We start from the raw sequence: 461,373 nt of genomic DNA on the forward strand, positions 1-461,373 counted from the left end.
GCCGCTCGCAACTTGCCATTCGTCAACGACTACGCCAGCACCGGCTGGATGATGCGGTCATTGATACAGCGCTGGATGTTGCCGATCAGGCGAGCGCAAATGGCGAGCTTTTGGCGGCCTGCCGATTTGCCCAGCGTCGACGTCTTGGCCCGTTTGATCGCCGGCGCCCTGACGAGGATGACCGCAACGCCATCATGCAGCGGCAACAGCGTCAGCTTGGCGCCATGGCACGTGCCGGATTTTCTATGGCAATCAGCCGCAAGGTAATTTTGCTGGCAGATCCAGACAGTGCCGAGGCCTTTATCGATCAATTGGAACATGGCGAAGACCCCACGCTTTAGGCGAAATGATCCCACGCTGTAGGCGAAATGATCATTGTCGTCAGACCGGATGAAACAGGCCAAGCCTTGCCGATTACCACAAGCTGCGATAATAATTTTGCAGGAGAGGGAATTAACTGACAGGCGAATTGCCGATGATTAACGCCAGCACATATGACCCGCAACCAAAAAAGGCCAGCAAAAGTGGCCGGCAGAAACCCGTTGAAGGAGTATCTTTTCATGGACCATGACACGATCTTTGAGCCAAGCGCAGATCTGGCTAAATCAGCTCATATAGATGCCAATGGCTATGCCGCCCTTTATGCAGAATCGATTGCCAACCCTGATAAGTTCTGGGCCAAACAGGGCAAACGTATCAACTGGATCAAGCCCTATAGTCAGATCAGCGACGTGTCCTATGACGCCAAAGATTTACACATCAAATGGTATGCAGATGGCACATTGAATGCTGCGGCCAACTGTCTTGACCGGCATCTTGCAACACGCGGTGAGCAAACCGCGATTATCTGGGAAGGTGATGAGCCTGACCAGCATCGCCATATCAGCTATCGTGAATTGCATGAAGACGTGTGCAAATTCGCCAATGTGCTAAAGGCGAATGGCGCCAAAAAAGGCGACCGGATTACCATCTATATGCCGATGATCCCCGAAGCCACAGTGGCGATGCTGGCATGTGTGCGAATAGGGGCGGTTCATTCGGTCGTGTTCGGCGGTTTTTCACCGGATGCGCTGGCCGGACGCATTCAAGATTGCGATTCGACCATGGTCATCACCGCCGATGAAGGCGTGCGAGGTGGCCGGCCAATTCCGCTAAAGGCGAATACCGATGCGGCGCTCGCCAACTGCCCCGATTGCACAACAACAATCGTGGTCAAACGCACGGGCGGCGCGATCGATTGGGTTGAGGGGCGCGATGTCTGGTATCACGAGGCCATGGAAACGGCCTCGGCCGACTGCCCGCCAACCGAAATGAACGCCGAAGATCCAATGTTCATTCTCTACACCTCGGGATCAACCGGCAAGCCGAAGGGGGTGCTTCATACAACTGGCGGCTATATGGTTTATGCGTCGATGACGCATCAATATGTATTTGATTACCATGATGGCGATATTTATTGGTGCACGGCCGATGTGGGCTGGGTCACCGGTCACAGCTATATCGTCTATGGGCCGCTGGCAAATGGTGCGATAACGCTGATGTTTGAGGGTGTACCAACCTATCCTGACAGTTCGCGTTTCTGGCGCGTTGTCGAAAAACATAAGGTGAATATTTTTTACACGGCACCTACCGCCATCCGTGCCTTGATGCGCGAGGGTAATGATCCTGTTACGGCCTGTGACCGCTCATCGCTGCGACTCCTTGGGTCAGTTGGCGAGCCGATCAATCCAGAAGCATGGATGTGGTATCATGATGTTGTTGGCGACAAGCGCTGCCCGATTGTTGATACATGGTGGCAAACCGAAACTGGCGGGATTCTGATTACCCCATTACCCGGCGCGACGGCCACGAAACCCGGATCGGCGACCAAGCCGTTTTTCGGCATTCAACCGGTGCTGGTTGATGGTGATAATAAAATTTTGGATGGCGCGAGTGACGGCAATTTATGCATTGCACATTCATGGCCTGGCCAGATGCGGACGGTTTATGGCGATCATCAACGTTTCATCGAAACCTATTTCACCACCTTTCCCGGTCGTTATTTCACCGGTGATGGGGCGCGCCGTGATGCGGATGGTTATTTCTGGATTACCGGCCGCGTTGATGATGTGTTGAATGTATCAGGACACCGGATGGGCACGGCCGAGGTTGAATCCGCATTAGTGGCTCATCCAAAAGTTGCCGAAGCCGCTGTTGTTGGCTATCCGCATGATATTAAAGGGCAGGGCATTTACGCCTATGTCACGCTTGTCGCAGGTGCAATTGCGGACGACGCGTTGGCGGCCGAACTGCGACAATGGACACGCAAAGAAATCGGCCCCATAGCGACACCTGATTTACTGCAATGGGCACCACAATTGCCAAAGACCAGATCAGGCAAAATCATGCGGCGGATTCTGCGCAAGATTGCCGCAAATGAATATGACCAGCTTGGCGACACATCTACCTTGACTGATCCGGCAGTGGTCGATGATCTTGTTGAAAACCGGCAGAATCGCGACAAGGGATAGCAAAACCACGGCGCCTCACAACGCCAATGAGATACTGCTAGACCCGTGAGATAATACTAGACCGGCGTCAGCATCGACCCGGCGACGCCAGCCATTTTACTGGTTTGCAATCATACAAGCTTTACTGAAAACTGACAGAATGCAGTTTTGCGTAACCTAGCCAGCACTAGCTAATGCCAAGCTCGATAGCGCGGCAAACCGCATGGGTGCGGTTCTTTGCGCCTAATTTTGACCGTAGACTTTTTAAGTGATGCTTAATCGTGACCTCACTTAAGTTGAGCGAGCGCGCGATTTCCTTATTCGAGCTTCTCGCGAGGAGCCCCGAGAGAACATCATGCTCACGGCCAGTCAGATAGCGTTTCCCGGCCAATACATCCTCATCCGCCAGAATATCAACTGGAACAAAAGTTTCACCATTCGCGATGAGTTTGATTGCGCTCAGGGTTGCTGCGGCACTCATCGAATAGGTTAGATATCCCGACGCCCCTGCCATAAGCAGATCACGGATCGATCGCCGATTTGCTGCTGGCCCGATCAGGGCAATCGGCATCGGATAGACAAGGCTTTGGCGAACCTCTTTTAAACTATTCACCCCATCCATATCTGGCATTTTCAAGTCAAGCCCGATCACATCAAGATGCATGTTATCTCTGGCAATCTCGAGACAATCCTTCACAGTGCTAACCGTGATTACCTACAAAAATTCCTGTCCAGACACCATGTGATTTTGCATAAAATCACGACAAAGACTGTTTCCATATCCAATTAATATATTCATGTAACACTCCATCATACGAAACAAAGAGCAAAGTAGGTCTTACTTTCTTGTGAGTGTATTGTTACTCAAACTAGTAATTGCAAAAAGCTGATGAACGGCTGTCACTTGTTTGGATTTTCAACCAAAAATTTAAATCTCTGGCCTCATTCGTCGTTTCATTCACCGTTTCAAGAGATGCGCCAGCATCGCGAACCTACGGCCTTCCAGCTTGTGGGACATAAGGTCTTTTGAATATGGTGCTAGAATTGATACCGAAGATAGACTGTGTAATTGGTCCTATGGCGACGGGCGAATTGATCTTGCGAGCGAATCCGAACAGGATCAAGTTCGATGCCGCCGGTCAAATTGCCAATCAGCCTTTCGACACGCATATTCATTCGGGTTGTTGCGGTTTCATGCGGCGCAGCAAGGTATAATTGTGCTGTTAAAAACTGTCGCTTCTCGTGCTGATACGATATAATTGTGTTCCACCGCGATAAGGGCGACCATTGCAATTCGACCTTGACCGCCCGGCCAACTGACGCCAATAACCGGCGCCGCGGAAACAAACGGCTGCGCTGCTCAAGATAGGTACCAATATGCCATTCAATGCTGTTTTCCGCACGGCCAGAGACACCACTAGTAATGATCAATAGCTGATTGTTTGCCTGACGCGACCAGTGCCGCTCAAGTGCTAGGCCATGCCGGTAGGAAATATTCCATTTACGCAATTGATAGAGCGTAATGACGTCAAAACCTGCCCACGATAAATCCAGATCCTCACCCTCCACACCGCGCAATTGCGATGATGAGCCAAGCCGCAATGATATGGCCTTTGATTGCAGTTCAGTCTGATGCCAGCCAAACAGATAGCGAAGCCCAAACCCATCGCTGCCAATTGTTGATTTACTGGTTACGGTTTTCGCGATCCGCAACGCAATATGGCAAAATTTTCGGTGATCATTTGGCAGGGTCAGGGAAAATGATGTGGTGAACTGGCCCTGATATCCAGATGATGTATCCACTTTATGATGTATCTGGCGAAGGCCATCACAGAGCTGGGAATAGCGCGCGCAAAACTGATCAATCTGCGAGCCTGATGCCGCCGCTACATAGATCTGTTGTGGTGCGTCGATCAGTGATTTCCGTCGACTGAGGCTGATGTCCGCCATCGCAGTTACCAGCCAGATATCACCACAAGCATTTTCAATATACCGCAATGCTGGCCAATGCCGGCTTGACCGATAGCGTTTGCGCATTTGCCGAAAGAACGGCTTGGCTAATACGCATTGCCGAAACCGTTGAAACAAACTGGCAATCTGGAAATGTAAACGGCGTGCTTTGGGGTAGCGTTGCAACGCCTCGTTGGCCAGTTTGACCGCATCGCCCGCACGCGCCAGACCAAGCAATAAGCCGATCGCATGCCGATAAGATTTCAATCTATGCCGAGACGCCGCTAATGCATGGCGGGGCGATGTCTGTTCCGGGCCATTCACCTTTGCCTGAGCTTTTGGCCGCGTTAAGCCTGTTGGTGGGTGCGGATCAATAACGCCTGCAGGACTCTGATCAAATATCTGGGTAATCGGGGATTGCTGGTCTGCCTCGGCCAGACTGTTTGAAAAGAGCAGCAACAGTGCAACCAGACCAATTATGAACAAAGAAGTTTCCAGCACCACCAATGCGATGATTTCACCAGATTAATTCTGTTGGCTTTGTCAGCCCAGTACCCCAAGACAATCTCCAAATGCAGGTTTCTGCGATAGATGCCAACAAAAGAGTTAAAGAGATGACTTCCGAACGGCATCAAATGCTATGTTCGGTTAATCCGAAAGATCAACTAACGGGGGCACCGCCAACAGACGTGCCAACCCGATTAGAAACATAACGTCCTATTGAAAACATCATTCGAGAATTGATTTCAGCTTTTCGGTGATAAACGCGATCGGCTCATTATGCACAATCGTGCCTTTGAAACTGCCATCATCGCGATATAGAAATACCGCAGCACTGTGATCATAGAGATAATCACCATCGCCCTGATCGGTTTTCTGCGCAAAGACGCCAAATTGTTTCAGCGCCGAGCGTACCTTTTCCGGTGATCCGGTCAGGCCGGTAACCTCTGCCTCGAATAGGCTAAGATATTGTTTCAACTGATCTGGCGTATCGCGTTCCGGGTCAACCGTGACAAACAGGATTTGCAACCGGCTGCTGTCGATACCAGCGGCGCCAAGGTTATCGCGCGCCGCCGCTAGAGTGGTTAAGGTGGTCGGGCAGACATCCGGGCAATAGGTAAAGCCGAAAAACAGCGCCACAGGCCGGCCGGCAAAATCACCAGCAGAGCGCGCCGCACCGTTTTGATCACGCAGTTCAAGCTGGTTATCCTGAAAATTCGGAATGCCCATTGTCGTCTTTTTGGCAAAATGATCGGATGTAAAAAAGACACCTGCCGCCACGCCAGCAAACAGCAGCACCGCGATGATTATTTGCCAGAATTTCCCAAATGACCGGCGCGCCTCATGGTCGGCGGCCGGCACCTGATTTGCGGGTTCCCGAACTTTGGGTGATTTTGAACGCGCCTGTTTCATGCCCCAGATGTAGGCCATTCAAACACAGCTTTCAAGGTCGCTTCTAGTGCCGTGTGATCACATTTCCGGCACGCAGTTAAATACGGGTAAATATTGGCGTTGGGGTAAATGCGGGCGTTGGGGCGCCTTTTTTTGCGCCCATTAAGTGAGCCATTTAGATGAGCCAATCAGTGAAGAACTCACTGAATGAAAGGCCCAATGAATGAATGATTGTCTTTGCCAATCGGTTTTGATTATAGTGCGGGGCCGGTGGACAGCCCGCTGTCCGAAACACCAAGAGAAACCCAAATGAGCCAATAGCCATGCACGCAGTCGCAATCCTGATAGATCAGATTATCAATCTCTATATTTGGACGTTGCTCGCCTATCTTGCAGCAGGCTGGTTGATCGCCTTCAAGATCATTAATCCATGGCAGCCGGCGGTGCGGATTATCATTGATATCCTGTCACGGATTCACGAACCACTATTGCGGCCAGTACGCCGGATTCTTCCTGATTTCGGGGCGCTTGATGTAAGCCCCATTGTGCTGTTCCTTCTGGCCCAGTTTCTGCGCAACCTTCTGCAAAGCAGCATTATGGGCTAGGCTTTGCCAACTGAGATGAATGACCCCTATCATCAGGGTCGGACTTAATAAAAGAGGGGCAAATGGCTATGACAGATGCAACAGTGATTGATGGCAGAGCATTTTCTGAAAAGCTGGTACAGCAGGTAGCTGACGAGGTTAAGCTGTTTGAAAAGGCCACCGGAACAGTGCCCGGGCTTGCCGTAGTGCTTGTTGGCGAAGATCCAGCCAGCAAGGTTTATGTTCGCAATAAAAGTGAGCGAACCGCCGCCGCTGGGATGCGCTCAATCGAGCACCGCCTAGACCGTGACACAGATCAAGCCAGCCTGCTGGCGCTGATTGATAGCCTGAATGAGGATGACACAGTTGATGGCATTCTGGTGCAATTGCCACTTCCCGATCAGATTGATGCTGATGCGGTGATTAATGCCATACGTCCAGATAAGGATGTTGACGGCTTTCATGTCGTCAATGCGGGATTGCTGGCAACCGGTCAGGACTCGCTGGTACCATGCACGCCCTATGGCTGTCTTTTATTGCTTCGGGATCATCTTGGCGATTTATCCGGACAGCATGCGGTTGTTGTGGGCCGCTCAAATATTGTTGGCAAGCCCATGGCGCAATTGCTGCTTGGCGAAAGCTGTACCGTCACCATCGCACATTCACGCACAAAGGACCTTGCCGCAATTTGCAAGCAGGCAGATATTCTAGTCGCTGCGGTTGGACGGCCTGAAATGATTACCGATGCGCATATCAAGCCCGGTGCAACAGTGATTGATGTTGGCATTAACCGGGTACCTGCTCCCGAACGTGGCGACGGAAAATTTCGTCTAACCGGTGATGTTGATTTTGACGCCGCTGCCAAACAGGCCGGCGCCATCACTCCTGTACCTGGCGGTGTTGGGCCAATGACGATTGCCAGCCTGTTAAGAAATACCCTTGTTGCTGCGGCACGGCGTCACGGCGTCACCATCGCAAAAATCTGATAATACTTCATCATCATCGGCAGCCAAGACGTCAGATTTTAACAGCTACCAAAACAACGCTTTTTTGAAAAGAGACGCACCATCATGCAGTTTGACCAAATTATTCTAGTCGTGGCGCTGTGCAGTGTTGCCGGCATTCTTTTCTGGGGCGTCATTACGATGGCACGCGGCGGCGCGTATAATGTCAAAAACTCAAACCGCATCATGCGATACCGGATTGTGTTTCAGGCAATCGCATTATTATTGATTCTTGGCCTGATGTGGTATCGACGCCAAGCCGGCTAGGCAGACGGAGGCTCTGGGGGACTATTGTGCGCGCAATGTATGCCCGCATTTTTTACACGAAACAGAACAGTTCAAAAAGCTAGGACAGGCAAGCGAACATGGTAAAGCTGAACAAGATTTATACACGGACTGGCGATGCTGGCGAAACCAGTTTGGTCAATGGGATGCGCGTATCAAAGCATGCGAGGCGTCCATCCGCATTTGGTGAGGTTGACGAGGCAAATTCGGTGATTGGTCTGGCGCGACTTCACACCGGCGATATCGCTGATGCTGATGCCATGCTGGCACGCATTCAAAATGATTTGTTTGACCTAGGTGCCGATATTGCGACACCGGAAACTGACAAGCCTGCCTTACGAATTACCGCCGCGCAGGTCGTCCGGCTGGAGAGTGAAATTGACTATATGAATGCCGAGCTTGATCCGCTTGGCTCATTTATTCTTCCCGGCGGTAGTCCGGCATCGGCATGGCTGCATCTGGCGCGAACCGTAACCCGCCGCGCCGAACGTCACATGACCGAGCTTGCCGCCGAAGAGGTGGTCAATGATGATGCGATGCGCTATGTAAACAGGCTATCAGATCATCTGTTTGTGCTGGCCCGCCGGTTGAATGAAAATGGCAAGACTGATGTATTATGGCGTCCCGGACAAAATTCAGGGCAGAAATAGACAGGTTTTTGATAATGGTCGCCCTTAGGGTGGCAGGGTATTGATGCGGAGGATATGAAAATGAAGGTTCTTGTTCCGGTAAAACGGGTCATTGACTATAACGTCAAGGTGCGCGTAAAGGCCGACCAAACAGGGGTTGAGCTTGCCAATGTGAAAATGGCGATGAACCCGTTTGATGAAATCGCTGTCGAGCAGGCATTGAGATTGCGCGAGGCTGGCACAGCTGAAGAAGTGGTTGCGGTGTCAATCGGCCCAGCGCAGAATCAGGAGACCATCCGCACAGCGTTGGCCATGGGCGCGGATCGCGGTATCCATATCGAAGCCCCGCATGACATCGAGCCACTGGCGGTTGCAAAATTGTTAAAAGCAGTTGTGGCAAATGAAAATCCGGGACTTGTTCTTCTCGGCAAGCAGGCAATTGACGATGATTGCAACCAAACCGGACAGATGCTTGCCGCCCTGCTTGGATGGGCGCAAGGCACGTTTGTTTCAGCGCTTGAAATTGCTGGTGACAAAGCCAAAGTCACCCGCGAAGTTGATGGCGGGCTGGAACATATCGAAATCAAAATGCCAGCCATTGTAACAGTTGATTTGCGGCTGAACGAGCCACGCTATGCGTCATTGCCAAACATCATGAAGGCCAAGAAAAAGCCGCTTGATAGCCTGAATGCAGCTGATCTTGGGGTTGATATTGCGCCGCGCCTGACCATCGTCAAGGTTGAAGAGCCAGCCGCCCGTGCCGCCGGTGTGAAGGTCGCCGATGTAAAGGAGCTGGTCAATAAATTGAAAAATGAAGCAAAGGTGATCTAAGCCATGAGCATTCTTATCCTATGTGACCATGAAAATGGACAGCTAAGCCCGGTTACCCTAAACGCGGTTAGCGCCGCGAGCCAGATCGGTGGGGACATGCATCTGCTTGTTGCCGGTGATGCCAGCGGCAATGTTGCCAAGGCAGCAGCGTCAATTGCTGGTGTTGCCAAGGTATTGGTGGCCGATGACAAGGCGTTCGAAAATGGCCTTGCCGAAAATCTGGCACCGTTGCTGCAAAGCCTATCAGCTGGGTATTCGCACATTATGGCAGCGGCAACAACGACCGGCAAAAATGTTATGCCGCGTCTGGCGGCCATGCTTGATGTAATGCAAATCTCTGACATCATCAAAGTTGTCGACGCCAATAGTTTCCAGCGTCCAATTTATGCTGGAAATGCGCTGTCAACCGTATCGTCTAACGAGGCAATCAAGGTCATTACCGTTCGTGGCACCGCCTTTGAGGCTGTTGCGAGCGAGGGTGGCAGCGCCGCAATCGAAGCCGTGACCGGCGGGGGTGAGGCTGGCCTTTCAGCCTATGTCAAATCTGAGCTTTCTAGCTCGGAGCGCCCTGAACTGACCTCGGCTCCCATTGTGGTATCGGGCGGCCGCGGTATGCAGGATGGGGCAAATTTTGCCATGCTGGAAAAGGTTGCTGACAAGCTTGGTGCCGCCGTTGGCGCGTCCCGTGCAGCGGTCGATGCCGGGTTTGTGCCAAATGATTATCAGGTCGGCCAGACCGGCAAGGTTGTTGCGCCTGATCTATATATTGCCGTCGGTATTTCGGGGGCCATTCAGCACCTAGCAGGCATGAAAGACAGCAAGGTGATTGTCGCCATCAATAAAGATGATGAAGCGCCAATTTTCCAAGTTGCCGATTATGGTCTGGTCGCCGATCTGTTTGATGCGGTGCCTGCGCTTGAGCAGGAACTAGGCTAAAGGTTTCTGATTTCTTAAGTCAGCCTGATCAGGCGGCACTCTCGCCAGTGCCGCCTTTTTTGTGCCAAACGTTTTGTGCCGCTCTTTTTTGTGCAAAGGGCGTATCGTTAGACTGATCCGTTTATGCGGCAGCGGGCTGGGTTTGCAATAGAGCGCGAATTTCCGCAATCATTGCCGCCGAATCCCATTCCCGCGGCCCCACATAGGCCCAGCTTTGTTGTTGATCCGCGCTAAGCAAGAACGTGGTTGGCAGCCCTCTTACGCCCATTTCACGCGACAATGCCGCCTTGGCATCAAAGGCCATTTCCGGACGGGAAATACCGCGATCTTGCAAGAACGGCAGTGCCTTTTTACTGCCGCCCCGATCAACCGAAATAAGCAGCACCGTCACATCATCACCCAGCTGTTTGGCGGCAGTGTCGAGTGCTGGTAATTCGGCAACGCAAGGAGGGCACCATGTTGCCCAGAAATTGATCAATAGCGGCGTGCCGCGAAACCTGTCGAGGCGGAGAGCCTCGCCGTCTTTATCCAGAATAGATGTTGATATTGGCGGCGTGGGCGCTGCCGTTGGCGGTGCACCAGCCACCGCCAAATCCGGCCACAGCATGAATGCCGACAGTCCGAGAAAACCAGAAAAAACCTGTCGCCGCGCAATCAATGCGGTTTTTGGCGCGGTTTTTGGCTGAAAATTTGACGAAAGCCGCGTATAAGACAATTGAGTTCCCACTTCACTGGTTTATTGACATGGCGAAGACCGATAAAACATCGAACAACGACGCAAAGTCTAGCATCTGGGGCGGGCGCTTCTCAAGTGGTCCGTCACAATTGATGCAAGATATCAATGCGTCAATTGCCTATGACCAGCGACTTTACCGACAGGATATTGCCGGATCAAAGGCGCATGCGACCATGCTTGCCTCCTGCAAGATTATTTCCGATGCTGATTGCCAAGCAATTCATGGCGGGCTTGATCAGATTGCCAGCGAAATCGAGGCTGGCAGATTTGCCTTTTCCGAAGCGCTTGAAGATATTCACATGAACATCGAGTCGCGGCTTGCCGAATTGATTGGCGAGCCAGCGCGCCGCCTTCATACGGCGCGGTCGCGTAATGATCAGGTCGCCACCGATTTTAAATTATGGGTTCGTGATCTGCTGGATTCGGTTGATCATGCGCTGGCCGATATGCAGGCCGCGCTATTGGATAAAGCCGAGGCGCATGCCGATGTTTTAATGCCCGGATTTACCCATCTTCAGACCGCCCAGCCGGTTACTTTTGGCTTTCATCTGATGGCCTATGTTGAAATGCTGGGACGTGATCGCGGGCGCTTTGCCGATGCCAGAAAGCGGTTGAATGAATCGCCGCTTGGCGCCGCCGCATTGGCCGGAACATCCTTTCCAACCGACCGGCATATGACGGCAAGCGCACTCGGCTTTGACCGGCCCGCAAGCAATGCAATGGACGCGGTTTCTGACCGCGATTTCGCGCTGGAATTCCTGGCGGCTGCGGCCATTTGTTCGGTTCATCTATCACGCTTTGCCGAAGAATTGGTGATCTGGTCATCTGACCGGTTTGGGTTTATCGCACTTTCAGATGCCTTTACCACCGGATCATCCATCATGCCGCAAAAGCGAAATCCGGACGCGGCCGAACTCGTGCGGGCAAAGCCGGGGCGAATCATTGGCGCGCTGACCGGATTGTTGATCGTGTTGAAAGGTCTGCCACTTGCCTATGGCAAGGATATGCAAGAAGACAAGGAAGGCGTGTTTGACGCTGCTGATGCGCTAGGCATCGCGGTGGCGGCAACAACCGGCATGATCCGCGATATGACACCAAAGCCGGACGCTATGCTGGCGGCATTGAAGACCGGTTTCCCGACAGCGACCGATCTGGCTGATTACATGGTTCGTGAATTGGGTATGCCGTTTCGCGAGGCGCATCATGCTAGCGGCGCGATTGTTGGCAAGGCTGCAGCAAAGGGGGTTGACCTCGAAGAGATGAGCCTTGCCGAGATGCAGGCCATTGAGCCGCGGATCAAGCCAGATATTATTGGGCTTTTATCGGTAGCAAGTGCCGCCGCGGCGCGAACCAGTTTTGGCGGCACTGCCCCTGATGAAGTGCGCGCACGCATCGCCGATGCACGCAAACGCTTTGCCATCACCTAACGATGAAGCACACCCGGTTAAAGGAGCCGCTATGCGACGCACATTTATTATTGGCAGTCTGATCGGCCTAGTCCTAACGCTTAGCCTTACCGCCTGTGGCAAACGCGGCGATCCTTATCGGCCATCCCAAATTCCTGCCGCAAGCCAGACCGAAACCCCCGCCAACTAGGCTTTGGCACAGCTTTAGGAGCCATCGTAATCATGTGCGCTTTTTACCGTGATGACAGCCAGCAACTATGCGTTGACGGGCTTGCCCTTACCGATATCGCCGCGACCTATGGCTCGCCGGTTTATGTCTATTCGGGGGCTGGCATAACCGAGGCATTTACCCAGTTTCAGGCGGCTGTCGCACCGGTAGCCGGCAAGGTGCATTTCGCGATGAAGGCCAATTCGGCGCTTGGTGTGCTGGCTTTGATCGGGCGGCTTGGCGGTGGTATGGATATCGTGTCTACTGGCGAGTTGGCGCGTGCCAAGGCAGCCGGTATCAATCCGGCTGATGTGGTGTTTTCCGGGGTTGGCAAAACCGCTGATGACATCCGGCAGGCGCTTGGCGATGGTATTGGCCAGATCAATGCCGAATCCGCCCCTGAAGTGGCCGCCATCAGCGCGATTGCCGCTGAAATGGGATTGGTTGCACCGGTCGCGTTACGGGTCAATGTTGATGTGAATCCGGGCACCCTTGCAAAAATTTCAACCGGTCAACGCGACACAAAATTCGGCATTTCAACCGACCAGTGCGAAGCCGCTGATCTATATCGCAAACTGACCGAAGATGCGCATATCCGGCCTTCTGGTCTGGCCGTTCATATCGGCTCGCAGATCCGTAATCTGGCACCGTTCGAGACTGCCTATTCGGCACTTCTGGCGCTTGCGATCGACCTTCGCGATGCGGGAATGCCCGTGCCCAATCTTGACCTTGGCGGCGGTGTCGGGGTTGATTATGACATGGCTGGCCCAACCGATTTCACCGCCTATGGGGCGATGGTCGAACGGCTGTTCAAGGATCAGGGCTTTACTCTTGGCTTTGAGCCGGGACGGTCGATCATTGCCAATAATGGTGCGCTGATCACCAAGGTTATCTATGCCAAAGAGGGCGATAATAAGCGCTTTGTCATTGTTGATGCAGCGATGAATGATCTATTGCGGCCAACGCTTTATGAGGCGCATCACCCAATCTGGACACTTGCCGCGCCAAAGCCTGTGACAGGCAAGGCCGATATTGTCGGGCCGGTTTGCGAAACTGGTGATTATCTGGGGCTAGACCGGGATATGCCCGATCTTTTTGCCGGTGACGGGCTTGCCATCATGTCAGCCGGTGCTTACGGCGCGGTGATGGCGTCTGGCTATAACAGCCGGTCACCTGCCGCAGAAATTTTGGTGCTGGATGGCACCGCGCATCTGCTACGCGGGGCCCGCCCCATTGCCGAGATAATCAATGATGAAACAATCCCCACCTTCGCCACTCTATAGGGCTAGATTTTCGCACTGGCAAAAGCACTAGAAAGCGCATTGGGATCATCACTCAAGCACGGGTTGCGATAGTGGCACAACGCTAACATCAGCCTTTAGGCCAACATCAATATCAAGCTGGACAAAAAACCGGCTTTGCTTTTTGGCACCAATAATCCGGTCATCGGGCCAGATCAGGGTTTCCTGCAAAATTGCGCCGGCCGGGCTAGTTACCTTTACCAGCAACGGTGCAGCATGACAGCGCCATAAACCATCATTACGAAGCGCACCCCGAAGCCGCAGCATATCACCGACATAAGACCCATCGAGATCAACCACAAGCAACTGATCCAGTGGCAGGCGAATCGCAAGGCCGGCCCATTGAAAAACGCCAATCAGGCTGGGCAGATAGCTGGTAATGATTGCGCGCGCTTGAATTATGCCCACCAATATGACAGCACCTGTTAAAAGCCCAATGACCGGCAAACGGGCTTTGTGCCAATAATCGTCCAAATCCAGAGTTTCATGCCGATCATCATTTGCCCCTAAGCGCACCGTCCAGATATGATCACAAATCCTGCAATGAACCGGTTGACCAGCGGGGTGTAACCGCAGCCGATCGACCCGGAAAATCGTCTCGCATTGCGGGCAGGTAAGCAGCATCAGCCTCTCTTGCTTTAGGTTTTCCTAATATGTTTCTACTGCAAGCAAGGTTTTGCACAAACACTGCATCCAGATCATTAGGGCTATCCACCAGCAGATCGGTCTTTACCACTGGTTTTGGTTGGCAATTCCGGCATAATTCCTATTATGAAAAGCGGTATGGCTAGGGTGAAAACAGTTTCTGCGGGGCGAACCGGAATGACAGCAAAATCAGTGCTGGTCATCCTGCTTCTTGGCTGCGCCTATTTTCTGGCCGGATTACAGCATTTTGTCCTAACCCTTCCCAAGGTTGATCAGGCGACCACCGTACCCACCGACGGCATTGTGGTGATTACTGGCGGGCAGCAACGCCTCGCCGAAGGGCTGGATCTTTTGCAGAATGGTGCTGGCAAGGCGCTTTTGGTGTCAGGCGTTGGGCGGGGTGTAAACAAGGCTATTCTTGCTGATAATCTGAACCTTGATGGGACCGCAGCGGCACTGTTTGATTGTTGCGTGACGCTGGAATTTGAGGCTGGCGACACCAGAGAAAATGCGGTCGCGGCGCGGCAATGGGCCACCGCCAATCAGTTCCAGTCGTTGCGGCTCGTCACGGCAAATTATCACATGCCCCGCGCCAAATCAGTTTTTGCCCAGAGATTGCCAGATTTTACACTTCATTATTCGGCAGTTAGCCCGACTGATCTCGACCTTGAAACATGGTGGAAAACCCCGCCGATTATCCGGCTTCTGGCACGCGAATATGCGAAATATCTGACCGAACCGCTGGCCGGTTTAATCCTGACCCGCGTCGATGATTGAGCGTCGGATCTCACGCGTACGGGTAAACAAGGCTTCCAGCTTGTCGCCCTCCTGCCACCGGATCGCCCGCTGCAAATAACTGAGATCTTCGGAAAAACGCTGCAACATTTCCAGCACCGCCGCATCATTATTCAAAAAGACATCGCGCCACATCACCGGATCAGAGGCGGCAATTCGGGTGAAATCACGAAATCCTGATGCCGAAAAACGGATCACATCATTTTTCAACTGGGTTTCCAGATCAACCGCCGTCCCCACGATCGTATAGGCGATCAGATGCGGCAAATGCGACGTTAACGCCAATACCTTATCATGATATTCGGGACTCATCCGCTCACACACCGACCCAAGACCAGTGATATAGGTCTCTAACCGCGTTACCACAGCCTCATCGCTCGCCAACGGCAAAATAATCCAATAGCGGCCGTCAAACAGCGCCTCGAAACCTGCCCCCGGACCCGAATGTTCGGTACCGGCAAGCGGATGCGATGGCACCCAGAAAACATCATCACGCAAATGCGGCGCAACATCGCGCACAACCGATGTTTTGGTTGATCCGGTATCGGTCAACACTGCACCCGGTTTCATATGTGGCAAAATCTGTTCGGCAAGCGCACCAACGGCACCAACCGGCACCGCCATGATCACAAGATCGGCATCCTGTACCGCCAAGGCTGCATCCGCTTCAAAATGATCAACAAGCTGGAGGCGCGCCACCGTCACCGCGACTTCGGGCGAACGGTCACTACCGATCACGCTACCAGCAAGCCCGCCGCGGCGCGTTGCAAGCGAAATTGAGGCCCCGATCAGCCCCATGCCAATCACCGCCACCTTGTCGTAAATTAGTGTCATTATTCTGCTTTCACTTTTTTGTCTTTGCTGTTCATCTATCCGGCAAATCTGATTATCCGGCACCGGATTAGCGCGCGTAAACCCCGACAAGCCGTGCCGCATCTGGCAATGCTGCACCAGCAGCGTCGTCACCGTGATGGCCGTCAAAACTGCCAAGGGTGAACCCACTTGCTGAGGCAACAGCATAAAGGCTTATGTCATCACCAGAAGGGTCTGGCAAGTAATCGGCGATGATAAAGGCCGGACGCACCGCTGGCATATCATATAGCGGGGTGCGCGCAATGATGAATAGCTGGCGATGTTTATCAAGGCTTTCCAGCAACGCTTGTTGGTCACCATCGGCAGGCACCAGCGCGTAACGGCATTGCCCAGATGCAGCCATGGCTAATAGCAGATCAAGCTGATCATGATTTGTTGCCACAAGCGCACTGCCCATATGCCATGCGGCCGCAGGCATCACCGACGGATGCACGGCAACGGCCAGATCGCCATTCTGCCGGCTAAGGCTGGCGGCCATAATCTGTCGCCAAACCCCCAAAATTACCGCAGGCGACAAATCTTGGCCGTTTGCTTTGCTGTTGGCGACAAGCTGGCGCACCAAGGCGGCCTCACGTCCCGGACGAAAGGCAAAAGCCCCCTTTTTCGCAGCAATTACCTGATCCGATAATTGCATACGTTTCGCCAGAGCTTGTAAAATCTCGCTATCCAGCCGGTCAATGGCGTCTCTTAATTGGTTCAGATCTTCACTCATGCCCAATGTTCCCAGCCTTCTAAACCAATCATCTTTGCCCAAGGCCATATTTTTGCGGTTACCAGCATTGAATTGCCAGTTCCACGATCAAATTTTTGGCGATAATGCCCCGCGCGATTGCCCCACCAATACAGGCGTACCAGCGGTTTCTCGGCTGTGAAGTTTACGTGCTTTTCCCGAAGGTGCATAGAGCATTTTATCAGCCTCGACAAGCAGAACGCCGCCCATAGCAGGCCACCATCTGGTACCGACACGCTCGATAGCTGGCGCAAAACGCTGGGCAAGCCCGCCGGCTAATGGTGGCATAAAGGCCACGCGGCGGGTTTGCCGCGGCGTAAAGCCATGCATTTCCATCAAACGGCGTAACTGGCGCCCAGAATAGGGGCGACCGTGACCGAATGGCGTCCGTTCCGCCTTTGCCCATAGGCCGCTGCGGTTGGGCACAATAACCAGCAATCGCCCCGCGCCATCCAGCACGCGCCAGCATTCGTCAAGAAGCTGACCCGGATCATGTTCAAATTCCAGCATATGTGCCATTAACAGCCGGTCAAGATGAACATCGGGAAGTGGCAGATTTGCAGGATTAACCAAACAATTTCGAACCGATGATGGTTTTGGCCATGCCGCGGCCCCGCGCCGCGCCGGCATCATCCCAAGCGCTGCCGAGCCTTTGTCGATAAACGGCTGAGCATACCCTAAAAAAGCCACTGACGAGGATGAACCGCTGGGCCAAAAAGACCCCAATTGCTGGCGGATCAACCCGGCGACACGCTGTCCGGTTCCAGTTTGATAAAACCGCGTGAATTCGGTGATATCATCAAACATTCACTCGAGATCCTCATTTGCTGCACTGCATTGTATGTGCCAATAATTCATATCTATATTGTAGAAATTTATTTTGCACTGCAACATTGCGTCTTGGGCCAACATTTGCTAGCTGTTGTTTCCCATTGTATTTCCCGAGATGTTTATGACGCCAAAGCAAGCCGCAAATCAAGTGGTCATCCGCAAATATGCGAATCGCCGCCTCTATGACACCAGCTCATCAAAATATGTCACGATTGATGATTTGAAACTGATGGTCAAAAACAATATTGATTTTCAGGTCATTGACGCGACCAACGGTCAGGATTTAACCCGCTTTACCCTTGTGCAGATCATTTTGGAAATTGAATCGGCGGGCCACCGGCTTTTGCCCATTGCTGTCCTGCAACAACTAATCCGCTTTTACGGCGACCGTATGGAACCGATTTTGTCGCGCTATCTCGAACGTTCAATGAATGCGTTTCTCGCGCATCAGGGTCATGCCGAAGATGCGCTTGGTGCCAGCCTCGACAATATTCGCAGCGGCGGCACAGCTAGCCCGGACAATGATCCCTTGCGCGTGATCCGTGATGAGTTTGATCAATTAAAGGCCAAGCTCGACCGGCTAGGCTAGCGCATCTAAAAATTATCCAGCTCATAGGCGATGGTTTCACAATCATCATAGGCATCCGGCTTGGCGGTGCGGACACAAAGCGACTGCACATCTTTGAGGCCGGATAGCGCGTCGAATAGCGCGCGCGCCAATGTTTCCTGCAAATCATAATGCCGCGCCGCGACAATTGTCAGGATTGTCTGCCGGATATTGTCATAATTCAGGGTGCTTTCAACCTGATCATCGAGGGGCTCGCTGGCCGCATTCAGCCGCAATTCAGCGTCAATCTTGATCCGTTGCGGGGCAGCACGCTCGGCGTCATAGATACCAATTGACGCTTGGCATTCCAGACCTTGTAAAATAAACCGTCGTTGCATAAGCCCTCCATGGTGCCTTCGCGCGCTATATGTTTGTAAGCTGTATGTTTGTGAGTATGTGTTTGTAAGTATGTGTTTCTATAGGCCTGCCTGCCGTTCACGCAAGTCATGTCTCAAAATCGGGCGTTCCCTGATCACCCCTTACAGCGTGTTCACCACCCAGTCAGGGCGAATGCCACAAGCATCACAATAGGCCAGTGCACGCGCGCTTCTGAACAGCCCATGATCGGTGACCAGAACGCTTGTCATGCCAGCGCTACCACCGCCAAGAATGTCAGTATGTAAACTATCGCCGACCATGGCAATGCGTTTGGGATCGAAATTACGGCCAAGCCGCAGTTTCATCCGCGCCAGCACCATATCAAAGGCCGGTAGATACGGCTTGCCGTACCAGTTGACCTCAACCTTTATGCCCTGTTTTGCCGCCTGCTGCATCATCCGCGCTGTCCAATAGCCGGGTTCGGCTGAAAACCGATCATTTGCCTGTGGTGCGGTCACATCGGGATTGGCCACATATAATGGCCGCGGATGGGTCAGTATGGCCATTTCAAATGCCGCCTGATCCGCCTCATCCCAATCAATTGCCCCCAAAAAGACAAAGGCTTCAGCCCGCTGCCAGAAATCATCATCGCGGCCATAGACAATCACCTGATCACCGATAAGCGGTTCAACATTGCGTCCAAAAACGCCAGTCACCCTTTGCCGCGGCAGTGACGTTTGAGACGGTATCGCAAGCGCGGCCATCAGCGCATCACGGCTGGATAAAACATCATCCCGTGCGATGGGAAGTTGCCATTGCTGATATTTGGTAAAAGCACGCGCCGATGAAAAACTGGCGCCATTGGTCAGAACCAGCACCGGCTTTGCCATGCTGGCCGCCGCATCGAGCAATTCAGCAATCCCCTCAATCGGGCCATCACCGATATTGATCACCCCATAGCCATCCAGAACCAGCCCATCAAATTCAGCTAAAATATCAAGCAGCCGTGGCGCTGGCTGGCAACCGCCGTTTTGCGGCGTTGGCATGAGCGGCTGCAACGCCTGATAAATTGCCATAACATCATCAAGACCAAGCGCATCTGCGGCTGGAATCTTTACCTGCTTCAACTGCGCCAGCACGAAATGATCCTCTGTACATTAAATCGTTGAGATGGGGATAAGGCTCCCTTACCGCCTAACATACTGTTACCCGATCTCATCACCACCCAAATTCATCCATGTGCGAGAATAACCGCGCCCACGATCCAAGCATAAAAGCAATCTGGCTAATTTTCCAGCTTTGCTGCGTTGATAAACTGCTGAAAGGCCTCGCACCAAATAATCACCGCCTGATAATCATCAAGATCAAGGCCCGGCGGCAAATCTAGCGCAAAATTTTCAAAAGTTTCTATTGGCCCTATCTGGCGTGCCGCCGACTTGATCGCCATGAATGCCGCGCCAGTGTCAACAAATTGCGACGTCAGATACAGCCGGTAATCAGGACCCGGCGAAATATGACCATCAAGCCAGATTTTATTGTCATTCAACATGATTGTGCCATCCCCCCAATGCAGCACATCCGAGCCAGGCAAATCACGCACAAATTTGCCCCGGCGCTCGGCGCTATCGGCAAGCGCACGCACCGTCGCCGCATCAAGACCCGGACCAGCCGTTAGAATCGGCAGAAAATAAACCCCAAGACCAAATCCGGCTACCCCGCCGATACCAAGCCCGACAACACCCCCGAAGATGATGCCGCGCCATGCCTTTTTGCCGAACCAGCTAGTCATAACAAGCCCTCCTCGGATCAGAATTTTTAGGCTGCATATTCGCCTCCTTTGTTAGATTTACGCGTCTATTAGAGTGGGCGTCCGTTAGAATGAAACGGTCTTTACCCGTCTGTCTGGGGGCAACCCTAGGAACTGGCAATAGCAAAAAGATTCTGGCGAACAAATGCTGGCAAAGGGGCGCCGGTCATTACCAAGCGAGCCATTGGTATTTTTTGTCAAGCTTTCCGGGAATCACTCAGTTGGAGGCGCGTTCAGTTGGAGGCGCGCTCAGATGAGGGAATCGCAAAAGGGGGGAGCAGGCTGAAGATGCCGGCAATCCGCACCGCAATGGCGGTTTTTTCTTGCCAGCACTTAATCGCCATATGATGCTTTCACCACGCCGGTTTTTTGCTGGCCTTACAAGCCGGATTGAATTTATGAAACTTCAAACAATCGAAACCCATATCGTCAAAACACCGCCACCCGGCTTTGGCGGCCGCTATTTTATTTTTGTGATTTTACACACCAGTTGCGGGATACGTGGATATGGCGAAATTTATGCCGCCAGCTTTGCGCCCGAAATCGTGGCAATCATGGCTGCCGATATGTTTGGCCGGTATCTTGAAGATCAAAACCCGTTCGAGATTGAGCGATTCTGGCGTCGCGCCCATGGTTCGGGATTTTCACATCGTCCCGACCCAACGGTTCAAGGTGTTGCCAGCGGGCTGGAAATGGCCTGCTGGGATATTATCGGCAAGGCGCTTGACCGGCCGGTTTATGACCTGCTTGGCGGCAAGGTAAATGACCGGCTGCGCAGCTATACTTATCTCTACCCCCGCGCCGATCAGGATGCAGCCAGTTTCTACAATGATGCCAGCGCCAGCGCCGAAGCCGCCGCCGCCTATGTAAAGGAGGGCTTTACCGCCGTAAAATTTGATCCGGCAGGTCCATATACGGTGTTTGACGGCCGCCAGCCTGATCTTGAAACACTTGGTCAATGCGAGGATTTCTGCCGCAACATTCGCGCCGCGGTTGGTGATCGTGCCGATCTGTTATTTGGCACGCATGGCCAATTCACCCCGGCAGGTGCGATCCGGCTAGCCAAGCGCCTTGAGAGCTTTGATCCGCTGTGGTTCGAAGAGCCAACCCCGCCAGATATGCCCGAAGCCATGGCAAAAGTGGCAAAGGCCACCCGAATTCCGGTCGCAACTGGCGAGAGGCTGTGCAGCAAGTATGAATTTTCGCGTGTTCTTGACTGCGGCGCAGCAGCGATTCTGCAACCCAATCTGGGGCGGGCTGGCGGCATTCTAGAAGGCAAAAAGATTGCCGCCATTGCCGAACCCTATTATGCGCAGATCGCCCCACATCTTTATTGCGGGCCAGTGGTGGCGGCGGCGAATATCCAGCTTGCCGCCTCGATCCCGAATTTCCTGATTCTCGAATCAATTCAAAAGATGGACGGATTTCATGCCGATTTGCTAAAAACCCCGCTTTGCTGGGAAGATGGTTATATAATTCCGCCAACCGCACCGGGGCTTGGCATCGAGCTGGATATGGATGTGGTGGCGCAAAACCCGTGGGATGGCAACAGGTTACACCTCGAAATGGGGCAGAATCCCTATGATCCGGTGCGCGATGGGCCGTTTGCAGGTGGCTGATGCCAACCGCCGCCAACAACAGCCCTAATCACCGGCCATTGATAGACCGCTGATGGCTGGCGAACAGCACCGGTTAAAACCCGTGGCTAAACTCACCGCAGGGACGCGGCGCAAGGCTATGCTGGAAAAGGGGAATAAAAGCATCTGAATACTTGACAGCGGGGCGGCAAAGCGTATATTCCAGCCCGCTGTCGCGCTTTGGCATGGGTGCCAAGGCGGCGCTGCCTCGTTATTGAGGGAAAAGCGACTGGCCGGAAACCCCGTCCACAGCTGATGAGATGATTATGATGACATGACGACGTTGCCAAAAATAACGGCACGCTTATGACATCAAACTGTTTAGGTAAGGAAGATCGCCATGTACGCTTTGGTGAAGACCGGTGGCAAACAATATCGCGTTTCAAAGGATGACACTATTCTAGTGGAACGTCTGGCCGCCGAAGAGGGCGAGCAGATCATTTTGAACGACATCGTCATGCTTGGCGATGGCGACAAGGTGACAATCGGCACACCGCTTGTTGATGGTGCGGGCGTTAGCGCCACCGTAATGCGCCAGACACGCGGCCCGAAAATCATCATCTTTCGCCGCAAGCGCCGGAAAAACCATCGCCGGACACAAGGCCATCGTCAAGATCTGACCCTTTTGAAGATCAACGATATCGCCGAAGACGCCAAAAGCCTTAAAACAGCAAAACCTGCTGCGAAAGCGGCGCCAAAGGCGGCTGAGTTTGGCGACGCGCCTGCGAAAAAGGCTGCACCGAAGAAAACTGCACCAAAAGCCGCTGCCGCGAAAAAGCCCGCAGCGAAAAAAGACTAATCAGAATAATGCCGCAATATTGGCTGTGAACAGATAGAAGGTTGGTAGAAAATGGCACATAAAAAAGCAGGCGGTAGTTCCAGAAACGGTCGTGATTCGGCTGGCCGCAGACTTGGTGTAAAGAAATTTGGCGGCGAAAGCGTTCTTGCCGGCAATATCATTGTTCGCCAGCGCGGAACGAAGGTTAACCCGGGCCAGAATGTCGGCATGGGCAAAGACCATACATTGTTTGCCCTGATCGAAGGCAAGGTTGCATTTCGGCAGAAATCAGGCGGCAAAATGTTTGTGGCTGTTGAACCGATGGCCGAGGCTGCTGAATAGCGCCTTTTGCATCACATAAATGACGCGCGGGGGGGGCAGGTTATGACCGGCAGCCGCGCAAAAGTTGAAGGGGGATAACAATTGTTGTTCCCCTTTTACTTATCTCGCGTGCGGGTACTTATCCAGCGTACGGGTGTCTTTCAGAGGGGTCGCCATCAGCAATCTGCGCCGCCAGATACAATAAAGCGCAAATTTGATAATTCGCGGATCACATAGCCAAGCTCAAGCTACAGTTTTGTCACCGCATCTGTTACCATCCGTCCAACCAAAGCAATAACCCCGTTTTTGAATACCGGAATCGTCATAATGAAATTTCTCGATCAGGCAAAAATCTACACCCGTTCAGGGCATGGCGGGCCGGGAGCAATCAGCTTTCGGCGTGAAGCGCATGTGCCATTGGGCGGGCCAGATGGCGGCGATGGCGGGCGCGGTGGTAATATTGTGGCGATAGCGGTCAATGGGTTGAACACACTTATTGATTATCGCTATCAACAGCATTTCAAAGCCGAATCAGGCCGCCCCGGGGCTGGCCGAGACCGAAGTGGGGCGTCAGGCAAGGATGTTGTCATGCGGCTGCCGATTGGCACACAGATCCTATCAGATGACCAGCAAACGATCCTTGCTGATCTAACTTATGAAGGCCAGACGATCATTCTTGCCAAAGGCGGGGCTGGCGGCAAGGGCAATGCCTTTTTCAAATCATCGACCAACCGCGCGCCGCGCAAATCACAGCCCGGCGAAGATGGTCAGGAAATGTGGGTCTGGCTGCGACTGAAATTGATTGCTGATGCAGGCCTTCTTGGTATGCCCAATGCTGGCAAATCGACGTTCCTTAGCGCCGTTTCGGCCGCCCGACCAAAAATCGCCGATTATCCCTTTACCACACTTCATCCCAATCTTGGGGTGGTCGGTATTGATGGCAAAGAATTTGTGATGGCCGATATTCCGGGGCTGATCGAAGGCGCGCATGAAGGCGCTGGCCTCGGTCACCGGTTTTTGGGCCATGTTGAACGGTGCCGGATTTTGCTGCATCTGATTGATGCCACAGGCGAAGATCCTGTTGCCGCATGGAAGATGTTGCGGCATGAACTAAAGGCCTATGGCGGCGATCTTTATGACAAGCCAGAGATTGTCGGGCTAACCAAATTAGATGCAACGCCCGAAGATTACGCAGCCGACCTTGCCAAAGCGCTAAAAGATGCTGGTGCAGGCCAGGTGCTAGCGCTGTCATCGGTAACAGGAAGCGGCGTGACGACAATGTTGCGCCAATTAATCAACGTGATTGAAACAAGCCGGGCAAAGGAAGCGGAGCCCGAAGAGGCTGTGCCATGGTCGCCGTAACACCACCTGCCACCAAAAAAGCCACCAAAACGGCCAGCAATAATGTGTTCGATGCGGCAAAAATCATCGTCATCAAGGTTGGGTCTTCCCTGCTTGTTGATGAAGACAAAAATGCCATCAACACGTCATGGCTTGCCGGTATTGCCAGCGATATTGCGCGGCTGAAGTCGGCTGGCAAGGACGTTGTGGTGGTCTCAAGTGGCGCGATCGCGCTTGGGCGCCGCCTCCTGAAAATTACCGATGGCAAGTTGAAATTACAAGAAAAGCAAGCCGCAGCGGCAACCGGTCAGGTGCTTTTGGCGCACGCATGGATGGACGCGCTTGGTGCGCATCAGATTCAGACAGCGCAGATTCTATTATCGCCCGATGATACCGAAACCCGGCGCAAACACCTGAATGCGCGCACAACGATGATGGCGTTGCTGGGGCTTAATGCGGTGCCGGTGGTGAATGAGAATGATACGGTAGCAACCGCCGAAATCCGCTTTGGTGACAATGATCGGCTGGCCGCCCGCGTTGCCGCGATGGTTGGCGCGGATTTGCTGGTGCTTTTATCCGATGTTGATGGGCTTTATACGGCCAACCCGAATGGCAGTGATACAGCCACCCACCTTGGCGAGATTGCTCAGATCACGCCTGAAATTATGGCAATGGCTGGGCCTGCCAACGCATCATACGCGTCTGGCGGCATGGTTACCAAGCTGGAGGCGGCGCGAATCGCCACCGCTGCTGGTTGTCAGATGATTATCTGTGATGGACAAAGCCCGGCACCGTTGTCACGCCTCGAAGCCGGCGCCAAATGCACAATTTTTGCCGCTGCGCTGACGCCGCATACCGCCCGAAAACAATGGATTGCTGGGGCACTGACACCAAAAGGAACGATCCGCATTGACGATGGTGCGGCCAAGGCTGTTCGCGCCGGCAGATCCCTTTTACCAGCCGGTGTCGTCGCGGTTCGGGGGCAGTTTGAACGCGGTGACCTGATCGAGATTGAAAATAACGCCGGAACGGTCATTGGACATGGGCTGTCCAGCTATGGCAGCGACGATGCCGCGGCGATCAGAGGTCACAAGAGCAATGCAATCGAAACCGTGCTAGGCTATCGCGGACGTGACGAGATGATTCATGCGGATAATCTTGTGATCAGTGATAGCTAGGCCTTAAATTCGCTAAGACGCTTTATCCGCGAAGATCCAAAGCCAGAAGACCTAAAACAGGAAGATAAATGGCACAGCAACTAGAAAAAACCAGCGACGCTACCGCCCTGATCGCCGCAATGGTCACCCGTGCGCGCGCCGCCCAATCGGTAATTGGCAAAAGTGATTTTACTACCAGATGCGCGGTATTGCAGGCCGCCGCCACGCTGATTCGCGCCCAAAAAACATCCATCCTTGAGGTTAATAAAAAAGATGTAGCGGCCGCCAAGGCCAGCGGCATCAGCGGTGCCTTTGTTGACCGTTTAACGCTTGATGATAGCGGTGTCGAGGCGATGGCAAACGGGCTTGAGGCAATGACGCGGCTGCATGATCCGATTGGCCATGAGCTGGCACGCTGGCAACAGCCAAGCGGGCTGGACATCACGCGCATATCAACACCGCTTGGGGTGATCGGTATCATTTACGAATCGCGGCCAAACGTTACGGTTGATGCCGCCGGATTATGCATTATTGCCGGCAATGCGGCGATTCTGCGCGGGGGCAGCGACAGCCAGCTGACCGCAAGCCTGCTTGCTAGCATCATGGCCGAGGGTCTGGACATGGTTGGCCTGCCGCGTGATGCCGTCCAGATGGTGCCAACGACCGACCGGCAGGCGGTTGGTGCTATGCTCGGTGCGGTTGGCGGCATTGATGTGGTGATCCCGCGTGGCGGACGCTCGCTTGTTGAGCGCGTTCAGACCGAGGCACGCGTGCCAGTATTTGCCCATTTGGAAGGCGTCTGCCATGTCTATGTCCATTGCGATGCCGATCCGGAAAAGGCGCGGCGCATCATGCTAAATGCAAAGATGCGGCGAACCGGTATTTGCGGGGCAGCCGAAACCCTGCTGATCGACAAGGCGGTTGCAGCCACGCTTTTGGCTGATATTACCGTCGATTTGTTGGCGGCTGGCTGCGCGCTTCGCGGCGATGCTGCGGCCTGTGCGCTGGTTCCAGCAATGACGCCAGCAACCGAAACCGATTTCTATACTGAATATCTGGATGCAATCCTGTCGGTTGCCGTGGTTGATGATATTGACGGGGCCATTGCCCATATCGGCAAATATGGATCGGCCCATACCGATGCGATTATTACCCAGTCAGCAGCAGCGGCAGAGCAATTCTTTGCCGAGGTCGACAGCGCCATTGTCATGCAGAACGCATCAACCCAATTTGCCGATGGCGGCGAATTTGGCATGGGGGCTGAAATCGGCATCGCCACGGGACGGCTGCACGCACGCGGACCCGTTGGGGCGGCGCAATTAACAAGTTTCAAATATGTTGTTCGCGGCGATGGCCAGACACGCAGCTAGTCATACCCACCAGATGCCGGCGCTGTTTCACAGCCGGTCACGCCTGAAAATTGGTCTTGTGGGCGGCTCGTTCAATCCGGCGCATGATGGTCATATCCATGTTGCGCTAGAGGCGCGGCGGGCCTTGAGGCTTGATCAGATATGGTGGCTGGTCAGCCCGCAGAATCCGCTGAAAAGTGCCGCCGGAATGGCATCACTTGCCACAAGATTGGCCTATGCCCGCGATATCGCTGGCGGCTATCCGTTTTTGCGCGTTCTTGCACCCGAGGCGGGCCTGCCTAAGAATTATACATATAATACGTTGATTTATTTGAAAAAAACCTTGCCACTTGCGCGTTTAGTCTGGATCATGGGCGCGGATAATCTGGATCAATTTTCGCGCTGGCACCGGCATCAGGATTTGATTCGCCTGCTACCCATTGCCGTAATCGACCGTCCAAGCTATTCTCTTAAGGCTATAGCGTCTGGTCGGTGGTTGCTAGGGCGGCGTTATCAGGTTGGGGAAATGCGCCGCGCGATTACGACAAGGTCACTAAAACTACCGGGCTGGTGTTTTATAGCTGGAAAACGTCATGCGGCTTCGGCCACGGAAATCCGGCAACAAGCGCAGCGCGCAACCGCCTAAATCCGCCCGAAGCCTGTAACAGAAGAGGCTTGAACATTTTGACAGGAGATACCCATTTCTAAAGCGCAAACTGCCTTAAATGCAGACCAAATCCTAAGCTTGATTACCAGCTCTCTTGACGACGACAAAGCCGAAAATATCCTGACAATCCCATTACAAGGTAAATCCGCAATGGCCGATTACATGGTCGTTGCGTCAGGGGCTTCATCCCGGCAAGTTGCCGCCATGGCAGAACATCTCGAATTTAAGCTAAAGCAACAGAAGGTCGATATCCTTGGCCTTGAAGGATTGCGGCAAGCCGATTGGGTGTTGCTGGATGCAAATGATGTGATTGTTCATATCTTCCGCCCGGAAGTGCGTGAGTTCTATGGGCTGGAGCGGATGTGGGTTGATGATACGCCAGCTGAAATTGTCAAAATTGGCAGCGACGCCTAGCGTAATTTTCGATCAGATCAATGGGTTCAGATCACTGGGTTCAGATTACGGGGCGGTCAGGGTCTAATTAATGCAATTACTAATCCTCGCCGTTGGCAAAGGCCGGGCATCGCCTGAAAACAGCCTGACACAAGGCTGGCTATCACGCTTGCCGCAGGGCGGCAGCCTGATCGAAGTTGAGTCAAAACTTCCGCCGGGGCAAAAACGTACCGATGACGAGGGCGACCGTCTTTTACGCGCAATGCCCGATGGCGCAGCCTTGGCCGTGCTTGATCCGCGCGGCAAGGATCTTTCATCTGAAGACCTTGCCGCATTGATTGATCGCTGGCGCAATGGCGGGTATGGCGCGGCCTGTTTTGCCATTGGCGGCGCCGATGGTCATGCAGATATATTGCGACAAAGAGCCGACCACACCATTGCCTTTGGCCGGGCTACATGGCCGCATATGCTGTTTCGTGCCATGCTTGCCGAACAGCTATATCGCGCCAGCTCGATTTTAGCGAACCACCCCTATCACCGTGCAGATTAACGGGGGGCACCTGACTGGTTACGATAATTTGGGGCCTGAAAAATTGGAGCCTGAAAAATTTGGGCGCAAAAATTTGGGGTGCCTCGATTGAAAGCATAGTTTATCTGTACATCAATCCATGCCCCGATTATAAGATCGTTATGGCTAATTATCACCCTTCAAACGGCCCGGTTGTCCTTTGTATTATGGATGGCTGGGGTCACCGTACCGCGGTTGAACATAATGCGGTCGCGCTTGCCAAGACGCCGGTTTTTGACGCGCTGTTTTCTGCTCAGCCGCATAGTCTGCTTGCGGCCTCGGGCGCCGATGTTGGGCTGCCGGATGGGCAGGTTGGCAATTCCGAGGTCGGTCATATGAATATTGGCGCCGGTCGGGTGGTCATGCAGGATTTGCCGCGCATCAATGCGGCGGTTAAAGATGGATCACTTGCCGGCCATCCCGAACTTGGCGCGCTGGCGGCACAGCTTCGGGCGTCCGGCGGCACTGCCCATGTAATGGGATTATTATCGCCCGGCGGCGTCCATGCGCATCAAGACCATTTTCTGGCGGTAATCAAGGGGCTGGTTGATGTCAGCGTTCCGGTTGCAGTGCATGGCTTTACCGATGGCCGCGATACATTGCCACAAGCCGCCAAGCAAGATTTACCGCGGTTTTTAGCCGATTTGCCGTCAGGCGCCACAATGGCAAGCATCATTGGCCGCTATTTCGCCATGGATCGCGATAACCGCTGGGAGCGCACACAAGCCGCCTATGACGCCATTGCAGGCGCCAGAGCCCCTGTCTATGCCATCGACGCCCTAGCGGCGCTAGAGGCGGCCTATGCGCGTGATGAGGGCGATGAATTCATCACGCCCACAATCATCGACAAATATCAGGGTATGCGGGATGGTGATGGCGTGGTGATGATGAATTTCCGCGCCGATCGTGCGCGTCAGATTCTAAATTGCTTTTGCCAACCTGATATTACCGGCTGTACCACCCAGCCGCTTCGGCTGGCCGCCATGGCTGGCATGACCAGCTATTCGAAATCACTTGATGCACATATGGTCACACTCTACCCGCCGTTGGATTTGCACGAGACGCTAGGCGAAGTTGTCGCGCGGGCTGGCAAGCGCCAATTACGGCTTGCCGAAACTGAGAAATACCCACATGTGACGTTTTTCTTTAATGGCGGCGAAGAGGCGCTACAGCCCGGTGAAGACAGGGAAATGATCGCGTCGCCAGCAGTTGCAACCTATGATTTACAGCCCGAAATGAGCGCGCATGACGTGCTGCAAACCGCACTGAACAGTCTTAAGACCAAGGCGCATGATCTGTTGATTATTAATTTTGCCAATCCTGACATGGTCGGTCATACCGGCGATCTAGCTGCCGCCATTCATGCGGTTGAAACGGTCGATCGCTGCGTTGGCAGGCTGGTTGAGGCGCTCGTCACTGCTGGTGGGCAGATGCTATTGACCGCAGATCATGGGAATTGTGAGGTGATGTGGGATGATGATGCCGCGTCGCCGCATACCGCGCATACCACCAATCTGGTGCCATTAATTCTGGTTAACGGTAATGCGAATACAAAACTTGCCAATGGGCGGCTGGCCGATCTTGCGCCCAGTTTGCTGGCGATGATGGGAATCGCCAAACCGGCGTCAATGACCGGTATCAGTTTGTTATTGCCAACCACCTAGCAAAATGAACAGGCCAAGGCTGATGGCCGCCCCAATAATGGCCATGATCTTGCCATTAGATGGTGCGATGATTTACCTTCCAAGATCGGGTTGGGGTTGTATGCAAGCGTATTGACTGGCACGATAAGCAACTAGTGATATAAGGGTGAGGTCACCATAGGCCGATCTGTTTTGGCTACTCTATTCGGCGGGATATTAGGAGCAATTGTAAATGCAAATTGTCAGCTTTCTCTCTTCGCAAGGGCGCCGGATACGTTATGCCGCCTTGCCGTTCATTGCTGGCGCGGTCATTGCCGGCTTGGCAATGCCGACGCTTACAACCGCGCAATCAGGCAAGAATGATGCTGTTTACCGGCAGCTTGGCCTGTTTGGTGATATTTTCCAGCGCGTTCGTGAAAGCTATGTTGATGAGGTCGACGAAAAAGACCTTATCGAAGCCGCCATTAACGGGATGCTGACCTCGCTTGACCCCCATTCTTCTTTCCTGAACAATGAAAATTTCAGCGATATGCAAGTTCAGACCAAAGGTAAGTTTGGCGGACTTGGTATCGAAATCACCATGGAAGACGGGGTGATCAAAATCGTCTCGCCGATTGATGACACGCCCGCCGCCAAAGCCGGATTACAACCCGAAGACCTAATCATCGCAGTCAATGATGAGGCGATTCGCGGTATGGGCCTTAGCGATGCAGTCGACCGGCTGCGCGGCGAGGTCGGGTCAAAGGTCACGATCACGGTAAAACGCGGAAGCAAGGACCCGTTCGAGGTTACCCTCAAGCGCGACACGATCAAAATTCGTTCGGTACGTGCCAAGATGTTTGACGGTATCGGCTATTTGCGAATCACCACTTTTTCCGAACAGACCACACCCGGGCTGACCAAGGAAATCGACAAAATGTTCCGTGATCACGGCGAAGACCTCAAAGGCTTTGTGCTTGATCTTCGCAACAATCCGGGCGGCTTGCTGAATGAGGCGATTTCAGTCAGTGATGCGTTTTTGGAGCAGGGTGAAATTGTTTCAACGCGCGGTCGGCGTGGTGAAAATGCCAGCCGTGCCTATGCCCGCCCCGGTGATATTGCCAAAGGTTTGCCGCTTGTCGTGCTCATCAATTCAGGATCAGCCTCAGCCTCGGAAATTGTTGCCGGCGCGCTAAAGGATCATCGCCGCGGGGTGCTTCTTGGGACGCGCTCTTTTGGCAAGGGATCGGTGCAATCGGTCATTCCTGTTTCCGGTAATAGCGCCATGCGGCTGACCACGGCGCGCTATTACACCCCATCAGGCATTTCAATTCAGGCCAAGGGTATTACCCCTGATATCGAGGTGGCACTCGCACGTATTGAAACTCTTGAAGGCGGCAATACACGCGAAGAAGATTTGCAAGGTGCGCTTGATAAAAGCAAAGCTGGGCAAGCTAGCAAGGACAGCGGCGCGTCCGGCGATAGCAAAGGCGATACCCCAGAGGCAGCCGCTGGTACAGCGCCGGAAGATCAGTCAAAAATTGATTATCAACTGGCCCGCGCACTGGATTTGATCCGCGGCGTTTCGATTTTTAATGTTACAAAGCCGGGGTCTTGATTATGCGGAATATCCCCTATGATGAACGGCCATACCGGCCTTGTGTCGGCATCTTTCTGATCAATGACAAAAAGCAGGTCTTTGGCGGTCGCCGTATCGACAGCCGCGCCGAGGCATGGCAAATGCCGCAAGGCGGGATCGACCCTGGCGAGACAGCGATTGATGCCTGTATGCGTGAAATGGGCGAGGAAATTGGCACATCATCGGCAGAGTTGCTGTGTGAGCATGATGATTGGCTCTATTATGATATTCCGCTGCCACTTGCTGACCGGCTGTGGCATGGACAATATAAAGGGCAAAAGCAGAAATGGATGGCGCTTCGTTTTACCGGTGACGACGCCGATATTAATATCAATACGGCTGAGCCAGAGTTTTGCGAATGGCGCTGGTTGGCACCGCGTGATCTGGTCGATATGGCGGTTCCGTTCAAACGAGACGTCTATGATGATGTGCTGGCAGCGTTTCGCGATTTTGTCTAGCAAGGCTGCTGGACGAAATCGCTTAAAGCAGGCCCGAACCCAAGCCCCGCATTCCAGCCCCGAACCCAAGCCCCGCATCCAGCCCCCATCCGAATGGGAAAAGAGTAAAAAAAAAGGGCCGCCAACTCAATTGGCAGCCCTTTTTGTCATTCTGATTTACGGTCTATAGCGCGTCGATAACCGCATTTAAAAACGCAGCCTCGGCTTCACCTGCCGTCGCTGCTTGTGCTTTCAAAGACGCCGCATCGGCGGTGCCGAGGTCAATCGCGCGTTCGGCCAGAATCGTAACGGATTCGCCAGAAACATCGGCAAGACCACCGTCAATCATGAACCGGTCAATGATTTTGCCATCTTCATGCACTTCGACGATACCGCGCGCCAGATCAGCCAGTAATGGCGCATGCCGTGGCAGCACGCCAAACAAGCCTTCAACCCCTGGTGCGACGACCATCTGCACAGATTTCTGTGCCATGACGCGGGCTGGTGTTACCAGTTCCAATTGTGTCGTTTCAGCCATGCTACCGCATCCTTATGCTGGATCGAACAGAGACGATGCGTTTACGCAGCGTCCTGAGTGAGTTTCTTCGCCTTTTCGATGGCCTCTTCGATGGTGCCAACAAGATAGAAGGCCGCCTCTGGAAGATGATCATAATCCCCCTTCAAGATACCCTCAAAGCCAGCGATTGTGTCTTCAAGGCCAACCAGCTTGCCCGGTGAACCGGTAAAGACTTCGGCAACGTGGAACGGCTGTGACAAGAAGCGCTGGATCTTACGGGCACGTGCCACGACCAGCTTATCTTCTTCAGACAATTCGTCCATACCGAGAATTGCAATAATGTCCTGAAGTGACTTGTACTGCTGCAACACTTCTTGAACTTGACGGGCGATATTGTAGTGATGCTCACCAACAATCCGCGGGTCAAGCATACGAGATGATGAATCAAGCGGGTCAACCGCAGGATAAATACCAAGCTCGGCAATCTGACGCGACAGAACTGTGGTCGCATCAAGGTGGGCAAATGATGCCGCTGGTGCCGGGTCAGTCAAGTCATCGGCAGGAACGTAAATCGCCTGCACTGACGTGATCGAGCCTTTGTTTGTTGTGGTAATCCGCTCTTGCAAGGCACCCATATCGGTTGCCAGAGTTGGCTGATACCCCACCGCCGATGGAATACGGCCGAGCAATGCCGACACTTCGGAGCCAGCTTGGGTAAAGCGGAAGATGTTATCGACGAAGAACAGCACGTCCTGGCCTTCTTCATCACGGAAATATTCAGCCAATGTCAGACCGGTCAAGGCAACACGTGAACGCGCACCTGGAGGCTCGTTCATCTGACCGTAAACAAGGGCTGCTTTTGAGCCTGGACCGTCAGTCTTGATAACGCCCGACTCGACCATTTCATGATAGAGATCGTTACCTTCACGGGTGCGCTCGCCGACACCGGCAAACACTGAATAACCACCATGCGCCTTGGCAACGTTGTTGATCAATTCCATGATCAAAACGGTTTTACCAACACCGGCGCCGCCGAACAGACCAATCTTACCGCCCTTGGCATATGGTGCCAAAAGGTCAACAACCTTGATGCCTGTTACCAGAATTTCAGCTTCGGTTGACTGATCAACATATTCAGGGGCTGAACGGTGGATTGGATAATGCTTCTTTGACTTGACTGGCTTGCCTTCATCAACTGGCTCACCAATGACGTTCAGGATACGGCCAAGCGTTTCAGGTCCGACAGGAACGGTGATTGGCGCGCCGGTATCAACCGCCTGGGCGCCGCGCACCAAACCTTCGGTTGAGTCCATCGCGATGGTACGAACAGCTGATTCGCCAAGATGCTGCGCAACCTCAAGCACAAGTCGCTGACCGTTGTTGTCGACCTCAAGGGCGTTTAGAATGGCAGGTAGTTCACCATCAAACTGAACATCAACAACCGCGCCAATAACCTGACTGATTTTACCAATTGCTTTATTTGCCATGGTCTTCTTACTCCGGGCTAGAACCGTTTTAATTGCGGGCATCATTGCCCTGATCATTTTGTTTTATTCAGCTGCTAAATCTATAGCGCTTCAGCACCTGAAATAATTTCGATAAGTTCGTTCGTAATTGCTGCCTGACGGGTTCGGTTATACACCAATGTCAGACCGTCAATCATTTCACCAGCATTTCTGGTGGCGTTATCCATTGCCGTCATCCTTGCGGCAAGCTCGGCCGCAGACGATTCCAGCAAGGCACTGTAAATCTGTGTTGAAATGATGCGTGGCAGCAGGCTTGCCAGCAATTCATCTTCTTCAGGCTCATAATCATAATTACCGACAGCATCCCCGTCGCCCGCCTCAGCAACCTCGGCTGGGATTAACTGGGTCAGCTTGACCTCTTGGGTGATCGCATTGACGAATTTATTATAAATCATGGTGCAAACGTCGAAATCACCATTTTCAAAACCGCTGCGGATTGTCTCGCCGAGGTCAGCTGCGTCAGAAAACGCAACTGAGGTGCCTTGGATACCTTCGAGGCTGGCAATGTATTTATCGCCGAATTCGCGCCGAAGCGAATCAGCCGACTTCCGACCAACCATCAACAGCTTTACAGTTTTGCCTTCGCTGGTCAGGCGCGCCACTTCGGTGCGTGTCTGACGCGTGATCGACCCGTTAAAACCGCCGCAAAGACCCCGATCGGCTGAAATGACGACCAGCAGATGTGATGCTGATTTTCCATTTCCGACGAGCAATGCAGGGGCAGAACTCGGGTCAGCATTGGCCGCAAGATTGGCAATAACACCACGCATCCGGTCGGCATATGGCCGGCCAGATTCCGCTGCCTCTTGCGCCCGACGCAATTTCGCCGCAGCCACCATTTTCATGGCAGCGGTGATTTTCTGCGTGGACTTGACGCTGTTAATGCGCGTCTTGAGATCCTTCAATGATGCCATTTACCAAACTCCATTTTGCGGCGTCAAAACCCCGCAAATGCCTTCACCATTTACGAAAAGCTTTTACCAAATGCCTCGATGGCCTTTGCTAATTTGTCAGATGTGGCATCCGACAATGCTTTCTCATCACGGATTGTATCGAGAACGTCCTGATTGTTGCTGCGAAGATGATCAAGCAGCCCTGCCTCAAAGCGGCCAATATCAGATACGGCGATCTTATCAAGATAGCCTTTCACACCAGCAAAAATAACCGAAACCTGCTCTTCAACGAGCATCGGGCTATATTGAGCCTGCTTCAGCAATTCGGTTAGACGCGCACCGCGCTCAAGCAACGCCCGGGTTGATGCGTCCATGTCTGATGCAAACTGGGCAAAGGCCGCCATCTCGCGATACTGCGCCAATTCCAGCTTGATCGTGCCGGCAACCTGCTTCATCGCCTTGATCTGGGCAGCTGACCCAACGCGGCTGACTGACAGGCCGACGTTAACCGCCGGACGAATACCTTTGTAGAACAGTTCAGTCTCAAGGAAGATCTGCCCGTCAGTAATCGAAATAACGTTTGTAGGAATAAACGCAGACACGTCACCGCCTTGTGTCTCGATCACTGGCAGCGCGGTCAATGAACCTGAACCATTTTCAGCATTCATCTTGGCTGCACGCTCAAGAAGCCGTGAGTGCAGATAGAAAACGTCACCCGGATATGCTTCACGTCCCGGTGGGCGGCGCAGCAACAGGCTCATCTGGCGGTAGGCAACTGCCTGCTTTGACAAATCGTCAAAGACAACAAGCGCATGCATGCCATTGTCGCGGAAATATTCGCCCATAGCCGCCGCTGTGTAAGGGGCAAGGAACTGCATTGGTGCCGGATCGGACGCGGTTGCGGCAACGACAATTGAATATTCCATCGCGCCTTGCTCTTCTAGTGAGCGAACGATCTGGGCCACTGTTGACCGCTTCTGACCAACCGCAACATAGATGCAGAAAAGCTTTTTGCTGTCATCTTTACCTGCTGCGTCATTCACCGCCTTCTGGTTGATGAAGGCGTCAATTGCAATCGCGGTTTTACCGGTTTGGCGGTCACCAATGATCAATTCGCGCTGACCACGGCCAATCGGGATCAGGCTGTCAATCGCCTTCAGGCCGGTCTGCATTGGCTCATGCACTGACTGACGCGGCATAATGCCCGGTGCTTTTACTTCAACGCGGCTACGCTTGGTGTCTTTTAGCGGGCCCTTGCCGTCGATTGGGTTGCCAAGCGCGTCAACAACGCGGCCAAGCAGGCCCATGCCGATCGGCGCATCAACGATTGATGACGTCCGGCGCACAACATCGCCTTCACGGATCGACCGGTCATCGCCAAAGATAACGATACCCACATTGTCCGATTCAAGGTTAAGCGCCATGCCTTTCACGCCGCTTTCAAATTCGACCATCTCACCGGCCTGAACTTCATCCAGACCGTGGGCACGGGCAATACCGTCACCGACTGAGAGCACGCGGCCCACCTCGGCAATTTCCGCCTCACTACCAAAATTGGCAATTTGTTCCTTGAGGATCGCTGAAATTTCAGCCGCACGAATATCCATCACGCAACACCCTTCATGGCTGATTCCAGCCGGCTAAGTTTGGTTTTGATTGACGTATCAATCATACGAGAGCCGATGCGCACCACAAGACCGCCGATCAGTGACGGGTCTACACGCATCGAAAGTGACAATTTGTCGCTGCCGGCAAGCCGGGCGACAGTTTTCTCTACAACCGCCTTGCGGCTGTCATCAAGTTCGACAGCTGAGATGACTTCGGCAGAGATTTGACCGCGACGGCTGGCATGTTCTTGCTGAAATGCCTGAATGACGCGGGGAAGCGCACTCAACCGGCCATTTGCCGCCAGAGTACCCAAGAATTTGATGGTCAGCGCATCGGCACCAGCTTTTTGCAGAATTGCGGTGATTGCTGCCTGCTGTTGTTCGCGCGACAGGATTGGCGATTCGACCAGCTTTCGAAGGTCTTGGCTTTCACCGAGCATAGCTGAAATGCTACCCAATTCGTCATGGATGGAATCAACTTTATTGCTGTCGACGGCCAGCGCATAAAGCGCGCCGGCATACCGCCCTGCAAGACCTGTAGCGCCTGAACTCACCGACTAAACCCTCATCCTAAAGAAATTCGATTTTTGGGTGCACCACCCGTCGCGCGCTGACGCGGCCCGACCAGTTGTGACGGGTGGTTGCTATCATAGCCATGCCCGAAAGGCAAGCAGTCACGCCATGAAAAATTGACGAATTTTCGATGCACCCCACCCGCAGGCGAGGTGCTAAACTCTAGAGGAAACTATAGGGGTCGATGTCAATCTGCATCCGCACCGATGACGGCAGCTTGATTGCCCCAAGCCATCCCTTCAAAATATGCTGAATATTCACACCCTTATCGGCCCTGATAAGCAATCTGGCGCGATGTTTTCCTTTCAAAAAGCCGATCGGGGCAATTGCCGGCCCGTAAATCTGCACCGCATGAAACTGGGGGCGGGTCGCGTCAATCTGGCGAAGCGCCTGATGCAGCCGGTCTTCATGGGGCGAGGCGATGATAACCGCCGCCAAGCGGCCAAAGGGCGGCATTCCGGCAGCATTTCGAGCCGCCGCCTCTTGTGCCAGAAAGGCGTCACGATCACCAGCAATCAGACTAACCAGAACCGGATTTTCCGGTTCCAATGTTTGCAGTAACGCGGCCCCCGGGCGCGATTCGCGTCCGGCACGTCCCGCCACCTGACTAAGCATCTGAAATGTGCGTTCAGCGGCGCGCAAATCACCACCAGCAAGCCCAAGATCAGCATCAACCACCCCAACCAGTGTCAAATGCGGAAAATGATGTCCCTTGGCGGCCATCTGCGTGCCTATGATGATATCAACCTCACCATCGCTGACCGATTGGATAAAGGCTTCGGCCGCTTTTGGTGTGCCAACGGTATCGCTGGACAGCAGGGCAAACCGCGCTTCGGGAAACCGGAAAAGCACCTCTTCGGCAAGCCGCTCTACCCCGGGACCACAAGCCTGCATCTGATCCTTTGCACCACAAGCCTGGCAATCATTGCTCGGGCGCGATTCATGGCCACAATGGTGACACCGCAGACGACCTGCCAAACGATGCGCCACCATCCATGAATCGCAATTCGGGCAGGTCACTTTGGTGCCGCAGGCCCCGCAAAGCGTCAATGGCGCATAGCCGCGCCGATTCAAGAATAACAGGCTTTGTTCACCGGCTTTAAGTCGCGCCTCAATGGCCTCGACAAGGGGCGGCGCCAGCCATCTGCCACGTTCGGGCGGCGTTTGGCGCAGGTCAATCGCGGTAATATCGGGAAGGCGGGCATCATGAACCCGCTTTGGTAACGTTAAGTAATCATACCGCGCCGAAAGCCCCGTTTTACCAGCATTGACCCAGCTTTCCAGTGACGGCGTCGCGCTTGCCAGAACCACCGGCACCTGATCAAGCTGCCCCCGCAATACCGCCATGTCGCGCGCCTGATAGATTGCCTGATCTTCCTGTTTAAAAGCATGCTCATGCTCTTCATCAACAATGATCAATCCAAGCCGCGAAAATGGCAAAAACAAAGCCGATCGTGCACCCACCACGACCTCGGCACGGCCTTGCAGCACAAATCGCCATGATTTGCGCTTTTGCGCAGGTGAGATATCGGAATGCCATTCAACCGGCGGCACGCCAAAGCGCGCGGTAAACCTTGCGCGCCACGCAGCAGACAGGGCAATTTCAGGCAACAGAATCAGCACCTGCTGTCCAGCCGCAACGGCCGCTTCAACGGCCTCGAAATAGACCTCGGTTTTGCCCGAACCAGTTACCCCGTCAAGCAGGCAAGCCCGAAACCCATTGCCAACCGCCCGCCGCAAATGAGATGCGGCCTTTTGCTGGTCGGCAGTTAAGGTGACACTGCGCGCCCCATGCCCTGAATTATGCCGCAACGCCGGTGGCGGCTGATCCGCCGAAACCAGCTCTACACGCACAAGCCCCGCGTCTTCCATGCCGTTTAAAACCGCCTGACTGACCCCACAAGCAGCGGTGATCGCAGCAGCGGTAGCGCCAATCTTCGATGGAATATTACCCTGATTATCCGGTGTTTGCGGCCTCGTTTGGGCGGCAAGGTAATCAATAATTTTCTGACGTGATACGGTCAGCCGCGCACCAGCCTCTGGCATTTTATGATAATAGCGTTTTTGCTGTGGCGGGCGCCCAAAGGCGGCGGGCTGGCTCAACACCATTTTCACCACCGCACCAAGCGGCGCCATCGTCCAGGCCGCAACCCGTTCGATAAACAGCACCAGCGCTTCAGGCAATGGCGGCAGTTTAACCAGCGTTTCAACCGCCCGCAGCTTGGCCATCGGCACATCACCAAGCGCTGGCCCCATGACAATACCGGGCAAATGCCGCCCGCCAAAAGGCACCATCACAAGGCTGCCTCTTGACGCACCAAGCGCTGGCCCTGCGAGATAATCATAGATCCCGCCAACCGGCGCAGCAACCGCAACCGCCAGTACAGCTGGTTGTGTCATGGCCTCAGGGTCATTCATGATAAATCTTTATACAGCATAGGATCCTATGGAATTTATTCGCCACCACAGCTAGGCTGATCACACATCATTTTTAAGATTGTGGATTTGCGAAGTTGCTTCAAGTAAACTTGCGTGGCGGGCTGAAAAAGCGCAAGCATCAATCCAGTTAAAACAGGATCAACACCATGAAAATTTTTCTTGATAGTGCCGACATTGGCGAGATCACCGCGCTTTGCGATACTGGATTTGTTGATGGCGTCACAACGAACCCGTCATTGATTGCCAAGTCTGGTCGCAACATCCTTGATACGATTGCCGAAATTTGCCGCCTTGTTGATGGGCCGGTTAGCGCCGAAGTGACCGCAACCGATTTTGAAACAATGCTTGCCGAAGGCCGCAAGCTAGCTGCAATCGCGCCAAATGTAACGGTCAAAGTGCCGCTTACCCGCGATGGGTTAATGACCTGCCGCGCGCTGAGTGATGCTGGCACTGATGTGAATGTCACCTTGTGCTTTACCGCAGGTCAGGCCTTGCTAGCGGCCAAGGCTGGGGCGAAATTCATTTCGCCTTTTGTCGGGCGGCTTGACGATATTGGCCGTGACGGTATGGGACTGATCGAAGAGATTTGCAGCATCTACGCAAATTATGACTATCAAACTGAAGTGCTGGTGGCCTCGGTGCGCAGTACCCAGCATGTTGTCGATGCCGCGCTGATGGGGGCTGACGTGGTGACCTTGCCACCAAAGATTTTAACGGCACTTTACAAACACCCGCTGACTGACAGCGGTTTGGATGCTTTTTTGCAAGACTGGAAAGATACCGGTCAGTCGATTCTCTAGGTTATTCTGACAGACAAAGGCAGCGTTATGGCAGCAGATAAACCGGATACATCCATCACCGCCAAAGATGTTGCCAATTTTCTGGCTGGCAACCCCGATGCCATGTCAGACTTGCTGGCAACCGAACCAGAGTTTCTGGCCACCTGCCTGACTGCGGCTGGCACCCATGCCGCTGCTCACATGGATAATAAAGTGGTTGACCTGATACCGGCGCTGGCCGCCAAAGCGCGCCAAGATGCCCGCAAAATTAGCCAGACACATCAGTCGCTATTGCATGTTGCGGCTGAAAATATGCTGAATTGGACGCGGTTGCATCATGCCACATTGGGGCTTCTGGCCAGTACCGATCTGGCCGGAATGTGTCAGGTGATATCAACCGAATTTCCGGTGATCTTTGATCTTAGCCAATGCCAGCTCATCACCGAGGCTGAAGCTGGCCTAAATTCTGGTCTACAGGTTGGGCTGGCGGTACATCCGGCCGACCAGATAAATGCCGCCACCCAAGGCCGCGGCCTGTTTTTGGGTCTACCAAACGATGCTGCGCAAGCCCTGTTGATAAAGCCGGCACAAAGCCTAGCAATCATTAGATTGCCCGACCGGTTGCTGGACCCTGTATCGCAGTGCCTGTTATTGCTTGGTGGCAAAACGGCTAATAGTTTTCACCCCGACCTTGGCAGTGACCTATTGGTGTTGCTGGCCGAAATGGTGGGCGTAACCTTGGCCGCGCGACTGGAATTGCAGGCAGAAATGACATGATCGCAGCGGCACATCGGGCAGCATGGTTGCGCTGGCTCGCCAGTGAAAAACGCTATGGCGCAAACACGCTTGATGCCTATGAACGCGATCTTGACGATTTTTCCAGCTATCTCTCAACAACGACGAATACGGCCGATGCACCGCTGTCACGTCAGCTATTTCGCGGCTGGCTTGCGGCAATGGCATCGCGTCAGCTGGCGCGCACCACGATCGCCAGACGTGTATCATCAATACGCAGTTTTTACCGGTTTTGCGGGCGTAACCGGTTGCTTGATGTTCCCGATCTTGGCTGGCTTCGTGCCCCGCAACCGCCGCGCGCCGTGCCAAAATCAATGTCACCGGATGATGCGCGCGCGTTGCTGAATGCAATTTTCGCGCGGCGTGGGGCTGACTGGATCAAAAAGCGCGACTTTGCCGTCCTCATGCTGCTTTATGGTGCTGGATTGCGAATTTCCGAGGCGCTTGGACTATGCCGCAAGGATGCCCCGCTTGGCGACTGGCTTCGCATTACCGGCAAGGGCGACAAGATACGCGATGTACCCGTCCTAAAGGCAGCAGCCGAGGCGGTTGATGACTATCTGGCATATTGCCCGTTTGATGGTGGGCCGAAAGCACCGCTGTTTATCAGCAGCCGCAACAAGCCGCTTGGCCCCCGTGCTGTGCAGCGTTTGCTTGAGGAGCTGCGTGTCGAGCTTGATCTTCCTGGTCACGTCACACCGCATAGTTTACGCCATGCCTTTGCCACGCATCTTCTTGGCAATGGTGGTGATCTAAGGGCAATTCAAGAATTGCTTGGCCATGCCAGCCTGTCGACAACTCAGCGCTATACTCATGTTGATGAGACGCACCTCATACAGATACACCGCGATACCCATCCGCGTGCACGCCGATAGCCAGTAACGCAAGTCACCACTTAATGCAATTTTGATTTTGCCGGATGGCTAGATATGGATAGCGCGCCCATCAACCGCCAGCGCGGCTTCTTTGACGGCCTCATTCAAGGTCGGATGGCCGTGACAGGTGCGGGCAATATCTTCAGATGACGCGCCAAAGGCCATTGCCGTGGCACATTCATGAATAAGGGTTCCCGCTTCATGGCCGATGATATGGACACCCAGAACCTTATCGGTTTTGGCGCAGGCAAGAATTTTGACAAAGCCGTCAGTATGACCTTGGGCGCGCGCCCGGCTATTTGCCGAAAACGGAAATACGCCCTTGGCATAGTCGATACCCGCGTCGTTTAACGCCTCTTCAGATTTGCCAAGCGTCGCAATTTCTGGCGCTGTATAGACAATCCCCGGTACCAGATCATAATCGACATGACCGGGCTTGCCGGCCATCATCTCAACCGCAGCAACCGCATCTTCCTCGGCCTTATGCGCCAGCATCGGCCCATCAATCACATCACCAATCGCATAGATATCCTCGATGCTGGTTTCAAAACGCGCATCAACCGCAATGCGGCCACGCGGCGTCATAGTGACCCCGATTTTTTCAAGCCCCAGCCCTTCAGTCGCTGGATGACGGCCAACCGAAACCAAGGCGATATCTGCGTCAATCGTCGCTTCATCGCCGCCATCAGCTGGCGTTACGGTCAGGCTAACGCCTTTTTTATCAGCCTTGGCCGACTTCACCGCTGTACTAAGGCGGAATTTCAACCCCTGCTTTTTCGCAATTGTCATAAATTTCTTGGCAATTTCACTATCCATGCCCGGCAGAATCCGCGGCAGATATTCGACCACCTCGACCTCGGCGCCCAATCGCGCCCAGACAGTGCCAAGCTCAAGCCCAATATAACCAGCACCAATTACCACTAGTTTTTTTGGCAGCGTTTCAAGACTAAGAGCGCCGGTTGAACTGACGATGCGTTTCTCGTCGATGGTAATACCCGGAAGACTGGACGGGTGACTGCCAGTGGCAATCATGATTTTTGCCGCCTTATATTCGCCCTTATCCTTGCCATCGCTGATGGTAACACTGCCCGCACCGGAAATGGTCGCACTGCCTTCAAGCCGGGTAATCTTGTTTTTCTTGAACAGAAAATCAATGCCACCAGTCAATGTATCAACAATGTCACTTTTCGATTTCATCATCTGCTGCAAATCAAGTGACACCGAGCCAAGCGTGACCCCCATATTGCCAAGCGCGCCAGAGGCCGCACTGGCAAAATGTTCGGACGCGTTCAACAACGCCTTTGACGGGATACAGCCAACATTAAGACAAGTGCCGCCAAGCGTTGGCCGCTTTTCAATACAAGCGACATTTATCCCAAGCTGTGCCGCACGAATCGCGCCAACATACCCGCCCGGGCCAGCACCAATGACGATAAGATCAAAGCTGTTATCCTGCATCTTGGGTTCCTTCTTGCTCGCGCCATTTACCCGGGATGGACTCTTTCGGCGGTTTGATGCCCCCTAATTTTACGGGCCTTAATCTTACCGGCCTTAATCTTGCGGGCCCAAATTAGATAGGCCCAAATTAGACACCAACCAACAAGCGGCGTGGATCTTCGACCATTTCCTTGACCCGTGCGAGGAATGATACCGCCTCACGGCCATCAATAATCCGGTGATCATATGATAACGCCAAATACATCATCGGACGAATTACAATCTGATCATCAATGACGACGGCGCGTTTTTCGATCTTATGCATACCTAGAATACCACTTTGTGGCGGGTTTAAAATTGGCGTCGACATCATCGAGCCATAAACCCCGCCATTCGAGATGGTAAAGGTACCACCAGCCATTTCATCAGGCGTAATCTTGCCATCACGGGCACGAAGGCCAAAATCTGAGATGGCGCGTTCGGTCTCGACCAAACTCATCTCGCCAGCATCCTTGATCACCGGCACAACAAGCCCTTGCGGCGTGCCAACCGCAACGCCGATATTATAATAGTTTTTATAGATAATATCAGTGCCGTCGATTTCGGCATTTACCGCCGGAAATTCACGAAGCGCCTGAATTACCGCCTGAACAAATACCCCCATGAAGCCAAGCCGGACTTCATGCATGGCTTCAAAAGCATCTTTATAATCAGCGCGCAACTTCATCAAGGCCGACATATCCACCTCGTTAAAGGTGGTCAGCATCGCCGCGGTATTTTGCGCCGACTTTAACCGTGACGCAATTACCTGACGCAATTTTGACATGCGCACACGTTCCTCGCGCGCGGCATCAACGGCACGCGGCGTAACGCGGGGTAGGGCTGGCGCAACGGCGGGTGCAGTTACCGCGGCGGCTGGTGCGGCTTGCGGTCGGCTAATTGCGGCCAGAATATCGGCCTTGGTTAACCGGCCCCCAACGCCAGTTGCCGGGATATTTGCCGGATTTAGATTATGTTCTTCTACCAGACGGCGAACCGCTGGTGACAGATCGGATGTGTCAATTGCCACTGCCGGCGCGGCAGATGCGGTAGGGGCTGAGGGTGCGGTAGGGGCAGCGGGCGCGGCAGATTCTTTTGCTGCTTTGGGCGCTTGTTTCGCGCCGACAGCACCTTCTTCAACCCGCCCCAATAGCGCGCCAACTTCAACCGTTTCGCCTTCCGGCGCGACAATCTCGGCAAGTTTACCGGCAACCGGTGATGGCACTTCCAACGTCACCTTGTCGGTTTCAAGCTCAACGATCGGTTCATCCGCTGCAACAGCATCGCCAGCCTTTTTAATCCAGCGCGCAACCGTTGCGTCGCTTACAGACTCGCCAAGTGTTGGAACATGAATATCAACTGACATTATAAGCACCCTCCTACGGTACCTTGTCTTAAATTGCGCCAGATTATCAGGCGTTATCTATTTCTTTGCCGAAGCTGTGTTTTTTGTTTTGCCTGCTGGTTTGCTTGGCGATAGGCCAAGCGCTTCATCTACCAATGCCTTTTGCTCACGGTTATGACGCGCCAGCGTCCCCGTCGCAGGCGATGCGGCCGCCGGACGACCCGTATATAAAAGCCGACTCTGAGCCATATTGATTTCGTCCATAACCTCTTCGATAAAGTCGCGGATAAATGTCCAGCTGCCCATATTTTTTGGCTCTTCCTGACACCAGACAAGTTCCGCATTCGGGGTCTTTGCCAGACGCTTCATCACTGATTTATGCGGGAAGGGATAGAGCTGTTCAAGACGCAGAATTTCAATATCCCACGCCTCCGCTTCGTCACGTGCGGCCGCCAGATCATAATAAACCTTGCCCGAACACATGACGATGCGCCGTGCCTTACCATGATTAACCTTGGTACCTTTTTCATCAAGCAGACGGTGAAAGCTTGTGCCAGGGCCCATTTCGGCAAGGTCGGAGACCGCTGCCTTGTGCCGCAACAGTGATTTTGGCGTCATCACAACAAGTGGCTTGCGGAAATTGCGGCGCACCTGACGACGCAGAACGTGGAAATAATTGGCCGGCGTGGTGCAGTTTACCACCTGCATATTATCCTCGGCACATAGCTGCAGATACCGCTCAAGGCGCGCTGATGAATGTTCTGGCCCCTGACCCTCATAGCCATGCGGCAGCAACAGAACCAGCCCGTTCATGCGTAGCCATTTTGCCTCACCAGACGAGATAAACTGGTCGACGACAACCTGCGCACCGTTGGCAAAATCACCAAACTGCGCTTCCCACATGACCAGCGCATTTGGCTCGGCCTGCGAGAACCCATATTCAAATCCCATGACCGATGCCTCGGAAAGCGGCGAGTCGATCACTTCAAAAATTGCCTGATTTTCATCAAGATTAGTCAGCGGTGTGTAGCGTTCTTCGGTTTTCTGGTCGATAAAAACAGAATGGCGTTGGCTAAATGTGCCGCGGCAAGAATCCTGCCCCGATAAACGCACCGGATTACCATCAAGCACGGTCGCTCCAAAGGCCAGATGCTCGGCCGTTGCCCAATCAATGCCTTTGCCCGATGCAATAGCATCAGCGCGCGCTTTCAAGATGCGCAATAGCTTTGGATTCAGCGTCATATGATCCGGTGCTGCGGTCATCACCGCACCAATTTTGCGCAACCGGTCAAGCTCCACAGCGGTATCCCCGCGCCGCTCATCACCATGTGCGGCAACCATGCCTGACCAACTACCTTCAAGCCAATCCGCCTTGTTCGGCAGATAGTTTGTTCCCGCCGCAAACTCATCATCAAGATGCGCAACCCGGTCTTCGATGACCTTATTTGCGCCGGCCTCGTCATAAACACCCTCGGCAATCAGGCGCGATGCATAGATTTGTCGAATCGACGGATGCTCGGCAATCGCCTTATACATCAGCGGCTGGGTAAAGGCTGGCTCATCACCTTCATTATGACCAAAGCGGCGATAGCAGAATATATCAATGACGACATCTGTGCCAAAGGCCTGACGGAATTCAGTGGCAATCCGCGCGACATGAACGACCGCTTCGGGATCATCGCCATTCACATGAAAAATCGGCGACATAACCATTTTGGCAACATCGGTTGGATAAGGCGATGACCGCGAATAATGCGGACTGGTGGTAAAGCCGATCTGGTTATTCACCACAATATGGATCGTACCACCAGTGCGATAACCACGAAGCGCCGAAAAGGCGAAGGTTTCACCAACAACACCCTGTCCGGCAAACGCCGCATCACCATGCAGCAAAATACCCATAACTGCGGTGCGGTCAGCATCACCGCGCTGCTGCTGTTTCGCGCGAACGCGTCCCACCACGACCGGATCAACAATTTCCAGATGCGACGGGTTTGGTGCCATCGACAGATGGACTTCAACGGCGTCAAATTCACGATCAGCCGATGCGCCCATATGATATTTCACATCACCTGATCCGCCCACATCTTCAGGATTGGCAGGGTTGCCAAGGAATTCGGAAACGATGGCGCGAAACGGCTTTTGCAGAACATTATGCAGCACATTCAAACGGCCACGATGGGCCATGCCGATCACGGCCTCGCGCAGGCCTAACTGGCTGCCACGTTTAAGGATCTGTTCCAATGCCGGTATAATCGACTCGCCACCATCCATACCAAACCGCTTGGTACCGGTGTATTTTTTATGGAGATAACGCTCAAACTCTTCGGCATCAACAAGGCGCTCATAGATCGCTTGCTTGCCCTTAACCGTAAAATCGGTCTGATTACCGATGGCCTCGATGCGCTCTTGTATCCACGCCTTTTGCGCCGGATCTTGAACATGCATAAATTCAACACCAATCGTGCCGCAATAGGTTTTGCGAAGTCGGCCAAGAATTTCCGTTAATGTTGCCGTTTCAAGCCCAAGAACATAATCAATAAAGATTGGTCGCTCCCAGTCATCGTCACCAAAGCCATAGCTTGCCGGATCAAGTTCGGGGTGAAGCGGCTTTTCCTCAAGCGCCAGTGGATCAAGATTTGCCAACAGATGGCCGCGAATACGGTAAGCACGGATTAGCATTACCGCACGAAGCGAGTCCAATGTAGCGGCGCGCATATCTACAGCATTGATTTTGCGCCCAGTACCATGCGCCTGTGCCACAGCCTTGATCGAGGCATCAGCATCAACCGCGCCGACAACGCGGCTTTGCGGCCGACCCCAGCTTGGCCCGGCCTCAACATCAGCACCAAAATCACCGGCTTTGCCCAATTGTTCGAAATAGGCCGCCCAATGCGGATCAACCGATAACGGGTTTTCACGCCACGCCTTGTTCATTTCGGCGATAAAGGTCGCATTTGCCCCAGATAGAAGACTAAAATCGATTGCAGCGCCCATGACTACATCACCAATGTTAGAAGCAGTATCATCCATGAAAAAATTCACATTCCCTAGCGTGTCGAGGCTCGAATAGTCTTTCAGTCTATTCGTTAATTTCGGTATTTCAAGTCGTATAGGTATTTCCTGCCAAATGACAATGAATCCGACATTGTTTTAGGCAAAAACTAGGGGCCGTCAACCGCCTAAAAAGATCAACCTCGACGAACAGAAGGCCGGCTTTAACCGGCCTTTTTTGATGATTTTAAATTGGCTGGCAAAAGCGCATTTATACCTAGAGTTTATCAACAACCTCATTCAAGGTTTTGACTGCCGCAACCGAATTGTCAAACATCGCTTGCTCATCAGCATTCAACTCAATTTCAACAATCCGCTCGACACCGTTGGCACCAAGAACAACCGGTACACCAACATAAAGCCCGTTCAGACCATAAGCCCCATTAACATAGGCCGCACATGGCAACAGCCGCTTTTTGTCTTTCAAATAAGCGTCGGCCATTTCAATAGCCGATGATGCCGGCGCGTAAAAGGCCGAACCGGTTTTCAACAAGCCAACAATTTCAGCGCCACCATCACGAGTACGCTGGACGATTTCGGCAATCTTTGCATCGCTTGACCAGCCCATCTTGACCAGATCAGGAACCGGAATGCCGGCAACCGCCGAATAGCGCACCAGTGGCACCATCGTATCGCCATGGCCGCCAAGAACAAATGCCGTCACATCTTCAACAGACACATTAAACTCTTCGGCAAGGAACAGACGGAACCGCGCAGAATCAAGCACACCCGCCATACCAACAACCTTATTGGTCGGCAGACCAGACGCTTTTTGCAGAACGCCAACCATGACATCAAGCGGGTTCGTAATGCAGATCACAAACGCATCGGGGCAATTGTCTTTGATGCCGGCGCCAACCTGCTGCATTACCTTGGTGTTAATCCCGATCAGATCGTCACGGCTCATGCCCGGCTTGCGCGCAACGCCAGCGGTAACAATAACAACGTCACTGCCCGCCAAGGCGGCATAATCATTCGCGCCTGAAACATTTGCGTTAAAGCCCTCAATCGGACTTGCCTGCGCAATGTCGAGCGCTTTGCCCTGAGGAACCCCCTCGGCAATATCAAACAGCACAACATCACCAAGCTCTTTCAGCCCAGCCAGAAGCGCCAACGTGCCGCCGATGTTACCAGCGCCAATAAGGGAGATTTTATTACGTGCCATATCAACAAATTCCATAAATTGCAGGGATCAAACCGTACCGCGCAATGTTACGAGCCTTTGCCCGTCGCGCCGAACACGTTTTTTGTGTACCTAACTATCAAATAACATACAAGCGCAAACCGGCAACAGCCAGTCTTCACGCACTGATTTTCCAATGCGTTTTACTGGTAAGTTTTGCCCATGAATTTACCGGTGAATTTACCGGCAATTATCACTGGTTTTGCGCCTTGCCACGCTGCGCCATTTCTCCTAGCCGCGATGCGGTGCGGGCAAATTCAAATTGCCACTGGTGACCCTGATAAAGTGTGGCAATATCCGTTTCAGCCGACGCAATCAAGAACCTGCCCCGATCATATAGCGCATCTATCAGCCACATAAAACGGCGTGCAACATGTTCGTTCGCATCATTAAATTGTGGTACGTCGCTTAGCACAAGCCCGGCGAACCGGCCTGCAACCGCCAGATAATCACGCGCACCAAGCGGCACATCACACAGGCTGGCAAAACTGGCAAAACCAACGTCGCCAGACACATTTTCGATCGTAATTTCACGTCCAGCCACGCGAATTATCTCGGCAGAAATTTTACCATCACCGGCAAGCTGGCGAAAGGCGGCGTCAAGCTGTGGCCCGGCGGCCTTGGCGGGAACGTGCCATGCTGGCAAATTGGCAAGAACGGTACCGCGCCAATCAGTGCCATCATCAAGTCGGCACATCTCGCAACGATCCTTCAAAAGCGCGATGAAGGGCAGGAACCGGTCACGATGCAGCCCGCCCTTATAAAGATCATCAGCATGGCGATTGGACGTTGCAACAACAACAATTCCGCGTTCCAGCATACCAGAAAAAAGCCGTGCTAAAATCATTGCATCGGCAATGTCGCGCACTTCCATTTCATCAAAACAGATCACCGCACCACGCCGCGCCAGTTCGCCCGCCGCCGCCTCAATCGGGTCATCCGCGCCGTTCGTTCGGGCTTCATGGATAACATCTTGCGCCAGCACCATAAAATCATGGAAATGTAGGCGCCAAATAGCGGGGCGATCCGGATCGTCAAGCCCTTGGGCAATCACCGCATCATGGAACATATCCATCAGCATGGTTTTGCCGCGACCAACCCCGCCATAGATATACAGCCCTTGAACTGGGTCTGATCGGCGCGGCATCAGGCGGCCAGTTATCCGGCGTAACAAAGCCGGCAAACGAGATTTTGATTGCGCCGCCACGTGCAGCTGGTCGATTAACTGATCAAGTCGCACCGCCATTGCCGCTTGAGCCGGATCATCATTTAGGGCTTTTCCAGCAACCAGCGCGGCCAATTGCTGGCTTGGATAGGCACTATAATCCCGCTGGCCGTTTGTCATAAGGATATACCGCCCCCGCGAATTATGCCCAACAGTGACCGCTGCCTTCAGGCAGGTTTAACGCTGGGCCATCTCGCTTTTAATACCGGCAATGGCCTTGCCCGGGTTCAACCCTTTCGGACAGGTTTTCGCGCAATTCATGATCGTATGACAACGATAAAGCGAGAAGCTGTCATCAAGCGCATCAAGCCGTTCACGCTTTTGCTCATCACGGCTGTCAGAAATCCAGCGATAGGCCTGCAGCAAAACCGCCGGGCCAAGATATTCGTCGCTGTTCCACCAATAGCTTGGGCAGGCCGTCGAACAGCTAAAGCACAAGACGCATTCCCATAATCCATCCAGCTGTTCGCGCTCGGCTGGTGACTGGCGGCGTTCCTCGCCCTCAGGGGCGGCAGTTTCTGCCTTCAGCCATGGCTCGATAGAGGTCAATTGCCGGTAAGCATTGCTGAGATCGGGCACCAGATCCTTTACCACCGGCATATGCGGCAGTGGATAAATCTTCACATCCCCCTTTACGTCGCTGATGCTTTTTAGACAGGCAAGGGTGTTGGTGCCGTCGATATTCATCGAGCATGATCCACAGATACCCTCGCGGCAAGACCGGCGAAAGGTCAGACTGCTATCGGTTTCATTTTTGATTTTGATCAGCGCGTCCAGTACCATTGGCCCGCAATCATCAAGATCAATTTCGAAACTATCAATGCGCGGCTGGGCATCATCATCTGGCGACCAGCGATAGATTTTAAAGGTTTTTACATCGCGCGCACCCGCTGCCGCCTTATGGGTTACCCCACCGGTAATCTGCGAATTTTTCGGCAATCGAAACTCGGCCATTTTTCTTTCCTCGTCCTTACCTAGTAAACGCGCGGCGCTGGCGGGATGGGAGCGATATCATTGCTCAACGTGTTCATCACAACATTGCGATAATCAAGCTTTGACTTATTGTGCTCATCAAGCCACATGACCGTATGTTTCATCCAGTTTTCATCGTCGCGCTCAGGCCAATCTTCATGTGCATGGGCACCGCGCGATTCCTGCCGCTGTTCGGCTGAACGGATGCTGACCAGAGCTTGGCTCATCAGATTTTCTAGCTCTAATGCCTCGATCAGGTCTGTATTCCAGATCAGCGATTTATCAACAACGCCAATCTGTCCCATTTTGCCAGCAATCTTATCCATCGTGGCAACACCATCAGCAAGCGATACACTTGACCGGAATACTGCCGCATGGCGCTGCATGGCGTGCTGCATTTCCAGCCGAATCGACGCTGCGCTCAAGGTGCCACTGGCATGACGCATCCGGTCAAATCTTGCTAGCGCCTTATCGGTGGCGGCTTGGGGGGCACGTTTTGAGGTTACGCCCGGCGTGATGGTTTCAGTGGCACGGTGCGCCGCGGCACGGCCAAAGACAACAATATCAAGCAATGAGTTTGTGCCAAGACGGTTCGCGCCATGAACTGACACGCACGCCGCCTCGCCAATCGCCATCAAACCCGGCACGACAGCGTTCTGGTCATCCTTAGTTGGGGCCAGCACTTCGCCATGATAATTGGTCGGAATACCGCCCATATTATAATGCACAGTTGGCAGAACCGGAATCGGCTCACGCGTTACATCAACACCGCAGAAAATTTTCGCCGTTTCGGTAATGCCGGGAAGGCGGGTATGCAATGTGTCAGGATCAATATGCTCAAGATGCAGCATGATATGATCCTTATTCGGGCCAACACCGCGACCTTCATTAATCTCAATCGTCATCGCGCGGCTTACCACATCGCGGCTTGCCAGATCTTTTGCAGTCGGGGCAAAACGCTCCATGAAACGTTCACCCTCAGAATTGGTCAAATAGCCGCCTTCACCGCGCGCACCTTCAGTGATCAGAACACCAGCGCCATAGACGCCGGTTGGGTGAAACTGCACAAATTCCATATCCTGCAGTGGTAATCCAGCACGAAGCGCCATCGCATTACCGTCGCCAGTACAGGTATGCGCCGAGGTACAGGAGAAATACACCCGCCCATAACCGCCAGTTGCCAGCACGGTCTGCTGTCCCCAGAAACGGTGCAGACTGCCATCTTCCATGCAAAGCGCAATGACCCCAGCACATTCGCCATCTTCGGTCATCAGCAGATCAAGCACAAAATATTCAATATGGAAATGCGCCTGATATTTCAGACATTGCTGGTACAAAGTATGCAGGATCGCATGACCGGTTCGGTCAGCCGCCGCACAGGCCCGGCGCGCCATTGATTTGCCATGGTCTAATGTATGACCACCAAACGGACGCTGATAGATTTTGCCTTCTTCAGTGCGGGAAAACGGCACGCCGTAATTTTCCAGTTCGATCACTGATGGGATAGCGTTTCGGCACATATATTCGATGGCATCCTGATCGCCTAGCCAGTCTGACCCCTTGACCGTGTCATACATATGAAAGCGCCAGTTATCGCCTTCGCCCATATTATTAAGCGCGGCGCCAATTCCGCCTTGTGCAGCAACGGTGTGCGAGCGTGTCGGGAAAACCTTTGTGATACAGGCGGTTTTCAACCCGCCAGCAGCCATGCCAAGCGTGGCACGCAAGCCGGCACCGCCCGCGCCGACAACGACAACGTCATATTGATGGTCAGTGATTTCATAAGCACTCATTACCTAAATCCTTTTCTATGCGACCATTTCGCAAGCCTGTTCGATGCCGAACCCTTCACTGCCCCCTATATCAGTCCCACAATCATACCAACCGATATAAGGCTGGCTGCTGCCGCAATGGCGAAAACGCCACGCGCAATTGTCACCAGCGCCAAACGGCCACTGGCAAGCGGAACATAATCCTCGATAATCATCTGCACCCCAAGCGCGGCATGAAACAAGCCAGCACCCACCAAAACCGCCAGCGCCAGCGCATGGTACGGCGTCGCGACAAAGCTTTTTGCCGCAGCATAATCAAGCGCGCCTATCATCGCGACGAGATAGGTAAAATACACCATCAATGCCAGCGTGATGACCGCGCTGATCCGCTGCCAGCGCCAATGTCCAAAGCCTGGGTCTCGTGGATTTTTTGCCGATGATTTTGCCATGCTAAAAATCCTTTTTTACAAAACCACCAGCCATAGGGCAGCAGTCACCAGAACGGTCAAAACAAGCACCAGATAGCCACTTTGATAAACCTGTTTGACCTCCAGCCCGAGGCGAAGATCCCATGACAAGTGCCGAATGCCGTTCAGGCCATGATAGACCAGCGCCAGCGAATAGCCAAACAGGACAAATTGCCCCAGCGGGTGCTGTAATGAGGCTGCAACGGATCCGAATATATCAGCGCCCGCCGCCAATGCCGCCAGCCAAATTGTCAGCAACAGGCTGCCCGTTGCCAAGACAGCACCACTGGCCCGATGCATGATTGACATTACCGAGGTCAGTTGCGGGCGATAGACCTGTAAATGCGGTGATAATGGGCGCGGCTTGGCCATTTGATCCTCACGTGGTCATCAAGAAGAAAGGCTGAGCGCAAAACACACCCAGACTGCGATTTAGACTATGATTTATATGTGGTATTGAATGCCAATAGTCAATGTGTAAGGGCGAAAACTCTGTCATCATATGCCGCGTTGGGGCGCATTGAAATGCCCGCCATAGTTTAGCATGACATCACGGCAGAAAGCGCCGCTTTAGGCTCAGCATCTGCGGCTAGGACTATCGCTGTCTGTCAACGATTCATGGCTTTGATTGCGTTTGCCTTTTCGCCAAAAGCACTGCAAATATGATTCCATGGAACAGATATTATCAATTCAATCAGCAGTGACGCTTGGCTTTGTCGGCAATAATGTTGCCGCGCCGGTGATAACGCATCTCGGGCATCAGCCATTATTGGTCAATAGTGTCACGCTTGCGGCGCATCCGGGCTATGGGCTGATCGCGGGTGGACCAACGCCTGATGCGACATTTACAGAAATTCTAGACGCCTTACCGGCCCTTAACGCGCTCGCCAATATCGGCGCCGTGATCACCGGCTATCTTGGGGCCCCGTCGCAAATTAACGCCATTACAAATTTGATCATACAATGGCAGGCAGCACAGCCAAACGGGCATTATGTGCTGGATCCGGTGCTTGGCGATAACGGCCGTATCTATGTTGACGATCAGCTTGTTAGCGAAATGCGCGATCAACTGTTACCGCTTGCCAGCTTTCTAACGCCCAATCAGTTTGAGCTGGAACTTCTGGCCAAGCAGCCCGTGACTGATGTCGCGAGTGCAACTGCGGCGGCGCGGCAATTACTGGCGCAAAATCCGCGCTTAAAAGGGGTTGTTGCAACCGGCATTAGCGGGCGTGATGGCCGCGTACATGATTGTTTTGTCACCTGCGAAGACGCGATTGATCTGGCCACAAATGATCTGGCTTATGAAAAACGCCCTACCGGCATTGCCGGTGGCGGTGATTTACTAACTGTCATTTTTACCAGCTGGCTTGCCGCTGGCCAGTCGTTTCATGCCAGCTTTACTGCCGCCAGCACCCAAGCGCATGCCATTATCGACAAAAGCGCGAACCATCTGGAAATCGCGCTTCTGGAAAATCTGTATCGACTCACAGCGATCGGCGCGGAACAGTAATCATAGGCCGACAGCGATTAAAGGGGGAAGCGATTAAAGGGCGACAGCGATCAAAAACGACCCTGTCACCCCGATGATATGCAGTAACTGCCTAGCGGCCGCTAAGATTACGTGCGGCAAATAATTCGGCGATCTGCACCGAATTAAGGGCGGCCCCTTTTCTTAGATTGTCTGACACGCACCAGAACACCATACCATTTGGCACGGTCGGGTCTTTGCGAATCCGGCTGATATAAACCGCATCTTCACCGGCCGCCTCATGTGGGGTGACATAGCCTTCATTCGCCCGATGGTCGACAACAATCACCCCTGGCGCATTTTCAAGTAATGAGCGCACGGCTTTTTCGGTCATTGGCTTTTCGGTTTCAATGAAAACCGCCTCGCTATGACCAACAAAAACTGGAATCCGGACGCAATGCGCAACAAGCTCGATTGCCGGATCAAGAATTTTCTTGGTCTCGGCGCTCATCTTCCATTCTTCCTTGGTAAAGCCATCATCAAGGAACACATCAATATGCGGGATCGCATTAAAGGCAATCTGTTTGGTAAAGATTTCCGGCTGAACCGCATCATTCACGAAAATGCCGCGCGTCTGGTTAAACAGCTCATCCATCGCTGGACGTCCGGCACCTGACACCGCCTGATAGGTTGATACGACAACACGTTTGACCGAGAATTCATCATGCAATGGCTTTAGCGCAACAACGAGCTGAGCTGTCGAGCAATTCGGATTAGCAATGATATTGCGGCCATTGTTCTTGATCAAACAGCCTTCGATTGTATCGGGATTGACCTCTGGAACGATCAGTGGCACGTCACTATCCATCCGGAAGGCCGATGAATTATCAATCACCACACATCCGGCCGCACCAGCCTTTGGCGCATAGGCCTTGGCAGTATCGCCGCCCGCCGAAAACAGTGCAATATCGGCAGTGGCAAAATCAAATTTATCAAGTGCCTGGATGGTGACGATCTGATCCTCGCCATATGACACTTCCTTGCCAACTGATTTTGACGAGGCAAGCGCATATATTTTGTCCGCCGGAAAATTCCGCTCGGCGAGGGTTTGCAGCATTTCACGGCCAACCGCACCGGTTGCGCCAACGACGGCAACTTTGTACCCCATTCTAAAATCCTCCAGTAAAGGCCCAATATCCATGTCCGTTTGGTTGGGCGGCTAAATTTCCACCAACAACGGATATGGTGGTTTGATTTAACGTGCCAGACGATCCATTGCGTCAAGCACGGCTTTGGTCATGCCTTCGGTACCGGTCTGCTCGCATCCCGGGGCCATAATGTCGCCGGTGCGTTTCGTTTCCAGCGCAATATTGACAGCCTTTTCGACCAGGTCAGCTTCTTCCGCCTGATCAAAACTATAGCGCAGCATCATCGCAAAGCTGAGGAACTGTGCCAAAGGATTGGCCAGACCCTTGCCCGCGATATCAGGGGCAGAACCATGCACTGGCTCATACATTGCCTTTGGCAGGCCAGTCTCAGGATCGGGCGTACCCAGCGATGCTGATGGCAACATCCCCAGCGAACCGGTCAACATTGCCGCACAATCTGACAAAAGATCACCAAACAGATTATCCGTAACGATCACGTCAAACTGTTTGGGGTTGCGAACCAGCTGCATGGCGCAGTTATCTGCATACATATGGCTAAGTTCAACACCATCGCCCTCTGCCGCATGAAGCGCGGTCATAACCTGCCGCCACAACACGCCGGAATGCATTACATTGGCCTTTTCAACCGAGGTAAGACGGCCGTCGCGTTTGCGTGCCAGATCCATACCAACGCGGCCAATCCGCTCAATTTCGGGGGTTGTGTAGGCGTTAGTGTCATAGCCTCTTTTAATACCGTCGCCCAGATCATCAATGCCCCGTGGTTCGGCAAAATACGACCCACCGCACAATTCGCGAAGAATCATGATATCAAGACCGGATACAACTTCAGGCTTTAACGTCGACGCATCAACCAATGTCGGAAACACCATTGCCGGACGCAAATTGGCGAAAAGATCCATTTCCTTACGCAAGCGCAACAGGCCTGCCTCGGGCCGCACATCAAACGGAACGCCATCATATTTCGGCGTGCCAACAGCGCCAAAAAGCACCGCATCACTGGCAATCGAATCGGCAAGGGTTTCATCGGTCAATGGCGTGCCATGCACATCATAAGCAGCGCCGCCAACAAGGCCTTCGGACAAATCAAAGCCGAGGCTGCGATGTTTTGCCAGCCAGTCAATGAGCTTCATATTGGCCTGCATGACCTCATTGCCAATGCCGTCACCGGGCAACACCATTACTTTGCGATTAGACGCCATCTTCTTTTCCTTCACTTCAGAGCTTTGAGCTAGGTCGCGTTTAAAGCCAGGGTTGATCCTTGTCACGCTGGGCTTCGAAACTGTCGATATTATCCGCTTTTTCAAGGGTAAGACCAATATCATCAAGCCCTTCGAGCAGACATTTCTTGCGGAACGGATCTATCTCGAATGATACCGTCGGACCATTTGGACGCCGGATTGTCTGAGTCACCAGATCAATTGATAATTCAGGGTTTTCCGTGTCAGACGCATCGGCCATCAGCGCATCACGATCATCCGCACTAACCACGATTGGCAAAATGCCATTCTTGAAGCAGTTATTATAGAAGATGTCAGCAAAGCTAGTTGAGATAACGCAGCGAACGCCAAAATCAAGCAACGCCCATGGCGCATGTTCACGGCTTGATCCACAGCCAAAATTATCACCAGCCACCAGAATTTTCGCATCGCGATAAGGCGCACAGTTCAACACGAAATCGTCGATCTCGGTGCCATCCTGACGATAGCGCATCTCATCAAACAAATTCTTGCCGAGGCCAGACCGTTTAATGGTTTTCAAAAACTGCTTCGGAATAATCATGTCCGTGTCGATGTTCAGAATATTCATCGGCGCGGCAACACCGGTCAGCTTGTCAAATTTCTGCATGGTATCGCTCCGTTTTCTTTGATGTTCCGCACATCGGCAAGATGGCCGGTCAACGCTGCTGCAACCGCCATTTGCGGGCTTACAAGATGCGTGCGACCGCCACGGCCCTGACGGCCCTCGAAATTCCGGTTTGATGTCGACGCACACCGCTCGCCCTCGGCAAGCTTGTCAGCATTCATCGCAAGACACATTGAACAGCCCGGCTCGCGCCATTCAAATCCGGCATCAATAAAGACCTTGTCCAGACCTTCAGCCTCGGCCTGTTCTTTGACAAGGCCTGAACCCGGCACCACCAGCGCGCGCATTCCATCGGCAACTTTACGGCCCTCAGCCAGTGCCGCCGCTGCCCGCAAATCCTCGATCCGGCTATTGGTGCATGAGCCGATAAAGACAGTATCAACCTTGATATCGGTCAGCTTTTGTCCGGGTGTCAGCCCCATATAGGCAATTGCCCGTTCCATTTTGGCGCGCTTGCTGGCATCTTTTTCCTGATCCGGCAACGGCACTGAACCGGTGATCGCCAGCGCATCTTCAGGGCTGGTACCCCATGTCACGGTTGGCGCAATATCTTCGGCTGCAAGCGTGATCTCGACATCGTAACGCGCATTCGCGTCTGACGGCAGCGTTTTCCAATAGGCAACGGCACGATCCCAGTTTTCACCCTTCGGTGTCATTGGGCGGTTCGCCAAGTAATCATAGGTTGTTTGGTCGGGCGCAATCATGCCGGCGCGCGCGCCAGCTTCGATGGCCATATTGCAGACCGTCATCCGGCCTTCCATACTGAATCCACGAATCACTGATCCGGCAAATTCAATCACATGACCCGTACCGCCAGCGGTACCGATCTTGCCAATGATTGCCAAAATCACGTCCTTGGCGGTGACCCCATCTGCAAGCGTGCCATCAACGGTGATGCGCATATTTTTTGCTGGCTTTTGGATTAATGTCTGGGTTGCCAGCACATGTTCGACTTCAGATGTACCAATGCCAAAGGCCAGCGCCCCAAATGCGCCATGGGTTGCGGTATGCGAATCACCGCAAACAATGGTCATGCCGGGAAGGGTAAATCCCTGTTCAGGGCCAATCACATGAACAATACCCTGACGGATATCATCCATCGCAAAATAAGGAACGCCGAAATCGGCCGCATTTTTTTCAAGGGCTTCAACCTGAATGCGGCTTTCTTCATCCTCGATACCGACCGAACGGTCAGTTGTTGGAATATTATGGTCGGCAACAGCAAGGGTGCGGTTCGGGGCCCGTACGGAACGGCCAGCATTACGCAGACCTTCAAAAGCCTGCGGACTGGTCACTTCGTGAACCAGATGCCGGTCAATATAAATCAGGCAAGTGCCATCTTTCTGTTGATGCACAACATGTGCATTCCAGATCTTATCAAACAGAGTTTTTGGAGCCGACATATCATTCTCCTGATTGCTGCCGGCGAGGAGGTCATCTCAAAGCCGGTCTGGCAATTTAAGAAGATGACGCCTCGCGATAGGTTGTTTTTTCAGCGATACGCGCTGCCTTACCGGTACGGCCACGCAAATAATACAGCTTTGCACGGCGGACACTACCACGACGCATTACCGTAACACCGGCAACTTGCGGGGCATGAGTTGGGAATACGCGCTCGACGCCTTCACCATAAGAAATTTTCCGGACGGTGAATGATGAATTAACACCATCGCTTTTGCGCGCAATACAGACCCCTTCAAAAGCCTGAATCCGCTCACGCGTTCCTTCGATCACCTTAACGTCAACACGCACGGTGTCACCTGGTGCAAATTCTGGCAACTGGCGTTGGCCAAGCACTTTCTCGATCTGTTTATTGCCTATGCGGTCAATGATGTTCATCGCCCGATTCCCTTCATAAATTCCGTGTCACCCGGATCGGTTTTCTACCGACCGCCAGCCCCGTGCTGGTGGGTCACTTATCTTTGCCTTTTTGCAGAGCCTGCCTGTCCAGATATTGTTGCCACAAATCCGGACGCCGACGCTGCGTCTCTTTTTCTGCCTCCGCCTGACGCCATTCAGCGATCTTGCGATGGTGGCCCGATGCCAGAATTTCCGGCGCTTCGATGCCATTCCAGACGCGGGGTTGGGTATAGTGCGAATGCTCCAACAATCCGGTCTCAAAACTTTCCTCGCGGTGGCTGGCTTCCTTACCCATTACCCCGGGCAGCAAGCGTATCACCGCATCCATCACTGTCAGCGCAGCGGTTTCACCACCTGACAAAATATAGTCGCCGATACTGACTTCCATCATACCAGCCTGATCGATCACCCGTTGATCGACCCCTTCATACCGCCCACACAAAAACACCGCCCCTTTGGCAGCGACCAGATCGCGCACTAGCGCCTGATCCAGCAACCTGCCACGCGGTGACAGGTAAAGTCGTGGGCCCGGGCAATCTGCCGCCGCAGCCAGTGTCGCCGCAACAACATCCGGTTTTAACACCATACCGACACCACCGCCTAGGGGGGTATCATCCACAGTCCGGTGCTTATCGCGCGCAAAGTCGCGAATGTCCAGCGTTTTCAGCGACCAAATGCCTTCATTTAGCGATTTTCCTGCCAATGAATGCGCCAAATGTCCCGGAAACATCTCTGGGAACAACGTTAGCACGGTTGCCTGCCAATGTGGGCGCGTCTTCTTTGCATCGGTTTGCTGGCGAATATGAGGTTCAGCTTTTGTCATCTCACCCCCCTTTTACCAACAAGACTGACCCGTTCTGGTCAGTGCACCCGATTATTCGTAAAACCACTTATTCCGGTTGGCCATCCAATAAGCCATCTGGTACCAAAAGACCAATTTTACCCGCTTTGATATCGACCGTAATTAGGTTTTCACCGCCAAATGGCACCATGATTGTTGGCCCTTTGTCCGGTGCCAGCTCGGCAATCTCGCCTGCGCCAAAATCATGGATTGCAACGATCTTGCCAAGCGGCTTGCCATCCTCGGCTGACACCATCATGCCCAACAGATCAGCATGATAAATCTCATCATCATCCAGATCCGGCAACTGCTCACGCGCCACATAAAGCGTTGTGCCGCGTAAAGCCTCGGCCGCATCGCGCGTATCAACGCCTTTGGCCCGCACAATCGCCAGACCTTTGGCGTTAACCGATGTTACCTGCAACTGCATTTGCCGGCCATCATCCAAGATAACCGGCCCATAGGCGGCAAGCGCGTCGGGGGTCGAGGTAAAAGGTTTTACCTTGAACTGCCCCTTGATACCTTGCGCACCAACAATCGCACCAACTGGTAAATGGCTGGTTAGGCTTTGTTTCGTCAAACCCAAGCCAGCCTCAGTATTGCCAGCCTTGGTATTGCCAACCAGCCGGTCGCCAGTCGCCACTAGCTGTCCGCCTTTTCCTCAGCAGCTTCTTCAGCAGGTGCTTCTTCAGCAGGAGCAGCAGCAGCAGGTGCTTCTTCAGCAGGTGCTTCTTCAGCAGGTGCAGCAGCTTCTTCGGCAGGTGCCTCTTCAGCAGGTGCTTCTTCAGCAGGAGCAGCAGCAGCAGCGGCTTTAGCTTCGGCAGCGGCAGCGGCTTCAGCGGCGGCGGCTTCGGCGGCGGTGGCGGCAGCTTCAGCCGCTTGTGCCTCGCGATCAGCACGCTTTTTACCCGGTGCCGATTTCTTTGGCTGGTCACGAATAACCGGTGCTTCGGTCAGGCCTGCAGCGGCCAGCATCTTGTGGACGCGGTCGGTTGGCTTGGCGCCTTGGCCGAGCCAGAATGTGATCCGCTCGCTGTTCAAGGTCATGCGCTGCTCATGCTCTTTTGGCACCATTGGATTATAAGTACCAACACGCTCAACGTACCGGCCATCGCGAGGCGATGATGCCTCGGCAACAACAATCCGGTAAAATGGGCGTTTTTTTGCACCGCCGCGTGCCAGTCTGATTTTCAAAGCCATGAATTTATCCCTTTCATTGGCGTTAGTCGTCGATAAGTCTATTTCTTCTTACCGGGGGGTTTGCTACCCAATCCCGGCAATCCATTGGCGAGGCTGTTTCCCAATCCTTTGGCAAGACCGCCGCCCAATCCCTTTGCCAGCCCACCAGAGCCAAGCCCACGCGATAGCGCGCCTAAATCCGGCATTCCGCCAGCGCCGCCGCCCAAACCGCCACCGCCAAGCATTGCCTTCATCGCTGCAGCGCCAGTTTTACCGCCGAGCTTTTTCATCATGCGGGCCATATCTTGATATTGTTTAACCAGCCGGTTTACATCTTGAACCGTGGTCCCTGATCCGGCAGCAATGCGTTTGCGACGTGATGCGTTCAACAAGCCAACCGAAACGCGCTCTTTCTTTGTCATCGACAAAATGATCGCTTCCTGACGTTTTATCATCCGGTCGTCAATACCGGCAGCCGCAATCTGTTTTTGCATTTTACCAATGCCGGGCAACATTCCCATCAGCCCGCCAAGTCCGCCCATTTTCTGCAATTGGCGAATCTGTGCCAGAAAGTCATTCATGTCGAACTGACCTTTGGCCATGCGTTTTGCCAGACGCTCAGCCTCTTCAAGTTCGATGCTCTCGGCCGCCTTTTCGACAAGCGCGACAACGTCACCCATATCCAGAATACGTCCAGCAAGCCGCGCCGGATCAAACTCTTCAAGCGCGTCCTGTTTTTCGCCAACACCGACAAGCTTGATCGGACAGCCGGTAACATGACGCATCGACAAGGCCGCACCGCCACGCGCATCACCATCAAGACGGGTCAGCGCAATGCCGGTTACCCCAACAGCCTTGTGGAATGCCTCGGCCGTATTTACCGCATCCTGACCGGTCATCGCATCGGCAACCAGCAGAATTTCATGCGGGTTGGTTACGTCTTTGATGGTGCGTAGTTCGGCCATCAGCGCTTCATCAATGCTAAGCCGGCCAGCTGTATCGAGGATCAGCACGTCATAGGCTTGCAGCTTTGCTGCCTGCAACGCGCGTTTGGCAATCTGTGCCGGGCTTTCGCCATCGACCTCGTTCAGCACCCCAACTTCAGCCTGATCACCAAGCATACGCAATTGTTCACGCGCGGCCGGACGCGTCACGTCAAGCGAAGCCAGCATAACCTTTTTGCGCTCACGGCTGCGCAATCGTAACGCCAATTTACCTGCCGTGGTGGTTTTGCCAGAACCTTGCAAACCGGCCATAAGGATAACCGAAGGCGGGTTAGTGGCGATATTCAAAGGCGCCGCATCACCGCCAAGCATTTCAATTAGAGCATCATTGACGATCTTGATCACTTGCTGGTCAGGACGCACCGCGCGCATGCTGGCGACACCCACAGCCTTTTCCCGCACTTTTTCGGTAAAGGCCTTGACCGCGGGCAAAGCAACATCAGCATCAAGCAACGCCAACCGCACTTCACGAAGCGCGGCATCAACATCCGATTCGCTAAGCGCACCACGGCGCGCCAGCCCGTCAAAGACATCAGCTAATTTACTTTTCAGCGTATCAAACATGGTATTTAACCCGTTTGCCCCTTTATGATCACAACTGCGTAACCGACCAGATCACCGTCTAAGTTCCCAAACTAAGTTCCCAAAAGCCCGAGGGCTACCAAAGGGCTTCCCGGGGCTAAATGACAAAAAGCCAGATGACACCCGTGCTCGAAAACTTCAAGGACGTGTGGAACCCGTTAAGGTCTTTTTAGTCGGCGATGGCCTGATTTGATCCAAGCTATTGCGCTTTTTGCCACGAATTGTCAAGAATAACTGATGTTCTTTATCTTGTCTAAAACGCTTGCTCTTCTGCTTGAACCGCTGTTGATCCCGTATCTGTTTCTTTTGCTGGCAGTTTTTGCCCGCTGGCGTCGCTGGCGTTGGATTATGCGCCTGTCATTTTTAACCGCGCTTTTATTGCCGCTTAGCTATGGGTTTTTGCCGGTTTCAAGCCTGCCATTACAATATCTTGAAAATCGCATCGCACGCGGTGATATCGGCCAGCGCCATATTGATGGGATCATTGTTCTTGGCGGGTTCACCGGCGATGGTATCACCGCCGAAAGCCGCAATCACTATACATTAGAAGGTGCTGCCGAACGGTTTACTGCGGCGATGACACTGGCGCGCAAACTGCCCAATACACCGATTCTCTTTAGTGGATTTTCTGGCGATTTGATGCCGAAAGGGTGGCGCGAAAGTGATAATATCCGCAACCTTATCGAACAGATAGGCGGCCTGAATACGGTGGTGCTTTATGAAGAGGCCAGCCGGAATACTTATGAAAATGCCACGAACAGCAAACAAGTTATGGCGGTTGAGCCCGGCACAAACTGGATTTTAGTGACCTCGGCAAATCATATGCCGCGCGCCATCGGCAGTTTTGCCGCCGCCGGATGGAGTGGCATTATTCCTTATCCGGTTGATTTCCAAACACCGAAAAGCGGCTATTACAAGATATGGGATATGAAGGCTGGTGTTTCGATGATGCGAAAGAGCCTTCATGAATATGCGGGTTTGTTGGTTTATTACCTATCCGGGCGCAGCACCGCACTGTTGCCCGATTAATGGCGGTTATTGGGCGGTCATGTACGATCAGCCAACGCGGGCTATTGGTTATCGGTGTCGACCCCGGCCAACGCCTTGGCGAATTCATCAGCGGCAAATGGCTGCAAATCATCTGCCCCTTCACCAACGCCAACCGCATGAACAGGTAGCCCGAATTCCTCGGCAAGCGCAACAACAACACCGCCCTTTGCCGACCCATCAAGTTTGGTAACAATCAGGCCAGACACATCAGCAACAGCGGAAAAGGCCTTTACCTGCGATAGGGCATTCTGGCCAACGGTTCCATCAAGAACAATGACCGAATCATGCGGCGCGGTGTCATCCAGCTTGCGGATCACCCGAACAATTTTAGCCAATTCTTCCATCAACTCACTGCGATTTTGTAACCGGCCGGCCGTATCAATAATGAGCACATCGGCCTGTTCTTCAATCGCCTGTGTCATCGCCCGATACGCCAGCGCTGCGGCATCCCCGCCGGTAGCATCCGCAATGACCTTTGTGCCAGTCCGTTCACCCCAGATTTGCAACTGCTCAACCGCGGCCGCCCGAAATGTATCACCAGCAGCCAGCAAAACTGTTTTGCCTGCCGCTGTCCAATTCTGCGCCAACTTGCCAGCCGTCGTGGTTTTTCCCGATCCATTCACCCCGACTAACAGAACAACATGCGGCCGTCGCGTTGGGTCAATTTCCAGCGGTTTAGCAACCGGTTTTAAGATATCCTCAAGTCCGGCTGCCAGTGCCAAAGCAATTGAGTCTGCATCAACCGGCCCGTCGAATTTATGTGACTTTAAGGCGGTTGCCAGCCGCGTTGCTGACGCCGTGCCAAGGTCGGCTGCAATCAACGCATCCTCGACCTCTTCCAACGATGCCGCATCTAATTTTGATTTGCCGATTAGCGCCGATAAAGACGGCAGGCTGGCAAGTGACTCGCTGACTTTCTTGCTCGATTTGCTCAGGCCATCTTTAAGCTTTTTAAACCAGTTCATGCGCTTTGCGCTCCCTTTGCAACGGCGCGGCCAATCAGGCTATCCCCGTCGCGGCCGGTCAGTTCAACATCAACAATCTGCCCGGATGGAACGAACCCGCCATCAAGCCGGATCTTGGCAAAATTGCGTCCATGCCCGCGGTTACCTGCCTCGACAAGCAGTTCGTCCTGCTGGCCAATTGCCGCATCAAGAAATGCGCCAAGACGCGCGGCACCTAACTGGCGTAATTCAAACGCACGCTCTTTGATCATCAATGGTGCCAGCTGCGGCATATCGGCGGCCGGTGTTCCGGGGCGCGGGGAATAGGGAAAAACATGAAGATGAGTAATGTCGGCGGCGGCGATCATCGCTAGGCTGGCGGCGTGCGCCTGATCGGTTTCGGTTGGAAATCCGGCAATCACATCAGCGCCAAAAACAACATTTGGCCGGCGTCGGCGCGCCTCATCACAGAACCGCAAAATATCGCGCCCAAGATGGCGGCGCTTCATCCGCTTTAAAATCAGATCATCCCCATGCTGCGCCGATAAATGCAAATGCGGTAAAAGCCGATGATCATCAGCCAGCACATCCATCAATTCCGCGTCAGGCTCGGCCGGATCAATCGACGATAGCCTCAATCTTGGCAGATCCTTGACCTCGGCCAGAAGACGCCGCACCAGATGGCCAAGCCGTGGCCGACCGATCAGATCACTGCCCCATGAGGTGATGTCAACGCCGGTTAAAACCAGTTCTTTGCAACCATTCGCCACCAGCCGGCGCGCCGCATCAATCAGATCATCCGCAGGTGCCGACCGGTTATTACCCCGACCATAAGGGATAATGCAAAAGGTACAGCGGTGATCACAGCCTTGCTGAACTTGCAAGAAAGCGCGGGTATGTTCATGAAAACTATCCACCATATGCGCGGCCGTTTCACGCACCTCCATCACATCACTAACCAACAGCGATGGCGCCTCATTGCTCGCCAACTTTGCCCAGCTTGCGGCCTGTAGCTTGTCATAATTGCCGACCACCTGCGTGACCTCGGGCATCGCCGCCCATGTTTCGGGGGCAATCTGCGCCGCACATCCTGTCACAATTATCTTGGCATCGGGGTGATCACGGCGGGCTTTTCGAATGGCTTGGCGCGCCTGTTTTTCGGCCTCGGCCGTTACCGCACAAGTATTGAAGATAATCGCATCAAAAAGGCCGGCCGCACCGGCCTGATCACGGATGACTTCCGATTCCCATATATTCAATCGGCATCCAAATGTCTGTACATTGGGCGTGTTACGTTTGGTCATGCGCCCACCCTCATCAGCGTGGCCAGTTCACCCTGAAACACCCCGTCAAAGGTATAGCTGACCGGCCCGCGCATGATCACCCGTCCGCCCGGCGTGCCATTATCCTGCCAATCAATAAAGACGCTGCCACCATCCATGATAATTTCGTTACGCCGAGACCCCCGTCCAGAACGATGCACCGCAACCCCAACCGCACAAGCACCGCTGCCACAAGCAAATGTGATGCCGCCGCCACGTTCCCACACCCGCATCCGGAACCTGTTTGGCCCGATCTGATGTACAAAGGAAATATTCGCCCGATCCGGAAATAGCGGATGATGTTCGAGCTGCGGCCCAATTGACCCAAGATCAACTGCCTCGGCATCATCAACAAACAATACCGCATGGGGATTGCCCATCGAATGGCAAACCGCCGGTACCATCGCGCCAAGATCAACGCAAAGCGTATCTTGATCACTATTATTACTATGGTGGGGATTGGTGTTTTTGGGGTTGGCATCATGTGCCAGCGGCACCTCATGCCACGCCAGCCGTGCAGGCCCCATATCAACCGAAATATGATCAGCATCTTCAGCTGCCCGCCAGCTTTGCAGAACACCCGAACGCGTTTCAATGGATAATTCTGTCAGTCCAAGATCGCGCATCACCAGATCGGCAACGCATCTCGTACCATTACCGCACGCGGCAGCATCGCTGCCGTCGCTATTGAGAATCTGCATGAAAATATCAGCTTTTGCCGATGGCCTGATCACCAGAATTTGGTCACACCCAATACCGAAATGACGGTCGGCGAGACGCGTTGCTGCACCGTGCCCGATTTTATCGGGAATGCCATTAGCCGGATCGCGCGCATCGAGGACAATGAAATCATTGCCAAGGCCGTGCATCTTTAAAAAAGCTGTCATAGCAAAGCATATAGCCGGTTTTTCCCCATCGCGAAAGGGGGTCACCATGGCGTTTTAAATGGCCTAAAGTGTCAGGCTGATCGGCACATGGTCGGATGGCTTGTCGGCGCTGCGCAAATCGCGATGGATTTCGGCATGAACAACCCGGTCGGCAAGATCATGGCTGACCCAGATATGATCCAGCCGGCGTCCCCGGTCACTTGCCGCCCAGTCACGCGCCCGATATGACCACCATGAATAGAGTTTCTGTTCGTCACCAAAATAGGCGCGCACCGCGTCATGCCAGCCACCCTCGGCAATCAGCCGCTTTAATCCATCGGTTTCCACCGGGGTATGGCTGATAATTTTCAGCAATTGTTTGCTTGACCAGACATCATTCGCCAATGGTGCAATATTGAGATCGCCAACCAGAATTTCGGCCTGTGGCTGATGCGTCTTAAAATGGCTGGTCATCTCGTCAATAAAGTGCAGCTTATGCGCAAATTTTGGATTTTCCAAGACATCAGGAATATCGCCGCCAGCCGGAACATAGAAATTATGGATACCAATTCCATCGTCGGTCATAGCCCAGATATGGCGGCAATCAGATTTACCTGTCCATTCCATGTGATCGGTTTTGACCAATGGCCGGCGCGCGATGATGGCAACCCCGTTATAGCTTTTCTCGCCGCGAATCACCTGATGCGGCCACCCTGCAGCGGCCAGCTCTTCCGCCGGAAAATACATATCCTGCGTTTTCGTTTCCTGCAGGCATAAGACATCAATATCCGCCTGTTTTAAGAACCCCAGCACAAGATCTAGACGTAAACGAACGCTATTGATATTCCAAGTTGCGATCTTCATGTCTTAATCACTCTCGAGGGGGGCTTTGGTTGCATCATTCAGCCATTTAATTGGCCAGCAATCTAGCGGCAAATTATTGGTCATTATATTGCGGTAGCCGGAAAACATCATTTGCGACAGGCTGATCAAAAACCATATTTTGTAATGTTACACTGGTTTCAATTCCCGCTGCATCAAGAATAATCCAGCGCCGGAACTGAAATGGCTTGTCAGAAAATTCCAGCGTCAAACGACCAGCCCCTTCACCATCATCCTTGGTAACCTCGATCCGGATAATGCCAGCAGATGATGGCAGGTTGCGGGTTTCATATCCATCCGGCCGAAGCGAAACTTTTTCGTCCAGAATCAGTGACAACGGTGTCTCAGAAACTGGATAGCTGGTCAATAATCGTTCATCCGGCCGATCGACATGCAGCCAGATACTGCTGGTGATCAGCTGTAGCGTGTCGCCCTTGCCATAGGTCAGTTTCATTTGTGATGGGCGGCGAAATATCAGCTTGCCCTCAGCCGCAGTGCCGTCCGATGCCACCTGCACGAAATCGGCCGAAAGGGTTTTGATCTTGTTAAACCACGCCTCGGCACGCGCAATGTCATCAGCAAAAGCGGGAACAGCGGGAAGCCAACAGAATAAAAGCAAACCCATCCCAGCAGATCGAAATAGGCACAGCCCGCAACGCACCGTCGCAGGCGCGCCTCTAAGCCTTGAAAGAGCGCCAGAAAACGCATCAGAAAACGCACCGGAGATCGCGCTAAAGAGCAGGGTCATTTGCTGGTTGACGATCTTCATCAAAAGCCACCATTTTCGTTGTCAGGCATCAGCACATCGCGTTTGCCAACATGATTTGCCGCCGAAATAATGCCGTTACTCTCCATTTCTTCAATGATCGTCGCTGCCCGATTATAACCGATTTTCAAATGCCGTTGTACAAAACTGGTTGAGGCTTTCTGTTCCCGCACCACCAGTGCAACCGCCTGTTCATAAAGGCTGCCGCCCGTACCTGCGATAGCGGCATCGCCAGCCGCATCAACGCCATTCTCGGCATCTTCGACCACGCGATCATCATATTCCGGCTCGCCCTGTTGACGCAGGAAATTGGCAACCGATTCAACCTCGCCATCCTCGACAAAGGGGCCATGCACACGCACAACGCGGCCGCCACCCTCCATAAACAGCATATCACCCCGACCCAGCAATTGTTCGGCGCCCTGTTCGCCAAGGATCGTCCGGCTGTCGATCCGTGATGTAACCTGAAAACTAATCCGTGTCGGAAAATTCGCCTTGATCGTGCCTGTGATGACATCAACAGAAGGGCGCTGTGTCGCCATGATAACATGGATACCCGCCGCCCGTGCCATTTGCGCAAGGCGCTGGACTGCACCTTCAATTTCCTTGCCGGCAACAAGCATCAGGTCGGCCACTTCGTCAATCAACACAACAATGAAAGGAAGAGGGGCAAGATCAAGAATTTCCTCTTCATGGATCGGTTTGCCGGTTTCAGGATCAAAGCCAGTTTGAACCCGCCTCGTTAGCACCTCACCCTTGGCTCTGGCCTCGGCCAGCCGGTCATTATAACCACCAATATTGCGCACACCCATTTTAGCCATATTGCGATAGCGGTTTTCCATTTCACGAACCGCCCATTTCAATGCCGTCACCGCCTTTGACGGGTCGGTCACAACCGGACTGAGCAGATGCGGAATACCGTCATAAACCGACAGTTCCAGCATTTTAGGATCAATCATAATCATGCGACAGGTTTCAGGCGTATGGCGATATAGCAATGACAGGATCATTGCATTAATGCCGACAGATTTTCCCGATCCGGTGGTTCCCGCAACAAGCAAATGCGGGAATTTTGCCAGATCGACCACCACCGGCGCACCGGCGATATCTTTGCCAAGCGCCATCGGCAGGCTTGATTGATCCTTGCCCCAGACATCATGGTCAAGGATATCGCGCAGCATCACCACTTGCCGATCCTCATTCGGCAATTCGATGCCGATCACATTTTGCCCGGGCACCACCGCCACACGGACTGAAATAGCGCTCATTGATCGCGCAATATCATCGGCAAGCGAGATCACTCGTTGTGATTTTGTGCCCGGCGCCGGATTCAGATCATAACGGGTTACAACTGGCCCATAACGCACATCGGCAATAGTGCCATTCACGCTAAAATCGGATAATACATTTTCCAGCTGGCTTGCATGTTCCTGCAACGCTGCCTTGGACGGGCCAGATTGCGCTTTGGCGGGCGGATTTAACAGGCGGGCAGGCGGCAATTGGAACCCAGAACCACTGCCAAAATCCAGCATTTCTTGTTTGCTGTTCTTTTTGGCCGCGCGCGATGAGCGCGGCTTTAGGCTGGCAGCCTGATTTGCATTTTCGCCAGCAACAAGATCGGCCGCCTCGGCTACAAGCACTGGTTCCTGACGCTGTTTCGCGGCCTTTGGCTTTCGCACCGGTTTTGCCGCAACATTTCTTTGCAAATTTGCTAGGGTGCCTGCCAGCCGCTGGCAAATCCCAATAACCCCCTCGAACACACGACCGATCCGGCTCGTCTGGCCGCCAAGCTGTAGCCATTGCTGGGGCGAAATTGCCGCCACCCATAACCATGCCAAGAAACCCAGAAACAGGGCAGCACCGCCAACATAATGGATTGTCTGAAGCCCCAGAACTGATGGCATTGGCTGCATAACCCGCATAATCAGGCCAATGATTACCGCACCGGCCGCACCGCCATTATCACTGACCCCGCCACCATCAAGGGCAAATATCCCGCCCGCAAGAAACACAAGGCTGATCGGCAATAGCGCGGTGCGAAACCGAAACAGCGGCACCGGCTGCTTGCGAAAATAAAACGAGCTCCAGCATAGGGGCACCAAAGCCAGAAAAAACGCCGCAAGTCCGATACCGGCATAAAGTCCCGCCGATACATTGGCACCAATCGGGCCAAGCCAGTTTTTTATTGGTGCGTTTGAAATTTGTGTAAATGATGGATCGTTCTTACCAGCAGTGACAAGCGCGATTAGCAGCAAGACGCCAATTAAAAACAAGACAAGACCAAAGATTTCCATCAACCGATTTTGCAGAAACTGCATCATCGCATTGGAGAAAATAGGTTTCTTGTCGTCGCTACTAGCCATTGTTTTCCTTTATAGGGTAAATCTGTGCGGCAATCTAGGCGTTGGCACACCGATGCTATGTCGTCAAGATGACGATTATGAGTGGCCTTTATAAATTTTTGCCACCCGTGCCAAGGCCTCGTCCGTGCTATGCGCATCATGCACCAGCGCCAGCCTGACATAACCCGCCCCCGGATTGCCATCATCTGATGCCAACCCCATGAATGACCCGGGCACCGCGCGCACTGCCTGTTCCCCCATCAACCTTTTGACAAATTCAATATCATCATCGACTTTTAGCCAAAGGAAAAAGCCGCCCGCTGGCGGGGTAATGCCAAGATGCTTTTCGACCAGCGCAAAGTTTTCATCATAATAAGCGCGAATTGCGGCGACGTGTGCCTCGTCATCATAAAGGTCCGCCGCCACCGCCAAAAGCGGCGATGGCACCAATGAGCCACCATTGCCAACAAGTTTCAGATATTGTGCCACCACCTGCCTGTCACCGACCATAAAGCCAGCCCGCAGACCAGCCGCACCAGAACGTTTCGAAAGTGAATTCAGCACCACCATGTTTGACAGCGGATCAGCGTCACCCGTGATTCCATCCGCCCTTGCCACAAATGCGGCAGCCTGCATCAGGCCACTAGGCGGATTGCCGCGCCAGATATCGGCATAACATTCATCCATCACCAGCAAAAAATCATGCTTGCGGGCAAGGCGCAACGCCGCGACAAGATAATCCATATCCATGACACTGCCTTGCGGATTTGTCGGGCTGCAAAGATATAGAATACTTGCCCGATCAAGGTCTGCAACGCTGATTGCGTCAAGATCGGGTAGAAAATTATGGTTCGCACCACTGTTCAACCAGATCGCCTCGCCGCCACTGGCCAACGCACCAGCACGCCACGCATGATAGAACGGATTGGTCACAAGCGCCGCTGCATTAGGTTTGCTGCCATGCACAAGATGACCAAGAAAATGCAAAGGTTCGCGCGTTCCTGGAACCGGAATAATCTGGCTGGCATCAGCAAGGCCGGCAGCCTCGGGCCAACGCCGCGCAATATAGCCCTCAACCGCAGCGGTAAAGCGCGGGCTGCCAGTTGCCTTTGGATAGAATTGCCATTCGTCATTATGCCGCGCGATGCTATCGATCAGCAATGCGGCAGGCGGCTGCTGTGGCTCACCAATTGACATATCCAAGATACGCAGACCAGCCGGCGGCGTTATCGGATCGAGCAACCCACGAAGCTGGACAAACATATTTCCATCAAAAATGGCGTGCGCTGGATTAAGTTTCATGGATTTTCTTCACCATAGTAACATTCGAGATTAATAGGCGGGATTAATAGTCGGTACATCAGAATTAGGACATTTCCGGCAGTTCAATTATGTCGCTGTTATTGGTAGCGCATGCTATGCATTGGGGCAATGGCTGCGATGATGTTACTCACTAGCAAAATAAGTCAATTTTAGTAAACTGACAAAGTGCTGATTGAGTGCCCAGATTGATACCGAAAGCTGGGCTTTGAATGCCGCGCCAAATCACCATAAAGGGGACCATCTTTTGATGTCGCTAAAGCCAGCTATTTTTCTTGATCGTGACGATACGCTTATCCGCGATGATGGCTATATTTACGAGATTGAAAAATTTGCCTGGATCAGTGGTGCAGCAGCAGCGCTAAAACGGTTTCATCAGGCCAGATTACCCGTGTTTATTGTAACAAATCAAGGCGGCATCGGCCGCGGTATTTTTACCGAGGCTGATATGCACGCATTCAATAATCACCTGATTGACGCTGCTAAAAAGGCGGGCGGTGCCATAACCGATATCGCCTTTTGCCCGCATCACCCGCTAGCCCCAGATCCGGCAATGGCGGCGCGGTGCCGCTGCCGCAAACCTGAACCGGGTCTCTTATTTGATCTTGCAGAAAAATGGGCGATTGATCTTGGTGCGTCGGTGATGATCGGTGATCGTGACAGTGATGTCGAAGCGGGAAAACGCGCCGGCGTGACTGCGTATCATTTTACTGGCGGCGATCTTGATCAGCTTGCGCGGCACGTGCTGTCAGACCATTTTTCCGCACCAGCTAGGAGCCAGCAATGACCACGCGGCAGCATTATGAGATCGCTGTTGTTGGCGGCGGGCTAACCGGCGTCATGATGGCGATTGCACTGTCTTATGGCGGCTATGGCACGGCGGATAAGCCAGCCATTGCGCTGATTGATCGCACCAAACAGGACAGTACCAAAACCGGCAATAGTGACCTTCGGACAACCACAATTCACGCGGCTGGCAAAGCAATGTTTGAGGTGCTGGGCATCTGGCAATATCTTGAAAAATGCGCAACGCCAATCACCCGTATTAAGATTGCCAATGGCCTGCCCACAAAGGGCGGACTAGCGCGTCGCCGTCGTACTGAATTCAGCCTTGATTGGCATGATGTAAACCAGCCAATGGCCTATGTTACGGGCAATGAACAGCTGCTTGAGGCGCTTTATCGGGTTATGAAAACACGCCCCATCACACCAATGTATGATGCCGAGGTTAGTCATTTTGATGGGGCAGGCGACCTTGCCAGACTACAGTTTGCCGATCGGCCGGATCTTACCGCGCAGTTGGTTGTTGCTTGTGATGGTGCCGCCAGTAAATTGCGCGATCACGCTGGTATCCGCACCCTAGCCGAGGCGCATCGCCAAAGCGCAATTGTCGCCAATGTAACGCTAGAAATTGATCATAATGATACTGCCTATCAGCGGTTTTTACCGTCAGGGCCATTGGCGTTGATGCCGCATGGCCCACATCGGGCGTCGCTGGTCTGGACCTTGCCAAAAGAAGAGGCTGACCGAATTTTGGCAATTGATGAAACCGAGTTTTCAAATCTTTTACTGGCGGCGTTTGGTGACACGCTTGGCGGATTAAAGCTTGATAGCCGCCGCCTGATCTGGCCCTTAAAGCCAACCATCACACGCCAGATGACCAGCAATCATCTAGTGCTGGCAGGTGATGCCAGCCACGCGATACACCCGCTTGCCGGTCAAGGATATAATCTGGCACTTGGTGATGCAGCGGTGCTTGCCGATTGTCTGGCACGGGCGCGTGCACGCGGCCTTAGTGCCGGTCACCGCTCGGTTGAAAGTGATTATCTTGCTGGGCGCAAACTCGAAGTTACGGCTATGACGGCGATGACCAGCGGGTTGAACCGCCTGATGTCGTTCCAGCCCGCAATTGCCAAAGCCGCCGGTGCTGGAATGGGTCTGGTAAATACCAGTCCGGTAAAAACATTATTTCAGAAAAGTGCGATGGGCGGTCATTTAGCGCGGGCAAACCTGCTTGCGGGGCGGTTGCCCTGATTGGCATCCCTGCCCGTCGCCCGAATTTAAGTCATCTGAATTTTAGGTCGCCCGAATTTTGCGCTGTCCTGAATTTTACGCTGTTTAGGGGCTCAGCGCTATTTGCGGCGCGCACCCGCCGCGTCGAGCCGCGCCAGATAATCACCCATTAACTGGTCTTGTCGAAGCGCATAATCATACAGCAGAGGCCAGCTGAACAGGCCAGTATTATGGCCATCACTAAAGCCGATCCGGATGGCGTAATTACCAACCGGTTCGATGCTGCTGATCAAAATATCCTGCTTGCCTACAGGTGTGGTTTTCTGACCGGCGCCATGTCCCTGCACCTCGGCCGAAGGCGATTCAACCCGCAATAATTCAGCAGATAGCGAAAATTTAGCGCCATCATCAAAACGGATTTCAAGACGATCCTTGGCTTTGGACAGGCGAATTTCTTCGGGCCAAACATCTTGAGGCTGTGCTGCCGGTGATTGGGTCGAATCATTCATAGCGATCAAAATCCTAGAGTTCGGTCACAATAACGCAGGAAAATAGTCTATCAATCACCAAGATCACGGGCCTCATCGCCAAGCATGATTGGCACACCGGCACGCACCGGATACGCCTTGCGCGCTTGATGGCTGATTAATTCGCTATTGGCACGATCATAAACCAGCGGGCCGCGCGTCAACGGACAAACCAACACTTCCAACAGGCGCGGATCAACCTCATGGCTAGCCACCCGATCAGTGTCTTGCATCATTTCCTCCAGTTTCATCATGGATTGCCATTTCCATCATGGCGATCAATAAATCGGCGCGAGATGCCATTGAATCTGCCTCTAAAAGTGCCTGTTTTTCGGCCACTTCAAACGGACAGACCATGGATAAGGTCGCCAATAGTTGATGGTTACCCGAGTTTTCAATCTGCGTCCAGTCTGTCTCAAACCCCTTCAGATCGAAATAGCGCCGTAGCACATCCATCAGCGGATCGCGATCAAGCGCACTTATATCTATCCGCAAATCATTGGCAAACGGCTGCCAATCAACATCGGCAACGAGAAACCCGTTTGGATCGAGTTGCTGATCAAGACGATGAAAGCGGCAAACACCATTTAGCGCAATGACGAAACGGCCATCATCACTTTCCTGAAAAAACGACACGCGTCCGGCACAGCCAGTCTCAAACAGCGGCGGTTCTTCGGCCGTTGCATCGCCCGCAAGGTCGCGCGGTTGCACCATGCCGATTAATCTGGTTGGGGTCGCCAATGCGTGTTTAACCATTGCCAGATAGCGCGGCTCGAAAACATTCAACGGCAATTGCCCCCCTGGAAGCAGCAACGCGCTTGGCAATGGAAAAATAGGAATGCGCATCGGAAGCTGATCAAATTCCGGATCAAAAATACCGCCTGCCATAATCACTCCTTACTACCGTCTAATAACTGCGTCTGTTTTTGGCGTTTGCCAGCCAGCTTTAAAAGCCTTTCTAGGCAAATAAGATCGTCGATAGCCGGCGCCGAGCCCTCATCACGTCAGGGTTAGCCGGACCAAGTGTTTTGAAAAACTCCAACAGCTGTGTCCGCGCCGCCTCTTCGTTCCAGCTTCGGTCAATACGAATAGACTCCAAAAGCTGATCCATTGATGCCACCTGCTCACCAACCGCAAAAAGCGCCATCGCCAGATCTTGCCGCGCAGCGAGATCATTTGGGTTGGCGTCAACTGCGGCCTGCGCTTCGGTCAGACCGCCAGCCGCGCCCGCGGCCTTTTCCGAAAGTTCCAGCGCCTCAATAGCAATCACCATCGACGGCTTGCTGCGGAACTCATCATCCAGCTGGTCGACAATTTCGCGCGCGCCATCAATATCCTTCATCCCGACCATACAGCGGATCATGCCGGCAAGCCCATCCGGTGACTCGGGGTCAGCCGCCATGATTTCGTGATATTGCGCCATCGCCGCATCATAATCTTGGGTTTCTAATAGCGTGTTTGCCGCCTCGATCATTGCGGCGATATCCGGCCCGCTGCCGCCTGTGACGGCCAGCTTGTCAATGAATTGCTTAACCGTTGATTCCGGCTGCGCACCGGCAAATCCGTCAACTGGCTGACCATTAAAAAACCCGTAAACCGTTGGCACTGATTGTACCCGCATCTGCTGGGCGATCTGCTGGTTTTCATCAATATTGATCCGCACCATCTTGACCTTGCCCCTGGCGGCGGCAACTGTTTTTTCCAATACTGGACCCAGCTGTTTGCACGGCCCGCACCACGGCGCCCAGAATTGCACAACGACCGGAACCGTTGCGGATCCGTCAATGACCTCGGCCATAAAGTTTTTCATATCAACATCGACTGGTGCGGTCTCGGCGCCCGACGCAATAAGCTGTTCCATCTTCGTTCTAAACCTTTTTTTTAAGTGCCAGTGTCTGGCGGTGACCGAATGACCGGCAATTGGCGGTCAATCACGCATTAGACCCGGCATATTATAGTAAATATGTAATCATCGATTATGCCGAAACAAGGGGCATTCCAGCCGTTGATAATTGATCATGATCAAAGATCAAGCCTGCCTAGAGGTCAAGCCAGTGCGGCTGATGACCCGTATGCGCAAAAAACGCTAAAAGTGCGGGCCCGGTGATCCCGAGCGTCATGTCATTGACCAGCGGATGCGCATAGATCGGCGCATCGGATCGAAGCGCCGTGTCAAGAATCAGCGCAACCTTGTGGTCAGGGTCATTGATCAATGTTAACGGGCTGACCGCGCCCGGGCGCACGCCCAGCATTTCAAACAGCCGATCAGCACTGCCAAATGACAGCCGGTCACAACCAATTTTCACCTCAAGACTTTTCAGATTAACCACGCGATCCTCTTGGGCAACAAGAAGAAAATTGCGCTTTTTGCGATCACGAAGATACAGATTCTTGATGTGGATGCCGGGCATATCACCGCGATGCGCCTTGGAATCTTCAACCGTCCGCAATGGCGGATGGTGATGCGTAACATAGGTAATCGCCAAACCGTCAAGAACCGCAAGAAGCGTCTCTGGTGGTGTTGGTAGGCTATCTTTGAATTGCGATGATGCGTCCATTTTTAAGGCCCTGATGAACTGGATGAAACCGGTTAAAATAACTGGATTTGGCCACTGGCTGGCCGTGCCTCTTTTTATCTGGATGACCGCGATACCGCAAGGCCATCACGTGACCACACCGATAGGGATTACAGATTAGCCCCCTAAAATCTGCACCCTTCTTGTGAAAAATGTAACGAAATGCAACGATTGACGCGAATCGTGGCTAATATTAAGACACAAGCTAACGCAATTAACGCGCATCACAGCAAATGAAAATCAGGCGATGACAAAAATAGGGCTAATCGGATGTGGAATGTGGGGCCGGAATTTAGCCCGCAACCTTGCCCAGCTAGAGGTTCTGGCAGCGGTCGCCGATCAGAACACCGCATCCGCCGAAGATTTTGCATCAACCTTTGCCACCAAGGCGCTGGCAGTTGACGCGCTGATCAATGACGAAACCATTGACGGGATTGTTATTGCCACCGCCGCGCCCAGCCATGATGCGTTAGCTATAGACGGCTTGGCAGCGGGAAAGCATATCTATGTTGAAAAGCCATTATCGCTGACTTTAGCCGGGGCAAAATCCATCCAAGATGCCGCCATCGCCGCCAAAAAACAGGTGATGGTCGGGCATTTAATCCGCTATCATGCGGCCTTTATCGAATTGCAGAAACAGGTCGCCGGCGGCGCGATTGGCAGCCTGCGTCATGTACAGGCAAATCGGCTGGCAATGGGGCGTATTCGGAACACCGAGTCAGTATTGTTTGACTTATGCCCACATGATTTATCATTGATTCTGGCGCTGGTCGGCAATGTTCCAACCAAAATTCACTGCGCCGGTGCAAGCCATATGACGGCTGGTGTAGTCGATTTTCTCAGCAGTTTTCTGGGGTTCGAAAATGGCGTCTCAGCTGGTATGCAGACAAGTTGGCTAAGCCCGTTCAAGGAACATCGCCTAACGGTGACCGGCAGCGCCGGATCACTGGTGTTTGACGATACCAAGCCATGGCCTGAAAAGCTGACGCTTTATCAAGATCAGATGCGTCTCAATGGCGAGCATTTCCTGATCGACCGTGCCAGCCCAATTGCCCTGCCGATTGCCGAAGCTGAACCGCTGAAAGATGAAATGCGCGCCTTTATCCGCTGTTGCGAAACCGGCGATAAAACGCCGACCGATATTGCCGAAGCGGTAATCGTTCAGCACGTTCTTGAAACCATGCAATCATCATTAATCGACATGAATGCGAACCCTTGACCCCATTTTTTAAGAGACATAATCGTGATGAGCCCAGAAATGAATATTGCCTTTATTGATCTTCAAGCCCAACAGACGCGTATTCGCGGCAAGATAGAGGCAGGACTTCAAAAACTGCTTGATCACGGCGCCTATATTATGGGGCCGGAAATCACGGCATTGGAAACGCGGCTTGGCGAATGGACAGGGGTTGAACATAATATTTCCTGCTCGTCGGGAACTGATGCGTTATTGCTAGCGCTGCTTGGATTGGAGTTGCGGCCGGGTCAGGGCGTAATTGTGCCGTCTTTCACCTTTGCCGCCAGCGCCGAAGTCATGCCAATGATGGGCGCCGTGCCGATTTTCGCCGAAATAGAAGCAAACAGCTTTAATCTTGATCCAGCGAAATTACCTGATGCGCTGGCCGCGGCCCGCAATAAAGGCATTGAGGTTGTTGGGATCATCGGCGTTGGATTATTTGGCCAGCCCGCCAATTATGACGCGATCGGGCGGTTTGCCCGGGCGGAAGGCCTGTGGCTGATTGACGATGCCGCACAAAGCTTTGGTGCCAGCTGGCAGGGCAAACGTGTCGGCCAGCTTGCTGATATTACATGTACTAGTTTTTTTCCTGCAAAACCTCTTGGCGCCTATGGCGATGGCGGCGCAATTTTTACCAATGATGCGCACAGTGCCGAGATCATTCGATCCTGCCGGGTTCATGGCATGGGACGTGATAAATATGAGAATATCCGCATTGGCATGACTGCACGGCTTGATAGTATGCAGGCCGTGGTTCTGGACGCAAAGCTGGATATTTTTGCAGATGAGCTGGTACATCGCCAAGCTGTTGCCGACCGCTATGCTGAATTACTAGACGGGGTGGTTACACCGCCTTCACTTGCAGCTGGCGCAACCTCTAGCTGGGCACAATATGTGATCAGACTTCCACGTGGCAGTGATCGGGCAGCGGTTGGCAAATCGCTTGGCGACGCCGGCGTGCCAACGGCAATTTATTACCCGATTCCAATGCATTGCCAGCCGCCCTATGCGCATTATCCGGTTAGCTCTTGTGCGCTGCCGATAACGCTAGATCTGTGTGATCATGTACTGGCATTGCCAATGCACCCATATCTTACCGAGGCCCAGCAAGTCCATATTGCCAACAGCTTGAAAGACGCGCTGGCAAAGGGTTAGCACCATTGATGCTGTGGGCGGGCTGGAAACTTTTTGCCATCGCCTGATGAATGACTAAAAACCAGGAATATCGCTGTCTAATCAGGTAATTTGCCTCTTGCGCGCGAACGACGCTTGGATTATACCACATGCCAGCGGTTCGCATTAACCGCATCCCACCTGATCTGGTGGATGCGACGCGGGTGTAGCTCAGTGGTAGAGCACAACCTTGCCAAGGTTGGGGTCGAGGGTTCGAATCCCTTCACCCGCTCCAATTTTCTTAACAGAAGACATGTATCTCATTGATTTGTAGACATATTAATTGTTTGCAGGTGGTGAGTAATGTCCAAGGTGATGTACAAATTTGGTGCCAGTTACGTGTCATGTCGTGCCGGTGAATAATCCTCATTTGGATATTGGGAAGACTCCTACGCCATGAAACGCACTTCAAATTGACAGGTTACGTAAAATATGATCAGAAGAATCATGAAAAACATCGTATTCCTTATCGCATGTTTGTTATTTGTTTTGCCAGTTAGCGCTCAGGCTGACTGGAAAACACGCTACCCTGATCTTCAGGAAGTTGGGACTGGTGTCTTAAAAGTTTTCTTTATGGATATCTACAGCCTAACCCTGCACTCTAAAGAGGGTGATTATCAAGTCAGTGACCATTTTGTGCTCGAATTTAACTACAAAAAATCGGTATCAAAAAAGACAATTATCGACGCATCAATAGACGAGCTTTCCAAAGTGCCAAATGTTGATTCAGTTGAATTAAAGGCTTGGAAACAAATTTTAGAAAAAGGCATCAGCGACATGCAAGCTGGAGAAAAAGCCTCTGTGGTCTTTTCAAAGTCTGGGAATATCGAATTTTGGTCAAAAAATCGTGAACCCATTTCATTCCAAGACCTAAAATTTGCCAAGAATTTTGCAGCAATATGGCTTGGACCAAAAACATCTCATCCAAAGCTAAGACTAGCACTCTTGGGTATAAATTTACAGGACAACCAGCAAAAGAACTGAGATCCAAGTAAACCGTCACTTGTATCTCGGTCCAAGGACCTTTGACGTTGAGAATTGGAGCGGGTGAAGGGTAGTTTGATGCCTATCCGATGCGCCAATCTGTGACTGAATCTATTAATATCAATAGCTTAACAGATCTTCACGTATGGTCGACTATCAAAATCCTACCTGCAACCTTGTCTGAACCTAAGTTCCCAGTTTCACGAGCCAACTCTCTCCAACAAAGCGACTGCAACCTCCGCCCTCGGTCCTTGAACGGGTGTTACTGAGGGCATTTCTGGATCAGGTTTGGATTTGATCATAGGGGTGGGGCCGCAGGAAGCAGGGGCTTGCGTCTCGGATCGACGGTTTACTTGATTGGTTGGCGGAGGCGTTGGAGGGTGGGTTTGTCAAGGTTTCCAGCTTTTGCCACATTTCCCACAAATTGAGAACAAATAGCATGCATATAAATCCCTCAGTCAATTAAGGGTTATCAAATGAAAAAGATATTTTTAGCAGCCACGCTCCTTTCTCTTGGAGGGTGTAATGCTGCTTACAATGAAGCGGTGAATCGGCAGTTGGCAGAAGGGTACAGGTGGGTTGAGATACCCTGTCGCCCTGCTAACCCTGATGTGCCAGCAATCACTATTGATGCCTCTAACGGACGTAAGTTAGTTTGCAACGTTCTGAGGAAGTAGGAGCCATGCTGTCATCTATTTTGTTCTGCGGTTGGGATAAAGGTGGGCCCATATCTGGGGGCTAGCGCAGCAGCGACCAGACCGACAGGATAACAACGGCAAGGAGACAAGCTGCCATTCCAAAATTTATTGCGCGCTGGGTGCGCGGCGCCAGTTCCAGGCGGTTAATTTTGACCCCTGCATAGAGCCACAGACAATGCAGCAGTAACCAGATTACATTGGCAATCAACAGCTTTAATCCAGTTTCAATAAAAAGGCTTTCCGGATAAAACGCAAAACCACTAAACAGCGTGGTGTTAACTGCATAGGCTTTTGGGTTGATAAACTGAAGTGTCAATCCCGCCATCAAACCGGGTGTCGACATTGAAATGAAGGCGATTTTGGCACCGGCAAAGGCAATTCTGAAAGCAAGATAAGCAAGATACGCCGCTGAGACAGCCAGCAGAATCGTTCGGACTATTGGATCTGCTAGCACAATTGCGGCAAGACCGGAAATAACCGCAAGGCAAACGATATTCGTGCCGATGAACAAACCGGCTAGATATTGTATGCCTTGGCGCCACCCAAACGCGGCACCAACACCAGCCAATGACAAGACGCCCGGCCCAGGTGTGATAATCAGCAGAAAAACAGCCAGCGCGAATGTGAGCATTAGAACAGCACCCTGAAAGCTTGATGGCCGATTTGGCCAAGGTTACGTTATTTTTTCATCCTGACGCCGGGTCAATGGCAATTTCACTAACGTAAATATTGCCAACATCCCGCCCGGGATCATCACCATGAAAATGGCGTCACCAATCGGCATGAAATCGCCAAAAAAGCCAATCAATATGCCGCCCAGCGTCAAGCTGCCAAATGAAACGCTAGACCACCATGTCATCACCCGCGCCCGGTATGATTCGTCAACCTCTAGCTGGATTAGCGTCTGCGCACCAATGCCGGTCACTGTTGCCGTAAAGCCTGTCAGAACGAAGACAAAACTCATTGCGGCAATACCGCTGGTAAAATTAAGACCTGCCGTACCGATCAGGCCAACAGCAAGCATCGGCCATAGACACCGCTGAATGAAATCTGGCGCCAGCTTACCAAGCCCAATCCACCCCGAAGCCAATAGCGAGCCAACACCGGCAGCTGCGGTTGCAATCGCCAATGCCTGACTATCCCCACCCAGAATCTGACCGATGATCGCGGGTTGGATTTCCAGCACACCCCTTACGAAAAAGCTGTTTAGCGCAACGATACATAATGCGGTAAAAATAAGTGGTGTTTGCAACGCTACCTTGCCACCATCGCGCATCTTTTGAAAAAACCGGTCAGCATTAGGCTTGGCTTTAACGCGCGGCTCCAGTGGCAATAACGCCAGCGCAATAATCAATGGCGCATAAAGGATCACCGCCAGACCAAATGTATTTGCAACCCCCAAGATCACAATCACAAAACCTGCCAAGCCCGGCCCCACAACGCGCGACATATTCCACGATACCGAATTCAGCCCAATGGCACTAGCCAGATATGGACGCGGCACCACGATCGAGATGAATACCAGCCGGATGGGGTGATGCACCGCGCTTAAAAGCCCAAGCGCTAGCGATGTTGCGATCAGCGTTTGAAGATTATGCATCTCAAAGAATTGCAAGCCAAAGATCAGAAAACTGACCATCATCATCAGGATTTTTGTAATCAAAAACGCGCGCCGCATATCCCAGCTTTCGGCATAAACAGCAATGAACGGCCCGATAATACCCACTGGTGCCATTAGTGCAATCGACACAAAGCTTGTCCAAAACGTGGATTCGGTAATTTGCCATGTCAACCAGCCAAGGCCTACTTTTTGAATCCATGTGCCAAGCAACGACAATGTATTCGTCAGAAAATAATAAAGAAAAGGCTTTACCGTTAACGCATTCATCTGCTTTTCCACACCGGTAAGGGCTATGTCCTCAAAACGTCGGCGAGAAATTGCGTAATTGCCGCATTGAAACTGGGTGCATCTTCACAATAGGGCGCATGACCAACACCGGATAAAGGGAAATGGCGGGCTTGGGGCAGGCCGGCCTTCAATGCCGCGATGGCGTGCGGCGTCACCACAATATCATCTGATCCGGTAAAAATCGCCACTGGTGCCGCAATCTTTGCCAGCAGGTCAGTGGTGTCCAGATGATGCATCGCCAATCCACCAGCGCGAATTCCCTCAACCCTAATCTCACCCGCAATCACCGTCAGAAACTGCGCAATCTCGGGATCAATCTGACCAGCGAGCATATTGCCAACCCGCAGCGCCCCATACGCCGCATCATCCATGATTTCGCGCTGCTCAATCCGTTCAATCACCGCCGCCCCAAGCGGCGTTCCTGCCGGTTGCGCCCGCCCTTTATGCGTGCATGACAGGATCAGTGCTGCACATAATTGCGGATGCAAGGCGCCCAGCATCTGCGCCAGCATACCGCCCATTGAATGCCCAATAATGACCACCTTGTCGGTGACAAGGCTGCTGATTAATGCCGCAACTTCAGCCGCAATCGTCGCCATATCACCTTCATAGGCGTGCGACTGGCCAAAACCGGGCGCATCTACAGCAATCACCTGATGGCCGGTAAAGTGGGCGAATTGACAGGCCCAGCTTTTACTACTGCCATTAAAGCCGTGCAGAAACACTAGCGTCGGACGCAAGCAATCCGAAAGTTCCGGCTGGTAACGGCGGTAAGAGGTTACGATGCCAGTTTTCTGATTGGAAAAAATTGAGATGGGCGGCAAAAAATCCATAAGCGTCTGATTTTGTTTAATAGACATTAAACCTACACCTAAATTTAGTATTACATTTCATATGTAGACAAATATTTATCCATGTAACAGAATAATTTTAATCAGTACGAGACGACGCTGAAAAATATCACCGAAAGGGAGGGGTGTATGAAACTTAGACATCTTGTGACAACTAGCATTGCAGCAATTGGTATATCCTTTGCGGCAAATGCCGCAGAATTACGTGTTGGCCTGCAATCAGAGCCAAGTTCAATCGATCCGCATTATCATAATCTTGGCCCAAATAATGCTTTTGGAACCCATATTTTCAGCCATCTGGTTGGAAGTGATGAGAATCAACAGCATTACCCAGACCTTGCCGAGTCATGGAAGCCGATTAACGACACAACGTGGGAGTTCAAACTCAGAAAAAATGTTAAATGGCACGATGGCAGTCCATTTACCGCGGATGACGTGATGTTCACAGTCGAGCGCGCACAAAATGTTCCAAACTCACCCTCAAGTTTTGTTACTTATTTAAAAGGCAAAACCTTTGAAAAGGTAGACAGTCATACAATTCACATCAAAACGGCAAAGCCATATCCGCTGATGCCAAATGATATGACAACAGTTAAGATAGTATCAGCTAAAGCCGCAAAAGGCGCATCCACCGAAGATTACAACAGTGGAAAAGCCGCCATTGGAACTGGCCCGTACAAATTTGTTGAGTGGGTGCCAGGCGATCGGATCGTATTAGAGAGGAATCCAGACTACTTTGGAACACAAGCAAAGTATGACAAGGTAACTTTTAAACCGATTAAGGCGGGCCCAGCTCGCATTTCAGCATTACTAGCCGGAGATGTTGATCTCATCGACAATGTGCCGCCACTTGATGTTGCTCGGCTGAAAAAAGAGGACAGTGTTAAACTTAGCAGTGGCCCCTCAAACCGAGTGATCTATCTTCATATGGATCAATTTCGCGAGAACTCACCTCATATCACTGCTAAGGATGGCAGTCCGATCAAGAACCCGTTGATGGATGTTCGTGTTCGGAAGGCAATTTCAATGGCAATCAACCGTGATGCTATTGTTGACCGCGTCATGGAAGGTGTTGCCGTTCCTGCTGGCCAGTTGTTGCCGGCTGGTTTCCACGGTGTTTCAAACAAGATGAAGCCCATGAAATACGATCCTGACGGTGCAAAGAAACTACTGGCCGATGCAGGTTATGGAGATGGTTTTAAAATGACAATCCATGGACCAAATGACCGGTATATCAATGATGCGAAGATCGCTGAAGCAATCGCACAGATGATGAACCGGATTGGCATTGACGCAAGCGTCGAAACAATGACTAAAGCTGTCTACTTTGGGCGTGCATCGAGGGGTGGCCCTGACAAATCACCAGAGTTTAGCTTTATGCTTCTTGGTTGGGGTGCTGGTTCTGGTGAGGCCTCATCGCCACTGAAAGCGCTATTACATACATATGATAAGTCAAAAGGTATGGGTGCTGCAAACCGCGGACGTCACTCAGACACGAGGGTAGACGCTCTGGTGCAAAAGGCGTTGGCAACGGTTGACTCGGACGCGAGAGGAAAGCTTCTTGCTGAGGCGACTGAAATCGCAGTTGGTGAAAACTTTGGGGTAATCCCACTTCATTATCAGGTGAATACTTGGGCTTCAAAAAAGGGCTCAAGTTACCAACCTCGGACCGATGAGCGGACAATCGTGATGGGCCTCAACTAGGACTTGCACAGAGACCTCTATAAATTGACCCATGCCGGTTTGATTGACCGGCATGGGTCAATTCCCCTACTCCGGAGAACTTAAATGACAGCGTTCATCCTAAGGCGTTCCCTGCAAAGTGTTTTTGTCCTCTTTGTAATGTCTTTACTTGTTTTCATTGGGGTAAATCTAGTCGGAAACCCAGTCGACATGCTCATCAATCCAGAAGCAGACCAGGCTGAGATTGAGAGAGTAATCCGAGATCTTGGGTTGGATCGACCTATTACAGAACAATACTGGTATTTTTTAGTTAACGCATTTCAGGGTGACCTCGGTAAATCTTTTGTTTTTGGTGAGCCTGCACTTAAGCTAATTATTCAGCGAATGCCTGCAACATTTGAGTTGGCTCTTTTTTCACTGTTGATCGCTATTGTTTTTGGAATTCCGCTTGGGGTCTATGCCGGCCTTAAGCCTAATAGCAAGATTAGCAAGACAATAATGGCAGGCTCTATTTTGGGCTTCTCAATGCCAACCTTTTGGGTTGGAATAATCTTAATTATGTTTTTTGCTGTTCATTTGGGCTGGCTTCCATCCACTGGGCGTGGAGAGCTAGGCACATTTCTGGGAGTTACGAGTTCAATCTTCACAATAGATGGTCTCTCGCATATATTTTTACCCGCTTTTAATTTAGCGCTCTTCAAACTTTCGTCCGTGATCAGGCTGGCGCGTGCCGGGACTCGAGAAATCATACTTCAGGACTATATTAAATTCGCCAGAGCAAAGGGCTTATCCGAAAGCCGGGTTATTAATGTTCACCTTTTAAAAAACATCTTGATACCAATTGTAACTGTCATAGGTCTTGAATTCGGTTCCCTGATTGCCTTTTCGACAGTCACTGAAACAGTGTTTGCCTGGCCTGGAATGGGCAAGTTGATTATCGAAGCAATCTATAATCTCGATCGGCCAATCGTTGTCGCATACTTGATGATAATAGTATTCATTTTTGTCACCCTAAACCTTGTCGTCGATATCACATACTCATTCTTGGACCCGCGCGTCCGTATTAAGGGAGAGGCCTAATGGCGACAACTAATTCCAGCAACCTGAGTGAGCAAATGCCTGCTTCTGGATTCAAGAAATTCTGGGCAGACTATTCAGAAAGCCCGCTTGCAGTTGCTGCATTGATTGTCTTTCTGACCATTCTATTCATTGCTATTTTTGCACCTTTCATCTCACCAACAAATCCATATGACCTCGCTACCGTTGATATCATGAACAGTCGTTTGCCGCCGGGGTCGGAGGACTTTTCTGGTAACTTATTTATCCTCGGCACTGACGGCGCTGGGAGAGATATGCTGTCATCTATATTTTATGGACTAAGGGTTAGCCTTGGCGTTGGCGCATTCTCTGGTGTAGTCGCGCTGGTTTTTGGTGCGATAATGGGCCTTTCAGCAGCCTATTTTGGAGGTCGATACGAAACACTGGTAATGCGAGTGGTTGACATTCAACTAAGCTTTCCATCGATCCTTATGGCGCTGGTAATCTTGGCAATTTTTGGTAAAGGCGTTGAGAAGACTATAATAGCTCTAATTCTGGTGCAGTGGGCATATTACGCAAGGGCAGCGAGAGCAAGTGCACTTGTTGAAAAGAACAAAGAATATGTGGAAGCTGCAAAATGTTTAGCCCTAAGTGACAGGCGCATCATTCTCAGTCATATAACACCTAACTGTATGGCGCCATTGATTGTCGTCGGTACTTTGCAAACCGCCCATGCAATTTCGCTCGAAGCCACCCTCAGTTTTCTGGGCCTTGGCCTACCAATTACTGAACCATCACTTGGGCTTTTGATTGGCAATGGCTTTGAATACATGTACTCCGGAGACTATTGGATCAGTATTTTCCCAGGCGTTGCATTGTTGATTACGATTGTGTCGATCAATCTTGTTGGCGACCAGTTACGAGATATTTTCAACCCTCGCCTTCAGAGATAAAGTTCGATGACACCAATCCTTCAAATCAACGATTTAAAAACGCATTTCTTCACCAAGGCAGGTGTTCTGAAAGCAGTTGATGGTGTTAGCCTTGAAATCGGCGCTGGTGAAATCGTTGGCCTTGTTGGTGAATCTGGTTCAGGTAAATCAATAACTGGCTTTTCTATAATTGGACTTGTCGATGCGCCTGGCCGTATTGTCGATGGGGAAATACTTTTTAAGGGTCAAAATCTGACTAATTTATCACCTCAAGAGATGCAGCAATTTCGTGGCAATCGTGTTGCGATGATTTTTCAAGACCCAATGATGACACTAAATCCAGTTCTGCGTATTGAAACCCAGATGATCGAGGCTATTCAGGCACATGACCCTTCGATTAGCCGGACCGATGCCCATGCGCGATCACGAGACGCACTTGGGCTTGTTGGGATTTCGTCACCTGAAGAGAGGATGCGTGCCTATCCACACCAGTTTTCTGGTGGTATGCGACAGCGAGTATCGATTGCCATTGCCATGCTAAATAAGCCTGACCTGATTATTGCCGACGAGCCAACTACTGCTCTTGATGTAACAATCCAAGGGCAGGTTATTCACGAAATGCAACGCCTTTGCCGTGAAACAAAGACGGCGCTGCTTTGGATTACTCATGACCTTGCTGTGGTCGCAGGTATTGCCGAGCGAATATGCGTAATGTACGCAGGACGTATCGTTGAACAGGGGTTAAATACCAAAGTAATTTCTAACCCAATACACCCGTATACGCGCGGCCTTCTTGGCAGTGTACCTGCACAAAATCGGCGCGGTGAACCGCTGCAGCAGATTGAAGGTATGGTTCCGTCCTTACTAAATCTCCCGGTAGGTTGTGCATTCCAAAATCGCTGTTCTTTATTGACTGAGCGCTGCAGCTTAACGCCGCCAGACGTCACCAAAACCGATGATGGGCGACTTGTACGTTGTTTTAACGTCACACAAGGAGATACCGCATGAAGCCGCTATTGACGGTATCGAACCTATCACGCGATTTTGTTAAATCACTCGATATGGTTGCAAAGATTTTGAACAAATTAGGGCAGAACTATCGGGAGGAAATTGTCCACGCAGTTGATGACGTGTCTTTTGAGGTGTTTAGGGGCGAAATTGTCGGTGTTGTTGGCGAGTCGGGCTGTGGTAAGTCAACCCTTGGCAGAATGGTCGCCGGCATCCTACCGCCAACGAAGGGTAACGTTCAATTTGATAGCAGCCAGTCGCAAAACCAGTCGATCCCTGATGCTTTGCGTACGCAGATGATTTTTCAAGATCCTTTTTCATCTTTGAATCCTCGCAAACGTGTGATTGATATTGTTACCGAAGCGCCACTATACCACCAATTGATTACCCCAGCGCAAAAGCATGAATTTGCCGCCGAAGTTATGCACCGAGTTGGTTTGGATACCGAGGCGATGCGGCGCTATCCTCATCAGTTTTCTGGTGGCCAGCGCCAGCGCATCGGCATTGCCAGAGCACTTGCTGTCTCACCTGAGTTTTTAGTTTGCGACGAATCCATCGCCGCGCTGGATGTCTCAATTCAAGCGCAAATCCTAAATCTATTTGTGGCGCTAAAAGACCAGTTGGATCTGACCTACCTATTTATTAGCCATGATATAAGCGTCATTGAACATATATCAGATCGAGTCATTGTGATGTATCTCGGGCGGATTGTCGAAACCGCGCCGATCCAGGCATTTGTCAAGAAACCAAACCATCCCTATACCCAAGCGCTGCTTGAGGGGGTGCCCCGCCTTGAAGTTGGTAAACGTCAGTATGAGCCGATTAGCGGCGAAATTCCGTCGCCCCTGTCACCACCAACGGGGTGTCATTTTCATCCAAGGTGCAAATTTGCAACGCCGCGTTGCAAGACAGAAAAACCGACCTTACGCGAGATTGCGCCACAGCATTTTTCTGCCTGTCATCTGAATGACGCGGGCTAATAAAAATCGCTTAGCCTTATGTTTAGATCAAGCCCTTCGGGACAGATTGTTCGGCCAGTGCCAAAACTGACCGTACCAAAACCGCCGCGCCTCGAGCGATTGAGTCTGCACTAGTAAATTCTTCCGGACAGTGGCTTAAACCGTCTTGGCAGGGGATAAAAATCATCGCTGCCGGCGCAAAGCGCGAGAGATGCGCCGTATCATGACCAGCACCGCTGGAGATCGGCATTGTGCCAAGGCCAAGCCGGGCTGATTGCTCCGCCAAGATCGAGATCAGTTTCCTATCCATTGGCGCGACCGCGGCACCAGCAAGTTTGTCACGGCTGATTTTGCAATTTCTTTTCATGCTTGTCTGTTTGATCAGCTTATCGAGAGCCGCTTCAAACCGTAGCCGTGAACGATCACTAGCAGAGCGCAAATCCAGCGTCATCTCGGCACGTCCAGGAACGATCGCCGCACCATTCGGAAAGATATCAATCTTACCAATGGTCGCGACAAAATGGTGATTATCCTCGGCTGCAATTCTACCAGCAAGGTCACTCACCGCCGTGATAATATCGGCAGCGGCAACAGCGGCATCGCGCCGCCCGTCCATTAACGTCGTGCCGCTATGGCCAGCCTGTCCGGTTACGTTAATACCATAACGGTAAATGCTGGGGATTTCGGTAACGAGACCAATATCGACAGACCGTTCTTGCAAGGTTTTTGCCTGCTCGATATGAAGTTCAAAACAACCTAATATCTGATCCGCATCACCGCGCACACCGTCACTAGGTTTGCCGCTGCCGCCAATGCGCGCAATTTCAACGCCCAAACAGCGGCCATCTTGATCCGTTCGCCCCAGCATTTCAGCCGTGACCAAACCGGCCATATGACGGCTACCGAGGCAAGACGTGCCCCAGACATTCAGCTCTTCACCAAGAAAATCGACTATTTCCAGATCAAACGGTAGTGTAATGTCATGCTCGTTCAGATAATACACGATTTCCAGCGCAGCCAAAACACCAGCAATACCGTCGAACCGGCCACCGGCTGGCACCGTATCAATATGCGAACCAATGATCAGCTTTCTCCGCGGTTCTGCCCCATTGCCAGCGCGTATACCGATCAAACTGCCGCCAGCATCAATGTTGCAGACCAGCCCAGCCGCCTTGAATTGACCCTCAAGCCAGCGCCGCCCAGCATCAAATTCCGGGCTGAACACCAGCCGTGTATAAGGCCGGTCAGGTTCAGTCATTGCCGCCAGTTGATCGACCCCCGCCGCAATACGATCAGGCTTTGCATAGGTTACATAATCATCCATCACGGCTCTATCCTGTTCATGCCTTGCCTAAATTGCGACAACCCCAATTGCAAATATCACGGCTAATCCAAAGACCGTTCATGCCCGCCTTTCAAATAGCTTGAAACCGGTGCTTGAGTTTGGCTTGCCTCGCCGTCTATAGTCGAACATGGCATAGGTTTTGGGTCATCAACAAGAGCTTTGGGAGATTGTTATGAAACTGATAAAGGAGCTGGGCGAAGCGCATGATGAGATGATTTCATGGCGGCGCCATTTGCATCAGAATCCCGAGATTGCCTATCAGGAAAAAGACACATCCGACTTTGTCGCGGCCAAGCTGGAAAGCTTTGGTGTCGACGTGCATCGCGGGTTTGGTGGCACTGGCCTTGTTGGCGTTATCAAGGGCAAGAATGATGGCAAATCAATCGGCCTTCGCGCTGATATGGATGCCTTGCCAATGTCTGAGGAAACCAATCTTGCCCATGCCTCACAGCGCCCGGGTGCGATGCACGCTTGTGGTCATGACGGCCATACAACCATGCTGTTGGGGGCGGCACAGCATCTTGCGAAAACACGCAATTTCAACGGCACGGTTCATTGTATTTTCCAACCCGCCGAAGAAGGCGGCAATGCTGGTGCCCGATCAATGATCAATGATGGTCTATTCGAGAAATTTGTAATGGATTCGGTCTGGGGGATGCATAACTGGCCGGGGCTGGAGGTTGGCCGCGCGGTTGCGCATTGCGGTCCGGCAATGGCTGGTGCCGACATTTTTGTGCTGACCATCACCGGCGATGGTGGCCATGCCGCGATGCCACATCTGACGCATGACCCGATTGTCGCCGCTGGTATCTGCATAACGGCATTACAAACTCTGATATCGCGCCGGCTCGACCCTTTTGATCAGGCAGTGATTTCACTGACCAGGCTGGATGCCGGAAGCGCCTATAATGTAATTCCCGGCAGCGCCAAAATTGGCGGCACCCTTCGGACGATGAACGCGGCAACCCGTGAGCGGATGATTGCCGATATTGAAAATGTTGCGCGTAATGCCGTGGCAACGCTTGGCTGTGACGTTTCGATGGAGTTAAGACCGGGCTATCCACCAACGGTGAATCATGAGGCTGATGCGCTTTATGTGCGTGATATTATCACCGATATGCTGGGCCCTGACGGTCTTGAAACCGGCATGACCCCGGTAATGGGCGCCGAGGATTTTTCATTTATGCTGGCACAAAAGCCCGGCGCCTACGTCTGGCTTGGCGCCGGTCTTGATAGTTTCAATCTGCATAGTCCGCATTTCGATTTTAACGATGATCTGCTGCCAATTGGTGCCAGTCTCTGGGTACATCTTGCCGAACAGAAGCTCGCCTAACAAAAATCAGCCACACAAATTCGCGATGCCTATTCAGGTCGCGGTAAAATCGGTGGTTTGACATCCTGCGGAATCGGGCATTGATACGGCGTTCTCGCCTGACGTTCATCATGCACAGTGCGGGCTGCGGCTAGAACATCGGGGGCTTGCATCAGGGCTGTTGCCGTTGACGCCATCACCTTTGCCGCATGAACCATGCCTTTATGCGCGGCTGGCATTTTTCCTTGGGCGACGGTTTGCCATGTATGGAACGGGGTTCCAACTGCACAGGTTGCCACCCGCGCCTGAACCGTTGGAACCACCCAGCTGACATCACCAACATCAGTTGATCCTTCACCGCCGCTGTTTGACCGATCAAGGGGTGCCACAAAATCGCACATCGCCAGATCGGGGGGCGTCTCGCGGCCGATGCGTTGAAAGCTGGCCGCAATATCGGCACTTGTTAGGCTTTTACGAATTTCATTGGCAAATTTATCATCTTCGCTATCAAATGGCACTGGCCCAAGCTTGTCAAATTCGCGCTGCATCATCTCTTCTAGCGGGCGATTGCCAACCAGATTAGACACCCCTGAATAGACCTTGGCCTCGACCGTTGTACCGGTCATCAGCGCCGCACCATCAGCAATTTTACGAACCCGCGCAACCAGATCACGCAATGTTTCAAGATCACCTGCGCGAACCAGCTGGCGAACCGTTGCCTTTGCCTGAACAACATTGGGCGCGGCGCCGCCAACATCAAGATAGGCGTAATGCACCCGGGCCGAATCCGGCATATGCTCACGCATATAATTAACCCCGATATTCATCAACTCGCAGGCATCAAGCGCACTGCGACCAAGATGCGGTGCCGCGGCGGCATGTGCCGCCTTGCCGTGGAAGGTGAAGTCTATCCGTGAATTTGCCAGCGAATGACCATGCTGTACCGCATTAAAGGTTGAGGGGTGCCAAGAAATCGCAGCCGCAACATCATCAAATAATCCATCACGCGCCATATAGGCTTTGGCCGCACCACCTTCTTCGGCAGGACAACCATAATAGCGAACCCGCGCTTTGATATTATTTTCGGCAAGCCAGTCCTTAACCGCGGTTGCCGCCAATAGAGCCGCTGCCCCCAAAAGATTGTGACCACAGCCATGACCATTGCCGCCAGTCTCTACTGGACTATGTTCGGCGACACCGGGCTGCTGACTTAATCCGGGCAATGCATCAAATTCACCAAGAATTGCAATGATGGGGCCTTCGGTTCCGGCCTCGCCCATCACCGCGGTTGGCATGCCGCAAATGCCCTCTGTAACAGTAAACCCCTCTGCCTGCAGCGCCGCCACATGTTCGGCCACTGATGCATATTCATTGTAAAGCGTTTCAGGTGTCTCAAAAACACGGTCAGAAAGAGCGATAAAATCTGCTTTCTTCGCATCGACAAAATTCCAAATTTGCTCTTCGTTTAGCATGATGAATTTCCCCTTATTTTGGCGTCATCCAGCCAATGTGGCATCGGCAGTCAACAGCATAAATTAAATGGTAAAATTATCCCGCTGACAAACCCTAAAACAACTGGGAGGTACGATTTTTTAGCAATAGATACGGTAATAAATGACCGCTCGTTTGACTGGCCATTTGACTGGCCATTTAACTGGCCGTTTGACTGGCCCTTTGATCGGCCATTTGACCGCAAAACCGCGGTCAGAGGTTGCATATTGCAGACACGCCAAACCGGTACCTGTTTGCAAGATAATCCAACAAGCCTTTCGGTGACGCAGATGAATGGGTTGTCACGCCGTGCCTAGGCGTGCCACCACCGCTGTTAATAGCCGATTGCACACCCATCTTTGCGCGGATCAGACCCGGCATGAAGCAGGTTGGTTTCCCAATCAATAAAGATCGCCTGTGATCCGCCAATCGGCTTTACCGCTGGCTGGATATTATGACCAAGCGCCCGTAAACCGTCACGCAACTCATCACTGATCGGCTCTTCAACTTCGACGACATCACTGAACGGGTCCGGCATAAAGCGCGGCATATCCTGCGCCTCTTGAATATCCATGCCATAATCAAACAGGCGGGTCAGAAACTGCATATGTCCAAAGGCCTGATATTCGCCGCCCATCACACCAAATGACATAACAGTCTTGCCATCTTTGGTCGCCATGCCCGGGATAATCGTATGAAGTGGCCGCTTGCCGGGCTCGATACAGTTCGGATGGCCAGGCTTTACAACAAATCCCTGACCGCGGTTTTGCAGAATAATGCCAGATTTTGGCGCAACATACCCAGCCCCGAAATTATGAAACACCGTGTTGATCAGGCTGCACGCGTTACGATCCTTATCAATGACCGAAATATAGACTGTGCTTTTGTGCCTCGGCAGCGTGGTTTCCGGCAAATCTTTAAGCGCCTTTTCCGGGTTAATCTGCGCCCGGATCGCCGCCGCATGTTCGGCGCTTAACAAATCATCAACTGGCACCTCGGCAAATGCGGGATCAGCCAGATAAAGCGAGCGATCGCGGTAAGCAAGACGCCCCGCTTCGATCTCATGGTGGATTCGCTCAAGCGAAATAGGATGATCACCAAACTTGTCAACTTCGGACATGATGTTCAGCAGCAATAGCGCAATGACCCCCTGACCATTTGGCGGACATTCCCAAATATCATAGCCTCTGAAATTGGTTTTGATCGGGGTCACATATTCAGCAATGGCCGCATCAAAATCAGCCGCGCAATGCACGCCGCCAAGAGATTGCAATTTGCCAAGAATATCCTCGGCAACCCAGCCCTTGTAAAATCCGTCACGTCCATTTTTGGCAATTTCTTCTAATGCCTTTGCCAGATTCGGATTTGCAAACCGGTCACCCATTTTATAATTTTCACCATCGCGAAGATAAAGCGCGCTGCAATCAGGATCTCCTTTGATCAGCTTAGCACTGGCCTTGAAATCAGCCGCAACGCGCGAACCAATGGCAAATCCATCGCGCGCATATTTAATCGCCGGCTGCAACAGATCGCCAAGCGGAGTTGACCCGTAATCACGATTTAGCTGAACCCAAGCATCGACCGCAGTTGGCACGGTAACCGCATGAGGTGATTGCTGTGGAATTTCATGGATGCCCTGACTGATCAGCCATTCGGCGCTTAGCCCTGATGGGGCACGGCCAGATCCGTTCATCGCAATTACCTTGTCACTACCACCTTGCGAATAAAGACAAAAGCAATCACCGCCAATGCCGGTTGACTCAGGCTCGACAACGGCCTGAACTGCGCAGGCAGCAAGCGCTGCATCCATTGCATTGCCGCCATTTTGCAAAACATTAACTGCGGCTTGTGTTGACAGCGGATGTGATGTGCTTGCCATACCTTCAGGGGCAAGAACCGGTGACCGGCCCGGACGTTGTAAGCTGCGCATAAGAGATCCCTCTGACTGGATTGAAGATAATGACGTGAGCGTAAAATTAGCTATGGGTTAAGACATAACGCAAGTTGGACAATCCTCGCAACCTAATCTTCTAGGCACATAGATACTGTCAACCGCTTATGTCAGATGCTGGCAAGCGGCGGTTTTCCAAGCACAAGGTCGGCGCCCTTTTCGGCAATCATCAAAACGCCTGCATTCAGATTTGCCGACAGCATTGTTGGCATGATCGAGGCATCAATAACGCGCAGGTTTTGTATCCCATGAACCCGTAATTGGTCATCAACAACAGCCGTTGGATCTGTTGCAGGTGCCATTCGGCAAGTGCCCATCAGATGATAAACCGTCGTGCTACGCTGGCGGGCAACATCCAGCAATTCATCGTCGCTTTGGACATGCGCGCCAGGATAACCCTCATAATCAAAATAAGGCGCAAGCGGTGTTGTGTTCATCAGCCGGCGGCTCAGCTTTATTCCGGCAAGAAGCACCCGCCGGTCTTCTTCATGCGCCAGATAATTCGGCTGAATTAGCGGCTTGTCGAACGGGTCACTGGTTTTTGCCCGCACATAACCGAGACTTTCGGGGCGTTGCTGCCAGGTTGCAAGGGTAAATCCAGGCTCATCTTCAAGCCATGCCTGCAACCCTTCTCTATAACTAGCAGGGGTAAAGCTAACCTGAAGATCGGCGTTGCGCACTGTCTCATCAGAGTGCCAGAAACAATATACAAGCGTTGGCCCCAGCTCGAGAATCGAGCGCCGCCCCAAGAAATATTTGGCAATTTCACCAACCAGTTTTGGCCCACGGGCAAGCTCGTTAATTGTCCTAACATTCTTTGCCCGTGCGGTCAGGCGTGTCCCGTAATGATCACGCAGATTTTCGCCAACACCGGGCAGATCATGCTTTACCTCAATACCAAGACCCTGCAGCAGCCCCGCCGGGCCAATTCCCGATAATTGCAGCAATTGAGGTGAATTGATGGTGCCGCCTGCGACAATAACTTCACGCGCCGCATACACGTCTTGCAGGTGGCCGTTCACACCGCCACGACGAAAGGAAACGCCGGTGGCGCGTTTGCCATCAAGGTGGATTCTCGTCGCATGGGCGTTGGTGATGATGCGAAGATTTGCGCGTTTGCGCGCCGGTTTCAGAAATGCGCGCGCGGCGCTCATCCTCAATTTACCCGTTGAGGTGCGCTGAACATAGGACGTGCCTTCTTGATAGGCACCATTATAATCGGGGTTGCGCGGAATGCCGATGCTTTCAGCACCCTCGATAAAGGCCTCACAAAGCGGATCACGCCACGCCAGATTGGTGATGGTCATTTCACCATTTTGGCCACGATAGCTGGCATCAACACTATCTTCATGCCGCTCATAACGACGAAAATAAGGAAGCACATCATCATATGACCAGCCGCGATTGCCCTTTTGCGCCCAGACGTCAAAATCCATTTTCTGACCACGATTAAAAATCAGCCCATTGATCGAGCTTGATCCACCAAGCACCTTGCCCCGTGGCATCGGAATGGTACGGCCATTTGTGCCGGCGCTCGCTTCGCTCTGATACATCCAATTAACCGAAGGATTGACCAGCGTTTTGATAAAGCCTGCTGGAATATGGATCATTGGATTCCAGTCCGGCGGGCCAGCCTCAAGCAGACAAACCGAATAGGTGCCACACGCAGTAAGTCGATTGGCCAGAACACATCCAGCGGTGCCCGCACCAACAATCACATAATCAAACTGGTCTGCCATCTTTTGTCTCTTAGCCTCTAAAATTCTTTAGCCATCGCCAACCATATTGGCCAATCTAGAGTGACTTGCCAAATAAATCCTTAGGCCAAATAAATCCTTAGGCCAAATAAATCCTTAGGCCAAGTAAATCTAAAGACCAAGCAAGTTTGAAAATCACCATAAGCACTTGTTGGATAGACGGGTCTGGCGCGATAACAAAAATCACGCTGTTACAAGAACATCTTTTTCCCGGCACAATTTCTGTGGTTAACTAAACCTGATAGATATATCGGTCGCCATGGTGGCCAAAGGGTGTTTTATGGACGAGATACAGCTGCGCGATTGCTATCAAAAGCGTCACGGCCCGGCCTATATGACCGGGACGCAGGCACTGGTTCGGCTGCTTCTCGAACAGGCGCGTCTTGACCGCGAACAGGGCATCAACAGCCGTGGTCTGGTTAGCGGTTATCCGGGATCACCCCTTGGCGGGCTTGATCTTGAATTAAACCGCAATCTTGATCTTCTCGCCGCTGAAGGAGTGGTTTTCCAACCTGCAATCAATGAAGAGCTGGCAGCAACTGCAATCTGGGGCGCACAGCATATTCATCTTTATGACCAGCCAGACATTGATGGCGTGTTTGGCCTTTGGTATGGCAAGGGCCCGGGGCTGGATCGTGCGCTAGACGCCATCCGCCATGCCAATATGGGAGGGGTTTCCAAATTTGGCGGAATGGTGCTGGCGGTTGGCGATGATGCCACCGGCAAATCATCGACACTTGCCTATCAGTCGGAACAGACCCTGATTGCCGCAGGTGTTCCCTTTTTCTATCCGCGCTCACTGCATGATATTATTCCAATGGGGCTTATGGCTTTTGCCTTATCACGGCAGGCGGGGTGTTGTGTTGGCATGAAGATCGTTGTCGATACCGCCGATACCAGCGGCATTGTTGACCTTGATAATATTCACCCCGACATCATCGCGGGCAATGAAAACGGCCCGGTTCATATCGGCCGGCATGACCCGGCATTATTGCGCGAAGACCGGCTGTTTAATTTGCGGCTTCCCGCAGTGCGCGCCTTTCAACATACCCAGCAGATTAACGCGCCAATCCTGCCACAACCGGCCAATGGCAAGCTTGGAATTATCGCTGTTGGCAAAGCCCTTTATGAAGTGAATGACGCGCTGATTAGTCTTGGTATCAAAGATCGGGTAGCGGCAGGCATTGGGCTTTTTTCTGTCGTGATGCCATGGCCGGTTAATGCCGATGGCCTTGCCGATTTTGCCAAGAATTTTGACGAAGTGATGGTGGTCGAAGAAAAGCGGCCAATCGTCGAAGAACAACTAGCCCGTGCCGTTGTCAATTTACCAGCGCGCGCTGTCATCACCGGTAAAATGGCGCCTGACGGATCGCCGCTTTTGCCAGAAACTGGCGAGATAACCCACGCGATTTTAATGACGGCAATAACCAAGCGTGCCAACGCACATGATATTGCGATACGCGCTGTTCCAGCCGTAATCACCGCACAGACGCTGCCGCATATTGCCAACCGCACCCCATGGTATTGCGCGGGGTGCCCGCATAATTCCAGCACAAAACTTCCCGATGGGGAAATTGTCGGGATGGGTATCGGCTGTCACTCGATCAGCGGGTTTCTGACGCCTGACGAGATTACTAATTTCACCCAGATGGGCGGTGAAGGTGCTTTCTGGATTGGCCGTGCGCCATTTTCCAGCCAAACACATAGTTTCCAGAATATTGGCGATGGTACCTATGCGCATTCGGGCTATCTTGGTATTCGCGCGGCGGTTGCTGCCGGGGTCAATATGACCTTCAAGATACTCTATAATGGTGCAGTTGCCATGACCGGCGGCCAGTCTATTGAGGGCGGCCAAACACCATGGGTTATGTCGCGCCAGCTCGCGGCTGAAGGCATCGTCAAGATTGCGATTGTCAGCGATGCACCAGAAACCCTGATGGCCGGAGCCAAATGGGCAAGCAATTGCCACTTTTATCACCGCGACGATATTGTCAAGCTGCAGCAGGAACTGAAATCTATCACCGGCGTCACGGCAATCATCTATGTGCAGGATTGCGCCACCGAATTACGCCGCAAACGAAAACGCGGGCTGATTGCCGATAAGCCTGAAACCATCGTGATTAATGAAGCGGTTTGCGAAGGGTGTGGCGATTGCGCCGTTAAATCAAATTGTGTAGCGGTCAAACCGGTTATGCGCCCCGAAGGCGAAAAACGCATGATTGATCAAAGCCTGTGCAATAAGGATATGTCCTGCCTCACCGGATTTTGCCCCAGCTTTGTGACGCTGAAAGGCGGAAACACGGCATCCAAAGCCCCGCCTGCCACACGGCCAGCATTTCCTGCTGACATTAAATTGCCAGCCCCGACACCGGTGCGCGATGGTATCTTTAATATTTTTGTTGCTGGTATTGGCGGTACCGGCGTTTCAACATTGGCGGGTATTCTGATTATGGCGGCGCGCGTCGACGGCATTGCCGGAACCGCAGTTAATCAAACTGGCCTATCGCAGAAAAATGGCGGCGTGACCAGCCAGATCAGGCTTGCCAAGGGCGCATCTCTTGCCGGACATATGGTGCGGCTACCAACGCATGAGGCCGATTTACTGATTGGCTGTGATGCGGTGGTAGCTGCAAATGATATGGTTCTTGGCCTGCTGAACAAAACCACAAGCAGCGCCATCATCAATGACAATATCGATCCGGTTGGCGTTGCCGGTGTCGGCATCGGCAGTGTCGTGGATATGCCGGTTGTTATGACCCGCCTTGGGGCGGCGATGGATAAGGCGCGTATCACAAGATTTGCCATTTCATCACTGGCTAACCAGATTTTAGGAAGCACCACTTCAAGCACCATCATCATGCTTGGCTGGGCAGTTCAAAAAGGTTTGATTCCCATTGGCGTTGAGGCAGTTGAGGCAGCATTACGGCTTAATGGCACATCAGTTGATGATAATCTTGCCGCTTTAAAATGGGGCCGATTACTGGCTCATGCACCCGATCAGCTATTGGCCTTGCTAGCTGCCAAGGCCGCGCCGAAAAATCAGGATCTATTGCACGACCCAGCCGCGGCGATTGCGTATTTTGCCGCGCAATTAACAGCCTATCAAAACACCGCCTATGCAGCCCGTTTCACAACTGAGATAAATCGCTTTATCGACCGGTTAACCGCCGCCAAGGTTCCAACAGATGCAATTGGCATCAGCGCCGCTAGGGTGCTATTCCGTGCCATGGCAATCAAGGATGAATACGAGGTTGCACGCCAATTAACCAATGCCGATTTCACCGCGAAGATAAACGCGATTGGCGGCAAAGATATAGCGGTTCATTACCATCTTGCCCCGCCTTTGCTTAGCTGGCGAAAAGGCCGCGATGGAACCCCCCGCAAAATTCGCTTTGGGCCTTGGCTGACGCCGGTTTTAACGATGATTGCGCGCCTGTCTTGGCTCCGTGATAGCTGGATTGATCCGTTCGGCTTCAGTGCTGAGCGACAAAGCGAGCGGGCCCACCGTGAAACGGTAATCAACTGGCTAGACCAGCTTGGCACCAATGCATCATCGCGCCAATATGAGCAGATTGAGACGGCGCTTGAGCTCATGCTGAAGATACGCGGCTATGGTCATGTAAAAGCCGCAAACATGACCCGGTACGAGCAAGAGATTAGCGCCATTATATCAGGGCTATCAACACAGCCACCCACATTGGATATGGCCGCAGAATAGACGGTTTTGGCCGTTAGATATAGTTTGAAATCTCGATGAGGTTATCGTCAGGATCGCGGATATAAACCGATAAAAGTGGCCCATTGGCGCCGGTTTTACGAACCGGACCATCCTCAATTTCGACGCCATGATTGGCAAGATGCTGCTGCCAGTCGCCAAGCGGCTGATCGGTGATGAAACAAAGATCGACACTGCCGGCGACCGGGTTTTTGGCATGAGGAATATAAGGGGATGATGCATTGTGAAGGTTTATTTTCTGGTTCCCAAAATGCAATGACTGGCGCACAGGCCCTCCAGTTGGTGGCTGAAATTCACTATGCTCCATACCCATGATTTCAGTATAGAATGCCACCGTCGCAGCAACATCGGCCGCCTGCATAACAATATGGTCAATCGACTGAATTTTCAGCGTTTCCATTTTATATTCCCTTAGATTTAAACAGTGGGAGACTCTGCCCTCACAGAACATTGAACAAGAGACATGAGTGATGCGTTAATGCCGGGCGTGATCACCTACCGACCAATCGACGAATATTTGAAGCCGGCGCGCTGCATTGCCTCTGGTTCGTATACATTACGTAAATCAACAATGACGCGCCCGATCATCGTCGCCGCAAAATGTGCCGCAGTAAGAGCACGAAATTCATTCCACTCGGTAACCAATACCGCACAGGCAGCACCGGTCAGACAATCAGTTGCGCTTTCGCAAAATGTGACGACAGGCGGCAAAAGTGGCCGCGCCTCATCCATCGCCTTTGGATCATAAAGGCGCAAATTTGCACCAGCTTTGACTAAGGCGTGGATGATGTCCAATGACGGACTGTCGCGCATATCATCGGTTTCCGGTTTGAAGGCAAGCCCCAGAATGGCGATTTGGGCACCAGCAACCGACCCGCCCATCGCGATAATCACACGCTCTGCCATCGCCATTTTGCGCGCCTGATTGAACGCGACAACCGCATCAACAATGCTGACGTCACTGCCATGTTTTTCAGCAGTTTTAACAAGCGCTATCGTATCTTTTGGAAAGCAGGATCCACCATAGCCAGGCCCCGGATGTAAAAATTTATTGCCAATCCGCTTATCAAGACCCATGCCTTTGGCGACATCATGCACATCAGCGCCAACCATTTCACAAAGATCAGCCATCTGGTTGATATAGGAAATCTTCACCGCCAAGAACGCGTTGCTGGCATATTTGATCAGCTCTGACGTTTCTAGGTTGGTGAAAAGAATTGGCGTTTCAATCAAAAATAATGGCCGATATAATGCCCGCATCACATCGCGCGCCGCGTCAGTTTCGGCGCCAACAACAACACGGTCAGGCCGCATAAAGTCGGAAATTGCCGCACCTTCGCGCAGAAACTCAGGGTTTGACACAACATCAAATTGTGCATCAGGGTTAACCCTAGCAACGATTGACTCGACTTCGCGGCCAGTGCCCACCGGAACGGTCGATTTCGTCACAACAACCGTATATCCAGATAGATGCGGGGCGATTTCTTCAGCAACAGCATAAACAAATGATAAATCAGCATGACCATCACCGCGCCGTGTTGGAGTGCCGACCGCGATAAAGACCGCGTCAGCTGCCGCCACCGCTGCCGCCAGATCTGGCGCAAAATGCAGCCTGCCCGCGGCGACGTTACGCGCCACCAAATCTGCCAGACCCGGCTCATAGATCGGCATTTCACCCTGATTGATTTTCTGGATTTTGGCCGCATCCTTGTCGATACAAGTTACGTCAAAACCGAATTCGGAGAAACACGCCCCCGAAACAAGCCCGACATATCCGGTGCCAATAACTGAAATTTTCACGGCGCTGTTTCCCTAACCATTCCAAGGTTTGATAACAGGCGGATAAAATTTGTTCAATGCCAGAGTGTAGTTACCAGAAAAAATTGATAACCGATTAGAGTTTTGGGCTGTTTTGTGGCAAATTTGTTAACCGAGCGACTTGACCTATTTCGCGACCAAAGAGTAAGCCTTTCAAAAATGGCGGCAACGCGGCTGCTAATGACGGCAATTTAAGGAATGTACCGCATGATCAAAAAAGCGATTTTTCCAGTTGGCGGGCTTGGTACAAGGTTTCTGCCAGCCACCAAAGCACTGCCAAAGGAAATGCTTCCTGTTGTTGATAAACCGCTGATACAATATGCGGTTGAAGAGGCGGCTGCCGCTGGTATCGAGGAATTTATCTTTGTGACCGGCCGAAACAAGACGGCGATCGAGGATCATTTTGATCACTCATTTGAGCTGGAGGAAACGCTTCTTGCCAAGGGCAAGGCGGCGGCGTTGGATACCGTACGCGGAATGATACACGCGCCGGGGTCAGTTGCTTATGTTCGCCAGCAAGAGCCGGCCGGCCTTGGCCATGCGGTATGGTGCGCCCGTAATCTGGTACATGATGAGCCAGTTGCCATTTTGCTGGCTGATGACCTTATTCTTGGCAAGAGCTGCATGGCCGAAATGGTTGCATCTTATCAGGGCGGCAACATGATTGCGGTGATGGATGTGCCAAAATCGGAAACAAGCTCTTATGGTATCATCACGCCGGGCAAAGATCACGGCCAGCTGATTGACGTTGCCGGTCTTGTTGAAAAGCCGGATCCAGAAGACGCGCCATCCACCTTGGCTGTCGTTGGTCGATACATAATCGAAGCTGGCGTTTTCTCGCAGCTTGATCGCCAAGAACGCGGCGCTGGTAACGAGGTGCAGCTGACCGACGCGCTTGCCCGTCAAATTGGCAAGGTACCTTTTCACGGCTTACGGTTTTCAGGTGAACGATTTGACTGCGGATCAAAAATCGGTTTCTTGCAAGCGAATATCGCATTTGCAATGTCACGCGATGATCTTGCAGCACCACTTGCGAAATGGCTAAAGGGCCGGATGCCGTCAGGCAAAGGTGAATAACCCGAAAAACGCGGACCATTCTCCCAATTTTTAATCCAGACGTTTTAATAGAGGCCAGTTCATGACTCAGCATGTTTTTCATCCATCTATTTTACGTGCCTATGACATTCGCGGGATTGTCGGGGAAACACTGACACTGGCTGACGCGCACGCCATCGGGCTTGGTTATGCCGCCTGTCTTCGCCATCGTGGCCATGGCAATCATGTTGCGGTCGGGCGCGATGGGCGTTTGTCATCACCGGCGCTGGCAGCCGCCCTTTGTGACGGGCTGGTGGCCGGCGGAGCGCAGGTCAGCGACATCGGCTGCGGCTCAACGCCAATGCTATATTATGCCGGTGTAACGCTAGACGCTGATGCCGCGATCCAAGTCACCGGATCACATAATCCGCCAAGCCATAATGGGTTTAAAATGGTTATGAACGGCGTCGTATTTTTTGGCGATGACATTCAACAACTTGGTGAGATTAGCGCTGCTGGGCCTGCCAAAATGGCTGGCGGCAGTTACGCCGAGGTTGCTGTTTTTGACGATTACATCGACCGGCTTACCGCCGATGCGAACACTGGTGATTTTACGGTTATCTGGGATTGCGGCAATGGCGCGGCCGGGCCATCAACGATCGCTGCTACAAAACGGCTAAACGGTCGTCATAAAGTGCTTTTTGGTGACATTGACGGAACCTTTCCAAACCATCACCCCAATCCTGTTGATCCGGAAACCCTTGCCATCCTCTGCGATGCTGTTGCCGGGGCAGGGGCTGATCTTGGGATCGGCTTTGATGGCGATGGTGACCGAATTGGAATTGTTGACGCAAAAGGCCGGCAAATGCCAGGCGATTTTCTGACGGCCTTTCTGGCACAGGACATTCTAGAACGCAGTCCAGGAGCGCCGGTTATCCTTGATGTGAAATCATCCGATATGGCGATGGATCTGATTACGCAGGCAGGCGGTGATGCGCAAATTTGGAAAACCGGCCACAGCCATATGAAAACCCGCATGGCGGCACTCACCGCGCCGTTGGCTGGCGAGATGTCGGGGCATATTTTCATCAAAGACGGTTTCTATGGATTTGATGATGCGCTTTATGTCGGGATCCGCGTTTTGTGCCAGATGGCCAAAACCGGACAGAGCATCACTGATTTTATTGATGGGCTGGCGCCCCAGCATGCAACACCTGAATTGCGGATTGACTGCCCGGATGACCAGAAATTTGGTGTTATTGACCGGCTTGCCGCACATATAAAGAGCCAGATTGATGCCAAGAACCTTAGTCTGATAGATGGGGTTAGGGTGCGAACTAATGACGGCTGGTGGCTTGTCCGCGCCTCTAATACCGAGGCCGCGCTGGTCGCGCGTGCCGAAGGAAAAACACCGGTGATTCTCGATAATCTTGTTGGTGATATCGAAGCTGCGTTGGCTGGTGCAGGTCTTCACTGGCGGCGTCCATAACCGCGCCCCGATAGCAGCTTTATTCTCAATAATTGAGTTTTTTGCGCTAGCGATGGCGTAAAAATGTGTGATTCGATGGAATCCCACCTGTTGCAACTTGAAAGACAATGCGAGTTCAGTTAGACAAAGAAAATTTTTTCAACCATTCCCCCCTGCCTGATTTACATCGGGTTGCCTGCTTAAGCGGAGCAAACAATGTCAGACGTTATTACCCATGGTGGTCTATCCATAGCCAAGGTTCTATATGATTTGGTGAATGATGAAATTCTAGCTGGCACCAAAATCGCCCCAGATGTTTTCTGGAACGGGTTTGACCAGGCGGCGCATCAGCTGGCACCAAAAAATCAGGCGCTTATCGAGACACGAGCGCGGCTACAACGCCAGATTGACGACTGGCTAAAAGCCAATAGCGATGGAGGCATTGACGCCGCTGCCTATGAGAAATTTCTCGCCGAAATTGGTTATCTTCATGATGATGCTGGTGATTTTGAGATTGAAACCAGCAATGTTGATCCGGAGATCGCAACCATCGCCGGCCCACAGCTGGTCGTGCCGATCACCAACGCGCGTTATGCCCTAAACGCCGCCAATGCCCGCTGGGGCAGCCTTTATGATGCGCTTTACGGCACTGATGCGATTGACGACGCAGACGGCGCCGGCCGCAATGATGGCTATAATCCGGTACGGGGTAAAAAAGTGATTTCATTTGCCCGTGATCTTCTTGACCAGTCCGCGCCATTGGCAAATGGCAGCTGGCACGATGTAACCGGCCTTAATATTGCCGGTGGGACGCTCACGATCAGCCAGTCTAGCGCCAGTACGTCGCTGTCAAATGCAGATCAGTTTGTCGGCTATACCGGTAACCCCGAAGCCCCGACAAGCGTCATTGTTGTCAAAAACGGCCTTCATCTTGAAATTATCATCAATGCCAACGGCAGAATTGGCGCTGATGACGCGGCGCATATTAATGATGTGATTGTCGAGGCAGCGCTGACAAGCATCATTGATCTTGAAGATTCAATTGCTGCGGTAGATGCCGAAGATAAGGTGCTGGCCTATCGCAACTGGAACCAGATCATGCGGGGTAGTTTAACCGCAGAATTTGCCAAGAATGGCAAAAGCATGACACGGTCGTTGAACCCCGACAAAAGCTACACCGCACCTGATGGCAGCACCAAAACATTGCGCGGCCGGGCATTAATGCTGGTTCGTAATGTTGGTCACCTGATGACCAATCCGGCGGTGCATCTATTCGGCGGTCAGGAGATTCCCGAAGGCATCCTTGATGCGTTTATTTCGGTTGCCGCCGCATTACCAGATTTTGCCAGCGGCCAGAATTCACCGGCCGGTTCAATCTATGTCGTCAAACCAAAAATGCATGGTCCGGATGAAGTCGCCTTTGCGGTTGAAACCTTTGAAATGGTTGAACAGCTTTTGCAGCTGCCAGCCAATAGCATCAAAATCGGTATCATGGACGAAGAACGCCGCACCACGGTAAACCTTAAAGAATGTATCCGTGCTGCAAAATCACGCGTTGCGTTCATTAATACCGGATTTCTTGACCGTACCGGCGATGAAATTCACACCTCAATGTATGCTGGTGCGATGATCCGCAAAGGCGATATGAAAGCCGCAACATGGATTTCAGCTTATGAAGATTGGAATGTTGATGTTGGGCTTGCTTGTGGGTTTTCAGGTAAGGCGCAAATCGGCAAGGGCATGTGGGCCATGCCGGACATGATGGCCGATATGATTGCGCAGAAGAGCGCTCATCCGAACGCTGGTGCAAATTGCGCGTGGGTACCATCGCCAACTGCGGCGACCCTGCACGCATTGCATTATCACGCGGTGGATGTGGCCAAGCGGCAGGCTGAACTGGCGGGTAAGTCACGCGCTAGCCGTTCGGATATTCTGTCCATTCCAGTGGCCAGCCGGCCGAATTGGTCAGCCGAGGATATCCGTGCGGAATTGCGCAATAACGCCCAAGGTATTCTAGGCTATGTTGTGCGCTGGATTGATCAGGGCGTTGGCTGCTCGAAGGTTCCCGACATTCATAATGTTGGCCTGATGGAAGACCGGGCAACCTTGCGGATTTCATCGCAGCATATTGCCAATTGGCTGCATCATGGGATCTGTGACGCCGATCTGGTCATGGATGTGATGAAGGAAATGGCCGCCGTTGTTGACAGCCAAAATGCAGATGATCCGGCTTATGAGCCTATGGATGGCCGATTTGATCAATCTATCGCCTTTCAGGCGGCGCTTGACCTTGTCTTTAAGGGTATCGAACAGCCATCAGGCTATACCGAGCCTGTTTTGCATGCGCGCCGACTGGAAAAAAAGGCCGCAGCGCACGCCGCATAAAACAGAGACACCAGAAGGAAACAGGGCTGTGATCTAAACCGGATCATGGCCCTGTTTATGCTGTAAAACCCGTTTTTATTATGGGTTAGACGGATATATGTCTTCGCGCAGTTTTTCCCGAAGCTTGTCGATAAGAACAGGTTTCCCGTCCCGTTCAACATGCCAGAAAATCCAGCCATTGCATGATGGTAATCCTTGAAGCTGGGCGCCGAGTGCATGAATTGACCCGCTTTGCTTTTGATCTGTAAACAGGGATCCGTCAGCGCGTACCTTTGCCTGAAACCGTTTTTTGGCGTCAAATAAGTGATCACCCGGTTGCAGCAATCCATGTTCAATCAAATTCCCAAACGGAACTTTGGGTAAAGCCCGGCGCGGCGTTGTTTCTAGTAAATCATCCGAGGCAATCGGCGTCACCGAAGCCAGCCGTGTTTTGGCAATTTTCACATAATTCGCATCTTGCTCGATACCAATAAAATTCCGGTTCAGCCGTTTTGCCACCGCACCGGTCGTTCCCGTGCCAAAAAATGGATCAAGAACCACATCACCGCGCCGGGTCGACGCCAAAATTACGCGCGCCAACAAACTTTCCGGCTTTTGCGTAGGATGCGCTTTTTTACCATCTTCCTTGATCCGCTCATTGCCGGTGCATAATGGCAGTTCCCAATCAGACCGCATCTGCACATCTTCATTCAGCGCCTTCATGGCTTCATAATTAAAGACGTGACGTGATTTTTGCGATTTCGCCGCCCAGATAAGCGTTTCATGTGCATTGGTAAAGCGACGACCACGGAAATTAGGCATCGGGTTTGTTTTGCGCCAGATCACATCATTTAAAACCCAGAAATCGAGATTCTGCAAAATCGTGCCAACACGAAAGATATTGTGATAGCTGCCAATGACCCATATCGCGCCATCCGGCTTTAGCACGCGGCGCGCCTCGGTTAGCCAAGCGGCAGTAAAGGCGTCATAGGCGGCAAAACTATCAAACTTATCCCACGCATCAGTAACCGCATCGACATGGGTCTGATCCGGGCGCGCCAAATCACCCGATAATTGCAAATTATACGGCGGATCAGCAAACACCAGATCAACCGATTGATCGGGAATTTTGCGTAATTTGGCGATACAATCGCCATGTAAAATTTGATTCGCTTTCACCAGACAACGCCCATTTCATTCATTCTATGCCAGCAATTTGCCAGCTCTATTCTTATAAAAGAATCATAGAATCAATATAAGTCAACAGCTTATAGGGCTTTCTTAAAGTCATATCAATATATTGTGTCAGCGATGATCACAACCAAGCCTATCTTGTGATGCCGCCGCGTGACACTCTGCAGGCAAAACCCGATTTTTTTGAAAAAACCAAAATTCTTGTGCCTGTGTCGCGGATAAATTGTCGCGGGTTAATCGTCGCCCGCATCGAGATAGCGCCGGATCGGCTTAAAACTGCGGCGGTGATACGGGGTAACACCAAATTGCCTAATTCCGGCCTGATGCGCCTTTGTGCCATAGCCCATATTGTTCGCCCAGCCGTAGCCCGGATGCAGCGCATCCAGTGTCTGCATAATCTCGTCGCGCGCTGTCTTGGCAATAATCGACGCGGCTGCAATCGACAGTGACCGGCTGTCACCTTTGATTAGCGCGGTTGCTGGCAGCGGCATATCAGGCGGCAACAGATTGCCATCAACCAGCGCATGAACCGGGGCAGATAGACCGGCCTTTACCAGCTTTTCCGTTAATCTTGATGCCGCTATCACCATGCCGGCAAAGGTCGCTTGCAAAATCCCGTTCTGGTCAATTTGCGCAACATCAATCGATATAGTGTGATGGAGATGTGGCGGCGCCATCATCACTGCCGCAAGGCTGGTTCGGCGCGGCGGCTTTATTTTTTTTGAATCATCAATATCAGCTGGTAACTCATCATATGCCGTTGGACAAAGCCAGATCGCCGTTACAGTAACTGGGCCCGCCCAAGGCCCCCGACCAGCCTCGTCAATGCCAATAACCGGCCCGTTAAATTGCTGCTCATGGTCAAGATCAGGCATTACCCACCACGGCGCTGGGTCGGCGATTCGGCAAGCCGCGGCATAATTTCAACAAAGTTGCATGGCCGATGACGAATATCGAGCTGATAGCGAAGGATTTCATCCCATCCATCGCGGCACGCCGATGGCGATCCGGGCAACGCGAACAAATACGTGCCGCCTGCAACGCCAGCCACCGCACGTGATTGCACCGTTGAGGTGCCAATTTTGGCGAAGGATATATAACGGAATAATTCGCCAAAACCCTCAATTTCCTTTTCGAAAATTGCCCGAAATGCCTCGGGCGTACCATCGCGGCCGGTAAGGCCGGTTCCGCCCGTCGACACAATCACATCAATCCCGTCATCATCAATCCATTTGCGGAGCTGATCGATAATCGCATCAAAATCATCAGTTACAATGGCGCGGGCAGCCAGATTATGCCCATCATCATTAACCCGCCCGGCCAATAGATCACCAGACCGGTCATCATCAGATTTGCGCGAGTCAGACACGGTTAAAATGGCGATATTTACCGGTACAAACGGGATGGTTTTATCAATCCGCTTATCATGATCCATTGCTCTTGCCTTTCTATCCTTGAAATTGCTCTATCAGAGCAATCCCAAGCGGGTTATTTTAAACGGTCATTTTGCCTTATCAACAGCTTGGCTTGGAACGAACCGGCCGCCATTGCCAGCGGCAAGCCCAGACAAGGCCGGCGAGGTTTCACCAAAAAGCTCACGGTAAATGCCAAGATTAGAAATGACATTTTTTACGTAATGGCGGGTTTCGCGCGCTGGCATCGATTCAACAAGCAAAAACGGGTCGTCCTGATGATCGACCTTGCGAAGCCATTTTCGCAAATTGCCCGGCCCGCCATTATACGCCGCAAGTAACCGGACCAATGAGCTTTCAACAAGCGGTTCATCAAGCAGATGCTGGATATAATCCTGCCCTAGTTCAAGATTTAATTTCGGCTCAAATAGCTGATGCTTTTTGCCGCCACGATAGCCACGGTCACGCGCAATAAAGGACGCAGTGGCGGGCATGAGCTGCATCAGACCTGCGGCTTTGGCACTGCTTTTAGCACGCGGATTAAAACCGGATTCCTGCCGTGAAATTGCCCAGACCAAGGCTTCGTCAATATCATAATCGGCGTTGAATTGCGGATGCGGATATAGCGCACCATACCAGCTGACACCGCTGTCCTTGCGGATGATTTCAGCAACCCGAAAGGCGAGACCAGCCATGCCCTGATCATTTGCAAACTGCATCACCCCAAGCCGGTATTGATCAGGCATTTCCATCCAAAGATAACGCAGTTCACGCTCGGCCGCATGAGTCTCGCCAATCTGTAATAAGGCGAATAAACGCTTGCCGCCCGGGCGGCTTGCCAGCCAGTCATAAAATCCGGGCTCGATTGCCGGAAGCTCAAACGAGATATTGATCTGCTGGCCTAATGCATGGCGCGCAACAACCCCATAAAAACTGTCGATTTCCCGCGCCGCTACTTCGAGATAGCGCACCGATTCTCTCGGCCGCCCCTGCCGCAACTCGATGCGGTGCGCCCAATAGGCGGCGGCACTACGCTGCCCCGGGTCCACTTCAGGCAGATTGGCAAGGGAGCGAAAAAACTGACCGGAAAGATCAATCTGACCGCTTCGCCATGCCGCCAAGCCACCGGCCCAATAGGCCAGCTGCGCATGTTCACGCCCGATGGCGATGGCATAGCGGGCTTGGCGAATGGCTTTTGAGTCAACCCCAAAGATAAAATAAGCATGGGCGATTTCACCACGAAGCTGGCCCTCTTCCGCCGCCGTCAGATACCGCTTGTTTCCAGCATCACTGACAATCTCTAATGCGCCTGACGGCCAGCCACGCCGGATCGCCCGACGGATCGACCGCGCAATCGAGGCTGTGCGGGTTGCTGAGGCACGGCCAGCCGTGCTTGCCGGAATACGTGGCCGGTATCCATGCGCACCTGCCTGACCATAGCCGTTCAGATAGCCCGGTTTTGGTGGTTTTGGACTACGCGCATCCTTTGGCTTGCGGCGCTTGGCAAGCCAATAGATACGGCTGGCATCGGGGTGGTCATTATAAGCTACAAGCCAACTGGATAATTCCTTATAGCTTGACCGCCATGCCGTTGGATGAAGATAGCGTTGTGCCAGCAAATGACCCGTTAGAATAGGGTCCTTGATCCGCCCCATTTCGCGGATAGCCTGCTTCATATTGCCAGCCTTCTGCAATTCGAAAAGGCGCTTATATTGTGCGGTATCAGACGCGCTTAATGGTTCGGGGAGCGGTGATGCCATCGCCGGTGAAACAGCAAGGCTAAACACTAAAAGCACAGCAAGACATGGCCCCAAAAAAGGCGACATCATCACCGTCTTAAAAAACCGTCGCAACAGCTGAACTTGATCGCAGTTCGCAACCCGAGTTTGGCTATTATTACGGCATTCAGGGAATAAATTGACATTCATCCTACGGCCTTTGCGTTTTGATGCGATTGCTGCTCGCCAAAATCAATTAAACCCTCGGGCTAATTGGTACCTTGTGGTCGCGGGCGGATCAACCTGTTTCGTTATCAGACTGCTCAGTCAGCACGCCCTTTCGTGTCGTTCGCACCAAGACGTTTGGCCAATAGCAGCAAATCTTCAAACGCCAGACGTTTTTGCGCTGGCGAGCGTAACAGATAGGCCGGATGCAAACTTGCCAAAGCGGGCCGCAATACGCCATCACCAAAATCAATTTCGTGCCAATGTCCACGCAGCTTCATAATGCCGTCATTACTGCCCAAAACCAGCTTGGCTGCGGCACCGCCAAGCAAAAGCACGATATCCGGCTTGGCAAGTTGAACATGACGAAACAGCCATGGCAACAACATCGCCGTTTCTTCTTCGGTGGGGCTACGATTGCCCGGTGGTCTCCACGGCAAAAGATTAGTGAGATAAGCCGATGCACGATCAAGCCCAATCGTCATTAGCATCTTGTCGAGAAGCTGACCATCAGCCCCAACAAAAGGCACACCCATGCGGTCTTCGTCACGGCCGGGGGCTTCGCCAATAATCATCAACCGCGCCCCCGGATTACCATCGGCAAAACATAGATTGCTGGCAGTGTGCTTTAGCGGACACGCATCAAGACCAGCAAGCCCAGCTTGCAAATCAGCCAAGCTGGTGATGCCGGAAAGTGTCGCCACTGCCGCACCCGCACTTGCCTCTAAACCCGCACTGGCCTTTAAAGGGTCGTCACCAGCAGATTTGTGCCCCGCAAGTTTATCCAAAAGATTATGAGTGTGCGATGTGGCATCGCGCATGGCCGATTTTACCGCCGTCGATGCGGGCAGGCTAACATTTGCTGCCAAAAGCTGGTCAAGGCGTAATGGCGGCGCATCGGGCACAGGATGATCCAACAAGGCTTCATCAACGCCCATATCCAGTTGCCATGCCAACATCGCAATCAGTTCATTTCGATCATGGATTTGTGCTGGCATATCAGAATCTGTCGAATTTTGGTTGTTTCACCGCGGCAAAAATGCGCAATATTAGTCTTGCATGGGCACTGAATTTTATCAATTGGCTTGAAGCTGAATTGAAGGCTTCTTATGGTAACAGCCGACAGGTAATATCATACTGGACGGTAACATATATCTCGCTGAATTTTGAAACTATGTCGACATAGATGGGAATAAAGATGGAACGCGAAGTGATGGAATTTGATGTTGTGATCGTCGGGGGCGGCCCATCTGGCCTGTCCGCAGCGATCCGACTGAAACAGCTGGCAAACGAGGCTGGCAAAAACATCGAGGTGTGCCTGATTGAAAAAGGCAGCGAGGTTGGCGCCCATATCCTGTCAGGCGCCGTTCTTGAACCGCGCAGCCTGAATGAGCTGATTCCCGATTGGCAACAACGCGGCGCCCCTCTCGACACACCGGTAACCGCAGATAAATTCATGTTTCTGACCGAGACCGGCAGCTTTCGGATGCCAACACCGCCAAGCATGAATAATCACGGCAATTATATCATCTCGCTTGGGAATTTTTGTCGCTGGCTAGGCGAGCAGGCCGAAGCCTTGGGCGTTGAGATTTATCCAGGCTTTCCGGCAGCCGAGGTTCTGTATGATGATCAGGGCTGGGTCAAAGGGGTTGCAACTGGCGATATGGGGATTGGCAAGGATGGGGTGCCAACCGATCACTATATGCGCGGCATGGAGTTGCACGCCAAACAGACAATTTTTGCTGAAGGCTGCCGTGGACATCTGACCAAAACTCTGTTTGAAAAATTTGATCTACGTGAGGGCAAAGATCCGCAAACCTTTGCGATTGGCATTAAGGAATTATGGGATATTGACCCTGAAAAGGCCAAGCCCGGTCTGGCCTGGCATTCGGTTGGCTGGCCGCTGGCCAGTGACACTTATGGTGGATCATTCCTTTATCATCTAAACGGTAATCAGGTTGCCGTTGGTTATGTTGTCGGGCTTGATTACAGCAACCCGCATCTATCCCCATTTGAGGAGTTTCAGCGATTTAAAAATCATCCAGCAGTGCGGGATACCTTTGTTGGCGGACGCCGCGTTTCCTATGGCGCGCGCGCATTGAATGAAGGTGGGTTCCAGTCAGTGCCAAAATTGACGTTCCCGGGCGGTTGCCTTGTTGGCTGTACCGCTGGGTTTTTGAATGTGCCAAAAATCAAAGGCACGCATACGGCAATGAAGTCGGGGATGTTGGCCGCAGAAGCCATTTTTGAGGCGCTGGACACCATGCAGGCCGGTGATGAGCCGACAAGCTATGCAAACCGGTTGCAAGATAGCTGGCTATGGGCCGAGCTTTACAAAGTCCGCAACATTCGGCCCGGTTTTGCCAAAGGCCTGTGGCTGGGCCTCGCATATGCTGCGATTGATACTTATCTATTTTTTGGCAGAGCCCCGTGGACATTGCGCCATCATGCTGACCATGAAGGTCTAAAGCTTGCCAGCGAAATGCCAAAGATCGACTACCCAAAACCTGATGGCATTGTCAGTTTTGACCGAAATTCATCGGTGTTTTTGTCCGGGACAAATCATGAGGAGAATCAGCCAGCGCATCTGACCTTAAAAGATGCCTCGATCCCGATCAGCCACAATCTTGCGCTTTATGATGCGCCCGAACAACGCTATTGCCCGGCTGGTGTTTACGAGATTGTTCACAATGACGATGGCCGGAACCCAAGGTTACAGATCAACGCACAGAATTGTGTGCATTGCAAAACTTGTGATATCAAAGACCCATCACAGAATATCGTGTGGGTCAGCCCCGAAGGTGGAGGCGGGCCTAATTACCCCAATATGTGAGGGTGGATTTGGGTAATCTAGACAAAATGACAGGCCAGAAAAGGCCGCGGCGATATACAGACCATAACCGGCCATGGCTAATGCTTGCCAGTGCCGTTCTGCTGGTCGCCTTTCTGTATACGCCAGCCCAAAAATCATTCGCATCGACAAATTTAAATCAGCGTTTGGAAACTACGGCGGCAAATTATCTTGCGGCACGCCAAGCGTTATATTTTCGTGATGTTAGTGCCTCGGCGGCGTTTTACCTCAAAGCCTTAAATTCTGATCGGGACAATCCCAACCTGTTGCAACAGGCTTTTTACACGCAGTTTCAGCTTGGGCATATTGATGCCGCCGCAACGCTTGCCAGCGAAATTGAGCTGCAGAATCTGACCACCAGTTTTTCCCGCGAACCGGCAACTGCGCAGGCGATCCTGCAAGAAGATTGGGACGCGGTTCTGGTGCTTGCCGACTCGATTGCGGAAAATCTTGATGCCCAGCCAGTGGCCGCCGTGATCAAAGCATGGGCGCTGACTGCCAAGGGGCAGGGCGCCGCCGGATTGTCACATTTGCTGAAAATCGGCAAGGCCGCGGCCGCATCTGGTCAGACCATGCCAGCGATGTACATCATTCAGGCTGCTCGTCTAGCCGAGCATCTTGGTGATAAGGCCGAGATGCAGTTTCATACCGAGACATTGTTTGCGCGGCGCGATCTATCATCACAAACCATGCTGCAGCTTGCCAGCCTTTACGCCCGCAACGCCGAATTTGGCAAAATGGATGAGGTGATTGACCGCCTGCCATTGGGCTTTAGCCATAAGCTTGTGCGCGCCCAGCTAATCAGCCAAAAGGAAGCGCCAAAAATAAGCAGCCATATTGCAGCTGGAATCATAGATGCCAGCTTAATTGACAGGCAATCGCAAGGTGGCAGCATGTTGAATGCACGCCTTGGGCTGGCATTATATCTTGATGATGCGAACGATAGTGCCCGTTTCCTGTTGGCCCAAGCCCTGCAAGAAATGGAACAGCCACAAGCCGCCATCGCCAAGCTTGATGCCATTGATGAGACCAGTATTTGGGGTCAGCCTAGGTTATTGCTTAGAAGTGATCTGGAACGGCGCAACGATATGTCAGGCGCAATCAGCCAAATGCAGGCAGCCGTTGATGGAGACCGGGTGAACGCGCTTTTGCATAAAGAGCTAGGCGACCTTTATCGAATGGCAAGCCAGTTTGATAAGGCACGTGATGCCTATCTTGTTGCAATTGATCTTGGCTTCGTGTCTGGCGATCTCTTTCGAAACCTTGCCATTTCCTATGAGCAGCTTGAACAGGATGAACTTGCCGAAGCTAGTTTCAAAGCAGCTTTAGAGGAAAATCCAAACGATCCCTTCACCCTAAATTATCTAGGTTATTGGTGGGCCGATGACGGGCGCAATCTTGATGAGGCGATCAAATTAATTGAAAAGGCGGTTCGATTGCGGCCGAGAAGCGGCTTTTTTGTGGATTCGCTGGGATGGGTACATTTCAAGCTTCGCAATTATGATCTGGCAGTTGCCTTTCTCGAGCAGGCAACCATTCTGGAACCAATGGATGCGGTCATTGCCGGCCATCTTGGCGACGCTTATTGGGAAGTCGGCCGCCATAGCGAAGCGCGTTTCAAATGGCAATATGCGCTGTCAATTGCCACCGAAGATGACCTAAAAGCCGAATTTACCGCCAAACTTAATCCATGATTTCCGTTCTTGCGCCGGCAAAAATTAACCTTTTCCTGCGCGTTTGTGGCAAGGATGATCGCGGCTATCATCATTTGGACTCGTTGATTGTCTTCACCGAATTTGGCGATCGACTAACATTTGAGCCGGCGGCGAATGATGCGCTGATCGTGACTGGCGAGTTCAGTACAGCCTTAGATAACGACGAAATTGCCACCCCTCGATTTAATTACCAAACACAGGATAATCGTGGCGCTAATAATCTGGTGATGCACGCCTTGGACGGGTACCGGCAAGCTGGCGGTGTCATTGACGGGCTTGCAATCACGCTGGAAAAAAACATTCCTGTTGGGGCGGGGCTTGGCGGCGGATCGGCCGATGCAGCGGCATTATTGCGGGCAGTAAACGCGCTGTCACGGACGCCGCTGGACAGTTCCGTCCTTTATGACCTTGCCGCCAGCCTTGGCGCTGATGTGCCAGTTTGTCTTGCTGGTGGGTGCCAACGCATTGCCGGAATTGGTGACAGCATGACGCCGTTTACCATGCCGCAAACCGGCGCAATATTGCTTGCAAATCCCCAGATCCCGCTATCAACCAAAGACGTCTTTACCCATTTTGGCGGTCATTACAGCGGTTTTGCCGGATCTCTTGATGGGCTTGATGCTGCCGGTCTTGTTGCGCTTGGTAATGATTTGACACCAGCGGCACTGGTGCTAGTGCCGCAGATTAGATCCTGCCTTGAAATAATGGAGGCCGCACCTGGCGTTAAATGCGCTGCGATGTCGGGAAGCGGAGCAAGCTGTTTTGCACTATTTGAACAAGCCAGCGATGCCAAAGCGGCAGCAGCCCAACTTGAAACCGCTGGATATTGGGCCATTGCAAGCCAGATTTACCAAGTCGATTAAATCATTTAATCAGACGGTTAGGGTACAACCACAAGGTTTGGGGGATTTTAAAGCATATTCGGCAAAGAACGGGCTTGATTGCTTGGAACTTGGTCGCTAAATTGCAGCGTCCAACGGATTGGGGCGTGGCCAAGTGGTAAGGCATCGGTTTTTGGTATCGTGTATCGTAGGTTCGAATCCTACCGCCCCAGCCATCCGTTTTTGCACATTTCTAGATTTACCCCACCATCGTTGAGATAAAGCCTGCGGCAATGATCCGCAGCTAGATGTTGCGCGGTAATATTGTTTGCAGAAATAATTGGGAGGCATGATATGCGCGCTAGGATCAGCTTGATTAAAGGTGATGGCATCGGCGTTGATGTCAGTGATGCCGCCATGTTCCTTGCCCAAAAAGCCATGAGCAAAGCAGGGCTACCAGCACCAGAAATTATTGAGATTGCCGCCGGTGCGAAATATTATGCCGAAACAGGTGTTGATATAGAGCCAGATGGCGAAAAGCGCGCCGGTGACGCCGATGCGATTTTCCTTGGAGCTATCGGGCTTCCTTCGATCCGGCACGCTGATGGCACTGAAATATCACCGCATCTTCGGCTTCGTGACCGGTACCAGCTTTATGCCGGTATCAGGCCAGTCAAAGCTTATCCAAATGCGCCAATGCCACTTGCCGACAAACGTGCTAGCAAGATTGATCTTGTCATTATTCGCGAATCTACCGAAGGTCTGTTTTATTCTGCTGCCGTTCATGGCCGGAGCAAAGTCATTGATAACGCGGTCTGTGACGAGACTTTGCGCATTACCCGTGCGACGACTGAAAAGCTGCATGATTTTGCCTTTCGCTTTGCCAGTAAGCGCAAAGAAAAAGGGCATAAGGGGCAGGTAACTTGTGTTGATAAGGCGAATGTCTTTACCTCGATGGCATTTTTCCGGCAGATTTTTGACGAAGTTAGCGCCCAGTATCCGGATATCAGCAAGGGTTATAATTATGTCGATGCGGCAGCGCTCGATCTTATTCGCCAGCCCTGGGCAGCCGATGTTTTGGTAATGGAAAATATGTTTGGCGATATTTTGTCAGATCTTGCCGGTGGCCTTGTTGGCGGGATGGGCATGGCGGCCTGCGGCGAAATTGGTGACGAGATCGGACTGTTTCAACCCGCACATGGCAGCGCCCCTGATATTATGGGTATGGATAAAGCCAACCCGCTAGCGGCAATTTTAAGCGCCGGATTAATGCTTGATTATCTTGCCGAAAAACTAGATCAACCGGCCTATGACGATGCCGCTATGATACTTGATGCGGCGATTGAAACCGGCTTTTCGCTAAACCGGTTGCGCCCGATGGAATTTGGCGGCGATATGGGCACCAAAGCGGTGACGTCAGCGATTTCATCACTGATGGATGGCAAGGCGAAATAGCCTCATTCAATCTGACAGCCGATAGCCTTTTTCCGTGGTAAGGACCAAGGGCTCTTTTGTTAGCCGACTGATTTTCTGGCGCAAACGGTAAATATGCGTTTCAAGCGTGTGCGTGCTGACACCATTTTGAAACCCCCAAACCTCGGCTAGAATTTCACTTTTCGTTACATCATTGGGAAATGCCCAATACAGAAATTTCAGGATCGTTGATTCTTTTTCGGTTAGGGCCTGCATCCGGTCAGTGCCAATTTCATGCAGCATTTTATTAGCCGGTACAAAGCTAAGATTGCCAATCTCAAAACGCGCATCGTCCAAGGCTTTGAACTGGCGCAATTGGGTTCGGATACGAGCAATCAACTCGCCAAGACGAAGCGGCTTGGTGATATAATCATTCGCACCAGCCTCTAGCCCGCGGACAATATCATCTTCTGCCCCCTTGGCCGTCAACATCACAATCGGCTTGGCAAACCCGTTCCGCCGCAAACGCTGACAGATATCAATTCCGTTTCCGTCAGGCATCTGAACATCGAGCAGAATTAAATCGGGGTTGGTGTTGGCAAGCACATTATCAAGGTCAGCAACAACCCCAACTTCGAATATTTCGCTAAACCCCTCGACGGCAAGTTGCTGGCGCAAGGTTGCACGCAAATAGGCATCATCATCAACGATTAATAAACGCGACGTAGAAGCGGCTTCTTTCCTGTCGCATGGGGACAACACTTGCATTTTTTATCACAACTCAATAAATCAATGGCTTAATTTACACACGTGCATTAACCAGTTACACCAAGTAATCGTAGCTTATTCTATTCTAGATTGTATATGCCTTAACGAACCGGAGCCGGGATGATGCACGATACCCGTGCAAAAAACGCCTATATGAAGGCCGAACGTGCGAGCGCAGAATTGCGCCGCGGCGGCCATGTGATGCTGCGACTCAATAATGGCGAGGCGGCACTTTTCCGCGGTGCAGAATTTGCCGATGACAGTGACATTACCGCGCTTAGCCGGCTTGCCGGATCCGGCGCCTTGCTCGTGTTGACAGCAAACCGGATACGAAGCCTTGGTAAAGCTCTTCGTCAGGGCTGGCCCGCGGCGACGATTGCGCTTGCGATGCGCGATTACGAACGCGTATTTGACCTTGCATTTGGCCAGACAAGCCTTGATGAGCATAATGGCCTTAGCCTTGTTGCCGAGCAGACAGGATCGCTCGCTGATCACGCCACCAGATTATTGCGCAATGCCAAATTGCTGCCTGCTGCGTTATTGGCGCGGCTGCCATTTCGCGATATCTCGGCGCAAGACCGGTTTGCCCAAGAACATAATCTGCTTGTTCTGGAAGCGCGCGATCTGGATGCCTATCATCATCAGGCCGGAGCCATGATGCGGATTGCGGCGCGTGCCAGGGTGCCGCTGGCGGTCGCTGAAAATGCCGAGGTTGTGATGTTTCGTGCCGAAATCGGCGGCGAGGATCATTTTGCCGTTTTGATCGGAAAAGGCGCTGATCTTGAGGCGCCATTGGTGCGCCTTCATTCGCAATGTATTACTGGTGATGTTCTGGGCAGCCTGAAATGTGATTGCGGCGATCAATTGCAGGCGGCGATGCGGCTGATGGCGGAAAATGGCGGCGGCGTGCTGGTTTATCTGGCACAAGAAGGGCGTGATATTGGCCTTTTAAACAAAATGCGCGCCTATGCATTACAGGATAATGGGCTGGATACGGTGGATGCTAATCATGCACTCGGGTTTGACACGGATGAACGGGTGTTTTTGCCTGCAGCGCGTATTCTTGATGCACTTGGCATTACACGTTTGCGGCTGATCACTAATAATCCTGACAAGATCAGCCAGCTTGAACAATGCGGAATCAAAGTTGAAGAACGCGTGCCGCTAGTGCTTGCCAGCAATCCGCATAATGAAGATTATCTTGCAACAAAGAAACATCGGACTGGCCATATGATTATGGATAAGGATAAAGGGTAAAAACACCCTAACTGTCACGCTCCCCAAAAATGGCTGATCCTATACGAACCACATTTGCCCCAAAGGCAATTGCCTCTTCGAAATCATCACTCATTCCCATTGATAAGATAGAAAGATGATTGCGTTTGGCAATGGTTTGCAACAGCGCAAAATGCATCGCCGCCTCTTCATAAATTGGCGGAATACACATCAGGCCAGTAATATTAAGCCCCGCCTCATCACGGCAAAAGGCAATGAAGTCATCCGCATCCTCAGGCGCAATGCCTGATTTTTGCGCTTCTTTACCACTATTAACCTGAATATAGCAATCAAGCAGGCGGTTTTGACGGATCATCTCATCGCCCAATGCCTTTGCCAGCTTGGGCCGATCAACCACCTCGATAACATCAAATAGCGCCACCGCATCCGCCGCCTTGTTGGTTTGCAGCGGGCCAATTAAATGCAATGTCAAATCGGCATGTCGATCGCGGCGTGGCACCCATCGGCCTTGGGCTTCTTGAACGCGGTTTTCGCCAAACACACGCTGGCCAGCCACAAGTGCTGCATCAATCCGGTTATCAGGCTGACGTTTGCTTACCGCCACCAAGGTAACTGGCCGATGAAGCCCCGTTTGCGTTTTATAGTTCCCCTCGGCGGAATTAATTTTTTTATGGATAGCAGAAAGATTATCGGCAATGATAGAATGCGTGTTTAAAATTTCGTCTGACATGATTTGTGCTGCCCCTAGCCAAGGCTGTCTGTTGCAATAGTTCCAACTTTTGTAACGCTTTAGCCCCTCATCAACAAGACTGTTGCAAAAATATCACACACATGAAAAAACTTATTCCATCGCATTCATCGGTTCTTGTTAATTTAGTGATAATCAATATGTTTTGTCCATTGCCAATGGTGGCAATGACTTCTCTAAGGGAGATTTAATGATGCGTAAGGTTCTTCTTACAACAACTGCGCTTATTGCTTTGGGCAGTGTTTCTGCGGTAGCTGCAGACATTTCAATTAGTGGTAATGCTCGTTTTCGTTACAACAGCTGGTCTGACGACGACGCAGCAGTTGCTGGTGCAAACAATAACTCAATGACAGATGTTTTACAGCTTTGGGTAAAATCATCCGCTACACTCGACAATGGCCTATCAATTGGTACAAATCATCGTATTTTGACCAGCGGTGCTGTCGATCGCAACTGGATCGATATCGATGGCGATTTCGGTAAAATTGACCTCGGCAAACAGTGGTCTGTAAACTACTCTTCGTCACTCGATGAGAACTGGGAGGCTACTATAGCCGGCGGCGCTTATATTGGCGGCTCAACCAATGCCGGCCTTGCCGCCATGGGTGATCAAACGACTGGCTTTCTTGGTGGCGGTAAAGGCAATAAGGTTGTCTATCACATGCCATCAATTGGTGGGCTAAGCGCAGCCATTTCTTACGGAGACGCTGGTGCCACTTCAGAAGCTGATGAGACAGCTACAGCTGTTGGCTACAAAATGGACATTCTGGGCGGTAGCCTTCGCCTTCAATATGCCAATATTGTAACAGACGGGGCGGACTCAACCGCTGATGAATCAGCAGGCACAGAGTATGGTGCTGAGTATTCATCTTCATTTGGCCGCGTATACGTGATTTCTCAAAACACAGAAACTACTACTTCAGCTGGTGCTAAGACATCTGATGTAGAAGGAACAACTTTCGGTGGTCAGTATAATTTGAACAGCGCTACCAAGTTAGTTTACTATCGCCGAGAAATGTCGCAAGACGGCACAACAAATCTCGGTGATGACTTTTCTTCTGACACAATTGGTGTTCGTTATGACATGACCGGTGGATTGCGCATTGGTCTTCTGCACACAAACTACGACTTCACAGATGCTTCAGCAGCTGCAACAAGTGATAACGGCTCAGCAACTCGTTTGCAAGTTCGTGTAAACTTCTAAAAAAACCAATCACGGAAAAGGGGGCTTTGGCCCCCTTTTTTATTGCTATAAATCAAACTTTATTGCACTACTAGGGCTCGGCATGGTTCGATTGGGAGATGAAATTGGCGATACGAATCAAATTCATAGGATTAATGATCCTCATCTGTTCACTATTGGTGGCATGTGGAAACGGTAAAAACATTATTCCTAATGACCCATCCAATGAAAAAGACGAAATTTCCATTTTAACCGGCAAGCCAGGTGGCATTAAATTATCAGATTTAGGCAAAAAAAACGATTCTGGCAACAGCTTGCCAGTGAACGCGCTGTTATGGCGGGCGGCACTTGATATCGCGTCATTTGTGCCATTGGATGATGTCGATACATTTGGTGGCAGCATTGTTACCGAATGGCACCAGTCTAAAGCCGCCCCTAATCAGCGTCTGAAATTAACCATGTTTGTGGTTGGCCGCGAGTTGCGTTCCGATGCAATCACCGTTCGCGCCTATATCCAAAACCGCCTTGGCACTGAGTGGATTGATGCTGGCCGTGATGAAGCACTTGGCCGCAAGCTAGAGGATCTGGTACTGACCCGCGCACGCGAATTACGCGCTGCCGCGATCACCGAAACGGTTGATTAATTTCTGGCCATGTATTGATTGCCCGCAAACCAACCTATTCACCGTTATATTGACAATCTGACATGGTAATATTGATCATAAATCCGGCATCCGATCTGGTTTGCATCATACGTGACGCAATGGCTGACGAGCCGGAAAATGATCGAAGGAAGATTTGAATGACCCAATATGATGCCCCCGCGATTGAACAGAAATGGCAAGATAAATGGGAGCAGGCTGATTGTTTTACCGCCAGCGTCGACCATGACAAACCAAAATATTATGTCCTTGAGATGTTTCCCTATCCTTCGGGGCGGATTCATATGGGGCATGTTCGCAATTACACGCTTGGTGATGTCGTGGCGCGTTACCAGCGCGCCAAGGGGTTTAATGTTTTACATCCGATGGGGTGGGATGCGTTTGGTCTGCCAGCCGAAAACGCGGCCATGGAGCGCGGTGTTCATCCAGGCAAATGGACGATTGAAAATATCGCCGCCATGCGTACCCAGCTGAAAAGCATGGGGCTGTCCTATGATTGGTCTCGGGAATTTGCCACCTGTTCACCTGATTATTACCAGCATGAACAAAAGATGTTTTTGAAATTTCTCGAAGCTGGCCTGGCCTATCGCAAGGAAAGCTGGGTCAATTGGGATCCGGTTGAAAACACCGTTCTGGCGAATGAACAGGTTGTCGATGGCTGTGGCTGGCGTTCAGGCGCGCCCGTTGAACGCCGCCTTTTGTCACAATGGTTTTTGAAAATCACTGATTTTGCCGATGAACTTTTGGCCGCGATTGGCGATCTTAACCGCTGGCCCGACCGCGTGAGGCTGATGCAGCAGAACTGGATTGGAAAGTCCGAAGGTGCGCGTATCCAGTTTTCAATTAACGGTAAGAGCCCGATTGACGCTGATCATATTGAGGTCTTTACCACGCGCCCTGACACATTATTTGGCGCGTCATTTCTGGCCATCGCCGCCAATCACCCATTGGCGCTGGCGATTGGCAAAAATATCCCCGCTGCGGCTGATTTCATCACTGAATGCGCCAAGCTTGGTACATCTGAAGCCGCTGTCGAAACAGCCGAGAAAAAAGGCTTTGATACTGGATTGCAGGTTAGCCATCCGCTTGATCCGGCCATTAAAATGCCGGTTTATATTGCTAATTTCGTGCTGATGGATTACGGCACTGGGGCGATTTTTGGCTGTCCTGCACATGACCAGCGTGATCTTGATTTTGCCAATGCTTATGGACTTCAAATTTTACCGGTGGTTCTGCCTGATGGCGAAGATGCGGCTAGCTTCACCGTAACCGACACGGCCTATACTGGCCCCGGAAAGCTTTTTAATTCGGGGGCTTGGGATGGGCTTGATATCGAGGCTGGCAAAGCCGCCGCGGTTGCCGCAATTACCGCCGCCAACGCTGGAACTGGCGAGACAACTTACCGGCTTCGTGACTGGGGCGTATCGCGCCAGCGCTATTGGGGCTGCCCGATCCCAATCATCCATTGCGATGATTGCGGTGCTGTTCCGGTGCCGGAAAAAGACCTGCCGGTTACCCTACCCGAGGATGTTGATTTTTCCGGAAGTGGCAACCCGCTAAGCCGTCACCCAAACTGGAAACATACCAGCTGTCCGAAATGCGGCAAGGCGGCCACGCGCGAACAGGATACTTTTGATACGTTTTTTGAGAGCTCATGGTATTTCTTGCGCTATGCAGATCCAGCATCAGATGACGGGATAAATGGCGAAGCGGCGGCATATTGGCTGCCGGTTGATCAATATATTGGTGGGGTTGAACACGCCGTTTTACATTTGCTTTATTCACGTTTTTTCACCCGGGCACTATCCAAGGTCGGTTATCTTGATCTTGGTGAACCGTTTGCCGGCCTGATGACGCAAGGCATGGTCTGCCACCAGACATTTCAGGACAAATCAGGTAAATGGCTGTTTCCGACAGATGTGGTCAAAAAGGGTGATGAGTGGGTGCAAATCGCGGATGATAGCGAAGTGACTGCTGGCCGCATTGAAAAGATGAGTAAATCAAAGCGCAATGTTGTTGACCCTGAGCTGATTATCCAGAATTACGGCGCTGATACGGCGCGGTTATTCATGCTTTCGGACTCGCCACCCGAGCGTGATATGGAATGGACTGAATCCGGCGTTGAAGGCGCGTCACGGTTTTTAAAGCGGGTCTGGCGTATGGCACAGGAGCCAGATCTTGCCCCCCGTGGCGCGGCGCCATTGCCCGATAGTGAGGGCAGCGCGCTCGCACTTATCCGTATAGCACATAAATCTATTATTGGCCTGTCTGCCGATATTGAAAATTTCCGCTTTAACCGAGCCGTTGCCCAGCTGCATATGCTTGCCAACGCAATCGCCGATTTAAAAGCCGGTGACAAGGGTGCCAACGAGGCAAAGCGGTTCGCAATTGAGACACTGACCCAACTATTGGCGCCGTTATCACCTCATATTGCCGAGGAGATATGGCAATGCCTCGGCCATGACGGTTTGCTTGCTAACGCCGCATGGCCACAAGCTGATGCCAGCCTTGCTGCCGATGATGAGATTGAAATTGGGATTCAGGTAAATGGTAAACTCCGTGATACCATTATGCTGCCACGCGATTGCGAAGCCAGTGATGCCGAAGCGCGCGCGCTGGCGTCACCGGCGATTATCCGCTATCTTGATGGAAAGCCTCCGAGGAAATTGATTGTTGTTAAAAACCGAATTATCAATGTGGTTATCTAACCGCACCGGCCATAAGGCCAATCTGCGGGCTTTTCAGCTTGTTTTTCGCGTGCTGTGCGGGTTGGTTCTTGCCGGGTGTAGCGATTTATCGGTGCGCCAGCTCGGCGACAATAATCAAGAAGTCCTGCGACAAATCGCGGTTACGCCAACAGCCGGGCGCGAGGGCCAGCTTTATCACCACGAATTGCAAAAATTACTGTATATTGGTGGACAACTGCCTGAAAACTATGAATTAACCTCGTCGATTTTGATTAGCGCTTCAAGCGCATTATCAGTTCAAGGCGTAAGCTCAACATTGAAAAAAATGAGCATGACAACGAGCTTTGCATTGCGCCGCTTAGCCGATGGTAAAACGCTCCTTGCTGATAGTGTTACCGCGGATGCGACGCTTGGCACGGTAACATCGCTTTATGGAAAGGATAAATCTGAAATTCATGCCCGGGAACGCCTCGCCATTCTATTGGCACAGCGTGTTGTTCGCCGGTTACAGCTTTATTTTCTAGAACAGAGCCGATAGCGGGCAACGTCTAAGAGATGAAAGTTGCGCCCCGCCAAATTTCCAGCTTTTTAACAAAACCACCTGCCGACATTAACGCCGTTCTGTTTCACGGTAATGATTTAGGCATGATTAGCGAACGCGCAAAGCAATTTGCCGCCTTATTTAGCGATAATTTGGACGATGTATTTTCGGTAACGCGGCTAAGCGGCGATATGTTATCTGGCGAGGTAGGCTTAATTGCTGATTCGGCCGCCGCCATTCCGGCCTTTGGTGATCGCCGGCTTGTTCTCGTTAAGGGTCGCGGTACCGAATTGCTAGAAGCCGCTAAACTGGCACTGGCAAAACCGTTACCCAATACCATGATCATAATCGAAGCAAGCGACACAACAACGAAACACGCGATTGTTAAATTATTCGAAACCAGCAAAACCGCTGCATCAATTGGCTGTTATGCTGATGGTGTCGGTGATATTTGTGAGTTAGCCAACAAAATTTTTGCCGCCGACAACGTCACTGCAAGCCGTGATGCGTTTGATATCATCGCCGGGCGGTTGGGCAGTGACCGGGCTTCATCACGCAGTGAAATTGAAAAACTGGCTTTAATGGCAGGGCCGGGCGGGCGGCTTGAGGCTGAGGATGTACAGATCGCGCTTGGCGATAGTGCGCTTCTTGCTATTGATGATATTGCCGATGCGCTGGCTAGTGGCGCCGTTGCCCGGCTGCAACAGGCGCTGCAAAAAGCCTGGTATGAAGATACCAATGCCGTGATGATCATTCGCGGTTGCCAAACCTATTTTCGGCAATTGGGTCTTGCCGGCTATGCGATGACAAATGGTCAATCAGCGCAAAATGCCTTGCGCAGTCTGCGCCCACCGCCGCATTTCAAATTACAGCACCGGTTACAGGCGCATCTTCGGCGCTGGCGACCGCATCTGGCAATGGAAATGGTCAACCGGTTACAAGATATTGAATTACAACTGAAATCTGGCAGAATTGACGATCAACTTTGCACCGCGCAAAGCCTTTTAGGGATTTGCCTTCGCGCGCCGCGCTAGCGTATACCCAACTTTGCCAGCAAATTGGTCATCTGCTCTAGTGACTGACAATCAATCACCAACTTGCCGCGCTCCTTGGCTTCATCCCAGTCAATCTGAAATGCCAGACCCAGCTTATCAGCTGCTTGGCGTTCCAGTGCTTTGATATCTGCCGATTTCTCTGGCTTAGCCGCTTTTTTGCCTGTCTTAACCCGATCTTGTTTGGCGAGCATTTCGGCCTGACGTGCCGACAGGCCTTTCGCAACAATCACCCTAGCAAGCGCGTCAGCATCGCCATGACCGATTAGCGGCCGCGCCTGTCCCATCGTGATTTTCCGGTCAAGAAGCAACGTCTGAACCGACGGCGGTAGTAATAAAAGCCGTAAGAGATTCGCAATGTGGCTTCTTGATTTACCAATAATTTCAGATACTTGTTCTTGTGTATAGCGGTTGGTTTCTAACAGTTTCTGATAGCCTTGCGCTTCTTCAATAACGCTAAGATCGCTTCGCTGAATATTTTCAATCAGCGCAATTTCATAACATTCAGCCTCGGTCAGGTCGCGAATAATCGCCGGAACCTGATGTATTTTCGCCAATTGCGCCGCACGCCAACGGCGTTCACCAGCAACAAGTTGATAGCGGCTTGGTTTTTCCGGGTTTGGGCGCAATAGAATTGGCTGAACAATACCTTTTTGCCGGATCGACGCCGCCAAATCATTCAGACCGTCCTTGTCAAACTGTCGACGCGGCTGCCAGGGGCCAACATTAATCCATTCGATCGGAATTTCCTGAAAGCCTGCTGATGGCGCGAGGGGCGCTGCAGCGGTTGATGCGTTACCATCACGTATAGCCGCCGCGCCTGTTGCCGCGGCAATGCCGCGATCACCTAACAGTGATGACAGCCCGCGCCCAAGCCCACGATTGGCGGTTTTCTTTGGCGATGCGGTGCCCGACGAGGTTTTTGGTGGCATTAGGCGACTTCCTTTTCCTGATTTAACAACTCGGCGGCAAGCGCGATATAGGCCTGTGAGCCAGTACAGTTTAGATCATACATCAATACAGGCTGGCCGAAAGACGGCGCCTCTGAAACACGAACATTTCTAGGAATTACAGTATTATAGACAAGATTTCCTAAATGCGTTCTAACATCATTTGCAACCTGTTCAGACAGTCGATTGCGCCCATCATACATCGTCAAAACAATACCCTGCATAGTAAGATTCTGGTTTAATTCAGCCTGTACCGACCCAATGGTTCGCATCAATTGTGACAGGCCTTCAAGGGCATAGAATTCACATTGAAGCGGTACCAGAACACGATCAGCTGCACATAACGCATTCACCGTCAGCAAACCCAACGATGGCGGACAGTCGATAATCACATATTCATATACCGATATGGCCGGCTTTAGAGCATCTGAAAGGCGGAATTCACGCCGCTCAATTTCAGCAAGCTCAATTTCAGCCGCTGAGAGATCTACAATGGCCGGAATTATATCCAAACCGGGAACATTGCTTGTCTTTACTGCCGCCTTAGCCTTTACTTCGCCAGTAATAAGCCGGTAGCTATTCACCGCGCGCTCTGGCTCATCAATGCCCAAGCCGGTACTAGCATTGCCCTGAGGGTCAAAATCGACCAATAGGACACGGCGCCCGCATGCCGCCAACGCCGTTGCCAAATTCACCGAAGTGGTGGTCTTTCCGACGCCACCCTTTTGGTTGGCAACCGCAATGATTCGGGTTTTTGAGGTCATATCAGCAAACCTTGTCCATTTGGGTCTAGTAACATAGCGACGATCACAAATCGTGATTTAGCGGCTATTTTTAAGTTCTAGAACAACACCAGTTGGGCCAGATAGGCTTGGGTGCGTTGTTGCGTCCATAGTGGAATAAGTTTGCAAATTGGTCAATTCATCTTGCACGGCAGCGCCTTTCAAAAACAGGCAGACACTTTTGGGACTAAGTTGATTTTCAATGAGTTTCAATAGTTTAGGGACAGGAGCTAAGGCTCGCGCTGTAATAACATCAGGGAAAAGCTGCGGCAGGGTTTCGATCCGCTGATTATGAACTTTGGCGGGCAAGTCCAATTCGCGGATCACCATCGACAAAAATACCGCCTTGCGCTGATCTGATTCGACAAGATCAACCGTAACGCCCCCCATAATCGCCAGAACGAGGCCGGGAAACCCAGCGCCACTGCCAACATCCATGATATTTTTGGTCTGTGGCGGGTAAAATGCCGCGAGCTGTCCAGAATCCAGAATATGACGCTGCCAAGCCTCGGCGAGGGTGCTGTTCGCGACAAGATTGATCCGCGCTTGCCATTTTTCCAATAATGTCAGATAGGCACGAAATTTATCAATTGTTTCACGTGAAACATTCAGCAATCGGGCAACATCATCCGGCGTCACGATACGGTCCTGCTGGCGGTGTGTTTCTGTTCACGTTTAATATGGCGCAAAACCGCCACAACCGCCGCCGGTGTCAGACCCGGAAGGCGGTTTGCATGGCCAATGGTTTCTGGCTGAAACCGCCGCAAGATATCTTTTGATTCTGCCGACAGCCCGCCCACCGCTGCGAAATCGGTCTCGGCCGGTATGCTTACCGCCTCATCACGGCGCAACGCATCAATATCTGCCTGCTGGCGTCCAACATAACCAGCGTAACGGTAATCTGCCTCCAGCTGACAATGCAATATAGGTGAAATATTCACCAGATCTGGCCAAACAGGCAAAAGATCGGCGATGGTGATTCCCTCTAACGTTAACAGATCAGCCGCACTACGAGCGGCCCCATCACGCGGCGCCGGCAATCCTGCCACTGCGACTATCTTTGCGGGCTGCGGATTGGTTTCAAGTGATTTACGCGCAAGCGCCAGTGACGCTGCTTTTTCATGCCATGCTTTTTGACGAACACTGCCAACACAGCCAATCGCAAGGCCGCGATCGGTTAAGCGCTGGTCAGCATTATCGGCGCGAAGTAACAGCCGATATTCCGCGCGCGAGGTAAACATTCGATAGGGTTCGGGCGCGCCTTTCGTGATAAGATCATCAACCATAACACCGATATACGCATCTGCACGATCCAGCACAAATGGCGCGTAATCTGGGCCATTTGCCGCCCGTAACGCGGCATTAATCCCGGCAATAAGACCCTGCGCCGCGGCCTCTTCATAACCGGTTGTGCCATTGATCTGGCCAGCCAGATAAAGCCCCGGCAGCGCTTTTAATGCCAATGACCGGCGTAATGCACGCGGATCAACAAAATCATATTCAATCGCATAACCAAATTGCAGGATTTTCGCCGATCCAAGCCCGGGAATTGTTGCAATCATCGCCTGCTGCACATCGCGCGGCAGGCTGGTCGAAATGCCATTTGGATAGACTGTCGGATCATCAAGCCCTTCTGGCTCTAGAAAGATCTGGTGAGAGCTTTTATCGGCAAAGCGGTTCACCTTATCCTCGATCGACGGGCAATAGCGGGGGCCAGTACCCGAAATCGCGCCGCTGTAAACCGCTGATAAATGCATCGATTCGGCAATAATCCGGTGTGTTTCGGCGGTCGTGCGGGTAATACCACAGCTGATTTGCGGCACGGTAATCTTGTCAGTCAGGGTGGAAAAGGGAATTGGCGGGTCATCAGCTGGCTGCATTTCAAGGCTGGCCCAGTCAATGCTGTTACCATCGAGACGCGCCGGCGTTCCTGTTTTTAGCCGGCCAAGCGGAAGTTCAAGTGCCGCAAGCCGCGCTGCAAGCTGATTTGACGGCGCTTCACCAACACGGCCAGCCGGCGTCCGCTCATCACCAAGATGGATTAAACCGCCTAAGAATGTGCCCGTTGTCAGCACCACAGCACCGCAATGAAAGGCGCGGCCATCCTCGGTTATAATGCCGGTTACATTACGGCCATCAGCGCCCGTTTCAACCGTCAGATCGCCAACAGCCGCTTCAATGATTTGAATATTCGGCATTTCGGCTAACAGCGCCTTGATCGCCATGCGGTAAAGCTTGCGGTCGGCCTGTGCCCTTGGACCATGCACTGCCGGACCGCGTGATCTATTCAACATCCGGAACTGGATGCCGGCACGGTCAATCGCGCGGCCCATAATCCCGTCCAGCGCATCAATTTCACGGACAAGATGGCCTTTACCAAGACCACCGATCGCCGGATTACATGACATCTCGCCAATACGGTCGGCGCGCATCGTCACCAGCGCAACATTTGCGCCCATGCGGGCTGCGGCTGCGGCTGCCTCACAGCCAGCATGACCGCCGCCAACGACAATGACATCAAATCTATTCGTCATGCTCTGCCTGTTTTTGCCAATAATCGGTTTAACGAGGGTGTTATGCCGTATTTTAGCCTATTTTCCAATACAAAAGGCGGAAAAGATGCTCCCCAGCAATTCTTCAACATCAATATCGCCAGTAATCCGGCCAAGCGCACTGGCGGCAAGGCGGACCTCTTCTGCCGCTAATTCCGGCGCGTTCTGGAAATCATGCCCCAATGCACGTTCCAGTGCATCATGCGCACCCTGCATGGCGATACGGTGCCGCTGGCGGGTAATGATAACACTGCCATCCGCGCGGTTTAGCGGGACCAGCCGATTGGCCAGTATTTCACTTAAACCCTCGATATCTGACGGGTTCTTTGCTGACATAATGATCATCTGATCATCAATTGCTGCCGGATCTCCCGCAACGCCGCAATCCGCCTTGTTAAGAATATATAATTTTGGCCGGTCGGTGAGGGCATCAATGTTCGCGCGCGTGGCTGGCCAGTCAGATTTACTGCCGTCCAGCACGATAATCACCAAATCAGCCACACCTGCCGCTTCTAGCGAGCGCCGAATCCCCTCGGCTTCAATCGTCCCGCTCGTCTCGCGCAATCCAGCCGTATCCATGATATTCGCCGGTACCCCGCCAAGATCAAGCCGTATCTGAATAATATCGCGTGTTGTGCCAGCCTCATCTGACACGATCGCCGCAGCGCGCCCAGCCAAGCAATTTAAAATTGTTGATTTGCCCGCATTTACCGGCCCAATTAACGCCGCAACCACGCCGTCCCGTACCAATTCACCAGCACCACCATCATTTAGATGACCAGCGAGTGCCGCCTGCAAATTTTCCGTGCTGGACCGCAAAGACCGTTCGACCGACGCTGGCAAATCTTCATCGGCAAAATCAATCAACGCCTCTAATTGTGCGGCAATCTGCACGAGTTCGCCGCGCCATTGCATTACCGGTCCACGCAAAGCGCCATCAATCTGTACCCATGCCTGATGCAGCTGTGCTGGCGTTTCGGCGTCAATTAAATCAGCCAAACCTTCAACGGCTGATAAATCCATTTTCCCATTCATAAAGCCACGGCGGGTAAATTCCCCCGGATAGGCCATGCGAAACCCTTCACCTGCCGCCAGCTGGGCCACTAGGGCATCAATGACCGCCCGGCTGCCATGACAATGGATCTCGCAAACATCCTCGCCCGTGCTAGATCGCGGCCCCTTCATAAATAGCAATAACGCCTGATCAATCACCTGCCCATCATGGTATAGCCGCGCCACCGAAAACTGCCCGGCAGGCGGACAGGCTGCGCGAAACAGCGCCGGTGCGCTTGCCGCGTTTGGCCCGCTAATCCGGATCACCGCAATTGCCGATCGTCCGGGTGGAGTCGCGATCGCAAAAATCGTGTCACTTGCAAGATTGCTCATAAACTTTTCAATTATTCCCGTCTCTGATAGGCTTTTCCTAGTGTGAAAGATGGCCAACAACAAGTCTTCTTTTTATGATCTCTTTCATTGGTTGGCCCGTATGACCATAAAAGGAGATATCATGCCCCAGATCAACGGCGCACTTGACCAGTTATTTTCGTCAAAAATCCAGACCGACTTTGGCTGGCTTCGACCCATTAGCAATGGCCATAGCCTCATCCGTCTCGATTGGAATCAAACTGGCTGGGACCAGCCTTGCCATGCTGACGATGTTTCACGTGAAACAATTGCCCAGCTTGCGGCCTTTTTCGCTGGACGCCTGCAGCAGTTCACCGTGCCCTTAGACCCCGTCGGAAAATCGAAAGCCGGACGTTATTGGCTCGATATTATGGCCAAAATCCCCTATGGGACGGTGATGAGTTATGGTGAATTTGCCAATTTTGCCGGCAAATCCGGTGCCGCCCGTGCCGCCGGGTCATCATGTGCGAGCAACCCAATACCAATTATCTATCCATGCCACCGTGTGGTGCGGGCAGATGGCTCATTGGGTAATTACGGCGGGGGTAGTGACAATCACCCGGCACATCAGGATAATCTAGCGCGCAAAGCCGCCTTATTGGCGCTCGAGACTGCCAGTAAATCGGCTGCTGCATAAATACCTATGTGACATATTGCCAACGCTTTGAGACATCATTTTAAGACATCATTAGGGGCAGGCGGTTTTTAACGCTGTTTTTCGACTGGTCACCAGTCACTGGTCACCAGTCACTGGCCGCTTGTCACTGGCCGCTTGTCACTGGCCGCTGGCCGCTGGCCGCTAGAATAATGCGCCACCCAAGCTATTCATATCGGTCTAGCTATTCATATGATCAAAGAATTCATTATTGCTCTTTGAATTCTTTAGCTTATCCACCAGGAATTCCATTGCATCAATTGGGCCCATCTGCATCAGAATCCGGCGCAGCACCCACATTTTCGCCAGCGTTCCCTTATCGACCAGCAATTCTTCCTTACGGGTGCCCGACTTGGTGATATCAATCGCTGGGAAGGTGCGTTTATCAGATAGTTTGCGATCGAGGATCACTTCGCTGTTACCGGTGCCCTTGAACTCTTCAAAGATCACTTCATCCATCCGCGAGCCCGTTTCAATCAACGCTGTCGCAATGATTGTCAAGGAACCGCCTTCTTCGATATTCCGCGCCGCGCCAAAGAACCGTTTTGGCCGCTGCAGCGCATTCGCATCAACACCGCCGGTAAGCACTTTTCCAGATGATGGTACAACCGTGTTATAAGCACGGGCAAGACGCGTGATCGAATCCAGCAAAATCACGACATCACGCTTATGCTCAACAAGGCGCTTGGCTTTTTCAATAACCATTTCAGTTACTTGAACGTGACGTGACGCTGGCTCATCAAAGGTTGATGAAATGACCTCGCCGCGGACTGACCGCTGCATATCGGTGACCTCTTCCGGCCGCTCATCAATCAATAGAACGATCAGATAAACCTCGGGGTGATTTTCTGAGATTGCATGGGCGATGCTTTGCAGCATCATTGTTTTACCGGTACGAGGCGGTGCGACGATAAGGCCCCGCTGGCCTTTCCCCATTGGGGAAATCAGGTCAATAACCCGCGGTGTATTATCTTTCTTATCCGGATTGAATGGCAATTCGAGGGTAAGTTTTTCTTCCGGATAAAGTGGTGTTAAATTATCGAAATTAATCCGGTGTCGAACCGCGTTTGGTTCTTCAAAATTGATTGTCTCGACTTTTAATAAGGCAAAATAGCGCTCGCCATCTTTTGGCGCTCTGATTTCACCCTCGACCGTATCACCGGTTCTAAGACTGAAACGGCGCACTTGGCTCGGGGAGACGTAGATATCATCAGGGCCGGGCAGATAATTCGATTCAGGCGCACGAAGAAAACCGAAACCATCAGATAAAACTTCAAGAACACCACTACCATAAATCGCCACTTCATTATCGGCGAGCTGCTTCAAGATCGCAAACATCATATCCTGTTTGCGTAATGTGCTGGCATTTTCGATCTCCAATTCCTCGGCATATGCCAAAAGATCGGCTGGAGACTTTGCTTTGAGTTCCTGAAGGTGCATAATTTTACTCTGGTGGGGAAAAAGCTAGCAGGGGATAGCCTCTGGCTGATAACCAGATCGTCTCATCCTGCTTGTGTTAACCAGAAAAGTCAATTGCTCTGAATTTCTGTAACTCTTACTGGTATTGAATTACCCGTCTTCTGTCACATTCAAAGCGGTTTGGCAACAGCCATAACAACAATGATAATCATCAATATTGTCGGTACTTCATTCCAAATGCGATAGGCCTTTGATGATAATGGTTTTTCATCATTTTCTAATAAACGCCGCATTTTCGAAAATTTACCATGAACCCCCGCCATTAATAGCACAGCCGCCAGTTTTACATGGAACCAAGGCTCACTAAAAAGACTTGGATACAGCGCGAGCATCCATAGGCCAAAAATAAAGCTAGCAATCATTGCCGGCGTCATGATCGCTTTTAACAGCCGCCGTTCCATCACCTTGAAGGTTTCCGCCTGCACAGATCCGGTTTGGGCATCAGCATGGTAAACAAACAGCCGCGGCAGATATAAAAGCCCAACCATCCATGAAATTACCGAGATAATATGGAGAGATTTGATAATTTCATAGCTCATTGCTCTGTCCTAACGATTCCGGATGTGATCAATCATTTTTTGCACATTTTCCACCGGTGTTGGTGGGGTAATTCCATGGCCGAGATTAAAGATATGTGGACGATCATGGAAAGCGTCAAGGATATGGTCAATATCGCGGAACATTTCCGGCCCTGCATTTAATAGGCTTAAGGGGTCAAGGTTGCCTTGTACTGGCATATTGGCTGGCAGATTTTTTGCCGCCCACAATGGATCAACCCCATGATCCAGCCCAACAGCATCAACCCCGCTTTCCGCCGCATACCGAAGTAACCCTTCACCAATGCCCTTTGGAAAGCCGATTATGGGCTGGTTATGACCATGTGCCCGCACGCCTTCGACAATTGCGCGCGCCGGTCTTATCACCAACCAGTCGCGTTGTGCAGCTGGTACCGCGCTTGCCCAGCTGTCAAACAGCATAAGAGCCTCAGCCCCGGCTTTTGCCTGTAATGACAGGAACGATATTGTGCCATCGACCAATATAGATATGAGGCCGTCTAATGATTTCGCCTCTTGCCATGCCCATTGCCGCGCCTTTGGGAAATCACGAGAACTAACCCCTTCGGCCATATAGGTGATTAATGTCCAAGGGGCGCCAGCAAACCCAATAAGCGCCGTCTCATCCGGCAGGGCCGCTTTAGTCAGATTAAGGGCTTTACCAACGGGCGCTAGCTTATCATCCAACCCCTCTAGACACGACGCATTGACATCATCAGGCTTATCCATTGCATCAAGCAAAGGTCCAACGCCGGTTTTAAACCTTACATTGCGCTGCATCGCCCACGGGATCATCAGAATATCTGAAAATATAATCGCCGCATCGAACCCATAACGAGCAATAGGCTGCAAGGTGACAGCTGATGCTTGTTCAGGATTTAAACAAAACGAAATAAAGTCCTTTTGGCTGGCACGGACATTCCGATATTCTTCAAGATAGCGTCCAGCTTGACGCATCATCCAGATCGGAGTCTTGGCTGATTTAGCGCCATGTAATGTGGAAAGGAATAGCTTATCGGTCATTCTGTTCTCTAACATTATATATATATTAAAAAAAGGTAGTTGTTTTCGTAGTGCCTGTGGATAACCACAAATATGATGTTATTCAAATATTATCCACAAATTTTTCCCGATATGTGGATAGATTTTTGGGTATCTTTTCAACAGCTTTCACTCTTATCCCAGAACATCCCACTTTGAGATGGATAAATAATCCACCTGTTGAAAAATACCGCGTGATTGTGCGTAACTAGCGTTCTTGCGCTGTCAGTTAAAAATAATCCCCAGTGACCGATATCTTGCGCACAGTCTTATCCATTATGATTAGCTGTGAAAATGGCCCCAATATCGTCGCCCCAATATCGTCAATAATCGACAAGCGCCAGCATTGATGAAACGAGATGACAAAACGGCGTTTTCTAGCTACATCTTGTCAGACGATGCCAAACCAAACGCTACATATCCACCTTGTCTCAGACTCGACCGGTGAAACCGTGCATCAGGTGGCGCGCGCGTGTCTTGCGCAGTTTGCCGGCGTTAAAACGGTTGAGCATGTCTGGACGCTGGTGCGGACAACGGCGCATCTTCAGGCGCTATTTGACGGGCTTGATCGTTACCCGGGCATTTTGCTGATGAGCATCATTGATCAGGAGCTGCGCGCCAAGATTGATAAAACTTGCCACGATAAAGGCGTTCCGGCCGTTTCAGTGCTTGATCCGGTGGTTAATCTTTTAACGACAGTGCTTGGTCAGTCCATGACAAATTTGCCCGGTGGACAGCGCCGGCTTGATACAGCTTATTTTGCACGTATGGCAGCGGTTGATTTTGCTGTTAGTCATGATGACGGCATGAATATGAGCAATCTGAAAACCGCTGATATGTTGATCGTCGGCATATCGCGTACCTCAAAAACGCCAACGTCAATGTATCTGGCGCATCGTGGCTATAAAGTTGCAAATTATGCGTTGGTTCCGCAGGTGCCATTTCCACAGCATTATCTAGATGGGCTGAATATCTTTGTCGTTGGCTTAACGAATGATCCAAAACGGCTTAGCCAAATTCGCCGTACCCGACAGGTGGCGATGCAGGACACAAAGAATGAAGATTATGCAAATATCGATCAGATCACTGAAGAAGTGCGCAATGCGCGGCGGCTTTTTGCCAGTAATAAATGGCCGGTAATTGATGTAACCCGCCGATCAGTCGAGGAAACAGCTGCGGCAATTTTGCAATATTATACGCAATGGCAAGAAACCCAATCACCCGAGCCTCAATCACCCGAGTCTGGTCATGAGTAAAGCGCCCTTTGTAACGCTGGCGGGCGGCGATCTTGTTCTGGCATCGGCAAGCGCAATACGCGCCAAAATTCTAGCCGATGCCGGCATTGGCTTTCGCACCTATCCAGTGGCAATTGATGAAGAGGCGGTGCGCGCTGCTGGCATGGCCGAGGATGTGCCAGCGGGTGATATCGCCGTAATGCTGGCCGAAATAAAAGCCGCCGCCGCGGTTCAGCGTCTGGCAATAGAGAACGACCTACCAAAATCTTATATTCTTGGCTGTGATCAAATCTTATCCTGCGAGGGGTCGATTTATGGAAAACCCGAAAACCGCGCTTTGGCAAAGGCACAGCTTAGCGCCTTATCGGGTAAAACCCATCATTTGTTAAGTGCGGCAGTTTTATTTCACCGGGGGGCGCGTATTTGGCATCATCTATCTGTCGCGAAAATTACCATGCGCACTCTCGATGAATCCTTTATTGACGCGTATCTCGACCAGCTTGGGCCAGCGGCGTTTACATCACCTGCAAGTTATCAGATCGAGGGACTCGGTGCGCAGCTTTTGGCGCGGATCGAGGGTTGTCATTATGCGATTTTAGGGCTGCCGCTACTCGAATTACTGGGTATTTTGCGGCAACATGGACTGAAACCCCAAACGCAAAGTGAAGCCGTCAGCAGATGAAAATCATCGGGCTAACAGGATCAATTGCGGCTGGGAAATCAACGGTCGCTGGATGGGTTCGCGACCTTGGCATTGCCATTCATGACGCTGATGCGGCAGTGCATGAATTGCTGGGGCCGGATGGTGCTGCGGTGGCTGATATCATTGGTGTTTTTGGGGCTGATACTGGCAGTATTGCAATGGGGATAGACCGGCAGGCGCTGGGTAATTTGGTGTTTGCCAACCCGCCGCGGCGCAAACAGCTTGAGGCGATTCTTCACCCTATGGTGCGCCAGCACCGTGACGCATTTATCCATCGGCATAGGGCAGCGGGCGCACCAGCTATTCTGTTGGATGTGCCGCTATTGTTTGAGACCGGCGGTGAGGCGATCTGTGATTATGTTATTGTGGTGTATGCAAGCACCGCAACCATCACCCAACGCGCATTGAGCCGCACCGGCATGACCGCGGCCAAGCTAGAGGCCATTCTGGCCTCGCAAATGCCGGTTGCCGAGAAAAAACAGCGCGCTGATCTATTGCTTGATACAGACCTTGATCAAGATGCCACAAGACAAGATTTAATCAGGTGGCTTTCGGCCATTGATGTGCCTATGGTTGAGGCGGGCAAATCGTGATTATAACTGCCGGGATATAATAAATTATGCGTGAAATTGCTCTTGATACAGAAACCACCGGCATCAGCCCGCGTGACGGGCACCGTATTATCGAGATCGGCGCGCTGGAATTAATGCATCACCTGCCCACCGGGCGCAAATTGCATCTTTATATCAATCCAGAGCGCGCTATTGACGATGGTGCAGTTGCGGTTCATGGCATCACCAGTGAATTTCTGGCGGACAAGCCTGTCTTTGCCGATATTGTCGATGAATTTCTGACCTTTATCGGAGATGATCCGCTGGTCATTCACAATGCCAGCTTTGATATGGGCTTTATTAACGCCGAGTTAAAACGGCTGAACAGGCCGGTGCTGCCGATGAGCCAATCGGTCGATACATTGATGATGGCGCGAAAGAAATTTCCCGGCGCACAGGCCAATCTAGATGCCCTATGTCGCCGCTTTGAAATTGATAATACGCATCGTGATTTACACGGCGCGCTGATTGATGCCGATCTTTTGGCCGGGGTTTATATCGAACTGCTAGGGGGGCGGCAGCCGGGTCTATTATTAGATACGGCCAGCCAAAATCAAACCGATGAAAAGACCACGCCAATCCATGCCGATCTGCGCCCAAAATTTGAAATTGATGGCACGAATATCCGTCCTATTCGGGCACATGCGCCAACCGCTGATGAGCTAGAGGCGCATGCTAATTTTATTGCCAGTATAAAAGACCCGATTTGGCAGCGTGATTAATCTACAGTGATTAATTACTAGTCTTTGCGGCGGCCTGTTGTGCCAGATTATGCTGATAAACGGCAACAAAATCGACGGGCTGAATATTAAGTGGCATAAAGCCGCCATCGCGGGTGGCGTCTGAAATGATTGCGCGGGCAAACGGGAATAACAGCCGCGGTGCTTCAATCATAATCAATGGATTAATCTCGTCGGCTGGTGTGCCTTCAGGTGAAACCAGGCCTGCATAGGTCAGGTCTACGAGAAATAATACGCTGTCTTTCGCGGTTGCCTTGGCAGCAAGATTCAGCGTGACTTCATATTGATTCTCGCCAATAAGCTGGGCGCCAACATTCACCGTGATTTCAACGTCAGGCTGGCCAGCGCCTTCGATCAGAACACGTGGAGCGTTTGGATTTTCAAACGAAAGATCCTTGACATATTGTGCGTGGACAATGATCTGGCGGGCGACATTCGCGGTGTCATCAGTTGACGAAGATTTTCCATTATCTTTGGCAGCTGGTGTTTTTGTTGCTTTTGAATTTTTGGCCATATTTGTCTCCAGAGTGGCGTTGATCGCGAAATAGTAAACGATGCAAAATAGAATGAATACCTAACTGACTGCTGCTAGTAGCATAAATAACCGTTGGCGAACAACCATGTCAAAAATAACCATGTCCAAAATATGGGCCAGCTGAAAACACTGATAAAATTTCTTAATGCCGCTTGCCGTTTTTATTGCCAAGCTGATGATCATCACCGGGTTTTTCTTCAAACTCACCTTCGATAATATCATCATCAGGATTTGTGTAACGGCGCTGTTTGGCGAACGAGCCATGCGGTTCATCACCGCTGCCGCCATGCGTGCTTCTGGTGTTGCCAAACCCGCTATTGCCAAACCCGCCCCCAACATTCGTAAAACCACGAAACCGCTGACTGCTCGCCAGCCATTGCAGCAGATAGACACCGGCCAGCGTCCGGATACCCGGTAAAAACAGCAACAGACCAATCGCATCGGTTACATAGCCGGGTATCAGCATCAAGGCACCGCCAGAAAGCAGCGAAATACTATCAGCAATTGATGTGACCGGCGCACGGCCTTGGGCAATATCACTCTGGATACGGCTTAAAACTGACATCCCCTGACGTTTTAGCAACGCAATTCCAAAAACTGCCGTCACAAAAACGCCAAGAAGGGTTAACAAGCCGCCAATTTCACCGCCAATGAAAATGAAGGCCGACATCTCGGCCCAGCCCCATAACAGCAGGCCAAGAATAATCATTAGTCCCATATGACCGATCCCATAAGCGGTTTTTAGTAATTTTTGCCGACATTTTCGGGCAGCATCTGGATTTAATCCCCTACATATGCCATCTATATTATGACGCCATTGGCAAAAGACTCAATGATGTTAAATAACGCCAATTTAAAACCTTAGATGGGGGCCGAGTTGCAATTCATAGATATTATCATTTTTGCGGTTATTGCCGTTCTTTTGGTGCTTCGGCTTCGGTCGGTTCTGGGCCAACGCACGGGCTATGAGCAACCGCAGGATGAAATCCGCGCAAACCGGTTTGATCAAACCGAGAATGATAATGAACCGGTCCAGCTCTATCCAAAGGCGGCTGGTGTTGCGGCGCATGGTCTTGATGCGCTGCGCCAGATTGACCGTAGCTTTAATGAAAAACAGTTCACCGATGGCGCCACCGCTGCATTCGAGATGATTTTAACGGCCTATGCCGAGGGTGATCTTGCCCAATTAAAGCGGTTATTGGGCTATGATCTCTTGCAAAGCTTTACCGCCTCGATACAGGCGCGAACAGCGGCCAAAGAAAGCCTTGTTATTACCGTGGATGATATTCGCGAGGTCAGCATCCTCAATATCTCGGTGATTGATCAGCTTGCCAGCATTACGGTGCATTTCCATTCGGTCCAAACCCGTATCGCCAAAGACGAAAATGGTGAAATTATCGAATCAGACGATGCCGAGGCACGCGAATTTAGCGATATCTGGACATTTGAGCGTGATTTGACGCTGTCTGATCCTAATTGGAAATTGGTTGAAACCGAGTCCGAGACTGCTGAAGACTAATTGATTCTGGTAATTGGGGCTGGTAATTGGGGCTGGATATGCCAAAAAAGCGCATTATCAAATCAGACGATGATACGGTTTTATGGCAACGGGTGATCACCGAGATTACGCCGTTAAAATCGACCATTGAATCAGCTGAATTTGTCGCGCTTTTTGCCCAGCCAGCGGTAAAGATGTCATCGCCATCCAAACTGCCAACAAGACCAAGCAAAAAAACCAGCGCAACCGTCGCGCAGTCACCGCGCAGTTCCGTGGTAATTCCGCCAGCATCAGGGTCAAGGCTAAACCCGGTTGATTTGCGTCAGGGGGATCGCGCCGGAATTGACGGGCGAACCCAGCGCCGGCTGTTTCGCGGCGATGTGCCGGTCGACAGGCGCCTTGATCTGCATGGCTTGAGCGCGGCGCGGGCTGAAAGCCGGTTGACGAAATTTATTGAAACCGCAGCAAATGAGGGTGCGCGCTGTGTGCTGGTAATTACTGGCAAGGGCGCTGGTATTCTTCGTGGCTATGTTCCGGAATGGTTAAAACGCCCGCCCTTATCAGGACTGGTACTAGCCTTGGCTGAAGCTCGCCCGATAGATGGCGGCGGCGGTGCGCTTTATGTTTTGTTGCGCCGCAAGCGCGGCGGCCAATAATGACCCCATTTGGCGTAAAAATGCGTGAATGGCGCCGGGAAAAAAATCTAACCCAACAGCAACAGGCCGAATTTCTGGGCGTCTCCAAGGCCTATATCTCAGCACTTGAGACAGGATCTCGCGGCCAGCCTTCGGCGGTGCTTGTCGATCAGATTTGTGTTTGGCTCGGCCTTATTTGGGATGATGCCGAAGAGTTAAAGCGGCTGGCAAGCCTATCGCATCCAAAACCCTCCATTGATGTCCGCAATCATAGTGCCGAAGCGGTTTATCTAGCCAATCTTCTGGCACAAAATATCAACCGGCTGTCGGCGAATGACTGCCAGGAATTTAGTGATGAAATTGAACGACGCGCCAAATCTTAAGTGAATCTTTTTAATAATAATCCGAGATTTCGGGATTTCATAAACTTGTCATAATCATTTCTTATGCTATTAAGGTGAGAGACTAGCGACATTAGATGCGATGAATAACAGGTTGACGTCGAAAATTTAGCATCTATTTTTCTTTATTAGCTAACGGTTAAACCCATTATGAAAGTGGGCGCTAGGCGGCGCGCTGTTGACCGACATATAAGCCAAAAGGATAGAGATATGACCCCTGAACTGCTTCGTGATCGCGCTGCGAAACTGTCGGTTGAAACAATTGAACAGCTAACCGAGCGCGACATTCACGAATTGAGTGATGCAGCAGAGGCGGCAATCCTATCGGGTGGCGGTTTTGGCTGGCTGTCACCGCCGCCAAAGTCGGTGATGGAAGATTATTGGCGCGGGGTACAGATGATTCCTGACCGGCATTTGATTCTGGCGCGCCTCGATAAGGTGATTGCCGGCAGTTGCCAGATTGTACGGCCTCCGAAAAATAACGAAGCCCAGAATTTTGCCTGTCAATTGACGACATTCTTTGTTGCGCCATGGGCGCGTGGTCATGGATTGGCGCAGATGATTGTTGCCGAGGCTGAAGCACTGGCTAAATCTGAGGGGTTTGCGATGATCAACCTTGATGTGCGGGCAACGCAGGATCGTGCGATCCAATCATTCGAGGCGCGCAACTTCAAACGTTATGCGACTAATGAATATTACGCGAAGGTCGATGGCGACTATGTTCCGGGATATTATTATCACAAAGAGCTGTAACCATGACCTATGATCCAAATAATGTTTTTGCCAAGATCTTGCGGGGGGAAATTCCCTGTCAGAAAATCGACGAAGATGACCATACGCTCAGCTTTGCCGATATTAACCCGCAGGCACCGGTTCATATTTTGGTGATCCCGAAAGGTGCCTATATTGATTGGGCTGATTTTGCCGCCAATGCCAGCGCTGTTGAAATTCATGCCTTTACTAACGCCATCAGCCGCGTTGCCGAATTAAGTGGGATCAGCGAAACGGGTTATAGGGTAATTTCAAATATTGGTGTGGATAGCCATCAAGAAGTACCGCATCTTCATATGCATGTGCTTGGCGGTGCGCCCGTTGGCCCGCTGGTGATGACCAAGGCATAACGAGGCATAACGAGGCATAAAAGATATAAATCGGTCACTTTTTCTGCCAGCTAAACAACTGAATTTAGCAGATGCCACCGGCCCGATATCACAATCGACATTATGCCTATAGATGATGGTGAGTGATGATACTGAGTCCCGGTAAATTATTGTTTTTTCTAATATACTTGTACTAAAGGTTGTTTGCCGACACACTCGCTAGCCCATCCTTTTGGATAGGCTATTGGGCAGATTTGGATGCACGCACAAATTCATACCATCGCGTTTCGGGGCATCGAGACGATTGATGTGACGGTTCAGATCCACATTGCCAATGGCTTGCCGGCGATGGCGATTGTTGGTCTTGCGGATAAGGCGGTGGCGGAATCGCGTGAACGGGTACGTGCGGCCTTGTCGTCAATTGGGCTCGTTTTGCCGCCAAAACGTATCGCGGTTAATTTGGCACCTGCAGATGTGTTAAAAGAAGGCGCACATTTTGATTTGCCGATCGCGCTCGGCCTGATGGTGGCGATGGGGGTTGTGCCGCGTGATGCTGTTGAGGGCGCGCTGGTACTTGGCGAATTGTCGCTTGATGGTGCTATCCAGCCAGTATCGGGGGTGTTGCCTGCGGCAATTGCGGCGCTGGCTGCTGGGCGCGAGTTGATTTGTCCCAGTGCGTGCGGCAGTGAAGCGGCATGGGCCGATGGATTATCAATTATCGCCCCACCAAGCCTGACCGGTCTGTTAAATCATATACATGGCCGCCAAGTGTTAACCCCGCCGATACCCCAAATCCAGTCATTGCGAACCGATTTACCCGACCTTGTCGATTTAAAGGGTCAGGATACGGCGCGCCGTGTTCTCGAAATTGCGGCGGCCGGTGGCCATCATTTGTTGATGGTTGGTCCGCCCGGTTCGGGTAAATCAATGTTGGCGGCGCGGCTTGCTGGCCTATTGCCGCCCCTAACACCGGCCGAGGCACTCGAGGTGACGATGATGCATTCGGTTGCGGGGCATCTTGGTGATGGCGGCCTGATCCAGAACCGGCCGTTTCGCGAGCCGCATCATTCGGCGTCAATGGCAGCACTTGTTGGCGGTGGCCTGCGCGCGAGGCCGGGTGAAATTTCGCTGTCGCATCATGGTGTTCTATTCCTTGATGAACTGGCTGAATTTTCACGTGTTGCACTAGACTCGCTCCGCCAGCCACTTGAAACTGGGTCGGTAGTGGTTGCGCACGCGAACCATCATGTAACCTATCCAGCACGCTTTCAGCTGATTGCGGCGATGAACCCATGCCGATGCGGCTATCTTGGTGATCCTGGCCGTGCCTGTAGCCGTGCCCCGACTTGTGGACAAAACTATCAGGCAAAAATTTCGGGCCCGATGATGGATCGTTTTGATCTGATTATTGAAGTCCCTGAAATTAGCGCTGTTGTTCTGCTTGATCAGGGCAAGGGTGAGCCAAGCCAAATTGTTGCTGCACGAGTTGCCGCTGCGCGCCAGTTCGGATCGGTGCGCAGAAAAGATAAAATGGCGAATGCAATGATCAGTATTGATCAGTTGGACAAGCAGATCATAATGGAAAAACCGGCAGAGGAATTATTACGGGCGGCGATGGATAAGGCGCATTTATCAGCCCGCGCCTATCATAAGATTATGCGGGTATCGCGAACGATTGCTGTTCTTGCTGGTGAGGATAGGGTCAGCCGCGCCGCCTTGGCCGAAGCATTGGCCTATCGGGCGATGCTATTATTAGCGTGAGACGGATGTTTGCGTTCAATCGCATCCCATGTAAGGGCGGCGATATCAATCCCTGATAATCGTTGAATTTCACGGATGCCCGTTGGCGAGGTAACATTGATCTCTGTCATGTAATCACCGATAATATCAATGCCAACAAATAATAGCCCACGGCGACGTAATTCAGGCCCAATCGCGGCACAAATTTCGAGATCTCGATCGGTTAAACCGGCCTTGGCGGCACTACCCCCAACATGGAAATTAGACCTTGCCTCACCCTCATTAGGGATTCGGTTCACCGCACCAACCGCTTCACCATCAACCAGAATGACCCGCTTATCGCCATTACGCACTGCCGGAAGATAGGCCTGCACCATAACCGGCTCGCGGCTATTGCCAAAAAACATCTCAAGAAGTGAGCTTAGGTTTTGATCATCGGGTTGCAGCCGGAAGACGCCAGCACCACCGTTACCAAATAATGGCTTTATGATGATGTCTTTATGTTTTTGCCGAAACGCCATGATCGTTTCAGGGTCGCGGCTGATCAGGGTTGCGGGCATTAAATCGGGATAGAGTGTGACAAGCAGTTTTTCTGGCGCGTTCCGAACCTCGGCCGGATTATTCACAACCATCGTTTGCGGGCCAAGCATTTCCAGCAAATGCGTTGCGGTAATATATGCCATATCAAACGGCGGATCTTGGCGCATTAGAATGACGTCAAATTCCTGCAATGGCCTAGTTTCACGATCGCCGGTTTTAAAATGCGCACCAGCCTTATCATAAAAAGTTAAATCCTGACCAACTGCGGTAATAACACCGTCATTCAGGCTTAGCCGGTCGGGCGTGTAATACCACAGGCTATGGCCGCGCTTCTGTGCCTCAAGACCAAGCGCAAAAGTCGTATCACCGGCGATCTGCAGCGTTTCGACCGGATCCATCTGGATGGCAATTGAAAGGCCCATTGGATGAATTACAGCCGCTTGTCAGATTGCAGGGTAATGTAATTTACAACCTGTTGGGTAAACCGAATATCGCGTGCATGAGCAACCACCCGGTTCATTTCTTCGGCATTCGCCGCAACGCCCGACAGGTAAACCGTACCATTCACAACGTCGATGCTGAAGTTCAGTGACGAGATATTGCTATCGGTAATCAGCTTTGTCCGCAATGTGGCACTGGCGGCAAGATCCTTGGCAATGTCCTTGATAGATGATGTATCGGTTACCTGTAATTCATTAACCACTTCACGAACCCCAAAGATTTCCCAAGCTAGCCGTGTTGCCAAGATCTTTTCTTCGGGTGTTTTTACCTTGCCGGTCATCAGCACCGCACCATCATTGACGGTGATATCAACCGCGGTTACCAACGAGAAATCGGTATTAACAAACCTGTCGGTCAGCTTGGCGTGGATTTGGGTATCGGCAACCGATGTTGACAGGCCTTTTTCAGTGGTCGAGGCCGCAACGGCGGCAGTGCCAACGCCAATGACGGCACTGGCGCAACCAGACAGACCAATGCTGGCAAGCAGAAGAACAATCGCAGTCGGCGCGAAACGCGCCTTACGGACAACGGGCATATTTGCAATCCTAATCACTAGGTTTTGAAGCCCTTAATGTGACGCTTTGCGATGAATCGGTCAAGGTCATTTGCAGTAAATTACCACGCATTATGGATATGCGTAATCTTGCCAAAGCCAAAGCGTGAACCCGGCTCAATGGCAATGAAGTCAAATCGGCAATCAAAGGTTGTGAACCGTTGGTTCTTCGCCAGAAAGAATGCTGCTGCCTTTCAGATGCGCTGTTGCTGATGCGGCGTGATAATCCTGTCAGTGATTCCATGCTGGCGATATTTCACCTCGGCAAAGACCAGCAGATTGCGGCGTCGTAAAATCAGATCAATTTCGCCAGCAACGCAGCGCCACCGCCGGTGAATTAGCCGATATCCTTTGCACCAGAGAAGCCAACGGATTTTCCACTCGGCTAGCCGGCCAGCCTGTTCGTCACGCTGGCGTTTTCGTTTGCGCATCTTTGCCGATACCGGAGGGCGCGGCTGATTTGCCGTTTGATTTGGCATGATAGCGCATTTGACAAGGGATCAATTTTTTTTGTCAAGATCGATGGCAAGTGAATAGATCATTTTACGTGGCTGGCCAGAAATTTGGGTGACGGTTTGCACCGCATCGCGAAGGCTCGTCGCTTGCATTTCTGCACGCAACATAGCGGTTAGCGTCGCCGCATCAAATTCTTCTTCATCCTTGATAATGCCGCTGACCAAAATGACTGTTTCGCCTTTTGGTGGCAATGCCTGGGCATAGAATTCAGCCAACGATGCCAGCGTGTCCCGGTGAAAATTTTCATGTAATTTGGTTAATTCGCGTGCCACAACCGCCATCCGGTCGCCAAATATCTCGATCATGATTTGCAATGTTGCGCCAAGCCGTCGCGGTGATTCAAACCAGATGCTAGTCACATTCAGATCGGCAAATTCAGTGAAGGCGGTCCGCGCCGCCTTTTGTCCATGCGGCACAAATCCGGCAAATAGGAACCGGTCACTTGGCAGGCCTGCGGCCGCAAGACTGGCTAGAACGGCGCTTGGGCCGGGGATCGCTGTCACGGGAATATCTGCGTCATGACAAGCGGCGACCAGTTTATAGCCCGGATCCGATACCAGCGGCGTGCCAGCGTCACTGACAAGCGCTACCAGCTTGCCGCTAGCCATTGCGTCAATCAGCTTTGGCCGCATAGTTTTGCCATTGTGATCGTGATAGGGCATGAATTTAGCCGACGTGCGCAATCCCGTTAAGGTCAGCAACTTCCGCGTCATTCTAGTATCTTCACACGCAAGTATATCAGCCTTTTGCAACCATTCGGCGGCACGAGGCGACAGATCTCCAAGATTGCCAATCGGTGTTGCGATGACCGCTAATTGCCCTCGGCTTTGTATCATAATGACTCCGTTGCTGACGCTATGCTGATTTGGGGGCAGTATGGGCGATGGCACAGGGCCTAACAAGCGGATAATGCGCGTTGATCATATTCGAAATAATGATAAAGCCGGAAAAAGGCGGCATGATAAATCACGCGCAAAAATGCTGCCCAAAAATTGTCAAAATTTGATAGGATTATCGGGGCATGAAAAATCTGTTTGACCGAATATGTGATCATCACTGCGTAAAGTTTTTGCCGCAATGCCGGATCAATGTCAGCCGGTCATATCGAGAGGCAGTAAACCTAGCCGCAACCCTAGCAAACTTAATTGCCGCCGGCATGGTCGTGATTGGGCTGGTGGCGTGTCAACCGGCAACATTACCCTCTAATAAGCCACTTTTGGCCAATGTGGCCGCGCCAGCGCCGTCATCAAAAATCGGCAAAAATACGGCCGGCTCCTCATCTTTGGAACAGCCAGCGCCGCTATCAGAAACGACCCAAACCCAGCCGGATAACCTGTCAGAAATGCCAAAACAGGATGATGCAACTGAGATGGCCGCCGCATGGGCTTTGATGGATACGATTATCTGGGAATTTCAGGGAAAAAATGAAAAAGCGCCGGTCATTGAAACCCCCATACCGGTTGGCAAGGATCCGTCACTGGGTGATGATGCGCTAGAGGCAGCTTTTGCATTGCTGTCAAGCCGGGTGAAACCGTTGACATATGAGCCAGTTTTTGAGATGCCGCCAAAGGCTGATGGGGTCATTCGGGTTGGGCTTTTGGTGCCGCTTAGCGGAGAATATACGGCTCTTGGTGCCGAAATTCGTCAAAGCGTCGAGATGGCATTATTCAAGATCAATAATCCTAAAATTGAGGTTTTGTTCCTTGATACGAAAGCTGGTGAAGCGGCTGGCAATGCGGCGATGACCGGCATCGAAAATGATGTGGATATTTTCATCGGCCCATTATTTACCGAAGCCGTTAAACAGGCCCGTGTGGTAATCGATCAGGTCAATGATGCGGCCAGTCGACCGCCAATGCTGTTGCTTTCAAACAATGTCGATGTGGCGGGCAAGGATCGTTGGTTGCTTGGCTATCTTCCCGAGCAACAGCTTGATGGGCTGCTTGGGCACGCGGTCAGTGCGGGTAAACGGCGGTTTGCTTTGATTGGTCAAAACTCACTTTTTGGCCAGCGTCTGCTTAACCATGCCAGCCAGCGTCTTGCTGACTTTGGATTAAAGCCTGAAGCGGTGCGTGTATTAAGTGATGGTGAGCTTGCCGATGAAACAAACCTTAAAAATGCGATCAGGGATTTTACCCGCTATGTGCGGCCGGTTGATGATGCGCCCCTGCCGGATAGCCCGTTTGATGCGGTGATTTTTGCCGGTGATCCGGCGTTTGCATTACGTACAGCGCCGGTTTTGGCCTATTATGATGTTGGGCCGGATCGGGCGCTTTATCTTGGAAATGCGCTGTGGAACCAGCAACAGCTTTTGGGCGAGCCGTCATTACAGGGTGCGCTATTTTCGACGCGGCCAAGCAATCTTGATCTTCGTTTTGATGCTGATTGGAAAGAGATCTGGCCTGAACCTGCGGGTCAGCTCGCCCGTGTCGGTTTCGATGCAATGGCGTTGGTTGCGGCACTGGCTAAATCAGCGGATCGTGATTGGGCGAAACAGCTTGTTACCAATAGTGGCTTTCAAGGCTATAGCGGTGCGTTTCGGCTGCTTCCCAATGGTCGTAATGTCCGTAGTTTTGAATTGCGGAAAATCGACAAGGGTCAATCCAAGATTATTCGCCCGGCACCAAACCGGATTTAAAAACCTGCCGCGTTTTTATGAACCAGATTTTTCCCAGATTTTCCTCCCAGATTTCCCTCCGGTTCTGCATTGGTGTTTTATCAGGGCGTTTAGCAAAGAATCGTCGATAGAATATTATTTAGTCGTAACCGCCCCTCATCGGTTGCGATAAGCTGTGATCCGTCTGGTGATCGGTACAGCCACCCGGCTGCAACTGCCTGTGTTACCCCATCAGCATCAATCCATTCATTCGAGGGCCCACAAAGATTTTCGATCACGCCAAGGTTAATACCGCTGGTCAGGCGGAGCCCCATCATCACCATTTCGCTTGCCCAATCCGCTGGCGTTTCTGCCTGCAGGCTTTCGATGCCATGGCGGTTTTTGGCGACTGCATCTAGCCAGCCTGCCGGACTGCGCCGCGTCATGGTGGCGGTGCGGATGTTGTGGACTTTGGCGGCGTCAAAAAGCGCAAACCGGCCATGCGCGCCTGGCCCAATGCCAAGCCAATCACCAGCTTGCCAATAGGTCAGATTATGCTGGCATTCCTCGCCAGCGGCGGCATGATTGGAAATTTCATAGGCGGGCAATCCGGCAGCTGCGGTCATTTGCTGGGTCATCTCATAAAGATCAGCCGCCCTATCATCGTCAAGCACCATGACTTCGCCGCGCCGCTCTCTTGTGTGAAAGACTGTGCCAGCCTCGATGGTCAGCTGGTAAAGCGACAAATGCCCAAGCTCAAGCCCCAGCGCCCGTGACAGCATTTCTTGCCACTGTTTGGCATTATGATCGGGTAGTGCATAAATCAAATCAATCGAGACCCGGTCAAAGGCGCTGCGAACCTTCTCCAGCGCATAAAGCGCATCTACAGCTGAATGTTCACGACCAAGAAATTGCAGACTGGCATCATCAAGTGATTGAACACCCATTGAAACGCGGTTTACGCCGGCATTTCGGAACCCAAGCATGGCTTCGGCCTCAACCGATGTTGGGTTGGCTTCGGCAGTAATTTCAACATCAGCGGTAAATCCAAAAAGATGATCGGCATGACGGATCAGTCGTTCAACCAGCGTCGGTGGCATTAATGAGGGTGTGCCGCCCCCAAAAAAAAGGCTGGAAAGTGCTGGCCGTATGGGCATCAATGACGCCATATAATCCATTTCGGTACAAAGCGCGTCACCGAAAACCGTGGCGTCCACATGATCGCTGACATGCGAATTGAAATCGCAATATGGACATTTTGCGCGGCAGAAAGGCCAATGAATATAGAGGGCAAAAGGCCGGTTAGCAGGGTTGCTAGCGGGTAATTTTGGCTTAAATTCCATCGGCTTTGCCAAAACAACGGGCCAGCAATTGGGCAAAGGCATCGGCCCGGTGACTCATGGCGTGCTTGGCGTCTGGGTCCATTTCACCAAAACTGATCTGATGGCCGTCAGGCTGGAAAATCGGATCATAACCAAAGCCATGTATGCCGCGTGGCGGAAAGGTAATCTGGCCTTTAACCCTACCCTCGACACAGACCTCATCTCCGTCCGGCCAGACCAGTGCCAGTGCACAGACAAATTCAGCGCCCTGATCACTATTGCCGGTGTTGGTAAGCGCTGTTTCGACGGCGGTCATTGCCAGCGAAAAGTCACGATCTGGCCCGGCCCAACGCGCTGAATAAATCCCCGGCGCCCCGTCAAGCGCGTTGACACAAAGACCGGAATCATCCGCCAGCGCCGGTTGTCCCGCCCGCATGGCTGCAGTGCGTGCCTTTAACAGCGCATTGCCGGTAAAGCTGGTCTCAGTTTCATCCGGCTCGTCAAGGCCAAGGTCAGCCGCCGATAGGATATTGATGCCAAAACCTGCAAACAGCGCCTTAATCTCGCGCATCTTGCCAGCATTATGGGTGGCAATGATAAGCGTGTCTTCAGTGAAAAGGCGATCAGTCATGCGCGGTACTTTCTTCTATCGGCGCCTTTATGGCTTGGTTCCTATAGTCCGGCATCCTGAACCGCGCGGCGTTGCAGTTCAAACAGGCTGTTGCATCCAGATTCCGCCAGATCGAGCATTTCATTCAGGCTTGCGCGTGAGAATGGGTGCTCTTCGCCGGTAGCTTGAATCTCAACCAGTTCACCATCGGCGGTTAAAATGAAATTGGCATCAATTTCGGCGGCGCTATCCTCGTCATAATCGAGATCAAGGACGGCTTGGCCTTTATAGATACCGCATGAAATAGCGGCTACCTGACCGGTTAAGGGCATCGTTGTAATGGCACCGGCGAGCAGTAATCGCTCGCAGGCGATCCGCAGCGCAACCCATGCACCGGTGATTGACGCAGTGCGGGTGCCACCATCTGCCTGTATGACATCACAATCGATTTTGATCTGGCGCTCACCAAGTGCGCTAAGATTGGTTACAGCGCGCAGTGACCGGCCGATTAAACGCTGAATTTCAAGGGTGCGGCCGCCCTGTTTTCCGCGTGCCGCCTCGCGGTCAATGCGGCTATGGGTCGAGCGCGGCAGCATACCGTATTCAGCCGTTACCCAGCCCTTGCCACTATTCCGCAGAAACGGCGGAACACGTTCGTCAATCGACGCAGTGCAAAGCACATGCGTATTGCCAAATTTGGCATAGCATGAGCCTTCCGCATGAAGCGATATGGAAGGTTCCAGAGTAACAGAGCGAAGCGCGTCGATCGCGCGGCCAGAAGGGCGTGACATGATAAAATTCCTATATTGCAGTTCTCAAGCTGGTTAAAGCGATATACCGGTGAAGTAAAGGGATAAGGTAATTTACCAGCCCCCTGTTTCTTCGATTGACCAAATGGCTTGGCCTATCATAAATTTCTACTATGACAGAAGCTAGTATAAAGGGCCTTAAACCGCGCAGCTTGGAAATTTTCCATGAGCTGGTCTCGGCTTATCTGGAAGATGGCTTGCCCGTTGGATCTAGCCGACTGGCAAGATCGGGCAAGTTTGATTTTTCGCCAGCGTCAATCCGCAGCAAGATGAGCGACCTTGAAGATGCCGGTTTGCTATATGCACCGCACACGTCGGCGGGGCGCGTGCCAACCGAAACTGGCCTGCGACTTTTCGTTGACGGGTTGATGGAATTCAATCGTGACATCCCGCCCGAACAGCGCCAGTCAATTGACAGCGAATGTGCAGCGCGCGGTATCAGCCTCAATCAGCTTTTGGATAAAACCAGCAAAACTCTGTCGGGGCTCTCCAATTGTGCCAGCCTCGTGCTTTCGCCCAGTAGCGAGGCTGAATTACAGCATTTTGAATTTGTCCCGATTGGCGTCGATCGCGCGCTTGCGGTTCTGGTTCGCTCTGACGGGCAGGTAGAAAACCGGCTCATTGATTTGCCGGTTGGCCTGCCATCATCGGCAATGACCCGGGCGGCCAATTACATGAATGCAAAGCTGATTAATAACAGCATGGTCCATGCGGCAACATTGATCCGAAGCGAGATCGCCCAGCATAAGGCCGAGCTTGACGAATTAACTACTGCGCTGGTCGAACAGGGGCTTGGGATTTGGTCGGATGGCATTGGCGGTGATGGTGCGGCGCTAATTTTGCGCGGCCAGGCCAATCTTCTTGAAGATATCCAAGCCGTCGATGGGCTTGCCGAGGTTCGGGGGCTATTTGATGCGTTAGAGGCGCGTGAAAATGCGCTTCGTCTGCTTGATGCGACGCGCGATGGTGATGGTGTAAAAATATTTATCGGTGCTGAAAATAATCTATTTGCCAGTACTGGCTGTTCACTGGTGATTGCGCCCTACCGCAACAATGATCGCTCAATTATCGGGGCAATTGGTGTGTTGGGGCCGCGCCACATGAATTATGCGCGGATCATCCCGATGGTTGATTATACCAGCAAAGCGATTGATCGGGTTCTTGGCAGATAGGGATTGGCGCCGATAAAGTTTGGTGTCCTATGGGATCGCGTGTCGCAGGGCGGCTATCTATGATGCGCCACCCAATGTGCCCACCCAGATTTTGATCGTGGTAACATAGGTGATCGCCATACCATAATGCGTTTTTTTATGGCCCTTGGCGATGTCAAAAGAGGTGGGCGCAAGCTTAAATCCAATTGCGCCAATGGCAATGCCGCTCGCGCCTGCCACCATAATGCCGCGCCAGCTTGATAAAAAACTGGGTCGATGAAATGATAAGGGCACGGCGCAATTCGGGCAGAAAAACCGCAAGGATAAATTGCTATGGGCCAGTTTTGGCAGATAAACCGATAATTTGCAGGATTTGCAGCGCCGTTTCACAACCGCGCCACTGATTTTATCCACCGCCTCATCTGGCAGAAAAAATGCCGTCTCGCAACTGTGACATCGGATTGGCATATTCCGATAATTTCGGATCAGTTCCGGCAACACCACAAGTTTATGGCAATGCGGGCAGGTTTGGTCCATTTATTTAATCTCCATCAATGCCAAGGCAACGGCGATTATCGTCCCGATGAAATCATAGGGTGATAATGACTAATAAATCGTTAGCGATAAATTAATCGTCAAAAAGAAAGGGTTTTTCGTAGGTTGCCCGCCATGTCTGATCGCGCCATTTCCAAAAAGGTGATGCTGGCTGGCTTTATTATACGGGAAAGATCGGGGGTACATAGATAGATCGGCTGAGGTGATTAAAGGCGTTCTAAGGCCGCCGTTCCGGTTATTCTTTCTGGGTCGTTTTCTGGGCGGTTTTTTTTGCCGCTGCCTTCTTGGCTGCTGCCTTTTTGGTCGCCGCTTTTTTGGCTGTTGCTCTTTTTTTCACAGGTTTTTTGTTGGCTGGTCGGCTCTCCAGTGCCGCCTGTCGTATATCGTCCGATTTCCCCCCCACGTCCGGCGATGACACGGTTAGCAGACTATAAAGCGAGTCAGATACGGCATGGCGCACCATATGCGGCAGTTCCTTTGCCAAAACAGCCCGCACAGCATCACTGACCTCGGCCATCAAATCCCGACGGAGTTGATCGCTAATCGGTTGTGGATCTGGATCCATGATCTGGCCTTGGGATGATTTGCTAGCCCGATCAATTGCTGCGGCAATCTCGGCCATGGTTGAATTTGATAGAGATGTATCCTCAGCCGATATGCTGCTGCTCTTGCCAATAACAGTGACCCTAGGCGGTGCGGGCTCGCTTGGCAAAATGGCAATAGTGGTACTGGTATCAGGTTTGGTATCAGGTTTGGTGAAGGCGCCGCCTCTTACCTGCTGTTTGGCCATCGCAGGTGGTGCGGTTGATTTAACCACAGCCATCATTGGGTTGCCGTCTTTTATGACCGCTTCGGCTTCGTCACACAGCGCCTCAATTGATTTCCAGATTTGCGCATTTTGCATAATAGGCTTATCCAACCATTCATTGGTCTATTCGGGCTCATCATGATTTCACGCCGTAACGCACCACATACCATACTAAAGACCTAGCATGAACCTAATCTTGAACCTGATCCTGAAGACAGTAATTAATGTCTCATAAGTCAGCAAAAGAAACAACAACTTGTCCGCTAGTGTGAGATTACATGATCAATGAGTGATGGCAGAGGAAAAAGCTGGCACAGGCTTTGGGTAAAGGCGCGCGGCAAAATAACAATTTTTTGACGTTTTACTCTTGGCGAAGCCGTTTTGGATCACTAGATAAGGCTAGCAATCCGCAGATGGATGCAAAAAGGACTTAAAAATGATAGACCAAAAGAATAGCACGGACGGACCCGACAGCGATCCTGACAGCGATCAGACAGCCGGTTCTGGCACCGACGCACCGGCGGCGGCAGATGATCACGGTGCGCAGGCCAGCAACCACTCTGGAAATGCTGCGAGTGATACACCCAGCAGCGATACACCCAGCAACGAAGCGCTGGATGATTTGATTGCTGCCACCGGTGGGCGACCAAACGCTGCCTCGTCGATTGATGAAGATGCTGGTTCACACGACCCGCTATCGGCACTAATGGCTGAACGCGATCAGCTGAAAGACCAGCTGTTACGCGCCTTGGCAGATACTGAAAATATGCGCCGCCGTAGCGAGCGTGAAGCGGCGAATGTCCGCAAATATGGCCATACGCCGTTTGCGCGTGACCTCGTAGGTGCGATTGATAATCTGGCGCGGGTGATTGACTCGGCACCAGATGATCTTGGTCAGGCCGACGAGACGATGAAATCGCTCATCACCGGGATTCAGCTTAGCTGGACTGAATTGCAGTCCGTCATTGAAAAGCATGGGATCAAGCGGGTTGAGCCGCTGAACGAGAAGTTTGACTATAATCTGCATCAGGCAATGTTTGAAGTGCCAACAAATGATCAGCCAAGTGGTGTTGTCCTCGAGGTTGTCCAGCATGGGTATGTTTTACATGACCGGCTGCTACGTCCAGCGATGGTTGGCGTCTCAAAGGCCGGTGATACAGCCGCGCCCAGCGACGGTGAGCCGCAAAAAACAGATGAATAGGGATGGGAAATTTGCCGGATCATCACTTGATCTCAGCATAGGGAATACCGCGTAAATATGACTAAATGGGGGTGGAAACGGTATAGCTGCAACCGCGGTAATACCTAGGTTTGGCAGTTTCTCTTGTCAAACTTACTCCCTCTTGTAACCGAAATAATAAGTCCTATATGGACGATAGTTGAACGGTAGTGACAGAACCGGTGCGTTAAACGCCGGTTACGCCCCCGTAAGGTCTGCTTATGGGAACGAAATGTCTTAAAGGGCCACTCTATCAGCGTCACCTTGAAACAGGTTTGGCAATGAGTGGTCAGGGAAAGGAGCTTTGGATATGGCGAGAGTTATTGGTATTGATTTGGGAACCACAAATTCCTGTGTTGCTGTTATGGACGGATCCGAGCCACGGGTGATCGAAAATGCCGAAGGCGCGAGAACAACGCCGTCAATGGTAGCATTTGCAAATGGTGAACGTCTGGTTGGCCAAGCGGCCAAGCGTCAGGCGGTTACAAATTCTGAAAACACACTTTTTGCGATCAAGCGTCTGATTGGTCGCCGCTTCAAGGACAAATCCACCAAGGCATTTGCCGATCTGGTGCCATTCGAACTGGTTGGCGCCAAAAATGGTGATGCGTGGGTAAAGGTTGAGGGTGAAGAATATTCACCCAGCCAAATCTCCAGCTTTGTTCTTCGCAAACTAAAAGAAGATGCCGAGGCCTATCTTGGTGAAACCGTGACGCAGGCGGTGATCACCGTTCCAGCCTATTTCAATGATGCCCAGCGTCAGGCGACAAAGGATGCTGGCAAAATTGCCGGTCTTGAGGTGTTGCGGATCATCAACGAGCCAACAGCGGCCGCGCTGGCCTATGGCCTTGATCGCAAGGAATCAGGCATTGTTGCCGTTTATGACCTTGGTGGCGGAACCTTTGATGTTTCCATCCTCGAGGTTGGCGATGGCGTGTTCGAGGTCAAATCTACCAATGGTGATACATTCCTTGGTGGTGAAGATTTTGACCATGCGATCATTGAATTTCTGGCTGATTCTTTCAAATCAAGCGACGGTATTGATCTTCGCGGCGACAAGCTGGCTTTGCAGCGGCTTAAAGAAGCAGCTGAAAAAGCCAAGATTGAATTGTCATCTTCAGTACAGACTGATGTAAATCTGCCGTTCATCACCGCTGATGCGACCGGGCCGAAACATCTTAATGTCAAACTGACACGGGCCAAGTTGGAACAGCTGGTTGGCGATCTGATTGCCCGCACGATGGAGCCTTGTAAAGCGGCATTGAAAGATGCTGGCATCAAGGCGTCAGAAATTGATGAAGTGATCATGGTCGGCGGTATGACCCGTATGCCGAAAATCATCGAAAAGGTGAAAGAATTTTTTGGCACCGAACCGCATCGTGGGGTGAACCCTGATGAAGTTGTTGCCTCAGGTGCAGCGATTCAGGCCGGTGTTCTAACCGGTGACGTCAAGGATGTGCTTCTTCTCGACGTGACGCCATTGTCACTTGGTATCGAAACGCTTGGCGGTGTCTTTACCCGGTTGATTGATCGCAACACAACGATCCCGACCAAGAAAAGCCAAGTCTTTTCAACGGCTGATGATAATCAATCTGCGGTTACCATCTCGGTTTGTCAGGGTGAACGCGAAATGGCTGCAGATAACAAGGCGCTTGGCCAGTTCAATCTGGAAGGCATTTCACCTGCCCCGCGCGGTGTGCCGCAAATCGAGGTAACCTTTGATATTGATGCCAATGGTATCGTCAAGGTCAGTGCCAAGGATAAAGCCACTGGCAAAGAGCAGGAAATCCGTATTCAAGCCTCTGGTGGATTGGATGACAGCGAGATCGACCGCATGGTTGCCGAGGCTGAAGCCAATGCCGAAACTGACAAGCAGCGCCGTGCCGAAGTTGAAACCCGCAATCAGGGCGAGGCTTTGGTTCATGGTGCAGAAAAAGCCATTGATGATCTTGGTGACAAGGCGGATCCTCAGGCCAAAGCCGATGTTGAAGCCGGTATCGAGGCGCTTCGCGAAGCCCTTGATGGTGACGATATTGAGGCGATTTCGTCAAAATCGGCTGAATTGTCCAAGGTGATGATGAAGATGGGTGAAGCCGCCTATCAGGCCGAAGCTGAAACCGCAGGCAAAGACGGTGCAAACAACGATGATGGTTCCGTTGTTGATGCCGAATTTGAAGAGGTGGACGCCGATTCAGACGATGGCAAAAAACAAAGCAAATAAGCCAAAATAAATATGAAACCGGAGCTAGATCAGGCTCCGGTTTTTGAATTTTCACGGCAAAAGTGGCAGGCATGAGCAAGCGCGATTACTACGACGTATTAGGTGTTGAAAAAAACGCCGACGATAAGGCAATTAAATCGGCATTTCGTAAACTTGCGATGGCAAACCACCCTGATCGAAATCAGGGTGACGAGGCAGCCGAACAGCGATTCCGCGAAGCCAATGAAGCCTATGATGTTTTAAAAGACCCGCAAAAACGTGCAGCCTATGACCGGATGGGCCATGCAGCCTTTGATCAGGCAGCTGGCGGCGGCGGTTTTGGCGGTGGCGGCTTTTCCGATATTTTTGACCAGATGTTCTCTGAATTTTCTGGCGGCGGTGGGCGGCAACGTGATCAGAGCGGTAATGATTTGCGCTATGATATGTCAATCTCGCTGGAAGATGCCTTTACCGGATTACAGCAAGATATTTCGATTACGATACCGTCTGAATGTGATAGCTGTACCGGCAGTGGTGCAGCAGATGGTAGCAGGCCCAGCACTTGTGGTACTTGTGGTGGTGCGGGGCGCGTTCGGGCGCAACAAGGGTTTTTTGCGGTTGAGAGAACTTGTCCTGCCTGTCAGGGTATGGGTCAGGTAATCTCTGATCCGTGTCGTTCATGTGGCGGCGAAGGCCGTGTCCAGCGGGCCAAAACCTTGGCGGTTTCGATCCCTGCAGGTGTTGATACCGGCACCCGTATCCGCCTATCTGGCAAGGGCGAAGCCGGTCTTAGGGGCGGGCCAGCGGGGGATCTTTATATTTTTGTCAATGTTGATCCACATCCTATTTTTACCCGCGACGGCAGTAACCTGCACGCCCGTATTCCGCTGCCAATGACGACGGCGGCACTTGGCGGCAGTATTGATGTGCCAACGCTCGAAGGGAAAATGGCGCGCCTGACAATCGAGGCTGGAACGCAATCAGGACGGAAATTCCGGATGCGCGGCAAAGGGATGCCTGCTTTGCGCCGCGGTAATCCGGGCGATCAGATCGTCGAGGTTCAGGTCGAAACGCCGACCAACTTGAACAAAAAGCAGAAAGAGCTTCTTGAAGCATTTTCGAATTCGGGCAATACCAGCCCTGAATCCGCCAGCTTTCTTGAGCGGGTAAAACGCATCTGGGCTGATGATTGACGCATCTGAATTCGATTCTGGCGAAACTGAATTGGGGGCTTGCCCAAACGGGGCAGCTATTTATATGCTGGCTGCCAGCGGATGAAGCCGGTTATGATTGGTAACGGCGCAGGCTGCGCGACCATCAGGTATATAAAGGCAGATTAATGATAAGAATTGCAATTCCAGGCGGGGCTGGCCGTATGGGCTCGATGTTAATCCGGGCAATCGCAGCGGCACCAGACCTTGAGCTTGTGGCCGCAAACGACCGGCCTGATAGCCCGTTCATTGGACATGATGCCGGCGAAGTGGCGCAAATTGGGGCTAATGGGGTGATCATTGGCAGTGATCCTGAAACACTGTTTACAACAGCTGATGTGGTGATTGATTTTACCAGCCCTGCTGCCAGCCTGCATCATGCTACGCTTGCCGCGGCGCATGGCTGTGCGATGGTGATCGGTACGACCGGCCTTAGCGCGGATGAAGAGGCCGAATTAAAAGCGACGGCAAAAAACAGCACCATTGTCTATTGTGCCAACACTTCGGTTGGGGTGACGTTGCTGACCCAGCTTGTTGAAGAGGTTGCAGCGAAATTAACCGATGGCTGGGATATCGAAATTTTGGAAACGCACCACCATCACAAAGTGGATGCGCCATCTGGAACGGCGCTGGCGCTTGGCAAGGCGGCGGCAAAGGGACGCGGTGTCGCGCTTGATGATGTTGCTGATATGGTGCGCAAAGGCCAAACCGGTGCGCGCAAACAGGGTGATATTGGTTTTGCCGTATTGCGCGGCGGTGATGTTGCTGGCGAACATTCGGTGATTTTTTATGGCGAGTCTGAGCGTGTAGAGATTTCGCATCGGGCGACCGACCGGGCAATTTTCGCGCGTGGTGCCGTGCGGGCGGCGCGCTTTGCGGTGGCAGCTGCTAATGGATTTTATGATATGACGGATGTGCTGAAAGGCTAATCATGCCGGCAAAGATGAAACTTGATGCCATTGATGCCTGTTTTGAGCGTTTGTCACAGCGTCAGCCAGACCCGCAAACCGAACTTGAATTTACCAATCCCTTTACCCTTCTTGTTGCGGTTGTCCTGTCGGCGCAGGCGACTGATGTTGGGGTGAACAAAGCCACAAAGGGGCTGTTTGCTGCTGCCAGCACACCGGCGGCAATGGTGGCGCTTGGCAGTGATGCTATTCGTCATCATATCCGCACGATTGGCCTGTTTAACACCAAGGCCAAAAATGTTTTTAAACTATCGCAAATTCTGCTCGATCAGCATGATGGTCAGGTGCCGCAAGATCGCGACGCGCTTGAGGCGCTGCCCGGCGTTGGCCGAAAAACCGCAAATGTTGTTCTGAACGAGGCCTTTGGTGAGCCGACAATTGCTGTTGATACGCATATTTTCCGTTTCGGAAATCGCACTGGAATGGCGCCGGGCAAAACGCCTGACGCGGTTGAAAAGGAATTGCTGCGCCGGGTACCAGATCGGTGGAAAAAGGGTGCACATCACTGGATGATTTTGCATGGGCGCTATGTCTGCAAGGCCCGAAAGCCTGATTGTGCCGATTGTGTGATTGCTGATTTATGCCTGTTTAAGCCCAAGACAAAATAGCGTGGCTAATTTACGATCTGGCAGCAAGCCTCTGATGCAAACGGTCAATCGCGGTCAGGCATTTAGGTTCATTTAACCGATCACCGATAACGGCACCGCGCATATCCCAGTCTTTGATAATCTTTTGCTGGGTGTCACCGCTGGTTGGATAGAAAAAGAAATCAACGACACATGAGGTAAAGCGATATTGCCAGATTTCAATCGAGCCTTCTTGCCGAATCATCGCCGCATCGCCGAGACCCTCTAGCAGGTTTGGCGCGGCTAACCCGATCATATTTTCCGGCTGAAAAGCTGGTTTGATGGGGGCGGCCTCTGCCGGGGCGGCAGTAATGTTGTTAACTGCGAGATCAATCGCGTTTTGGGCACCCGTTATTTCACCCCCTGCTGTATCATTGCCAGCTGTATCATTTCGGGTCATCGCACTAGACGTCTGCTCAGCAGTTGCAGATGGCGCGGTTGCCGGTGAAGTAATGGTGATTGTTGGTTTTTTAATGCTGGGCGTATCTGTTCCCTGCTTGGCTACAGCATTATCTTCAGCCTGCGGGGATGATGGTGTTACCACTGACGGGGCGATCGGTTGGCAGGCCGCAATAAACGCGGCAAATCCGACAAGATAAAGATGTGATCGACGCATTTATCCGCACCCGCGTTGCAACGTTATTGGCTTTCGGTCTAACGGAAAACGCGCATCATTGCACTAACTCTTTTCGGTTTCGCGTGCCATTGGCCTTGTCCTTTAGGGGCGTCCGGCCTAATGTCTGCCCGTTAGAATTTCCGTTCAGAAATTGCCATAATGAGGTTGTGATGGCCCCAAAAACCCTTGATGTTTTAGCTGTTGGCAATGCGATTGTTGATATATTCGGACAATGTGACGATGATTTTCTAAGCGCCAATGGTATTGAAAAAGGCGTGATGACCCTGCTTGACGAGGCCGGATCTGCACAGCTTTATGCGGCACTTGGTGCGATCGGAAACCCACAATTAATCTCGGGTGGTTCAGCGGCTAATACCGCCGTTGGGGTTGCTGCTTTTGGCGGATCGGCAAATTTTGTCGGACGGGTGCATGACGATGCGCTTGGCACAGCCTTTAGGCGTGATATTCAGGCGGCCGGGGTTGGTTTTGATCATCCGGCGGCAACGAGCGGGTCGGCAACAGCCTCATCAATCATTCTGGTAACGCCCGATGCGGCGCGGTCAATGAATACTTTTCTTGGGGCAAGCATTGAATTTGAGGCGGCTGATCTGGCGCTTGCCGATGCGGCGGCGGCAAAGATTATCTATCTCGAAGGCTATCTTTTTGATGCGCCTAACGGCCCGGCTATTTTTGCTGAGGCAGCGCGACTTGCCAGTCTTTATGACGTCAAATTGGCCTTGTCGCTATCTGATCCATGGTGTGCCGAGCGGCATCGTGCAGCCTTGACCGATTTTATTGATGAGCATATTTCGATTTTATTCGGTAATGAAGACGAGGTCGCTAGCTTGTGTCAATCGGGCAGTGACGAGGCGATTGCTGCCTTGGTGGGCAGGCTTGATGAACTGGTTGTTACCCGCGGTCCAGCCGGCGCATTTATCGGTGCCGGCACCGCGCATCATGAAATTCCGGCAATGCCACAAGGCCCAGTGATTGATACAACCGGTGCTGGTGATTTGTTTGCCGCGGGCTATCTGTTCGGCCGGACAAATGGATTTGACGTTAAATCGGCGGGGCGGCTCGCCAGTCTTGCCGCTGGTGAGGTCATTTCGCATATTGGCGCGCGGCCACAAGCTGACCTAAAGCAGCTTGCGGCGATATTATAGAGCGGGCCAAGGGCATAGTATCTCTGAATTTACCGACAGATTCACCGCCAGATTCACCGCCAGATGGCGCGTCATCTCCGGCGGTCAGCTTTTTTTGATGGCTAGCGAAAGGCATCATGCGCGGCAAGCACCGCGGTCTGCACAATATCACTAACCGATGCGCCCATCTGTACAATCTGGAACGGATAGGCACCGCCAATCATCATTGGGCCAACGACTGAAACACTACCCAACTGATGCAGCAGCTTGAACGAAATATTTGCCGAATGGAGTCCGGGCATTACCAGAATATTGGCGGGTCCGCTAAGGTTACAGAACGGGTAGCGCGCCTTCATCAAATCATAATCAAGCGCGATATCTGCAGTCATTTCGCCGTCAAATTCGAAACCGACATCGCGGCTTTGAAGAATTTCAACCGCCCGGCGTGCTTCAACGCTTGTGCGTGACTCAGGATTACCAAAATTAGTGAATGACAGGATTGCCACCCGCGGCGTATGTCCCATTTGGCGGGCTTTGGCTGCCATTGCAACGGCGATATCGGCCATTTCTTCGGCGTTTGGCCGTTCGGTGACGGCGACATCACCAACAAACACTGTGCGGCCCCGTGATATGATCATCGAGGTGGTGAGGAATTTGCTGCCTTCGGCGACATCAATGACCCGCCGGATATGCTGCAATGTCGGTTGGAATGCGCGGGTGACGCCGGTGACAAGCGCGTTGGCATGCCCACAGCTGACCATACAAGCGGCAAAAATGTTACGATCGAGATTCACCATGCGCTGGCAATCACGATAAAGTGATCCACGGCGTTGTAATTTGGAATAGAGCAAATCGGTATATTCGGTCAGATGCTCGGAAACTTTTGCATTGGTGATCGGCAAATCTTCTGCCCCGTCAAGGCCAAGACGCTGGATCGTTTCCTTGACCCGATGTTCGCGGCCAAGCAGGATCGGCTGGCCATACCCTGCATTGCGGAACGCCAGCGCTGCACGGATTACGCGCTCTTCTTCACCCTCGGCAAAGACAATTCGCTTTTTATTTGCGCTGACTCTCTCAAAAATTGATTGCAGCGCGCCAGCGGTCGGATCGAGGCGGGCTGATAATAACCGGCGATATTCGTCAAGATCGTCAATCGGGCGCCGTGCCACGCCATCGCTCATCGCGGCCTCGGCCACGGCCGATGACACAGCAACGATCAGGCGCGGATCAAACGGTGTCGGGATGATATAATCCTCGCCATAGGTCAGTGCTTGCCCGCCATAAGCATCTGCCACTGAATCGGGCACATCCTCACGGGCCAGCATGGCCAAAGCATTGGCTGCGGCAATTTTCATATTTTCGGTGATCTTACTGGCACGAACGTCAAGTGCCCCCCGGAAAATATACGGAAAGCCAAGAACGTTATTCACCTGATTGGGGAAATCTGATCGTCCGGTCGCGATGATCGCATCAGGACGCACTTCTTTAGCTTCGGCCGGCCAGATTTCTGGCACCGGATTGGCCATGGCGAAAATGATTGGGCGGGCGGCCATTTTTTCGACCATGCTTTTGGTCAGGGCACCGCCTGATGACAGACCAAGGAAAACATCAGCCCCGACAAGTGCCTCTTCAAGGCTGCGGGCATCGGTTTCGGCGGCGTGCGCCGATTTCCACTGGTTCATTGATTCGGTGCGGCCTTTGTAAATGGGGCCAGTGCGGTCACAGATGATAATGTTATCAGCTGGAACCCCCATGATTTTGAGCAATTCAACACAAGCGATTGACGCCGCCCCAGCCCCATTGCCAACAATCTTGACCGTTTTCATGTCGCGGCCAGTCAGATGAAATGCGTTGATCAGGCCAGCCGCGGTAATAATCGCGGTGCCATGCTGGTCGTCATGAAATACCGGGATATCCAGTTTGTCGCGGAGCTGCTGTTCGATCACAAAACATTCAGGCGCCTTGATATCTTCAAGATTGATCCCGCCAAAGGTCGGCGTCATCAGCGCAACTGCATTAACAAAGGCTTCCGGATCTGATGTGTTTAACTCAAGATCAATACCGTCAATATCGGCAAATTTTTTGAATAGAACGGCTTTGCCTTCCATCACTGGCTTGGCCGCGGCGGCACCAATATCGCCAAGGCCAAGGACCGCTGTACCGTTTGAAATGACCGCAATCTGATTGCCTTTGTTGGTGTAATCATAGGCTTTATTGATGTCTGACGCGATCTCGAGACACGGCGCGGCAACACCTGGTGAATAGGCCAGCGATAAATCATGCTGGCTTGTCAGCGGCTTGGTTGCGGCAATCTGGAATTTCCCCGGGCGTCCATTGGCGTGGAATGCAAGGGCTTCAGCGTCGAGGAGTTTATCTTTATCTGTCATGTCTCAATTACTTTATTATCTGACCTAAAGCGGTCGTTTGGGTTAAAAATTGATTTTGGTGCAAACGGTCGATGCGAATAATACGTCATATCGCTCTGCTAGACCCGGTTCGATCTTGTTCTAGAGATCAAGTTGGGGCAATGTCAAAACATTATGACATCTCAACCTTCTACAGCAAATGCGCCAAAAGTAAAAGCGCCCACCCCAATGATGGCGCAATATTTGCGCGTCAAGGATTCGCATCGCAATGCGCTGCTTTTCTATCGCATGGGTGATTTCTATGAGATGTTCTTTGAAGATGCAGAAATTGCCGCAAAACAGCTGGGGATTACGCTTACAAAACGGGGCAGCAAAGACGGTCTTGATGTGCCGATGTGCGGGGTGCCGGTTCATGCGGTCGATGGTTATCTGGCGCGGTTGATCCGGGCTGGTCACAGGGTCGCAATTTGCGAGCAGGTTGAAGATCCGCAGGAACAAAAAAAACGTGGCGGCAAAGGCCCATTGAAACGCGATGTGGTGCGGGTGCTGACGCCGGGTACATTGACTGAAGACGAATTATTGCCAGCACAGGCGCATAATTATCTGGTTGCGCTTGGCCGCGCTGAATCGCAGCTGGCACTTGCCTGGGCTGATATGTCCACTGGTGATTTTTTCGTGCAGGAAATGGCCGATGATGGATTGGAAACCCTATTGGCCCGGCTGGATCCGGCAGAACTGATTTACCCGCAAGGCTTTGATCTTCCCAGCTGGTTTCACGATAGCCAGATTTGTCCAACCGAGCAGGCAGCGTCGCTGTTCGACTCGACCCGCGCCAGACAGGCGCTGGAAAGGTTTTATCAGGTTGCAAGTCTTGACGGTATGGGGCATTTCAGCCGCGCGATGCTGTCGGCTGGCGGGGCGCTTCTTGGCTATTTAGAGGCAACCCAAGTCGGGAATATGCCGCGCCTATTGCCGCTTACCGCGGTTAGTGATGCCGGCTTTATGGAAATTGATCCGGCAACGCGGCGGTCATTGGAATTATCGCGCACCCTCACCGGTGAACGCCGTGGCAGTTTGTTGCATGCGGTCGATCGTACCCTGACGGCAGCTGGTGGGCGTCTGCTTGGTGAACGGCTGGCAGCACCATTGTTTGATGTCACGGCGATTAATGCGCGGCTTGATCTGGTTGGCTGGTTTATTGCCGAGGCGGTTTGTGCTGATCTGGTGCGCGCCCAGCTCCGTATCCAGCCCGATATCGAACGCGCGCTGTCGCGCTTGTCTTTGGGGCATGGCGGCCCGCGTGATCTGGCAAATATTGCTGGTGGCCTTGATAGCGCCGGCCAAATTGTTGCACAGATTCGCGCCGTTGCCGCCAATGGAGAAAATGGTGCCGCCAGAATTAGCGAAGGAATTAGCGGAGGGATTAACGAAAAAAGTGGGCTTGGCGGGCTTATGCTACCCGACGCATTACCTGCTTGTCTTGACGCGATGCTGGGTCCGCGGGGGCTGATCAATGTGCTGGTTCCCGCCCTTGGTGATGATCTGCCGTTATTGGCGCGTGATGGCGGCTTTGTCCGGCAGGGATATGATCTGGCACTTGATGATTTACGCGGTCTGCGGGATGAAAGCCGCCGTTTGATCGCCGCTTTACAAAGTCGCTATGCTGATGAAACCGGCATTGCTTCGTTAAAGATCAAACATAATAATGTGCTTGGCTATCATATTGATGTGCGCAGTAATCATGCTGCCAAATTGATGGATCATGAGATTTTTATCCATCGCCAGACCACTGCACAGGCGGTGCGGTTTACCACGACCGAGCTAGCGGAAATGGAACGTGATATGGCCAGTGCGGCTGATCGTGCATTAGCGCTTGAGCTGGAAATATTCGACCGGTTGCGAAACGAGGTTCTGACGGTGGCGGCTGATCTGGGTGATGCGGCGCGTGCGCTTGCTAAAATTGATGTCGCAACGGCGTCGGCTCAGCTTGCGATTAGCCAGCATTACTGCCGCCCAAAAATTGTCGATGAACCCCTGTTTGACATTTCCAAAGGACGGCATCCTGTCATTGAACCGATGCTGGATTCGCAAACGCCGTTTATCGCGAATGACTGTAATCTTGATGATGGACGTCTCTGGTTGTTAACCGGCCCCAATATGGCGGGTAAATCGACATTTCTGCGGCAGAATGCGCATATTGCCGTCATGGCGCAGGCGGGACTTTTTGTGCCGGCAGAACGCGCTGTTATCGGCCTTGTTGACCGGTTGTTCAGCCGGGTTGGTGCAGCTGATGATCTGGCGCGTGGACGATCAACCTTTATGGTGGAAATGGTCGAGACAGCGGCTATTTTGAACCGTGCAACCAGTCGATCTTTGGTAATTCTAGATGAAATTGGTCGGGGCACTGCAACTTATGATGGTTTGGCAATTGCCTGGTCAACGCTGGAATATCTGCATGATGCCAGTATGTGCCGAACCTTGTTTGCCACCCATTATCATGAATTGACGCATCTCCAAAAATCGCTGGAAAATCTGCGCTGCCACGCAATGCAGGTTCGTGAATGGCAGGGGTCGATTGTGTTTTTGCATCAGGTGGTCACGGGCGCCGCTGATCGCTCATATGGGGTTCATGTGGCGCGACTTGCCGGCTTGCCAGCTGTGGTTCTGGGTCGGGCCGAGCAGATTCTTGGTGAGTTGGAAACCGGCCAGCACGGCGCCGTAGATGCTGGGATGATGGCCGATAATCTGCCGCTTTTTGACTTTCAGAATACGCATCATGATGTCGATATGCCCAGCGATGAAATTGCCGAAATGATTGACGCGTTGCAGCCTGATAATCTTGCCCCGCGTGAGGCGCTGGATATTTTGTACCGGCTAAAGGCGCTGCGGGCTGGTGCGGCTAAATCTGGTGATAAAACATGAGTCCGAATGATATATTAGCATCTGGTGAAGGGCGCTTGGGCAAATCAAGGCTTGGCAAAAATGCGGCGCTGGACGGCATCGCATGGCATCGCTGGCTATTGCCGTTACAAGGCGCGATGGATCGCTTTCAAGCACCGCTTGATCGTGCCGCAATCGAGGCTGAGCTGGCGACCCATGAAAGTGGCAAAACGCCTTTGCCGCGGCCTGAATTGCTGGGCTGCCTTCGGCGTTACCTTGACCAGGCCAAAGCCAATCTTCGCACGGCGTTTTACGACAGTAATGATGGCGCAATCTATGTCGGGATGCATGCTTGGACAATTGATATCTTATTGCAAAGCCTCTATGCGCAAGCACAGCGATATTGCGCCGGCGGTGATGAAGTGGCGCTGATCGCGGTTGGCGGCTATGGCCGCGGCGAAATGGCGCCATTCTCGGATGTTGATATCATGTTTTTGATGCCGAAAAAGCCAACGGCCAAACACACGAAATTCATCGAATTTGTACTTTATATTCTGTGGGATCTTGGGCTGAAAATCGGCCATTCCACCCGCAGTATCGACGAATCAATCGAGGCGGCAAGCGAAGACCAGACAGTTCTAACCAGCTTTCTGGAAATGCGTCATGTGGCTGGTGATGACTCGCTCTGGGTTAAACTAAGCCGCGCCGTTCAACGCAAGATAGCCAAGCAGAAACCATTGGCTTATGTCGAGGAAAAGCTGGAGGAGCGAGACATACGCCACAAGCGGTTTGGTGATACACGCTATGTTGTTGAACCGAATATCAAAGATGGTAAGGGCGGGCTGCGTGATTTGCACAGTCTGTTCTGGATTGCGAAATATGCCTATCGTGTTAACAGCATTATCGACATCGTAAAACAAGGGGTTCTTCGTGACGGTGAGGCGCGGAAATTTGCGCTTGCCCAGCGGTTTTTATGGACGGTTCGCTGTCATCTTCATTTCCATGCAGACCGACCCGAAGAGCGGCTTGATTTTGAGGCTCAAATGGTCATTGCACCACGCCTTGGTTTTGCCGATCGGGGCGGGCTTCGCGGGGTTGAGCGTTTTATGAAACGCTATTATCTGGCGGCGCGGAATGTTGGCAATCTGACGCGGATTTTCTGTGCGGCGATGGAAACGGATTTCCGCAAAAGCCTGACATTCTGGCGCCCGGATTTTCTGCGAACACATGAGCTTGATCCGTTTCGGATTGAGAGTGGCCGCGTGCGGCTTATTGACGATGTATTGTTTCGCGAGTCGCCGGTTCGTCTGATCGAATTATTCGCCATCGCCCAAACGCATGATGCTGATGTGCATCCAAATACCTTGCAACGGGTTACGCGCGCGCTTCCGGCGCTTGATGCAAAAACCCGCAAGGACGAGCAGGCGAACAAGCTGTTTCTGGATATTCTGACATCGCGAAAAAATCCGGAACGGGTGTTACGCCTGATGAATGAAAGTGGGGTATTTGGACGGTTCTTGCCTGATTTTGGCCGGATCGTTGCGATGATGCAATTCGACATGTATCACAGCTATACCGTTGATGAGCACACGTTAAAGGCCATTGGTATTCTGCATGGTATTGAAACAGGTGAATTGCAGGCGGCAGCCCCGGTAGCCACCGAGGTTATGCCCGAGATTGGGTCGCGGCGGGCGCTTTATGTTGCGATGCTTTTACATGACATTGCCAAGGGTCGCGGCGGTGATCACTCGGTTCTGGGCGCCGAGGTTGCGCTGGCGGTTTGTCCGCGCCTTGGCCTTATTGCCGAGGAAACCGAAACGGTAAGCTGGCTGATCCTGCATCATTTGCTGATGAGCAAGATTGCCTTTCGCTATGATCTGAATGATCCGCAGACGATCGAGGATTTTGCAAAAATTGTGCAGTCACCTGAACGGTTGAAACTGCTTTTGGTGTTAACTGTTGCCGATATCAGGGCGGTGGGACCGAACATCTGGAATGGCTGGAAAGCGGCTTTGATGCGCGATCTATATTACCGCTGTGATGCCGTGTTGCGGGGCGCTGATCCGGCGGTTATTGCGCTTGGGAATGCCAATGAGGCGCGCCAAGATGCGGCGGCTAAATTAACCGATTGGGATGATGCGCGTTTTGCCAATCATGCGTCAAACATGCCGCAAACCTATTGGACAGGTTTTGATTGTGACAGCCATGTTCGCCATGCGCGGCTTTGTGATGAATTTGCCAAGCTGGATGTCCCGCTGCTGATTGATTTCAGGCCGGACCCTGCGCGCCGGATGACTGAATTGACCATTTTGACGGTCGATGATCCGGGTCTGTTCTCGCGCATTGCCGGTGCGGTTGCAGCTGCTGGGGCAAATATTGTCGGCGCGCGCATTACGACCTGTCATGATGGAACGGTGCTGGATGTTTTCTTTTTGCAGGATATGAATAATCAGGCGATTGAGGATGCGGCCGAATTAACCCGTATTCGCACAACACTTGAACGCTCGTTAACCGGTGCGATGACCCTTGAAAAGGCGCTTCAGGCACGCTGGAAACAGACCCCGCTTCGGGTCCGGCAAATGCCTGTTGCCTCGCGTGTGTTTCTATCCAACAAGATCAGCAATACACATAGCGTTATCGAGGTGAATGGCCGCGATTTCCCCGGCTTGCTGCATAAAATCACGCATTGCTTGGCCGATCTTGGCCTGCAAATCCAAACAGCAACCGTTTCCACCTATGGCGAGCGTGTCGTTGATGTCTTCTATGTCAAAGATATTTTCGGATTACAAATCCAGAGCGAAACACGGCAACAGACTATTCGTAACCGGTTGCTGGCTATTTTTGACGATGCTGCTGGGGATCTGGCATGACGCGCGCGCCGGATCCGGATAAGGCGGAAAAGCCGGCCTCACTTGGCCGCGCCTTTGGGCAGATTGGCGGCCTGACCGCAATCAGCCGTATTGTTGGCTTTTTGCGGGATATTGCCTTTGCCAGCTTTTTGGGGGCAGGACCAGCGGCTGATGCGTTTCTGGTGGCGCTGAAAATATCGAATATGTTTCGCCGGTTAAGTGCTGAAGGGGCGATGACCAATGCCTTTCTGCCGAGCTTTGCTAAAATACGACAAAGTGAGGGGCGCGACGCTGCGTTGCGGCTGGCGTCTGAGGCGCAGATTTTTTTGATCATTATGCTGTTTATTCTGGTGGTGATTGCCGAGATTTTTATGCCGCAATTTATTGCCCTATTGGCGCCCGGTTTTACCAAAACGCCGGACCGGATGGCGGCGGCGGTCGATCTGGCACGCGTGACGATGCCGTATCTACCAATGATTTCGATTGTTGCTTTATGGAGTGCGATTTCGAATGCGCATGACCGGTTTTTTGGTGGGGCTGCTGCGCCAATTCTGGCTAATCTCTGTTTTATCGGCGGCGCGGTGGCGATCCCGCTTGTTGCTGCCGATCTTGGTATGTTTCGCGCCTTGCCAATTGCGATTGGCTTGCTGATTGCGGGGCTTTGCCAACTCATCTTCATGTTTGTCATTCTGCGGCGTCTTTCGGCGGTGCCGCGGCTGCAATGGCCGCGCCTATCCAAAGCCGGAAAAACCATGTGGGTTAAATTTTTACCAGCGGCACTTGGGGCTGGCGGGATGCAGCTCAATCTATTGGTTGATTTGATCTTGGCATCTACGCTGCCGGTTGGGGCGATCTCTTGGCTCTATTATGCTGACCGGGTGGCGCAATTGCCACTTGGCATTGTCGGCATCGCGCTTGGCACCGCTTTGCTGCCCCGATTATCAGCCTTGGAGGCAGTTAACGACAAGGATCAGATCACCAAAACCCTTGATGAGGCCATTATCTTTGGTGGTTTTTTTGTGGTGCCGGCAGTGCTCGCTTTGATCGTTTTATCCGGCCCGATTATTGAGGGATTATTTGTCTATGGTGCATTCGGCATTGATGATGCGGTGATGGCGGCAATGGCGCTGTCGGCCTATGCGCTCGGCCTTCCCGGGTTTGTCATGGTAAAGGTTTTACAACCGGCCTTTTATGCGGCGGGTCAGCCTGGCACTGTTCTGAAAATCTCGATTATGACAGTGGCGGTGAATATCACTGGGTCGCTTTTGCTGATGCCGCTGCTGGGGCATATTGGGCTGGCTCTAGCAACGTCATTGTCAGGCGTCGCTGCGGCGGTTGTTATGGCTATATTATTACGTCGTCGGCGCCGCCTTGCTGGTGGCTGGATCGGTATGACCGGCCGGATTTTTGCTGCGAGTGTAATTATGGCGATCTTGCTTTTGGCGCTACTCACCTTTGCCAGTGGGCTTCGCCAGTTTTTGCCAGCCGCAGGTTGGCTTGTCTTGCTAGTCATGGTTGGTGGGGGCGGTTTTCTGGTCTCGGCGTGGTCATTGCGGGCAATTCCAGACGAGTTTCTTCGCCGGTTACGGTACCGAAAGACTTGACCGCGGCGGCGCAAGCGGGGATAACGCTGGCATGATTATCAATTGTTTCAAGGGCAATCCGGCAGCGGTTTCCCCTTGTTCTGATTAGGCGTGATGGATAGATCAAATGACCGACTCAACCGTGCAAAAATCTGCAGAGAAAAGCCGTATTTTTTCGGGTATTCAGCCGACTGGCAATCTGCATCTTGGCAATTATCTTGGCGCCATCCGCAATTGGGTTTCGTTGCAGCATGAATTTGAGTCGATCTATTGCGTGGTTGACCTTCACGCCATCACGGTTCATCAGAATCCGGCAGATTTACGTAAAAGCACCCGCGAGGTCGCGGCGAGCCTAATCGCTGCAGGTATTTCAACTGATCGCTCGATCCTATTTAATCAATCTTGTGTGCCGCAACATGCCGAGCTGGCGTGGATTTTCAATTGCGTGGCGCGGCTTGGCTGGCTGAACCGGATGACACAGTTCAAGGAAAAGGCCGGTAAAAACCGCGAGAATGCCTCGGTTGGACTCTATGCCTATCCGACATTGATGGCAGCGGATATTCTGACTTACCGTGCCACCCATGTGCCGGTTGGTGAGGATCAGAAACAGCATCTTGAACTGACCCGTGATATTGCGCAGGCATTTAATTCGACTTTTGAGCGTGATGTATTTCCGTTGCCGGAGCCACAGATTTTTGGCAGCGCAACGCGTGTGATGAGCCTTCGCGATGGCAGTGCAAAAATGAGCAAATCCGATCTATCGGACAATTCGCGGATTAATATGACTGACAATGCCGATTTGATTATGCAGAAAATTCGCAAAGCAAAAACTGACCCGGATGCCTTGCCATCTGAAGTGGCAGGCCTTGCTGGTCGCCCTGAGGCTAGCAATCTGGTTGGCATCTATGCAGCGCTTGCCGATTGCCGGACCGAAGATGTTCTTGCCGAATTTGGTGGGCGCGGCTTTGGTGATTTCAAACCGGCTCTTGGCGATCTGGCTGTTGCCAAACTATCCCCGATCGGCGATGAGATGCGGCGGCTTTTGGAAAACCCTGCCGATATTGACGCTATTTTGGCCGATGGCGCCGAACGTGCGGCGGCGATTGCGCGGCCAATTCTGGCCGAAGTGCGTGATGTGGTTGGTTTTTTGGGTGCAAGCACCGACCGTTAACCGCGCTTAAGCAGCTGTTATATCATTGTCAGACGGGGATTGACTGGTCGGTTTTGCAGATCGCTAGCCAGATTGGCTGGAATATGCGATATTGCAGTGGCTGGGGTTGCAGTTTTTGCTGAAATTCCCATATGAATTTGAGGGTGCGTTAGATCGGTTGGGGTGATTTAATGCTGGCGGTAACAGGCTATTAGCTTGGTATCATCATAAAATAGCCCTTTTGAGCTGGACTCCGATTTTGCGTTTCAGCCCCGAAAGTAAGAGATTAGCAAAAGTAATAGATTAAAGAAAATTTACGGGTTTCTGTCTAAATTAGGGCCCTTGTTGATAGAAGTACGATCGTACCAAGAAGGATTGATCAGATGTTTATTCAAACTCAGGATACGCCGAACCCGGCTACTTTGAAATTCATCCCCGGTGTTCCGGTTATGGAACAGGGAACGGCTGATTTTGCCGATCCTGATAGCACAAAAACATCACCATTGGCGCGCCGCCTTTTTCAGATTGATGGTGTAACAGCGGTTTTCCTTGGGGCTGATTTTGTCGCGGTGACCAAGGCCGAAGGTCTGGATTGGTTTGCCCTTAAGCCGGGTATTCTTGCCGGCATTATGGAGCATTACGCCTCAGGTTTGCCGGTGATCGAGAAAGACGCTGATCTGGCTGATCCGCATGCTGAAGACGGCGATAGTGATACGGTGCAACAGATCAAACAGCTGTTGGATTCGCGCGTGCGGCCAGCGGTTGCAATGGATGGTGGCGATATTGTTTTTCAGGGGTTTGACGATGGTGTTGTGACCCTGCAAATGCGCGGTGCCTGTCAGGGCTGTCCAAGCTCGACAGCGACATTGAAAATGGGCATTGAGAATATGCTTCGTCACTATATTCCCGAGGTTCGTGAGGTTCGCGCGGCCGAGATGTAAGCTGGAATAGCGACTAATCGTATTGTTAGTGTCCACGCTTAGGGTTCAGTTCGTGATAGCGTCGATTTCCAATTTTTTTACCAACCGGCGGATCGTTTTGATCGCAGGGTTATTGATGGTTATTGGATTTACTGGCCCCGGTATATTTGGATTATCGCCGCCGCAGTTTCTTAGTTTACCCGCCTCGCTTGTTACCAGTGAAAAGACGCATTCATCCGACCAGACGGGTGCCGATCAAAGTGACAGGTCAAACTCTGCCGCCCCCAATTTGGACCAGCCCTATTCGGATCAGGCCGATTTGGATCAGGCAAAATCTGGCGTTGATGCCCCGTTGCAGGTTGCGCGCGAATTCATCAATCATATCCCCGAATCACATCTAGGCCTTGCCGGTTCCGCGCAAAAGGACTCATTCATTAGAATTGTTCTACCGCTGATTCTGGCCAGTAATGAGGAAATCATCAAGCGTCGCGAGGCCATTCAGCGCGCGTTTGAGAATAATGATCGGGCGGCGCTGGAAAAATGGGCGCATCTTTATAAACTTGGTGGTAGCAAGTTAGATAATGACGCGTTAACCGCGCGGTTGTTGCACCGTGCCGATACGGTGCCGGTGGCCCTAGCATTGGCACAGGCGGCAGTTGAGTCCGGGTGGGGAACGTCACGCTTTGCGCTACAAGGTAACGCTCTTTTTGGCCAGTGGGCGTGGCGAGAGCATGCTGGCATCCGGCCATTGGAGGCGACGAATAGCCGGGCGGTGGTGCGCAGCTTTGGTACCCTGCTTGGGTCAGTCCGCGCCTATATGCATAATCTGAATACGCATTATCACTATAAAGAATTTCGGACATCCCGTGCCGCTTTACGCGACCGCCCAATCATTGGTGAGTCAAAAATTTTAGCCAAACATCTTGATCGCTATGCCGAAATTGGTGACGCCTATGTCAAGAAACTCGAGACGCTTATCCGGGTTAATGATTTCAGCCGGTTTGCGCTTGCGTCTCTGAATTAACATCTATCCAAACTAGAGTTTCACATTAGCCGGCTTGTCTCACGTGACGGCGGTTTAGGGAACGAGAAATTGTTTGCCAAACCAACGCCAGCGTCCGTCTGGGCCGGGCATGGTGCAATTTACCCGCGCACGCCCAGACGGCAATGGCCCGGGAAATCGTACTTCGGCGCGCGGCCCTAAGCGGGTGACATCCAGCGCATTATAGGTGCTGTTGAAACATTGGAGATTATTTTGATCGGCTATTTCTGGAGCAAGGGTAAAACCGAAAGCCGGTGGATTTTTTGTAATCACAACATCAGCTGGTAGAACCTGATTAGCCTTCAGCGGTAAACCGTTGATCGCAAGTGACAGCCGATCCATTTCGCCATAGCGTTCATTCATCGCAAAACGCGGCAACTCAAAAAACCCGTTAAACCCATGAGCAATCCCGGAATTTTGACCAAAGCCTGCAATAAATCCGGCGGTCTTAACTCTGTCGATCACGGCAAGATTATATTCACCATAAGGATAAGCAAATAGATCCGGCCGCATACCAAGTTCGGCTAGAAAACGCTTATTGGCATTACCAAGCTCGGTATCAATGGCTTCGATACTGATCTTATGCATATGGGGGTGACTTGCTGTTTGGCTGCCAATGCCAACGCCGTCAGCCTGCAAACGCCGCAGCTGGTCCCAGCTCATATAATTGCGATGTTTTTGATCGACCGGATCAGTGGCAACAAAAACCGTAAAGGGAAAGCCCTTTGCTTTTAGACGCGGCCAAGCCTCGGTAAAAACTGATAGATAGGCATCATCAATGGTGATGGCGACTGTTCGGTCAGGCAGCGGTTTGCCAGTTTGCAAACGGTCGATGATTTTCGCCAAAGGCAGCACCGTATAATTGCCATCGGATAATTTCTCAAGATGCGCGTCAAATTGTTCAAGTCGGATATTTGTGCTTGGATATTTGTCTTCACCAAACCGGTGATACATCAAAATCACAGCATGATCGGCAGCAAACGCCGTTCCAAAAAATGACAGGCCAAGGATCATGGCAGCGAAAAGGCGGCTGCTAAACTTCATCAGCCTATGTCGGATATTTTGACAAAGATTTTTGTCCATAGCAGATTTTCCACTCAAATAATGATACAAGCGAGACTTTACCGGCGCTGCTGCTAATGATAGAGCGACTTCAGTTAACGCGTCTTGGCAAAATGATGCAACTGCACAACCGAACATATACGACTCAGATAAAAAGCCAGATAAAGAAATAGGCTGTTTGAAAATGTCCACGCACCCAAGCAAATCGCCGGTCATACTAGCCTTTGAGGCGAGCAGTAGCCACTTATCCGCTGCGTTATATGCCGACGGACAGATCCGGGCAATGAAAACATCCGAGGCTGGTTTTGGTCAGGCTGCATCATTAGTGCCATTGGCGGTTTCGGCATTGGCTGAAGCAGGGGTTGATTTCAGCGCGCTTAGCCATGTTGCAGCTGGACGGGGGCCGGGATCATTCACTGGATTGCGGGTCTCGTTGGCAGCGGCAAAAGGGGTCTGTCTGGCGCATGATCTTCCCGGACTTGGTATCTCTGGTCTCGAAGCACTGGCCTTTGAATCTGCTGCGCCTGACCATGGCCAGCCGATCCTATGCCTTGCCGATACCCGGCGCGGCAATGTCTATGCCCAGTTTTTTGCTGCCGATGCGACCCCGCATGGCGATATTTTTGAAGCGCAGATTGCGCAACTGCCATTATTGGTACCGTCTGATATGGCACTAAAAGATGGCTTGTTGCTGACTGGTTTCGGAACAGAAGAGGCCCTAAATGCCTTTCAGGCGGCAAATATTGTCACTTCGGTGGCAGGGGTAAATGGCACTGGTGAGGCCGTTGATGCGGCGATGATCGCACAGCTTGCCGCACATAATCTAAAAGCCGGTATTCTCGCCCCTTTAACTCCGCTTTATCTTGCCGATCCGCGCCTTGGGCCAAAAAAGCAAGTGCCCGTTTTATGACCCGCCGCATGACCGGTAGGTACATAAGACGACTTATCAAGGCTGATTGCGATGTTATCGCTGATCTTGAGGCCAGCCTGTTTGCAACTGCGCTTGATCAGCCGCGTCTCCATGCGTTGCTGAAAAATCCAGTTTTCTACGGCCTTGTTACGGTCGCACCCAAAGATGACACGCCCAAAGATAAAACGCCCAACTTTGCAAATGCGGCATTAGCTGACAAGCATCGCACCCGTTCCCATCTTACCGGTTATATTCTGGCCACGATCATCGCGGATGAAGCCGAGATCATATCAATTGCGGTTGATCCATATCATCAGGGGCGCGGTATTGCCGGCGATTTGTTACTGCAGTTTATGACGCATTGCCGGACTTTTGATGTGGCTGTGATTACACTTGAGGTAGCAGCCGATAATCTGCCCGCACTTGGGCTTTATCGCCAGCATGGTTTCGCCGAATTTGGCCTTCGCAAGGACTATTATCGGCATGGCAATCAGAAAACCGACGCCATTATGATGAAGTGTCGCATAACCGAGGCTTTTTCTTGACCATCTTTGCTTCCAGGCGGTACAAGGGGAATTGGATTCGCACTGCTGAAATGTGACAACGCGCTCTTGACCAAAAAACTCTTTATCAAAACCTACGGCTGTCAGATGAATGTTTATGATTCTGACCGTATGGCTGATGTTCTCGCACCGCTTGGTTATGCGCCAACCGATATGGTTGATGGCGCTGATATGGTGATTCTCAACACCTGCCACATTCGTGAAAAAGCATCGGAAAAAGTATTTTCCGAACTTGGCCGGTTGCGCCATTTAAAGGAACGTATGGCTGATCAGCAAGGCCGAAAAATGACAATTGCTGTTGCCGGATGCGTGGCTCAGGCCGAAGGCGAAGAGATTACCCGCCGCGCCCCATGGGTTGATATTGTTGTCGGGCCGCAAACCTATCACCGCTTGCCTGAATTGGTTGGTCAGCTTGATCCATCTAGCCGCAATCGGATTATTGATACTGATTTCCCCGAGGAAGTAAAATTCGACTTTTTGCCCGGTGAGCATGCGCCGCGCGGCCCTGCAGCTTTCCTTAGTGTTCAGGAAGGCTGTAATAAGTTTTGCGCTTTTTGTGTTGTGCCTTACACGCGCGGTGCCGAGTTTTCGCGTCCGGTTAAAACCGTTCTTGAAGAAGCCAAACGGCTGGTTGCCAGCGGGACGCGTGAGCTGACGCTTCTTGGGCAAAATGTGAACGCCTATCATGGCGCGCATGACAATGGTAAAGACTGGAGTCTTGGCCGATTGATCCGGGCACTGGCCGAGGTCGATGGGCTTGAGCGGATTCGCTATACAACCTCGCATCCGCTGGATATGGATGACGAATTGATCGCGGCGCATGGCGATGTACCACAATTGATGCCGTATCTGCATTTACCAATTCAGTCAGGATCAAATCATATTCTGCAGGAAATGAACCGTCGGCACACCAGCGATGTGTATTTGGCAGTGATCGACAAGCTGCGCAACGTTCGGCCTGATATTGCCATGTCGGGTGACTTTATCGTTGGTTTTCCGGGTGAAAGTGACGCTGATTTTGCCGAAACATTGGCGCTTGTCAGCAAGGTTGGCTATGCGTCTGCCTATTCGTTTAAATATAGCCCGCGCCCGGGAACACCGGCGGCTAATGCCGATGTTCAGGTCGAAGAAGCGGTAAAGTCGGAACGGCTTGAGAGCCTGCAGCAATTGCTAAATGCGCAACAATTTGCCTTCAATAAATCGACTGAAGGCCGTGTTGTTGATGTGCTTGTCGAGCGCGCTGGCGGCCGTGATGGCCAAATGGCCGGCCGCAGCCCCTATATGCAGGCGGTGAATTTCATCGGGACTGCTGATCAGATTGGCCAGATTGTTCCCTGCCGCCTGTCGGCAGCGCGCCAGAACAGCATGACTGGCCAGATCGTCAATTTGAAGGGGGCGGCGTGAACGCGGCAAAGGCCAATAGCATCCGTATGGAATTCGAGGATAATAGCGTTCTGGCGCTTTTGTCAGGTGAACATAACCAGCATCTGGCACATATCGAAAAAACATTGGATGTCACGCTCGATTCCTTTGGTAATAGCATCAAAATCTCGGGTAGCGGCAAAGCGAGCAAAACCGCCCGCGCGGTGATCGAGGGTCTGTATCGCCGGATCGCCGGGGGTAAACATGTCGACATTGATAAATCCATGGTTGATGATGCGCTGCGTTGGGCAGTGAACGGGCATCAGGCCGAGGCGGTGACGGCCGGTGAGTCGTTTGAAACCTGGAAAAAGAAGATCGTTGCCAAGACAAAAGGCCAGAACGATTACCTGAAATTATTGCGCAGTAATGAAGTGGTGTTTGGCCTTGGCCCGGCTGGAACCGGCAAAACTTATATGGCGGTGGCGCGGGCTGTAGAGGCGCTGAAAAAGCGTGAGGTTGAACGTATTATTCTGTCGCGGCCGGCTGTTGAGGCTGGTGAACGTCTTGGCTTTTTGCCCGGTGACATGAAGGAAAAGGTCGATCCCTATTTGCGGCCGCTTTATGACGCGCTTTATGACATGATGCCAGCCGATAAGGTTGATCGGATGCTGGCAAGCGGCGAAATTGAAATTGCCCCGCTGGCCTTTATGCGCGGGCGGACACTGACCGCCGCCCACGTGATTATTGACGAGGCGCAAAATACCACGCCGGTACAAATGAAAATGGTTTTGACTCGCCTTGGACAAGATTCGCATATGGTGATTACCGGCGATCTAAGCCAGATTGACCTGCCGGCGGGCCAGCCTTCTGGTCTTGGCGAGGCAGTGTCACTTCTTGATAATATCAAGGGTGTTGGCATTATCCACCTATCTGGCGAAGACGTTGTTCGCCATCCGGTGGTCGCGCGTATCTTGCAGGCTTATGAGGCTGGACAAAAGCGGCAGAATACGTCCAAATAGAGAGCCAACATTCACGCCAAAACTGGCGGGATGTTTATTAAGGAATGAAAATAGCTCATGACGAGTGAAATGAATAAAGACGACAGCGCTCTGGAACCTGACAGTCCGGAGGGTGATCAATTTTTGAGTGACGAATGGGAATCTGATGATGGCGCGCTGATTGAGGTGAGCATCGATCCCTCTAGCTGGCACAGTCCCCTTATTAACGATTTGAAACATCGCGGACCGGTGATGCTTGATCATATCGCATCACATCTATCGCTTGATCCGCCATTGGTCAGCCTCTTGCTGTGCAGTGATGATGATATGCGGTCGATGAATTATCAGCATCGCGGCTTTGACAGGACCACCAATGTGCTGTCTTTTCCGGCTGGCGATGATTTTGTTGCACCAGATGATGCGCCGGATATGGAAAGCGGCCTTGGCGATATTGCGATTGCTGGTGAGACAGTAATGCGTGAGGCCGCCGAGGCGGGTATTCCGGCAGGTGATCATTTGCTGCATCTATTCACCCATGGTGTTCTGCATTTGCTTGGATATGATCATATTGAAACGGCAATGGCTGATGAAATGGAAGGGCTGGAAATCGTCCTGCTTGGTCAGATGAAAGTCGCCAATCCCTATCCTGAAGATGGGTTGCTTCTTGGCACGCGGGAGGCTGGATAATGGCACCATTTCTTGGCAAGTTTTTTCCAGCCTTTGCACGGACGTCATCCCGCCGCGAAGAATTAACCGAACTGCTGCAAGAATCGCTTGATGATAAGACCAGCTTTGATAGCCATGAAGGCACGCTGCTGAAAAATTTTCTGGGGCTTCGTGACATTACTGCGGCTGATGTGATGATCCCGCGTGCCGATATTGTTTCGGTGGCATTGGCTGACGGGTTTGATGATATCATCCGGCAAATGAGTGACGCCAACCACAGCCGTGTACCGGTTTACCGTGACACATTGGACGATGTTGCTGGTATTATCCATATCAAGGATTTGTTTGCGCATCTTCGCAACGGCCATACGCCCGCTGTTGAAAGCCTGTTGCGGCCAGCCTTGTTTATCTCACCAACAATTCGGCTGCTTGATCTGCTGCATGAAATGCGTCTTCGCCGCCGTCATCTGGCATTGGTTGTTGATGAATTTGGCGGGGTTGACGGCCTGATCACGATCGAGGATCTGGTTGAAGAAATTGTCGGTGAAATCGAAGATGAACATGACGAAACGACGCAATTGCGGTTTGACCAAAAGGGTGATGGTACTGCCATTGCGGATGCGCGTTTAGAGGTTGAAATACTAGAAGCGATTACCGGTCCCTTGCTGGATGATGATGAGCGTGATGAAATAGATACGCTTGGCGGTTTGGTATGTGCGCATGCGGGCCGTGTCCCGGGTCGGGGCGAGGTTGTCCGGCATCGTGGTGGGTTGCAGTTTGAAATCTTAGAGGGCGATCCGCGCCGTATAACATTGTTGAAACTTCGTGGATTACCGCGTGTCAAAGCCAGCATCGCAAAACAAGAATAGGCGCCAACGCCGTCTGTTTTTTGGGCAGTTTCTTGCCGGTGCATTTGCCAGCCTTTCCCTGCCGCCGTTATTTTTAATACCAGCAATCTTTGCCCTATCAATCCCGCTGCGTGCCTATTTGAAGGCGGAAAGCCGCCGTGAGGCGATGATGATTTTCGGCGCGGCTGGCTTGGGCTGGTTTTTGGCATCAACCTATTGGGTTGCGCATTCGCTTATTGTCGAGACAGCGTCGCTATGGTTTGTCGCGCCGTTCATGGCATTGGCATTGGCGCTGATTTTGGCATCATTCTGGGCCGTTGCCGCAGCTGTTGCATGGTCGTTTGGTAGTTTGCCGGTGGCGCGTTTGTTTTGGTTTGTCGCGATGTTTGGTCTCGCTGAATGGAGCCGCGGATTTATCGCAACTGGGTTTCCGTGGAACCTGACCGGAGGTGTGTTTGCATTTGACCCTGCCGGCCTGCAAGCTGCCAGTGTCATTGGCATTTATGGGCTATCTGTCATTGCCCTGCTTTTTGCGCTGGTGCCGGCTTTTTGGGTGCTGGGCAGCCGGCGCCTTGCGGCAATATTTCTGATTTTGCCATTGATTATGACGGCGCTTGGTGTGGCGCGCCTTGCCACTGCGCCGATAAATAATCAGCCCTCAATGCCCATCGTGAGGCTTGTTCAGCCAGCAATTGCACAAGCCGATAAATGGAACCCGGCTATGCGGCAGGCGCATCTGGATCGGTTGGTCACTCTGTCACGCGAGGGGCAGTCGGTTCCACAACTGGTAATCTGGCCCGAGACAGCGTTTGTCGGGCTGGCAGATCGCAATGAGGCATTGCTGAAAACGACCATCGCCGGCGCGATTGACAAGGGTGCAACGCTCATCACCGGCATCCCCCGATTCGGGCGCAATGGCCGTTTGTTAAATTCGGTAATGATGTTTGATCATGATGCGGCAATAAAGGGCATTTATGACAAGCGCCATCTGGTTCCGTTTGGTGAATATATGCCGTTCCGGAAATGGTTGAGCTTTTTAAACCCGATTGTTGGCCCCGTCGATTTTGCCCCGGGCACGTCAAATACCCTGATGCGTCTTGACGGCTTTGGTGCCATGCAGATGTTGATTTGTTATGAGGTCATTTTTGCTGGCGCGGTGGTTTCGGCGGAAATGCGCCCGGATCTGTTGATCAATATTACTAACGACGCCTGGTTCGGCGTTAGCGCTGGGCCATGGCAGCATCTTGCGCAAGCACAGATGCGTGCGGTGGAAGAAGGATTACCACTTATGCGGGTTGCCAATACCGGCATGAGTGCTGGCTTTGATGCTTATGGCCGGTCTCTTGGCAGGCTAGAGCTGGGGGCATCGGGTGTTCTTGATGTATCGCTGCCTGCCGCCTTGGCGCCGACTATATTTGCGCGATTTGGTAATATGGGGTTTTTTAGCCTCATTTTTCTGATGATTGCAGCGGCTTCATGGCTTGACCTCAATCGCGCCATCAGGCAATGGGTAATCTCGACCAAAAGCAAGGAAACTAACACATGAGCTATATCTTCACATCTGAATCTGTTTCAGAAGGCCATCCTGACAAATTATGCGACCGTGTATCAGATACGGTTCTTGATCTTTTTCTGAAATATGAGCCAGAGGCGCGTGTTGCTTGTGAAACCTTGGCAACAACAAACCGGGTTGTTCTTGCTGGCGAGGTGCGCGCTAGCGAGACAAAGCTGGAACAGATTATGACAGAGATCGAGCCAGCTGTTCGGGCTGCGGTGAAAGATATTGGCTATGAGCAGGGTGCGTTTCATCACGCACATTTTGAGTTCCAGAATTATCTGCATGAACAATCTAGCGATATCGCGATGGGTGTTGATTCTGGTGACAATAAGGATGAAGGCGCCGGCGATCAGGGGCTGATGTTTGGGTATGCTTGTGATGAGACTGATGTGCTGATGCCTGCGGCAATTCATTATTCGCATGAGATTCTAAAAAATCTCGCAACTGTCCGCAAACAAGACGCAAACTCAATTCTTGGCCCGGATTCAAAAAGCCAAATCAGCCTCGTTTATGATGATCAGGGGCGGCCAACTGGTGTGCATAAGGTTGTGCTGTCGACCCAGCATCATGAAAGGGCAACAAAGGCCGATATCCTTGCGCTGGTGACGCCGGTGATCGCCGATGTTTTGCCCGATGGCTGGATGGTTACAGGTGATGATTTGTTGGTTAACCCAACCGGGCAATTTATCATTGGTGGGCCGGATGGCGATACTGGCCTTACGGGCCGGAAAATTATTGTTGATACTTATGGCGGTGCGGCGCCGCATGGCGGTGGGGCGTTCTCTGGCAAGGACCCAACAAAGGTTGACCGGTCGGCAGCCTATGCCAGCCGCTATTTGGCAAAGAATGTTGTCGCGGCCGGTCTGGCGTCACGTTGCACGATCCAGATTGCCTATGCGATCGGCGTTGCCGAGCCGGTTTCACTTTATGCAAACACGCATGGAACAGGCAAAATTGATGACCAAAAGCTGCAAGATGCGTTGCGTGACTGTATGGATCTAACGCCGCGCGGTATTCGTCAGCATCTGGGGATGAACGCGCCGATTTATGCGCCAACTGCGGCCTATGGGCATTTCGGCCGTACTGCAGGCGAGGCTGGTCCGGGCAGCTTTAGCTGGGAAGCCACCGATCTTGTTGACGCATTAAACAGCGCGGTTCGCTAGGCATCCGCTGGACATAGGGCAGATATTTCAATGGCCAAACATGACGCGCTTTCAACGGACGGGGCTCGGTCTGGCTTGCGCTTTTATGGCCGGCGCAAAGGCCGTCCTTTACGGGCGTCGATGAAGCGGCTTCTTGACGAGAAGCTGCCACAATGTGCCTTTGATCTTGCGCGCCCGCTTGAAGACCAGTTTGGCCGGCAGGCGGATCGTTATCTCGAGATCGGTTTTGGCGGCGGCGAGCATCTCGCCGGCCTTGCGACCGCGATGCCTGACTGTGATTTTATCGGTGCTGAACCCTTTATTAATGGGGTTGCTAGCTTGCTTCGCCACCTTGACGAGGGGCAGCTTAGCAATGTCCGTATCTGGCCGGATGATGTGCGGTTGATTCTACCGGCAATGGGGCGGGCTAGCCTTGCTGGTGCGTTTGTCATGTTTCCTGATCCATGGCCAAAAAAGCGCCATGCTGACCGCCGGATTCTGCAACCGGCGCTGCTTGACCAGCTGGCAATGATGATCCGGCCCGGTGGGCGGTTGGTTTTGGCAAGCGATGATCCGACGGCGAAAAGCTGGCTATTGCAGGCGGCGATGGCGCATGATGATTTCATCTGGACGGCGCGGCGTCCGCATGACTGGCGGCACCGCCCACCTGAGCTGCCTGAAACACGCTACATGCGAAAGGCCGATCATGCCGGGCGCAAATCAGCATGGTTCTTGTTCCAGCGGCGTTAGCGCAGCGCGGCTTATCGCTTGCTTTTTTAACACGCTCCCCCTATATTAGGTAGAAATAAAGCTGTCGCAGTCAGACGGTGGGCCACTGGCCCACTTTTTTATTGCCTTTTTTTGGGGGTTTAGGAGGCGTTTTGGTCGAAACCAAGATAAGCCAGATTATAGAAGATGCGGTTACCGAGCTGGGCTTTGGTCTGGTGCGGGTGCAGTTTTCAGGTGGGCAGGCCGGCCGCAATCAATTGCAGATTATGGCTGAACCAAAAGAAGACCGCGAAATGACGGTTGAAGATTGCCAGATGTTAAGCCGCCATATCTCGGCGTTGCTTGATGTGGATGATCCGATTGGCAGTGCCTATGTGTTAGAAGTCAGCTCGCCCGGTATCGACCGGCCGCTGACACGACTTGAAGATTATGACCGGTTCAATGGTGAGCTGGCGAAAATTACCTTGCGGATGATGCTTGATGGGCGTCGCCGTTTTCAGGGGCGGCTTACCGGTTTGTCAGAAGACGGAAAAATCGGGATTGAAACCAGTTTTGGTAGATTTGAATTTGCCTTTGACGAAATTGAAGCGGCGCGCATTGACCCAAGTGAGATTTTTGCGCGACGAAGCCAAGCCTGAAAGCCCCAAAATAACTAGATAAGAAATAGCCAGACGACAATTAGTCAGACGAATATCTGATCTTTAGAACTATATTGCTTCGTGAACACGCCAGTTAAAGATGGCGAAAAGACAAACCAAAGGTGAGACGACTATGAATACATCATCAATCCCCGGCCTCGAGCTTATTCAAGTTGCCGATGTTGTGGCGCGTGAAAAGTCAATTGAACGCGAAGAAGTCATGCTGGCGATGGAAGAAGCCATCCAAAAGGCTGGCCGCGCAAAATACGGGCTGGATCGTGATATCCGGGCGATGATTGATCGCAAAACTGGCGCCATTCTTCTGGAACGCTGGATTGAGGTTGTCGAAGATGTTGAAGATGAATTAACCCAGATGAACGCCGCCGAAGGTGCCAAGCAGAACCCGCCCCTGGCGGTTGGTGAATTCTGGCGGCAGGCGTTGCCGCCAATCGAATTTGGCCGGATTGCAGCACAAACAGCAAAGCAGGTCATTTCGCAAAAAGTGCGTGACGCCGAGCGCGCCCGCCAGTTCGAGGAATATAAAGACCGGATTGGTGAAATTGTCGTTGGTACGGTCAAGCGCGCCGAAAGCTATTCGATCACGGTTGATCTTGGCCGCGCCGAAGCGGTAATCCGCCGCGAAGAGATGATTCCCCGTGAAAACCTGCGTCAGGGCGATCGTGTTCGCGCCTATATCATTGATGTTCGTGAAGAGCCACGCGGCCCGCAGATTTTCCTATCACGCGCTTGTAATGAATTTATGGCGAAACTGTTCACCCAAGAAGTGCCGGAAATCTATGACGGCATTATCGAAATCAAGGGTGTTGCCCGCGAGCCGGGAAGCCGTGCCAAAATTGCGGTTCTGTCGAATGATCCGGGCATTGATCCGGTTGGCGCTTGTGTTGGTATGCGCGGTAGCCGCGTGCAGGCTGTCGTTGGCGAATTGCAGGGCGAAAAAGTTGAGATTATCCCCTATATTGAAGAGCCAGCCTCTTTTGTAGTTAATGCGCTTGCTCCTGCTGAAGTTGCCAAGGTGGTGATGGATGAGGTTGCTGGCCGGATGGAAGTTGTGGTTCCGGATGATCAGTTGAGCCTTGCCATTGGCCGCCGTGGTCAGAATGTGCGTCTGGCCTCGCAATTGTCTGGTTGGTATATCGACGTGCTGACCGAAGCTGAAGAATCAGAACGCCGTCAAGAAGAGTTTAAAACCCGCTCGACACGGTTCATTGATGCGCTGAATATTGATGATGTGATTGCGCATCTGCTGGTTGCAGAGGGATTTGTCTTTCCCGAAGAAATCGCCGAAAGCACGTTGGAAGAGCTTGGTGCCATTCAGGGCTTTGACGAAGATATCGCCGCAGAATTGCAGAATCGTGCCGTCGAATATGTCGAGCGCGAGTCAAACCGTATCAATGTGGCACTTGATGAATTGAAGGTCGCCGATGATCTGCGCGCTTTTGAATATATCAGCCTTGCGATGTTGCTTACCCTTGCTGAAAACGACATTCGCACCCTTGATGATTTGGCCGGTCTCGATAATGAAGAATTGGTTGAGCTTCTTGGTCAGCACGGCCTTAGCGATGATGGCGAAGCCGGTGATATCATCATGGCGGCACGGGCGCATTGGTTTGATGATGAAACCGCCGATAGCACAGACACCGACGATATGTCGGCACCGTCTGACAGCTAGGCCATGAGGGGCTTTCTGTCATGGCTGAGCGCACCTGTATCGCAACTGGGCAAACGCTTCCCCCGCAAAAGCTAATTCGCTTTGTCGCGGCACCGGATGGCTATGCTGTTGCTGATCTTGCGGGGCGTTTGCCTGGCCGTGGTGCTTGGGTGACAGCCGAAGAGGCGGTCATACGGAAAGCTGATAAAAAAGGTCATTTTAAACGTGTTTTGGGTGTGGGGTTGAAATCGGTGGATGCCGATATTAACGTCATTGCACATGGGTTAAGGGCGCGGATTATCGCCACCGCATCAATGGCGCGCCGTGCTGGTGCGCTTCTTGGTGGCGGCGGTAAACTGCTATCGGAAGGCCATTTTGAGGGCTTGCTCGCGGCCATTGATGCGTCTCCGCGTGAGCTTGCCAAAATGAAATCCAAGCTTGAGGTGGACTGGGTCAGCCAATCATTTAGCGCTACCGAGCTGGGTCAGATTTGTGGGCGCGACAGCCTGGCTTTTGTCGGATTGCGCGTAGTGGGCAGCGGTGGTGCCGGAACATTAGTGCGTAAGGTTCATCAAGATATTTTGCGTTTAGAGGGATTTTACACAACAGCGGGTTGTAATGACCTGCCTGACCGGTGTATCACCTAGGCGGAACGGGTTGATCACAGCGTATAAACGCGGCGTGGTCGATGCCAAGAAAGGTTCAAAATGACTGACGATAGCAGTAAACCAAAAAAACTGAGTCTCTCAGGTAGCAAGCTGACGCTTGGCAATATTGATGCCAGCAAGCTACGTGCAGGGTCGACAATTGGTGGTGCGCGCAAAACGGTACAGGTTGAGGTTCGGCGGAAACGTGCCCCGGCAGCCCCACAACGTGGCGGCGCCCCTGTCGTTGAACCAGCGGCGGTTGAACCGGTAAAAACTGAGGCAACGCCGCCAGCAACCCCAGCACCAGCGGCCGATGACCGGTTAACTGCACAAGAGCGTGCTGCCCGCGTTCGCGCCTTGCAAGAAGGGCTGGCAAAGGCCGAAGCCCCAACCAGTGCCCTAGTTGACAGTGCCGCCGATCCCGTTGATGCCCCTGATGAAGCCGCGAATGAGGCGGTTGAAACACCAACTGAAATCGCGCCGCCAGCACCTGTTGCAGAAATTGCCGTGCCGCTTGATCCGATTGCGGCTCGTCGTGCTGCCGAGCTGGCTGAATTGCAGGAAACCGAAGCCGCTGAAGAGCGCCGTCGCAGCGAAGAAAACAAAAAGCATACCGATGCACACGCCGCCCGCCGGCAAAGTGCTGATGACACATCAAAAGATACGGCAGCGGCTAATAAATTTGGGCCGACCCCAACCGAGCTGCAAACGCGTCGCCGCCGCGAAGCCGAAGAAATGGCCCCGCGCCGTCCGGCCCCGCGCCGTGATGCGTCAGGTCGCCGCCAATCTGGTAAAATGACCATCACCCAGGCATTATCGGGTGATGACAGCCGCCGCCAGCGTTCGCTGGCCTCGGTCAAACGCCAGCGTGAGCGTGCTCGCATGCGTGAGGATCAACCGCAGGCAAAGCAACTTCGCGATGTGGTGATCCCCGATAGCATCACCGTTGGTGAGCTGGCTAACCGGATGGCCGAGCGTACCGCCGATGTGGTCAAAGAGCTCATGAAGCTAAACATCATGGCAACCGCCACCCAGACAATTGATGGCGAAACCGCCGAGTTGGTCGCGGGTGAATTTGGTCACCGGATTCAACGTGTGTCTGAGTCAGATATTGAAATCGGTCTTGGCGGTGATGATGATGCGCAAGAAAGCCTACAGCCTCGCCCGCCTGTCGTTACCATCATGGGCCATGTTGACCATGGTAAAACCAGCCTTCTTGACGCGATCCGTCGTACCGATGTTGCGGCTGGCGAGTCTGGCGGTATTACCCAGCATATTGGTGCCTATCAGATTAAGACTGCGGCTGATAATGTTATCACTTTTATTGATACGCCTGGCCATGAGGCTTTTACCGAAATGCGGTCTCGTGGGGCCAATATCACTGATATTGTGGTCTTGGTCGTCGCTGCGGACGACTCGGTTATGATGCAAACCATCGAAGCTATCAATCACGCCAAGGCAGCTGGCTGTCCGACGATTGTGGCGGTCAATAAATGCGACAAGCCTGCCGCAGACCCGGCGCGCGTCCGCAGTGATTTGTTGCAGCATGAAATCATCACTGAAGATTTTGGCGGTGATGTGCTTTGTGTTGATGTTTCGGCGCATACCGGAATGGGCCTTGATAAGCTGGAAGAAGCCATCATGTTGCAGGCTGAGCTTCTCGAGCTGAAAGCCAACCCTGATCGTCCGGCTGAGGGTGTTGTTGTCGAGTCGAAAGTCGAGCGCGGTAAGGGATCGGTTGCAACATTGCTGGTTCAACGCGGTACCCTGAAGCAAGGCGATATATTTGTCATGGGTGCCGAAAGCGGCCGTGTTCGTGCGTTGCTTGATGATCGCGGCAGAAAATTGGAATTCGCTGGGCCGGGCCAGCCAGTTGAGATCTTGGGGCTTAATGGCACGCCAATGGCCGGTGATAATTGCGTTGTTGTTGAAAGCGAAGCGCGTGCGCGTGAAATTGCCGAATACCGGACGCGCCGCAACCGTGACCATGAGGCCGCCCGCGGTGCGCGTGGATCGGTTGAACAGATGCTGTCGGCAATTGCTGCTGGTGAGGCTGAAGAGCTGCCGGTAGTGATCAAGACTGATGTTCACGGCTCGCTTGAGGCAATCCGTGTGGCGCTTGAAAAGCTTGGAACCGAACAGGTAAAGGTGCGGTTGCTATCGGCCGGTGTTGGCGCGCTTAGTGAGTCAGACATTAGCCTTGCGGCGGCGTCGAATGCGATTGTTGTTGGCTTTAACGTGCGGGCAATCCCGCAAGCGCGTGATCTGGCCAAGCGTGATGGTGTTGAAATACGCTATCACTCGATCATCTATGAACTTATCGACGAAGTGAAAGCGGCGATGGGCGGTCTTTTGAGCCCGGACACGCAGGAAGACTTCATTGGATATGCCGAAATTCGTCAGGTCTTTGGCGTGTCGAAAATTGGCAAAATTGCCGGTTGTCTGGTAACCGAAGGCGTCATCAAGCGTGGCTGCAAAGTGCGCTTGCTGCGTGATAATGTGGTCATCCATGAAGGATCGCTCAAAACCCTCAAGCGCTTTAAGGACGAGGTCAAAGAAGTGCGCGAAGGCTTTGAATGCGGAATGGGATTTGAGAACTATTCCGATATTCAGGAAGGCGATATGATCGAATGTTTTGAGCTTCGTGAAGTGGCACGCACGCTCGGTTAAAACCGGCTAAATACCGGCTAAATAATGTTGCAGTGCGCACCGATCTGATGCGTGCTAGCTGCGGAGATCAGGGTAATGCCATCAAAATCGCGTCGTCCGCAAAGTGCAACCGGTCCAAGCCAGCGTCAGTTACGCGTTGGTGAAACCTTGCGGCACGCCTTGTCGGAAATATTGATGCGGGAGGATTTTTTTGATCCTGACCTTGCCAATGTGTCGATCACAATTTCGGAAATTTCTGTTAGCCCAGATCTGGCGAATGCGCGCGTTTATACAATGCCGCTTGGCGGGGTTAATATCGAACTTGTGCTGCCAGCATTGAACCGTCTTGCACCGGTGATCCAGTCGCTTGTTGCAAAGAAGGTTCATTTACGGCGCACGCCTAGGCTGCGGTTCTTGCTTGATGACAGTTTTGAGAATGCGGCGCGGATGAACAAGCTTTTTGCCGCAATCCGCCAAGAGTAATGGCGCAATGGCACGCAAACGCGGTCAGCCGGTTCATGGCTGGGTTAATCTAGATAAACCAAAGGGTGTCAGTTCGGCAAAGGCGGTGGCCATTGTCCGGCGTGTCTTTGATGCAGCAAAGGCAGGTCATGGCGGCACGCTTGACCCGCTGGCAAGCGGTATTTTGCCGATTGCGCTTGGCGAGGCGACCAAAACCGTTTCCTTTGCCATGGGTCAACAGAAATCCTATGAATTTGAGCTGGCTTGGGGCAGTGAGACAAGCACCGATGATACCGAAGGTGACGTCACGCACCAGTCGGATCACCGGCCAGATGATGCCGCAATTGATACAGCGCTGGCAAAGTTCCAAGGCCATATCGAGCAGGCACCGCCGGTCTATTCGGCAATTAAGATTGATGGTAAACGCGCCTATGATCTGGCGCGAAAGGCGGTGGATGATGCACCGGCTATAACGCTGGAATCACGGCCGATTTATATCGAATCATTTCGCCGGATCACATCGGATGAACATCATGCCAGATTCTATGTGGCTTGCGGCAAGGGCGCTTATATCCGCGCGCTGGCAAGAGATTTGGGCCGTGAACTTGGCACGGCGGCCCATGTAACGGCATTGCGCCGGCTTTCGGTAGGACAATTTCACGCCGATCATGCGATTTCGCTGGATTTTTTGGAGAGCCTACCGCATAGTGCGGCCGCTTTCGAGCATTTGCATCCTGTTGTGAGTGCGCTGGACGACATCCCGGCGCTACCCATTTCAGGGAATGAGGCAGCTAAGCTTCGCCACGGCCAGACGCTCCCTGCGATTAGTGCATCAGCACAAGATCGCTTTCAGGCGCTTCTGACCGGTGCAACCGCAATCGCGATGGACGGAGACCGTCCTGTGGCGCTGGTGGTGATCAAGGCTGGTGCGGTATGCCCCGTTCGTGTGCTGAATATTTAACTTAAACCCGTTTATAGGAGGTTTTGATGTCGATTACACAGGAACGTAAAGCTGAGCTTATCAAAGAGTTCGGTAAAAACGACAAGGATTCAGGATCTGCATCAGTTCAGGTGGCTATTTTGTCTGAGCGCATCCGTAATCTGACTGAGCATCTAAAAGACCATAAGAAAGATTTTGGTTCACGCCGCGGTCTTTTGACCATGGTAGGTCAGCGCCGTAGCCTGCTTGACTATATCAAGGCTGGTGATGTGGCGACCTATAAGGCGCTTATCGAAAAGCTGGGCCTGCGCCGCTAGATTTCACAAAATCGAAGACTAAAAAACCGTCTTGTCATTTGGCTGTCGTGCCAATTGGCACGGCGGTTTTTGCATGTGGCGCATTTTATTTGCTTTTTATGACATTGCGTGCGAGAAAAGCCCGAGACCAAAGGGATTATGAATTAACAGGGCACGAACAAGGCCGATTGAGGGTGCCCCCGACAACCAGATGCAGACAGAGCGCTGGCACGACGAGATAACCTTCAAAACATTTAAGTCCCTAGTCACAGCAATGCTCATCATGAGGATGTGCGTTGTATTTTTGCTGTTCTCTCGCCGGATTGATGGCGTTGAGATGAAATGAAAGAGATGAAATAGATGTTCAAGTTATTCCGCAAAGAATTGGAATGGGGCGGTACAAAGCTGGTTATGGAAACCGGTAAAGTTGCCCGCCAGGCCGATGGCGCCGTTATGGTCAGCCTTGGCGAAACAAAAGTATTATGTACAGCTGTTGCGGCGCAAAGCCCAAAGCCGGGTCAGGATTTCTTTCCATTGACCGTTAATTATCAAGAAAAAGCCTTTGCCGCGGGAAAGATTCCCGGCGGCTTTTTCAAGCGTGAAGGCCGTCCGTCGGAAAATGAAACCCTCGTTTGCCGTCTGATTGACCGTCCAATCCGCCCGTTATTCCCAAAATCATTCAAATGTGAAACGCAGGTGATCTGTACGGTGCTTGCGCATGATATGGAAAACAACCCCGATATTGCTGCGATGATTGGTGCCTCGGCTGCCCTGACCCTGTCAGGCGTGCCATTCTTTGGTCCGATTGCGGCTGCACGTATTGGCTGGATTGATGGTTCTTATGTGCTGAACCCGAGCGTTGACCAGATGGATGAAAGCGAACTTGATCTGGTGATGGCCGGAACGCATGAAGGCGTGCTGATGGTTGAGTCAGAGGCCAAGGAACTATCCGAAGACATCATGCTTGGCGCGGTGAATTTCGGTCATCAGGCGATCAAGCCGGTGATTGATGCGATTATTGAGCTTGCCGAATCCTGTGCCAAGGAACCTCGTCCTTTGCCTGAAGAGCCAGCTGAAATCGCTGACATCAACAAGGTTTTAAAAGGTTTTGCCAAAGGCTTTGAAGCGGCTTACAAGATCGCCGATAAGACCGATCGTCAATCAGCATTGAACGAAGTTCGCGCCGAGGCAAAAGAAGCCCTTGGTGATGAATATGATGCTGTGCTTGTTGGTGGCCTGATCAAAGGCATGGAAGCCGATGTTGTTCGTGGTGCCATTTTGAAAACCGGCGTCCGCATTGATGGCCGGGATACAAAGACAGTTCGTCAGATTGTCGCCGAGGCCGGGTTCCTGCCGCGTGCGCATGGATCGTCTTTGTTTACCCGCGGCGAAACCCAGGCGATGGTTGTTGCCACGCTTGGCACTGGTCAGGACGAACAGATCATTGATGCGCTGGTTGGCGAAAGCCGGTCCAGCTTTATGCTGCATTATAACTTCCCGCCTTATTCAGTTGGTGAGGCTGGCCGGGTTGGCTCGCCGGGTCGTCGTGAGATCGGCCATGGCAAATTGGCATGGCGTGCATTGCGCCCCTTGCTGCCGACAAAGGAAGAGTTCCCCTATACTATTCGTCTGGTTTCTGAAATCACCGAGTCAAACGGATCATCATCAATGGCAACCGTCTGTGGTGGCTCATTGGCAATGATGGATGCAGGCGTGCCGATTAAACGGCCGGTTGCCGGTATTGCGATGGGGTTGATCAAAGAAGGCAATGATTTTGCGGTTCTGTCTGACATTCTTGGTGATGAAGATCACCTCGGCGATATGGACTTTAAAGTTGCCGGTTCAGAAAATGGTGTAACCTCGTTGCAGATGGACATCAAGATTACCTCGATCACGCCTGAGATCATGCAGATCGCGCTTGATCAGGCACGCGATGGTCGTCTGCATATCCTTGGCGAAATGGCCAAGGCATTAACCTCGGCGCGTGACGATCTAGCTGATAGCGCACCAAAGATCACAACGTTGAAAATCCCGGTTGATAAAATCCGTGATATCATTGGCCCGGGTGGCAAGATCATTCGTGAAATCTGTGAAGAAACAGGTGCCAAGATTGATATTGAAGATGATGGAACCGTCAAGGTTGCAGCGGTATCTGGCCCGTCAGGTGAAGCCGCTGTTGCGCGGATTCGTGATATCGTTGCCGAGCCTGAGCTGGGTGTGATCTATAATGGTACCGTCGTGAAAACCGTTGATTTTGGCGCCTTTGTCAATTTCCTTGGGGCAAAAGACGGTCTGGTTCATATCTCCGAGCTGCAAAATGGCCGTACCGAAAAAACCACCGATATTTGTAAAGAAGGTGATGCGGTAAAGGTCAAGGTCATCGGCTTTGATGATCGGGGCAAGGTAAAGCTGTCAATGAAGCGCGTTGATCAGGAAACTGGTGACGATCTTGAGACAGCTGGCGAAGCTGAATAACTGAAGCTGAACAAATAGTATAAAAACGCAAAAGGCGGTGCCACAAGCACCGCCTTTTTTATACGCTATAAAACGCCGGCTTATGATTCGCCCGGAATACCAACCGAATTAAAGCCGCCATCGACAAAATGCACTTCGCCGGTTACGCCTGATGACAGATCAGATACCAGATAAAGACCAGCCCGCCCCACCTCATCAAGACCGGGGTTGCGCCGTAAGGGGGCATGGTGTTCGGCATGACGAAAGATATGTCTTGCACCGGTAATGGCCGCACCGGCAAGGGTGCGCATGGGCCCGGCAGATAGCGCATTGACCCGAATATTTTGACCACCAAGATCAACCGCAAGATACCGAACCGATGCTTCAAGCGCTGCTTTGGCAACCCCCATCACATTATAGTTTGGCGTGCTGCGTTGTGCGCCAAGAAAGCTAAGCGTAACCAAGGCACCGCCATTTGGCATCATGGTGCTGGCGGCACGCGCGGCCTCGGTAAAGGAATAGGCCGATACCATCATGGTGTTTTCAAAATTCTCTCGGCTGGTATCCATATAGGCGCCTTTCAATTCATTCTTGTCGGAAAATGCCAGCGCATGAACGACAAAATCAATTGTTGGCCAATGGGTTGCCAGTTCGGCAAAACAGCGATCAACTGCCCCTTCCTTGGCAACATCACATTCGATCATGATGTTCGAGCCAATCGAGGCTGCCAGCGGTGCTAGCCGTTTGCCAAACCCTTCCATCTGATAGGAAAAGGCAATCTCTGCGCCTTGCTTGGCGGCGGCTTCGGCGATGCCCCAAGCAATGGATTTGTCATTTGCAACGCCCATGACAAGGCCGCGTTTGCCAGCCAATAATGTTCCGGGCTGCATATTTACACCTTCCGCAAAGCCAATGTGGCGTTGGTGCCGCCAAAGCCAAACGAGTTGGATAATGCCAGATTAATGGAAAAATCATCTATGCGGCTTTGGGCAACCGGAATATCACCAATGGCCGGATCAGGTGTCTGGATATTGGCGGATGCGGCAATGAAGTTATTCTGCATCATAATGATTGTATAGATGGCCTCTTGCACACCGGTCGCGCCAAGCGAATGGCCGGTTAGTGATTTTGTTGAGGTGACCACTGGCAGATGGCCACGCGGGCCAAAGACTGTGCGAACCGCGTCAAGTTCCTTTACATCGCCAACGGGGGTCGATGTGCCATGCGCATTGATGTAATCAACCTTTTCGGTCACTGCGTTACCATCAAAACCGGCAAGCGCCAGTTCCATACACCGCACTGCACCCTCGCCGGAGGGGGCAACCATGTCCTCACCGTCAGAATTGGCACCATAGCCAACAAGCTCGGCATAGATTTTGGCACCGCGCGCAATGGCGTGATCCATATCTTCAAGCACCACCATGCCGCCGCCGCCAGCGATTACAAACCCGTCGCGATCAGCATCATAGGGGCGTGATGCCAGTTCAGGCGTATTATTATATTTTGATGACATTGCGCCCATTGCGTCAAATAACACAGATAATGTCCAATGCAGCTCTTCACCGCCGCCAGCAAAGACAATGTCCTGACTGCCGCTGCGAATGGCATCAGCACCCGCAGTGATGCAATGTGCTGAGGTCGAACAGGCTGATGAGATCGAATAATTTATGCCCCTGATTTTGAAAAAGGTGGCGATACAGGCAGACACGGTCGATGACATACAGCGCGGCACCATATAAGGCCCAATACGCTTTGGCCCTTTTTCGCGGGTAATGTCAAATGCGGCAAGAAGATTGGCTGTTGATGGCCCGCCAGATCCGGCAACAAGCCCAGTTCTTACATTCGATACATCGCTGTCTTCAAGGCCTGAATCGGCAATCGCCTGTTCCATCGCCAGTACCGCATAGGCCGCACCTTCACCCATGAAGCGAAGCTGCTTCCGGTCGACATGATCGGCGACATCCAGCTTTACCGTACCATGCACCTGACTGCGAAACCCAAGTTCGGTATATTCCGGTGCAGCAACGATGCCCGAGGTTCCGTTCCGCAAAGAAGCGGTCACTTCACTGACGTTATTTCCGATCGAGGAAACGATCCCGATTCCGGTAATGGCAACACGGCGCATGATCTTTAACCTCCTTCAGGGGTAAACAGGCCAACGCGGATATCATTGGCTTCAAAAACAACCTCGCCATCGCATAGCACCTTGCCATCGGCAATGCCCATAACAAGGCGGCGCATGATGACGCGCTTTAGATCAAGGCGAAAGCTGACAAGCTTGTTGCTTGGCAAAATCTGGCCGGTGAATTTTACCTCGCCAACCGATAATGCGCGTCCCCGCCCTTGCCCACCTGACCAGCCAAGGAAAAAGCCGACAAGCTGCCACAGCGCGTCCATGCCAAGACAGCCCGGCATAACCGGATCGCCTTCAAAATGGCACGGAAAGAACCAGAGATCAGGATTGAGATCAAATTCGGCGTCAATCTGGCCCTTGCCAAATTCGCCACCATTATCGTCAATATGGGTGATACGGTCACACATCAGCATCGGCGGCATTGGCAATTGGGGATTTCCCGGGCCGAACATTTGGCCTTTGGCGCAGCTGATCAATTCATCAAAGGTAAAAGAGTTCTGGTCTTTAGGCGACATCTTATCTTCCTTGTTACAAGCTGGCACGGGACAACATCAAAAGCTGACCTTGCATGGCCTACCGGTTTTATGGATTTCCAATTTGGCGGGTCGAAAGGGACGCATGACCAATGTCGGACAAGAATCACAGATCGACACGACTGCTCACGATATGACTGCCCGCGATATAACCGCCCACGGTCTATCCGATTATGGAAAACCACATGATTTTATGTTTATTGCCACAGCCTGAACCACAGCACTAAACGCCCTATAGAAAGCACGAAACACCCCTCCAAGCCAAGGCATTATTGACATTTAGCCGCTGACCGCCCATTTTTACCGGGCAATGGGAAAACTGACTGAACAAAAGCTGAGCCAAAAAACCAAGACGCCAGGCCAGGCTAATCTTGCCGAAACATTGCGTCTTGCCGGATTGCGGCCAACACGCCAGCGACTGGCGATTGCGGCCTTGCTTTTGGATGGTCGGCATCGTCATGTCACCGCTGACAGCCTGACCGAAGAAATTGCCGCGGCAGGCCTCTCTGTATCGGGCGGCACTGTTTATAACACGCTGAACCAGTTTACCGATGCTGGTTTGCTGCGGCGGGTCGTGGTGCATAATGAATACAGCCTGTTTGATACAAACACCGACCATCACCATCATTTTTACGAAGCGGAAAATGACCAGCTTGTCGATATTCCGAACGATGATGTGATCCTTGCGCAATTGCCAAATGCGCCTGCGGGACATGAAATCAAGGCAGTCGATGTTGTTATCCATATCCAGAGCAAAGCGGCGCCAAAATAACGCTAAAATTTTGCGCCGAAGCGGCCTTTTTTGGTTAAAGAAATCTTGCCCGCAATTTTCCGCAATTGAGCCCGCAATTTAATCTGTCACAGCTGGCGCATTCTGCCATCATCCAGTTTAAAATCATTCTAAACAGCCTTGACCCAACTTGGTATCATACTTATCTTCACCTCAGAGCAGACTTGGAGAGCAAACCTAGCAAATATCGGTGTCATGGTCACTTTATCGATCATGGATATGCCGGTGCTATTGATCATGATCGGAGACACAGATGGACGGAAATAATGGGGGCAAATGCCCGGTAATGCATGGCGCTGTCACACGCAACAGCACCAGCGGCACATCAAATCGTGAATGGTGGCCTAATCAATTGAATATCGGCATTCTTCACCAGCATGATCAGAAGTCTAACCCGATGGATGCGGGGTTTAACTATCGTGAAGAATTTACAAAGCTTGATTATCAGGCGTTGAAAAAAGACCTTACCGACCTGATGACTGACTCACAGGATTGGTGGCCTGCCGATTATGGTCATTATGGCCCGTTCTTCATCCGTATGACATGGCACGCTGCTGGTACCTATCGCAGCGGTGATGGCCGTGGGGGCGGGGGCACAGGCGCCCAGCGTTTTGCACCACTGAACAGCTGGCCGGATAATGGTAACCTTGATAAGGCGCGCCGTCTGCTGTGGCCGATCAAGCAGAAATACGGCAACAAAATCAGCTGGGCTGATCTGCTTATCCTTGCAGGCAATGTCGCAATCGAGTCAATGGGCGGTAAAACCTTTGGATATAGCGGTGGCCGTGAAGATATTTGGGCGCCTGAAGAAGATATCTATTGGGGTGTCGAAAATGAATGGCTTGGCAATCAGCGTTATTCAGGTGACCGCGAGCTTGCAAACCCGCTTGCCGCGGTGCAAATGGGGCTAATCTATGTCAATCCGGAAGGCCCGGATGGCAACCCCGACCCACTTGCCAGCGCCAGAGACGTTCGTGAAACATTCGGCCGGATGGCAATGAATGATGAAGAAACTGTGGCGCTTGTCGCGGGTGGTCATACGTTCGGCAAGGCACATGGTGCCGGTGACGCTGGTCTGGTCGGCGCCGAGCCTGAAGCGGCAGCGATTGAAGAAATGGGTTTTGGCTGGATGAGCAGCCATGGATCGGGCAAAGGCCGTGATACGATCACCAGCGGCATCGAAGGTGCGTGGACAGCCAATCCAACACAATGGGATAATGGCTATTTTGATCTCTTGCTCGGCTATGAGTGGGAGCTGACCAAAAGCCCGGCTGGCGCCCATATCTGGCACGCGGTCAATCCAAAGGACGGCGACCTTGCGCCAGATGCCGAGGATGCATCAATCCGTGTCCCGACGATGATGACAACAGCCGATATGGCGATGCGCGAAGATCCGATTTACCGCGAGATCTCCGAGCGTTTCCATAAAAACCCTGATCAGTTTGCCGACGCCTTTGCCCGCGCTTGGTTTAAATTGCTGCATCGTGATATGGGGCCAAAGACCCGTTACATTGGGCCGGAAGTTCCCGCCGAGGAGTTGATCTGGCAAGATCCGATCCCTGCCGGTAATGCCAATTACGATGTCGACGCGGTTAAGGCACGCATCGCGGCAAGCGGTCTCAGCGTTGCTGAAATGGTCGAAACAGCATGGGCGAGCGCATCAACCTATCGTGGCTCGGATATGCGCGGCGGTGCCAATGGTGCCCGCATTCGTCTGGCACCACAAAAGGATTGGGCCGCAAACAAGCCCGATCAACTGGCACGGGTATTGTCGGTGCTGGAACCTATTGCCGCCGAAACGGGCGCGTCTGTTGCAGATGTGATCGTGCTGGCCGGTAATGTGGGTCTCGAGCAGGCATCGGGTGTGCCGGTTCCGTTTACGCCGGGCCGTGGTGACGCGTCGCAAGAACAAACTGACATTGAGTCGTTTGAGGTTCTTGAGCCGGTTGCAGATGGTTTCCGCAATTTCCAGAAAGCCGACTTTAGCGTCAGCCCAGAAGAAATGCTGCTTGATAAGGCGCAATTGTTGGGTCTGACAGCACCGGAAATGACGGTTCTTGTTGGCGGTATGCGGGCGCTTGGCATTAGCCAAGGCAGCCATGGCGTCTTCACCGATACACCGGGCAAGCTGACCAACGACTTCTTTGTCACCTTGCTGGATATGGGCGTTCAGTGGAAACCTACTGGCAGCAATTCCTACGAGGCGCGCGACCGTGCAACTGGTGATGTGGTTCGTACCGGAACACGGGTTGATCTGGTGTTTGGATCAAATTCCCAGCTGCGGGCGCTTGCCGAGGTTTATGCAACTGATGAAGCAAAAGACAAATTTGTCGCTGATTTTATCGCTGCATGGACCAAGGTCATGAATGCTGACCGGTTTGACGTTGCCTAAGCCGGTAATCGGTAAAAAAATAACTGGTCACTAGACCATCACGGCATCCTGTCTTTCTGGCAGGGTGCCGTATTTTTATGGGCGTCTTATGCGGCAGAGACGCTGGTGTTGTGGGGTATTGGTGAAAAGAGAATGGCCTGATTGCTGGTTTAATCAAGGCTCTCATTTTCAAGAACGCCCCAGACCACCTGCCGCTTGATCCAGCCACGAACATCATCACTGGCAACGCGGCACCATGCTTTGGGACAGGATTGTAGCTCCATCAATGCCAGCCGTTCCGCCAGTGCAATAACATCTGACGCCTCATCAGGGTCGGCATAGATTTTTGCCATATTGGTCTGCACCAGCGCCATGCGCCGTAACGAGAGAACCGAGCCATGCATCCAGCCAGCCGTGCCGTCATGGTCAACAACCTTGCGCCAAATGCCGAATTCAGCATCGACCATAAGCGGCAGGCCGGCTTGGCGATATTGCCACAGAACCGGATATTCCCGCCCGGGTCCGGCGCGAAGGTTGGCCTCGTCAAACTTCAGCGTTACATAGCGCGGTACCGGCAAACCGCTGCCCCGCACGGTTAATTTGGCTTCTTGTGCGAATGCTGGCGTGGTAATCTGCCCGTCCAGCAAGCTGGTAGGTGATTTAAGCGATGGCACCAGCCAGAAAAGGCCAAAAACCAGTGTCAATGTCAGCGATTTTTGAAACATCACAATAAATTTTTTTTTCATGCTGCCCGTTGTTCTGGTAGAGTTCTAGCCGTACCTGTTGCAGAGTGATATGGGTTAAAGGTTAAATTCAATACCGGTATCGGTTGCGTCGCAAGCTTAGGATTTTTTCCGGCTAATTGCCAGTCGCAGTTCGGTATTTATGTCTAATTTGAGAGAGTTGTCTATGGTTCAAAGCAAACCAAAAGTAATTTTGACACGCAAGCTACCGGAAACCATCGAAACCCGGATGCGTGAGCTTTTTGACACGACATTAAACAATGATGACAAAGCTTTAACCCGCGACCAGCTGATTGCAGCAGTCCAAAGCGCCGATGTGTTAGTGCCGACTGTCACCGATAAGATTGACGCCGACTTAATTGCCAAGGCGGGCAAGCAGCTGCGGTTAATCGCCTCATTTGGAACTGGTGTTGATCATATTGATCTTGCGGCGGCAAAGGCGCAGGGCATTACCGTTACCAACACGCCCGGCGTGCTAACCGAAGATACGGCTGATGTGGCTATGGCGTTGATTTTGGCTGTGCCGCGCCGTATTGCCGAGGGTGATGCGCTGGCGCGTTCGGGCAAATGGAAGGGCTGGTCGCCAACGGGCATGCTTGGCCATCGCATTAATGGCAAGCGGCTTGGCATTATCGGCATGGGCCGGATTGGCGAGGCGGTTGCGCGGCGCGCGCGCGGTTTTGGTCTTTCGGTGCATTACCACAATCGTAAACCGGTTCATCCGCAGACAGAAGCAGAGCTTGAGGCGACTTACTGGGAATCACTCGAGCAAATGCTGGCACGGGTCGATATTGTTTCAGTGAATTGTCCACATACGCCGGCGACCAATCATTTATTGTCACGTGAGCGGTTATCATTGATGCAGCCCTCCGCCTATTTGGTGAATACATCACGCGGCGAGGTGATTGATGAGGCGGCGTTGGCCGAGCTGTTGGCGCAACGCCATATTGCCGGTGCAGGCCTGGATGTGTACAGCAATGAGCCAGACATTCTGGCAGGTCTTCGTGATCTGGCCAATGTTGTCCTGCTGCCGCATATCGGCTCGGCAACAATTGAGGGCCGTCTGCAAATGGGCGATAAGGTGATTATTAACGTGCAGACCTTCTGGGATGGCCATACCCCGCCTGATCGGGTGATCGAGGCAATGCTCTAGCCGCGGTTAATTTGCCAGCCAAGATCAGATCAACCGACCTCAAAACTTTCTGCCGCTGTTGCCGGACTTGCTGCCCCGCAGCACCCGCAATCATCGCGGGCGGTTGTTTGAATTTCCATGAAATCACTTCCCGCCGCTTCAATCAGCAATAGCCGTCCGGTAAGTGTCCTTGGTTTGCCAAGAATGATCTTGATCGTCTCAAGCGCCTGTAGCGTGCCAACTAAACCGGCAACGGGACCAAGGATACCTGCCTCAGAACAGCCCGGTGCCTGTTTTGCATTGGGCATTGCCGGAAAGACACAGCGGTAACAAGGGCTGCCAATATGGCCTTTGACACTGCTCTGGAACACTGAAACCTGGCCTTCCATTCGAACCGCACCACCAAACACCAGCGGTTTGCCGCAAGCATGGGCGGTATCCCCAAGAAGATAGCGGGTATCAGCATTATCGGTGCAATCAATGATGACATCATTCGGCGTAAACAGCTGCGCGGCATTACCGCTACTAAGCCGCAAATTAAGCTGCGAGACATGAATGGCAGGGTTGATCGCGCTTGCGGCCACTGCTGCCCGGCGTGATTTGGACCTGCCAACATCGCTGTCATTATAAATCACCTGCCGGTTTAAATCGGTGCGCGACACATCATCATGGTCAATGATGGTGATGTTACCAATTCCGGCGGCGGCAAGATACATGATCACCGGCGCACCAAGTCCGCCAGCACCAACCACCAGTACCCGCGCCGCAAGCAGCTTTTCCTGACCCTCTTCGCCAATCGCCGGCATGATGGCCTGACGGGCATAGCGTTCTAAATCTTCGTCACTTAGCATAATGTCTCACAAACCTGTTGATCCAAACCCACCAGCCGCACGCTGGGTTGTGTCAAGATCATCCACCTCAACCGGCGTCATTATTGTCACCGCGGCAATCACCATCTGTGCAATGCGCATACCGCGGGTGATGGTAAAATCTTCGGATCCGGCATTCATCAGAATTACGGCAATTTCGCCCCGATAGTCACTATCAATCGTACCGGGCGCATTGGCAACGGTAATTCCATGCTTTAGCGCGAGTCCTGAGCGTGGCCGGATTTGTGCTTCATAATTGGCGGGCAAGGCCATGGCAAAACCGGTGGGAATGGCCTGCCGCATGCCTGGCTGTAGGGTGATGGGCTGATCAATTGCAGCGGCAAGGTCAAGCCCGGCTGCACCGCCGGTTGCATAGGATGGCAGCGGCAGATCATCGGCATGATCAAGACGTTTAAAGTTCACAGAAATTGTCGTCATGATGAATATTCTGCTTCGATTTGATCGGCCAGCTTTTCAGCAAGCTCGGTTTTCTGCATTCGCGGCCATTCCTCGACGCGGTCGCTGGTAAGCAGCATAGCCTGATTTAGGGCACTGCCAAAAACCGGGTCATCACTGCCGCCAACCTGATTGGCAATGATCCAGTCACAGCCTTTGCGGCGGCGCTTTGCGGCAGCATTTGCCAATAGATTTTCAGTTTCGGCAGCAAATCCGATCACCAACTTTGGCCGGTTTGGTGCGGTCGATAATATAGCGAGAATATCGGGGTTCTGGCATAGCTCTAGGGTCATGCCGGCATCGGGGTTTTTGGGTTTTTTCAGTTTCTGATCTGCTGCGGTTTTTACCCGCCAATCCGCCACTGCCGCGGCGCAAATTGCAATATCTGCGGGCAAAGCCGCAGTGCAAGCAGCCAGCATTTGGTCAGCAGTTGTCACATTGACAAGGCTTACATTTGTCGGTGCAGGCTCGGTAACAGGTCCGCTTATCAATGTCACAACCGCGCCCCTCTTCGCCAGCGCAGCGGCAATGGCATGCCCTTGTTTTCCCGATGACCGGTTTGCAATAAACCGCACTTTATCAATCGGCTCAATTGTTGGGCCGGAAGTTATCAGAATATGTTTGCCACTTAGAGGGCCCGACGTGCCAGCATCAGAAATCGTGCCAGAAATCGTGCCAGAATCGTCCCGCGCAGCATTTGCCGGAAGTAACCGCATCGCAGCAGCAGCGATCATCGCTGGCTCACACATCCGGCCCTCGCCCTCTTCGCCGCAGGCTGTATCGCCACTAACAGGCCCGATCATCTCGACACCGCGCTGGCGCAAACTGGCAAAATTGCTTTGCGTTGCTGGATGCGCCCACATTGCCGGATTCATTGCTGGTGCCATCGCCACCCTTGCCGTGGTGGCAAGCAGGATTGTGGTCGCCAGATCATCGGCAATACCAGCGTTGGCGCGTGCCATGAAATTTGCTGTTGCCGGCACCACAAGAACCAGATCAGCCGACCGTGCCAGCCGGATATGCCCCATCTCGGCCTCATCGGTTAGCGAAAATAAACTGTCATAGCATTTCTCACCGGTCAGTGCGGCAAGACTAAGCGGGGTGATAAACTGTTTGGCGCTATCGGTCATTACACCGGTTACATGGGCCCCTAATTGCTGGAGCTGGCGTGCGACCTCCAGCGCCTTATAGGCGGCAATCCCACCGGCAACAATTAACAAGATGCGCGGACCTTTATGGTTGCCAAGTGACGCGGCGTGCGGCGTTATCGCCGCAGGGCTAGCCATAATTTCGAGATCATCGGGGCGAAGCTGATAGCCTTTGGCGGTGAGCGCGGCATAGATAATGGGCTTGGCGCGTTCGGGTAACTGGCCACGGGCGAGGTAATTGCTGATGGCGCTCGGCCCCACATCGAGCAATTGTTGCATCGCATGGCGCCCACCCAGAGCTGTCAAAATTGCTGATAAGTTCACAGGAAATGCCTTTTTCATGTAATAAAGAAAGTTATATCACAAAAAATCACAATATTTTCATTTTTTCAAAAATCACTGATAATTTGTGAAAAAACTTGCAATAGCCAATAATAACGCTAGGACCGCGACAAGGCCGGGCCAAACCGGCGCCGATGGTTTTGCCGGTTTTTGCTGATGAGCCTCAAGATCGGCAAGATATTTCGGCAAATGAGAGATGATTTGCACCGCATCATCCAAAATCTGCTCGGCACGTTTTTTCACACTGGCTTCACGCTGCATCCAAGCCTCGGCAAGTGGCCGTGATAATTGCCACATATCGGCGCCGGGGTTTAATTGCCGTGCCACGCCTTCGGCCATCATCATGGTTTTCTGCAACAGATTATATTGCGGCTGAACCTCAATTTCAAAGCGGGTGGCAAGCTGGAAAATCTGCCCAAGCACAAGACCAAGCGAGACCTCGCCAAGCGGTTTGCCCATAACCGGGTCGGCAACCGCACGAACTGATTGTGAAAACTGGTGCGTCGACACGCCCTCGCCAAGCATGCCGGCGTCTTTATGCAAACGTGCCACCATATCATAGTCGCGGTCTAGCATGGCACTTAGCAGGCGTGCCAGAAACAGCCGGTCTTGGAAATCGAGATAGCCCATAATGCCAAAATCAATCGGGACTAAAATACCGTCGGGGCGCACAAAGATATTTCCCGGATGCATATCCGCATGGAAATACCCGTCGCGGAACACCTGATTGAAAAAGCTTCTGGCGGCATATTCGGTAATTTTTTCGATATTATGTCCGGCCTTGCCCAGTCCAGCGATATCATCAATCCGGATCCCGTCCACCCATTCGATGATTAGCATCTGGCTGGTGCTGTTTTCCAGATCCACCCACGGCACATAAATACCCTCATCATCGCGCATATTATCGGCAAGGCGTCCGGCCGCTGCGGCCTCAAGGCGCAGGTCAAGCTCCATCTCAGATAGCTGGCCAAACTGTTTGACAGCCGTGACCAGATGCAGCCGCCGCAAGGCCGGTGCCAGCCATTCCAGTATCTGCGCCAGCGAGTAAAACAGCGCCGTGTCAGCCTGCATATGCTTGTGAATATCGGGGCGCAGCAATTTGACCGCCACTTCGCGCCCGTCAAATAGTGTCGCGCGATGCACTTGGGCAATTGACGCGGCGGCAACGGCAGCATCATCAAACTTGGCAAACATATCTTCAATCGGCTGGCCAATTTCACGGGCAACGATCTGGCGCGCCCGCGCGGCGGCAAAGGGTGGTAACCGGTCTTGCAGCATGGCCAAGGACTGTCCCAATGACGGGCCAATTAAATCTGCGCGTGTCGAGAGCGCCTGGCCAAATTTGATAAAGCCTGGCCCCAATCTGGCTAATGCATGACATAACGCGCCGCCAGCATCATTAACGGCACTTCGCGAGCGAACGGCTTTGTCGAGAAAGCGGCAAATCTGCCGCAGCCATCCGGGCAAAAGCGTGATATTGGCAACATGACCTAAAACGCCAGCGCGCCCCAGATGCCAGGCGATATTCGGCAAGCGTAATAACGCACGGATCATGGACAGGCTGCGCACCACCATTAATCGAGTTTCCAGCCAGAATGGATACAAGCGATCCCCGCCGACAGGCTGCGCACCCGTATCTGCACAAAACCGGCTTCGGCAAACATATCGGCAAGGACTTCCTTTGTTGGAAACTGGCGGATCGACTCGGCCAGATAGCGATAGCTGTCTGCATCACCGGCGATCATCTGGCCCATTACCGGCAGAACATTAAACGACCAGCTGTCATAAAGCCTTGCCAATGGGCGGCTTTGTACATGAGAAAATTCCAGACAGAGAAAGCGTCCGCCCGGCTTTAAAACCCGGTAGGCTTCGTTTAGTGCGGCCTGCCGGTCAGTGACATTGCGAAGCCCGAAAGCGATGGTAACAAAATCGGCGCTATGATCATCAAACGGCAGTGTTTCAGCATTGGCAACAGCCCAGCGCAGACGATGCGCCATCTTTTGCAGGTCGCGCCGTCCACGACCTGCCGCAAGCATGGCGTGATTAATATCGGTAATTACCGCCTCACCACCGCCGCTGCGCAGAAACCGTAGTGAGATATCACCAGTGCCGCCAGCCAGATCAATCAGCTTTTGATACGGTTGCGGCGCCATCCAGTCAATCATCGCGGCTTTCCACAGCCGGTGAATACCGCCACTCATGACGTCATTCATGATGTCATAGCGACTGGCAACCGAATCGAAGACGCCGCGTACCATGCGTGCCTTTTCGCCGCGCTGAACGGTGCGAAAGCCAAAATCTATGGTATCGTCATCATGGTCAGCCGCGTTATTATGTGAAACACGGTCGGTATATGAATTTTGCTGATCCGCTTTGCCAAAGGCAGGGTCTGTCATGATTAATGTCCTAAAAGAATGCAAAAAAGCCAGATTATCTATATCAGCCTGACGCCAATTCCGAAATGATCTTCACCAATTCATTTGATCGTTTTGCCGGATCACCAGATAAATGTCCCTCTATTTTCATTTTGAAACGAGCCAAATCCAATGCCTGAATTGCCCGAAGTTGAAACTGTCAAGCTAGCGCTAGTGCCCGCATTGCAGGGCCGTATGGTGCGTCAGGCCTATGTTGGCCGCAAGGATTTACGCTGGCCCCTGCCGGAAAATTTGGCCGAACGTTTGACCGGACGCTATTTTACCCAGCTTAGCCGGCGCGGCAAATATGTATTGATGACGCTTGATAATGCCGAGGTGTTGTTACTGCATCTTGGCATGTCTGGATCAATCCGTATTCACCAATCGCCACCCCAATTGGGCAAGCACGACCATTTTATGCTTGAAATGGCACCAGCGCATGATCAAGATCTAGCGTCTTATGTTGTATTGAATGATCCGCGCCGGTTTGGCTGGATTGACCTTTTTGCCGAATCGGAAATGCCGAACCACAAATTACTAAGCGGCATGGGCCCAGAGCCGCTGGGTAATGAATTTTCTGCGGCCCATCTCAAGGCCGTGTTTCAGGGCCGGACCGGCCCGATAAAGAACGCGCTTTTGAACCAGCAATTGATTGCCGGCATTGGCAATATCTATGCTAGCGAGGCCCTGTTCTATGCGGGGATTTCGCCGCGCCGCAAGGCCAGTACAATTGCTGGTCGGCGCGCCGAACGGCTGGCGGCATCGATTGTTTCGGTATTGCGCGCCGCGATTGAAGATGGCGGCACATCGCTTCGCGATCATGTGCAGCCGGGTGGCGAGATCGGCTATTTTGTCCAACGCCTTGCCGTTTATGGGCGGGCGGGAGAGCCCTGTCCGGTTTGTGCTGAACCGGTAAAGACCCTGATCCAGTCGGGCCGATCCAGTTTTTACTGTTCTCGCTGCCAAGGCTAGGTTTATAGTAAAGCTCCAGTCAATTAACAGCGGTGATCCAAATGATCCTGTCGTGTCACAAGCTTTTTACACTCATTTATCGTGGCCTTGCGAGGGCTTGCTTGTTGATCTTGCTTGGCGGCGGACTGCTTGGCGGCCAGCCAGCGTTAGCCGAGGCGCCGCAACTGCGGTGGGCAGGTGATGTGCCGATCATGCAGGGGTGGGAAATTGAACCTGAGCTGGGTTTTGCCTTTGATTCGCCGAATGGGCGTATTGTGATGATTTTTGCGTCATCGGCGGCCAGTGAAGATGCGGTTATGGCGTTCTATGGGAAAAGCTTGGCACAACTTGGTTGGACGGGCGGTGCCGGAAATTGGTCGCGTGATGCGGAAAAGCTGGTGATTGGCAAGGTTGAAACCGCGCGCGGCCCGCTTTGGCGATTAATGCTGCAACCGCGCTAGCGTCTGTTTTAAGTGTTGATTAGCGGCTGAAGCCAAGGCTGGTGTTAAAACCTGCGGTATCCGAATGATGGCAAAATCGCTTGACGATGATGGCAAAATAGGCCTATAAGCCCGCTTCAGTTACGTATTTTCGAACGACAGGGACGTAAAAACCCGATGGCAAATCATAAGTCTTCCAAAAAGCGGATCATCCGCAACGCCAACCGCGCCATGATCAATGGTGCCCGCATGAGCCGGATCCGTACTTTTGTGAAAAAAGTGGAAACAGCCATTGCATCTGGGGATGCGAATAGTGCGCGCGAGGCCCTTCGTGAGGCACAGCCGGAAATGCAGCGCGGAGTATCACGCGGTATTCTGCATAAAAATACCGTATCACGGAAAATTTCACGCCTTGCAGCCCGGGTCAAAGCCCTCGCCGCATAGGGGTGTAATCGCCGCCTACTAGGCCTTTGCTTCATCCGCGGCGGCGTGATGTTGCTGCCTAGATGCGCGAAGCATGCTTGTATTTAGGGGCGAATCACCAGCGCTGCACTGAAAAAAGCGGAAACATCATTCAAAAGCCTGCTCCTGAAAAATTGGGAGCGGGCTTTTTTGCGTTTTTTTGAGACTCAAAATGATGATGTGATGGTTGTGGGTGTAGCGTTGCCAAAACTGGTAGACGACACTTAGCGCAAAAAATTGGCATATTGGATTATCTAAACGCGATTCGGCATTTGATTGTGTTTGGTTTTTCCCTGAAATGGCGGTTTTCCGTGCAGGTTTATGTCAATAGAAATAAGCGTCATTTTAAGAGGTTTATTTTGCTCTTTACCCTTATTGCTCTCTTGCAACACAGGGCGAAAGGTCGGTATTCTCAAACTTCATCACCGGGGGTCTTAGTCGCAATATTCGTCGGCAGCCATGCCCATTAGTTGGGATGAAATTTAAACCCATTTGGAGGCGTGGCAGATGTCTGGCGATATGTCGAATAACCCTGATACAACGACAACGCTGCACGCATATACCGACGCCGCGACAAATACCCCATCCACCAGTTTGCCAACAGCGCCAGCCCCATCCGCTGCTGATGCAGATCATCCGCGCAGTGATGACAGCATCGTGCAGGCCTGTTGGGGACGTGTGAACCAGCGGATGCGCAACGACATTGGTGACGCCGCATGGCGCCATTGGATTAAGCCGCTTCGTGTTAGCCGGCTTGAGGATGGCACGTTAACGCTGGAGGCCGAGTCAACCTTGGCCCGCGAGCGGGTAAGCAGCCAATATGCCGATCGGCTGCGGGTAATTTCGGCGGCTGAATTCAGTGATCTGTCTCCGGCAATCCGGCATATTGAGGTGCGTCTTGCCGCTGGCAGGGGCCGGACCGCACAGCCGCACCGGCTCAGCGAGCAGAGGCAAGCCGCTGCACCCGTTTCCCCGGCCGCATCAAATCAACCGCGTGAGCGCAGTGACGATTTGATGGCGGGACTTGATCCGCGTTATACATTTGCTAATTTCGTTGTTGGCAAGCCGAATGAGTTGGCTTTTGCGGTTGCTCGCCGCACCGCCGAAAGCGAAAAAGTTGCGTTTAATCCCCTGTTCCTCTACGGCGGCGTTGGTCTTGGAAAAACCCATTTGATGCACGCGATTGCATGGCATATCCGCCAGCAATCCCCTGCGCGTAAAGTGCTGTATCTGTCAGCTGAAAAATTCATGTATCGCTTTGTTCGTGCGCTGCGGTTCCGCGATACGATGTCATTCAAGGAACAGTTCCGTTCGGTTGACGTGTTGATGATTGACGATGTGCAATTCATCAGCGGCAAGGATTCAACCCAAGAAGAATTTTTCCATACCTTTAATGCGCTGGTTGAAGACGGCCGTCAGGTAATCATCTCGGCAGATAAATCGCCAACTGACCTTGAGGGCATGGAAGAAAGACTTCGTTCACGCCTTGGCTGGGGCATGGTGGCCGATATCCATCCGGCGGACTATGAATTGCGGCTCGGTATCCTGCAGTCAAAGGCGGAACAGGCATCGGTCGAGGTTGCTGATAAGGTACTGGAATTCATGGCGCACCGCATTGTAAGCAATGTGCGAGAGCTTGAGGGTGCGTTAAACCGTATTCTGGCCCATGCGATGCTGGTTGGCCGTGAAATCACCATTGAGAGTGCGGCTGAACTGCTTGCCGATTTGTTGCGTGCCAGTAGCCGTCAGGTTAGCGTTGACGCCATTCAAAAGCGCGTTGCGGCGCATTATGATGTCCGGGTTAGTGAAATGTTTTCGGCGCGCCGGTCACGCGATATTGCGCGGCCGCGTCAGGTGGCGATGTATTTGGCGAAAAACCTGACATCATTATCCTATCCCGATATTGGCCGGCAATTTGGTGGCCGCGACCATACAACTGTTATGCACGCTGTTAAAACAATCGATTCACTGTCAAAAAGTGATGGCCAGCTTGCCGAAGATGTCCAGCTGCTAAAATCGATTCTGGCGGGTTAGAAACCAACATTTTCAAGGGCTGAATTTAGCCCCATGGCCATAGGGCCGCGAATCGGTAAAAATCCAATATTTTGATGCTTGTTTGTTAATCTCATGCTATATTTTGTAGATAGCGTGGATTGGCCGTTTAACGGCATCGTAACAATACGAAAACTGCCCTAAAAAAAGAGAAAGCTGATGAAACTGACCATTGATCGTATGAGCCTGTTGCGGCCCCTGGGTCATGTGCAATCTGTTGTTGAACGGCGTAACACCATTCCCATTCTGGCGAATGTTGTGCTTCGCGCTGAAGATGGCGGGTTGTCATTTACCGCGACTGATATGGACATGGATATTGCCACTGAAGTTGGCTGTTCGGTGATGACGTCTGGCACCACCACGATGTCGGCACATCTATTATATGATATCGCCCGCAAGCTGCCTGATGGTGCCGAAGTTGAAATCGCGGTCAGTGATGGCCATGCGATGGTCAGTGCGGGTCGGTCAAGCTTTCGCCTGCCAACCCTGCCGGTTGAGGATTTTCCAGCGATTAGCAGCAATGAATTGCCGGTGAATTTTTCCCTGACCGCAGCCGATATGCGCGATCTGATTGATGCAACACGCTTTGCCATCTCGACCGAAGAAACCCGTTATTATCTGAACGGCATTTATCTCCATAAAGCCGAATCTGGTGAGTTATGTGCAGTGGCAACTGATGGCCATCGTCTTGCGTTAACGCGTCAGGCATTGCCGTCAGGTGCGGCGCAAATGCCGTCAATCATCCTTCCCCGCAAGGCGGTCAGCGAATTGCGCAAGCTGCTTGATGATTTTGACGGTGATGTCGAGGTTGGTCTGTCTGAAACCCGCGCTGAATTCCGCTTTGGCGTTGTGCGGCTGACCAGTAAATTGATTGATGGCACATTCCCTGACTATACCCGGGTAATTCCGGTGGGTAATGACCGCATCATGCAGGTGGATGTAAGTGCTTTTTCCGCCGCTGTTGATCGCGTATCAACCATCGCCTCGGAAAAATCACGATCTGTTAAGATGGGGCTAAAGCCGGGAATTCTTACTCTGTCTGCCAGCAACACCGACGCGTCAAGTGCGACCGAAGAGCTGGAAGTGTCATATGATGGCGCCGAAATGGAAATCGGTTTTAATGCGCGTTATCTCTTGGATATTGCCGGTCAGGTGAACAGCGATATGGTCGAGTTTGCGCTGGCTGATCAGGGCTCGCCAAGCCTTGTCCGTGCTCCGGGTGACGAATCTAGTTTATTTGTTTTGATGCCAATGCGTGTGTGAGTGACATTTGACCAGTGTTTCGCCAAAGATAAAGCCGGTTGTCGCCCTTGAGGTCGACAATGCCAATGCCTCAAAACGCAGCTGGCTATCACGTTTGAAACTTGATCATTTTCGTAACTATCGCCGAGCTGATCTTGCAATTCATGCCGGTCAGCTAGTGATCCTTGGCGATAATGGTGCTGGCAAAACTAACCTTCTTGAGGCGGTATCATTGCTTGCGCCCGGGCGTGGAATGCGGCGCGCTAGAACCGAACATTTTGCCTACCGGGCCAATGGAATTGATATGGCGGCAGATGGCAGTGATGTGGCTGATGCTGGCCGGATGGATTGGGCGGTGGCAGCGGTTCTGGAAAATGAAGATAGCCGTGTGCAGATCGGTACTGGCGTTCCACAATCGGCGAAACAGGGCAACCGGATCATGCGTCTTGAGGGCGTGACGGTTTCGCAGGCCGAGCTTGGGTGCCGTTTGGCGGTATCATGGTTAACGCCGCAGATGGATGGTATTTTTCTGGATAGTCCGGCGGCACGGCGGCGATTTCTTGACCGGTTGGTGATTGCATTTGATCCAGCGCATATTGGCCGAATGTCACGCTATGAAAAGGCGCTTCGCCAACGCGCGCATCTCTTGGCCGAACAGCGCGGTGATGATGTGTGGTTTACCGCGCTTGAGTCGGTGCTTGCTGAAACAGCGGTGGCTGTAACGGCGGCGCGGCAATCACTGATAAAGGCATTGAACGAAGAGGCGGCACGCGGCTGGTTTGGTTTCCCGGGTGTTGAATTACTGCTTGGCGGTGATACCGAGACATGGTTGTCGGAAATGCCGGCCTTGGCGGTGGAGGATCAATTGATGCTGGCTGCGCGCACGGCGCGATTAAATGGCGAGCTATCAATGCCGGGCCCACATGGCAGCGAGTTTCAGGCGGTACATCTTGCCAGTCAGACGCCCGCAAATCGGGCCTCAACCGGACAGCAGAAAGCCATGTTGATTGCGGTCATTCTGGCTCATGCGCGGTTGCAGGATCGGCGGCTTGGGCGGGTACCGGTGATGCTGTTTGATGATGTGGCGGCACATCTGGATGCACGGCGACGCAGCGCCTTGTTCGATGCAGTGCAATGTCTTGGTGGCCAATGCTGGTACAGCGGCACTGATGACGTTCAATTTAACGAGCTTGGAAAAACAGCTCAATTTGTAAAGATTTTGCCAGCACAGGGTGCTGGCGGCACACCAGTCTTTGAGGTGATATGATGAATGATGATGAAACCCCGATCGCGGACGAAAATTACGGCGCGGATTCGATTAAGGTCCTTCGCGGGCTGGATGCGGTTCGCAAGCGGCCGGGAATGTATATCGGCGATACCGATGACGGGTCAGGCCTTCATCATATGGTTTATGAGGTGGTGGATAACGCCATTGACGAGGCGCTTGCCGGTCATTGTGATATTGTCATCGTCAAGTTGAATGCCAATGGCTCGGTCACCGTTACCGATAATGGTCGCGGTATTCCAGTTGACATCCACGCCGAAGAAGGCGTATCGGCAGCCGAGGTGATCATGACCCAGCTGCACGCTGGCGGCAAGTTTGATAATAATTCCTACAAGGTTTCGGGCGGCCTGCACGGGGTTGGCGTTTCAGTGGTTAACGCCCTGTCTGAATGGTTGGAGCTGGTTATTTTTCGGAATGGAAAACAGCACCGGATTACCTTTAAAATGGGTGATGCTGATGGGCCGCTAGAAATTATTGGTGACGCTGCAGGTGAAAGTGGAACGCACGTAACCTTCATGCCATCGACTGATATTTTTGCCCATATCAATTTTGATTTTACTACGCTTGAGCATCGTTTGCGCGAACTGGCCTTTTTGAATAGTGGTGTACGCATTCGCCTTGCTGACGAGCGCAATGCTGATGGCGCTGTATCTGAATTTTATTTTGATGGCGGTCTATCGGCGTTTGTGGAATATCTGAACCGGTCACGCAATGCCTTGCACCCGACTATTATTGCAAATAGTACCCGCGATGATATCGCTGTTGAATTGGCGCTGGCATGGACAGATTCGTTCCATGAAAACACCTTATGTTTCACCAATAATATTCCGCAACGTGATGGCGGCGCGCATCTGGCTGGTTTCCGCGGGGCAATGACCCGAGTGGTGAATAACTATGCCCAGCAAAGCGGCATTGCAAAAAAGGAAAAGGTTCAGCTAACTGGTGAAGATTCGCGCGAAGGCCTGACCGCAATTGTTTCGGTTAAAGTGCCTGATCCGAAATTCTCGTCGCAGACCAAAGATAAATTAGTATCATCCGAAGTGCGGCCAGTGGTCGAAAATGCTGTTGCTGATTGCCTGACCCAATGGTTTGAAGAACATCCCGCTGATGCCAAGCGTATCGTCTCTAAGGCCTATGAGGCGGCCGCTGCACGTGAAGCTGCAAGGAAGGCGCGCGATCTGACCCGGCGCAAAGGCATTATGGATATTGCCAGCCTTCCGGGCAAGCTGGCCGATTGCCAAGAACGTGATCCGGCAAAATCTGAAGTGTTTCTGGTTGAGGGTGATTCGGCCGGTGGTTCGGCAAAACAGGGCCGTGACCGCGCCAATCAGGCGATCTTGCCCCTGCGCGGTAAAATCCTCAATGTTGAGCGTGCGCGTCTTGATAAGATGCTGTCATCAGCCGAGATTGGCACGCTGATCACCGCGATTGGTGCGGGGGTTGGCAATGCCGAGATGGATGTTGAAAAAATCCGTTATCACAAGGTCGTTATCATGACTGATGCGGATGTCGACGGCAGCCATATCCGCACGCTTTTATTGACGTTCTTTTTCCGGCATATGCGCCCGCTGATCGAAAAGGGCTATCTCTACATTGCGCAGCCGCCGCTGTTTCGCGCCAAACGTGGGCAGTCTGAAGTGTATCTGAAAGACCAGCGCGATTTGGATATCTATCTGATGGAAGCCGGTTTGAAAGATGCTGTTTTGACAATTCCAGATGGCAGCCAGATGGCAGGGCCCGACCTTGCCGATGCGGCAAATTTAGCCGTCGCGACAAGCCGCCTTATTGAAACTGTTGGCCGTCATTTGGGCAGCCGTGATGTGATTGAACAGGCGGCGATTGCGGGCCTAATAAATCCTGAAATGTTGGGTAATGTCGAGGCTGCTGAATATCTTGCAAAACGTCTTGAGGCGAAGGCTGACAGTCTTGAGAAGGGCTGGTCTGGTGCCGTTGAGGACACAGAAAATGGTCCGGCGCTTGTCGTGCAACGCCGGCTTCGCGGTATTACCGAACGCCATGTCATTGACCGCCGGATTGTTACAACTGGCGAGGCACGCCGCCTTGATGAGGCAGCAACCCATCTGCAAACAATTTATGGCAAAGCTGCTATATTGCGGATCGCCAATCAGCAAATCACTATAAACGGCCCAACTGAATTATCACAGCTGATTTTCCAGACTGGGCGGAAAGGTGCGCAAATCTCGCGCTATAAGGGCCTTGGGGAAATGAACCCGAGCCAGCTATGGGAAACGACGCTTGATCCTGAACAGCGGATTTTGTTGCAGGTGACCATTGATCAGGAAGATGAAGCCGATAACGCGTTTTCAACGCTGATGGGCGAGGCGGTTGAAGAACGCCGTAACTTCATTCAGGAGAATGCACTTCGTGTCGCTAATCTCGACGTTTAAATCGCTATAAAATTGGCTGACTCCAGGGGGGCAAAGCCAACATAAAGGACAGATAATGCCGCTCCGGCAGTTATATTCAGGCGCCGATGCCGGTATGAGCAATCCGATTGACGTCCGGGTGATTTTGACCATCCGCTGGGTGGCGATTATCGGACAGGCGGCAGCGCTGTTGTTCACCTATTTGTTTTTGGGGCTGGATCTACCGTTATTGCCAGCTTTGGTCGTGATTAGCCTGTCGGTTGCGGTCAATCTCTGGCAGATCATGCAGCCGCCACAAAGCCGTCAAAACCACGAACAGAACTCGTTGACGCTTGGCTTTGACGTTGTCCAGCTGGCCGGCCTGCTTTACCTCACCGGCGGATTGCTCAATCCGTTTTCGGTGATGATTTTGGCGCCAGTGGTGGTGTCGGCGGCGGTATTGCGGCGTAAATCAACCTTGATGCTGATCGGTTTGGTCGCAGCTTCGGTTAGTTTTCTGGTAATTTTCAGCCACCCGCTTGACTGGCGGCAGGATGTTCAACTGCCGCCCTATTACTTGGTCGGGGTCTGGATGGCGCTGATTTTGTCCAGCTGTTTTCTGGGCGGCTATACATGGTGGGTTGCATCAAATGCGCGCCGGTTGTCGGCGGCGTTGACCGAGGCAAGATTTGCCATCGCCGAAGAGCAGCAAGTGCGGGCGCTTGGCTCGCTGGCAACGGCGGCGGCGCATAAGCTTGGATCTCCATTGAACACCATTACCGTCATTGGTCATGAGCTTGCCCGCGATATATCCCCTGATGATCCGATTTATGAGGATATCCAGCTGCTGCGTGCCGAAATTGAACGCTGCCGGGTGATTCTAAGCGAGCTTGACGTGGTTCAGGGGCGCCGCGCCATCGCCGAAGAGCCGCCAGTTCCGGTGACGTTGATTTTAGAAGAAGTGATTTATCAGCGGCTTGGCAGTGACTCAATTAATTTTGTAATCACCCATAGCGGTACCAGCGATGTTGAAATTCCGACGGTAACGCAACGTCCTGAATGGATCCATGCGCTAGAAAATCTACTGCAAAATGCCAAACAATTTGCAGTTCACGAGGTCAATATCCATATAGAGTGGAGCGCCGATGATATCGGGATCAAAATCGGTGATGACGGCCCGGGGTTTTCAGCCTCAATTTTGGCGCAGGCGGGGCAGCCTTGGAATAGTAGCCGCCGGGGTAAAGGCGGGCATCGCGGCTTGGGTCTATTTATCGCGCGTAGCTTAATCGAGTCGATTGGCGGGTCGGTAAAGTTTGGAAATGCGATCGGCGGCGGCAGCATGGTTGAAGTGAGTGTGCCGCGGTCGGTCTTGTAATAAAGGCACCGTTATAAAGGCCTCTAATGAGGGCAGTGATCGTCACATTTTTATAAGGTTGGCTGGGCAGGAACCGGGCCGTTTCATTGATAGAGGTTTTCACAAGGTGGAGATGGTTGTGACAGATAAAACACTATTGATTCTTGACGATGATGCACCGCTTCGTGGCCGGTTGCGCCGCGCGATGGAAGTCCGCGGTTTTGAGGTGATGGATGCTGGCACAGTTCAAGAAGGTGTTGAGATGGTGCGCAAAACGCCGCCTGCCTTTGCCATTCTTGATATGAAGCTAGAAGACGGTACCGGCCTGACACTGGTTCAAGAATTACGCAAAAAACGCGCCGATTGCCGCATCGTTATGTTGACCGGCTTTGGCAATATCGCCACCGCCGTGGCCGCGGTAAAGGCGGGCGCATTGGATTATCTGCCAAAACCTGCTGATCCTGATCAGATTAACGCCGCGCTTATGCAATCAGGCGATGAAATGCCGCCACCACCCCAAGACCCGATGAGTGCTGATCGGGTTCGCTGGGAGCATATTCAGCGGGTCTATGAGCAATGCGGGCGCAACGTATCCGAGACGGCACGCCGTCTTCGAATGCACCGCCGCACATTGCAACGTATCTTAAGCAAGCACGCACCGCGTGATTGACCTTCGTCATCCATCCGATTAAACCAACTGAATAGGCTAGCCGGTTACCGCAAGGCCTTCTGGATGGTTTTGGGAAAATCAAAATGCAAAAATCATATCGCTTTTTGAGCGGCGTCGATGATGCCGCCTTTTGTCAGCGCGTTTCGGATGTGCTTGCTGAGGGTTATGTTTTATATGGTAATCCGGTAATGGTCATGGATAATGGCAGCCGGATTGTCGGTCAGGCGGTTATTTTGCCAGATGTGGCAAACGGCCAGGATGCAGCGAACAGGAACAGCAGCCGTGACTGAAAAGGATTATCAAATAGCCACAAAGCTAGTGCGTGGCGGTCAGCACCGGTCAGAAAATCGCGAAACCTCAGAAGCGTTATATATGACGTCTGGTTTTGTTTATGATTCGGCCGAGCAGGCGGCGGCGGCGTTTCGTGATGAGATTGATACATTTGTCTATTCGCGTTATGGCAACCCGACTGTCAAGATGTTCGAGCAGCGTCTGGCGTTGCTTGAAGGTGCTGAGGCGTGCCGCGCCACGGGCACCGGTATGGCGGCTGTATTTGGGGCGCTTGCCTGCCAGCTGGAAAGCGGCGACCGTATTGTTGCCAGCCGCGCCCTGTTTGGTGCCTGTCATGCCATTGTTACGAAAATCCTGCCAAAATGGGGGGTCAAGACCGAGCTTGTCGACGGAACTGATCTTTCCGCATGGCAAGCCGCATTAAAAACGCCGGCCAAGCTGGTGTTTCTGGAAAGCCCATCAAATCCGGTTCTCGAACTTGTTGATATTGCCGCGGTAAGCGCGCTTGCGCATAAGGCGGGGGCGGTTGTTGTGGTCGATAATGTGTTTGCCTCGCCGCTTTATCAAAAGCCGCTGGAGCTTGGCGCTGACATCGTTATTTATTCGACAACGAAACATATTGACGGTCAGGGTCGATTGCTGGGTGGCGCGGTTCTTGGCAAGGCCAGCTTTGTCGAAGATGTGTTTTTGCCTTTTTACCGTCAGACCGGTGCAGCAATCAGCGCCTTTAACGCTTGGGTGATGTTAAAATCACTGGAAACATTGCCGCTGCGGGTGGCGGCACAAACTGAAAATGCGCATCATGTGGCGGCGTTTTTACATGCGCATCAAAAGGTAAAATCGATCCGTTACCCCGGGCATGAAAGCCATCCACAGCATGACCTTGCCAAACGTCAGATGAGTGGCTTTGGCAATATGCTGGCGTTTGAAATTGACGGGGATCAGGGAACGGCCTTCCGCTTTTTAAATGGCCTGCAACTGATCGATATCTCGAATAATCTTGGCGATTCAAAATCGCTGGCCTGTCACCCCTTTACCACGACGCACGCTAATCTAAGTGATGAAGATCGCGCCAGCCTGAATATAACGCCAAGCCATGTCAGGCTGTCGGTTGGGCTGGAGGATAAGATTGATTTGATTGCCGATCTTAAGGCGGCTCTGGCGGCAGCGGGCTGAGGTTTTTGACGCGCCCGCTAAACAAAGTTTGATTATCAATGATCGAAAGCGACGCATTTGCCCTGATGCCGCGTTACCTTGTGATGCTGCGTTGGTTGACCTATATTGAAACAGGCGGGATTTTTAGGTTAAAAAATGCCCAAAAGGCTGAATTTGATTGTCTTGAAACGGCTGTCTTCCAATTTGAATTAAAGGACTAGTTGCGTGAATTTTTTTGCTGATATCCTGTCCAGCCTATTTGACCGCAAACTTGGTCTGGTTAGTCGTGCAAAGGATGATAATCAGCCCATTGATGTATTGTGCCAGGCGTTATTATCGAGCCGCGGTGACGTATCAGGCATGTCACTGGCGCAGCTTATCCTTGATCGATATGCCGCCCTTGATGACGCTGATAAACTGGCGTGGTTTTCACTTTTGGCAAACGATATGGATGTGCCAACCGATATGGCGATTGCCGCGATTAAAGCCTATCAGACTACCCCATCAGCAAAAAGCTATGAGGATATGATTGCAACGGTTGAGCCGGCAAGATTGCAATTGATCCGGCGGTTAAATCAGACGCATGACGCCACCGCAAAACTGGTGAAAATGCGCGAAGATTTGATCCGGTTTCTTCCCGAACACCCGCATCTGGGCAAATTGAATGTCGATTTCAAACATCTGTTTGCCTCATGGTTTAATCGGGGTTTTCTGGTGCTGCGGCCCATAAGCTGGTCAAGCCCGGCGGATATTCTGGAAAAAATCATCACTTATGAATCGGTCCATGAAATTGAAAACTGGGATGATTTACGTCGCCGGTTACAGCCCGAAGATCGGCGTTGTTTTGCTTTTTTCCATCCGGCAATGCCTGATGAACCGCTGATTTTTGTCGAGGTTGCCCTGACCAAAGGAACACCGAACTCGATCCAGACGATCCTGCTTGAAAATCGCGACGTGATACCGGCTGAAAAAGCCGACACGGCGACCTTTTATTCAATCTCGAACTGTCAGGCTGGCCTTGCTGGCATTTCCTTTGGCAATTCATTGATTAAGACAGTGGTTCAACATCTGCTTCGCGAGCTGCCGCAGATTCGCAATTTTGTGACCTTGTCGCCGATCCCGGGATTGGTGAAATGGCTTCGTGAATCTGGCCAGTTTGACGCCGATGCCACGGCTGAAACTCATCGGCAGCAGGCGGCGTATTATCTGTTGAATGCCAAACATCATAACGGCCAGCCTCGTGATCCGGTGGCGCGCTTTCATCTGAATAATGGCGCGCTTATTGGGGCGGTTCACGCAAATGCTGACAAGTCGAAAAATGGCATAGCGCAATCTTGTGGTGTCATGGTAAATTATCGGTATGATCTGTCCCGGATCAGCGAAAATCATGAAGCTTTCGCCAATCAACAAACCGTGATCGCAGAAAAACCGGTAAAGGCTTTAGCGGCTGAAATTGAAATCGCCGATCCAGCCGCCTAGCGGTTTGGTTTGATATTTTTGTAGGAATTTTTTATGTCGAATTTGCTGTATGACCGTCTGTTTGGGTGCCATCAGGGTGAAGAAAAGCCATTTTTAATTTTTGCTGATGGCGCGCAGCAATCCTATGACAGTTTCCTGCGTCAGACGGCGCGTTTTGCGAATGTAATCGAAGCGATCGGGCTTGAGGTTGGTGATCGGCTTGCCGCGCAGGTTGAAAAATCTGCCGAGGCGCTGGCGCTCTATGCAGCTTGTGTCCAGTCGGGGGTGATTTTCCTGCCGTTGAATACAGCTTACACACCTGCTGAAGTGTCCTATTTTGTTGGTGATTCAGGGGCCAAGCTGGTTGTTGCTGATCAGAATTTTGATCTGGAGCTGGTGGCGCGTGAACATGGCGCTGCACTGGAGCGTTTGAACGCCGACGGCAGTGGCAGCTTTACCGAGCGTGCGGCGACCGCCAGCGAAACTTTTGCGACTGTGCCGCGTGGTGCCGATGATCTGGCGGCCTTTCTTTACACATCCGGTACAACCGGCCGCTCAAAAGGCGCGATGTTGACGCAGAATAACCTGTTGTCCAATGCCGAAACGCTGATCGGTGAATGGCGGTTTGACGAGCATGATGTGCTGCTGCATGCGCTGCCAATTTTTCACACGCATGGCCTATTTGTTGCGACCAATATTATCCTGCTGGCGAAGGCAAGCATGATTTTCCTGCCAAAGTTTTCTGCTGATATGGTGATTGACGCTTTGCCAAAGGCGACCTCGATGATGGGCGTCCCAACCTTCTATACAAGGTTGCTTGATGATCCACGGTTGACGCCTGATCTGACGGGTCATATGCGCCTGTTTATTTCGGGAAGTGCGCCATTACTGGCGGAAACCCATATCCAGTTTGAAAGCCGTACCGGGCACCGTATCCTTGAACGCTATGGCATGACCGAAACCAATATGAACACATCGAACCCCTATGATGGCGCGCGGCGTGCGGGCACAGTCGGTATGGCGCTCCCCGGTGTCGATATGAAAATCACCAATCCAGATACCGGCGAAACCTTGGCTGATGGGGAAATTGGTCAGATTGAAGTGCGCGGGCCTAATGTGTTTGTCGGCTATTGGAATATGCCAGAAAAAACGCGCGAAGAATTGCGTGAGGACGGGTTCTTTATCACTGGCGATTTAGGTCGCATTGATGAATTTGGCTATTTGCAGATTGTTGGCCGGAACAAGGATCTGATTATTTCAGGTGGTTATAACATCTACCCAAAGGAAATTGAGCTTATCCTTGATGAACAGCCGGGCATTCTGGAAAGCGCAGTGATTGGGGCACCGCACCCTGATTTTGGCGAGAGCGTCATCGGCATTCTGGTTGCTGATGGCAGCCAGCCGGTTGATCTTGAGGCCATTGAAGCCTCGCTCGGTAAGACATTGGCACGCTTTAAGCAGCCCCGCAAATTGATCTTGGTCGATGCATTGCCGCGCAATACGATGGGCAAGGTGCAGAAAAATATTCTTCGTGACGAGTTTGGCGCAGCCTTTCAAAGCTGACCTAAATCGCGGCCATATAGATAGTACAAGTGCGCGGCAATAAAGCCCGTGGCCTAGCCAGTTTCGGCAACCAGACCAGCTGCCGCAATACCGGCAAGCGCGGCGGCTTCGTCATTATCCGATGTGTCGCCAGAAATGCCAACGGCACCAAGCAGTTTGCCATCAGCATCACGAATTAGAACGCCGCCTGGTACCGGCACAAAATCACCATCGGCAAGGCCGTTCATCGCTTGAATGAAATAGGCTTGCTGTTCGGCGCGCGCCATCAATGCGCGTGTGCCCATGCCAATCTTGATTGCGGCATTGGCCTTGCCGTGAGCGATGCGCCAGCGCATCTGGCTGACCCCATCTTCTGATGAACAGGCAACAAGCGATGTGCGCGGGTCCAGAACAATCACGCTAATTGGCTTGAGGCCAAGTTCACGCCCCTTGACAAGGCTGGCTTCAGTGATAATACGGGCTTGATCCAATGTTACTGACATAAGAAATTCCTTTGATGGTTATAGGCCTAAAAAAAGCGGACGTATCTGTATCTAGGCCGGATGCAGTTTGACTGGGGGAAGCCTGTCCCTTTGTTCGATTTCTGTTGTAGCGGCATTGCCGCTTTCGGGCAAGATCGTCTGGTCGAGATCGTCTGGTCGAGACGATTTGGCCAAGATCGTGAGGTCAAAGCCTAGCCAGCAAGCATGGCAGTGGTTTTTTCGCGCATCTTGTAGGCTGGTGAGGTCGTTTCGATCTCGACATCATCAAGGCTGATCGGCTGGTCTTTTTTGACCGGACGCACCAGCTTGACGTGATTGGCAAGCCCCAATGGCAGATAGTTATTTGCCACTGATATGGCGGCCGGACGTACCCCACCATAAATGGTAAACCCGCCCTCGCCATCCAGCATACTGCCCGCACCAAGATCGGCCTTGGCGATTGCGGGCACATCAGCGTTGAAGCAGGTTGCCGCCCCCGTCGCCTCGCGGCGCAGCCCAACTGACGCCACCGACATGCCAAGCTCTAGCCCGATAAGATGCCATTTTTTATAAAGGCTCATATAGCGGCCAGTTGTGTCGGTAACGACCTTATATTCCTCAAAACAATTGCGGATGTAATCATTATCGGCCTCAATCGCCACCCAGACGCCTTTGCGGATATCATGCGGAATTTCGGCGCCATCTTCGGTAAGGCAGGAAATCACCTCGACAAGCCCATCACATTCAAGCACGCCGCCGGCTGATTTTGGCCGCATCAGATTAGGGATATCATCAACCCCACCTGGCGGAAATGCCAAGCCGTTTGTAGGCACGCCAAGACCGGTAGCATTGGCAATGGCGGCCGATTCAATTGCCGGTTTTGAGCCGTCAAGAAACGAATTAAACATTTTTGGATTCAACCGGCCCCGTTCGGCCTGTTCGGCGGTAAGCCCCCAATAGTTCCAGATTGTCTCGGGTGTTGAAAACCGATATTCGGGAAGCCATTTATGCCCACGCCCTGCGGCGGTAACCTTAAAACCGCAGGTGCGCGCCCAATCAACAAGCTCGCAAGTCAGTGCAGGCTGGTCGCCATAGGCCATCGAATAAACAACACCTGCCTCAATTGCAGCTTGGCTTAGGCCGGGGCCACAAAAGGCATCAGCCTCAACCGTGACATTGATCACATCCTTGCCATGCGCATAAGCGGTTACGATATGATGCACCGCGGCAACCGGATCGCCGGTACATTCAACAATTATATCAATGGCCGAATGGCTGACCAGCGCTTGCCAATCATCGCCAACAAAGCTGGCGCCAGTTTGCAGGGCGTCATCTAGCGAGGCGGCACTGTATTTTTCCGTGGGCCAGCCAACATAGGCAAGGTTCGAGCGCGCGTTTGCCGGGTTAAGATCGGCAATGCCAACAATATGAATACCGGGTAAACGGTTGGCTTGTGCCAAAAACATACTACCAAATTTACCGGCACCGATCATGCCAATGCGAATGGGGTTCCGGTCAGCCTCGCGTTGCTGAAGTTTACTAAAAAGGTTCATGCTACCGGCTCCGGTGTCTCTTTTTATGGGATTTGTTTTGTAAAAAACTAGCCTTCTCGTTAAAGGGTATCGGCCTTGTGACATTGCGACAAGCCTATTTTATGGCCGATTTTGCAATCTTAACGCCGAGAATGCCGTTATTAAAAAATCAATCGACCGGCCTTACAAAAACCTGAATAGGGTCGTTACAAGAACTGCAAGAAGACCAAACATAATAGACAAAACGGGCTGAAACATGATGATGATCCGCCGTGCAATGGGAGCCGCCCTGATCGGGCTGTGGCTGGGTGGCTGTAGCGTCGTTGTGTTTGAAGATGGGCCAGCCTGCCCTGCGGATACCGCCTGTCCGGTTGGCGTGACGGCGCCCGATATTGCGCCTGATCCAGCAATTGCGCTGGCCGAGCAGGTTCCACAACCAGCGCCACAACCATCACTATCTCAGCCGGTGGCAGCAGATCAATCAGACCCCAAAAGCGATGTTATTATTGATGGCTATCGCAGCTATTTCGATTATGACAGCGCCGCGTTAAGCCAAGAGACCCTGTCTGGATTGGTGTTTATTGCGGATCATCTAAAGGCCAACCCGGCCATGCACATCCTGATCGAAGGTCATTGTGATGAGCGTGGTACCCGTGACTATAATATTGCGCTTGGGCATAAACGCGCAAATGCGGTGCGGATGCAGCTTGCCAAATTGGGGATTGATCGCCGCCGCATAAAGACCCAATCCTTTGGCAAGGAACGGCCAGAGGTGCTTGGCGCAACGGCTGCGGCTTGGGCTAAAAACCGCCGAACAGTGATCCGCTTGCAAAATAACTAAACCGGCTGATAACGTCCGGTCCAATGATCGAGTGCGCCCAATGATCAGATGATACGAACTATAATGGCGACGGCTGTTTGCAGGCTTGCCGTTTTGGGGCTTTCTTGTCACTCTTCGGCAATGTACCCGTTTGTTCCTAATCTTATTTTTGGCCGAGAGCTGATTGCCGTCACTCTGGCGGTGAAGCACGATCCGCAATTACATGATGTCAATCATGGCTGATCCGGGCTTGCTGATTTTGGTTGCGCTGGCATTTTGCCTTGCTGGATTTGTCAAAGGTGTTGTCGGGCTCGGCTTGCCGACGGTTAGTCTTGGCCTGTTGTCTTTGGCGGTTACCTTGCCGACGGCGATGGCACTTTTGGTAATCCCATCATTGGCGACAAATATCTGGCAAGCGCTGGCCGGCGGCCAATTTAAAGCATTGCTGCGGCGGTTATGGCTGTTTTTGCTAATGGCGGTAATGATGGTTCATGTTGGCGCGTGGATTTTCAGCCATGTCGATATTATCATGCTTCATCGCGGGTTAGGGGCGCTATTATTGCTCTATTCCCTTTCCAGCCTAATGACAAAAACCCTAGAAATACCGCCGCGCTTAGAGATGTTTCTAGGGCCAGTTTGCGGTGCAATAAATGGGGTATTAACCGGTCTGACGGGCACATTATTTGTACCGGGGGTGATGTTTCTACAGTCAATTGGCCTTGGGCGTGATGCGCTGGTTCAGGCGATGGGAATGTTGTTCGCTGCATCAACCGCGTCATTGGGACTGGCCCTATACCGGCATGGTCTAATGCCGGTATCACTTGGCCTGATGTCGGGCGCGGCTCTGGTGCCGGCATTGATTGGAATGCAGCTTGGTCTACTAGTCCGCCATCGCCTGTCGCAGGAATTTTTCCGGCGGTTGTTTTTGGTCGCGCTAGGCGGGTTAGGTGGTTATATTTTGCTGTCGTAAATGTCTCTTAAATAGCGGTTATCTTGCCTGATCTGTGAATGTTTTTTCCCACTCAAAAACGGTTAAGGCGACGATTTAAAGGAAGTTTCAATGTCTCAAGTCATGATGCCAATTGATAATTTTTTCAGGTCCGCAGCACGCTGGCCGGATCGGATTGCAGTTGAAATCAGTAATGGTGCTAATCAGCGAAGCATCAGCTATGCCGAACTCGCCGCGTCGGTAAATGCGCTTGCAGCCGGGTTGCAGACGATTGATCCAGCCCCGCAAAGCCGCGTTGGGATCTGCGCATATAATAGTTTTGAGCATCTTCTTGGCTGGCTTGCGGCCTATGCTGCTGGCAAGGTTTGGGTACCGTTGAACCCGCGTAATGGCCGCGATGAGCTTGACCGGATTATTGATCTTACCACGCCAAGCATCATTATTTTTGATGCTGATTGCGGTGAAAAATTTGGGCCAAACGCCGCACATCTTCTTGTCGGAAAAGATGGGGTGGATGCGGTGCGTGCGAACAGTGTGATGGCAAATCTGCTGACGGCTAATGCAGGCAAGATGCCACGCCGCTATCCGGTTAATTCTGACGATTTGCAGGCGATTAAATTTACCGGCGGTTCATCAGGAATGCCGAAAGGTGTGATGCAAACATATCGTGTATTCAACAGCTGTATCGCCTCGATGATTGCGTCATTTGGGTTTGATATGAATGATCGTCACTTGCTGGCGGCACCGATGACGCATGGCGCCAATACGATGATCTTGCCAATTTTTGCGGTTGGTGGCACGCAGCTATTCATGGGTCAGCCAAGCCCCAGTGCTATCTTGGAGGCCATTTCGTCCATGCGGGCGACGACGATTTTTGTGCCGCCAACGGTTTGCTATATGATGCTTGAAGATGACCGGATTGATGAAATTGACCTTTCATCATTACGCCATTTTATTATTGGCGGTGCGACGATAAGGCCGGATGTTGTGGCGCGGGCAATGCCGATTTTCAATCATGCGATGGAAACCTGTTTTGGCCAGACGGAGGTGCCGCAGATTGCCATCTGTATGCGTGCTGATGACTGGCAAGATCCGGCGAATCACGCATCAACTGGACGCGCCACGGTAATGACGCAAATCGGGATTATGGACGCCGCCGGCACTCTATTGCCCGCGGGCGAGACTGGCGAGCTGGTGCTGGCTGGTGATCTTGTCATGAAGGGTTATTACAAAATGCCGGAAAAAACCGCCGAAACCATTATTGATGGATGGCTGCATACCGGCGATGTTGGCTATGTTGATGAGCGCGGTTTTGTCTTTATTAAGGACCGGATTCGCGATGTGGTTGTTACTGGCGGGTTCAATGTTTATCCAAACGATGTTGAGGCGGTGCTTGGCCAGCATCCCGATGTTGTCGAATGTGTTGTTTTTGGCCTGCCAGACGATAAATGGGGTGAGGCGGTTCACGCCGCGGTCGAGCTATCGAAACTGGCGAGCTGTGATGAGGCAGCATTGATCGATTTTGTTAAATCACGGCTTGATTCTATCAAAGCCCCAAAACGGATTCATATTACCGATGCGTTGCCCCGAAGCCCGGTAGGCAAGGTGCTGCGCCGTGAAGCTAAAATCGCCTTTGCCACTCACTAGGCTGGTGCCCGATCAGTCATATCTATCCAGTGTATAACTATTCGGCTGGCGCGTGATCAAGGCGTTGGTCGCTTTGCTGTTGCGGCAGGATGACCGCCGCTAGCACGATCAGAACCGCAACGGCACTCATGATGGTAAATAATGTCGTCATCGAAAACCCAGCTTGCAATATCAATCCACAGGCTGGCAAAACACTGGCACCAATTGTGAGGTTGAGTAAAAATTTCACGCTGAAAACACGCCCCCGCCACGCATCTGGCACATAGCGCGACAAGATAGCATCGGTGATCGGGATCTGACCAAACACGAAACTCATTGCCAAAAGCATCGCAACAAACAGGGCAAGATCATTGAATTGTGCTGCCAGATAGATGAACAGAACCTGACCAACCGCCATAATGAATAGAATATTTTTGGGTGAATAGCGATCAATCAGCCAGCCAATGGCAATTTGCGAAAATGATGCCACCGCATAGACCAGCGATGCCAACAGACCGGTTATGGCAACAGATGTCGAAATATTGGTCATTGAAATTTCAAAATAGCGCGGCACAACAAAGGTCATCGCGCCAAAGATAAAGCCGCCACTAGCGGTTGATAACGCCATTGCGGCAAGCGCCCGCTTCCAGTTTGGGGCAAAGGAATCAGCCGCGCTGGCGCGGGCTTTTGCCGGGCCATCCTGATCTGGTTTTAACGCCCGGGCAAAGGCCATTCCATAAAAAAGGCAAAACACACCGGGCAGAATAAAGCAGAGCCGCCAGTCACCAACGGTTAGCAATAGCCCGGTAATTAACGGCGCAGCGGCGACTCCCATATTTCCAAAAACACCATTAACCCCGAGGCGATAACCGATAAATTTATTGCTTTTGACAAGCATCGGAATACCAACCGGATGATAAATAGCGGCAAAAATACCAATAACGCCAATCGCCGCAGCAAGATGATATATGCTTTGCGACAGGCCAGCCATTATCGCCCCGATGCCGATGCCAAAATGGAAAGTTACCATTAAGAGCGAGCGCGAAAAACGGTCGGCAAGCTGGGCGGCGACAGGTGCCATGCCGCCAAACAGCACAAAGCCAATTGCGCCGTAAACGATAATTTCGTCATAGGTAAATCCGAAATACCGACCCGCATCATATGCCGCTTTTGCAAAAATCAGCATGATGAAATGGTCAAGGAAATGACTGATATTGATATAGATGTCATCCACCGCTTTGGCACGGAACGGGCGCGTTATACTGTCAATCATCTCAGGTTTCCTGTCACACCGCTGGCTTTAAAAGCCCATCTATTAACAACAAGATCCAAAAATATAGTCCTCGGATGAAAAAAGAGTGGCCTGTCTTCGGTTCTATGGCAAGTCTCAAAACATATCGCCGGCTGGTTTAAAAATTTAGGCGGTCACGAGGTTTCGTGGCGCTATGCCGCCAGAACTAATTAAATTTAACTAAGTAAATTTAAACAATCAAATTTATCCGGCCTATCATGCGGGTTTTCATGGTAATTGCCGCCGCTGTCCGGCTAGAGTGAAGCCGGTGGGGTGCTTTCGCGGTGAATATAGGATCAGATATGCGTGAGGATGAGTCCGAACAGCCATTGACCGAACATCTTGTCGATCAATTTGCGTCTTATTTCCTGATCACCATGCTTGCATTTCATCTGGTTGGCTACATGAAAAAACAATATGAAAAACGGCACGCCGAAGAGCGTTAGATAGCATCACGCGCCTAGATCAATCATCGCAAATGCAATGAGTATGATCCGAGGGGTATGATCCGAGGGTATGATCTTTCCTTCTTTTTTAATCTTTACATCAACCCATTATAACAAAACGGCTAATGTGATGACGATAACCGGTAGTGAAATTTGGCTTTATAGCGCCGCGCTTTTTTTGCTGTTTTTGACGCCCGGGCCGGTCTGGGTTGCGATGCTGGCGCGTGGTCTGAAAGGCGGTTTTGCCGGTGTCTGGCCGCTTGCGCTTGGGGTTGCGGTTGGTGATACGGCGTGGTCAGTTGCGGCGCTGCTTACGCTAAATCAGGTCGCTGGCATTCATGCTGATCTGATGATCTGGCTGAAATATGTTGCGGTTCTGGTGTTTTTTGCGATGGGGTTTAGCCTGCTACGGTCAGCAGGCGACGCGATTAGCGCACCAATTCAATTGACCCGCCCCGGCATCTTAGCCGGGTTTCTTGCTGGCTTTTTGGTTATCCTTGGCAACCCAAAGGCGATTTTGTTCTATATCGGTATTTTGCCCGGATTTTTTAACGTCGATAGATTACAGCCGATTGATATAGCAGTCATTGGCGGGCTATCGGCACTGGTGCCGTTTTTGGGGAATCTTGGCATGGGGGTGCTGGTTGATCATGTCTCAAAAACGCTGAATTCATCATCTTTGCGCCGCCGGATAAATCGAATAACGGGCGGCGTTCTGATCCTTGTTGGTGCGATTATACTCGTTAGCTAGGTTTTGGCATCACTAGGAATTGATGAATTGTCTGAGCTGTTCGGCCTCTTGCTCATATTTTTCCAAAAGCCGTTTGACCACATCGCCAATCGACACAATGCCAACAAGATGACCATCACGGGTGATGGGCACATGGCGAATGCGGTTTTCGGTCATAAGCTGCATAAGCTGAGATGAGGTGACGTTGGTTTCGACCGTGATAACCTTGCTTGTCATAATGTCTTTGGTCTTGGTGCCGGCGGTTTGGGCGCCGGTTGATAAATGCCGGATGATGTCACGTTCTGAAACGATTCCAATCACCTGATTATCGCCGTCAATCACCACAATCGTACCGATGCGCCGTTGTGCAAGCACCTGTATCAGATCATCAATTGGGCAGTCTCTATGCGTCGTAACGCAGCCCCGTTTGATTAATTTTGCAATAAATGGTGTCATGATTTGTCTCGGTATTTGTGTGATCATCTCCGTTTGTTCTGGCGGTGTTATGTTTTACCAAGCACCGCAATATCTACGCCAAGTTTGTGACGACTAACCTATTCTGTCAAATGCGGGCTTGGCAGGGGCGTTAAATTTGGGCTTTAACGCTGGTCTGGTGCCGGTTTGTCGCCAGTTTGACACCAGATCGTCACCATCATCGTGATTAATTCCTATCATGATCCCGTTTACGGCCAGTAAGCGCTTTGCCGATAAGCGCAAGACACAGAATAGCAATGCCGCCATAGAGCAGAAAGTCAGCTAGGTTATCCATTTTTGCCTCATATGAAATTTTGGTAAGCGGGTATTTCAAATATCAGGTTAGCTGGTTTTTGCAGATCTTGTCACGGGGGGGGGTGGATAATTGGAACGGGGCCTTTGGCTTGACCGATATCTTTGCAGCATCAAGCATAATAGGTCTGTCGATTTCTGATGATGATTATTGTGACTTTTCATTAAAGAAAAACCCCCACCAGTCGTTCAAACTGATGAGGGTTCTCATCGGAGGTCTAGTCCAAGGCTAATCAGGATCAAATGCTCGTTTACGTAAGCTTTGGACTGATTAGAGGGCTGACCTTGATGAGGCCCTTGCAATTGTCATGCCATGTAATGCTGTGTAATGCCGTTTTCGTGCCGACTTACTGCAGGCGAAAGTCGGTTATTTTGCCGCGTTTAACTCAACGCCAGCCGAAAAACGCCAGCCGAAACTTGATATGGCGGTGCTTTATTAGGCGTTTTCGTCAACCCATGCTTGAACCTGCTCGGGGAATTCAGGGAAATAGTGGGTGATGGTCTTGATGGTGAAGGATGATTGAATCTCCTCAACCGTCTCGCGTTCGAGCAGAAAATTAAAGGCAAATTCGATAAGATGTTCCTTATCAACTCGGCTCTCGGTCAGTTCATGAAGGTCGGCGTCTGATATATTTACCTTAAAAATTGATTGCTTGGTTTGGTGCATCTTCTCGCTATTGACGATCACACCAAAATCATCGCGGCTTCGCGCAATAATTGTAAGTTTCATCCCGTCCTCCCAACGCCGACCGGCTTTATTAAGGTTGCGATGGTAAAGGCTAGCATGACGTCGCGCAGAATTTCAACGAGCCAAACTATAGGTTGTCGTCAAAGGCTGGCAGCAGAGAGCTGGCCAGTGATGGCAGCAATTGGCACAATTATTGGATGCAGATCACCATTGCTGTTCCGCTGGAAATTTTGTCGGTAGAGCTGATTATCCGACTGGAATTTCGCCCATATGCTTTGGCACATGATAGCCTTTTTGCACGGCGTCACGCGAAAGCAGGCGTTGATACCATGCGCGGACATTCGGATAATCGGCCAGATTGACCTGCTGCCATTCATAGCGTGAAACCCACGGCCAGATCGCCATATCGGCAATCGAATAATCATCGCAAATATAGTCACGCCCCCCAAGCCGCCGGTCGAGAACGCCGTAAAGTCGTGCAACTTCATTACGGAACCGCTCTTCGGCATAGTCTGATTTGCCCGGATTGAAATGCAGGAAATGATGCGCCTGACCAAGGATTGGGCCAAACCCGCCCATTTGCCACATCAGCCATTCATTGACACGGGCACGCTCTGCCGGATCTGTTGGCAGAAACCGTCCATGCTTTTCCGCAAGATAGTGCATGATAGCACCCGACTCCATTAGGGTCAGGCCATTATCCCGATCAACAATTGCCGGGATTTTATTATTCGGACTGATTTTCAAAAATTCGGGACTGTTCTGATCGCCCCGAGTGATGTTGATCGAATGTGTTACATAATCAATGCCAAGCTCTTCGAGCAGGATCGAAACTTTACGCCCGTTCGGCGTCGTCCAAGTGTAAAAATCAATCATGCGGGCATTCCTTTTCTCATCATAGGGTTGTCCTGGGTTTTACCTTCGGGTGGTTTTCACTGTGGTAAGGGGCGACATGGGCAATCATACCTGCCGATAGCGGCTATCCGGAAGCAAATTTTTCAGCAAATAATGCAATCACGATGTAACGCGAGGTTTTTGCCAACGCAACAATCAAAATAAAACTTTTGAACGGTTCTCTTAACACGCCAGCAACAACCGTGATCGGATCACCAATGATCGGCACCCAGCTTAAAAGCAGCGTCCAGCGACCATATTTTTGATACCATCTGGTGATTGCTTGATATCGCGGTGATGCCTGAATTTTCTCCAGCCGCATAACCGATTTGCCAATACCGCGTCCAACGATCCAATTGACCATCGCGCCAAGCGTATTGCCAAGGCTGGCAATCAGGATGAGCACTGCCATTGAATAATTCGAACTCATCACCAAATAACCTAGGCCAAGTTCAGATTGCGCTGGCAAAATGGTGGCGGCCAGAAATGCCGATAGAAACAGGCCGAAAATAGCACCAGCTTCAGTCACCGGTTTTGACCTTTAGGTTTTGGGCTGTTAAGGCGCGGTTTCGCATTTGGCTTTGCTAGGTTTCGATCTGATAGGCTGGTTTCAAAAAAAGGCAGGTCGCAATATTTTACATGAATTGGAGCCATCAATCTATGACCGCGAATGATCATTCATTACTTACGACCATCGAGGCTGATTACCGGTCTAATCATATGTATTGGATCGAGCGTAAATTAAACAAGCGGTTTGAACGCTGGTTCCGCAACAGAACGAGTTACGAGATAAATGACTTGCTCGCAGAACGGCAAATTCATGATCTGCAAGTTGAGATCTTTGCCTATTACAATAAGCTCGATTACGAACCGGTGACACGATTGTCACCCGCGCTTTACGAAAAATGGATTACCACAATTATCATGGGGTGGCTGATGCGAAAATCGGTGTCCTGCTGGTCAAAAATCAAGATGGCTAGCGCCAGCGCTTAACACCTGTCCAATGGCATTATGATCCGGATTTGTGATTTTCCATTGCTTTATTGAGACGGTAATCAGCATTGATTCTATCGTGGATTTGTCTGACATCGGCCGGCCATGTCGATTTGATATAAGACAAGGCTGCAATAATTTCCTGATCGGTAATGATACCATCATAAACGGGCATACTGACCTTATAGTCACTGCCAATCATCGCCGCAAAACCATATTTGGTCAGCTGGTAAAGCAATTCGTCAGGGTGATGCCATGTGTGCCCTGATTTATCATGCGGCGGGGCAAGCCGCATCCCGTCGACCATCATATCGCGCCAGCCAGCCTGCCCTTCCAGATTGACACCATGACAGCTTGCGCACTGTTCAAGATATATCTTTTGACCTAGCTTTACGTGATCTGCATCATCCGGACGCAACTCGATAATTCCGGTTGCCATTGCCGCCTCGTTTGCCATTGCTGGCGCAGTGGCGACGCTTGACAACAATCCAGCAAGGCCAAGCATTAAACATAAACTAGCACCGGTAAAAATGCGCATGATCTTAATCCAATCGGTATGATTTATGACAAGTTTTGCAGGTGGCCGCAGTGGCTTTAAACGCGTTTCGCGTGGCGGCGGCATCACCAGACTGGGCGGCAAGAACCAGTTCATTTGCGGCTTGATAATGGGTCGCGGCGGCGCGCTCAAACCCGGAAAAATCTGCCCAGATTTCAGGAGATGCTTCAGATGGTTTGGCGTTGCTGCCAGCTGGAAAATAATCAGGCATTTGTTGTGCCCAATCGCTAATCTCTTTTGCTGGTGGAATGATAGCCGCCAGATCACCCGCGGCGAGATATGTTTTAATCGCTTTCAAATTATCCTTGCTCTGGCTAAAGCGATCCATGCGATCTTTGACAATGCCGGTTGCACCACTATGCGCAAAGGCCAGTGCACAAAGACCGAATGACAGGATAAGAGCTGTTGCAAAGCTAGTTTTTTTAAACGCCATGTTATGCGATGTCCCTTTTGTCATTTATTGGTCATCATATGCCGGTTGATCATATGCGTGCTAACGCTATTCGCCGTTGGCTGGCAGCGGCTGTCTTTGGCATTATGACTTTAATGGCAGGCTTTCCCCAATGCTTTCAGACGCCAGTAATTATAAGGCAGCGGCGTTACAAAACCGGCCACCAGCATTAACGGAACCGCCCACCATGTCAGCATTGCACCACCGGTTAGGAAAAAGTCGGTGAGGTTCATCGCGGCTTCCATTGATATCATCGAGATCAATGACATGCCCAAAGCCGTCTTCAATGCCAATTTAAAGGCCATTTGCCGCGATAGGATAATCGTCTCTAGGATGATGGAGGTCACAAGGCCGTTCATAATCGCCAATGACATAATCCATAATACCGGCCATTGAATACCGGTAATCTGGAAATATAATATTGTTCCCATATCGCCGATCGAACAACCAAGCAAACACCAGCTGGTGTTATAGCTGGCGGTTCGCCATGTATGTTTACATTTCCAATGGATATTCAGCGCTTGAATTGCAATTGCCATAGCGGCCTCCTGTGACGCGAAAATAGATATTCCCCTAAGGGGAAGGTCAATAGGAAAAGAGACAATGGCCTATTTCTGGAATGGAAATAAAGATCCTGTGCTGATGGCGCGCGTAATCCCCCTCACGACGCGCATCGGCGGCTTTTTTTAATCATTGGCATGACCAAGCTGGATGATGGCATCGGAACGCAATGCGTTATTTCGCGTAAAAAGATGAATAGATTGCCGTTTTGGACGCGTCTGTAATCTATTTTTTCCTAACGGGTTTTGGATATTGACCTATGCGCAAGAACGCGAAAAAATACTCATAATGGCGTTTATGATGCGCTAATTGGAAAAATAATCTACTGTGGGTCAATAATGTTTAGAAAAATTTTAACAATTATGGTCCCCTGTATTGGGCTTATGGCAAGTGGCCTGATGGCCGAAGCTGGTGAACGCTATAGCAAGTAGAAGGTTGCGTACCATATCAATTATCCGGGCGGCAAGGACGATAAAGCGTATCTTGGTGCGCTTCGGAACATCCAAAATCATATCAATGCTGTCGGCGCAGAAAATATGGAAATTAAGGTGGTAATCCATGGTAATGGCATCGGGTTGCTGCAAAGTGCAAAAGCAAATGACAAGCTGCAAAGCAACGTGGCCAATTTAAAGGCGCAGAATGTCTCGTTTAACGTATGCGCGAATACATTGAAGGGCAAAAAACTAAGCCCTGAAAAAGATCTCTATGATGTCTTTGAAGAGGATATTGTGCCAAGCGGCGTTGCCGAGTTAAGTCATCTGTAGATGCAGGGTTACACCTATATAAAGCCATAATGCTACAGCATCAAAATTGAGTGTAAGGCCATCATCAAACCGCCAAAGGACAAGTGTTAAGCTCTCATGCCTTTAGGTTGGTCTTGCCAGCTTTATGCAAAAAATAGCAGCGCCGCATTGGCGCTGTTATTTTTTGGCGCTACGGGCTTTTGTCGCTACGGGCTTTTTGTCTGGCGATAGCATTGATAGCCGTGAGATTGTTTCTCGATTTATCTAATTATTCTAATCTAGCTGACCTAATCTATCTTATGAGGGCTTTGCGCTGCAGGGTTGCCGGAATGGCACGCCCTTCAACGAGCACGGTATAATCGCCTTTTTCCAGCGCCTCATAGCCAGATGTTCCAGCCGGCGCCTCAATCAAACAAAGCCCTATCGCTGTCCCTAGCTTGGCCGAGAATGCGCCACTTGTAACAAAGCCAACAGCCTCACCATCACGCAACACCGGTTCATTATGATGCAGCATTGCATCGGGCTGATGCAATTTGACCGAACATAGGAAGGGACCCTTCCCCTCGGCCTTTCGGGCAAGATAGGCCTGCTTGCCGGTGAAAGGGATGTTTTTGCTAGGCCGACAAGCAAAATCTAACCCAATTTGATGGGGCGATTCAGTATAGGCCATGTCAGATCCCCAATGCACAAAGCCTTTTTCAATGCGCAAAGCGTTTAAAGCCTCACCGCCCGCAAGCCGCAAATCATAACCCTGTCCTGCCTGATAAAGCACTTCAAATACATATTCGGCAAAGTCAGGGGTGATAAAAATTTCCCAACCCATCTCGCCGGTAAAGGACAGGCGTTGGGCAAAGACAGGTGCGTGGCCAATGTAGAATTGCTGCAAGCTATATGGCGGGAAATCCTTATCTGATAGGGAAATATCAATAAGCGTCTCTAACACGGCGCGTGATAACGGCCCGCTTAGCGCAAGCACGGCATAGGCGCTGGTCACATCACGGATGACAACATCTTCATCGGCTAAGATCGCATTTTGCAGATGGTCTCGGTTGCGCCGGGTATGTGAGATTGCACTCATGACCATAAAGCGTGTTTTGTTATGTCGGGCAATCGTAACATCGCCCTCGATACCACCGCGTTCATTCAGCATGAGGCTGTATGTTACACGCCCATCGGGCAATGAGACATCATTGGTAAGAACGCGTTGAAGAAAATTTTCGGCATCGGGTCCTTCAACCATATGTTTGCCAAGCATCGAGTAATCAATCATCACAACGCCGTTACGCGCGAATGTCTGCTCGCTCTGCGCATGGTCAAACCAGTTTGGTTTGCCAAAGGCATAATCATGAACCGGTGCAACGCCTTTCGGGGCGAACCAGCTTGGCCGCTCCCATCCTTGCATTTCCGAATAAACCGCTCCCTTGGATTTTAAGGCTTGGTAAAATGGTGTTCGTCTTAGCCCGCGCGCGGTTTCGCGCTGGCGAGACGGCCAGTGCATTGCATAAGTCAGCACAAGGGTTTCTGGGCAGCGTTCCTGAAGATACTGATCCTGTGCCTGAAATTCTTCTATACGTGCAGGGTCCATTTCCGACAGATCCATCGTTGGATGGCCAGCCATTATCCAGTCGGCAACGGCCTTTCCAGCCCCAGATCCAGACTGGATACCAGTAGAGTTAACCCCTGCAAGAACAAAGTAATTTTTTACATCAGGAGCCTCACCCAAGGTAAACCGCCCGTCATGTGAATAGCTCTCAGGGCCATTGAAAAAGGTACGAATACCGACCTCGGTAAGGCATGGCACGCGCGCCATCGCCAATTCCAGAACTTCCATAACGTCATCCTCGACGAATGGCAGACTGTCAAATTCGAAATGGTCTGGGATGCCGTCTTTTGACCAGGCTTTTGCATGGAAATGGGCAAAGCCGAATAACAGTTTGCCAGCATCCTCTTTCCAATAGGTACCATCACAATATGACCGAAGAACAGGAAGATCAGATGGAAGGCCGGCAATCGGTTCGGTAACAAGATAATAATGCTCGCAAGCATGAAGCGGAACACCAACGCCATTTTTCCGGCCCAGATCGCGGGCCCACATTCCGGCGCAGTTAACCACAAACTCGGCCGTGATAAATCCAGCATCAGTATCAACACCAGTTACTTTCCCGTCTGACGTCAAGACTGTCTCAACCTTAATATTTTCAAAAATTCTGGCACCATTCATTCGCGCCCCACGGGCCAATGCCTGCGTCAGGTCGGTCGGATTTGCCGACCCGTCGCTGGGCATATAGATACCGCCAATTACACCGTCAGCGTTCATTAATGGCCATCGTTCCTTGATTGCATCTGTTTCAATAAATGATGCTTCGACACCGAATAGCTTGGCGAAATCGGCTTTGCGCTTTAGCTCGGCAAGGCGATCTGGGTTCAGGGCTATCGAGATTGAACCATTTTGCCGGAACCCCGGATTAAGGCCTGTTTCGGCTTCAATCTCTTGCAGTAGCTCGACCCCATAGCTGGCAAAGGCTGTGGTGGCATGGCTGCCTTGAAGCTGGCCAACTAAACCGGCAGCATGCCATGTGGTGCCGCTGGTAAGCTTCTTCCGCTCGACAAGAACCACATCCTTCCAGCCATTCTTGGCAAGGTGATAAGCAACCGAACAGCCATGGATGCCGCCGCCGATGACAACAACCTGTGCCTGTTTTGGAAAAGGTGCTGGCATCAGAAAAATCCTTCAAATATGCGCTACCCAGAAATTATGTGTTACCTTGAACCGTTACCAAACATACAGGTCTTTACCGCAAAGTAACAAGGGGGGTGTAGCCAGTGGGCTGTTTTGGTCTTGCGGCCGAATGAGACGCGCCCCTTTGCCGCCTTAAATATCGGTGCCTTCTTGCTGGGCAAAAAAGGATGTGCCTTTGGGAATAGCTGGCAATTGCATCGCATATTGAGAACAGCGGACACTGCCTGTTTCTGTGCCCCGCACCAGTTCATGCGTGAACCGGCTTGGTAAATGGTTTGGGCTTAATTCAATCGCATCTTCGGCATAATAGGTGGTGATATAAAGTGTCCGTGGTGTGGTAGATAAATTAGGCGCTGACCCGTGCAACAGATTGACGTGCATCAAACAGACCGTACCGGCTTTGCCAGTGCATTTAACAATCTTGTCATGCTGCGGTTCGATAATGCTGTCATCAATGGCACCGGTAAATACGCCATTATGCCAGTGCGGATAAAGCGGGCCTTTATGACTGCCCGGGATAATCTCAAGCGGCCCATTCTCAAATGTTACGTCATCAACAAACAGCAAGCAGGTGATCATGTCGTCATTGGTCATTGGCTGGAATAAAAAATCCTGATGCCATTTCACCGCAGTTGCCGAGCCGGGCAGTTTTGAATTTACCTTGCCGTGATGAAAGCGAATATTGGGGCCAAGCAATTCAGCGCAATAATCAACGGTGCGGGCGTTGCGCATTACATCTTCATAAAGGGGCGAGACCTCTTCGGGTGATTGGACGCGCCGAAGCGCTGGAGTTGTTGCGCTATGGCCGGGCTGTAGGTCGAATCTTGCTCGCCCATCCATTGTCTCACCATAGTCGCAATTATGATTTCGGCTTTCATCTACCCAGCTTTGAAATTCTGTGCGAAGGGCGGTCAGCTGGCGCGCCGAGACCGCATTATCGACGAGTAGAACGCCATCTTGCCAAAAACTGTCTTTTTGCGCTTGTGTAAGTAATCCCATCTTTTTCCCCTATTACTGCTTGGCATAAAAGCGGCATCCACGACACATTTTTCATCCAAAAACTTTTCAATCAAAAGACCACTGCGTCAAGCCTTATTGTTTGTTAGGAATTTGTACGTTAGGGCAATTCTATGCTAGATTTTTCGCGGTAGAAAGACTGTGTCAGGCGAGGGAAAATGACGTTTAATCAGGACTCGATAGATCAGGCAATTGCTGTATTAAAACAGCAGTTTGGCGACCGGTTAAGCGTTGCGCAAACGGTGCGTGAGCAGCATGGTCACACCACCACTAGAATGCCCAACCAGCCACCTGATGCAGTTATTTTTGCCAAGAGTGCCGAAGAAATTTCCAGCATCATGCAAACCTGTCACAAGCTTGGCTGTCCGGTGATTGCGTTTGGTGCTGGCTCGTCACTTGAGGGGCATGTCAACGCGCCATATGGCGGCATCTCGATTGATATGAACCAGCTTGATCAGGTGCTAGCGGTGAATAATGAAGATTTGGATGTGGTGGTACAGCCCGGCATTACCCGAGAGGCGCTGAATGATTATCTGCGTGATAGTGGGTTGTTTTTCCCGATTGACCCGGGCGCGAATGCCAGTATTGGCGGCATGGCGGCAACGGGTGCTTCGGGAACGAATGCGGTTCGTTATGGCACCATGCGCGACAATATCTTGGGGATGCAGGTGGTAATGGCCGATGGGCGCATCGTCCGGGTTGGCGGGCGTGCGCGTAAATCATCAGCCGGTTATGATTTAACGCGGCTATTCATCGGATCTGAGGGCACGCTTGGCATTATCACCGAGCTGACCTTGCGGCTGCATGGTATTCCTGAGGTCATCGCTGGTGGCATTTGTTCTTTTCCCACCATTCACGCGGCCTGTGATGCGGTGATTATGACAGTTCAGATGGGCATTCCAATGGCACGGATAGAGCTATTGGATCCGCTGCAAGTTCGCGCCTGTAATACCTATTCAAAGCTGGATCTGCCCGAAGAGCCGCTATTGCTGGTTGAGTTCCACGGCTCGGCAGTTTCTGTGGATGATGATGTAAAGAGGTTTGCCGCAATTTGTGCCGAACTTACAAGCTCAGATTTTCAATGGTCGAATGAGCCAGAACAACGCAGCAAATTATGGAAGGCAAGGCATGATGCCTATTGGGCGGCGCTGGCGCTTATCCCGGGGGCAAAGGCCTATGCAACTGATGTTTGTGTGCCGATTTCAAACCTTGCCTCATGTGTCGAGGAAACCATCAAAGACATCAAAGAAAATGGTCTGACCGCACCGATTGTGGGCCATGTTGGCGATGGTAATTTTCATGTCCTGCCGCTGGCGATGCCGGATGATGATGCGATGAATGACAAGGTGAGCGCCTTTGCCAAACGGCTGACGACGCGGGCGTTGGCTTTTGGTGGTACCTGCACGGGCGAGCATGGCATTGGCCAAGGCAAGCGCGACTCGTTGTTCGAGGAAATGGGGGATGCGGTTGATCTGATGGCCGGAATTAAGGCTAGGTTTGATCCGGCGGGCATTTTGAACCCGGGCAAGGTTTTTCACTAACACCCGCTCAACATGGCTTTAGGCCTTTATAAAGGCTGTGCGTACGGTCAAAAAGCAAATAGCGCGCAACAGTTTATACCATCTGCGCCTATTGACGGATGTCTAGGGTTCTTTAGCATACTGATATTACTTGAGGTCATTCAAAGATGACGCATAAGCAAGGCAATGATAGCATCCCGAGCGCGCCATTTCCTTACAAAGGTTAAGCCATCCTATTGATCTTCAAGGATTCTTTTGAATTGCCGTGAGGGGGGGCTGATTGAGTATACTACGTAAATTTACCCAACACTGGCTTGGCATAACCACGCTTGCCTATCTGCTCACATTCGTTATTTGGCGATATTTGATACTGCCTTTTGAAATCAGCCTCACCAACGAGAACGCTATATTTGCCAGCTTCCTGTTCTTGCCTCACGCAGTTCGTGTTTTGAGTGCATGGTTATTAGGCCCTAAATCACTCATCGCTATGATTCCAGTTGGCATTGCTGTATCCCTGATTGGCGGCGTATCGCCTCCGCAGGGCTATGAATTACTGTTGGAAGTAATTCTAGCAACCTTTGCTGCATCATCAGCAGTAATGGCTTTTGAGTTTATGCGGTTTTGTAAAATAGATGCCTACCCAAAGGATGCGGGTATAGTCAGCTGGCGCACTGTACTGTTCGGCGGTGTCTTGGCGTCAATCATTAACTCGCTAGGTTCAACATGGCTGAAATCTGGTTATTTTGATGCTGCCCTAATTCTTGAAGTCATAACTCGCTTTATTCTTGGGGATGTAATGGGCTTGATTGTAGGGATGTTAACTATCATGTTCGTAGCTAGATATATGCGTAAACAAGGGTTTTCGTCGTAAGAGAAGCAAATGGCAAACAGAAAGATTTATGCCGACCTATTGCGGGTCACCAAGTCAATGGAAGCAGATTTAGGACTGGATGGGTTGACCAATACAGACCAACAGGTTCTTGCGTCTATCGTTCTGCTATCCAATGACGGTCAAAGCGAAGCTTTGTTGCAAGACCTAAAAGTACACGAATTAACAAAGGATATACCAACGCCCTCACTTTATAGGTCACTTAAAAACCTTATTGAGTGCGGCATTGTTATAAAGGTTGGTAGTGAACGGTCAGGTATATATAAACTAGCTTAAGTGGCTATTTCGTTAGTTCATCCATCCAACTCTTTGTCAAATCCAACACATACCCCTCTCCATAACTCTGTCCTACACCAGCAGTAGACCACCCGCCTATCTGGTCAATCATGTCTGATGGACATTGAACAGCCCTCAGCCTGTCTCTGAGGCTATGCCTGAAGGAGTGAATTACACACCCATCTGATACTCTAGGCTTAAGCCACTTGTTAATTGCTGCTGATGCTGAGTTGGCATTAGTCCCTTTAGGTGATGTGTATCTTGGGAAGGCATAAGGACTAGTAGTACTAGTCTCCTTAACTCTCGTAGCAGCCCACAGGGAGGCTCCTACCAGTGGTATCTGTCTTTGACTGCCCCTTGTCTTTAGACCTCTCCATGAGTGAGGCTTCAGGTCTATGTGAGGTATCTCACAATCCAGCTTTATATCATCTACACTCAGACCAGCAGCTTCAGATAACCTCATGCCTGTGTCTGATATGAGTGCTACTAGCCACCTGGCTTCATCATCAATAGACATACATTCCTTCTGTATCTCTCTGATGTTCTCAATAGGTATAGGTTTTCTTTTCTTGGCATCATCAAGGTCAGGAAGATAAACACGCGAGAAAGCGTTCTTACACTCTAAGCCATGTTCTTGAATAGCTAGATTGATAACAGACCTGATGGTGGCAAAGTTCCTCTTAACTGAGTTAGTCGTAAGACCTCGTTTAAGAAGGTAATCCCTGTAAGCAGCAGCATCAGAGGATGAATATTCATCTAAGGGCCTATCACTCAGTACATCTACTACTGACTGGATGTTCCTCTCAGCACCTCTGTGGAAGGTCTTATCCTTATTGACACCCTTCAGCCTTAGATACAGGTCCAAAGCCTCTGTAAGAGTCATACAGGAGGATTGAGATAGCTTCTGAGGCTCACCTCTAAGCAAATGAAAGGCTGGTATATCTAGGTTAGCCAGCCTCAAAGACATCCAATAGTCTTCAAGCCTCTGTGCGATAGACCTAGCTGCACGAATAGCTTGGTCTTTTCTGCTTGTCTTTAAGCAAATAACGATTCTGGAAGCTTTGTAGTGTGCCTGAACATCCTTAGGCACACGCCTATTAAAGTAATAGGTTTGCCCCTTAACCCACAGGTAAGAGGCCATGTCATGGTATACCATCTGTACTACCCACCCTCACGGCAATTCAAAAGAATCTTTGAAGATCAATAGGATGGCTTAACCTTTGTAAGGAAATGGCGCGCTCGGGAAGATTCGAACTCCCGACCCCCAGATTCGTAGTCTGGTGCTCTATCCAGCTGAGCTACGAGCGCGTCTTTGGCGATTTGCAAAAAAGGCGGTGCTTTGCAGCAGCGCATTAATGCCGTCCAATCCGCCGCAACATAGGTCAAGCCTGACGTGCTTGCAAGTGAATATTCATCCCCTTGCATCCACTTTCTTTACAGACGAATTTTATGGATGATGCTGGCGGCCTCAATTTCTGATAGCAAAAATACAAGATCAGGCTTGCTTTGGCTTTACAGCATTTAACCGAAACCGATATGATGGCGCGGCAGGGGGCCAATCGCCTCTGTTTTTGGTCATGGATGGATAATATGACAGACCCGCGCATAAAATCATTCCCAGTTTCGTGGGAAGAGCTGCATCGCACCTCGAAAGCGTTGGCATGGCGCCTGCTTGAGCTGGGCCCGTTTGAGGGGTTGATCGCGGTTACACGCGGCGGGCTAGTGCCAGCTGCTATTGTTGCGCGTGAACTAGAAATTCGTCTTATAGATACGGCCTGCATCTCGTCTTATTCGGGTAACAAGCGTGGTGATCTTGATATTTTGAAACCGTCACCGATGGCGGGGGATGGCAGCGGATGGCTGATTGTTGACGATCTTGTCGATACTGGCGAGACGGCGAAAGCCTTAAAAGCCATGATGCCAAAAGCTCATCTGGCAACGGTTTATGCAAAACCGGCAGGCCGGCCACTTGTCGATACGTTTGTCACCGAGGTCTCTCAAGATACATGGATTTTCTTTCCGTGGGATCTTGAGCCGCAACCATCAACGCCGATCATCGGCCAGCGTTAGCCCGTATCCGCCATAAGATTTTTCTATCGGGTTTAAGCGGGCGCAATTTTATTCCCCAATCTTATGCCCCAAACTTGTGCCAAGACAGTACCGGTTTGGTGATCAGGGTCGGGAATGTCCGCATCGTAAATTGAAGCCTAAATTCAGAACCTTCGCTGCTTGACCGGCTCAGCCGAAGCATGCCGCCTTGGACAATCGTTAAATCGCGTGCGATCGCCAGCCCCAGCCCGCCACCGCTGCTTTGCCGGCTTTTGAAGGGTGAGAAAAGATCCGGCCAGGCGGGTCGTGGAATGCCACTGCCGTCATCGCCAATGTCGATAATAGCGAGATGGCCAACTTGCCAGACCTCAACAAACATAGATTTGGCACCAGCCGTCCCGGCATTACGGGCAAGATTTAGCAAAATGCGAAACATCATTTGGCGGTCGGCAAACATCAATTCTGGCCCCTGAAAATGTAATTCCAGCAACGATGCTGCCTTAATTTCGGCAAGCAGTTTTGGAAAATTAAAATTCTGCGGGCGTGGCTCAGGTGTTGGGGCAAGGTAATCAAGCATCGATTGGCATAGATCGACCGCCTGTTCGAGTGAGCGCAGAACTAGCGGTGCCGATTTGCGCACATTTTCATCATTGGCTGACAACAAAGCATCACTAACAAGCGTTGCCGACCTTAGAACATTTCGGATGTCGTGATTGATTTTGGCAACAGCCTCGCCAATATCGGCAAGCCGTTCACGCTGGGTGAGTTCACGTGCCATATTGCGCTGCAAATCCTCGATTGCTTGGGCAACAGTTTGCAGGTCGCCGAAAGATTGAAGGCTGTTTGGAATCGGTTGAATGATGGTTGGATCACCAGAAATCAGCCGCAGGATTTTCAATAGGTCGCGTAAAGGGTGGCGCTGAAACCGCAAATGTAGCCATAAAACAATCAGGCAGGTCGGAATACTGATCCCTAAAACGATGATGATAAGGAAAGATGCGTGCCCCAAAGTTTGATGATAAATCGTTTGCTGATCGATGGTGAAGCCGACGATTTGACTGTCAATTCTGCCAATTAGTTCGATTGGCTTGTCATGGCTTGTGACGATCATGGCCATTGTCGGGATGATTTGAGAAATACCCGTATTTTGACTCATGAATACATGGCGCTGCGGCGTGTTATTTGGGTTGAAATTATAGATAAGCTAACCAACGATGTTGAGGTCGTCTAGCGTTGCCGGCGCCAACATGCTGGGGCTGCGATCAATAATGCGAAGCGCAACTAAATCATAACTCCCAAGTCGCGAAAGCTGGCTAATCTTGGATGTATTATCGCCATTCTGGCGGGCCTTTCTGTAGTTTGCGGAGAGTTTTTTCCATTCATGCTGGATCACAAGACTGCGCTGGATGGATAGAAACAAAAGCGAGATCAGACCAATAAGCACCGATACGACAAGAATAAGAATCACACAATTCTGCGGTTTGAGACTAAATAATTTCAAGATGTCACGGCTCCTATTGCATTTTTTGATACGCGGTCATCCTTCTCAAAGGTGTGGCGGCCTTGTGCCGATCAGCCAAACACTGGACGTTTAGCGGGGCAAAGCCCCACGCTGGCAAAACCTTAAACCTGTTAGTAATTCTGCCAAAATTGTATGAGAGTTACGCGAGGTTTGCTCATGCAAATGGTTCCAAACTCATACAAAACACGCCAAATTTGTGGACAAATACGCAGCGCGTTGCGGCGCGGTTACCGATTTGGGCGTTCTAATGCTGCTGTTTGGTGCCAAAATCCTTGGTGTGCAGGTGCAAATATCATTGACAGACGTTGCCATGCCGCCTATACCCCGCACTCAGTAATTTTCTCGATTAACAGCCATAAAGGAGCGTTCAGATGAAACGCACCTATCAGCCAAGCGTATTGGTTCGCAAGCGCCGCCACGGTTTCCGTTCACGTATGGCCACCGTTGGTGGTCGCCGGGTTATCCAAGCTCGCCGTGCAAAAGGTCGTGCGCGCCTCTCAGCGTAACTGCGTTTTGAAGGATACCTATTTCTGGTGTCTGATATGAAAACCATACCGTCACGCGCCGGATTCCTTGCGGCGCGTTCCAAGGGTGAAAAAGCCCTTGCTCGAGGCCTCGTGATCCAAGCCGTTTTTCGCGAATCAGAAGAATGGCGGGTCGGGCTCACAGCTACCAAAAAAATTGGCAATGCCGTGACGCGTAATCGGGCGCGTCGTCGTATGCGCGCGCTGGCCCGTGAACGCTTATCAGGGCTTGCCAAGCCGGGTATGGATTATGTGCTGATTGCGCGCCATGACACGGCGACTGCGAACTGGCAAGAGATGGGACATGGGCTTGAAAAAGCGGTTCGCTATCTGAATCGCACCATTGCGGCCAAATCAGTACCATTTTCAAAGGCGCGATCATGAGTCGGGCTGGCGCGTTGCTGCAGAATGCGGCAGTAACGGCTTTGCTGGGGCTGATTGGTGCCTATCGCCTGCTGATTTCGCCGCTTTTGGGGGCAAACTGCCGGCATTTGCCAACCTGCTCGCAATATGCGAAAGATGCAGTAATCCTACATGGACCCTTGCATGGATCTTACTATGCGCTAAAACGTATCCTGCGCTGTCACCCTTGGGCTGAACCAAAGGTCGATCCAGTGCCTGAATTCTTGAACGGACAAAAGATTGTCAAAAATAGGAATGCCAAAAATTAAAGGTTAGGTGAATGACTCCCGAAAATCGTAATCTGATTCTGGCTGTTGCGTTGTCAATGGCTGTTTTGTTTGGCTGGCAGATATTGGTCATTCAACCTGAAATCGAAAAGGAACAGGCACAGCAAGCCCTGATCGCCGAACAGCAAGCCGCCAAACGCGAAGCCGATGCTGCTGCGGGTACGCCAACAATTGCCAGCAATGGCACCACGGCAAATCCAACGCCCGGTATGCCCGGTATGATAGTGCAGGAAATTGCTCCTGCTGATACTGCCAAGCGTGTCACCATTGATGCGCCGCTCGTTCAAGGATCATTTTCACTTCAGGGTGCGCGGATCGACGATATTATCCTGACAAGCTATCGTGAGACGCTGGATACCGAGTCTGATAATATTCACTTTTTGAAAAAAACCAGTTCCCAAGCGCCATTTTTTGCCGAATTTGGCTGGGCCAGCTCGGATGCTGATCAGCCGATGCCTTCGGCACAAACCTTGTGGAGTGCGGATCGTGACCTCCTGTCGCCATCAAGCCCGGTGACATTGCGTTGGGATAATGGCAAGGGACTAGTATTTACCCGGAAAATCTCGATCAATGATGATTATCTGATTACTTATGATGATGCGGTCGCCAGTACGCTTGGCAACGCCATCACGATGTATCCTTTTGGTCTGGTCCGTCGTCAGGGAACGCCGCCAACAAGCGGCATCTATATTTTGCATGAAGGCCCGCTTGGGGTGTTTGATGAAACCCTGAAAGAAGAAGATTATTCCGACCTGAAAGATGCGGCTGCTGGCGGTATCAAGATCACGCCTGAGGGCGCTGGTGGCTGGATTGGTATCACTGACAAATACTGGCTTGCGGCCCTGTTGCCATCGCAGCAGGAAAAATTCACCTACAGCTTTCAGTCCTTGCCAGGTACTGCCGACCGGTATCAAGTCGATTACATCGATAATAAGGGTCTGACACTTGCCGCAGGGTCTGCGGTCAGCACCCAAGGTCGGCTGTTCGCAGGCGCCAAGAAAGTGGCGCTGCTCGATTATTACAAGGAAGAGATGGGCATCCCAAATTTTGATCTGGCGATTGATTTTGGCTGGTTCTATTTCCTGACCAAGCCGTTCTTCTATGCGCTTGATTATCTGTTCCAGCTGTTTGGGAATTTTGGTGTTGCAACCCTTGCCTTTACCGTGGTGATCAAGCTGGCATTCTTCCCACTTGCCAATAAATCATACCGCTCAATGGCAAAAATGCGGATTTTAACGCCGAAGCTACAGTCGCTTCGTGAACGTTTTGGTGATGACCGGATGCGTTTAAATCAGGAAATGATGGCGCTCTATAAGGCAGAAAAAGTGAATCCGGCAGCCGGCTGTTTGCCTGTTCTGTTGCAGATTCCGGTGTTTTTTGCGCTTTATAAGGTGCTGTTTGTGACGATCGAAATGCGCCATGCGCCATTCTTTGGCTGGGTTGCAGATTTGTCGGCGCCTGACCCAACATCAATTTTCAATATTTTCGGATTGCTGCCTTATTCGGTCGATTTTCTGCCGCCATTCCTTCAGCTTGGTGCATGGCCGATTTTGATGGGCATCTCAATGTTTCTGCAAATGCGGCTGAATCCGGCGCCGCCTGACCCGGTTCAGGCCAAGATTTTCCAATTCATGCCATTCTTCTTTACCTTCCTGCTTGCCACATTCCCGGCCGGTTTGGTGATTTACTGGACATGGAACAACCTCCTTTCAATGGCGCAGCAATGGTACATCATGAAACAAGTGGCGAAGAGCAGCTAGCCAGTGTAATCGAGTCTGGTCGGCTGTTATTTGCCGGCCAGTGTGATTTCATTGCCGCCGCCAACAACATGAAGGCACTGCCGCCGGTAACCCTGCCGGAAATTTGCTTTGTGGGGCGTTCAAATGTTGGCAAATCGTCGCTGGTTAATGGACTGACCGGTCGGCGCATGCTGGCCCGCACATCACAAACCCCCGGCCGCACCCGGCAATTGATTTTTTTCAATCTGGCGGACCGGCTGCAATTGGTTGATTTGCCGGGCTATGGATATGCGTCAGCGCCAAAGGCCGACATTAAGGCATGGACGACCCTGACCCGCAAATATCTTGCTGGCCGGCCATCGCTCCAGCGGGTGTTTTTGCTGATTGATAGCCGCCGCGGCATTGGCCCGACGGATCACGAGATTATGGCCTTACTTGATGAAACGGCAGTGTCTTGGGCAGTGGTTATCACCAAGGCGGATAAACAGAAATCCGAAGCCTTGGCAAAGGTTTGCAAGGACACGCAAACCAAAATCAGCAAATATGTTGCGGCGTATCCGGAGTTGTTTGTCACCTCATCCGAGGACGGCACCGGCATCGAAGCCTTGCGGGCGCATCTGGCAGGCTTTGCCTTGCCGAAAACTGGTACCGGTCTAGCTTAGGGCTGGAAACCGAATTAAATTGCGTCAAGCTATTGCGCAATTGGCCGGATTGCCGATAATCAGCCCGGTATTTATGTGGTGTGCCTCTGGCAACTGCGTTCTTTTTCTATAAAACCCGGCCTCGGACAGGCCGTGCTTTAAAGGCTATTAAGATGGAAAATTCAGCTGACCAGGTGCAAATTGATCTGCTGGCAAAAACCGGAATGCTTGTCGAGGCGCTTCCCTATATGCGCCGCTATTCCGGCAAAACCATTCTGATTAAATTCGGTGGTCACGCAATGGGCAAGGCAGATTATGTGAACGCCTTTGCCGCTGATATCGCCCTGCTTGATCAGGTGGGCGCGCGGCCGGTCGTGGTGCATGGCGGCGGCCCGCAAATTGGTGATATGCTAAAAAAGCTGCAAATCGAGTCCAGCTTTGTCCATGGTCTGCGCGTAACTGATGAGGCGACGATTTCAGTTGTTGAAATGGTACTGGCTGGCGGCATCAATAAGGGGCTTGTTGCGGCGATTGCCGGTGCTGGTGGACGTGCGGTTGGGGTTTCGGGAAAAGACGGGGGCCTTATTACCGCCCGTAAATTAATGGCCGTTTCAAAAAATAATGATAGCGCTATCCAGCAGGCGGTTGATCTGGGATTTGTTGGCGAGCCGGCGCATGTTGATGTGACCGTTTTGAACGCGCTGATGGCGCATAATCTTATCCCGGTCGTCGCCCCAGTTGGCAATGGCGAGGATGGCAAGACCTATAACATCAATGCCGATACTGCCGCTGGGGCAATCGCTGCTGCGCTGAACGCTAAACGAATGCTGATGCTGACCGATGTTCAGGGCGTCTTGGATAAGAATGGTAAATTGATCAGCAGTCTCACCATTAGCGAGGCTGAAGCATTGATCCATGATGGCACGGTTTCCGGTGGGATGATCCCCAAGGTTGAGACCTGTATCGAGGCGGTGCAGGGTGGTGCTGAAGGCGCCGTTATTATGGATGGTCGCGCGCCGCACGCCTTGCTGGTCGAGCTGTTTACCGAACATGGTATGGGTACGATGATTACTGCCGATTAAATCTGATTTTTACAAGAAAGAACGATAACCGCTATGACCGCTGCTTTCCCAACCGATTCAATTGGCGATTGGATTTTTGATCTCGATAATACGATCTATCCAGCCAAGACGAATCTGTTTCGCCGGGTATCCGTGCGGATTACCGAATTCGTTGCGGCGCATTACAACGTTCCGGCTGATGATGCGCGGGTGATCCAAAAGGATTTGTTCCATCGCTATGGAACCACTATGCGCGGTATGATGAGCGAAGAAAATATTCAGCCGAAAGTTTATCTCGATTACGTCCATGATATTGATGTCAGTGATCTGGACCATGACCATGAATTGGATGCAATGCTGGCCGCCCTGCCCGGCCGGAAACATATCTTTACCAACGGCACCGTTCCCCACGCAGAAAATATTCTATCTGCCTATGGTGTACGTCATCATTTTGATCAGATTTTTGATATTGTCGCGGCAGATTATATCCCCAAGCCGGATCAATATGCGTTTGACTGTTTTTTGCAGCAAACCGGCATTGATCCGACTGGTGCGGTGATGATCGAAGATATGGCAGCCAACCTTCGGCCGGCAGCGGCACTGGGCATGCGCACAGTCTGGCTGGCAAGCGATATTGAATGGGCAAATCGCGGTTCTGATGAACCGTTTGTGCATTATAAAGCCGATGATCTAAAAGGGTTTTTGCGGTCGCTTGCGCTTGCCGGTTAAAAGATAAGCAATCATGCAAACCCCAACTGGCTTATCACTTCTGATAATTGATGCTGTCATGGACGCATAAGCCGGTAACAGCTATAAGGATGATGAAGGGCGGCTGGCCTTTCAAAAGCAAGGAGAGAAAAGAATGGACTTGGCGCAACTTGAAACCGAAATCAATGCTGCATGGGATAATCGTGACACCGTATCAGCGGCCACCAAAGGGGCGATTCGTGACGCTGTTGACACGGCGCTTGCGATGCTTGATTCCGGCGCGGCACGCGTTGCCGAGCCATTGGGCAACCACCAATGGCAGGTTAATCAATGGCTAAAGAAAGCGGTGCTTTTGTCATTTCGTCTCAATGACATGCAAACCATCCCGAGCGGCACTATCTATGAGGGTGCTGGCGAGTCTGTTTGGTGGGATAAGGTGCCGCCGAAATTTAGTGGCTGGGATGAAGCACGGTTCCGTGATGCCGGTTTTCGTGCGGTTCCCGGTTGTATTGTCCGCCATTCGGCGTTTATCGCGCCGAATGCCGTTTTGATGCCAAGCTTTGTTAACCTTGGCGCCTATGTTGGCAGCGGCACGATGGTCGATACATGGGCAACCGTCGGATCCTGTGCCCAGATCGGTAAGAATGTGCATCTTTCAGGTGGTGCGGGCATTGGCGGGGTTCTTGAGCCACTGCAGGCTGGCCCGGTCATTATTGAAGATGATTGCTTTATCGGCGCGCGTTCCGAAGTTGTTGAAGGTGTCGTGGTGGAAACTGGCGCGGTGCTGTCGATGGGTGTGTTTATCGGTGCGTCGACAAAAATTGTTGATCGGGTGACTGGCGAGGTTCATATTGGCCGCGTTCCGGCTTATTCGGTCGTTGTGCCGGGCAGCCTTCCGGGCAAGCCATTGGCCGATGGACCCGCTGGCCCGTCACTTTATTGTGCGGTTATCATCAAGAAGGTCGATGAAAAGACCCGCGCTAAAACATCTGTGAATGATCTTTTGAGAGATTAAGTCAATGTCTTCCTATGCCATCCAACTTGCGCAGAAACTGGTGCGCTGTCCGTCGGTTACGCCGGCCGAGGGCGGTGCGCTTGATTTGTTGCAGGATGAATTAGGCAAGCTGGGTTTTGACTGTAAGCGGCTGCCATTTGGCGACGGTGAAAAGCGGATTGATAATCTGTTTGCGCGCCGGGGCACTGATGGCCCGCATTTCGCCTTTGCCGGTCATACTGATGTTGTGCCGGTTGGTGATATCACCAAATGGCAGCACGACCCGTTTGGCGGTGCGCTTGTTGATGGCAAATTATATGGCCGTGGGGCGGCTGATATGAAAGGCGGGGTTGCTGCCTTTGTTGCTGCAGTGGCAATGTTTGATGCCACAGAACAAGCTGGATCAATCAGCCTGATCATTACCGGTGATGAAGAAGGTGACGCCGATTTTGGCACGGTCAAAATGGTTGAATGGCTAAAGACAAATGAGCAGGTGCCTGATGTGTGTGTTGTTGGCGAGCCAACCAATCCGGTATGTCTTGGTGAGGTAATTAAAAATGGTCGCCGCGGTAGCCTGTCGTGTCATTTGCGGGTTGATGGGGTGCAGGGTCATGTTGCCTATCCGCATCTGGCAGATAATCCGATTACCCGCCTATTGGCAATGTTGGCACCGGTGAACGGCACTGCGCTTGATGGCGGCAATGATTATTTTGACCCGTCAACGGCGAATGTGACCAGCATTGATACATCTAGTGATGCTGGCAATGTGATCCCGGCCACGGTTGAGGCGCGATTTAATATCCGGTTTAATACCGAGCATAAATCTGAAGATTTAATCGGCTGGCTGGAAGAACATTTTGATCGCATCGGCGGCCAGTGGACGGCAAATTGGCGTGTCTCGGCATTGCCGTTTGTAACCCCTGCCGGCAGGTTGACCGAATTGATGCAGGGCGCAATCCTATCAGTAACCGGCCAGACACCGGCACTGTCGACCAGTGGCGGCACCTCTGATGCCCGCTTTATTACCACAATCTGTCCGGTTGCAGAATTTGGCCTTGTTGGCCAGACCATGCATCAGGTTGACGAGCATGTCGATGCGGCTGACATTGACCAGCTTGCCAAAATCTATCATCAAATGTTGGTTCGTTTTTTTGAGGGTGAAGTTTAAATGGCATCATGGCCTGATCTATCACCATCTAGCCTGTTATCAATGGTGCGCACGACGCTGCTTGTTATGGTCGGCCGGCGGCCGACAATTGGCAGTTACAATGCGACGCCAGCCGGCCTGTGGCAAGCCATTGCCGCGTCAGTTGTCTTTACCGTTCTCGTTACCCTTTATCCGGGGCTTGATAGCACGCCTGGCCTGTTTTTTGCGGCGATACTGCTTCATGTGATCGGTATTGTTCTTCTGGTTCTGATGATAAATATTCTGTTGCGGGCGCTTGGCCGGCCAGCCAAGCTATTGCCCTTTGCCGTGCCGTTTCTGTGGATTGAAAATTTGCAACAGCTGCTTGGCGGCATCATCCAAAGCCTTGTCGTGATGACCGGCGATCAATCCTTACTCATCATGATATTGCCGGTGGCGGTTTGGACCTGTTATTGGCTATGGCGGGTTGGCCGCGATATCGTTGGCAAAGGTGGCTGCGTGGCGGCTGGTTTTATTGGCATCTCATTCATGATTGATGTCAGCCTGCTTTATATGCTTCAGTCACGACTGCCAGCAATTGGCGGGTAGTCAACGCCGACAAGGTAAAGGCCTTGTGGCGGAGCGGTTGGGCCAGCGGCACTGCGGTCGGCGGCGTCCAATGCGGCTTTGACATCATCGGGGTGCCATTTTCCGGTGCCGACCAGCGCCAAAGTACCGGTGATGTTGCGCACCTGATGATGCAGGAATGAGCGCGCCTCGACATGAAGATGAATTTCACCGCCTGCCATTTCAACATCGAGACGATCAAGCGTGCGAATCGGTGAGCGAGCCTGACATTGGCTGGCCCGAAAGCTGGAGAAATCATGCCGCCCGATAAAATGTTTGGCGGCGATTGCCATCTGCGCGGCATCAAGCGGGTGTTTGTGATGCCAGACCCGCCCTGCATCGAGTGCCGGTGGCTGGCGGCGGGGCAATATCCGGTATAGATAGCGCCGGCCAATGGCGCTGAAGCGGGCATGAAAATCAGCCGGAACCTCGATGGCGCTGCGAATGCTAATCGGCACATGGCTAAGATGCGCGTTCAGCGCCTCCATTACACGGTTCGCCGTGAATTTATCCGGAACATCAAGATGCGCTGCTTGCTGGGTTGCATGAACGCCGGAATCTGTTCGCCCGGCACCAGCAACCGCCACCGGTGCCAGCAAAAAGGCCGCCGCCGCATCTTCAATTCTAGCCTGAACCGTGTCGCCATTATCCTGACGCTGCCAACCGGCAAACGGGCCGCCATCATATTCAATGGTGATAAGAATGCGCCGCGTCATGAGTTTGATACGCCGATTTCCGGTTTTAGGTGATCACCAATCTTCAGCCCTGCGCCATTTAAAAAGTCAGTGGCCGACATGGCATTTTTCCCAGCAGGCTGAAGGCGCGTGATCGCCAATGCATCGTTACCGCACGAAATCAACATACTGTTTTTATTGTATTTACCAAGAAACTGGCCTGCATCTGCGGCCAAATGTTCGGCGGGGCGAGGCACCGGATGTGCGTCTAGAATCCGCAGCCGCCCCTTTGGCCCACCACACCAAGCCCCCGGATAGGGTGCAAAGGCGCGGATATGATAATCAAGCGCGCTGGCAGGTTTTTGCCAGTCGATCATCGCGTCATCAGAGGTGATTTTGGCAGCATAGATCACCCCGTCTTCGGGCTGGGGGGTCGGGGCTGCGAGGCTGGTGGGGGCGCTGTCAATGACCTCGCCAAGACAGGCCGCCGTCAGCGCGGCCAACCGGTCATGCAGGCTTCCGGCGGTGTCGCTTTTTTTTATCGGAATGCGGTGACTGCCAACAACCGGGCCAGTATCAAGACCGGCTTCCATGATCATTGCGGAAATGCCGGTTTCACTGTCACCGGCTTCGATGGCACGCTGGATTGGCGCTGCCCCACGCCAACGCGGCAATAGCGAGGCATGGCCGTTCAAACAGCCAAGCCGCGGTATCGCCAAAATTGACGGCGGCAGTAATAACCCATAGGCGACAACGACAAACAAATCAGCCTCATGCGCGGCAAGCTGTGCCTCAATATCGGCGGATTTCAGATGTTCCGGGGTAAATAGGGGCATGTTAGCAGCGTTTGCATAGGCGGCAATTGGAACTTGTGTTGGTTTCATACCGCGGCCCGACTTTTTTGCAGGCTGGCTATAGACCGCACATACATCATGCGTTTTGACAAGTCGATCAAGCGTGGGAATGGCAAATGCCGGACTGCCCATAAAGACAATGCGTTGTTTGGCGCCCGAATGCGAGGCGCCCGAATGCGAGGCGGTCATATTTAGCCCTCGATTAGTTGCGTGACGCCGATTGACGCATTTCCTTCATAACCCGGCGCAGGATCATATCACGTTTCAGCCGTGATATATGATCGATAAACAAAACCCCGTTTAAATGGTCGATTTCATGCTGAACACAGGCTGCCAATAATCCGGTTGCGACCAGTGATTGGCTTGTGCCGTTCTCATCTAGATAGCGCACTTCCACCTCGGCTGGCCGTTCTACATCTGCCGTTTGATCCGGAATTGACAGGCAGCCTTCTTCAAGTACTGAACGTGCATCTGACTGGCTAATGATTTCCGGATTGATCATCTTGAACAGTTCAGGGCTTTCATCCTTACCGCAATCCATAACGATAATGCGCTGGCTGATATTAATCTGTGGTGCGGCAAGCCCGATGCCGGGTGCGTCATACATTGTTGCCGCCATATCATCTAACAATTGACGCGTTCCGTCAGTAATTTCGGCAACGGGCGTTGCGATTTCGCGCAAAACCGGATCTGGCACTTTGATAATTGGTATAAGTTTGGCAGTGGCTGGCATGATCGAAATTTCCCAAATATGAACGCGGCCAATATGTGAATACGGCGAATCGAAAATGGCGAATATAGCAGTCCGGACACCCTGGTATCCCGCCGTGGGTTATTCTGCTTTCATGGATTAGAAGATGGTGTCGTTGCAGTCAAGTTGCTAGGGTAGCAAAGTTGGTGCGGGCAGAATGATTTAAGCAGAATGATTTAACCGGCCAGAAAGTATATTTGGTGGGCAGTCTATCAAAGCGCCAACGGCTATACTAGGCACTGGCTATATAGGTGGTAAAAATGACCGGCACAGAAATGATACTGATTCTAGCCCTTTTGGGCGTGATACTGCTGGGGCTGGTGCAATTGCGGCGTGGCCGAACGCCAGAAAATGGTAAAGATTTTGCCGAGTTGCGCGGCCAGCTTGCACAGATGGCAAGCCAATCTAATGAATTGCAACGATTAATCGCCGAGCAGATGGCGCAAAGCGAGGGCCGCCTTGGCAATCGGTTGGAGCAATCACTTCGCGATCAGAATGAACGTACAACCAAATCATTGACCGGTATGGCCGAAAAGCTGGCTGTAATCACCGAAGCAAACACCCATATTTCTGCCCTAAGCACCCAAGTAACACAGCTGCAAAATATTCTATCGAATAAACAGGCGCGCGGTAGTTTTGGCGAGGTGCAGTTAGAAAATCTTGTGCGTGATGCCTTGCCGGAAAACGCGTTTGATTTTCAGGCAACCCTTGGCAATGGGCGCCGGGTTGATTGTCTGCTGCGGCTGCCTAACCCGCCCGGGCCAATTGCGATTGACTCGAAATTTCCGCTTGAAGCCTATCGGCGTTTAACGGGTGCGGAAAATGATGCCGAACGTGAGGCGGCGCGGCGTTTGCTTGAAATAGATGTTAAAAAACACATTCAGGATATTGCCGAAAAATACATTATTCCGGGCGAAACAGCCGAAAGCGCCATTCTGTTTCTGCCGTCAGAATCCGTCTATGCAGAAATTAACATTCAGTTGCCAAAGCTGGTCGAGGCCAGCCGCAAGGCGCGTGTCTATATGGCAGGGCCAGATAATCTCATGCTGCTGTTGCACACGGTCAGGGCGATCTTGCGCGATGCTCGGATGCATGAAGCGGCCGGTTTGATCCAGACACAGGTCGATTTGATGATGAAGGATGTGCATCGCCTTGAAGAACGCGTTGGCAAGCTCGCAACGCATCTTTCCCAAGCCGAAAATGATATCTCAGATATCCAAACCTCGACCCGTAAGATCATTTCGCGAGGTGATAAGATTGATGAGATTGAGGTGCTTGATGCCGATCAGGCTGCACCTGCCGTAGCCAAGCCAAATATGATTTGCTAGCGGCGTATCGCGCTTGATTATAGTTCGAGCTTGGCGCGGGCTTTTAACGCCTGTGCCAATGTGCCGTCATCAAGATAATCCAGCTCGCCGCCAACAGGCATCCCATGCGCCAGCCTAGTGATTTCCAACGACAGGTTGGTCAGTTTCTCGCCGATATAATGCGCGGTTGTTTGCCCATCAACGGTCGCCGATAACGCAAGAATCACTTCTGCTGTCTCGTCAATGCTGGCGCGGCGGATCAGCCGGTCAATATGCAAATCCTCGGGGCCGCGCCCATCAAGCGCGCTGAGCGTGCCGCCCAAAACATGATACAGCCCGCGATAAACTGCGGCACGTTCCATCGCCCACAGATCACCAACATCCTCAACCACACAGATGCGGCTGCGGTCGCGGCGGTTGTCGGCGCAGATGCTGCACCGGTCAGTAATATCCAGATTACCGCATTCAACACAAGCCCGCACATTACTGGCAACGTCATGCAGTTCCTCGGCAAGTGGAAGCATCAGCCGGTCACGGTTTTTCAATAGAAACAAAACCGCGCGCCGCGCCGACCGGGGGCCAAGTCCGGGCAGACGGCCAAGCCTGCGGATTAGATTTTCGAGCGAGTCATGCATTCTAGAACGGTAAATTCATGCCGGGCGGTAGCGGCAAGCCACCAGTGATATCTTTCATCATGCGCGCCTTCTCGGCGGTTGCCTGATCAAGCGCGTTGTTCGTGGCGAGGCAAATCATATCTTCCAGCATATCAGCCTCATTCGGGTCTAACGCATCAGGGTCCAGCTTTAATTTCAGCAGCTTGCCCTCGCCAGTAACCGTTGCGCTTACCGCGCCGCCGCCAACCATTGCGGTAAATTCCATGACAGCAAGTTCGGCCTGCATTGTTTCCATGCGGGTTTGCATCTCCTGCACTTTCTTCAGCATGCCTGCCATATTACGCATCATCTCGACATCTCCTCATCATCGGCATTTTGTTCGCTGTCCAAAGACCCGTCATCACTGGCCAGAATATCTGCATCGGCGGCTTGGCTAGCTTTGATCTCATCAATAATGGCACCGGGGAAAATTTCAAGAATTTGCGCCACCAACGGTTCGCCAGCAATTGTATCGCGCAGTTTTTCGTCGGCATCGCGCTGTTGTTCAGCAAGGGTTTTCTCGCCGCCAGACCCGGCCAAAGACACCAACCAGCGCTGGCCGGTCCATTGGCTGAGGTAACGCGCGATATCACCTGCCAGCTGATCTGGCGCGCTTCCAACTAGGCTGACCTGCAAATTTCCCGGTTTCAATGAAACAAGCTGCACATGATTGCGAATACGCGCAGCTAGCAGCATTTCATCATTGGTCTCGGCCAGAGTCACAATATCGGCCAGAGTTGTAATTTCAGCCAGAGTTGTAATTTCAGCCAGAGTTGTAATTTCAGCCAGAGTTGTAATTTCAGCAAGTGAGCTTGGCGCCGGCGGTGCCTCGGCAGTGGATGGTGCGGCCACAGGGTTGCCAGAAATGCTGCCAGAAGTGCTGTCAGAAGTATTGCCAGAAATGCCTGCTTGGCGGGGTGCCGGATCACTATTCCCAGCGGTGGTTTGGCTGACTGATGATGCGGCTGTCTTTGTGGATCGGGGCGCGGCGCTATTTTCCGCTGGCGTCATTGTGGCTGGCGGGGCTGCGGCTGGCGGGGTGTTGCTAGCAGTTGGTAATTTCTGCATTAATTCGCCGGGCGTTGGCATCTGTGCCGCATGGGCCAGTCGGATAATCAGCATCTCGCAAGCGGCAGCTGGATTGGGCGCCTGTCCCAGCTCGCCATGCCCTTTTAGCAGTAACTGCCATGCGCGGCCAAGGCGGGCAATTCCGCTAGCGGCAAGGCCGGTGATCATCTCGCGCTCGCTTTCGATCAATGCCTCATCACTGCCCCCAGCCGCCTGCATACTGGCAAGATGGATCAAATCAAGCAGATCACCTACCAGCATTTCGGGTTCGGCGCCGTGGCTATAGGCCGTTGCAAACGCGGCCAGCGCATTTGGCGCATCACCAGCCAGCGCTGCGGTCAGGACAGTTTGCGATTCGCGCCGCCCGGGCCGGCCAAGCATATCCGCAACCATATCATTGGTCAGTTTATCTGCAGTCATCGCGGCCGCCTGATCAAGCAGGGACAGCGCATCACGAACCGAACCTTCGGCCGCCCGTGCAATCGCGGCTAAAGCGTCGTCATCAGCCTCGATTGATTCGCGCTGGCAGATCATCCGCAGATGGCTGGCAAGCATCGCCGCTGGCACCCGGCGAAGATCATAACGCTGGCAGCGCGATAAGATCGTTACTGGTACTTTTCTGATTTCGGTTGTGGCAAAGATGAATTTCACCGCATCCGGCGGTTCTTCCAATGTTTTGAGCAAGGCGTTGAACGCGCTTTTCGACATCATATGCACTTCGTCGATGATGTAGATTTTATAGCGCGCCGAGACAGGGCGATAACCAACCCCTTCGATAATTTCACGCGCATCATCAACGCCGGTATGGCTTGCCGCGTCAATTTCCAGAACATCAACATGGCGGCCCTGAGCGATTGACCGGCATGGCTCGCAACCGCCGCATGGTTCTAGCGTGGCATCACCATTGCCATCGGGGCCAATACAATTCAGCCCCTTGGCAAGCAGGCGGGCAGTCGATGTTTTGCCGATACCGCGAACGCCGGTCAGCACAAAAGCATGGGCAAGCCGGCCAAGTGACAACGCATTGCCAAGCGTGCGAACAAGCGCATCCTGACCAATCAATTCGGAAAACGTCTCGGGGCGATATTTGCGTGCCAATACGCGATAAGCTGGCTTGGCGGTGTCAGTCATCGGCCGGTAAACACCTATCTCTTTAACTGCGGTCTCTTGCTTATGGTCAAAAAAATGTGACCAATCGGGTCGGCTGTGGTTGGTGTTTGATGGCAGCATAAGATCTGATTGACCCTATCCCCAAACTTATTCAGGGACCCCAAACTTGCTCAGGGACCCCAAACTTGTTCAGGGAATAGCAACCGCAGCCTTTTAAAAACGCGATCTGCCAAACGCCAAAAGTCAGTGGAAGACTGGATGACCCGTCAACATCCTACCTCGGCTGCTTCCTTTCGGATCTGACCGGATCGACAGGGGCAACGTCCACCCAGCCTTCCTGTCTAACTGTATGAAACAAAGCGGCGGCTTGGACAAGTTTTTTATCACCAAGAACAGGGTGACGGCCGAAAAAATCACAGTTTTAAAAAGTCCTGTCAGACCTCGTTGCGTGCCGATCGTCGGCTAGGCTCGCGCCGGACTTGCCGGATAGGTGCCAAGAACATGCACCTCATCCTTGGTGCAGTAAAAGCATAGTTCTTCCATTGCATTCTGCATCGCCGGATCATCAATATGTGCCTGTACATCCATATAGAATTGCGCCTGTTCGGCAACACCAGCCCGAATATAGGATTCGAGCTTGGTCAGATTGATGCCATTTGTGGCAAAACCACCCAACGCCTTATAAAGCGCGGCCGGAACGCTGCGTAGTTGAAAGACCAGTGTGGTCATCATCGCACCGCCGCGTTCAGGCAATTCTGGCGTTGCCGACATCAGCAAAAAGCGTGTCGTGTTATGTTCATCATCTTCGGCTGATTCAAACAGGATATCGAGGTCATAGATCTCAGCTGCTAGCCGTGAGGCAATCGCGCCGACCGTGGGATCACCCGCAGCACCAACATCTTTGGCGGCGCCGGCGGTATCGGGATGCATAACGGGCGTCAGGCCAAGTTTACGAATGCGCTCGCGGCATTGTGCCAGACCTTGCGCATGGCTGTGAACATGGGTCAGCCCGTCGAGCGTCGCCCCTCGCGGTGCCATGATGTGATGATTTACCCGGTGGAAATGCTCGCCAATGATATAAAGCCCCGATGACGGCAACAGATGGTGGATATCTGCAACCCGGCCCGCAGTCGAATTCTCAACCGGCACCATCGCAAGATTGGCGCGGCCTTCCTGTACTTCGGTCAGCATCGTCTCGAAGGACGCGCACGGAACAGGCTCCATATCCGGCTTAACAGCCTGACACGCCATGTGCGAATAGGCCCCGGGAACACCCTGAAAGGCAATTTTATGTGCTGCGTCTGACATTAACTTTCCTTTAGCTCGGCGACTTTCCTTTAGCTTGGCGACTTTTTAACCCGAACCTTCGTTTTATCCTGATCCGACTAATCGGCCGTTTTTACGAGCGCTGTGCTGTGCTGTCAATCGTTCAGCATTGCCAGCTTGGCGTCGATTGCGGCGCGCTGGCGCGCGGCCTCTAGATCCTCAGCTGTATCAATACCGCCGGGGGCACTCGCTGTTATACCAACGCCAATTGTCATTCCGGCTTCCAGCGCGCGAAGCTGTTCCAGCTTTTCCGCCTGCTCTAACCTAGAGGGCGGTAGCGCAACAAAACGCGCCAACGCCTCTCGCTGCCATCCATAAACGCCGATATGGTGATAGAGATCGCTTGTGCCGGTGGGGATTGCGGCACGGCTGAAATAAAGCGCCCTGCCATAGACGGTATCTTGCCAGCTTACCACCGCCTTTACCACTTGCGGGCGCGCGGCTTCGGCTTCGCTGGCTGGTGTGACCAGCGTTGCCAGATCAGCGTTGCCGCGATCCAGCGTTTTGCCAAGTAAATGCGGAATATCCGGCGATAAATCAGGCAAATCGCCCTGTAAATTTAAAATCTGTGCAAAATGCTTGTCGGGGTCAATTGTCTCGATGGCTTCAAAGACGCGATCAGATCCGGACGGGTGATCCGCGCGTGTCATAACTGCCTTGCCGCCCGCCAAAGTGATGACATCGGCAATGGCGCGATCATCTGTCGCAACATAGACGGGTGCCATATCGGCGGCCATGGCGCGTTCCCACACAAGCTGAATCATAGCTTTTCCGCCAATTTCGGCCAGTGGCTTACCCGGTAGGCGGCTGGCTGCAAGCCGTGCCGGAATAATGATGATTTTTGTGCCATTTTTTGCCATGATTTCGGCAATTCATCACATATTTCAGTTTTGCGCAAAGCAATTTATTGAAATAACGTGCTGATGCATACGATAGGGGGTTGAGGGGCGGCCGGAATTTCGCTAATTAACCACGGATTGTTTGGTTTTTTGACCGCAAGAATATCGATCACAGGCCTTGCCCGCTTGGGCTGGTTAAAATTGGGAGCCCGGTTTCGGGAATGACGCATGGATGAGTTGCGCTTGAATAAAGTGTTCGCAGGGTTTTTGTTTGCTGCTTTGCTGTTAATGGCAGGCATCAAAATCGCCGATGTTTTGGTACCGCACCAAGACCTTGCTGAAAACGCCTATGTCATTGAGGTTGCCGAAACCACTGAGGTTGCGTCTGCAGTTCCGGTAGACGCTGGACCTGAACCAATTTTGGCGCTGCTAGCTGGTGCCGATCTTGGTGCTGGTGAGAAATTGTCAAAGAAATGTTCGGCGTGTCATGTGTTCGACGCTGGCGGCGCAAATAAAGTCGGCCCGGCCTTGTGGAATGTTATTGGCCGGCCAATCGCAGCGTCCGAGGGCTATGCTTATTCAGCCGCACTTGCCGAGTTTGGTGGCCAGTGGGATTACCAGTCAATGAACGCGTTTCTAGCCAAGCCGAAGGCCTATATCAGCGGCACGAAAATGAATTTCGCCGGTTTGAAAAAGCCACAAGACAGGGCAAATCTGATCGCATGGATGCGTGACAAGGCGGATAGCCCAGTTGCCTTGCCAAGCGCTGATGATATCGCAGCCGAAGGTGCCAACTAACGCGCCTAACATTCCGGCTGGCACTTCGGCTGATATGATTGCCTTTCTGGCCGGCTTGCCATTGATAAGCCGGCCTATCATTTCGAAATGGTTTCGCCAGAACCCTGCCACTGAAACCAAACAAGATCTGTCGCCCGTAACAATTGCTGACCGTGAGGTCGAGGCTGCATTGCGCGCGGCAATCGCGGCGCGGTTCCCCGATGATATGATTATCGGCGAGGAATTTGGCACCACCGGCAAATCTGACAGTCCTTATAGCTGGATTATAGACCCGATTGATGGCACCAAAGCCTTTATCAGCGGCAAACCGGCCTTTGGCACTCTTGTCGGGCTTTTGCATCATGATCGGCCGGTTGCCGGCCTTGTTGATATGCCAGTTTTTGGTGAATGCTATATTGGCCTTAACGGTTTTTCCGGCGCGGTTCATGCTGAATGTAATGGCATGGCGATGACGCCTAGCCGGCAAACCGAATTAGCTGCGGCCAAGCTGGCAACCACGTCGCCGCGTGCATTAAGCCCGGCACGCCTGATTGATTTTGACCGGCTAGCCGATCAGGTTGCCGTAACAAATTACGGTGGTGATTGCCATAATTACGCGTTGCTAGCTGCAGGTCATATTGATCTTGTGATGGAAGATAGTCTTGCGGCCCATGATATGATGGCAGTCGTTGCGCTGATGGAGGCTGCGGGGGCCACGGTTACCGATCTTGAGGGCGCGCCGATCAGGCTGGGCCATTCAACAAGCATTCTGGCGGCGGCAACGCCGCAATTGCATCAGGCGGCAATGGCGTTAATATCGGCACAGTGATAATCTATCCGCATTATTATTTAGGGCATGATTATTTAGGGCAGGCTGATGCCGCCCGTCACCCCTCGCATCACCTATCGAAATCAAGGATTATCCCATGACAGTAATCGGCTTTTACGGCAGTTCAAAAATGGATGGATGGCATACCAAGCTTGGTCGGCATCTTGATGATTTTACCCTTGTCGATTTGATGTCACCTGAGGGTGAGCGTGCTGATATCGCACTGGTCTGGGCACCCCCAAAGGGCCAGCTGGCCAAAATGCCGAATTTGCGCGGCATCATCATGCAGGGTCAGGGCGTTGATTATATGATGAGTGATCCCACCGTGCCGCGTGATGTTCCGCTGGTACGGCTGGTCGACCCGGATATGTCAAACGCGCTGAGCCATTGGGCAATTCTGGCCGCTTTGGATTTCTGGCGGGACGGCGCTTATTATCGTGATTGTCAGGCGGCGGCGAAATGGGCACCGGTTGTGCAGCGTCCGGCAACTGGTGCCAAGGTTGGCATTATGGGTGTTGGCGCGATCGGTAGTGTGATGGCACGCCGCTTTGCCAGCTTGGGCTTTGATGTTCGCGGCTGGGCGCGCAGCGTGCGACAGGTCGAACATGTTGAAATTTTTGCTGGTGAGGAAAATTTACCTGCCTTTCTTGACGGGCTGAATATCCTGATTTCAGTGCTGCCATTAACGCCAGCAACAACGGGCATTATGAACAGCCAGCTATTTAACCAGCTTGCCAAGGGTGCCTATATCATCAATGGCGGGCGTGGCCCCCAGCTGGTAGACGCGGATTTGCTAGAGGCCATTGCCAGCGGGCAGATTGCTGGTGCGGCCTTGGATGTGTTTGCAACTGAGCCACTGCCAACCGATCATGCCTTTTGGGCGCACCCCAAAATCACCGTCTGGCCTCACGTTGCGGCACAAACAAATCCAAACACTGCCGCGATGCAGGTCGCCGCAGCAATCCGTGCCATTATGGCCGGTAACGAGCCTGACAATCGGGTTGATTGGAGCCGCGGCTATTAGGTTTTTTTAAAAAGACTCGATAAAGCTATAGATCGCACGAAGCCCCATTGCCTCGCCGCCTTTTGGTCGGCCCGGTCGTGATGCAAGGTTCCATGCCATCACATCAATATGCGCCCAGTTGCTGGTTTTGCCAGCAAACCGCCGCAGGAATAACGCGGCAGTGATGGCGCCTGCATATCCCGACAAGCCAGTGCTCGACAATGCGGCATAGCCAGCGTCAAGATGCCGGTCATAATCATCAAACAAGGGCAATCGCCATAACGGGTCTCCGACGTCGCCTGCCGCATTTAAAATTGCATTTGCTGTGCTGTCGTCATTGCAGAATAGTGCCGGCAATTCGGTGCCGAGTGCCACCCTTGCAGCCCCGGTTAAGGTCGCAAAATCAATCAGAAAATCCGGGGCATCTTCTGCTTTGCCCTCAAGCGCATAGGTCAGCGCGTCCGCCAAGACCAACCGGCCTTCGGCATCGGTATTGCCAACCTCTACCTTGATGCCGGCGCGCGTATCGATGATATCAAGTGGTCGCATCGACCGATCCGAAACAGCATTTTCAGCGGCGGCAACCAGAACGCGAAGCTGGATATTAACATTGCTGGTCATCAGCGCCTCGGCAAGCCCAAGCACCGTTGCCGCACCGCCCATATCCTTTTTCATCATCTCCATCGCCTTTGACGGCTTTAGGTCAAGTCCGCCCGAATCAAAGGTGATACCTTTGCCGATCAGGGTGATTTTAGGGCCGCTTTTTCCCCAGCGAAGATCCATTAATCTGGGGCCAATTTCTGCGGCACGACCGACAGTATTAATTGCCGGAAAATCTTTTTCCAGAGCAGCACCGCTATGGGTTTCCAGTGCGGCGTTATGTGTTTTGGCAAGGGTTTCCATTGCCGCTTGCAGAGCCGCCGGAGTCATATGGTTTGGTGGCTGGTTAATCAGGTCACGGCATAGATAGATTCCGCCCAGCTGGCCGATAAGGCGGGAGCCATTCACATCATCATGCAGTGTCAAGAAATTGATCACCGGTGCGGGCGTGTCGCGGTAGGTGTGAAAATGATATTGGCTAAGGCCCCATCCAAGGCTGAGGCTTTCGAGCAGATTCTGGTTGAGCTCATCCGATGCAGCGATAAATCGCCAATGGTTTTTTGGCAGGCTGGCCGCCAATGCCGCCCCATCCCACACTGCATGATTGCCAAAAATACCGATGGCAAAATCAATCTGCCCGTTATCTGCTGCAAAATAGATCGCCTTGCCCGGCTTGGCGGAAAAGCCCTGCGCGGTCACCCAATTCTGTTGGGCTGGAGTGGCGCTCGCCAGCCAGCTGGCAAAATCATCTGCTGTCATCAGGCGAATTTCAGTGCCGTTTGCGCCAGCGCTTTTTAAACCAAATTTTTCAATCATCGCTTTAAAACCTTTTTCAAATCCCGCCCGTCAGTCAGCCCTATTAACCACAATATATTGGGCGATATATTCTTCTCCAGCGCCAGACTATAGCGCGCCTTCCAGCGGTTACCAAGCCGGCAGATTATGTGTCATTTTTTAACGGTTCTGCTTCGGCGTGAACATGGCCGATCAGGCACCAAAGGCTGATGCCGCGAAGCGCAAGATAACTGGCAAAACTTGCCATTAAACCTGCCAGCCCGACTGCAAGATAGAAAATGGCTATAGCAAAGCCAGCCGAGGCAATGATCATCGCATTGCGCATCTGCGTGCCTTTTGTTGCGCCAACAAAAATACCGTCCATCTGAAACGCCAAAAACGAAACGAGAGGCAGGATAATTACCCATTTCCAATAGTCATCAATAAAGATAATCAATTCCTCTTGGCTGGTCAGCAATGCCAAGATGACGCCCTGACCCGCCCATAACAGACATGCCAGCATCAATGCCATCATGCCTGCCAGATAATTTGTCCGGCGAATAACAATGCGAAGCATAAGCGGATTCCGCCGTCCAATAGCCTCGCCAACAAGGGCTTCGGCAGCATGGGCAAACCCGTCAATGGCAAAGGCCAGAAGGCCAAAGAGCGACAGCATGATCTGGCACGTGGCAAGTGCCAAATCATCGAGCTTGGCCGCCTCATTCAACAATAATGCTTCACAACCGATCAGCAGGATTGTGCGGATAAAAATATCACGGCCAAGGCTAAAGAACTGGCGATAGGGGGCAAGGTCAAGCCATTCGGGCAAGCGCGCGCCGGTCGGCGGCCGAAGCAATCGGCCTAGCTGGCCTGGCCAGCGGCGCGTAATCCGCCAGATCATAAAGGCGAGGCCGCCCCATTGTGCCGCCACTGACGCCAGTGCAACACCATTCACACTCATCCCAAAGCCGGTGACAAGGATGACATCCAGCACCAGATTGATGCCATTCACCAGAAACAGCAATCCCATGCCAAGCCGCATTTGCTGGCGTCCATATAGCCCGCCAAGAAGCACCATATTGGCAAGGGCCGCCGGCATTGCAAAAATGCGGATACTGATATATTCGACCATTAACTGTTCGGCCAGCTCACTGGCAGAAAACGCGTTGACCGCGATAGTGCTGACCAGCGGTGATGCCAAGATAAATACCCCGCCAAGACCAAAAGCGAGGGTAATACCGCGTATCAACAAAAACGCGATCTTATCATCCTGACCGGTACCATACATCTGGGCGACGAGGCCGGTTGTGCCCATTCGCAAAAAACCAAGCCCGAAATAAATGAAATTGAATACGATCATGCCAAGCCCGACACCGCCGATAAATACCGGATCATCAAGCCGCCCCATCATCGCCACATCAACCGCCCCAACAAGCGGTATGGTTACATTGGACAGCATGATCGGCCATGCCAGCTGCCAGATATGACGCCATCCGGTATGGTCGTGCTGCTGGGAGACCGGGCCAGATTTTGATGCAGATTTTGGGCCAGATTTCGGGGTGGGTTTCAGCATCTTATGCCTATTCGATTGCGCCGAAGGTTCCCACAATGTCAGCACAAAAACCGGCCATCGCCAAGCTGCTGAATAACGCACCCCCAGCACGCCGTGAAACAGATTTCATTTTTGCTGATGAAAATGCATTAACACCCCTATCAGGGTTAATAATCGACGATCCGCATTGCCTAACCCCAGAGAAACTTGTTATGCCTTGGCTATGCTTTTTGCATTTGTGGCATAAGAGGATAACGAATTTTGCCCTTCTTTCATTCGCGTGCGGCCTTATATGCCCTCATGGCTATCTTGTCGGTGATGATCTTACTCGGTCATCATTCGATACCGCCGATGGATCGCGACGAGTCGCGTTTCGCCCAGGCCAGCAAACAGATGCTGCAGTCAGGCGATTATGTCACGGTTCGTTTTCAAGATGAGTTGCGTGCAAAAAAACCGGCAGGCATCTACTGGCTACAGTCAGGTTTTGCCCGCGTTTTGGGGCCAGAAACGATTTCATCCTACCGGTTGGTAAACCTATTCGCGCTGCTGGCTGCGGTTTTCATGCTTTACCATATTGGTTTGCGTTTATACGAACCGCGCGCTGCATTGGCGGTGGCGGCTTTGTTTTCCAGCGGGTTTTTGCTGCTTGGCGAGGCTCACCTTGCCAAAACTGACACGGTTTTGATGGCGTTGGCACTTGCCCAGCAATGGGCGTTAATGCAGCTTTATCTCGCTTGGCAAAATGATCAGCCCGCACCGCGATATGGCTGGCTATGGTTCTGGCTTGCGATGGCGGCAGGGATCATGATTAAAGGGCCGGTTTTGCCGGTTCTGGCCTTGCTTACTTTGGCCGGATTATGCCTGTGGCATCGGCACTATCGCTGGCTTCGGATCATCCGGTTCTGGCCCGGGCTAATGTTGGTTTTGATCATCTGTTTGCCGTGGGCGGTGCTGGTCACCGCCGCAACCGACGGCGCGTTTTTATCAACTGCGGTAAGTGGCGATCTCATGGCAAAGGTGAAATCGGGGCAGGAATCACACGGCGCACCGCCGGGGGTTTATGCGCTGATCGTTGGATTATTGATCTGGCCGGCGACCCCGCTTCTGGTTTGGGCATTGGCCGAGGTCAGGCAATTCACCAAACGGGCCGAAAGCCGGTTTTTACTTGCCTGGATTGTACCGTTCTGGGTCATGATCGAATTGATCCCAACCAAATTGCCGCATTATCCGCTGCCGGTTTTTCCAGCGATTATTCTGCTGCTTATTGGCGGCGTTACAGCCCTGTCAAACCCATCAGACGGGCGCGCTAGATGGCGTTATCTTGCTGGATTGATTTGCCGCTATCTTGGTATCGGTGTCGGCGGCCTATTGGCGGCGGTAAGTTTATGGGGCGCAATGCGCTTTGGCGGCGAGACCAGCCGCGAGGCCATGCTGTTTGCGTTGCTGGCACTAGTTATCGCCGGGGTGGCGGGGTGGTGTGGTCACCTATGGATAAAACAGGCCTTGTGGCGACCGTTTTTTGGCATGATTGGCGCGGCAATGCTGTTTCATATGGTTGTCTTTTCTGGCGTTATTCCGTCGCTGTCGCGCATTCATGTCTCCAGTGCAATTGCCGCCAAAATTGCCGATTTGCCAACCCCGCCAGTGGCGATTGCGACCAGCGGTTATAAGGAACCATCATTAGTGTTCTTGCTGGGGCGTGATTTACTATTGCTTGACCCAAGAGAGGCTGCTTTGTTTCTGGTCGAGGCACCTGGCGGGCTGGCGCTAATCGAAGCGCGCCAACAAGCGGCATTTCTCGAGGCTGCCAGCCAATTAGAGCTTGGGCTAATGCCGCCGTTACAGGTGAACGGATTCAACATATCAAAGGGCCAGGACGTGCTTATTTTGCTATATCGCGCCGAGATATTTGACGCGAAAGTGAGCAAGGAGTAAAAGCGGGAAACGATAATGGCTGTTATGATTGTTCCACTAATGGTATTCATCCAGATTTAACGGCCGTAAAATTAACCGCTGCCAGAAAGAACCATGCCCAGACGATGACCGCCGCCAGCCAACCTGTTGATATCTCGATCTTGGTCCCCGTGATGAATGAGGCTGGCAATATCCGCCCGCTCATCGACGAGATTTGCAGCGTTTTTGACGGCCGCCGGTTTGAAATTATCTATATTGATGATGCAAGCAATGACGCAACTGCAGATGAATTAGCCGCAGCATTGATCGCAGTGCCGCAATTACGCGTGCTTCGTCATGCTCATCGCGCTGGCCAAAGTGCGGCAATCCGGTCTGGTCTGTTGCAGGCAAATGGTGATCTAATTGGTGTCCTAGACGGTGATGGGCAGAATGTGCCAGCCGATTTTCCGGCGCTTGAGGCGACAGTGATTGCAGCCAGCAAAGGCGGCCAGATGGTAATGGCTGCCGGTATCCGGCAGCTGCGTGATGACAGCCCCATGCGCCTTGTGGCGTCGCGTGGCGCAAAATGGGTGCGGGCGAGCCTGCTTGCCGATACGCATCCGGATTCGGGCTGCGGTATTAAAATTCTGCCACGGGCGCTGTTTTTGCAATTGCCCTTTTTCAATCATATGCACCGGTTTATGCCAAGCCTTGTGCGCCGTAATGGCGGTATCGTTCTTGGTGTGCCGGTGGCGCATCGGCCGCGGATCGCCGGAACGTCAAAATACCGAATTCTGGACCGGTTGCTTGTTGGCGTTTCCGACGTGCTTGGGGTGATGTGGCTATTACGCCGCGCCCCAATGCAAGGCGCAGTAGATGAGATAAACGCCCCACGCAGGGCACCAAAAAGAGCGGCTGGCAAGACGGTAACTGGCAAGACGGCAGCTGGCAAAAAAATGACCTCTGCCAAGAAAAAATCTGCCAAGAAAAAAGATGTCACCAAAACTGTTAAAAAGGCATCTGATAAGCCAAAATCGGCAAAAGGAAATGCGCGATGATAGCCTATCTGTCCGCATCAATTGAAATGGTGGCACGCGGATTTGCCAATGCGCTATTGGCTGTGTTTCCGTTCTTGCCCGACAGCCTTGCCACACATCCAGAACAGATCATGATCATCGTTGGATTTGCCGGACAGGGGTTATTTGCCATGCGCTTTATCGTGCAATGGCTGACTTCAGAGGGTCAGGGCCGTTCAGTGATCCCGATTGCGTTTTGGTATTTTTCGATTGGCGGTGGCGCGGTTCTGCTGCTTTATGCGATCTGGCGGCAAGATCCGGTGATCATCTGCGGACAGGGGCTGGGGCTGTTTATCTATCTGCGCAATCTGTTTTTGATCAAACGCCCGCGCAGTTCGCAATCGGCCTGTGAGTGATCGCGCCTCTAATGAGTAATCGCGTTTGGCGAAAAAAGGCTAAAGGCTGGTTTCGCCCATTTCCATAATAACGGCCCAATGACTGGCTGAAACCGGGGTTACCGACAGACGTGACTGGCGCACTAATGGCATATCGGCCAGGCGTTCATCACTCTTGATCTGGGCGAGGGTAACGGGCCGATTCATGGATTTTACCGCGCGGATCGTAACCATACCAAACCGGCCAGTGATATCCGTTGGGTCGGGATGATAAAGCGCGCATATTTCGGCAATGCCGACAATCTGTTTTTCATCGACCGAATGATAGAAAAAAACCAGATCACCGATTTGCATGGCTTTCATATTATTCGCTGCCTGATAGTTGCGCACGCCGTCCCAGCTCTCGCCAGCGCGGCCACGGTCAAGCTGATTTTGCCACGACCATGATGATGGTTCGGATTTCATCAGCCAATATTGCACCATGATCCTCGTATGATTTATCTGGTTCGTGATCTTTAATATGGCCGCGCTATTCGGCGCCGGCACGCCGCGCTAGCAGGCTTGCGACAACGCTATGCAAATCTTGCCCGTGATTAACCAGCTTGTCCACCGCATTGGTGATCGGCAAATCGACCCCTTTGGCTTTGGCTAATGCCGCCAGTTGCGAGACGGTACGGCTGCCCTCGGCAAGTTTTGCTGCTGGTGTTTCACCGCGCCCAAGCGCCATGCCAAATGCCATATTACGTGAATGTGGCCCGGCGCAGGTCAAGGCCAGATCACCGACACCGGCAAGGCCAAAAATCGTGTCTGGCTTGGCACCCATCAAGCTGGCGAAACGGGCCATTTCGGCAAGGCCCCGGGTTAGGATTGCGGCTTTGGCATTATCACCAAATCCAGCACCAACAGTACAGCCAGCGGCAATAGCAATGACGTTTTTCATTGCACCAGCCAGTGCGACACCAACCGGGTCATCGTTGCAGTAAAGCCGCAAATTACTGCCCTCAAACGCATCTTGAATACGGTTGGTAATGGCGGTCTCATTGCTGGCAGCGACCAGTGCGGCGGGCAATCCGGCAAAGACTTCATCGGCAAAACTTGGCCCCGAAAACACCGCCAAGGGATGGTCTGGTAATGATCTTGCGGCAAGATCGTTCAGCAGCATGGCACTGCCATCATCGGCCTTGCTAATGCCCTTGGCGCACAGAATAACGGCGCCCGGCTGACGTCCGTTCTGACGTTCAGCGATGGTTAAAAAGCTGGCCTGATTCGCCACCACCGGAACCGCAACAAAAATCAGTGCGGCATCATCAAGACAGGCGGGATCAAGGGTCGCGGCAATCGGCGCCGCCGGTTCAGCATCCGGCAAGTGCAGGCAGCGGCCAGCGGCCAGCGCATCAACACTTTCCTGACGACGTGCCAGAACCATGCTGGACTGGCCAGCGCGCTGCAATGCGCTGGCGATGGCTGCCCCCCAACTGCCAGCACCAATAACAACAGCGCGGCTCATTGACGGACTCCTCGACCCGGCGGCGGGCTAGCCTCAGGATCAAGTGGCCATCTCGGGCGCGGCGCAAAGGCCAGATCGTCAGCGGCGTCCAGCCTTTCGAGTGCGGCCCAGGCGATCATCGCCGCATTATCAGTGCATAATTTGGCGGGCGGTACAGACAATCGAAACCCAGCGGCATCTGCAACCTGCTGCAAACAGGTGAAAATATGTTTATTTGCGGCAACACCGCCAGCGATCACCAAGGCGGGCTGAATTCCATCTTGCGGCGGAAAAGCGTCACGAAAGCGTGCCATTGCCATTTTGGTACGGTCGGCAAGACAATCTGCGATAGCGGCTTGCAGGCTGGCGGCAAGATCGGCCAATGGCGCGGCCTCGGGCCCGCCGAGCTGGTCAAGGCGGTTGGCAAGCGCGGTTTTCAGGCCGGAAAAGGAAAAATGGCAATTTGCGCTGCCCTTTAATGGGCGCGGCAGGGCAATTGATTTTGGATTGCCGTTCTTTGCCGCCGCCTCGATGGCAGGCCCACCCGGATAGCCAAGCCCCATCGCCTTGGCGCATTTGTCAAACGCCTCGCCAGCCGCATCATCCATGGTTGTGCCATAACGGTGATATTGTCCAGGGCCAACAACAGCCAGCAATTGCGTATGGCCGCCTGACACTAGCAGCAGCAAATAGGGAAAAGCCACATCATCGGCAAGACGCGGGCTAAGTGCATGGCCTTCAAGGTGATTTACCGCGTAATAGGGAATGTTTCGGGCTGCGGCGATGGCCTTGGCCGTAACCGTGCCGATAGCAACCCCGCCAATCAGACCCGGCCCGCCAGTGGCAGCAACCGCATCAATATCACCCATTGTCATGCCGGCGGTTGCCAATGCGTCACGGATCACCTGATCAATCATTTCAAGATGCGCCCGTGCGGCGACTTCCGGCACAACGCCGCCATGTTTTGCATGTGTGTCAATTTGCGACGCAATTTCATTGGCGTGAATGGTCTTGTCAGCCGCGACAATGGCTGCCGCAGTTTCATCACAGCTGCTTTCAATACCAAGCATGATAACGGGGCGTTGAGCCATGAATAATAATTCCTAAAACAAATTTGCCTCACCTTATCCGAAGCCGGATTGAGATGCCAGTCCTCTCGGTAAAGTGGCGGGGTGCGATGGTTTTTGTCGAAAGCGGGGTTTTTGGCTTTGCATTTGCCTTCCAGCCCCTTTAGACATGGCGTGCTATGAAAGTTGATTTCTCGTTTTTTGATGCCGAGCCGCTGAGGCTGGCAAGCCGCGCATCGCAGTTGGCAATGGTGCAGGCTGAGATGGTGTGCGCTGCATTGAAACCTGCCGCCGTTACGGTGCGTCCGGTGACCACCAAGGGCGACCGGATTCTGGATCGCCCGCTTATCGAGGCCGGTGGCAAGGGGCTATTTATCAAGGAGCTGGAACGATCAATTTTGGCTGGTGTTTCCGATGCCGCGGTGCATTCGATGAAAGATATGGAAACATTCTTTGCCCCCGGCACCGAAATTGGCGCGGTACTGACACGCGAAGATCGGCGTGATGCGCTTGTTGGGCCATATCGCAGCCTTGATGATTTGCCGAAGGGCGCACGAATCGGCACCGCATCGGTGCGCCGTGCCGCTATTTTGCTGAATTACCGGCCTGATCTTCAAATCCAGCTAATCCGCGGCAATCTAAACCGGCGGCTTGGGTTGTTAGCAGCCGGCGATTATGACGCTCTTATTCTTGCTGTTGCTGGTATCAAACGGCTTGGTGTCGAAATTGACTATACGCCGATTGCAGCCGAAATCATGCCATCTGCGGTGGCACAAGGTGCGCTCGCTGTGCAGATTGCCGCGCCTGATACACCGCGCGCGGTTGCGGTAAAGGCGCTTGTCGGCGGCCTGACCTGCCCTAAGGCGCTTGTCGAGGTGACTGCCGAACGTGCGCTTCTTAGCTTTTTGGACGGGTCATGCCAGACGCCGATTTCGGCAAGTGCGGTGCTTGATGAGGCCGGTCAGGTGACGCTTGATGGGATGATCCTGCGGCCCGATGGCAGCGCCGCACATCGCCGCCAAATCTGCGCCCCCGCCGATCAGGCAGAAAGGCTTGGCGCGGAATTGGGTGCAGAATTACTGGGTCTTGCAGGGGGCCGTGCGTTTCTTGCCTGATCACGATTGATCGGGCGGGCGGCAGTATTGGAGTGTTTTCGACCAAGCTGGTGACCGGCTGGTTGGCAAGCGCCGGCAAAATTCGCGGCAAGAAAGGGATGATGATGGCAAAATCCACCCTAATTATCCGGCCTCAGCCTGATGCTGATCGTGATGTATTATGGCTGCAACGTTATGGTGTTCCGGCGCTTGCCAGCCCGGTTATGCGCGGTACAGCACTGGTGCATGATTTGCCCGATCCAGCCGGTTATGATGGGGTTATCTTTACCAGCCGTCATGCGGTTGATGCGATCCGGCAATCGCCCAAGGCCGCGGCATGGATGATGAAACCGGCCTTTGTCGTTGGCACGGCAACGGCGGCAGCTGCACGTGATGCTGGATTTTCCAGATTGATCACTGGTAATGGCGGTGGGGCTGGCCTGATCGCGCCAATCCGGCAAGCTGGTGCGTCATTTGGGGTGGCGACTGGCCGTCTGGTCTGGCCAAGCGCGGTTGACATCAGCTTTGATATGGCAGCGGCTTTACCGGATTTTGACGTCGAGCGGGTGCCGGTTTATCAGATGGTTGCGGCGGCCGGTTTTACACCAGCAATCACCAACGCGCTGGACGGCCAAAAAATTGCGGCGGTCATTGCCATGTCGCCGCGGTCAATCCAGCTGTTTCGGGCGGCGATTGCCGCCGCCGGACAGGATGCAGCTTTGGCGTCGATCAGTTTGATTGCTGGCAGCAATGCCATTGCCAGCGCCGCCGGTAGTGGCTGGAAGAAAGTCTATACGGCGCGCCATCCACGCCGCAGCCGGTTGATGGCAATTGCGGTTCTGCGCCATCAACGTGAACAGTGAGGCGACCACCGCCACGAAAATTTGCGCCATCATACTTTAGGTCATGCTGGTATCTTGTCGCGGTGCTATGATATGGTTTTCAAGGGATATAGTTTGCGGGTGATCGAACGATATCACCGCAGGCCAACGGCAAACAGGACATACCACAGCGCATCATGGCAAAACCAAAGCAACCATCTGCTAGACCGGGCGATATGATTGACGGTGAAGCGGTCGAGAAACCCGCCCAAACCATCTCGCCAAAAAAGGCTGGCACAAAGAATGACACGGCGTCGTCTGATGCGGCCCCCTCTGATGCGGCCCCCTCTGATGCGTCCATGTCTGATGCGGTTTCGGGGGCACCAGACTCAAAACTTTTAGCGAAACCATTGCCAATGTTTCAGGCAATTATATTTGCAGCGCTGGGCCTGTCAGTCTTTGCTATCGGGCTAGTGGGGTTTGCAATCTGGCAGCACCGCCATCACGCGGCAGAAATGGCGGTAGCTCGGGCTGCAGTCGCCAATCAACAGAATCTCGAAAAGCGCCAAACGTCACCAGACATTAATTCTACCATCGATCAGGCCGCACTGGATGAGAGACTGGCCGCGCTAATGGCTCGGCTTGCGAGGGAACGTGAAAGCCAACAGGCGGCGCTTGCCGCACTGCAGGATCAGCTAGCCAAGATCGTCTCAAATGCGGCCCCAAATCAGGTTTTAGATCTGGCATCTTCTGATCTGGCATCCTCTGATTTGGCCACGTGGCGCGCTGATATGGATCGCCGATTTGCCGCGCTTGAGGCCGGACTTGCCGATCGTGCAATTCGGAAAACCCCGTCCCAAGCCGCACAAGAAACGTCTGTTCCGGCTGATCCTGCTAACCGGTTAAGCACTAGCCAAGCTGGCCTGCCGAGTACCGGACAAACCGGTTTGCTGGTTGTCAGTGGCCTATTGGCGGATAATCTGGCGGGTCAGCCGCTTGATCGATGGGTACAGCTTCTTCAAGGGTTGGTCGATCGCGGTGTACCGGTGGCCGGTTTAGATCAATTGCGCCAGACGGCAAACCCGCTTCCCGCAAGCGCTCCACAATTGATCCAAGACGCCTATAATCTGGTGCCGCAAATGACTACAGCCTTGAACCGTGCCGGTGATAATGCCGGCTTTCTGGAAAAAATTGGCGCCAAGATTGGTCAGCTTGTGCAATTGCGGCCGATAGGGGATGCGGCTGACGGCAATGCAATGGCCTTGCGCCAGTTCGAGGCAGCGCTGGCGGTCAAGAATCTTGCGGCGGCACTGCGGGCGGCTGAGCAATGGTCAGGTGCTGATCTGCCACCGCTGGATCGCTGGGTGCAGGCCGCCACCGCGCGGCAATCACTCGATAAGGCGGTTAATGTGCTGGTGACAAGCCACCTTGCCGCCGTGATCAAGCAGCCATAATGCCATCGGCCAGATTGTTGTCGTATTATGTTTAATAGGCTTATTCTTCTTTTTGTAATCATTATCGCGGCAGCGGCAGCGGCGAGCTGGCTTGCGTCCCAGCCCGGTGAGGTGCAAATTGAGTGGCTTGGTTGGGAAATGGCATTGCCGACGAGCCTTGCGGTTGTGCTGATCGTTACTTTTGCGCTCATACTGGTATTTTTTGATCGTCTATGGCGCGCCATTCGGGACATGCCGGGCTGGCTTGGTGGACGGCTTCGCCAGCGCCGCGAAGACGCTGGGCACCATGCCCTGACATTGGGGTTGATGGCGGTATCGGCGGGCGAGCCAGCCGAGGCGCGAAAATATGCAAGCCGCGCTGACCGGCTGTTAAAGGCACCAAAATTAACCGGTTTACTGGCGGCGCAGGCGGCGCATCTGGCTGGTGATTATCAGGCGGCACGGCGTTACTTTACATCGCTGTTGGACGACCGTGAAACGGCGTTTTTGGGGCATATTGGGCTGATGCGGTTGGCACTTGACGATCAGGATCCGGCGATGGCTCGTGACGCGGCGAAGGCAGCGCTCACATTAAAGCCAAATTCGGTTCTGGCTGCTGATCATTTATTCAGGCTGGAGATTGACCGTAATGACTGGAGTGCGGCGCTGCCTGCATTAGAGGTCATCAGCCGCCAGCAGAAAAAATCAAAGGCCAAAATGGTAGTAGCGGCAGATTCTTTCGCAGCAATTTTGCGCCAGCGTTGCAGTTTGCACGTTCTAAAGGCAAAAGACCTTGCCGATGATAGGAAAGTGGCAAACAAGGAATTGAAGGCAGCATTGAAACTTGATCCGGCTTTTTTGCCGGCGGTCATGATGCTTGCCGATCATTACCTTGACGATAAGGCGCATTCAACTGCGGCAAAAATCTTGGAAACGGCGTTTCAGCTTGCCCCGCATAATGGGATTGTCACAAGGCTAAAGGCGGCATGGAAAAGCAATGACGGCCAGTTTATTGCCCGGCTGATCAAACTGCTTCAAAAGCTTGATCCAGCGCACCAAAAGACCGGCTATCATCTGGTTGCCGAACAGGCGCGCCTCGCCGGAATTGAAGGCGAGGCTGAACGGTTACTTGCCGAGGCAAGGGATTTTGATGGCAGTGATGAGGACAGCAAGCCGATATGGCACTGCACGGCCTGTAAAGGCCGGCATGATGACTGGCAGGCTTTTTGCCCAAGCTGTGACGAGTTTGCTGGCCTTGTTTGGCGTCGACCGACCGGAACAAGCCCGCTAATCAAACAGGCCCGCTAATCAAACAGGCCAGCTGGTCAAATGGGCATAAACCCGCTGGCGACGCGGCAAAGCCTATTGAAGCCAAAGATGAGAACAGGGTATAAAGGCACCGATCAGGATTTGCTGTTTTATCGGCAAACGCCACGCCATCCATGCCGCCGGATTAGTTAAATGGCATAACAGACCATTCGTAATGGTTAGTTGGGGGTTCGATTCCCTCATCCGGCACCACTGACCACTGAAATGTAAGCATTTTATGTGCTAACAGGTCAGGTGGCGTACAGAATGACGTACAATCAATCCTCATATATCCGTGTTCGCTATGGTGTTTATCACTTTGTCAGACGAGTGCCTGCTGATGTGCGGCAGTACTATCGTAGTGACAGGGTCAGTATAAGCCTTCGTACCAAATCACCTAAAGCGGCATCTCGTGCTGCTCAATCAATCAGCCAAAGGTTGGATGACTATTGGCATGGGTTGAGATTGCAAAAGATGGATGTGCCAGCTTTGCATCTGCTGATTGTTGATAAAGCTGACATGGAAGATAAAAGTCCAACTCTGCTTGAAGCTGTTGAGATGTATCTTCAGTTGAAGGCTAACAAAGATAGCCCAACATTTGTTCGTGCTGCTATACGCAACAGCAGGTATGTAGTTGAGGCATTGGGTAACAGACCCATCACTGCCTATGCCTCATCTGATGCAGCTGCATTTCGTGACCATCTGTTTGCCAAAGGGCTATCATTAGGCAGTGTAAAACGCATATTCGGTTCAGTCAGGTCTATCATCAATCTCGTGATGTTGGAGCATGGTATCGAAGGTAACAACGCCTTCGCCAAAACCTATATGCCTGACCGTAATGACACTGAAGACAGACAGCCAATCCCTCAAGACAAACTCATTCGCTTGCAGCAAAGATGTATCAAGGTAAATGATGAGAAGAGATGGTTGCTAGCTTTAATCAGCGATACCGGTATGCGGTTATCAGAGGCTGTTGGGTTATCCAAAGAAGATTTTGTGATGGATGCAAAGACACCCTACATAAGCCTTAAGCCACACGCATGGAGGCGCCTCAAGACAAAGAGCAGTCAGCGGCATATACCACTTGTTGGGGCTGCCTTATTAGCATCTAGGAGGCTGCTACAAAATGATAGTAGCTATGCCTTTCCTTCATACTGCGATGGCAATATTTGCAAAGCAAATTCAGCGAGTGCCGCCCTCAATAAATGGATGAAAGGGGTAATTGGTAATGGCTATGTTGTCCACGGATTGAGGCATAGCCTTCGTGACCGTTTAAGAGCAGTAGAATGTCCATCAGATGTCGTTGATGCGATAGGTGGTTGGACAACCGATGGCATAGGTCACAGCTATGGTAAAGGCTATGGCGTGGAGATATTGGCTAAATGGATGTGCAAGATTGAGTGCTAACTCATTCTGTACGCCACCTGACCTGTTAGCACATAAAATGCTTACATTTCAGTGGTCAGTGGTGCCGGATGAGAAAGGTGTATTCCTTTGTGAGGCACTCACTTGTACTGCTACATAAGCAATACAGCCATTTTACGGATAGGCGAGTCATCGTCAACAGGCACATTCTGTGCGTCAGTTTGTGCGGCAGTGAAAATCTTCTGGTAATGGAATAAGCCTATAGATGCTTATCGTTATCAGTACAGGGTAAGTGAGATATGTAGGTGATAGATACATATCCTTGTTAATGACACCTAGCTGTTCACTTACAGTGTCTTAACAATCCCAATATCAATAACACCTAAATGCCATACACCCCCCATGCATGGGCCACAGGGGATGTGTAGGTTATATGTTCATGGAGTGTGTGACAGATTAGGTGAAATAGCTGTTAACCATTTTAATCAGCCATAGAGACTCACTGACGGGGCGTATGGTTTTAGTGAGTCACGGGTACCTGAATATGGCTAGGGATTCTGTGTGAGTCTTGTTGAGTCATTAACAGGCTATTGCGTAACCCACTAATACGGGCAATCATATTGAGAGGCATAAGGAAAAGAGAATGGCTGAGAACTCAAGAGATCGAAGGACATGGAATTACAGACCTGACGAGCCAATCAGGTACAATCCCCTATTTGATTGGCCTGTTGATTTGGGAAAGATTTTTAACTGGATGGTAAGACGCTGGATTACCATCTCACGTTTCTTGATGTTTAGTATTTTAGGGTTTTTGATTTACCAATATCTGACGCCAAGCCTCCAATCAATGAAGCAGCTAACTGTAGACTGGGTGCTTCTGGTTTTCCTACGTAATACGGCGCTTTTGTTTTTGGTTGCGGGATCGTTGCACCTTTACTTACACGTCCAAAAAGCACAGGGAGAAAGGTTCAAATTCCTTAAAAAGGAGATGGCAACAAACAACAAAGGCTTTAAATTCAACGATCAGGTCTATGACAATATGTTCTGGAGCATTACGAGTGGAGTAACTGTGTGGACTGGTTATGAGGTTCTGTACCTTCACGCTATGGCAAATAAGTGGATTAGCGTTGCCCCATTCTCTGAGCATCCTCTTCAATTCTTTGCTTGGATTTTATGCTTTCCTCTAATCCGTGGAACCCACTTTTATTTCATTCATCGTCTTCTGCATCACCCTTTTCTCTATAAACACGTTCACATTACGCACCACAGAAATGTAAATACTGGGCCGTGGTCAGGAATTTCGATGCATCCAGTTGAAAATGTGATTTACCAATCATCACCACTGATACATTTTATCATCCCAACTGATCCAGTAATTGTTATCATCCACCTTGTTTTGGTAACCTTGAACCCAGCATTTACCCATTCAGGATTTGAAAAGATCTTGAACAAAGATACCAAAATTCTAGATTCAGCTGACTTTCACCATCAGCTTCACCATAAATATTTTGATTGCAATTATGGAAACATGGACGTGCCATTAGATGTTTGGCTTGGAACACATCATGACGGCACAGATGAAGCAACTCAAAAGCTTCGCATGAAAAAACGTCTTTCGGTAGCAAAGCCCTAGACTGATTAGTCCAGTCACAATCAAAACCCACAGATACTGCATCATCCTCACCCCAGAGCAATAACTATCACTTTGAGCATGACACAAATGACAAGAATGACAGTTGATCTATAAACCTCTGGCAACTCTTCTCATAGACGACTTTCCATTTTCTTTGTCATTTCTGTTATTCCTGTCACACACTCCATGAACACATAACCTACACACCCCCTGTGGTCAGGCATGGCATGTAGGTGTTATTGATAGAGTAAGAGTTAACCAACATACAGATTTTAGTCTTTAATCTAAACTTACTTTTAGTTTGATTGTTAAATGAGATCAGCTTACGTTTTTGCAGCATGTTTTTGCACTGCCATCAATAAAAGAGCAACAGCCTAATGAATCAAAAAATCATTGAAAATATGATCGAAAAACTTGGTTTAGAGCCAAAGAACGGATCAGCGCTTCATTCGCTTGTTGTAAATGCTGACGATGACAAGTCTGATGTAAACCATGACAAAAGTGACATAAAAATAATTAATGATGAACTGGGTGATCTTTCTGAAAGTAAACACAAAAAGACATTCGAGGCTTTAAAGCGTTTGCAGGTTATCAGAATGACCAAACCAATCCTTGAACTAGCTATTCAAGCAAATTCCCATTCAGAGTTGTCAGCAGCCAAGTCTGCAGGCGTTGAGAGCCTTATCGATATTTCGAGTGGAGCCATAGCGAGGCTTAACACTTTGGCGCAAAATTTAAATGCATCTCGCGATAATCTTAAAGATCTCCAAGAAATGGAAGTTAAGGCTCTAATTAATGAATTCAGATTAGCAGAGCCACCAAAGGGATTAGAGGTCAGCGTGCTGTTCACATTGTTTGTTGCTGCAATTACAACTCTATTATTTGTGTTCTTAAGCGTAAAGGATATGCTGAACGCATCAGAGGGTTATTGGGGTTTATTTGCAGGAGGAATCTTATTCCTGATTGGCTTAAATTTTTGTGTCACGATTGGAATTAGGGTTGTTAAATTTAAAAAAAATATCAACACCATTTTTGCTGAAGCCCGACGCAAGTATCTCGAAAAAGAGGGCGATAAATTCTCCAATTTGCAAAAAGTAGTTGAAGAAGAGGCCTTCAATATTCAAAAGCGAGAATATCGGAAGGCAAGCGAAAAAAAATTCAATGAATTAATCAAAGAAGAGAGAATTATTTTAGCAACATTGAATAGCAACGGCTAAATAAAGATCACCTTGAAAGCCTATGGTTTCTTGATTTGTTTATCTGCTGACTCCTAATTTATGGAAGCTGTGCTTATCATTTACATCAAGATGCAAACAACAAACGTGTCACTTACCCTGTACTGATAACGATAAGCATCTATAGGCTTATTCCATTACCAGAAGATTTTCACTGCCGCACAAACTGACGCACAGAATGTGCCTGTTGACGATGACTCGCCTATCCGTAAAATGGCTGTATTGCTTATGTAGCAGTACAAGTGAGTGCCTCACAAAGGAATACACCTTTCTCATCCGGCACCACTTATTATGTTCCAATTGAACTACTCAATTGATTTGCAAGTATATTATTTGCAGCAGTCAATATGGGTAGACAATATGGTAGACAAATCTTGTGCCTCATATCTCTATCAAAAGCGTGGTGTTTACTATTTTAGTAAGCAGATTCCATTTGATGTCAGGTAGCATTACAAGCGTTACAGAATAGTTATTTGCCTCAAAACCAAGTCAGCTAGCCGTGCAAAGAGGATGTGTGATTCCATCCTTCAAAGGCTGCATGATTATTGGTTGTCGCTAAGATTGAGTGCAATGCCACTTCCTGCGGCGCATTTGGTGCATGATAGTAACGGTCATGGTCAGTTAACGAAAGGACCAACTCTATCAGAAGCAAGGGATGCCTATATCAAGTTGAAGGGTGTTGGTAAGGACAAAACCTTCATCCGTGGTGCCTCAAGGAATGTTGATGTTGTCATCAAACATCTGGGTGACAGACCCATTGATGGCTATTCATCTGCTGATGCGGCAGCACTCCGTGATGCCATGCTGGAAAAAGGACTATCCATTGCATCGGTCAAGCGCAACTTCTCTACCATCAGGTCAATTATCAATCTAACCATCATTGAACAGGGCCTTGATTGCGGTAATGCCTTTGCCCGCACCTTCATGCCTGAACAGGACAGGCAGAGAAGACTGCCCATTCCAATAGACTGTATCAGAGCCATACAGTCTGATTGTCGTCATATAGATGATGATATGCGCTGGCTTGTGGCTCTATTGAGTGACACTGGCATGAGGCTTGGAGAAGCTGTTGGACTAGCAGTCAAAGACATCAATCTGGATGATGAGATACCGAACCTAAACCTCATCCCACATCCGTGGAGAAGGCTGAAAACCAAAGGTAGTGAAAGATGTGTTCCATTGGTCGGAGAAGCCCTGTGGGCGGCTTCTGGGGCGATTGAGGGTGCATCTGGAAGTGATTTCCTCTTCCCCAGATATAATCGTGCTTCATCTAGCAATGCCAACTCTGCTTCAGCAGCTATAAACAAGTGGCTAAAGCCAAGAGTGCCAGAAGGGTGTGTTATCCATTCATTCAGACATTCAATGAGGGATAGGCTTCGTGCTGTTGAATGTCCATCAGACATCATTGATATTATCGGTGGCTGGACAACGACTGGAGTAGGTCAGAGATATGGTCTTGGACAGCCATTGGATGTCAAAGCCAAATGGATGGATAAGCTAATTCCACTCTAATGGATACATCGCCTCATTGCGTCTTAGGAAAGGCAATGTGAAAGGCGAATTATAGGTAGCTTTAATTGGCGGCCCCTTGATGACTATGCCGTCCTTATCCAATGCAGACTTCAATTTCGTATAATGCTCTTCAAAGTTACCGTCAGATGCAAAACCTGAGTATGAGATGACAGCGAAATATTCCGCTGGCAGGTCAATAATTCTAACTCTTTCATCATTTGGTTCTGGTGCATTTTGTTTTGAATACTGCATAGGCAAAAAGAACCTCATACTCATTTTGCCATCAGTCATGGATTGAGTGACTGGCGCAGTCATGTCTATTTCTTTGGATTGAGTGACTGGAATAGTCATCTCAACTTCTTTAGAGCCTTTGTTGGCCCCTGAAATGTAGTCAAACAGCACTCTAAAACCGCTATCCTCTTCCCCGTATGTAACTTCTGCTACCGTCCGTTGCTTGTATTGACGAACCTCATAAACATCAGTCTTTTTGACGATAGAGTATTCTGGTTCTTCATATGACATGGCTGGAACTGATGCTGTTAAATATGCAAGAAGCGCTATTAAGAACACACTAAAACGCAATAGAGGCTTTGGCTCTACCATATTGTCTACCAACATTGACTGCCGCAAATAATATGCTTGCAAATCAATTGAGTAGTTCAATTGGAACACAATAAGTGGTGCCGGATGAGGGTGGTTATGTGCCACTTAAATGCACCAATTATAGTGTTATACAAGCAATAGCCTAGATTCAAATACCTGCTTGTTCATGTCAACAGGCACATATTTGTCTACCGTTTTGTCTACCTCACAGAAATCTTCGGGTAATTGAATAAGCCTATTGATGGTTATCGTTATCAGTACAGGGTAAGTGAGTAATGTAGGTGATAGATCCATATCCTTGTTAATGACACCTAGCTGTTCACTTACAGTGCCTTAACAATCTCAATATCAATAACAGCTACATGCCATACACCCATGCCTGACCACAGGGGGTGTGTAGGTTATATGTTCATGGGGTGTGTGACAGATTAGGAGGAATAGGGTGTTTGAAACTAAAATGCAGAAGTTTTTCCAGGGCACTCTTGGAAAGCGAGGCCCCAGGCATTTTGCAATCTCTCAACTGGAATCTTTTCTGATGTTGCGAACTTCACATTCATATCAGTTGAAATCATGTACCACGCTGACCCAACATAATCCCTATAAATTCTGAACGCTGTCATATTCAAGGAACGGTTATCAATTCTTCTGTTGCCGTCAGTTAGAATGCAAGGCTGTTCTTCAATCCATCGTAGTCTCTTTAATCCCTCTGGATAACCTGTCGTCGCAAAATTATACACCTGCTCCATCAGCGTTTTTTGTCTATTTTGATAGTCTGACCAATCTTGTGCAGCTTCCAAACGAGTTGCTTCTGCTGCCTCTTTTCGGGCCTGTTCTGCAGCTGCTTCAGCCACACGCCTTCTTTCTGTTTCTGCAATACGCGCAACTAAAACCCGTTCACCCTTATCAAATATGCTCTTCAAAACAGGGTGCGCTTCTTTCCAAATGAGCATCAATGTGAATGTAGAAGTGTTCCAGCCATTCAACGAACCGCTATTGTAATCAAAGTCTATGCAGCTTTGTGAATCAAGTGGCACTCTCCGTTCAATTATCTTCCCAGTATTGTCAACAAACTGTTCAATCCGAAATTGCTGCTCAATACATTTTACTCCACGATAACCCAGATTACCCAGAAAGTGCCTTGTCAGTTTTTTATAAAATCCGGGTGATGCTATTTCTTTTTTAGCAAGGCATTCGGCTAGGTTGTCATTTGCTGCTCGATGAATGTTCTCCATAAGCGAGAAACGCCTTAATTGGATGCCTTTCTCTTGAAACCTCTGGCCAATCCATATGCTAGCGACATTGATGCCGTCCCAATCAAAATCAGAGTTCATGGTATCCAACGCGTGATATTCATCTGAACTAAAATCAAAAAAGGGATGGGAAAACACGGCACATATATCATTTGCTGTGGCAAGCATTCCTAGCTTGGCATATTTAGTATCGCCATAACCCGTTGTTGGAGACCAGAATTCTGTCGTCGTGGTTTTTGCGGTTTCAACCTCCGCTCTTTTTGTAGCAAAATGATCAGTAGGAGTTTCAATGCATTGCAGTGGAACATCTTGATTGTCCCGAAGAACTCTCCCTGTCAAACGGCTTATTGAAAATCTGTTTTTGTTTTTCATGTAATTCACAAAATCATTGGATACTTCAAATTCCGTGAGGATGGTTTTAATTTCACGGCCTACCTTACCTTGTTCGATTAGGTCTGGTTCCTGAATCCGCTGGACCAAGTTTTTTTTGGCGTCATCATGCTCAAAAACAATCTGATACTCTCCGCCAGACCCTTTGCAGTGGAAGAATATTGATGGATTTGCAAAGGCGTGAGAGGCGCCTGCCAAATACAAGCCGAATACCAACAAGGTTAAGACTCTCATCATCCCAAACACCTCACCGTCTAAACAACAACAGCCTAATCAACCGCCATATACCTCTCAATATGATTGCTCGTATCATTGGGTTACGCAATAGCCTGTCCAAGAGGGTAAGCGAGGTGCTAATTCTGGCAGGGCTACTATCTACCGTAGGGAAATTTAGTTAGTCATCTGCCAGCAGGTGAACAAAAGCGTGTCAGCTATACAGCAGCTTTCTCATTACGCTTCCGCATCGCATTCGCAATTAACACATAACCAGTACCGACCATACCGCCCAGCACAACAGCCATAGCAAGTATCAGCATCCGTTTGCTTTTGTTTTCAAACTCTGTTGCTGCAACTGCTATTACGACAGCAGAAAAGTCATCACCTCTCATCACAGGGGTGTCAGCAAACAATGTTTCAGCCCGTTCAAGCGTTTTGTCTTGCTCTAACCCTCGCCTCTTTTGCTCCAACTCCAGCAAACCGCTCACAAATGCCTTTTTATTCTCTCTTGCCTCAATAAGCGCAATTTCCTTTTCAATTGCTTCATATCCTCGCAAGTAAAAAGGCGTATCCGTTATAACGTTGGTAACAACACTATTCTTTCCACCAAAGCTCTGCGTTTCAATTGTGTTGTTTTTAACGCCAAGCTTGCGAGCTATAGCAGATTGTTCCCTTAGAAAAGCCAACCTATCGTCAGCCTTGCGATCATAATCACTCAACGCATTGTCAATCGTTGTGGATATATCTTCAATTTCAAATGCTTTCTTCTTTTGAGAAGCCGCTAGCGTTGTTGAGAAATCAGCTTTAACAAGCTCTTTGACATTTTGGTTAGCTTTGGCTTTCACATCAGCCAGGACATTTAGCCATTTTTCTTCATCGTTGAACTCAAATTCTATTGCCCAATGCTTACGGCTCTCGCCTTTAGCTGTTCCATCAACATTTATTGGGGGTAGCAAACTTATCTCTGCTGCAAGTTCAACGATAGCGTTGTTGAACTCTGTTTCTGTTTCGTAATCATTTTTGTCTAAAACAGCGTACTTTCGAAAAGCGTCTTCAAATAGAAGTCTGGCATCAAGCTGCTCTATGAATAGCCCTCGCAGGTTAGCAGCGCTAACCTCAAAAAAACCAATAGAGTTCGATATCTGATATCGATTAACCATATCAGAGGTAATTGGCTTTACTTCTGTTTTTGCGATGAAAGAAGGTGCTGGTTGGGTAAGAAAGAAACCTACAACGCCCAAAACAGCTATTACAATGACACGAGCGATTTTGAATTTGCCATCCCAAATGGTTTGGAAAAATTCCAATAAATCAATTTCGTCAGTATCTTGCATAGGATCCCGCTTTACATTCTTAGTGCTGTTTAAAACTGTATTTCATTTACTAGTAAAATTTACTTTTAATATCACGATAATGTTCCATTTGGGAAATCAGTTTTTTATTTTTCCTGGGGATACCATTTATAGCTTTGAATAATGTTTTAGAAATTTCAAATCACAAGCATAACAACGGTACTGTAGGGTACTACTACACTAAATAATAGTAATAGATTCTTCCCTAACGATCAGAACCATATTATCTTTGCTAATGCATTTAAATGTACATTTAGATGTATCACTTAAGTGTAATTACTGCGTAGCTTAATACACGTACCTATCCATACGTACCTCACTTGTATGCCTAATACGCCTTCGGCAATGACTCCGTATAAGCCTCATACAGGCTCTATTGTATGTGTCCGGTATCCGTGATTCAGAGTGATGCCAAAGGCTGTCAGTGAGCCTTTGTGAGTCATGCACGGCCTGTTTGTGATGCATTGTAACTGCGCATGTTAGTGACCCATTCAAATGACCTAAAAGACAAGTGATAGTGGTTTAGAGTGTCAAATACTGATCTGTGTAATTGTCTATGTATATATACGTGTGGCAGGGGGACGGATCACGCCGCCCCATAGGTGTGAAACAAACTGAGAAACATCTGTGCGTGTTGACAGCAAATTTATGACACATAAACTGACTGTGTTCGTGCAGTTCCATTGATAATGGTGCCTAAGTGAGGCAAACAGCATCCTCATCCGGCACCATCTTTGATGTTTCACTTGGTGTAACCAATCGAATTGCAACAGGTTAACTGTCTGCGGTTGAATTGGTGTGCAACAAAATGAGCAACACCTATGCGGCAAGTTAGGTGCGTTATCGTGATGGTATCTCCTATTATGGCCGGCATGTACCGCACGATCTAACGGATCACTTCAATGCATATAAATGTGTCTAGGTAAAGCCAATGCCTATATGTGATGTATTATTGGTGATCTTTTTAATGGGTGACAGCAATGACAGCAATGACAGAGAAAATCGAAAGGCGCTCATAAGAAGAATTGGCAGAGGTTTACAGATCAGTTGTCATTCGGGGCATTTATGTCATTATTTGGGAGGTGGCGGATATTCGAGGGCGATGTCTTGGGTGCGTCTGCCAAACATGCGGTTCAAAAAGCTCGTCAGGCTTTGCGTGATTTGCCAGCTTGATTGAGCTGAGGGAAGTAGGGTATTTTACTTCGCTTGCTTGGCGCTTTTGAGTTTCAAATGATCCCGTCGGGATCGGTTCGCTTTAACCGGTGTTTCATTTGAAAATTTAAAACTATTTTGATTGAAAACTTCTAGGGGTGGATACTATGAAGAAAACTTTCGCTTTGTTGGTGACCAGCGCTTTGCTGGCAACACCAGCGTTTGCTGACAATGTAAAAATCGGCGTGCTTCTCGGTTTCACCGGACCTATCGAGTCCCTGACACCGGATATGGCCAGCGGTGCTGAATTGGCGATGAAAGAAGCCAGTGACAGCGGTGCTTTCATGGGAGGCTCGAAAATCATCTCTGTTCGTGGTGACTCAACTTGTGTTGATGCGGCAGCAGCAACCGCAACCGCAGAACGGCTGATCACCGCAGATGGTGTCAGTGCCATTATGGGTGCCGACTGTTCAGGTGTGACCACAGCGGTTTTGCAAAATGTTGCGCTTGCAAAAGGCGTGGTTATGATTTCACCGTCAGCTACCTCACCGGCGCTGTCCACGGTTGAAGATAATGGGCTATTTTTCCGGACTTCACCATCAGATGCACGTCAAGGTCAGGTGCTAGCGGAAATCCTCAAAGAGAAGGGCGTGAAATCGGCAGCCATCAGCTATACAAATAATGACTATGGCAAGGGTCTTGCGGCCAGCATCCAGAGCAATTTTGAGGGTTTGGGCGGTAAAGTCACGATCTCGGCCTCGCATGAGGATGGTAAGGGTGATTATGGCGCTGAGGTTGCCGCATTGGCGCAGGCTGGCGGTGATGTGTTGATTGTCGCCGGTTATCTTGATCAAGGTGGTAAGGGCGTTATTCAGGCGTCAATTGACGCCGGTGCATTTGATGTTTTTGTTCTACCTGATGGCATGATTGGCGACAGCCTTCCAGCTGCAATCGGTAAGGATTTGAACGGTTCATATGGCACTTTGCCGGGCACAGACAGCCTGGGTGCAGCAAAATTCAATGGTCTGGCTTCGGCGGCTGGCTTTAAGCCGGGGCCTTATGCGCCACAATCATATGATGCAGCGGCATTGATGATCCTTGCCATGCAGGCATCCTCGTCTTCTGACAGCACCAAATTCAAAACGAAGATTACTGATGTTGCGAATGCACCTGGCGAAAAAATTTATCCGGGCGAATTGGCAAAGGCTCTGAAAATCCTCGCCTCTGGCGGTGATGTGGATTATGCCGGCGCGACGGATGTCGAGTTGATTGGCCCGGGTGAGTCTGCTGGCTCTTTCCAAGAGATCATTGTCAAAGATCAGAAAATCACCCCCGTTCGTTATCGCTAGTCATTAACCAAAAATACGGCCCTGAACATGCGTTTGGGGCCTTATTTGAAAGCTGATCCATGCTATCTGTTCAAAATGTCAGCATGCATTTTGGCGGCATCAAGGCTGTTGATAATGTTAGCTTGTCTATCGAAACCGGTTCAATTACTGGCTTGATTGGGCCAAATGGCGCCGGAAAAACGACGCTTTTCAACGTAATCGCCGGTCTTTACAAGCCCAATACTGGCCGAATTGTTCTGGATGGACAGGATATCACCGGTGCGGCGCCCCATGAATTATTTCACAAAGGCCTGTTGCGCACCTTCCAGCTGGCGCATGAATTTTCGTCACTGACAGTTCGGGAGAATCTAATGATGGTTCCGCCCAACCAGTCCGGCGAACGCCTGATTGATATCTGGCTTTTACCAAAAAAAGTCCGTACCGAAGAAGCCGCAAACCGTCAGCGTGCCAATGACGTGATTGCGTTTTTGCAAATCTCCCATCTTGCCGATGAATATGCTGGCAACCTATCGGGGGGGCAAAAAAAGCTTCTTGAACTGGGTCGAACCATGATGACAGACGCCAAGATTGTGTTTCTAGATGAGGTGGGCGCTGGTGTGAACCGGACGCTTTTGCACCAGATTGGCGATGCAATTTTGCGCCTTAACAAAGAACTTGGGTACACGTTCTGCATGATTGAGCATGATATGCAATTTATTGCGCGCATGTGTGATCCAGTGATCGTGATGGCACAAGGCAGAGTGTTGGCCAAAGGGAGCGCAGCCCAAGTTCAGGCAAATGAAGATGTCATCGACGCCTATCTTGGCACAGGCCTAAAAAACCAGACACGCAAAGATAGAGACCGCCCGTAATGACATTTCTGATTGGTGAAAATATGGTTGGCGGCTATGGCGGCACAGATATTTTGAACGGCTGTTCCATTCGTGTTGACCTTGGCGACATTGCGGTTGTTGTTGGTCCAAACGGCGCCGGCAAATCCACTGCGATGAAAGCCATTTTTGGCATGTTAAATCTCCGGAGTGGCAAAATATCAATTGGTGGTGAGGATATAACCGCACTCGCGCCATTTGAACGGGTGAAAAAAGGCATGGCCTTTGTCCCACAAACCCACAATGTTTTTACCTCTATGACGGTTGAAGAAAACCTTGAGATGGGCGCCTTTATCAATACCGGCCCGATCGCTGGCATCATGGAGCAGATCTACGAGCTGTTTCCGGTGTTAAAGGAAAAGCGTCACCAGTGCGCCGGTGAATTATCCGGTGGACAGCGGCAACAGGTGGCTGTTGGTCGTGCGTTGATGACAGAACCAAAGCTGCTAATGCTTGATGAACCAACCGCTGGCGTCTCACCAATTGTGATGGACGAATTGTTTGATCGCATTATCGAGGTGGCACGCACTGGCATTGCTGTTTTGATGGTTGAACAGAATGCCAAACAGGCTCTTGCCATTGCTGATAAGGGCTTTGTGCTGGTGCAAGGCGAAAATCGCTATACCGACAGTGGCACGGCTTTGCTGCGCAATGCCGACGTTCGTAAGGCATTTTTGGGGGGCTGATCAATGGAAACGCTATTAAATCCACTGGTGCTTTTGGCGAATTTCATTCTGGTTCCCGGCCTTGCCTATGGCAGCCAGCTTGCCCTTGGTGCGCTTGGTGTGACGATGGTATATGCGGTGCTGAATTTTTCAAATTTTAGCCATGGTGAGATTATGTCTTTCGGTGCCATGTGTACCATTTTGGCAACCTATTGGCTGCAATCTATCGGCTTGTCGATTTCACCGTTACCAACGGCCCTTTTGGCACTGCCCTTTGGCATTCTAGGCGCGATTGGTTTGTGCCTATTATTGGACCGGCTGGTGTTTCGCTTTTATCGCCATCAACGGGCAAGCTCAGTCACCTATTTGATCGTTTCAATTGGGGTGATGTTCGTGATTGGGGGGGGGATACGTTTCATCATTGGGCCAGATGATCGAAATTTCAATGATGGCGACCGGTTTCTGCTGAAGGCCCGCGCATTTAAGGAAATAAGCGGCTTGTCCGAAGGCTTGGCAATCAAATCATCGCAGGCCATTACGGTGATTACTGCCGTCATTGTGGTAGCCGCTATATTCTGGTTTTTAAACCGGACGCGCACCGGCAAATCAATGCGTGCCTATGCCGATAATCAGGATCTGGCGCTTTTATCCGGCATAAGCCCGGATCGTGTTGTCAGCATCACTTGGGTTATTACAGCGGGGCTAGCGGCGATTGCCGGCACCTTATATGGACTTGATAAAAGCTACAAACCGCTAGTTTATTTGCATCTTGTTCTCCCTATCTTTGCCGCTGCAATCGTTGGCGGTGTTGGTAATCCAATTGGGGCAATTGTCGGTGGTTTTGTCATTGCCTTTTCCGAATTACTGCTCACTTTTGCCTATAAAAAAGTGGCCGCCTATTTATTTGGTGACGGGTTTTTTGGCGATGGGCTTTTACAGATATTATCTACTGATTATAAATTTGCAGTCTCCTTTATGATATTGGTTGTGGTGCTACTGGTAAAACCAACCGGCATTTTTAGTGGAAAGTCATTATGAACAGGCCATCAGAAAACACGCCTGCGCGCCACCGTATATTTCGTTTGCCCGCGGGATGGCCAGCCCATTGGCGCAATCTGGCGCTCGCTTGCATCATGGCATTAATGCTGAGTTTTGTCGGGTTTGTGCAAAGCTGGAATTTGGCGTTTTCACTCCTAAACATGTGCCTGATTTCTGCGATCATGTCGCTGGGGGTGAATATCCAATGGGGCTATGCTGGATTGTTTAATGCCGGGGTTATGGGGTTCGCTGCACTTGGTGGACTGGCTGCAGTGCTTGTGTCGATGGACCCGGTACCGGCTGCTTGGGCTGCTGGCGGGGGCGGGATAGGTCTGGGTTTGGTGATCGGCTTTGTGACGATTTGTGCCAACATCTATCTCTGGAAACGGGCTCGGTCACACGGCAGGAAACGCTATTGGCTGATCGGCCTCGTTATTGTTGTTGGCTATAGTCTGATGCGTCTGGCGATTGATCCATCGGTCGCCGCGATTGAGGCGGTTGATCCAGCCATGACCGGTTACCTTGGTGGGCTTGGCTTGCCGATTATCCTGTCATGGTTCGTTGGCGGCTTGTTTGCGGCTGCAGCGGCGTGGGTTGTTGGCAAGATCGCGCTTGGCCTTCGTTCAGATTATCTGGCTATCGCTACGCTGGGTATTTCGGAAATAATTCTTTATGTGCTGAAATTTGAAGATTGGCTTACACGCGGTGTAAAGAATGTGAACGGCTTGCCGCGGCCGGTTCCCTATGAAGTGGATCTGCAAGAGGCAGCGTGGTTTCAAGAAATCATTACGCAGTTTAACCTGTCAATTGTCGAGGCTTCATCCTTGCTGGTAAAGCTATGTTATGCAGGCCTTTTCCTCATTGTTTTACTAACCATAATTTGGCTCTCGGAAAGCGCCCTGCGTGGACCGTGGGGGCGGATGATGCGCGCAATCCGCGACAACGAGGTCGCGGCAAATGCGATGGGCAAGAGTGTTACCGCGCGGCATTTGCAGGTGTTTGTTTTAGGATCGGCAGTCATTGGCATTGCCGGTGCGATGCTGGTAACGCTTGATGGGCAATTCACCCCGACAAGTTATCAGCCACTCCGGTTCACCTTTCTGATTTGGGTGATGGTGATTGTTGGCGGCTCGGGTAATAACTGGGGCGCGGTTCTGGGCGGTTTTGTTGTCTGGTTCTTCTGGATCGAGGCTGAACCAATTGGCCTTTGGCTTATCACCTTGCTGACCTCGGGCATGGAACCAGCCCATTGGCTGCGACTGCATCTAATCGAAAATGCAGCGCATACGCGCCTCATAACTATGGGGCTGGTCCTGTTGTTAACGCTGCGTTTTGCGCCGCGCGGGTTAATCCCCGAAGTTAAAAGATAAAACCGGCGTTTATTCTGCGCAGTTAAATAGGCGATGAATTTTTAAAACCCGCAACCGTTCAAAAGGGAAATGACTAATTAAGTCCAGATTGAAAACTGAAAGGCAACATACCCAGTCCATAAAGCAAGGCGCGCCAAGGTAACAACGCTCGCGTGCGGCTGTGGAGATCAGGAGATGTGGCTGATGTCGTCAACCGAACAAGCGGTTAGACAAGCACAGGGATTAATTTTGCCGCGGCTGCCACTGGATCAATCAGGGTAATCTGATGATCCGGCTGTAATTTATGCCAAATATTGGTCATGCCAGCACAGCCAAGAACCACAGCATTATTGGGATATTCTAGGGCCATTTTGTGCAAATGTGACGAAATGATTTCGCGTGATTTGTCAGGCGCAGTCTCAAGATCAAGAACCGGAACGCCGCTGGCATAAACGCCATCACAAATCAGGCCAAATCCTTGCGCCCTGATATTTTCGGCGATCACCGGAACTGACACTGCCAAGGTGGTCAGCACTGAAAACCGCGCCGATGACAATGCCGCCAAATGAAACGATGCCTGACCAATGCCAATAACAGGCTTTTTTGTCAGTGCCCGCGCCTCGGCCAATCCGGTATCATCAAAACAGGCAATTACATAGGCATCAAAATTGCCGTTGGAAATGATATCAAGCACTCCCGGAACGGCAGAATCGCCATCTTCAGGGCCTTGAATCGCAGCTGGCGCCTGATGGTTGGTAATCGCTTCAACGTCATAATCTTTGGGAAGCTGGGCGGCAAATGACCGCGCACAGCTTGTGGTCATCGCAATTGTCGAGTTCGGATTGATAAAAGCAACACGGGTCATGGTGCAGGGGTTTCCGGCCGCGGTGCCTTGGCGGTTCGCCGCCGCAGCAGGGTGAATAAAATCAAAAATATGCTGATCGCCAAAAAACTGACTGCAGTGGTTAATGTGCCAAGCGCGTAAATCGTCGGGTCAGTTACCGTCGTGGTCAGGCCGCGCAATTCAAGCGGCAGTGTGTTCAGCCCGCCAATTGCCTGTGATGATCGCGCCAATTCATCATAGCTAAGCGTGAACCCAAAAAGCGCAACACCAATTAATGATGGCGCAATGATCGGCAGCACAGCCTCACGGAACGTCTGCCAAGGTCCAGCGCCAAGATCGCGCGCCGCTTCTTCATAAGACGGGTCAAACCGGTTGAAAACAGCAAACATGATCAATAACCCAAATGGCAATGTCCAGGTTAGCTGGGCACCAAGCCCGGAGCTGAACAGCCCCATCGTGGTGCGGAAATCATCAATCACCCACTGGATATTCATGTCACCGCCAATCGCCTTGACAGCATCATCAATGATCCGAAATTCAAGCGCTACCCCAAGGCTGATGACGATTGACGGCACGATCAGCGATGAAACGGTGGCATAGAATAAAAAGCTTGAGAGCGGAAAGCGTTTGCGGAAAGCCATCCCTGCCATCAGGCTTAAAACCACTGTTAGAACCATGACAACAAGGCCAAGGCGAATCGACCGGCCAAACGCACCCCAGATATCGATTACCCCGACGCCATCAAACAGCGATTCAAACCAAAAGGTTGAAAAGCCGCGCATCGGAAATGTCAGGCCGCCATTTGGCCCCTGAAATGACAACACCAAGATCGATATAGTTGGTCCATACAGGAACAAAATGAACAGGGTAAAAAAGATGCCAAGAGATAATTTGAAACCGCGACCAAACATCTATAACTCTTTTCGAATATCGACGAGTTTTGTCATTGCAAAAATAATCATCAAAGTTGTGATGATCAGGATCACTGCATTTGCCGCCGCCGCCGGAAATTGTAGATAGGTCATTTCCACATTGATAATTTTGCCAACCGATGGAATCTGCTGTCCGCCCATGACACCAATAGTAATAAAATCACCCATCACAATGGTGATCACAAAGATTGATCCGATTATGATACCGGGACGGCTGAGCGGAATAATAATATTGGTCAATGTCTGAAAACTGCTGGCGCCAGCATCATGCGCAGCCTCTATCAGCGAGCGATCGATGCGCATCATCGAGTTGAAAATCGGCACCACCATGAACAGCGTGTAAAGATGTATAAATGCCAGAATGACGGAAAATTCAGAATAGAGAAGCCATTCGGCAGGCGCGTCCGTCAGACCAATATTCTGCATTGTCGAGTTCACCAGACCATTGCGTCCCAGTAACGGAATCCAAGAAATCATCCGGATGACATTCGAGGTCCAGAATGGGATTGTGCAGAGCAGAAATAAAACAATCTGCATTTGTAAACTAGACACACAAAAAGACAAAAACAGCGCGACAAGAAATCCGGTGAGCAGGGTAATCAACCATGTAATAAAAACGAATTTCAAGCTTGAGATATAGGTTGCAAAGGATGTGCATAAATCCGGCAGGCTCTTGACGCAGCCGTAAAAAATATCTTGGTAATTTGTAAAAATAAAATCGGGAATAATCGAATAGGAATTGTAATCCCAAAAGCTAACCATAACGACGAGGCAGAGTGGGACAATGAAAAAGGTAAAAATAACAAATGCAAAGGGAAGCGACAGAATTGTTGCGCTGTGTTTTTTTACATCCAACATTTTACCCCCCCCCAAAAAAATCTGCGGCAACGGTAATGGCTGCCGCAGATTATATTAATATGCTTTAGGCCGCTACGAATTCATTCCATTTGCGAACCATATATCTATTCTCGTCCATAGTGGCATTCCAGCAGGCAACGCCGCCCATACGCTCAACGAATGACCCGCCGTCTCTTACTTCACCAGCACTTGCCAGCTTTTTGCCATCAGGGGCTTTGATGTCCTTGGCCGCCGCTTTGCCAAGCATCCAGTAATCCCACTCATAATCTTCCATATACTGCTTGGCAGTTGACGGGACGGCTGAGTAATAGCCCTGACGGTTGAGATAACCACCAACAAAACCTGACAGATACCAGTTAATAAATTCATAACAAACATCAGCCTGGTAGCCTTTGGTCGCAGCAGATAATGCAAAGCCAACTGCCCATGCACGATAGCCCTCTTTCAGCGGCTGATAGACGCATGGGATGCCTTGCGTCCGCACGGCGGTAATCGCAGGTGACCACATAGACTGGATCACGACTTCGCCTGATGCCATCAGGTTTACGCTTTCGTTGAAATCAGACCAAAGGGCGCGGAACTGGCCGGCCTTTTTCGCTTCGATTAGAATCTTGATTGTCAGATCAATTTCATCGCGTGTCATGTTACCTTTGTCAGGATATTGATATTCGCCCATCGACTCGACAACCATTGCTGCATCCATAATCCCAATTGACGGAATGTTCAGAATTGATGCTTTGCCTTTGAATTCCGGGTTCAAAAGTTCTGCCCAGGTGTTGATTGGGCGCTTGATAAGATCAGGGCGAATGCCGAGTGTATCAGCATTGAACACAGTCGGGATCAGCGTTGCCCAGCGGGTTGGCTCAGATGAGAACTCACTCGATTTTTCATCTTTCAGATAGAAAACCTTTTTTGGCGCTGTGCCCTGATCACCAATTGTCTTGCCGCCGATTTGACCAAGCGTATGGGTCGTACTAATATTGTCGAATTCCTTAATCCGCTTTGAGTCCATTCCAAGGATATTCCCTGACGGCACCAGCTTTGGTAGGCTAAAATACTCAGTGTCAACAATGTCAAAGCTGTTTGGCTGGGTCAAAACCCGCTTCGTAACCTCATCAGTTGTTACGGGAATATATTTCACCGTAATGCCCGTATCTTCGAAAAGCTTCTTGTCAATCTCGCTTCCCATTGTCGTTGCGGTACCGAGATAGCGGACAATTTTTTCATTGGCAGAATGGACTGCTGGTGCACTGAGGCCAAACCCGGCAAGGGCGGCAGTGGCACCGGCCGTTTTAAGAAGTGATCGTCTGTCAATTTGCTTAGCCATAGTTTTGTTCCTTTCCTATGCTTCTAGTTGTAGCTGGTCCTTTTTTAACCAGCTGGTTTTCACCTGATCCCCTAAATCAAACTTCGTCTTGGTAAATTCCATATCTGACTGAACAACAGTAAGGAGGCCGCGGTCTGACTTGACCTTCAAGCGCACCACTGATCCTAAAAACTCTACACCCGTCACCTCGCCAGTGCCCCCCGGTGTCACCTTTATCCGATCCTCTCGGATTGATATTGGCCGCCCCTCACCCTCAATAACATTATGCCCGCCAATGAAACGTGCAACGAAGGCATTGCGAGGCTTGGTGAATATTTCGATTGGCGAGCCCTTCTGTTCGACCTTGCCGTCATTCATCACCAGAATCACGTCAGCCAATGCCATTGCTTCTTCTTGGCTGTGCGTCACATGAACAAAGGTAATGCCAAGCTGACGTTGCAACAGCTTTAATTCCGACCGCATTTCAATGCGCAAAAAAGGATCAAGTGCCGATAGAGGCTCATCGAGCAGTAACAGTTTTGGCTTGGTGATTAACGCCCTCGCAAGCGCCACCCGCTGCTGCTGACCGCCTGATAATTGGCTGGGATAGCGTTGCGACATCGTATGGAGCTGGACACTTTCAAGAAGCTCCATGGCGCGCGCATGACGTTCGGTCTTGCCAACCCCCATGATCTTCAACGCAAAAGCGACATTGTCGATCACTTTTAGATGCGGGAACAGCGCGTAGCTTTGGAACATCATCGATGTGCTCCGCGCTGCTGGTGTTTCGTTTGATATATCCAGATTGTCCAGAAAAACAGCGCCACTGGTAATGTCCTCATGTCCGGCAATCATCCGCAGCAACGAAGTCTTACCGCATCCTGACGGCCCCAAAAGACAACAATATGTGTTTTCTGAGAGCGATAGATTAATCCCCCGCACGGCGACGGTGTCCCCATAGCGCTTTTCAAGGTCAATCAGCTCAAGATGGTTATTCGACTGGTTCATTATTTTGCCCTTAACTTTGCAGGACCGTATCTGGACCACTGAAAAAAGATACGTCTATATTTTCAGCAGAGTGGAAATATTTTTGCACCGCGCCCACAACGATCGCACACTTGACTTCGCCGTGATATTACTGGTCTATCACTATCTGGCGATTGTTAGTATCGGTCAATAAATTGGTTAGGAAAAATAATATAGCCAATGATTCCATAGATATATATACGGATAATCATTGCATGAGATCATGCTGACGCGACTAGAAATGACGAGAATCGAACTTATTTTCACAAAGGTGAAGAGATGAGCCGCTTCCATATTGTTGAACATCCGCTCATTGCGCATAAGATGTCTGTTCTGCGCAACAAGGAGACGAAATCACCCCTGTTCCGACAGACTTTGCGGGAAGTTGCCTATTTAATGACCTTTGCGGTTACGCAGCATTTGGATTTGGTTCCCTTGCGTATCGAGACGCCGCTTGAGGTTGCTGACTGTTATCAACTGAAAGCTCCAAACCCTTGTCTGGTTTCGATCTTGCGTGCCGGTAACGGCTTGACTGAAGCCTTGCTGAACATTCTTCCAGAGGCATCCGTTGGGCATCTAGGCATGGCAAGAAATGATCAGACCTTACAGCCAGAAAAATATTATACCAAACTGCCAAGTGATATTTCTGCGCGGCAGGTTATTCTTGCTGATCCGATGTTGGCAACAGCCGGAAGCACCGTTGCTGCAATCGATATTCTGCGTGACCATGGGGTCAAAGATATTGTCTTTATGTGTCTTCTGGCGGCGCCCGAGGGAGTCGAACGATTACGCGAAGCACATCCTGATGTGCCAATCTTTACCGCAGCACTTGACCGGCAGCTTAACGAGAAGGGCTATATATTGCCCGGCTTGGGTGATGCTGGCGACCGGATTTATGGCACGTAAACTTTTGCCCTGTCGGGGTAGATCAAAATCGCCGTCACACGGACCCGCAAAAAACCCTGTTTTTAAACTGGGTTTTTAAGCACTCGAAATTTGTTTAACTTTACAAAGTCCGGTGAGGTTGTTTATCGAAGCAAAAAACCTAATATGAACAGATGTAAATTAAATTTATCATTAGGTGTTCCAAGGTGCCAGTAACTGCGAATATTGAACAGCCAGCTTTGCAGCGTGCTCGTGGCACCATTGATCTTGTCATGAAATCTGGCAAGGTCGAGCGGTTTTACCAATCGGGCTCGGCCAAAATATTCATGCCGAAAACCTATGCGCAGACAATTGAGGCGGTTCTGGTGAACACTGCTGGCGGGTTAACGGGCGGGGATGAATTTGACGTTAGGCTTGGCGCTGACGGTGATACGCATCTGACCGTTTCAACGCAAACTGCCGAACGGGTTTATCGCGCATTAGGTCCGCAAAATGCCGAAATGCGTGTCAATATGACGGTCACTGGCGCGGCCACGCTTCATTGGCTGCCGCAGGAAACAATAATATTTGATGGGGCTCGATTCGCCCGTCATCTGGATGTTCAGATGGATGAGAGTGCCAGCTTTCTTGCCAGCGAAATGATGGTTTTTGGCCGGACTGCAATGCAAGAAACCGTGCGCCAGGCCAGCATATGCGATCAGTGGCGGATATGGCGCGACGGCAGGTTAATCCATGCTGAAGCATTCCGTCTTGATGGCCAGATTCACCAAAAACTACACCGCAAGGCCAGCGCAGCTGGAAATGTCTGCTTTGCCACGACAATATATATCGGCACGGATGCCGAAACCAATGCAGAAGCAGTGCGAGAATTTTTCAATAATGTTGCCGATGTTGACGCCGCGGTTTCTGCATGGAACGGCAAGCTTGTTATCCGCAGCCTTTCTAATGACACGGCAAGGCTGAGAAAATTCTTGGCACAATTCATCGAGCATTTCCGCCAAATTGCGAACCCGCGTGTTTGGAATTAACCGGCCCCTATTTATTTTGATAAGACTGCGCGTTCAGGTCACAAGGAGATTTTACCAATGAAATTAACCCCCCGTGAAAAAGACAAATTGTTGGTTAGCGTGGCCGCTATGGTTGCCAGAGGGCGGCTGCAACGTGGGGTCAAATTGAACTATCCCGAAGCGATTGCGCTGATTACCGATTTTGTTGTCGAAGGTGCGCGTGATGGCCGCAGCGTTGCGGATTTAATGGAGGCTGGCGCGCATGTGGTGCGCGAGGCTGATTGTATGCCGGGCATCGCCGCGATGATTCATGACGTGCAGGTCGAAGCAACCTTTCCCGACGGCACCAAGCTGGTAACCGTGCATCACCCGATCCGCTGAGGCAAACCCCAAGACAAAAGGACATCCCATGATACCCGGAGAAATTATTGTTGCCGCTGGCGATATCATCCTGAATGAAGGGCGCGAAGCCATCACCCTGACTGTGGCAAATACTGGCGATAGGCCGGTACAGATCGGTAGTCACTATCATTTTGCCGAGACCAATGCAGCGCTTGATTTTGACCGCAAGATTGCGCGTGGAATGCGACTAGATATCGCCGCCGGAACCGCTGTTCGGTTTGAACCCGGGCAAACACGGGACGTTCAGCTGATCCCGATCGCTGGCGCGCGACGGGTCTTTGGTTTTAACGCACAGATAATGGGAGATCTATAAATGCCAAAAACAATGTCCCGCAATATTTACGCTGATATGTATGGGCCAACCACTGGCGATCAGGTGCGTTTGGCTGATACTGACTTGATTATCGAGGTTGAGCGCGATCTGACGCATTATGGTGAAGAGGTGAAATTTGGCGGTGGTAAAGTCATCCGTGATGGCATGGGCCAGTCACAGGTAACCCGTGCAGATGGCGCGGTTGATACGGTGATTACCAACGCGCTGGTCATTGATGTGGCAGGCATTTATAAGGCAGATATCGGGATAAAGGACGGGCGGATCTGCGCCATTGGCAAGGCTGGCAACCCTGACACCCAGCCAGATGTTGATATTATCATTGGCCCCGGAACGGAAGCAATTGCGGCCGAGGGGCATATCCTAACTGCGGGCGGGTTTGACAGTCACATTCATTTCATTTGTCCGCAACAGATAGATGATGCGCTCCATTCGGGTCTTACGACGATGCTTGGCGGCGGAACGGGTCCGGCGCATGGCACTTTGGCGACCACTTGCACACCAGGCAGCTGGCATATTGGCCGGATGCTGCAAGCGGCCGATGGCCTTGCGATGAATCTCGCCTTTGCTGGCAAGGGAAACGCATCACTGCCGGCGGCACTCGAAGAACAGGTTATCGGTGGGGCCTGTGCGTTGAAACTGCATGAAGATTGGGGCACCACACCAGCGGCGATTGACACGTGCTTATCGGTTGCTGATGCAATGGATGTTCAGGTGATGATCCATACCGACACGCTTAACGAAAGTGGCTTTGTTGAAAACACTGTCAAAGCGATGAAACAGCGGGTCATTCATGCGTTCCATACCGAAGGGGCTGGCGGTGGTCACGCACCTGATATTATCAAAATTTGTGGCGAGCAATTTGTCATTCCGTCATCAACCAATCCGACGCGCCCCTATACCGTCAACACGCTGGAAGAACATCTCGATATGCTGATGGTCTGTCACCATCTGGATAAATCGATTCCCGAGGATGTGGCCTTTGCCGAAAGTCGTATTCGGCGTGAGACGATCGCGGCTGAGGATATTCTGCATGATATGGGCGCGTTTTCGATCATTGCCTCGGACAGTCAGGCGATGGGACGTGTTGGCGAGGTTATAATTCGGACATGGCAAACCGCGCATAAGATGAAAATACAGCGGGGACGTTTGCCCGAGGAAACCGGTGAAAATGACAATATCCGTGTGAAACGCTATATCGCCAAATATACGATTAATCCGGCAATCGCTCATGGCATCTCAAACCATATTGGCTCAATTGCCGTTGGCAAGCGGGCCGACTTGGTTTTGTGGAAGCCTGCCTTCTTTGGGGTGAAACCGGAAATGGTCTTATTGGGGGGAAGTATCGCGGTGGCACAAATGGGCGACCCAAATGCATCCATCCCAACACCGCAACCGGTTTACACACGCCCAATGTTTGCCAGCCTTGGCCGTTCGGTTGAACAGTCAGCAGTTACATTCGTTAGTGATGCAGCACAGGCAATGGGAATCAAATCGCAACTGGGCCTTGCCAAGGCGACCCTGCCAGTTAGTCATACACGCGATATCTCAAAGGCTGATATGGTGCATAACAGCCATTGCCCTGATATCGAGGTTAACCCGGAAACCTATGAAGTGCGCGCTGACGGTGTTTTATTGACGTGCGAGCCGGCGCATGAATTGCCAATGGCGCAGCGTTATTTCCTTTATTAAGGCAGAGTAAGACGATGGATCAGGCGAAATCTCAGGAACCAACATATGCCGGTCATATCCACCGCGATGTAACCCGCCGCGATGGTGATATGATGATCACGCTGGAATTTGAGGCGCGGTTTTTGCGGCGCAAACGGATGCTCACTGATTGCGGGCTGCCGTTTATCGTGGACCTGCCCGAAACCGTTTCGCTTGATGCTGGTGATGCCTTTCTGCTGGACGATGGCCGCCGGGTTATTGTCCGTGCTGCGGCCGAGCCGGTGGTAGAAATACGCCACAAAAATCTCGCAAAAATTGCCTGGCATATCGGCAATCGGCACACCCCGTGCGAGATCAGACAGGATTATCTTGTCATACGCCGCGATCATGTTCTGGAAGATTTGCTGGTGCGGCTTGGGACGACATTGGCTATTGCCGAGGCGCCGTTTAATCCTGAAGGCGGTGCCTATGGTGTTGGGCGCACGCATGGCCACGCGCATTGATCATGGCAAAACCAATAGATACGATTAGTCAAACACAGGTTCTGGCAGCGCTGTTTTCACCGGCTTTCCCCATTGGTGCTTTTTCCTATTCGCATGGCATCGAGGCTGCGATTGCCGCGCGTGATGTTGTTGACGCCGCAACCGCGCATGACTGGATTGAGACGATTCTTCTTGGGGGAAGTGGTCGTAACGATGCGATTTTGATGGCGAATACCTATAATGCAGCAAACCTGCACGCCAACAAAGGCGACGATTTGCCCAGTGGCAGACATGCCGAGATCGAGGCAATTAACGAGCTGGCCTTTGCGTTATCGTCGGGTGCCGAGCGTGCGCAGGAAACCCGTGAACTCGGGATAAATTTTACCCGCATTACCGCGCAGGTCTATCAGCTGGATATCGGGTTATCCCCGCCGCTTGCCTATCCTGTTGCGGCCGGGCTTGCGGTGCGGCATCTCGGGTGCGAATTGCGGCTTAGCCTGAGCTTTTTTCTGCAAAGTTTTGTCAGCAATCTCATTTCGGTCGCGGTGCGGGCGGTACCACTTGGACAGTCCGATGGGCAAATCATCCTTGCCCGATTAATGCCGGCTGTAGCAACGCTTGCCCATGCGGCAGCAACAACACCGCTTAATGAAATTGGCGGCTATGCGATTCTGGCTGACCATTCCGCTATCTTGCATGAAACCCTCGAAACAAGGATTTATCGAACATGAATATTCATCAGCAAGAACCTGCCGGCACGCCGCGAAAGATTGCCAGCCGCAATGGCCCCTTGCGTGTGGGAATTGGCGGGCCGGTTGGGGCCGGTAAAACAAGTTTGACCGAGGCGCTTTGCCGCTATCTGGCGCCACGGATTTCGATGGCGGTGATCACCAATGATATTTACACCCGTGAAGATGCCGAATATCTGATGCGGGTTCAGGCCCTGCCAGCTGAACGGATCAGGGGTGTTGAAACTGGCGGCTGTCCGCATACAGCGATCCGCGAGGATGCATCGGTCAACCTTGCGGCGGTGGCTGATCTTTGTGCCGCTATCTCGGATCTTGATATCATCCTGATTGAGTCTGGTGGTGATAATCTGGCCGCAACCTTCAGCCCGGAACTGGCTGATCTGACAATCTATGTGATTGATGTTTGCATGGGTGGTGATATTCCGCGCAAAAAAGGCCCAGCGCTGACGAAATCGGATATGCTGGTTGTCAATAAGGTCGAGCTTGCACCGCATGTCGGGGTAAATCTTGAGACCATGGCGGCAGATACCGCAACCGCCCGCAATGGAAGGCCATTTATCTTTGGGTCAATGCGCAAGAATGACGGTGTTGCCGCGCTTGGTGATTTTATCCTCTATGAGGCCAACCTTGACGGCTAATCCGCTTTGCTTATTTTTGCGGTATTCGCATGGGCATAATAAATCATCATAATGTGCTGGCAGGCCTTTTGCCCAAGGGCCGTATATCCAGATCAACAGCAATCGGAGACATATCACCATGCCGTCTGGTAAGGACGATTTATTTGCGGCTGCTGAAAAAGATCTGACAGATTTTCTAAAAGGGCCAATTAAATCATACGAGCATTTGCGAAATTTTGATTTTGGCCCTGATGACCGGCGCAATGTCTCGTGCCTGTCGAAATATATCTCGCATCGCGCCCTGTTCGAATATGACGTGATTGCCAAAACTCTGGCGGCCTACAGCCATGACAATGTGGAAAAATTTGTTCAAGAAATGTTCTGGCGGATTTACTGGAAGGGCTGGCTTGAACATAGGCCGAGCGTGTGGGATGAGTTTGTGTCATTCGATTTTGACCGCGCCAAAAATGCTGACTATCAAAATGCTATCAGCGGCACTACGGGTATCGCGTGTTTTGATAGCTGGGTGAACGAGCTGCAACAGACGAATTATTTGCATAATCATACCCGGATGTGGTTTGCCAGTATCTGGATTTTTACGCTTGGGCTGCCGTGGCAGCTGGGCGCGCGGTATTTCATGCAGCATTTGCTTGATGGTGATGCCGCATCAAATACGCTTGGCTGGCGTTGGGTGGCTGGCGTGCAAACAATCGGCAAGCACTACCTTGCGCGCGCCGATAATATTGCCCGTTTTACCGATGGCAGGTTTGGCGATGATACATTAAATGAAGATGCCGAACCGTGCCGTGGCACTCGTGAGCATCCGGTCATTGCCATTGATCCGGCGGGCGGCATGACCCGCAAATATGCGACGCTTATCGTCTTTGATACCGATCTTTATCTTGCCAGCCCCGAGACCTATGCCGGCTATGATAGCATTCTTGTTTTATGTCTTGGTAATGATGAACGTAATATTGCGCTTGGTGAGCCGGTGCTTGCGTTCAAGCAAAAGCTGGTCAGAGGTTTTGTGGCACGCTGTGCTAATGCCAACCTGATTGACACTGACAATATTATGGAAATGTCATCCAGCATCAAAGGCGTTGATGTTATATACCCATTTGTTGGGGATAATCTGGATTACCTAAAACGTCTTGCGGCCAGAACAAACCTAGAGCTTCATATTCTGAAACGACAGGAAGATATCCATTGTTGGCAATATGCAAAAAAGGGATTTTTTAACTTCAAGAAAAATATCCCAAATATCATTGATAGGCTGGGTTTGCAGACGTGATGGACCGACCAACAAATGTGAACGCAAAAGCCATAGATAGCCCGCAATGAGATGAATTAGCGGGCGATACCATCATGCTGGTGCGACGGAAGATTGATCCAGAATCTTACATCTTCAGGGCGTTAAATAGCCCGCAATGACGATGTAACAGCTGGCAAGCAATTGCATAAGAAACACGGCAACCGATATAAGATGCAGCCGGCCAAACATCGTTTTTGCCGCCACATCACCATCTAGAACAGCATCGCGATAGTGATTGATCTTTGGCGTTAAAATGAACGCATTCCCCAAAAACCCGACAGCAATAAAAGCCGATATAAATCCGTTCATCGAGTGATTTTCAAAGATCGCCGCAACGACAGCACAGCTTGACGTTATAAAGCCGAACAGAAACATCCTTGGGAATAGTTTCCTGAGATATGCACCAGCTGCCTTTTGCGACAAAACCTTAAAAACCGTTGGTGCAACAACGGCGGTAAACATCACCATAAAACCAATATTGGCGGCATGAATTAGAATCGATAGCTGCACGTCGTTTATCCTTTTATGAGATTGTCATGAAGCGGTTACCTGAATATTGGTCACCCAAATACCGGATTTAGGCTTTCGGGATTGTTCAGCCAATGCATCACCACCAATGATGCAAACAGCAGCACAAAGATAATCGAGACGACTAAGATAATTTTACCAAGTCGGTTTTGGGGAAATGGACTCAAAGACAAAACAGGCTACCTCATGATCTAAATCAAGCTCTAGCAAGCGCAGGGCGTCGCCCTTTACGGCTGATGGTTTCTGATCGCCGTGCGAAGGTCATCCAGCTCACTGCATCCAAGCCAGCATATCTTGTCGAGTTTCTGTAAATTCTTCTCGGCGCTAGCTTTATCACCAAGCATCAAAAACAGCTCGCCCTGATATTCTAAGGCGCCTTTATGCTTGGGGTCTAGGGTCAAAGCAGCGTTGTAGTGTTCCGCGGCTTTGTCCAACTGACCCGATTTCCGGTGGGCAAATCCCAGCAAGTTCTGAACATCAGCATCCTTTGGCGCCGCCTTTTCAGCCGCCTCAAGCTGGATAATCGCGTCAGCATAATTCTTGTCCTTGATCATACCAACTGCCGCATTATATGCCGCTGGTTTGGCCGCCGTGGGCGCATAATCATCACTGCCGGCGGCAACGGCCGCTGTGCTAAATGAAATCGCCAGAATGGTGGCAACGATATGGATAATTTTGTTAGCCTTCATAATCAACGTCCTTCAAATGAGGTTCATGGGTGGCTCTTAGACAAAATGGGTATTGCGGTGGTAATTTCAATTAGGCGATGCATTGCGTTCATCGCATAATAGAGTTGTCAGCACGGCAAATCATAAAAAAGGAAACCCAGCCAGCCCGTCTAGCCAGCCCGACCAGCTACCGCGAAAAGGGCTGTCAATTATCCCAGTAATGTGGCTATTCTTGGCTGTGCCAGCATGATCAAAACTCTTCGATCAGACACTCATAGAACGATGCGCATATCAGGGCAGGTCAATGGAACGTAAACCAATCGTTGGAGTTATTACGAATGAAACCGTCGGCTTTAACGGCAGACAGCTATCGCATTCTACTGGAAAACGTTACGTCGAATCGGTGATGAATTTCGCCAATGTTGTGCCAATTCTGATTCCCACCTGTATCAGAGACAATGATCTTGGCGCCTTGCTTGATATGCTAGATGGGATTGTCCTAACCGGGGGCAGGGCCAATGTAGAGCCGCATCATTTCAACGGACAAGATTTTCCGGATGATGAGCCTATTGATCCGGACAGGGATCGAACCGTGCTGGATATCATCCCGCAGGCTGTCCGACGTGAAATGCCGATCTTTGGAATTTGCCGCGGTATTCAAGAGATCAATGTTGCCTATGGCGGCACGCTTTTTTATCGGGTGCATCAACAAGCAGATAAAGATGATCACCGAATGCCCCAAAATGACGATGCGCCGTTGGAGGAAATCTTCAAGCCTCGACACCAGATTGCATTTACCGAACATAGTTTCATACGAAAGGCGCTGGGACAGGATAGCTATATCGTCAACAGCCTGCATGGTCAGGGCATTGACCAATTAGGCGCAGGGCTCTCGGTCGAGGCCTATTCACATGATGGGCTTATTGAGGCGATCACGATAGATGGCTATAACTCCTTTGCCGTGGGAATACAGTGGCACGCCGAGTTTCACCCAGAGCGCGTGGAAAATTATCTGAACCGGCTGCTATTTCAAAAATTTGGCGATTCTTGTTGGCAGTTTTCCCAAAAAAAATCATAGCGCCAAAATCATCAGGCCAAATGAATCAGGCAAAGCACTGTCTTTTTACCTTGGTTCGCCTGGGTGATCTGCCATCTTGATTGGCCATATCTGCCACTTCATCCCATATATTGAAGAACTCACGCTACGCCCGGTGATAGTATATTAAAGCTATAAAAATGATAAAAATTAGGGTTAAAAACTAAAAAAGGCGCAATTTGAGAATATTTTAGTGATTAAAAATCTTTAGCATATTGTACCACTCTAAATAGAAGCTCTCGTGATCAGCCCGCCGTTGATTACAATAGGGCTCAGATTTTGTTTATTGACAAAATAACGCGCTGGTTCAATGCTTTGACATAGAGCCACGGAGGTATTTACCAATGTGTGAAATATTTGCCAATCAGCCGCAAGAATCCTATGAGCCGATAACGCGGAATATTCGCCTTAATGGGCAAAGCACGTCGATCAGGCTGGAAAGATCTTTCTGGGCGATTGTCGATACAATGGCCGAAGAGGAAGGTGTCTCAACCCCCACATTTTTGTCGACCCTTCATTCCGAGGTTCTGGAAATTCACGGTGAAGCAAAAAACTTCACATCATTGCTACGCTGCGCCTGTGTTAAGAAAATGCAGCTTATCACGTTGAATCCAAGTTCAAATCTGCTTGTCCGTTCAGCTAAGACAAACGAGAAATTGAAAAATTTTTTCCCATAAACTGCCTTTGTAGTAAAGTAATACTACCACGCCCCAATTTGTGCCCCCTAAGATTTTACCAACCATAAGGTCAAAAAACTTTGGGAGGGGAGAATTGGCTAAAGCAATACATTCGATGATACGCGTTCTTGATGAGGCCAAATCAGTGGCTTTCTACGAGTCGGCGTTCAATCTCGCAGTTGCCGATAGATTAGATTTTGAGAGCTTTACGCTGGTCTATATGAGCAATCCAGAGACTGAATTTGAATTGGAACTCACCATAAATAAGGGCCGAACAGAAGCCTATGAACTGGGCGATGGATACGGCCATTTAGCGGTCAGCGTCGATGATATTGACGCCGAGCATGCGCGTTTTGAAGCCGCAGGACTCACGCCGCGAAAGGTCGTTGAGTTTGAGCAGGATGGCGCCCTTTTGGCAAAGTTCTTCTTTGTTCAAGACCCAGATGGTTACGAGATCGAAGTGCTTCAAAGACACGGGCGTTTTAAATAGGAAAATAGGAAATAGGGGAGGAAATAATGAGTTACGTCAAAACACTCACAAGACGAGATTTGCTGAAGTCGAGTGTCGCCGCTGGCTCACTGCTAATCATTGGTGGCGGCTTCGTTGCCGCATCAAATGCAGCTTGGGCACTGGAAGTCACGCATCTAAAACCAAGCACCATGGCAACCTTAATTCAAATGGCACGTGATATTTATCCGCATGACAATATTGCCGATGAATTTTATGCGGCGGCGGTAAAGGGTTATGACACGGCCGAGTCGAAAGAACCGGTTGAAGATGGTATCGCAGCCTTGAATGCCGCCGCCGAAGGGCGCGGGCATGCAAGCTATCTTGCCGCTGGCTGGGAACGTGACCGGGTTGATATTCTTCGCTCACTGGAATCCAGCCCGTTTTTCCAGCAAATCCGCGGCGGATTGATCACCGGCCTCTACAATCAAAAGGCAGTTTGGCCAGTGTTTGGATATGAGGGTGAGAGCTTTAGTAAAGGCGGTTATATCGATCGCGGCTTTAACGATATTAAGTGGGTATAGGGGGGGTAATATGTCTGTATCTTTCGATAAAAAGGACGACAGTGTCGTTGTTGTGATCGGCACCGGACCAGGTGGCGGCGTATTGGCCAGTGAATTGGCTCAAAAAGGTGTCAAGGTCGTAGCGTTAGAGGCTGGTGGCCGGCATGGCCCTGAAGATTTTGTCAATGATGAATGGGCGAGTTTTGGCCAGATTTCGTGGCTTGATAGTCGCTCAACGTCTGGAAGCTGGCGCGTTGCAAAGGATTTTTCCGGTTTGCCTGCATGGATTGTCAAAGGCGTTGGCGGTTCAAGCCAGCATTGGGCGGGGGCATCGCTGCGGTTCCAAGAGCATGAATGGAAAACCCAGACTGTCTACGGCAATGTAACGGGTGCTAGCCTGCTTGATTGGCCAATTGATGCAAAAACCATGGACCCCTATTACACAAAGGCCGAAGACAAACTTCGCGTTACCCGAACGGGTGGCCGTGACGGGCTTCCGGGGAACAATAATTATAAAGTGTTTGAGGCTGGTGCTAAAAAACTCGGTTACAAGAATGTTCATACCGGACGCATGGCAATCAATTCAAAAGATTATGATGATTTTGTTGCGTGTCAGCAGACAGGTTTCTGTTTTCAAGGATGTAAATGGGGGGCGAAATGGTCAGCTGGCTATAATGAGATTCCTGTTGGTGAAGCCACCGGAAATCTTGAGGTTCGGATCAATTCGCAAGCCTTGAAGATTGAACATGACGCATCTGGTAAGGTTACTGGCGTTGTTTATGCTGATGCAGATGGCAAACAGCATGTTCAAAAAGCGCGGATTGTTTGCGTTGCCGGAAACTCAATCGAAAGCCCGCGCCTGCTGTTGAATTCGGCATCATCGATGTTCCCTGATGGATTGGCAAATTCTTCTGGTCAGGTTGGCCGGAATTATATGCGCCACATGACGGGATCTGTTTATGCAACTTTCGACAAGCCGGTTAGAATGTGGCGTGGCACGACGATGGCGGGCATCATCCAAGACGAATCTCGGCATGATCCATCGCGTGGGTTTGTTGGCGGCTATGAGCTAGAAACATTGTCGCTTGGTATTCCGTTTATGGCGGCGTTCCTTGATCCTGGCGCGTGGGGGCGTGAGTTCACGTCAGCTCTCGATCAATATGAGAACATGGCTGGGATGTGGATTGTTGGTGAAGATATGCCGCAAGAAACAAACCGTGTGTCGTTAAATTACGATGTTAAGGATCAGTTTGGCTTGCCAACCCCTAATGTCCATTTCGACGATCATCCAAACGATATCGCAATGCGTAACCACGCCTACAAGCAGGGTGCCGCAATCTATGATGCCGTGGGTGCGGTCAGAACATTCCCAACACCGCCATACCCGTCTACACATAATCTTGGCACTAACAGAATGTCTGCCAAGGCGCGTGATGGGGTTGTCAATAAATGGGGACAAACGCACGATATCAAGAACCTGTTTGTATCGGATGGCAGCCAGTTTACCACTGGAGCCGCAGAAAACCCGACATTGACAATTGTCGCGCTTGCCATTCGTCAGGCGGAACGGATTGCGTCCGAGATGTCTAAAGGCAATATCTGATTACATTGAAACCTGAGAAAAGCGTCGCATTTTATGCGGCGCTTTTTTGTTCAATATATCTGGCACTTTGCGCTAACAGCCCGTGAGCTGTGCGGGAAAACGGCAGCAAAATAAAAGTTCCCATCTAAAAATGAAATATAAAACCGGTCATAATCGGCCTGCCAGTCAGTCAGTGTCTCAAATTGCGAGATCTTGAATGCGTTGGTTCCACCGGTAAATCCATTGATGCCGAACGCCACAATATCGTTTGATACGGTCATTCTAAATGTTTCATTTTTTGACGTAATAATTTTATGCCGTTCCGTTTGCAGAATCTGCGTCGTCTCACAATAGATTGGTGTTTTGGCCTGACCGGTTGCAATGGTCGACACAAATAGACCTGTTGCCAGAAATAATGTTGATATGGATTTGCGCATAACAGCCTCGATCAGTTGCGTGTCATTGCCCAACATAGCGCCCACGGAAAACCGGTAACATCATCTGGTGTATTTGACGAAATTGCCAACGCCCAACGGCCGTCATTTGCGATAGGATGTCTCATAGCGTGATGATGCCTCATAATAATCATCAAAGCCGATCCGGTGTCGCAGTTCGGAGAAATCCATCAGACCAGCATCTTGTCGTGTGTCAGTTTTGATGTGATCAAGCGCCAATTTCATCGCTTGCATTGATGCCGCCAAAAGAGTCAATGGATAGACCGCCATCTGATAGCCGATCTCTTCAAGTTCGCCCATCGGCAAATCAGGTGTTAGGCCGCCCTCGACAATATTGGCCAATTTGCATCCCGGGACCTCGCGGCAAAGGGTGCGCATTTCATCAATTGATTTCGGTGCTTCAATAAAAATAATTTCGGCACCCAGCTCGTGATAACGCTGCCCGCGATAGATGGCCTCGCTTAGCCCATGCGTGTGATTGGCATCGGTACGCCCCATGATGACGATATCGGTATCTTCGCGGCTGGCATCAACCGCCGCCTGAATCCGGTCAAAGGCTTCCTCGCGGCTGACAACATCTTTGCCCGGCGTATGCCCACAGCGTTTTGGTGATAGCTGGTCTTCGATCAGAACGCCGGCACATCCAACTCTGGCAAAGCCGCTGACTGTGCGATAGACGTTCATCGCATTGCCATAGCCGGTATCGCCGTCAACGATAACCGGAATTGATGTGGCTTCGGTAACATTACGGGCTTGATCCAGCACTTCGCCATAGGACATCAGCCCCAGATCAGGCGCACCAAGACGCGAAGCCGATGCAGCAAAGCCGGACATAAAGCTAAGGTCAAAGCCTGCCTGCTCAATCATCTTGGCCGATAATCCGTCAAAGCAGCTTGGCATTGGCAGAAATCTTCCCGACGCAATTTGCTGGCGCAGAGTCGCGGCCATCTTGTTTATGTTTTTAGGTGCCATCGCTTCGCACATTCCTTGTCAGATATTAAAGTTTGAATGGTATGTAGAGTGCTAAATCCGGCCAGACATACATCACGAAAACAGTGAAAAGCATCAGCGCCAAAAATGGCAATACGCCCTTGGCAACATCGCCAAGCGGTGCCCCCGAGACGGATTGTATGACATAGAGATTAAGCCCAACCGGCGGCGTAATCAGCGCGCATTCGACCATGATCACCATAAAGATGCCAAACCAGATCGGATCAATGCCCATATTCATCGCCGCCGGCAATAATACCGGTACCATGATTAGCACCATCGACAAGGTTTCAAAGACCAGCCCCATCGCAATCAGCACAATACAGACCACAAAAATAAACATGGCTTTACTGTCGATCAGCATTTGTATTGCCATCGAAATTTCCTGTGGGATCCGGTAAAGGGTAATTGCCTTTCCGAAAATCTTAGCGCCCGCAATAATGATCAAGATCGCGGCGGTGGTAATCATCGCCTCAAAAACTGCCTTTTTGAAATTGGCAAATGACAGTGAGCGTAAAATCCCGACCGTTAGGATTAGCGCTAACGCAAAACCAACGGCGGCAGCTTCGGTCGGGGTGAATACACCTGTATAAATACCCCCAAGGATCAGCGATGCCAGCCCGATCGTCGGGGCAACCTTGATCATGCTGCGGCGTCGCTCCTGCCAGCTTGCTGGTGCGCTTGGCGTATAGCCGCCAAAGAAATGCGCATAGATAATCGAAAACAGGATAAACAAACCGATCAGAAAAATGCCAGGCCCGATCCCTGCAAGGAATAATGCGATCACGCTTTCTTCGGTTATAAAGCCATATACAATCATCGGCAGGCTTGGCGGTATCAAAATGCCCAGAGTGCCGCCGGCCGCAAGTAATCCATAGACAAATTTCTTGTTATAGCCGCGCTCGATCATCTCTGGAATTGCCACGACGCCAATCGTTGCGGCGGTGGCAACCGACACGCCCGAAATAGCCGCAAAAATACCGCAAGATACAATTGTCGCAATCGCCAGCCCGCCCGGCCAGTGCCCAACCCATGCCTGAACAGCCGCATAGAGGTCCTTGCCGCATCCACCATAGAGTAGAATATTACTCATCAACAGGAACAGCGGGACGGCCAAAAGAATAAACCCGTCCAATGTAGACAAGATTGCTTGTGGTGCCATTAGCGGCGAGAACCCGCCAGCAACCAGAAGCCCAAGCCCGAGGCTGCCGAGTGAAAAAGCGACGGGTAGGCTGGCCAGCAGCAAACCAAACATTAAACCCAGAATAATGACGAGTTTCATTCATGCCCTCCCGTAGGAATGGGGTGCCCGTCGATCAATTTTTTAATCTCGATGATGGCTTGAATTGCAAGACAAAAAAAGAACACTGGAACGGGTAATTCGGCGATCCAGATCGGTAAATCTAACAGGCTGCCAGTGGTGCGGCCGCGTTCAAATGAATCATAGAAAATATCCCAACCGTAGATCGTTACATAAACGCAAAAGGCGATCAAAATGCCCATGGTTATCACTGCGGTAATGCGATGCGCACGGTCGGGCAGTTTTGCGGTGATCGCGTTAATTTGAATATTGCGCCGAAAGCGTAAAATCCACGGCATCGCGAGTAACGTTCCATAGATCAGGCATAGCTGACTGAATTCAGCCGCCCATCTAGTGGGCGATAGAAAGAAATAGCGCGCGATTACCTCAAAGCTAAGCATCAGCCCTGACAGCACAAAGAGCCAGGCTGCAATCCATGCAAAGAGAGTCATTAGGCGCTCAAAATTTGAGATATATGACTTCATTGGAAAGTCCAAAAAAGAGATTTGGGCCGTAAAGACAGGCAACCCAGCTCGAAAAAAGAAACCCGGGCCGGGGCAAAACTGGCGCCGGGTTGGTTATGGTTTTACAGTTTTGATGCTGCGTCCAACAGCTGTGTGCCAAGCGGGCCTGCCTTGGCTTTATACTGGTCATAAACGGATGCGGCCGCCGCCTTAAACGCCTGAATGTCAGCATCAGATGGGGTCACAATTTTCATGCCATTTTCCCTGGCTACCTTATAGGCATCAGCCTCAATCTCGGCGATGTAGTTGCGAACATGCGCCTCAGCAACACCTGCGGCATCACCAATGATTTTACGCTGGCCATCGGTCAGCCCGTCCCACCATTTCGAATTAACCACAACGATAAATTCAATGTCGGCATGGTTGGTAACGGTGATTGTGTCCATCACCTCATAGAGCTTGCGCGACTTGACGCCGGAAACCCCGGTCATGCCGGCATCGACTGTACCGCGCTGATAAGCAAGATACTGCTCAGACCCAGAAACCAATGTTGCGGCACCGCCAGTTGCTTCGACAAATTGGCCAAGTGTTTTGCCAAAGACGCGCACTTTTTTGCCCTTCATATCATCAGGATTTGAAATCGGTCCGCCTTTAGACAGCATGATTGCACCGCCATAGGCCTGCCACCACAGAACGTTTGAACCGGTGCCCTTGATGGCCTCATCAATTGGCCCCCGAATGGGCGATCCCTTGGCCACTGCCTTGCGGACTTTTTCCTCAGAATTAAACAGGAACGGCTGATAGAAAATATCAACTGCTGGCACATCGCCAACATAGCGCGTTAGCGAAGCAACGCCGGCTTCGATGGCGCCTGATCCCACAGCTGCTGGCACTTCCTTGTCTTTATATAGCTGCGCCGAGTCATAAATCTGTACTTCAATGCTGCCATTTGATTTCGCCTCAACCTCTTTCTTGAAGAGCTGAAGATTTTGTCCCAAATGACTTTTCATTGGCAATTGCAATGAAATTCGCATCGTCACATCGGCGGCGAATGCCGACGTCGACAAGAACAGGGCTACAGATCCTGCAGCCAACGTGGTTAGCAACTTATTCATGAGAAACTCCCTAGTTTTTACTTTATTTTTTTAGCCTACATAAGTCGTAGAAAATGAAAACAGTTAAAGTGATTTAGCAATAAGCCCGAATGAGTGTCTAGATAGTCCGTGTGATCCGCGTGTGATCCCTCTAAACTTGTCAGCGCAAATGGAGTGGGGGCTAGCATATAGCGTAAAAAAATGAGATGAATGAGGGTCTATCGACACCGGCCCACCGAAAAAGGGTTAAAGAAATTGATAAAGATTCTTCACTGGATAGAGACAGGCGGGCTGTTATCTGCCGTGCTGTCGGTTTTTTTGTTTTTGGGGGTTAGTGTGAACGCAGCCAATTTGTCATATGAAGTCACTGCCGAGGGCGATGGGGAAACTGCCCAGCAGGGTATGCAGGTATCGGTGCATTATCAGGGGCGTTTGACAGATGGCACTGTTTTTGATGATTCGCAAAAACGCGGCGAGCCGATCAACTTTACCCTTGGCAGCGGGCAAGTAATCCCGGGCTGGGAACAGGGTATCGAGGGAATGAAGGTTGGCGAAAAGCGCGTGCTAACAATCCCGCCCGAGCTTGGCTACGGTGCGGCTGGTGCCGGATCAGTGATCCCGCCAAATGCAACATTGATCTTTAACGTCGAGCTTGTCGCGATTGCGATCCCACCGAAACTGGCTGATGCTAGCCCTGCTGATTTGAAGGCTGCACAGAAAAAAGGTGTCGTGGTGATTGATATCCGCCGCGCCGAAGAATGGGCGCAAACCGGTATCATCGAGGGTGCGCATACCATTACCGCCTTTACTCAATCTGGTCAGCTTCACCCCGAATTTCAGGCGAAATTTACCGCCATTGTGCCAACGCCGGATACACCGGTTATGCTCTATTGCCGAACCGGAAACCGGACCGGGATTATCGGGAATGCGTTGGTAAGCCAGCTTGGTTATAGTGATGTTACCCATTTGACAGATGGTATCGTTGGATGGACGGTTGCCGAATCACCAGTCGTGCCGTATCAGCCCTAGCCATGCGATTATTGATAATTCTGGTGTTTTCATCAATGTTTTTGCTGGGTGGGTGCGCCGCGCCGGACCGGTCAATATTGACTAAGCAAGGTGATGAGAATCTAGATTGCACGGGGCTGAAGGCCGAATTTGATTTTGCTGCCCAGCTTGGTGACAATGCGCCGGCGCGCCGCCGGCATATCAGGGCGTTACAAGAAGAAAAGCAATGTGTGACGCCGCCAAAGGTTACAATTTCGATTGGTGTGTCAAAATCTTTTAATTAACCCTGATGCAATCCTATCTGGTTCGTGCAGTTTGCGATTTAACGCGCCGCAGTGGAATTGATGATTCGATCGAGGCCACCCCCTCGGTGCGGGTCAATTCGCCAAGTAGGAATTTTTCATAATCTTCAATATTACGTGTCACAACACGAAGCAGATAATCATAGCTGCCGGTCATCAGCCAGCAATCGACCACTTCGGGCATCGTGCTGATCCGGCGCTCAAATTTTGCTAGATTATCGTCAATCTGTTTCTCAAGCCGAACCGACACAAAGACTGAAAAACTGAAACCTAATCGGGTTTCATCCACCAGCGCTGTATAGCCGGTAATGATTTTGCTTTCCTCTAGCTTTTTTACGCGGCGGGCCACCGGCGTCTGGCTTAGGTTGATCCGTTCGCTCAACTCATTGATCGACATCCGCCCATCAAGCGTCAATTGGTGGATAATTCGCAAATCAAAGTCATCAATCATTTTTCGCTACCAAATATAATATTGTTAGTGTTTATCACTATAAAACTGGATTTCATATGGCAATATAGGCAAATTTTCTATCAAAATATATAGTAATATCTTTCCATGTTTTGATGAGGATTAAGCGATGGAAAGTCACATGGATTTTGCCCGGTTACGGCAGGTTGAAACACGGCTTTTATGGCTTTCGCATTGGATGATTCATCATGCAAATCATCTGCGGCCAAATGATGAGGGCATTAAAATTGGGGGCCATCAGGCCAGCAGCGCCTCGATGGTCTCGATTATGACGGCACTGTATTTTGCGGCGCTAAACCCAGAAGACCGTGTTGCGGTAAAGCCGCATGCCTCACCATTATTTCACGCTATGCAATATCTGATGGGTAATCTTGATGTTGCGCTGATGAAGAATTTTCGTGGCTATGGCGGTGTGCAATCCTATCCGTCGCGTACCAAAGATGTTGATGATGTCGATTTTTCCACTGGCTCGGTTGGGCTTGGGGTTGCGATCACCAGCTTTGCCGCGCTTTGCCAAGATTATATCAAAGCCAAGAAATGGGGCAGTGACCTCAAGCTTGGCCGGATGGTCGCATTAATGGGCGATGCCGAACTTGATGAGGGCAATATATATGAATGTCTTCAAGAAGGCTGGAAACATGATTTGCGCAATACTTGGTGGGTTATTGACTATAACCGGCAGTCGCTGGATGGCATTATCCATGAAGGCCTGTGGGAACGCGCCGAGAAGACCTTTACCGCCTTTGGCTGGGATGTAATCCGGCTGAAATATGGTGCCCTGCAAATTTCAGCTTTTGCCGAGGCTGGCGGTGCCAAGCTAAAGGACTGGATTGATCGCTGCCCCAATCAGGATTATGCCGCGTTGACTTTTATGGGGGGCAAGGTTTGGCGTGAGCGTTTGCTTGATGATCTTGGTGATCAGGGTGATTTTACCGCATTCCTTGATCGGCGCAGTGACGATGAACTGGCGCGATTGATGGAAAATCTGGGCGGTAATTGCGTTGAGACAATGGCGACGCAATTTGCCGCAATTGACCATGATCGTCCGGTCTGTTTTCTGGCCTATACAATCAAGGGGTGGGGAACACCAATTGCCGGCCACAAAGACAATCACGGTGGCTTGATGACACCGCAACAGATGCAGCAATGGCAATCTGATATGGGTGTTCGCGTCGGCCGCGAATGGGACCGGTTGGAGGCGGTGGATGATCCGCAAGGTTTTCAGCAATGGCTGGATCAGGTGCGCTTTTTCAAGACCAAGACACGCCGTTTTGATGATGCGGTGATTGATGTGCCGCCACTGGCACTTGATGCGTCGAAATCTGCTTCGACGCAGGCGGGTTTTGGTAAAATACTGGATATTATCGCGCGCCGTGATGATGTGATTGCCGAACGTCTTGTGACCCTTAGCCCAGATGTTTCGGGCACCACCAGTCTAGGTTCATGGATTAACCGCAAAAAGCTGTTTGCCCGTATTCCGATCCGCGATGTGTTTAAAGACTCAAAAATTCCATCAACTGCCAAATGGGAATTTGATGCAAGCGGCCAGCATATTGAGCTGGGCATTGCCGAAATGAATCTGTTTCTGGCGCTTGCTGCTGCCGGCTTATCAACCGAGCTATTCGGCAAGCGGCTTTTGCCAATTGGCACGGTTTATGATCCGTTTGTTTGCCGTGGATTGGATGCGCTGAATTACGCTTGTTATCAAGATTCAAGATTTATGATTGTTGGCACCCCATCTGGTGTCACCCTTGCGCCGGAAGGCGGCGCGCATCAATCGATTGGCACACCGCTAATCGGCATGAGTCAGGACGGTCTCAGCAGTTTTGAGCCGGCATTTATTGATGAATTGGCGGTGATCATGGAATGGGGGCTGGCGCATATGCAGGCCGATGATGGTGGCTCGGTCTATCTGCGGCTGTCGACTAGGCCAATTGAACAGCCACAGCGCCGTATTGATTCGGCATTGGCGCAGGATATCATTGATGGCGCTTATTGGCTTCGGCGTCCCGGGCCAAATTGCGAATTGGTGATTGCCTATCAGGGCGTGATTGCCGAAGAGGCGATTCACGCGGCCGGCCGTCTTGCTGAATTTCGCCGTGATATCGGGGTTCTTGCGGTAACCTCGGCCGACCGCATCTATGCCGATTTTAATGCTGCCAGCAAGAGCCAGAACCGGATCTCGCATATCGAAAAGCTATTGGCTGATGTGCCGCATCATGCGTCAATTCTAACGGTTATCGACGGGCATCCTGCCACATTGGCATGGCTTGGTGGGGTGCGGGGTAATCCAACAACCGGCCATGGCGTTGAGACGTTTGGCCAGACCGGCCGTGTTATCGATCTATACCGGCATTTTGGGATAGATCACGAATCGCTGGTGCGATCTGCATTGCATCAAACGCCAGGTCGCCGGAATGTGAAACAGGTGCATCCAGCACAAATTAACGTTGCGTAATTGGGTTTATCGCATCGTTCTGGGGCGTTTGCAGCATCGGGGCGAGGGGCTGTTTTTCATCTATCACAATTTTCTTGCCCGAAACTGGGTTGCATCATTGCGTTGAATCTATGATGGTAGCTCGTTGCTAATTAAGGCCGTGGTTAAGACCGTGGCTGGTTTGGGCTCGGGGCGTCGCAGATGGCAAATCAAAACACAAAGCTCGACAAGATCGAAGCCGAGTTGCGCCGCCATGCAGATGGCATCGCATCGGTGCATCTGCGCGATTTGATCCATGCTAACGGACGTGATGCGCTGTGTTTTCAGTTCGAAGATCTGATGGTTGATTGCACGCGCCAACCCGTGACAGATGATATTATGAACCGGCTGCTTTTGCTGGCTGAGGCGAAAGCGCTGCCAAATTTTATTGATGCATTGCTGGCTGGCAAACCGATCAATCTCAGCGAGAACCGGCCAGTTTTACATTGTCGCCTTCGCACGCCGGATTATCGGCGCGGCGATGATTACCAGAAATTGATCGCTTTTGCCGACCATATACGGGCTGATCAGCGGATCAAATCGGTTGTTAATCTTGGTATTGGTGGGTCTGATCTCGGGCCGGCAATGGTTACTCAGGGTCTGGCCGGCGCCCATGATGGCCCAGCGATTCATTATGTCGGTAATATCGATCCGAATGCGCTGCTCGATACATTGGCGCAGTGCGCGCCGCAATCAACTCTGTTCATAACCACCTCAAAAACCTTTACCACAAAGGAGACTCTTGCAAATGCCGCCTTGGCCAAGGGCTGGTTAGAGGCTGGCGGGGTTGAGCCTAATCAGGCCATGGTAGCGGTCACCGCCTATCCGGAGCGGGCTATCGGGTGGGGGCTTGATGCGGATCATGTTTTTACTTTTGATGAGGGTGTTGGTGGGCGTTATTCGCTATGGTCGGCGGTTGGCCTATCAGTCATTATTGCGATTGGCAGCAAGGCGTTTGGACAGCTGTTAGACGGCGCCCATGCGATGGATGGGCATTTCGAAACTGCGCCACTTGCAAAGAATATACCGGTCATTATGGGGTTGTTGCGCGTCTGGCATCGTAGTTATCTTGGCCGCATGGCCTATGGTGTGATGCCTTATGATCAACGTTTGGCGCGATTGCCAGCGTGGGCACAGCAGTTGGAAATGGAAAGCAACGGTAAATCGGTCAGCAGGCAAGGCGATCCGCTTGGCCGGCCCGCAGGCTTGCTTGTCTGGGGCGAGGCTGGTGTTAATGCGCAGCATAGTTTTTTCCAATGGTTTCATCAGTCAGTTGATATCGTGCCGATTGATATTCTGGTGGCACGCAAGCCGGCCGGATTGCCAGATGATCCGATGTGGCAGAATAGCCACCGCGCATTGGTGATTAATGCGCTGGCGCAGGCCGAGGCGCTGGCGCTTGGTGTTGTTGATGCCGTGGCCCCGCACCGCCAATTCCCCGGGAACCGTCCGTCAGTGCTGATTAGCTGGAAGACAACGACGCCTTATGCGCTTGGCAGGCTGCTGGCGCTGTATGAACATATTACCATCGTGTCTGGTTTTATCTGGGATGTGAACAGCTTTGACCAATGGGGGGTTGAGCTTGGCAAGCAAATGGCAAATGAAATCAGTCAAGGGGGTAACCTTGCTTGGCTTAGCCCATCGGCAAAGGCATTTTTGCGCCATCTGGATGAGGATAGTCTGGATAAGGAATAGCTGTTTTTCTTGTCCCGCGACGGCCTAATCGGCGGTCCAGCCACCATCGACAATAAGCGCCGAACCAGTCACCATTGCAGCGGCATCAGATACGAGAAACTGCACCGCGCCCATGATATCCTCAACAGTGCCAACGCGCCCAAGTTTGATCTTATCTTCAACCCATTGCCGTCGTTCAGGGTTATTAAAGGTTGGCACCGTCAACGGCGTCAAGATAAAGGTCGGGCAGATCGTATTCACCCGAATCCCATAAGCCCCCCATTCAATCGCCATTGATTTGGTAAAGCCCTCAACCGCGTGTTTGGTGGCAGCATAAACGGCGCGATCAACGCCGCCGACCAGCGCCATCTGTGACGATATATTGATCAATGATCCGGCTTTTTTGGATGTGATCAGCCCTTTGGCAACCGCCTGTGTCAGGAAATAGGCGCTTTTGAAATTCAGATTTGCAACAAAGTCGAAATCTTCCGGCGTTGTTTTGGTGGCGGTGCTATGCCGCGCAACACCAGCTGAATTCACCAGAATATCGAATGGCCCTTCGGCGGCGATGCTGGTCTGTACCTTGTCAATATCTGTTATGTCGATCGGTAATATTTCGGCGATCATGCCAGCCTGGCGCATCTCATCGGCAACTGTCTCAAGGGCGCTGGCACGCCGCGCCAAAAGCGTTACCGCGGCGCCATTTTCCCCAAGTGCGGCAGCACAAGCCCGCCCAATACCCGATGACGCACCCGCAACAAGTGCCCGCTTTCCGGCAACCGAAAATGATGGCGTCTTTGGCAAAGTCATTGGGTCGGTCTCCATGTGGCCGGATTATTTTGGGGTGGCTTGCGGCACGTGCAATCCGGGCGCCATCGCAAGACAATCAATAATGCGGCGGCGGTATATCCTCGCTTGCTGTCAGAATGCCGCTTTCCGGCTGCACCCCTTCTAGCCGTGACTTTAGCTTTTCGATCTCGAGAAGCAGGTGAGACAGTTCTTTTTGCTGTGCATAAACCTCATGGCTCATCTGTGCCATTTCGTGCTGCAAGATCGCCATCTGTTCTTCAAGGTGATTAATCTTTGTTTCCATGATCGAGGTTTAGCATTTGTGTATGCCTTCGGCAAAGGCGGAAATGCAGTTATTGGCAAAAGTGATTTGACCTTGGTGGTCAATTTCGTAGGGTTTAACTGATTGGCGCCAGATTTATGGGATGGTGTAAAATTTATCGGGGCATCGCTGGATTAACATCTTGCTTAATCAGCAGTCTTGAGGGGGGGTAATTGACACGAAAAGCGGTAAAAGCTGGTCTCGCCGGATTGGCTTTTTTGATTCTTGGCATATGGTTGTTTGGCGCGCGTGAACCGGTGCGCCTTACCATCTCGCTTGACCGCAGTGAGGCTCAAAACCAGATGCAGAAAGCAGGCCTTGATGCCTATCTGGCCGAGCGTGAGGGGCGATTTGACGATATTATTGACGGGGTTGAAAAGCAGATTATCTGGGCTGGTGAAGCCGGCGTAAAAACACCAATTTCGATTGTCTATTTTCATGGATTTACCGCGACCTCAAAAGAAATTCGCCCAGTGCCAGACAAGCTGGCTGCTGGCCTGGGGGCAAATCTCTATCTTGGCCGATTTGCCGGACATGGCCGCGCCCCGATGGCGATGGCTGAGGTGACTGTTGCGCACTGGATGGATGATGTAGGCGAAGCCGTTGAGATTGGTGGTCAGATTGGCGAGAAGGTAATTATTCTGGCAACATCAACCGGCGGCACGCTGGCGGCTGCGGCCGCCCTCGATACGGCGGCGATGGAAAAAATTGCTGGAATCATTTTTATCTCGCCAAATTTTGCCATCCAGAGCCGTGCAGCCAGTCTGTTGACCTGGCCCTTTGCACGGCAATGGGTGCCGCTGGTTGTTGGATCGTGGCAAAAGGGTAATCCCCGCAATGAACAGCATGCCCGCTATTGGACAATTGATTATCCAACCACTGCGCTGATACCAATGGCGGCGATTGTTAGGGCGGTGGATGCGCAATCATTTGCCGATGTGCAAATCCCCGCCTTGTTTTATTACAGCCTTGAAGATCAGGTAGTGGTGCCGGAAAAAACTGCTGCCTTTGCAAAATCTTGGGGTGGTCCCGCCACGACCATTATTGCCCGCATGACGGCCGCTGATGATAAATTTGCCCATATTATTGCTGGCGATATTGTGTCACCAAACCAAACGCAAGCGGCGGTCGCGCATTTTCTTGCTTGGGTAAAAGATCTTTAAACAATCTTTGCGTGAATAATCCCAATCGGGTGATGGTTGGGTTGTTGATTTACGCGTTCTTTGCTCACAGCCTCTTGATTTTCTCACGCAACCTAGTGAGCATAGACCATCATAATTAATTGGCCACCGGTTATCTAGCGGCAAATCCTTCAAAGGCAAAGCAATGCACCCATCCGACGATCGCGAGCAACTACCAGAGACAACTTATAGATCCTTGATAGGCTCGCCGGCAATTGATTTTGCGGCACGGTCAACAATGGGCGAGGTGCGCTTATCGGCGCTTGCTGGCCGCTGGATTTTGCTGTTTTGCCATCCGGCCGATTTTACCCCTGTTTGCACATCCGAATTTGTTGCGCTGGCACGCGAACAGGATAAGTTTGCCGAAATGGATGTACAGCTTTTGGGGCTGTCGGTTGATAGTGTATATAGCCATATGGGCTGGGTCGAATGGATCGAAACTGAATTTGACCTAAGCGTCAAATTTCCGGTGATCGAAGATGTGTCGATGGATATTGCCCGCGCCTATGGCATGATTGACAGCCACAGTGACACCACATCGACAGTACGCGCTTGTATGTTTATTGACCCTGCGCAAAAGGTGCAGGCGCTAATCCATTATCCGATGCATATTGGCCGGTCTGTTGATGAATTGCTGCGCGTGCAGCGCGCCCTCATCGACACCTATCAAACGCCAAGGGCAGCACCGGCAAATTGGAAACCGGGTGATGCTTTTATGCAATCTGCGGCTGATGCCGTATCTGGTGGCACCAAAGGCTGGCTTCAACGGGTGATGCGGTCAATCTCGAAATAATTACAACGAAGCAATTGAATTTGGTTATTGTTTGCATACATGGTAAATAGTCTATATAAATCGCGAATATAGCCCGATCTTGGAAACTAGCATAGGGGCCACCTATGAGTGCGCACGAAAAAAGTAAATCTGCATTTGATTTGTTGATGAACCGGGCCTCAGACGTGTTTCAGGCTCTATCACACCCGCTGCGACTGGCTATCTGTTTTGCGCTAAATGACGGTGAAAAATCTGTAGGCCAGCTATGCGAAGCGTTGCATCAGCCACAACACAGTATTTCGCAGCATCTAGCGTTACTGCGGAAACACGAGGTGGTGTTCGCCCGCAAGCAATCACGTCAGGTCTTTTATCAGGTCAACGATCCGCAAGTGCAAAAGCTGCTAAACTGTATTAAAAGCGAAGTTCTGGTGGCAGGGACTAGTAAAATGGAGGAAGCAGCGCCAGCTGCACCAGTTGAATTGATCGCGGCTGACGAGGCTGGCAGGTTCTCAACCGTTTTCAAGACGACGATGCCACGTGGGCAGCATGGCAAGGGCTAGCTTTCGATCCAGATCACGGCTGATCTATCAGCTCACCAATGATGAGCTAGTGATATCACGCCCCGCGATGCCTCATCTTAGCAAGGTCCGTCTTTTTGTGCTGCGTTTCGTGGCTTTGTTGGTTTTATGGCTTGGTATTGCGCTATTGCCGACTGGCACTAATGCTTCGCAAAGTGCCTATCCTGCAGGTCAACTATTGATGATTACTTCGTCAAGTTGTCCTTGGTGTGAGGCTTTTGAGGAGGAGGTTGGCAGAGGCTACTCCCGCACCGAAGAATCTAAGGTTCTGCCGTTACGCCGACATGATTTCTTCGCAAAAATGCCATCTGATCTGGCTCACATGACGCCAGCAACTATGACGCCAACTTTTATAATCATTAAAAATGGTGAAGAAACTGGCCGGATTATTGGTTACCCGGGAGCCGAATTATTTTGGTGGCGTTTGGCGGAATTTTTGCATTGAAAAACTTTGTTGTCATCTTCAGCTTTCTGCAACCGCATGCGTTTGATTTTTTTTGCTAAGTCAAAAAAATCGGAAAGTTGTTTTACAATTTAAAAAAAATATGTTCAGATTTAATATAAATGAAAATTTGCATGTATGTGCAAAAGAAAAATAACGATAGATAAGGTGGGGGATAATGAAAACAGCTGTTGTATCCTTTTTAATGTTTGCTGCTATGGGGTTTGCCACGGCGCATTCAGCTTCTGTGACTATCAGGGATCCTGGCTTAGTGGCCTACACTATTGTCGATGATGTCTCGATACCCAAATCTTTGACTGGAAAAGCAGGCGATCCAGCGAATGGACGTAAGTTGGCAATAAGCCGCAAAAAGGGCAATTGTCTGGCCTGCCATGCTATGCCTATTCCTGAGCAACAGTTCCATGGTGAAACTGCCCCATCCCTCTATGGTGTTGGAAAGCGATTGAGCGAGGGTGAATTGCGCATGCAGTTGGTAAACGCAAAGGTTACTAACGATAGCACGTTAATGCCGTCTTTCTACAGAACCTACGGTTTTAATTCGGTGTTGAAGAAATTTGCAGGCAAATCAATTCTAGAGGCGCAAGAAGTTGAAGACATAGTTGCCTATTTGCAGACGTTGCAGACTGATCAATAAGCGGGAGTAAATTGAGATGAAAAAAAATTTGGAAATGCGTGAAATTTCGAGACGCCACGCCCTTGGGATGATTGTTGCCGCTGGTTCTGTTGTGGCTACTGGTTTGCCGGCATTCGCCGACGGCGCTGCAGTCGCATCAAAAATTAAGGGATTAACGGGAGCCAAGTCGATTGGGGAAGGCTCCATTGAGTTGGACCTTCCAGAGATTGCCGAGAATGGAAATGCGGTAAAAGTCGCGTTCTCAATTGATAGCCCCATGACTTCTGATAATTACGTCAAGACTGTGCACGTCATGGCTGATGGCAACCCTACACCCGAAGTTGCGTCGTTCAATTTCACGCCAGCAATGGGTGCGTGTAGTGCCTCGACACGGATGCGTTTGGCCAAAACCCAGAATATCATTGTGCTAGCAGAAATGAGTGATGGCAGCTTCAAACAAGCTCAATCAATAGTCAAGGTTACCATCGGTGGCTGCGGCGGTTGATAAAATAGCTAAAGGAGAACAAAAATGACAAAAATTAAACCTCGGGTAAAAGTTCCATCAAAAGCTGCTGTTGGTGAAATGTTGGAAATAAAAGCGTTGATTTCACACCCGATGCACACGGGTCGAGCTAAAGATAAGAAGGGGAATAAAATACCTCGCAAGATTATCAACAAATTTTCAGCGAGTTTTGATGGTCAAGATGTTTTCTCAGCAAATTTCGAGCCAGCTGTTTCTGCAAACCCATACATCGCTTTTCCATTCAAAGCCACTAAGTCTGGAGAGTTTAAATTCACCTGGGTAGAGGACGGTGGAGCAGAATTCACCGCAACAAAAACAATGACTGTTAGCTAGAATGGCCATTTAAATGAATTAAAAGGGAGGGCTCTTATGAGACTTGCAATTTCAATAATGATGGCTTTAGGCCTTTTGGCTGCGGGTGCTAATGCAAAAACCCCATATCACGACGGGACAGCGGAGGTAATCAAGCCAAAGGATAAAGATCACCCTTTGGGCGAAGTTGTATCAGGGTATGACTTTCGGAAAGCTATGATACGTGATGTTCAAGATGATGACTTCGCTAACCCTGCAATGTTGGTGGCGGATTATGGTGAAGAGCAATGGACAAAAGTTGAAGGCACAGCTGGAAAATCAATGTCTGAGGTGTTTCAAGGATGTGCAGAGGTTCCTCTGAACACGGTTGGTGCCGTTTATCCAAGATACCACAGCGCTGGTGGAAAGGTTATGACGCTTGAGCAGGTAATTAACATGTGCCGCGAAACTGCTATGGGCGCCAAGCCTTACAAATGGGAAAGCCGAGAAATGCTGGGTTTAACAGCTTTCATTAAACTTCAGTCCCGTGGAAGCAGGTTGGAAGTTGCGATTGATGGTCCCGCGTCAAAAACCTTTGAGCGCGGTAAGGAGCTTTATTACACAAGGTTCGGTCAACTTGATATGTCTTGTGCCCATTGCCATGAAGATAATTACGGGAACTATATTCGTGCTGACATGTTGTCTCAAGGTCAAACAAATGGTTTTCCGCTCTATCGCTTGAAGTGGAATGGCGTTGGCTCCGTGCATCGTCGTTTTCGCGGGTGTTTAGAAAATATACGAGCTGCAAAGCCACCTTATGGGCATGAGGATCTCGTAGCTCTTGAGCTTTACACCGCATGGCGGGGGAATGGCCTCAAGGTGGAGACGCCGGCCTACCGCAACTAACTGAGAGTGGTTTTTAAAGGCACCGCCACGTCAAATAAACCCCATACTGCCAGGCGGTATGGGGTATTTATTTTGAAATAATCGAAAAAACCTATATAATAGTTAATGCATAGTAAAATTTATATGTATCTTCTTAAAGAATACATTTAGATGGGGGCGTTTTAGTGACGGTTAGTTTTGGGGCAGCATTACTCGCGGGCTTGCTGAGCTTTTTGTCGCCGTGTGTTTTACCATTGGTGCCTGGCTATATTGGCTACCTTAGCGGGCTTGGCAACCAGTCAAATCACGTGGATCGAATTAATTCTGATCCACATGGCAAAACCATTGCAGTGCGTTTGCAATTGGTAATGGCATCAACCTTATTTGTCAGTGGGTTTTTGACAGTTTTTGTCGTTTTGGGCGCTTCGTCCAGTATGGCCGGCAGCTTTGTTGCGCGCCATTTAGACCTCTTCCAAATTATTGGTGGAGGGTTGATCACCACCCTTGGGTTACATTTTGTTGGCTTGTTTAGCATTGGTTTTCTTAACCGCGATGTACGGTTTATGCCGTCTTCAAAAAGGTTTGGTAGAGTTGGTGCCTATTTTGTAGGGCTGGCATTTGGGTTCGGCTGGACGCCGTGTGTTGGGCCTGTCCTTGCAACTATTTTAATGTTGTCTGCAGGAACAAATGATGGGGCGGGCTTACTTCTTGCCTATGGTATTGGTATGGGGTTGCCTTTTATATTAGTTGCTGTTTTTGCTGATTTATTTCTGTCAAAATTCACTTATTTTACTCGCCAGGCGCGCACGGTAAAATGGCTGCTTGGCGGATTGTTAATCGTTACAGGGTTGGCGGTAATGACGGGCACTTTGTCTCAGGCGGGGTTCTGGCTTCTGCGTAATGTTTCATTTTTCCAGGGAGTAGGGTGATGTTTAGAATAGCAATGATTCAGGTTTTATCTTTTTTCGCCCTTTTAGGTTTTCTGAGCTCCGCCTCTGCTGGGGTCTTAAAGCCAACAATGGGTGATGACGGTATATATCACTATGACTGGTACCATCAGTCTTTTTTTGAGCTTGCTGATGATGTCGATGAAGCGCTAGCCAACGGCAAGGTGCTCATGGTCAAATTTGATCAGAAAGGGTGTATATATTGTGAGAAAGTTGCGACAGAAATACTAAGTGAACCAGCCATAAACAAATATGTTCGAGAGAATTTCTTGGTTGTTCAGATGGATATATTTGGTTCACGGGATGTTACTGACCTAGATGGAACAGTTTTGCCTGAGAACGAAATGGCGGCCCGCTGGGGTGTGGTTTTTACCCCGTCAATCTACTTCATCACTGAAAAAAAAGACGTTGAGAAATTAACAGAAGCTGCAGCTGCTGTTATGCCTGGCGCTTTCATGAGAGGTACTTTCATGGGGATGTTGCAGTGGGTAAAAACCGGAGCCTATAAAACAGAACCGAGGTTTCAAAAGTATTACAATGATAACTTCCAGCGCCTTCGGGAAGAGATGAAAGCTGCGCGTACTGCGGCTCAAAGCTAGTTTAAATTTGTGAACCACAGCCTTAAAATTACAGATAATTCGGGGAAAGTAATATGAGCCAGAAAACAATTAAAAGTGCAATCTCGCGGCGGCAATTGCTTGGCGGTGCCGCAGCCACAGTTGGCGGTATGGCGGCAGCTCCCCTGGCTGGTGCCGCGGAATCTAATCCTGCAAATTTGCCGCCTAATGTTTCTGAATGGACGCCTTATCTTGGCGCGGGGGTGGATGCCAATCCTTATGGCATGCCATCCGAGCATGAGTCGCACGTTATCAGGCGCACGGTTGAATGGCTCACGGCGAGTGCTGAATCGTCAGTTAATTTTACTCCTTTGCAGGATCTTGACGGCATTGTAACGCCAAATGGCTTGTGTTTTGAGCGCCACCATGGCGGCGTTCCAGAGGTAGTGCCAGCTGATTATCGATTAATGATCAATGGTTTAGTTGATCGTGAATTACTCTTTAGCATTGATGATCTTAAACGGTTTCCGCAAGTGAACCGGTTCCATTTTCTTGAATGTGCGGCCAATGGCGGCATGGAATGGCGTGGGGCGCAGCTTAATGGTTGTCAGTATACCTTTGGAATGGTCCATAACGTCCAATATAGTGGCGTCCGTTTATCCGATATCTGCCGTGAAGCTGGGGTGAAGCCTTCGGCCAAATGGGTGCTTGCTGAGGGTGGGGACTCGGCTGGCATGAATCGCTCAATTCCTATTGAGAAAATTCTTGATGATTGCATGATCGCCTATTCGATGAATGGTGAGGCGCTGCGGCCTGAACAGGGCTATCCGGCGCGCCTCGTCGTGCCAGGCTGGGAAGGTAATATGTGGGTGAAATGGATCCGCCGGCTTGAATTTGGCGATGCGCCTTACATGGCACGCGAAGAAACCTCAAAATATACTGATGTTATGGAGAATGGTAAGGCGCGAATGTTCACCTGGGTTATGGATGCCAAGTCAGTCGTAACCTCGCCTTGTCCAGAAAAGCCAATGATTTCGAAGGGCCAGAATTTGTTAAAAGGTTTGGCGTGGTCAGGACGCGGCAAGATTGCTCGTGTGGATGTCTCGCTCGACGGTGGGGTCAATTGGCAGACTGCTGAATTGCATGGCCCAATTCTAAATAAAAGCCTAACTCGTTTTACAATGCCTTTTAAATGGAACGGTGAAGAGCTTAAGGTTCAATCTCGTGCCATAGACGAAACTGGTTATGTCCAGCCAACGATTGAAGCGCTGCAAAAGGAGCGCGGCGTTAATTCGATCTATCATAATAATTCAATTGCTACTTGGTTGGTGAAGTCAAACGGCGAGGTGGAAAATGTACGGCTTGGATAAGACAAAAAAAGACATAAGAATCGTTACCGGCTTTGCTGCTGTAGCTGGGTTTGCTGTGGCCGTTTCGGGAATGGCTTTGGCGTCCGAGCGCCCATTTGGCCTTGGCACAATCGCGACGGCAGAACAGGTTGCTGGCTGGGATATCGATGTGCGACCAGATGGTAAGGGTGCTCCGATTGGAAGCGGCACTGCCGTACAGGGCGAAGCGGTATATGCCGAACGTTGTGCCGCGTGTCATGGCGACTTTGGTGAGGGTGTTGACCGCTGGCCAATTCTTGCGGGCGGGCATGGTTCGTTGGCAACAAATGATCCGGTTAAGACCGTTGGAAGCTACTGGCCCTATGCGTCGACGGTTTATGATTATGTGTATCGCGCGATGCCGTTTGGCGAGGCTCAATCACTTACCCATGACGAGACCTACCAGGTTGTTGCGTATATTCTTAATATGAATGACGTGATTGACGATGAGTTTGTGCTAAGCAACAAGACTATTGGCTCGGTCAAAATGCCAAATCGAAATGGTTTTAGCTTGCCCGATCCGCGCCCCGATGGTCAGCCAAAAGGCGAGCCATGCATGACGAACTGTAAGGTTTCAACCAAAATTATTGGCCGCGCACGTATCATTGATGTGACGCCTGAAAGCCAATAAACTAATCAGGTGTCTGCTGGGGCGTAAGGCGCCTCGCCGGAATCACCTTGCCAAAATCGGCGCATAAAGGCCGGTCACTAAATGGGAAGAAGGTGTAGAATGCGTTTCACCCGTCGTCAATTTACCGCTTATATGGCGACCAGCATGACTTTGGCCGCGATGCCAAATAGCCTGCTTGCCTCAAGTCAGCCGTTTGCCGGTGGCAGGCTCTACAGCTTTTCCGATGGGGTGATGAATTTACCGGTTGAAACATTATTTACTGATGTGCCGGTCGCTGCACGTGATCAGATTTTGGCAAAAAGTGGTGTTACCGATGGGCGTTTGCGCCGTCCGGTGAATGTTAATCTGCTTGATCTTGGCGAGCGCAAGATATTGTTTGATGTTGGCTCCGGGGTAAATTTTTTGCCAACCCTTGGTGAATTACCGGCCGCACTTGATGCGGCTGATGTTGATATCAGCACGATCACTGATGTGGTCTTTACCCATGCACACCCCGATCATATCTGGGGTATCCTTGATGATTTTGACGATTTGCTGATGCCTGATGCCGCCTATTATATTAGTCAGGCCGAGTGGGATTTCTGGGATTCGGATGATGCGATGAGCGTCATGCCAGCTGGCCGCGAAAATTTTGCCGCTGGTGCAAAGTCACGCTTTGAAAAGCTGCGTGATCAAATCTCACTGTTTAGGGTCGGGGATGAAATTCTGCCGAACATCGAAGTTGTTGACAGCGCCGGTCATACGCCGGGCCACGCGTCTTTGTTGCTGCATGATCCAGCCGGATCAGTGCTGATTGCTGGTGATGCGCTGACCCATTCGGTGATTTCTTTTGAGCATCCAGACTGGCTGAACGAGTCCGATATGGACCGCGATCAGGGGGCTGTGGCACGCAAACGTCTGCTTGACCGGCTGGCCGCTGATAAGGTCGGGCTGGCGGCTACCCATCTTCCTGCACCCGGATTTGGCCGCGTGGAAAGAAACCAGTTGGTATGGCGCTATGTTGCCGCTGACAGTTGACCAATGTTTATGTTGACCAGTTTTGAATAGGGAATAGATTTATGTTGTCTCGTCGCGAATTTATGCAAATGGCCGCCGTAACTGCGGGCATTTATGGCACTACATCAAACTGGAACCGTGCTGCCGCGCAGCAAGCCATGACCCAAGATGATTTGCTAAAATTTGACAGCAAAGGTCAGGTCACCCTGCTGCATCTTACCGACATCCATGCCCAGCTAAAGCCAGTTTATTTCCGCCCACCATCGGAGAATTATGGTGTTGGTGCTTTTGAGGGACGGCCTCCGCATCTGGTTGCCGAGGATTTTTTGAAGCATTTCAACATTGATCCCGGAACACCGCTTGCCTATGCGCATACGATGGTCGATTACGCCAATTTGGCACAGACCTATGGGCGGCTTGGCGGGCTTGACCGTACGGCCACATTGATCAAATCAATCCGCGCTGATCGCGGTGATGACAAGGTTTTGCTGCTTGATGGTGGCGACACATGGCAGGGGTCCTATACCTCACTAAAGACCAATGGCCAGGACATGGTCGATGCAATGGCGATGCTGCGGCCAGATGCGATGGTCGGGCATTGGGAATTCACCTTTGGCGTTGATCGGGTTAATGAAATCATCGGCGCGATGGATTACCCGTTCCTTGGCGGCAACGTGTTTGATACAGAATGGGAAGAGCCGGTTTTTGAGAGCACGGCCTTTTTTGAAAAGGGCGGGGTCAAGGTGGCTGTTATCGGTCAGCATTTCCCGTATACGCCAATTGCCAATCCACGCTACATGGTGCCGCAATGGTCCTTTGGTATTCGTCCTGAAACTGTGCAGAAAAACGTGAATGCGGCGCGTGATGCCGGTGCCCAGATTGTGGTGCTGCTGTCGCATAACGGTTTTGACGTTGATCAAAAGCTGGCAACGGTGGTCTCGGGCATTGATGTGATTCTGACCGGCCATACGCATGACGCGGTGCCGCAAGCGCTAAAGATCAATAAGACATTGCTGTTATCATCCGGGTCGCACGGGAAATATCTTGGCCGTGTTGATCTCGACGTCAAAGGCGGCGAGGTTGTTGATTATAATTCAACGCTAATCCCGGTTTTCTCGGATGTGATCGCTCCTGATGCCGAGATGGCGGCGCATATTGATGCGTTGCGGGAACCCTATGAGGCCGAATGTAACAGGGTGATTGGCACAACGAGCGGGCTGTTATACCGGCGCGGCAATTTCAACGGCACATGGGATGATCTGATTTGTCAGGGCATTATAGAAGAGCGTGATGTTGAAATTTCGCTAAGCCCGGGATTTAGATGGGGAACAACATTGCTTCCCGGCCAAAACATCAGCATTGATGATCTCTATACCCAGACCAGTATGAATTATCCGAATGTCTACCGAACCGAAATGACCGGCGCACAGATCAAAACCATCCTCGAGGATGTCTGTGACAATCTGTTCAATGTCGATCCGTTCTATCAGCAGGGCGGCGATATGGTGCGTGTTGGTGGAATGAATTATACCTGTGAGCCAAAAGCCAGCATGGGTAACCGGATTAGCGAGATGACCATGACCAAGACTGGCGAAAAGCTGGATGCCGACCGGAAATATGTTGTTGGTGGTTGGGCATCGATAAATGAAAATGTTGAAGGTCCAGCCATCTATGATTTGATGGAAGGATATATCAGTCGTAAAAAATCAATCGATTTGCCGGCCCAGCAAGCGGTAAAGGTTATTGGTCTTTAAGAGCTTGGCGCCCTGACCAAGGCGGTAAATATCGCGATGAGTTTGAAAAAGGCTGGCCGATGGGTCGGCCTTTTTTGATGTTGTTTCTAATCATAAATTTTCTGAATTTGATTTGACAAGCCTACGTGAGCATCTTCTAATCAACAGGAGCGATTACCTGTTAATGAACTCTGGATTCCCCCAATGACCCCAAATGTGCCTGATCAATCTGGTTCTGCTCGCATCCTAAATGTCTGCGGTGCAACTCTATGATATCGGGCCTTTTTAGCTGATAAACGGATAGAACCGGATGAAACCTGTTCGCTTTGACTACAAACGCCCAGCCACAATCGACGAGGCTTGCGGCCTGCTTGCTAGTGACGACAATGCCCGGATTCTGGCAGGTGGCCAGTCACTGATCCCGATGTTGTCAATGCGTTTGTCGCGCCCTTCATTGCTGGTTGATATCGCGCATATACCCGAGCTAACCGGCCTCGTCGAAACCGAAACCCATATCGAAATTGGCGCAATGGTTCGCCAAGCCAATGCCCGGGCCTCTGCAATGGTCAAAGCGCATCTGCCGCTATTATTCAAGGCGTTGGCGTTTGTTGGCCATCCGCCAACTCGCGCTCGTGGAACGATTGGCGGCTCGGTTGCCCATGCTGATCCATCGGCAGAAATCGCGCTAGTGGCGGCAACATTGGGTGCCGAGATTACCTACCGTGTTGATGGTGCTGATGAAATATTTGACGCTTCCAGCTTTTTCATTGGGCCGATGTTGACCCTTGCCCCGCCTGCTGGATGTTTGACGAAACTATGCTTTACTAAAGCACCAGCGATTTGCGGCACTGGTTTTCATGAGGTGGCACCGCGCAAAAGCGATTATGCGCTGGCCTCGGCAGCGGCACAGATCAATGCCGAGGTCGGCGTAGGCGTGACTGGTATTTATCTTGGGGTCGGCTCGGTTGGCGATTTTCCTGAACCTCTGGATGTTGGTGGGTTAATCGGGACATCACTGGATGATGCCGTGATTGGTGATGTTGTCCATGCGGCGATGGAGGTGGTTGAAACTGTCGAGGATCTTCATGCATCTGCTGCGTATCGTAAACGTGTTGCAACCGAGCTTGCTATCCGCGCGCTTCGTGATGCGCGTGACGAAATATCAAAGGACCTTAATCAATGAATGATGTGACTTTGAGCATTAATGGTAAGGCCGTTTCTGCAGCGACTGAACCGCGCGTGACGTTGCTAGATTATCTGCGCGATGTTGCTGGATTAAAGGGCACCCATGCTGGGTGCGAGCATGGGGTTTGTGGTGCCTGTACCGTGCTGGTGGATGGAGATGCGGTGCGGTCGTGCCTAATGCTGGCGGTGCAGGCAGAAGGCGTTGACATTACCACGATCGAGGGCATTGGCGGGCTGGGCGCACGGGCTGGCGAGCTTGGCATCATTCAAGATGCTTTTTGCGAGGCGCATGGCCTGCAATGCGGCTATTGCACGCCTGGTATGATCCTAGCGGCCGAGGCTTTGTTATCGGTCAATACTGCCCCAAGCGAACATGATGTTCGCGAGGCTATCTCGGGCAATATTTGTCGTTGTACCGGCTATGTCCAGATCGTCGAGGCAATTATGCTGGCGGCAGAACGGCTTCGTCAGCGCAACGATACCAGTGCGCCAGACATGACGCCGGCTTGATGGGGGCAACCAGATGAGTGAGCCAAAATACAAGTTTCTCTCAACCCCGCGCCGTCCGGTTGAGGATCGCCGCTTTGTTGCCGGACGCGGCAAATATATCGCCGACCTTGAACGGCCAGATATGCTGCATGTCGCCCCGCTGGCGTCGCATTATGCGGCGGCGGTGATCAACAGCATTGATGCCAGCAAGGCGCTTGCCATGCCCGGCGTTATTGATGTGATTACTGGTGACGAGATTGCTGGCGCGGTTCAGCCGTTGATGAACGGGCTGAATACACCCAATGTTCGCCGCTTTCCATTGGCGGTTGGGCGGGTGCGTTATGCTGGTGAATGGGTTTGCGCGGTGGTGGCTGAAAGCCGTGCTATCGCCGAAGATGCGCTGGAAAAAATTATTGTTGATGCAACGCCGCAGCCATTTGTTCTTGATGCCGAGCAGGCCTTGCTGGATAGCAGCACACCTGTGCATCCCGAGCATGGCAGCAACCTGCTGCTTGATCGGAAATTTGTCTGGGGACCGGTTGATGAGGATTTTGCAGCGGCGGCGCATAGCCTGTCATTCTCGGTAACATGGGGGCGAAACTCTACCGTGCCAATCGAAACATTTGGGGTGATTGCTGAATGGAACGGCTGGGATCAGATGCTGGATGTCTGGGCGTCTATTCAGATGCCGAAATATGCCGATCAGATTGCCCGCAGTCTTGGCCTGCCCGGAAATGCCATCCGCGTTCACTATGATGTTGATGTTGGCGGCAGCTATGGGGTAAAGCGCGGAATTAAACATTCGGTACTGGTCGGCTATATCGCACGCAAGTTAGGGCGCGCCGTCCGTCTGATCGAAGACCGGCTGGAAAATATGCGAGCAGGCGACGCGCATGGCCCGGAACGTAAATTTGATGTTACTGTGGCCTTTGATGATGATGGTACGGTGCGGGCAATGAAAATGCGTGCGCTGGATAATGCTGGTGCCTATGCAGGCCGGGCCCCGTTTCAGCTTGGAAAGCCGATCAGCGCGATTGTCGGCCCCTATCAGATTAATTCGGTGGCCTATCACGCATTGTCGGTAACCACCAACAAAACCGTTCAAGAAGCGGTGCGCGGATTTGGACAGGCACCAACCAATTATGCCATTGAAACGGCGATGGACCGCGTTGCTGAATATCTTGGTATGGATCGGCTGGCACTTCGTCAGCATAACCTCATCCGCGCGGATCAGTTCCCCTATCTGATCCCAAGTGGAAGCCATTATGACAGCGGTGATTATCATGCGGTGATCGACAAGGTTTTGGCGGCAGCTGATTATCCGGCGATGCTGGCTGAACGTGACCGGCTTCGGGCTGATGGGATGATGGCTGGCATCGGGATTGCTGCCTGTCTTGAGCCAAGTGGCGGTAATTCGTCGTTTGAACCTTTGCTAAATGAAAGCAATAAAACGTCAACATGGATGGAATCCTGTCAGGTGAATGTTGATGCGTTGGGATGTGTCACCGCGCGAATTCACACAACATCATCAGGTCAGGGACATGAAACGCTGGTATCAACAATCCTTGGCGAAGTATTGCAGATCGATCCTGAATTGATCCGTATCACCCGGCCAAATTCGATTGAGAGCTTGCCCGGAAATTCACCCGTTGGCAGCCGCATGGCGATTATGCTTGGCGGTGCGGCCGCGCGGGCCGGTGAAAAGCTAAAGGCAAAGATTATGGCCATTGCGGCGCATCACCTTGCGGTGGATGTCGACCAGCTACGTTATGAAAGCGGTGATGTAATAGCCCCTGATGGTCGCAGTCTGGTCTGGGATGATATGATTGAGCTGGCGCACCGGCAATATCACAGCCTTCCCGATGGGATGGATCCGGGGCTTGCCAGCTTTGATATTATGCAGGTACCAACGGGCGAGGCTTTGCCAGCTGATGGCAAAGTTCAGATGTATCCCTGCTATGCGTTTGAATTTCACCTTGTGCTGGTTTCGTTTGATCCAATCATTGGGCGGCCGGATATTCATTCCTATTTCATCGGTCATGATTGCGGAACGGTAATAAATCCGGCGATTGTCAGTGGCATGACTTATGGCGGGATCGCGCATGGTATTGGTGCGGCGCTGTTTGAAGAATTTGCCTATGATGCCAATGGCCAGCTATTGACGCAAAGCTTTCTTGATTATCTGATGCCATCTTCGCATGAAGTGCCCGCCATCAAGATTGTCAAACATTGCACACCGTCGCCTCATACTGTCTTTGGTCAAAAAGGCTCGGGTGAAAGCGGTTATCTTGGCTCACCAGCGGCGGTGTCGGGGGCGATCAATGATGCGGTTGCTGGACTAGGTATTCATTTTGAAAAGCTGCCCATTCGGATGAGTGCGATCAGTGATGCGATTGCTGCAAAAACATCTTAAGGCTGCCCCTATTCTCATTATCTTTTTATTATTGCGAGACCAACCATCATGATTATTGATAGCCACGCACATTTCATTCCCCCCAGCCTGCTTGCCGCAATCGAGGATCGAGCGAGTGAATTTGCCTCATTGTCGCTAGCGCATGATGATACGGGCAGCTTTGGCTTTTCCTTTGCTGGCGGCAAGCCAACGCGCCCTGCTTCAAGGATGCTGTCTGATACAAAGGGCCGGATTGATTGGATGGATGCCAACAAGATTGATTTGCAGGTAATTGGCGGCTGGCTTGATATGTTTGGCTATGAAATGCCCGTTGATGAAGGCCAGCGCTGGTCGCGCATGATCAATGATCACCTTCGCCAATTCTGCGCTGAAAATGATCGGTTTATACCGCTGGCAAGCTTGCCGATGCAAGATGGTGGTGCGGCGGCGATGGTGCTTGATGAGGCGCATCAGCAAGGATTCAAGGGCGCAATGATTGGAACCCAGCCAAAGGGTAAAGCTGGGGTTCTGGATGATCCGACATTAACGCCATTTTGGGAATTGGCGCATCGCAATAAATCGATCCTGTTTATCCATCCGGTGTTTGACTCAGGCGATGACCGGGTCAATGACTATGGAATGAATAATGCCATCGGGCGCATTACCGATACATTGATTGCGATCTCGCGTATCATCTATTCTGGCCATGTCGAAACCTATCATGGTGCCAAGATCGTAATCGGCATTGGTGGGTCGGCATTGCCATATGTACTTGGCCGGATGATGCGCAATTACAATCTCCATAAAGATACGCTTGCCGATCCTTCCAAGGCTCTGTCGATGCTGTATTATGATACATTGCTGCATGATCCGGCGGCATTGGAATTTCTGCTTAGCGCCGTTGGCAGTGACCGCATTATGCTGGGATCGGATATGCCGTTTCCGATTGGTGACCCGTCGCCATTGGCGGTTCTTGATGGTCTGGACACGGCCGTGCGGACCAAGCTGGTCAGCGGTGTCGCAGGCCAGCTATTCGGGCTTTAGGCCGGCTGCAGTCAAACGGGAGAGATAGAGTGAATATTGAGCTAAATGGCAGTGAGCAAATCAATACTAGCCCAGAAACCCTATGGGCATCGGTGATTGATCCGGTGGTTTTGCAACGTGCGATCCCGGGCTGTACCAGCATGACCGAAACCGGCGAGGGCCAGTATCTGATGTCTCTGGAATTAAAGGTGGCGGCTGTTGGTGGCAGTTTTGAGGGCGCGGTTTCCCTATCCGAAATGAACCCGCCACATAGCTGTGTTATCAACGTATCGGGCAGTGGCTCGCTTGGGTCTGGTGGCGGTAATGCGGCTGTATCAATTACCGAAGGCGAAGACGGAACAGCGCAGATTTCCTATCAGGCCCAAGGCGAGGTAAGCGGGCTTGTCGCTGGTGTAGGCCAACGTATCTTGATGGGCGTCGCCAAACATCTGGCGCGGCAGTTTTTTGCTGCATTGAAAAAAGAATTTGCCGCCAGCTAATGCGTGCGGCGAGGATTGATCACTTCATGTTTTGTTTCTTTGGGGGCGCGTTTGATGAAAACCTATGATGTAGTTGCAGCGGCGATTGAGGCGCAGGAATCTGGCCATTGTTTTGCCCTTCTTGGTGATGGGAATATGCATTTTGCCGGTGCGCTGGCGCATTTGGGTGTGCCGTTTACCTATGCACGGCATGAACATTGTGCCGTGTCGATGGCGATGGCTTATGCCCGAGTCACCGGACGACCTGGGCTTGCCACGGTTACCTGTGGCCCCGGTTTGACTCAGGTTATGACCGGCCTGACCGCCGCAGTGCGCGCGCGCATCCCATTGGTTCTTTTTGTTGGCGAGTCCCCATTAAAGAATTCTTGGTATAATCAGGAAATTGATCAGGCGCCTTTTGTGACGGCGTGCGGTGCGGAATATGTGCGGATTTTGCATAAACCGCGCATTACCCGGCAAATCCAAGAGGCGTTTGCCCGCACTCAGATTACCGGTATTCCGGTTGTCATCGGCATGCCATTTGATTTGCAGGAAAGCGAGTGGGGCGATCTTGCCTATAGCGTCCTAAAGGCGCGTGACTTGATCCCGGCGGCAGGAAAATTGTTCCCTGACCCGGCTAATGTTGCGGCAATGGCCGCGATGGTGGCGGGCGCGAAAAAGCCGGTGATTATTGGGGGGCGCGGGGCGATCTTGGCCGATGCTGGCCCTGCTTGTGTTCGGCTTGCTGATCGTATTGGTGGGGTGTTGCTGACCACGCTTCCGGCTCGTGGCCTATTCCATCGTTCAGCCCATTCGCTGAATGTGGTTGGTGGATTTGCCTCTGATGCCGCGCGTGAGGCCTGTCTTGATGCCGATCTTGTGATTGCGGTGGGCACGAGCCTTGCATCGCATTCTGCCGATGCTGGCAAGCTGTATCCAAATGCAAAAATCCTGCATATTGACACCAAACCAGTGATCTATAGTCAGGGCCGCGTTGCCGCACATTTCCATTTAGGTGCGGATGCTAAAATTGGCGTTGAGGCGTTGCTCGCGGCGATCGAAAGTGATTTTGGCGCAACGCCGGCTGATAGTGGCTGGCGTAACGCGTGTGTCGCCAAACAGGATGCGGCTGAATATCCTGATGCAATGCCATTTCAGGTGGCACCCGATGTGGTGGATCCGCGCGCGATGATCAAGGCGCTTGACCAGAAATTGCCAAAAGACTGGTTTATGGTCAATTCATCGGGCCATTGCTCTTATTATGCGGCGCATATGACGGGGCGGTCATCGGATGATTTTCTGACGATCAGGGAATTTGGCGCCATTGGTAATGGCCTGTCTTATGCGATCGGTGTTGCCGCGGCACGGCCCGAAACCCAGGTCGTATTGATTGATGGTGATGGCGGGTTTTTGATGCATGCACAAGAGCTTGAAACGGTTCAGCGGCATGGAATCAAGCTATTAATGATTATGATGAATGATGCGGCCTACGGATCAGAAATTCATAAATTGCGGGTTGACGGCCATGATGAAGAGGGTGCGGCCTTTGGTGCAACCGATCTTGCCTCGATGGCACGCGGCTTTGGTCTTGGCGGCGTTACCTTCCGCAATCTTGGCGGGCTGGATGCGGCGTTTGACGATTTTGTGGCTTCGGATAAGGCGGCATTATGGGATTTTCATATTTCTGATAAGGTGGTCTCGCCGGTGATGCGCCGTCTTACCGCCGCCAAGGCATAATGCACATCTAGGTCAGGCCCGGGGCGCGTCTTTTGAGAGGGTGGCAGATTGTTTTTTGCCATACCGGATTGCTGGTACAAACCAGAACATCGAAAGGCCAAGGCAGGCAAAGCCAAGGCTGATGGCAAAGCCGGTATTATAGCCGCCGGTAATGTCATAGAGATATCCGGCGAGAAACGCACCAAGTGCCGCCCCGCACCCCTGCCCAATATTGGTAGCACCAAAAATGGATGCCAGCCCCTGTCCGGCAAACAGCTCAGCCATTTGTGCGGTGATGATCGGGCCACGTGCGCCTGCTGATAGGCCGAATGCCACCACGAACACCACCAATAGAAACCAGCTTGGATATAGCTGCATGGCCGCGAGTGCGATAATGCCGATGATGGTCAGGCCATAGCTGAGGGTTGCGACCAGATGGCGGGCATATCGTTCGGCTAGAATCCCGGTAAGTGCGATGCCGAGGATCGTCAGCATACCAATACAGCCAAACGCAAACGCTGATTCTACAGTGCTAAATCCGCGCTCGACCAGATAGGCAACCGCTTGCAGGGATACTGAAAAAACGGCAATGGCTGACGCCCCAAAAATAGTGAAAAATCCCCAGAATTCAGCACGTTTTATCGCCTCTCCTAATGATAGGCCTTCTTTGGGTGCCAGACTTTCTTTGGGTGCCAACGGCACATTGGCGTTGGCAGTGGCATTGGCGTTTTTTTGCTGCGGGGTAACGCCAGCGTTGATCGCTACCCACGGCATTAACAAGATCAGACCAAAGGCGACCATAAACCCATAGCTTGCCAGCATATAGGCATCTTGCCAGCCGATCGCTTCGATGGTGATTTGCGCGGCTGGTGCCAGCATCATCACGCCGATGCCTTGGCCTGAATAGGCAATCGACAGCGCGGTTGTGCGGCCGCGGGTAAACCAGCGGGAAATCAGGCTTTGGGTTGGGACAATCCCCACCATTGCCGCCCCGACACCACCGCAAACACCAATTACAAGATAAAAAGACAGAATAGATTCGAGCTTGCCAGCAAAACCATAACAGCCCGCTAGCATGCCAAGCCCGATCACATAATTGAACCGCGGCCCAAGACGATCAAAAACAAGGCCGGATAGCAATGATCCAAAGCCAAACGCCACCATATAGACCGAATAGATCGAGGTAACATTTGCCCGGTTCCAGCCGAAATTATCACTTAAGGGCAACAGGAAAATAGCATAGGTCTCGCCCATACCACGGCTGGCGGCAATCATCATAAGACAAAAGGCGAAAACCGATAGCGCCGCCAAAAGCCGAGGCTGTTTCTGTTGTCTATGCGGTGCCATTGTCGATGAATTCCCAAAGATGCGTTGCCGGGATCGGCAGCAAGCGCGCGGCTAGCGTGAAAATGATAATGCTGTATGGCCGGTGATATTACGAGACTTATTGGCGATCATTCTTTAGGGGATAATTCTGGCGGGCATCGCTTAAATTGCAACTGACTTTTTTACCAAATATGAAATAAATTGAGGAATCATGACTGGATTTTTTAGGCCAAATCGCGCCTCATAGACGAGGTGAAACCAATGCCATGACGTGCTGTTGCCAGTGGCCAAAGCAGGATTATATCTAATGAATTTAAACGCCGCCGAAAACCCGCTAAATGAAAATTCGAAACTTGGCTTCATTGGGCTTGGTAATATGGGGGCGGCACTTGCCATGCGGTTGCTTGCCCCGAATTTAATGGTTTTTGATCCAAACCCCGCGCATATGGCCCCCTTTATTGACGGCGGTGCAATGGCGGGTGCAGATGCGACTATGATCGCCGAGGAATGCGATGTTATTTTTGCCTGCTTGCCAACTTCGGCGGTAACCGAGTCTGTTTTATTTGGCGATGGTGGCATTGCCAGCCGGATGAAACCGGGGCAGGTTTTTATCGATATGACCTCGGGTGATCCGGCAATAAGCCGCGATCAGGCGGCGCGGCTTGCGGCGGCGGGCATTGATTTTGTCGACGCGCCGGTCAGTGGTGGGCCGCGCGGCGCCCGCGAGGGTGTGATCGCAATTATCGTTGGTGGCGATCGGGTGCTTTATGACAATCTGTTGCCGCTGTTCCAACGCATAAGCTGCAATATCTTTCACGCGGGGCCGGTTGGCGCGGGTCATGCGTTAAAGGCGGGTAACAATCTGTTGAATCTGATTTGCCGCATGGCAAGTTTTGAGGTGGTTTCTTTGCTGGTAAATGCTGGTGTTGATCCGGATCGTGCCGTTGATATTCTGCAAAAAAGTTCGGGCCGTAATTATGCAACCGAGATCACTTTGCCGGATAATATTCTTTCCGGGAAAATGCATCAGGGTTTTTCAATGGAATTGATGCGAAAAGATGCCGGATTGGCGCTTGGCATGGCGGCAGCAATGGCGCAGGATATGCCGCTTGGAGCGTCAGCTTTTCGTGCCCTGCAAGAGGCCATTCATAGCCATGGCGCTGACGCTGATATGAGCCTTGTTGCGCTGTCTTATGAGGTTAAAACGGGCGCGCGTATCCGGCCGAAATAAAACTTAAGAGGGAGGCATCAGTGATGCATCTAACGGTTTATCTATCAGGCGAAATTCACACTGATTGGCGTGATGAGGTGGCGGCCGCCTGCGCGCAGAAAAAACTTGATATTACTTTTCTTGGGCCGGTTACCGATCATGATGCCTCGGATGATTGCGGTGTCCGGATCATGGGCGGCGAGCCGGATAAGATCTGGCATGATCACAAAGGCGCCAAGTTGAACGCCATTCGTACCCGCACTGCAATTGGTCGGGCGGATGTTGTGGTGGTGCGATTTGGTGAGAAATACAAGCAATGGAACGCTGCCTTTGATGCCGGATATGCGGCCGCCCTTGGCAAGGCGCTTGTCATCATGCATGGCAGCGATCACCAGCATGCGCTAAAGGAGGTTGATGCGGCTGCGCTGGCTGTTGTTGAAACGGCAGATCAGATTGCCGCAATCTTGAATTATGTCATCACTGGGGAGTTATCAGCAAAATGACCGAGAGTTTCCCGCCCATACCCGCGCCAATATCCCCGGCAATTTTTGACGGTCACAACGATATTCTATCGGTGCTTCACAAAGCCGGCATGACCGCCGATGCGCCTGCTGACATTGCGCAATTTAGCCGCGGTATGGCGGGGCATCTTGATCTTGATAAGATGCGTAACGGCGGATTTGCTGGTGGGTTTTTTGCCATCTGGGTGCCATCGCCGATTGATCTAGACGCCAAAACGACGCAAATGAATTTACCGGTCTATGACCTGCCGTTACCGCCGGAAATTACCGTTGATGAGGCGTTGCCAGTGGCGGTTGCACAAGCGGCAATTTTGCACCGGATGGAACAGGCTGGCTATTTGAAAATTTGTACCAGCACGGCAATGCTAGAGGCGTCGATTGCCAATGGCGAGATTGCCGCGATCATGCATATTGAAGGCGCCGAGCCGATTGATCGCGATTTTTATAATCTTGATATGTTTCGGCGGGCTGGCCTAAGGTCGATTGGCCCGGTCTGGAGTCGGCCAAACCGTTTTGGTCATGGTGTGCCGTTCCGCTATCCCAGCACTGGTGATATCGGCGCTGGTCTTACCGAAGATGGTAAAAGGCTGGTCACCTATTGCGACGAAAATGGCATTCTGATTGATCTGTCACATTTGAATGAGGCTGGATTTTGGGATGTGGCGAAAATCTCTGGCAAACCATTGGTGGCAACCCATTCCAATGCCTATGCTATTAGCCCGCACGCGCGTAACCTAACCGACCGCCAGCTTGCCGCGATTGCTGAAAGTGACGGGATGGTGGGGCTGAATTTTGCTGTCGCTTTTTTGCGCCCTGATGGGCGTATGCAGGCCAATACCGGCTTTGATATCATGCTGCGCCACCTCGACCATCTGATTGAACATCTTGGTGAAGACCGGGTTGGGCTTGGGTCAGATTTTGATGGCACTACCGTCCCACAGGTCATCGGTGATGCCGCCGGTTTACCAGCGTTGCGCCGCGCCATGATAGCCCATGGTTATGATGCCAAATTGATGACCAAATTATGCCATGCCAACTGGGTGAATGTGCTCGGCCGGATTTGGCATGATTAGGGATTATGCGCGCTGATTGAACCGTTTGCCAACAAGCGCGGCAGCGATATTAATTTTCTGAATATCAATTGATCCGCCAGCAATACCCCATCCCCACGCATCACGCATTTTTTGTTCCATCGGATAGGATTTGGAATAGCCATAGCCGCCCATAAGCTGTACCGCGGCACTGGCAACGTCGCGGGCAATTTCGTTCGCATAGCATTTGGCGATTGAGCTGTCGGCGATTGAGGGCAGGGCCTGTTCGGCATTATTGACCGCGCGATAGAGTAACAGCCGCGCCGCATCAAGCTTCATCTTCATTTGCGCAATCTGTAATTGCACCGCCTGAAATTCGATGATCGGTTTGCCAAATTGCTCGCGCTCTTGCACATAAGCCAACGCATAATCAAACGCAGATTGACCGCAGGCGAGGCTCATTGTGGTATTGCCGCAACGCTCAAGGTCAAAGGCTTCCATCAATTTCTTAAAGCCGCCAGCCGGAACGATAATATTGTCAGCGGGAACCTCGACATTGTCGAAATACATATCGGCGCTGGAAATGCCGCGCCACCCCATATGTGATTCCGGCGCACCAAAGGTAAATCCATCGGCGCCCTTTTCGACGAGAACCGCGCCAATACCCTTTGCGCCCGGCGCATCAGACAGCCGGCAATAAACAACATAGGCATCGGCATGGCCGCCGCCTGAACACCAGCGTTTATTGCCATTTAAAATGACCTTGTCGCCGTCAATTCTGCCGGTTGTTTTCAGATCGGTAAGCGCCGTACCCGCTTGTGGTTCCGACATTGAAACCGCCACAACCATGTCACCTGAACAGACTTGGGGCAGGATACGCTGGCGCAGTGGCTCTGGCGCAAAATGAGCAATCGCCAAGGCCGGGCCAAAGCTGGCTTCAAACACCGGGAAGGCGACTGCGACCGAGATTTTTGCGAGCTCTTCAAGAATCAGCACGGCCTCAAAATGGCCAAGACCAGCACCGCCATATCTGGTTGGCAGATTGATCCCCATAAAGCCCATTTCGGAAAAACGTTTGCGAATCGCAAGGCTTGGCGGCGTGTCATTTTCCTCAATGGCCTTGGCATGGGCGGGTAATTCGTCTTGGGCAAACCGGCGCGCGGTATCTTGAAGCATCTGCTGTTCGGCGTTTAGCGAAAAATCCATGTCAAATCCATATCGGTTGGTGGTGCTGTAACGTTAGGTGGGGTTCAAAATTTATGACTGGCAAATCAGCCTTATTTTTGTCAGCTGATTTTTTAAGTTAGCGAATGGTAAGCCTGCCAATTTTCCCATAGGCTGTAAATTGAAAATCAGCAGAATTGACAATTATGAGCGGGTTTATAATGGTTTGCCGGCGGCATTGTTCGCCGGACAATAGCATCCGTGAAGCAGGCCAATTTTCACGAATGGAAGAATGATGACAAATAGCGATATCCCAATGGCGCTTGCCGGATTAAAGGTGCTTGATCTTAGCCGGATTCTGGCTGGCCCCTATGCCGCCCAGACCTTTGCCGATCTTGGCGCGGATGTGGTCAAGGTCGAGAATCCGGATGGCGGCGATGATACGCGCAAATGGGGCCCGCCCTTTACCCGAAATGGCGATGGAAGCCGCGACGATGCGGCCTATTTCACCGCTTGCAACCGGAACAAACGTTCGGTGACAATTGATTTCTCAACCAAGGAAGGGGCTGATCTTGTCCGCAAATTGGCGGCTAAGGCAGATATCCTAATCGAAAATTTCAAACCGGGTGGATTGCAAAAATACGGCCTCGACTATGCGTCAATTGCCACGTTTAACCCGGGAATTATCTATTGCTCGATTACCGGCTTTGGCCAGACTGGCCCTTATTCGCACCGGTCAGGATATGACTTTTTGATACAAGGCATGGGCGGATTGATGAGCATAACCGGTCACCCTGATGGCAGCCCGGGTGGTGCGCCGATGAAGGTTGGGGTCGCGGTATGTGATCTTTTCACCGGAATGTTTGCGGCGAATGCGGCATTGGCGGCATTGGCCTATCGCCATAAGACTGGCCTTGGTCAGCATATTGATTGCGCGCTATTGGACAGCCAAATTGCGATGCTGGCAAACCAGTCAGCCAATTGGCTGAATGCCGAGGTTTGTCCGGGGCGGATGGGCAATAGCCACCCCAGCGTTGTGCCCTATACGGTTTATCAGGCCAAGGACGGATTTATCATTATCGCTTGCGGCAATGATAAGCAGTTTATCCGTCTAACCGCGGCGCTTGGCGTGCCTGCATTGGCGGATGATGCCGATTTTGCCAGCAATGAAGCGCGCATTAAAAATCGTGATCGGCTGGATGCAATGCTTGGCGATATTATCGCAGCGCTGGATCGCGCCGAGGTGATTAACAAGCTGGAGACAGCCGGCGTATCATGCGGCCCGATCAATGATATAGCCGAGGTTTTTGCCGATCCGCATGTCAAGGCTCGTGGCGCACGAATTGACCAGATGCGTGATGATGGTAGCCAGATCTCGACGACTGCCTATGCGGCGCGTCTCGGGGTTACACCAGCGCAATATCGCACGCCGCCGCCGCGCCTAGGCGAGCATAATGATCAGGTCATCACAGAATGGGCAGGGCTGACAGCAGATGAAATTGCGGCCTTGCGCGTGGCAAAGGTGATGTAGCTATTGTTTGAAGCGATCTTGCATTGAGCCAAAAATTGATCGCAGCCTTGGCGATACTGAACAATCAGCTATCAGGGTGACGGTCGGGGCAACCACCTGCGGCACATCCTCATAGGTAAAGGCCGGATAGGCGCTGGAGACGGCAAGCTGGATTTTTGCCCCTTCAGGTAGCCGCATGATCGCCACCCCATCGTAGAATTTTGCAGTGCGTCCCTGTTCGGGCGCTCTGGCAACAAACGCATCACTAGTGACCGAACAACGATTATCCAGATAGGCTTTGACTTGAATGATCTTTGGCGGTTCAAACTGTTTGCTAAAGCCGGGCATAAAAGCCCATAGAAGGCCAAAGAGGCTGGCAATCGTGACGCCAAATCCCACCAGAGATATAAAAACCTTCATCAAAGTCCAACTCGTTTTATCGTTATCTTGAAAGTCAGTATCATGATGCAGGGCAAAACCGGCTAGAAATGCATGCCAAATTCGGTGGCAAGTCCGGTGGCCAGCGCGTCGAGCTTATCCTTATCCATCGGGCGCATTGGCGGGCGCAAATTGCCCCATGCGCTGTGACCGGTTGATCTGGCGAGCAGCGCCTTTTGTGCCGGAATTGGCGCATAATCCTGAAACATTAGCCGCACTGCGCAGACTTTTTTATGTTTGGCTTCGGCCTGATCCCATTCGCCTGCAAGACAAAGCGCAATGACCTCGGCAATGTCGGTGCCGTTCAAATTCGCCGTTGCTGAAATACAGCCAGGCGCGCCAAGCCGGATGGCCTCAATCACCGGTAATTCTGCCCCCGGATAGACGATCAACCCGTCAATCTCAAGCAGTGCTTTGGTGTTGTCCCAGACGCCCGAGCTGTCTTTGATGCCAACAATTATATCGGGGAAATCAGTATGCAGCTTGCGAACAAGCTCAATTGATAGACCAACGCCGGACACTTGCGGAATATGGTAAAGATAGATCTGCATCCGCGGGTCATTTACGCCGGCAATAAGCTGGGCATAATAATCATAAAGGCCGGCATCACTCATCCCCTTGAAATAAAAGGGCGGCAATACCATCACACCAGCGCAGCCAAGCGATACGGCATGCTGGCAAAGATCAATCGTATCGGGAAGATTGCACAGCCCTGTTCCGGGGATCATCACCGCTGGATCAATGCCAGCAGCAACAAGCCCGTCAAGCGCGGCTTTGCGCTCGCCATGGCTAACCGACAGCGCCTCGCCGGTTGTGCCAAAGGGGACAAGGCCACTAACGCCGGTGGCAAGCAGATGTTTGGCAAGGTCGTTATAGAGTGACTGGTCAAGCTTGAGACTGTCGTCAAACGGGGTAAGGATAGGGGCAATAAGACCTTGGATCATCATTTTGCTTTCTGTTGTGAAATACGCCCAGCAGGCAGGATCAGCGGCTAAATTAAGCGGAATGAATTTATCGTGATGAGTATGGCGTTAAATTTGCCGTTTCTCAAGCCACTAACCGAATGTCGATGCGGGATCTGAAATGTTAAAATTTTGTGAATTGGAAGTTGCCGCTTTGCTTTCCCTCTAATCAGCCCTAGAATCAGAACTGGTGAAAATCCTAGGCTATTACCCGTTACAACCTTAATGGATAAGGCTCATCTAATGCCAAATTTGGATCCAATGCCAGATTTGGCCGGAATAATATCAACCGCTAACCTGACGCGATAGAAAGACTGTTTTTAAATGACTGCTGAATTTCCTGCCCTCCAGCGTGCAACGAAAATTGTTGCAACCCTTGGCAATGTGTCATCAAGCCCTGAAATGCTCGGCAAATTAGCCGCCGCCGGGGTCAATGTCTTTCGTTTGAATTTTTCACATGGCACGCGTGAAGAACAGGGTGCGCGGATTGATGCTATTCGCGCTCTTGAGGCCAAGACTGGCAATCCGAGCTGTATTCTAGCTGATTTGCAGGGGCCAAAATTCCGCGTTGGCAAGGTCGCCGATGATACAGTTGTGATCAGTGGTGAGCGAATTGTTTTTGATATAAAAACCGATATGGGCAATGCCAAAATTGTGGGTCTGCCACACGCTGAAATTTTCAAGGCGATGTATCCCGGTGCACGGTTGCTGATGGATGATGGTAAACTGGTTTTTAAAGTCGTGTCGGTTGATACCGAAAGTTTCGAGGCCGAAATCATTGTCGGTGGCCCGCTGAAAAGTCGGAAAGGGGTCAACCTTCCGGACATTATCCTTGATACAACGCCGCTAACAGAAAAGGATCTGGCTGATCTTGCTTATGCGCTGGAAAAGGGCGTTGATTGGGTGGCGCTATCATTTGTGCAGCGCGCTAGTGATGTTATTGCCGCGCGTACCATTGTTGGCAAACAGGCAGCATTGATGTCAAAAATTGAAAAGCCGGCCGCGCTAAAGGATCTAGATGATATCATTGCCGCATCGGATGGGGTGATGGTGGCACGTGGCGATCTTGGTGTTGAACTGCCGCCCGAACAGGTGCCGGGCTGGCAGAAAACGATCATTTCCAAATGCCGCATGGTCGGCAAGCCCGTTGTGGTGGCAACCCAGATGCTGGAGTCAATGATTGAAGCGCCCACCCCGACCCGCGCCGAGGCATCGGATGTTGCTGGTGCGGTGTTTGATGGTGCTGATGCGGTGATGCTGTCGGCAGAAACTGCGGCGGGTCATTATCCGGTTGAATCGGTCGAGTTTATGGCGCGGATTGTTACTGCTGCCGAGGCGCATATCCGGTCTGATCCAGCATCAGGGCCGGGCGAATTGCCAGTTGAGCATAGTGTATATCATGCCGTTGCGCGGACCAGTGTTGCGCTTGCAGAAACTGTCGAGGCAAAGGCGATGGTGGCTTTTTCAAGCTCGGGCAATACCGCTGTTCGGATTGCGCGTGAACGGCCCGGTATCCCATTTTTGGTGATGACGCCGCATCCTGATGTGCAGCGAAAACTATGTTTGTTATGGGGAACGCACAGCGCCGCCAGTGCATATAGCGAAGATTTTGAGTCGGCAATTACCGAGGCGATCACCGAAATTCGCCGCCGCGGTATGGCTGGCACGGGCCAGCAGGTTGTGGTTGTCGCCGGTATGCCGTTTGGCATTGTTGGCACAACAAACTCGATGCGGGTCGTCACGCTCTAGGCAAATCTCATTCGGATCAAGATTTTACTTTTATTGAACTAATTTTACTGGATTCTAGCTGATTTTGCTGATCATCTAACGGCAAAGATATGAGGTCACATTGATCTCCATGCTAGGGAGATAGAAAATGCATTCAGTTGGGTTTATCGGGCTTGGAAATGTTGGTGGCAAGCTGGCGGGCAGCTTGTTAAGGAACAAATGCGATGTCATGGTTCGCGATCTTGATCAGGACGTGGCGGCGCCATTCCTGGCCGCTGGTGCGAAATGGGCTGACAGCCCAAAGGCTATGGCTGAGGCCTGCGACATCATTATAACCTGCCTGCCATCTCCGGCTGCAAGCGCCGCAGTCATGGAAGCTGAAGACGGCATTCTTGCTGGCCTTAGTGCAGGTAAAATCTGGGCTGAAATGAGCACGACTGACGCGGCCGAAGTTGGTCGTCTTGGCGGCTTGGTTCTGGCGAAAGGGGCTAGTCCAGTTGATTGCCCGGTCTCGGGTGGTTGTCACCGGGCGGCAACTGGTAATATCGCTATTTTTGCCGGTTGTGATCGGCCCGTTTTTGAGCGGCTTTTGCCAGTGTTGACAATCCTTGGTCGGCGCGTTCTCCACACTGGGCCATTGGGCACTGCATCCGTGCTTAAAGTGATGACAAATTATCTGGCGACGGCCAATTTGATTACATTATGCGAGGCGCTGGTAACGTCAAAAATGGCTGGAATGGATTTAAACACCACCTATGAGGCGATTCGCATTTCGTCGGGCAACTCGTTTGTCCATGAAACCGAAAGTCAGGTTATCCTGAACGGCAGCCGTGATATCAATTTCACCATGGATCTGGTGCTAAAGGACATTGGCCTGTTTCAGTCGATTGCCGAGCAGCATAATGTGCCGCTGGAGGTGTCTCCACTATTGATCAAGATTTTTGAAGATGGGCAAAACCGGTTTGGCCCGCGAGAATGGTCGCCAAATATTATTAAACGCTTAGAAGAAGCCTGTAACACCGAAATTCTGGCACCGGGGTTTCCGGCAGAAATGACTGATGATGAACCCGAAGAGCCGGGCTATGAGGTTATCCCAAAATCTTTAAGCCATTGATCAATCGGCAATTGGCCGGTTTCTCGTGCCCAGTAAAGATAAACCGCAAGACAGGCGATAATCAGCAGATATAACGGGACGCGCGTAACGGTCTGATCGCGTTCTGGCGGGCGAAGATTTTCGGTGGTGATTATGTCGTCTGGACTGTGATAATCGGTGATCGGTGCCGCTGATTGCATCAGATCAGCTGGATTGATCGCGCAATCACACAAAGGGCAGACTAAATCAACAATCGCAGGATCAGGCAACGGATCGGGGACGCTGATCGGATTTCTGCAGCTCGGGCAGTCAAAAATATCCATCTTGGCAAGCCGCGCTCGTTTGGTTCCGGTCGCGCGATTATGATCAAGACCGAATTGCGCATTACAACTGTGACAGGCAATTGCCACAGTTCTGCCATCTGCCTCCGCTGCGGCAATTGCGCTTTGTGATAACAGGCAAACACTTCCGCATTGTGGGCAATGACGCATGTTTATATTAAGCTCGCTCATTATCATCTGCTCCGCGTCAGCTAAACATCAGCTTATTATAATTGCCGCCGGTCATTAGGTCGACCACAGCACCTGATCCCGATCAATGGTAACAAACAATTTAATGCGCATCATCAGGCAATTTTAACTATTTTTGTCAGAACCTTAGGGCCGTTTATATTCTGGGTCTATGCGACCAGTGTCAAACATTCACCGTCAAGTCTATAACGCGCGTCCGTTCAGCTGTTTTGCCAACTGATTAATAATGGTCTCAATGTTCGGCAGATGAGGATTTAAACGCTGGGCAGCACGATAAGCCTGCAAGCCGCCTTGCAGGTCGCCAGCCCGCACCCGAATCATACCCAATCCCGAAAGCGCTCCGAAATGGCGCGGCTCTAGCGTGATAACTTGCAAAATATCACGTGCTGATCCATCGTCATTGCCACGAAAAAACCGGACAGTGGCACGTTTATTCCACGCTTCGGCAAAGCTCGGTTGGCGTGCAATGATCGCGCTAAAAGCCGCTTCGGCTTCGTCAAGGCGACCAGCATTCATCAAATTGATGCCATTTGCCATCTGACCATTGATGAGCGAATTATCCGGAAATTTAGTCCATCTTGCCCATATTTCGCGCTCATAATTTGCCGCCTTGGCTGGCGATATGCTGGTTTGCAAGGCAGCGAAAAGTCCGTCCAGCTTTGGGTCATGCTGGTCGGCGCCAACAATTGGGCTAAACAGGGCAATGGTTACAAACACTATCACCTGTCGCCAGCATAATTTTGCCCAGTATATTTTCGTAAGGTCTATGTTGGGTCGAACATACATCATCATAGCTTACCGCGTGATTATTTGATTGCCAAGCCGAAGGCGTGGGTGCGTGGCATCGTTATTTTGTTACAAATCCTAATTGAGATAAAATTAACGCGTTACGAAGCAGATTTTTATTTGCATCGATTCTTTAAGGGGTTTGGTGGGAGATATTGTTTGGGTCATCTGATTTTTTAACGACGCTGGTTCCGTTTATGCGTTCTTATCGGCGTGGCGTGTTGTTAGCTTGCCGGTGTGGCATTATGACCGATGTGGCAGCCGCGGACAGGCTTGATAAACCATTGAAGGCAGCATTGCAGGCAACCATGATCCGCTTCATTGATAACGCGTCAGATGATGATGGCGGGTTTCGCTATATTGATCGACAAAGCGGAAAATTAATCACCGCTTATCCCGGCGCAATCCATCCAAAAATCATTCCGGTTGGATCGAATTATTTTCTTTGTATTGATACAATGGCGGCAAATGGGACGCTGCGGCTTGTTGTTTTTCTGGTTCGTGAAGGGCGCTAGGGCCAGATGGTTGTTGATGTAATCATCGTGTAACAGCAATTAACCAAATTGGTGGAACCGATCAAATTCCATCAAAAACAGCCTTTGAACAAATACAACAGGCTGGCAGAATGCTGCTAATTAAGAATTTGCTCAAATTGAAATCTTACATGCGGGCATTTTTGCGGTAATCGAGCACAGTTTTTTAGCGGTTTATTGCTGGCTAGCTTTGCCGCCATTGGAGGCCGCTAAACCGCCAGCCATTTATGTGACCTCGTTGCTGATGGGCATCAAGATCGCCCTCAAATCCGTCACTGATGTTGATTACGCTCTTGTAGCCGGCCGCCAGTGCGGCATTGCCCGCTGCCAAAGATCGCACCCCCGATCTGCATAGCATCAGCACGCAAGTGTCGTCCGGGACTGCGGCAGCCAAATCTTCGATGAAACGTGGGTTCGCCGTGCCATCAACGCCGACCCATTCAATGAGAATCGGTTGCCGGTCAAGATCATCCAGATTGGTGATACCAACAAAATGCCACTCGGCACGGGTGCGCACATCAACAAGCTGGGCGTCTGGGTTCTGGGCCAAATGAGCCCAAGCCTCGGCGGCGGTCATCTCCAACATGGTAAAAATCCTGCAACAAACGGTAAGATGTTTATTATTAGCCAAAGGATCATTGATGCCAAGCCTCAATTGATTAGGGCCAGCGGCTCTAGCATAGAGGTTTGACGCCAGCTTGATTAGGGCTGTTTGGCATCGGTGAAAAATGCTATTGAAAATTTGTCAGATAATCACATCAGATACATATAGGAGCAACGCCATGTCTAGTTTTAGAGCCCTTATGGTGCATCGCGGCGAAGATAAATCTATAAGTCATGAAATGACAGATTTGCGGCATGATGATTTGCCTGCAGATGGTGATGTTCTGGTGGCAATCAAATATTCAACGGTCAATTACAAGGACGGTCTATGCCTGTCGGGCAAGGGCGGGTTGGTGCGAAACTATCCGCATGTTCCGGGCATTGATTTTGCCGGTGAAGTGGTCAGCAGTGCCGACAAGCGTTACAAGGCGGGCGATCTTGTGGTGCTGACGGGATGGCGGGTTGGCGAGGTATGGTGGGGCGGTTACGCGCAATTTGCCAAGGTGCGCGCCGACTGGCTGGTGCCGCTTGCAGATGGGTTGGATTGCCAGCAGGCAATGGCGATCGGTACCGCCGGTGTCACTGCGATGCTATCGGTTCTGGCGCTTGAAAATGCAGGGATTACGCCAGATCGCGGGCCGGTGCTGGTTACTGGTGCTGCTGGCGGTGTTGGCTCGCTTGCAACAGCATTGCTGGCCGTGCGCGGCTATCACGTTACCGCGGTAACGGGCCGGCCTGAAACGGCTGATTATCTGCGGGGGCTTGGTGCCAGCGATATTCTGCCGCGGGCTGAGATGCTGGACGGCGGTGGGCGGCCGCTGGAATCGGAAAGCTGGGCCGGATGTGTCGACTCGGTTGGTAGCGCAATATTGGCAAGAGCCCTTGCCCAGATGCAATATGGCGGTGCAGTGGCGACGGTCGGGCTTGCTGGTGGTGCTGACCTGCCAACAACGGTAATTCCATTTATTATCCGCGGCGTGTCGCTATTGGGAATCGATTCGGTAATGGCGGCGTATGATCGCCGGGTTGCGGCGTGGCAGCGTCTTGCAAGCGATTTGCCAACGGCGCAGATCGCAGCAACCATGTCGGTGATCGGGCTTGGCGAGGTGCCAGCGGCAGGTGCCGATATTCTGGCGGGCAAGGTTATGGGCCGATTGGTTGTTGATGTAAATGCCTAGGCTAGGGCCGATGGCTGTGCCGCGATCGCCAATGATAAAATGATTGCCATATCGCAATTTTAGCGTTTAGCTGAGGCAAAGATCAGGCCAATCTGCTTGGCAATAGTGGCAAGGAGGCGGCGATGGATAAAACCATTATTGGCTCAAACCGAAAAATCGACCCTAGCCGGCGGGTGCATCTTAAAGCTGATTTAACACCAGATGATAATGATCGTGTCGAGATTGGCCCGACCGCAGTGGCCTTTGATGAGTGGCACGCTGCCGGCATCAGCCCGCCCGATCTTCCCGCTTTGAGATCATATCGATTGTCACGCTTGCAAGCGCAAATCCGCCAGCATGATTGTGCCGGTTTGCTGTTGTTTGATCCGTTGAATATTCGCTATGCCAGTGATTGCACTAATATGCAGCTTTGGATTGCGCATAATCCGGCACGGGCGGTGTTTGTGCCGCCTGAGGGCAAGATGATCTTGTGGGATTTTCATAATTGTGAGCATCTTTCGGCGCATCTGCCACTGATCGGTGAATTGCGCGGTGGTGCCAGTTTTTTCTATTTTGAAACCGGCGACCATACTGCGCGGGCGGCCAAGGATTTCGCCACTCAGATTGTCGATTTGATGGCGCATCACGCTGGCACAAATAAACGCTTGGCGGTCGACCGGATCGAGCATGTTGGCTATGCCGCATTAACTGATCTTGGGGTCGAGGTGCTAGAAGGCCAAGTACTGACCGAACATGCACGCTCGATCAAGAATGATAATGAATTAAACGCGATGCGATGCGCCATTCATACGTGTGAGCGGGCGGTTGATGAAATGCGCGAAATCATGCGCCCGGGGCTGAGCGAGACTGAATTATGGGCGGCATTACATGCTGGCAATATCAAACGCGGCGGTGAATGGATTGAAACGCGGATTTTGGCATCGGGCCCGCGCACCAATCCGTGGTTTCAGGAATGTGGGCCGCGCATTATGCAGACCGGCGATCTGATGGCCTTTGATACTGACCTTGTCGGCACATATGGCTATTGCTGCGATATTTCACGGACATGGATCGTGGGTGATGCTGTGCCAACTGACCGGCAAAAGCATCTTTACCAGATTGCCTATGATCATGTGATGACAAACATCGGCCTGATCGAGGCCGGCATGAGCTTTGCCGATATGACGCGAATTGCGCACCGCTTGCCAGAGGCGTTTCGCCCGCTGCGCTATGGTGTATTGGCGCATGGCGTTGGGCTTTGCGATGAATATCCGTCGGTACGCTATCCAGAAGATGTCGAGGCGCATGGCTATGGCGGCAATTTTGAGGTCGGAATGACACTTTGTGTCGAGGCCTATGTTGGCGCTGTTGGCGGTGTTGATGGGGTCAAGCTTGAAGAACAGGTGCTTGTCACCGACAGGGGTGCGGTGCCGCTATCTACCTATCGGTATGAAGACCAATTCCTAGCCTGAGCGGATAGGCATCCTAATAGCGCGCCACCATAAGTCAGACCAGCAGAGGCAATAGCTAAAGAGGGATTATCGGCAAAGCTGTTATTAAAGGTCTTTAACAACACCAATATGTGGAAGATTGCGACCTTGTTGGGCAAAATCAATGCCATAGCCAATGACAAATGCGTCTGGAATGTCAAAGCCAACCCAATCGACATTCACATCAACTTCGCGCCGAGACGGTTTATTCAACAGCGTGCAGATCGACAGGCTTTTTGGTGATCGTGTCATTAAGATTTTTTGCACTTGCGACAAGGTATGGCCGGTGTCGACAATATCCTCGACAATCAGGACATCGCGGTTTTTGATCGGGGTTTCGAGATCTTGAATGATTCGCACCTGACGGGATGAAACCGTGTCATTACCGTAAGACGAAACGGTCATGAAATCAACCTCGACGGGAAGCGCCAACCGGCGCACAAGATCGGCAATAAACACAAATGACCCGCGTAATAGCCCGACGACAACCAACTGTTCGGTGCCTTTGTAATGTTCGGTAATTTGACGGGCAAGATTAATCGTTCGGGCGGCAATCTCGGCTTCGGTAATCAGAATGTCGATTTCCTGCTGGCTTGATAATACGGTCATGCGCTAAGATCACCCCTGTCTTGGCAAGTGGTATTTGATTGTTAGATCGGCTGCTTCTTGATGTTACACCGCCGAACGCGCCTCAGTATAATCGTGCTGACGGAAATGGCTATGGCAAATTACGGTGGCGACAATCTCATTAAGGTTTCGACCATTGAGGTTCTGGCCGATAAATTGAAAAGGAATATTTTATGTCAAAAGTTGCATTTCTGGGTATGGGTGTCATGGGCTATCCGATGGCAGGTCATATCGCAGCTGCTGGTCACGACGTGACCGTTTATAACCGGACACCAGCTAAAGCCGAGGCGTGGGCTGGCCAGCATGGTGGCGCTTTCGCGCTGACCCCGGCTGCCGCTGCTAGGGACGCTGATTTCGTGTTCTGCTGTGTTGGTGATGATCCTGATGTGTTGTCAGTTGCGCTTGGTGATGAGGGCGCAATTCCGGCAATGAAGAATGGCGCGGTCTTTATTGATAATAGCACTGTTTCGGCCGATGTCGCGCGGCAGGTTTATTCAGCTGCCAAGGCGGCGAGTATCTCCTCGCTGGATGCACCGGTTTCTGGTGGTCAGGCAGGTGCTGAAAATGGCAAATTGACGGTGATGGTTGGCGGTGATGATGCGGCGTTTGCGGTGGCGCTTCCGCTGATGGAATGCTATGGAGCGCGGGTTGTCCATATGGGTGATGCTGGCAAAGGTCAGCAAGCCAAGATGGTCAATCAAATCTGCATTGCCGGTCTGGTTCAGGCGCTGTCTGAGGGGCTTAGCTTTGCGATGGATGCGGGCCTCGACACGGATAAATTGCTTGAGGCGATTTCAGGGGGTGCCGCGCAATCATGGCAGATGGTTAATCGCGGCGAAACCATGGTCAAGGGCGAGTTTGATTTTGGCTTTGCCGTCGACTGGATGCGCAAGGATTTGCGGATTTGTCTGGAAGAGGCGAAGCGCAATGGGGCGTCCTTGCCGGTAACTGAAATTGTTGCCGGATATTACGCCGAGCTTAGTGCCGATGGCTATGGCCGCAATGATACCTCAAGCCTGATCCGCCGGTTGCGGCAGGGCTAGTCAAAATCTGTTGGAATCGAATAAGGCCGGGAACTCCCGGCCTTTTTTATAGCGTTGATTCTTAAAACGTTGATCCTTAGTGCGTTGATTCTGGTGGATAGTTTTTGACGTGGTGGCGGTAATTACACGCCGATACAGACAAATTTAATCTCTAGAAACTCATCAATGCCATATTTCGACCCTTCACGGCCAAGGCCGGAATTCTTGACCCCGCCAAACGGGCCAACCTCGGATGAGAAAATGCCTGTGTTGGCCGCGACAATGCCATATTCCAATGCCTCACTGACGCGGAACAGGCGCGATGCATTTTCGGTAAACAGATAGGCAGCAAGGCCAAATTCAGTGTCATTTGCCGCTTCGATGGCTTCGGCTTCATCGGTAAATCTGAACAGGCCAGCGACTGGACCAAAGGTTTCCTCGCGGAACATCCGCATCGACGTGTTCATGTTTGTCAGGACTGTTGGCTCAAAAAATGTGCCGCCAAGATCATGTGGCTTGCCGCCGGTTAATGCCGTCGCCCCTTTTGCCAGCGCATCCTCAACATGGGCTGACACTTTTTCAAACCCCTGCTGATCAATTAACGGACCCTGTTCAACACCATCCTCAAGGCCGTTGCCGACCCGCATCGCGGCCGATTTTTCGGCGAGACGCTTGGCGAATTCATCATAGATTCCATCTTGAACGAAAATCCGGTTTGCACAGACGCAAGTCTGCCCCGCATTGCGGTATTTTGACATCATCGCGCCTTCGACAGCAACGTCAAGATTGGCATCATCAAACACCAGCAATGGCGCGTTACCGCCAAGCTCAAGGCTCATTTTCTTTACCGTATCAGCGCTCTGGCGCATCAGGATACGGCCGACTTCGGTCGATCCGGTAAAGGTCATTTTGCGGATACGGCTGTCGCTGCAAAGCGCCTGACCAATCGCCGGCGCATCGAGGCCAGTGACGATGTTCATTACCCCTGCCGGAATACCGGCGCGGGTTGCAAGTTCGGCAAGCGCCAGCGCAGATAGCGGGGTTTGCTCGGCCGGTTTCAACACACAAGCACATCCCGCGGCAATGCCGGGGGCAACTTTTCGGGTAATCATCGCAATTGGAAAATTCCACGGCGTGATGGCACCAAAAACGCCGATCGGCTGTTTGAATGTCAGCAGGCGTTTGTCGGCCTGCGGGCTTTCCATGACATCGCCACAAACCCGGCGCGCTTCTTCACCAAACCAGTCAATAAAGCTGGATCCATAGGCAATTTCTCCTTTTGCTTCGGCCAAAGGCTTGCCCATTTCAGTGGTAAGGATCATCGCCAGATCATCGGTGTTTTCGACCACCAGATCATACCAGCGCCGCAAAATCATTGCGCGGGTTTTGGCCGGCGTAGCTGCCCAGGCTTTTTGCGCTGGAACAGCAGCATCAATCGCCGCAGTAATGGCACCGGCGCCAAGATCGGCAACCTCGGCAATCAGGCTGCCATCGGCCGGATTATGAACACCAAAAACGCGGCCATCTTCGGCGCTAACCCATGCGCCATTGATATAGGCCTCAGTGCGAAGAAGTGACGGATCCTTTAATTTCATTTTATCGGCCTCCAATGCCGCTAGACGATCGGTAAATCTTTTGGAACGCATGAGAGACCAGCTGGCCTGCGCCCTATGTGGTTAATTAGCATCATTTATAGCCGGCTTACAATCTACGAAAACAGATGATCCGGGCAATTGGTCACATGGACGGCAATGGATGGCTGTGCATATCAATAAACGGCGCGCCCGCGGCACCAAGCCTGTGCGCCCGCCCAACCTCGACATAATGGCGGGCAATACGGCGGTTATTGGCAATTTCATCGGCTGTCAGATCGCGCATCTTGCGCGCCGGGCGTCCGCCCCACAGCTCGCCAGCGGGAATCCGTTTTCGCGGTGTCAGCATGCCGCCAGCAGCCAACATACCGTCAGACTCGATAACCGCGCCATCCATTACGATTGACCCCATCCCGACAAAGGCATGGTCATGTAAATGACACGCATGGACAAGCGCGCTATGGCCAATATTCACATTATTGCCGATGATCGTTGGAAAATCGCGGCTGTTAATGTGAACGCAGCTATTATCCTGAATATTGGTGCCCTCACCAACGGTAATGAAATTATTATCACCACGCAAAGTCACCTGATGCCAGATGGTGCTGTTCTTGCCGATGCGCACCGCGCCAACGACTGCAGCGGTCTCGGCGATATAAGCACTATCATCGATTTCCGGGTGATGATCTAAAAAAGGGGCAATATAGGCTTTTCGGCCAGTCATGCTATTTTCCTCTGTCTTGAATCCTATTTCTCGGGCCAGTCTGTCTTGAGCCTTATGTCTTGATGCCTTTGCTCTAGGGCGGAGATGGCATTAACCCAAGGCTGTTTGGTGATAATTTAGCAGGTTGCCGCCGCCTGTCAGTTTTATTTTGTTGGCATTTGAAAATTCGTGACTATATCTGTTTAGAGATAGATTAATCACCAGAGATAATTTTGGAGACCAAAATGGCATTTGAACTACCTGACCTTCCTTATGCGCACGATGCACTCGCAGATTTTGGCATGAGCGCCGAAACCCTTGAATATCATCATGACTTGCATCACAACGCCTATGTGGTCAATGGTAATAACCTGATCGCTGGTACCGAATGGGAAGGCAAAGCACTCGAAGATATCATCACCGGCACTTATGATGCCAATGCGGTTGCGCAAAATGGCATTTTCAACAATGCATCGCAGCATTGGAATCACATGAAATTCTGGGAAATGATGGGGCCAAAAGGGCGCGCCATGCCATCTGAGTTGGAGGCCGCATTGACGGAATCATTTGGGTCGGTCGACGCGTTCAAAGACGCGTTCAAGGCTGCAGGTGCAGGTCAATTTGGCTCAGGCTGGTGCTGGCTTGTCAAAAATAGCGACGGTGGCCTTGCTGTGACCAAAACCGAAAATGGCGTGAACCCGCTATGTTTTGGGCAAACAGCACTGCTTGGGTGTGATGTGTGGGAACATTCCTATTACATCGATTTCCGGAATAAGCGCCCTGACTATCTGGCAAATTTCCTCGAAAATCTTGTTGATTGGGAATATGTTGCTGCCCAGCTATAGGCATCTTTGTTGGCTTAAAGCCGCTATAGATTTGCGGTGAATTATGAAAGCCGTCACCCTGCTAAAGGGCGACGGTTTTTTTATGGTTCTTTTGGTGGCCTGAATTTAAGCGAAAATTAGCCTCAATTGACTGTCAAAAACCCCTCATCCAAAGGCCTCGTTGTCGACGGCGTCATGCCAAGCCGGATAGCAAGGTTAACAGCAACTAGAGGGAGAGGCATCACAATGGGCGTTGCAATAGCAATTCTGGTCATGCTCGGATTTTATCATTCTGAATCGATGCAGGAATTTCGAGCCAACAGCAACCACAATCCTGTTTATAAATTTGTCCCCGGGGTTCCCTGCGATTCGGGCCTAAAACAGTCAGGCTTTTCGGTAGTTCCGACGGGAAGACTATATCTTAAACAGGTTAATCGCGATGGCAAGGTCGGTGATATTTGCCGTCCGCAAGACTAGCTGTCCTGCACCATTTTCTGCACACGAAGGCGAAGTGCGTTCAACCGGATAAAGCCGTGTGCATCGCCGTGATCATAGTCAACGGCGCCATCCTCAAAGGTTACAAGATCAGCGTTATAGAGTGAGTTTGGCGACTTGCGACCCGTCACGGTAACATTGCCCTTATAGAGTTTGATCCGAACCACCCCATTGACTGCATCACGGCAGCTATCAATGGCGGCTTGCAGCATTTCACGCTCGGGCGAGAACCAGAAACCGTTATAGACCAGCTCGGCATAACGCGGCATCAGCTCGTCTTTGGTGTGCATCGCGCCACGGTCGAGCGTGATTGACTCCATTGCCCGCCGTGCGGTCAGCAAAATTGTGCCGCCCGGTGTTTCGTAAACACCGCGTGACTTCATGCCGACAAACCGGTTTTCAACCAGGTCAAGGCGGCCAATACCGTTATCGCCGCCAAGCCGGTTCAACGCGGCAAGCAAATTGGCTGGTGACAACTCTTTGCCGTCAATGGCAATGGGATCGCCAGATTTAAAGGTGATTTCGATTTCAGTCGGCTTGTCGGGTGCCTGTTCGGGCGACACACTTCTCGAGAAAACATATTCTTCCGGCGCGACCCATGGATCTTCCAGCACTTTACCTTCGGCGGAAATATGCAGCAGGTTGGCATCAACACTAAATGGCGCTTCGCCGCGTTTATCCTTTGGAATTGGGATTTGATTGGCCTCGGCATAGGCGATCAATTTTGTGCGGCTGCTAAGGTCCCATTCGCGCCATGGTGCAATCACTTTAATATCGGGCTGCTGGGCATAATAGGCCAATTCAAAGCGCACCTGATCATTGCCTTTACCGGTGGCGCCATGCGAGACGGCCTCGGCACCAACATCTCGGGCAATTTCGATTTGCCGTTTGGCGATCAATGGTCGTGCGATTGATGTGCCAAGAAGATAGGCACCCTCATAGAGCGGGTTTGCCCGGAACATGGGGAACACATAATCGCGCACGAACTCTTCACGCAAATCCTCGATGTAGATTTGCTTAATGCCCAAAAGCTCGGCCTTGGCGCGGGCTGGTTCAATGTCTTCGCCCTGACCAATATCGGCGGTAAAGGTTACCACCTCGGCGCGGTAATGATCTTGCAACCACCGCAAAATAACCGAAGTATCAAGGCCGCCGGAATAGGCGAGAACGACTTTTTTAATATCTTGCTTGCTCATAAGAAATTTCTATATCCGATCACCTGCTGCCTCGCAACGACGTTTTTTGTGATTTGGATTTTGGCGAGGATCCATTCGCACTCCAATTTATAGTTCGCGCCCCGATTTATAGTCTATAATTCGCGAAGCAAAGGTGCCGGCTTGCGGCCAAGCGTTTTCATCGCTCCGGTCAGTCCTAAAACCGCAGTCGCCACCGCACCGGCGAGCGTCGTTCCAAAGACGAGCCAGCCATCAAGGATGAATTCAGCCCCCAGAAACCCGCTTACCAAGGCCCAGCTTGCCAGACTGCCAATCACTGCGGCGGCAATCGCTGTTAGTAAACCCAAGAACGCATATTCGAGAAACCAGGCAAGGCCAATCGACAGGCGGGTTGCGCCAAGCACCTTTAGAATCACCGAGTCTGTAAGGCGCTGTGACTCGCTGCTGGCGACGGTTCCGGCAAGAACCGCAATGCCCGCAATCAGCGTCACAAATGCGGTTAACCTTACCGCACCACCAAGCAGGCCAATGACCCTTTGGGCGGTTGCCACCGCCTCTTTTACCGATACTGCAGAAATATTGGAAAAACGGCTGGTAATGGCACGTTCGACCGCATCGGCGGCGGCGTCATTATCGGCATGGGTAGTTGCAATCCAGCTATGCGGGGCAGCATCCAGAACGCCCGGATTTAGGATAAACACGAAATTAATTTGAAAACTCTGCCAATCAACCTTGCGAAGATTGGCGATTGTCGCAGTGACTTCCCGGCCAAGAACATTGATGCTAACCGTGTCTCCGATGCCCATGCCAAAATCGGCAGCGGCGTCCTCTGACATCGACACCAAGGGCGGGCCGCTATAATCTGGTGCCCACCAGTTGCCGGCGATAATCTCGCTGCCTTTTGGCGCAGTGGCTGCCCATGTCAGGGCGCGGTCGCCGCGTAAAATCCATGCCGACCCCTCTGGCGGCGTGATATTGGCGGCTGAGACACCGTTCATTTTAACAACACGGCCGCGCAGCATCGGGGTTTTGGTAATTTGCGAAATACCGGCGATCGATCCAGCCAGTTTTTCAAAATCATCAATTTGGCCCGGCTGGATATCAATAAAGAACCAAGCTGGCGCATCCTCGGCGACACGGTTATCAATCTGGCGCCCCAAGTTTGACTCGCTGACCGATACCGCCACAAGCACTGACAGGCCGAGGCCGAAGGCGATAATAACTGACCGAACCGGCGATCCGGGGCGAGTAATATTAGAAAGAGCCAGCCGTGCAGGCACAAAATTGGGTAACGGCGCAAGCCGCAAGAGGCGCACAAGAAGATTGCCAAGGAGTGATAGCAGCAACAAGGCAGCAAGCGACCCACCAATGAAGCTGGCAGTAATCGCAAGATTATGCGTGGCAAGATAGGCAAGTATGGTCAGGCCGCTGGCGGCAAGCAGCATCATCACCAGATAGCGCGGTTTAGGCCAGCCATCAGGCATTTCTATCAGACTACGAAACAGATCAGCCGCGCGCACTTCTTCGGCTTTGGCAAGCGGCCAGACAGCAAATAGAAAGGCGGTACCCATTCCAAAACCCGCAGCGATCATCAATGACAGTGGATAGATCGTCATCTCCAAAGGCACGGTGACGTAACTCGACAAGATGCGAATGGCAAATAGCGGTGCAATCGCAGCGACAATCAACCCTGCCAGAACGCCGCAAGCGGCAATGACCAAGATTTGTAAAAGATAGATCCGAAAGATCAATAATGATGGCGCGCCAAGACATTTCAATGTGGCGATCACTGGCATCCGGCTTGCCAGCCATGCGCGCACGGCACCAGCAACCCCCAGCCCGCCGATCAACAGCGCGGTAAGCCCAACAAGCACCAGAAAGATTTCTGCCTGATTGATAAAGCGGTCAAAACCGGGCGCGGCATTGGCAACTTCGCGCACTCTTACATGCGTCGGCTCGGTAATCTGGCGCAGCGCACCCAGCGCCGGTTCGCGCGCCGCAGCCTGATCCAGCAAAAGCCTGTAACGATATGTAATAAATGATCCGGGCTGTTGCAGCCCGGTAGCTGCCAATGTTGCATCTGAAACCAGAACGCGCGGACCAAAGCTGACAAAGCTGATCGAGCGATCAGGCTCAATCGTCAGAGCCGCGCGCACGCTAACGTCCATGCCACCAAGACGGGCCGTATCACCCGGCTTTAGGCCAAGGCTTCGCAGCAATGCGTCATCAGCCACGATCCCGCCATCAGCAAGCGCCTCGGCAAGGGGCATATCCGGTTTCAGTTCGGCAGTGCCGACCAGTGGCCAGTTTTCATCGACAGCTTTCAGTTCAACCAGTTTGCGCCGGTCACTAGCCTGCAACATGGCGCGCATCTGCACCACTTTTGATACGGTGCCAAACTTGGCCGCAGTTTCCAAAATTTCGGCTCCGGGCGGGGTGTGAAGGCTGCTGATTTCAAGATCACCACCAAGCAGGATACGGGCATTATCATTAATGCCGCTCCGCATCGCATCGGCGACGGAACCAACCGTACCGATGGCAGCAACGCCAAGCAGCAATGCGCCCAGAAAGACACGGAACCGGCTTAAATTGCCGCGCATCTCGCGCTGAGCCAATTGCCAGGCAAAATGCCAGCCATCTCGGCTTGCAGAAATCCCATTCATACTATAAAGGCCAGCCCCTTGGTCGGCGCCTGTTTTGATATCTTTGTTGGTGCGGGTCACTTTTTTGTGTCTCCGGCAATGACGCCATCTTCGATCTGAAGGACACGTGAACAGCGCGCCGCCAATGCGGCATCATGCGTTACAAGCACCAGCGCAGCGCCTGCATCCTGCGCACTTTTGAATAATGTATTCACGACCTTTTCACCGGTGGCACTATCAAGATTTCCAGTTGGCTCATCCGCAAGAAGAATCCGCGGTTTGGGCGCAATCGCCCGCGCAATCGCCACGCGTTGCTGTTCGCCGCCAGACATCTGGTCGGGAAGATGCGTCATCCGGTGGCCAAGGCCAACCGATTTCAGGGCGGCACCGGCAATGGCTTCGGCATCAGGCCGGCCGGCTAGCTCCAGCGGGATGGCAACATTCTGCAGGGCGGTTAACGACGGGATTAGCCGGAACGCCTGAAACACAATACCAACAAGATCGCGGCGCAACGCTGCCAATGGGTCTTCCGGCATTCTGGTGATGTCAGTTCCGGCAAGCGCGATCCGCCCTTTCGTCAGGGTTTCAAGGCCTGCCATCACCATCAACAGGCTGGTCTTGCCAGCACCACTTGGCCCCAAGACGCCAACAGTCTCGCCAGCGCCAATCTGCAAATTAATGCCTTTCAGGATTTTAACAATCGCCGCTGCATTGCCGAGGGTCAGATGTGCCGCATTCAGATCAATGACCGGCTGCACCGCAACCTCATCTGATTTTGCGGCCTTCGAAGATGATGGCCGGGACGATGGTGGCGTGGAAGATGATGGCATGGAAATTGTCCAATTCTTGATCGTTGCCCCGAAATCAGGGCGGGTGGGCAACAGAAAATGCGCCCGCTCTGGAAAATCTGACTTGCCCTTCCTACATGCAGTTAAACCTTATGACAGACGCGACATCGTGTTTTACGTAACGGTCAGTACCGCATGGTTGAATAATTAGGCCTTCGTCGGTAGCCGAGATATGGGTTTACCGACCAGTTAGATCAAGGGAAGCGTGATGATCTATACCAAATTTTTCCGTTGCCTTTTGCGGCTGATAAACCGGCTTTGTGCAGCTGTTCTGGGGTTTATCGCCAAAACTGTGATGATCGCCTTGATTGCGGCGGCATCATTGCAGCCCGCATTTGCCGCAAGCCCGCCGGTGCTGATGGTGCTGGGTGACTCGTTGGTCGCAGGTCACGGTTTACCGCAAGGCGAAGCGTTCCCTGACGTGCTGGGGCGGATGCTTATTGCTGACGGAATTGATGTGACGATGGTGAATTCTGGTGTCTCGGGGGATACGACAGCTGGCGGGCTAGCCCGGCTGAACTGGTCACTCGCTAGTAAGCCGGAGGCGGCGATTATTGTTCTGGGCGGGAATGACCTGCTTCGGGGGCTTGAGCCATCAGCCAGCTATGAAAATCTTGAGGCGATAATCGAACAGCTAAAAGCCCGCAATGTTGAGGTGCTTTTGGCGGGAATGCAGGCGCCGCGCAATTTGGGTGCGGATTATGCCAATGAATTTGATGCTATCTATCAAAAATTGGCACAAGCGCATGACATATTATTCTATCCGTTTTTTCTAGACGGGGTGGCGTTACAGCCCGAAATGAACCTGTCCGACGGAATGCATCCAAACCAGCGAGGGATCACCCATATCGCCGAAAAGATTCTGCCGCAGGCAAAGGCGTTGCTGGCACGGGTCAAAAGTGCTGAGTAAAGGCGAGACAAAATGCGCCAAACCGCGATTTGGAAAGTCTTTGCATCACAGCGCGAGGTATCCTAAAACAAACTGTGTCGCCGCATAGCAGGTTAGGTGTCCTTTTCATATTGATGCCACAAACCACTGACAGACTATGGAGACGCTGGGACATTAGGGCGCGGATTAGGGGTCGCGGATTATAGTGCGCGCCTGAATATTTGTGTCAATGAGACCGTCACCTCAGTTAAGACCGTGAAACAAATGAGACTTGCAAGACGAATAAAGCAATAGCGAACGCAACCACCCCAGCGAAGAACGCGACTAGAGCGAAGATAGCCACTAGAGCGAAGATAGAAAGAGCGAATGAATGTTTAAACTAAGCAGAATTTTGGGTGTTTTCACGATGGTGATTGCGACCAGTTTTGCAGCGTTGCCAGCAATCGCCGATCCGGTTGAGATGCTTGTTGAAAAAGACTGGGGTGCCTATCGGTATGACAATGACGGCAGCCGCATCTGTTTTGTCAGCAGTGTGCCGACCAAGAGTGAGGGCAAATATGACCCGAAAAACCGCGGTGACATCCGGGTTTTTGTCTCGCATGGCCCGGGCAAGGCCGAACGCGATGTGGTACAGGTGATTGCGGGTTACCGTTACAAGCCGCAGTCTGATGTCACATTGACGATCGACGGTAAAAAATTCAAATTATTCACCCTCGAAGATCGCGCCTATGCGGAAAGCGAAGAGGATGATCGGCGTATTATTGTGCTGATGAAGCGCGGCTCTAAAATGACTGTTGTTGGGACGTCAAGCCGCGGCACGAAAACGACTGACACTTATTCATTATCAGGCTTTACCAAAACCAAAGCTGTGATCGACAAGACCTGCAAATGACCGTTGCTCCTGCCACTGCTGCGGCCGATCCGTTAATGGCAATAGCGCCAAAGACCAACTTGCTTGGCGTGGCCTTTGCCGAGTTGGAGGCAGAAATGCAAGCGCTTGGCCTGCCAAAATTTCGGGCACGGCAAGTATGGCGTTGGATTTGGCGGCATGGGCTGACCAGCTTTGATGAGATGAGTGATCTTGGTAAGCCGGTGCGTGAATTGCTGGCAGCGCAGTTTTCGGTTGACCGGCCAGCGGTATCACGGCGGCTGCAGTCGGTTGACGGCACCATCAAATGGTTGATCCGCTTTGCCGATGGGAATGAGGCTGAATGCGTTTATATCCCTGATAAAGCGCGCGGTACTTTATGTATCTCATCGCAGGTTGGTTGTACCCTTACCTGCAGTTTCTGTCACACAGGCACGCAAAAACTAGTGCGTAACCTGACTGTTGCGGAAATTTGCGGTCAGGTGTTGCTGGCGATGGATGAATTGAATGACTGGCCTGCGGGCAAGCCGGATCGCCGACTGACCAATATCGTGCTGATGGGTATGGGTGAGCCTCTATTCAATTATGACAATGTCGCAACGGCAATGCGAATGATCATGAGTGGTGAAGGCGTGGCGATTTCTAAACGCCGCATCACCCTGTCAACATCAGGCGTGGTTCCGGAAATCAAGCGTTGTGGTGATGAATTGGGGGTAAATCTGGCGATCTCGCTTCATGCTACCCGCGATGAATTACGCAATGAACTAGTGCCGATTAACCGTAAATACCCGCTGGCTGAATTGATTGATGCCTGCCGCAATTACCCGGGCCTATCGAATGCTCGCCGGATCACATGGGAATATGTTATGCTAGATGGGGTGAATGACAGTGATGAGGATTGCCGCGCGCTGTTGGCGCTGATTAAGGGAATTCCGTCAAAGCTGAACCTGATTCCGTTCAATCCATGGCCTGGCAGCCCGTATATATGCTCGTCTGATGACCGAATTGAGGCCTTTGCAAAGCGGGTTTTGAACGCCGGTTACGCATCGCCGGTTCGCACCCCGCGTGGCCGCGATATTCTGGCTGCTTGTGGGCAATTAAAGTCTGAATCCCAACGTGAAAGACGGCAAAAAACTGGCATAGCTGGCGCAGCATAGCCGAATAGAAATCCAGTATTTTTCATTGTCCAAGATAACAGTCTGACCTTGAAAAATTTGATTTTGCACCCTACATTCAAGACACATCAATGCAATCTGATGGCAATGCTATTTTGGGGAGTTACAAAATGCAGGATAATCGCTTTATGAATACCGCCGCAGCGGCCGCTGCCCAGACTGATGTCGGGCTGCGGGCTTATATGCTTGGCGTGTATAATCACATGACCACAGCCCTGTTGCTGACAGGCTTTTTTGCCTATGCGACGAAATGGGCGGTGATGAATGTTGCAGGTCTTGGCCAGCTTATGTACGGCACACCGCTGAAATGGGTCATCATGCTGGCCCCGCTAGGCATGGTGTTCTGGTTGTCAGCACGCATCAGTCATATGTCAGCCAGTAAGGCACGCACATTGTTCTATGTCTATGGCGCAATGATGGGTCTGTCGCTTGCATCAATCTTGCTGGTTTATACCGGAGAAAGCGTGGCGCGGGCGTTCTTTATTACGGCAGGTGCCTTTGCTGGTCTCAGCCTTTATGGCTACACCACAAAGCGCAGCCTCTCGGCAATGGGCTCGTTCATGATCATTGGTCTGTTTGGCCTGATCATCGCATCCGTGGTGAATATCTTCATGGCATCAAGCCAGATGGAATTCGTAATCTCGGTTGCTGGTGTGTTGATCTTTGCCGGTCTGACCGCATGGGATACACAGCGTATCAAATCTATGTATCTAGCTGGTGACAGCCGCGAGGTTGCCGCAAAGAAATCAATCTTTGGCGCGCTGACCTTGTATCTGGATTTCATCAACATGTTCCTGTTCATTCTGCGCCTGTTCGGAAACCGCGAATAGCAGAACTGCCAGTGACGAAAGAAACATTCGCGAATTAGGAAATGATTGGAACGCCCGTGCCGCTATGGTGCGGGCGTTTTCTTTTTGCTAATCTACTAATCTTTTTGGTCGGGCGGCGCTTTTGCTAAATTGCCTGCCGGTCAGTCTCTATCCCGTTGTAAAACCTGGTGCCGTCTCATGTCGAACCTCTCTTCTATGCTCGAATCACTCGCCAACAAAAACCCGGCCAAGGCTGCGGCCTGTGATGCGGTGGCGGCGCTGGCAGCGGCGGCGGCATCTATTTCGGCGGTGATCCGGCAGCCAGATGCCGATGCCGCGCTTGGCGCGATAAGAGGCAGTGCTAACGCTGATGGCGATGATCAGAAGGCGCTTGATGTTCTGGCTGATGAAATGATCGAGCGTGCGCTGGCTGTCGTGCCGGCGGTGGCGGCCTATCTTTCCGAAGAACAGGATGCAGCCGTTCCGTTGCATGATGACGGGCAGGTGATTGTGGCAAGCGATCCGCTGGATGGATCGTCAAATATTGATACGAATGTGTCGGTTGGCACTATTTTTTCAATATTACCGGCATCTGGTGGGATCTTACAGCCCGGTCGAAACCAGCTTGCTGCGGGGTTTTTCGTCTATGGGCCGCAAACCACTTTACTGGTGAGTTTTGGGGGGCCGGTGATGGCGTTCCAATTAGGCGATGATGGTCATTTCCATGATATGGGCTGGTCGGTGTCGATTACGACCGACACGCGCGAATTTTCGATTAATGCTTCGAATATGCGGCATTGGCGGCCCGATGTAGCGGCTTATATTGCTGATTGTTTGGCAGGTGAAACTGGCCCGCGCAAGATGAATTTCAATATGCGCTGGGTTGGCTCGCTTGTTGCTGATGGCTGGCGCATTTTCCGGCGTGGCGGTATTTTTCTTTATCCTGCTGACGCGCGGCGCGGTTATGAGGCTGGGCGATTGCGGCTGGTCTATGAGGCTAATCCGGTGGCGTTTTTGGTTGAGGCGGCGGGCGGCAAGGCCATCAATGGCGATGGTCCTATTCTTGACCTTGTGCCAGAAACGCTGCATGCGCGCGTTCCGCTGGTTTTCGGGTCTGCTAATGAAGTTGACGAATTTGCCCGCTATAGGCCATAACTAATCATCAGAGTTTTGCTTCGACATAGGATAATCATATGCTGATTTCACTCCGCCAACTTCTTGATGATGCTGCCGAACATGGGTATGGCGTCCCGGCTTTCAATATTAACAATATGGAACAGGGCCTTGCCATTTTAAAAGCAGCTGACCGGGTTGATGCGCCGGTAATTATTCAGGCTAGCCGCGGGGCGCGTAATTATGCAGGCGATGTCATGTTGCAGGCGATGGTGAAGGCGCTGGCTGAAATGTACCCGCATATTCCGGTTTGTATGCATCAGGATCATGGTAATAACGAAGCCACCTGTATGACGGCGATTCAATATGGGTTTACCTCGGTGATGATGGACGGCTCGCTAGAGGCCGATGCTGCGACACCTGCCTCTTATGACTATAATCTTGATATCACCCGCCGGGTTACGGAAATGGCGCATCATGCCGGTGTATCGGTTGAGGGAGAACTTGGCGTTCTAGGCTCGTTGGAAACAGGCGAGGGCGAGCAAGAAGACGGGCATGGTGCAACCGGCAAGCTATCTGAAGACCAGTTGCTGACCGATCCGGATCAGGCGGTAGAGTTTGTCAAGGACACCAAAGTTGACGCGCTGGCCATTGCGATGGGGACTAGTCATGGCGCCTATAAATTTACCCGCAAGCCAGATGGCGAAATTCTGGCGATGAATGTGGTTGAGGAAATTAACCGGCGCCTGCCAAATATACATCTTGTTATGCATGGTTCATCCAGCGTGCCACAAGAGTTGCAGGATGTGTTCAACGCGCATGGTGGTGAGATGCCGCAAACATGGGGCGTTCCGCTTGAAGAGATTGAGCGCGGGATCAAAAATGGTGTTCGCAAGGTGAATATCGACACTGATTGCCGCCTTGCTATGCTTGGCGTGATCCGCAAAATTGCCAATGAAAACAAAGCAGAGTTTGATCCACGCAAATTCCTTAAGCCCGCAATGGATGCAATGGAAACTCTTTGTGCTGACCGGTTTGAGCGTTTTGGAACAGCCGGTAATGCCGCGCGTATTCGGCCGCTGTCCCTGTCAGCAATGGCCGCGCGTTATGCGAATGGGTCGCTCGACCCGTCTATCGGCTAGGCGGCTAGCCACCTGCCGCCAAAATCGCCGCAAGGCCGGTTTCATAATCAGGATATAGCAGATCAAGCCCTAATTCGGGCTTGATGACTTTTGAGCCAACGCGCCGCCGCGAAACGTAAAAACTCTGTGCCATCGGTGACAGATTGGCATCTTCCAGCTTTTGCGGCAGCGGCGGATCTACCCCAATCAATGCGGCGGCATGGCGGACAACATCACCTTGTGGTGCTGGTTTATGATCGGCAAGATTAATAATGCGCGCCGGTCGTGGCGTCGTCATCGCAGCGATGATAATCCGGCAAATATCATCAACATGAATGCGGTTAAACACTTGCCCTTCACGTTCGATAATGCGGGCACTCCCATCGCGCAACGCATCGAACGGGCTGCGTGCAGGGCCATAAATACCTGCGGCGCGGAAAATTTCCGTGCCAAATGCCCGCTGCCACCGCGCCTCGGCAATCACGCGGGCTTTGCCGCGTTGGGTGGCTGGAGCAACCGGTGTATCTTCGTAACAGACAGCATCCGGCATATCGGGATAGACCGAAGTCGCCGAGACATAACCGCTCCAGCCAGTAAAATGAGCCAGATCATCACCATGCGCATCAAGCACTGGATCCGAGCCGCCGATTGCGGTGATCGTGCTGATAATGGCATCAACATCTGCAAAGGCAGTTTGCGGGTCAGCCAGCGGCTGGCCAGATTCAAACGGCATAATCTGCCAGCCCAAATCAGCCTTGGCCGCAAGTTTGGACGGGGCACGGGTGGTGCCACGGATTTGCCAGCCCAAATCAGCCAGCGCGTGGGCTAGTGGAACCCCAACATAGCCAAGACCAAAAATAAACACGGTTTTCATAAATATCTCTTTCTGGTCACTTTGCTCAGGATGCCAATATCAAAGACGCAAACATTTAAGACGCCGGCGCGGGCATCGGCCCGACCAGCAGACCGGGATCAATGCGCCGCCCCTGCCAGTCAATCCGCCAGTCAAGATGTGGGCCAGTTGCGCGGCCGGTCGCACCGATAGTGCCAATCAGGTCACCGCGTTTGATCATCATGCCAGGTTTGACATCGACCCGATCAAGATGCAGAAAGCTGGAATTCACGCCAAGCCCATGGGCCATAACAATCGTCCAGCCAGAAAAATATAAATCTTTGACCAGCGTTACTTTTCCACTCGCCGGTGCGCGAACGGGCGTGCCGCGCGGCGCGGCGATATCAATGCCGTAATGCGGCTGTCGCGGTTCACCATTTAGGATTCGCTGGCTGCCATAAACGCCGGAAATCCGGCCAAGCGCTGGCCAGTCAAAGCCGCGCCAGAAATCCCCAAGCGGCGTTTCCTGCTCGCGGGCTGCGCGGACTGCCTTGCCGTCAGCCTTGATCCGCGCCAATAGTTTTGCGGGCGGCGTCACCATGGTCTGTTTCAGCCCGTCAATCCGCTGGATATTATAGTCCCGCTGGCTGGCTGCCAGAGTGCTGGTCATGCTGGTGCCATCAGGGGCGATGATGCGTAACGTAACCGGTACGTCTGATTCGCGATGAAACCCGATAACAAAAACGCCATTATCAGCGATTTCAATGGCATTGCCATCGAGCAGAATCTGATTTTCCGGATTGGTGCGGGCAACAATCAATCCGCCTTCAATGGCTGTTCCGGACAGGATTTCGGCACCATCAATGGTTTGCGCCCGCAAAGGGCTGGGGCTAGCAGCAGTGATCGCCAAAACGAATATGGCAAGTAAATGAATGCGGCTAAACGACAGTAAGATGGCAATTTGACTAGGAAGTTTCATGGGCAGAGGCTAACATGATGTTGTGTAAATGACACTTGAAAACACAAGCTGTTGAGTGTTATCCCCAACATAGATCATAAAGATTCAGCCATTGATAATTAACATAGAGCCGAACGCCTAATCAGGAAAGAGCCGTAAATCATGACCGATCACTCAACCGACGCTAACCAGCATGAACATGTTATTATTATTGGTGCCGGTGCTGCCGGGTTGACCGCGGGCATCTATACGGCGCGGGCGAATCTATCACCGGTTATCATTGCCGGTTTGCAGCCGGGTGGTCAGATGACGATTACCACCGATGTCGAAAATTATCCGGGCTTTGCCGAGGTGATTCAAGGGCCGTGGCTAATGACCGAAATGCAGTCGCAAGCCGAAAATGTTGGTGCGCGGGTGATCTATGATCTGGTTACCAGCCTTGATACATCGGCGCGCCCATTTACCGTGACATTCGACTCTGGCAAGGTGATGACAGCAGATACAGTCATTTTGGCAACCGGTGCACAGGCGCGCTGGCTTGGTCTTGAATCCGAAGCAGCGTTTAATGGCCGCGGTGTTTCAGCCTGTGCAACTTGTGACGGATTTTTCTACAAAGAGCGGGATGTTGCGGTTATCGGCGGCGGCAATACCGCGGTTGAAGAAGCGTTGTATCTTGCCAATATCTGTCGGTCGGTAACCCTAGTACATCGGCGTGATACGCTTCGTGCCGAACAGATCATGCAAGATCGCTTGTTGAAAAAAGATAATATCACGGTTGAATGGAACCGTTCAGTTGCCGAGGTGATTGGCGACGAGTCCGGTGTCACCGAGTTGCGGCTGGCCTCAACTATCGGCGAGGCTGATAAGGATATTCCGGTTCATGGTATGTTTGTTGCCATTGGTCACGATCCGGCGACACAGGCCTTTGCCGGTGCGGTCGCACTTGATGATGAGGGCTATATCATTGCCGAGGCTGGCGGGACGCGTACCTCGGTTGATGGGGTGTTCGCCGCTGGTGACTGTGTTGATAAAATTTACAGGCAGGCAGTAACTGCGGCCGGTATGGGATGTATGGCAGCCCTTGATGCAGAACGTTGGCTAGGCGAGCAAGAATAGGCGTGCAAGAATAGGCAAACGGGGATAGGTAAACAGCCCCGCTCCGGCGAGGGGCTAGGCCATCATGCCGGCAGGGGGGCGGGCGTTGGTTCTCTAATTGCCCAATTCACCGCAAAGGCAAATAGGCCAGCACCAGCGTTCAGCCACCACATCGCCTCGTAATTGCCGAACATATCGTACCAGACACCACCCAACCATGCGCCAACGAACGAGCCGATCTGATGCGACAGAAACACCAGACCATATAACAGACTGAGGTGGCGGGGCCCGAAGAACGCAACGATCAGGCCGCTGGTCAGCGGGATTGTGCCAAGCCATAAAAGCCCCATTGACGCACCGAAAAACAATGCCAAGCCGGGGCTTGGAGGCAGGCTGATAAAGGCCGCAATGATCAGGCCGCGAAGCAGGTAAACAATGGCAAGGGTCTTCTTTTTCGACATAAAGCCGCCGAGCCAGCCGCAAATAAAAGCACCAATAATATTGAATAAACCAATCAAGGCTAATGACCAGCTGGCAATATCTGCCGTCAGCCCAGAATCCTGCAGATAGGTTGGCAGGTGGGTGGTGATAAACACCAATTGCAAACCGCAGACAAAAAATCCGGTGGTAAGAAGAATATAATCGCGGCTACTGACCGCTTGGCGAAGCGCACTCCCCGCTGTTTGGACAACCCCCTCAAGTGGGCGCCCGCCGCCCGCTGGCACCCGCATCCCAAGCGTGACCGCGACCATCGACGCCACAATCACTGACAGAATAACAATAGCAAATTGCCACCCATGCTGGTTCATCATGATTTGTGCGACCGGCACCAGCGCAAACTGACCGAATGACCCAAAGCTGGTGACAAGTCCCATTGCCAGTGACCGCTTTTCTGGCGGTGCGGCGCGCGCGACGGCGCCAACGGCGATAGAAATACCAGCACTGCCAAGCCCCATGCCAATCATAATTTGCCCCAGAAACATTCCGGTTTCTGTCACGAAAAAGGCCATGCATAATAGACCGGCCGCATAGATCAGGACGCCAAAGGCCGCCACCCGCCAGGCACCAAATTTGTCGGCCGCGGCACCAAATAATGGTGATGAAAGGCCCCAAATTAGGTTCTGGACTGCGATTGCGAGTGAAAAGAGCTGTAGCCCACCATCAATTTCAGCTGAAATTGGCACAAGAAACAGGCCAAATACCTGCCTGATGCCGAATGTAACAGATACCAAGGCGGCGGCTGATAGCGTGATCATAATCCATCGAAATTGGCGCGTTGTAGATGTCATAATCTGGCTTTCCAATGATTGATGATCGCACCAAAATGGCATCGTTACGATCAAGCCAAGCGCCGGCAAGAATCGCCGTGCAGCAAAGCTTTATTATAGGCTGGAAAATCTTAACAGTGGCGGATTAATGTCTCAAGCTAATCATTAAGAAGCCGAACGGCCTGTACTTGTGGGCCACGCCCCGAATCGTCAATTCTGATCAGCAGCTTTTGTCCCTGAACAAGCGAATGAAAGCCGCAATAATTCAAGACCCGTAAGTATACGAATACATCTTCGCTCATATCTTCGGCGGTAACAAAGCCATAGCCCCGAATGTCATTGAAGAATTTCACCACGGCGCGCATTTCGTCCTCGTCAGGCTGCGACGCACCCGGCGGTGTTGGATTGGCAGGCCGGTTAACGGTCAGCAGATCCTGAATGACTTCACCATCTTCGTTGGTTGAGAGCGAAACCGTTATCTGATCGCCGGTTAGTAAATGGATAAGCCCAAATCGATCTAAAGTCGACCGGTGCAAGAAAACCTCTGTGTCGTCAATCTTTACAAAGCCATAACCCTTACGTTCATTGCGCCAGATTACTTCACCGCCTTTGACTTCCTTATCAGTCACGTCAATCCTCTTAAATTATGCCCAAACAGTTTGTTTCTAATCGGTGTAAGAAAACAAACGAGCATGAGGAGTGTTAACAACTAAAGCCAAGCGTAAATCTAGAAACGCCGTTCAAAATCGCGTGACTTATTTATCAGGCAGTTATGGTCACCTGCCGGTTCTGCTTGTGCGGCAATTTTGCCCGCTTATGTGACAGGAAAATTAGAAAACGCTGTTCAGGGCGGCTTTGTTTTGCGTAATGGTCTCGGCAATCGCACGGCGCCATTCATCCATCGTGCCAGCGGCGGCGGCGTTCTGTGGAAAGATTAGGCCACGCGTGCTATTGATCAGGCCGCCTTCCCATCCGTGCTGACCGCGGAGCAGGCCACTGGTCGCTTTTTCCGGTCCAGCGCCTTGTGCGCCAAAACCGGGGACAAGAAATGGCGCTTGGGGTAGAGCTGCGCGCAGGGCTTGAGCTTCTTCGGGCCAAGTGGCACCAGCCACGATGCCAAGCGATGAAATGCCGTCTTTTCCGGCACGCGATGCGGCAAGTGGGGCCAGCAAGCCAGCCAGATGTTTATAAAGTGGCTGGCCGTTAACAAGCTGATCTTGCAAATCTCCGGCACCCGGATTACTGGTGCGGTTCAAAATAAACAGGCCGCTGCCGGTGGCGTCGGCGCGGTCAAGAAACGGTTCCAGCGTGTCGATGCCTAGCCAGGGGTTGATGGTCAGCGCATCGCTTGGGAACGGCGCATCATGACCAATCCAGCCTGCCGCATAGGCCGAGGAGGTGCTGCCGATATCGCCGCGTTTCGCATCCATAATAACCAGCAAGCCAGCATCAATGGCGGCGCGGCCAAGATTTTGCAGAATTTGCATTCCTGCAGGCCCGTGCTGCTCAAAAAAAGCGGCTTGCGGCTTGATCGCGGCAACGGTGCCAATCGCCTGTTCAAGGCAGGCCATCGAGAAATCATCAATTGCCCGGATTGCAGCGTCGCTTGCGTGGCCGTCCTGCGCCGCACCAAACAGCGCTGGAATCATGCTGACATGGGGATCTATACCCATACAGAGCGTGGTGCCAGTTTGGCGGTTTGCTTGGGTTAAACGGTCACCAAAATGGCTCATCAGATCAGGCTCCGGTTGGATTGGCTGCAGGTGTTTTCCGGTTTAGCGAAGGCCCAACGCATCACGATAAGTGTCGAGAAGCGCGTCCTGCTCGCTTAGCAGGTCACGATCCATGGCCCGCAAACGCACGACTTGGCGCATGATTTTAGGCTCAAATCCGGTAGCCTTTGCCTCGGCATAAACATCCTTGATATCGGCCATTAAGGCGCGCTTTTCTTCTTCGAGACGTTCAATGCGTTCGATATATTGGCTCAGCTGTTCGGCGCCAGCGCCAGATCCCGGAATAACGGTCATGTGATGATCCTAATTGTCGTGGTTATGAATTTTTTCATATTGCTGTTTTTGTTCTGGCGTTGCTTCGGTTTGGTATTGCGCTTTCCAATCCGCATATTCCATCCCGTAAACAAGCTTGCGTGCCTCGCCATCGGTCATCTCAATGCCTGAGGTCTCGGCGGCCTGTCGATACCAGCGTGACATGCAGTTCCGGCAAAAACCGGCAAGGTTCATCATATCGATGTTTTGCACGTCGGTGCGTTCCTGAAGATGGGCAACAAGGCGCCTGAATGCGGCGGCTTCAAGCTCGGTTGTGGTGGCTTTGTCCATAATAATTCCGCTTCGTTGTTGTGGCGTATCATAGATTTTAAAATCGGCCGCCACTCTATCCCATTGCCCCTATTAGGTGCAACCTTAATGCCGTAGGGCAGTACGCTATTTCTGGGATCTGCGCGCTAGCTAGCTGGCGTTGGCCAGATGAACTTGCCTGTGTTCGTCAAAAGATAAGAATCCGTTAAAAATTTTGGCATGGCTAAATTTTTTGGTTTTCTTTATATTTTTAGCATCAAAGCCGAACGCAAAACAGGATGATGCTATGCCGCCCAAGGCCGTTACTGAAAGCGCCGCGAAATTTGATCGCATCCGCAAAGCCCATCAATCCGAAGTTGCCGAGGATTATGTTGAAATGATTGCCGAGCTGATTGCCGAAACTGGAGAGGCGCGAACGGTCGATCTTGCCGCCCGTTTTGGGGTGACCAGCCCTACGGTTAATGCAATTATTCAGCGGTTACACCGTGAGAATCTTGTTGAGACGCGCCCTTACCGGTCGATCTTTTTAACCGAAGACGGCCAGAAACTCGCTGATCAGGCGCGTGACCGACACCGTATTGTCCGCGATTTTCTGGTCGCCATTGGCGTTCCCGAAACGATTGCCGAAGAGGATGCCGAAGGCGTCGAACATCACGTTAGCCCTGAAACCTTGGTGGTCTTTGCCAAAATTACCAGCCAGCGTATGACCAACAAGTAAGGGGTTTCAAAAGCTATTCAACCCCTTTGTGAATATAGATATCGCGGCTATGATTGTGGCTGATAATTGTGCGGCTGAGGCTAGGGCTGCCCTGCCATTGAATGAACGGCAAATCGGGCGGTGTGGCCGTGCCCGACAGAACCAGAACCGGTGATCCGGCTTTGCGTTGCCAACTGTGATTTGCCTCGAAATGATTGCTTGGAACCCCGTCGCGGTCATGCAGCATGATGGTGAGGGGGCGATCATGAAAATGCCAATTCAGCAATGCAGCGGTGGCGCGCCGGTCGGCGATAATCCGGCGTGCCTGATGCGCCGCAATCAAAGGTTCAAGACCATTCGCAAGCGCCTCCCATCCGCGCAACCGCCGCAATGGGTCTGATGCTGGTGTCAGCGGGCCCAGAGTGCCGGCCATACTTACCGCCAACAAACCCAGTGTGATCGCAAAATTGATCCCAATTGCGCTGCGCCCAAGCCAAATACGCCATGCCGGTGACGGGAGGATATCGCCCGCCCGCCCGCTGGCAAGCCAGCCTGCAAGCCAAACAGAAAGTGCCGGATAAGCCGCCATCGCCCAATTTGCATTCGCCTCGCTTAGATAGGCCTGCAAGCTCATCAAGCCAATGACCGGAAATGCCATCCATGTCAGCCAGCCCGCGTTGCGCTCGTGTCGTGCTGCCCAGAGACTGCCAAGCATCAAAATAAACACAACCGGCCCGGCAACGCCCGCTTGGCTGATCAGAAATATCAGGCTTTCGCTAATGTCATTTGTTTGTTTGGCCAGATTGGCGTTATCACCAAGATGCCGCATGGTCGAAAAATCATGGGTTGCATTCCACAGCAGATTTGGACTTGCGGCGATCAAACAGGCCAGAATAGCCAGCAAAAGATGCCGCCCTTTAATCACCGCCTTTGCCTGATGCCGACCCGACGCCCAGATGAGCATCAGCCCCAAGACGGCATAAAGCGCGGCATATTTGGCAAGCATACCGACACCGAGTGCGATGCCTGCGTAAACCATTGCGCGCGCTGGCATTATTTTGCCGCTAACCGAACCGGCGATAGCCAATAGCGCCAGCGCAACCGATAGTAATAGCGGCGTATCAGTCGAGATAAGGAAACTGCCAAGTCCGACCGCAGGAAGGCTGATCCAGATGAGACCGGCCAGCCGGCCAGCGCGCGGCCCATAAAGCCAGTCTGCGGTTTTCCACAGCACCAGCGCGGTGGCAAATTGTAACCAAGAGGCCGGTAGGCGCACCGCCATCACATCATGGCCGAACAAAGAATGCGACGCACCAATGATCCACGCGATGAGGGGTGGTTTGGTGAAATAGCCGAAATCGGGTGTCTGGCTCCACAGCCAATATTGTGCCTCATCAACCCCAAGCTCAAGTGGGCTGATCGCCAGCGCAGCGGTACGAAAAAGCGTCAGCGCCAAAATGATCAAAAACACCAAATGATTTGAATCGGCGGTGAATGACCATCCGGCCTGGGTTTGGGTCTGGGTCTTGTGGCGATTGGCCTTCATGCAGTTTCCTTGATTTGCGGTGGCAGCGCTGCTAATTTCAGCGCGACTATAGAGAAAAAAGGTCTATCATGTCATCTACCCAAAACAAGTTTCCGTCTGCCAGCCGCGAAGACTGGCGCCAGCTGGTAAGCGCCGCCTTGAAAGGCGCTGACCCGCAAAGCCTTAACCGGCGGGATGAAGATGGTCTTGAAATTGAGGCTCTGTATGACATTGTTGTGCCCGAAACAGTGCCAAATGCGGCCTGTGCTCTTGCCCGCTTGCCGGTCAATCCGGCGGTGCATATCGCGCATGGCTGGGATATTTGTCAGCCGGTTTTGGCGACCGGCGCGCCGCAGTCACTAAACCAGCTGATTCTCGAAGGGCTGCAAGACGGGGTTGGCACGATCTGGCTTCAGGGGCTAGATGCTGGTAATCTGGCGGTTGACTTGCCGGTGATTATGCAAGATGTGGTTCTGCCTGCTGCGGGGATCGCACTTGATGCGGGTAACGATGCGCTGGTGCAAATAGTGGCGTTTTCGGCTTTTGCCAAAGCGGGCAATCACAGCCTTTCGGCATTGCGCTTTCAGGCAAATATCGACCCTTTTGCTCCGGCAGCCGACGCTGCATTGCTTGATCAGGGGCTGGATTACCTTGCTTGTGCTGATGCGGCTGATAGGCCTGCTGGATTGTTTCGGGCGCAGGGGTGGCATTGGCATAATCGTGGCATGACCGCAGTTCAGGAATTGGCTTATAATCTGGCATCATTGACCGAGATTTTGCGTCATGCGGCGGCAAGAAATCTTAATCTTGCAGATGTGGCATCGCGCCTGTCAGCATCGCTGGCATTGCCGGCTGATCTGTTTGACGGGATCGCAAAATGCCGCGCGTTGCGCCACTGCTGGGGCGGCGTGATTGCCGCATTGGGGCTTGATCCTGATCGGCATCGGCTGTTCATTCAGGCGGCGGTGTCACTACGGATGTTCTCGCTTGCTGATCGAGAGGTTAATATGCTGCGCACGACGACGGCGCTGCTTGGTGGGGCGATTGGCGGGGCTGATCAATTATCGGCGCATCCCCATGACTGCCTAACCGGCGGTGATGCGATGGGGCGCCGTCTGGCGCGGATGCAGCAGCATTTACTGATTGAGGAAAGCGGGTTATCGCGTAGTCTTGATCCGGCTGGTGGCGCTGGCTTTATCGAAGCCCGCACCAACCAGCTTGCGGTGGCGGCATGGGATTTGTTCCGGCAGATTGAGGCTGATGGCGGCGCATTGGCGGCGCATCATGCTGGCCGGTTTGCGGCATGGGCCAAAACTGCCGCCGGTCAGCGCCATGCAAAATTGGCGGCTGGTGACTTAACGCTCGTTGGGGTGAATCTACAGCCCGATGGCAATATCCGGGATGATGTTCTGCCTCACTGGATTTCGGTTCGGCGGCCAGCGGCAGCGATTGAGGCAGTACGCCGCGCCGCAGCAAAGACCCCGCCGCGTATTCTGCTGCTTCAGCACCAACCAACGCCAGTGCCACAGCTGGCTAAATTGCGGGCGCTTTTCGCCATTGGCGGGATGCAGCCGGTGGATATGCAGCTGGATGACGCAAGCGGCAAGGCGGTTGATACCGCCCGGCCGGATCTGTTAGTCTTGCTTGATTGCGAGTTTGACCAGCTTGATGCAGCGCTGCTTTCCGCACTGTCCGGCCTGCGCCATGCAGGCAAGGCAATGACCGCAGCCAGATTGTTGGATGCTGCTGCCCCTTTAGACCTGCTGGCGGATATTGTCGGCGTATCGCTGGCAGAATTTTACGAAGGAGATGCGTGATGTCGGCGTTTCCCGACTTTACCAAGATTGACTTGCCATCATCAAAGGCGCTGGCGGCGCGTGTTGGTGATTTGCCCCCAACGCCAGCGAATGCCGAACAGATTGTAATGCCGTCACTCGCGATGTGTGATCCCAGTCAGCAGGTATTTGCTGCCAATATGCAGCCCGGATTTGCACCATTTTTGCGCGGCCCCTATCCCAGCATGTACGCCACCCGCCCGTGGACAATTCGGCAATATGCCGGATTTTCGACGGCTGCGGAATCCAACAGCTTTTATCGTCGAAATCTGGCTGCCGGTCAGATGGGTCTGTCGGTGGCATTCGATTTGCCAACGCATCGGGGCTATGATTCAGACAATCCACTGGTTGCTGATGATGTTGGGCTGGCTGGTGTGGCGATTGACTCGATTGCCGATATGGCCATGTTGTTTGATCGGATTCCACTCGACCGGATGAGCGTTTCGATGACGATGAACGGCGCGGTGTTGCCAGTGCTGGCGTTGTTTATTGTTGCGGCCGAAGAACAGGGCGTGCGACCTGACCAATTGGCAGGAACCATTCAGAATGACGTTCTGAAAGAATTTATGGTGCGCAACACCTATATCTATCCGCCGGTACCATCAATGCGGATCGTGTCGGATATTTTTGCCTATTGCGCTGCGGAGATGCCGAAATTCAATTTTATTTCAGTTTCGGGCTATCACATGCAAGAGGCTGGTGCATCGGCAGATCTTGAGCTTGCTTATACGCTGGCTGATGGGTTGGCTTATATTCGCGCCGGTGTTGCGGCGGGGCTTGATGTTGACGATTTTGCCCCGCGTCTGTCGTTCTTTTTTGGCGCCAGCATGAATTTCTTTATGGAAGTCGCAAAGTTGCGGGCGGCGCGGCTGTTATGGTCGGAACTGATGCAACAGCATTTTGCGCCGAAAAATCCGAAATCATTGATGCTGCGCACCCATTGCCAGACATCCGGCTGGTCATTGGCGGCGCAGGATGTGTTTAACAATGTGCCGCGCACCTGTGTCGAGGCGGCGGCGGCGGTTGCTGGCCACACCCAGTCATTGCACACTAACTCGCTTGATGAGGCGCTTGGCCTGCCTACCGATTATGCAGCGCGGATTGCGCGTAACACCCAGCTTCATCTCCAGCATGAAGGCAATATGGCGCATGTCATTGACCCGTTTGGTGGCAGCTATCTTGTCGAAGATTTGACCCAGCAGCTGGCCGCCAAAGCACGCCAGCATATCGCCGAGGCGGAATCATTGGGCGGCATGGCAGCAGCAATCGAAGCCGGCGTGCCAAAATTGCGAATTGAAGAAGTGGCGACAGCCACCCAAGCCCGCATTGACTCTGGTACCCAGACCATCGTCGGGGTCAATAAATATCAGCCACAAGATACCGGTGCCGCCGAACAGGTCGAGGTAAGACGGATTGATAATAGCGAGGTGCGAAGCCAGCAGATTGCGCGTCTGAAAAAAATACGCGCAAACCGTGATCAAAAGGCCGTAGATGCGGCCTTGGATGGCTTGCGGCGGGCGGCGTCAGGGCGTGAAAACCTGATGCCATTCGCCATTGAAGCGGCGCGCCAACGTGCCACGGTTGGCGAAATGTCCGATGCGATGGCAGGTGAATTTGGCCGTCACCGCGCCGAGATTCAAGGTGTGCGCGGCGTCTGGAAACATCATATGAAAGACAGCGCAGAAATTGATGTGCTTAAAGACCGCGTTGATGAATTTACCAAATCGCTTGGCCGTGCGCCGCGTATTCTGGTGGCCAAACTTGGTCAAGATGGTCACGATCGCGGGCAAAAGGTTATTGCGTCTGCATTTGCTGATCTTGGGTTTGACGTGGTAACCGGCCCGTTGTTCCAGACCCCTGACGAGGTTTACGACCTTGCTATTCGCCATGATGTTGACGCGGTTGGTATCTCAACGCTTGCCGCCGCGCATCTAAGCCAAGTGCCGGCGCTTCGCAAAAAGCTGGATGCCGGCGCTGGACGGCATATCGAGCTTGTTGTTGGCGGGGTGATCCCCCCTGGTGATATTCCAATTTTGGAACGTGCTGGCGCTGCGGCGGTGTTTTTGCCCGGGACAAAATCGACTGATGCGGCAATCCGGCTCCTTGACCTTCTGGCGCGGCGGCGCAATATCAGCTAAGCCAGTGCGCCATGCGGGCGTCAATGATGCCGAGGTGCATAATCCGCGGTTTAATTTTTTGAGAGTGAATCTGATAATGTCGACCAATAATGCCAGTGCCGAAGCTGAAGCTATTACTGATGAATTTGGTTTTTTTGACGATTGGGAAGATCGCTATCAGATGCTGATTGATCAAGGGCGCAAACTGCCGCCAATTCCCGAACAATATCGCAATGATGAATTTCGGCTTCGGGGCTGCCAATCGGTTGTCTATTTTGCTGCTGAACGGGGAGATGACGATAAAATCACCTTTATGGCGCAATCCGATGCGGCAATTGTTCAAGGGCTTGTCGCGTTACTTTTGCGCGTTTATTCAGGCCGAACAGCAGCGGAAATTCGTAATACTGAGCCTGATTTCCTGACCAAGATCGGGCTTGATTCGCATCTTTCAGCAACGCGGAAAAACGGCTTGGCAAGTATGCTTAACGCGATCAAATCAGCTGCCGCCAGCTAGCTGTGGCTCTTTTATCTTAACCTGCTGATCTAGTCAGGGCTACGCTCGGCGCGCGGTGTGCGGCCATAACATTCGCGGTAACATTTCGAAAAATGTGACGCCGAGACAAAGCCGCAAGCCAACGCCACTGAAAGGATTGACATTGATGTCTGGCGCAGCAGATGGCGCGCGCGGGCTAACCGCAAATTCAGATAATAGCGCGTTGGTGTCGTATCAAGATATTTGCGGAACAACCGTTCAAGCTGGCGCGTCGAAAGATTGGTCTTGCGGGCGATATCAGTTTGCGCCAACGGCTCTTCGAGATTGTCTTCCATGGTTTTGACCACGGCCAGTAATTTCGGGTGACTAACCCCTAGGCGGACGCGAAGCTCCATACGCTGACGATCGGTTGGTTCCCGGATTCGGTCATGAATGAACTGGTCGGAAACTTCGGCGGCTAGGGCTGAGCCATGTGTCTGGGTGATCAAATTCAACATCATATCAAGCGATGCTGTGCCGCCTGAACAGGTGACCCGATTGCCGTCGATCTCAAATAAATCATTGGTGATTTCAAGATGGGGAAATTCTTCGGACAATCCGTCGATATTTTCCCAATGGATTGTGCACCGCCGCCCCTCAAGCAGGCCAGCCGCCGCCATCACATAAGTGCCGGTGCAAATAGCGCCAATAACAGCACCATTTCGGTCGAGCCGACGGATTAAATTCAAAATGGATTTTGTGGTGTTCTCCCGCACTTTGACGCCTGAGCAGACAAACACCATACGGCAGCTTTGCAACGCCTCGGGGTCAATATCAGTCTGCACGCAAATGCCGTTACTAGCGGTGCTGGCATTGCCATCAGGGCTTGCCACAACCCAATCAAACAGATGTTTGTTCGCCTGACGGTTGGCAGCGCGCAATGGCTCGATTGCCGAGGCAAATGCCAGCATCGAAAACTCGTTCAATAGCAAAAAGCCAATTTTTTGTGGCGCTGCATTATCGTGGTTGCGAAGCAACGCCTTAATCGTGCTTTCACCCATTGCTGACCATCATTGCAATGCGCATCATCTTTGCTCATTACCCTAAATTATTGTAACCAGACCGAACCTGACCAGAACTTTTGGCGCTAGCCTGCCAGTGGCGGTGATGCCAGCATAATCCTCACATTCTCATTACGCTGCAAATTGTCGGAAATGAAACAAAATAATTCCATTTTGAAGTTTTTTTATCAGCTAGGCGTATCAGCCCAGCTATAAAATCGACGAATTTTGATGCGTTGGGCGTATCTGCAGGGCAATCAAACCTGTTCCTGTGATCAAAACTTTGCTATGCAGCGTCCATTATGAGCCAATATCCAGTCCCCATTCCAGATATGATTACCAGCACCGCGAATGACGAGGTTAAACGTCTGCGGGCGTTGCATGAGCGTAAATTTCGCAAGCAGACTGGCTGGTTTTTAGCGGAAGGCGCGCGGATTTGCCGTGAGGCAGTTTCGCTTGGATGGGCGATGCACCGGCTGGCCTTTGTCGCTGGCCGTGAGGATGACCGGCAGGTCAGGACATTACTATCCGGACTTGTTGCGGCGAATGGCCGGGCGCTGCCGATGACCGAAACATTGTTGCAGCGGATCAGCCGTAAAGATAACCCGCAGATGGTGCTTGGTGCCTTTGGTCAGCGTTGGGACAGCCTTGATCAAATTGGCGAGACGCCGGATGAATGCTGGGTCGCGCTTGACCGGGTTCGTGATCCGGGAAATCTTGGCACGGTAATGCGCACGGCCGATGCGGTTGGCGCCAAGGGGATTATTTTGGTTGGTGATTGTACCGACCCCTATTCGGTCGAGGCGGTACGGGCGTCGATGGGCGCTGTGTTTAATGTGCGGATCATTGCCTGTAGTGAGGCGGAATTCCTGCAGTTTGCCGCAGGCTGGGAGGGCCATATTATCGGCACTGCGCTGCCAGCCGCCGTTGATTATCGCAGCGCTGATTATCGGGGATCATTGATCATGTTGATGGGCAATGAGCAGGCTGGGCTGACACCCGAATTGATGACAGCTTGCACGCAGCTGATAAAAATACCAATGCTGGGCCGTTCCGATTCGCTTAATCTTGCGGTCGCGACCGGGGTTGCGCTTTATGAGGCGCTTGCCAAACGCGGCTAGCCCTCTTTGGCTACCGAGCACCAGCGTGCAAAATTTGCCTGCGCCACATATCGTGCCTGCATTTCAGCATTTAAAGCACCAGTGACGCCGGTTTCCAGCGGCGATTCCTGCACGGCCAATTCACCCGAGGTGAGGCTGCCGCCTATGTCAGCCACCAGATCAGCAAGCGCATAATGCGCCGCCAAAGATGACGCCCGAATGGCATAAATCGTCAGCACCATGAACAGCGCATCACCCGATAATAGCTGCCGACATTTCTGCAATAATGGCGTCAGATCATCTTCGATCCGCCAGAATTCGCCCTTTGGGCCGCGCCCATATTTCGGCGGGTCAAGAATGATGCCGTCATAGGTTTTATCACGGCGCAATTCACGCTCGACAAAGCGGGTGGCATCATCGGTGATAAAGCGTATCGGCGCGTCCTGCATACCGCACAGATCACGATTTTCAAAAGCCTGCGCGATGGCTTTTTTGCTGGCATCAAGGTGCGTAACCTCAGCCCCAGCTGCGGCGGCGTGCAGGCTGGCAAGTCCAGAATAGGCAAACAGATTTAAAATCCTTGGTGGGCGCTTATACGTTTGGATAAAGGTGCGAATCGCGTCGGCGCACCAGTCCCAATGCGCCGCTTGCTCGGGGAAAAATCCCAAATGACGAAATGGGGTTGGCCGCGCCAGAAACCGCAAGGACTGATAGCCCAACTGCCATGATGGCGGCAAGGTTTCCGATAGCTGCCAGCCACCACCTTCGCCATCTTCTTGGTCGTTTTTACCGGGCACAAAAACCCCATCAGCAACCCATGCTGCCTCGTCAAGACGCGGTTGCCACATTGCCTGTGGTTCGGGGCGGATAAAACGATAGGGGCCAAAGCGTTCAAACTTCCGCAGATTGCCGCTATCCAGCAACGCGTAATCCAGCCAATTTGGGCTTGTAACTAATGATAGTTTTTGTTGTTCCATGCCGGGGATACTGCCGATAGATGCGGCAGATTGCAACCGATCAATCAGCCCCTAGAAGATGATTTAGCGGCGATCTGTATCATGATGACTGCGGGCCGATCGATGGCGGAGTAAAATTTTAATAAACTTCATATTGATAATAATATTTACTATTATTGCGATCGAACTGGTCTTTTGACGCAAATTATTTCGGAAATACTTTCAATTTTCCGGAAAACATCTATGGTAGGGCAAAAATCCCCCAAGCGTGGTGACCATTGTCATGGTCGTCATGAAAATGAAAGCAGACGACCCCATGGATCAGATAGATAGACAGATACTGTCCCAGTTGCAGGTCAATGCCGCACAGCCGGTCGCCGACATTGCGCGCAAAGTTGGGCTGTCAGTGACACCATGCTGGCGCCGTATTCAACGGATGGAAGAAACTGGCCTAATCCGTAAAAGAGTTGCGTTGCTTGACCCGCAAAAGATTGGTGTTGGCATGTCGGTATTTGTGGCGGTTCGCACTGACCAGCATAACGCCGAATGGCTGCAGGAATTCGCCACAATGGTTAGCGATATGCCGGAGGTTGTCGAGTTTTACCGGATGAGTGGTGAGGTTGATTATCTTCTTCGTGTTGTTGTGCCGGATATGGCGGCCTATGATAAATTTTATCGTAAGCTGATTGCCAATGTGCATTTGACCGATGTCAGTTCGTCTTTTGCGATGGAAGAGATCAAATATACAACTGCGTTGCCATTGCCTGAACTTGATTAGCCGGGCCAATGTCGTGATCTGCCCGTGGCGTGACGTTTGATCGGTTTTGCGCCCATTGATTTTCCATTTAAGTTTTGGGTCGCATCAAAAAGTCTGCTAAGTCAAGCAATGCGCAGCGTGCTGACTTTTGATGGATTTCTATTATGACCTCTCCGAATTTTAAGATTTGCCATATTATCGCTGGTGCCCCAACCGGCGGTGCCGAGACCTTTTGTCTGGACGCGGTGAAGGCACTTCATGAGCGCGGTGTTGAGCAAGTCATGATATCGCGCCCTCATGACGCGTATGTTAACGCGATGGCCGAGCGCGGCATTCAGCATTATCCGGCCAGCTTTAACCGTTTCACCAAATGGTTTCAGCAGGCAAAAATCTCGCGCATCATCGCCGCGCATAACCCAGATATTGTGCATTGCTGGATGAACCGCGCATCATCGTTTGCCCCACAAGGGATTAAGCAGCCGGTTCTTGGCTGGTTTGGCGGCTATTACAATTTAAAGAATTTCCAGCGTTGTGACTTCTACATGGGTGTCACACGCGATATTGTGCGCCATATCGGAGAGGCAAGCGGTCATCCGGAAAATGCGTATCTTGGTCATACATTTGGCACGCTTGCTCAAGATCCACCGGTTTCGCGGGCAGAATTTGGGTTGCCCGAGGACAAGCCATTAGCATTGCTATTGTCGCGTATGCATTGGAAAAAGGGCGTCGATCTTATGCTTGAGGCGGCACAGCGCTTGCCGGATATGGTGTTTTTATTGGCTGGTGACGGGCCAGATTTAGAAAAATACAAAGCGATGGCAAAATCATTGGGCGTCGAAGATCGTGTCTGTTTTCCCGGCTGGCGAACAGATCGTGCATCGCTTCTCAGTATCGCCGATATTTGCGTTCTACCATCGCGCTATGAGCCTTTTGGTACAGTCATTGCCGAAGCGTGGTTCGCTGGTGTGCCGCTCGTCGCAACAAGAGCCGATGGTGCCCGCCAATATGTCACGCATGAACAAGATGGTCTGTTGCTGGATATTGACGATCTGGACGGGTTGGTTCAATGCCTTGACCGCGCCGCCAACGATCAGGCATTGCGCAAGGCGCTGGTCAGCAATGGCCAGAAAACCTATGATGAACTGTTTTCAAAACAGGTGGTGATCGATAATCTGATCGCCTCATACAGCGATATGATCGCCCGCCATAAAAACGGCCGGTAAAAAAGCGCTGCCTCAATATCTCGATCTAAACGACAGCCTGCTATGGGCTATAGCTGGATATAGACTGATTTAATTTCGCTATAGGCATCCAGTGTGTAGGCGCCGTTTTCGCGCCCAAAGCCGGATTGTTTCGCGCCGCCAAACGGCAGGCCAGGTGGCAATAGATTATAGCTGTTTACCCAGACATTGCCGGACTCTAGCGCATCAGCCACCCGGTGCGCCCGCCCAAGGTCGCGGGTCATTACGCCCGCCCCAAGGCCGAAATCAGTATCATTAGCGCGCCGGACAGCTTCGTCTTCATCGTCAAAGATCAGAACTGACATTACCGGCCCGAAAATTTCTTCGCGAACCAACCGCATATTGTCGGTGCAATTGGTCAGAATGGTCGGCTGCATAAAATAGCCATTCTCAAACCCCTCGGGCCGCAATTGCTGGCCGCCGGTTGCGATGGTTGCCCCTTCGCTGGCGCCAATCTTGACATAGTCTAACACTTTGGCAAGATGGCGCGCCGAGATCAGCGCCCCCATCTGGATGTCACTGGCCATTGGGTCGCCAACGCGCATGGCCTCGGCCTTGGCGGTAAGCGCAGCAATGAAATCATTGGCAATAGACCGTTGGACGAACACCCGCGTTGCGTTCGAGCATACCTCGCCAGCGGTGTAAAAATTTGCGTCAAGCGCGGTTTGAACCGCAAGGTCAAAATCGCAATCATCAAACACCAGCAAAGGCGATTTACCGCCAAGTTCAAGCGTGATCTTTTTTAGTGACTGCGCTGATTGGGTCATGATCATTCGCCCAGTTTCAACGCCGCCGGTTAGCGATATTTTGGCAATGCCCGGATGCGCGCAGATGGCGCTGCCGATTTCCCGGTCGCCATGAATAATCTGAAACAGCCCGTCAGGCAGACCGGCGGCCTGCAGCAATTCGGCAACCTTATGCGCAACGAAAGGCGTTTCTTCGGATGGTTTTAAAATAAAGGCATTGCCGGCAGCCAGCGCTGGTGCCGATTTCCAACAGGCAATCTGCATCGGATAATTCCACGCACCAATGCCGGCGCATACGCCAAGTGGCACCCGAACACTATAGCCGATGGCCTTGTCCCATTTGTTGAAATCACCATTTTGCGCGGTGATACAGGCGGCAAAATAATCAAACGCATCAGTTCCAGACGGCACATCGCCGCTAACCGCCTCGCTGAATAATTTGCCAACATCGCGCACTTCCAGATGGGCCAGTTCGTCATTTGCCTCACGCATCAGATTGGCGGCGCGATGCAGAATTTTTGCGCGCTCAAACGCATCGGTTTTTGCCCATGAAATCTGTGCCTCTTGCGCCACCGCTACCGCGTGATCAAGCATCTCACTGGAGGCGGGTTCAATCTGGGCGATTACCTCTCCTGTGGCGGGATAACGCTTTTCGATAACCGGCAGATTGCTTTTTACCGGTTTGCCGCCAATGAGTGACTGACAGATTTGCATGATTTAGTCTCCCGCCTTCGTCGCCGGCTTGTTTTGCCTCGGTTGCCACAGATGCTGACATAGATGCTGGTATAAATGCTGGCACAAATAATGGTTCGATCACCGTTGATGCCTATCATAATCGTGAATTAGAATCGTGGAAATTATAAAAATAATTTGATCTGTTCGGCTGGAATGGGGCAGTTTTGGTTAGGTGGACCGGTAAATTCGAAAGAACCGTTTAACGACTTGGGGGTAAGAATGTCTCAAATAATCGTTGATATTGATGAGGCCCGCCGCGATCTTGCGGCGATTTTTCGCTGGTCGGCACGCGAATCAATGCATGAAGGCATCGCCAATCACTTTTCTTATGCGGTTTCGGATGATGGCCAGATTTTTCTGATGAACCCTTATGGTGTGCATTTTTCAAAAATGCGGGCCAGTGACCTGCTGCTGCTTGATGCGCGAAAAACACCGTCGGATTATGCCGAAACAGTTGACCCGACAGCATGGTGGATCCATGGGGCGATGCATCGTAACAATCCGCAGGCACGGTGCATCGTTCATTTGCATTCGCATTACGCAACGGCGCTCAGCGCGTTAAAAGATCCGAGCCTTTTGCCGGTCGATCAAACCAGCTGCCGGTTCTTTAACCGTGTTGCGGTTGACATCGGTTTTGACGGTATGGGACTGGATGACGAGGCTGAGCGGCTGTCGACCATTCTTGGCAACAAGCGTATGGTGATGATGGGCAATCATGGCTTCATGACGGTTGCCGAGTCCCCCGCCTTGGCATTTGATCTTGCATATTATTATGAGCGAGCTTGTAGGACTTATTTAACGGCGAGAGCATCGGGTTTGGAGTTATCTGTGCTACCTGACTCAATTGCTGAGAAAACTGCAAAACAATGGGAAATTCAGGATAGAACCGTTGACCAGCATTTGAGGGCAATCCGCACAATTCTGGACGACGAGGAGCCGGAATATCGCAGTTAATTAAATCAAAAAACCTCACAAACTGCAGAGTATCCAAACGGTCTAGGAGTTAGTGAATGATCGAGGCGCTATCTGTTGCAAAGATGTCGTCTACTGGACATTCTGATTGGAGTGATGTTAGCATCATCAAAATATACAAAAAAATACCCTTGGGAGGGATAACTATGAAGAATATTTTAATTGCCTCAGCGGTTGCTGTTGGAACAATTCTAGGGATCAGTGGGCAGGCATCTGCATCATGTGGGGCTGTGTCAATTGCAGAGATGAATTGGGCCTCCGCACAGCTACTGGCCAATGTCGATAAAATTATTTTAAGCAAAGGATACGGGTGTGAAGTTAGCATTGTTCCGGGTGATACGATGCCGACTTTCACTTCGATGAACGAAAAAGGAGTGCCTGACGTTGCGGGTGAAATGTGGATCAATGCTGTAGCCATTCCTCTTGAAAAAGCAAAATCTGAAGGACGGCTCCACACTGTTTCCGACCCAATTACAGGACTTGGTGAGGGGTGGTGGTTGCTTCCTCATACATTAGAAAAGCATCCTGAGTTAAAAACAGTTCAAGATATTTTGAAACGCCCTGATCTGTTTCCTCACCCCGAAGATCCTACCAAGGGTGGTTTCCATACTTGCCCGTCAGGTTGGGGTTGTCAGCTAGCAAATGCAAATCTGTTTCGCGCGTTCGAAATGGAAAAAAAGGGTTGGCGCCTGGTTGACCCGGGTTCAGCCGCTGGCCTCGACGCGTCAATTGCAAAGGCCTCAGACCGCAAGCAAAATTGGTTTGGATATTATTGGTCGCCAACCTCAATCGTTGGAAAATACAGTTTGAACATGATGGATTTCGGGATTCAATTTGCTGGTAAAGATAATTGGGATAACTGCATAGTGAAGCCTGAGCAGGAATGTGCTGATCCTAAGCCATCATCCTGGACAAAGTCAGAAGTAAACACAGTTATTTCTGATGATTTCAAAAAACGCGCTGGTTCAGCTGTCAGTGATTATTTTGGAAAAAGAATTTTTCCAGGCCCAATTATGAACGCGACACTTTCGTATATGGCAGACCAACAAGCTACTGGTGAAGATGCTGCTATTGAATTTCTGCTAAAGCACGAAAACGTATGGAAAAATTGGGTGAGTGCTGATGCCGCTAAAAAAATCAAAGCTGGCCTCTAAGGTTATCATCTAAAGTAAATGAACGTCTGCTGGTTTTTACTGGCAGACGTTTTATCATTTTTCCTGAAAGGCGCTGATATGGAATTTTTCAATGAATTTCCAGAGATGGGGCGTGGCGATCTTCGCGATTTCAAGAAAGCCATAGATTTTGGGTTCCGAAGCTTTTCACGCGCGTACGGTGATGCGCTTGAGAGTTTTTTTGACCCGTTGTTGCAGTTTATGATTTGGTTTGAGAAGCTTCTGATCAATTCTCCTTGGCCAATTATTCTGGCTGTAATTGCTTTGCTGTCTTGGCTTGGCTCGCGGAGTTGGAAGCTAGTCTTTGGATCAGTCACCTGTTTCATTGTTATTGGCTATTTTGGCATGTGGGAAAACACTATGGCCACATTAGCTATCATTTCAGTTGCGACTTTAGTGTGCATCGGCCTCGGTATTCCTCTAGGCATCTGGATGGCAAAGTCAAACCGTGTTCAGGCGACCATTACTCCCGTGCTTGATGTAATGCAGACGATCCCAAGTTTCGTTTACCTGATCCCTGTGGTGATGTTACTGGGCATTGGTAAAGTGCCCGGATTGATTGCTGTCTGCATCTATGCAGCGCCGCCGATTGTCCGCCTGACCAATCTTGGCATCCGGCTTGTTGATGAAGAGGTGCTTGAGGCGTCTGATGCGTTTGGCGCGAACTACAAGCAACGGCTATGGGGGGTTCAGATCCCACTGGCGCTGCCGAATATTTTTGCTGGGGTAAACCAGACAATTATGATGGCGCTGGCGATGGTCGTGATTGCATCGATGATTGGTGTTCGCGGGCTTGGTGTCCCGGTTTTGCAGGCAGTCTCTAACCAATATCTTGCGCTTGGATTGATGAACGGCTTGGCCATTGTTGCCATCGCGATCATTTTTGACCGCGTTTCACAAAAATATGGCGAGCGCTTGCAGGCCTATCGCAAAGGAAACGGTAATGGCTGATACCAAAATTGAAATCAGAAACCTTTATAAGGTTTTTGGCAGTGACCCTGAAGCCGCGATGAAACATGTTCATGCTGGCCTGAGCAAGCAGGAATTGCTTGACCAGCACGGTCATGTTCTTGGTCTTCGTGACATTAATATCAAGATAAAGCCAAAGCGCATTCAGGTGATTATGGGCTTGTCCGGATCGGGAAAATCTACCCTGATCCGGCATATCAACCGGTTGATCGAGCCAACTGAAGGCGAAGTGATCGTCGATGGTGAAGATGTGTTGGCGATGTCGGCGGATGAATTACGCGAATTTCGTCGGCACAAGGCATCTATGGTGTTTCAGCGTTTCGGGCTTTTGCCGCATCGAACGGTATCGCAAAATGTCGCCTATGGCCTGAGCATTCAGGGTATTGCCGAGGCTGAAGCTGCTGAACGCAGCCAGCGTTGGATTGAACGGGTGGGATTGGCTGGGTTCGAACAGCATTTTCCGGCGCAGCTATCAGGCGGGATGCAACAGCGCGTTGGTCTAGCCCGTGCGCTTGCAACTGACGCTGAGATTCTGCTCATGGATGAGGCTTTCTCGGCACTTGATCCCCTGATCAGAACCGATATGCAGAACATTCTCCTCGATCTTCAGGAAGAGCTGCATAAAACCATTGTCTTTATCACCCATGATCTGGACGAGGCACTGCGGATCGGCGATGAGATTTCGATCCTGCGTGATGGTGAGGTGATCCAGCACGGTGACCCGCAATCGATCATCATGCGCCCGGCCGATGATTATATTTCTGACTTTATCAAGGATATTAATCGCGGCCGTGTGCTTGAGGTGCGGTCGATCATGGAAAAGGCAAACCGTGCGACGGGGCCTAAAATGGGCATTAAAACGCCGCTTGAGGATGCGTTGCAACAGCTGGTCAGTGCTGGCAAGGATAGTGGCGCGGTCATTGGTGATGATGGCAAGACAATTGGCAAGATCACAATGGCAAATGCCATAGCAGCGATGGCACGTCCTGATCGCGAAATAGAAGGGCAACGTTACAAGTGAGCACTCAAGAGATTAGCCTTGATAACATCTATGACCTTGCAAAAAAGGTCATGCTGGCAAACGGATGTGATACTGCAAATGCAGAAGCGCTGGCGGATATTGTCTGCCGCGCCGAACGGGATGGGTCGCATTCGCACGGGCTATTTCGAATTCCGGGATATGTAAAGGCACTGCGCAGCGGCAAGGTTGATGGTAAAGCTAAACCGACGATAAAACATCTGACGCCGGCGGTCATTCAAGTTGACGGTCATGGCTGTTTTGCGCCGCTGGCACAGGCGGTTGGCCTACCCATACTGGCTGAGGCGACAACCCAAATTGGTATCGCGGCCTTGTCGCTCGTCGGGGTTCATCACTTCGCCGCATTATGGCCGGAAACCGAATATCTGGCGGATCGCGGGTTGGTAGGCATCGCCTGTACCGCCTATATGCCAGCAGTGGCACCAGCCGGGTCAAAAGAGGCGCTTTTTGGCACAAACCCGCTGTCATTTGCATGGCCGCGTCCGGGTCATAATCCGGTTGTGTACGATATGGCGACAGCTTCGATGGCGATGGGTGATGTGCAGATTGCGGCGCGTGATGGCCGTGAGGTGCCGCTTGGAACAGGACTTGACGAGCATGGCGAGCTGACCACTGATCCGGCGGCGATTGCCAAGGGTGTGTTATTGCCATTTGGTGGCTATAAAGGCTCTGCGATTGCTCTGATGGTTGAGCTTTTGGCGGCAGGCATGACTGGTGAGCAGTTCAGTTTTGAGGCGCGCGAAACAGATAATAAGGATGGTGGGCCGCCGCGCGGCGGTGAATTGGTGATCGGGCTATCGCCAATGGTGATTGCTGGCGAAGGCTGGCAGGATCATGTTGAGGGGTTTGTGCAGAAAATGTCGGCCATTGAGGGCGTCCGTATGCCAGGGGCAAGACGCCATAAAAACCGGCTTGATACGGGGCCGCGGCAGATCAATAGCGCCCTTCTTGAGACCATCAACAGCCTGCTCTAACCGCAGGATAATCCGGGCATAAAAAAAGACGCTGACAGGACAGCGTCTTTTTTGCTTGGATCTTGTTGAAAAGAAGGTCTTTTAAATGCGCGTTAGCCTAGCTGTGGGCCAGCTGCAACCAGCGCCTTGCCAGCGTCAGTGTCAGTAAATTTCTCAAAATTTTCGACAAACAGACCACCAAGATGCCGCGCACGTTTTTCCCATTCGGCCGGATCATCATAGCTTGAGCGTGGATCCAAAACCGTTGCATCAAGCCCGGCCAGTGTTTTTGGCATTCTTAAATTAAAGATTGGCAGAGTTTCGGTTTCGGCATTGTCGAGTTCGCCGTCAAAAATAGCGTTGATTAATGCGCGTGTGTTTGCCAATGAGATACGCTTGCCTTGGCCGTTCCAGCCAGTATTGATCAAAAAGGCCTTAGCGCCCGCATTGCGCATGCGGTTGTTCAAAACCTCGGCATAAACCGTTGGGTGTAGGGTTAGGAAAGCGGCACCAAAACAGGCTGAAAAGGTCGGCTGATGTTCGGTCATACCGCGTTCCATACCTGCCATCTTTGCGGTAAAGCCAGAAAGGAAGTGGTATTGCGTTTCCGCATCATCAAGGATGGAAACAGGCGGTAAAACACCGAACGCGTCGGCGGTCAGGAATAGCACATGCTTGGCGTGCCCTGCTTTTGATACCGGCTGAACAATGTTGTCGATATGATAGATTGGATAGGATACGCGGGTGTTCAGGGTTAGGCTGGTATCACTGAAATCAACCTTGCCATCGGCGTCGACCATCACGTTTTCCAGCAACGCATCGCGGCGGATCGCGCGGTAAATTTCTGGCTCACTGGCCTCGCTTAGATCGCTGGTCTTTGCATAGCAACCGCCCTCAAAATTAAAGATGCCATCATCATCCCAACCATGTTCATCATCGCCGATTAGGCTGCGGTTTGACGAGGCTGACAAGGTGGTTTTGCCGGTGCCTGAAAGGCCAAAGAACAGCGCAACATCGCCGTCGGCCCCGCAATTTGCCGAACAATGCATCGACGCAATGCCCTTTTGCGGCAACAGGTAATTCATCACCGAGAAAAGGCCTTTCTTCATTTCGCCGCCATACCAGCTGCCCCCGATAAGCTGCATCCGCTCGGTCAGGTTAAAGGCTACAAAGGTCGGCGAATTCATGCCATGACGCTCCCAATCAGGATTGGTTGTCATTGAGGCATTAACTACAGTGAAATCCGGCGTGAAATCGGCTAGCTCTTCATCGCTTGGCCGGATAAACATATTTTTGACGAAATGCGCCTGCCAGGCAACTTCCATAACAAAGCGCACCTTCATACAAGTGTCTTTGTTGGCACCACAAAATCCGTCTACAATATAAAGTTTTTTGCCGCTTAGCTGTTTGGCGGCAAGGGCTTTTAGATCATTCCAGACGGCGGTATCAATTGGCTTATTGTCATTTTTTGTGCCATTGCCGTTCCACCAGTAGCTGTCGCGGGTGGTCTCATCCTTAACGATGAATTTGTCCTTCGGTGAGCGGCCGGTATATTCGCCGGTTAGAACATTAACTGCACCAAGTTCGGTGAGATAGCCTCGCGCAAACCCTTCGAGACCAGGCTGAAGTTCGTCCTCATAGAGCTGATCATATGATGGGTTGTAAACAATTTCTTTAACGTCAGAAATACCGATAGATGACAGGAATTTTTCCACGAGTACAGCGCTCTCAAATTGTTGCATGGGGCTCTGGCGACTATGGCCATAGGAGTTGTAGCCCCCTAATCCGGGGCCGAAAACAGCGACAATTATTAAGGTTCTGTGAACAGGTTGTCAATCCGCAAGGCGGTACAGAATGGCCTCGCTAGCCGGTGATTTTTAACGATGGATTGATCCGTTGAATCGCGGCTGGATTAATCCAGCAATACCATGATGATCGACAGCGCCAAAAGGCCCATCGCGGCCAATTCGAGACGGCTGACACGCTCTTTAAAATAGAGAATTGAAAAGCCGATGCTAAACAGCAATTCGACCTGACCAACTGCGCGAACAGGTGCAACCTCGTGGTTCAAAAAGGCGGCAAACCAGCAAATGCTGCAAATCGCCGCCCAGACGCCAGCCATTGCACCGCCGCGCCATTCAACAAAGCTAGCAATGAATTCCCCCCGCTTTACAACGTAAAGATAGCCACCAAAGCAAACTGCCTGAATTGTTACACCAATTGCCGCTGCATAGATCGCGTTGCTTAAAAGGCTGCCCCCGGTCATGGCCTGCATTGCCGCCCCATAGGACACGGTACAAAAGCCCAGAAAGGCACCGGCAGCAAGGCCGATTGCCATTTGCCGGCTCATAATGCTTTGCCGGACATTGGAAAGTGACAGGTTGGTTTTCACCAGTGCCAGCATCACAGTTGCAAACACACCAAGCGCAATGGCAAAACCGGTTTGTACTGTCACCACGACGCCGAGAATCAATGCCTCAAAAATAGCCGTTTGCAAAACTTCGGTTTTAGAAAAAGCCACCGCAGCGGCAAAGGAACGATGGCTAAAGAGTTGGACCAAAAGAACGGTGAAAATCACCTGCGTCAGGGCGGCGATATTTATCCATGCCCAAAAGGTAAATGGCAAACCCGCCAGCGAAGCGCCGGTGAGTCCAGTATAGAAAATGAGGCATAGCCACGCAATCGGACAGGCATAGGAAAAACGGATATATGCGGCGCCATAGCTGCCTAGCGGTGCCACCATACGCCGCTGAACAGCGGTGCGAAGCGCCTGTGTTGCGGCCGCCAAAACGGCAAATAATACCCAAATTTCCATAGTTTCTTATACAGCCAATCTGGCTGCCGCCAAGCGTTGTTTTCTAAAAACCGGAAAAATGCATCCGAGGTACACGCCATCGCCATTCGACAGCGCCGCGCTTGTCAATCTTGCCTTTGCGAAAAAAAAGCGTAATCTGAACAAGATTTTTCAGACAAACTGTTACAGATAACCCGCTGCTGATGCAGAGGTTAAAAGAGGCAATGATGATGGATATGCATTTTATCAAGGGCGCAACTTTAGCTGGCACTAGTGGCCGGTCGCAGGATGTGTATAACCCAGCGACTGGCGTGGTCATTTCGTCAGTGCCGCTTGCCAGTGCCGCCGAGGTCGATGCGGCTGTTGCTGTGGCCAGGGCCGCCTTGCCGGACTGGGCGAATACCCCGCCGGCCAAGCGTGCGCAGGTAATGTTCAAATTCCGTGAATTGATTGTCCAGAATCTTGGCACGATTGCCGAAATGATCTCATCCCAGCATGGCAAGACGCTTGATGATGCCAAGGGCGAGGTGTCGCGCGGGCTTGAAGTTGTCGAATTTGCCTGCGGTATCCCGCATTTGCTGAAAGGTGATTATTCAGCGCAGGTCGCAGGCGCGGTCGATAGCTATTCGCTGCGCCAGCCGGTTGGTGTTGTTGCGGGTATTACCCCGTTCAACTTTCCGGCGATGGTGCCGATGTGGATGTTCCCGATGGCGCTTGCTTGCGGCAATACATTTATCTTAAAGCCGTCCGAGCGTGATCCGGCGGCGCCTCTTTATCTGGCGCAATTGCTGACTGAGGCTGGTCTGCCTGATGGCTGTATGAATGTGGTGAATGGCGATAAAGAGGCGGTTGATGCGCTGTTGGATCATCCGGATGTTGCTGCGATCAGCTTTGTCGGTTCAACCGCAATTGGCAAATATATCTATGGCCGTGGATGCGCGAATGGCAAGCGTGTGCAGGCTTTGTGTGGTGCCAAGAATCACATGATCATCATGCCTGATGCCGATATGGATCAGGCCGTTGATGCGGCGATGGGCGCGGCTTATGGGTCGGCTGGTGAACGTTGTATGGCGATTTCTGCAGTGCTTGCGGTTGGTGATGACACGGCTGACCGGTTTGTGTCGGCACTAGCCCCAAAAGTACGCGCTTTGAAAATTGGCCAATATGATGAGGCAGGGGTCGAAATGGGGCCAGTGATCACGCGCGAGTCGAAAGACCGGATCACTGATTACATCAATCAGGGTGAGGCCGATGGCGCTGAAGTTGTTGTCGATGGTCGCGGTCTGTCATTGCAGGGCTATGAAAACGGGTTTTTTGTCGGTGGTACGCTGCTGGATCATGTAACGGCGGATATGTCGGTTTACCGTGATGAAATTTTCGGTCCTGTTCTGTCAGTTTTGCGCCCAAAGACCTATGAAGAGGCGGTTGGCCTGGTCATGAGCCATGAATATGGAAACGGCACCGCGATTTTTACCCGTGACGGTGATGCCGCTCGTGAATTTGCCAATAATGTGAATGTCGGCATGGTCGGGGTGAATGTGCCGATCCCTGTGCCGGTTGCCTATCATAGTTTTGGCGGCTGGAAAGCCTCGATGTTTGGCGATCATTCGATCCATGGCATGGAAGGTGTGCGCTTTTACACCAAATTGAAAACCGTTACGGCGCGCTGGCCTAGTGGGATTAAGGAAGGCGCCGTATTCAATTTCCATTCGGGCAGCGAAACCAAATAAATCCCGATAAATCCCCACAAATATTATGACATATGCTGGGGCTGGGGCCGGCCGGTAAGGCAGGTAGCGGTCAAAATCACGAACAATTCAAGCCCGCGGTCACATGGCTGCGGGCTTATTCTTTGGCAAGCTGTTCGAGGCGTAGCCGCGCAATCTTATGCACCTGGCCAAGTGCGGTGGCGAATTCCGCATCGGCATTTTGCGTAATGCGTTGCTGAAAAGCCGATAATATGGTTGCCCGATCAAGCCCGCGAACGGCGATAATAAAAGGGTGGCCAAATTTTTCGCCATAGCGCGTGTTTAAATCCTGAAAAGCGGCAAATTCGTCGGCGCTACATTGATCAAGCGCCGCGCTGGCCTGCTCGGCGCTTGACGAAGCGGTTAGTGATCCGGCGATGGCCAATTTGCCAGCGAGTTCGGGATGCGCGCATAGCAGTTCCATCTGTTTGTCATAGCCGGCGGCATCAACGATATCTGCCATCCGTTTTGCCAGCACCGCTGGATCGGCGTCCAGCCGGTCAACGCCCATGTCAAACAGCGTGCCAGCAACCCACGGCGAATGTTCGTAAATGCCGCCAAATGCCGCGATAAAATCGGCGCGAGATAACTCATGCGGTGCGGGTTTGATCATCATTTGGATCTCGCTCCAAGGGTGGAAAGGCTGGCCGAAACCGGACGCGCCTTAACGGTGACATATCATGCATGATGGCCAATTTGATTTGCAATAACAATGCATAACTGCCATCGTTAGATTGTGAAGTGCAAGGGTAAAGGCTGGTAGGTGAGGTGTAATGGGACGATTAACAACACATGTTCTTGATACGGCGCGTGGGTGTCCAGCCGTGGGCCTGGTAATTGATCTGTTTCGTCTTGACGGCGCGGATGACAAAGCCGTTCTGATAAAAACCACCGAAACCAACAATGATGGCCGATCTGATGCGCCGTTGCTGGATGGCGAGGCGTTGCAAAAAGGACGATATCAGTTGCTGTTTCGGGTGGCGGCCTATCTTCGGCGTGCCGGAGATGATCTTCCCGAAATTCCGTTTCTTGATGATGTTGTCATCAACTTTGGTATTGATAATCCGACACAGCATTATCACGTCCCGTTATTACTATCAGCCTACGGTTATTCAACATATCGCGGCAGCTAGACCGGAGGACCAATGCGAGATGAAATCCGCTTTGTTTTAAACGGCAAAATTCAGCGTGTTGCTGGCTGTGCTGGCGATCTTACCTTGTTGCAATGGTTGCGCGAACAGGCGCATTTGCGGGGCACTAAAGAGGGGTGCGCCGAGGGGGATTGCGGTGCCTGTACGGTTGCAATGGCGCGCAAATACGGCATTGGCAAGCTTGAATATCGGCCGGTTAATGCGTGTATTTTATTTCTTGGCATGATTGATGGGGCGGCAATCCGCACGGTCGAAGGTCTGGCAGACCAAGACGGTAATCGACACCCTGTGCAAACTGCAATGATCAATGCTGATGCATCGCAATGTGGCTTTTGCACGCCGGGGTTTGTTATGTCGCTTTATGCTGCATGGCAAAATGGCAATGGCCTTGCACCGGATGATATTGACAATACGCTGGCTGGTAACCTTTGCCGTTGTACTGGTTATCGATCGATTGTGGCGGCAGCGACGACGCTGGACCGTGCCAGAAATCCGGATATGAGAAATTCCGATATGGGAAATCCGGATATGGAACATGATGGGGCAATGCTGGTGGCACTTAAAAATATGCCGGATGGCGCAGCCGATCTGTGCCTTGGCGATCAGTCTTGCCAGTTCCTTGCACCAGCGACCCGTGCCAGTTTTGCCGAGGCCTATGCCAAAAATAGCGCGGCGACGATTGTTAGTGGGGCAACCGATATTGGGCTGTGGGTAACAAAACAGCATCGCAAGCTGGGCTGTATGATCTGGACGGGCGGTGTTGCCGGATTTGGGCAGATTGACGATGATGGTGATATGCTGCGGATCAACCCCGCGGTTACGCATCAGCAATTGCTGCAGCGGATTGCTGATGATGCGCCTGAAATTGCCGAATTGCTGCGCCGTTTTGGGGCGCTTCAGGTACGGAGCAGTGGCACGGTCTGCGGCAATGTTGCGAATGCATCGCCGATTGGTGATTTGCCGCCGGTGCTGATCGCGATTGGCAGTCAAATCGAGCTGAGTACCGCCCATAAGAGTCGTAGTTTTGATCTGGAAAATTTCTTTCTTGAATATGGCAAGCAGGATCGCCGCGTCGGTGAGTTCGTCTCGGCGGTGATAATACCGCGCGGGCCACACCCCCATCTTCGCTGTTATAAAATATCGAAACGGTTTGATCAGGATATTTCAGCGGTGATGCTGGCGGCAAATATGCGCGTTCGTGATGGGGTGATTGATCATGTCCGCCTTGCCTTTGGTGGCATGGCCGGAATTCCAAAACGGGCACAAGCTGCCGAGGCCAAACTTGTCGGAAAGCCGCTTGATGTCGCATATTTCAGGGAAGCGGCAACGGCGCTGCCAGATGATTTTACCCCGCTTTCGGATATGCGCGGTTCGGCAGAATACCGGATGCTAACGGCGCAGAATCTGCTGATGAAATATGGGCTTGAATTAGTTTCGGGCAAATCAATGCGGCTTGCCGGAGATGGGCTGACCGCCGGATTGGAGGGCTGGCGATGACCCGGCGCATCACCGGTGATATTCAGACATCACAGCATCATGACAGTGCAGCAAAGCACGTGTCCGGCGAGGCGGTTTATGTTGATGACATCGCAGTTCCAGCAAATTGCCTGACGGTGCTGATCGCTCAAAGCCCCCATGCCCATGCGCGCATCACCCATATGGATTTATCTGCGGTGGCCGCAGCACCGGGAATTGTGGCGGTGATGAGTGCGACCGATATTCCCGGGGTCAATGATTGTGGTCCGATAATCCATGATGATCCGGTCTTTGCCAGTGATGAGGTTTGCTATGTCGGGCAGTCGGTATTTGCCGTTGCCGCAGTTAATATGGCGGCTGCACGGGCGGCGATCAGTCTTGCACAAATTGCGTATGAGCCATTGCCGGCAATTTTGACGATTGATGCAGCGATGGCTTCGGGCTCGTTGCTTGGCCCGCCAAGTGAAATGATCAAGGGCGATAGCGCGGCCGCGCTTGTGGCGGCAACGCACCAGCTAAAGGGACGGCTTTGTGCTGGCGGGCAAGAGCATTTTTATCTTGAGGGTCAGGCGGCATTGGCAATCCCCGGTGAAGATGGTGATATACATCTATTCTGTTCAAGCCAGCACCCAAGTGAGATCCAGCATAAAACTGCCGAAATGCTGGGCCTTGCCAATCATGCGGTGACAGTGGAAACGCGGCGTATGGGCGGGGCCTTTGGCGGCAAGGAAAGTCAGGGAAATCTACCGGCGATGACTGCGGCATTGGCCGCGCATTTAACCGGCCAACCAGCCAAAACCATCTATGACCGTGATGATGATTTCATGCTAACGGGCAAACGCCATGATTGCCGTATTGATTATCATGTTGGCTTTGATGATGAAGGCCGCGTTCTGGCGGTTGAGTTCGAGCAGGCACTTCGCTGTGGCATGTCGTGGGATTTATCGGCCGGTATTGCAGCGCGCGCAATGTGTCATGCTGATAATGCCTATGATATTCCGCATATGAAGATTACCAATTATTGCTGTTTGACACATACGCAATCAAATACGGCCTTTCGCGGATTTGGCGGGCCGCAGGGGATGCTTGGTATCGAACGGGTGATGGATGAGGTGGCGCATTATCTTGGCCTTGATCCTTTGCAGGTGCGCCAGCGCAATTTCTATCCCGAAAAAACCGCAAGCCATCATGGCGTTACCCCTTATGGCCAAACGGTCGAGGATTGCGTGATTCAGCCGATTGTGGATGAGCTGGTAAAAACGTCGGATTATGTTGCGCGCCGTGCTGACATTGCGGCGTTTAATGCTGCCAATCAATATGTCAAACGCGGCATTGCCCTGACGCCAGTGAAATTTGGCATTTCCTTTAACACGACATTCCTGAATCAGGCGGGATCATTGATCCATGTCTATAATGATGGCTCGGTGCAACTTAACCATGGTGGCACCGAAATGGGACAGGGGCTTTATATTAAGGTCGCGCAGATTGTCGCGCATGAATTTCAGATTGATGTTGAAAATGTCAAAATCACGCCGACCACAACTGGCAAGGTGCCGAATACGTCGGCAACCGCGGCGTCGTCGGGAACCGACCTAAACGGAATGGCGGCGATGCGCGCGGCGCGCGTGATAAAGCAACGCATTAGCAGTTTTCTGGCCGATCAGTATCAGACTGATCAGGCTGAGGTGGTTTTTGCTGATGGTGAGGTCCGTGTTGGGGGTGACCGGATGAGGTTTGCCGATGCTGTCAAGCGGGCCTATCTCGGACGGGTATCACTATCTGCAACCGGATTTTATGCGACACCAAAATTAAACTGGGATAAAGACCGAATGCATGGTCGGCCCTTTTATTATTTTGCCTATGGTGCCGCGGTATCGGAAGTGATTGTTGATCTGCTGACCGGTGAAAACCGGCTTGTGCGCGCTGACCTGCTGCATGATGTTGGAAAATCACTGAATCCGGCAATTGATTTAGGACAGATTGAAGGTGGGTTTTTGCAAGGGGTTGGCTGGCTGACCACCGAAGAATTAACCTGGGATTCTGATGGGCGCTTGAAAACGCACGCGCCGTCTACCTATAAAATTCCGGCCTGTTCGGACCGGCCGGCCGCGTGGCGGGTCGCGTTCTATGCAGATGGTGAGAATAGTGAAGACACGATCCATAAATCCAAGGCAGTTGGCGAGCCACCGCTGATGCTGGCAATCAGCAGTTGGCTGGCGCTATCTGATGCGCTGGCCGGTATCAAAGGAGCGGCTTATCCGGCGCTTGATGCACCGGCAACGCCCGAACGGATTCTGATGACGGCAAACCGGCTTGGAGCGCGGTTTGTCTAAGAATATGCCAATTGAGGGTGCGTCTGCTGGCTGGATTGGCGTCGCCCTTGGCCTGATCGAGGCGGGCGAGGATGTCGTGCTGGTCACGGTAACAGCTACGAAAGGTTCATCACCGCGCGATCACGGCACGCAAATGCTGATAACCGCCACTGATATCTGGCAGACTATTGGTGGCGGCGCGGTAGAGTTTGACGTTATGGCGCGTGCCCGAAAAATGCTTGGCGACCCAGCGCCTGACATGTGGCAGCGCCAGCATTTCACCGTTATTCTTGGGCCTGATATGGGGCAATGTTGCGGCGGACAGATGTCGTTATTGCTGGAAAAATTTACCGCAAAAGAGGCGGTTGATCTGGCTGTTTTAAAGACCGCAACTGATGCGGGCGCTGGCTTGTCGCACCCGCTCTGTGCCGGCATGGCCCTGCAAGTCTATACGCCGGCATTGCGGTCAGAGGCGGCGCTGTTTCACCTTCCAGCGCTGCCGCGACAGACACCTTTATTCATCTATGGCGCCGGTCATGTTGCCCGTGCATTGGTGCCGCGTCTTGGCGGTCTTGGGTTTGAGATTTTTCTTGTCGATATTGATCAGAGCCGGTTTCCCGACCGCCTAGATGGCGCTGCACAAATGCTGCTGGCAAAGTCGCCTGAGACAATCGCGCTGCACGCTCCTGAAGCGGCAGTTCATCTGGTGATGACCCATTCCCACGCCCTTGATGAGGCGATTTGTCTTCAGCTTTTAACGCGAGGTGATTTTGCGTTTCTGGGATTGATCGGGTCGAAAACGAAACGGGCGCGCTTTGTCTCACGGCTTGGCGCTGCCGGAATAGGCCCAGCGATGCTGGATTTGCTGACCTGCCCGATTGGTATTGATGAGATTAACGGAAAAAGCCCTGCCCATGTTGCTTTATCCATCGCGGCGCAGCTTGCGATCTGGCAAGAATTGAGGGATGCTGAGGCATAATATTAAAGGCTGATGCCGTTAAACGGCTGCTTTGGAAGGCTGCTTCTGCTGGGCTAAAAATCTGGGGCGAGGATCGAGATCGGCGGCAACTGGCCATGCTGAGACTGAGGGGGATGTCTAATGATGATCGACTATCTTTGGATGTGGTCAGAACTGGTTGTGCGGTGGGTGCATGTGATTGCCGGTATCGCCTGGATCGGGTCATCCTTCTATTTCATCGCGCTTGACCTTAGTTTGAAACCCGGGAGGGAATTACCCGATGAGGCGCATGGTCAGGCATGGCAGGTTCATGGCGGCGGGTTTTACAACATGGTGAAATATCTGGTCGCCCCTGCCAAAATGCCGGATGAGCTTACGTGGTTCAAATGGGAGGCTTACGGTACATGGATTTCTGGCATCGCGCTGATGAGCCTTGTTTATTACGGCGCAGCTAGCCTTTACATGATTGATCTGGAAATTCTGGATATCACTGAAGTGCAGGCGGTGATGATTAGCCTTGGCGGTATTGTAATTGGCTGGGCGATTTATGATGGGCTGTGCCGAAGCCCGCTGGGCCGCAGTGACGTGTGGCTGGCATTGGCGGGGTTTGGGTTTCTGGTTGCGTTGGCCTATGGCTATAGCCAGATTTTTTCGGCGCGTGGTGCCTTTATGCAGATGGGCGTTACCATCGGCACGATTATGGTTGCCAATGTCTTGATGATTATCATTCCCGGGCAAAGCAAAGTTGTGGTTGCGCTAAAGGCTGGTGAAACGCCCGATCCGCGTTATGGCGCACGCGGCAAACAACGCTCGCTGCATAATAATTATCTAACGCTACCGGTGATCTTTGTGATGATCGGCGGTCATTATCCGATGGTGTTTGCGACAGATTATGCGTGGGTTATTCTTGGCCTTGTGCTCGTGATTGGCGCGGTTATCAGGCATTTCTTTAACACCAAGCATAAGGGGCTGGCACCGCCTTGGTGGACGTGGATTGTGGCGGCAGTTCTGACTGGTTGTGCCATCATGCTCTCATCGTTTGGCGCACCGCAGGTAAAATATGATCAAACGGCGCATGCAACGCCTGAGGCACTGCATCACGCATCGGTTGAGCTGGTGATTGAACGCTGTGCCAGCTGTCATGCGCGCCGGCCGCAATGGGATGGTTTGGCCTTTGCACCAAAAGGTATCTATCTTGAAACCGAAAGTGATGTAGCGCGCCACGCCAATGATATCTTCTGGCAAGTATCAGCATCGCACGCGATGCCGCCCGGTCACGTAATCTGGGTTGAAGATGAAGAACGGGCAATGCTGTCGGCATGGCGGGATTTGGTCAATAGGGGGCAGGTATTTGCCGATCGTTCATAAATAAAACGGCGAATGAATAACGACGCTACGAGGATTTACAGATGCAGGATTACCCGCGTGATTTAATCGGATATGGTGCCACCCCGCCACAGGCTGCATGGCCGAACGGCGCGCGTGTTGCGGTTCAGTTTGTGCTGAATTACGAAGAAGGCGGGGAAAATACTGTGCTTCATGGCGATCCGGCATCCGAGGTGTTTCTATCTGAAATTATTGGTGCGGCGGCGTTTGAGGGCGCGCGGCATATGTCGATGGAATCAATTTATGAATATGGCTCGCGCGCAGGTGTCTGGCGAATTCTTGAGCTGTTTCGTCGACGCGGTTTGCCGCTGACTGTTTTTGCCGTAGCGATGGCGGCAGAGCGGCATCCAGATGTGATTGAGGCGGCGCTTGCTGATGGGCATGAAATTGCCGCGCATGGCTATCGCTGGATTAATTATCATGGCATGCCGGTTGCCGAAGAGCGCGCGCATATGCAAAAGGCAATTTCGATTCTTACCGATATTTGCGGAACGCGGCCGCTTGGATGGTATACGGGGCGAACATCAGAAAACACCCGCAATCTTGTCGCCGAAGACGGCGGGTTTGTTTATGATGCAGATGATTATTCGGATGATTTACCGTTCTGGTCTCGTCAGGTGAATGGCGCTCATTTGGTGGTGCCTTACACGCTGGATACAAATGATATGCGGTTTGCCACGGCACAAGGGTTTCATACTGGCGATCAATTTGCCCAATATCTGATTGACGCCTTTGATGTGCTGTATGCCGAAGGCGCCACCGCCCCTAAAATGCTGTCAATTGGGCTGCATTGCCGCCTGATCGGGCGGCCAGCCCGGTTTGCCGGATTGGTCAAATTTCTGGATCATATTATGGCGCATGACAAGGTCTGGGTGGCGCGGCGGATTGATATTGCCAATCACTGGATCGCAGCCCACCCCTATCAAGGAGCTCGCTGATGGGTGAGTTTGAAACGGGATCTGGTGCACCGGACATAACCGATATTAAAGAGTTGGAAATCCAGCCCCTTACCAAGGCCGGATTTGCCGCGTTTGGAACGGTAATTGAAACCGACGGGGCTAAAGAGATTGTCATTAATCAAGGCACTACAACACGGTTTGACGCGATGTCGGCGGTTGATGTGGCGGCTGAGGATGGCAAGCCCATCATTTCGCTGTTTCGGGGCCGGCGGCGGCCAGATCCGATTGAAATTCACCTAATGGAACGCCACCCCCTCGGCTCGCAGGCCTTCATGCCGCTTAGCCAGCAGGAGTGGTTAGTGGTCGTGGCGCATGGTAATACCGCAGATGACGGCCCTGATTTTTCTACTCTGGCCTGTTTTCGGGCGCGTGGTGATCAGGGGGTTAGCTATGATCGCGGCACATGGCATCACCCGCTATTGGTGTTGCAACCCGAACAGGATTTTCTGGTTATTGACCGCCAAGGCGGCGGGCATAATCTTGATGAGGTTTGGCATGATGGGCTGGCCGCGATTATCCGGATTTAGACGTTTTTAATCAAATCAGCAGTCATGGCGCGATGTTTGGCAAGCAGGTTGGGCATATCCATGCTGACAAGCTGTCCCTGATCAACAATGACCCGGCCATTGATAATGGTGTAGTTGGATTTGATCGGGCCACAAAATAACAGCCCCGCCAGCAAATCCCACTGGGCACCAGCAAAATCAATGCCGCTACAATCAAAGGCGGCAATGTCGGCAGCATAGCCCGGTGCCAACACACCAATATCATCACGGTTCAGCACCGCCGCCCCGCCCCTTGTCGCCAGTGCCAGCGCTTCGCGCGCGGTCATTGCATCACCGGTTTTCATCACCCGTTGCAACAGCATGGCTTGGCGGGCCTCATTCAGCATATGCGCGCTGTCATTCGATGCAGATCCATCGACACCAAGCCCAATTTTGACGCCAGCATCCAGCATTTCACGAACCGGCGCAATGCCACTCGACAAGCGCATATTAGAACAGGGGCAGTGGGCAACACAGGTTCCGGTGCGGGCAAATAAATCAATCTCGCCCGGGCTTAATTGAACACAATGCGCGTGCCAGACATCGTTGCCGGTCCATTCAACAGCCTCGATATATTCGCCCGGACGCATCCCAAAGCTGGCAACGCTATAGTCGATATCTTCCCTATTTTCGGCAAGATGTGTATGCAGGCCCACCTGATAGGCCCTTGCCATATGGGCAGTTTCGCGCATCAGATCCATGCTGACCGAAAAAGGCGAGCAAGGCGCCAGAGCCACCCTTTGCATGGCGTAACGATCGGCATTGTGGTGGCTTTCGATCAATCGTTGGCAATCGGCCAGAATAGACGGTTCAGCCTCGGTCAATTGGTCGGGCGGCAAGCCGCCATTCGACTCGCCAATACTCATCGAGCCGCGGGTGCCATGAAACCGCATTCCAATATCAGCGGCGGCGGCGAACGAATCATCAAGCCGTGCCCCATTTGGATAGAGATAAAGATGATCAGATGATGTTGTACACCCGCTCAAGACCAATTCGGCCATGCCTAATGCGTTTGACCAGTAAATATGTTCAGGCCCAAGATTAGACCAGATCGGATAGAGTGTTTGAAGCCAGCCAAATAGCGGCGCATTTTGCGCTGCTGGCACGGCGCGTGTTAGATTTTGGAACATATGATGATGCGTATTCACCATGCCCGGTATCACCACATGACCGGTCATGTCGATCACCATATCGGCGCTATCTGGCAGGCTGCCGCTATCACCAACAGCCTCGATCACCCCGTTGCGCGCAAACAAGCCCCCATTTCTAATCTCACTGCCACAATGATCGCCCGGACGGCCAACATGGCTTGCTGGCGGCTGCGACTGTGCGTCGAATGCCCCCATAGTGCATAATAAATCTGCATTTTTTAACAGAAGCGTTCTATCGGTCATATTCTATCCTGCTTTGCCACTGGTTCGGGGGGCGCCACTGATTCGGGGTGTGCTATCCATTTTGACGCGCTATTCATTTTTGCTTGGCGCAATCATGCCGCCAAACCTTGCGATCTGGCGGCATGATGATCTTTGCTTATAATGGCCTTGCAGGTTTGGTCCCGCAAGGCTCTTTTTTTTTCTAGCCGATATCCGCTTTATCAGTCGCTATCCGATTTATCAGTCAACATCTTCTGGGATCAACAGGTTCAAAATTACCGAAATCGCAGCAGCGGGTAGTAAGCCTGACACCATCAGCATTTCCAGCGAATCTGGCAGGTGCTGCATTGATTTTGGCACGGCCTGAAGGCCAAGACCGATTGAGAGTGACATCGCCAGAATAATCATGTTGCGACGGTTCCAGTTCACATCTGACAACATATTGATGCCAGCGCTGACCACCATCCCGAACATCACTATGACACCGCCGCCAAGCACCGAGATTGGCATCGCCGCGATGATGGCACCAACCTTTGGAATAAGGCCGCAAGCCACAAGGAACAGGGCACCAAGCGTAACAACGGAACGGCTCATCACACCGGTCATCGAGATCAGCCCAACATTCTGGCTAAAGGATGTGTTCGGCAAGCCGCCAAAAAGACCCGCAACAAAGCTGCCAAGACCGTCAGCATAAGTGCCGCCAGCCAGCTCTTTATCCGTGGCTTCGCGGTTTGCACCACCTTTGGCAATTCCGGAAATATCACCAACCGTCTCAATCGCACTGACAACCGACATCAGACACATGCCAATAATCGCATAGGCACTGAATTCAACGCCATATTTGAACGGTTGCGGGATGGCAAACCATGCCGCCTTTGCAACGCCGCCAAAATTGACCTGACCGGTTAGATAGCCAACGATGTAACCGGCGATCAGGCCGATCAGAATTGCCGCTGATGACATTGTGCCACGGGTGAAAAACTTGACGCCAAGCGCGACAAATATCACCACCAGAGCAAGGCCCCAACGGCTGAGATCACCCCATTCAGGCGCATTCATCTGAAGCGCTGCAGCACCGCCAGCCGCATATTTGATGCCAACAGGCAGCAATGCAAGGCCGATTGCAGTGATCACAATACCGGTTACCAGCGGCGGGAACCAATGGCGAATACGGCCAATAACACTGCCAAGGAAGGTGTGAAACAGGCCGGCAACAATCACCGCGCCAAACAGCGTGGCAATGCCACTGGTTTTGACAATGCCGATCATAATCGGAACGAAGGCAAAGCTAGTTCCCTGCATCACAGGTAATCTTGCGCCAACCGGACCAAAGCCGATTGTCTGGAATACGGTTGCGATGCCGGCAAATAGCATCGCCATTTGCACCAGAAACACCATATCTTCACCGCCAAACGCAAAGCCAGCAGCACCAGCGATGATAATCGATGGTGTTACATTGCTGGCAAACATTGCCAGAACATGCTGAATGCCAAGGGCCGTTCGCGGCCCAAGCGGTATTTCATAATTTGGATCTTTTAGTTGGTCGGACGTGCCAATATCTGTATTGGACATGCTAAATTTCCCCTTTAGTTGGCCAATAATCCAAAGCGTAGGGCGAAAAAGGCATACTGCAAGATAAATCGTACGGTTATCGCCAGAAAATTAGAAATTAAAATCATATTTTATCAGGATTTTAATAAATTTTTTCATGGATCATTTTGATGGTTTGACCCGGTCTAATCATCTGGCTAGCAATTTTGGTGAATAGGCAGTATGAGACGAACAGGATTGCACTTTAACGGTGGCGATCACCTAGACACCAAAACAGAAAAATATTGGAATACCAAAACAACCGAACACCAACGCATTCGAACGTCGGCACATTGGCATAGTAGGGCCGCGGCGTTCATCCAAGCAAACACGTCAGGTGGCGCGCTAATCGAGGGTCAATTTGAATCCGATCAAGGCCCGATCAAAACCAATGAAATAAATATAGTGATCAAGGAGACAGGAAATGGGTTATGCAATGGCAGCCGCCAAACCGGGCGGATCTGAGGTTCTTCATAAAATTGATCTGGGCGATTTGACGCCAGGCGCCAATGAAGTGCTGATCAAACATGATGCAATTGGTATCAATTTCCTCGATATCTATATCCGCCGGGGCGCTTATCCATGGCCGGTTGAAAATGACCTAATTCTTGGGTCTGAAGGTGCAGGGGTCATCGAGGCAGTGGGCAATGAGGTGACTGGTCTGGCGGTTGGTGATCGGGTTGGTTACACGCTGGCGAATGGCGCCTATGCAACGCACCGGCTTATTGACTCTGCCTATGTTGTCAAATTGCCGGATAATGTGCCAAGCGATCTAGCGGCATCAATCATGCTAAAGGGGCTTACCGTTGCCTATCTGATCCATGACAGCTTTGCCGTCAAACCGGGTGATACTGTGCTGTTTCATGCGGCGGCTGGCGGCGTTGGCCTGATTGCAGGTCAGTGGCTAAAGGCGATTGGGGCGACCACGATTGGTACCGCTGGCGGTGCAGAAAAATGCGCGCTGGCAAAGGAAAACGGCTTTGATCACGTGATTGATTACACAACCACCGATTTTGAGGCGGAAGTGATGCGTCTGACCAACGGGGTGGGTGTGGATGTGGCCTATGACTCTGTTGGGAATGACACGATGGCGCGTAGCATCACCTCAACCAAGCGGCGTGGCACGATCATCGCTTTTGGCCAATCATCTGGTGCCTACGCCGATTTCAAGATCGGTGATCTTGCCAAGGGATCATATTATCTCAGCCGCCCAACCCTGTTTCATTTTGTTGGTGATCGTGCATGGCTTGATGCCGCGTCAGCAAAACTATTCAAGGTGGTGACCGACGGTACGATTGATGTCTCGATCAACCAGCGTTTTGCGTTGGAAGACGTGGCTAAGGCGCATGATGCGTTAACTGGCCGTGCGACAACTGGCTGCACGGTCCTAACCGTTTAAACCGGATCTGAATTTCACAATCGGAAAAAAACTAGATGTAAAAAAGGGGCTGCCGGCGGCAGCCCCTTTTTTATTGTTAGCTATTTTGCAGCACATTTATTTGGTGGGCACGAAACCGCCCCAAAATATTATGCGCCTTGCTGTGGCCGCATATCGCTTGGGCTAATGCCGGCAACTGCGACTGGCTTTTTCATTGCATCGCGGCGGAACGGCTCGCCAAGCTCTTGGTTCAGCATCACTTCGATAAATGTGGTCACGCCATCATTCATCTGGGCGTCAACCGCCTTTGCCAGTGCGTCACGCAGCTCGTCCATCGTTGATACGGCAACACCTTCGACGCCGCACGCTTTGGCGATGCCAGCATATGAGACCTGCTGGTCAAGCTCGGTGCCAACAAAATTATCTTCAAACCAGAGGGTTGTGTTGCGCTTTTCGGCGCCCCACTGGTAATTGCGGAAAATAACCATGGTGATCGCTGGCCATTCTTCGCGGCCGATCGCTGACATTTCATTCATCGAAATACCGAAGGCACCATCGCCAGCAAATCCAACGACCGGCACATCGCGGCGACCAATTTTCGCGCCCATGATTGATGGCAGACCATAGCCGCACGGTCCAAACAGACCAGGCGCAAGATATTTACGGCCTTCTTCAAAAGTCGGATAGGCATTACCGATTGCGCAGTTATTGCCGATGTCAGAAGAAATGATCGCGTCCTTTGGCAGCGCTGACTGAATAGCGCGCCATGCCATGCGTGGAGACATTTTCTGTGGCTCACGACCGCGTGCACGCTCGTTCCAAGTTGTTCCCGGATCATCATCCTCATGATCGAGGGATGTGAGCTCTTGCGCCCATGCTGATTTCGTTGTGGCGATCAGTTCCTTGCGACTGCTGCGGTCGGTGTCACCAGCGGTGCTTGACAGCTTGCTTAATATGCTCGTCGCAACTTTCTTGGCATCGCCAACAATGCCGACAGTGACCTTCTTGGTCAGGCCAATACGATCGGGGTTGATATCAACCTGAATGATCTTGGCGTCTTTCGGCCAGTAATCAATGCCGTAACCAGGCAAGGTTGAGAACGGGTTCAGCCGCGTTCCCAATGCCAAAACAACATCTGCCTTGGCAATCAATTCCATGCCAGCCTTTGACCCGTTATAGCCAAGCGGGCCAGCAAAAAGCGGGTGCGAGCCGGGAAATGCATCATTATGCTGGTAACCACAGCAAACCGGCGCATCAAGACGCTCAGCCAGTTTCATTGACGCTTCGATGGCGCCACCGATTACCACGCCGGCACCGTTCAGCAATACAGGGAATTTGGCGTTTGACAGCATCTCAGCCGCTTGATTGATTGCATCTTCACCGCCTGATGGCCGCTCAAACTCAACGATGGCCGGCAGTTCAATGTCAATAACCTGTGTCCAGAAATCACGCGGGATGTTTATCTGGGCCGGTGCTGAGGCGCGCTTTGCCTGCAGGATGACACGGTTAAGCGTCTCGGCAATGCGCGATGGGTCGCGCACTTCTTCTTGATAAGCAACCATGTCTTTAAATAGGGCCATCTGCTCGACTTCTTGAAAGCCGCCTTGACCAAGCGTCTTGTTCGCCGCTTGTGGGGTGACCAACAATAATGGTGTGTGGTTCCAATAGGCGGTTTTAACAGGGGTTACAAAATTGGTGATGCCCGGGCCGTTCTGCGCAACCATCATCGACATTTTGCCGGTGGCGCGGGTAAAACCGTCAGCCATCATGCCTGCATTACATTCATGCGCGGCGTCCCAGAAGGTAATACCGGCCTGCGGAAAGAGATCAGAAATCGGCATCATGGCAGAGCCGATAATGCCAAAAGCATTTTCAATGCCATGCATTTGCAGAACTTTTACAAACGCTTCTTCGGTTGTCATCTTCATGAGTTGTCACCCTGTCGTTACATCAAGTTACAGTTAAAACATATGGTCGTCAGTTATTTAGGCTCGATCAAGACAATCACGGCTTTGACAAAGCGTGCCTGATACGAACCGGAAACCCGAATTTCATGGTTGTACTATCATTTTTCGGCGAAGCCAAGCCGACTTTGGTACCAGTTATAGCTAAATTTAGATCCAGTCAAACGGGCTTGCTTTTTTCCAAATCTAGGCGAAGATATTTTTTTGGGCAGGTCAAAAAATGCTGGAGTGTTCGGCCAATCAAGTCGCCAATCAAGTCACCAATCTAATCATTGTCACTATAATCGCAAGATCTTGACAGATGGCGAGGACAGCGCCTTGGCATTGTTTGTCCATAAGGGGGTAGGGTTTTTTCATGAAGGTAGTAGCGTTAGCACCGGCCATGGGCGCCGAAGTCACCGGCGTTGATCTCAGTGCATCAATTGACAAAGTTTTCATTGACGAGCTTCGTGCGGTTTGGCTCGAGCATCAGATGATTGTAATTCGCGGTCAGGACATAACGCCGGCCCAACAGCTTGCTTTTGCTGCTGCCATTGGCGAGCCGGATATCTATCCGTTTTTAACCGGACTTGATGGCTTTCCGATGATCACCGAGGTGTTAAAAAAGGAAGATGAAAAAGTCAATTTCGGTGGCATCTGGCATTCCGATACGACCTATCAGAAATGCCCGCCAATGGCGACTTTGCTCTATGCCAAGGAATTGCCGCCACTGGGCGGTGATACCCTGTTTGCCAGCCAATATGATGCATATAATCAATTATCAGACTCGCTTCGCGCGGTGCTGGACGGTTTATGGGCGGTCAATGCAGCCGGCAAGAAACGGGTAAGTTCTACCCGCAGTGAGCGGATCAAGGATTCGGGAAGCGGTGTTAATCCCGACGATCTGGTTGGTATTCATCCGGTTGTGCGCACCCATCCGGAAACTGGCCGCAAGGCGCTGTTCGTCAACCCGGCGCATACGGTCGCCTTTGATGGCTGGAGCGAGGAAGAAAGTCGTGGGCTTTTGGATTACATTTTCACCCATCAAATTTCGCCAGAATTTCAGTGCAGGTTGAAATGGCAGGTTGGCGATGTGGCCTTTTGGGATAATCGCTGCGTCCAGCATTATCCGCTGAATGACTATCATGGTTATCGCCGACTGCTGCACAGAATCACCTTAAAGGGGGATGAGCCGCGCTAGTTTTAGCCTCTATCAAGAGCCAATTTTTAGACGGTGATCATTTTTGTCGTGATTGGCTTTGGTTTTTTTTTCAATTCATACCATATCGTCCTTGGCAAGCCGGTGGAAATGTCGCATGGTTGTACACAACAACAACGTTCGATTCTGGGAGGAATTATAGAATGTATAAGAAGTACAGCGTAGCTATGGGCGCCGCTCTTGCGGTAGGGCTCGCAGGAATAGCTGGTAGCGCGATGGCAAAAGTCGAGGGGGATACTATTATCCTTGGTTCAGCAATCTCTCTTTCAGGGAAATACTCCACAAACGGCTTGCACACGCAAAAGGGGTATGATTTTGCTGCAAAGAAAATCAACGACGCTGGCGGAGTAAAGGTCGGCGGTAAATCATATAAGCTTGCGATCAAGTACTATGACGACGAATCTGCAGCATCGCGTGCGACGCAGCTTGCCGAGCGCTTGATCCAGCAGGATGGTATTCAGTTTATGCTCGGACCATACTCAACGGGCATGACCAAAGCCGTTGCGCCCGTAACTGAAAAATTTAAAGTGCCGATGGTTGAGGCTGAGGGTGCATCTCGTGCGCTGTTTACGCAGGGCTACAAATATATGTTTGCAGTGCTGTCTACCTCTGAATATTACTTGGCGCCAGTCCTTGACTTGGTGGCCCAAAAAGCCAAGTCGGGTTGGAAGGCTCCGAGTGATCTGCGAATTGGGATGGCCTTCGAGAATGATGGTTTCTCGCTCGATGTGCGTGCGGGTGTTCTTGATGTTGCAAAAAAATACAATATGAAGATCGTTATCGATGACAAGTTGCCGGCTGATTTGTCGGATATGTCGGCAACCTTGACCAAGTTCAAAGCGTTGAAGCCTGACATTCTGCTTGTTTCTGGTCACTCCAAGGGTGCAGCCACTGCAGCTCGCCAGATTGAAGAAATGAAGGTGCAGGCTCCGGTCATTGCGATCACGCACTGTGAGGCTGCAAAAGTTCCCCAAAAGTTTCCAAAGGCCGCTAATGGGATTCTTTGTCCAACGCAGTGGTTGAGTAACCTGCCAAACAAAGAGGAAATCTTCGGCGATGCAGGTACTTACGACAAGGAGTTCAAAGCTGCCTATCCAGAGTATGCGGCCGAAATTCCTTATCAGACCACTCAGGCTTCTGCTGCTGTGTTGGTGTTCAAGGATGCTTTTGAAAGAGCCAACAGCTTTGACCGTGATGCGGTTCGCGATGCACTAGCTGCAACAGATATGGACACCTTCTACGGCCCAATCAAATTTGCGCCGGAAGGTAACAATATCGCCAAGCCAATGTATTATCGTCAGATCAACGCTCAAGGTGGCTATGATAACGTAGTTACCTTTAAGGATATGGTTCACCCCCGGAAAGTGGACTACTAATACGTTATCCGACTAAAAGTTATCTGCTCGATGCAGGAAAAAATAGAAAGTCCGGCCGTTAGTCGGGCTTTCTTTTTATAATCCGTTATGCTAATCACCGCACAAAGTTTGCTATCCAGCTAGGGTAACTGGATTAACTGCGTTTTTTAAAATCATGAGTGGCCGCAACATGAGCTTGCGGGTAACATGTCTCTGAAATAATAGAGGACCTCGTTGAATGTTAGATAATTTACAATTGCTGTTCGTTCTTGCCCCCGTGATGAACGTGCAAATGATTTTTGATGGTATCTTTATTGGTGCTGTTTTCGCGCTCGCGGCGTATGGTCTGGCGCTTGTTTGGGGTGTCATGAACGTTAAAAATCTTGCTCAGGGAGACTTTGTTATCCTTGGAGGATTTTTGGCTTTTACATCGAATAATATGGGTATTCATCCCGTGTTATCGTTACCATTTGTTGCTGTAATTATGTTCATTTTTGGCCTGGTCGTTTACCAATTGGTAATCAAGCGGGTGATAGACAACGACATGTTCGTATCTTTGCTAGCGACGTTTGGCTTATCGTTGTTCTTGCAACAGGTAATGAACCTGATTTATGGGCCTGAAGTGCAAACTGTTGACTCGCACATGTACATCGCGACTATGTTCGACGGCTTTGTGACTGTGCCAACAGTAAAGATCGTGTCTCTGGGCTTGGCAGCTGTTTTTGCGACAGCAATTATCATATTTATGAAGCGATCTCGGATGGGTCAGGCCATCCGTGCCACAGCCCAGGATGCAAGAGCAGCGAGGGTGCTGGGCATTAATACAGATAGGGTTTATGCATTCACTTATGCATTAAATGCAGCTATTTGTGGTGTTGCTGGTGTCTTGGTCTCGATGATTTGGGTTATCCAGCCTTTCTACGGGATTGTGTACTCGTTACGTACATTTGCTATCGTAACGGCAGCTGGCCTGGGTAATCTTCCTGGTGTAATCGGGATGAGCTTTGTTCTTGGCTGGGTTGAACAATATGCCGGCATCATTGCTGGCGCTGAGTGGCAAATAGCGGCAGCGGTGTTTGTGCTGATTGGTGTTCTCTTATGGCGTCAGATTCAAATGCGCCGTCAAAGACAGGTGGTTCGGTAAGATCATGAATGAAAAAATCGCTTATATAGGGCTCGGCGTCTTTGGTGTTCTCGGCCCGTTCTTGTTTCCCGATTACACGTTGCAGATAGCGATGTTGTGGATCATGGTCCTCATGGCATCCACTTGGGACATTACCGGTGGCCAGATGGGTTATAACTCTCTTGGTAATATCACTTTCTTTGGCGTTGGCATGTATATTTCCGCTGCTGTGCAGGTGTCGATGTTCTATGACCTGGCTGACTACACCGCTTCTTATGGAGCGATTAAACCGGTTTTTACTGAGGCACAATACTACACCGGACTAAGTATTGGGATCATTGCAGCTGGGCTGGGATGTGTTGCGTTGTCTTTGTTATTAGGTCTTGCGGTGTTTGGCTTGCGTGGTCCTTATTTCGCAATCGGGACTTTGGGGGTTGCGGTAGCGGCACGTGAAGTTGCTGGCACTATCGATACGATTGGCGGAGGCGCGGGTATATCCATGCCATTCCTTCCGCTGCCCATTGAATACCGCTCAGCTTTTTTCTACGTGCTTTGCTTTGTTTTGGCTGTGTTGGCACATTTTGTTATTAGATGGTTGTTTAGCACTCAGTTTGGTTTGGCGGCGAACGCTATCCGAGATGACGAGGATAAAGCTGAAGCGATGGGTATTCCGACCTTGCGTTACAAACAGGTGGGGTGGGCGATTGCCGCATTCTTCATGGGGTGCATGGGGGCGGTCTTTGGTAACATGGTCGGCTACATCGAGCCGCTTGAGGTAGCTTTCCCAGTTGCTACATTCGGGATTTTTATGGTGGCGATGTCCCTACTTGGCGGTAAGGGTACATTGTGGGGCCCTGTGCTCGGTGCCATTTTGTTCCACATTGTCAAGGAAACCACTTGGACATATTTGCTCGGTTTGCAATGGGTTGTCCTGGGTCTGATACTCATTGTCAATATCGTGTATTTCCAGCAGGGCATTATGGGGTGGCTGCAGGCGAAATACCCAGAAAAATTTGGCATTGTTGTCGATCGTTCAAACACACAAACGAAAGAGGAGGCATAGATGGCTGATCCGATTATCGCAGTTGAAAACGTCTCTAAATCTTATGGTGGTGTTAAAGCTAACGTGGATATATCGATGGCTGTTGAGCGTGGCTCAATAACAGGCATTATAGGTCCGAACGGCTGTGGCAAGACAACATTGTTCAATTCGATTGTGGGATATCATCCAATTGATAGTGGTTCGATCAAATTTGACAATACCGAAATATCAGATCTACGTGTTGGCGATATTGCACGTCTTGGAATGTTGCGGACTTTTCAGCAGACCCGCATTTATAGCAAGATGGATTGTGTTGATAACATGCAGATTTCGGTATCGCACCGAGACGGTTCGAAAAACTCTATGTTTGCCAGTCGTCGTGGTGAAATACGCGACCGTGCTGAGCATTTGCTTGAATTTGTCGGTCTTTATTCCAAGCGGAATCTGATCTCTGGCGATTTGTCCTTTGGTCAGCAAAAGCTGTTGGAATTTGCGATGGCATTGATGAACGAGCCAAAAGTGCTGCTTCTTGATGAACCTACTGCCGGTATCAACCCGACATTGATCAATGGATTGATTGACCGGTTAAGACGGGCGAATGAAGAGCTTGGCATCACCTTATGTGTGATCGAACATAATATGCGGGTGATCATGAACCTGGCATCGCACATCTATTGCCTGTCAAACGGCAAGATGCTGGCGAGTGGCAAACCAGAAGATTTGCAGAATGATCCACGCGTTATTGACGCGTATCTTGGAGGGCACTAATGGCCAAAGAACCTGTGAAAAAGACTGCTGCAAAAGCTGCGGCTACAAAAAAGGCACCAGTAAAAAAGCCAGCCGCCAAAGCAGCTTCGCCAAAGAAAGCTGTTAGCAAGCCAGCCGTGAAAAAGGCTCCAGCCAAAAAAGCTGTAGTTAAGAAAGCTTTGGCTAAAAAAGCTCCAGCCAAAAAAGCTGTGGCAAAAGCAGCAGCGGTGAAAAAAGCGCCGGTAAAAAAAGCCGCCGTTAAAAAAGCGTCGGCAAAAGCGGTAAAAAAGACCAAAAAGAACGTTAGCGGCTATGGCGGCGGTTCGGTTGATGTGGTGATGTCGGTTGATCAGGTTGCCCGCGAAGCAGCTTCGATTGCGGCCAACGCACCCACCAGCAAGGAACTGGAAAAGCTGGCTAATAATGAGAATTATCTGACCATCAACAACCTTCGGGCTGGCTATGGCAAAATGGAAATTTTGCATGAATTCAGCCTGCGCATTGGACGCGGTCAGTCATTGTGCCTGATCGGGCCGAATGGTGCCGGTAAATCAACCGTGCTGCATTCGATCTTTGGCTTTACCAATATCTTTTCCGGCTCGATCATCGTTGACGGGAAAGACGTAACAGCGTTGACTCCATCGCAAAAACTGTCAGAAGCAGGCATTGCATACATCCTTCAGGATAAGTCAGTGTTCCCGCAAATGACTGTTGAGGAAAACTTGCTGATGGGTGGCTTTTTGAAAGACCGTCCAGCCGAGGCAAAAGCTGCTGCTGAAATGGTGTTTGATAAATATAGCCGTCTCGCTGATCGCCGTGACAAACCTGCAGGGGTTCTCTCGGGTGGTGAGCGCCGTCTGTTGGAAATTTCTCGGGCGTTGGTCATGCAGCCGCAGGTTCTTCTTGTTGACGAGCCGTCAATTGGTCTTGAGCCGCGCTTCATCGACATGGTGTTTGAAATTCTTGATGACCTTCAAAAGAAGGACGGCAAGACAATCATCATGGTTGAACAGAATGCCAAAAAAGGCCTGGCCTTTGCCGATATTGGCTATGTTCTTGTGTCGGGTGAAACGGCGATTGCCGATACTGGCAATGCATTGCTGGAAAATCCGGACGTTGGCCGGTTGTTCCTTGGCGGCTAAGCCCGACCAAAAAGCAAAGATTAAGAGCATCGCAAGGGCTTTCCTGCGGTGCTTTTTTTTGGCGCCGCCCACAAACCCACAAATCCACAAACTCAAAAACGCTTGGCAAGCCAGCAATTACATGACGACAGGCTTGTGATAAATGGTACCTACTGATCACCCGAAAAGACTTTTGGCTCTTGTCAGTTTTGCTGGAATACTGGCGTTGCTCAGCTTTGCCTTATGGCCGGTTTTTCTTATCAGCCTTGGGCAGGAATGGGGCCTTAGCAATACCGATATTGGTTTCGTCAGCGGTGCCTATTTTATAGGATATCTGGTGGCAACGCCAATTCTGGTAGGGTTGACTGACCGGATTGATGCACGGCTGGTCTTTTTGGGCGGCTGTGCTTTTGGCGGGGTTGGCTGTCTCGGCTTTGGACTAGTGGCCGATGGTTTCTGGTCTGCGTCATTAACATGGGCTTTGGTGGGGGCTGGTCTTGCCGGCACCTATATGCCCGGTTTGCAAATTCTAAACGCCCGGCTGGATGATGCGGCACGGGTACGATCGGTGCCGTGGTATACGGCCTGCTTTGGCATTGGAACCGGTGCATCATTTGGCGTGATGGGGACAGTTCTGGCCTTTGCTGACTGGCAGGTTGCGGCCTATCTTGGGGCGGGCGGATCGGTGCTGGCGGCATTGCTTGTGCTGTTTCAGGTTCAAGCCTGCCCACCGGCGCCATTGCCCGCCAGCCAGAAAAAACGCCATCCACTGGATTTGCGGCCGGCCTTCCGCAAACCGGTTGCGCTTGGCTATATTTTTGCCTATGCCACCCATACTTATGAGCTGTTTGCCTTTCGGACATGGAGCTTTGCGCTGCTGGTTTTTCTGGCAGGTCGCGCCGATGGTGGTTTTGGGATTGGTGCTGTGACCACGATTGTGAGCCTGATCACGGTTACCGGGATGTTGGCATCATTGCTAGGCGCCCAAATATGCCTTGCCTACGGACGGCATCGGGTAATTGCGCTGATCGGTGCCACAACCGCTCTGGTCAGCCTGCTTGTGGCTTTTAGCCTTACCGGGCCGGTCTGGTTAGTGGTGCTGGGATTGTGGGTTTACAATGGCTTTATCATGCTGGATTCGGGCGCGTTGACAACGGGAACAGTCGAGGCAGGTGATCGGCATGATCGCGGCGCGCTGCTGGCGGTACATTCGATGATTGGCTTTGGCGGCGGCGCACTTGGCGGGCCTGTCGTTGGTTATGTGCTGGATCAGGCTGGCGGTGCTGACATGATTGGCGCCTGGTTTTACGCGCTGCTCGCAATGGGGGCGGGGTCGGCGATTGTGTTTATTATCCAGCGACATTTCTGGCGCCGGATGGCCTAAACCGTCCAGCGCCATATTTGCAATCTTCAGATGGCTAGCAACGGTGATTACCGGCGCCGCTTTAGTGTGCCCTGACCACCTTGAGGGTTGGCGCTTTTGCCGCGGCGTGGTGGGCCGACTTTACGAGATTTTGGTGCTGGTGACGTGGCGCGGTCTGCAGGTTTGCCGCGATCAGATGCGGGTTTCTGTGCTGCTGACTTGTCACCGAAATTAGGCCGTTTGTTGAAAGCGGGCTTGCTGCCAAAAGGCTTTTTACCGCGTGCTGGTTTCTCACCAAAGGACGGCTTTGTATTCCGTCCCGGCTTTTGGTCACCGCTTGCAGGCCTGTCGCGGCCAGATGCATCATCACGCCCTTTAAACCGGCTAACACGTTTTTCAAACCCATCGCGTTTTTGAAAGCCATCGCGCTTCGACCAATCATCACGCCGATCATCGCGTCTATCGGACGCATCACGCCGTGGCCGATTATCTCGTCTTTCAGATGTGTCACGCTGTGGACGATTATCGGCGTCTGCCCGCTTGGCAAATGGCCGTGATTGACGACGCTCGCCATCAAACGGCTTGCTGGTGCGGGCTGAATTGGCTGATGGACGGCCCGCTGATGGACGGCCCGCTGATGGACGGCCATCTTGGCGCCGATCAGACGCATCACCCCGTGGCGGATCATCACGCCGATCATCACGACGTGGTCTATCATCGCGCCGATCATCACGTCGGGCACCTTGGCTACGATCACCTTGGCTGCGAGAGCGTGCCCCTTGCGGAGGCCGCCGCCGGCCGCGTGCGGCACCGCCGCTTGCTTTGAAATCGGTAACAGCTGTTCCGTCTAGCTCATAAAGCTCTACCCGTGCGCCAACCGCTGCAATAATAGCTGCCAGCTTATTGCGCTCGTCTGGCGCACAAAATGATAGGGCAAGCCCGCCAAGACCAGCCCGGCCAGTCCGCCCAATGCGGTGAACATAGGCCTCGGGCGTATCGGTAAGGTCGAAATTGATAACATGGCTTAGGCCAGCAACATCAATACCGCGCGCCGCAACGTCGGTTGCAATCAAAGCGCGCAACTGGCCGCTGCGAAAATTGCGAAGCACTTTCTGACGCAAGGTCTGGCGCATATCGCCGTGCAGTGCATCAACAGCGAAACCGCGGACTTCCATAAATTTCGCCAAGGCATCGGCGCGGCGTTTGGTACGCACGAAAATCAGGCTTTGGCCGGTATCATGTTCATTCAGGATGTCGCATAGCCGGTCACGCTTGTCACCCTCGCTCATCAAGGTCACGCGCTGCGTCACCTTATCGGCGGTGATGCCGGTTTGTGGCGCTTTGACATGTGCCGGGTCGGTCAGGAACTGTTTGGCTAGCGTTTCAATTTCGGGCGGCATGGTCGCTGAAAACAGCATGGTTTGCCGGGTGCGTGGCAGGCTAGCGGCGATACGCTTGATCGGTGGGTAGAAACCCAGATCGAGCATATGGTCAGCCTCATCCAGTACAAAATGGGTGATGCCGCTGGGATCAAAGGCACCGCGATCCATCAAATCTTCAAGCCGGCCCGGCGTCGCCACAACAATGTCAACACCGCGGCGTAACCCGCGAATTTGCGCATCATAACGGGCACCACCAAATACGGCAAGATGCCGGATATTCAGATCCGCCGACAATTTACTGACATTCTGTTCAATTTGATTGGCAAGCTCGCGTGTTGGCGCAAGGATCAATGCCTTTGGCGGCTGTCCGGCGCGAACCGCGGCGCTATAGCCAAGATGCGTCATCAATGGCAGCAGAAATGCAGCGGTTTTGCCAGTGCCGGTTTGGGCAAGCCCGATGAGGTCTCGGCCTTCCAGCAAAAGCGGTATTGACATGGCTTGAATGGGGGTTGGTGCAACCAGGCCTTCGCGGGCTAGCGTTGCCAGCATCAATTCGGGAAGGTCGAAACTGTCAAAGCTGACAGGCGGTGTTGGGGCCGAAATTTCGGCAGGGTCTTGATTCATATCTGACATAAGTTTGTTTTCTAGCGCATGGCTTTTCGCGAAGGTAGCATCGCCCCTAGCGCGCCACATCTTTGGCGGTCTTATGCGCCTTGAGACCGCATTTGTCAATGAAAGGAACTTTGCGTATATAAACGGGCGTGAAGATTGCCAGGTAAAACAACCACCTTTGCTGCTCAATGGTCGCTTATCGCTGATGGCTCATTGCTTATTTCTGGCCACTGGCATTCCAAGATAAATTCGGGCATAAGAGGTTTGTGATCCCGTAGCTCATCAGGATAGAGCGACAGATTCCTAATATTTGTATAGATTATAGTGTATTGTTTTAATTACGAAATAATGTGTTGATATTTTTTGTTAATAAATTGTTAAAATTTGCTTTTGTTAAAATCATTTGATATTAGTTAGTTGTGTGGTTTGGTCCGTTAGCTCAGATGGATAGAGCATCAGTTTCCTAAACTGAGGGTCAGAGGTTCGAATCCTCTACGGATCACCACACTGATCATAAAAAATTGATCTGTATCCATCTATGTGATCTCATTTGATCAGAAACCATTTCTGTTCCGAAATGAGATTTAATGGATCGTATTTTTATTCCTACGGTCAATAGAGTTGACCGACAGATCACATATAATGGGTTACCAAAATCACTTCAAAAGAAAGTGACTATGGTTGTCCAACATTGGGAACGACCTCAATACAAATACGATTGTGATTATTTGGTTTTACCTAAGAAGTTGGATTTGTCTGATCCGATGTGTTTACCAAAAAGTAGGGAAATCATTTATAGGGAAGGTAGGAACATCAAATATTCGGTTATTGATGATGATCTTATTTTCAAAAGAAGGAACCAAAAGAGATTTGGATTACCTTCCGATATGGAAAAGAGTAGTAGGTTATGTACCAATAAAGATGTAACCGAAATGTTTAAAACATTTTCCAAATGGTTGGATGATCCAACTGTTACTTTTTGTGGTCCATCACAAATCCAAAATATTCCCTCAACAGACTTTTATAAGAACAACCAATCCATCAGTAGTTTTGTCTGTTTCAATGGATCAGATTTTAAAGATGTGTTGGATGATTTACCCACCACTGAAGTGAGGTATGGGGAAGATACGATATTCTTTTTAAGTCTTTTAAGTAGAGGTTTTGGAAATAGAGTTTCCCATTTATTTTGTTTTGGTAATGAAAGTTTAAAAGGAAAAATACCATCGGATGTTTGGGATAAAACCAAATACAACGATGTTTGGAGGGATCATAAGAAGATAGAAAAAATGTTCCCTCAGTTTTTCAAAATCCCATTGGATGAAAATGGAAAACGAATAGAAGGTGGGTTTAGAAATTTCGGTAAGGTCCGAACCTATTGGTCAAAATGTTACCAATCATCTCAGTTCAAATCACAAAAGAGTGGTAAAAAAATGAGTTATAGATTTAGAGGTCACAACCGTATCAACCTCAATGATGATTTAGAAAATGAAATCAAACAACGGTTCGATGATGACAGAGAAAATCGATTTCAACTGTTTTTATTGAGTAGTTCTATTCGGAAGAAGTATTTGGATAAGACTACCAACCAATACACTAAAGAATTTCAAAAATGGTATTCTGACAAAAAACTAACTGACTATTACGGATCATTGTCAAATTTCACCAAATACTGTGGTTGTGGTGAAGTGGTTAATTATGTTGGTACCAAAACATCAGATCCCCAAAAATACCTAAAACAATTACCCTTATCAGTTGGATCACTTTACGAACTTTCGATGGTTCTTAAATCTGATAAAGATCTGTTCAATATCCTTCTTCATTACACACCAAAACGAAAATCAGTTGATGAACCAAAGTTTGATTGGATCACCAAAAGACCACCACTCATTAGATCTAATCAAACTGAAAAGGGTGTGAGAGATTGGAGACAAAAGTGGGAGAATCCACCACCACCGAAACCAAAAAGAACCGATAAACGAACTTTGAAATTTCTTACGATTACTGTGAATGGTGAGTTGTTCGATTTCGATAAAAAGAATGGTGATAAAATCGGATGTGTTGATTTGAATGATGTTGAGAATTTTCTAACTAAGGTTAGGAAACTGATTACCAAAGAAAACGAACATCAATTTCTGATCACAGATGAAATGGAGTATCTCACTGATGGGTACTTCAAACGAAAAGATCAAACGGATGTAACGAAAAATCTGAAGGGTGGTAAAAAAGATACCACTAAGAAATACAAATAATGGGGAAGATAAAGAACAACATCGAAGTAGTAGAAACCACATCATACGATGATTTGGTTGATGAGGTTAATAAGGTTGAGAAATACGAATTAGGTTATCAACCACCAAAACCAAAAGGTAAGAAATCTGATTACCCATTTGTGTTGAAAGTTCATTGTTGGAACATCACCGATACACAAAAATTCTGTGAAACAATCGGTAAATCACTAAGTAGTGATAAAACAAAATTCACCTACACATCACATCAATCAAAAGATCCGAAGTTTGTTGAGAAAAGGAAAAATCCGTTTCCTAAGAAAACCTCACACAAAGATCGAATTGAATCACAACTTTGGAAAAATACGGTTGAGTTTTGGAACGATGGTTGGAGACCCTACATTACCTTTCACATCACCTTCAAAAATCAAAAATCTCATATGGAGTTTACGAAGAAGGTGAAACAAAGGTTATCGTTAAACCTTCCATATATGAACTTTCCTTTTAGAGAACCAAAGAAGTGGAAGTATTGGTGGGTTTGTCGAAGTGAAACGGTGAAACCTCAATATCCAATTTACATAGTTTCAAAGAATAGAGGTGATAGTCGTTTAACCTCAAAGTGTTTGGAACGGTTAGGTATCCCTTATTACATCGTAATAGAACCACAGAATTACGATGAATACAGTTGTATGATCGATAAAGAAAAGATCTTAGTTCTTCCGTATTCAAATAGTGGTGATGGTGTTGGTAGAAGCCGTAATTGGGTTTGGGATCACTCAACCCAAATGGGATTCAAACGACATTGGGTGATGGATGACAACATCACTGATTTCTTCAGATTGTACGGAAATAGAAAACTTCCTATCGGTGATGGTGGGATGTTTAGGGTTTGTGAGGAGTTTGTTGATAGGTTTAAGAATGTACCTATTAGTGGTCTCCAATATGATTTCTTTTGTGTAGATAAAGTACCTCATCCACCGTTTGTTAGAAATTGTAGGATCTATTCGGTTCTACTGATTGAAAATAGTTGTCCTTTCAGATGGAGAGGTAGGTACAACGAAGATACAATTTTGAGTTTAGATGTACTTAAACATAAGAAATCCGATCCATCGTTGTATGAACCACAGTTCGATATCAAAAATTACAAAAAGGATGGTTGGAAAGGAGATCTATGTACAATCCAATTCAATTGTCTACTTCAACATAAATCACCTACTCAAAACTTAGGTGGTGGTAATAGTGATGAGTTCTATTTCAAAGAGGGTACTTACAACAAATCAAAGATGTTGGAGGTCATTCACAATGATGTGAGTAAGGTGGATTGGAGATTTAGTAGGTATCACCATACGGTTAACTACAATCCATTTAAGGGTAATGAACTTCAGTATGTGGACGGTTATGATCCATCAAAGAATAAGAGTGAAACTGAACTTTTTGAGTTCGATAGGGTGAAGGATTACTTCAAAAAATGATTTCGGATCCGAAATGGGAAATTGAGGTTTAGGGAACTAATTTGATGAGATGGGTTTTTCTAATATTGATAGGTGTGTTGTGTTGGGGAGGATTTGTTCAACACACTCACAATGAGGAAGGTGTAAAGGAGGGTGTTGAGGAACTGTTTACAAAGAATGGTTACTCAAACATTGTAGTTAGTGGTGTAAATCTTCCGATATCCTATACTTTCCTATCACAAAAGGTTGTGAGTGAAGTGTTCATAAAAAGGGATGGTAAAGACCAAAAGATTGATGTGACTATCACACCAATAGAGGGTTTCCCTATCATTTCAATATTTCTTCCACCATCATTTTACATAGAGGTAAACAACTTTGAGAATTTAGGTTTGGATTTTCTGAAGTGGTTGTTTGAAAAATAACAACAGAGATAGAAAAACGGAATATGAACAATGAGTTGGTATTACTACATAATCATCTGTGTTCTGTTGATGGTAGTGATCGGATCTCTGAGATCAAACAGATACAAAAAATCCTCCTACTACCAAAGTACTAAAAAATCCCTTTCCCAATTGGATAAAGGTGAATTGGGAGAATATCAAATTTGGGAGGAATTGGAGTGGTACGAAAAAGATGGAGGAAAGTTTCTTTTTAACCTCTATATTCCTAAACCAAATGAAGAGACTACAGAAATCGATGTAGTTCTTATTCACCCTAAAGGGTTCTTTGTCATTGAAAGTAAAAACTACAGTGGTTGGATCTTTGGTAATGATAAAAACCGATATTGGACACAAACTTTACCGATGGGTAGAGGTCGTCAAAGTCACAAAGAAAGATTTTACAGTCCTCTAAGACAAAATGGATCACATATCAGATATCTCAAAAGAGTTCTGAATGAGACTGTACCAATGTGGTCACTGATAGTTTTTTCAAATGAATGTACATTTAAGGGTGTATCAGTTTCATCTGAAAAACGGTTTAGGGTAATTCACCTCAATGAATTGAGATCTACGGTCAAACAACTCATAGATGAAACAGAAGAAGTTCTTTTTTCCGAAGAGGACATCCAATGGATGTATGAAGAACTTTATCCGTTCACCACAGAAGATGAGGAAGTCAAAATCAAACATAAGAGTTAGATCAGATCAACTACTTTCCTTTGAGATTCACTATCACCCTCAATGTATCTTTGAGTAGTTTGTAGTGATCTATGACCTACCATCATCTGAATATCCCTCAATGATCCACCAACTAATGATATCCGTTTAGATGTTTCGGTGATAAATGTTCTTCTCCCACTATGAGATGAACACCCCAATAAACCTAATCTCCGATACCAACTCTGAAACATATTCACTACACATTGAGAAGTTGTGAAAGGTGATCTCTCAGTTCGAACTACAAAAGAGGTATCGATGTTAAAAGATCGGTACATCCGTTGTTGTTGATCCAACAATTCAATGAGATTTTTACGAAGGTCTTTGTTGATAGGTATAATTCGTCCACTGAGACCTTTAGAACTTCTATTAGTAAGATTAATATGATCAGACACTTTACCATCACTATCACAAACCTCTTTCCAACTGAGTTGTGAGATTTCTTTAGATCGAAGACCACCTTTTACGGACAAAAGGAATATGGTTTCATTTCTTAAACCATTCCTTTTTGACCGAAGGTAAGACCTCATCATTTCGATTTGTGATTTATTGAGTGTCTTTGATTGTTTACCTATTCCCATAATTTGTCTCCAAACTGATTATCAAATTATGGTTCCTAATTATATCATCATCAGTTATTTTTAACACCCCTTTTTAGGTATTAAATTACTGAATAAACTCAATATTTTATGAAATCTGATTATACTTTGTAAATTCTATAATCAGTGGTCTATAGTTGGATTAGATACCATTTTTTTTGAGTTGTTTGATGTCTGAAGATCTGAAGTTTACCAACAAACAAAAGAACATTCGTATGGAAGGTGAGGAAGGTAGTACTCAAAACCGATTACGGTATGAACTGTACACCGAAGGTTTCAAACGAATTAAAGAAGGTTTGGAAGAAGAACGATACTTTGAGGTGTGTTGTATTGTTGATTCAATTATCAATGATCGTCTCACAGCATTAATCCAAACAATTAAAAACGATGACGGTATCGATTACACCTACCAATCAGTAGGTATGGTGATACGAACTCTGTTTAAGATTGTTAAAGAAGATAAGATTTTACTATCAACAGATTTTAGGAAGTTGATGAGTAATATTGAACAGATTTGGTTACCTAAACGAAACTTTGTAAGTCATTCGTTTGTTGGTGTTACACCATCCAACATAGATTTGAATTTAGAGGATCGATTACAGATCGTAAAAGAATGTGGTGAATTGGGTTCTAAGTATTGTAGGGATCTGACAACTGAATGTGATAAAATGATTCACATCATCAAAAATTACGGAATTCCATACAAAACCCCATTCAGTAATAGAAAATCAAATACTGAATGGGATACGTAATTATTTCTTTGAACCTACCAAACCTTTTTTCATCCGATTAAGTAGTTGAGAGTCGTTTGAAGAAACACCAATCCCTAATCCACCAATATATGAAAGTAAGTTGTTCTGTTGAGAGATCAGATCGTTCTGTTTCTTTGGGTCAGTTTCAGTTTGAATCCGTTGTGATAAACCCCTCATTTTGAGTACCAAACCACCTACAACGAATTTTACCCATAGTGGATATTTACCTTCATTGATGGTGATAAATTGTTTGAAACTGTACATCTACACCTCCAATACAATGATGGTGTAGTTTTTTTGATTGGTAGTTCGTTTAAGTTCTTTATCGATCTCATCAATTTGTGAGTTATCAACGTAATCGAATTTTCTAATCTTTTTGACCTTCACCTTTTGTACGTAAGAATTGAGTTCTGATTTGGATAACTCAAAATTTTTGTTGGTGATTGGATAGATCATTTCAATTCACCTAACCTACCTAAACCACTGACGTCTGACCAATCATCGTTATGGTAGTCAGATTTTAATGGGATCATTGGTTTGTCATCATCATCAAAGTAACTATCCGTTGATGTAGTCGGTCGTTCTGATGACGGTTGGGTTCTGAATGATTTGTTTTTGTGAGATCTAAGTTTCACATCATTGAGGAGTGATTGAAGTTTATCATCCTCTTTGAGTTGTTGATGTTCAGATCTTAACCATTGTTCCATCAGTGTATTGATGATGGAGGTTCTACTAATTCGTTTGAATTTAACTAAATCATCGAATGAGGTTTTAAGGTGATTTGGACAATAAAAGGTAATGGAAGAACTATTGGTATTCATTTTGACTCCTTAGTAGATCATAAACTCATCCAATGTCATTGGAGGTCGTTTGTTAGGGTAACGTTCATAAAATTCTTCAATGTGATAGGTTTCTAAATATGTATCTTCATCAACTGTTGGGTAGTTGTAGATAAGGACTGAAAAGAAATCGATTAACTGTTGTTCAGTAAAAGTTTTCATATCGTTTTTGAGATATTTGATCAGAGTTTTGAACTGTTTGAACGATATAAGTAGATTTGATTGTAGCCTTTCTTTGATGGTTATCATTATGGGTTTCACATAGAAAATATGTTTCTTAGAGATATAAATAGTTAAGTGTTTACGGAGTACAGATGATCTGTGTTGGTACTGTTCTTCGTTAACAGTTTGATGGTGGGTAGGTGGTTTTTGATAAGGTTGTGATAGACTATTCATTTGGTATTCTTTCGTTTGGTTATTAGATTTTTGATACTGTTGATGAATAAAGTGTTGTTGGTTCCAACACCTTTCACCGTACTTAGAAATGTTGATATCGATTGGGTGGTAGGAAATTTATTTCGACAAACCAATGTGTGTATTTTCCCAATCGATATCAGACATAAGATCGATCTTCGATCTGTCTTTTAAGAGGTAATCTAACCAACCATCAGAATAGATTTTACGAACATCTGTATGGTGATAACCGAATGAAGTCTTTGACCAACATTCGTTGATTACCTCTTTGAATTCATCAAATTGGAGACGATTAGGTTTTTCTAAAATCAAATGAATGTGAGGTCGTTTGGTATGGGGAGAAACTTCCATCACTACAAATGACTTCAATCGTTTTCCGTATCGATGAAAACTGTTTTTGAAGGTGTATTGGTTAATTCGGTTCAGAAAATGTTTGGTGTTTTGTATTGATCTGATCTTATCGTTCCAACACTTAGTTTCATCTTTACCGATGAAGTATTTCTTTTCCGTAAGTGTCACCGACAGTGGTTCGTTGAACTGAACATTCGATAAGAATTCGTAGATTTTTGTTCTTTTGTAATCCTTCTGATCAATCATCTTCTGAAACTTATTTTTAATTACACCTTAATTACCGTTTAATTATTTAGTTAAAATTATTTATATCGGTGGACCGTAGACTTTGGTCTTAGGTGTAAAAAAAATTGTTAAAATTTGGTCAAAATAGAAATCTCATTTCCTTTCCGAAATGAGTTTTTTTCCATTTCGGATCAGAAATGAAAATCAGAGGATCATTGGTGAATCGTAGGTGATCACTGAGTACGGTCTAATGGTAATAATGATGGAAACCATTACTTTTTCGTTAGAGTGACTCTACGATTAAATTAGGGATTGTTAGTTGAACAGAAAATCAATCTTTGAAGGTTGATCTTTGGTGAATGAGTTTTTGGTAACTTCTGAAACAACATTGGGATCTCTGTTTCTGAGATGACCATAATACAATTCAATCATATCGATTGAGGTACCTACATTTGATGATAGTTGGTAGATGTTTACCCCTTCCATCAACCTCATTGTGATGTAGGTATGTCGTAGTGAGTAAGGTGTTCGTTTCTTTCCATCACTATCGACATCTAAACCAACCTTTTGGAGTAGAGTGTTGAAAGAACCTTTGTAGGATTTTATTGGTTTTCCGTTTGGATTGACCAATACACATTCTGAAGGTGATGGTGGATGACCTAATTCTTTAGTTCTAAATTCATAAAGTCGTTTGAAGTATCTTTCGATACCAACATTACAAATTACATCTCTCCTATCGGTTTTACCTTTAACGGTAATTACAACTCTTTCATCACCAATAAGATCTTTAGTTGTGGAGATGTCTGACCACTTCAAACTTCTCATTTCTGTACCACATCGGATACCACTGTTCCCTAATATGAGGACATACTGTTGGGTGTAGAACCTTTGACGGTGAATTCTACTGTTGGGGTGTTTGATCCACTCCCTCATAAATTCATAAAGTTTTCTCCACTCATCTTTGGTGAAGTCAGATCTACTATTGATCTTCAACTTCGGTTTAGGGATTGGTGGGACGGTGGTCAGATATCCTTTTCTCCTACCGAAATCGAAAATCTTTTTGAGTACGGTTAGGTGGTGTCTAACAGTTACATTTGAAAAATTGTTTTTGAACTGAAGTGAAATGAATGAGGTGATCAGATCTTCAGTAATTTCATCAATCGGTGTTTTACCAAAGAAAGGTTTTAGGTGTGATATCGAAATTTGTTTGTTACCATTTTTGTACTGTTCAGATTGTTCTCTAAACAAAACATCAATTTCACCAATCCATTCGTTAACTACTTTTTCAAATTGAGGTGAGGTGATTACTTCACCTCTTCGAATTTTACCTTCCAATTCATAATACAGATCTTCGGAAAATCTTTTACCTTCGTTGAAGTCAGAAGTTTTAGTAGAACGAATTACATACCCTTTCGTATTGGGGATTTTTAACCTAACATTCCATTTGGGATTTTTAAGGTGGGGTCGTCGATACATAACGATCCTACCGTCATTACGGAGATCAACATAATCATCATAATTCTTTGGGGTTTTACCTTCCATACATCAATAGTAATTTAGATGAAGGATTAAGTAAATTTGTTAATGATTTGTTAATAGTGTTTTTGATTGATTTATGGTTGATGTAGTAGTTAAGTTATTGTAAGTTAATGGATATGGTGAGGTTAGGTTTATAGAGAAATATATTCCTAATCTGTAGGTAGGGGGTTCGAGTCCCTCCGGGATCACCACAAGATCAAGCTTGGCCACATGGCTGGCCAAAATGGTTGATTTCAATCGCCCAAACCGTGTTTCATCGGCGAGGGATATGCCGGGTAATGAGGTGGTGAAGATGAGGGTTGGCTGTGTTGGGGCCGGGGTTATGGGCCGTGAAATTATCCGCCATCTTGTAACGGCGGGCCATGATGTGGCCGCGTTTGATCTGGACCCTGTGGCGCTTGCTGCGATTGATCCGCGCGCGGTTGCGGTATCGGGTATTGCCGATCTGGCAAACAGCGCCGACGTGTTTTTCATTATTGTTGCAACCGATGCACAGACAAGTGACGTGGTCACGCAATTGCTGGCGGTTGGGCTTGGTGATGGCGCGGCAATAGCGGTCTTGGCGACCTGTCATCCAGACTCGATGGCACCGCTTGCCAAGGCGGCAAAAGCGGCCGGTATCGGTTTTATCGATGCGCCGGTCTGTTACGGCAAAAAAGGTGCGGTTGATGGCAATCTGTTGTCTTTGTGCGGCGGCGATGTGGCGGTTGTCGAACAGCTGAAACCGGCGATGATGGCCTATAGCCGTGATGTTCTTCATGTTGGTGCCATTGGCAGCGGACAAGTTGCCAAAGCCTGCAATAACATGATGCATTGGGCTGCCTGTGTGGCGAATTATGAAGTTTTGTTTATGGCAAAAAGTCATGGCATTAATGCCCAACATATGCGTGAAATCCTGCTGCAATGTCCGGCCCGCAATACCACGCTGGAACGCTGGGACTCGACAAATTTTACATGGCATGAAAAAGATATGGATGTGGCGCTTGACCTGGCGCAGCAAAGCGGCATTACCTTGCCCTTATTCGGTCAGGTTGACCAGCTTGTGAAAACGCTTGGGCCGGATAAGGTCAAGATGCTGCTTTATGGTAATTCGGCAAGTTACCTTGGTCAGGATTTGGCTGAGACAGCCGCTGATCCAGAAAAATAATATCTATGAGAAAATTTAAATCGTTCCTTTATATGGAACATTGTCCTGTTGACAGGAATTAGTCAGCAGCCTATTCTAAACGCCTGTTTAACGGGAGTTGAAGATGGCAGAAACCACCGAATTTGATGGCAAGAATGAAGTTGTCTGGGAACGCTGGGCGAAAAAACGCACCTTTGTTCGCGCGCTTGAGGGCACATATGGTGAACTAAAGCAGGAACTCTATAGCCAGCCGAGGATCTATAAAACAAGTGATCTGAACTGGAAGGGTGGCCCGCAAAGCTTTGGGAAAAAGGTCATTAACCCGCAAGCCAACAAAATTGCACAATCCATCGAGGCGCATGTCGATGTGTACGCACCGCACGGCTATGGGCAAACCCACGGCCATATGAATTCGGCAGTGTTTTTTGTGCTGAAGGGCAAAGGTCATGATATTCATGATGGCCGCCGGTTGGATTGGGAAGCGGGGGACGCGCTGATTGTCGAGAATGCCTGTGTTCATCAGCATCTTTCAGACTCAGACGATGAAACCTATGTTCTGGTTCTAAAGGCCAAGCCGCTGTTCCTGTTCATGCATATGATCTTTCAAAAGATGGTGCATTATCCGCCAACAGAGCCGGTAGAGGGTTATGAAGGATTTAGCCCACCGGAAAATCTCTGAGGAGTTAGCTCTAAACAAGGCAATTGCCGGTAAGGGCGTGCGCCGGAATTAAATCACGAAGACCCCGCGATGATAGGGTGAGGAAATTATGGATCCAATTACATTTGCAGATGCAATCGAGCGCCAGCGGGCCAAATCCGAGGGCCCTGAAGTTGATTTCTATAAGCAGGCGCTTGAAGCCAGTCAGGAATTTCGCCGCGAATATCAGGATCGGCTGAATGTTGTCAAACACGACCAGATGCCAATGGAACGTTCGGCCGACGGTTTGATCAAACATGTGATCAATGAGCGGATGAACACAAAAGAATGCTGTATCGACATCTATATGCAGTTTATCGCCGCTGGCAAAGCAACCGGAACCAGCCGTCATCTATCGGAAGAAATTGCCTTTGTGATTGAAGGTCGCGGTTATGATCATCATTACGACGTGAATTTCGAATGTGACGAAAAGTTTGTTTGGGAATGGGACACCACCCCGAAAACCTTTGAGTGGGGGCCGGGTGATTTTATTTACGTGCCGCCATATGTTGCGCATAAACGCTTTAATACATCCGATGTCGAGGCGCGGGTCATTGTGGTGAATAGCCGCGTGATGAAGGCGATTGGCCTTGACTGGTTTGACCAGTTGGAACCTGCCGAAGGGTTCGAGGATGTTTGGCAGCCGCCAGCAGACTAGATGACAGATTCTGCTCCATCCCGGCATCGTCAGGCCCGTACTCCTGATGCTGTTTATGTTTCCCAGCGTGCGCTTAACGGTGTGTGGTGGTGAGTGAAGCGCTGCTTGGGCAGGGATTGGCGCTTGCCTCGGCCTTCTGCTTTGCGGTTGCGAATGTATTGATCGCCCGCTCGTCCGGGCGGCGTGACAGCCGCGGCGTGGTGTTTTCAGTGCTTGTCACGGCAGTGTTTGCTGCGGTGATTTGGCTGGCCACCGAAAGCCTCGATATGCAGGCGGTTGCTAGTACGTCATGGTGGAAGGGCGTTGCCCTTTATGCGCTTGCCGGTGTTTTATCGATGGTTGTCGGGCGCAGTTTCCTGTATACATCAGTGCGCCGTCTTGGCGTCGTAAGATCATCCACGGTTAAGCGGATGAATCCGTTTTTTTCATCTTTGCTTGCGTTTCTAATCCTGGGTGAAGCGATCACCATGGTTGGTGCTGCTGGCATGGCGGTGTTGTTATTTGCCTTTTTGCTAATGATGCGGGAAAGCGCAAAAAATCAGCAGACTGGTGATGATGCGCCGCCGCCAGTTTGGGATTACAGCTTTGGTGTTCTCTCAGCGCTGGCCTATGGTAGTGCTTATATTTTTCGTAAATTTGGTATTTTTGAATTACCATATCCGGCGTTCGGCACCTTTATAAGTGCGGTAACGGGTCTTGCCGCGTTTTTGCTGGCGGGGCTTCTCGTCAAATCCTTGCGCGGCCGGCTAACCGGCATTTTCACAGATCTTGATCGCTGGATGATTATGGCCAGCATCGCTGTCTCGCTGGGACAGATTCTGTTCTTTGCCGCAATTGTTTATGAGACTGTGATTGTTGTTGTGATGATCGCATCATTAGAGATATTTATTGCTAGCTACCTATCAATTTTCGTGTTTAGGTTGGAGCGTAAAATGAGCGGCAGCATGGTGGTTGCATCGATTTTTGCTTTTACTGGTGTCATTTTGATAACTCTAGGCTAGGTCCGTTTCATAAAAAACGATGATGTTCTTTTATAAAGAACGCTGTGCCATTGACGACTGATTTTATTTCAGGTTTACTTTTCCATAATAGAAGCGTTACCGCGCCCCGCTGAGCATTTGTGATAGTGGCGGTAGGGATCGTTTATAATGTTTTTTGGGAGGAAAAAATGAGACGCGTATTTCTGACGGGATTACTATCTCTTGGACTGGCGCTGCCAATGGCAGGGCTTTTAAAGGTTGCACCGGCACAGGCCGAGGATGCAGCAAGTTTTTACAAGGGGAAAAAGATCAAGTTTATCGTGCCCTACAAGCCCGGTGGTGGCTATGACGATTACGCGCGTCTTCTTGCGCCAGTAATGGAAAAGTACACTGGTGCTAATATCGAGATTTTGAACAAGGGTGGCGCTGGCGGTATGACAGGGGCGAACGAGATTTTTCGTTCACCAAGTGACGGCCTCACGATCGGGATCATTAATGGTAGCGCGATGATTACCAATGAACTCGCAGAGATCAAAGGGGCCGCCTACAAGGTTGCGGATTACAGTTATCTTGGTCGCGTAACTGCCGATACTCGGGTTATGAGCACGTCAGTCGCAAGTGGCTTTAACACCTATGAGTCGCTAAAGGCGGTCAAAGAGCCATTTAAAGTTGGCGCGACTGGCCTTGGTGGGTCAACTTATGTTGATACTGTGATTATCGGCAAGGTGTTTGAATTCAACCAGCAAGTAATCCATGGCTTTGACAGTTCTGGTCCTATTAGAAAGGCCATGAAGCGCGGCGACCTTGTTGGTATGTGGGGATCTTGGGGCAGTGCGGGTAAGTCTGTAAAAAGTGGTGATAACCAGATTGTGATGCAAAGCGGTAAGAAGCGTCACAAGGATCTGCCAGATACGCCAACCATCCGTGAGCTTGTGAAAGGCCTTCCTAACGCTGACCAAGCGATGAGAGTTGTAGTTGGTTGGGAGGCATTGTCAGCAGTTGGCCGGCCAATTGCGGGTCCTCCTGGTATTCCGGCTGACCGTCTGGCATTCCTCCGTGATGCCTTTGCCAAAGCTGTGGCTGATGACGAATTCCTCGGCAAGGCCAAAAAGGCCAAACGGGCGGTTGATTACGCATCTGGTGAAGAAATGGTTGAGCTGACAAAAGAGGCGACTGATCTAACTGATGACGTAAGGAAGTTATTCGTTGCTGCAATCCGTGGTGAGCTATAATCAGCGCTGATTGGCTATCAAATCTATAGGTGCATCATGCTCGAATGGGTGTGTTGCGCCTATTTTTCTCATCTATTGATAAGTTAATCTGTTTTTACAAATTGTAGGACATTTCATGGGTATCCTAGACGGACTGGTTTCAGGTTTTGCGCAGTCGATCAGTTTTGAGGTCCTGCCATTCCTAATTGTTGGCTCTATATTCGGTATGATCATTGGCATTATCCCAGGTCTTAGCGGGCATTTTGCGATGGCGATGCTGATTCCATTTCTATATAAAATGGATCCGGCACCCGGAATTGCATTTCTTCTTGCAGCGCACGCAACTGTTGCTCAAGGTGGCGGTTTAACTGCCATCCTGTTTAGCACGCCTGGAACAGGCCAAAATGCGGCAACGTTGCTTGATGGCCCGCCGATGCGTGAGCAAGGTAAGGCGGGCGTTGCGGTTGGTGCTGCAATGACATCTTGTTTCCTTGGTGCCACCTTTGGGGCAATTGCGCTGGCTTTATTACTGCCCGTGCTTCAACAGGTTGTGTTGTTCTTTGGTCCACCGGAAATCTTTATTCTGTCATTTCTCGCGCTAACTTTTATCGCTGTACTTGGTAAAGAAGATATGACACGCAGCTTGATAGCTGGTCTTTTGGGCTTGCTGGTGTCAATGATTGGTATTGACAATGTCACCAATCAGGAACGCTTCACATTTGGGTTGCTTGAGCTTTATGACGGGTTGCCATTAGTCCCAGTTATTCTGGGTTTGTTCGCGGTTGCCGAGATGTTTGATCTGTTTGTAAAGGGCGGCAGTCTTGTTGATAAGCAGCATGGCACCCTTAGCGCTGGCCAGACGCAAAAGCAGATTTTTGAGGGTATCGGTATTGCGTTTAAGAAATGGTGGCTGGTGCTGCGCTGTAGCGCAATCGGCACAACCATCGGGATTATCCCCGGTTTGGGTAGTGCGCCAGCGGCTTTTATTGCTTACGGTCATGCAAAACAAACCTCAAAATCAAAGGAAACTTTTGGTGAGGGTAATATTGAGGGCGTAATCGGTGCTGAAGCCGCAAATGATGCGGTTGAGGGCGGGGCACTGGCCTCGACAGTGGCGTTTGGTATTCCGGGTAGCTCGTCGATGGCGATCCTGCTCGGTGGCTTGTTCATCCTTGGCCTTGAAACTGGTGTTGATATGGTTACAACCGAAGTCGATATTGTCTTTGTGATGATCTTTACTGTTATCTTTGGCAATCTCATCGGTACGATTTTCGGCATGTTTCTGGTTAATCCGATTGCAAGAGCAACCTCCATTCGCTCGTCAATCATGGTTCCAATACTGATCGCAGTTGTTGTGACGGGGGCGTTCGCTGCGCAGGGGTCACTTTTCGATATTGTCGTCACATTGATATTCGGGGTTATCGGCTATCTGATGAAAATCCTGAATTATTCGCGGGCGGCGATGTTGATCGGGTATGTTCTTGGCCATGCGGTGGAAAAGAATTTATATTTGGCAACGCAGTTGAAAGGCACGTTCTTCTTTCTTTCACCGATACCGCTAACCCTTTGCCTGATCTCGCTTGGGTTTATTGCCTATAATGTTTATGGGATGATTGCGGATAGGGAGCGCCAGTAAAGATGGCAAAAAATCTGAAAACTAAATCGGCAGCAAATGCTGATGACAAGGTGGTAAATCGTAGCGCACTCGAGCAGGCTGCGCTCCTACTCACTGCTGGCTTTACGCTCGCAGCATTGATTGCCGCAATTGGCTATGATTTCTCATCATCAAGGCCACTCTTTGTAATCCTTGTGCCGCTTATTTTTCTCGTTCTAGTGCAAATCTATCGCACTATGAAACAAGGTGATATTGAAACATCTCTTAACGTAATAAAGGCGGCGCTTGGCGGCCAAATTGTAGATTTTGCCGTTTCGGTGAAGTTTTTCATGCTGCTTTTGGCGCTACTTGTATGTATCTACATCCTTGGCCATTATGCTGGTCTGATCCTTGCGATGTTTTACTTGATCCGCGTGCATGGTGGTGAAAGCATGAAGATATCGCTGATCGTGCCAATTATAACAGCGGTAGCGCTGTTTGCGCTGTTTGAGCTGGTCTTCAGCATCGAGCTGTTCCAAGGTCAGCTCTATCGCTATTTTGCCGGTTATCGGATCTGGTAGGCTGGACGAAACAAACATTAAGGGCACCTGTGCGAAATCTAAGCTGGGCGCCAAAAGTGACAGGGGACTTAGGTGCAGGATCAAGGCACAGGCGTTAAACGCAAATCTTCCAGTGATGGGCCGCGCCTATCTTCAGTAGCGACAGCGATTCGATTGCTTCGTGCATTTGATGGTAACGATGTTGAAATTGGCGTCAGTGATCTTGCAAAACGGCTTGGAATTGCCAAAAGCACGGCGCACCGCCTTGCCAGCACTCTGGTCAGCGAAGGACTGCTTGGCCAGAGCGCACAAACCGGCCGCTATCGCCTTGGTATTGGTTTATTTACGCTTGGCTCAATGGTGCGGTTGCAATTCGACATTTGGTCAGGCGCGCGCAGCCTGCTGACGGATTTGCGTGAGGCAACTGGCGAAAATGTCCGCCTTGCCTTGCGTGATGCGGAAAACATCGTTTTCCTGCATGATTTTGAAAGCCCCCAAATGGTGCGTCTTCGGTCCAGTACGGGTCAGATTAAACCGGCATTTTGTACAGCAGAAGGCCAGTGCTTGATTGCGCATCTTGGTGACAGTGAGCTTGCAAACCTGCTGGCGATACCGCGCCAACAACGCACGCCGCAAACTCTGATTGACGAGACGGCGATCCGCGACCGGCTAGAGTTGGTCCGGCAAAATGGATATGCTGTTGAAGATGAGGAAAGCGAGGAGGGAACCCGCTGTATTGCGGCACCGGTGAGGCAGGCCGATGGCGGCATTGTTGCCTCGATTGGTTTGGCCGGGCCGAGGTTACGGATGAAAAAGCGCCTATTCCCATCATTAATCCCGCAAGTTACCTCGGTTGCCAATCAAATATCGCGGCAAATGGGATATCACCATTAAGCCAGCGGTGCGGCCAGCCTTGGATAAACCGTTTGCCACAAATTGGGTTTTTAAAAGGCAGGCTTATAAATTAACAACCTATTACGCCGTTATCGCCCTGTCAGCATTTCAATTGTAATGACGAGGCTGATCGCTGTTGCAGCGACGCCCGCAATGATCGGCACCGGCAGAACTGATACCATCCGCAGGCGGGCAAAGTTAAAGCCAAGCAATGGCAATTCGTAAATGAACAAGCGGTGCGCCCCAAACAGGCTCCATGAGGTGATAAAGGTAATCACCGCCGCTGGTGTCGCACCGGCCTTTACAAAAACGGCAGCAATCGAAAAGCAGATCACCGGTCCTGCTGGTACTAAAAGTCCGGTTAAAAACGCGATAATAAGTCCAGAAAAGCCCGATCCCTCGCCCAAAAGGCCGCTAATCCATTCGGCGGGGAGTAGTTTTGCACAGAAGCCTGCGGCAATCAGCGCGCAGAACATCCGCGGCACCAGCACGGCGAATTGCTCGATCCAGCGTTTTAAGGCGGCCCCAAAAACCGGATCGGGTGCGCGAAAGGCGGTCACGATAAGCCCAGCCAGAACTGTCAGCATTGCATAGAAGCCAACCCCGAACATTACCGTGACCCTTTTGGTAATTGGCTGGCGTCAAACCGGATCGGTATATGGCGGGCGATCAGTCCTGCAAGAATTGGCAGCGGCATGCTAACGACAAAGCGTACCATTGAAAATTCCGGGCCCATAAAGGGCATATCCCATATTAGAATCCGCTGGAACCCAAGTAATGCCCATGCTGTGATATAGGCGACCAATGCGCCGCGATCAGCCTTTGCTGCGGCCAATACCGCTAATAGCGCATAGGCAGAAGAGGGGCCGCCCGGGGTGATCGTGCCAGCGATTGCTGCAATGATCAGGCCGCGAAGCCCTGATTCTGTGCCGACCAGCCGTGCCATTCGGTCACGCGGCAATACCACCCACAACAATGATGCAACACACAGCGCTAGCACCACGCGCGGCATCATATTCACCAGTAACGTCATATCTTCACGTAAAACCGCCTCGACAGCCGCCATGCCATACATCAGATAGCAGACAATACTGACCAAAATGGCAAAGGCCATGAAGCCAAAGAACCCACGGCCAAATGCCGTTGAGAGAATGCCAAGCCACCAATCGCGATCGCCTAAAAACGCAAACCCTGCTTCAGCCCCGCCGGGCGCACCAGACGCTGTGGCAACCTTGTTCGCACGCTTGGGGCTGTGCTGGATATCGTGAGGTTTTTGCTGATCTGCCATCAATGGTGGTGATCATGGTGATGATCATGCTGTTTTGGTGCCAATAACCGGCGGCTGTCATCATGGCCAGCACTTACGGCGTCAATGGTTGCGCGGTAAAGGTCGGCGCCTGGCGGTAACTGGCCCGCAATAAAGCCGGCCAAGCGTGCCAGTGCGATCGCCTGTGATGCAACAACATCGACCACCTCGGTATCATCTGCCTTGTTCATCTGCGCTGCCATATCGTGCAGCAGATGATTAAAAATCTGCGACATATACGCCGCCCTACCTTCGGCTGTTGCCAGCCCATCAGGCGCTGGTGCGGCGGGTATGGTGTCGCCGCCGATCCGGTTTCGCACAAGATAATGGAACTGGGATAAGATTTCGGCATTTATGCCGACATTTTCGTCAATTTCACCACACATCTTCCTTACTCCCTTTACTGGTTTAGCGCCATCTCCACCCAGCGCGTTTCGATTTGGCTAGAGTGCGTGCCAGTCGCACCTCGGGCGCCGATCACTAGCTATTGATAAACCCAAGTATCGTCAGACTACTGAACCCCAATTGGCCGCCCGTCCAGAAACAAAAGCCAGCCAGCGCGGTCAGGACGATCTTGTTGACGCGGCCCGCCCCGGCTTGGGCAAGAGACAGCGGCATACTTACCACGACCGACAATAGGGCCATGCCGACAATCGCGCCAACGGCAAAGACCAGAATATAGATAAATGCTTCAAAAATCGAATGGGTGGCGGCCACAACTAGAACCAGCAATCCACCCGATCCGGCGGCACCATGCAGCAGTCCGATCAGCAAAGCCAGCAAATGCCCACGCTTGGGATGTTTGTGTTGATGGGCTAGTTGCGAATGCGGTATCGGGGCTGGTTCGGCCTGATGACTATGGGCGTGAAGGTGCTTATGGCCGTCATGCTGGTGCACATGGAAATGCACTTTGCGGACGGCTAAACGGTAAATAGTGTTTAGCCCAAGGCCAATAATCATCGCAGCAACCGTCAATTCCAGCCAAGCTTCGACTCTTTTGTCAAAACTGATGCTGGCAAGGATCACAACGCCGCATATGAGGAGGAGCGCGATCCCATGGCCGATGCCCCACACAACGCCGCGATGCAAGGATGAGCGCAGCCCGCGCCCATTCTGCTTGACTGATGCCACCGCAGCAAGGTGATCAGCCTCCATGGCATGGGTGATGCCAATAAAGAACCCGATCACAAGAAGCCCAAGCAATTCCATTTGGTTACAGATCTCCGATGCGAAGCGCATCAATGGTGGTGGCAATAATGTCTGGATCCTTGGTGAAAATCTGATTTGCAACCTGTGGGCGGCGCCCCGGTTGCTGATGCAGGATAATCCAATTGACCATTATATTGTGCGAACGCGCCGTATCGTAAATACCGGCTGCGGCCTGATCTTGTGATGCGTTTGTTGAGACCATAAGCACCAGATCATGCGCCGAGATTAAGGCTTCAAGGTGGCCAACAGTGCCGCGCTCGTCGCTGAGGGTTAGCTGGTTTGGCGCGTCGGCGGCGAGCCGGTAAACAGGCTGCGATGCAATTGCCGGCTGTGACCGGATTAGATCGGCTGCTGCATCATCAAGCCCCAGAAACAGGGCCCTGCGGTGACGGCTATTTGGATATTGGACACGGAATAGCAACTCGCTAGCCGAGCTAGCCTTTGCACAGCTATGCAATAAAGTTGGCTGAACCGTCTTTCCCATCACGCGCCTATATCTAGACAGTTGTCTGCGGTTTGCCGACTTCTGCTTTGAAATCGTCGGCGCAGGCCTCGCTGAATGGCTGGTCCTTTGGCAGCACCTTTGCCACTGAGCGGACAAGGTGATGATTGGTGTCGCGGCCGGGCGGGGTGACGCCTTTTTCGGTTAAGGCATTTACCGCTTTGCGTAATTTATGGCGCGCCATAATGATGCCATTGTCGGTTGATACCAGATTTTCTTTGGTTCGGTCGACAATCGGGCCCATGCTTTCCTGCAAGCTGGCATCCTGCATGGCAATGCCCCAGACACCGGAATAAAGCTCGCCGCGTTTCTGTGCGTCGCGATCCATGAGATAGTCATTATCTTTGTTCTGCAACGGGCGGAACGTTCCTGGCACATATTGGTTATGAACGCCGTTGCCTTCGATCATATATTGACGCTCTTGATCGGTAAGGGCGCGGGTCGGATGATAATCGTAACTCCATGCCCAGCAATTTTCATCATCAATCGGAATCCAGAAGTGACCATGAACAGGGTGATCACCACGCGGTGGAATCATTGTAAAGCTTGGCATTACCCATTGTGTGATGCGCCAGTAATAATGGCCTTCTTCGGCCATCCGGCGGGCACCGATATAAAGACCGCCTTCTGAATCGACAACTTCAAAGACTGGCTTTTTATCATTGAAATTATATTTGTTGCCAGCTGCACCTTTAAATAACGGATCAGATTTTAGACCTCCTGAATGCAGGAAAGACACATGACTGGAGTCAATGCCGCCTTCCATTGCCTGCAGCCAATTGCTTTCCTGCCAGCGCTTTGAGCTGTAGGTCTGTTCAGCTGGAACCGTGGCAAATTCCCATTTCGGCAGTTCTGGAACATTGTCCTTATCGCCCATATGCGTCCAGAGAATGTCGCCAAGCTTGATCAGCGGATAGGCAGATAATTTGATCTTTTCACAAAAGCCGCTTTCCTCAGGCTCGGACGGCACCTCGATGCAATTGCCGTTTACGTCATATTTCCAGCCATGATACGGGCAGCGGATGCCGCCTTCCTCATTACGACCAAACCATAAAGAGACGCCGCGATGCGCACAGAATTCATCGATCAGCCCGTATTCGCCGTTGCTGTCCCGAAAAGCAAGCAAACGCTCGCCAAGAAGTTTGACACGCACTGGCGCACAATCATCTTCGGGCAGTTCAGATGCGAGCAACGCCGGAATCCAATATTGGCGGAATAAATCGCCCATCGGCGTGCCTGCGTTGGTCTGGGTCAGCAGGTCGTTAATTTCTTTTCTAAGCATCGGTATAATCTCCAAAAACAAACAAGTCTTGTTTCATCCAAATACGATTAAATGATCGTTATGGAAATCACGTTAGACCTAGCGCTTGGGCGGAAGGTCGGGTAGTTCCGCATCATACGCGGATTGCATATTTGCAGCTATTCCGTTCTTTGCCAAGGCATCCGCAAACATCGTTCGCACTTCCTGACTTTCATCGGCATAATCGATCTGGTCGCCGCCAATTCGCTGAGAAATCCAAGCTTTTGGCACGCCCTGCGCATTGCGGATGGCGACGCCTTCATATTTGAAGGCTAAATATCGCGCCGGTGTTGTGCCGGTGTTGAAATGCTGATGATACCACATATTGGGCGGCACAATCATGCTGCCAACTTCCCACTCATACCGGGTTGGCTCTTCGCCTTCAGGCCACATCAGACTATAGCCCTCGCCGGACAGAATGATCACATGCGCACCCGGCCCATGACGGTGACATTTTTTATAGGTGCCAATTGGGAACTGGCTGATATGGCTGTTCATCGAACATTTTGCCAATTGAAAACGGATATGCCCGCCGCCAGCACCGCGCTCTTTGGCTTCGATGAGCGGTAAATTCACCGCATCGGCGACAAAGTTAGTCTCCATCAACAGACCCTTTTGCTCGCCCTGATCAGCGAAATAATCAGGTTCGCCGGAAAAGCGGCCAAGGAAGTCATGCTGGGTTCCAAAAATAAATTCCGGATCTTCGAACACATTCATTAAAGGCGGCATGTTGGTGACTGACACATAGCGCGCAGGCTCGGTGCCGGATCCATTGAAATGCTGATGATTGGCGTTCAGCGGGATGCCAAAAATGGCGCCGGGGCCCCACTCAAACGAGGCTTTATCGCCGCGATCGTTCCAGACCGTTGTCGAGCCGCGTCCGGAAAGAATTAAAATTGTTTCTTCAAAAAGCTGGCGCTGGGGCACGAGCTTGCCGCCAGCCGGAATTTCCATGACATAGCAGTCATTCGTCGTGCGCGATGCGTCATGGTTGATAAAGACTGCATTGCCGCCGCGCCGCGCCCATGGCTTTAACGCGACATGATTAAGATTGCGAACATATAACCCATCGACAATATCAAGGCCTTCATTAGCGATAAACCGCGTGTAAGTGGTTTCTTTTTCGGTACGGAATTTATCGGCTAGCTTGTCCGAAACGATCGCATTTTTTATCATTGATGGGCCTCGATTTATAGGTTTGGGCAGCTGGTTCAACTGGCGCTTGTCCAGCATGATTGGGCTGCTTTTATCTTGGAACGACTGTTATACTATGTTAGAAGTTTCCACCTAGTATGTCAATGGAACATTGGTCTGTATAGCGGAACGAAAGGCAATTCGATGTCGCAGAAAAAACCTGATAATTCGCCTGCCTCGCATACAGTTGCGGACCATGCTTTTGGTGATTTTTTCCCGCATGAACATGACGGCGATGCTGATCACGACCATGATGATATTGATCCGGGCCCGCTTGAGGATAACCCGATATGGCAGCGCGATAATGTGACGCTTAGCACGGTTGGTGTTGATATTGGGTCATCTGGCACACAAGTTATCTTTTCGCAGATTCATTTACAGCGGCTGAATGATTCGCTTGCCAGCCGCTATGTGATTGTCGATCGGGTCACTGATTTTGAATCTCCGGTCAGCTTTACCCCGTTCATCGATCAAAAAACCATTGATGCGGTTGCCTTGGGACGGATCATTGATGCCGCATATGCCGAGGCGGGTATCCTGCCGCGACAGATTGATATTGGTGTGGTGATTCTGACCGGTGAGGCGTTACGCCGTGATAATGCGGCGGCGGTCGCCGAGGTTATTGCTGAAAAGGGCGGTGAGTTTGTTACCGCAACCGCTGGTAACCATATGGAGGCAATGTTGGCCGCCTTTGGTTCGGGTGCAGCCAAGGCCAGCCATGATCAGGAAAACCGTATTTTGAATATTGATATCGGCGGTGGCACGACCAAATTGGCATTGCTGGATCACGGGAAAATTGTCTGGACGGCGGCGTTGGATATTGGCGGGCGGCTGATTGCCATTGATGATGGTAAGATCGTGCGGCTGGATGCGGCGGGTCGGCTTCATGCCAAAACCGCTGGTCATGATTTTGAGCTTGGCCAATCCGTTGCGGCTGAAACAATGGATCAGATTGCTGCTGGCATGGCGCGTGCTCTGGTCAATGCGCTGGGTGGTATGATGACGGATGAAGTGGCGGCATTGTTCCTGACCGATTTGCCAGATGATCTGACCGATATTCAGGCGGTAATGTTTTCCGGCGGGGTTGCTGAATATGTTTATCAGCGTGAGACACAAAATTTTGGTGATCTCGGGTTTTATCTTGGCAAACATCTTGGCGATCTTGCCGCTGCTGGTGCGTTTCCGGCGCCACTGCTGCCGGCAGTCGCCGGTATTCGAGCAACAGCGCTTGGCGCCTCGGAATATTCGGTTCAGCTAAGCGGCCAGACTGGCACGATCAGCGCCCCGGGCAAAGTGTTGCCGCGCCGCAATATGCAGGTGCTAAAGCCAAATATTGATTTTACCAGCGACCCGTCAGCCGACGAGATTGCCGCCGCGATTCGCGCGCATTTTGTCGCCTTCGACCTTGATATTAATCTGGCAGAAACGGCGCTTGCTTTCGATTGGCGGGGCAGCCCTGATTATCAGCGCATTCGGGCGCTGGCTGATGGTATTCATGATGCTTTGTCCAGCTATCTTGGCGGTGGCGGCATTCTTTATGTGATGCTGGATGGGGACATTGCCTATACGCTTGGCGGTATCTTGCAGAATGAATTGCAGATCAGCAACGATATGCTGGTCATTGACGGAATTATCCTTCGCGATTTTGATTATATCGATCTTGGCAAAATTCGGTTGCCGTCATTTACCGTGCCGCTGACCGTAAAGTCACTGCTGTTCCGTGAGGAACCGGGCGCAAGCAAAACTGACCGAATTTTTGCCAGCGGCGATGAGGCCGGCCGCCAGCATCATCAAAAACACGCGCATGGCCAGCACCACCACCATGCCCATGCCCATGACCATGCTCATCACCATCACAGTCATAAGCATGATGGGCATGATGATTAGATCTGGCTATTATGCGAGGCCGATATTCGCCGTTGCGCGACATCTGCCATATCTCAAGCCTGTCAGGTTTTAGCCCCTAAATTTCCAGCTTGTTCGATTAAAGAGTGTAATATGCATAAAATTAAAATTGCCGGAAGTGATGATGAATTTATCTGTATGCCAGATGATACGATTTTGCGCGCGGCGTTGCGGGCCGGTCATGCGATGCCCTATTCTTGCAATGTTGGCTCTTGCGGTAATTGCCGGTTTGAGCTGGCTGAAGGCACTGTTCATCACGCCAGAGAGGATTCGCCAGCATGGGGTGAGCGTGATCTAAAGCGGAACCGGTGGCTTGGCTGTCAGGCACGGCCCGAGACTGATTGCGTGATTAAATTTCGCAGCGATGCCAAATACCAGCCGCCATTTGTGCCATCACGGCAATCTGCCAAATTGGTTTCAAAACAGTCGATCACGCATGATATTGCCGAATTCACCTTTACATTGGCGGCACCTGCCGGGTTCCGTCCGGGGCAATATGCGCTTGTTGAGATTGATGGAATTGACGGAGGGCGCGCCTATTCGATGAGCAATCTGGGTGGCACCGATCAATGGCAGTTCCAAATCAAGAAAGTACCGGGTGGTGCGGTGACGTCGCATTTGTTTGATGCGATTGAGATTGGTGATACCATCACTATCGATGGACCTTATGGTAGCGCCTATTTACAAGAAAATAGCCCGCGCAACCTGCTTTTGATTGCTGGTGGCTCGGGGCTATCGCCGATGGTCTCGATCATCCGCGGCGCGGCGGCGGCTGGGCTTTTGGATGGGCGGCAGGTCAATTTCTTTTATGGTGGGCGCAATCAGGACGATATCCCCGCTGGCGCATTGATTGATGAAATAACCGGCCTTGGCACGAATGTAGATGTGCAGATTGTCCTGTCTGAAGATGCGAGTGGCACCTATCAAGGTGGGTTTGTGCATGATGCAGCATGGGCAAAGATTGGTGATGCAATCAGCGATTATGATCTCTATTTTGCGGGTCCGGCGGTAATGGCGGCAGCAATTCAAAAACGCGCCTATGAAACTGGATTGGCGCAGGATCAGATGTTTTTTGACGAGTTTTATTGATACCATTTGCCGTCACGGTGCCAGCAAAATGTTTCGGCTGGACGTATCGCGGCGAATCCCAGCAGCATTGATAACCAAAGAGGGTAAAACAAATGGGTGACAAGGTCAGTTTAGCGTCGCTGGCAGCGATGAAGGCAAGAGGCGAGAAAATTGTCGGCATGGTTGTATGGGACACCCATATGGCCAAGATCGTTGATCGCATCGGTGTCGAAATTGCGTCGGTGGGCGATACGGTTGGACATAATCTATGGGGCCAGGCGAACCCGCTTGAAATAACCATGGATCAGATGATGCCGGTTTGTCAGGCGGTGCGCCGCGGGGTCAAGAATGCGCTGGTCAGTGCGGATTTCCCCTTTGGCCCATTACAGGCTGGCCCGCAACAGGCGGTGGATGCGGCAATCCGTATGGTTAAGGAAGCCGGCGTCGATATGATCAAGCTGGATGGCGCTGCCGAGGCGCCTGAAGGGGTCGAAGCGTTGGTCAAGGCAGGTATTCCTGTTTGGGCGCAATTTGGTGTTACGCCGCAAACCGCGCTGGCTTATGGTATGGAATATAAATCTATGAATACCGCCGATGCGGTGGTGCCAGATGAAATGGTTGACACGTTGATCCGTCAGGCAAAAATGCTGGAAGATGCCGGGGCATCATTGCTGGATTTCACCAATTCAGGGCCGATCGTCGGACCAGCGGTCGTCGAGGCTGTCACGATACCGGTGATTGGTGGTTTTGGGGGCGGTCCATGGCTTGATGGACGGGTGCGGATGGCGCATGCGGCGATTGGCTATAGCGCTGCGGCAGTCGATAGCGATGCGGAGAACTATGCCAATGTTGGCAAGATCGCCTTTGATGCGCTTAGCGAATGTGCGGCTGATATCCGTGCCGGGAAACAAATCAAAGGCGCCACGAAGCGCTAGGAGATAGAGCCGATGGCGTTTGTCGATATTGATGGAATTCGCACGCATTACCAGATTGAAGGCAATGGCCCCGCTTTGCTGATGTTTGCGCCGGGCGGGTTTGATGCAACGATGGATAAATGGCGGCATTTTGGCGTTTATCAGCGGATAAATTTGTTGGGGCATCTTCCCGACCATTTTCAATGCATCCTCTTTGACCGGCGTGAAAATGGCGAGTCAGGTGGCCGTGTCGAGGCAATTGGCTGGTCAGATTTTGTTGGTCAGGCGGTTGGCTTGCTTGATCATCTGGGGGTTGAGGCTGCGCATCTTATGGGTGGATGTATGGGCTGCTCGCCGGTTCTGGCGATGGCGGCGCATTATCCAGAACGGGTGCGCTCAATGGTTCATTATTGGCCGGTTGGCGGGGCGCGATACCGGATTAACGCACATCAACGTTTTGCCGCCCATGCTGATTATGTGGCCGCGAACGGCCTTGGCGGTATTGTATCACTTGTGCAAAGCCATGATAAAAATTTTTCGCAAGATCCTGCTGGTGGGCCGTGGAATAATGTGATCCGCAAGGATAAAGATTTTGCCGCGCATTATGCGGCAATGGATCAGACGCAGTATCTGGAAATTTTGCGGCAGATGGTTGGCGGCTTATTTGACCGTGATACCGCGCCGGGTGCAACGGCCGAGGATTTGCTGTCCCTTCACATTCCCAGCCTGATCGTACCGGGCAAGGATGCCGCCCATGCCACATCGGCGGCGCGCTATCTTGAAGAGGTGCTGGAGGGATCGGACTATTGGGATCTTCCGCCTGATGCCCAGACCGAGCAAAATGTACCAGAACGAGTTCTGGCGTTTTTGCGCTCGGTCTAGAAAAATTATGGCCTGATTTCCGCTAGCCGTTCAAATCGCGGCAGGCCGGCGCAAACAGCGAGTCAATCTCGACTGGCTTGGTGATGATATTCTGATCGCGCGCATGCTTTACCAGCGTTTCCAGAACCAGCCGGTTTGACTCGATACCATAAGGCAGCGGGTCGCCAAGGATTGGGTCAACCGCAGCGTGAATCTGTTCAATCTTGGTTGGTGCGGCAATGTCACCATTGCGCAGCGTTTCCAAATAAAGCTGTTTTGAGCGCACAAAGAGATCAAATAGCTCGGCCGCAATATCCGGATTTTGTTCCAGCACATCGTCGCGCACCACCATCAGATGGTTAATCGGATAGATGCCCTGATCACGAACGGCGGCCACCGCAGCGTCAAAGGGCTGGTCGATGAGCGTCCGGATATTTTCATGTTCAACCGCTACCCCGATCGCCGCGTCAAGCTCGCCTGAAATCAACATGGCTTCCATATCTTTGCCATCTTCAATCGGCACAACATTTGCCGGTGGCTGATAATCGGCAACATGCTCATCAC

General features: G+C 51.3%; 441 protein-coding genes, 5 tRNA genes, 1 other RNA gene and 2 pseudogenes (2 of these 449 only partly in view). 261 read left to right on the forward strand and 188 right to left on the reverse strand.

The window, feature by feature from the left end:
* On the forward strand, positions 1-341 hold the 3' portion of the coding sequence (locus tag AB8881_06505; GenBank protein ID XDZ62207.1) for a regulatory protein RecX. It extends 244 nt beyond the left edge of the window; the window shows 341 of its 585 coding nt (coding positions 245-585); the start codon falls outside the window, past its left edge; it ends in the stop codon at positions 339-341.
* A gap of 219 nt (positions 342-560) precedes the next feature.
* Positions 561-2,510, forward strand: a complete 1,950-nt coding sequence (acs, locus tag AB8881_06510) for an acetate--CoA ligase (protein ID XDZ62208.1) — start codon at positions 561-563, stop codon at positions 2,508-2,510.
* 166 nt (positions 2,511-2,676) lie between these two features.
* Here the strand turns inward: acs and AB8881_06515 are convergent, their stop codons facing one another.
* The 3 genes from AB8881_06515 to AB8881_06525 form a co-directional block, all read right to left on the reverse strand.
* The gene (locus AB8881_06515; protein ID XDZ62209.1) at positions 2,677-3,186 is read right to left on the reverse strand and encodes a DNA-binding response regulator; all 510 of its coding nucleotides are present in this window, start codon (positions 3,184-3,186) and stop codon (positions 2,677-2,679) included.
* Between the two features lie 341 nt (positions 3,187-3,527).
* Positions 3,528-4,925: a hypothetical protein gene (locus AB8881_06520; GenBank protein XDZ62210.1), complete on the reverse strand. Its 1,398-nt coding sequence runs from the start codon at positions 4,923-4,925 to the stop codon at positions 3,528-3,530.
* 243 nt (positions 4,926-5,168) lie between these two features.
* Positions 5,169-5,870, reverse strand: coding sequence for an SCO family protein (locus AB8881_06525; GenBank protein ID XDZ62211.1), 702 nt, complete (start codon positions 5,868-5,870; stop codon positions 5,169-5,171).
* 284 nt (positions 5,871-6,154) lie between these two features.
* Between AB8881_06525 and AB8881_06530 the strand changes: the two genes are divergently transcribed.
* The 6 genes from AB8881_06530 (at position 6,155) to AB8881_06555 (ending at position 10,100) form a co-directional block, all read left to right on the forward strand.
* Positions 6,155-6,436, forward strand: coding sequence for a YggT family protein (locus tag AB8881_06530; protein XDZ62212.1), 282 nt, complete (start codon positions 6,155-6,157; stop codon positions 6,434-6,436).
* Positions 6,437-6,504: 68 nt separating this feature from the next.
* Positions 6,505-7,401 carry a bifunctional methylenetetrahydrofolate dehydrogenase/methenyltetrahydrofolate cyclohydrolase FolD gene (folD, locus tag AB8881_06535; GenBank protein XDZ62213.1) on the forward strand — a complete coding sequence of 299 codons (897 nt, stop codon included), beginning with the start codon at positions 6,505-6,507 and terminating at the stop codon, positions 7,399-7,401.
* A gap of 84 nt (positions 7,402-7,485) precedes the next feature.
* Entirely contained in the window at positions 7,486-7,686 is a 201-nt protein-coding gene (locus AB8881_06540) for a twin transmembrane helix small protein (protein XDZ62214.1), read from the forward strand.
* 98 nt (positions 7,687-7,784) lie between these two features.
* Positions 7,785-8,354, forward strand: coding sequence for a cob(I)yrinic acid a,c-diamide adenosyltransferase (locus tag AB8881_06545; protein XDZ62215.1), 570 nt, complete (start codon positions 7,785-7,787; stop codon positions 8,352-8,354).
* A 60-nt stretch (positions 8,355-8,414) separates the two neighbouring features.
* Complete coding sequence (locus tag AB8881_06550) at positions 8,415-9,164, forward strand: electron transfer flavoprotein subunit beta/FixA family protein (GenBank protein ID XDZ62216.1); 750 nt, start codon at positions 8,415-8,417, stop codon at positions 9,162-9,164.
* A 3-nt stretch (positions 9,165-9,167) separates the two neighbouring features.
* The gene (locus AB8881_06555) at positions 9,168-10,100 is read left to right on the forward strand and encodes an electron transfer flavoprotein subunit alpha/FixB family protein (protein ID XDZ62217.1); all 933 of its coding nucleotides are present in this window, start codon (positions 9,168-9,170) and stop codon (positions 10,098-10,100) included.
* Between the two features lie 121 nt (positions 10,101-10,221).
* Here the strand turns inward: AB8881_06555 and AB8881_06560 are convergent, their stop codons facing one another.
* Positions 10,222-10,815, reverse strand: coding sequence for a TlpA family protein disulfide reductase (locus tag AB8881_06560; GenBank protein XDZ62218.1), 594 nt, complete (start codon positions 10,813-10,815; stop codon positions 10,222-10,224).
* A 29-nt stretch (positions 10,816-10,844) separates the two neighbouring features.
* On the opposite strand from AB8881_06560, the gene argH reads away from it, so the two are divergent.
* The 3 genes from argH to lysA are packed head-to-tail and all read left to right on the forward strand — an operon-like array spanning position 10,845 to position 13,733.
* Positions 10,845-12,263, forward strand: coding sequence for an argininosuccinate lyase (argH, locus tag AB8881_06565; GenBank protein XDZ62219.1), 1,419 nt, complete (start codon positions 10,845-10,847; stop codon positions 12,261-12,263).
* Between the two features lie 31 nt (positions 12,264-12,294).
* Entirely contained in the window at positions 12,295-12,432 is a 138-nt protein-coding gene (locus AB8881_06570; protein XDZ62220.1) for a lipoprotein, read from the forward strand.
* Positions 12,433-12,464: 32 nt separating this feature from the next.
* Complete coding sequence (gene lysA, locus AB8881_06575) at positions 12,465-13,733, forward strand: diaminopimelate decarboxylase (GenBank protein ID XDZ62221.1); 1,269 nt, start codon at positions 12,465-12,467, stop codon at positions 13,731-13,733.
* Between the two features lie 48 nt (positions 13,734-13,781).
* Here the strand turns inward: lysA and AB8881_06580 are convergent, their stop codons facing one another.
* Positions 13,782-14,375 carry a zinc-ribbon domain-containing protein gene (locus AB8881_06580; protein ID XDZ62222.1) on the reverse strand — a complete coding sequence of 198 codons (594 nt, stop codon included), beginning with the start codon at positions 14,373-14,375 and terminating at the stop codon, positions 13,782-13,784.
* Positions 14,376-14,573: 198 nt separating this feature from the next.
* Here AB8881_06580 and AB8881_06585 point away from each other — a divergent pair, with 198 nt between their 5' ends.
* A complete protein-coding gene (locus AB8881_06585; protein ID XDZ62223.1) occupies positions 14,574-15,173 on the forward strand; it encodes a YdcF family protein in 600 nt (199 codons plus the stop codon).
* Here the strand turns inward: AB8881_06585 and AB8881_06590 are convergent.
* From AB8881_06590 to AB8881_06600, 3 genes are all read right to left on the reverse strand, one after another.
* Entirely contained in the window at positions 15,147-16,028 is an 882-nt protein-coding gene (locus AB8881_06590; protein ID XDZ64527.1) for a prephenate/arogenate dehydrogenase family protein, read from the reverse strand. The two genes, AB8881_06585 and AB8881_06590, sit on opposite strands and share 27 nt — an antisense overlap.
* A 64-nt stretch (positions 16,029-16,092) precedes the next feature.
* Positions 16,093-16,776, reverse strand: a complete 684-nt coding sequence (locus tag AB8881_06595; protein XDZ62224.1) for a chorismate mutase — start codon at positions 16,774-16,776, stop codon at positions 16,093-16,095.
* A gap of 87 nt (positions 16,777-16,863) precedes the next feature.
* On the reverse strand, positions 16,864-17,601 hold the full coding sequence (locus AB8881_06600; protein ID XDZ62225.1) for a methyltransferase domain-containing protein: 738 nt from the start codon (positions 17,599-17,601) through the stop codon (positions 16,864-16,866).
* Between the two features lie 145 nt (positions 17,602-17,746).
* Here AB8881_06600 and phaR point away from each other — a divergent pair, with 145 nt between their 5' ends.
* The gene (phaR, locus tag AB8881_06605; GenBank protein XDZ62226.1) at positions 17,747-18,214 is read left to right on the forward strand and encodes a polyhydroxyalkanoate synthesis repressor PhaR; all 468 of its coding nucleotides are present in this window, start codon (positions 17,747-17,749) and stop codon (positions 18,212-18,214) included.
* Between the two features lie 5 nt (positions 18,215-18,219).
* Here phaR and AB8881_06610 read toward each other — a convergent pair whose 3' ends face one another.
* From AB8881_06610 to AB8881_06620, 3 genes are all read right to left on the reverse strand, one after another.
* Positions 18,220-18,570, reverse strand: a complete 351-nt coding sequence (locus AB8881_06610) for a dihydroneopterin aldolase (GenBank protein ID XDZ62227.1) — start codon at positions 18,568-18,570, stop codon at positions 18,220-18,222.
* Between the two features lie 141 nt (positions 18,571-18,711).
* The gene (locus tag AB8881_06615; protein XDZ62228.1) at positions 18,712-19,689 is read right to left on the reverse strand and encodes an HAD-IIA family hydrolase; all 978 of its coding nucleotides are present in this window, start codon (positions 19,687-19,689) and stop codon (positions 18,712-18,714) included.
* Between the two features lie 146 nt (positions 19,690-19,835).
* Positions 19,836-20,339 (reverse strand): DM13 domain-containing protein, encoded by a 504-nt coding sequence (locus tag AB8881_06620; protein ID XDZ62229.1) that lies wholly within the window; start codon positions 20,337-20,339, stop codon positions 19,836-19,838.
* Positions 20,340-20,755: 416 nt separating this feature from the next.
* Here AB8881_06620 and AB8881_06625 point away from each other — a divergent pair, with 416 nt between their 5' ends.
* The 12 genes from AB8881_06625 (at position 20,756) to AB8881_06680 (ending at position 32,287) form a co-directional block, all read left to right on the forward strand.
* Positions 20,756-21,976, forward strand: coding sequence for a mandelate racemase/muconate lactonizing enzyme family protein (locus AB8881_06625; GenBank protein XDZ62230.1), 1,221 nt, complete (start codon positions 20,756-20,758; stop codon positions 21,974-21,976).
* Positions 21,977-22,334: 358 nt separating this feature from the next.
* Positions 22,335-22,793 (forward strand): 50S ribosomal protein L21, encoded by a 459-nt coding sequence (rplU, locus tag AB8881_06630; GenBank protein ID XDZ62231.1) that lies wholly within the window; start codon positions 22,335-22,337, stop codon positions 22,791-22,793.
* A gap of 51 nt (positions 22,794-22,844) precedes the next feature.
* Positions 22,845-23,114 (forward strand): 50S ribosomal protein L27, encoded by a 270-nt coding sequence (gene rpmA, locus AB8881_06635; GenBank protein ID XDZ62232.1) that lies wholly within the window; start codon positions 22,845-22,847, stop codon positions 23,112-23,114.
* A 306-nt stretch (positions 23,115-23,420) separates the two neighbouring features.
* Positions 23,421-24,455: a GTPase ObgE gene (gene obgE, locus AB8881_06640; GenBank protein ID XDZ62233.1), complete on the forward strand. Its 1,035-nt coding sequence runs from the start codon at positions 23,421-23,423 to the stop codon at positions 24,453-24,455.
* On the forward strand, positions 24,443-25,612 hold the full coding sequence (gene proB, locus AB8881_06645) for a glutamate 5-kinase (GenBank protein ID XDZ62234.1): 1,170 nt from the start codon (positions 24,443-24,445) through the stop codon (positions 25,610-25,612). Before obgE ends, proB begins: the two co-directional genes overlap by 13 nt.
* 68 nt (positions 25,613-25,680) lie before the next feature.
* On the forward strand, positions 25,681-26,961 hold the full coding sequence (locus AB8881_06650) for a glutamate-5-semialdehyde dehydrogenase (GenBank protein ID XDZ62235.1): 1,281 nt from the start codon (positions 25,681-25,683) through the stop codon (positions 26,959-26,961).
* On the forward strand, positions 26,942-27,586 hold the full coding sequence (locus AB8881_06655; protein ID XDZ62236.1) for a nicotinate-nucleotide adenylyltransferase: 645 nt from the start codon (positions 26,942-26,944) through the stop codon (positions 27,584-27,586). The genes AB8881_06650 and AB8881_06655 overlap by 20 nt, the downstream gene beginning before the upstream one ends.
* Before the next feature lie 102 nt (positions 27,587-27,688).
* Positions 27,689-28,021, forward strand: coding sequence for a ribosome silencing factor (rsfS, locus tag AB8881_06660; protein ID XDZ64528.1), 333 nt, complete (start codon positions 27,689-27,691; stop codon positions 28,019-28,021).
* Positions 28,022-28,091: 70 nt separating this feature from the next.
* The gene (locus AB8881_06665) at positions 28,092-28,550 is read left to right on the forward strand and encodes a 23S rRNA (pseudouridine(1915)-N(3))-methyltransferase RlmH (protein XDZ62237.1); all 459 of its coding nucleotides are present in this window, start codon (positions 28,092-28,094) and stop codon (positions 28,548-28,550) included.
* A 140-nt stretch (positions 28,551-28,690) separates the two neighbouring features.
* The gene (gene gpmI / locus AB8881_06670) at positions 28,691-30,232 is read left to right on the forward strand and encodes a 2,3-bisphosphoglycerate-independent phosphoglycerate mutase (GenBank protein ID XDZ62238.1); all 1,542 of its coding nucleotides are present in this window, start codon (positions 28,691-28,693) and stop codon (positions 30,230-30,232) included.
* Positions 30,233-30,536: 304 nt separating this feature from the next.
* Positions 30,537-31,808: a S41 family peptidase gene (locus tag AB8881_06675; GenBank protein ID XDZ64529.1), complete on the forward strand. Its 1,272-nt coding sequence runs from the start codon at positions 30,537-30,539 to the stop codon at positions 31,806-31,808.
* Positions 31,809-31,810: 2 nt separating this feature from the next.
* The gene (locus tag AB8881_06680) at positions 31,811-32,287 is read left to right on the forward strand and encodes an RNA pyrophosphohydrolase (protein ID XDZ62239.1); all 477 of its coding nucleotides are present in this window, start codon (positions 31,811-31,813) and stop codon (positions 32,285-32,287) included.
* 163 nt (positions 32,288-32,450) lie between these two features.
* Here AB8881_06680 and atpC read toward each other — a convergent pair whose 3' ends face one another.
* The 6 genes from atpC to AB8881_06710 all read right to left on the reverse strand — a co-directional run bounded on the left by atpC (position 32,451) and on the right by AB8881_06710 (position 39,800).
* A complete protein-coding gene (gene atpC / locus AB8881_06685) occupies positions 32,451-32,804 on the reverse strand; it encodes an ATP synthase F1 subunit epsilon (GenBank protein ID XDZ62240.1) in 354 nt (117 codons plus the stop codon).
* A 41-nt stretch (positions 32,805-32,845) separates the two neighbouring features.
* Entirely contained in the window at positions 32,846-34,270 is a 1,425-nt protein-coding gene (gene atpD, locus AB8881_06690) for a F0F1 ATP synthase subunit beta (protein XDZ62241.1), read from the reverse strand.
* 80 nt (positions 34,271-34,350) lie between these two features.
* The gene (locus AB8881_06695) at positions 34,351-35,223 is read right to left on the reverse strand and encodes a F0F1 ATP synthase subunit gamma (protein XDZ62242.1); all 873 of its coding nucleotides are present in this window, start codon (positions 35,221-35,223) and stop codon (positions 34,351-34,353) included.
* A 50-nt stretch (positions 35,224-35,273) separates the two neighbouring features.
* On the reverse strand, positions 35,274-36,809 hold the full coding sequence (gene atpA, locus AB8881_06700) for a F0F1 ATP synthase subunit alpha (protein XDZ62243.1): 1,536 nt from the start codon (positions 36,807-36,809) through the stop codon (positions 35,274-35,276).
* Positions 36,809-37,363, reverse strand: a complete 555-nt coding sequence (locus tag AB8881_06705; protein XDZ62244.1) for a F0F1 ATP synthase subunit delta — start codon at positions 37,361-37,363, stop codon at positions 36,809-36,811. The genes atpA and AB8881_06705 overlap by 1 nt, the downstream gene beginning before the upstream one ends.
* 181 nt (positions 37,364-37,544) lie before the next feature.
* Positions 37,545-39,800 carry a primosomal protein N' gene (locus AB8881_06710; protein XDZ62245.1) on the reverse strand — a complete coding sequence of 752 codons (2,256 nt, stop codon included), beginning with the start codon at positions 39,798-39,800 and terminating at the stop codon, positions 37,545-37,547.
* 167 nt (positions 39,801-39,967) lie between these two features.
* Between AB8881_06710 and fsa the strand changes: the two genes are divergently transcribed.
* Genes fsa through AB8881_06725 form a run of 3 tightly spaced genes read left to right on the forward strand, consistent with a single transcriptional unit; the run spans position 39,968 to position 42,270 of the window.
* The gene (gene fsa, locus AB8881_06715; GenBank protein ID XDZ62246.1) at positions 39,968-40,621 is read left to right on the forward strand and encodes a fructose-6-phosphate aldolase; all 654 of its coding nucleotides are present in this window, start codon (positions 39,968-39,970) and stop codon (positions 40,619-40,621) included.
* 27 nt (positions 40,622-40,648) lie between these two features.
* Entirely contained in the window at positions 40,649-41,377 is a 729-nt protein-coding gene (locus tag AB8881_06720) for a DUF484 family protein (protein ID XDZ62247.1), read from the forward strand.
* Positions 41,374-42,270 carry a tyrosine recombinase XerC gene (locus AB8881_06725; GenBank protein ID XDZ62248.1) on the forward strand — a complete coding sequence of 299 codons (897 nt, stop codon included), beginning with the start codon at positions 41,374-41,376 and terminating at the stop codon, positions 42,268-42,270. Before AB8881_06720 ends, AB8881_06725 begins: the two co-directional genes overlap by 4 nt.
* A gap of 48 nt (positions 42,271-42,318) precedes the next feature.
* On the opposite strand, the gene lpdA is transcribed toward AB8881_06725, so the two are convergent.
* The 9 genes from lpdA to sdhC form a co-directional block, all read right to left on the reverse strand.
* Positions 42,319-43,728, reverse strand: a complete 1,410-nt coding sequence (gene lpdA, locus AB8881_06730; protein ID XDZ62249.1) for a dihydrolipoyl dehydrogenase — start codon at positions 43,726-43,728, stop codon at positions 42,319-42,321.
* A 127-nt stretch (positions 43,729-43,855) separates the two neighbouring features.
* Positions 43,856-45,112, reverse strand: a complete 1,257-nt coding sequence (odhB, locus tag AB8881_06735) for a 2-oxoglutarate dehydrogenase complex dihydrolipoyllysine-residue succinyltransferase (GenBank protein ID XDZ62250.1) — start codon at positions 45,110-45,112, stop codon at positions 43,856-43,858.
* Positions 45,113-45,169: 57 nt separating this feature from the next.
* Complete coding sequence (locus tag AB8881_06740; GenBank protein XDZ62251.1) at positions 45,170-48,124, reverse strand: 2-oxoglutarate dehydrogenase E1 component; 2,955 nt, start codon at positions 48,122-48,124, stop codon at positions 45,170-45,172.
* Positions 48,125-48,362: 238 nt separating this feature from the next.
* On the reverse strand, positions 48,363-49,310 hold the full coding sequence (mdh, locus tag AB8881_06745; GenBank protein XDZ62252.1) for a malate dehydrogenase: 948 nt from the start codon (positions 49,308-49,310) through the stop codon (positions 48,363-48,365).
* Between the two features lie 211 nt (positions 49,311-49,521).
* Complete coding sequence (gene zapE / locus AB8881_06750) at positions 49,522-50,673, reverse strand: cell division protein ZapE (protein ID XDZ62253.1); 1,152 nt, start codon at positions 50,671-50,673, stop codon at positions 49,522-49,524.
* 57 nt (positions 50,674-50,730) lie between these two features.
* Positions 50,731-51,507 carry a succinate dehydrogenase iron-sulfur subunit gene (locus AB8881_06755; protein ID XDZ62254.1) on the reverse strand — a complete coding sequence of 259 codons (777 nt, stop codon included), beginning with the start codon at positions 51,505-51,507 and terminating at the stop codon, positions 50,731-50,733.
* 20 nt (positions 51,508-51,527) lie between these two features.
* Positions 51,528-53,318, reverse strand: coding sequence for a succinate dehydrogenase flavoprotein subunit (gene sdhA, locus AB8881_06760; GenBank protein XDZ62255.1), 1,791 nt, complete (start codon positions 53,316-53,318; stop codon positions 51,528-51,530).
* Between the two features lie 65 nt (positions 53,319-53,383).
* Positions 53,384-53,746 carry a succinate dehydrogenase, hydrophobic membrane anchor protein gene (gene sdhD, locus AB8881_06765; GenBank protein XDZ62256.1) on the reverse strand — a complete coding sequence of 121 codons (363 nt, stop codon included), beginning with the start codon at positions 53,744-53,746 and terminating at the stop codon, positions 53,384-53,386.
* Positions 53,747-53,761: 15 nt separating this feature from the next.
* A complete protein-coding gene (gene sdhC / locus AB8881_06770) occupies positions 53,762-54,136 on the reverse strand; it encodes a succinate dehydrogenase, cytochrome b556 subunit (protein ID XDZ62257.1) in 375 nt (124 codons plus the stop codon).
* A 298-nt stretch (positions 54,137-54,434) separates the two neighbouring features.
* On the opposite strand from sdhC, the gene pdxY reads away from it, so the two are divergent.
* Positions 54,435-55,274 (forward strand): pyridoxal kinase, encoded by an 840-nt coding sequence (pdxY, locus tag AB8881_06775; GenBank protein ID XDZ62258.1) that lies wholly within the window; start codon positions 54,435-54,437, stop codon positions 55,272-55,274.
* Positions 55,275-55,365: 91 nt separating this feature from the next.
* Here the strand turns inward: pdxY and AB8881_06780 are convergent, their stop codons facing one another.
* From AB8881_06780 to ffh, 9 genes are all read right to left on the reverse strand, one after another.
* A complete protein-coding gene (locus AB8881_06780) occupies positions 55,366-56,400 on the reverse strand; it encodes an aspartate-semialdehyde dehydrogenase (GenBank protein ID XDZ62259.1) in 1,035 nt (344 codons plus the stop codon).
* A gap of 87 nt (positions 56,401-56,487) precedes the next feature.
* Entirely contained in the window at positions 56,488-57,600 is a 1,113-nt protein-coding gene (leuB, locus tag AB8881_06785) for a 3-isopropylmalate dehydrogenase (GenBank protein XDZ62260.1), read from the reverse strand.
* Positions 57,601-57,640: 40 nt separating this feature from the next.
* Positions 57,641-58,246, reverse strand: coding sequence for a 3-isopropylmalate dehydratase small subunit (gene leuD / locus AB8881_06790; GenBank protein ID XDZ62261.1), 606 nt, complete (start codon positions 58,244-58,246; stop codon positions 57,641-57,643).
* Positions 58,225-59,667, reverse strand: a complete 1,443-nt coding sequence (gene leuC, locus AB8881_06795) for a 3-isopropylmalate dehydratase large subunit (GenBank protein ID XDZ62262.1) — start codon at positions 59,665-59,667, stop codon at positions 58,225-58,227. The genes leuD and leuC overlap by 22 nt, the downstream gene beginning before the upstream one ends.
* Before the next feature lie 55 nt (positions 59,668-59,722).
* On the reverse strand, positions 59,723-60,103 hold the full coding sequence (gene rplS / locus AB8881_06800; GenBank protein ID XDZ62263.1) for a 50S ribosomal protein L19: 381 nt from the start codon (positions 60,101-60,103) through the stop codon (positions 59,723-59,725).
* 73 nt (positions 60,104-60,176) lie between these two features.
* On the reverse strand, positions 60,177-60,947 hold the full coding sequence (gene trmD / locus AB8881_06805; protein XDZ62264.1) for a tRNA (guanosine(37)-N1)-methyltransferase TrmD: 771 nt from the start codon (positions 60,945-60,947) through the stop codon (positions 60,177-60,179).
* Positions 60,948-61,014: 67 nt separating this feature from the next.
* Complete coding sequence (rimM, locus tag AB8881_06810) at positions 61,015-61,608, reverse strand: ribosome maturation factor RimM (GenBank protein XDZ62265.1); 594 nt, start codon at positions 61,606-61,608, stop codon at positions 61,015-61,017.
* On the reverse strand, positions 61,608-62,165 hold the full coding sequence (rpsP, locus tag AB8881_06815; GenBank protein XDZ62266.1) for a 30S ribosomal protein S16: 558 nt from the start codon (positions 62,163-62,165) through the stop codon (positions 61,608-61,610). The genes rimM and rpsP overlap by 1 nt, the downstream gene beginning before the upstream one ends.
* A 38-nt stretch (positions 62,166-62,203) precedes the next feature.
* A complete protein-coding gene (gene ffh / locus AB8881_06820) occupies positions 62,204-63,712 on the reverse strand; it encodes a signal recognition particle protein (protein XDZ62267.1) in 1,509 nt (502 codons plus the stop codon).
* 255 nt (positions 63,713-63,967) lie between these two features.
* On the opposite strand from ffh, the gene AB8881_06825 reads away from it, so the two are divergent.
* Positions 63,968-64,759, forward strand: a complete 792-nt coding sequence (locus AB8881_06825) for a YdcF family protein (protein XDZ62268.1) — start codon at positions 63,968-63,970, stop codon at positions 64,757-64,759.
* Positions 64,760-64,800: 41 nt separating this feature from the next.
* Here the strand turns inward: AB8881_06825 and ftsY are convergent, their stop codons facing one another.
* From ftsY to AB8881_06860, 7 genes are all read right to left on the reverse strand, one after another.
* Positions 64,801-65,745, reverse strand: coding sequence for a signal recognition particle-docking protein FtsY (gene ftsY, locus AB8881_06830; protein ID XDZ62269.1), 945 nt, complete (start codon positions 65,743-65,745; stop codon positions 64,801-64,803).
* Positions 65,742-67,028, reverse strand: a complete 1,287-nt coding sequence (gene mtaB, locus AB8881_06835; GenBank protein ID XDZ62270.1) for a tRNA (N(6)-L-threonylcarbamoyladenosine(37)-C(2))-methylthiotransferase MtaB — start codon at positions 67,026-67,028, stop codon at positions 65,742-65,744. The genes ftsY and mtaB overlap by 4 nt, the downstream gene beginning before the upstream one ends.
* The gene (dapF, locus tag AB8881_06840; GenBank protein ID XDZ62271.1) at positions 67,025-67,933 is read right to left on the reverse strand and encodes a diaminopimelate epimerase; all 909 of its coding nucleotides are present in this window, start codon (positions 67,931-67,933) and stop codon (positions 67,025-67,027) included. Before dapF ends, mtaB begins: the two co-directional genes overlap by 4 nt.
* Positions 67,934-67,996: 63 nt before the next feature.
* Positions 67,997-68,776 carry an exodeoxyribonuclease III gene (gene xth, locus AB8881_06845; GenBank protein XDZ62272.1) on the reverse strand — a complete coding sequence of 260 codons (780 nt, stop codon included), beginning with the start codon at positions 68,774-68,776 and terminating at the stop codon, positions 67,997-67,999.
* 73 nt (positions 68,777-68,849) lie between these two features.
* Positions 68,850-69,563 (reverse strand): outer membrane lipoprotein carrier protein LolA, encoded by a 714-nt coding sequence (locus tag AB8881_06850; GenBank protein ID XDZ62273.1) that lies wholly within the window; start codon positions 69,561-69,563, stop codon positions 68,850-68,852.
* On the reverse strand, positions 69,563-71,923 hold the full coding sequence (locus AB8881_06855) for a DNA translocase FtsK 4TM domain-containing protein (protein ID XDZ62274.1): 2,361 nt from the start codon (positions 71,921-71,923) through the stop codon (positions 69,563-69,565). The genes AB8881_06850 and AB8881_06855 overlap by 1 nt, the downstream gene beginning before the upstream one ends.
* 75 nt (positions 71,924-71,998) lie before the next feature.
* Complete coding sequence (locus tag AB8881_06860) at positions 71,999-73,204, reverse strand: aminotransferase class I/II-fold pyridoxal phosphate-dependent enzyme (protein XDZ62275.1); 1,206 nt, start codon at positions 73,202-73,204, stop codon at positions 71,999-72,001.
* A 268-nt stretch (positions 73,205-73,472) separates the two neighbouring features.
* Between AB8881_06860 and AB8881_06865 the strand changes: the two genes are divergently transcribed.
* Together AB8881_06865 and AB8881_06870 are read left to right on the forward strand one after the other, a co-directional pair.
* A complete protein-coding gene (locus AB8881_06865; protein ID XDZ62276.1) occupies positions 73,473-74,009 on the forward strand; it encodes a D-glycero-alpha-D-manno-heptose-1,7-bisphosphate 7-phosphatase in 537 nt (178 codons plus the stop codon).
* A complete protein-coding gene (locus AB8881_06870) occupies positions 74,006-75,256 on the forward strand; it encodes an FAD-dependent monooxygenase (GenBank protein ID XDZ62277.1) in 1,251 nt (416 codons plus the stop codon). The genes AB8881_06865 and AB8881_06870 overlap by 4 nt, the downstream gene beginning before the upstream one ends.
* A gap of 98 nt (positions 75,257-75,354) precedes the next feature.
* On the opposite strand, the gene AB8881_06875 is transcribed toward AB8881_06870, so the two are convergent.
* The 5 genes from AB8881_06875 to AB8881_06895 all read right to left on the reverse strand — a co-directional run bounded on the left by AB8881_06875 (position 75,355) and on the right by AB8881_06895 (position 78,320).
* Positions 75,355-75,744, reverse strand: a complete 390-nt coding sequence (locus tag AB8881_06875; GenBank protein XDZ62278.1) for a gamma-butyrobetaine hydroxylase-like domain-containing protein — start codon at positions 75,742-75,744, stop codon at positions 75,355-75,357.
* A gap of 50 nt (positions 75,745-75,794) precedes the next feature.
* Positions 75,795-75,998: a Trm112 family protein gene (locus tag AB8881_06880; GenBank protein XDZ64530.1), complete on the reverse strand. Its 204-nt coding sequence runs from the start codon at positions 75,996-75,998 to the stop codon at positions 75,795-75,797.
* A complete protein-coding gene (locus AB8881_06885; protein XDZ62279.1) occupies positions 75,982-76,650 on the reverse strand; it encodes an LON peptidase substrate-binding domain-containing protein in 669 nt (222 codons plus the stop codon). Before AB8881_06885 ends, AB8881_06880 begins: the two co-directional genes overlap by 17 nt.
* A gap of 70 nt (positions 76,651-76,720) precedes the next feature.
* Positions 76,721-77,623, reverse strand: a complete 903-nt coding sequence (trxA, locus tag AB8881_06890) for a thioredoxin (protein XDZ62280.1) — start codon at positions 77,621-77,623, stop codon at positions 76,721-76,723.
* Positions 77,624-77,801: 178 nt separating this feature from the next.
* A complete protein-coding gene (locus AB8881_06895; protein ID XDZ62281.1) occupies positions 77,802-78,320 on the reverse strand; it encodes a prolyl-tRNA synthetase associated domain-containing protein in 519 nt (172 codons plus the stop codon).
* A gap of 265 nt (positions 78,321-78,585) precedes the next feature.
* On the opposite strand from AB8881_06895, the gene AB8881_06900 reads away from it, so the two are divergent.
* The 4 genes from AB8881_06900 to AB8881_06915 all read left to right on the forward strand — a co-directional run bounded on the left by AB8881_06900 (position 78,586) and on the right by AB8881_06915 (position 81,732).
* Positions 78,586-79,557 carry a Gfo/Idh/MocA family protein gene (locus AB8881_06900; GenBank protein ID XDZ62282.1) on the forward strand — a complete coding sequence of 324 codons (972 nt, stop codon included), beginning with the start codon at positions 78,586-78,588 and terminating at the stop codon, positions 79,555-79,557.
* A 27-nt stretch (positions 79,558-79,584) separates the two neighbouring features.
* Positions 79,585-80,730: a DegT/DnrJ/EryC1/StrS family aminotransferase gene (locus tag AB8881_06905; protein XDZ64531.1), complete on the forward strand. Its 1,146-nt coding sequence runs from the start codon at positions 79,585-79,587 to the stop codon at positions 80,728-80,730.
* A 178-nt stretch (positions 80,731-80,908) separates the two neighbouring features.
* Positions 80,909-80,983, forward strand: a tRNA-Gly gene (locus tag AB8881_06910).
* Positions 80,984-81,195: 212 nt separating this feature from the next.
* A complete protein-coding gene (locus tag AB8881_06915; protein XDZ62283.1) occupies positions 81,196-81,732 on the forward strand; it encodes a chalcone isomerase family protein in 537 nt (178 codons plus the stop codon).
* A gap of 738 nt (positions 81,733-82,470) precedes the next feature.
* Here AB8881_06915 and AB8881_06920 read toward each other — a convergent pair.
* From AB8881_06920 to AB8881_06930, 3 genes are read right to left on the reverse strand one after another with little or no spacing between them, the layout of a single operon-like run.
* Positions 82,471-83,061, reverse strand: coding sequence for a LysE family translocator (locus AB8881_06920; protein ID XDZ62284.1), 591 nt, complete (start codon positions 83,059-83,061; stop codon positions 82,471-82,473).
* 42 nt (positions 83,062-83,103) lie between these two features.
* Positions 83,104-84,318, reverse strand: a complete 1,215-nt coding sequence (locus AB8881_06925) for an MFS transporter (protein XDZ62285.1) — start codon at positions 84,316-84,318, stop codon at positions 83,104-83,106.
* Positions 84,319-84,341: 23 nt separating this feature from the next.
* Positions 84,342-85,199, reverse strand: coding sequence for an alpha/beta fold hydrolase (locus AB8881_06930; protein ID XDZ62286.1), 858 nt, complete (start codon positions 85,197-85,199; stop codon positions 84,342-84,344).
* A 120-nt stretch (positions 85,200-85,319) separates the two neighbouring features.
* Here AB8881_06930 and AB8881_06935 point away from each other — a divergent pair, with 120 nt between their 5' ends.
* The 5 genes from AB8881_06935 (at position 85,320) to AB8881_06955 (ending at position 90,831) form a co-directional block, all read left to right on the forward strand.
* A complete protein-coding gene (locus tag AB8881_06935; protein XDZ62287.1) occupies positions 85,320-86,894 on the forward strand; it encodes an ABC transporter substrate-binding protein in 1,575 nt (524 codons plus the stop codon).
* A gap of 84 nt (positions 86,895-86,978) precedes the next feature.
* Complete coding sequence (locus AB8881_06940; GenBank protein ID XDZ62288.1) at positions 86,979-87,953, forward strand: ABC transporter permease; 975 nt, start codon at positions 86,979-86,981, stop codon at positions 87,951-87,953.
* Positions 87,953-88,864: an ABC transporter permease gene (locus AB8881_06945; protein XDZ62289.1), complete on the forward strand. Its 912-nt coding sequence runs from the start codon at positions 87,953-87,955 to the stop codon at positions 88,862-88,864. The genes AB8881_06940 and AB8881_06945 overlap by 1 nt, the downstream gene beginning before the upstream one ends.
* 6 nt (positions 88,865-88,870) lie before the next feature.
* On the forward strand, positions 88,871-89,851 hold the full coding sequence (locus tag AB8881_06950) for an ABC transporter ATP-binding protein (protein XDZ62290.1): 981 nt from the start codon (positions 88,871-88,873) through the stop codon (positions 89,849-89,851).
* Positions 89,848-90,831 carry an ABC transporter ATP-binding protein gene (locus AB8881_06955; protein ID XDZ62291.1) on the forward strand — a complete coding sequence of 328 codons (984 nt, stop codon included), beginning with the start codon at positions 89,848-89,850 and terminating at the stop codon, positions 90,829-90,831. Before AB8881_06950 ends, AB8881_06955 begins: the two co-directional genes overlap by 4 nt.
* A gap of 22 nt (positions 90,832-90,853) precedes the next feature.
* Here the strand turns inward: AB8881_06955 and AB8881_06960 are convergent, their stop codons facing one another.
* On the reverse strand, positions 90,854-92,134 hold the full coding sequence (locus AB8881_06960; protein ID XDZ62292.1) for a hydantoinase/carbamoylase family amidase: 1,281 nt from the start codon (positions 92,132-92,134) through the stop codon (positions 90,854-90,856).
* 193 nt (positions 92,135-92,327) lie between these two features.
* Here AB8881_06960 and AB8881_06965 point away from each other — a divergent pair, with 193 nt between their 5' ends.
* The gene (locus AB8881_06965; protein XDZ62293.1) at positions 92,328-93,488 is read left to right on the forward strand and encodes a M20 aminoacylase family protein; all 1,161 of its coding nucleotides are present in this window, start codon (positions 92,328-92,330) and stop codon (positions 93,486-93,488) included.
* A gap of 29 nt (positions 93,489-93,517) precedes the next feature.
* Here AB8881_06965 and AB8881_06970 read toward each other — a convergent pair whose 3' ends face one another.
* From AB8881_06970 to AB8881_06980, 3 genes are all read right to left on the reverse strand, one after another.
* Positions 93,518-94,939 (reverse strand): amidohydrolase, encoded by a 1,422-nt coding sequence (locus AB8881_06970; protein ID XDZ62294.1) that lies wholly within the window; start codon positions 94,937-94,939, stop codon positions 93,518-93,520.
* Between the two features lie 353 nt (positions 94,940-95,292).
* On the reverse strand, positions 95,293-96,888 hold the full coding sequence (gene ggt / locus AB8881_06975) for a gamma-glutamyltransferase (protein ID XDZ62295.1): 1,596 nt from the start codon (positions 96,886-96,888) through the stop codon (positions 95,293-95,295).
* A gap of 131 nt (positions 96,889-97,019) precedes the next feature.
* On the reverse strand, positions 97,020-98,648 hold the full coding sequence (locus tag AB8881_06980) for a GMC family oxidoreductase (protein ID XDZ62296.1): 1,629 nt from the start codon (positions 98,646-98,648) through the stop codon (positions 97,020-97,022).
* A 298-nt stretch (positions 98,649-98,946) separates the two neighbouring features.
* Here AB8881_06980 and AB8881_06985 point away from each other — a divergent pair, with 298 nt between their 5' ends.
* Positions 98,947-102,384 (forward strand): indolepyruvate ferredoxin oxidoreductase family protein, encoded by a 3,438-nt coding sequence (locus AB8881_06985; GenBank protein ID XDZ62297.1) that lies wholly within the window; start codon positions 98,947-98,949, stop codon positions 102,382-102,384.
* 13 nt (positions 102,385-102,397) lie between these two features.
* Here the strand turns inward: AB8881_06985 and AB8881_06990 are convergent, their stop codons facing one another.
* Both AB8881_06990 and AB8881_06995 read right to left on the reverse strand, forming a co-directional pair.
* Positions 102,398-102,802 carry a VOC family protein gene (locus tag AB8881_06990; GenBank protein XDZ62298.1) on the reverse strand — a complete coding sequence of 135 codons (405 nt, stop codon included), beginning with the start codon at positions 102,800-102,802 and terminating at the stop codon, positions 102,398-102,400.
* Between the two features lie 95 nt (positions 102,803-102,897).
* On the reverse strand, positions 102,898-104,202 hold the full coding sequence (locus AB8881_06995) for a UDP-glucose/GDP-mannose dehydrogenase family protein (GenBank protein XDZ62299.1): 1,305 nt from the start codon (positions 104,200-104,202) through the stop codon (positions 102,898-102,900).
* Between the two features lie 216 nt (positions 104,203-104,418).
* Here AB8881_06995 and galU point away from each other — a divergent pair, with 216 nt between their 5' ends.
* The 3 genes from galU (at position 104,419) to AB8881_07010 (ending at position 109,108) form a co-directional block, all read left to right on the forward strand.
* Complete coding sequence (gene galU / locus AB8881_07000) at positions 104,419-105,297, forward strand: UTP--glucose-1-phosphate uridylyltransferase GalU (protein ID XDZ62300.1); 879 nt, start codon at positions 104,419-104,421, stop codon at positions 105,295-105,297.
* 61 nt (positions 105,298-105,358) lie between these two features.
* Positions 105,359-106,744: a phosphomannomutase/phosphoglucomutase gene (locus AB8881_07005; GenBank protein XDZ62301.1), complete on the forward strand. Its 1,386-nt coding sequence runs from the start codon at positions 105,359-105,361 to the stop codon at positions 106,742-106,744.
* A 195-nt stretch (positions 106,745-106,939) separates the two neighbouring features.
* On the forward strand, positions 106,940-109,108 hold the full coding sequence (locus tag AB8881_07010) for a malate synthase G (GenBank protein XDZ62302.1): 2,169 nt from the start codon (positions 106,940-106,942) through the stop codon (positions 109,106-109,108).
* Positions 109,109-109,186: 78 nt separating this feature from the next.
* Here AB8881_07010 and AB8881_07015 read toward each other — a convergent pair whose 3' ends face one another.
* The 5 genes from AB8881_07015 to AB8881_07035 all read right to left on the reverse strand — a co-directional run bounded on the left by AB8881_07015 (position 109,187) and on the right by AB8881_07035 (position 114,634).
* The gene (locus AB8881_07015) at positions 109,187-110,266 is read right to left on the reverse strand and encodes a site-specific DNA-methyltransferase (GenBank protein XDZ62303.1); all 1,080 of its coding nucleotides are present in this window, start codon (positions 110,264-110,266) and stop codon (positions 109,187-109,189) included.
* Positions 110,267-110,514: 248 nt separating this feature from the next.
* Positions 110,515-111,156: a ribonuclease HII gene (locus AB8881_07020; protein ID XDZ62304.1), complete on the reverse strand. Its 642-nt coding sequence runs from the start codon at positions 111,154-111,156 to the stop codon at positions 110,515-110,517.
* Complete coding sequence (moaB, locus tag AB8881_07025) at positions 111,156-111,716, reverse strand: molybdenum cofactor biosynthesis protein B (GenBank protein ID XDZ62305.1); 561 nt, start codon at positions 111,714-111,716, stop codon at positions 111,156-111,158. The genes AB8881_07020 and moaB overlap by 1 nt, the downstream gene beginning before the upstream one ends.
* A 66-nt stretch (positions 111,717-111,782) precedes the next feature.
* Complete coding sequence (locus AB8881_07030) at positions 111,783-113,522, reverse strand: transglycosylase SLT domain-containing protein (GenBank protein ID XDZ62306.1); 1,740 nt, start codon at positions 113,520-113,522, stop codon at positions 111,783-111,785.
* Positions 113,523-113,734: 212 nt separating this feature from the next.
* A complete protein-coding gene (locus tag AB8881_07035) occupies positions 113,735-114,634 on the reverse strand; it encodes a uracil-DNA glycosylase family protein (GenBank protein XDZ62307.1) in 900 nt (299 codons plus the stop codon).
* A gap of 200 nt (positions 114,635-114,834) precedes the next feature.
* On the opposite strand from AB8881_07035, the gene AB8881_07040 reads away from it, so the two are divergent.
* The 5 genes from AB8881_07040 (at position 114,835) to AB8881_07060 (ending at position 120,478) form a co-directional block, all read left to right on the forward strand.
* On the forward strand, positions 114,835-116,469 hold the full coding sequence (locus AB8881_07040) for an electron transfer flavoprotein-ubiquinone oxidoreductase (protein ID XDZ62308.1): 1,635 nt from the start codon (positions 114,835-114,837) through the stop codon (positions 116,467-116,469).
* Positions 116,470-116,495: 26 nt separating this feature from the next.
* Positions 116,496-118,181, forward strand: a complete 1,686-nt coding sequence (locus AB8881_07045; GenBank protein ID XDZ62309.1) for a tetratricopeptide repeat protein — start codon at positions 116,496-116,498, stop codon at positions 118,179-118,181.
* Positions 118,178-119,065, forward strand: a complete 888-nt coding sequence (locus AB8881_07050) for a 4-(cytidine 5'-diphospho)-2-C-methyl-D-erythritol kinase (GenBank protein XDZ62310.1) — start codon at positions 118,178-118,180, stop codon at positions 119,063-119,065. Before AB8881_07045 ends, AB8881_07050 begins: the two co-directional genes overlap by 4 nt.
* A gap of 119 nt (positions 119,066-119,184) precedes the next feature.
* Positions 119,185-119,259, forward strand: a tRNA-Gln gene (locus tag AB8881_07055).
* A gap of 118 nt (positions 119,260-119,377) precedes the next feature.
* Positions 119,378-120,478 carry an isocitrate/isopropylmalate dehydrogenase family protein gene (locus AB8881_07060; protein ID XDZ62311.1) on the forward strand — a complete coding sequence of 367 codons (1,101 nt, stop codon included), beginning with the start codon at positions 119,378-119,380 and terminating at the stop codon, positions 120,476-120,478.
* 6 nt (positions 120,479-120,484) lie between these two features.
* Here AB8881_07060 and AB8881_07065 read toward each other — a convergent pair whose 3' ends face one another.
* Positions 120,485-121,204 carry a response regulator transcription factor gene (locus AB8881_07065; GenBank protein XDZ62312.1) on the reverse strand — a complete coding sequence of 240 codons (720 nt, stop codon included), beginning with the start codon at positions 121,202-121,204 and terminating at the stop codon, positions 120,485-120,487.
* 120 nt (positions 121,205-121,324) lie between these two features.
* Between AB8881_07065 and ribA the strand changes: the two genes are divergently transcribed.
* A complete protein-coding gene (gene ribA / locus AB8881_07070) occupies positions 121,325-122,461 on the forward strand; it encodes a GTP cyclohydrolase II (GenBank protein ID XDZ62313.1) in 1,137 nt (378 codons plus the stop codon).
* 7 nt (positions 122,462-122,468) lie between these two features.
* On the opposite strand, the gene AB8881_07075 is transcribed toward ribA, so the two are convergent.
* Entirely contained in the window at positions 122,469-123,170 is a 702-nt protein-coding gene (locus tag AB8881_07075; protein XDZ62314.1) for a YggS family pyridoxal phosphate-dependent enzyme, read from the reverse strand.
* A gap of 208 nt (positions 123,171-123,378) precedes the next feature.
* On the opposite strand from AB8881_07075, the gene AB8881_07080 reads away from it, so the two are divergent.
* The 5 genes from AB8881_07080 to holA all read left to right on the forward strand — a co-directional run bounded on the left by AB8881_07080 (position 123,379) and on the right by holA (position 129,295).
* Positions 123,379-124,392, forward strand: coding sequence for a porin (locus AB8881_07080; protein XDZ62315.1), 1,014 nt, complete (start codon positions 123,379-123,381; stop codon positions 124,390-124,392).
* 104 nt (positions 124,393-124,496) lie between these two features.
* Positions 124,497-125,015 carry a DUF3576 domain-containing protein gene (locus AB8881_07085; protein ID XDZ62316.1) on the forward strand — a complete coding sequence of 173 codons (519 nt, stop codon included), beginning with the start codon at positions 124,497-124,499 and terminating at the stop codon, positions 125,013-125,015.
* Positions 125,016-125,173: 158 nt separating this feature from the next.
* The gene (leuS, locus tag AB8881_07090; protein ID XDZ62317.1) at positions 125,174-127,741 is read left to right on the forward strand and encodes a leucine--tRNA ligase; all 2,568 of its coding nucleotides are present in this window, start codon (positions 125,174-125,176) and stop codon (positions 127,739-127,741) included.
* Positions 127,704-128,258, forward strand: coding sequence for a hypothetical protein (locus AB8881_07095; GenBank protein ID XDZ62318.1), 555 nt, complete (start codon positions 127,704-127,706; stop codon positions 128,256-128,258). The genes leuS and AB8881_07095 overlap by 38 nt, the downstream gene beginning before the upstream one ends.
* A gap of 17 nt (positions 128,259-128,275) precedes the next feature.
* Positions 128,276-129,295 carry a DNA polymerase III subunit delta gene (gene holA / locus AB8881_07100; protein ID XDZ62319.1) on the forward strand — a complete coding sequence of 340 codons (1,020 nt, stop codon included), beginning with the start codon at positions 128,276-128,278 and terminating at the stop codon, positions 129,293-129,295.
* Here the strand turns inward: holA and AB8881_07105 are convergent.
* The 5 genes from AB8881_07105 to mnmE are packed head-to-tail and all read right to left on the reverse strand — an operon-like array spanning position 129,292 to position 134,983.
* Positions 129,292-130,245, reverse strand: a complete 954-nt coding sequence (locus AB8881_07105; protein ID XDZ62320.1) for a ParB/RepB/Spo0J family partition protein — start codon at positions 130,243-130,245, stop codon at positions 129,292-129,294. The two genes, holA and AB8881_07105, sit on opposite strands and share 4 nt — an antisense overlap.
* A complete protein-coding gene (locus tag AB8881_07110; protein XDZ62321.1) occupies positions 130,245-131,027 on the reverse strand; it encodes a ParA family protein in 783 nt (260 codons plus the stop codon). Before AB8881_07110 ends, AB8881_07105 begins: the two co-directional genes overlap by 1 nt.
* A 57-nt stretch (positions 131,028-131,084) precedes the next feature.
* Positions 131,085-131,684 carry a 16S rRNA (guanine(527)-N(7))-methyltransferase RsmG gene (gene rsmG, locus AB8881_07115; GenBank protein XDZ62322.1) on the reverse strand — a complete coding sequence of 200 codons (600 nt, stop codon included), beginning with the start codon at positions 131,682-131,684 and terminating at the stop codon, positions 131,085-131,087.
* On the reverse strand, positions 131,681-133,579 hold the full coding sequence (mnmG, locus tag AB8881_07120) for a tRNA uridine-5-carboxymethylaminomethyl(34) synthesis enzyme MnmG (GenBank protein XDZ62323.1): 1,899 nt from the start codon (positions 133,577-133,579) through the stop codon (positions 131,681-131,683). Before mnmG ends, rsmG begins: the two co-directional genes overlap by 4 nt.
* Positions 133,580-133,636: 57 nt before the next feature.
* Complete coding sequence (mnmE, locus tag AB8881_07125) at positions 133,637-134,983, reverse strand: tRNA uridine-5-carboxymethylaminomethyl(34) synthesis GTPase MnmE (protein XDZ62324.1); 1,347 nt, start codon at positions 134,981-134,983, stop codon at positions 133,637-133,639.
* A 121-nt stretch (positions 134,984-135,104) separates the two neighbouring features.
* Here mnmE and AB8881_07130 point away from each other — a divergent pair, with 121 nt between their 5' ends.
* Positions 135,105-135,638 carry a methylated-DNA--[protein]-cysteine S-methyltransferase gene (locus AB8881_07130; protein ID XDZ62325.1) on the forward strand — a complete coding sequence of 178 codons (534 nt, stop codon included), beginning with the start codon at positions 135,105-135,107 and terminating at the stop codon, positions 135,636-135,638.
* A 198-nt stretch (positions 135,639-135,836) separates the two neighbouring features.
* Here AB8881_07130 and rho read toward each other — a convergent pair whose 3' ends face one another.
* The 3 genes from rho to hemE all read right to left on the reverse strand — a co-directional run bounded on the left by rho (position 135,837) and on the right by hemE (position 138,712).
* On the reverse strand, positions 135,837-137,096 hold the full coding sequence (gene rho / locus AB8881_07135; GenBank protein XDZ62326.1) for a transcription termination factor Rho: 1,260 nt from the start codon (positions 137,094-137,096) through the stop codon (positions 135,837-135,839).
* 149 nt (positions 137,097-137,245) lie between these two features.
* Entirely contained in the window at positions 137,246-137,674 is a 429-nt protein-coding gene (hemJ, locus tag AB8881_07140; protein XDZ62327.1) for a protoporphyrinogen oxidase HemJ, read from the reverse strand.
* Between the two features lie 9 nt (positions 137,675-137,683).
* Entirely contained in the window at positions 137,684-138,712 is a 1,029-nt protein-coding gene (hemE, locus tag AB8881_07145) for a uroporphyrinogen decarboxylase (protein ID XDZ62328.1), read from the reverse strand.
* Between the two features lie 377 nt (positions 138,713-139,089).
* Between hemE and AB8881_07150 the strand changes: the two genes are divergently transcribed.
* Genes AB8881_07150 through dnaQ form a run of 4 tightly spaced genes read left to right on the forward strand, consistent with a single transcriptional unit; the run spans position 139,090 to position 142,001 of the window.
* Positions 139,090-139,986 (forward strand): pyruvate, water dikinase regulatory protein, encoded by an 897-nt coding sequence (locus tag AB8881_07150; protein ID XDZ62329.1) that lies wholly within the window; start codon positions 139,090-139,092, stop codon positions 139,984-139,986.
* Positions 139,979-140,647: a nucleoside triphosphate pyrophosphatase gene (locus tag AB8881_07155; GenBank protein ID XDZ62330.1), complete on the forward strand. Its 669-nt coding sequence runs from the start codon at positions 139,979-139,981 to the stop codon at positions 140,645-140,647. The genes AB8881_07150 and AB8881_07155 overlap by 8 nt, the downstream gene beginning before the upstream one ends.
* A complete protein-coding gene (coaE, locus tag AB8881_07160) occupies positions 140,644-141,261 on the forward strand; it encodes a dephospho-CoA kinase (protein ID XDZ62331.1) in 618 nt (205 codons plus the stop codon). The genes AB8881_07155 and coaE overlap by 4 nt, the downstream gene beginning before the upstream one ends.
* A gap of 26 nt (positions 141,262-141,287) precedes the next feature.
* Positions 141,288-142,001: a DNA polymerase III subunit epsilon gene (gene dnaQ, locus AB8881_07165; protein ID XDZ62332.1), complete on the forward strand. Its 714-nt coding sequence runs from the start codon at positions 141,288-141,290 to the stop codon at positions 141,999-142,001.
* Between the two features lie 10 nt (positions 142,002-142,011).
* On the opposite strand, the gene secB is transcribed toward dnaQ, so the two are convergent.
* A complete protein-coding gene (gene secB / locus AB8881_07170; GenBank protein ID XDZ62333.1) occupies positions 142,012-142,533 on the reverse strand; it encodes a protein-export chaperone SecB in 522 nt (173 codons plus the stop codon).
* A 163-nt stretch (positions 142,534-142,696) separates the two neighbouring features.
* Entirely contained in the window at positions 142,697-143,272 is a 576-nt protein-coding gene (locus AB8881_07175) for an FxsA family protein (GenBank protein XDZ62334.1), read from the reverse strand.
* Between the two features lie 159 nt (positions 143,273-143,431).
* On the opposite strand from AB8881_07175, the gene AB8881_07180 reads away from it, so the two are divergent.
* From AB8881_07180 to AB8881_07205, 6 genes are all read left to right on the forward strand, one after another.
* On the forward strand, positions 143,432-144,073 hold the full coding sequence (locus AB8881_07180; protein XDZ62335.1) for a Tim44/TimA family putative adaptor protein: 642 nt from the start codon (positions 143,432-143,434) through the stop codon (positions 144,071-144,073).
* 38 nt (positions 144,074-144,111) lie between these two features.
* Complete coding sequence (locus AB8881_07185; protein XDZ62336.1) at positions 144,112-144,708, forward strand: Smr/MutS family protein; 597 nt, start codon at positions 144,112-144,114, stop codon at positions 144,706-144,708.
* Positions 144,708-145,070, forward strand: a complete 363-nt coding sequence (locus tag AB8881_07190) for a helix-turn-helix domain-containing protein (GenBank protein ID XDZ62337.1) — start codon at positions 144,708-144,710, stop codon at positions 145,068-145,070. Before AB8881_07185 ends, AB8881_07190 begins: the two co-directional genes overlap by 1 nt.
* 228 nt (positions 145,071-145,298) lie before the next feature.
* Positions 145,299-145,841, forward strand: coding sequence for an N-acetyltransferase family protein (locus tag AB8881_07195; protein XDZ62338.1), 543 nt, complete (start codon positions 145,299-145,301; stop codon positions 145,839-145,841).
* Between the two features lie 2 nt (positions 145,842-145,843).
* A complete protein-coding gene (locus AB8881_07200; protein ID XDZ62339.1) occupies positions 145,844-146,209 on the forward strand; it encodes a histidine triad nucleotide-binding protein in 366 nt (121 codons plus the stop codon).
* A gap of 237 nt (positions 146,210-146,446) precedes the next feature.
* On the forward strand, positions 146,447-147,949 hold the full coding sequence (locus AB8881_07205) for a YifB family Mg chelatase-like AAA ATPase (protein XDZ62340.1): 1,503 nt from the start codon (positions 146,447-146,449) through the stop codon (positions 147,947-147,949).
* On the opposite strand, the gene gshB is transcribed toward AB8881_07205, so the two are convergent.
* The 4 genes from gshB to rsmI form a co-directional block, all read right to left on the reverse strand.
* The gene (gshB, locus tag AB8881_07210; GenBank protein XDZ62341.1) at positions 147,922-148,890 is read right to left on the reverse strand and encodes a glutathione synthase; all 969 of its coding nucleotides are present in this window, start codon (positions 148,888-148,890) and stop codon (positions 147,922-147,924) included. The two genes, AB8881_07205 and gshB, sit on opposite strands and share 28 nt — an antisense overlap.
* Positions 148,891-148,898: 8 nt before the next feature.
* A complete protein-coding gene (locus AB8881_07215) occupies positions 148,899-149,504 on the reverse strand; it encodes a BON domain-containing protein (protein ID XDZ62342.1) in 606 nt (201 codons plus the stop codon).
* A gap of 212 nt (positions 149,505-149,716) precedes the next feature.
* Positions 149,717-150,001, reverse strand: coding sequence for a YraN family protein (locus AB8881_07220; protein XDZ62343.1), 285 nt, complete (start codon positions 149,999-150,001; stop codon positions 149,717-149,719).
* Between the two features lie 21 nt (positions 150,002-150,022).
* Positions 150,023-150,874, reverse strand: coding sequence for a 16S rRNA (cytidine(1402)-2'-O)-methyltransferase (gene rsmI / locus AB8881_07225; protein XDZ62344.1), 852 nt, complete (start codon positions 150,872-150,874; stop codon positions 150,023-150,025).
* A 185-nt stretch (positions 150,875-151,059) separates the two neighbouring features.
* On the opposite strand from rsmI, the gene AB8881_07230 reads away from it, so the two are divergent.
* The gene (locus AB8881_07230; GenBank protein ID XDZ62345.1) at positions 151,060-152,676 is read left to right on the forward strand and encodes a penicillin-binding protein activator; all 1,617 of its coding nucleotides are present in this window, start codon (positions 151,060-151,062) and stop codon (positions 152,674-152,676) included.
* An 89-nt stretch (positions 152,677-152,765) separates the two neighbouring features.
* Here the strand turns inward: AB8881_07230 and hemW are convergent, their stop codons facing one another.
* From hemW to rph, 3 genes are read right to left on the reverse strand one after another with little or no spacing between them, the layout of a single operon-like run.
* The gene (gene hemW, locus AB8881_07235; protein XDZ62346.1) at positions 152,766-153,977 is read right to left on the reverse strand and encodes a radical SAM family heme chaperone HemW; all 1,212 of its coding nucleotides are present in this window, start codon (positions 153,975-153,977) and stop codon (positions 152,766-152,768) included.
* Positions 153,967-154,587: an RdgB/HAM1 family non-canonical purine NTP pyrophosphatase gene (gene rdgB, locus AB8881_07240; protein ID XDZ62347.1), complete on the reverse strand. Its 621-nt coding sequence runs from the start codon at positions 154,585-154,587 to the stop codon at positions 153,967-153,969. Before rdgB ends, hemW begins: the two co-directional genes overlap by 11 nt.
* A 41-nt stretch (positions 154,588-154,628) precedes the next feature.
* Positions 154,629-155,357: a ribonuclease PH gene (rph, locus tag AB8881_07245; GenBank protein ID XDZ62348.1), complete on the reverse strand. Its 729-nt coding sequence runs from the start codon at positions 155,355-155,357 to the stop codon at positions 154,629-154,631.
* A gap of 131 nt (positions 155,358-155,488) precedes the next feature.
* Between rph and hrcA the strand changes: the two genes are divergently transcribed.
* On the forward strand, positions 155,489-156,547 hold the full coding sequence (gene hrcA / locus AB8881_07250; protein XDZ62349.1) for a heat-inducible transcriptional repressor HrcA: 1,059 nt from the start codon (positions 155,489-155,491) through the stop codon (positions 156,545-156,547).
* A gap of 57 nt (positions 156,548-156,604) precedes the next feature.
* On the opposite strand, the gene AB8881_07255 is transcribed toward hrcA, so the two are convergent.
* Both AB8881_07255 and AB8881_07260 read right to left on the reverse strand, forming a co-directional pair.
* Positions 156,605-157,063, reverse strand: a complete 459-nt coding sequence (locus AB8881_07255) for a hypothetical protein (protein ID XDZ62350.1) — start codon at positions 157,061-157,063, stop codon at positions 156,605-156,607.
* Positions 157,064-157,316: 253 nt separating this feature from the next.
* Positions 157,317-157,985: a hypothetical protein gene (locus AB8881_07260; protein ID XDZ62351.1), complete on the reverse strand. Its 669-nt coding sequence runs from the start codon at positions 157,983-157,985 to the stop codon at positions 157,317-157,319.
* 340 nt (positions 157,986-158,325) lie between these two features.
* Between AB8881_07260 and grpE the strand changes: the two genes are divergently transcribed.
* The 5 genes from grpE (at position 158,326) to nth (ending at position 164,095) form a co-directional block, all read left to right on the forward strand.
* The gene (gene grpE / locus AB8881_07265; GenBank protein ID XDZ62352.1) at positions 158,326-159,090 is read left to right on the forward strand and encodes a nucleotide exchange factor GrpE; all 765 of its coding nucleotides are present in this window, start codon (positions 158,326-158,328) and stop codon (positions 159,088-159,090) included.
* Positions 159,091-159,418: 328 nt separating this feature from the next.
* On the forward strand, positions 159,419-161,329 hold the full coding sequence (gene dnaK / locus AB8881_07270; GenBank protein XDZ62353.1) for a molecular chaperone DnaK: 1,911 nt from the start codon (positions 159,419-159,421) through the stop codon (positions 161,327-161,329).
* A 71-nt stretch (positions 161,330-161,400) separates the two neighbouring features.
* On the forward strand, positions 161,401-162,501 hold the full coding sequence (gene dnaJ, locus AB8881_07275; protein XDZ62354.1) for a molecular chaperone DnaJ: 1,101 nt from the start codon (positions 161,401-161,403) through the stop codon (positions 162,499-162,501).
* Positions 162,502-162,647: 146 nt separating this feature from the next.
* Positions 162,648-163,448, forward strand: a complete 801-nt coding sequence (gene dapB, locus AB8881_07280; GenBank protein ID XDZ62355.1) for a 4-hydroxy-tetrahydrodipicolinate reductase — start codon at positions 162,648-162,650, stop codon at positions 163,446-163,448.
* A 14-nt stretch (positions 163,449-163,462) separates the two neighbouring features.
* On the forward strand, positions 163,463-164,095 hold the full coding sequence (gene nth / locus AB8881_07285) for an endonuclease III (GenBank protein ID XDZ62356.1): 633 nt from the start codon (positions 163,463-163,465) through the stop codon (positions 164,093-164,095).
* Positions 164,096-164,105: 10 nt separating this feature from the next.
* On the opposite strand, the gene AB8881_07290 is transcribed toward nth, so the two are convergent.
* Positions 164,106-164,729 carry a hypothetical protein gene (locus tag AB8881_07290; GenBank protein ID XDZ62357.1) on the reverse strand — a complete coding sequence of 208 codons (624 nt, stop codon included), beginning with the start codon at positions 164,727-164,729 and terminating at the stop codon, positions 164,106-164,108.
* Positions 164,730-164,899: 170 nt separating this feature from the next.
* Here AB8881_07290 and AB8881_07295 point away from each other — a divergent pair, with 170 nt between their 5' ends.
* On the forward strand, positions 164,900-165,892 hold the full coding sequence (locus AB8881_07295; GenBank protein XDZ62358.1) for an adenosine kinase: 993 nt from the start codon (positions 164,900-164,902) through the stop codon (positions 165,890-165,892).
* A 101-nt stretch (positions 165,893-165,993) separates the two neighbouring features.
* Here AB8881_07295 and AB8881_07300 read toward each other — a convergent pair whose 3' ends face one another.
* Complete coding sequence (locus AB8881_07300; protein XDZ62359.1) at positions 165,994-168,258, reverse strand: NADP-dependent malic enzyme; 2,265 nt, start codon at positions 168,256-168,258, stop codon at positions 165,994-165,996.
* Between the two features lie 207 nt (positions 168,259-168,465).
* On the opposite strand from AB8881_07300, the gene mutS reads away from it, so the two are divergent.
* The 6 genes from mutS (at position 168,466) to AB8881_07330 (ending at position 178,643) form a co-directional block, all read left to right on the forward strand.
* Positions 168,466-171,159: a DNA mismatch repair protein MutS gene (mutS, locus tag AB8881_07305; GenBank protein XDZ62360.1), complete on the forward strand. Its 2,694-nt coding sequence runs from the start codon at positions 168,466-168,468 to the stop codon at positions 171,157-171,159.
* Positions 171,156-173,987, forward strand: a complete 2,832-nt coding sequence (locus AB8881_07310) for a [protein-PII] uridylyltransferase (GenBank protein ID XDZ62361.1) — start codon at positions 171,156-171,158, stop codon at positions 173,985-173,987. The genes mutS and AB8881_07310 overlap by 4 nt, the downstream gene beginning before the upstream one ends.
* Positions 173,984-175,570 carry a murein biosynthesis integral membrane protein MurJ gene (gene murJ, locus AB8881_07315; GenBank protein ID XDZ62362.1) on the forward strand — a complete coding sequence of 529 codons (1,587 nt, stop codon included), beginning with the start codon at positions 173,984-173,986 and terminating at the stop codon, positions 175,568-175,570. Before AB8881_07310 ends, murJ begins: the two co-directional genes overlap by 4 nt.
* Positions 175,571-175,676: 106 nt before the next feature.
* The gene (gene trpS, locus AB8881_07320) at positions 175,677-176,720 is read left to right on the forward strand and encodes a tryptophan--tRNA ligase (GenBank protein ID XDZ62363.1); all 1,044 of its coding nucleotides are present in this window, start codon (positions 175,677-175,679) and stop codon (positions 176,718-176,720) included.
* A gap of 362 nt (positions 176,721-177,082) precedes the next feature.
* Positions 177,083-177,640, forward strand: coding sequence for a NifU family protein (locus tag AB8881_07325; GenBank protein ID XDZ62364.1), 558 nt, complete (start codon positions 177,083-177,085; stop codon positions 177,638-177,640).
* Between the two features lie 115 nt (positions 177,641-177,755).
* Positions 177,756-178,643: a glucosaminidase domain-containing protein gene (locus tag AB8881_07330; protein ID XDZ62365.1), complete on the forward strand. Its 888-nt coding sequence runs from the start codon at positions 177,756-177,758 to the stop codon at positions 178,641-178,643.
* Between the two features lie 54 nt (positions 178,644-178,697).
* Here AB8881_07330 and AB8881_07335 read toward each other — a convergent pair whose 3' ends face one another.
* Positions 178,698-179,744: a polysaccharide deacetylase family protein gene (locus AB8881_07335; GenBank protein ID XDZ62366.1), complete on the reverse strand. Its 1,047-nt coding sequence runs from the start codon at positions 179,742-179,744 to the stop codon at positions 178,698-178,700.
* Between the two features lie 163 nt (positions 179,745-179,907).
* Between AB8881_07335 and tsaB the strand changes: the two genes are divergently transcribed.
* The 17 genes from tsaB to pnp all read left to right on the forward strand — a co-directional run bounded on the left by tsaB (position 179,908) and on the right by pnp (position 198,275).
* Positions 179,908-180,633 (forward strand): tRNA (adenosine(37)-N6)-threonylcarbamoyltransferase complex dimerization subunit type 1 TsaB, encoded by a 726-nt coding sequence (tsaB, locus tag AB8881_07340; GenBank protein XDZ62367.1) that lies wholly within the window; start codon positions 179,908-179,910, stop codon positions 180,631-180,633.
* Between the two features lie 8 nt (positions 180,634-180,641).
* Positions 180,642-181,178 carry a ribosomal protein S18-alanine N-acetyltransferase gene (gene rimI, locus AB8881_07345; GenBank protein XDZ62368.1) on the forward strand — a complete coding sequence of 179 codons (537 nt, stop codon included), beginning with the start codon at positions 180,642-180,644 and terminating at the stop codon, positions 181,176-181,178.
* 66 nt (positions 181,179-181,244) lie between these two features.
* Entirely contained in the window at positions 181,245-182,600 is a 1,356-nt protein-coding gene (gene miaB, locus AB8881_07350; GenBank protein XDZ62369.1) for a tRNA (N6-isopentenyl adenosine(37)-C2)-methylthiotransferase MiaB, read from the forward strand.
* On the forward strand, positions 182,597-183,577 hold the full coding sequence (locus AB8881_07355) for a PhoH family protein (GenBank protein XDZ62370.1): 981 nt from the start codon (positions 182,597-182,599) through the stop codon (positions 183,575-183,577). The genes miaB and AB8881_07355 overlap by 4 nt, the downstream gene beginning before the upstream one ends.
* Before the next feature lie 57 nt (positions 183,578-183,634).
* Positions 183,635-184,243, forward strand: coding sequence for an rRNA maturation RNase YbeY (gene ybeY / locus AB8881_07360; protein XDZ62371.1), 609 nt, complete (start codon positions 183,635-183,637; stop codon positions 184,241-184,243).
* Positions 184,243-185,091, forward strand: a complete 849-nt coding sequence (locus tag AB8881_07365) for a hemolysin family protein (GenBank protein ID XDZ62372.1) — start codon at positions 184,243-184,245, stop codon at positions 185,089-185,091. The genes ybeY and AB8881_07365 overlap by 1 nt, the downstream gene beginning before the upstream one ends.
* Positions 185,060-186,616 (forward strand): apolipoprotein N-acyltransferase, encoded by a 1,557-nt coding sequence (gene lnt, locus AB8881_07370; GenBank protein XDZ62373.1) that lies wholly within the window; start codon positions 185,060-185,062, stop codon positions 186,614-186,616. The genes AB8881_07365 and lnt overlap by 32 nt, the downstream gene beginning before the upstream one ends.
* A complete protein-coding gene (gene metK, locus AB8881_07375; GenBank protein XDZ62374.1) occupies positions 186,613-187,791 on the forward strand; it encodes a methionine adenosyltransferase in 1,179 nt (392 codons plus the stop codon). Before lnt ends, metK begins: the two co-directional genes overlap by 4 nt.
* A 30-nt stretch (positions 187,792-187,821) precedes the next feature.
* The gene (locus tag AB8881_07380; GenBank protein ID XDZ62375.1) at positions 187,822-188,520 is read left to right on the forward strand and encodes a tRNA (guanosine(46)-N(7))-methyltransferase TrmB; all 699 of its coding nucleotides are present in this window, start codon (positions 187,822-187,824) and stop codon (positions 188,518-188,520) included.
* Positions 188,521-188,651: 131 nt separating this feature from the next.
* Complete coding sequence (gene rimP / locus AB8881_07385; GenBank protein ID XDZ62376.1) at positions 188,652-189,137, forward strand: ribosome maturation factor RimP; 486 nt, start codon at positions 188,652-188,654, stop codon at positions 189,135-189,137.
* Positions 189,138-189,270: 133 nt separating this feature from the next.
* Positions 189,271-190,827, forward strand: a complete 1,557-nt coding sequence (gene nusA, locus AB8881_07390) for a transcription termination factor NusA (protein XDZ62377.1) — start codon at positions 189,271-189,273, stop codon at positions 190,825-190,827.
* A gap of 20 nt (positions 190,828-190,847) precedes the next feature.
* Positions 190,848-191,453 (forward strand): DUF448 domain-containing protein, encoded by a 606-nt coding sequence (locus AB8881_07395; protein XDZ62378.1) that lies wholly within the window; start codon positions 190,848-190,850, stop codon positions 191,451-191,453.
* Between the two features lie 60 nt (positions 191,454-191,513).
* Complete coding sequence (infB, locus tag AB8881_07400) at positions 191,514-194,123, forward strand: translation initiation factor IF-2 (GenBank protein XDZ62379.1); 2,610 nt, start codon at positions 191,514-191,516, stop codon at positions 194,121-194,123.
* Between the two features lie 75 nt (positions 194,124-194,198).
* Entirely contained in the window at positions 194,199-194,585 is a 387-nt protein-coding gene (rbfA, locus tag AB8881_07405; GenBank protein ID XDZ62380.1) for a 30S ribosome-binding factor RbfA, read from the forward strand.
* 7 nt (positions 194,586-194,592) lie between these two features.
* Positions 194,593-195,525 (forward strand): tRNA pseudouridine(55) synthase TruB, encoded by a 933-nt coding sequence (gene truB, locus AB8881_07410; GenBank protein ID XDZ62381.1) that lies wholly within the window; start codon positions 194,593-194,595, stop codon positions 195,523-195,525.
* A 26-nt stretch (positions 195,526-195,551) separates the two neighbouring features.
* Positions 195,552-195,821: a 30S ribosomal protein S15 gene (gene rpsO / locus AB8881_07415; protein ID XDZ62382.1), complete on the forward strand. Its 270-nt coding sequence runs from the start codon at positions 195,552-195,554 to the stop codon at positions 195,819-195,821.
* A gap of 339 nt (positions 195,822-196,160) precedes the next feature.
* Positions 196,161-198,275, forward strand: coding sequence for a polyribonucleotide nucleotidyltransferase (pnp, locus tag AB8881_07420; protein ID XDZ62383.1), 2,115 nt, complete (start codon positions 196,161-196,163; stop codon positions 198,273-198,275).
* A gap of 80 nt (positions 198,276-198,355) precedes the next feature.
* Here the strand turns inward: pnp and AB8881_07425 are convergent, their stop codons facing one another.
* The 3 genes from AB8881_07425 to fabA are packed head-to-tail and all read right to left on the reverse strand — an operon-like array spanning position 198,356 to position 200,903.
* Positions 198,356-199,144, reverse strand: coding sequence for an enoyl-ACP reductase (locus AB8881_07425; protein XDZ62384.1), 789 nt, complete (start codon positions 199,142-199,144; stop codon positions 198,356-198,358).
* Between the two features lie 2 nt (positions 199,145-199,146).
* Positions 199,147-200,379: a beta-ketoacyl-ACP synthase I gene (fabB, locus tag AB8881_07430; GenBank protein XDZ62385.1), complete on the reverse strand. Its 1,233-nt coding sequence runs from the start codon at positions 200,377-200,379 to the stop codon at positions 199,147-199,149.
* Positions 200,380-200,384: 5 nt separating this feature from the next.
* Positions 200,385-200,903 (reverse strand): 3-hydroxyacyl-[acyl-carrier-protein] dehydratase FabA, encoded by a 519-nt coding sequence (gene fabA / locus AB8881_07435; protein ID XDZ62386.1) that lies wholly within the window; start codon positions 200,901-200,903, stop codon positions 200,385-200,387.
* A gap of 328 nt (positions 200,904-201,231) precedes the next feature.
* On the opposite strand from fabA, the gene irrA reads away from it, so the two are divergent.
* Together irrA and katG are read left to right on the forward strand one after the other, a co-directional pair.
* Positions 201,232-201,693: an iron response transcriptional regulator IrrA gene (gene irrA / locus AB8881_07440; protein ID XDZ62387.1), complete on the forward strand. Its 462-nt coding sequence runs from the start codon at positions 201,232-201,234 to the stop codon at positions 201,691-201,693.
* Between the two features lie 271 nt (positions 201,694-201,964).
* Positions 201,965-204,103: a catalase/peroxidase HPI gene (gene katG / locus AB8881_07445; GenBank protein XDZ62388.1), complete on the forward strand. Its 2,139-nt coding sequence runs from the start codon at positions 201,965-201,967 to the stop codon at positions 204,101-204,103.
* A 149-nt stretch (positions 204,104-204,252) separates the two neighbouring features.
* Here the strand turns inward: katG and AB8881_07450 are convergent, their stop codons facing one another.
* A complete protein-coding gene (locus AB8881_07450; GenBank protein XDZ62389.1) occupies positions 204,253-204,828 on the reverse strand; it encodes an SH3 domain-containing protein in 576 nt (191 codons plus the stop codon).
* A gap of 163 nt (positions 204,829-204,991) precedes the next feature.
* Here AB8881_07450 and AB8881_07455 point away from each other — a divergent pair, with 163 nt between their 5' ends.
* Positions 204,992-205,978, forward strand: coding sequence for a 2-hydroxyacid dehydrogenase (locus tag AB8881_07455; GenBank protein XDZ62390.1), 987 nt, complete (start codon positions 204,992-204,994; stop codon positions 205,976-205,978).
* A gap of 29 nt (positions 205,979-206,007) precedes the next feature.
* Here the strand turns inward: AB8881_07455 and AB8881_07460 are convergent, their stop codons facing one another.
* The 5 genes from AB8881_07460 to ubiE all read right to left on the reverse strand — a co-directional run bounded on the left by AB8881_07460 (position 206,008) and on the right by ubiE (position 211,168).
* Entirely contained in the window at positions 206,008-206,808 is an 801-nt protein-coding gene (locus tag AB8881_07460) for a ThiF family adenylyltransferase (GenBank protein ID XDZ62391.1), read from the reverse strand.
* Positions 206,809-206,814: 6 nt separating this feature from the next.
* The gene (gene dut, locus AB8881_07465; GenBank protein ID XDZ62392.1) at positions 206,815-207,264 is read right to left on the reverse strand and encodes a dUTP diphosphatase; all 450 of its coding nucleotides are present in this window, start codon (positions 207,262-207,264) and stop codon (positions 206,815-206,817) included.
* Positions 207,261-208,754 carry a bifunctional phosphopantothenoylcysteine decarboxylase/phosphopantothenate--cysteine ligase CoaBC gene (coaBC, locus tag AB8881_07470; protein XDZ62393.1) on the reverse strand — a complete coding sequence of 498 codons (1,494 nt, stop codon included), beginning with the start codon at positions 208,752-208,754 and terminating at the stop codon, positions 207,261-207,263. Before coaBC ends, dut begins: the two co-directional genes overlap by 4 nt.
* Before the next feature lie 72 nt (positions 208,755-208,826).
* Positions 208,827-210,377, reverse strand: coding sequence for a 2-polyprenylphenol 6-hydroxylase (gene ubiB, locus AB8881_07475; protein ID XDZ62394.1), 1,551 nt, complete (start codon positions 210,375-210,377; stop codon positions 208,827-208,829).
* Entirely contained in the window at positions 210,347-211,168 is an 822-nt protein-coding gene (gene ubiE / locus AB8881_07480) for a bifunctional demethylmenaquinone methyltransferase/2-methoxy-6-polyprenyl-1,4-benzoquinol methylase UbiE (protein ID XDZ62395.1), read from the reverse strand. Before ubiE ends, ubiB begins: the two co-directional genes overlap by 31 nt.
* Positions 211,169-211,318: 150 nt before the next feature.
* On the opposite strand from ubiE, the gene mutM reads away from it, so the two are divergent.
* The 14 genes from mutM to AB8881_07550 all read left to right on the forward strand — a co-directional run bounded on the left by mutM (position 211,319) and on the right by AB8881_07550 (position 226,475).
* Positions 211,319-212,158 carry a bifunctional DNA-formamidopyrimidine glycosylase/DNA-(apurinic or apyrimidinic site) lyase gene (gene mutM / locus AB8881_07485; protein XDZ62396.1) on the forward strand — a complete coding sequence of 280 codons (840 nt, stop codon included), beginning with the start codon at positions 211,319-211,321 and terminating at the stop codon, positions 212,156-212,158.
* Positions 212,159-212,199: 41 nt separating this feature from the next.
* Complete coding sequence (locus tag AB8881_07490; GenBank protein ID XDZ62397.1) at positions 212,200-212,598, forward strand: hypothetical protein; 399 nt, start codon at positions 212,200-212,202, stop codon at positions 212,596-212,598.
* A gap of 156 nt (positions 212,599-212,754) precedes the next feature.
* Positions 212,755-213,021 carry a 30S ribosomal protein S20 gene (gene rpsT, locus AB8881_07495; GenBank protein ID XDZ62398.1) on the forward strand — a complete coding sequence of 89 codons (267 nt, stop codon included), beginning with the start codon at positions 212,755-212,757 and terminating at the stop codon, positions 213,019-213,021.
* 525 nt (positions 213,022-213,546) lie between these two features.
* Positions 213,547-215,073 carry a chromosomal replication initiator protein DnaA gene (dnaA, locus tag AB8881_07500; protein XDZ62399.1) on the forward strand — a complete coding sequence of 509 codons (1,527 nt, stop codon included), beginning with the start codon at positions 213,547-213,549 and terminating at the stop codon, positions 215,071-215,073.
* Positions 215,074-215,250: 177 nt separating this feature from the next.
* Entirely contained in the window at positions 215,251-216,354 is a 1,104-nt protein-coding gene (gene dnaN / locus AB8881_07505) for a DNA polymerase III subunit beta (protein XDZ62400.1), read from the forward strand.
* Positions 216,355-216,361: 7 nt separating this feature from the next.
* Positions 216,362-217,600 (forward strand): DNA replication/repair protein RecF, encoded by a 1,239-nt coding sequence (gene recF, locus AB8881_07510; protein XDZ62401.1) that lies wholly within the window; start codon positions 216,362-216,364, stop codon positions 217,598-217,600.
* Positions 217,597-220,026 (forward strand): DNA topoisomerase (ATP-hydrolyzing) subunit B, encoded by a 2,430-nt coding sequence (gene gyrB / locus AB8881_07515; GenBank protein XDZ62402.1) that lies wholly within the window; start codon positions 217,597-217,599, stop codon positions 220,024-220,026. Before recF ends, gyrB begins: the two co-directional genes overlap by 4 nt.
* 55 nt (positions 220,027-220,081) lie before the next feature.
* Positions 220,082-221,359, forward strand: coding sequence for an ActS/PrrB/RegB family redox-sensitive histidine kinase (locus AB8881_07520; GenBank protein XDZ62403.1), 1,278 nt, complete (start codon positions 220,082-220,084; stop codon positions 221,357-221,359).
* Positions 221,360-221,477: 118 nt separating this feature from the next.
* Entirely contained in the window at positions 221,478-222,008 is a 531-nt protein-coding gene (locus tag AB8881_07525) for an ActR/PrrA/RegA family redox response regulator transcription factor (protein XDZ62404.1), read from the forward strand.
* Between the two features lie 83 nt (positions 222,009-222,091).
* Complete coding sequence (locus AB8881_07530; GenBank protein ID XDZ62405.1) at positions 222,092-222,298, forward strand: DUF1737 domain-containing protein; 207 nt, start codon at positions 222,092-222,094, stop codon at positions 222,296-222,298.
* A complete protein-coding gene (gene metZ, locus AB8881_07535; protein ID XDZ62406.1) occupies positions 222,291-223,475 on the forward strand; it encodes an O-succinylhomoserine sulfhydrylase in 1,185 nt (394 codons plus the stop codon). The genes AB8881_07530 and metZ overlap by 8 nt, the downstream gene beginning before the upstream one ends.
* A 38-nt stretch (positions 223,476-223,513) precedes the next feature.
* Positions 223,514-223,675: a hypothetical protein gene (locus AB8881_07540; GenBank protein ID XDZ62407.1), complete on the forward strand. Its 162-nt coding sequence runs from the start codon at positions 223,514-223,516 to the stop codon at positions 223,673-223,675.
* A gap of 4 nt (positions 223,676-223,679) precedes the next feature.
* Positions 223,680-224,933 carry a malonyl-CoA decarboxylase gene (locus AB8881_07545; protein XDZ62408.1) on the forward strand — a complete coding sequence of 418 codons (1,254 nt, stop codon included), beginning with the start codon at positions 223,680-223,682 and terminating at the stop codon, positions 224,931-224,933.
* 33 nt (positions 224,934-224,966) lie between these two features.
* A complete protein-coding gene (locus tag AB8881_07550; GenBank protein ID XDZ62409.1) occupies positions 224,967-226,475 on the forward strand; it encodes a malonyl-CoA synthase in 1,509 nt (502 codons plus the stop codon).
* A gap of 53 nt (positions 226,476-226,528) precedes the next feature.
* On the opposite strand, the gene AB8881_07555 is transcribed toward AB8881_07550, so the two are convergent.
* Entirely contained in the window at positions 226,529-226,957 is a 429-nt protein-coding gene (locus tag AB8881_07555) for a heme-binding protein (GenBank protein XDZ62410.1), read from the reverse strand.
* A gap of 191 nt (positions 226,958-227,148) precedes the next feature.
* The gene (locus tag AB8881_07560; protein XDZ62411.1) at positions 227,149-228,489 is read right to left on the reverse strand and encodes an NAD(P)H-dependent oxidoreductase; all 1,341 of its coding nucleotides are present in this window, start codon (positions 228,487-228,489) and stop codon (positions 227,149-227,151) included.
* Positions 228,490-228,724: 235 nt separating this feature from the next.
* Here AB8881_07560 and AB8881_07565 point away from each other — a divergent pair, with 235 nt between their 5' ends.
* From AB8881_07565 to AB8881_07575, 3 genes are all read left to right on the forward strand, one after another.
* The gene (locus tag AB8881_07565; protein ID XDZ62412.1) at positions 228,725-229,309 is read left to right on the forward strand and encodes an OmpA family protein; all 585 of its coding nucleotides are present in this window, start codon (positions 228,725-228,727) and stop codon (positions 229,307-229,309) included.
* Positions 229,310-229,511: 202 nt separating this feature from the next.
* Positions 229,512-230,258 carry a sulfite exporter TauE/SafE family protein gene (locus AB8881_07570; protein ID XDZ62413.1) on the forward strand — a complete coding sequence of 249 codons (747 nt, stop codon included), beginning with the start codon at positions 229,512-229,514 and terminating at the stop codon, positions 230,256-230,258.
* 90 nt (positions 230,259-230,348) lie between these two features.
* Entirely contained in the window at positions 230,349-231,884 is a 1,536-nt protein-coding gene (locus AB8881_07575) for a class I adenylate-forming enzyme family protein (protein XDZ62414.1), read from the forward strand.
* A 37-nt stretch (positions 231,885-231,921) separates the two neighbouring features.
* Here AB8881_07575 and AB8881_07580 read toward each other — a convergent pair whose 3' ends face one another.
* Positions 231,922-233,136, reverse strand: a complete 1,215-nt coding sequence (locus AB8881_07580) for an MFS transporter (GenBank protein ID XDZ62415.1) — start codon at positions 233,134-233,136, stop codon at positions 231,922-231,924.
* Between the two features lie 302 nt (positions 233,137-233,438).
* Between AB8881_07580 and AB8881_07585 the strand changes: the two genes are divergently transcribed.
* Both AB8881_07585 and AB8881_07590 read left to right on the forward strand, forming a co-directional pair.
* Positions 233,439-233,600 carry a hypothetical protein gene (locus AB8881_07585; protein XDZ62416.1) on the forward strand — a complete coding sequence of 54 codons (162 nt, stop codon included), beginning with the start codon at positions 233,439-233,441 and terminating at the stop codon, positions 233,598-233,600.
* A 130-nt stretch (positions 233,601-233,730) separates the two neighbouring features.
* Complete coding sequence (locus AB8881_07590; protein XDZ62417.1) at positions 233,731-234,351, forward strand: LysE family translocator; 621 nt, start codon at positions 233,731-233,733, stop codon at positions 234,349-234,351.
* Positions 234,352-234,363: 12 nt separating this feature from the next.
* Here the strand turns inward: AB8881_07590 and AB8881_07595 are convergent, their stop codons facing one another.
* The 4 genes from AB8881_07595 to AB8881_07610 all read right to left on the reverse strand — a co-directional run bounded on the left by AB8881_07595 (position 234,364) and on the right by AB8881_07610 (position 237,227).
* Complete coding sequence (locus tag AB8881_07595; protein ID XDZ62418.1) at positions 234,364-234,786, reverse strand: CBS domain-containing protein; 423 nt, start codon at positions 234,784-234,786, stop codon at positions 234,364-234,366.
* A 766-nt stretch (positions 234,787-235,552) separates the two neighbouring features.
* Positions 235,553-235,846 carry a hypothetical protein gene (locus AB8881_07600; protein XDZ62419.1) on the reverse strand — a complete coding sequence of 98 codons (294 nt, stop codon included), beginning with the start codon at positions 235,844-235,846 and terminating at the stop codon, positions 235,553-235,555.
* 204 nt (positions 235,847-236,050) lie between these two features.
* Complete coding sequence (locus AB8881_07605) at positions 236,051-236,680, reverse strand: glutathione S-transferase family protein (GenBank protein XDZ62420.1); 630 nt, start codon at positions 236,678-236,680, stop codon at positions 236,051-236,053.
* Between the two features lie 103 nt (positions 236,681-236,783).
* Positions 236,784-237,227, reverse strand: coding sequence for a YqaA family protein (locus tag AB8881_07610; GenBank protein XDZ62421.1), 444 nt, complete (start codon positions 237,225-237,227; stop codon positions 236,784-236,786).
* A gap of 131 nt (positions 237,228-237,358) precedes the next feature.
* Here AB8881_07610 and AB8881_07615 point away from each other — a divergent pair, with 131 nt between their 5' ends.
* A complete protein-coding gene (locus tag AB8881_07615; GenBank protein XDZ62422.1) occupies positions 237,359-237,691 on the forward strand; it encodes a hypothetical protein in 333 nt (110 codons plus the stop codon).
* A 16-nt stretch (positions 237,692-237,707) separates the two neighbouring features.
* Here AB8881_07615 and AB8881_07620 read toward each other — a convergent pair whose 3' ends face one another.
* The 3 genes from AB8881_07620 to AB8881_07630 all read right to left on the reverse strand — a co-directional run bounded on the left by AB8881_07620 (position 237,708) and on the right by AB8881_07630 (position 239,237).
* The gene (locus AB8881_07620) at positions 237,708-238,229 is read right to left on the reverse strand and encodes a cytochrome c (GenBank protein XDZ62423.1); all 522 of its coding nucleotides are present in this window, start codon (positions 238,227-238,229) and stop codon (positions 237,708-237,710) included.
* 4 nt (positions 238,230-238,233) lie between these two features.
* Positions 238,234-238,680, reverse strand: coding sequence for a cytochrome c (locus AB8881_07625; GenBank protein XDZ62424.1), 447 nt, complete (start codon positions 238,678-238,680; stop codon positions 238,234-238,236).
* Between the two features lie 110 nt (positions 238,681-238,790).
* Positions 238,791-239,237 carry a DUF4396 domain-containing protein gene (locus AB8881_07630; GenBank protein XDZ62425.1) on the reverse strand — a complete coding sequence of 149 codons (447 nt, stop codon included), beginning with the start codon at positions 239,235-239,237 and terminating at the stop codon, positions 238,791-238,793.
* 405 nt (positions 239,238-239,642) lie between these two features.
* Between AB8881_07630 and AB8881_07635 the strand changes: the two are divergent.
* Positions 239,643-240,023 (forward strand): annotated as a pseudogene (locus tag AB8881_07635) (DsrE family protein).
* 271 nt (positions 240,024-240,294) lie between these two features.
* Here AB8881_07635 and AB8881_07640 read toward each other — a convergent pair.
* Together AB8881_07640 and AB8881_07645 are read right to left on the reverse strand one after the other, a co-directional pair.
* Complete coding sequence (locus tag AB8881_07640) at positions 240,295-242,721, reverse strand: FAD-dependent oxidoreductase (GenBank protein XDZ62426.1); 2,427 nt, start codon at positions 242,719-242,721, stop codon at positions 240,295-240,297.
* Between the two features lie 153 nt (positions 242,722-242,874).
* Entirely contained in the window at positions 242,875-243,741 is an 867-nt protein-coding gene (locus tag AB8881_07645) for a phytanoyl-CoA dioxygenase family protein (GenBank protein ID XDZ62427.1), read from the reverse strand.
* Positions 243,742-243,917: 176 nt separating this feature from the next.
* Here AB8881_07645 and AB8881_07650 point away from each other — a divergent pair, with 176 nt between their 5' ends.
* From AB8881_07650 to AB8881_07660, 3 genes are all read left to right on the forward strand, one after another.
* Positions 243,918-245,300 carry an FAD-binding oxidoreductase gene (locus AB8881_07650; protein ID XDZ62428.1) on the forward strand — a complete coding sequence of 461 codons (1,383 nt, stop codon included), beginning with the start codon at positions 243,918-243,920 and terminating at the stop codon, positions 245,298-245,300.
* Between the two features lie 259 nt (positions 245,301-245,559).
* The gene (locus tag AB8881_07655; protein XDZ62429.1) at positions 245,560-246,150 is read left to right on the forward strand and encodes a hypothetical protein; all 591 of its coding nucleotides are present in this window, start codon (positions 245,560-245,562) and stop codon (positions 246,148-246,150) included.
* Positions 246,151-246,159: 9 nt separating this feature from the next.
* Positions 246,160-246,444, forward strand: coding sequence for a hypothetical protein (locus tag AB8881_07660; GenBank protein ID XDZ62430.1), 285 nt, complete (start codon positions 246,160-246,162; stop codon positions 246,442-246,444).
* Positions 246,445-246,448: 4 nt separating this feature from the next.
* On the opposite strand, the gene AB8881_07665 is transcribed toward AB8881_07660, so the two are convergent.
* Positions 246,449-247,600, reverse strand: coding sequence for a DUF6538 domain-containing protein (locus tag AB8881_07665; GenBank protein XDZ62431.1), 1,152 nt, complete (start codon positions 247,598-247,600; stop codon positions 246,449-246,451).
* Positions 247,601-247,675: 75 nt separating this feature from the next.
* Positions 247,676-247,752: transfer RNA gene (locus AB8881_07670), tRNA-Arg, on the reverse strand.
* A 282-nt stretch (positions 247,753-248,034) separates the two neighbouring features.
* Between AB8881_07670 and gpt the strand changes: the two genes are divergently transcribed.
* Positions 248,035-248,514, forward strand: a complete 480-nt coding sequence (gene gpt, locus AB8881_07675; GenBank protein XDZ62432.1) for a xanthine phosphoribosyltransferase — start codon at positions 248,035-248,037, stop codon at positions 248,512-248,514.
* 61 nt (positions 248,515-248,575) lie between these two features.
* On the opposite strand, the gene AB8881_07680 is transcribed toward gpt, so the two are convergent.
* Together AB8881_07680 and AB8881_07685 are read right to left on the reverse strand one after the other, a co-directional pair.
* Positions 248,576-249,649 (reverse strand): sensor histidine kinase, encoded by a 1,074-nt coding sequence (locus AB8881_07680; GenBank protein ID XDZ62433.1) that lies wholly within the window; start codon positions 249,647-249,649, stop codon positions 248,576-248,578.
* Between the two features lie 48 nt (positions 249,650-249,697).
* A complete protein-coding gene (locus AB8881_07685; protein XDZ62434.1) occupies positions 249,698-249,994 on the reverse strand; it encodes a hypothetical protein in 297 nt (98 codons plus the stop codon).
* Between the two features lie 392 nt (positions 249,995-250,386).
* Between AB8881_07685 and rpmH the strand changes: the two genes are divergently transcribed.
* From rpmH to AB8881_07735, 10 genes are all read left to right on the forward strand, one after another.
* Positions 250,387-250,521, forward strand: a complete 135-nt coding sequence (gene rpmH, locus AB8881_07690; protein ID XDZ62435.1) for a 50S ribosomal protein L34 — start codon at positions 250,387-250,389, stop codon at positions 250,519-250,521.
* Positions 250,522-250,557: 36 nt separating this feature from the next.
* A complete protein-coding gene (gene rnpA / locus AB8881_07695; GenBank protein XDZ64532.1) occupies positions 250,558-250,923 on the forward strand; it encodes a ribonuclease P protein component in 366 nt (121 codons plus the stop codon).
* On the forward strand, positions 250,920-251,210 hold the full coding sequence (gene yidD / locus AB8881_07700; GenBank protein ID XDZ62436.1) for a membrane protein insertion efficiency factor YidD: 291 nt from the start codon (positions 250,920-250,922) through the stop codon (positions 251,208-251,210). The genes rnpA and yidD overlap by 4 nt, the downstream gene beginning before the upstream one ends.
* Positions 251,211-251,221: 11 nt before the next feature.
* Positions 251,222-252,988 (forward strand): membrane protein insertase YidC, encoded by a 1,767-nt coding sequence (gene yidC / locus AB8881_07705; GenBank protein ID XDZ62437.1) that lies wholly within the window; start codon positions 251,222-251,224, stop codon positions 252,986-252,988.
* The gene (yihA, locus tag AB8881_07710) at positions 252,952-253,629 is read left to right on the forward strand and encodes a ribosome biogenesis GTP-binding protein YihA/YsxC (GenBank protein ID XDZ62438.1); all 678 of its coding nucleotides are present in this window, start codon (positions 252,952-252,954) and stop codon (positions 253,627-253,629) included. Before yidC ends, yihA begins: the two co-directional genes overlap by 37 nt.
* 152 nt (positions 253,630-253,781) lie before the next feature.
* Positions 253,782-254,690 carry an acetylglutamate kinase gene (argB, locus tag AB8881_07715; protein XDZ62439.1) on the forward strand — a complete coding sequence of 303 codons (909 nt, stop codon included), beginning with the start codon at positions 253,782-253,784 and terminating at the stop codon, positions 254,688-254,690.
* A gap of 33 nt (positions 254,691-254,723) precedes the next feature.
* On the forward strand, positions 254,724-255,398 hold the full coding sequence (locus AB8881_07720; protein XDZ62440.1) for a pyrimidine 5'-nucleotidase: 675 nt from the start codon (positions 254,724-254,726) through the stop codon (positions 255,396-255,398).
* Between the two features lie 133 nt (positions 255,399-255,531).
* Complete coding sequence (gene dapD, locus AB8881_07725) at positions 255,532-256,392, forward strand: 2,3,4,5-tetrahydropyridine-2,6-dicarboxylate N-succinyltransferase (GenBank protein ID XDZ62441.1); 861 nt, start codon at positions 255,532-255,534, stop codon at positions 256,390-256,392.
* A 4-nt stretch (positions 256,393-256,396) separates the two neighbouring features.
* Positions 256,397-257,539: a succinyl-diaminopimelate desuccinylase gene (dapE, locus tag AB8881_07730; protein ID XDZ62442.1), complete on the forward strand. Its 1,143-nt coding sequence runs from the start codon at positions 256,397-256,399 to the stop codon at positions 257,537-257,539.
* Positions 257,540-258,106 (forward strand): hypothetical protein, encoded by a 567-nt coding sequence (locus AB8881_07735; protein ID XDZ62443.1) that lies wholly within the window; start codon positions 257,540-257,542, stop codon positions 258,104-258,106. It abuts the gene before it with no gap.
* On the opposite strand, the gene truA is transcribed toward AB8881_07735, so the two are convergent.
* Genes truA through def form a run of 3 tightly spaced genes read right to left on the reverse strand, consistent with a single transcriptional unit; the run spans position 258,076 to position 260,385 of the window.
* Positions 258,076-258,840, reverse strand: coding sequence for a tRNA pseudouridine(38-40) synthase TruA (gene truA, locus AB8881_07740; protein XDZ62444.1), 765 nt, complete (start codon positions 258,838-258,840; stop codon positions 258,076-258,078). The genes AB8881_07735 and truA overlap by 31 nt on opposite strands.
* The gene (gene fmt / locus AB8881_07745) at positions 258,837-259,841 is read right to left on the reverse strand and encodes a methionyl-tRNA formyltransferase (GenBank protein ID XDZ62445.1); all 1,005 of its coding nucleotides are present in this window, start codon (positions 259,839-259,841) and stop codon (positions 258,837-258,839) included. The genes truA and fmt overlap by 4 nt, the downstream gene beginning before the upstream one ends.
* 13 nt (positions 259,842-259,854) lie before the next feature.
* The gene (def, locus tag AB8881_07750) at positions 259,855-260,385 is read right to left on the reverse strand and encodes a peptide deformylase (GenBank protein ID XDZ62446.1); all 531 of its coding nucleotides are present in this window, start codon (positions 260,383-260,385) and stop codon (positions 259,855-259,857) included.
* 278 nt (positions 260,386-260,663) lie between these two features.
* On the opposite strand from def, the gene AB8881_07755 reads away from it, so the two are divergent.
* Positions 260,664-261,731, forward strand: coding sequence for a DNA recombination protein RmuC (locus tag AB8881_07755; protein XDZ62447.1), 1,068 nt, complete (start codon positions 260,664-260,666; stop codon positions 261,729-261,731).
* Between the two features lie 17 nt (positions 261,732-261,748).
* Here the strand turns inward: AB8881_07755 and recR are convergent, their stop codons facing one another.
* The 6 genes from recR to AB8881_07785 form a co-directional block, all read right to left on the reverse strand.
* Positions 261,749-262,345: a recombination mediator RecR gene (gene recR, locus AB8881_07760; protein ID XDZ62448.1), complete on the reverse strand. Its 597-nt coding sequence runs from the start codon at positions 262,343-262,345 to the stop codon at positions 261,749-261,751.
* A gap of 1 nt (position 262,346) precedes the next feature.
* Complete coding sequence (locus AB8881_07765; protein ID XDZ62449.1) at positions 262,347-262,673, reverse strand: YbaB/EbfC family nucleoid-associated protein; 327 nt, start codon at positions 262,671-262,673, stop codon at positions 262,347-262,349.
* Positions 262,670-264,562, reverse strand: coding sequence for a DNA polymerase III subunit gamma/tau (locus AB8881_07770; protein XDZ62450.1), 1,893 nt, complete (start codon positions 264,560-264,562; stop codon positions 262,670-262,672). Before AB8881_07770 ends, AB8881_07765 begins: the two co-directional genes overlap by 4 nt.
* A gap of 223 nt (positions 264,563-264,785) precedes the next feature.
* Positions 264,786-264,880, reverse strand: an RNA gene (ffs, locus tag AB8881_07775) — signal recognition particle sRNA small type.
* A gap of 123 nt (positions 264,881-265,003) precedes the next feature.
* On the reverse strand, positions 265,004-265,849 hold the full coding sequence (locus tag AB8881_07780; GenBank protein ID XDZ62451.1) for a prephenate dehydratase: 846 nt from the start codon (positions 265,847-265,849) through the stop codon (positions 265,004-265,006).
* A gap of 113 nt (positions 265,850-265,962) precedes the next feature.
* On the reverse strand, positions 265,963-266,727 hold the full coding sequence (locus tag AB8881_07785) for a 3-deoxy-manno-octulosonate cytidylyltransferase (GenBank protein ID XDZ62452.1): 765 nt from the start codon (positions 266,725-266,727) through the stop codon (positions 265,963-265,965).
* Positions 266,728-266,934: 207 nt separating this feature from the next.
* Between AB8881_07785 and AB8881_07790 the strand changes: the two genes are divergently transcribed.
* The 3 genes from AB8881_07790 (at position 266,935) to AB8881_07800 (ending at position 269,336) form a co-directional block, all read left to right on the forward strand.
* Positions 266,935-267,504 carry a cytochrome c family protein gene (locus AB8881_07790; GenBank protein ID XDZ62453.1) on the forward strand — a complete coding sequence of 190 codons (570 nt, stop codon included), beginning with the start codon at positions 266,935-266,937 and terminating at the stop codon, positions 267,502-267,504.
* Positions 267,476-268,312, forward strand: coding sequence for an inositol monophosphatase family protein (locus AB8881_07795; protein XDZ62454.1), 837 nt, complete (start codon positions 267,476-267,478; stop codon positions 268,310-268,312). The genes AB8881_07790 and AB8881_07795 overlap by 29 nt, the downstream gene beginning before the upstream one ends.
* A gap of 97 nt (positions 268,313-268,409) precedes the next feature.
* Positions 268,410-269,336, forward strand: coding sequence for a 2-hydroxyacid dehydrogenase (locus tag AB8881_07800; protein ID XDZ62455.1), 927 nt, complete (start codon positions 268,410-268,412; stop codon positions 269,334-269,336).
* A 6-nt stretch (positions 269,337-269,342) separates the two neighbouring features.
* Here AB8881_07800 and AB8881_07805 read toward each other — a convergent pair whose 3' ends face one another.
* Entirely contained in the window at positions 269,343-270,731 is a 1,389-nt protein-coding gene (locus AB8881_07805; GenBank protein XDZ62456.1) for a M17 family metallopeptidase, read from the reverse strand.
* Positions 270,732-270,855: 124 nt separating this feature from the next.
* Positions 270,856-272,262, reverse strand: coding sequence for an MATE family efflux transporter (locus AB8881_07810; GenBank protein ID XDZ62457.1), 1,407 nt, complete (start codon positions 272,260-272,262; stop codon positions 270,856-270,858).
* Between the two features lie 297 nt (positions 272,263-272,559).
* On the opposite strand from AB8881_07810, the gene AB8881_07815 reads away from it, so the two are divergent.
* The 3 genes from AB8881_07815 (at position 272,560) to AB8881_07825 (ending at position 275,566) form a co-directional block, all read left to right on the forward strand.
* Positions 272,560-274,176 carry an ArnT family glycosyltransferase gene (locus AB8881_07815; protein ID XDZ62458.1) on the forward strand — a complete coding sequence of 539 codons (1,617 nt, stop codon included), beginning with the start codon at positions 272,560-272,562 and terminating at the stop codon, positions 274,174-274,176.
* A gap of 104 nt (positions 274,177-274,280) precedes the next feature.
* Entirely contained in the window at positions 274,281-275,192 is a 912-nt protein-coding gene (locus AB8881_07820; GenBank protein XDZ62459.1) for a glycosyltransferase family 2 protein, read from the forward strand.
* Positions 275,193-275,302: 110 nt separating this feature from the next.
* A complete protein-coding gene (locus AB8881_07825) occupies positions 275,303-275,566 on the forward strand; it encodes a lipid-A-disaccharide synthase N-terminal domain-containing protein (GenBank protein ID XDZ64533.1) in 264 nt (87 codons plus the stop codon).
* Positions 275,567-275,605: 39 nt separating this feature from the next.
* Here the strand turns inward: AB8881_07825 and AB8881_07830 are convergent, their stop codons facing one another.
* Genes AB8881_07830 through tsaD form a run of 3 tightly spaced genes read right to left on the reverse strand, consistent with a single transcriptional unit; the run spans position 275,606 to position 278,122 of the window.
* The gene (locus tag AB8881_07830; GenBank protein XDZ64534.1) at positions 275,606-276,025 is read right to left on the reverse strand and encodes an EVE domain-containing protein; all 420 of its coding nucleotides are present in this window, start codon (positions 276,023-276,025) and stop codon (positions 275,606-275,608) included.
* Between the two features lie 49 nt (positions 276,026-276,074).
* Entirely contained in the window at positions 276,075-277,052 is a 978-nt protein-coding gene (locus tag AB8881_07835; protein XDZ62460.1) for an NAD(P)H-dependent glycerol-3-phosphate dehydrogenase, read from the reverse strand.
* Positions 277,049-278,122, reverse strand: coding sequence for a tRNA (adenosine(37)-N6)-threonylcarbamoyltransferase complex transferase subunit TsaD (gene tsaD, locus AB8881_07840; GenBank protein XDZ62461.1), 1,074 nt, complete (start codon positions 278,120-278,122; stop codon positions 277,049-277,051). Before tsaD ends, AB8881_07835 begins: the two co-directional genes overlap by 4 nt.
* A gap of 155 nt (positions 278,123-278,277) precedes the next feature.
* Between tsaD and hemC the strand changes: the two genes are divergently transcribed.
* From hemC to xerC, 10 genes and pseudogenes are all read left to right on the forward strand, one after another.
* On the forward strand, positions 278,278-279,213 hold the full coding sequence (gene hemC / locus AB8881_07845; GenBank protein ID XDZ62462.1) for a hydroxymethylbilane synthase: 936 nt from the start codon (positions 278,278-278,280) through the stop codon (positions 279,211-279,213).
* Positions 279,214-279,245: 32 nt separating this feature from the next.
* Positions 279,246-280,055 (forward strand): uroporphyrinogen-III synthase, encoded by an 810-nt coding sequence (locus AB8881_07850; GenBank protein ID XDZ62463.1) that lies wholly within the window; start codon positions 279,246-279,248, stop codon positions 280,053-280,055.
* A gap of 155 nt (positions 280,056-280,210) precedes the next feature.
* Positions 280,211-281,467 (forward strand): hypothetical protein, encoded by a 1,257-nt coding sequence (locus AB8881_07855; protein XDZ62464.1) that lies wholly within the window; start codon positions 280,211-280,213, stop codon positions 281,465-281,467.
* A 27-nt stretch (positions 281,468-281,494) separates the two neighbouring features.
* Positions 281,495-282,754, forward strand: a complete 1,260-nt coding sequence (locus AB8881_07860) for a heme biosynthesis HemY N-terminal domain-containing protein (protein ID XDZ62465.1) — start codon at positions 281,495-281,497, stop codon at positions 282,752-282,754.
* A 139-nt stretch (positions 282,755-282,893) separates the two neighbouring features.
* Positions 282,894-282,967 (forward strand) — tRNA-Thr (locus AB8881_07865).
* Positions 282,968-283,021: 54 nt separating this feature from the next.
* A complete protein-coding gene (locus tag AB8881_07870; protein XDZ62466.1) occupies positions 283,022-284,161 on the forward strand; it encodes a DUF6538 domain-containing protein in 1,140 nt (379 codons plus the stop codon).
* A 601-nt stretch (positions 284,162-284,762) separates the two neighbouring features.
* Complete coding sequence (locus tag AB8881_07875; GenBank protein ID XDZ62467.1) at positions 284,763-285,752, forward strand: sterol desaturase family protein; 990 nt, start codon at positions 284,763-284,765, stop codon at positions 285,750-285,752.
* A 377-nt stretch (positions 285,753-286,129) separates the two neighbouring features.
* Positions 286,130-286,969, forward strand: coding sequence for a hypothetical protein (locus AB8881_07880; GenBank protein ID XDZ62468.1), 840 nt, complete (start codon positions 286,130-286,132; stop codon positions 286,967-286,969).
* Between the two features lie 477 nt (positions 286,970-287,446).
* Positions 287,447-287,536 (forward strand): annotated as a pseudogene (locus AB8881_07885) (hypothetical protein).
* A gap of 21 nt (positions 287,537-287,557) precedes the next feature.
* Entirely contained in the window at positions 287,558-288,499 is a 942-nt protein-coding gene (gene xerC, locus AB8881_07890) for a tyrosine recombinase XerC (GenBank protein XDZ62469.1), read from the forward strand.
* On the opposite strand, the gene AB8881_07895 is transcribed toward xerC, so the two are convergent.
* The 3 genes from AB8881_07895 to AB8881_07905 all read right to left on the reverse strand — a co-directional run bounded on the left by AB8881_07895 (position 288,485) and on the right by AB8881_07905 (position 292,292).
* Complete coding sequence (locus tag AB8881_07895) at positions 288,485-289,207, reverse strand: heme-binding protein (protein ID XDZ62470.1); 723 nt, start codon at positions 289,205-289,207, stop codon at positions 288,485-288,487. The genes xerC and AB8881_07895 overlap by 15 nt on opposite strands.
* A 347-nt stretch (positions 289,208-289,554) precedes the next feature.
* On the reverse strand, positions 289,555-290,979 hold the full coding sequence (locus AB8881_07900; protein XDZ62471.1) for a hypothetical protein: 1,425 nt from the start codon (positions 290,977-290,979) through the stop codon (positions 289,555-289,557).
* Positions 290,980-291,173: 194 nt separating this feature from the next.
* A complete protein-coding gene (locus tag AB8881_07905) occupies positions 291,174-292,292 on the reverse strand; it encodes a hypothetical protein (GenBank protein XDZ62472.1) in 1,119 nt (372 codons plus the stop codon).
* 1,337 nt (positions 292,293-293,629) lie between these two features.
* Here AB8881_07905 and AB8881_07910 point away from each other — a divergent pair.
* The 5 genes from AB8881_07910 to AB8881_07930 all read left to right on the forward strand — a co-directional run bounded on the left by AB8881_07910 (position 293,630) and on the right by AB8881_07930 (position 298,753).
* Positions 293,630-294,811 carry an ABC transporter substrate-binding protein gene (locus AB8881_07910; GenBank protein ID XDZ62473.1) on the forward strand — a complete coding sequence of 394 codons (1,182 nt, stop codon included), beginning with the start codon at positions 293,630-293,632 and terminating at the stop codon, positions 294,809-294,811.
* Between the two features lie 59 nt (positions 294,812-294,870).
* Positions 294,871-295,662 (forward strand): ABC transporter ATP-binding protein, encoded by a 792-nt coding sequence (locus tag AB8881_07915; GenBank protein ID XDZ62474.1) that lies wholly within the window; start codon positions 294,871-294,873, stop codon positions 295,660-295,662.
* The gene (locus AB8881_07920; GenBank protein ID XDZ62475.1) at positions 295,662-296,366 is read left to right on the forward strand and encodes an ABC transporter ATP-binding protein; all 705 of its coding nucleotides are present in this window, start codon (positions 295,662-295,664) and stop codon (positions 296,364-296,366) included. The genes AB8881_07915 and AB8881_07920 overlap by 1 nt, the downstream gene beginning before the upstream one ends.
* Before the next feature lie 3 nt (positions 296,367-296,369).
* Complete coding sequence (locus AB8881_07925) at positions 296,370-297,383, forward strand: branched-chain amino acid ABC transporter permease (GenBank protein XDZ62476.1); 1,014 nt, start codon at positions 296,370-296,372, stop codon at positions 297,381-297,383.
* Positions 297,384-297,478: 95 nt separating this feature from the next.
* Complete coding sequence (locus AB8881_07930; GenBank protein XDZ64535.1) at positions 297,479-298,753, forward strand: branched-chain amino acid ABC transporter permease; 1,275 nt, start codon at positions 297,479-297,481, stop codon at positions 298,751-298,753.
* A 205-nt stretch (positions 298,754-298,958) separates the two neighbouring features.
* On the opposite strand, the gene AB8881_07935 is transcribed toward AB8881_07930, so the two are convergent.
* From AB8881_07935 to AB8881_07955, 5 genes are all read right to left on the reverse strand, one after another.
* Positions 298,959-299,597 carry an aspartate/glutamate racemase family protein gene (locus AB8881_07935; protein ID XDZ62477.1) on the reverse strand — a complete coding sequence of 213 codons (639 nt, stop codon included), beginning with the start codon at positions 299,595-299,597 and terminating at the stop codon, positions 298,959-298,961.
* Complete coding sequence (locus AB8881_07940; GenBank protein XDZ62478.1) at positions 299,594-300,487, reverse strand: ABC transporter permease; 894 nt, start codon at positions 300,485-300,487, stop codon at positions 299,594-299,596. The genes AB8881_07935 and AB8881_07940 overlap by 4 nt, the downstream gene beginning before the upstream one ends.
* Complete coding sequence (locus AB8881_07945; GenBank protein ID XDZ62479.1) at positions 300,488-301,366, reverse strand: ABC transporter permease; 879 nt, start codon at positions 301,364-301,366, stop codon at positions 300,488-300,490.
* A gap of 64 nt (positions 301,367-301,430) precedes the next feature.
* Positions 301,431-302,693 carry a PotD/PotF family extracellular solute-binding protein gene (locus AB8881_07950; GenBank protein XDZ62480.1) on the reverse strand — a complete coding sequence of 421 codons (1,263 nt, stop codon included), beginning with the start codon at positions 302,691-302,693 and terminating at the stop codon, positions 301,431-301,433.
* Between the two features lie 15 nt (positions 302,694-302,708).
* Complete coding sequence (locus AB8881_07955) at positions 302,709-303,680, reverse strand: ABC transporter ATP-binding protein (protein ID XDZ62481.1); 972 nt, start codon at positions 303,678-303,680, stop codon at positions 302,709-302,711.
* A gap of 297 nt (positions 303,681-303,977) precedes the next feature.
* On the opposite strand from AB8881_07955, the gene upp reads away from it, so the two are divergent.
* The 9 genes from upp to AB8881_08000 all read left to right on the forward strand — a co-directional run bounded on the left by upp (position 303,978) and on the right by AB8881_08000 (position 311,133).
* Positions 303,978-304,604 carry a uracil phosphoribosyltransferase gene (upp, locus tag AB8881_07960; GenBank protein XDZ62482.1) on the forward strand — a complete coding sequence of 209 codons (627 nt, stop codon included), beginning with the start codon at positions 303,978-303,980 and terminating at the stop codon, positions 304,602-304,604.
* Positions 304,605-304,789: 185 nt separating this feature from the next.
* Positions 304,790-305,611 (forward strand): urease accessory protein UreD, encoded by an 822-nt coding sequence (locus tag AB8881_07965; protein ID XDZ62483.1) that lies wholly within the window; start codon positions 304,790-304,792, stop codon positions 305,609-305,611.
* Between the two features lie 57 nt (positions 305,612-305,668).
* A complete protein-coding gene (locus AB8881_07970; protein XDZ62484.1) occupies positions 305,669-305,971 on the forward strand; it encodes an urease subunit gamma in 303 nt (100 codons plus the stop codon).
* A 28-nt stretch (positions 305,972-305,999) separates the two neighbouring features.
* Complete coding sequence (locus AB8881_07975; GenBank protein XDZ62485.1) at positions 306,000-306,305, forward strand: urease subunit beta; 306 nt, start codon at positions 306,000-306,002, stop codon at positions 306,303-306,305.
* Positions 306,306-308,015, forward strand: coding sequence for an urease subunit alpha (gene ureC, locus AB8881_07980; protein ID XDZ62486.1), 1,710 nt, complete (start codon positions 306,306-306,308; stop codon positions 308,013-308,015).
* A gap of 14 nt (positions 308,016-308,029) precedes the next feature.
* A complete protein-coding gene (locus AB8881_07985) occupies positions 308,030-308,497 on the forward strand; it encodes an urease accessory protein UreE (protein ID XDZ62487.1) in 468 nt (155 codons plus the stop codon).
* A 2-nt stretch (positions 308,498-308,499) separates the two neighbouring features.
* Positions 308,500-309,207: an urease accessory protein UreF gene (locus AB8881_07990; GenBank protein XDZ62488.1), complete on the forward strand. Its 708-nt coding sequence runs from the start codon at positions 308,500-308,502 to the stop codon at positions 309,205-309,207.
* Positions 309,204-309,863: an urease accessory protein UreG gene (gene ureG / locus AB8881_07995; GenBank protein XDZ62489.1), complete on the forward strand. Its 660-nt coding sequence runs from the start codon at positions 309,204-309,206 to the stop codon at positions 309,861-309,863. The genes AB8881_07990 and ureG overlap by 4 nt, the downstream gene beginning before the upstream one ends.
* A 118-nt stretch (positions 309,864-309,981) precedes the next feature.
* A complete protein-coding gene (locus AB8881_08000; protein ID XDZ62490.1) occupies positions 309,982-311,133 on the forward strand; it encodes an FAD-binding domain-containing protein in 1,152 nt (383 codons plus the stop codon).
* Positions 311,134-311,247: 114 nt separating this feature from the next.
* Here AB8881_08000 and AB8881_08005 read toward each other — a convergent pair whose 3' ends face one another.
* Positions 311,248-311,664, reverse strand: coding sequence for a DUF4149 domain-containing protein (locus AB8881_08005; protein ID XDZ62491.1), 417 nt, complete (start codon positions 311,662-311,664; stop codon positions 311,248-311,250).
* Between the two features lie 245 nt (positions 311,665-311,909).
* A complete protein-coding gene (locus AB8881_08010; GenBank protein XDZ62492.1) occupies positions 311,910-312,371 on the reverse strand; it encodes a tetratricopeptide repeat protein in 462 nt (153 codons plus the stop codon).
* Positions 312,372-312,654: 283 nt separating this feature from the next.
* Between AB8881_08010 and AB8881_08015 the strand changes: the two genes are divergently transcribed.
* The 5 genes from AB8881_08015 to AB8881_08035 all read left to right on the forward strand — a co-directional run bounded on the left by AB8881_08015 (position 312,655) and on the right by AB8881_08035 (position 316,737).
* Entirely contained in the window at positions 312,655-313,428 is a 774-nt protein-coding gene (locus AB8881_08015; GenBank protein ID XDZ62493.1) for a gamma-glutamyl-gamma-aminobutyrate hydrolase family protein, read from the forward strand.
* Between the two features lie 362 nt (positions 313,429-313,790).
* On the forward strand, positions 313,791-314,123 hold the full coding sequence (locus tag AB8881_08020) for a ribbon-helix-helix domain-containing protein (GenBank protein ID XDZ62494.1): 333 nt from the start codon (positions 313,791-313,793) through the stop codon (positions 314,121-314,123).
* Between the two features lie 94 nt (positions 314,124-314,217).
* Complete coding sequence (locus tag AB8881_08025) at positions 314,218-314,613, forward strand: VOC family protein (GenBank protein XDZ62495.1); 396 nt, start codon at positions 314,218-314,220, stop codon at positions 314,611-314,613.
* Between the two features lie 26 nt (positions 314,614-314,639).
* Positions 314,640-315,155, forward strand: coding sequence for a Twin-arginine translocation pathway signal (locus tag AB8881_08030; GenBank protein XDZ62496.1), 516 nt, complete (start codon positions 314,640-314,642; stop codon positions 315,153-315,155).
* 10 nt (positions 315,156-315,165) lie between these two features.
* Positions 315,166-316,737 (forward strand): GMC family oxidoreductase, encoded by a 1,572-nt coding sequence (locus AB8881_08035; GenBank protein XDZ62497.1) that lies wholly within the window; start codon positions 315,166-315,168, stop codon positions 316,735-316,737.
* Between the two features lie 50 nt (positions 316,738-316,787).
* On the opposite strand, the gene AB8881_08040 is transcribed toward AB8881_08035, so the two are convergent.
* The 5 genes from AB8881_08040 to dctP all read right to left on the reverse strand — a co-directional run bounded on the left by AB8881_08040 (position 316,788) and on the right by dctP (position 321,040).
* A complete protein-coding gene (locus tag AB8881_08040; GenBank protein XDZ62498.1) occupies positions 316,788-317,153 on the reverse strand; it encodes a hypothetical protein in 366 nt (121 codons plus the stop codon).
* Between the two features lie 102 nt (positions 317,154-317,255).
* Entirely contained in the window at positions 317,256-318,119 is an 864-nt protein-coding gene (locus tag AB8881_08045; protein XDZ64536.1) for an oxaloacetate decarboxylase, read from the reverse strand.
* 49 nt (positions 318,120-318,168) lie between these two features.
* The gene (locus AB8881_08050; protein ID XDZ62499.1) at positions 318,169-319,443 is read right to left on the reverse strand and encodes a TRAP transporter large permease; all 1,275 of its coding nucleotides are present in this window, start codon (positions 319,441-319,443) and stop codon (positions 318,169-318,171) included.
* Positions 319,440-319,913, reverse strand: a complete 474-nt coding sequence (locus AB8881_08055; protein XDZ62500.1) for a TRAP transporter small permease — start codon at positions 319,911-319,913, stop codon at positions 319,440-319,442. Before AB8881_08055 ends, AB8881_08050 begins: the two co-directional genes overlap by 4 nt.
* A 134-nt stretch (positions 319,914-320,047) precedes the next feature.
* Positions 320,048-321,040, reverse strand: a complete 993-nt coding sequence (gene dctP, locus AB8881_08060) for a TRAP transporter substrate-binding protein DctP (GenBank protein XDZ62501.1) — start codon at positions 321,038-321,040, stop codon at positions 320,048-320,050.
* Positions 321,041-321,274: 234 nt separating this feature from the next.
* Between dctP and AB8881_08065 the strand changes: the two genes are divergently transcribed.
* Together AB8881_08065 and AB8881_08070 are read left to right on the forward strand one after the other, a co-directional pair.
* Positions 321,275-322,048 carry an FKBP-type peptidyl-prolyl cis-trans isomerase gene (locus AB8881_08065; GenBank protein XDZ62502.1) on the forward strand — a complete coding sequence of 258 codons (774 nt, stop codon included), beginning with the start codon at positions 321,275-321,277 and terminating at the stop codon, positions 322,046-322,048.
* A gap of 2 nt (positions 322,049-322,050) precedes the next feature.
* Positions 322,051-322,311 (forward strand): hypothetical protein, encoded by a 261-nt coding sequence (locus AB8881_08070; protein ID XDZ62503.1) that lies wholly within the window; start codon positions 322,051-322,053, stop codon positions 322,309-322,311.
* Positions 322,312-322,324: 13 nt separating this feature from the next.
* Here the strand turns inward: AB8881_08070 and AB8881_08075 are convergent, their stop codons facing one another.
* The gene (locus AB8881_08075) at positions 322,325-322,780 is read right to left on the reverse strand and encodes an Lrp/AsnC family transcriptional regulator (protein ID XDZ62504.1); all 456 of its coding nucleotides are present in this window, start codon (positions 322,778-322,780) and stop codon (positions 322,325-322,327) included.
* Between the two features lie 127 nt (positions 322,781-322,907).
* Between AB8881_08075 and AB8881_08080 the strand changes: the two genes are divergently transcribed.
* A complete protein-coding gene (locus tag AB8881_08080) occupies positions 322,908-325,256 on the forward strand; it encodes a transketolase (GenBank protein XDZ62505.1) in 2,349 nt (782 codons plus the stop codon).
* A 180-nt stretch (positions 325,257-325,436) separates the two neighbouring features.
* The gene (gene pgi, locus AB8881_08085; protein ID XDZ62506.1) at positions 325,437-326,969 is read left to right on the forward strand and encodes a glucose-6-phosphate isomerase; all 1,533 of its coding nucleotides are present in this window, start codon (positions 325,437-325,439) and stop codon (positions 326,967-326,969) included.
* Between the two features lie 24 nt (positions 326,970-326,993).
* Here pgi and AB8881_08090 read toward each other — a convergent pair whose 3' ends face one another.
* Together AB8881_08090 and AB8881_08095 are read right to left on the reverse strand one after the other, a co-directional pair.
* Positions 326,994-327,758 carry an SDR family NAD(P)-dependent oxidoreductase gene (locus AB8881_08090; GenBank protein XDZ62507.1) on the reverse strand — a complete coding sequence of 255 codons (765 nt, stop codon included), beginning with the start codon at positions 327,756-327,758 and terminating at the stop codon, positions 326,994-326,996.
* A 76-nt stretch (positions 327,759-327,834) separates the two neighbouring features.
* Positions 327,835-328,041, reverse strand: a complete 207-nt coding sequence (locus AB8881_08095; GenBank protein ID XDZ62508.1) for a SlyX family protein — start codon at positions 328,039-328,041, stop codon at positions 327,835-327,837.
* A 191-nt stretch (positions 328,042-328,232) separates the two neighbouring features.
* Between AB8881_08095 and AB8881_08100 the strand changes: the two genes are divergently transcribed.
* The 20 genes from AB8881_08100 (at position 328,233) to AB8881_08195 (ending at position 346,922) form a co-directional block, all read left to right on the forward strand.
* Positions 328,233-329,222 (forward strand): alpha/beta hydrolase, encoded by a 990-nt coding sequence (locus AB8881_08100; GenBank protein XDZ62509.1) that lies wholly within the window; start codon positions 328,233-328,235, stop codon positions 329,220-329,222.
* A gap of 163 nt (positions 329,223-329,385) precedes the next feature.
* Positions 329,386-330,033, forward strand: a complete 648-nt coding sequence (locus AB8881_08105) for a peroxiredoxin (protein XDZ62510.1) — start codon at positions 329,386-329,388, stop codon at positions 330,031-330,033.
* Positions 330,034-330,137: 104 nt separating this feature from the next.
* Positions 330,138-330,572 (forward strand): ArsR/SmtB family transcription factor, encoded by a 435-nt coding sequence (locus AB8881_08110; GenBank protein XDZ62511.1) that lies wholly within the window; start codon positions 330,138-330,140, stop codon positions 330,570-330,572.
* A gap of 49 nt (positions 330,573-330,621) precedes the next feature.
* On the forward strand, positions 330,622-331,035 hold the full coding sequence (locus AB8881_08115; GenBank protein ID XDZ62512.1) for a hypothetical protein: 414 nt from the start codon (positions 330,622-330,624) through the stop codon (positions 331,033-331,035).
* A 175-nt stretch (positions 331,036-331,210) separates the two neighbouring features.
* Positions 331,211-331,687, forward strand: a complete 477-nt coding sequence (gene soxX, locus AB8881_08120; protein ID XDZ62513.1) for a sulfur oxidation c-type cytochrome SoxX — start codon at positions 331,211-331,213, stop codon at positions 331,685-331,687.
* Positions 331,688-331,703: 16 nt separating this feature from the next.
* A complete protein-coding gene (gene soxY / locus AB8881_08125; protein ID XDZ62514.1) occupies positions 331,704-332,171 on the forward strand; it encodes a thiosulfate oxidation carrier protein SoxY in 468 nt (155 codons plus the stop codon).
* Positions 332,172-332,195: 24 nt separating this feature from the next.
* Complete coding sequence (gene soxZ / locus AB8881_08130; protein ID XDZ62515.1) at positions 332,196-332,522, forward strand: thiosulfate oxidation carrier complex protein SoxZ; 327 nt, start codon at positions 332,196-332,198, stop codon at positions 332,520-332,522.
* Between the two features lie 36 nt (positions 332,523-332,558).
* Complete coding sequence (soxA, locus tag AB8881_08135) at positions 332,559-333,386, forward strand: sulfur oxidation c-type cytochrome SoxA (GenBank protein ID XDZ62516.1); 828 nt, start codon at positions 332,559-332,561, stop codon at positions 333,384-333,386.
* Between the two features lie 164 nt (positions 333,387-333,550).
* The gene (locus tag AB8881_08140) at positions 333,551-334,294 is read left to right on the forward strand and encodes a cytochrome c biogenesis CcdA family protein (protein ID XDZ62517.1); all 744 of its coding nucleotides are present in this window, start codon (positions 333,551-333,553) and stop codon (positions 334,292-334,294) included.
* A complete protein-coding gene (locus tag AB8881_08145; protein XDZ62518.1) occupies positions 334,294-334,911 on the forward strand; it encodes a thioredoxin family protein in 618 nt (205 codons plus the stop codon). Before AB8881_08140 ends, AB8881_08145 begins: the two co-directional genes overlap by 1 nt.
* Positions 334,912-334,964: 53 nt before the next feature.
* On the forward strand, positions 334,965-336,239 hold the full coding sequence (gene soxC, locus AB8881_08150) for a sulfite dehydrogenase (GenBank protein XDZ62519.1): 1,275 nt from the start codon (positions 334,965-334,967) through the stop codon (positions 336,237-336,239).
* Entirely contained in the window at positions 336,232-336,888 is a 657-nt protein-coding gene (locus tag AB8881_08155) for a c-type cytochrome (protein ID XDZ62520.1), read from the forward strand. The genes soxC and AB8881_08155 overlap by 8 nt, the downstream gene beginning before the upstream one ends.
* A 99-nt stretch (positions 336,889-336,987) precedes the next feature.
* Positions 336,988-337,905 carry an MBL fold metallo-hydrolase gene (locus AB8881_08160; protein ID XDZ62521.1) on the forward strand — a complete coding sequence of 306 codons (918 nt, stop codon included), beginning with the start codon at positions 336,988-336,990 and terminating at the stop codon, positions 337,903-337,905.
* A gap of 41 nt (positions 337,906-337,946) precedes the next feature.
* Entirely contained in the window at positions 337,947-339,638 is a 1,692-nt protein-coding gene (gene soxB, locus AB8881_08165; GenBank protein ID XDZ62522.1) for a thiosulfohydrolase SoxB, read from the forward strand.
* A 289-nt stretch (positions 339,639-339,927) separates the two neighbouring features.
* Entirely contained in the window at positions 339,928-340,800 is an 873-nt protein-coding gene (locus tag AB8881_08170) for a xanthine dehydrogenase family protein subunit M (GenBank protein XDZ62523.1), read from the forward strand.
* A complete protein-coding gene (locus tag AB8881_08175) occupies positions 340,797-341,312 on the forward strand; it encodes a (2Fe-2S)-binding protein (GenBank protein XDZ62524.1) in 516 nt (171 codons plus the stop codon). The genes AB8881_08170 and AB8881_08175 overlap by 4 nt, the downstream gene beginning before the upstream one ends.
* Before the next feature lie 13 nt (positions 341,313-341,325).
* Positions 341,326-343,704 carry a xanthine dehydrogenase family protein molybdopterin-binding subunit gene (locus tag AB8881_08180; GenBank protein ID XDZ62525.1) on the forward strand — a complete coding sequence of 793 codons (2,379 nt, stop codon included), beginning with the start codon at positions 341,326-341,328 and terminating at the stop codon, positions 343,702-343,704.
* 48 nt (positions 343,705-343,752) lie between these two features.
* On the forward strand, positions 343,753-344,727 hold the full coding sequence (locus tag AB8881_08185) for an amidohydrolase family protein (protein XDZ62526.1): 975 nt from the start codon (positions 343,753-343,755) through the stop codon (positions 344,725-344,727).
* 29 nt (positions 344,728-344,756) lie between these two features.
* The gene (locus AB8881_08190) at positions 344,757-345,206 is read left to right on the forward strand and encodes a CoxG family protein (GenBank protein ID XDZ62527.1); all 450 of its coding nucleotides are present in this window, start codon (positions 344,757-344,759) and stop codon (positions 345,204-345,206) included.
* 54 nt (positions 345,207-345,260) lie between these two features.
* Entirely contained in the window at positions 345,261-346,922 is a 1,662-nt protein-coding gene (locus AB8881_08195) for a thiamine pyrophosphate-binding protein (GenBank protein XDZ62528.1), read from the forward strand.
* Between the two features lie 12 nt (positions 346,923-346,934).
* On the opposite strand, the gene AB8881_08200 is transcribed toward AB8881_08195, so the two are convergent.
* Positions 346,935-348,248 (reverse strand): MFS transporter, encoded by a 1,314-nt coding sequence (locus AB8881_08200; GenBank protein XDZ62529.1) that lies wholly within the window; start codon positions 348,246-348,248, stop codon positions 346,935-346,937.
* Between the two features lie 286 nt (positions 348,249-348,534).
* Between AB8881_08200 and AB8881_08205 the strand changes: the two genes are divergently transcribed.
* From AB8881_08205 to AB8881_08215, 3 genes are read left to right on the forward strand one after another with little or no spacing between them, the layout of a single operon-like run.
* Positions 348,535-349,458 carry an NAD(P)-dependent oxidoreductase gene (locus tag AB8881_08205; GenBank protein ID XDZ62530.1) on the forward strand — a complete coding sequence of 308 codons (924 nt, stop codon included), beginning with the start codon at positions 348,535-348,537 and terminating at the stop codon, positions 349,456-349,458.
* Positions 349,459-349,481: 23 nt separating this feature from the next.
* Positions 349,482-349,940: a YtoQ family protein gene (locus AB8881_08210; GenBank protein ID XDZ62531.1), complete on the forward strand. Its 459-nt coding sequence runs from the start codon at positions 349,482-349,484 to the stop codon at positions 349,938-349,940.
* The gene (locus AB8881_08215) at positions 349,937-351,031 is read left to right on the forward strand and encodes a dipeptidase (protein ID XDZ62532.1); all 1,095 of its coding nucleotides are present in this window, start codon (positions 349,937-349,939) and stop codon (positions 351,029-351,031) included. The genes AB8881_08210 and AB8881_08215 overlap by 4 nt, the downstream gene beginning before the upstream one ends.
* A 3-nt stretch (positions 351,032-351,034) precedes the next feature.
* Here the strand turns inward: AB8881_08215 and AB8881_08220 are convergent, their stop codons facing one another.
* Positions 351,035-352,195 carry an acyl-CoA dehydrogenase family protein gene (locus AB8881_08220; protein ID XDZ62533.1) on the reverse strand — a complete coding sequence of 387 codons (1,161 nt, stop codon included), beginning with the start codon at positions 352,193-352,195 and terminating at the stop codon, positions 351,035-351,037.
* A gap of 250 nt (positions 352,196-352,445) precedes the next feature.
* On the opposite strand from AB8881_08220, the gene AB8881_08225 reads away from it, so the two are divergent.
* A complete protein-coding gene (locus AB8881_08225) occupies positions 352,446-353,684 on the forward strand; it encodes a CaiB/BaiF CoA transferase family protein (protein ID XDZ62534.1) in 1,239 nt (412 codons plus the stop codon).
* On the opposite strand, the gene AB8881_08230 is transcribed toward AB8881_08225, so the two are convergent.
* Together AB8881_08230 and AB8881_08235 are read right to left on the reverse strand one after the other, a co-directional pair.
* On the reverse strand, positions 353,685-354,083 hold the full coding sequence (locus AB8881_08230; protein ID XDZ62535.1) for a hypothetical protein: 399 nt from the start codon (positions 354,081-354,083) through the stop codon (positions 353,685-353,687).
* Positions 354,084-354,145: 62 nt separating this feature from the next.
* The gene (locus AB8881_08235; protein XDZ62536.1) at positions 354,146-355,048 is read right to left on the reverse strand and encodes a dihydrodipicolinate synthase family protein; all 903 of its coding nucleotides are present in this window, start codon (positions 355,046-355,048) and stop codon (positions 354,146-354,148) included.
* 339 nt (positions 355,049-355,387) lie between these two features.
* On the opposite strand from AB8881_08235, the gene pyk reads away from it, so the two are divergent.
* Positions 355,388-356,812 carry a pyruvate kinase gene (pyk, locus tag AB8881_08240; protein XDZ62537.1) on the forward strand — a complete coding sequence of 475 codons (1,425 nt, stop codon included), beginning with the start codon at positions 355,388-355,390 and terminating at the stop codon, positions 356,810-356,812.
* 127 nt (positions 356,813-356,939) lie between these two features.
* On the forward strand, positions 356,940-357,905 hold the full coding sequence (locus AB8881_08245) for an NAD(P)-dependent oxidoreductase (protein ID XDZ62538.1): 966 nt from the start codon (positions 356,940-356,942) through the stop codon (positions 357,903-357,905).
* Here AB8881_08245 and AB8881_08250 read toward each other — a convergent pair.
* Positions 357,872-358,396: a hypothetical protein gene (locus AB8881_08250; protein XDZ62539.1), complete on the reverse strand. Its 525-nt coding sequence runs from the start codon at positions 358,394-358,396 to the stop codon at positions 357,872-357,874. The genes AB8881_08245 and AB8881_08250 overlap by 34 nt on opposite strands.
* 201 nt (positions 358,397-358,597) lie before the next feature.
* A complete protein-coding gene (locus tag AB8881_08255) occupies positions 358,598-359,131 on the reverse strand; it encodes a tetratricopeptide repeat protein (GenBank protein ID XDZ62540.1) in 534 nt (177 codons plus the stop codon).
* Positions 359,132-359,445: 314 nt separating this feature from the next.
* On the opposite strand from AB8881_08255, the gene AB8881_08260 reads away from it, so the two are divergent.
* Positions 359,446-359,715 (forward strand): hypothetical protein, encoded by a 270-nt coding sequence (locus AB8881_08260; GenBank protein XDZ62541.1) that lies wholly within the window; start codon positions 359,446-359,448, stop codon positions 359,713-359,715.
* Between the two features lie 202 nt (positions 359,716-359,917).
* Here AB8881_08260 and AB8881_08265 read toward each other — a convergent pair whose 3' ends face one another.
* The gene (locus tag AB8881_08265) at positions 359,918-360,319 is read right to left on the reverse strand and encodes a rhodanese-like domain-containing protein (GenBank protein XDZ62542.1); all 402 of its coding nucleotides are present in this window, start codon (positions 360,317-360,319) and stop codon (positions 359,918-359,920) included.
* 196 nt (positions 360,320-360,515) lie between these two features.
* Between AB8881_08265 and AB8881_08270 the strand changes: the two genes are divergently transcribed.
* Together AB8881_08270 and AB8881_08275 are read left to right on the forward strand one after the other, a co-directional pair.
* Positions 360,516-361,514, forward strand: coding sequence for an MDR family oxidoreductase (locus tag AB8881_08270; GenBank protein XDZ62543.1), 999 nt, complete (start codon positions 360,516-360,518; stop codon positions 361,512-361,514).
* A 122-nt stretch (positions 361,515-361,636) separates the two neighbouring features.
* On the forward strand, positions 361,637-362,965 hold the full coding sequence (locus AB8881_08275; GenBank protein XDZ62544.1) for a M24 family metallopeptidase: 1,329 nt from the start codon (positions 361,637-361,639) through the stop codon (positions 362,963-362,965).
* 84 nt (positions 362,966-363,049) lie between these two features.
* On the opposite strand, the gene hpt is transcribed toward AB8881_08275, so the two are convergent.
* Complete coding sequence (hpt, locus tag AB8881_08280) at positions 363,050-363,592, reverse strand: hypoxanthine phosphoribosyltransferase (protein ID XDZ62545.1); 543 nt, start codon at positions 363,590-363,592, stop codon at positions 363,050-363,052.
* 191 nt (positions 363,593-363,783) lie between these two features.
* Between hpt and AB8881_08285 the strand changes: the two genes are divergently transcribed.
* A complete protein-coding gene (locus AB8881_08285; protein XDZ62546.1) occupies positions 363,784-364,653 on the forward strand; it encodes an NAD(P)-dependent oxidoreductase in 870 nt (289 codons plus the stop codon).
* A gap of 122 nt (positions 364,654-364,775) precedes the next feature.
* On the opposite strand, the gene AB8881_08290 is transcribed toward AB8881_08285, so the two are convergent.
* Together AB8881_08290 and AB8881_08295 are read right to left on the reverse strand one after the other, a co-directional pair.
* A complete protein-coding gene (locus AB8881_08290; GenBank protein ID XDZ62547.1) occupies positions 364,776-366,227 on the reverse strand; it encodes an NAD-dependent succinate-semialdehyde dehydrogenase in 1,452 nt (483 codons plus the stop codon).
* 142 nt (positions 366,228-366,369) lie between these two features.
* Complete coding sequence (locus tag AB8881_08295; protein ID XDZ62548.1) at positions 366,370-366,948, reverse strand: gamma carbonic anhydrase family protein; 579 nt, start codon at positions 366,946-366,948, stop codon at positions 366,370-366,372.
* Positions 366,949-367,172: 224 nt separating this feature from the next.
* Between AB8881_08295 and AB8881_08300 the strand changes: the two genes are divergently transcribed.
* A complete protein-coding gene (locus tag AB8881_08300) occupies positions 367,173-367,772 on the forward strand; it encodes a superoxide dismutase (protein ID XDZ62549.1) in 600 nt (199 codons plus the stop codon).
* A gap of 122 nt (positions 367,773-367,894) precedes the next feature.
* On the opposite strand, the gene AB8881_08305 is transcribed toward AB8881_08300, so the two are convergent.
* The 4 genes from AB8881_08305 to AB8881_08320 all read right to left on the reverse strand — a co-directional run bounded on the left by AB8881_08305 (position 367,895) and on the right by AB8881_08320 (position 372,893).
* Positions 367,895-368,026 carry a hypothetical protein gene (locus tag AB8881_08305; GenBank protein ID XDZ62550.1) on the reverse strand — a complete coding sequence of 44 codons (132 nt, stop codon included), beginning with the start codon at positions 368,024-368,026 and terminating at the stop codon, positions 367,895-367,897.
* Between the two features lie 198 nt (positions 368,027-368,224).
* A complete protein-coding gene (locus AB8881_08310; GenBank protein ID XDZ62551.1) occupies positions 368,225-369,442 on the reverse strand; it encodes an argininosuccinate synthase in 1,218 nt (405 codons plus the stop codon).
* A gap of 113 nt (positions 369,443-369,555) precedes the next feature.
* Positions 369,556-372,084, reverse strand: a complete 2,529-nt coding sequence (locus AB8881_08315) for an ABC transporter permease (protein XDZ62552.1) — start codon at positions 372,082-372,084, stop codon at positions 369,556-369,558.
* Positions 372,085-372,140: 56 nt separating this feature from the next.
* Complete coding sequence (locus AB8881_08320; protein ID XDZ62553.1) at positions 372,141-372,893, reverse strand: ABC transporter ATP-binding protein; 753 nt, start codon at positions 372,891-372,893, stop codon at positions 372,141-372,143.
* A gap of 226 nt (positions 372,894-373,119) precedes the next feature.
* Here AB8881_08320 and AB8881_08325 point away from each other — a divergent pair, with 226 nt between their 5' ends.
* The 6 genes from AB8881_08325 to fba all read left to right on the forward strand — a co-directional run bounded on the left by AB8881_08325 (position 373,120) and on the right by fba (position 378,907).
* Entirely contained in the window at positions 373,120-373,821 is a 702-nt protein-coding gene (locus AB8881_08325) for an arylesterase (protein ID XDZ62554.1), read from the forward strand.
* Between the two features lie 349 nt (positions 373,822-374,170).
* Entirely contained in the window at positions 374,171-374,692 is a 522-nt protein-coding gene (locus tag AB8881_08330; GenBank protein ID XDZ62555.1) for an invasion associated locus B family protein, read from the forward strand.
* The gene (rlmN, locus tag AB8881_08335; GenBank protein ID XDZ62556.1) at positions 374,689-375,825 is read left to right on the forward strand and encodes a 23S rRNA (adenine(2503)-C(2))-methyltransferase RlmN; all 1,137 of its coding nucleotides are present in this window, start codon (positions 374,689-374,691) and stop codon (positions 375,823-375,825) included. The genes AB8881_08330 and rlmN overlap by 4 nt, the downstream gene beginning before the upstream one ends.
* 128 nt (positions 375,826-375,953) lie before the next feature.
* Positions 375,954-376,673 carry a Bax inhibitor-1/YccA family protein gene (locus AB8881_08340; GenBank protein XDZ62557.1) on the forward strand — a complete coding sequence of 240 codons (720 nt, stop codon included), beginning with the start codon at positions 375,954-375,956 and terminating at the stop codon, positions 376,671-376,673.
* 177 nt (positions 376,674-376,850) lie between these two features.
* The gene (locus AB8881_08345; protein ID XDZ62558.1) at positions 376,851-377,807 is read left to right on the forward strand and encodes a class 1 fructose-bisphosphatase; all 957 of its coding nucleotides are present in this window, start codon (positions 376,851-376,853) and stop codon (positions 377,805-377,807) included.
* Positions 377,808-377,845: 38 nt separating this feature from the next.
* Positions 377,846-378,907: a class II fructose-bisphosphate aldolase gene (gene fba, locus AB8881_08350; protein ID XDZ62559.1), complete on the forward strand. Its 1,062-nt coding sequence runs from the start codon at positions 377,846-377,848 to the stop codon at positions 378,905-378,907.
* Positions 378,908-378,911: 4 nt separating this feature from the next.
* On the opposite strand, the gene AB8881_08355 is transcribed toward fba, so the two are convergent.
* On the reverse strand, positions 378,912-379,760 hold the full coding sequence (locus tag AB8881_08355; protein ID XDZ62560.1) for an SDR family NAD(P)-dependent oxidoreductase: 849 nt from the start codon (positions 379,758-379,760) through the stop codon (positions 378,912-378,914).
* 55 nt (positions 379,761-379,815) lie between these two features.
* A complete protein-coding gene (locus AB8881_08360; protein ID XDZ62561.1) occupies positions 379,816-380,697 on the reverse strand; it encodes a M23 family metallopeptidase in 882 nt (293 codons plus the stop codon).
* Between the two features lie 141 nt (positions 380,698-380,838).
* Between AB8881_08360 and trxB the strand changes: the two genes are divergently transcribed.
* Positions 380,839-381,792 (forward strand): thioredoxin-disulfide reductase, encoded by a 954-nt coding sequence (gene trxB, locus AB8881_08365; GenBank protein ID XDZ62562.1) that lies wholly within the window; start codon positions 380,839-380,841, stop codon positions 381,790-381,792.
* A 62-nt stretch (positions 381,793-381,854) separates the two neighbouring features.
* Here trxB and AB8881_08370 read toward each other — a convergent pair whose 3' ends face one another.
* The 5 genes from AB8881_08370 to AB8881_08390 all read right to left on the reverse strand — a co-directional run bounded on the left by AB8881_08370 (position 381,855) and on the right by AB8881_08390 (position 385,375).
* Positions 381,855-383,060 carry an MFS transporter gene (locus AB8881_08370; GenBank protein XDZ62563.1) on the reverse strand — a complete coding sequence of 402 codons (1,206 nt, stop codon included), beginning with the start codon at positions 383,058-383,060 and terminating at the stop codon, positions 381,855-381,857.
* A gap of 137 nt (positions 383,061-383,197) precedes the next feature.
* A complete protein-coding gene (locus tag AB8881_08375; GenBank protein XDZ62564.1) occupies positions 383,198-383,668 on the reverse strand; it encodes a cold-shock protein in 471 nt (156 codons plus the stop codon).
* Between the two features lie 201 nt (positions 383,669-383,869).
* Complete coding sequence (gene pyrF, locus AB8881_08380) at positions 383,870-384,772, reverse strand: orotidine-5'-phosphate decarboxylase (GenBank protein XDZ62565.1); 903 nt, start codon at positions 384,770-384,772, stop codon at positions 383,870-383,872.
* A gap of 42 nt (positions 384,773-384,814) precedes the next feature.
* Positions 384,815-385,066, reverse strand: coding sequence for a DUF2312 domain-containing protein (locus AB8881_08385; protein ID XDZ62566.1), 252 nt, complete (start codon positions 385,064-385,066; stop codon positions 384,815-384,817).
* Between the two features lie 9 nt (positions 385,067-385,075).
* On the reverse strand, positions 385,076-385,375 hold the full coding sequence (locus AB8881_08390) for a DUF1244 domain-containing protein (protein ID XDZ62567.1): 300 nt from the start codon (positions 385,373-385,375) through the stop codon (positions 385,076-385,078).
* 265 nt (positions 385,376-385,640) lie between these two features.
* On the opposite strand from AB8881_08390, the gene mntR reads away from it, so the two are divergent.
* Positions 385,641-386,072 (forward strand): manganese-binding transcriptional regulator MntR, encoded by a 432-nt coding sequence (mntR, locus tag AB8881_08395; protein XDZ62568.1) that lies wholly within the window; start codon positions 385,641-385,643, stop codon positions 386,070-386,072.
* 13 nt (positions 386,073-386,085) lie between these two features.
* Here mntR and AB8881_08400 read toward each other — a convergent pair whose 3' ends face one another.
* Entirely contained in the window at positions 386,086-387,597 is a 1,512-nt protein-coding gene (locus AB8881_08400) for an ArnT family glycosyltransferase (protein XDZ62569.1), read from the reverse strand.
* Between the two features lie 68 nt (positions 387,598-387,665).
* Between AB8881_08400 and AB8881_08405 the strand changes: the two genes are divergently transcribed.
* From AB8881_08405 to AB8881_08415, 3 genes are all read left to right on the forward strand, one after another.
* Positions 387,666-389,393, forward strand: coding sequence for a methylmalonyl-CoA mutase family protein (locus AB8881_08405; protein XDZ62570.1), 1,728 nt, complete (start codon positions 387,666-387,668; stop codon positions 389,391-389,393).
* Positions 389,393-391,549 carry a methylmalonyl-CoA mutase gene (scpA, locus tag AB8881_08410; protein XDZ62571.1) on the forward strand — a complete coding sequence of 719 codons (2,157 nt, stop codon included), beginning with the start codon at positions 389,393-389,395 and terminating at the stop codon, positions 391,547-391,549. Before AB8881_08405 ends, scpA begins: the two co-directional genes overlap by 1 nt.
* A 76-nt stretch (positions 391,550-391,625) precedes the next feature.
* Positions 391,626-392,042, forward strand: a complete 417-nt coding sequence (locus AB8881_08415; GenBank protein ID XDZ62572.1) for a SufE family protein — start codon at positions 391,626-391,628, stop codon at positions 392,040-392,042.
* Positions 392,043-392,071: 29 nt separating this feature from the next.
* Here the strand turns inward: AB8881_08415 and AB8881_08420 are convergent, their stop codons facing one another.
* The gene (locus AB8881_08420) at positions 392,072-393,061 is read right to left on the reverse strand and encodes a GlxA family transcriptional regulator (GenBank protein ID XDZ62573.1); all 990 of its coding nucleotides are present in this window, start codon (positions 393,059-393,061) and stop codon (positions 392,072-392,074) included.
* 302 nt (positions 393,062-393,363) lie between these two features.
* Here AB8881_08420 and AB8881_08425 point away from each other — a divergent pair, with 302 nt between their 5' ends.
* Complete coding sequence (locus AB8881_08425; protein ID XDZ62574.1) at positions 393,364-394,182, forward strand: TrmH family RNA methyltransferase; 819 nt, start codon at positions 393,364-393,366, stop codon at positions 394,180-394,182.
* Here the strand turns inward: AB8881_08425 and AB8881_08430 are convergent.
* The gene (locus tag AB8881_08430; GenBank protein XDZ62575.1) at positions 394,179-395,138 is read right to left on the reverse strand and encodes a class I SAM-dependent methyltransferase; all 960 of its coding nucleotides are present in this window, start codon (positions 395,136-395,138) and stop codon (positions 394,179-394,181) included. The genes AB8881_08425 and AB8881_08430 overlap by 4 nt on opposite strands.
* Before the next feature lie 295 nt (positions 395,139-395,433).
* On the opposite strand from AB8881_08430, the gene AB8881_08435 reads away from it, so the two are divergent.
* Together AB8881_08435 and AB8881_08440 are read left to right on the forward strand one after the other, a co-directional pair.
* Positions 395,434-395,895, forward strand: a complete 462-nt coding sequence (locus tag AB8881_08435; GenBank protein ID XDZ62576.1) for an Lrp/AsnC family transcriptional regulator — start codon at positions 395,434-395,436, stop codon at positions 395,893-395,895.
* Between the two features lie 143 nt (positions 395,896-396,038).
* Positions 396,039-397,097, forward strand: a complete 1,059-nt coding sequence (locus tag AB8881_08440; protein XDZ62577.1) for a glycosyltransferase family 4 protein — start codon at positions 396,039-396,041, stop codon at positions 397,095-397,097.
* 47 nt (positions 397,098-397,144) lie between these two features.
* Here AB8881_08440 and betB read toward each other — a convergent pair whose 3' ends face one another.
* Positions 397,145-398,575: a betaine-aldehyde dehydrogenase gene (gene betB / locus AB8881_08445; protein ID XDZ62578.1), complete on the reverse strand. Its 1,431-nt coding sequence runs from the start codon at positions 398,573-398,575 to the stop codon at positions 397,145-397,147.
* A gap of 240 nt (positions 398,576-398,815) precedes the next feature.
* Between betB and AB8881_08450 the strand changes: the two genes are divergently transcribed.
* The 5 genes from AB8881_08450 (at position 398,816) to AB8881_08470 (ending at position 403,722) form a co-directional block, all read left to right on the forward strand.
* On the forward strand, positions 398,816-399,550 hold the full coding sequence (locus AB8881_08450; protein ID XDZ62579.1) for a class II aldolase/adducin family protein: 735 nt from the start codon (positions 398,816-398,818) through the stop codon (positions 399,548-399,550).
* A gap of 164 nt (positions 399,551-399,714) precedes the next feature.
* Positions 399,715-400,722 carry a glycine betaine ABC transporter substrate-binding protein gene (locus tag AB8881_08455; protein ID XDZ64537.1) on the forward strand — a complete coding sequence of 336 codons (1,008 nt, stop codon included), beginning with the start codon at positions 399,715-399,717 and terminating at the stop codon, positions 400,720-400,722.
* Between the two features lie 78 nt (positions 400,723-400,800).
* Positions 400,801-401,691 carry an ABC transporter permease gene (locus AB8881_08460; protein ID XDZ62580.1) on the forward strand — a complete coding sequence of 297 codons (891 nt, stop codon included), beginning with the start codon at positions 400,801-400,803 and terminating at the stop codon, positions 401,689-401,691.
* Complete coding sequence (locus AB8881_08465) at positions 401,684-402,730, forward strand: glycine betaine/L-proline ABC transporter ATP-binding protein (protein ID XDZ62581.1); 1,047 nt, start codon at positions 401,684-401,686, stop codon at positions 402,728-402,730. The genes AB8881_08460 and AB8881_08465 overlap by 8 nt, the downstream gene beginning before the upstream one ends.
* Entirely contained in the window at positions 402,727-403,722 is a 996-nt protein-coding gene (locus tag AB8881_08470) for an Ldh family oxidoreductase (GenBank protein ID XDZ62582.1), read from the forward strand. Before AB8881_08465 ends, AB8881_08470 begins: the two co-directional genes overlap by 4 nt.
* 92 nt (positions 403,723-403,814) lie before the next feature.
* Here the strand turns inward: AB8881_08470 and pckA are convergent, their stop codons facing one another.
* Both pckA and AB8881_08480 read right to left on the reverse strand, forming a co-directional pair.
* Positions 403,815-405,443, reverse strand: coding sequence for a phosphoenolpyruvate carboxykinase (ATP) (pckA, locus tag AB8881_08475; protein XDZ62583.1), 1,629 nt, complete (start codon positions 405,441-405,443; stop codon positions 403,815-403,817).
* Positions 405,444-405,613: 170 nt separating this feature from the next.
* The gene (locus AB8881_08480) at positions 405,614-406,516 is read right to left on the reverse strand and encodes a hypothetical protein (protein XDZ62584.1); all 903 of its coding nucleotides are present in this window, start codon (positions 406,514-406,516) and stop codon (positions 405,614-405,616) included.
* A gap of 182 nt (positions 406,517-406,698) precedes the next feature.
* Here AB8881_08480 and AB8881_08485 point away from each other — a divergent pair, with 182 nt between their 5' ends.
* Entirely contained in the window at positions 406,699-408,225 is a 1,527-nt protein-coding gene (locus AB8881_08485) for a CoA-acylating methylmalonate-semialdehyde dehydrogenase (protein XDZ62585.1), read from the forward strand.
* Between the two features lie 115 nt (positions 408,226-408,340).
* On the opposite strand, the gene uraD is transcribed toward AB8881_08485, so the two are convergent.
* Positions 408,341-408,859 (reverse strand): 2-oxo-4-hydroxy-4-carboxy-5-ureidoimidazoline decarboxylase, encoded by a 519-nt coding sequence (gene uraD / locus AB8881_08490; protein ID XDZ62586.1) that lies wholly within the window; start codon positions 408,857-408,859, stop codon positions 408,341-408,343.
* Between the two features lie 157 nt (positions 408,860-409,016).
* On the opposite strand from uraD, the gene uraH reads away from it, so the two are divergent.
* The 7 genes from uraH to AB8881_08525 all read left to right on the forward strand — a co-directional run bounded on the left by uraH (position 409,017) and on the right by AB8881_08525 (position 417,012).
* Complete coding sequence (uraH, locus tag AB8881_08495) at positions 409,017-409,376, forward strand: hydroxyisourate hydrolase (GenBank protein ID XDZ62587.1); 360 nt, start codon at positions 409,017-409,019, stop codon at positions 409,374-409,376.
* Between the two features lie 12 nt (positions 409,377-409,388).
* Positions 409,389-410,891, forward strand: coding sequence for a xanthine dehydrogenase small subunit (xdhA, locus tag AB8881_08500; GenBank protein ID XDZ62588.1), 1,503 nt, complete (start codon positions 409,389-409,391; stop codon positions 410,889-410,891).
* Positions 410,888-413,203, forward strand: a complete 2,316-nt coding sequence (gene xdhB / locus AB8881_08505; protein XDZ62589.1) for a xanthine dehydrogenase molybdopterin binding subunit — start codon at positions 410,888-410,890, stop codon at positions 413,201-413,203. Before xdhA ends, xdhB begins: the two co-directional genes overlap by 4 nt.
* Positions 413,196-414,161 carry a xanthine dehydrogenase accessory protein XdhC gene (xdhC, locus tag AB8881_08510; GenBank protein ID XDZ62590.1) on the forward strand — a complete coding sequence of 322 codons (966 nt, stop codon included), beginning with the start codon at positions 413,196-413,198 and terminating at the stop codon, positions 414,159-414,161. Before xdhB ends, xdhC begins: the two co-directional genes overlap by 8 nt.
* A 120-nt stretch (positions 414,162-414,281) precedes the next feature.
* Positions 414,282-415,508, forward strand: a complete 1,227-nt coding sequence (locus tag AB8881_08515; protein ID XDZ62591.1) for a urate hydroxylase PuuD — start codon at positions 414,282-414,284, stop codon at positions 415,506-415,508.
* 41 nt (positions 415,509-415,549) lie between these two features.
* Positions 415,550-416,464, forward strand: a complete 915-nt coding sequence (gene puuE, locus AB8881_08520; GenBank protein ID XDZ62592.1) for an allantoinase PuuE — start codon at positions 415,550-415,552, stop codon at positions 416,462-416,464.
* Between the two features lie 44 nt (positions 416,465-416,508).
* Positions 416,509-417,012: an ureidoglycolate lyase gene (locus tag AB8881_08525; GenBank protein ID XDZ64538.1), complete on the forward strand. Its 504-nt coding sequence runs from the start codon at positions 416,509-416,511 to the stop codon at positions 417,010-417,012.
* Here the strand turns inward: AB8881_08525 and AB8881_08530 are convergent.
* Together AB8881_08530 and AB8881_08535 are read right to left on the reverse strand one after the other, a co-directional pair.
* Complete coding sequence (locus tag AB8881_08530; GenBank protein ID XDZ62593.1) at positions 417,009-418,424, reverse strand: 8-oxoguanine deaminase; 1,416 nt, start codon at positions 418,422-418,424, stop codon at positions 417,009-417,011. The genes AB8881_08525 and AB8881_08530 overlap by 4 nt on opposite strands.
* 219 nt (positions 418,425-418,643) lie before the next feature.
* Positions 418,644-419,975 carry a uracil-xanthine permease family protein gene (locus AB8881_08535; GenBank protein ID XDZ62594.1) on the reverse strand — a complete coding sequence of 444 codons (1,332 nt, stop codon included), beginning with the start codon at positions 419,973-419,975 and terminating at the stop codon, positions 418,644-418,646.
* A gap of 442 nt (positions 419,976-420,417) precedes the next feature.
* Between AB8881_08535 and AB8881_08540 the strand changes: the two genes are divergently transcribed.
* The gene (locus tag AB8881_08540) at positions 420,418-421,392 is read left to right on the forward strand and encodes a quinone oxidoreductase (GenBank protein ID XDZ62595.1); all 975 of its coding nucleotides are present in this window, start codon (positions 420,418-420,420) and stop codon (positions 421,390-421,392) included.
* 128 nt (positions 421,393-421,520) lie between these two features.
* Here the strand turns inward: AB8881_08540 and xsc are convergent, their stop codons facing one another.
* Positions 421,521-423,299: a sulfoacetaldehyde acetyltransferase gene (xsc, locus tag AB8881_08545; protein XDZ62596.1), complete on the reverse strand. Its 1,779-nt coding sequence runs from the start codon at positions 423,297-423,299 to the stop codon at positions 421,521-421,523.
* 391 nt (positions 423,300-423,690) lie between these two features.
* Here xsc and AB8881_08550 point away from each other — a divergent pair, with 391 nt between their 5' ends.
* From AB8881_08550 to AB8881_08570, 5 genes are all read left to right on the forward strand, one after another.
* Positions 423,691-424,515, forward strand: coding sequence for a TauD/TfdA dioxygenase family protein (locus tag AB8881_08550; GenBank protein ID XDZ62597.1), 825 nt, complete (start codon positions 423,691-423,693; stop codon positions 424,513-424,515).
* Between the two features lie 161 nt (positions 424,516-424,676).
* The gene (locus AB8881_08555; GenBank protein XDZ62598.1) at positions 424,677-425,909 is read left to right on the forward strand and encodes an amino acid ABC transporter substrate-binding protein; all 1,233 of its coding nucleotides are present in this window, start codon (positions 424,677-424,679) and stop codon (positions 425,907-425,909) included.
* Between the two features lie 217 nt (positions 425,910-426,126).
* The gene (locus AB8881_08560) at positions 426,127-427,032 is read left to right on the forward strand and encodes a branched-chain amino acid ABC transporter permease (GenBank protein ID XDZ62599.1); all 906 of its coding nucleotides are present in this window, start codon (positions 426,127-426,129) and stop codon (positions 427,030-427,032) included.
* A 4-nt stretch (positions 427,033-427,036) separates the two neighbouring features.
* On the forward strand, positions 427,037-428,074 hold the full coding sequence (locus tag AB8881_08565; GenBank protein ID XDZ62600.1) for a branched-chain amino acid ABC transporter permease: 1,038 nt from the start codon (positions 427,037-427,039) through the stop codon (positions 428,072-428,074).
* Positions 428,075-428,821, forward strand: coding sequence for an ABC transporter ATP-binding protein (locus AB8881_08570; GenBank protein XDZ62601.1), 747 nt, complete (start codon positions 428,075-428,077; stop codon positions 428,819-428,821).
* Here AB8881_08570 and AB8881_08575 read toward each other — a convergent pair.
* Positions 428,793-429,095 carry a hypothetical protein gene (locus AB8881_08575; protein ID XDZ62602.1) on the reverse strand — a complete coding sequence of 101 codons (303 nt, stop codon included), beginning with the start codon at positions 429,093-429,095 and terminating at the stop codon, positions 428,793-428,795. The two genes, AB8881_08570 and AB8881_08575, sit on opposite strands and share 29 nt — an antisense overlap.
* 43 nt (positions 429,096-429,138) lie before the next feature.
* On the opposite strand from AB8881_08575, the gene AB8881_08580 reads away from it, so the two are divergent.
* Together AB8881_08580 and AB8881_08585 are read left to right on the forward strand one after the other, a co-directional pair.
* Positions 429,139-429,942 carry an ABC transporter ATP-binding protein gene (locus tag AB8881_08580; GenBank protein XDZ62603.1) on the forward strand — a complete coding sequence of 268 codons (804 nt, stop codon included), beginning with the start codon at positions 429,139-429,141 and terminating at the stop codon, positions 429,940-429,942.
* Positions 429,943-430,084: 142 nt separating this feature from the next.
* Positions 430,085-431,305: an MFS transporter gene (locus AB8881_08585; GenBank protein XDZ62604.1), complete on the forward strand. Its 1,221-nt coding sequence runs from the start codon at positions 430,085-430,087 to the stop codon at positions 431,303-431,305.
* A 47-nt stretch (positions 431,306-431,352) separates the two neighbouring features.
* Here the strand turns inward: AB8881_08585 and AB8881_08590 are convergent, their stop codons facing one another.
* On the reverse strand, positions 431,353-433,299 hold the full coding sequence (locus AB8881_08590; GenBank protein ID XDZ62605.1) for a DEAD/DEAH box helicase: 1,947 nt from the start codon (positions 433,297-433,299) through the stop codon (positions 431,353-431,355).
* Positions 433,300-433,706: 407 nt separating this feature from the next.
* On the opposite strand from AB8881_08590, the gene AB8881_08595 reads away from it, so the two are divergent.
* The 5 genes from AB8881_08595 to AB8881_08615 all read left to right on the forward strand — a co-directional run bounded on the left by AB8881_08595 (position 433,707) and on the right by AB8881_08615 (position 438,093).
* Positions 433,707-433,783, forward strand: a tRNA-Arg gene (locus tag AB8881_08595).
* An 82-nt stretch (positions 433,784-433,865) separates the two neighbouring features.
* Positions 433,866-435,527: a hypothetical protein gene (locus AB8881_08600; GenBank protein ID XDZ62606.1), complete on the forward strand. Its 1,662-nt coding sequence runs from the start codon at positions 433,866-433,868 to the stop codon at positions 435,525-435,527.
* Positions 435,527-436,975: a hypothetical protein gene (locus tag AB8881_08605; GenBank protein ID XDZ62607.1), complete on the forward strand. Its 1,449-nt coding sequence runs from the start codon at positions 435,527-435,529 to the stop codon at positions 436,973-436,975. The genes AB8881_08600 and AB8881_08605 overlap by 1 nt, the downstream gene beginning before the upstream one ends.
* Before the next feature lie 44 nt (positions 436,976-437,019).
* Entirely contained in the window at positions 437,020-437,376 is a 357-nt protein-coding gene (locus AB8881_08610; protein XDZ62608.1) for a hypothetical protein, read from the forward strand.
* A 165-nt stretch (positions 437,377-437,541) separates the two neighbouring features.
* Complete coding sequence (locus AB8881_08615) at positions 437,542-438,093, forward strand: nuclease-related domain-containing protein (protein XDZ62609.1); 552 nt, start codon at positions 437,542-437,544, stop codon at positions 438,091-438,093.
* On the opposite strand, the gene AB8881_08620 is transcribed toward AB8881_08615, so the two are convergent.
* A complete protein-coding gene (locus AB8881_08620; protein XDZ62610.1) occupies positions 438,090-438,692 on the reverse strand; it encodes a tyrosine-type recombinase/integrase in 603 nt (200 codons plus the stop codon). The two genes, AB8881_08615 and AB8881_08620, sit on opposite strands and share 4 nt — an antisense overlap.
* A 188-nt stretch (positions 438,693-438,880) precedes the next feature.
* On the opposite strand from AB8881_08620, the gene AB8881_08625 reads away from it, so the two are divergent.
* Positions 438,881-439,462 carry a hypothetical protein gene (locus tag AB8881_08625; GenBank protein XDZ62611.1) on the forward strand — a complete coding sequence of 194 codons (582 nt, stop codon included), beginning with the start codon at positions 438,881-438,883 and terminating at the stop codon, positions 439,460-439,462.
* On the opposite strand, the gene AB8881_08630 is transcribed toward AB8881_08625, so the two are convergent.
* The 4 genes from AB8881_08630 to AB8881_08645 all read right to left on the reverse strand — a co-directional run bounded on the left by AB8881_08630 (position 439,463) and on the right by AB8881_08645 (position 442,833).
* Complete coding sequence (locus tag AB8881_08630) at positions 439,463-439,726, reverse strand: hypothetical protein (protein XDZ62612.1); 264 nt, start codon at positions 439,724-439,726, stop codon at positions 439,463-439,465.
* A gap of 188 nt (positions 439,727-439,914) precedes the next feature.
* Positions 439,915-440,283 carry a hypothetical protein gene (locus tag AB8881_08635; protein ID XDZ62613.1) on the reverse strand — a complete coding sequence of 123 codons (369 nt, stop codon included), beginning with the start codon at positions 440,281-440,283 and terminating at the stop codon, positions 439,915-439,917.
* A gap of 531 nt (positions 440,284-440,814) precedes the next feature.
* A complete protein-coding gene (locus AB8881_08640) occupies positions 440,815-441,312 on the reverse strand; it encodes a hypothetical protein (protein ID XDZ62614.1) in 498 nt (165 codons plus the stop codon).
* A 294-nt stretch (positions 441,313-441,606) separates the two neighbouring features.
* Complete coding sequence (locus AB8881_08645) at positions 441,607-442,833, reverse strand: tyrosine-type recombinase/integrase (protein XDZ62615.1); 1,227 nt, start codon at positions 442,831-442,833, stop codon at positions 441,607-441,609.
* A gap of 220 nt (positions 442,834-443,053) precedes the next feature.
* On the opposite strand from AB8881_08645, the gene AB8881_08650 reads away from it, so the two are divergent.
* From AB8881_08650 to AB8881_08685, 8 genes are all read left to right on the forward strand, one after another.
* Positions 443,054-443,977, forward strand: coding sequence for an NAD(P)-dependent oxidoreductase (locus AB8881_08650; protein ID XDZ62616.1), 924 nt, complete (start codon positions 443,054-443,056; stop codon positions 443,975-443,977).
* A 103-nt stretch (positions 443,978-444,080) separates the two neighbouring features.
* Positions 444,081-444,635, forward strand: coding sequence for a cupin domain-containing protein (locus tag AB8881_08655; GenBank protein ID XDZ62617.1), 555 nt, complete (start codon positions 444,081-444,083; stop codon positions 444,633-444,635).
* A gap of 88 nt (positions 444,636-444,723) precedes the next feature.
* Positions 444,724-445,311: a cupin gene (locus AB8881_08660; GenBank protein ID XDZ62618.1), complete on the forward strand. Its 588-nt coding sequence runs from the start codon at positions 444,724-444,726 to the stop codon at positions 445,309-445,311.
* Between the two features lie 89 nt (positions 445,312-445,400).
* Complete coding sequence (locus AB8881_08665; GenBank protein XDZ62619.1) at positions 445,401-446,312, forward strand: EamA family transporter; 912 nt, start codon at positions 445,401-445,403, stop codon at positions 446,310-446,312.
* Between the two features lie 167 nt (positions 446,313-446,479).
* A complete protein-coding gene (locus AB8881_08670) occupies positions 446,480-447,523 on the forward strand; it encodes a Bug family tripartite tricarboxylate transporter substrate binding protein (GenBank protein XDZ62620.1) in 1,044 nt (347 codons plus the stop codon).
* A 115-nt stretch (positions 447,524-447,638) separates the two neighbouring features.
* Positions 447,639-449,138 (forward strand): tripartite tricarboxylate transporter permease, encoded by a 1,500-nt coding sequence (locus tag AB8881_08675; GenBank protein ID XDZ62621.1) that lies wholly within the window; start codon positions 447,639-447,641, stop codon positions 449,136-449,138.
* A gap of 2 nt (positions 449,139-449,140) precedes the next feature.
* The gene (locus tag AB8881_08680) at positions 449,141-449,677 is read left to right on the forward strand and encodes a hypothetical protein (protein ID XDZ62622.1); all 537 of its coding nucleotides are present in this window, start codon (positions 449,141-449,143) and stop codon (positions 449,675-449,677) included.
* A 72-nt stretch (positions 449,678-449,749) separates the two neighbouring features.
* On the forward strand, positions 449,750-450,550 hold the full coding sequence (locus AB8881_08685; GenBank protein ID XDZ62623.1) for an IclR family transcriptional regulator: 801 nt from the start codon (positions 449,750-449,752) through the stop codon (positions 450,548-450,550).
* 89 nt (positions 450,551-450,639) lie between these two features.
* Here the strand turns inward: AB8881_08685 and AB8881_08690 are convergent, their stop codons facing one another.
* The 7 genes from AB8881_08690 to AB8881_08720 form a co-directional block, all read right to left on the reverse strand.
* Positions 450,640-451,161, reverse strand: coding sequence for a hypothetical protein (locus tag AB8881_08690; GenBank protein ID XDZ62624.1), 522 nt, complete (start codon positions 451,159-451,161; stop codon positions 450,640-450,642).
* Entirely contained in the window at positions 451,161-451,838 is a 678-nt protein-coding gene (locus tag AB8881_08695) for a hypothetical protein (protein ID XDZ62625.1), read from the reverse strand. The genes AB8881_08690 and AB8881_08695 overlap by 1 nt, the downstream gene beginning before the upstream one ends.
* Positions 451,838-452,242, reverse strand: coding sequence for a hypothetical protein (locus AB8881_08700; GenBank protein XDZ62626.1), 405 nt, complete (start codon positions 452,240-452,242; stop codon positions 451,838-451,840). Before AB8881_08700 ends, AB8881_08695 begins: the two co-directional genes overlap by 1 nt.
* 94 nt (positions 452,243-452,336) lie before the next feature.
* A complete protein-coding gene (locus AB8881_08705; protein XDZ62627.1) occupies positions 452,337-453,065 on the reverse strand; it encodes a hypothetical protein in 729 nt (242 codons plus the stop codon).
* A 4-nt stretch (positions 453,066-453,069) separates the two neighbouring features.
* Positions 453,070-453,549, reverse strand: a complete 480-nt coding sequence (locus tag AB8881_08710; GenBank protein ID XDZ62628.1) for a hypothetical protein — start codon at positions 453,547-453,549, stop codon at positions 453,070-453,072.
* 13 nt (positions 453,550-453,562) lie between these two features.
* The gene (locus tag AB8881_08715) at positions 453,563-454,849 is read right to left on the reverse strand and encodes a Rieske 2Fe-2S domain-containing protein (protein XDZ62629.1); all 1,287 of its coding nucleotides are present in this window, start codon (positions 454,847-454,849) and stop codon (positions 453,563-453,565) included.
* Positions 454,850-454,927: 78 nt separating this feature from the next.
* Complete coding sequence (locus AB8881_08720; GenBank protein ID XDZ62630.1) at positions 454,928-456,043, reverse strand: ethanolamine ammonia lyase-activating protein; 1,116 nt, start codon at positions 456,041-456,043, stop codon at positions 454,928-454,930.
* 162 nt (positions 456,044-456,205) lie between these two features.
* On the opposite strand from AB8881_08720, the gene AB8881_08725 reads away from it, so the two are divergent.
* The 4 genes from AB8881_08725 (at position 456,206) to AB8881_08740 (ending at position 460,830) form a co-directional block, all read left to right on the forward strand.
* Positions 456,206-457,948, forward strand: coding sequence for an ethanolamine ammonia-lyase reactivating factor EutA (locus AB8881_08725; GenBank protein ID XDZ62631.1), 1,743 nt, complete (start codon positions 456,206-456,208; stop codon positions 457,946-457,948).
* A gap of 111 nt (positions 457,949-458,059) precedes the next feature.
* On the forward strand, positions 458,060-459,055 hold the full coding sequence (locus tag AB8881_08730) for an FAD-binding oxidoreductase (protein XDZ62632.1): 996 nt from the start codon (positions 458,060-458,062) through the stop codon (positions 459,053-459,055).
* Between the two features lie 92 nt (positions 459,056-459,147).
* On the forward strand, positions 459,148-459,969 hold the full coding sequence (locus AB8881_08735; GenBank protein ID XDZ62633.1) for a 3-methyl-2-oxobutanoate hydroxymethyltransferase: 822 nt from the start codon (positions 459,148-459,150) through the stop codon (positions 459,967-459,969).
* Between the two features lie 12 nt (positions 459,970-459,981).
* Positions 459,982-460,830: an alpha/beta fold hydrolase gene (locus AB8881_08740; GenBank protein ID XDZ62634.1), complete on the forward strand. Its 849-nt coding sequence runs from the start codon at positions 459,982-459,984 to the stop codon at positions 460,828-460,830.
* Between the two features lie 22 nt (positions 460,831-460,852).
* Here the strand turns inward: AB8881_08740 and AB8881_08745 are convergent, their stop codons facing one another.
* Positions 460,853-461,373, reverse strand: the 3' portion of a protein-coding gene (locus AB8881_08745; protein XDZ62635.1) for an ABC transporter substrate-binding protein. 424 nt of this gene lie beyond the right edge of the window; 521 of the gene's 945 nt are visible here — the last part of the coding sequence; its start codon lies off the right edge, out of view; the stop codon is at positions 460,853-460,855.

It is taken from the genome of Alphaproteobacteria bacterium LSUCC0396 (assembly GCA_041228345.1).
GTDB lineage: Bacteria > Pseudomonadota > Alphaproteobacteria > Puniceispirillales > Puniceispirillaceae > UBA3439.

What these genes read in the sequence shown, in the direction of transcription:
- acs (XDZ62208.1), top strand. Translation starts at nt 561, where the DNA reads ATGGACCATGACACGATCTTTGAGCCAAGCGCAGATCTGGCTAAATCA.
- AB8881_06525 (XDZ62211.1), bottom strand. Translation starts at nt 5,870, where the DNA reads ATGGCCTACATCTGGGGCATGAAACAGGCGCGTTCAAAATCACCCAAA.
- AB8881_06530 (XDZ62212.1), top strand. Translation starts at nt 6,155, where the DNA reads ATGCACGCAGTCGCAATCCTGATAGATCAGATTATCAATCTCTATATT.
- folD (XDZ62213.1), top strand. Translation starts at nt 6,505, where the DNA reads ATGACAGATGCAACAGTGATTGATGGCAGAGCATTTTCTGAAAAGCTG.
- AB8881_06540 (XDZ62214.1), top strand. Translation starts at nt 7,486, where the DNA reads ATGCAGTTTGACCAAATTATTCTAGTCGTGGCGCTGTGCAGTGTTGCC.
- AB8881_06545 (XDZ62215.1), top strand. Translation starts at nt 7,785, where the DNA reads ATGGTAAAGCTGAACAAGATTTATACACGGACTGGCGATGCTGGCGAA.
- AB8881_06550 (XDZ62216.1), top strand. Translation starts at nt 8,415, where the DNA reads ATGAAGGTTCTTGTTCCGGTAAAACGGGTCATTGACTATAACGTCAAG.
- AB8881_06555 (XDZ62217.1), top strand. Translation starts at nt 9,168, where the DNA reads ATGAGCATTCTTATCCTATGTGACCATGAAAATGGACAGCTAAGCCCG.
- argH (XDZ62219.1), top strand. Translation starts at nt 10,845, where the DNA reads ATGGCGAAGACCGATAAAACATCGAACAACGACGCAAAGTCTAGCATC.
- AB8881_06570 (XDZ62220.1), top strand. Translation starts at nt 12,295, where the DNA reads ATGCGACGCACATTTATTATTGGCAGTCTGATCGGCCTAGTCCTAACG.
- lysA (XDZ62221.1), top strand. Translation starts at nt 12,465, where the DNA reads ATGTGCGCTTTTTACCGTGATGACAGCCAGCAACTATGCGTTGACGGG.
- AB8881_06580 (XDZ62222.1), bottom strand. Translation starts at nt 14,375, where the DNA reads ATGCTGCTTACCTGCCCGCAATGCGAGACGATTTTCCGGGTCGATCGG.
- AB8881_06585 (XDZ62223.1), top strand. Translation starts at nt 14,574, where the DNA reads ATGACAGCAAAATCAGTGCTGGTCATCCTGCTTCTTGGCTGCGCCTAT.
- AB8881_06595 (XDZ62224.1), bottom strand. Translation starts at nt 16,776, where the DNA reads ATGAGTGAAGATCTGAACCAATTAAGAGACGCCATTGACCGGCTGGAT.
- AB8881_06600 (XDZ62225.1), bottom strand. Translation starts at nt 17,601, where the DNA reads ATGTTTGATGATATCACCGAATTCACGCGGTTTTATCAAACTGGAACC.
- phaR (XDZ62226.1), top strand. Translation starts at nt 17,747, where the DNA reads ATGACGCCAAAGCAAGCCGCAAATCAAGTGGTCATCCGCAAATATGCG.
- AB8881_06610 (XDZ62227.1), bottom strand. Translation starts at nt 18,570, where the DNA reads ATGCAACGACGGTTTATTTTACAAGGTCTGGAATGCCAAGCGTCAATT.
- AB8881_06620 (XDZ62229.1), bottom strand. Translation starts at nt 20,339, where the DNA reads ATGACTAGCTGGTTCGGCAAAAAGGCATGGCGCGGCATCATCTTCGGG.
- AB8881_06625 (XDZ62230.1), top strand. Translation starts at nt 20,756, where the DNA reads ATGAAACTTCAAACAATCGAAACCCATATCGTCAAAACACCGCCACCC.
- rplU (XDZ62231.1), top strand. Translation starts at nt 22,335, where the DNA reads ATGTACGCTTTGGTGAAGACCGGTGGCAAACAATATCGCGTTTCAAAG.
- rpmA (XDZ62232.1), top strand. Translation starts at nt 22,845, where the DNA reads ATGGCACATAAAAAAGCAGGCGGTAGTTCCAGAAACGGTCGTGATTCG.
- obgE (XDZ62233.1), top strand. Translation starts at nt 23,421, where the DNA reads ATGAAATTTCTCGATCAGGCAAAAATCTACACCCGTTCAGGGCATGGC.
- proB (XDZ62234.1), top strand. Translation starts at nt 24,443, where the DNA reads ATGGTCGCCGTAACACCACCTGCCACCAAAAAAGCCACCAAAACGGCC.
- AB8881_06650 (XDZ62235.1), top strand. Translation starts at nt 25,681, where the DNA reads ATGGCACAGCAACTAGAAAAAACCAGCGACGCTACCGCCCTGATCGCC.
- AB8881_06655 (XDZ62236.1), top strand. Translation starts at nt 26,942, where the DNA reads ATGGCCAGACACGCAGCTAGTCATACCCACCAGATGCCGGCGCTGTTT.
- AB8881_06665 (XDZ62237.1), top strand. Translation starts at nt 28,092, where the DNA reads ATGCAATTACTAATCCTCGCCGTTGGCAAAGGCCGGGCATCGCCTGAA.
- gpmI (XDZ62238.1), top strand. Translation starts at nt 28,691, where the DNA reads ATGGCTAATTATCACCCTTCAAACGGCCCGGTTGTCCTTTGTATTATG.
- AB8881_06675 (XDZ64529.1), top strand. Translation starts at nt 30,537, where the DNA reads ATGCCGACGCTTACAACCGCGCAATCAGGCAAGAATGATGCTGTTTAC.
- AB8881_06680 (XDZ62239.1), top strand. Translation starts at nt 31,811, where the DNA reads ATGCGGAATATCCCCTATGATGAACGGCCATACCGGCCTTGTGTCGGC.
- atpC (XDZ62240.1), bottom strand. Translation starts at nt 32,804, where the DNA reads ATGGCTGAAACGACACAATTGGAACTGGTAACACCAGCCCGCGTCATG.
- atpD (XDZ62241.1), bottom strand. Translation starts at nt 34,270, where the DNA reads ATGGCAAATAAAGCAATTGGTAAAATCAGTCAGGTTATTGGCGCGGTT.
- AB8881_06695 (XDZ62242.1), bottom strand. Translation starts at nt 35,223, where the DNA reads ATGGCATCATTGAAGGATCTCAAGACGCGCATTAACAGCGTCAAGTCC.
- atpA (XDZ62243.1), bottom strand. Translation starts at nt 36,809, where the DNA reads ATGGATATTCGTGCGGCTGAAATTTCAGCGATCCTCAAGGAACAAATT.
- AB8881_06710 (XDZ62245.1), bottom strand. Translation starts at nt 39,800, where the DNA reads ATGAATGACCCTGAGGCCATGACACAACCAGCTGTACTGGCGGTTGCG.
- fsa (XDZ62246.1), top strand. Translation starts at nt 39,968, where the DNA reads ATGAAAATTTTTCTTGATAGTGCCGACATTGGCGAGATCACCGCGCTT.
- AB8881_06720 (XDZ62247.1), top strand. Translation starts at nt 40,649, where the DNA reads ATGGCAGCAGATAAACCGGATACATCCATCACCGCCAAAGATGTTGCC.
- AB8881_06725 (XDZ62248.1), top strand. Translation starts at nt 41,374, where the DNA reads ATGATCGCAGCGGCACATCGGGCAGCATGGTTGCGCTGGCTCGCCAGT.
- lpdA (XDZ62249.1), bottom strand. Translation starts at nt 43,728, where the DNA reads ATGCAGGATAACAGCTTTGATCTTATCGTCATTGGTGCTGGCCCGGGC.
- odhB (XDZ62250.1), bottom strand. Translation starts at nt 45,112, where the DNA reads ATGTCAGTTGATATTCATGTTCCAACACTTGGCGAGTCTGTAAGCGAC.
- AB8881_06740 (XDZ62251.1), bottom strand. Translation starts at nt 48,124, where the DNA reads ATGGATGATACTGCTTCTAACATTGGTGATGTAGTCATGGGCGCTGCA.
- mdh (XDZ62252.1), bottom strand. Translation starts at nt 49,310, where the DNA reads ATGGCACGTAATAAAATCTCCCTTATTGGCGCTGGTAACATCGGCGGC.
- zapE (XDZ62253.1), bottom strand. Translation starts at nt 50,673, where the DNA reads ATGACAAACGGCCAGCGGGATTATAGTGCCTATCCAAGCCAGCAATTG.
- AB8881_06755 (XDZ62254.1), bottom strand. Translation starts at nt 51,507, where the DNA reads ATGGCCGAGTTTCGATTGCCGAAAAATTCGCAGATTACCGGTGGGGTA.
- sdhA (XDZ62255.1), bottom strand. Translation starts at nt 53,318, where the DNA reads ATGAGTGCTTATGAAATCACTGACCATCAATATGACGTTGTCGTTGTC.
- sdhD (XDZ62256.1), bottom strand. Translation starts at nt 53,746, where the DNA reads ATGGCAAAATCATCGGCAAAAAATCCACGAGACCCAGGCTTTGGACAT.
- sdhC (XDZ62257.1), bottom strand. Translation starts at nt 54,136, where the DNA reads ATGGCCAAGCCGCGCCCATTATCACCGCATTTACAGGTCTATCGCCCG.
- pdxY (XDZ62258.1), top strand. Translation starts at nt 54,435, where the DNA reads ATGGAACAGATATTATCAATTCAATCAGCAGTGACGCTTGGCTTTGTC.
- AB8881_06780 (XDZ62259.1), bottom strand. Translation starts at nt 56,400, where the DNA reads ATGGGGTACAAAGTTGCCGTCGTTGGCGCAACCGGTGCGGTTGGCCGT.
- leuB (XDZ62260.1), bottom strand. Translation starts at nt 57,600, where the DNA reads ATGGCGTCTAATCGCAAAGTAATGGTGTTGCCCGGTGACGGCATTGGC.
- leuD (XDZ62261.1), bottom strand. Translation starts at nt 58,246, where the DNA reads ATGCAGAAATTTGACAAGCTGACCGGTGTTGCCGCGCCGATGAATATT.
- leuC (XDZ62262.1), bottom strand. Translation starts at nt 59,667, where the DNA reads ATGTCGGCTCCAAAAACTCTGTTTGATAAGATCTGGAATGCACATGTT.
- rplS (XDZ62263.1), bottom strand. Translation starts at nt 60,103, where the DNA reads ATGAACATCATTGACCGCATAGGCAATAAACAGATCGAGAAAGTGCTT.
- trmD (XDZ62264.1), bottom strand. Translation starts at nt 60,947, where the DNA reads ATGACAAAAGCTGAACCTCATATTCGCCAGCAAACCGATGCAAAGAAG.
- rpsP (XDZ62266.1), bottom strand. Translation starts at nt 62,165, where the DNA reads ATGGCTTTGAAAATCAGACTGGCACGCGGCGGTGCAAAAAAACGCCCA.
- ffh (XDZ62267.1), bottom strand. Translation starts at nt 63,712, where the DNA reads ATGTTTGATACGCTGAAAAGTAAATTAGCTGATGTCTTTGACGGGCTG.
- AB8881_06825 (XDZ62268.1), top strand. Translation starts at nt 63,968, where the DNA reads ATGTTCTTTATCTTGTCTAAAACGCTTGCTCTTCTGCTTGAACCGCTG.
- ftsY (XDZ62269.1), bottom strand. Translation starts at nt 65,745, where the DNA reads ATGAACTGGTTTAAAAAGCTTAAAGATGGCCTGAGCAAATCGAGCAAG.
- mtaB (XDZ62270.1), bottom strand. Translation starts at nt 67,028, where the DNA reads ATGACCAAACGTAACACGCCCAATGTACAGACATTTGGATGCCGATTG.
- dapF (XDZ62271.1), bottom strand. Translation starts at nt 67,933, where the DNA reads ATGACAGCTTTTTTAAAGATGCACGGCCTTGGCAATGATTTCATTGTC.
- xth (XDZ62272.1), bottom strand. Translation starts at nt 68,776, where the DNA reads ATGAAGATCGCAACTTGGAATATCAATAGCGTTCGTTTACGTCTAGAT.
- AB8881_06850 (XDZ62273.1), bottom strand. Translation starts at nt 69,563, where the DNA reads ATGAAGATCGTCAACCAGCAAATGACCCTGCTCTTTAGCGCGATCTCC.
- AB8881_06855 (XDZ62274.1), bottom strand. Translation starts at nt 71,923, where the DNA reads ATGGCTAGTAGCGACGACAAGAAACCTATTTTCTCCAATGCGATGATG.
- AB8881_06860 (XDZ62275.1), bottom strand. Translation starts at nt 73,204, where the DNA reads ATGAAACTTAATCCAGCGCACGCCATTTTTGATGGAAATATGTTTGTC.
- AB8881_06865 (XDZ62276.1), top strand. Translation starts at nt 73,473, where the DNA reads ATGTCGCTAAAGCCAGCTATTTTTCTTGATCGTGACGATACGCTTATC.
- AB8881_06870 (XDZ62277.1), top strand. Translation starts at nt 74,006, where the DNA reads ATGACCACGCGGCAGCATTATGAGATCGCTGTTGTTGGCGGCGGGCTA.
- AB8881_06875 (XDZ62278.1), bottom strand. Translation starts at nt 75,744, where the DNA reads ATGAATGATTCGACCCAATCACCGGCAGCACAGCCTCAAGATGTTTGG.
- AB8881_06880 (XDZ64530.1), bottom strand. Translation starts at nt 75,998, where the DNA reads ATGATGCAAGACACTGATCGGGTGGCTAGCCATGAGGTTGATCCGCGC.
- AB8881_06885 (XDZ62279.1), bottom strand. Translation starts at nt 76,650, where the DNA reads ATGGCAGGCGGTATTTTTGATCCGGAATTTGATCAGCTTCCGATGCGC.
- trxA (XDZ62280.1), bottom strand. Translation starts at nt 77,623, where the DNA reads ATGGAACAGCTTATTGCGTCGGGCGCCGAGACCGCACCAGTCGATGTT.
- AB8881_06895 (XDZ62281.1), bottom strand. Translation starts at nt 78,320, where the DNA reads ATGGACGCATCATCGCAATTCAAAGATAGCCTACCAACACCACCAGAG.
- AB8881_06900 (XDZ62282.1), top strand. Translation starts at nt 78,586, where the DNA reads ATGACAAAAATAGGGCTAATCGGATGTGGAATGTGGGGCCGGAATTTA.
- AB8881_06905 (XDZ64531.1), top strand. Translation starts at nt 79,585, where the DNA reads ATGAGCCCAGAAATGAATATTGCCTTTATTGATCTTCAAGCCCAACAG.
- AB8881_06915 (XDZ62283.1), top strand. Translation starts at nt 81,196, where the DNA reads ATGAAAAACATCGTATTCCTTATCGCATGTTTGTTATTTGTTTTGCCA.
- AB8881_06920 (XDZ62284.1), bottom strand. Translation starts at nt 83,061, where the DNA reads ATGCTCACATTCGCGCTGGCTGTTTTTCTGCTGATTATCACACCTGGG.
- AB8881_06925 (XDZ62285.1), bottom strand. Translation starts at nt 84,318, where the DNA reads ATGAATGCGTTAACGGTAAAGCCTTTTCTTTATTATTTTCTGACGAAT.
- AB8881_06930 (XDZ62286.1), bottom strand. Translation starts at nt 85,199, where the DNA reads ATGTCTATTAAACAAAATCAGACGCTTATGGATTTTTTGCCGCCCATC.
- AB8881_06935 (XDZ62287.1), top strand. Translation starts at nt 85,320, where the DNA reads ATGAAACTTAGACATCTTGTGACAACTAGCATTGCAGCAATTGGTATA.
- AB8881_06940 (XDZ62288.1), top strand. Translation starts at nt 86,979, where the DNA reads ATGACAGCGTTCATCCTAAGGCGTTCCCTGCAAAGTGTTTTTGTCCTC.
- AB8881_06945 (XDZ62289.1), top strand. Translation starts at nt 87,953, where the DNA reads ATGGCGACAACTAATTCCAGCAACCTGAGTGAGCAAATGCCTGCTTCT.
- AB8881_06950 (XDZ62290.1), top strand. Translation starts at nt 88,871, where the DNA reads ATGACACCAATCCTTCAAATCAACGATTTAAAAACGCATTTCTTCACC.
- AB8881_06955 (XDZ62291.1), top strand. Translation starts at nt 89,848, where the DNA reads ATGAAGCCGCTATTGACGGTATCGAACCTATCACGCGATTTTGTTAAA.
- AB8881_06960 (XDZ62292.1), bottom strand. Translation starts at nt 92,134, where the DNA reads ATGGATGATTATGTAACCTATGCAAAGCCTGATCGTATTGCGGCGGGG.
- AB8881_06965 (XDZ62293.1), top strand. Translation starts at nt 92,328, where the DNA reads ATGAAACTGATAAAGGAGCTGGGCGAAGCGCATGATGAGATGATTTCA.
- AB8881_06970 (XDZ62294.1), bottom strand. Translation starts at nt 94,939, where the DNA reads ATGCTAAACGAAGAGCAAATTTGGAATTTTGTCGATGCGAAGAAAGCA.
- ggt (XDZ62295.1), bottom strand. Translation starts at nt 96,888, where the DNA reads ATGCGCAGCTTACAACGTCCGGGCCGGTCACCGGTTCTTGCCCCTGAA.
- AB8881_06980 (XDZ62296.1), bottom strand. Translation starts at nt 98,648, where the DNA reads ATGGCAGACCAGTTTGATTATGTGATTGTTGGTGCGGGCACCGCTGGA.
- AB8881_06985 (XDZ62297.1), top strand. Translation starts at nt 98,947, where the DNA reads ATGGACGAGATACAGCTGCGCGATTGCTATCAAAAGCGTCACGGCCCG.
- AB8881_06990 (XDZ62298.1), bottom strand. Translation starts at nt 102,802, where the DNA reads ATGGAAACGCTGAAAATTCAGTCGATTGACCATATTGTTATGCAGGCG.
- galU (XDZ62300.1), top strand. Translation starts at nt 104,419, where the DNA reads ATGTACCGCATGATCAAAAAAGCGATTTTTCCAGTTGGCGGGCTTGGT.
- AB8881_07005 (XDZ62301.1), top strand. Translation starts at nt 105,359, where the DNA reads ATGACTCAGCATGTTTTTCATCCATCTATTTTACGTGCCTATGACATT.
- AB8881_07010 (XDZ62302.1), top strand. Translation starts at nt 106,940, where the DNA reads ATGTCAGACGTTATTACCCATGGTGGTCTATCCATAGCCAAGGTTCTA.
- AB8881_07020 (XDZ62304.1), bottom strand. Translation starts at nt 111,156, where the DNA reads ATGCCTGATCTTGACCATGAGCAGCAATTTAACGGGCCGGTTATTGGC.
- moaB (XDZ62305.1), bottom strand. Translation starts at nt 111,716, where the DNA reads ATGGATCATGATAAGCGGATTGATAAAACCATCCCGTTTGTACCGGTA.
- AB8881_07030 (XDZ62306.1), bottom strand. Translation starts at nt 113,522, where the DNA reads ATGATGTCGCCTTTTTTGGGGCCATGTCTTGCTGTGCTTTTAGTGTTT.
- AB8881_07035 (XDZ62307.1), bottom strand. Translation starts at nt 114,634, where the DNA reads ATGCCAGCACAAATCCATGATCGAAATGAACTGATTGCGATGTTGGCA.
- AB8881_07040 (XDZ62308.1), top strand. Translation starts at nt 114,835, where the DNA reads ATGGAACGCGAAGTGATGGAATTTGATGTTGTGATCGTCGGGGGCGGC.
- AB8881_07045 (XDZ62309.1), top strand. Translation starts at nt 116,496, where the DNA reads ATGACAGGCCAGAAAAGGCCGCGGCGATATACAGACCATAACCGGCCA.
- AB8881_07050 (XDZ62310.1), top strand. Translation starts at nt 118,178, where the DNA reads ATGATTTCCGTTCTTGCGCCGGCAAAAATTAACCTTTTCCTGCGCGTT.
- AB8881_07060 (XDZ62311.1), top strand. Translation starts at nt 119,378, where the DNA reads ATGCGCGCTAGGATCAGCTTGATTAAAGGTGATGGCATCGGCGTTGAT.
- AB8881_07065 (XDZ62312.1), bottom strand. Translation starts at nt 121,204, where the DNA reads ATGCAAGTGTTGTCCCCATGCGACAGGAAAGAAGCCGCTTCTACGTCG.
- ribA (XDZ62313.1), top strand. Translation starts at nt 121,325, where the DNA reads ATGATGCACGATACCCGTGCAAAAAACGCCTATATGAAGGCCGAACGT.
- AB8881_07075 (XDZ62314.1), bottom strand. Translation starts at nt 123,170, where the DNA reads ATGTCAGACGAAATTTTAAACACGCATTCTATCATTGCCGATAATCTT.
- AB8881_07080 (XDZ62315.1), top strand. Translation starts at nt 123,379, where the DNA reads ATGATGCGTAAGGTTCTTCTTACAACAACTGCGCTTATTGCTTTGGGC.
- leuS (XDZ62317.1), top strand. Translation starts at nt 125,174, where the DNA reads ATGACCCAATATGATGCCCCCGCGATTGAACAGAAATGGCAAGATAAA.
- holA (XDZ62319.1), top strand. Translation starts at nt 128,276, where the DNA reads ATGAAAGTTGCGCCCCGCCAAATTTCCAGCTTTTTAACAAAACCACCT.
- AB8881_07105 (XDZ62320.1), bottom strand. Translation starts at nt 130,245, where the DNA reads ATGCCACCAAAAACCTCGTCGGGCACCGCATCGCCAAAGAAAACCGCC.
- AB8881_07110 (XDZ62321.1), bottom strand. Translation starts at nt 131,027, where the DNA reads ATGACCTCAAAAACCCGAATCATTGCGGTTGCCAACCAAAAGGGTGGC.
- mnmG (XDZ62323.1), bottom strand. Translation starts at nt 133,579, where the DNA reads ATGACGAATAGATTTGATGTCATTGTCGTTGGCGGCGGTCATGCTGGC.
- mnmE (XDZ62324.1), bottom strand. Translation starts at nt 134,983, where the DNA reads ATGAGCAATCTTGCAAGTGACACGATTTTTGCGATCGCGACTCCACCC.
- AB8881_07130 (XDZ62325.1), top strand. Translation starts at nt 135,105, where the DNA reads ATGCCCCAGATCAACGGCGCACTTGACCAGTTATTTTCGTCAAAAATC.
- rho (XDZ62326.1), bottom strand. Translation starts at nt 137,096, where the DNA reads ATGCACCTTCAGGAACTCAAAGCAAAGTCTCCAGCCGATCTTTTGGCA.
- hemJ (XDZ62327.1), bottom strand. Translation starts at nt 137,674, where the DNA reads ATGAGCTATGAAATTATCAAATCTCTCCATATTATCTCGGTAATTTCA.
- hemE (XDZ62328.1), bottom strand. Translation starts at nt 138,712, where the DNA reads ATGACCGATAAGCTATTCCTTTCCACATTACATGGCGCTAAATCAGCC.
- AB8881_07150 (XDZ62329.1), top strand. Translation starts at nt 139,090, where the DNA reads ATGACAAAACGGCGTTTTCTAGCTACATCTTGTCAGACGATGCCAAAC.
- AB8881_07155 (XDZ62330.1), top strand. Translation starts at nt 139,979, where the DNA reads ATGAGTAAAGCGCCCTTTGTAACGCTGGCGGGCGGCGATCTTGTTCTG.
- coaE (XDZ62331.1), top strand. Translation starts at nt 140,644, where the DNA reads ATGAAAATCATCGGGCTAACAGGATCAATTGCGGCTGGGAAATCAACG.
- dnaQ (XDZ62332.1), top strand. Translation starts at nt 141,288, where the DNA reads ATGCGTGAAATTGCTCTTGATACAGAAACCACCGGCATCAGCCCGCGT.
- secB (XDZ62333.1), bottom strand. Translation starts at nt 142,533, where the DNA reads ATGGCCAAAAATTCAAAAGCAACAAAAACACCAGCTGCCAAAGATAAT.
- AB8881_07175 (XDZ62334.1), bottom strand. Translation starts at nt 143,272, where the DNA reads ATGGGACTAATGATTATTCTTGGCCTGCTGTTATGGGGCTGGGCCGAG.
- AB8881_07185 (XDZ62336.1), top strand. Translation starts at nt 144,112, where the DNA reads ATGCCAAAAAAGCGCATTATCAAATCAGACGATGATACGGTTTTATGG.
- AB8881_07190 (XDZ62337.1), top strand. Translation starts at nt 144,708, where the DNA reads ATGACCCCATTTGGCGTAAAAATGCGTGAATGGCGCCGGGAAAAAAAT.
- AB8881_07195 (XDZ62338.1), top strand. Translation starts at nt 145,299, where the DNA reads ATGACCCCTGAACTGCTTCGTGATCGCGCTGCGAAACTGTCGGTTGAA.
- AB8881_07200 (XDZ62339.1), top strand. Translation starts at nt 145,844, where the DNA reads ATGACCTATGATCCAAATAATGTTTTTGCCAAGATCTTGCGGGGGGAA.
- AB8881_07205 (XDZ62340.1), top strand. Translation starts at nt 146,447, where the DNA reads ATGCACGCACAAATTCATACCATCGCGTTTCGGGGCATCGAGACGATT.
- gshB (XDZ62341.1), bottom strand. Translation starts at nt 148,890, where the DNA reads ATGGGCCTTTCAATTGCCATCCAGATGGATCCGGTCGAAACGCTGCAG.
- AB8881_07215 (XDZ62342.1), bottom strand. Translation starts at nt 149,504, where the DNA reads ATGCCCGTTGTCCGTAAGGCGCGTTTCGCGCCGACTGCGATTGTTCTT.
- AB8881_07220 (XDZ62343.1), bottom strand. Translation starts at nt 150,001, where the DNA reads ATGCCAAATCAAACGGCAAATCAGCCGCGCCCTCCGGTATCGGCAAAG.
- rsmI (XDZ62344.1), bottom strand. Translation starts at nt 150,874, where the DNA reads ATGATACAAAGCCGAGGGCAATTAGCGGTCATCGCAACACCGATTGGC.
- AB8881_07230 (XDZ62345.1), top strand. Translation starts at nt 151,060, where the DNA reads ATGAAAAATCTGTTTGACCGAATATGTGATCATCACTGCGTAAAGTTT.
- hemW (XDZ62346.1), bottom strand. Translation starts at nt 153,977, where the DNA reads ATGGAATTTAAGCCAAAATTACCCGCTAGCAACCCTGCTAACCGGCCT.
- rdgB (XDZ62347.1), bottom strand. Translation starts at nt 154,587, where the DNA reads ATGACTGATCGCCTTTTCACTGAAGACACGCTTATCATTGCCACCCAT.
- rph (XDZ62348.1), bottom strand. Translation starts at nt 155,357, where the DNA reads ATGTCACGCCCTTCTGGCCGCGCGATCGACGCGCTTCGCTCTGTTACT.
- hrcA (XDZ62349.1), top strand. Translation starts at nt 155,489, where the DNA reads ATGACAGAAGCTAGTATAAAGGGCCTTAAACCGCGCAGCTTGGAAATT.
- AB8881_07255 (XDZ62350.1), bottom strand. Translation starts at nt 157,063, where the DNA reads ATGGACCAAACCTGCCCGCATTGCCATAAACTTGTGGTGTTGCCGGAA.
- AB8881_07260 (XDZ62351.1), bottom strand. Translation starts at nt 157,985, where the DNA reads ATGCAAAATGCGCAAATCTGGAAATCAATTGAGGCGCTGTGTGACGAA.
- grpE (XDZ62352.1), top strand. Translation starts at nt 158,326, where the DNA reads ATGATAGACCAAAAGAATAGCACGGACGGACCCGACAGCGATCCTGAC.
- dnaK (XDZ62353.1), top strand. Translation starts at nt 159,419, where the DNA reads ATGGCGAGAGTTATTGGTATTGATTTGGGAACCACAAATTCCTGTGTT.
- dnaJ (XDZ62354.1), top strand. Translation starts at nt 161,401, where the DNA reads ATGAGCAAGCGCGATTACTACGACGTATTAGGTGTTGAAAAAAACGCC.
- dapB (XDZ62355.1), top strand. Translation starts at nt 162,648, where the DNA reads ATGATAAGAATTGCAATTCCAGGCGGGGCTGGCCGTATGGGCTCGATG.
- nth (XDZ62356.1), top strand. Translation starts at nt 163,463, where the DNA reads ATGAAACTTGATGCCATTGATGCCTGTTTTGAGCGTTTGTCACAGCGT.
- AB8881_07290 (XDZ62357.1), bottom strand. Translation starts at nt 164,729, where the DNA reads ATGCGTCGATCACATCTTTATCTTGTCGGATTTGCCGCGTTTATTGCG.
- AB8881_07295 (XDZ62358.1), top strand. Translation starts at nt 164,900, where the DNA reads ATGGCCCCAAAAACCCTTGATGTTTTAGCTGTTGGCAATGCGATTGTT.
- AB8881_07300 (XDZ62359.1), bottom strand. Translation starts at nt 168,258, where the DNA reads ATGACAGATAAAGATAAACTCCTCGACGCTGAAGCCCTTGCATTCCAC.
- mutS (XDZ62360.1), top strand. Translation starts at nt 168,466, where the DNA reads ATGATGGCGCAATATTTGCGCGTCAAGGATTCGCATCGCAATGCGCTG.
- AB8881_07310 (XDZ62361.1), top strand. Translation starts at nt 171,156, where the DNA reads ATGAGTCCGAATGATATATTAGCATCTGGTGAAGGGCGCTTGGGCAAA.
- murJ (XDZ62362.1), top strand. Translation starts at nt 173,984, where the DNA reads ATGACGCGCGCGCCGGATCCGGATAAGGCGGAAAAGCCGGCCTCACTT.
- trpS (XDZ62363.1), top strand. Translation starts at nt 175,677, where the DNA reads ATGACCGACTCAACCGTGCAAAAATCTGCAGAGAAAAGCCGTATTTTT.
- AB8881_07325 (XDZ62364.1), top strand. Translation starts at nt 177,083, where the DNA reads ATGTTTATTCAAACTCAGGATACGCCGAACCCGGCTACTTTGAAATTC.
- AB8881_07330 (XDZ62365.1), top strand. Translation starts at nt 177,756, where the DNA reads ATGGTTATTGGATTTACTGGCCCCGGTATATTTGGATTATCGCCGCCG.
- AB8881_07335 (XDZ62366.1), bottom strand. Translation starts at nt 179,744, where the DNA reads ATGGACAAAAATCTTTGTCAAAATATCCGACATAGGCTGATGAAGTTT.
- tsaB (XDZ62367.1), top strand. Translation starts at nt 179,908, where the DNA reads ATGTCCACGCACCCAAGCAAATCGCCGGTCATACTAGCCTTTGAGGCG.
- rimI (XDZ62368.1), top strand. Translation starts at nt 180,642, where the DNA reads ATGACCGGTAGGTACATAAGACGACTTATCAAGGCTGATTGCGATGTT.
- ybeY (XDZ62371.1), top strand. Translation starts at nt 183,635, where the DNA reads ATGACGAGTGAAATGAATAAAGACGACAGCGCTCTGGAACCTGACAGT.
- AB8881_07365 (XDZ62372.1), top strand. Translation starts at nt 184,243, where the DNA reads ATGGCACCATTTCTTGGCAAGTTTTTTCCAGCCTTTGCACGGACGTCA.
- metK (XDZ62374.1), top strand. Translation starts at nt 186,613, where the DNA reads ATGAGCTATATCTTCACATCTGAATCTGTTTCAGAAGGCCATCCTGAC.
- AB8881_07380 (XDZ62375.1), top strand. Translation starts at nt 187,822, where the DNA reads ATGGCCAAACATGACGCGCTTTCAACGGACGGGGCTCGGTCTGGCTTG.
- nusA (XDZ62377.1), top strand. Translation starts at nt 189,271, where the DNA reads ATGAATACATCATCAATCCCCGGCCTCGAGCTTATTCAAGTTGCCGAT.
- AB8881_07395 (XDZ62378.1), top strand. Translation starts at nt 190,848, where the DNA reads ATGGCTGAGCGCACCTGTATCGCAACTGGGCAAACGCTTCCCCCGCAA.
- infB (XDZ62379.1), top strand. Translation starts at nt 191,514, where the DNA reads ATGACTGACGATAGCAGTAAACCAAAAAAACTGAGTCTCTCAGGTAGC.
- rbfA (XDZ62380.1), top strand. Translation starts at nt 194,199, where the DNA reads ATGCCATCAAAATCGCGTCGTCCGCAAAGTGCAACCGGTCCAAGCCAG.
- truB (XDZ62381.1), top strand. Translation starts at nt 194,593, where the DNA reads ATGGCACGCAAACGCGGTCAGCCGGTTCATGGCTGGGTTAATCTAGAT.
- rpsO (XDZ62382.1), top strand. Translation starts at nt 195,552, where the DNA reads ATGTCGATTACACAGGAACGTAAAGCTGAGCTTATCAAAGAGTTCGGT.
- pnp (XDZ62383.1), top strand. Translation starts at nt 196,161, where the DNA reads ATGTTCAAGTTATTCCGCAAAGAATTGGAATGGGGCGGTACAAAGCTG.
- AB8881_07425 (XDZ62384.1), bottom strand. Translation starts at nt 199,144, where the DNA reads ATGCAGCCCGGAACATTATTGGCTGGCAAACGCGGCCTTGTCATGGGC.
- fabB (XDZ62385.1), bottom strand. Translation starts at nt 200,379, where the DNA reads ATGCGCCGTGTTGCCATTACCGGAATCGGGATCGTTTCCTCGATCGGA.
- fabA (XDZ62386.1), bottom strand. Translation starts at nt 200,903, where the DNA reads ATGTCGCCTAAAGACCAGAACTCTTTTACCTTTGATGAATTGATCAGC.
- irrA (XDZ62387.1), top strand. Translation starts at nt 201,232, where the DNA reads ATGGGAAAACTGACTGAACAAAAGCTGAGCCAAAAAACCAAGACGCCA.
- katG (XDZ62388.1), top strand. Translation starts at nt 201,965, where the DNA reads ATGGACGGAAATAATGGGGGCAAATGCCCGGTAATGCATGGCGCTGTC.
- AB8881_07450 (XDZ62389.1), bottom strand. Translation starts at nt 204,828, where the DNA reads ATGAAAAAAAAATTTATTGTGATGTTTCAAAAATCGCTGACATTGACA.
- AB8881_07455 (XDZ62390.1), top strand. Translation starts at nt 204,992, where the DNA reads ATGGTTCAAAGCAAACCAAAAGTAATTTTGACACGCAAGCTACCGGAA.
- AB8881_07460 (XDZ62391.1), bottom strand. Translation starts at nt 206,808, where the DNA reads ATGCTAAGTGACGAAGATTTAGAACGCTATGCCCGTCAGGCCATCATG.
- dut (XDZ62392.1), bottom strand. Translation starts at nt 207,264, where the DNA reads ATGACGACAATTTCTGTGAACTTTAAACGTCTTGATCATGCCGATGAT.
- ubiE (XDZ62395.1), bottom strand. Translation starts at nt 211,168, where the DNA reads ATGACAGACCCTGCCTTTGGCAAAGCGGATCAGCAAAATTCATATACC.
- mutM (XDZ62396.1), top strand. Translation starts at nt 211,319, where the DNA reads ATGCCTGAATTGCCCGAAGTTGAAACTGTCAAGCTAGCGCTAGTGCCC.
- AB8881_07490 (XDZ62397.1), top strand. Translation starts at nt 212,200, where the DNA reads ATGATCCTGTCGTGTCACAAGCTTTTTACACTCATTTATCGTGGCCTT.
- rpsT (XDZ62398.1), top strand. Translation starts at nt 212,755, where the DNA reads ATGGCAAATCATAAGTCTTCCAAAAAGCGGATCATCCGCAACGCCAAC.
- dnaA (XDZ62399.1), top strand. Translation starts at nt 213,547, where the DNA reads ATGTCTGGCGATATGTCGAATAACCCTGATACAACGACAACGCTGCAC.
- dnaN (XDZ62400.1), top strand. Translation starts at nt 215,251, where the DNA reads ATGAAACTGACCATTGATCGTATGAGCCTGTTGCGGCCCCTGGGTCAT.
- gyrB (XDZ62402.1), top strand. Translation starts at nt 217,597, where the DNA reads ATGATGAATGATGATGAAACCCCGATCGCGGACGAAAATTACGGCGCG.
- AB8881_07520 (XDZ62403.1), top strand. Translation starts at nt 220,082, where the DNA reads ATGCCGCTCCGGCAGTTATATTCAGGCGCCGATGCCGGTATGAGCAAT.
- AB8881_07530 (XDZ62405.1), top strand. Translation starts at nt 222,092, where the DNA reads ATGCAAAAATCATATCGCTTTTTGAGCGGCGTCGATGATGCCGCCTTT.
- AB8881_07540 (XDZ62407.1), top strand. Translation starts at nt 223,514, where the DNA reads ATGATCGAAAGCGACGCATTTGCCCTGATGCCGCGTTACCTTGTGATG.
- AB8881_07550 (XDZ62409.1), top strand. Translation starts at nt 224,967, where the DNA reads ATGTCGAATTTGCTGTATGACCGTCTGTTTGGGTGCCATCAGGGTGAA.
- AB8881_07555 (XDZ62410.1), bottom strand. Translation starts at nt 226,957, where the DNA reads ATGTCAGTAACATTGGATCAAGCCCGTATTATCACTGAAGCCAGCCTT.
- AB8881_07560 (XDZ62411.1), bottom strand. Translation starts at nt 228,489, where the DNA reads ATGAACCTTTTTAGTAAACTTCAGCAACGCGAGGCTGACCGGAACCCC.
- AB8881_07565 (XDZ62412.1), top strand. Translation starts at nt 228,725, where the DNA reads ATGATGATGATCCGCCGTGCAATGGGAGCCGCCCTGATCGGGCTGTGG.
- AB8881_07570 (XDZ62413.1), top strand. Translation starts at nt 229,512, where the DNA reads ATGATGTCAATCATGGCTGATCCGGGCTTGCTGATTTTGGTTGCGCTG.
- AB8881_07575 (XDZ62414.1), top strand. Translation starts at nt 230,349, where the DNA reads ATGTCTCAAGTCATGATGCCAATTGATAATTTTTTCAGGTCCGCAGCA.
- AB8881_07580 (XDZ62415.1), bottom strand. Translation starts at nt 233,136, where the DNA reads ATGATTGACAGTATAACGCGCCCGTTCCGTGCCAAAGCGGTGGATGAC.
- AB8881_07590 (XDZ62417.1), top strand. Translation starts at nt 233,731, where the DNA reads ATGACGATAACCGGTAGTGAAATTTGGCTTTATAGCGCCGCGCTTTTT.
- AB8881_07595 (XDZ62418.1), bottom strand. Translation starts at nt 234,786, where the DNA reads ATGACACCATTTATTGCAAAATTAATCAAACGGGGCTGCGTTACGACG.
- AB8881_07600 (XDZ62419.1), bottom strand. Translation starts at nt 235,846, where the DNA reads ATGAAACTTACAATTATTGCGCGAAGCCGCGATGATTTTGGTGTGATC.
- AB8881_07605 (XDZ62420.1), bottom strand. Translation starts at nt 236,680, where the DNA reads ATGATTGATTTTTACACTTGGACGACGCCGAACGGGCGTAAAGTTTCG.
- AB8881_07615 (XDZ62422.1), top strand. Translation starts at nt 237,359, where the DNA reads ATGACCGCGAATGATCATTCATTACTTACGACCATCGAGGCTGATTAC.
- AB8881_07620 (XDZ62423.1), bottom strand. Translation starts at nt 238,229, where the DNA reads ATGCGCATTTTTACCGGTGCTAGTTTATGTTTAATGCTTGGCCTTGCT.
- AB8881_07625 (XDZ62424.1), bottom strand. Translation starts at nt 238,680, where the DNA reads ATGGCGTTTAAAAAAACTAGCTTTGCAACAGCTCTTATCCTGTCATTC.
- AB8881_07630 (XDZ62425.1), bottom strand. Translation starts at nt 239,237, where the DNA reads ATGGCAATTGCAATTCAAGCGCTGAATATCCATTGGAAATGTAAACAT.
- AB8881_07640 (XDZ62426.1), bottom strand. Translation starts at nt 242,721, where the DNA reads ATGCCAGCACCTTTTCCAAAACAGGCACAGGTTGTTGTCATCGGCGGC.
- AB8881_07645 (XDZ62427.1), bottom strand. Translation starts at nt 243,741, where the DNA reads ATGGGATTACTTACACAAGCGCAAAAAGACAGTTTTTGGCAAGATGGC.
- AB8881_07650 (XDZ62428.1), top strand. Translation starts at nt 243,918, where the DNA reads ATGACGTTTAATCAGGACTCGATAGATCAGGCAATTGCTGTATTAAAA.
- AB8881_07660 (XDZ62430.1), top strand. Translation starts at nt 246,160, where the DNA reads ATGGCAAACAGAAAGATTTATGCCGACCTATTGCGGGTCACCAAGTCA.
- AB8881_07665 (XDZ62431.1), bottom strand. Translation starts at nt 247,600, where the DNA reads ATGGTATACCATGACATGGCCTCTTACCTGTGGGTTAAGGGGCAAACC.
- gpt (XDZ62432.1), top strand. Translation starts at nt 248,035, where the DNA reads ATGACAGACCCGCGCATAAAATCATTCCCAGTTTCGTGGGAAGAGCTG.
- AB8881_07680 (XDZ62433.1), bottom strand. Translation starts at nt 249,649, where the DNA reads ATGAGTCAAAATACGGGTATTTCTCAAATCATCCCGACAATGGCCATG.
- rpmH (XDZ62435.1), top strand. Translation starts at nt 250,387, where the DNA reads ATGAAACGCACCTATCAGCCAAGCGTATTGGTTCGCAAGCGCCGCCAC.
- rnpA (XDZ64532.1), top strand. Translation starts at nt 250,558, where the DNA reads ATGAAAACCATACCGTCACGCGCCGGATTCCTTGCGGCGCGTTCCAAG.
- yidD (XDZ62436.1), top strand. Translation starts at nt 250,920, where the DNA reads ATGAGTCGGGCTGGCGCGTTGCTGCAGAATGCGGCAGTAACGGCTTTG.
- yidC (XDZ62437.1), top strand. Translation starts at nt 251,222, where the DNA reads ATGACTCCCGAAAATCGTAATCTGATTCTGGCTGTTGCGTTGTCAATG.
- yihA (XDZ62438.1), top strand. Translation starts at nt 252,952, where the DNA reads ATGGTACATCATGAAACAAGTGGCGAAGAGCAGCTAGCCAGTGTAATC.
- argB (XDZ62439.1), top strand. Translation starts at nt 253,782, where the DNA reads ATGGAAAATTCAGCTGACCAGGTGCAAATTGATCTGCTGGCAAAAACC.
- AB8881_07720 (XDZ62440.1), top strand. Translation starts at nt 254,724, where the DNA reads ATGACCGCTGCTTTCCCAACCGATTCAATTGGCGATTGGATTTTTGAT.
- dapD (XDZ62441.1), top strand. Translation starts at nt 255,532, where the DNA reads ATGGACTTGGCGCAACTTGAAACCGAAATCAATGCTGCATGGGATAAT.
- dapE (XDZ62442.1), top strand. Translation starts at nt 256,397, where the DNA reads ATGTCTTCCTATGCCATCCAACTTGCGCAGAAACTGGTGCGCTGTCCG.
- AB8881_07735 (XDZ62443.1), top strand. Translation starts at nt 257,540, where the DNA reads ATGGCATCATGGCCTGATCTATCACCATCTAGCCTGTTATCAATGGTG.
- truA (XDZ62444.1), bottom strand. Translation starts at nt 258,840, where the DNA reads ATGACGCGGCGCATTCTTATCACCATTGAATATGATGGCGGCCCGTTT.
- fmt (XDZ62445.1), bottom strand. Translation starts at nt 259,841, where the DNA reads ATGACCGCCTCGCATTCGGGCGCCTCGCATTCGGGCGCCAAACAACGC.
- def (XDZ62446.1), bottom strand. Translation starts at nt 260,385, where the DNA reads ATGCCAGCCACTGCCAAACTTATACCAATTATCAAAGTGCCAGATCCG.
- AB8881_07755 (XDZ62447.1), top strand. Translation starts at nt 260,664, where the DNA reads ATGACCGGCACAGAAATGATACTGATTCTAGCCCTTTTGGGCGTGATA.
- recR (XDZ62448.1), bottom strand. Translation starts at nt 262,345, where the DNA reads ATGCATGACTCGCTCGAAAATCTAATCCGCAGGCTTGGCCGTCTGCCC.
- AB8881_07765 (XDZ62449.1), bottom strand. Translation starts at nt 262,673, where the DNA reads ATGATGCGTAATATGGCAGGCATGCTGAAGAAAGTGCAGGAGATGCAA.
- AB8881_07770 (XDZ62450.1), bottom strand. Translation starts at nt 264,562, where the DNA reads ATGACTGACACCGCCAAGCCAGCTTATCGCGTATTGGCACGCAAATAT.
- AB8881_07780 (XDZ62451.1), bottom strand. Translation starts at nt 265,849, where the DNA reads ATGTCAGACGCAGCACATAAAATTGCCTTTCAGGGTGTTCCCGGGGCC.
- AB8881_07785 (XDZ62452.1), bottom strand. Translation starts at nt 266,727, where the DNA reads ATGGCAAAAAATGGCACAAAAATCATCATTATTCCGGCACGGCTTGCA.
- AB8881_07790 (XDZ62453.1), top strand. Translation starts at nt 266,935, where the DNA reads ATGGATGAGTTGCGCTTGAATAAAGTGTTCGCAGGGTTTTTGTTTGCT.
- AB8881_07795 (XDZ62454.1), top strand. Translation starts at nt 267,476, where the DNA reads ATGATATCGCAGCCGAAGGTGCCAACTAACGCGCCTAACATTCCGGCT.
- AB8881_07800 (XDZ62455.1), top strand. Translation starts at nt 268,410, where the DNA reads ATGACAGTAATCGGCTTTTACGGCAGTTCAAAAATGGATGGATGGCAT.
- AB8881_07805 (XDZ62456.1), bottom strand. Translation starts at nt 270,731, where the DNA reads ATGATTGAAAAATTTGGTTTAAAAAGCGCTGGCGCAAACGGCACTGAA.
- AB8881_07810 (XDZ62457.1), bottom strand. Translation starts at nt 272,262, where the DNA reads ATGCTGAAACCCACCCCGAAATCTGGCCCAAAATCTGCATCAAAATCT.
- AB8881_07815 (XDZ62458.1), top strand. Translation starts at nt 272,560, where the DNA reads ATGATCTTACTCGGTCATCATTCGATACCGCCGATGGATCGCGACGAG.
- AB8881_07820 (XDZ62459.1), top strand. Translation starts at nt 274,281, where the DNA reads ATGACCGCCGCCAGCCAACCTGTTGATATCTCGATCTTGGTCCCCGTG.
- AB8881_07825 (XDZ64533.1), top strand. Translation starts at nt 275,303, where the DNA reads ATGATCATCGTTGGATTTGCCGGACAGGGGTTATTTGCCATGCGCTTT.
- AB8881_07835 (XDZ62460.1), bottom strand. Translation starts at nt 277,052, where the DNA reads ATGAGCCGCGCTGTTGTTATTGGTGCTGGCAGTTGGGGGGCAGCCATC.
- tsaD (XDZ62461.1), bottom strand. Translation starts at nt 278,122, where the DNA reads ATGGCTCAACGCCCCGTTATCATGCTTGGTATTGAAAGCAGCTGTGAT.
- hemC (XDZ62462.1), top strand. Translation starts at nt 278,278, where the DNA reads ATGAAAGTTGATTTCTCGTTTTTTGATGCCGAGCCGCTGAGGCTGGCA.
- AB8881_07855 (XDZ62464.1), top strand. Translation starts at nt 280,211, where the DNA reads ATGGCAAAACCAAAGCAACCATCTGCTAGACCGGGCGATATGATTGAC.
- AB8881_07860 (XDZ62465.1), top strand. Translation starts at nt 281,495, where the DNA reads ATGTTTAATAGGCTTATTCTTCTTTTTGTAATCATTATCGCGGCAGCG.
- AB8881_07870 (XDZ62466.1), top strand. Translation starts at nt 283,022, where the DNA reads ATGACGTACAATCAATCCTCATATATCCGTGTTCGCTATGGTGTTTAT.
- AB8881_07875 (XDZ62467.1), top strand. Translation starts at nt 284,763, where the DNA reads ATGGCTGAGAACTCAAGAGATCGAAGGACATGGAATTACAGACCTGAC.
- AB8881_07880 (XDZ62468.1), top strand. Translation starts at nt 286,130, where the DNA reads ATGAATCAAAAAATCATTGAAAATATGATCGAAAAACTTGGTTTAGAG.
- xerC (XDZ62469.1), top strand. Translation starts at nt 287,558, where the DNA reads ATGCCACTTCCTGCGGCGCATTTGGTGCATGATAGTAACGGTCATGGT.
- AB8881_07900 (XDZ62471.1), bottom strand. Translation starts at nt 290,979, where the DNA reads ATGATGAGAGTCTTAACCTTGTTGGTATTCGGCTTGTATTTGGCAGGC.
- AB8881_07905 (XDZ62472.1), bottom strand. Translation starts at nt 292,292, where the DNA reads ATGCAAGATACTGACGAAATTGATTTATTGGAATTTTTCCAAACCATT.
- AB8881_07910 (XDZ62473.1), top strand. Translation starts at nt 293,630, where the DNA reads ATGAAGAAAACTTTCGCTTTGTTGGTGACCAGCGCTTTGCTGGCAACA.
- AB8881_07915 (XDZ62474.1), top strand. Translation starts at nt 294,871, where the DNA reads ATGCTATCTGTTCAAAATGTCAGCATGCATTTTGGCGGCATCAAGGCT.
- AB8881_07920 (XDZ62475.1), top strand. Translation starts at nt 295,662, where the DNA reads ATGACATTTCTGATTGGTGAAAATATGGTTGGCGGCTATGGCGGCACA.
- AB8881_07925 (XDZ62476.1), top strand. Translation starts at nt 296,370, where the DNA reads ATGGAAACGCTATTAAATCCACTGGTGCTTTTGGCGAATTTCATTCTG.
- AB8881_07930 (XDZ64535.1), top strand. Translation starts at nt 297,479, where the DNA reads ATGGCATTAATGCTGAGTTTTGTCGGGTTTGTGCAAAGCTGGAATTTG.
- AB8881_07935 (XDZ62477.1), bottom strand. Translation starts at nt 299,597, where the DNA reads ATGACCCGTGTTGCTTTTATCAATCCGAACTCGACAATTGCGATGACC.
- AB8881_07940 (XDZ62478.1), bottom strand. Translation starts at nt 300,487, where the DNA reads ATGTTTGGTCGCGGTTTCAAATTATCTCTTGGCATCTTTTTTACCCTG.
- AB8881_07945 (XDZ62479.1), bottom strand. Translation starts at nt 301,366, where the DNA reads ATGTTGGATGTAAAAAAACACAGCGCAACAATTCTGTCGCTTCCCTTT.
- AB8881_07950 (XDZ62480.1), bottom strand. Translation starts at nt 302,693, where the DNA reads ATGGCTAAGCAAATTGACAGACGATCACTTCTTAAAACGGCCGGTGCC.
- AB8881_07955 (XDZ62481.1), bottom strand. Translation starts at nt 303,680, where the DNA reads ATGAACCAGTCGAATAACCATCTTGAGCTGATTGACCTTGAAAAGCGC.
- upp (XDZ62482.1), top strand. Translation starts at nt 303,978, where the DNA reads ATGAGCCGCTTCCATATTGTTGAACATCCGCTCATTGCGCATAAGATG.
- AB8881_07970 (XDZ62484.1), top strand. Translation starts at nt 305,669, where the DNA reads ATGAAATTAACCCCCCGTGAAAAAGACAAATTGTTGGTTAGCGTGGCC.
- AB8881_07975 (XDZ62485.1), top strand. Translation starts at nt 306,000, where the DNA reads ATGATACCCGGAGAAATTATTGTTGCCGCTGGCGATATCATCCTGAAT.
- ureC (XDZ62486.1), top strand. Translation starts at nt 306,306, where the DNA reads ATGCCAAAAACAATGTCCCGCAATATTTACGCTGATATGTATGGGCCA.
- AB8881_07985 (XDZ62487.1), top strand. Translation starts at nt 308,030, where the DNA reads ATGGATCAGGCGAAATCTCAGGAACCAACATATGCCGGTCATATCCAC.
- AB8881_07990 (XDZ62488.1), top strand. Translation starts at nt 308,500, where the DNA reads ATGGCAAAACCAATAGATACGATTAGTCAAACACAGGTTCTGGCAGCG.
- ureG (XDZ62489.1), top strand. Translation starts at nt 309,204, where the DNA reads ATGAATATTCATCAGCAAGAACCTGCCGGCACGCCGCGAAAGATTGCC.
- AB8881_08000 (XDZ62490.1), top strand. Translation starts at nt 309,982, where the DNA reads ATGCCGTCTGGTAAGGACGATTTATTTGCGGCTGCTGAAAAAGATCTG.
- AB8881_08010 (XDZ62492.1), bottom strand. Translation starts at nt 312,371, where the DNA reads ATGAAGGCTAACAAAATTATCCATATCGTTGCCACCATTCTGGCGATT.
- AB8881_08015 (XDZ62493.1), top strand. Translation starts at nt 312,655, where the DNA reads ATGGAACGTAAACCAATCGTTGGAGTTATTACGAATGAAACCGTCGGC.
- AB8881_08020 (XDZ62494.1), top strand. Translation starts at nt 313,791, where the DNA reads ATGTGTGAAATATTTGCCAATCAGCCGCAAGAATCCTATGAGCCGATA.
- AB8881_08030 (XDZ62496.1), top strand. Translation starts at nt 314,640, where the DNA reads ATGAGTTACGTCAAAACACTCACAAGACGAGATTTGCTGAAGTCGAGT.
- AB8881_08035 (XDZ62497.1), top strand. Translation starts at nt 315,166, where the DNA reads ATGTCTGTATCTTTCGATAAAAAGGACGACAGTGTCGTTGTTGTGATC.
- AB8881_08040 (XDZ62498.1), bottom strand. Translation starts at nt 317,153, where the DNA reads ATGCGCAAATCCATATCAACATTATTTCTGGCAACAGGTCTATTTGTG.
- AB8881_08045 (XDZ64536.1), bottom strand. Translation starts at nt 318,119, where the DNA reads ATGGCCGCGACTCTGCGCCAGCAAATTGCGTCGGGAAGATTTCTGCCA.
- AB8881_08050 (XDZ62499.1), bottom strand. Translation starts at nt 319,443, where the DNA reads ATGAAACTCGTCATTATTCTGGGTTTAATGTTTGGTTTGCTGCTGGCC.
- AB8881_08055 (XDZ62500.1), bottom strand. Translation starts at nt 319,913, where the DNA reads ATGACTCTCTTTGCATGGATTGCAGCCTGGCTCTTTGTGCTGTCAGGG.
- dctP (XDZ62501.1), bottom strand. Translation starts at nt 321,040, where the DNA reads ATGAATAAGTTGCTAACCACGTTGGCTGCAGGATCTGTAGCCCTGTTC.
- AB8881_08070 (XDZ62503.1), top strand. Translation starts at nt 322,051, where the DNA reads ATGCGATTATTGATAATTCTGGTGTTTTCATCAATGTTTTTGCTGGGT.
- AB8881_08075 (XDZ62504.1), bottom strand. Translation starts at nt 322,780, where the DNA reads ATGATTGATGACTTTGATTTGCGAATTATCCACCAATTGACGCTTGAT.
- AB8881_08080 (XDZ62505.1), top strand. Translation starts at nt 322,908, where the DNA reads ATGGAAAGTCACATGGATTTTGCCCGGTTACGGCAGGTTGAAACACGG.
- pgi (XDZ62506.1), top strand. Translation starts at nt 325,437, where the DNA reads ATGGCAAATCAAAACACAAAGCTCGACAAGATCGAAGCCGAGTTGCGC.
- AB8881_08090 (XDZ62507.1), bottom strand. Translation starts at nt 327,758, where the DNA reads ATGACTTTGCCAAAGACGCCATCATTTTCGGTTGCCGGAAAGCGGGCA.
- AB8881_08095 (XDZ62508.1), bottom strand. Translation starts at nt 328,041, where the DNA reads ATGGAAACAAAGATTAATCACCTTGAAGAACAGATGGCGATCTTGCAG.
- AB8881_08105 (XDZ62510.1), top strand. Translation starts at nt 329,386, where the DNA reads ATGCACCCATCCGACGATCGCGAGCAACTACCAGAGACAACTTATAGA.
- AB8881_08110 (XDZ62511.1), top strand. Translation starts at nt 330,138, where the DNA reads ATGAGTGCGCACGAAAAAAGTAAATCTGCATTTGATTTGTTGATGAAC.
- soxX (XDZ62513.1), top strand. Translation starts at nt 331,211, where the DNA reads ATGAAAACAGCTGTTGTATCCTTTTTAATGTTTGCTGCTATGGGGTTT.
- soxY (XDZ62514.1), top strand. Translation starts at nt 331,704, where the DNA reads ATGAAAAAAAATTTGGAAATGCGTGAAATTTCGAGACGCCACGCCCTT.
- soxZ (XDZ62515.1), top strand. Translation starts at nt 332,196, where the DNA reads ATGACAAAAATTAAACCTCGGGTAAAAGTTCCATCAAAAGCTGCTGTT.
- soxA (XDZ62516.1), top strand. Translation starts at nt 332,559, where the DNA reads ATGAGACTTGCAATTTCAATAATGATGGCTTTAGGCCTTTTGGCTGCG.
- AB8881_08145 (XDZ62518.1), top strand. Translation starts at nt 334,294, where the DNA reads ATGTTTAGAATAGCAATGATTCAGGTTTTATCTTTTTTCGCCCTTTTA.
- soxC (XDZ62519.1), top strand. Translation starts at nt 334,965, where the DNA reads ATGAGCCAGAAAACAATTAAAAGTGCAATCTCGCGGCGGCAATTGCTT.
- AB8881_08160 (XDZ62521.1), top strand. Translation starts at nt 336,988, where the DNA reads ATGCGTTTCACCCGTCGTCAATTTACCGCTTATATGGCGACCAGCATG.
- soxB (XDZ62522.1), top strand. Translation starts at nt 337,947, where the DNA reads ATGTTGTCTCGTCGCGAATTTATGCAAATGGCCGCCGTAACTGCGGGC.
- AB8881_08170 (XDZ62523.1), top strand. Translation starts at nt 339,928, where the DNA reads ATGAAACCTGTTCGCTTTGACTACAAACGCCCAGCCACAATCGACGAG.
- AB8881_08175 (XDZ62524.1), top strand. Translation starts at nt 340,797, where the DNA reads ATGAATGATGTGACTTTGAGCATTAATGGTAAGGCCGTTTCTGCAGCG.
- AB8881_08180 (XDZ62525.1), top strand. Translation starts at nt 341,326, where the DNA reads ATGAGTGAGCCAAAATACAAGTTTCTCTCAACCCCGCGCCGTCCGGTT.
- AB8881_08185 (XDZ62526.1), top strand. Translation starts at nt 343,753, where the DNA reads ATGATTATTGATAGCCACGCACATTTCATTCCCCCCAGCCTGCTTGCC.
- AB8881_08195 (XDZ62528.1), top strand. Translation starts at nt 345,261, where the DNA reads ATGAAAACCTATGATGTAGTTGCAGCGGCGATTGAGGCGCAGGAATCT.
- AB8881_08200 (XDZ62529.1), bottom strand. Translation starts at nt 348,248, where the DNA reads ATGGCACCGCATAGACAACAGAAACAGCCTCGGCTTTTGGCGGCGCTA.
- AB8881_08205 (XDZ62530.1), top strand. Translation starts at nt 348,535, where the DNA reads ATGAATTTAAACGCCGCCGAAAACCCGCTAAATGAAAATTCGAAACTT.
- AB8881_08210 (XDZ62531.1), top strand. Translation starts at nt 349,482, where the DNA reads ATGCATCTAACGGTTTATCTATCAGGCGAAATTCACACTGATTGGCGT.
- AB8881_08215 (XDZ62532.1), top strand. Translation starts at nt 349,937, where the DNA reads ATGACCGAGAGTTTCCCGCCCATACCCGCGCCAATATCCCCGGCAATT.
- AB8881_08220 (XDZ62533.1), bottom strand. Translation starts at nt 352,195, where the DNA reads ATGGATTTTTCGCTAAACGCCGAACAGCAGATGCTTCAAGATACCGCG.
- AB8881_08225 (XDZ62534.1), top strand. Translation starts at nt 352,446, where the DNA reads ATGATGACAAATAGCGATATCCCAATGGCGCTTGCCGGATTAAAGGTG.
- AB8881_08230 (XDZ62535.1), bottom strand. Translation starts at nt 354,083, where the DNA reads ATGAAGGTTTTTATATCTCTGGTGGGATTTGGCGTCACGATTGCCAGC.
- AB8881_08235 (XDZ62536.1), bottom strand. Translation starts at nt 355,048, where the DNA reads ATGATGATCCAAGGTCTTATTGCCCCTATCCTTACCCCGTTTGACGAC.
- pyk (XDZ62537.1), top strand. Translation starts at nt 355,388, where the DNA reads ATGACTGCTGAATTTCCTGCCCTCCAGCGTGCAACGAAAATTGTTGCA.
- AB8881_08245 (XDZ62538.1), top strand. Translation starts at nt 356,940, where the DNA reads ATGCATTCAGTTGGGTTTATCGGGCTTGGAAATGTTGGTGGCAAGCTG.
- AB8881_08250 (XDZ62539.1), bottom strand. Translation starts at nt 358,396, where the DNA reads ATGAGCGAGCTTAATATAAACATGCGTCATTGCCCACAATGCGGAAGT.
- AB8881_08260 (XDZ62541.1), top strand. Translation starts at nt 359,446, where the DNA reads ATGACCGATGTGGCAGCCGCGGACAGGCTTGATAAACCATTGAAGGCA.
- AB8881_08265 (XDZ62542.1), bottom strand. Translation starts at nt 360,319, where the DNA reads ATGTTGGAGATGACCGCCGCCGAGGCTTGGGCTCATTTGGCCCAGAAC.
- AB8881_08270 (XDZ62543.1), top strand. Translation starts at nt 360,516, where the DNA reads ATGTCTAGTTTTAGAGCCCTTATGGTGCATCGCGGCGAAGATAAATCT.
- AB8881_08275 (XDZ62544.1), top strand. Translation starts at nt 361,637, where the DNA reads ATGGATAAAACCATTATTGGCTCAAACCGAAAAATCGACCCTAGCCGG.
- hpt (XDZ62545.1), bottom strand. Translation starts at nt 363,592, where the DNA reads ATGACCGTATTATCAAGCCAGCAGGAAATCGACATTCTGATTACCGAA.
- AB8881_08285 (XDZ62546.1), top strand. Translation starts at nt 363,784, where the DNA reads ATGTCAAAAGTTGCATTTCTGGGTATGGGTGTCATGGGCTATCCGATG.
- AB8881_08290 (XDZ62547.1), bottom strand. Translation starts at nt 366,227, where the DNA reads ATGAAATTAAAGGATCCGTCACTTCTTCGCACTGAGGCCTATATCAAT.
- AB8881_08295 (XDZ62548.1), bottom strand. Translation starts at nt 366,948, where the DNA reads ATGACTGGCCGAAAAGCCTATATTGCCCCTTTTTTAGATCATCACCCG.
- AB8881_08300 (XDZ62549.1), top strand. Translation starts at nt 367,173, where the DNA reads ATGGCATTTGAACTACCTGACCTTCCTTATGCGCACGATGCACTCGCA.
- AB8881_08305 (XDZ62550.1), bottom strand. Translation starts at nt 368,026, where the DNA reads ATGACCAGAATTGCTATTGCAACGCCCATTGTGATGCCTCTCCCTCTA.
- AB8881_08310 (XDZ62551.1), bottom strand. Translation starts at nt 369,442, where the DNA reads ATGAGCAAGCAAGATATTAAAAAAGTCGTTCTCGCCTATTCCGGCGGC.
- AB8881_08315 (XDZ62552.1), bottom strand. Translation starts at nt 372,084, where the DNA reads ATGAATGGGATTTCTGCAAGCCGAGATGGCTGGCATTTTGCCTGGCAA.
- AB8881_08320 (XDZ62553.1), bottom strand. Translation starts at nt 372,893, where the DNA reads ATGCCATCATCTTCCACGCCACCATCGTCCCGGCCATCATCTTCGAAG.
- AB8881_08325 (XDZ62554.1), top strand. Translation starts at nt 373,120, where the DNA reads ATGATCTATACCAAATTTTTCCGTTGCCTTTTGCGGCTGATAAACCGG.
- AB8881_08330 (XDZ62555.1), top strand. Translation starts at nt 374,171, where the DNA reads ATGTTTAAACTAAGCAGAATTTTGGGTGTTTTCACGATGGTGATTGCG.
- rlmN (XDZ62556.1), top strand. Translation starts at nt 374,689, where the DNA reads ATGACCGTTGCTCCTGCCACTGCTGCGGCCGATCCGTTAATGGCAATA.
- AB8881_08340 (XDZ62557.1), top strand. Translation starts at nt 375,954, where the DNA reads ATGCAGGATAATCGCTTTATGAATACCGCCGCAGCGGCCGCTGCCCAG.
- AB8881_08345 (XDZ62558.1), top strand. Translation starts at nt 376,851, where the DNA reads ATGTCGAACCTCTCTTCTATGCTCGAATCACTCGCCAACAAAAACCCG.
- fba (XDZ62559.1), top strand. Translation starts at nt 377,846, where the DNA reads ATGCTGATTTCACTCCGCCAACTTCTTGATGATGCTGCCGAACATGGG.
- AB8881_08355 (XDZ62560.1), bottom strand. Translation starts at nt 379,760, where the DNA reads ATGAAAACCGTGTTTATTTTTGGTCTTGGCTATGTTGGGGTTCCACTA.
- AB8881_08360 (XDZ62561.1), bottom strand. Translation starts at nt 380,697, where the DNA reads ATGAAACTTCCTAGTCAAATTGCCATCTTACTGTCGTTTAGCCGCATT.
- trxB (XDZ62562.1), top strand. Translation starts at nt 380,839, where the DNA reads ATGACCGATCACTCAACCGACGCTAACCAGCATGAACATGTTATTATT.
- AB8881_08370 (XDZ62563.1), bottom strand. Translation starts at nt 383,060, where the DNA reads ATGACATCTACAACGCGCCAATTTCGATGGATTATGATCACGCTATCA.
- pyrF (XDZ62565.1), bottom strand. Translation starts at nt 384,772, where the DNA reads ATGAGCCATTTTGGTGACCGTTTAACCCAAGCAAACCGCCAAACTGGC.
- AB8881_08385 (XDZ62566.1), bottom strand. Translation starts at nt 385,066, where the DNA reads ATGACCGTTATTCCGGGATCTGGCGCTGGCGCCGAACAGCTGAGCCAA.
- AB8881_08390 (XDZ62567.1), bottom strand. Translation starts at nt 385,375, where the DNA reads ATGGACAAAGCCACCACAACCGAGCTTGAAGCCGCCGCATTCAGGCGC.
- mntR (XDZ62568.1), top strand. Translation starts at nt 385,641, where the DNA reads ATGCCGCCCAAGGCCGTTACTGAAAGCGCCGCGAAATTTGATCGCATC.
- AB8881_08400 (XDZ62569.1), bottom strand. Translation starts at nt 387,597, where the DNA reads ATGAAGGCCAATCGCCACAAGACCCAGACCCAAACCCAGGCCGGATGG.
- AB8881_08405 (XDZ62570.1), top strand. Translation starts at nt 387,666, where the DNA reads ATGTCATCTACCCAAAACAAGTTTCCGTCTGCCAGCCGCGAAGACTGG.
- scpA (XDZ62571.1), top strand. Translation starts at nt 389,393, where the DNA reads ATGTCGGCGTTTCCCGACTTTACCAAGATTGACTTGCCATCATCAAAG.
- AB8881_08415 (XDZ62572.1), top strand. Translation starts at nt 391,626, where the DNA reads ATGTCGACCAATAATGCCAGTGCCGAAGCTGAAGCTATTACTGATGAA.
- AB8881_08420 (XDZ62573.1), bottom strand. Translation starts at nt 393,061, where the DNA reads ATGGGTGAAAGCACGATTAAGGCGTTGCTTCGCAACCACGATAATGCA.
- AB8881_08425 (XDZ62574.1), top strand. Translation starts at nt 393,364, where the DNA reads ATGAGCCAATATCCAGTCCCCATTCCAGATATGATTACCAGCACCGCG.
- AB8881_08430 (XDZ62575.1), bottom strand. Translation starts at nt 395,138, where the DNA reads ATGGAACAACAAAAACTATCATTAGTTACAAGCCCAAATTGGCTGGAT.
- AB8881_08435 (XDZ62576.1), top strand. Translation starts at nt 395,434, where the DNA reads ATGGATCAGATAGATAGACAGATACTGTCCCAGTTGCAGGTCAATGCC.
- AB8881_08440 (XDZ62577.1), top strand. Translation starts at nt 396,039, where the DNA reads ATGACCTCTCCGAATTTTAAGATTTGCCATATTATCGCTGGTGCCCCA.
- betB (XDZ62578.1), bottom strand. Translation starts at nt 398,575, where the DNA reads ATGCAAATCTGTCAGTCACTCATTGGCGGCAAACCGGTAAAAAGCAAT.
- AB8881_08450 (XDZ62579.1), top strand. Translation starts at nt 398,816, where the DNA reads ATGTCTCAAATAATCGTTGATATTGATGAGGCCCGCCGCGATCTTGCG.
- AB8881_08455 (XDZ64537.1), top strand. Translation starts at nt 399,715, where the DNA reads ATGAAGAATATTTTAATTGCCTCAGCGGTTGCTGTTGGAACAATTCTA.
- AB8881_08460 (XDZ62580.1), top strand. Translation starts at nt 400,801, where the DNA reads ATGGAATTTTTCAATGAATTTCCAGAGATGGGGCGTGGCGATCTTCGC.
- AB8881_08465 (XDZ62581.1), top strand. Translation starts at nt 401,684, where the DNA reads ATGGCTGATACCAAAATTGAAATCAGAAACCTTTATAAGGTTTTTGGC.
- pckA (XDZ62583.1), bottom strand. Translation starts at nt 405,443, where the DNA reads ATGCAACAATTTGAGAGCGCTGTACTCGTGGAAAAATTCCTGTCATCT.
- AB8881_08480 (XDZ62584.1), bottom strand. Translation starts at nt 406,516, where the DNA reads ATGGAAATTTGGGTATTATTTGCCGTTTTGGCGGCCGCAACACAGGCG.
- AB8881_08485 (XDZ62585.1), top strand. Translation starts at nt 406,699, where the DNA reads ATGCAGAGGTTAAAAGAGGCAATGATGATGGATATGCATTTTATCAAG.
- uraD (XDZ62586.1), bottom strand. Translation starts at nt 408,859, where the DNA reads ATGATGATCAAACCCGCACCGCATGAGTTATCTCGCGCCGATTTTATC.
- uraH (XDZ62587.1), top strand. Translation starts at nt 409,017, where the DNA reads ATGGGACGATTAACAACACATGTTCTTGATACGGCGCGTGGGTGTCCA.
- xdhA (XDZ62588.1), top strand. Translation starts at nt 409,389, where the DNA reads ATGCGAGATGAAATCCGCTTTGTTTTAAACGGCAAAATTCAGCGTGTT.
- xdhB (XDZ62589.1), top strand. Translation starts at nt 410,888, where the DNA reads ATGACCCGGCGCATCACCGGTGATATTCAGACATCACAGCATCATGAC.
- AB8881_08515 (XDZ62591.1), top strand. Translation starts at nt 414,282, where the DNA reads ATGATGATCGACTATCTTTGGATGTGGTCAGAACTGGTTGTGCGGTGG.
- puuE (XDZ62592.1), top strand. Translation starts at nt 415,550, where the DNA reads ATGCAGGATTACCCGCGTGATTTAATCGGATATGGTGCCACCCCGCCA.
- AB8881_08530 (XDZ62593.1), bottom strand. Translation starts at nt 418,424, where the DNA reads ATGACCGATAGAACGCTTCTGTTAAAAAATGCAGATTTATTATGCACT.
- AB8881_08535 (XDZ62594.1), bottom strand. Translation starts at nt 419,975, where the DNA reads ATGTCCAATACAGATATTGGCACGTCCGACCAACTAAAAGATCCAAAT.
- AB8881_08540 (XDZ62595.1), top strand. Translation starts at nt 420,418, where the DNA reads ATGGGTTATGCAATGGCAGCCGCCAAACCGGGCGGATCTGAGGTTCTT.
- xsc (XDZ62596.1), bottom strand. Translation starts at nt 423,299, where the DNA reads ATGAAGATGACAACCGAAGAAGCGTTTGTAAAAGTTCTGCAAATGCAT.
- AB8881_08550 (XDZ62597.1), top strand. Translation starts at nt 423,691, where the DNA reads ATGAAGGTAGTAGCGTTAGCACCGGCCATGGGCGCCGAAGTCACCGGC.
- AB8881_08555 (XDZ62598.1), top strand. Translation starts at nt 424,677, where the DNA reads ATGTATAAGAAGTACAGCGTAGCTATGGGCGCCGCTCTTGCGGTAGGG.
- AB8881_08560 (XDZ62599.1), top strand. Translation starts at nt 426,127, where the DNA reads ATGTTAGATAATTTACAATTGCTGTTCGTTCTTGCCCCCGTGATGAAC.
- AB8881_08565 (XDZ62600.1), top strand. Translation starts at nt 427,037, where the DNA reads ATGAATGAAAAAATCGCTTATATAGGGCTCGGCGTCTTTGGTGTTCTC.
- AB8881_08570 (XDZ62601.1), top strand. Translation starts at nt 428,075, where the DNA reads ATGGCTGATCCGATTATCGCAGTTGAAAACGTCTCTAAATCTTATGGT.
- AB8881_08580 (XDZ62603.1), top strand. Translation starts at nt 429,139, where the DNA reads ATGTCGGTTGATCAGGTTGCCCGCGAAGCAGCTTCGATTGCGGCCAAC.
- AB8881_08585 (XDZ62604.1), top strand. Translation starts at nt 430,085, where the DNA reads ATGGTACCTACTGATCACCCGAAAAGACTTTTGGCTCTTGTCAGTTTT.
- AB8881_08590 (XDZ62605.1), bottom strand. Translation starts at nt 433,299, where the DNA reads ATGTCAGATATGAATCAAGACCCTGCCGAAATTTCGGCCCCAACACCG.
- AB8881_08600 (XDZ62606.1), top strand. Translation starts at nt 433,866, where the DNA reads ATGGATCGTATTTTTATTCCTACGGTCAATAGAGTTGACCGACAGATC.
- AB8881_08605 (XDZ62607.1), top strand. Translation starts at nt 435,527, where the DNA reads ATGGGGAAGATAAAGAACAACATCGAAGTAGTAGAAACCACATCATAC.
- AB8881_08610 (XDZ62608.1), top strand. Translation starts at nt 437,020, where the DNA reads ATGAGATGGGTTTTTCTAATATTGATAGGTGTGTTGTGTTGGGGAGGA.
- AB8881_08620 (XDZ62610.1), bottom strand. Translation starts at nt 438,692, where the DNA reads ATGGGAATAGGTAAACAATCAAAGACACTCAATAAATCACAAATCGAA.
- AB8881_08625 (XDZ62611.1), top strand. Translation starts at nt 438,881, where the DNA reads ATGTCTGAAGATCTGAAGTTTACCAACAAACAAAAGAACATTCGTATG.
- AB8881_08630 (XDZ62612.1), bottom strand. Translation starts at nt 439,726, where the DNA reads ATGTACAGTTTCAAACAATTTATCACCATCAATGAAGGTAAATATCCA.
- AB8881_08635 (XDZ62613.1), bottom strand. Translation starts at nt 440,283, where the DNA reads ATGAATACCAATAGTTCTTCCATTACCTTTTATTGTCCAAATCACCTT.
- AB8881_08640 (XDZ62614.1), bottom strand. Translation starts at nt 441,312, where the DNA reads ATGATTGATCAGAAGGATTACAAAAGAACAAAAATCTACGAATTCTTA.
- AB8881_08645 (XDZ62615.1), bottom strand. Translation starts at nt 442,833, where the DNA reads ATGGAAGGTAAAACCCCAAAGAATTATGATGATTATGTTGATCTCCGT.
- AB8881_08650 (XDZ62616.1), top strand. Translation starts at nt 443,054, where the DNA reads ATGGTTGATTTCAATCGCCCAAACCGTGTTTCATCGGCGAGGGATATG.
- AB8881_08655 (XDZ62617.1), top strand. Translation starts at nt 444,081, where the DNA reads ATGGCAGAAACCACCGAATTTGATGGCAAGAATGAAGTTGTCTGGGAA.
- AB8881_08660 (XDZ62618.1), top strand. Translation starts at nt 444,724, where the DNA reads ATGGATCCAATTACATTTGCAGATGCAATCGAGCGCCAGCGGGCCAAA.
- AB8881_08670 (XDZ62620.1), top strand. Translation starts at nt 446,480, where the DNA reads ATGAGACGCGTATTTCTGACGGGATTACTATCTCTTGGACTGGCGCTG.
- AB8881_08675 (XDZ62621.1), top strand. Translation starts at nt 447,639, where the DNA reads ATGGGTATCCTAGACGGACTGGTTTCAGGTTTTGCGCAGTCGATCAGT.
- AB8881_08680 (XDZ62622.1), top strand. Translation starts at nt 449,141, where the DNA reads ATGGCAAAAAATCTGAAAACTAAATCGGCAGCAAATGCTGATGACAAG.
- AB8881_08690 (XDZ62624.1), bottom strand. Translation starts at nt 451,161, where the DNA reads ATGTTCGGGGTTGGCTTCTATGCAATGCTGACAGTTCTGGCTGGGCTT.
- AB8881_08695 (XDZ62625.1), bottom strand. Translation starts at nt 451,838, where the DNA reads ATGGCAGATCAGCAAAAACCTCACGATATCCAGCACAGCCCCAAGCGT.
- AB8881_08700 (XDZ62626.1), bottom strand. Translation starts at nt 452,242, where the DNA reads ATGTGTGGTGAAATTGACGAAAATGTCGGCATAAATGCCGAAATCTTA.
- AB8881_08705 (XDZ62627.1), bottom strand. Translation starts at nt 453,065, where the DNA reads ATGGAATTGCTTGGGCTTCTTGTGATCGGGTTCTTTATTGGCATCACC.
- AB8881_08710 (XDZ62628.1), bottom strand. Translation starts at nt 453,549, where the DNA reads ATGGGAAAGACGGTTCAGCCAACTTTATTGCATAGCTGTGCAAAGGCT.
- AB8881_08715 (XDZ62629.1), bottom strand. Translation starts at nt 454,849, where the DNA reads ATGCTTAGAAAAGAAATTAACGACCTGCTGACCCAGACCAACGCAGGC.
- AB8881_08720 (XDZ62630.1), bottom strand. Translation starts at nt 456,043, where the DNA reads ATGATAAAAAATGCGATCGTTTCGGACAAGCTAGCCGATAAATTCCGT.
- AB8881_08725 (XDZ62631.1), top strand. Translation starts at nt 456,206, where the DNA reads ATGTCGCAGAAAAAACCTGATAATTCGCCTGCCTCGCATACAGTTGCG.
- AB8881_08730 (XDZ62632.1), top strand. Translation starts at nt 458,060, where the DNA reads ATGCATAAAATTAAAATTGCCGGAAGTGATGATGAATTTATCTGTATG.
- AB8881_08735 (XDZ62633.1), top strand. Translation starts at nt 459,148, where the DNA reads ATGGGTGACAAGGTCAGTTTAGCGTCGCTGGCAGCGATGAAGGCAAGA.
- AB8881_08740 (XDZ62634.1), top strand. Translation starts at nt 459,982, where the DNA reads ATGGCGTTTGTCGATATTGATGGAATTCGCACGCATTACCAGATTGAA.